The organism is Erythrobacter alti, assembly GCF_037996805.1.
Taxonomy (GTDB): Bacteria; Pseudomonadota; Alphaproteobacteria; order Sphingomonadales; family Sphingomonadaceae; genus Alteraurantiacibacter; species Alteraurantiacibacter alti.
Genome location: NZ_JBBNAX010000005.1, coordinates 55,314 through 446,243, shown reverse-complemented (window position 1 = coordinate 446,243; position 390,930 = coordinate 55,314). Strand labels below are relative to the sequence as shown.

Genomic DNA, 390,930 nt, shown 5'->3' with positions numbered 1-390,930 from the left:
CTTCGATATTAAGCCAGTCAAGCCGATTGGCCTTGAGGTCGAAGTTGACGAAAACCGTGTCGAACCCTTCGCCTGCATTCTCGGTGGCACTGTCGGCGGTGCTATCGAAATAGTAAGTGTCGTTGCCGATGCCGCCGAACATCATGTCATTGCCCGAGCCGCCATCGATAATGTCATGGCCATCATTGCCGAAAATCGTGTCGTCGCCGCCGACGCCATAAATAATGTCGTCGGAAGATGAACCATTGATCGTAGTCGCTGTCTGCCGTCCGGTGGTCTGGCCATCGTCTGCTTCGACATCGATTATGCTGGAGTCACGCGGATCAAATATCTCGGTGTAGATTTCGCCATTGTGCCAGCTGACCAGTATTCGTCCGTCCGTGGTAAGGCTGGCAGAAGCATCGGTGATGTCGCCGCCCACCCCTTCAGCGTCAGTCTGGACGAACTGGGTGAGACCTACCTGCGCACCGTTTATACCTCGCACGAAAAAGAGGCGACCGTCCGTATCATCGCGGAAAACGGTCACATAGCCGCCATCCTCCAGCGCGACCACATCCATCAGCGTGAAGGACAAGTTGGTGTTGCTCGTGATGTTGAACTTGGCAATCGACTCCGTGCCATTGTCGTTGAAAATGCGTCCGCGGAGGTCCCCGGCCTCTTGCCAGGCAACCAGGATCCGCCCGTCGGCCAGTTCGGCAACACGGGGGTTGGAGTCGGGTGAGCCATCGGGCGTCGAGACGTTGTTGATGAGCGTGGAGCTGGTTCCATCGGCATTGCTGAACAGCAATTCGATCGTGCGCTCGTTCGCGCCGCCATTGTTGTCATTCTCGCTATAGACGGTCGCAAACCCGCCACTGTCGAGGGCCACCGTTTGAGGATCGAGAATGTCTTCCAAGTCAGCGCCATTCGAGAAGCCATCGGCGCGTAACACTTGCTCGGCACCTATCGTTGATCCATCTGCGCTGATCTTCTTGCCGACAATGTCCTGATTGGTGCCATCATCTCTTTCGTAGGTAACGAAAAAACTGCCATCTGACGCGACGGCAACGCTCGCATTGTCATAGGTTATGCCATTTACGGAATCGTCCGAGACAACGAATCCCTGTTCGGTTCGTGAGCCGACAGCATCATATATCCCGAAGATCAAATCGCCGTCGTCTCCGCTACGGAATTCGTAGATGACCACAAAGCCGCCATCGGGCGTCGCCGCGATCGATTCGAGCTTTTCTGCGCGGGAGAAGCCGAAAGGGAAGTTGAGATACAACGAGCCTGTGAGCGGCTCGCCCAGGGCGTTGAAGATTACGCCGACAATATCCGTAGCGAAGCCATCTGCGGTCGAATCATTGTCATCTTCCCACACCACCAAGAAATTACCGTTGGCCAAGCCAATGACTTTCGGATTGGCTTGCGCATCCGCAGTCTGCAAATTGGTGACGAATTCGGACAGCCAGACAGTTGGCGATATGGTCATGTGTTTCCCCCCGGTTGAATGCAAAAATGCGATCAACGACCCGTGCGGAAGGGAGCTGAATAGCGCCCCTCTCGCCATGCAAGCGCAAGAAGGTTAACACATTTTCGGAAAATTGCACCCCCACACCCACATGCGACAAAGCCATGTGGGCGGGATGCAAACGGCACCTGTCAGAGAATAAAGTCAGCCTCTGCGAGGTTGAGCGTGCCGTCGAGCCGGATGGCGTAATCGGCCTGGGCGTCGCCATCGGTGTCCATGTAGAGCATCGTGTTGCTCCCGATGTGTTCCCAACGCAGTTCTCCCGCCGTGCCGGAAAATGCAGCATCGGCGATGAAGGTGAAGGCATCGTCCGCCCCGCCGAAGATGGCGTCGACAAGGCTCAGGTCGATCTTGTCGCCCTGAAAATCGAGGAAATCCTTGATCTGGTCTGCCGTGTTAGCGGTCAGTCCGGCGAAGTGCTCTTCGTCGAATACGAAGGTGTCCGCGCCTGCTTCGCCGTAGAACACGTCCCTGTCCGCGCCGCCGATGAGGATATCATCATGCAAGCCGCCGAACAGGCGATCGACCCCGGCGCCGCCATCCAGCGTGTCGTTATTGCCATCACCATACAGCGTATCGTCGCCATCTCCGCCAAAAAGCACGTCACTGCCAGACCCGCCGTGCAGGCGATCAATGCCGCCGTCGCCGTAAAGGAAATCAGCTCCGCCGCCGCCGTAGAGCACATCGTTTCCGTCGCCGCCGAACAAGTCGTCGGAGCCGGCCTTGCCTTGCAGGGCATCGTCATCATCGCCGCCGTACAAGATATCGCGCCCGGTGCCGCCAACAAGCCTGTCGTTGCCCGCCATGCCGTAGATCGTGGCGCCAAGGTTTTTCGACCGAATATAGTTGGCCTGTGCATTGCCGGTGCCGGTCGTCGCCGCGCCCTGCAATTTCATGTCTTCAACATTGTCCGGCAACACGTAATCGATCCTAGCCCGCACGAGATCCGTGCCGTCGCCGAACAGTTCGGTGACGACGTCCCCGGCGTCATCGACGATGTAGATATCATTGCCCTGGCCGCCAGCCATCACGTCAGCACCGGAGCCGCCGTCCAGCACGTCGTTGAAATCCGCTCCGGTCAGCGTGTCATCTCCGTTCAGACCGTAAAGCTTGCTCGAACGGGTGGCATTGGCCAGCAATGTGTTGGCATGCGCATTCCCGCGCAGGTCTGTGGCCGTTCCGACCAGTCCGAAGTTCTCGATATCGGCGAACTTGCCGGCGAAGGCTCTCAGATTGAAGCTCGAGTAGACGCGGTCATTGCCTTCACCTGCGTTCTCGAACACCTGGTCCATGCCGTTGTCGATGTAATAGGTGTCGTCACCGGCGCCGCCGTACATTTCGTCATCGCCCGTGCCGCCATCCAGCGTGTCGTCATTGCCGAAGCCGTAGAGGAAATCATCTCCGCCCAATCCGTTGAGGATGTCGACGCCGCCATCGCCGTTCAGCGTGTCTGTGCCCGAGGTGCCATTCTGCGTGGAGCCGACGACGACGGCATCGGCAGCTTCGACATCGACCTTTACATTGGCCGCGCCAAGCGTAGCGGTCACTGCGATCTGGCCCGACAGGCCGCCGCCTGTAAAGACGATATCATAGGTCCCCGCAGGTGCCGCGATTTGCCAACCGCCGGATGCCCAGGTCGTGGTGGTAAAGGTGCCAGCCGTGCCGGTCAGGGTGACCGTCACATTGCCCATGCCTTCCCCGATATCGTAGAAATCGTCATTGTCGGTGTCGTTGATCACCACGCCAACGAACTGCGCATCATAGCTCCAGCGATTGCCGAAATTATGGGTGATGACATAGGGGCCGACACTGGTGGTGGCGTCCGTTTCCTCGGTCACGGCGATGCCGATTTCGGTGAAGACCGGATTGACGATGTTGAGCAGATGGCCGGCCGGGTCCTGGATGCCATCACCGCGCGTCTGCCAATCGGAATAGCGCACGCCGTTGCTATCGAAATCCTCGTCGTCGAAGCCCCAGTCAATCACGAACCCGGCGTGGCCGTAGATCACGGAATCGCTGAAGGCGTAGATATTTTCCGCCAAGTTTGACCACCCGGTGTAGCCAGCATCGGTGATGCGGTCGCCAAGCCCCATCTCGCCGGGCAGTTGGTGGCTTTGCGTGTCGGCATCGATCATTTCCGCATTGTGGCGGGAGGCGGCGAGGGCGAGGGCGTCGTTCCAAGCCAGCGGCGCTGCGGGATCAATCGCTGCCATCGCGGCCTGGAAAGAGCTCAGGTCCACTCCGAAGTAATTGAGGACATACTGGATTTCGGCCAGCACGTCGGGATCGGTCAACCGCGCATACTCGCCATCCGGGTCCATGCGGAGGCGGTTTATCAGTTCAAGCGTAAGCTGTTCTTCTGCGGTAGGCGGCATGGGGCGCGGTCCCTGGGATTTCGTCGGTTACATGCCCTTGTGGGCGCGTAAGCTGAAATCTGTCTTGCCGCACAAGGTTAAGGCGGCAGGGTGAGCCTTGCGGAAGCCGCATCGTGCAATCATGCCGTTATCCGGCGATTTTGCGCCATTCGCCCGGTGCCAGCCCCTCGCAGCTCCATTCTCCCACCTGCCAGCGCACCAGTCGCAAGGTTGGATAGCCCACTGCCGCGGTCATCCGCCGTACCTGCCGGTTGCGCCCCTCGGTGATAGTCAGGCTGAGCCAGCTATCGGCCACCGATTTGCGATAGCGGATCGGGGGATCGCGATGCCATAGTTCGGGCGGGGCGATGGCTTGGGCAAGGGCAGGGCGGGTCTGACCGTCCTTCAACTCCACCCCTCGGCGGAGCGCTGCCAGCGCCGCTTCATCGGGCACGCCTTCGACCTGCGCGAAATAGGTTTTGGGCATCTTGTGCCGCGGCTCTGTGATCCGAGCCTGCAATTGCCCATCATCGGTCAGCAGCAGCAGCCCCTCGCTGTCGCGGTCGAGCCTCCCGGCAGGGTAGACCTTGGGCGGAAGCCCGAAGCCCGACAGCGTGGGATGCGGACTGTCATCCTTGCCCGAGCTGAATTGCGAAAGGACACCAAACGGCTTGTTGAACGCGATGAGCATGCAGGCGCTTTAGAGGCGTGCGAGGTCGCTGTCTCCTAAAGGATGAAGTCGGCCTCTGCGAGGTTGAGCGTGCCATCGAGCATGATGGCATAGTCGGCTTGTGCGTCGCCATCTGTGTCCATGTAGACCATGGTGTTGCCGCCATCGTGCTCCCAGCGCAGTTCGCCTGCGGTGCCCGAGAAGGCGGCGTCGGCGATGAAGGTGAAGGCGTCGTCTTCGCCGCCGAAGATGGCATCGACAAGGCTCAGGTCGATCTTGTCGCCCTGATAGTCCTTGAAATCGGTGATGCGGTCGGCGTTGTGCGCGCGAAGCCCGGCAAAGTCGCCATCGTCGAAGACGAACATATCCGCCCCGGCGCCGCCTTCCAGCGCATCGCGGTCTGCCCCGCCGATCAGGATATCGTTGCCCAGGCCGCCAAACAGCTTGTCCGCCCCCGCGCGGCCTTCAAGCATGTCGTCATGACCATCGCCGTAGAGGAAGTCGTTGCCATCATCGCCCCTGAGCACATCGGCACCCGAGCCGCCCTTGAGAACATCGTCGCCGCTCATGCCCCACAGCCGGTCGTTGCCGCCCTGGCCATAGAGCGTGTCGTTGCCCGCATTGCCGTAGAGGCAATCATTGCCCGCCTTGCCCTGCAAAACGTCATTCCCGTCGCCGCCGTACAGCATGTCGGCCTGCGCGCTGCCATACAGCCTGTCCGCCCCGTCTAGGCCGTAGAGCGTGACGGCCGTCCTGGCGCTTGCGCGGATCAGATTGTCCAGCGCATTGCCGGTCCCGGTCGTGGCGGTGCCCGACACGCGCAGGTTCTCGACATTGTCGGGAAGCACGTAATCGAACTTTGCGCGCACTTCGTCCGTACCGCCATCCGCCAGTTCGACGACGCGGTCGCCGATGTTGTCGACGACGTAGAAATCATCGCCCGCGCCGCCACGCATATCGTCAGCGCCCAGACCGCCGTCCAGCCTGTCACCGGCCGCGCCGCCGATAAGGGTATCGTCGCCCCCCTTGCCGTCGAGGCGGCTGCGGAAAGCGGCATTGGCGATGAGCTCATTGACGCCGTTGTTGCCGACCAAATCGCTCGCCGCACCCGTCAGGGCAAAGCTCTCGATATTGGCATAGCGCAAGGAATAGGCCTTGATGTTGAAGCTGGCGTAGATCCGGTCGAAGCCTTCGCCCGCCAGTTCGACGACAGCGTCGCCCCAGCTATCGACGTAATAGGTGTCGTCGCCTGTGCCGCCATACATCTCGTCATCGCCAGCGCCGCCATCGAGAGTGTCATTGCCGGAAAGACCTTCGAGCCTATCGCTTCCTTCGAGACCGTACAGCAGGTCGACCACGCTATCGGCACCGACCAGCGTGTCATCGTTCTGTGTGCCGACCTGATGGAAACCGACCGGTGCATCTATTGTCATGTCGCTGAACTTGAGCCGTTCGATATTGATGAGCAGGTCGGTACCGTCCGGACCGGAAACTTCGACATTACCGCCGACAAGAAGGGTGATCGTGTATTCCGAACGCAGGCCCGAGAAGGCTGCGATATCCTCACCGTCCCCGCCATCGAGCGTATCATCGCCCTCGGCACCCTTAAGGACGTTGTTGCCCGCATTGCCGATAATCGTGTTTGCAATTTCATTGCCTGTTCCGCGCAGATGCGCACTTCCTGTCAGGATCAGGAACTCGATATCAGCGGGAGCGACCGTAATGTATTTTAGCGATGCGCATGTAACGCAACGCGTGGTGTATTCACGCGCGAGCTCAAAAGACGCTGAGGCATATATCGTGTCGGTGCCTTCCCCCGGCTTTTCCGTCACCGTATCTTCTGCATTGTCGACGTAAAATACATCATCTCCAGCACCGCCGCCCATGCTGTCGGCTCCGAGACCGCCATCGATGACATTGTTCTGGCTGTTGCCACCCAACCTGTTGTCCAGGTCGTTCCCGGTGACAGTCAGCGCCCCTGTTTCATTTAGCCAGACAGTTTCGACATTGTCCGGAGCCACCAGATCGACATCACTATAGATCCGGTCAGAACCGCCGTCCGCCAGTTCTATAACGAGGTCGCCGATGTCATCGATGAAGAAAGTATCGTTGCCGTCGCCGCCGATCATGCGGTCTGCGCCGATGCCCCCGTCCAGGTCATCATGGCCCGAGCCGCCGTCAAGAAGGTCGTCGCCTTCATCCCCGAACAGTTCGTCTTCATGGTCGCCGCCATAAAGCTCGTCATTGCCTTCACCGCCATAGAGCTTGTCTGCTGCCCAATCGCCGTAGAGCTTGTCGTGCCCGGTACCGCCATAAAGCCAATCGGTCTGAAAACCGCCGTAGATGGTGTCGTTACCCGCCTCACCGTAGAGCTTGTTTAAACCGCTGCCGCCCTCGATCAGGTCATTGCCTTCGCCGCCATAGATATCGTCGTGTCCGTCACCGCCGATCAGGTGATCATCGCCAGCGTACCCGTAGAGTTCATCGTCACCCAGATAGCCATCCAGCCGGTTAGCAACCTGATTGCCCTTGATGATACCCCCTTGGTGGAGCCGCGTGCATTTTCGATAATCGAGCGCAAGTCGCCATCGACGAGATGTGCATTGGCGATTTCGCCCGGAGGATGCTCGCCGCCCAAATCTGCCCTTTGCTGGAAAGTAATCGCGATCCAGCCTCCGGGCGCAAGGTCGATGATCAGGCCACCAGTGTGTTCTCCGGTGTAGTTGGCGAAATCATAGGTGTCGTTGCCGCCGCCATCCCAGATCGTCCGCAAGACCGTGTTGGTTCCCGGACTGCGCTCGGTGACGCCGTTGACATAAAGCTCGCCGGTGTCCGTATCGACGAAATACAGGGTATCGTCCGAATTGGTGTCATAGTTGGTACCATAGGCGTGCTGGAGGGCCGCGATGTCTTCCATCATGAAGGTTTGCGCGAAGCCATCGGCAGCATTGAAATACCCGTCGCTACCTTCGAAAGAATTGTAGCTCATGACCGTGTAGGGCATCCAGTCGCGGTCGTTAGGCAAAGGCGGGCCGACATCAGGTTCGAACGGATGCAACAAGCCCAGAGCATGACCGATCTCGTGCAGGAGCGCGAGGTAACCGTAATTGCCAACTTCGGGCGATTTTAGCTCCGTGGCTGTTCCGTACCAGGAATCGCCGCCAACGGAATCGGCGCTCGGCAGGAAGGCAAAGGCAGATTCAGTGATCGCCGTATTGCCAAAGCGCATCGTCGCATTTGCATCATCGCTTCCGGTCAATTCGACAAACACAAGATTGGTGAAGCTGGAAATGGTCGCAAGGATATGCCGGACGGCATCCTTTTGCATCTCGTTGAATGAGGTGAAGCCAGCCAGGATGTCGGCAAGATCGGTGTCGTAGTCGGGATAGTCCGATACATCGTCAGGGAAGCTGAAGGTGATTGTCAGCCCGTCCCAGATATCCAGCGCAAGAAGGCTCTCGGTATACGGGTTGTCCGGCCTTGGCGTTGTCCTGACTTCCAATTCTGCCCCCTCGGTCACAACGTGTTGAAAGGCTTGCGTAACCTATCGCTCGCGAGTTGGCGACCCGTCGTCGTTAACGCTGCCGATTAAAAAAACAAAGGGGGCGCAACTGCACCCCCTTTGCCTGTTCCTGTCTATTCAGCACCGGGCAGCACAAATGCTTACCCGGGCCCAATTACCTACAAAACGAAGTCCGCTTGGGAGAGATTGAGTGTGCCATCGAGCAGGATGGCATAATCGGCCTGAGCATCACCATCGATATCCATGTAGATCATGGTGTTATCGCCGAGATGTTGCCAGCGCAGCTCGCCCGCGGTGCCCGAAAAACCTTCGTTGTCGATAAAGGTAAAGGCATCGTCGTCCCCGCCGAAGATCGCGTCGACCAGGCTGAGGTCGATCAGATCGCCTTGCGCGCTGCTGAAGTCGTAGATCCTGTCTGCGTTACTGGCTTTGGTTCCGCCGAAGTCGCCGTCATCCCAGACAAAGGTGTCTGCACCTGATCCACCGAACAATGCGTCGCGATCCGAGCCGCCGATCAATATGTCGTCATGCAGTCCGCCGAAGAGCCTGTCGATGCCTGCGCCGCCGACAAGCGTATCGTTATGGCTATCTCCGTAGAGCGTGTCGTTGCCAGCTCCGCCGCTAAGTTCGTCATTGCCGGTCCCGCCGTGGAGGCGATCATCGCCATCCTCACCGAACATGAAGTCGATACCGCCGCCGCCGTAAAGGACGTCGTTGTCATTACCGCCATACAAGAAGTCGCTGCCGGCGCTGCCAAACAGAGCATCGTCCCCGTCGCCACCGTAGAGCGTATCATTCTGGAAGGAGCCCGTCAGACGGTCATTGCCGCCCAGGCCGTAGAGGGTGACTGCGTTGGCTGATGCCTGCATGTCGTTGGCAAGGTCATTTCCGGTACCTATGCTGGCGGCGCCCTGCAGTTTCAGGTCCTCTACATTGGCGCCGAGCGTGTAATCGATCTTCGCGCGAACGAGGTCGCGACCTTCGCTGGTGAATTCGACAACAATATCGCCAGCGTCCTCGACCCTGTAGATGTCGTCGCCCTGGCCACCGCGCATTTCATCGTTGCCGCTACCGCCCTCAAGGCGGTCATTCTCGGCGCCGCCGATCAGAACGTCGTTACCGCCCCTGCCATACAGGACGCTGCCGAGGATTGAGTTGGCGACCAGTTCATTGTCAAGATTGCTGGTCCGCAGGACCGAAGCGGTGCCGGTCAGGCCAAAGCTTTCGACATTTGCCCATGCCTTGGCATAGGCCGTCGTGTTCATGGCGAAGTAGACACGGTCGGTTCCTTCATCGACATTCTCGGTGACGATATCGCCGACATTGTCGACATAATAGATGTCGTCGCCTGCGCCGCCGGCCATCTGGTCTGCGCCGCTGCCGGCGTTGATGATGTCGTTTCCGGCATTGGTCTGAATGATGTCGTCGCCACCGCCGGTATTCACAAGGAATACGGCATTGTAATTGGTGATGGTTCCACCTTCGGTGAAGTCGGCAAGCACCACAGTTGTCGCGCTGGCGGCGTTGATCGTGGTCGTGCCGCCGCTGCCGCCCGCCACCAGTCCTGCTGCCGCAAAGCCGATCTCTGACATGCCATTGAGCGTCACTTGCTCGCCGTCACCGTTGGAGAAGCTGAAGACACCGCCAACATCGGACATCGTCACGGTCTGGGTGCCCGATGCCTCTACGCGCAACATCCCGATATCGTTGCCACCGCCGCCGGTTGCTGTACCGATCGTCGCTGTTCCCGCGCCCATTACGAAGGAGAACACGTCGTCACTGCCGCTGCCGATAAATGTGTCGGTTCCGCCGCCACTGAATAGCTGAACGCCTTCGCTGCCGAGGAACAGGCTGGCATCAACAGTATCGTCCGTCGTGTCAACGATCTCTCCGCCAACCATCGCGCCGAACTGAAAAGCCAGGCCTTCGATGCCGCTGATTACCGAGATTACGTCGGCATCGGTTGGCAGTGTGCCTTCATCGGTCGACACAAGCGTGTCGGTGATCGTGACATTGCGCCCGATCCCTTGAGACACATGGCGCGACGAGGAAAAGTCGAAGACCACGATATCGATGCCAATGCTGCCGTCGATCACATCCTCACCATCGGAGCCGATGATGATATCGTCTCCGAGAAGCGTCTCGATAGCATCGTTGCCTGTTGTTCCGGCTGTGACATCATCATCGGTGGTGCCAGAACTCGGGTTTATCCCGATTTCCAGGTCGATCGTGATGAGATCAAAATACAGACCGATATTCAAAAGACCGAAGCGAGCGTTCAGATCGAGAATTGACATGGTGGGCGTCCCTAAGTGGCTGATACATCACGGGTTATAAGGTACGTAATCGCAACTGGTGTTTGCTGACATGGTTAATCGGTGTTTCATACAATCCAATCGCGTAACAAAATTTCTCGACCAAGCTCCGATCTTTCGCAAACCTTACATTTCGCTACGTATGGTTCCGGATTGATAGAACGTTCCCAATCTGAAAGATGCACGAATTACGCCATGTTGCATGGTTAATAGTTTTCCAACGCGGTCGCTGTGGGCGGCGTCGTAAAATTCCTATATTCCACAGCCATTTATTTCACCGGATGGACAATAATACTACTCGCGTAGTTTATGTGTTCTGCTCCGCGTAATTAAAATACGTTAATCGGGCGAATTTTTGCCCTTGGGAAGGGCGCGACGCGAACCGGATTAACACTTTGACCGCATTAACTTTTTGCAAAGTTAATCCCGCGAGCATGCCTTGCCGCAGCCCGGGTAAGGCAATCTTGTATTGGATCAGAATGGCGAGCATCCGCGCAGATCGACCAGTCAAGCTGCCAACCTGCGCAGAGCCGCGTCAACGCTTGCGAATGGGATAGCTGCTTAAAGGATGAAGTCAGCCTCTGAGAGATTCAGCGTGCCGTCGAGGCGGATGGCATAGTCAGCTTGCGCGTCGCCATCGACGTCCATGTAGACCATCGTATTGCTCCCGACGTGCTCCCAGCGCAGCTCGCCTGCGGTGCCCGAGAAGGCGGCGTCGGCAATGAAGGTGAAGGCGTCATCATCCCCACCGAAGATGGCATCGACCAGCGAAAGGTCGATCTTGTCGCCCTGATAGTCCTTGAAGTCCTTGATCTGGTCTGCGGTATTGAAGGTGAGCCCGGCGAAGTGCTCTTCGTCGAAGACGAAGTTATCCGCGCCGTGTTCTCCGTGGAATACGTCACGACCGGCACCACCTATCAGAGTGTCGTCGTGCAATCCTCCGAACAACCGGTCGTCTCCGGCCCCGCCAATAAGGATGTCGTTGTGGCCATCGCCGTAGAGCGTGTCATTGCCAGCCCCGCCTTCGAGTATGTCTTCACCTGCGCCGCCGAAGAGCTTGTCCGCACCGGCGTCGCCGTAGATTTGGTCCCTGCCGCCATTCCCGCGCAGAACATCGTCCCCATCGCCGCCAAAGACGAGATCATCACCCGCGCCGGCGCGCACGACATCGTCACCGTCTCCGCCATGGATCGCGTCGCCATAGCGGCTGCCTTCCAGCAGGTCTGCTCCGCCCAGGCCATGGATTGTAGCAGCGATCCTGGAAGCATAGATATGATTGCCAAGTTCGTTGCCGATCCCGATCGAGGCCAGGCTCACCAAATGCAGGTTTTCTACATGATCGGGCAGCGTGAAATTCACCCGTGAACGAACCAGATCAACGCCTTCGCCGGTCAACTCCATGACAGCATCGTTCACATTGTCGACCTTGTAGACGTCGTCACCGTCGCCGCCATGCATAAAATCAGCACCGGTGCCACCATCCAGAAGATCATTGCCTGATCCTCCGATAAGCTCGTCGGACCCGTCGCCACCGTAGAGTTTGTCCTGGTCATCGCCGCCGACGAGAAGGTCGTTTCCTGATCGGCCTATAAGGGTGTCGTTGCCCCATGCGCCTTCCAGCACATCGTCTCCGCCGTTCCCGATAAGCAGGTCGGCACCGCCATTGCCAACCAGAACGTCAGCCTCAGCGCTTCCGAACTTGGACTGGTTTTCAGTCGTGAGAAAGGCGTGGGTCCAGCCGGGATTGTCGAGCACGGAACCGGTTGCATCAACGATAGTCGAATATGACGATATCTCGAAGGCGATGCCCTTGTCCCACAGGAACTGCTCGATCTCGGCGCCAGTCCGATTTCCCAAACCGAAGCGAACATCGTCGAAGACGTAAAGCGAGGCCGGGATCGCCGCGACATCGGACGGGGTCTCTTGCAAATCCCAGAGGCGGGTTCCGCGTCCCAAGACAAGGTGTGGGTTGTAATCGCGTCCTTGAAACAGCGTCGCGCGGGCATCGGGCGCGGAATTGTCGACAACATTTTCGAGTACGAGCGTATTCGATGCGATCAAGGACTTGTTCCCGAATGTCAGCAAGGACCGGGATGTTTCGGCGTACTGGAAGGTGAAATTGAGGTTCGAAATTTTCGCAACGGCATCTACCGATCTGAATTCGACCAGGATCTGGTCCCTGTCAGGCGCCAGATCAGGTGAAGCGAACACAACGTCTCCGCCAAGAATTTCGAAGTCACCGCCAATCGCGGCCAGCACGTTGATGTTGGAGGCATCCACCCGGTGGATCGTTGCCGTGCCGAAGAAAGGCACTTCGGCAGGAGTACGCCCGTAGGACACAGCGAAATCGAGTGTGTCTGCCAGAAGATGTTCGATCGTAAGGCTGCGATGGCTGCCCGCGTGGATTGTCCCGTGGCCATACACTCCGCGCGCCCCACCAGAGACGGAAATGGTGTCGAAGGTGAGATCTGCGTCGGTATCATATGGAACGAACAGGTTGATCAGTCCGCCTCCGGAATTGAAACCGAACGGATGCTGCGAATGACCGGCATCTCCGCGTCCCGTCACCTCGATAAAGCCGCTGCTGGATATGGGGCCGACCAGGCCGTGTGCTGCCGCATCGAGGATGCGCACGTTGTCGAATTGAGAAATGCGACCCGGATCGGAATTGACGACTGTGCCGATATTGTCCTTTGAATATCCGCCGATCAGATCGACGTCGGACAGGTCCGCGCCGCCAAAAATAATGCGGGCCTGATCGGCAATGTGCAGGTTCGCATCGGCAGGTGTCATGCCATCGGGCAGGTTCACATAGATAACAAAGCTGTCGCTACCCGTGGCATCGTCGCGCGGATCGGGAACGTCTGATCCGGTGTAATGCAAGGTAAAGCTGTTCTCACGGGCTGCCGCCGCTGCCAGATTCTCTTCAATAGTGTCTCCGGAAAATTCCCAAGCCAGCTTCTCGAGACCACTCCAGATCTGGTGATGTGTCGACTGGGCCTTGTCGGCGCCGTTATTGAACATGGGTGCGTCGCGGAATGAGATCTGGGTAGTCCAGAGACCATTGGGCAACTGGGTCCATTGCAGGTCTGAAACCGATTGCCGCGCATCGATAAGCGGCGCATCCCCTGTACCCCACGCACCGATAGCAGGCGCGATATTGACCAATGTGTCGACGTGATAATGCCCGCCACGCTCGAGCAGTATCAGGTCGTCCCGCTCGCTCGCCAGTTCGAGCGCCCGCTTGATTGACTGCACGGAAAGTAACGGGTCGGTACCATCATTGGCATCGTTCCCGTTTTGCGCGCTCACATAGATCGTTTTCATAAATCAGGGTCCGACTTGGCACGTCAGGCTGGATTCTCTGGAATCCTTCATAGAGGCGTGCGTCTTTAGTTGCTGGTTTCAACAAATATATGAAATCAGGCAACAATCCACCCACTCTTGCATTTGATTGGATGCCGGGTCGTCCCCGCCAATAACTACAAGATGAAGTCAGCCTCTGCGAGATTCAGCGTGCCATCGAGCAGGATGGCATACCCGCCTATCCTCGACGCGGTGAAATCATGCCAGGGACAACGCAATATGTAGGCGATAAGCCCAAGCCTATTTGATCGAAGGGTCTGATTGGGCTGAGGTTGTGAACCCACCTTCTTCCACCCCCTTGACCCGCGCGAACAATTCGTGAACATTGCGTGCCCGCCAGCGCCTTGCGTGCTACGGCATTCCGCCCCTCTGGACTCTGTGCCAGCAAGACCCCACTTGGACCGCCATGGCTCTCACCAAAATCTCCGTCAAAGGCGCCCGCGAGCATAATCTCAAGGGTATCGATATCGACCTGCCGCGCGATGCGCTGATCGTGATCACCGGCCTGTCCGGCTCGGGCAAGTCGAGCCTTGCGTTCGACACGATCTATGCCGAGGGGCAGCGGCGTTATGTCGAGAGCCTGAGCGCCTATGCGCGCCAGTTCCTCGAGATGATGCAGAAGCCCGATGTCGAGCATATCGACGGGCTGTCTCCGGCCATCTCCATCGAGCAGAAGACCACGTCGCGCAATCCGCGCTCGACCGTGGCGACGGTGACCGAGATCTACGATTACATGCGTCTGCTGTGGGCGCGGGTAGGGGTGCCGTACAGCCCTGCCACCGGCCTGCCGATCGAGGCGCAGACCGTCTCGAACATGGTCGACCGGGTCATGGCTTTGCCCGAAGGCACGCGGCTCTATTTGCTCGCGCCGGTCGTGCGTGGGCGCAAGGGCGAATATCGCAAGGAACTGGCCGAGTGGCAGAAGGCGGGCTTTACCCGCGTGCGCATCGACGGCGAAATGTACGCGATCGAGGACGCGCCCACGCTCGACAAGAAGTTCAAGCACGACATCGAAGTGGTGGTGGACCGGCTGGCGGTGAAGGAAGGGCTCGAGACGCGGCTCGCCGACAGTTTCGAAACCGCGCTCAAGCTGGCCGAGGGGCTGGCGTTCGTCGACCTCGCCGATGGCGTGGTGCCGGGGCGCGAGGATGAGGCAGGCAGTGGCGGCGCGATGAAGGGGGCAGGGCTGCCCGCCAACCGCATCGTGTTCAGCGAGAAATTTGCTTGCCCGGTCTCCGGCTTCACGATCGAGGAAATCGAACCGCGATTGTTCAGCTTCAACGCGCCGCAGGGTGCCTGCCCGACGTGCGACGGGATTGGCGAAAAGCAATTGTTCGACCCGCAGCTGGTCGTGCCCAATGAAGAACTCACGCTGAAGAAGGGCGCTGTCGTGCCGTGGGCGAAGAGCAACCCGCCGTCGCCCTATTACATGCAGGTCCTGGGCTCGCTGGCGAAGGCCTATGGCTTTGACCTGACCACGCCGTGGAGCCAACTGGGCGAGGGCAACCAGGACGTCATCCTCTACGGCACCAAGGGCAAGCGCGTGCCGCTCACCTTCAAGGACGGGCGCAAGCAGTACACGGTCGACAAGCCGTTCGAGGGCGTGATCGGCAATTTGAACCGCCGCCTGGCGCAGACCGAGAGCACGTGGATGCAGGAGGAGCTTTCGAAGTTCCAGACCGCGCAGCCATGCGAAACCTGCGGCGGCGCAAGGCTCAACCAGAAGGCGCGGGCGGTGAAGATCGCCGACACCGATATCAGCCAGCCGACCCGCTATTCGGTGGCCGAGGCGCTGGCGTGGTTCACCGCGCTGCCCGGCAAGCTCACCGACCAGCAGAACCAGATCGCCAAGGCTATCCTGAAGGAAATTGTCGAGCGGCTGGGCTTCCTCAACAATGTCGGGCTCGATTACCTCAACCTCGACCGGACCAGCGGCACGCTGTCGGGCGGCGAGAGCCAGCGCATCCGGCTCGCCAGCCAGATCGGCAGCGGGTTATCGGGCGTTCTCTACGTGCTCGATGAGCCGAGCATCGGCCTGCACCAGCGCGACAACGACCGCCTGCTCGAAACGCTCAAGCGGCTGCGCGACCTCGGCAACACGGTGATCGTGGTCGAGCATGACGAGGACGCGATCCGCAGCGCCGATCACGTGGTCGACCTTGGCCCCGGCGCGGGTGTGCACGGCGGCGAAGTGGTGGCGCAGGGCACGCTCAAGCAGATCCTCAAGGCCAAGCGCTCGCTCACCGCCGATTACCTCACCGGACGGCGCGAGATCACGGTTCCGGCCACGCGCCGCAAGGGCAATGGCCACCAGCTGACGGTCCACGGTGCACGGGCGAACAACCTCCGCGATGTCACCGCCGCGATCCCGCTCGGCACCTTCACCTGCATCACCGGCGTCAGCGGGTCGGGCAAGTCGAGCTTCACCATCGACACGCTCTACGCCTCCGCCGCGCGCAGCCTCAACAACGCGCGCATTATCGCCGGGCCGCACGACAAGGTGACGGGGCTGGAATATTGCGACAAGGTCATCGAAATCGACCAGTCACCCATCGGCCGCACCCCGCGATCCAACCCGGCGACCTACACCGGCGCCTTCACCCAGATCCGCGACTGGTTCGCCGGCCTGCCCGAAAGCCAGGCGCGCGGGTACAAGCCGGGGCGCTTCAGCTTCAACGTGAAGGGCGGCCGCTGCGAGGCGTGCACCGGCGACGGGCTGATCAAGATCGAGATGCACTTCCTGCCCGATGTCTACGTCACCTGCGAGCAATGCGGCGGCAAACGCTACAACCGCGAAACGCTGGAGGTGAAGTTCAAGGGCCACTCCATCGCCGACGTGCTCGACATGACGATCGAGGACGCGGAAGGCTTCTTCAAGGCCGTGCCCCCCATCCGCGACAAGATGCACATGCTGAACGAGGTGGGGCTGGGCTACGTCAAGGTCGGCCAGCAGGCCACCACGCTGTCAGGCGGAGAGGCGCAGCGCGTGAAACTGGCGAAGGAGCTGGCCAAGCGCAGCACCGGACAAACGCTCTATATCCTTGATGAACCGACCACCGGCCTGCATTTCGAGGATGTGCGCAAGCTGCTCGAAGTGCTGCACCGGCTGGTGGACCAGGGCAATTCAGTGGTGGTGATCGAGCACAATCTCGACGTCATCAAGACCGCCGACTGGGTGCTCGACCTCGGCCCCGGAGGCGGCGTGCGCGGCGGCGAGATCGTGGCCGAAGGCACGCCGGAAGACGTCGCCAAGGTCACGGCGAGCTACACCGGCCAATACCTCGCGCCCATGCTGGAGCGGCAGAAGGAAGCGGCGGAGTAAAGCGATGTACAAAGAACGATTCACTGAAGAAGATCTGCTTGCGATCAGTACGACTACAATACTTCAGAAACCGAATTGTGCAGATGTTGAGGCTTTCGAGGGAGACTTTCGGGCTGAAGCTGACAAAAAGGACGAAGCAGGAGATATCGCAGGTGCCCGAGCCCTTCGCTTGCTAGCGGCCATATCAAATTTTCACTTCAGGCCAGGCGACAAGGCAGAGCCTTTCTCGAATGCATTGTCCTTTGCTGACGGTTCGAGAACACTGGTGGGTTCTGACTTCGACGAAAAAGACGTTGATGTCTTGGGCGCAGTTGCCGAGAAACTTGAGCCGCTAGCCCTTAAGGTCCGGATTTGTGATCTTGTCTGGACACGCGACAAATCTAGGCAGAATTTCGCTCGAATTGCGATTGATGGCTATACCAAATTGGTTGAGCAGTTGAAGGATGGTATCGCGATCCTGCGTTTCGAACGCTCGTCTGTTACAAGTGTTTCGGTCCAAAACTTTCTTGAACGTGCGATCAACATTGCAAGGTCGACTGGGTGGGACCGTCCAGAAAACGATAAGCTGAGAGAAGCGCTCCTCTCGGCGTTGGAAGGAGCGTTGGATGAAGGCGGTATGGCAATTGCCCGCTTCGGGAATCTTGGATTAGACTACGGGGTAGATGGCACAGTTGAAGCGTTGGGCGATCTCAATTCTCGCGCTGAAACACTTTGCGCGAATAAGGAGTTCCACCAAGCAATTGCACTGCAGGAATTATCGAATCGGATCGCCGCTAGGACAAATGAAGGTGCAATTCCAACGTCCGGACACCTCGCCCTGGCTAAAATTTATGAATCACAGGCAGATGCCGCAGGGTCAAGTGCGTTCCTGCAAACCCACGCACTGCAACAAGCAATAGACGCTTTACACGGAGCGAGAGGCGTTAAGGATGAAAGGCAACGACTACACGAGCGCTTAAAGGACTCGCAGTTGCATTTCGCTGATGAGATGCAGTCAATAAGTCATTCGATGGACATAAGCGACGAGGTCCAACGAATGTTGGAGCCTTATAAATCTTTGGACCTCTTAGACGCGCTTCGCCATCTTGCTTTGACAGAGATGCCGAAGGCACCGGATGAGATGTATGCAAGAGCGAAAGAGGAAGCTGAAAAATTCCCACTCGCGTCGCTTTTTGCAACTTCTCTACTTGACAATAAAGGTCGGACGGTCGCGCGCACAGCTAATAGCTTCGGTGATTCCGAACCGCTGCGCTACAAGGTCATTCAACAATTTGGTATCAAAACAGATCTGGCCGTAAGCGCAGCAATAGTTCCGGCACGAGCAGAAATTACAAATCGCTTTTTTGTGGACGAAACGCTTCTTGCTGCAATTTGCGCTTACAGTCCGTTTGTTCCCAGCGGATACGAACATCAGGTAGCTCGCGGATTGCATGCATTTCTCTACGGCGATGATATGGTTGCTTGCTCCATTCTTGTTCCATTTCTTGAAGCTGGCCTTCGCGCACTGGTCAGTACTGCGGGTTACAGTGATACGACAATTGCACTTGGCGGAATTGAACAATCGATTGGGCTTGGTAGGCTTTTGGGTGAGCACCGCGACGTGCTTGAGCAGGTCTTCGGAAAAGCGCAAATTTTCGCGATTGAGAATCTCTTCGTTCATGAATTGGGACCAAAGGTCAGGCATAATTTTTGTCACGGAATGAGCGTTGACGGCGCTTTCTATTCCGCTTCATACATTTACGGATGCAAATTGATTTTTTCGCTGGTTATGCTTCCGCTTGTGCGGACAGCAATTTGGAAAGACATTAAGCCGCGACTGCAGAATACCGTAATGGATTCATAAACAAATTTTATGACATGATGACCATTTTGAGTCCGACGACGCAAATTCCGCCACAAAATGTTCATCTTATCCCGATCTACCATTCTGACTTCCCTACACCCCCCATTCCATGCCTCGCTGCGCGGTTCTCTCAACCACGCAGCGAGTCCCGCAATGTCTTTCCTTGCCCAACCCGACGCTCAGCAAAACCGCCACCAGCTCCCCGTCCTGCACGATAGCGAGGCGGCGGGAGCGGCTCCGGGGCCGCGTCCGCTTCTGACTCCTGCCAGGCAGGCCGAATTTTGCGAGCGGCTTGCGCAGCATGGCAATGTGCGGCTGGCGTGCCGGGCGCTCGGCATATCGTCGCAGACGGCTTACCGCGCGCGGCGGGCCAGTGCGCAGATGCGCGCGTGCTGGGACGCGGCGCTCGTCATTGCGCGGCAATCGGTGGAGGAGGTGCTGGCGGACCGGGCGATCAACGGGGTGGAGGAGAGCGTCTTTTACCACGGGGAGGAGGTGGCGACGCGGCGGCGATACGATTCCCGCCTGCTGCTCGCCCACCTTGCGCGGCTCGATGCCAAGGCAGAGCGGCTTGCGGCCTGCTCCGCCTGCGATGCGCCGCTGGAGGCGGAGGCGGGTTTCGATGCCGCGCTCGAGCGTCTGGGGGAGCTTCCGGAGGGGCAATCGGGGGAGGGGCAGGAATTGCCGCCTGGACTGTGCTCCATGTGCTCCACATTAGCGCGAAATGCGGCCCCGGCGGGCGCGCCCGATGCGCAAGGGACGGCGGATCGCGACGGGGAGACAGGCGCAGGTGCGGGGGCGCAGCTTGCCATGTCGCCCGCTCCGGTAGCGCCATGCCCCGATTGCGGCGGTTTCTGCGAGGATGCCGATCAGGACGACAGGGTGCCGCTGACCGAGGCGGACTGCATGTGGCAGGGCAACCGGCTCGACCGGATGGAGGCGGCGCGGCCCGAGGATGCGCCCACGCCGCGCGCGCTGGCTGCGGGTGATTTCGAGCGCGGCTGCACTATCGAACTGCTCCAGCTTCTCGCCTTCGAGCAGGGGGTGGAGCAATGGTGGCTGGTGGCGGGCGAGGCGGACCTTGCCGCGCGGCTGGATGCGCAGGGCGCTGCGGGCGGCTGATCAGGCGGTGTCGCGCCGTTGCTCGGGCGGCCACGGCTTTGCGCCTTCGGGAGCGTGGCGGCCCATCGTCCAGTTGGTCTGCATCCGCACCTTGGGATTGGGCGCGCACCAGATCTCTCCGCTGTCGTCCAGCGCGGTCACCCAGATGAGGTTGTGCTCCGGCCCGTAGTCGATCACCGCCATCGCCATCCCCTTGCCGCGATCGAGGATGTTGACGGGGATGGGCGGGTTGAGCTGGGTGAACATGGCGGGCTTTCGTTGGTCGGGCAGACGGCCGGGCGGGTAGGGGGCTGGTAGCGTAACGGGCCGCGCGGCTTTCGGGTTCCGGCGGCCTTGCGGCGCTCCTGCGGCGGAAACTTCCCCTTTTGCGCGTAAGGGTCTACAATCAGGCGCATTCGGGGCTGGGGCAGCCGGAAAACCGGCTGGCGGCGGCCCTTGGATGGGAGAGCTGCTATGAAACCAGGTGTAAGTCGCGCACTTGCTGCGGTGATGGGACTGGGCTTTGGACTGCTGGGCGCGGGAACACCCGCCTCGGCGCAGGAAAGCCAGTTCGTTGGCGTCGCCATGTTTGCCGAAAGCGTGACCGGAGGTAACGGGGAAGACGGCGCGCTCGGCGATTTCGATTCCGAATTCGACCTGAGCGGCGGACGCATTTGCTATTATCTCGACATCGACGGCATCCGCAATCCGAACGGGTTGGCAATCCACGAAGGCGACGAAGGCCGCAACGGGCCGCTGGTGGTGCAGTTGCAACTGCCGGTCGAACCGGGTGACGAAACTTGCGTAAACGTGGAGCGCGCGGTGATGGACAGGCTGCTGGCCAACCGCGACGATTTCTACATCATCGTCACCGCCATCGGAAAACCCGACGGAGCAATCCGCGGCCAGCTCGGCCATTAGTGCGGAGATTGCGTCAGCGGTGTGAAGTCGCTGGTCGGACACTGCATGACGCCAGTCGATTGCTGGTTGTGCTGGGGGAAAATCTGTGAAGTCGCACTTGCCCTTGGCGGGTGCTGTTGTTTAGGTGCTGGTGAAACCACTTTGCAGCACGGGACAACTGCCGAATGGCGACAACCGCACCTCTTCGCGAAAGCTCCAGTATGGAGCGGGAATTCACGGTAAAGCCGCTTTTTGCGGAACCGTACTTCATCACCAACATCGCCGACGCCATCACGCCGAAACAGATCGAGTTTTGCAAGAAGCTCACCATGATCGAAAACCAGGTGAACCGCATCTCGGAAGAACTCTACCTGTTCGAGAAGCGCGAGATGGCGAGCATCAAGGCGGCGGTCGACTTGGCGCTGGCGCAATTCGCGCGCGACGTGATGGGCATCTCGCAAAAGCTGGAAGTGACGCAGAGCTGGGCCCTCGAGAACCCGCCTGGCGTAGGGATGCACGGACACACGCATTCCAACTCGGTCGTGTCAGGATCGCTCTATTTCGCGCCGATGCCCGATCCGCCCGGGAACATGATTTTCGAGCGGCACAATCACTACCGCCAGCTTGAGCTCGCCGTGGATCCGGAAAGGACGAATATCTACAACGCGCCGCGCAACGCCATCGTGCCAAAGCAGGGCGATGTGGTCCTCTTCTCCAGCTCGATCCAGCACTACGTGGAGCCGAACACGTCCGACAAAGTACGCCATTCCATCGCGTTCAACACTTTCGTGCGCGGCACGATCGGGTCGTTCCGCGACGTAAGTGAGTTGAAGCTTTAAGAAGTTCGTGTTGCGCCCAGGCGCCCCAAAACCTTAGTCGAGCAATTCGAGTTCTACGCTTGCGTGACCGCGGCTGATCATGCCGATCTGCTCTGCAGCAGCGCGGGAAAGATCGATATGGCGTCCGCGAATGAACGGCCCGCGGTCGTTGATCCGAACTACGACCGATTGGCCGTTGCGCGGGTTGGTCACCTGAACCCGGCTGCCAAACGGCAACGTGCGATGGGCAGCGGTCAATTCGTTCATGTCGAACCGCTCGCCATTGGCCGTGCGACGACCGTGGAAACGGCGACCGTAATAGCTCGCAATGCCGCTGCCGAGCGAAACCGTCTCAGGTTCAGCGGGCTCGATGGTCGTGATGTCAACTGCATGGCCTGGCAATTCCGGCTCAACTGGTGTGTCGAAGCGGGCGAAAGCCTCCTCGAAGACCGCCTCGTCACTGGGCGTGAAAACAGGCCCAGCGACGGCGGAAGGCGCGTCGGTGGCCGTCGCGCTCATTTCGACCTGCTGTTGGGCGAAACCTGCACCGGTCGCTGCAAACAGAGCGATCGCAGCAAGAGCAGTCACGCTGCGGGTGACTGTCCGGTTGGTAATAGAGCCGTCCATGGACGCGGCTGATAATGGAAAGTTCCTAATCGATCCAAACCGTGCGGCGACTGACCGATGATGGGCCACGCTTCATCGTGAAATTGGGCGAATAACAAGGCGAAACGCGCTTTTATGCCGTCGCGTTTCCAGCCGGAATCGAGATTTTCGCTAATCGAATCGCTTGTGTCAGGAAGAATTGTGGGCCGGTACTGGGCCGCAGATCCGGTCACAAACATGCCGTAAAGAGAAATGGGGCCGGCATTGCTGCCGACCCCACTCTCACCGGCGTGTGGACCCCCGAAGGGATGCTTGGCGCCTGGCGTGTCTTCTTCAGATCCACGACACGAAGTGTCGCTTTTCTTCAGAATATGTCGCCCGGCGCTCGCGCCGGTGCCGGAGCTGGTTTTCCGAAAAGCGAGTTCCCGAAGGTTCTCAGCTATTCTTTCCACCAGTCCGAGACCGAATTTGACCTCTGGCGTCTCAAACAGTTCCTTCCGCACCTCAGTGCTTCCGGTTCCTAAACGCCGGATTTCTCCTCCGGCCTTTACCGACAAATACTATTTCACGGTCTCAACAGTCCGGTTGTTCAATCACTCTCGAAAGAGCCATCGTCCTTCCATTCCTCTTCCGCGATCTGGAATTCATCGCGTCGAATACTTCCGCTTTCCACTGTATCCGGATCGGCAGGCGATCCTTCGTGTCGGAGAGTTTCCGTCTTCGATGTTTTGAGAATGCGCATCCTGGCCGAGTCGGGCAAGGGCGCGAACGTGCACTTATCCACTTTCAGCGAGAATGCCAGTGGACAAGGGTGGATAACTCAACAGCTCGGCGTATCTGGCGAAACTATCCCCAGTTTCCCGCCGAGCCATGAGTCAAGTGGCCATCGCGAAGCCTTACCGGTCGCGCTTGGCCAGCAGTCGCAAGCGCAGGGCATTGAGCTTGATGAAGCCGGCAGCATCAGCCTGGTCATAGGCGCCCGCGTCATCCTCGAACGTCACATGCGCTTCCGAATAGAGCGAGTTGGGTGACTTGCGACCCACCACGCTCGCCAGTCCCTTGTAGAGCTTGAGGCGGACCGTCCCGCTGACCTTCTCTTGCGATAGGTCGATGGCGGCTTGCAGCATCTCGCGTTCCGGGCTGAACCAGAAGCCGTTGTAGATCAGCTCTGCATATTTCGGCATCAGCTCATCCTTCAGATGAGCAGCGCCGCGGTCGAGCGTGATCTGTTCGATACCGCGATGGGCGACTGCGTAAATCTCGCCGCCCGGCGTTTCATACATGCCGCGGCTTTTCATGCCGACGAAACGGTTCTCGACAAGATCGAGCCGGCCGATGCCATGCTTGCGGCCAAGGTCGTTGAGTGCGGTGAGCAGGCTGGCAGGGCTCATCGCTTCGCCATTCAAGGCCACGCCATCGCCACGCTCGAAGTCGATCGTGATGTACTCGGGAGTGTCGGGCGCCTGCTCAGGATGATCGGTGCGCGAGTAAACGTAGTCTGGCGTCTCTTCCCACGGATCTTCCAGCACCTTGCCTTCGGATGACGTGTGCAGGAGATTCGCATCGGTCGAAAACGGGCTTTCGCCGCGCTTGTCCTTAGGGACCTGTATCTGGTGCTTTTCGGCCCATTCGATCAACGCAGTGCGGCTGGTCAGGTCCCATTCGCGCCATGGAGCGATCACGGTGATGTCTGGGTCGAGTGCATAGGCGCTCAGTTCAAAGCGCACCTGGTCATTACCCTTGCCTGTTGCGCCGTGGGCGATGGCATCGGCCCCGGTTTCATGCGCGATCTCGACGAGCCGCTTGGAGATGAGGGGGCGCGCGATACTGGTACCGAGCAGGTAATCGCCTTCGTAGCGGGCATTGGCACGCATCATCGGGAAAACAAAATCGCGGACGAATTCCTCGCGCAGGTCCTCGATGTAGATGTGCTCATCGGGAATGCCCATCAGGCGCGCCTTGTCACGCGCAGGCTCGATTTCTTCGCCCTGGCCAAGGTCTGCGGTGAAGGTAACAACCTCCAGCCCGCGCTCGGTCATCAGCCACTTGGCAATGACGCTGGTATCCAGCCCGCCCGAATAGGCGAGGACGACACGTTTGATATCCGGCATGAGTGTATTCCCGTTCGCAAAGTCGCGCGGCGGTTAGCAGGGCGCTGGCGGTCTCGCAATCAGTCTATCTCTTGTGCACCAAGCTGCGGATTGCGGCGTGTGACATAGTTGAGCCAGGCTTTCGGACGGCGCAGGTACTGGCTTGGCACGTCCACCGTCAGGCCGACCATCTCCGCCATACGGGCAACGAAGTGGATGCAGTTGTTCTCGTCCAGGTCGTAGAACCTGCCCGGATGGTTGCGCCAGGCAAGCACTTCGGCACGCAGCCGGCGGTATTGCGCCGGGGTGACGGTGACCGAAAAATGCCGGTTGGTATCTTCGATCGTGTCTTCATCCTCGGTGATGATCATGTGCGCGGCGGGGCCCGACGTGATCGCTTCTGCACTGCTGCGCGCAGAGAAGCCGAAGTTTTCAAACACCCGTGTCCCGTCTTCCAACTGTCCGTCAAACACCACGAATGTATGTGGATAGCGCCCCCACAGAACCGAGCCGTTGAAGGAGTGGAAGTGTACATCGACCTGCGCCCAGGCAGGCGCAGCGGTAACCAGTGCACTGAGCGCAAGGACGATGGCGGCAAGCAGCCGGGTGATGGCTTTGCGGAAGGGGATGAAGGGCATGACTTACCTTGTGCTCTTGTCAGTGTTCGTGATCTGCGATGTGTTCGCGACATCGCGTAGCAAGCCCGGCAGATAAAGCGCAAGTCCGCCTGCGCGCAACAGGTAACTGGCTGTAATCGCTGTCCAGACACCCCAATTGTCGAACGGGCGCAGGGCCAGATCGAGCACGATGTAGATTATGGTGGCAGCAACGCCTGCATTGCGCAGCGCGCGCCCGCGCGTGGTGCCGATGAAAACCCCGTCGAGCATCCAGCTGGGCATTCCCACTAACGGCACCAGCGCAGCGAAGGGGAGGAAAGTGCGCGCGGTTTCCCGCACCTGCGGATCAGTGGTCAGCAGGTCGATCACCGGTCCGCCCGCCAGCATGAAGGCGAGTGCAAAGATAACCCCGCTCGCCAGCGCGAATTCGCTTGTCAGACGGATGGCGCGGGTGAAACGTTCGCGGTCGCGCGCGCCATAGGCCTGTCCCACGCGCTCCTCCGCGGTGAAGGCGAAGGCATCGAGGATGAAGGCAGCGACGTTGACGAATTGCAGCAGCACGTGGTTCGCCGCGAGCGCGACGGCTCCGATCCGCGCCCCGGCATTGGCGAACCACGTGAACAGGATCAGCAGCGCGATGGTGCGGATCATGATGTCACGATTGACCGCGAACAGCTGGATGAGTCGGGTGCGGTCCAGCAGGAGCGTTCGCGGGGTCCGGCGGGTGAGCGCAAGGATATTGGCTCCGGCAACACGGCCAACGATCAGCAGGCCAAGGGCGAGCGCGATCCATTCGGCAAAGGCGGTACCAAGCCCAACGCCAAAGGCTCCCAAATCCAGACCCCAGACGAACCAGACATCAAGCGCGATATTGGCGAGGTTCATGGCGATCTGCAGCGCCAGTGCTTCGCGTGTACGGCCCAGGCCGAGCAGCCAGCCATTGATGGCATAGACTGCCAACGCTGCCGGCGCGCCGTAGAACCGCCCTTCCATGTAACCCGACGCCTCGCCAGTCACAGCGTCGGATCCGGCCAATACGGCAAAGGCCAGCTGGCTGATCGGCACGCTGAGCGCAAGAACCACCACGCCCAGCGCCATGCCGATGCCAAGCGCGCGCAGCAGCAGTGCGTCGACTTCGCGCGGATCGCCCGAGCCATTGGCCTGAGCGGTCAGCCCGGTCATTCCCATGCGCAGGAAGCCAAAGCTCCAGAACACCAGTCCGATGATGACCGCACCAAGCGCCACGCCTGCGAGCGCGGAGGTGTCTCCGGTCCGCCCGATGACAGCAGTATCGACAAGCCCGACGAGCGGCACCGAGGCCTGCCCGAGCATGATCGGCCAAGCCTGCGCGAATACGGCGCGCCGCGTAAGGGGGCGGGGTGTCGGCAGCGGCATGCTCGCCGTCTCGTCCCCGCTACCTTGCGTCAATCTGCTACTCCGCAGCTTCCTTCAGCGCCGGATCAAGGTGCCAGGCGGGTGGCTCTTCCAGCCCGCGCAGGCGTTCGGATTCCTCGTACATGAAATCGCGCGTCATCGGGATTGCGGCGCGGTCTTTCACATAGACGAGTTGCCAGTTGACCATGTTGCCGTTGCGGAAGCTTTGTTCGGCACCAGCGAGGTAGAACAGCCACATGCGGTAGAATATCTCGTCATACATTTCGATGATCTCATCCTTGTGCATGACTGTGCGGTTGTACCATTCGTGGAGCGTGTGGCAGTAGTGAAAACGCATCGCTTCGACGTCCATCACCTGCCAGCCATATTGCTCGCTCTGCGTAACGAGTTCCGACAAGGCCGGGATGTAGCCGCCGGGGAAAATGTACCTGCGCGTCCATGCATCGGTGAAACCGGGGCGACCGGCGCGGCCGCAGCAATGGCTGAACATAACGCCATCGGGCTTGAGCAGGCGATGCGTGTGCTCGTAGAATTGCGGGTAGTGCGGCGTGCCGACGTGTTCGAGCAGGCCGACAGAGGTGATCCGGTCGAACTTGCCGGTCACGTCGCGATAATCCATCAGCGCGAACTTCACCTTGTCCGAGACGCCAGCTTCTGCAGCGCGCTCCTTGCAGAAGGCGATCTGGTCCGGTGCCAGCGCCACGCCCAGCACTTCACACCCATAGGTACGGTGCAGGTACAGAGCGAGGCCGCCCCAACCGCATCCGATGTCCAGGATGCGCATATTGGGGCCGTTTTCCTTTGTGATGTTCAGCTTGGCTGCAATGTGCGCCTTCTTGTCGAGCTGTGCCTTCTCCAGCGAATTGTCGAGATCGCGGTGGTAGCCCATCGTGTATTGCCGGTCCTCGTCGAGAAATAGCTCATAAAGGCGGCGCGTCAGATTATAGGTGTGCTCCGCATTCTTGCGCGCCTTACCCTTCAAGTTGACGCTGTCGGCCTTGGCGATGGCTTTCTGGATAGCGGTGCGGACCGCACCCTTGGGCTTGAGGGGCGTATCGCCCAGCTTCTTCGCGTTCTCGGTAATGTAGAGGATCATGTCGCGGATATCATGCGGCTCTTCCACGACCAGCCAGCCCCACATGAACGCCTCTCCGGCGCCGCACTGCGGATAACGGGCAATGTGGTTCGCAGCCTTCGAATTGGTCAGCCGAATCTTGACAGGGCCTTTTTCCATCCCGTGCACGTTTTCGTCCACGCCCGGGCCATATTCATAGACCTTGCCGTCATGATCAGTGACGATGAGTTTGCCGCGCTTGATCGCCTGTTTGAGAAATTTGTCGAGCAGCCACATAAGGCCCAGGTCCTCTCAATTGTTTCAATGTAAACCAAACCGCTGGTTTGCGCAGCGTTTGGCGACAAGTCAATTGTACGTTAGATTTGCCGGCATGAGCGAGAACAAGACCAAGCCGACTGCCCGCGTTGTCGAAGAGTTCATCGATACGGTCGAGCATGACGGCAAGCGCGCAGATGCGAAGGTACTGGATGACCTGTTCCGCCGGGTAACAGGGGAGGCCCCGGTCATGTGGGGACCGACAATGATCGGTTATGGCACTTATCACTATAGGTATGACAGCGGACGCGAGGGCGATTTCCTGCGGACCGGATTCTCGCCGCGCAAGGCCAAGCACTCAATCTACCTCATGGGCGGTTATTGCGACGATGTGACCAGCGCCAGGAATGACGAGTTGCTCTCACGGCTGGGCAAGTTCTCGCAAGGCAAGAGCTGCCTTTACATCAACAAACTGGCCGATGTTGATCTGGATGTCTTGGAAGAACTCGTTCGGGTGAATTGGGTCGCGATGAACACGCTCTACCCGCCGAACTGATCGCTAAATCCCCGCGTACCACTGATATCCCGCAATATCTTCCCAATAGCCGCCCTTGCCGCCGTTGACGTCATCAAGGCTGGCAACGGCTTCGATGCCGGTGAGATACTTGGCATGTTTGTATCCCAATTGTCGTTCAATCCTCAGCCGTAGCGGCGCGCCGTTGCGGGTGGGCAGGGGCTCTCCGTTCAGCTGGTGCGCTATGATGGTTTGCGGATGCATCGCATCGTCAAGGTCGCAGCTTTCGTAATAGTCCACACGGCGGCGATTATCCGGTCCACCGCGCATGAAGAAATCGGCGCAGCGGAAGACGATGAAATTGGCTTCGGGCTGGACGCGCGCAGCCTCCAGGATCGTTGAAAGTTGCGGTCCGGTCCATTCGCCTGTCGCGCTCCAGCCTTCCACGCAATCGTGCCTGGTCACCTGCGTGCGCTGGGGCAGGGCGCGGATGTCTTCCATCGAAAGCGTGCCGGGATTATCCACCAGTCCGCTGACCGACAATCGCCAGTTGGCAAAACCTTCGGCCTCGGCTGCGCGGTATTCGTCCGTATCGACCGTTTGATTGCCGTTGCCGCGGAAGAAGGGCGAGATTGCCGAACGGTCATATTCGGGCGCCATGGTGATACGACCGCCGCCAAGCGCGCGGTGCAGGCCGCGATGCCAACCCTGCGCACCTTCAACCAACTTGCCGAACCACTGGGAATCGCCGATTTCACTGCAACCAGCAACGAAAGCGGCACCTGCTGCGACCAGGAAGTTACGCCTCTGCATCGCTAGTCTCCCTCGGGTCATTGCCCGTTATCATCGACCTGATGTGCCTGATCGGGCCAGCGAGCAGGACCAGCACGATGTGAACCATGAAGAATCCGAACAGCAGCCACGCGGTGATGAAGTGGAGCGAGCGCGCGCTTTGCCGCCCGCCGAATAAATCCGTCATCCACGGCCAGGCGGCTTCCATGCCGGGGCTCATCACCATGCCGGTGAAGATCATCAAGGGCAGCATTATCAGGATGACGGCTGCATAGGATATTTTCTGGAGGACATTATACTTTCCCTCGCCGTGCTCGAAATTGAGCTTCGCGTGCTCCTTGATATCGATCCATAAATTGGCCGGTCGCCACTCGCGGGCGCGGGCGAATATGTCGCGCACCAAGTGGCCGTTGATCAGCGCGAAGACCATGAAGGCAAGCAGTCCGAAACCCAGGACCAACGAGAACAGCACATGCCAGTCACGCGCGGCAGCCAGGCTGTAATAATCGGGGATCGTCATCCATCCGGGAAAGCGCGGCACTTCGAGCCAGGCATCGGCGGCGGCAAATCCGTCATTGCCCCAATATAGCCGGCGATGGGCGTTGGAAATGTTCAACCCGCTCATGAAAAGTATGATCAGGCTGATCGCATTGACCCAATGCCAGATACGCGTTGAAAGCGCGTGGTGCTTGCGCGGCCCCTTGCTCACGATTCAGATCCTTCGCGCTCGAGAAAGATGACGTCTCGCGGCTGGTCGAGCAGGTGCTGGCCTGAATCGACGAAAATCGACTGTCCTGATGCGAGCGGTCCTTCGGCAAGAAAAAGCGCTGCGTCAGCTACTTCGCTGGCACTTGTCCGGCGCTGCAACAAATTGCGCAGATGCGAACGCTGCGCCTCTTCGTCCGACTGGTTATGGCTAGGCAGGATGGCACCGGGCGCCAACGTATAGACGCGGTCATCATCCCCAGTGACCATCGCCATCATCCGTGCAGCCACGTCAGCCGCGGCCTTGCTCATGGTGTAGCTGAAGAAGTCCGGGTTGAGGTTGGCGAGCTTCTGATCGGTGATCTGGATCACACGTCGCCCTCGCTCGCTTCGCGCATGGGCGAGGTAGGTCTGGGCCATCAGGGCCGGGCTCGCTGCATTGATCTGCATGGCCTTGTGGTTCGTTACTGGGTCGAGCGCGGTTACATCGTCGGGCGCGAAGGTGGATGCGCTGTTGACCATGCAGCGCCAATCGGGAAGCCGAGCAGCAAGCTGCAAGATCATGCGTGCGCCAGACTCCGGATCCGAAAGGTCGCACTGCACTACCTCTGCGCTGGGCAGGGATGCTGCCAGCGCATCGGCAGCCTCGCGCGAAGTGTTGCAATGTATGACGACATGCCAGCCACCCGCGGAAAATCGCTCACACATGGCCTTGCCCAGCCGCCTGGCTCCGCCGGTGACAAGGACACTTGGCTGATTCACTCTGCGGCGCTCGATTCGGGCATCATGGCAGGGAGGATAGGCTCATGAATGACGTTCGCAAGGATAGAGCCCCTCGCGATTCCTGCTGCAGCAGGCGTTTGCAATGCACCAATAACATTGTTTCGGGACCGAATGTTAGCCACTCGCGCAAGCAATTGGCGGCGTTGATGGCGCATCGTTTCTAATTGTCCAGAATCGGCGCCAATCACAGTTAATGGCGTTGTTACCTAACGGAGAACACGGTAATTTCTCCCGTCAGATCTAGCGAGGGGGGGCATAGAGCTATGGCGAGGTCAATAGAAGCGTACCGCGACGAACGCGGCAATGTGCACGATTCACCAGCAGAAGCGGTAATGGCAGATATAGCGGCTGCGCTAGGGCGCGTCGGCGATGAAGGCGGGCTCACCAACGGAGTTGCGTCTCTGATCTTGGAAAAGCGGTCAGCCATCGAGAAAGCTTTCGCCGATTATGATCGGCTGGTGCAGCAGCGTCCGGAAATCGTCGAAAGCGTAGACGAACCCAAGGTTCATCACTTGCAAGCGGGTTAGCTGCTCTCAGGCACCTTCTCGCGCAATTCTGCCAGCCAAACATCGGCAACGGCATCGCTTGGTGCGCGCCAGTCCCCGCGCGGTGAAAGTGCGCCACCAGAGCTTACCTTCGGACCATTGGGCAGGGCACTGCGCTTGAACTGACTGTACTGGAAAAACCGCAAGAGAAATTTCTCGAGCCAGCCGCGGATATTCGCCAGATCATACGCGTTCTTGCCCTTCTCGGGGAACTCGTGCGGCCACAATCCTGCATCGGCCTGCTTCCATGCGTGCCAGCACAGGAAGGCAACGTGGCTCGGCTGCTGTCCCCAGCGCAATATGTGGTGGAGGAAGAAGTCATTGAGCTCGTAAGGGCCGATGATGCTCTCGGTCGACTGGATCGCTCCATCAGGTCCGGCTGGCACCAGTTCCGGAGAGATTTCTGTGGCGAGCACCTCTTCGAGCGCGGCGTCGCATTCGGGAGCAAACTGGTCGGTCCGCGTCGTCCAGCGGATAAGATACTGGATCAGCGTCTTGGGCACGCCGGCGTTCACCGCGTAATGGCTCATCTGGTCGCCCACGCCATAGGTGCACCAGCCCAGCGCCAACTCCGACAGATCGCCCGTGCCGATCACGAAACCATTGTGATGGTTGGCGAGCCGGAACAGGTAATCTGTGCGCAGGCCGGCCTGCACATTCTCGAACGTCACATCGTGCACCGGTTCACCATCGGCGAAGGGATGGTTCATGTCGGAAAGCATCTGCCGCGCGGCAGGCTTGATATCGATCTCTTCGGCTGTGGTCTGGAAGGCTTTCATCAGCTTCCATGCATTGGACTTGGTGCCATCTGACGTGGCGAAGCCGGGCATTGTGTAGGCGCGGATGGTTGAGCGCGGCAGGCCAAGCATATCACAAGCCTTAGCCGCCACAATCAGCGCATGGGTGGAATCGAGCCCACCCGAAATGCCGATCACCAGTGATTTTGCGCCAGTTGCAAGCATTCGCCGCATGAGGGCATCGACCTGGATATTGAATGCTTCGTAACAGTCTTCGTCCAGTTTTTCCTGCCGGTTGGGGACGAAAGGGAAGCGCCGGATAGCGCGTTCCAGCCCGAAATCGCCTTGCTCGAAAGCGTGATCGAAGCCGATTGTCCGATAGATGTCTTCCGGTCGCCCGGCATCTTCCGCCGCATCGTTGAAAGTGCCCATGCGCATACGCTCATTGAGGATGCGGCGCGTGTCGATATCGGTGACGCACAATTCCGGCTTCAACTCGAAGCGTACGCTTTCGACCATCAGGTCGCCCAATTCGTACACCATTCCCTGGCCGTCCCACGACAGGTCGGTCGTGCTCTCGCCAAATCCGCTGGCAGAATAGGCATATGCACACAAATTGCGGCTGGACGAGGCGCGGGAAAGCAGGTGCCGTTCGTCCGACTTGCCGATGGTGATGTTGCTGGCGGAAAGGTTCAACAGGATGGTCGCACCTGCCAGCGCCGCCATCGTGCTCGGCTGAACCGGGCTCCAGAAATCTTCGCAAATCTCGATGCCAAAGGTGAAGCCGGGCAGGTTCGTGGCGGAGAAAATCAGGTCCGTGCCGAAAGGGATTTCCGCACCGTTCACCGCCAGCCACAGGTCCTGGCAATTGTTGCCGCGCGCGAACCAGCGCTTTTCGTAAAATTCGCGGTAATTTGGCAAATAGCTTTTGGGGACGGCACCCAGCACCTCACCATGGGCCACAACGACCGCGCAATTATACACCCGGCCATTGCGGCGCAGCGGTGCGCCGATCACAAGCACCGGAGTCAGATCTTCGCTAGCAGCGCGGATAGTCTCGATCGCGCTCTCGACAGCTTCGAGCATGGCCGCCTGCATGTGGAGGTCATCCAGCGCGTAGGATGAGACGCACAGTTCGGGGTACAGGAGCAGGTCGACATGGCGATCATGAGCGGCATTGGCCTGCTCTATGATGCCTTTCGCATTGTAAGCGATGTCAGCGGTCCGCGTGCGGGGTGTGGCGGTAGCAACGCGCACGAAACCGTGCGTGTGCATGTCGAAAAAGGGGTGCGTTTTCGCGCTCATGCGCTGCCCATAGCGCAGATTTTCTGCCGATGGGTAAAATCATGCATTTACGCAAAAGGACGCCGCCGCTCCTGAGGGGAGAAGAGCGACGGCGCCAGATTGGGGTATGGATGAATTCGCCGCAACCGCAGGAACGGTTACCGCGAATTCTCAGATTTTAGCGGCAGCGTGCGTTGCCCCGGTCGATTTCGCGGCCGAGAAGGCCACCGATCGCCGCGCCGAGCACGGTGCCAAGCGTCCGGTCGCCACGCGAGTCAATCTCGCGGCCGATCAGCGCGCCACCGGCTGCACCGATGATCAGGCCCGTGGTGCCATTGTCGCGCTCGCAGTAGTAGCGGCCGTCACGTCCGCGCCATACGCGGTCATCGCGGCGCACGCGGCGCGGTTCGTAATAGCGGCCATGGTCGTCATAGACACGGTGGCGGCGTTGTTCGCGGTAACGGCGACGATCACGACGATCCTGGCGATCCTCGTAACGGTCATAACCGCGATCATTGTCACGATAGCCATGAGCAGGTGCCCACGGAGGGGGGCCACCCTGCGCCATGGCGGGAGCGGCTGGAATGGCCATTGCGGTGGCCGCAGCAAGTGCAAGTAGTGTTTTCTTCATGGCATTAACCTTTCCGACTCGATCAGCATTTGCTGTCTCAACGGCGTTTATCGTTCATGTTTCCCCAACCTCAGATGAACAACTCGTTGGGGCCGAAGTTAAGGGATGAAGCGTTTTCGCAATGCGATCAGGCGTTAAGTTGATCTGCTGTATCGAAAGCTTTTCTTGGATGCGATTTAGGCTTAGCCATCGGCTTCGAGGGGGAAATTCATGGCATTACAAACGGCAGGGCTGGCGCCCGTCACTTCGGCAGAGCGGATCGGCGAATTGGACGTGCTGCGAGGCTTTGCGCTGCTCGGCGTGCTCGTTGCCAATATCGTCTGGTTTTCGGTCACCTATTTTTCTGCCCCGGTCGAACGGATGATGGAAATCTTTGAAAATCCATCGGACCAGATCCTCTTGTTCGCAGTCGACTGGCTGGTTTCAGACAAGGCAAATACCACTTTCGCAACCCTGTTCGGGATTGGCTTCTGGGTGCAGATGCAGCGCATCGAAGAGCGCGGCGTTGCCTTTGCTGCGCTCTATCTGCGGCGGCTTTTCATCTTGATGGTGTTCGGCCTCGTCAACATTTTGCTGATCTGGCCATGGGATATCCTGTTCATTTATTCGCTGGCCGGCCTGCTGCTGTTCCTGCTGCGAAAACTTCCGTTCAAGGTTATGCTTGTGATCGGTTTGCTGCTGGTGTTTTCTCGGCCGGTGCTTGATTATCTCGCCGCGATGGGCGGTTTCGAGGCAATCGGCGATCAGGCTTTCACAAAAGATGCCGCCGCCCAACGCACCGCCGTTTTCACCGAGGGAAATTATCTTCAATGGGTGGCAGAGGCACGCGACCTATTCTGGATCGGAGGGATGCAGAGCCTCGCGATTCCAAGCTGGGTAATCTATGCGCTCGGCAGATTCATGATCGGAGCAAGCATCGTTCGATCGGGATGGCTCAACAATATTCCGGAACGCCTCCCCAAGTTATGGACAATCTTCTGGGTTTTTCTGATTGTAGGACTTGTCGGAGAAGCATTGTTCGCCGCCAGCCTGATCGAGAATGAGTTGGTGAATGGCATTTTGCACGCGGCAACCTCCTATTTGCTCGCGATTGCCTATGGCACGGGGCTTGTCTTGTTTTTCAACTCAGCCTCGTTGCGCGGCATGGTCGAACCTTTTGCTCCGGTAGGCCGGATGGCGCTGACAAATTACCTCGTGCAGGGCGTGTTTATCGGTTTTGTGCTTTACGGATACCACGGCGGAATGGCGTTGGCTGGTACGATCGAGCCGCAAACCGCGCTGATGGCAGCACTGCTGTTCTTCATTGCGCAAGTTGCGTTCAGCCATTTGTGGCTGGCGCGCTATCGTTTCGGTCCGATGGAATGGCTGTGGCGCGCGCTGACCTATGGCAGTCGCCCGGCAATGCGACTTCAGCCAGCCTGAGCTGCCACTGCTGCTTCGCGGTCGAGCTGCGCACGGCTCTTCTTCTCGGCAGCCGTTTTCAACTGGCCGCAGGCCGCATCGATATCGCGCCCACGCGGAGTGCGCACGGGTGCCGAAATGCCGCCTTCAAACACGATGTTGGAAAACGTCCTGATGCGTTCTGGCGTCGAGCATTCATAATTGGCGCCCGGCCAGGGATTGAACGGAATGAGGTTTACCTTGGCAGGCAGCTTGTACTGCTTGAGCAGCCGGACAAGCTCGCGAGCATGGTCGTCGCTGTCGTTCTTGTCTTTCAACATCACATATTCGAAGGTGATGCGCCGCGCATTGCTGGCACCGGGATAGTCGGCGCAGGCCTGCAGCAGTTCTTCAAGGCCGTACTTCCTGTTGATCGGGACGATCTCGTCGCGGATCTCCTTCGTAACGGCATGGAGCGACACGGCCAGATTAACACCGATCTCCTCGCCGCAGCGTTCCATTGCCGGGACAACTCCGCTGGTGGACAGAGTGATACGGCGCTTGGACAGGGCAAGTCCGTCGCCGTCCATCACCAAACGCAACGCATCACGCACATTGTCGAAATTGTACAACGGTTCACCCATGCCCATCATCACGATGTTGGTGAGCAGGCGGCCATCGGCGGTATATTCCGCCTCGTCCTCGACTTCGGCGAAGTCCATCTTGCCCTTGGGCCACTCGCCCAGCGCATCGCGCGCAAGCATGACCTGCCCGACAATCTCGCCGGGGGTCAGGTTGCGGACCAGACGCATCGTTCCCGTATGACAAAATGTGCAATTAAGCGTGCAGCCGACCTGGCTGGATACGCATAAGGTCCCGCGATCGGCATCGGGGATGAAGACCATCTCGAACTCGTGGCCATCAGCGGTCCGCAGCAGCCATTTGCGCGTTCCGTCGGTTGAATGCTGCGCCTCGACCACATCGGGGCGACCAATTACAAATCGTTCGGTGAGCCACGGGCGCATGGTCTTGGCGATATCGGACATCGCTTCGAATTCGGTGACACCGCGATGGTAAAGCCAATGGAACACCTGCTTGGCGCGCAGCCTCGCCTGGCGCTTGTCGAGCCCGGCACCTTTGAACAGTGCGGCAATATCGGCTTTGGGCAGACCGATCAGGTCAACGCGTCCATCTTCGCGCGGCGTAATGTCACGCGCAACGGGAACCGGGTCAACTTGCCCGGGAATGCTCATCAGTGTCGTATCGGCCATGGGAGAGGCGCATATAGGCGCGCACGAGCCAGATTGAAAGCAGAACGGAGATTACATCCGGTCTTGGGTCAACAAGCCCCATTTTTGCGGCAGAATGCGGATCATGGCAATCTCGATGATCGACCGGGCGAATCCTGAGGTAGGCTGACCTGATCACCATCCGGGGTGAGCGCAAATCGAAAAGTGTTCCAACATTTATCGCGTCGGACCAACAGGTCAGCGCAACAATATGTGACTGTTTTGCAACATTATTGCTGTAGTGTGAGGTTAATGAAACGACTTCGCACCTGCACCATTGTGTCCTTGCCGCTCGGGCAGCTTGCCCGCGCTTAATACCAATGGAGTTACCATGAAAAAGACTATCACACTTATCCTCGCCACGGCTTCGGCCACCGCAATTGCGGTCCCGGCGGCTGCGCAAGACAACTCGCCTTTCACAGGCCCCCGCGTAGAAGTTGTGGGTGGATACGATATCAGCAAGGCTGGCAGCGACGTCGACAATGACCTGAACGACGAGGACGACCAGTCCATCGACGGCTTCATGTACGGTGTCGGCATCGGTTACGATGTTGCCGTCAGCGACAATTTTGTCATCGGTGCGGAAGCGGAATTGACCGATTCCACCGCCGAAACCGAGATCAACGATGGCGACCTTGAGGACCTTGGCTTCGGTGCTCGCCTTGAAACGGGCCGCGATCTTTATCTTGGCGCTCGCGCAGGTTTCCTCGCGAACCCCAACACGCTGCTTTACGTGAAGGGTGGTTACACCAATGCACGTTTCGACATGATGGCCGATGACGGCACGAACGAGATCGAGACCGACCTTGACCTCGACGGTTTCCGTGTCGGTGCCGGTGCCGAATACGCACTGTCGCAGAACAGCTTCGTGAAGCTGGAGTACCGCTACTCCAACTATTCGGAAGGTGAATTCGATTTCCAGGACAACGATTTCTTCGAAGATGACACCGGCGAGAGCGGTCGCTTTGACGCCGATCTGGATCGTCACCAGGTTGCTGTAGGCTTCGGCTTACGCTTCTGATCTGAATTGATCTGAACAACTAGAAATGCTGCGGGCCGGGAGAGATCTTCCGGCCCGTTTGCTATCTGCTATCGGCGCATCCCAGATTTGCCGCGTCGATTGCAGAAGCCGCACCATTCAGGCTGTAGCTGTCTGAAAACCTGTTTCCGCGATCATCCGTTGCGGTTATCGTCATGCGGCCTGCAGCGCGCATGGCAGTAACGATTTCCCGATCGGCGCGAGCATCGCTCGCCCATGCATCGCCGTCTTCGTCGGTCAGGTCGAAGCGCGCGCCACCAATCGACAAGCGCACACGCGGATTATCGGCGAGGCGTCGCCCGAGCCGAAAATGCAGTTGCGAGCGGATGTTGCGCCGGGGCCATGTGCCGACGCTCGCATAAGCTTCGAAGTCGCGCCGGCTATTGCGCGTTTCCGCCGCCGCAATTGCATAGCAACGCGGGACTTCGGAATCGCGAAACGCGCCCCAATCGTCAAACACGCCGAGGCTGTCACGCGCCCAGACCGGACTTGAAACAATCAACAGGAGCAGGGGCAGGGCGCGGCGGAGCATACCACTATATAGGCACAAGCGGAGCAGGAGCCAAAACCTGAAATCGTACCGGAAAATTCCGGTTTTTCTGGCGTTTTCTGCACATTTATGCCATATGAATGAGGACGGAGGGGGTTCTCCATGAAAACCCGATAATAGAAAGGCGTCACCTGCTTAATTGCGGGCGGCGAGGAGAGAGATGAGCCTGTTTGCAGATTATAACTTGCCCTTTGCCATTGCGCTGGGGGTGATGCTTTTGCTCGGGGCTTTGCAGGTAATCGGGCTTGGTGACTTCGATTTTGGAGGCGACGTCGATTTCGATATTGACGTTGATGCGGATGCGCACATCGCCGATCCGACAAGTGCCGGGCTGGGCGGTGCGCTCACAACGCTGCTGGGCCTTGGCAAGGTGCCGTTTTTCGTCTGGCTGATGGTCTTCCTGTTCCTCTTCGCCCTGATCGGCATGAGCGTGCAGGACTTTGCCGGCGAATTGACCGGATCACCGCTCTATTCCTGGCTGGCAGCACTGATTGCCGGCGGAACGAGCATCCCCGTCACCGCAACGCTGGTGCGACCGCTGGGCCGGATCATGCCTCAGGATGAAACCTCTGCCGTCCGGCTCGATAGTCTGGTCGGCAAGCGCGGCATGGTCACCGATGGCAAGGCGAAGAAGGGCTCCCCTGCTCGCACCAAGGTGCGCGACCGCTTCGGCATGGCGCATTATGTCATGGTGGAGCCGCATGAGGATGCCAGTGTCATCCCAGCCGGAGACCAGGTTTTGCTGGTGCGCCGCGAAGGCCAGACCTTCTTTGGCGTGCCCTTGGCTGATCGCAAGCTGTCCTCTGTGGAATAGGAATTCCCTCAACGAAATAGCAGCGCGCTGGCCGAATAACAGTTTAACAACAAGGAGAAGAAATGGATAGTCTGTTCGATATTGGCTTCATCGGAATCGTCGGGGGTATTTTCCTCGTCCTCGTATTCCTCATGTTCCTCATCAAGCTTTACCGCCGGGCATCCAAGGAAATCGCATTCGTGCGAACTGGTGTGGGTGGTGAGAAAGTTGTGATGAACGGCGGTGCGCTGGTATTCCCGATTTTTCACGAAACCATGCCCGTCAACATGAACACGCTGGTGCTGGCAGTTGTGCGCCGCGATGCCGAGGCGCTGATTACGCTCGACCGGCTGCGGATCGACGTGAAAGCGGAATTCTACGTCCGCGTGAAGCCCGATAGCGAGGCCATTGCGATGGCGGCGCAGACGCTTGGCCAGCGGACCATGCAGCCTGAAGCGCTGAAGGATCTTGTCGAAGGCAAGTTCGTCGACGCGCTCCGCTCGGTTGCGGCCGGCATGACCATGAACGAGTTGCACGAGCAACGCGCCGATTTCGTCCAGAAGGTGCAGCAGGTATCGTCCAACGACCTCGCCATGAACGGCCTGGAACTGGAATCGGTCTCGCTGACCGGTCTCGACCAGACCAGCATCGAACATTTCAACGCCAACAACGCTTTCGACGCCGAAGGCCTGACCAAGCTGACCGAGCAGATCGAAGCGCGCAAAAAACTGCGCAACGATATCGAGCAGGATACGCGCGTGCAGATGGAGACCAAGAATCTCGAGGCCGACACCAAGTCGTTCGAAATCGGCCGTGACAAGGAATATGCGCGCCTGGGCCAGGAACGTGAAGTCGAGGTGCGTCGCGCTTCACAGATGTCCGAGATCGCCCGCGAACAGGCAGAGCGCCAGCGCGAAGCCGATGCTGCGCGGATCGAGGCAAAGAAGCAGGTCGATGCTCAGCAGATCGAGGCTGACCGGCTGGTGGAAGAGGCCCGCATCGACCAGGTGCGCGCTCTCGAAATCGCCCGGCAGGAACAGCAGATCGCTGTCCAGAACAAGTCGCGCGAAGAAAGCCAGGCCAAGGCCGAAGCCGACGCGGCCCGAGCCAAGGCTGTCGAAGCCGAGGAACGTGTTGCCACGGCGCGTGAAAGCGAAATCGCTGAACGTCAGAAGAAGATCGAATTGATCGAAGCTGCCAAGCAGGCGGAACGCGATGCTATCGGTATCAAAGTGGAAGCCGAAGCCGAGCGTGACGCTGCCGCCAACCGTGCCGAGGCCCTGCGCCGTGAGGCCGAGGGTGAAGCCGAAGCCGAGAAGCTGCGCGCCGAAGCTGCGCGGGTGAGCTTTGAGGTCGAGGCTGCCGGTCAGCGCGCGATCAACGAGGCTGCCAACATCCTCTCGATGGAGCAGGTCTCGCTCCAGACCAAGCTGGCACTGCTCGAAGTGCTGCCCGAAGCTATCCGCGAAAGCGCCAAGCCGATGGAAGCAATCGACTCGATCAAGATCGTGCAGGTTGACGGGCTGACGCAGCGTTCTGGTGCTCCGGGGGCCACTTCGGCCAATGGCGGCGGTGGCGGATCGGGAAACCTCGCCAATGACGCTGTGGCCGCAGCGCTGGCCTACCGTGCGCAGGCACCGGTGCTCGATGGCCTGATGAAAGAACTGGGCCTCAACGGTTCCTCGCTCGGCGACCTGGTAAAGGGTGCCGCCGAGGGCCAGGTCGACACACAGCCTGCTGCGGGGCTGGAATTGACCGATGAAGTCACCGCTCGCAGTCTGTTTGAGAAGAAAGCCGAGAGCGACGAGGACAATGATGAAGAGGGTAGCAAAGCAGCGGAGTAGTCCGCGACTTTGCCAGATGTTAGGACCTCCCGGGCAAGCAAATGTCCGGGAGGTTTTTTATGGGCGCTTGGGGAGCAGCATCCTTCGAAAACGACACTGCGTTGGACTTCGCATCCGAAATCCAGACATTGGCGGATGTCGAAAGTGCGTTCGTCGCCGAAGGTGCTGAAGAAATCGATGCCGATACCGCGTCGCGCGTAATCGTTGCCGCCGAAAGCGTAGCCGCCATGCGCGGACACCGATCACCGGGCATGCCCGATGATCTGGCCGCCAAGGTGGATCGCTTCGGCAAATGCAGTATCGGCCTCTATGACACGGCTCGCAACAACCTCTCCGCTGTCATGAGCCGCGGCGAACTCCTCGAGTTGTGGGTGGAGGAAGGTTCGGGCGAATGGAACCGCGCAGTCACCGATTTGCTTGAGCGGCTCAACAAGCCAGCGGTGAAGCGCAAGAAGCCCGCCAAGCGCAAGAAGAAGCCGCAGTCCAACCCATCAGCTTGCATGTTCTGTGACAAGCCGATGGGCGAGGGCGCATTCCATATGATCGATATCACTGTGAACGATGATGAAATCTCGGCAATGAAGATGGGCGGTTGGGTGCATCTTCAATGCCTCAACGCCGCGCTTCATCCCCGACACATGATGCAGACCTGGGATTTCGATGACGAATTGCTCGATCATTTCCTGAAGAAGCGGGACGCCGAGCGGGATGCGGAGTGATCTCATTCGTCTGGATAGACGATAGCCAGCACTTCCCATTCTTTTTCGCCGCCGGGCAACTTCACGTTGCGAAGATCACTAACCTCCGCACCGCGCAGGGCCCTCGCGATGGGGCTTGACCAGCCCACGCGGCCATTGCTCGCATCCTGTTCCTTGTCGCCCACGATGGTGAGTGTGCGTTCCTCGTCGTCCTCGTCGGCGATAGTCACTGTCGCGCCGAAAAACACGCGGCTCTTGTCCGGCTGGTGGCGCGGATCGACGACCTTGGCGTGCTTCATGACCTTGGCGAGGTAATTCAGCTCACGGTCGATTTCGCGCATACGCTTGCGGCCGTAGAGATAGCCGCCATTCTCGCTGCGATCGCCATTGCCCGCCGCCCAGCTGACGATCTCGGTGATTTCGGGCCGCTCGGTGCCGAGCAGATGGTCATAGCGCGCCTTGAGCGCGGCAAGACCCGCTGGGGTGATGGGGCTGGTGTTGTCGGTCACGGAACTTGTCCCTGCTTGGACTTACCGCAGGAAATCGCTTACATCGCGGCTGCGGCGCATACTGGCGCGCTCGGGATAGAGTGCTTCGTAGACAACCGCATTTTCCACCACGCGCTGGACGTAGTTCTTTGTTTCGAAGAATCCGATTTCCTCGATCCAGCGCAGCCAGTCGCCTGTCTGGCGAGGGTCGCCGTTCTCGCGCAGCCAGCGGTTCACATTGCCGGGGCCGGCATTGTAGGCCGCGATGGCGAGTGGGTAGCTGCCGTCGTAATAGGAAATCAGCCGCTCGATATGATTGCTGCCCAGCCGCATGGCATATTGCGGATCATTGATCAGCGCGCTGGCAGAATACTGCACGCCAGCACGGCGGGCTTCTTCTGCCGCAGTGGCGGGCATGAACTGCATGATCCCGCGCGCGCCAGCATGGCTGATGGCGTTCTCGGCAAACTGGCTTTCCTGCCGTGCGAGTGCGTGGATCATCGTCCAGTTGCTTCCGGCAGGGGTTTGCAGCGTCGGGTATCCGATGCGGGTGAAGCCTTCATGACCGTCAGCCGCTGCGGCATCCGACAGGTTTACCGCCAGGTCACGCCGCCCGATTTCGCGGGCAAGCTCGGCGACGAGGAGGTGTTCGCCCATGGTCTCGGCCCGGTCGGCGATGGCGCGATAGAAGCGGATACCGGTCGACCAAGGCGCATCACGGGCAACTTCGGCGGTCGCTTGCGTCAACGGCGATGCAAGGAAGGCCTGCCGCTCTTCGGGGGTCGGAGCCCCTTCGGGTGCTGCGGGGTAGGGTGGCAATTCGCGGCCCAGCCGTTCAAGCGCGAGCAGTCCGTAGAAGCGGTCATGATATTGCGCGGCCATTTCGTAATGACGCGTTGCCTCGGCGCTCATGCCTGCCTGGCGATAAGCCTCGCCCGCCCAGAAAAAGCCCTTTGAACGGGTCTGGCTGGTGCGTGCGGCAGCGCCATACTGGTAAAACAAAGGTGCGGCGGAACGGCCATCGCGCAGATGCCACAGCGCGTTCGTGCCGCCTGCCCACATCAGCGAAGTGTAATCGTCGCGCAGCTTGTAAGCCATGCCCGAAATATCTTCGCCCGGAGCGAAGGCTTCGAGCGCACGCGCAGCAACGCGCGGCGTATCGGGGCGGCTGGCAGCGCGGCCCACGGCGAGCAGTTCTTCGATCCACAAAGTACGGTCGAAAGGAAGGGCAGAAAGCTGCGGTCCGTCCACAATCATGCGCACAGCTGCGTTTGCGTTGCCTTCCTGCCGCAATTCGCGGCTGCGATTGTAGAGATAGCCCGGATCGGCGGTAGCTCCGGCAGCAGCAGTCGCTCCGTCGCCGCCTTGCAGGATCGCCAATCTCGCCATGAACACGGCACGCTTTTCGGGCGAGACGCGCGCCAGCTGGCGAGCGGCGGCATCGGGTTCACGCTGCCACAAAAGCGCGTCCATGCGCTGGTCGTGGTCAGCCTGGCTGAACTGGCTGCCGTAGGTGGCGAAAAGCGCCGCTTCTGCGGTCGGGCTCATCTCGCCGCCACGCCATGCCTCCAGCGCCCAACGCTGTGATGCAGCGCGGTCCGGACCCATCAACGCGAGCGCATAATGCGCCTTGGCGTAATTGGTGACCGGGTCCTGCCCCTCGAAGAACTGCAACAGCAGCGCGGGATCGGTGAATTCCTCACGCAAACGCCGCTCTGCACGGGCGCGCAGGGTCGTCTCGTCGGGGAAGCCGGGGTTCTGGATCAGGAAGCTGGCGTAGGTCGTGAATGGCAATTGCGCCTGACTGTCTGCCCACAAACGCTCCCACTGCGCGATTCGCGGAGCCATGCGCCCCGGACCTTCAGCCACGAGGCTGGCGCGGGCGTTATCCCAGTCGCGGGCCTCCTGTGCGGAAACGGCGGCGGGGACGACCAAAGCGGTGGTCGCGGCGAGTGCTGTGAGCAGTTGAAGTCGAACCATGCTGGACTTTATGGCAAGGCTCTCCTTATCAGGCGCTGAATACATTATTCCTCCACGGGGGAAATTTTTTGGCAGGGACGAAGAATATCGGCCCTTATATCAAACACAACGCGGGAGAGACGACAATGTTCTCAGGTTCGATTCCGGCTCTGGCGACTCCGTTCCGCGACGGGTCGTTCGACGAGGACGCCTATCGCAGGTTTATCGACTGGCAAATCGACAACGGTACGAGCGCGCTGGTGCCATGCGGCACCACGGGCGAGAGCGCCACGCTCGACAATGACGAGCACCACAAGGTCATCGCCGTTTGTGCCGAACAGGCGGCTGGCCGGGTCAAGGTGATCGCGGGCGCAGGCTCCAACGATACGCAGACCGCGCTGTGGCACGCCAAGGAAGCGCAGATTGCTGGCGCGGACGCGCTGCTGCTGGTCGCGCCCTATTATAACCGTCCCTCGCAAGCCGGGCTGTTGGCGCATTTCAGCTATTTGGCCGAGCGGACCGAATTGCCCATCGTGCTCTATAATGTGCCGGGGCGCACCGTGACCGATATCCTGCCGGAGACGGTGGTGGAACTGCATCGCCGCTTTCCCGGCAAGATCGTGGCGCTGAAGGATGCGAGCGGCGATCTGTCGCGCGTCGTCACCCACCGCATGGGTGCGCCTGATTTGTGCCAGCTTTCGGGCGATGATCCGCTGGTGCTGGCGGGCTATGCGCTGGGACAGGTCGGCTGCATTTCGGTCACCGCCAATGTTGTGCCGAAGTTGTGCGCCGACTTCCACGCCGCCGCCGCCTCGGGCGATTTCGCCATCGCCCGCGATATCAATGAAAAGCTTTATCCCCTGCACAAAGCCATGTTCGCCGACGCTTCACCAGCGCCTGCAAAATATGCGCTGAGCAAGCTGTTCGACTGGTTCTCGCCCGAAGTGCGCCTGCCGATAGTCGAATGCTCGGACGCGGCGAAGGCTGCAGTGGATGACGCGTTGAAACTCGCAGGAGTAAGCTCGTGAAACGGTTCACAATTCCAGCCGCCGCTGCCCTCGCGTTGTCGTCCTGCTCGACCATGCCCAATGTCCCGCCGCCGTCGCTCGACGAACTCGCGCGGCAGTATCTCGCGTTGCAATTGGCCATCGGCGAGAAGGACCCCGGATATGTCGACGCCTATTACGGGCCGGAGGAGCTGGCGACGCAGGCGGCGGCGCAGAAGGACGATATTTCGCTCCCAATCCTGCAGGCGCGCACATTCGCGCTTGATTCAACCCTGCGTTCGCTTCCCGTCGCGGAGGGCAGCGTGGAGGGCGAGCGGGTTCGCTACTTGCGCGCCATGCTCAATTCGGCGCGCGTTCGCCTGCGGATGCTGCGCGGAGAAGAAATCAAGTTCCAGGACGAGGCTGAGGGCCTGTTCGGCGTCAGGCCGGAATTGATCGACCTTGCCACATTCGACCCGGTGCTCGAACGGATCGAAGAACTGGTGCCCGGCGATGAAAGCGATGGCCCGCTGCATGAGCGCGTGAACGCTTTCCGCGATCGCTTCGTAATCCCCAACGACCGTTTGCGCACGGTGATCGACGCTGCAGTTGCCGAATGTCGCGCGCGTACCTTGCCGCATATCCCCCTGCCCGAAAACGAGAGCTTCAGTCTTTCGCTCGTCACCGACAAGCCGTGGGGCGGATTCAACTATTACCAGGGCGATTATCACTCGGTGATCGAGATCAACACCGACCTGCCCACGCGTCTCGACCGCGCAGTGGATGTCGGTTGCCACGAGGCCTATCCCGGTCACCATGTCTATTCGACACTGATCGAGCGCGACCGTGTCAACGCGATGGGCCAGATCGAATACACGCTGCTGCCGCTCTACAGCCCGCGCGCGATTATCTCCGAAGGGAGCGCCGAATATGGCGTGAAGCTGGCGTTTCCGGGTGATAGCCAACTCGAATATGAGCGAGATGTGCTCGCTCCGCTGGCAGGTCTCGATGCAAGCGACATCGAAGCCTATTACGAACTGCGCGAGGCGACGGGCGATCTTTCGGGCGCTTACTATACGCTCGCCGCCGCCTATCTCGACGGCACGATGGAGCGCGAGGAGGTGATCGAGCTGTCCATGCGCTACCGCCTGCAAAGCCGCGAACGCGCCGAGCAAAGCCTGCGCTTCATCGACACTTATCGCAGCTATGTGATCAATTACGGGCTTGGCGAGGAGATAGTTGGCAATGCAGTTGAGGCAGCTGGCGATGACCTGGATGCACGGTGGGAGCGATTTATCGGCATCCTCAACACACCCACCCTGCCGGAGGATTTGATGTGATAAGCAAATGGAGCAAAGCGAGCGCGCTTGGCCTGTTGCTGGCGCTGTCTGCCTGCGCAATCCCGCAGACGATCACTCCGCGGATTGCGCCTGCATCGAGCAATTTTGCGGAAGCTCCGCGGGTCGAGGTGCAACTCGACAGCTTCAGTTTCGAACCGCGCACGCTGCATTTCGTGGCGGACAGGCCGGTGGTGCTGGTGCTGACCAATGTGTCGAACGGCGGTCACAATTTTTCGGCACCGGGGTTTTTCGCCGCATCGCAGATCGCCGACTATGATGCCTCGGTCATTGCCGACGGGCTGGTCGAGGTCGCACCCGGTGCCAGCGTGGAATTGCGGCTGATACCGGCTGCCGGCGGTTATGATGTCGACTGCACCCATGTCGGTCATACCGTCCTGGGCATGTCGGGTTCGATCGTGGTGCGGTAAGTTTCCGCCAATCGGGCGCCAAGCCGTGGCACCGGTCGGATCGCGGGCGCAAAAGATTGGCTTTTCCGGCAAAGCGACCTACATGCGCCCACCTTATGGCTCGTCCCAAACCCGCAACATTCGACAAGCAGAAAGTCGTCGCCGAGAACCGCAAGGCGCGGCACAATTACTTTATCGAGGAAACCTTCGAGGCAGGTATCGCGCTGCAGGGGACCGAGGTGAAAGCCTTGCGCGCAGGTGAGGGTTCGATCGCCGAAAGCTATGCCGAGGTGAAGGACGGGCAGGTCTTTCTCGTCAACGCCAACATCCCCGAGTTCAGCCATGGCAACCGTAACAATCACGAGCCAAAGCGTCCGCGCAAGCTGCTGCTTCACAGCCGTGAGATAGACAAGATGCTGGGCGCAGTGGAGCGCAAGGGTATGACGCTGGTTCCGCTGTCGGTCTATTTCAACGGTCGGGGCCGCGCGAAGGTCGAACTGGCGCTCGCCAAGGGCAAGCAGGCGCATGACAAGCGCGCCACGATCAAGGACCGCGACTGGAAGCGCGACAAGGCGCGTCTGATGCGCGAAAAGGGCTGAGCGAAGCTCGCCGTAGCGATCTGTCGATTTTTTCCTATTCACCATTAAGCGACGGTTGTTAACTGATCGTCTAATACCACCTTACGTACAGGCGCCGTGGGTGTATGGGCGCGCAAGCGAGGCTATGGTTAATAAGGCGATCAGATGGCTTTCGGCGCGGATGCCGAAAATGCCCAAGCGTTCGGAAATGGAGCGCAACCGCTGGCTTGCGCCTATTGCGCACCGCTTCGGCCGGTCCGAATTGTGGCGCTTCACGCGTCGTTCGGTCCCTCGTGGAGCCGCCTTGGGCCTGTTTGCGGCCTTCATCATCCCCGTAGGTCAGATATTCCTTGCGGCCTTCCTTGCCCTGCCTGCTCGCGCCAATGTGCCCGTCGCAGCGGTCATTACCTTCGTCACCAACCCGTTCACCGTCCCATTCTGGCTGGTCGTGGCCAACAAGGTCGGGCGATTTACCCTTAAAGTCGATCCCGAAACCTTCGGATCCGCCAAGGCGGTGATGGAGCAGGGGTGGTGGGTACAATTCGGCTGGTGGCTGGAGACGGCGGGCGTGACCGCTTTCGGTTTTGTCGTCCTGTCTGTGGTCACCGCCGGAATCGGCTATTTGCTGGCAAGTTTCCTGTGGAGGTTTGTGGTTGCACGCAAGTGGACTAGGCGACCGGGCCGGGCGAAGGTGATAGAAGCCGCCGAATGAATTTGGCGCGTTTGCAAGAATCACGGCGGGTGGTGGACGGTCTGGCCGTGGCGGCCGCCGTGCTTGCCAGCGTCGCGCTGGTGCAGTTTGCCACCGGAGATGGAACGGCCACGCTCGCCTATGCCGGCGGGCTTGTGGTGCTCGGCCTCGTCGCATTCGTCGCAGCGCGCGTGCCGCGATCCTCGCCTGTTGCAGAGCGTAGCGATGTGCCGGACTGGGCTGTTACGGTTGCCGCTATCGAGCAACCCGATCTTGCTGTCGCCATTACCGATCGCGCGAACCGGCTGGTCTGCGCCAATTCCGCTTTCGAGCTGTGGTTCGGATCGAGCAATGGACCGCCGCGAATGCCGGTAGATGGCGCCAGTGCAGAACAACTCGCCCGTCTGGCACGTACCGTGTGGCGCGATGGCAAGGGCGAAAAGGTGACCATCGCCGATGAGGAACGCGCATGGACGGCTAGCGCCGTGCGGGCAGGGATCGCCGACGATTATCTCGTTTGGCGCTTTGCTCCCATCGTTCGGGCCGAACCGATCATCTCCATCGCCAAGCACATAACCGGAATGTTTGGTCGCGTATTGGGCGCAGCGGGAATAGCGGTCGCGCTGGTTTCTCCGGATGGAACCGTCCGCGCAGGCAACCCGGCGCTCGCGCGGCGTGCGTTCGGCGATGAAAGTGCTCGCATGACGGGGCAGGAATTTGTCCAACTGCTTCGCACGGACGAACGCGAGCGCATCTATTTCGCGCGCGAAGGCAAGAAGGGCAGCCCGCAAACGCTGGTTCAGGTGCCACTATCCGACCCTGAAGAAGCGGCGCGCGAAGCCGTGCCCGGCAAGGCGGCGGCTGAAGCGCCTTCCTTGATGCTGTTGATCGATGCCGGGATCGGGCTGGGCGGCTGGAGCGGCGAGTCCAAGGGGCAGGCCTTGCAACTCGAAGGACTGCTCGAGCAGTTACCGCTCGGTCTCGCGACAACCGACCGAGACGGGCATTTCCTCTATGCGAACCCGGCTTTCCGCCGTGCCGCCGGAATCGGAAAGACCGATTTGCCGCCCTATCCGGGCGATGTGGTGGTGGCTCGCGACAAGGCGGCGATGTCCGATGCTGTTCGCCGGTTCGGCAAGGGCCCGGCAAGTTCGGGCGATATCGCCATACGCCTGCGTAGCGATCCCGATGAACCCGTCAGCATGGGCCTTGCCGGTGTGCGCGGACTGGGCGAGGCGGCGGTGCTGCTCAGCCTGGCCGACACGACCGAAGAAGCGCGGCTTAAGCGACAGGTGGCGCAGGCCACCAAGATGCAGGCGGTTGGCCAGCTGGCAGGCGGCGTTGCGCATGACTTCAATAACGTGCTGACCGCGATCATCGGCTATTGCGACCTCATGCTGCTGCGCCATACGCCGGGTGACAGCGATTATGACGACATCCAGCAGATAAAGGCCAATTCAAACCGTGCTGCCAGCCTGACGCGGCAATTGCTCGCTTTCAGCCGCCAGCAGACGCTGCAGCCCGAGGTCATCCAGCTGCCGGATATCCTTTCCGAGGTGAGCCAGTTGCTCAAGCGCCTGCTCGGCGCGAAAATCACGCTCAAGGTTCGCCATGATCGCGATCTTGGCCCCGTCCGCGCCGATCCGAGGCAGTTGGAGCAGGTCATCATCAATTTGGCAGTAAACGCCCGCGATGCGATCCAGTCTGCCGGTGGCGGCGAAGTGGCTGCGGGAACGCTCGCCTTCGCCACGCGCAGGGTCGAGGCGAAGGATATTCGCCGCATGGGCAGCGAAATCATCCCGGCGGGCGATTATACGGTGCTTATCGCAGAGGATACCGGTGGCGGCATCCCGCAGGACGTGCTGGCCAAGATTTTCGAGCCGTTCTTCACGACCAAGGAGCAAGGCAAGGGCACCGGACTCGGGCTCTCTACGGTGTACGGCATCGTCAAGCAGTCCGGTGGCTTCATCTTTGCGGGCAATGCCAAGGGCTCGGATGGGCAGATCAAGGGCGCGCGCTTCACCATCTACCTTCCTGTCCACCAAGTGACCGAGGAAGACTTGAAGAAGGCCGAAGCCGAGGAGCAAGTGCGCGAGTGGTCGGGCGGCGGCACGATCCTGCTGGTCGAGGACGAGGACATGGTCCGCGCGGTGGCCGAACGCGCATTGGCGCGGCAAGGCTACACGATTGTGACCGCCTCGGACGGTGACGAGGGTCTGGAGGAATTTGCCAAGCAACCCGACCGTTTCGACCTGGTGCTGACCGATGTCGTCATGCCGAGCATGGACGGTCCAGCGATGGCGAAAGAAATTCGCAAGGCCCGCCCGCGGCTGCCGATCCTGTTCATGTCTGGCTATGCCGAGGAGCAGCTGCGCAGCGAGATCGATATCGAGAACATGCATTTCGTCGCCAAGCCGTTCAGCGTGAAGCAGATCGGCGAGAAAGTGGGCGATGTTCTACGCCAATCGGTGAAGCGCTGAAAGCCGTTCAGCCGCCATACAGTCTGTGATACTTTATATCATGGGGATTGATTTCAGGGAGGGATATTCAATGACCAAGCGCCTTTTCGCCGCCGGCCTGCCCATTTTGAGCCTTGTGGCGGCCTCCGCAATTGCCCTTCCTGCAGCCGCCCAGCAAAGCGAACCTTCCGCCTCGGAAACTGCGCAGGGCGATCTTTCGGTCACGATCTACCAGAACAACCAGGCGCTGGTGCAGGATATCCGCCAGCTCAACATTCCGCGCGGCACCACACGCATCGAATTTCCCGATGTTTCAGCGCAGATCCGCCCGCAAACGCTCAGCTTCAACGCCGATGGCACCGCCATTGTCGAGCAGAACTTCGACTTCGACCTGCTCACACCGCAAAAGCTGATGGAAAAGGCTATCGGGCAAACGGTGACGCTGGTTCGCACCAATCCCGCCACAGGCACCGAGACGCGCGAGCGCGCCGAAGTTCTCTCCACCGCTGGCGGCGTCGTCGTTCGGATCGGTAACAGGATAGAGGTGCTGCGCGATGATGGCTTGCCGGTGCGCGTCATATTCGACGGTGTGCCACCAAACTTGCGCGCGCGGCCAACGCTTTCGGTCACGCTCAACTCCAACCGTTCAGGCACGCGCCCGGCCTCGATCCGCTATCTGACGCCCGGCCTTGGCTGGTCGTCCGACTATGTTGCCCTGTATAACGAGGCGCGCGGGACGGTGGACATGCAGGGCTGGGTCACGCTGACCAACAACACCGGCACCACTTTTCACAATGCCGACACGCTCCTGGTAGCGGGCAATCCCAACGGCGGGGGCGGCCCGCGCCGCGATCTCGTTCGTCCAGGAATGGAAACCGCGGATCGGGAACGGCTGGGTGACTTCTATCTCTATCCGATCGAAGGGCGCACCACGATTGCCAATGCGCAGACAAAGCAGGTAAGCTTCCTCGACGTGCAGAGCGTTGCCGCGCAGCGGATCTATTCGATCGGCGTGAACTGGCTGCAGAGCGACGATGATTTCCGTCCCGCAAGTAGTGCGATCAGCTTCAACTCGAGCCGCCAAGGCGGGCTGGGCGATGCACTTCCCGCAGGCACGGTTCGCTTTTATCAGCGCGATGCGCAGGGCAATCCGCAATTCATTGGCGAAAACAACATTGGCCACACGCCGATGGGCAGCACGCTCAGCCTGCGCACCGGCGACGCTTTCGACGTGTTCATGCAGGCCGAGGTCGAGGACCGCGAAGTCATCACCGCCGCTGAATATGAGCGCAGCGCGCGCTATCGCGTCTACGAGAACGGTGAGTTGACCCGCACCGTCGAGGTCGATCGTTCGGTGGATTACTACCGCACCACGATGCGCTACACCTTCACCAATGCGAAGCCTGAAGCGGTAGTGGTGGAGCTAATGCAGGGCGGGCTCGACCGTGGCTGGTGGGGCCGCGACTTCCGCGTTGTCTCCGAAGACGTCGAAGGCGAACAGATCAATTACGGCAACCGACGCTATCGCGTGCGCGTGCCCGCCAATGGCGAGCGCGTTGTGCGGGTGACATACGAATCGCGGTATTGAGGGGCGGGGCGATGCGCCTTCCCACTCTTCGGGCCTCATTGCTTTTAGCCAGCATGGGCGTGAGCATGATGCTTGCCGCTCCGGCGACAGCGCAGGAACGTGCAGCGGTTGAAGCCTCCGCGCCGGAAGCACTGGCCGTCACCGTCTACCGCAACCCCTACCGCTCCGCCGGACAACCGATGAACCGCGATTGGCCGCAAGGCTTCGCGATGATCAGCGAAACGCGCACCGTTACCTTGCCGCCGGGCGAATCCACGATTCGGTTCGACGGGGTGGCGGAAGGTATGGTGGCCGTGTCGGCTATCGTCACCGGGCTTCCCGGCGGAACGATCGAAAAGAATCGCAACGCCGAATTGCTCAGCCCTGCGGCTTTGGTGAACGGGATGCTCGGCAACCGCGTCACGATCACCCGCACGAATCCGGCAACGGGGGACAGTGACAGCGAAGATGCAATTGTCCGCACCCGCGCCGATGGCGGTCTCGTGCTGCAAACGCAGGATGGATATGAGGCGGTACGCTGTTCCGGCCTGCCTGAACGGCTGACCTTTGACGGCATTCCCGATGGTCTTTCGGCCAATCCGGTGTTTTCCATCGATACGGCAGACGCGAGCGGGGGCACCTACACCGTCACCTTGTCCTATCTCGCATGGGGTTTTGACTGGGAGGCGAATTACGTTGCCACCGTTCACGATGGACGCGACGCCGACGATATTCGCTTCGACCTGACGAGCTGGCTTACGATCCTCAACGACAATGGCCAGAGCTTCGCCAATGCCGAACTGATGGCGGTGGCGGGCACGCTCAACATCGTGAGCAATTTCCGCAGGCTGGCCGCACCGCCTGCCGCACAGCCCTTGCGACTGAGCTGCTATCCGATCGGCAGCACCGCTGCAGGTTCGCCGATTCCTGTTTTCGAGACGGAAGATGACATGATTGTCGTCACCGGCGCGCGAAGGGATCGGATGGAAAGCGCATCACCCGTCATGGCCATGTCGGCACCTCCGCCTCCACCACCGCCTCCTCCTCCTCCGCCAGTACTAGCCGGCGAAGAGAATCTCGGCGATCTCAAGCTCTACCGCATTCCGGTGCCGGTCGATGTAAATGCGCAGGGCCTCAAGCAGGTCATGTTTCTGCGCGAAGACGCGGTGGAGGGAGAATTCCGGTACGAGGCCGATTGTGAGCCGCGCCAGAGCCGGGCGGCCATACGCCCGACCCGCCTGTTGCTGGAAACGGTGAACGACGATGATCACGGGCTGGGTGTCGCCTTACCTTCCGGCTCGGTCGCGATCTTCGAGCGGAGTGCGCTGGGTGAATTGCTGGTTGGTGAAGAAAACCTGCGCGATTATGCCTCGGGCCAGGATGTCGAGCTGGCCCTTGGCGCGAGCAGCCAGGTGTTCGTGACCTGCACATGGGAAGGCAATCGCACAGGCAAGAATCCGGGTGATCGCTGGTCCGGAATGGAAGCTGTCCTTACCAACGCCAATCCGCATCCCGTGAGCGTGCGCCTCAACCTTGGCAATCCCTTGCAATGGCAATTCAGGGGCGTGCGTGAGAGTTTGCGAAACGGCCAGCGAATCATCGAAGTGACCGTACCCGCCAACGCCTCTCGCACCGTAGAATGGCAGGTTCGCCCGCCTATGGCCGAAGCTGAAGCCTAGGCGTTGCGCGCGCTGTTCCACGTCGCATAGACTGCTTTCCAACAAAAATTTCGTTCCACTCTTGTTCTCATGGAACAAAGTGGGTACAAGCTGCGTCAGTTGATGAAAAGGGATGACCCCTAGCGAACTGACGGAGGCCGTGTCATGGCGAGTGCGAATTTGAAGTTAGTCGATAAGGAAAACACAGTGGACCGACAGAAGGCACTCGATGCCGCACTCTCCCAGATAGACCGTGCTTTCGGCAAGGGCTCGGCCATGAAGCTGGGCAGCAAGGAAGCAATGGAGATCGAATCGATTTCGACCGGCTCGCTCGGCCTTGATATCGCGCTTGGTATCGGCGGCCTGCCCAAGGGCCGTGTGATTGAAGTTTACGGGCCGGAAAGCTCGGGCAAGACCACGCTGGCGCTGCACGTCCTTGCAGAGGCGCAAAAGGGCGGCGGAACGGTTGCCTTCGTCGACGCCGAACATGCGCTCGATCCCGGTTATGCCAAGAAGCTCGGCGTCGATATCGACGAACTGATCGTATCGCAGCCTGATACCGGCGAGCAGGCGCTCGAAATCGTCGATACGCTGGTGCGTTCGAACGCGATCGATGTGCTGGTGGTCGATTCGGTTGCGGCCCTCGTGCCGCGCGCCGAAATCGAAGGCGAAATGGGTGACAGCCACGTTGGCCTCCAGGCCCGTTTGATGTCGCAGTCGCTGCGCAAGCTCACCGGTTCGATCAATCGTTCCAAATGCATGGTGATCTTCATCAACCAGCTGCGCATGAAAATCGGCGTGATGTACGGTAATCCCGAAACCACGACCGGCGGTAACGCCTTGAAATTCTACGCTTCTGTTCGTCTCGACATCCGCCGCACCGGACAGATCAAGGACCGTGACGAGGTGATCGGTAACTCGACCCGCGTGAAAGTGGTGAAGAACAAGGTCGCTCCGCCGTTCAAGCAGGTCGAATTCGACATCATGTACGGCGAAGGCATTTCCAAGATCGGCGAAATCCTCGATCTCGGCGTGAAAGCCGATATCGTCGAAAAGTCCGGCTCATGGTTCAGCTATGACAGTGTGCGGATCGGCCAGGGCCGCGAAAACGCGAAGAAATTCCTGAAGGAAAACCCAGAAGTTTGCGCCAAGTTGGAGGCCGCTATTCGCGGCAAAACCGACGAGGTCGCCGAGGAGATGATGACGGGCCCGGACGCGCAGCCCGAAGACTGATCCTCAAGAAGGCGGGGTGAGGGATTACTCCTTCAGGACACTGCTCCAGGTGCTCCACATTAGCCCAGCCTTGCGAAACCGGAGCCGGCGAGGTGGAGAGATTTCTCCCACCACCGCCGGCTTCTTCGCTTTTTGTGGTTTCATACCTTTAAGCTGCTAAGAACGGGCCTCGCTATGCACGGGGGAAAGTCTGGCGTGATCGAATCGAGTGAATGGCAGGGCAAGACGGGAGACAGTTGGGCGCAGGAGTGGCGGCGCACCGACCGTAGTTTTGGCCAGCTGACCGAAGAACTGCTCGCCCGCACGCGCGGTTTTTCCTTCTCAAGGGTTCTGGATGTCGGTTGTGGCGCGGGTGAGCTATCGCTCGCGATCGCGCGTGGACGCCATGATGCAACCGTTACTGGGATCGATATCTCCCCCCGACTCATCGAAGTCGCGAAAGAACGCGGGTCACGATTACCAAACGCGATTTTCAAGCTTGCGGATGCGAGTAAATGGCACTGCGACCCTGCAACTGCGCCGGATTTTATCGTCTCGCGTCACGGGGTGATGTTCTTCGATGACCCCGTTGCCGCGTTCGGCCACCTTTCGAGCCAGTCGGCCAAGGGTGCCGGGATGCTTTTCTCGTGCTTCCGGGAATTGCAGCAAAATCCGGTGTTTACCGAAATACTGCGACTTCTGCCCGAATTGCCAGAGAACGGCGATCCGCACGCCCCGGGCCCATTCGCTTTCGCCGATATCGTACGTGTCGAGCAACTTCTCTTGGATGGTGGCTGGGAGCAATTTACTGCCGCTCCGTTCGACTTCCCGATGATCGTTGGCTCAGGGGAGGATGCGATCGAGGACACCGTGAGCTATTTCTCTCGTATTGGACCTGCTGCAAGAATTGCAGCCGAGCTCGATTTGGACGCGCGTGAGCGTTTCTTTGACAGGGTCCGCACGCTCGCCGAACGGCATATGCATGGGAATATTGTTGCCTTTCCCGCCGCCACATGGATCGTTACTGCGCGCAAGGCCTGATGGCGGTTTGGACACACCGATGTCAGTAAGTGCAGCATTACGCTTGTAGCTGTCCGTCGCAGCGCCTAATTCGCACTCCATGCATTCTACCAACGACCTCCGCCGCGCTTTCCTCGATTATTTCGCTGATGCCGATCATCAGGTGGTGCCTTCGGCACCGCTCGTGCCGCACAACGATCCTTCGCTGATGTTCGTCAATGCGGGGATGGTTCCGTTCAAGAACGTCTTTACCGGTGTCGAAACGCCTCCTGCACCGCGAGCCACAAGCAGTCAGAAATGCGTGCGCGCCGGCGGCAAGCACAATGACCTCGACAATGTCGGGTATACGGCACGGCATCTGACCTTCTTCGAAATGCTCGGCAACTTCAGCTTTGGCGACTATTTCAAGGAACGCGCAATCGAACTTGCGTGGGGAATGGTCACAAAGGAGTTCGGGCTAGACAAGGACCGGCTTTTGGTGACCGTCTACCACACGGATGACGAAACTTTCGACCTGTGGCGCAAGATTGCCGGCCTGCCTGAGGACCGAATTATCCGGATCGCCACGAAGGATAATTTCTGGGCCATGGGCGCTGATGGTCCATGCGGACCGTGCTCCGAGATATTCTGGGACCACGGCCCCGAGGTCGTAGGTGGCCCTCCGGGTTCTCCCGAGGAAGATGGCGACAGGTTCGTCGAGATTTGGAACCTGGTGTTCATGCAACACCTGCAACAAGCCGACACGATTACCGGCGACTTGCCTCGGCCGAGCATCGACACCGGCATGGGACTGGAGCGCATCGCCACCGTCTTGCAAGGCGTGCACAATGTGTTCGACACCGACACATTCCGCACTTTGGTCTCGGCGAGTGAAGAGCTGGTCAAGTCAACCGCGGATGAAGCGGCCTTGCCCAGCCATCGCGTAATTGCCGATCATCTGCGTTCGACCAGCTTCCTGATCGCGGACGGCGTACTGCCGTCGAATGAAGGGCGCGGTTACGTGCTGCGCCGCATCATGCGCCGAGCAATGCGCCATGCCCACCTGTTGGGTGCTGACAAGCCCTTGATGCACCGGCTCGTGCCCACGCTCGTCAGCGAAATGGGACAGGCCTATCCCGACCTTCCGCGCGCGCAGGCGCTCATCACCGAAGTGCTCGAGCGGGAAGAAACGCGCTTCCGGCAGACCTTGGAAAAGGGGCTTCGCTTGCTCGACCAGGAAACTGCCGAACTGGGCGAGGGCGACCGGCTTTCAGGCGAGACGGCGTTCAAGCTCTATGACACCTATGGCTTCCCCTACGATCTGACCGAAGATGCCTTGCGCAATCGCGGGATCGCCGTTGACCGTGAAGGCTTCGACGCCTCGATGGAGCAGCAGAAGGCTGCTGCACGCGCGGCCTGGAAAGGCTCCGGTGCGGCTGCTGATGACGAACTTTGGTTCGATATTGCCGAACGCGAAGGGGCGAGCGAGTTTACCGGCTATTCCGCCGCCGAAGGTGAGGGGCGGGTCGTCGCCCTGGTGGTGGATGGCAAGGAAGTTCAGTCTGCCGATAGCGGGCAGGACGTCATCGTTCTGACTAACCAGACGCCGTTCTACGGCGAGAGCGGCGGTCAGATGGGCGATACTGGTAAGATCACCGGCGATCACAGGCTGGAAATTGCCGTGACAGACACGTCCAAACCACTTGGCAGGCTTCACGCGCACCACGGTAAGATCAAGGCGGGTCAGATTGCGGTAGGTGACACTGTGCACCTTGCGATCGATGCACAGCGCCGTGATGAAATCCGTGCCAACCACTCGGCGACGCACCTTCTTCATGCGGCCTTGCGTAACCATCTCGGCGATCACGTCACCCAGAAGGGTTCGCTTGTGGCGCAGGACCGTTTGCGGTTCGATTTCTCACACCCAAAGCCTTTGCTCCCGTCCGAAATCGCTGCGATCGAGACTGAAGTGAATTCCGAAATCCGCGCCAATGAAGAAGTCGTGACGCGCTTGATGAGTCCCGATGAAGCCATCGAGGCTGGTGCGATGGCGTTATTTGGCGAGAAGTACGGCGAGGAAGTGCGTGTTCTATCGATGGGTAGGCAAAACTGGCAGGGCAGCGGCCGGAACTACTCGGTCGAATTGTGCGGTGGCACCCATGTCCATGCGATGGGTGATATCGGCCTGTTCCGCATCATATCCGAAAGCGCTGTGTCATCGGGCGTACGCCGGATCGAGGCTCTGACGGGCGAGGCAGCGCGCAAGTGGGTCGTCGGGCGAGAGGAATTGCTCAAGTCCGTGGCGGCAACGCTCAAGACCGCTCCGGATGAGGTCGAAGAACGGGTCGCTGCGCTGGTCGATGAACGCAAACGGCTCGAGCGTGAACTGGCAGAAGCCAAGAAGCAGCTTGCGCTAGGCGGAGGTGGCGGAGCGGCATCATCGGATGATGAGGATGTCGGCGGTGTAACCTTCAGCGGCCAGGTGCTCGACGGCATGAACCCACGTGAATTGCGCGGTCTGCTCGATGAGGCGAAGAACCGCATGGGTTCTGGCGTGGCTGCGATTGTCGCAGTGAACGAGGGCAAGGCCGCCGTTGCTGTCGCAGTGACAGACGACCTCATTGAAATGCACAGCGCAGTCGAACTGGTCCGTGCGGGTGTCGAAGCCGTGGGCGGGAAGGGCGGCGGTGGCCGCCCCGATATGGCTCAGGGCGGCGGACCGGACGGTGACAAAGGCGCGGATGCGATAGCGGCGATCCGCCAGGCTTTGGCGGGTGTGTCCGTCTCCTGACGTTTCCGAGTCTCGCGCCGCGTGGCGCGAGTCCGGCACCGTCCCTGTAAGCCGATTAATCTACGCGGTTTTGTGATGCCCGGCGGCGGTCACCCTCACTGCCGCGCGCGACGTCCTGCATGTTGCGCGTTGCGCGGCCATGTTCGTCGTCTGAAGCCACGTTTTTCGGCTTGAACTTTTCCTTGTTCGTTGTGGGCTTGGTCGGGTCTGACTTGTCACTCATGAAAATTCTCCTTCCCTGTAGATACGTGGCAGGAACGGAAAATATCCGAAAATGATCAACCTTCCGAAGTGCTGGTGCGCAATTTCGGCTTGTGTTCCAGTGCACCATCTTTCTGAATTCGCTCGCGAAACTCGTCGCGCTTCTCGTGGATCGAGGCGATTACCGGCCCCATCGGCACGCCGATATCAACCAACACCGCCTCGGATAGCTGGAGCGAACTCTCGAGCGTTTCGGGAACGGCGGTGCTCGCTCCGCTGCGATACAATTCAGCTGCATGGAAGCTGTCGCGCGCGCGAGCTATGATGGGGAGATCGGGATGAGACGCGCGCAGCTTTTTCACCATGCGCTGGGCAAGCACATGTTCGTCCATCGTAAGGATGACTGCGGTTGATTGGCCGATGCCGAGGCCATCGAGCGCATCTTCGCGCAGCGCATTTCCGAACACGGCGTAGTAGCCTTCGCGCCGCGCTTCCTCGATCAGATCAGGGTTTGAATCAATCGCAACATAAGGCTGGTCATGGCGCTGGAGCATCTGTGCGACAAGTTTGCCGACGCGGCCAAAGCCAACGATAATCACGCGCGCAGTATCGGCGTCACCTTCAAACTGGTCCAGTGTCGGCGCAGGATCTACCGAGCGTGCAACCCTTTTGCCGAGCATGGCGAGCAATGGTGTGACAGTAAGGCCGATTGCGATAACGATTTGCCAGAACGCGGCCGTACCGGGCTGGATCAGCAAGGCGCTTGCTGCAGCCGAAAGAACGATTAGCGATGTTTCTGACGGGCTGGCCATCAATATGCCGGTTTCGGTCGCGGTTGCAGGACGTGCACCCATCAGGCGCAGCAACACGCCTGTCACCAGTGCCTTCAAGACCAGAACGCCGACCACGGCCATGGCAATCATCCCGAAATTGTCCCAGATGGTGGCCAGATCTATTCCCATGCCGATGGTGATGAGGAAGATCCCCAGGGCAAGGCCCTTGAACGGCTCCATGATCCCTTCGACTTCGGTGTGATACTCGGTCTCTGCGATCAGCAAGCCGGCGATCAGTGCGCCCACGATGGGGGAGAGGCCAACGAAAGCGGTGGCGAGGCTTGCGCCAATCACCACGAGCAGGCTCGCTGCCAGAAATAGCTCCGGGCTCTTGGTGCGAGCAGCTTGGGCAAACAATCTTGGCAGCAGGAACCGCCCGGCGACCATCATCACTCCGACAACGAGGCCACCCTTCCAAAGCGTGTCGATCAACCCACCCCAGCCTTCGGCGCTGGTGTTGGGAGCGAGAGCGCCGAGGAGGAAGATGATCGGGACGATCATGATATCTTCGAACAGCAGCATGGAAAGGGCAGCGCGGCCCACCGGCGTGTTGGTGCCGGAAATAGGCAACACCAGCGCGGTTGAGGAGAAAGCAAGTGCAAGGCCAAGCGCCAGCGCACCTGTCCAATATTGCCCCATCATGGAGAGGAAAGCGGCGAGCAGAGCGCCAATCACCAGCAATTCCAGCGCACCCAGCCCGAAAACCAGCCTGCGCAATTGCCACAGGCGGTTAAAGCTCAGCTCCAGACCGATGGTAAACAGCAGCAGGATGATCCCGAACTCGGCAAACGGTTCAAGCCGTTCGGGATCCGTGATCGTCACATGGCTCAGCCATTCATATTCGAAAACCATCCGGCCTAGCCCGTAGGGACCGACGAGCAGGCCGACGAGGATGAAGCCGATGATTGGCGTTACGCGGAAACGCGCAAACAGCGGGATCACGATCCCGGCAGCGCCAAGGATGACCAGCGCGTCTTTCATGAGTGGGGAAATTTCAGTTCCGTGCATTCCTGTCCTATGACAGACGGGTGATGGCGGCTGCAACGAACAATTCGCTCTCTGATGAAAAGCCGGTCGTCGTCGTTGGCGGAGGACCGGCCGGCCTGTTGTGCGGCGTATTGCTTGCGCGAGCTGGTGTGCGCGTCACCGTGCTTGAGAAGCACGCCGATTTCTTGCGCGACTTTCGCGGCGACACGGTCCATCCCTCGACGCTCGAATTGTTTCACCAACTCGGCTGGCTGGATGAGCTGCTAACACTTCCCCACAGCCGGATTGACGACGTGTTCGTGCGTGTTGCCGGGCGGAAGTACAACGCAGTGAGTTTCCGGCACTTGCGCCTTGCCGCCCCGTTTATTGCCATGATGCCGCAGTGGGATTTGCTCGATTTCATCGCCCGCAAAGGGAATGCATATCCGGGATTTACCCTGCGGATGTCGTCCCCCGTGCGCGATGTCGTTGTAGATAGGCATGGACGCGTTGATGGTATCGAGCTTGCTTCAGGCGAAATCGTACCCGCGCGGCTCGTGATTGCCGCGGACGGGAGGCGATCCGTCCTGCGTGCGGCATCTGATCTTCCGCTCGAGGTCCTTGGCGCGCCCATGGATGTGATGTGGTTCCGGCTCGACAAGCCTGCTGCGCTGACCGGATCGAGCTTTGGCGCGTTCGACGCGGGCAAGATGCTCGTTTTCATCGAACGGCGCGAATACCTGCAATGCGCCTATATTCTTCCCAAGGGCCGCGCCGAGAGCTTGCAAGCGCATGGCATTGCAGCCTTCCGCATGACATTGCGCAATCTGGTGCCCGAACTGGCGAACGTCGTAAACGATCTCACCGATTGGTCGCAGGTCAGCCTGCTCGACGTCGCGCTCGACCGGCTGACTTGCTGGCACAGACCGGGATTGCTGGTCATCGGCGATGCCGCCCACGCGATGAGTCCGATCGGAGGGGTCGGTATCAATGTGGCTGTTCAGGACGCTGTAGCAGCGGCCAATGTCCTCGCCGCGCCGTTGGCAGCGGGCGCTGATCCCGACCCGTTGCTGGAGAAGGTGCAAGACCGCAGATGGCGAGCAGTTACCCGGATGCAAAAGCTGCAGAAGCTGGCCCAGGACAGGTTTGTCGAGCCGCTCCTTGAACGCACCGAACCCTTTGCGCACGCACCATGGCCGCTGCGCCTGCTCGACCGCTTTGCCCTGCTGCGACGCATTCCGGGTCGGATCATCGGGCTTGGCTTCAATCCCGAACGCATCGAGAGCCCCGAGGCTTGATGCCTTTCGTGCCTCCCGATTAGGAAAGAGCCGCTGCTACCCTAGCCAGCAGTGCTGCAATTGCTATGCATGCGGCCATGCAAACAGCCACATTGATCGCACTCGCCCTTTATTTCATCCTCATGCTCGCCATCGGCCTGTTCGCCTGGAAGCGATCAACCGAAGATAGCGAGGGGTATCTGCTCGGCGGACGCAATTTGCATCCTGCGGTGGCGGCGCTTTCTGCGGGTGCCAGCGATATGTCGGGCTGGCTTCTGCTTGGATTGCCGGGCGCTCTCTATGCCACCGGACTGGTCGAGGCATGGATTGGCATCGGCCTGTTTGTGGGTGCAGTGGCGAACTGGATCATCGTTGCCCCGCGGTTGCGCAAACAGACCGTGGAATACGGAAATGCGCTGACCATTCCCGAATTCCTCGCCAACCGCTTCCCGGACAAGGCGGTGGCGCTGCGCGTTGTCTCCGCGATCATTATCGTGGTGTTCTTCGCTGTCTATTCGGCGGCTGGCCTGGTGGGCGGCGGATTGCTGTTCGAAAGCAGCTTTATCGACGGCGAAGTGTTGGGTTTCAGCCCTTATATGGCGGGTGTGCTGCTCACAGCGCTGGTCGTGCTCGCCTATACGATGGTCGGCGGTTTTCTCGCCGTTAGCCTGACGGACTTCGTGCAAGGCTGCATCATGGTGGTGGCGCTGGTGGTTATGCCGCTGGTCGTGCTTTACGGGCAGGGCGGTGGCGGCATCGGGCAAATGACGCAGACGCTGGAAAGCATGGACCCCGATTTCCTCGGTTGGTTCGGCGGGCTGACCTTTATCGGCTTCCTGAGCGCAGTCGCCTGGGGCCTCGGCTATTTCGGACAACCGCATATCATCGTGCGCTTCATGGCTGTGCGTGAGGGCGGTATACCGGCGGCACGCAATATCGGGCTGAGCTGGATGGCTGTGGCGCTGATCGGTGCTGTCGGCATCGGCCTTGCTGGCCGCGCCTATGTTGAGCGCAATCCGGGCATCGCTCTCGAAAATCCCGAAACAATCTTCATCCTGCTCGCAAACACGCTGTTCCATCCCTTCGTGACCGGCTTCCTGCTCGCGGCTCTGCTGGCGGCAATCATGTCCACGATTTCGAGCCAGTTGCTGGTCAGCTCCAGCTCCTTGGCCGAAGATTTCTATCGTCTGTTCCTGAGAAAGGATGCGAGCGAGCGCCAGATGGTCAACGTCGGACGCATCAGCGTGGCGCTTGTGGCCGTGGCGGCAATCTTCATCGCCAGCGACCCGGACAGTGGCGTGCTGGCGCTGGTTTCGAACGCGTGGGCAGGCTTCGGTGCTGCCTTCGGCCCGTTGATCATCCTGTCGCTCACGTGGAAGCGCATGACCGGCGCAGGCGCGGTAGCGGGGTTGGTGATAGGCGCGGTCGTCGTGATGGGGTGGATTTTCTCGGGCGCGGGCGAAGCGACCGGCATCTACGAGATCATTCCGGGCTTCATCGCGGCTTGGCTGGCGATCTGGGGAGTGAGCTTGATGACCGGCGAGCAGCAGGAGGCCATTGCAACCTAACCCCCACCAGGCCCATGTTGGTGCATCGGCGGCGGTCCGCTCGGCTCCGCTTGGGTCGCGCCTTCACGGTGTTCCCATTCGATGCGGTAGAGGTCGAAGCGGCGGTCGGCGAGGTTGCGAACGGTGCCTTCGGCGCGAGCCCAGGCAAGGTCGGCCAGATTCACATCGCTGATCGTCAGCGTTTCGACATTCTCGGTGGCTTCGGCGGCGATACCGTCGCGAGCGAAAGGAAAGTCGCAAGGAGTCAGGATGCAGCTTTGCGCATACTGGATGTCCATATTGGCGACGTTGGGAAGATTGCCGACATTGCCGCTCATCACGACATAGCACTGGTTCTCGATCGCGCGGGCCTGTGCGCAATAGCGCACGCGCATATAGCCTTGCCGGCTATCGGTGCAGAACGGCACGAATATGATCCGCGCGCCTTCATCTACCAGTCGCCGGGCGAGTTCGGGGAATTCGGAATCGTAACAGATGAGCACGCCGATGGGGCCGCAGTCGGTTTGGATCACGTCCACCGCGTCGCCGCCACGGATGTTCCACCAATAGGCTTCGTTGGGGGTTGGGTGGATCTTCTCCTGCTCGTGGATCGATCCGTCGCGCAGGCACACCATGGCGACATTGTGGATGTCGCCATCATCCATGCGGGTCGGGTGCGAGCCACCGATGATGTTGATGTTATATTTGAGCGCCATCTCCGACAGTGCCTCGCGAATGCGCGGCGTGTATTCGGACAGGCATTCGATGCTTTCGAGCGGTGACAGTTGTTCCTCTTCCGCACTCAGCAGCATGAGCGTGAAAAGCTCGGGAAAGAGGATGAAGTCCGCTTCATAATCGCTTGCAACATCAACGAAATACCGGATCTGACCCATGAATTCGTCGAAGTCCGAAACGGCACGCGCCTGAAGTTGGCAAGTTGCGACGCGCACGTTCTCGACCCCGCGCGGAACGCGGGCTTGCGGGCTGGCTTCCTGGTCGACCCAAGGATTGCGCCACACCATGTGCACTGCATTGCCGCGGCTCTTCAAATCTTCGGGCAGGTACTTGGCAAGCACGCCAATCGGTTCGAACCCGTTGGCGAGCTGGAAGCGCAGAACGGGGTCGTGGAGTTTTCCTGCGATTACCTTCTCGAGATAGTCCGCCGGGCTATCCACGCGGCGCCATGACTTCTTCAGATTAGGCATCCGCCCGCCGAAAACGATACCCTTCAGCTCGAGCTGTTCGGCGAGCTTGCGCCGCTCTTCATACATGCGCCGCCCGATGCGCGTTCCACGCACTTTCGGGTCCACGCACATTTCGTAGCCATAAAGCCAGTCACCATTGGGGTCGTGCCGGCTGCCATAACCATTGCCGGTGATTTCATCCCAGGTATGCGGGCGCAGCGCCTTATCCCCGCCGATCCGCATCGACGCACAATAGCCGACGAGCTTGTCGTCGAGGATCGCGACAAAACAGCCTTGCGGGTAGTTGTTGAGCTGGCCGCGAAGTTCCGCCTGCGTATAGGGCGCAAAATCCTCGTAAATCCGCTTCGCCAGAGCGGCGATACGGCGGATATCGCCGGTTTCCGCCTGGCGGACTTCGAGTCGGGCCTTGCTGCTCATGGCAAGCGGGGAGGGATCAACCGAGCCCCTGCTTGCTCATTTCGACTTCGAGACCTTCAACGATGGCTTCGAAGAACTGCTCGGTCGTCATCCAGCTCTGGCTTGGGCCGATCAGCAGGGCGAGGTCCTTCGTCATCTTGCCGTTTTCGACGCACTCGATGCACACGCGCTCGAGCGTTTCGGCGAAGGCCACCACATCTGGCGTGTTGTCGAAGCGGCCGCGATACATCAGGCCGCGTGTCCATGCGAAGATCGAGGCGATCGGATTGGTCGAAGTCGCCTTGCCTTCCTGGTGCTGGCGATAGTGGCGGGTGACGGTGCCGTGCGCAGCTTCAGCTTCGACAGTCTTGCCATCGGGCGTCATCAGCACGGAAGTCATCAGGCCGAGTGAACCGAAGCCCTGAGCCACGATGTCAGACTGCACGTCGCCGTCGTAGTTCTTGCAGGCCCACACGAACTTGCCGTTCCACTTGAGGGCGGCGGCAACCATGTCGTCGATCAGGCGGTGTTCGTAGGTGATGTTGGCAGCTTCGAACTTTTCCTTGAAACCTTCTGTATCGAAAATCTCCTGGAACAGATCCTTGAAGCGACCATCATACTTCTTGAGGATGGTATTCTTGGTCGAAAGATAGACCGGCCAGCCACGGTCGAGACCGTAGTTGAAGCTGGCGCGGGCGAAATCACGGATTGAATCATCCAGATTGTACATCGCCATGGCCACGCCCGGCGATTCGAATTCGAAGACTTCCAGATCGATGTTCTTGCCGTCGGCACCTTCGAAGACGAGGCGCAGCTTGCCCGCACCGGGGATCAGCGTGTCGGTGGCGCGGTATTGGTCGCCGAAAGCGTGGCGGCCGACGACGATGGGATCGGTCCAGCCGGGCACCAGACGCGGGACGTTGTCGATCACGATTGGCTCACGGAAGACTACGCCGCCGAGAATGTTGCGGATCGTGCCATTGGGCGAGCGCCACATCTTCTTGAGATCGAACTCTTCAACGCGCGCTTCATCGGGAGTGATGGTGGCGCACTTCACGCCGACGCCATGTTCCTTGATGGCATTGGCAGCGTCGATGGTGATCTGGTCGTCGGTTTCGTCGCGCTTTTCAATCGAAAGGTCGTAATATTTCAGGTCCACATCAAGATAAGGCAAGATCAGCCGCTCGCGGATCCACTGCCAGATGATCTTTGTCATTTCATCGCCGTCAAGCTCGACAACGGGGTTCTTGACCTGAATTTTCGCCATGTGGGGTCTACCTGTCTTCTATCTGAATGAATCTGATTTGGGCGCGTCCTAGCAGAGCCTTATCACGGCGCAAGTCAGGCGACAGGTGGAATTCGTGCGCCTTGGGCTAAAGTCGCAATCAATCCGGGGGCCATGCGCGACAAGGCGATGGCCGCGCGCGCCCCCAGGTGCGTCTCGGCGGTATGCCAAAGCGTTGAAGCGAGGCGCACCGGCCGGCGAACCCGCGTGGCAAACTCCGCCTGATAGTCCTGTGAGCTTCGATTCGCCGAATGTGAGCGGGCTGCTGCCTGTGCGCTGGCGAGCGCGATGGAAATGCCTTCGCCTGCGAGTGAGGGAATGACAGCAGCCTGATCGCCGAGGCGGAACAGGCCTGGAGCGGTATCGCTGCATATCCAGCCATAGGGCACCGCGCCAATTGTATCGGTGCGGGCGTCGCGCAAATCATCGCCGAGCCGCTCGGCCATGGCCGGATGTTGGTCGGCGAGCTGTGCGAACAGGCCATCGGGCGACCCTCCAGCACGGGCGAGGGCCGATTTACGCACGGCAAGGCAGATATTGGCCGAGCCGCCTTCCTGCAGCACGATCCCGACATATCCGCCGTCAATCAGATGAAGTTCAATTGCGTCACCGATCAAACTGGTGCGCTTGGGAGTGGCAGGAAGGCGCAGGCGAATCCCGAGCGTCGTGTCCTTCGCCGTTCGCGGTCGGGATTGCCCGCGAATGTCATGCTTGCCGGAGGCGAGGAAGATGGCAGGGGCGTTCCATTCGCGCTGCGAACCGATAGCTTTGCCACTGTCCACTCCGCGAATCGTATCGACAGAGAACTGCGCACCATTGGCGATAGCCATGCGGCGCATTTCGCTGTCGAGCGCGAGGCGCGAAAGCCCGAATGCCGCGCGTGGGAGGGCAACCTCGCTGCTGCGTGTCCCGGCAAACAGGCGGAGGCGGGAGATTCGGTGCGCCCCTAGGGCGTCGATATTCACATCCAGCGCTTCCAACTGCTCGGCCGTTCGCCAGCTGAGAAAACCGCCGCATAACGGATCGCCGACCTCCTCGTCGCGATCGATCAGCGTGCAGCGTGTACCGCCTCGTCCCAGTGCAATGGCCGCCGCACAACCGGCAGGCCCTGCACCGATGATCAACGGATGCGAGAGACGCATAGGCGGAAGGGAAAGAAGCGTTCGACTTCGGCTTTTGGAATGCCAGCTTCTTCAAACAGGGCATCCCATTCGTGGGGACGGAATGAGCGGGCAATCGATGTCTGCCCGTCCTGCCGGACGATCCGGTGCCAACCGGCAATGGTCGCCAACAGGGGATAGCCGATGAAGCTGAGCGTGTGGCGATGAAGGTCGTTGATAAACCAGCCTAGCCGCGCTTCGCTCTCCATGAATTGCAGAAACAGCACCAGTTCCTCGCGGGTCATGTGATGGGCGACAAGGCTCGATATGACGAAATCCCAGCTGTGCTCGATTAGTTCGCCGTAGTCGCCAGTGCGATAGGTGATGGGCAGTTCATCAGGTGTCGCATCGCGTGCTGCCTTTTCACTGCGCGCATTGAGGTCGACACCGACGAGTTCTGCGGCAATGCCGCGATCTTTCGCCCACTGCGCAATTTCGCGCAACATGTCGCCCTGGCCAAAGCCGACATCGAGCAATTTAAAGCTCGTGCGATTACCAATTGCTCGTTCGAGGAAATCGAGTGTCGGGCGATAAGCCATGGTGACACGGTTGACCCTAGATAGGTCGGCAAGGACCTTGCGATATGTCGGCTCTGGCAAGGCCGGATTGTCCATCAGCTCCTCGGTGTGAAGGCGATTTTCAAGCATCGCCAGCCTCCCAGCCAAAGCGCAATCCTTCCATCGCAAGGCCCGGGCCGAAAGCAAGCGCGATGCCGCTTTCAGGGCGTTCGCGCATCAATCTTTCTAGCACGAAGATGACCGTGGCGGAAGACATGTTGCCGTATTCGCTGAGAACAGTGCGAGAAGCGTGAAGGGCGTCCGAGGAGAGGCTCAACCCGCGTTCAACCGCATCCAGCACTGAACGGCCACCGGGATGGACCGCCCAGGCATCAGGCGGAGCATTGCCAACAATTTTCCGCTGCAAATCGGCATCGTCGAGCGCATCTGCCAAGCGGCCCGGGACAGCGCCTGACAAGTGCATGGCAAATCCGGTATCGCCCACCGTCCAAGTGATGAGATCGTCGCTGTCTTCCAATGCTGCAGACAGCCCTTCGCCCAAGCCCAGACCCTCGCCTTGCGCACTGACCAGGGCGGCCGCGGCACCATCGGCAAACTGCCCCATCGCGAGCAGGCTCTCGAGATCGTCGGTTTCCTGCAGGTGGAGGCTGCACAATTCCACCGCCACTGCAAGAACGCGCGCGTCGGGGTCGGAGCGGACGATATGCGCAGCCGTGCGCAGCAAGGTAATCCCGGCGTAGCAACCCATGAAGCCGATGCTCACGCGTTCCACATCGGCGGCAAGGCCAAGACGGCGGGCAATGACCTGGTCGAGGCCGGGGGCCATAAAGCCGGTGCAACTGGCAATCACGAGATGGGTCACACCCTTGGTCGAGGGAAGAGCAGCAATTGCTTGCAGCGCCAAATCGGGCGCAGCAGCTGCATAACGCTGCATTCTCTTCCCGGTGCCGGGTGATGCACCGTTCATGTAGAAGCTGCCGAAATCCAGCGCTGCGTCCTTGCCGGAGAGAACGGAGAATCGGTGGTCAATACCGCCTCGGGCCTCCATGCGCCGGAAGACCGCAGCTTTACGCTCGTCCAACTGCTGCTCTGCCCACGCGGTATAACTGGCATGCACATCGCAAGCGGGTACAGCCGTCGCGATGGCGTTGACGCGCGGTGTCACAGGTTTTTCAATGCTACTCATTACAGGTCCAATGAGTGCGCGGCGCTTTCGTGCCGATCAACCGCAGATTTTGCCCTTTGCGGCATTATATTCGGCAATCAGCTGTTCGCACAAATCGCGTGCGGGGCGCACTTCGTTGATCGCGCCGACGCCGTGGCCTGCGGACCAGATCGTCTTCCACGCCTTTGCTTCTTCATTGAGCGACATCTCGCCAGGAGCTTCATGCAGCGTGGCCGCTTCGAGGCTGGGCGTGAGGAAGTTCGCGCCTACGCCGGTCACCTTGTTGGTATAGGTGATATCCTTGGCGGTAGCGCCGATCATCATGTCCTTCTGGCCATCTGGAGCCATGCTCTCTGTAGCGGTAATGAAGTGGCTGCCGAGATAGCCGAAATCGGCTCCCATCGCCTCTGCCGCGAGGACATGGCCGCCTTCGCTCATGGAGCCGGAGAGAATAATCGCCCCGTCATAGAAATCGCGGATTTCAGATACGAGCGCAAAGGGGCTGAACGTGCCAGCGTGGCCGCCAGCGCCTGCGGCAACGGCGATAATACCATCCACGCCCGCTTGCACCGCTTTTTCCGCATGGCGACGCATGATCACATCGTGGAACACCAGTCCGCCGTATGAATGCACCGCGTTCACGAGATCGGGCACAGCACCCAGCGAAGTAATGATCAGCGGCACCTTGTGCTTCACGCACAGTTCCAGATCGTCCTGCACGCGCGGATTTGACGGGTGGACGATCAGGTTGACACCATAGGGTGCATCATCATCGTCCAGTCGGTCCTGAATGTCCTTAAGCCAGTCCTCGAATCCTTCGCTGGTACGCTGGTTGAGCGCGGGAAACGTACCGCACAGGCCGGCCTTACAGGTCTCCACCACAAGGTCCGGACCCGAAACGAGGAACATCGGAGCGGCAATCGCCGGGATTTTCAGCCGCGATTTGAATTCATCGACGGTCAAAATGCGTCCTCCGGCATATCCATCATGCTGGCCTTGCCGCTCTTGATCGCCATGAACTTCGCCGTTGCGGGCGGGAGAAGGCGGTCAAAGAAGAACTGCACCGTGGTAAGCTTGGCCTTGTAGAATTGCTCTTCGTCAGTTCCTTCGGCAAGCTTCTGGTGCGCAATCTTGGCAGACTTTGCAAAAACATAGGCCATCGCAACGAAGCCGAGCAAGTGCAGGTATTCGTAAGCTGCTGCTGCTGCTTCTTCGGGGTCCTTCATGCCCTTCTGCGCGATGTGGCCGGTCGACAATTGCAGCGCACCGAAGCTCTGCTGGAGCGAGGCGACCAGCTTGCCGATATGCTCGTCCTGCGCATTGTCTTCGATGAACTGCGACACCGGGTGGAAGAAAGCGCGCAGATTGCGGCCCATGCGATCGGGCAGCTTGCGGCCGACGAGGTCGAGCGCCTGAATGCCGTTGGCACCTTCGTAGATCTGCGCAATCCGGGCATCACGTGCGAACTGTTCCACACCCGATTCCTGGATGTAGCCGTGTCCGCCATAGACCTGCACCGCGTGATGCGCGCTTTCATGGCCGAGGTCGGTGAAGAGCGCTTTGACCACTGGCGTCATCAGCGCGACGAAGTCCTTGGCACGTTCGCGTGCTTCGGGCTCTTTCGCAGCATGTTCGGCGTCAATTGCGCGGCTGACCCAAGTGGCAACCGAACGGCAGCCTTCGTTGTAAGCGCGCATCGTCATCAACATGCGGCGCACGTCAGGATGGACGATGATCGGATCGGCAGGACCGTCAGGGTTCTTCACGCCCGAGAGCGAGCGGCCCTGCAGGCGGTCTTTCGCATAATACACGGCTGACTGGTAGGCGATTTCGCCAACACCAAGGCCCTGCATTCCCACGGCAACACGCTCTGTGTTCATCATGGCAAACATGGCTTCGAGCCCGCGATTGGGTTCGCCGACGATCCAGCCCTTGGATCCGTCGAAAGTCATCTGGCACGTGGCAGAAGCTTTCAGGCCCATCTTGTGTTCGATGGCGGTCGGTCCGGCATTGTTGTGATTGCCGAGCGAACCATCTTCATTGGGCAGATACTTGGGCACCAGGAACAGGCTGATCCCCTTCACGCCAGCAGGCGCATCGGGGAGGCGGGCCAGCACGAGGTGGATGATGTTCTCCGCCAGATCGTGGTCGCCCGCGCTGATGAAGATCTTGTTGCCGGAGACAAGATAGCTGCCGTCGTCCTGCGGCTCTGCCTTGGTGCGCAACATGCCCAGATCGGTACCGCAATGCGATTCGGTCAGGCACATGGTGCCGGCCCATTCGCCATTGGCCATTTTCGGCATGTAGAAATTCTTCAGCTCATCGCTGCCATAGGCTTCGAGCGAGACCATCGCGCCGCCTGTCAGGCCCGGGTACAGGCCGAAAGACAGGTTGGTCGAGCAGCTCATTTCCTCGACCATCTTGGCGAGCGAGTGCGGGGCACCCTGGCCGCCCCATTTCTGGTCGACAACGAGGCCAGCCCAGCCGCCTTCGCAGAACTGCTTGTAGGCTTCCTGGAAACCGTCGGGCGTGCGCACGACGCCATTCTCGATGCGGCAGCCTTGCTGGTCGCCTGGCCAGTTTAGCGGCAACAATACGTCGCGGCACAGCTTGTTGGCCTCTTCAAGGATGGCCGCTCGCATATCCTCGTCGAAATCCTCGAAACCTTCGAGATCGCCGAAACCATCGTCATTGTGCAGCTCTTCAAGGTTGAAGCGCATGTCGCGGATGGGTGCTTCATAGACTTGCATGGTACAGGTCCTTTCTGATCAGTTACGCAGCGGCTTGCCGGTTTCGAGCATATGCTCGACCCGCGCCTGCGACTTGGGATTGCGGGCGAGACGCATGAATGCTTCGCGTTCGAGCTTCAGCATCTGGTCCTCGGTAACAATCTCGGTGATGTCCGTATTGCCACCAGTAAGGACATAGGCGAGCTCAGCCGCCACCGTCTCATCATGAGGCGTTGCCATGCCCTGCTTGCGGAAGCTGTCGACTGCCAACTTGAGCGCCGCCTTGCCGGTCGGACCAGGCAGGCGATACTCGGGCTTTTCAGGAGCAGTGTAGCCATCCACCATCGCCAAGGCGCGTTGCTTCGCATCGTAGAGCAAGCGGTCACGGTTCATGGTGATCTCGTCCTTGTGACGCAGGAAACCGAGCTCCTTTGCATCGGCGGCGGATTTGGCCACCGTAGCTGTCGAGACGATCTCGAATACCTTGCTCACCGCAGGCATCGGGCCCTTTGGATGGCGCGGATTGGCCATCCAGCGGCTGAGCATTTCGTTGCAACCACCCCAGCCGGGGATGATGCCCACACCTGTCTCGACGAGACCCGTATAGGTTTCAGCATGAGCCTGGATGGCATCGGAATGCAGCAGGATTTCGCAGCCGCCGCCCAGCGCGAGGCCGAACGGTGCCGAGACAACGGGGAAGGGCGCATATTTGAGCGCCTTGTAGGCATCCTGGCCACCCTTCACGGTCTTTTCGACTTCGCTCCACGCGGCAATATTCATCGCGAAGATCGCAAGGCCGAGATTGGCTCCGGCAGAGAAATTGCTGCCTTCATTGTAGATGACGAGCGCTTTGTAATCGCTCTTCACAAGCTCGATGGCCTTGCCGATCATCCGCATGACCTGCTCGTCCAGCGCGTTCATCTTGCCGGTGAATTCCAGCGCGACCACGCCATCGCCCACGTCCCACAGAGCGGCAGAACCGTTCTTGGCGAGCGGTTCGGATGACAGCTTGATATCTTCAAGCAACAGCACGCCTTCGGGGCGCTCGACGTCGTGATATTCGCCGTCGGTGCCGAAATACTGGCGCTTGCCATTTTCGACGCGGTAGAAGGTCTTGTCGCCGACCTGTTCAAGGATGGCGGGGACCGGCAGATCGCTCGACGCCAGCTTCTCGCGAAGCTTGGCAGGACCGATCTTGTCGATCATCTCGAACGGGCCCATCTTCCAGTTGTAGCCCAGCTTCATCGCGTCATCGACGCCGACAACTGTCTTGGTCGCTTCGGGAACGATGCTGGCAGCGTACGACAGGGTGGGGCCGAGCACGGCCCAGGCATAGTCGCCAACCTTGCCTTTCATCTCGATCAGCTTGCCAAGATCTCCCTTGGCTGCCGAACCACGCACGAGGCCGGGACGCGCCGCGGCGCGATATTCGCCACTCTTGAGATCCTTGGCTTCCTTTACCTTGCCACCGCCTTCGCGGTTGATGCGGTAAAAGCCACCCTTGCCCTTGCGGCCCGTGTAGCCGCTTTCAATCATGTCCTCGATCAGCTTCTCGCTGCGGGCGATCTTCACATAGGGATCGTCCGCGGGCAGCGTGCTGGTGAGCGACTTCATCAGGTGCGGCATCAGATCGATGCCGATCAGGTCTATCAGGCCAAAGATGCCGGTGTTGGGAACGCCCATGGGGCGCCCGCCGATCTCGTCGGCTTCTTCTACCGTAACGCCCAGATCAAACGCGGCGTTGACCGATTGCTGGATCCAGAACGTGCCGACGCGGTTGGCGATGAAGCCGGGTGAATCCTCGGCATTGACCACGTTCTTGCCGAGCTTGCGGTCGACAAAGTCGCTGACCATCGCGACCGTTGCGGCATCGCTTTGCGGACCCGCAACAATCTCGATCAGCTTCATGTAGCGCGGCGGATTGAAGAAATGGGTGATCAGGAAGTCGTTCTTGAACGCATCCGAGCGGCCATCGGTCAATTGCGCGAGCGGAATGGTCGACGTATTCGAGGAGACGGCGGTGCCAGCCGTCCGGACTTCTTCCAGCTTGGCATAGAGGTCCTGTTTGATGTCGAGGCGTTCGATAATCGCTTCTACGATCCAGTCGCACTCGGCAACCTTGCCCAGATCATCTTCGATGTTGCCGGTTTCGACCAGCTTGGCAGCGCGCTTGCTCATGAAGGGCGCGGGTTGCGTCTTGAGCATCTTCTTGACCGCACCTTCGGCGACGGCGTTTCGGTTGTCGCCGTCCTTGGGCACGATGTCGAGCAGCAGCACGGGGATGCCGGCGTTTGCGACCTGAGCCGCGATGCCCGCACCCATCGTGCCGGCGCCGATCACGCAGACTTTCTTGATGGATTTATCGGACATCATACAGCCTCCAGGATCGTCGCGATGCCCTGTCCGCCACCGATACACTGGGTGGCGAGAGCGTATTTCTTGCCTTCACGCTTCATCAGGCTGGCAGCCTTGCCAACGATGCGGGCGCCGGTCGCGCCAAGCGGGTGGCCGATCGAAATTGCACCGCCGTCGAGATTGATCTTCTCGGTAGGGATGCCAAGATCACCGATGCAGGCGAGCGACTGGCTGGAGAAGGCTTCGTTCAATTCGACAATGTCGATGTCGTCCATGGTCAGGCCAGCGCGCTCGAGGGCTTTCTTGGTGGCTTCAACCGGACCAATGCCCATGATTTCGGGCGCGCAGCCGGAAATGGCCACGCTCTTCACCTTGGCGATCACGCTCAGGCCGTTCTTCGCGGCATAGTCGGCGCTGCACACCAGCAGGGCGGCAGAACCATCGGTCAGCGGGGAGGCGGTACCAGCAGTCACGGTGCCATCCTGATCGAAAGCGAGCTTGAGACCAGCCAGATCTTCGGCCGTAGTGCCGGGACGCGGCGTACCGTCTACATCGACCACGGTGCCGTCATCGAGCGTGTAGGGGACGATCTCTTCCTTGAAGGAGCCCTTTTCGATCGCTGCACCTGCCTTTTGCTGGCTTGCGAGCGCGAACTGTTCCTGCGCTTCACGACTCAGGTCATATTTCTTCGCGACGTTTTCTGCCGTGTCACCCATGCCGACATAGGCGGCGCTCTTTTCGGCGAGCTTGGGGTTGGGCATCGGGTTGAAGCCAGTCATCGGCACGCGGCTCATCGATTCGATGCCGGCGGCGATGAAGACTTCGCCGGCACCCATCTTGATCTGGCCGGCTGCGTAATGGACCGCGCTCATCGAAGAACCGCAGAACCGGTTCATGGTGATGCCGCCTACGCTGAGCGGCAGGTCGGCCAGCAGGCCAACGAGGCGGGCGATGTTGAAGCCCTGTTCGCCTTCGGGAAAGGCGCAACCCATGACAATGTCTTCGATATCTTCCGCATTGACGCCGGTGCGCTCTACCAGGCCGCGAATGGTATTTGCCGCCAGATCGTCAGGACGAACCTTGGCGAGGGCACCGCGATAGGCAGGGTGGAAGGGGGAGCGGACGTATCCCGCAATAACGACGTCTGTCATGATGGCTTGGCCTCCAGTTGGGTATCTTTTTCGACGTGATTGACCTTTTGCGCCGAATGATTACGATAAAGTCTGTGAGTTGACGTATACGTTAAGCAAGATGGAATCAAGCCGTTCTACCCGCTATCTGAACTTTTTGTTCGGCGATTTCAGGGCAGGCTGCCGAGAAAGGATATTTCATGATCGAGGTGCCCGAAGGGTTCCGGTTGATGGACACCAGTCGCTTTCTGGACGCGGAGGGCAAGATCCGCCCGCGCCTGCTGACAGACGCGCTGGACTATGCGGTCACGAAATATCCCGAGAGGGTCTGTGTCGACTTCATGGGCCGTGATTGGACCTATGGTGAAATCGGCGATCTGGTCGACCGCGTCGCCGCCGGTTTGCAGGCTGAAGGGTTGGGCAAGGATGATCGATTCGCGCTCTGCCTGCCCAATACTCCCTATTCGGTCATTATGTATTTTGCCGTGCTGCGTGCCGGCGGCATGGTGGTGAATATCAACCCGCTCTATTCTGCAAGCGAGGTCGAATTCCTGATCACGAACTCTGGCGCGAAGATGGTCGCCGTACCCGATCTTGAATTGTTGCACGGGAAGATTGCCGATGCCTGGGGCAAGAAAGACGAGAACGGCAACGCACCGCTCGAAAAGATCGTGTTGTGCCCGATGGCGGATGTCTTGCCGTTCCTTAAATCGGTTGGGCTTCGCACGCTGAAGCGATCGTCCTTGGCGAAAAAGCGCGATGGCGCATCGTATGTCAACTACCGCGAGCTGGCAGCACACGCGCCGAATCCTGCACCAGTGAAGATGGACCCGTCCGATGTCGCGGTGTTGCAATATACGGGCGGGACGACAGGGCGACCCAAGGGCGCGATGCTCACCCATGCCAGCCTGACTGCCAATTCGGCGCAGATGATGCTGCATGTCGGGGTCGAGCGCGACCAGCAGGAGCGCACGCTTGGCGTCTTGCCGTTGTTCCATGTCTTCGCACTGACCTGCGTGCTGAATTTCGGCGTGGATACGGCGTCCGAAATGGTGCTGTTGCCGCGCTTCGAAATGGACGAGGTGCTCAAGACCATCAAGCGCAAGCCGCCAACGCAGATGTTCGGTGTTCCCACGATCTACAATGCGCTTGGCTCGCTGCCCGATGACAAGGTGCCCGACCTCTCGATGGTGCTCACCAGCTGTTCCGGAGGCGCTCCGCTTCCGCTCGATGTGCGGACGCAATTCGAGAAACGTACGGGTTCGCTGGTGTCGGAAGGCTATGGCTTGACCGAATCCTCCCCCATCATCACGTGCCAGCCGCTGCTGGGTCGCCAGCCGGTGAAGGACAATTCCGCCGGACCAGCCTTTCCGCAGACCGTGATCGAAATTCGTGACCCGGAAACCGGCGCACTGCACGAGGACCAGAGTCAGAAAGGCGAGATTTGCGCGCGTGGTCCGCAATTGATGAAAGGCTACTGGAATCGGCCCGGTGCAACCGAGGAGACTTTCGTCGACGGTGCGTTGCGCACCGGTGATATCGGTTATCTCGACAGTGACGGATATCTCTTCATCGTCGACCGCATGAAGGACCTGATCCTGTGCAGCGGTTACAACGTCTATCCGCGTGTGATCGAGGATGCGGCATATGAGCATCCGGCCGTGAAGGAAGCGGTCGCCATCGGCATTCCCGATGATTATCGCGGCGAAGCGCCCAAGCTGTTCATTGCGCTGCACGAAGGCGAGGAACTGGACGCGGGAACGCTGGATGCTTTCCTGAAGATGCGCCTCAATCCGATCGAAATGCCCGATGCGTACGAATTCCGTGACGAGCTCCCCAAGACGCTGGTCGGAAAGCTGGAAAAGAAGCAACTCGTCGCCGAGGAAAAGGCCAGGCGCGAAGCCGCTGCACAAGGGGACGACAATGCCTGACAGCGTCACCACCATGAACGAAGCCCAAGGTAACGATCCTCTGAAAAGCATCGCGGAAGCTGCGGAAGCGCTTGGCGTTACGCAGCGGACCTTGCGCTTTTACGAGGACAAGGGCCTCATCTCGCCACAGCGCGTGGGGACAATGCGTGCCTATTCGAAGCGCGAGATGGGCCGGATGGCCCTGATCCTGCGCGGCAAACGGCTGGGATTCAGTATCCGCGAGATCGGCGAGTTCCTGGCGCTTTACGATGAAGACCCGGATCAGAAGGTACAGGCACAGCGCATGCTCGACGCAACGCAGCAACGCCTGACGGAATTGCGGCAACAGCGTGTGGCAATTGACCAGACGATTCTGGAGCTAGAGGCGCTCGAACTACAATCGCGCCGCCACCTGGAAGCTCGAGGCGACTGAATTTCAGAGAGTGGGCCGCGCCTGGCCCAGTCGGCGAATGGTGGGCGTACCAAGGTTCGAACTTGGGACCCCTACGATGTCAACATAGTGCTCTACCACTGAGCTATACGCCCGCACCATTCGGGTGCCGCCCTTCCGGTCGGCAGGCGGGCCATCTAGCGCCGCCTTGGCATGGTTGCAAGAGGCTTGCTTGAGAGACCTGTCACAGGCCCTCGAACATTTCCATGCGCAATCCTGTCGGGATTACAGCGAGGCGACCGCCGCATCTTCAAACATGCGTTCCACTTCCATCACAAGGTCTTTCAGGTGGAATGGCTTGGACAGCATCTTGGCTTGCGGGGCTTCGCGATTCGCACGCAAGGCGACCGCGGCGAAGCCGGTGATAAACATTACCTTCGTCGAAGGGCTGAGTTCATTGCAATGCTGGGCGAGTTCGATGCCGTCCATTCCGGGCATGACGATGTCGGACAGCAAGAGATCGTAGATCTCGGTCTTGAGCATGGGCAGCGCTTCTGTTCCCGATCCAACAGCTGTAACCGCAAAGCCGGCCTTTTCGAGGGCACGCTCCAGGTAGGTGCGCATGGCGGTGTCGTCTTCGGCTAGCAGGATACGGATCATGCGCTTCGTCCTCACATTCTTGGTGTTCGTGATCTGGATGCCCCTTTAGCCAGCAGAATGTAAAAAAGTCTTGCCGTGCTTTGCCACTGCCCTGCTTTGATACACTGGCTTTGACTTGCGGCAAAATCATGGTCAGCAAAGAGTGAATGGACCGTTTTGAGACATCCAGAGGCGATTCGCTTAATCGCGGAGGTGGCATGATACCCGCAGGTGACGGGAAGCCAGCCTTTACCCTGTGCCGTCGCCGGCCCCTGCCGATACCCGTCCTGATTGCCGTCCCGCACGCTGGAAGGGAGTATCCCTTGCCGCTGATGCGAAAAATGCGTCACCCTGACATTGCGCCGATTCGGCTGGAAGATCGCATGGTCGATTTCGTCGCGAACGAAGTGGCGCGTGAAACGGGTGCAGCCTTGCTGGTGGCCCATGCACCGCGAGCGATGATCGATCTCAACCGTTCTCCCGATGATGTCGATTGGGAAATGGTGGAGGGCAGGGCGGATTCGCCGGGGCCCCGTCATGCCGCCGGTCGCCGGGCCCGCAGCGGCCTTGGACTTGTGCCACGCAGACTGCCGGGACTTGGCGAGTTGTGGAAGTCGCCCCTGCCACGCGATGAGCTTCAGGCGCGGATCGATCTGGTCCACCAGCCTTATCATGCCGCGCTCGCGCGCACGCTGGAGGCCATGCGCGATCGCTGGGGAGCGGCGCTGCTGATCGACATGCATTCCATGCCGCCGCTCGGGCCCAAGACGGGCGAAAATGCAGCGGTGGATTTTGTGATCGGAGATCGTTTTGGCGGAACTTGCGAAAGTCGGCTGGTCATGGCCGGCTTCGACCATCTTGATGCTGTCGGCGCGCGCTCTGCCCACAATCGACCTTATGCCGGCGGCTACGTGCTCGACCGGCACGGTGCGCCGGGTCGAGGTGTAAACGCCATGCAACTGGAAATATGCCGCACGGCCTATCTCGACAAAGAGTTACGCGGACCGGGTGCCGGCCTGCCTGATGTGGTGCAGATCGTGACAGGCCTCGTGCGACGCATGGCTGATGAACTGGCCGGCGCGCCGGGCGGCTTGGCCGAGGCGGCTGAATAAAAACCAACTTGTTGATTGGCATGAAAAAACCGCCTCGCGCAATATGCACGAGGCGGCCAAGGTTCAGGGAGGTGGCGGACCCAAGTCCGCCGATCCGGCAAGGTCATGAGGGGAACACCTGCCGGACAAGTGGAATCTAGGAAGGGCGCAATCTGCTTTCAAGTAAAACAAAAGGGCGCAGCTCGTTTCCGAGCCGCGCCCCGTCATGGAATCAGGTCGTTTCGTCGCCTGAATTAAGTCTTAGTTTGTAGGAAGTTGTGCGTCTGTTGCGCCATTTGCCATGTCAGCAACCAGCGGACCCTTGCCCTGTTCGGTCTGCTTGGCAAAGATCGTCCGCATCAGCTCGAGCGAGAACAGGTGGGCAAAGATCAGCGGAAGCATGCCGTTTTCGTTCCACTTGCGCAGCTGGTCGCCACGCACTTCGCGCAGTTTTTCCTGATTGATCATGCGGAAACCGCGATAGGTGAAAGGCTGGTCGGGGTTGTCGCGACGCTGGATCGAGATTTCGCCGTCCATCAGCAACTCAGCCTTGTTCAGCTCTTCCATGAACATTTGCGTCTTGTTGCCGGCTTCCTCGAACTTTTCGCAGAACTGCAGCAGGCCCTGCGTGTGCTCAGACGGCTGCTTGTCGTCATTGAAAAGCGGCTGGCCTTCGTCGAATTCACCGACGAGATCGCTGCTCGGATCGAAGCAGAGCGAAAGGTTGTCCGAATCCTTCTGCAGCTTGGCAAGCAGGAAGGGATAGCGGCGGATGTAGGCCGGCACGTAGGGAGATCCGATGGGCGAGCCGTCTTCGTTGAAGAATACGTTCACGCCTTCGTTAAGACCCATCAAAGCCAACGGCACAGGGCGTTCGCCTGCCGAAAAGACAATCGGATAATCGCGCTGAGCGATCGGGAATTCTTCCACCGTCAGCGGAATGGCGTGCTGGTTGGCAATCCACGGAGCCTTGTCCGTAGTGCGGCCTTTCCAAGTCGCGTGATCGTTGCTGTTGAGGGGAACCAGTTCCTTGTAAAGAACGGGCAGGCTTGGATTGGGCGCGCTGGCCATGGTGGTCTCTCCGGTCAGGATTGTCGGTTGGTATCCGTTGCGGCATTCTCACTGCTGCTATGGATACCGCAATGCTGGGCGCGGGCCTTAATGGGTGCATGCTCCCCATGCAAGCGGCCATGCAGGGCGGTAGGGCGTAGTTGGGTGGATTTCAGCCTTCGTCAGGCACCAACTTGCCGGGATTAAGTAAGCCTTGCGGGTCGAGCGCCTGCTTCACCCTCCGCAGGATTGCCAGGTGGGTCGAATCGGCGAGCCGCCCGAGTTCGGCTCGCTTCATCTGGCCGATGCCGTGTTCCGCACTGATGGAACCGCTCCACGCCGTTACTTCGTCATGCACCATGGCGCTGATGGCCTTGCCCTCGGTCTCCTCCCACTCACCAGACGGAGTGCCAGCCGGCGCAAGCACGTGGAAATGGACATTGCCATCACCCAGGTGACCGAAAGCGACGGCTCGTGTGCCGGAAAACGCCGCCTCGACCTTGGGCACGGTTGCCGTCACGAAATCCGCCATCCTGGCAACCGGAACCGAAATATCGTGCTGCATTGCAGGCCCGATGGCGCGCTCTGCGGGAGAAATTTCATCACGAATCGCCCAGAACGCTTCTGCCTGGGCCTCGTTCACGGCGATCGTCGCGTCTTCGACAAGCCCCATGTCCATTGCCGTTTCGAGCAGTTTTTCGGCAAGCGAAGGCAGCCCTTCTACGGACGCAGCATCGGATACGAGCTCGATCAGGGCATGCCACTGATGCTCACCCTGGAGCGGCGCGCGGGTGTTGGGATTGTAATCCATCACGGACCGGAGCGAGTGTAGCGGAAGAACCTCGAATCCTTCCAGTTCGTCGCCAGCCATTTTCTCGGCAAGCAGCAACAATTGTCGGGCATCGCGCAAATCATCAAGTCCGGCCCACAGGACTGCGCGTTCAGCCACGGCGGGCAGTAGTCGCAGGGTCGCTCCGGTAACAATGCCAAGCGTTCCTTCCGAACCGATCAGCAACTGCTTGAGGTCGAAACCGCGATTGTCCTTTTTCAGCGGCGTGAGCGAATCGAAGATCGAACCGTCCGCCAGCACAGCCTCGATGCCCAGAACCTGTGTACGCATCGAGCCGTGGCGAAGAACCTGCGTACCTCCCGCATTCGTCGAGATCAGCCCGCCGATTGTGGCCGACCCCTTGCCGCCCAGCGTCAACGGAAAGCGCAGGCCTTCAACCGCGACCGTTTCATGCAGAGTCTGCAGGATCAGCCCTGCATCGCAGGTAATTTCCCGTGCATCCTTGTCGAACCGGCGCACGCTGTTCATCCGGCGCAGCGACAGGATAATGGCATCACCGCTGGCATCCGGCGTCGCTCCGCCGGACATACCGCTATTGCCGCCTTGCGGGACTATCGGGACGCTATGTTCGCTGCATAAGTTGGCCAGCGCCGCCACCTCCTGAGTGGAAGCTGGTGAAGCTAGCGCTAGAGCCTTGCCGCTATAGCGACCGCGCCAGTCGGTCAGCCACGGCTCGAGAAGATCGGGATCGGTGGCAAGCCCGCGGTCACCCAACAAGGCTTGCGCGGCATCGAGAAAAGCGTCCGTGTTGCTCATCACCGCGCTGATGCCAGCCCGATGGCGCGCTTGCAAATGACAAGAGCACAGTTAAGCCACCATTCAATCCGCGGGCTTAGAACGCATGAACCGGATGACGGGACAATCCTGGTTTGCTGACCGAATGAACTAGCATGAGACAATTTTTCGCCCTTCTTGCGTTTGCCGCACTGGTTGTTGCGCTGTTTGCCGGCCATGCGGGATCGCGTGTAGAAGCGCAGGATGCGGCGCCAAGCAGGCCAGGACAGTCGTTTCCTGGGCAAACCCATCGCATGTCCTTGCCAGTGCTCGGCTTTGATCCCGACAGCAGGCCACCTTTCGACACACTCCAGCGCGCAAGGCAGCCCGACCAGCAGAACCAGGTGCGGATCGAACGGCGCGTTGTGATCCGAATTGGCCCTGCTGCTTCGCAGGCGCGCAGGCAAATGCTATCCGACCTGCCGCGCCGGCCAATGCGCACGCGCTACCAAGAGGTCGAGCACGGCAATTGTGTCGATGCAGAGGATATAATCGGTGTTCAGCCGACCAATGACAATCGGCTGCTGTTCTTTACCCAGCGCGACATGATCCTTGCCGCCGCACTGGAGGATGGGTGTTCTGCGCGCGCCTTTTACGCGGGCTTTTTTATCGATCGCAGCGAGGACGGGCGGCTGTGTGTTGCGCGTGATCGCCTGCAATCGCGGGCCGGGGCAAGCTGCGTAGTTGATGAATTCACCCGGTTGGTCGCGATCGCCAACTAGGCGGGTGTCCGGGCCACTACTTGCACTCAATCCCCCGCTTGCCAGTCGTAAATCTTGACTTTTTCCCCGTGTCCAGCCTAGGGCGCGGCGCGATGGTACTGCATTTTGGCAGGACCACCTTTTTTTCCGGAAACCTGTATTTTGACCACTTTTGCCGATCTCGGCCTCTCTCCTGAATTGCTCAAGGCCGTTGAAGCCTCCGGCTACACCGTGCCTACGCCAATCCAGGCAGAGGCAATTCCGGCCGTGCTGATGATGAAAGACCTCATCGGCATCGCCCAGACCGGCACCGGCAAAACAGCGAGTTTCGTGCTTCCGATGATCGACGTGCTGGCTAGCGGCCGCCGCCGGGCATTGATGCCGCGTTCGCTTATCCTCGAACCAACCCGGGAATTGGCAGCACAGGTTGCCGAAAATTTCGAGAAATACGGCAAGAATCACGACCTGAAGATGGCGCTACTAATTGGCGGTGTGCAGATGGGCGACCAGGTGAAGGCGCTCAACGAAGGCGTCGACGTGCTAATTGCGACGCCGGGCCGCCTGATGGATCTGTTCGAACGTGGTAAGATCCTGCTCAATGGCTGCGAATTGCTGGTGATCGACGAGGCGGACCGGATGCTCGACATGGGCTTCATCCCAGACATCGAGTTTATCTGCGAGAAGCTTCCCGAACAGCGCCAGACCATGCTGTTCAGCGCTACCATGCCGCCGCCGATCGCCAAGCTCGCGAAGAAGTTCCTCGACAATCCAAAGCGCATCGAAGTGAGCCGCGCGGCCTCGACCAACGAGAATATCACCGCCTTCAAGGTTCCGGTGAAGCCGCGCGAAAAGAAGAGCACGCTCACCTGGCTGCTGCGCAATGACCTGGTCGAAACTGCCATCATCTTCTCCAACCGGAAGACCACCGTGCGCGAGCTCAACAAGAGCCTGCAACGTGATGGTTTCCGCTCGGGCGAGATTCACGGCGATATCGACCAGGCATCGCGCAACGCCGAACTGCAGCGCTTCAAGGACGGCGAGATCAATATCCTCGTTGCCAGCGACGTCGCTGCACGCGGGCTCGATATCAAGGGCGTTTCGCACGTCTTCAATTACGATACGCCGTGGCATCCGGATGACTACGTCCACCGCATCGGGCGCACAGGCCGCGCCGGGAACAAGGGCCGCGCGTTTACCTTCGTGACACCGGAAGACGCTGAAGCCATCGACAATGTCGAGAAGCTGACCGGAGCGAAGATCAATATTTTTGGCAAGAAGGACGTCCGCGTCGACCTGCCCGATACCGCTGCCGAGCCTGAGAAGGAGAAAGCCGAGCCGGACGCGCAGGCCGAAGAGAAGCCGAAGCGTTCGCGGGCCAAAAAGTCGGATCGCGGGGAAGCTCCGCCGCGCGAAGCTCGCAAGCCCCGTCGTGATGAAGAAAAGCGCGAAGACAAGCCGCGCAAGGAAGAGCGCAAGCCACGCGGCCGCAAGCAGGATCACGAGCCTGTCGAGCCGGGCGAGTGGAACGGACCGAAGCCCGATTTTCTCGGAGTTGGCTTCAAGGGTTAAATTGCCACCTACCGCAAGTTTATTAAGTGCATTTTGCTTGGCGGCTGGCTTGATTTGCAGAGCCGACAGGCCAAAAAAACGAAAGCCCCGCAGCGATGCGGGGCTTTGTCGTTATGAGAGAAACGACTGTGTGAAACAGCGGGCGATGTGGTTGCACAGCGCGGTAGCTGGAGGAAAGCGCCAGCAAGCCAGCGATTATGCAACCGTCACAAAGCTGTCGATCACCCGCTTCGTCCCCGCCTTGTCGAACTCAATCTCGAGCTTGTTGCCTTCTTGGCCGACCACTTCGCCGTAGCCGAATTTCTCGTGAAAGACGCGGTCGCCCATGGCGATGTCGGTGCGCGGCTTGGCGGCGAAGCTGGCGGCGGAGCGGGTGCTTTCCTCCACGCGCGCCTGCTTCGTGTCATAGCCGCTTGCCAGAGCGCGTTGCCAGCCGGGGCCGCGTGCTGAGGAGCGATCGGGGCGCGACTGGCTGACATGGGCGAAGGGGTCTTCGCTCTCGCTCCAATTCGCCTGCCAGAGCGAGCGCCCGCCGGTCATGGTGGTTTCGCTGGCGATATGTTCTTCGGGTAGTTCTTCCACGAAGCGGCTGGGGATCGAGCTGGTCCACTGGCCGTAAATTCGCCGGTTGGCCGCGTGCAGGATCGTGCAGCGCCGCCGGGCGCGGGTGATCGCGACATATGCGAGGCGGCGTTCTTCTTCGAGGCTCGCCAATCCGCCTTCGTCGAGCGAGCGTTGTGAGGGGAACACGCCTTCTTCCCAGCCGGGCAGGAAGACATGGTCGAACTCCAGCCCCTTTGCCGCGTGCATCGTCATGATGGTGACCTTTTCCTCGTCCGAGGCGGCGTCATTGTCCATCACAAGCGCGACGTGCTCCAAGAAATCGCCGAGCGTCTCGTAATCTTCCATCGCGCGCTGCAATTCGACTAGGTTTTCCGCGCGGCCGGCCGCTTCAGGCGAGCGATCGGCCTTGAGCATCGCGTCATAGCCCGACTCCTCGAGCACCGCGCGCAGCAGGTCTGCCGGAGTGACGGCCTCGGCCATTTCGCGCCATTGCACGAATAACCGCATCAACTCTGCCGTAGTATTGCGCGCACGGGCCGGCAATTCATCGCTATCGGCCAATTCGAGCGCTGCGGCGGCGAGGGGGAGGCCCTGGCGGCGCGCGTGCTGGTACATCTTCTCCAGCGTCTTGGCGCCGAGTCCGCGCTTGGGCTGGTTGTAGATCCGCTCGAACGCAAGGTCGTCGGCTGGTTGCGCGATCACGCGCAAATAGGCCAGCGCGTCGCGGATTTCGGCGCGTTCGTAGAAGCGAAAGCCACCGACGATGCGATAGTTCAGGCCGATCTGGATGAAGCGGTCTTCGAATTCGCGGGTCTGGTATTGGGCGCGCACGAGGATGGCGACCTGTTCTAGCGGGGCGCCTTCGGCCTCGAGCCGCTCGATCTCATCACCCACGCGGCGCGCTTCTTCGGGCGCGTCCCACACGCCGATGACGCGCACCTTCTCGCCCGCCGGAAGTTCGGTCCACAATGTCTTTCCGAGCCGCTGGCTGTTCGCCTGGATAAGTCCGCTGGCCGCCGCAAGGATTTGCGGGGTGGAGCGATAGTTCTGCTCCAGTTTCACCACTTTCGCGCCGGGAAAATCCTTTTCAAACCGCAGGATATTGGCGACTTCTGCGCCGCGCCATGAATAGATTGACTGGTCGTCATCGCCCACCACGCAGATGTTCTTGCGGCTTTGCGCGATCAGTCGCAGCCACAGATACTGGACTGCATTGGTATCCTGATATTCGTCGACCAGCACGTATTTGAAGCGCTGTTGATACTGCTCCAGCACATCGCGGTGCTTGCGGAATATGTTGAGGATGTGGAGCAGCAGGTCGCCAAAGTCGCAGGCGTTCAGGCTGATGAGCCTCGCCTGGTAGAGGGCATACATTTCCTGCCCCTTGCCGTTGGCATAGCTTTCCTTGTCGACCGCGGTCAGGTCGTCGGGGTTCAGCCCGCGGTTCTTCCAGCTATCGATCAGCCCGGCGAGCTGGCGCGGCGGCCAGCGTTTCTCGTCGATCTCGTTCTCGCGGATCAGTGTCTTTAGGAGGCGCAATTGGTCATCGGGGTCGATGATCGTGTAATTGCTTTTCAGGCCCACCAGTTCGGCATGGCGGCGCAGCATCTTCGCGCCGATGGAATGGAAGGTGCCGAGCCACGGCATACCCTCCAGCGCGCCGCCGGTCAGGTGACCGACACGCTCGCGCATTTCGCGCGCGGCCTTGTTGGTGAAGGTGACGCACAGGATTTTGCTCGGCCATGCCAATCGCTCGCGCACGATATGGGCCAATCGATGCGTGAGCGCGGCGGTCTTGCCCGTTCCCGCGCCGGCCAACATCAGCACCGGTCCCTCGGTCGTCATCACAGCGTCGCGCTGCGGCGTATTAAGGCGTGCAAGCCATTCGGGGGCATCCTGCGGCAGCGCGGAATCGGTGGAGTTGGGAGGGAGGCTCACCCGCGAACAGTTAGGGAACGCGGCGAGTTGGCGCAAGGGCGCGACCAACCGAAAAGTCGGAACTTTGGGGCGGTCCGGCTCGTTTGTCGGGGCAATTGAGCATTATATGGAGACCACATATGCGTAACCTTTTGATGGCTGGAGCCGCAGCGCTCGCCACTGCGACCATTACCATGCCGGCAACGGCGCAGGATATGAACCACGACGACATGCATCACGAGATGATGGATGTCGAACTGACGGCCGAACAGCGCGTGATGTTTGACGCCTGGCCCATGGATCGCCGCATGACCTACGGCAATTGGCCCGCTGAAGTGCAGGTCTATTACTGGACGCTTCCCGAAGATCGTCAGAACGCGTTCTGGATGCTGAATGATGAACAGCGGGTGCAGGTCCATAGCCTGCCTGCCGAACAGCGTGCAGCTGCATGGACCTCTATCACGCAGCAGGTCAATGCATCGGCCAGCACGCCTCCGGCGCAGGCAAATGCCCGGGCCCGGACCACGGCAACCGCCAATGTCCGGATGAACAGCGGAGCGGTAGTGCAAACCATTCCGGCGCCGCACACGGGCGAATATCCGCCCTGCCGCGGTGACAGGCAGGACAATTGCATCAACCCGCGTGAAGCCGGATTGAACTACGGTAATCGTCCGCTCGAATATTGGCCGGGACGCCCGGCAAGCGAGATCGACGGTCCGCTTCCAGCCGAACGACCGAACAGGTAACTCCAGCAATCGTCACGACGAGGGCGGCGGACCATGGGTCTGCCGCCCTTTTCTATGCGGTTATGCTGCGCAACAGGGTTATCTTGGCGCGGCCGACCTTGCGTTCGCTTTCGATTTCCAGACCGCCGATGGACACCTTTTCATTGGCTCCAGTCTCCAGCGCGATCCAGGTCCCCTCGTCGATCCACCCGAGCCGGAGCAGGCGGTGCAGCGCGACCGCTCCTGCACCCGTGTCGTAGGGCGGGTCGAGCATGATGAGATCGCGCGAGACCTTTGCTGGAGCCAATGACATCACTGAACCGGCGATGACTTCGCATCTGGACTGGGCGCGCATGGCGGCAATATTGTCGCGCAAGGCGCGCACGGCGGCGGCATCCTGTTCGACGAACAGGCAATTGCCCGCGCCGCGCGACAGCGCTTCCAGCCCGAGCGCGCCCGAACCGGCAAACAGATCTGCCACGCTCAGACCCTCAAAGCTGCCAAGCCTGCTCACCAGCATGGAAAACAATGTTTCCCGCGTCCGGTCTGCGGTAGGGCGCGTGGCTTCGCCAGCCGGAGTACGCAGCTGGCGCCTTTTCCATTCACCCGCGATGATCCGCATTACTGCGCTCCGCCTTTGATCGAGGAACGGAACCGCTCGATATCTTCCTTGCGGATTTCAACAGCGGCACCGCGTGGCAGGTCGGCAAGGATGAACGGGCCATAGGCGACGCGCAGCAGACGACTGACTTCGAGGCCGAGATATTCGAGAACGCGGCGCACTTCGCGGTTCTTGCCTTCGGTCAGCGTCACTTCGATCCACTGGTTGCGACCGGTGCGGCGTTCGAGATTGGCGTCGATGGGGCCATATCGCATACCCTCGATCTCGATCCCGTCCATCAGCCCCTCGAGCTGTTCCTGCGTCACATCGCCGAAGGTCCGGGCGCGATAGGTGCGCGGGATTTCGGTCGCGGGAAGTTCCATCATCCGCTTGAATTCGCCATCATTGGTGAGCAGCAGCAGCCCCTCGGTGTTCATGTCGAGCCGTCCGACGGGCATCAGCCGCGGCGAGCCCTTGGGCAGGGCGTTGCGCAGCGCATCGTAAATCGTCGGGCGACCCGAGAAATCGCGCTCCGCCGTGAGCAGGCCGGTTGGCTTGTGGAAGGCGAACAACCGCGTGCGTTCGGGCTTGCCGACGGGTTTGCCGTCCACGCTCACGCCCTTGAGGCTGGTGAGGAAGGTAGCAGGCGTGGTGACGAACTCGTCGCCGATCTTGATGCGGCGATCTTCGATCATGCGCTCCACTTCGCGGCGGCTGGCGACACCGGCACGGGCAAGAAGCTTGGCGATACGGTCGCCTTCGGGGCGATCATCAGAACGAGAGGGTGTTTTTGACATGGCTTGCGCCTTAGGCGGTGATTGCCCGTTCATCCAGTCTTCCATTGCGATGGTTTAGCGCTAGAGCGACAAGACAATTGATTGCGGAGCGATTGCATGGCCGAAGCCGCCACCCAAACCAAAAAGAAAAAGCCCGGCTGGGGAACGCTGCTGCGCTCGCTGCGCAATCCCAAGAGCGGCTATATGGCGCTGTTCGGTTTTGCCAGCGGACTGCCTTTCGCCCTGTTCCTCGGCACGCTCTACGCCTGGCTTACGGAAGCAGAGGTGAGCGTGGAGACGATGGGCGTCTTTTCGCTGATCGGCCTTGCCTACGCCTTCCAGTTCCTGTGGTCGCCCTTGCTCGACAGGGTGAACATCCCCGGCCTTCGCCGCCTTGGCAAGCGCAAACAGTGGATCGCGCCGATGCAATTGCTGCTGGGCATCATCCTCGTAACGCTCAGCCTGCTCGATCCGAAGAGCCAGCTCGGCATGTTCAGCCTGCTCGCGGCCATCGGTGCCTTTGCCAGCGCCACACAGGATATCGCGATCAATGCATGGCGTATCGACGTGGCGGACGATGAAGCGACAATCGATATTCTCTCCACGATCACGCAAATGGGCTTCCGCCTTGCCGCGCTGGTAGGCGGCGCGCTCGGCCTGATTATCGCAGAGCGAATTGGCTGGCCGCAAACCTACATCATGATGGGTGGCATCATGCTCGTGATCGGCATAGCCGGCCTGTTCGCGCCCGACGCGGACGTTGAGAAGCGATCTGCAGCGACCGTTGCTGCCGACAATGAAGACGTGGCCGAACTCTACAATGCGGGCGAGATCGAGCCCAAGACGCGTAATCGTGCTTTGCTGGCGGTCGGCCTGCTGTGGGGCTGGGCAATCGTCACGGTTGTGATCTTCATGGTCCGTTCGATGACATCCGAACCCGATTTGCGGCCAAACCCGACGGAATTCACCGCGACCTTTGGCCCGCTCATCATCATTGCGACCATCGTCCTGCCTGCATTTATCGCAGCCTGGCTGGTTAAGCAGAAGAAGGAGGGCAAAAACGTTATCAGCCACACAGCCGCGGCCTTCAGCGCTCAGGATGTAACTTTTAGGGACCACCTTTACCGCGCCCTGGTATTGCCGCTGGTTGAATTCGTCGGGCGTATGGGCTGGTCGCTTGTCCTGATCCTCGCACTGGTCCTGACCTACCGCATTACCGATGCGATCTGGGGCACCTTTGCCTACCCCTTCTATCTTGGTGAATTGAACTACACCGGGGACGATGTGGCCTTTGCATCGAAGTTCTTCGGCGTCGGCGCGATCATCCTGGGCCTGGCGCTGGGTGGCTGGCTGATTACGGTGATCGGCCGGATGTTTACCTTGACGCTCGGAGCGGCGCTCGCCGCAGCCACGAACCTGCTCTATGCCGACCTTGCTGTCGGCGGAGCTCTCATGCAGGCCAGCAGTGACGCCATCGGCTTTACCGCGCTGATCGACACGATCGCTCCGTTCGGGTCCGAAGGGCTCGCCCGTCTGACCTTCACGATCTGGTGGGAAAACCTAGCGATCGGTATCGCCGGTGCAGCCTATATCGCGTGGCTATCGAGCATCGTGAACAAAAATTACGCAGCCGTGCAATATGCGCTGCTCGCATCGCTCACCTTGCTGGTGGGGACCTTGGGGCGTGGTGCGCTTGGCGAAATGATCGAGGATCGCGGCTATTACTTCGTGTTTATCTTCACCGCACTGATCGGCGTGATCGCGGTGGTGCTGTGCGTGATGGAATGGATTCGCGAAACCCGGGCGGGAAGCAATTCTGGAGTGATTGCACCACCTCCCGAGGCGGCTGCTGAACCAGCCGAATAGGTTAGTCCGGCCAATCGCGATTGGCGGAGAGCACCCTGCCCGCAAGATAGAGCGATCCGGCGATCAGCACGGTGCCGCCTTCTCTCGAAGGCAGGTTTTCGAGCGCGCTGAGCAGATCGGGCGCAGTGGAAGTTTTCGCCACGCCAGCTTCTCTTGCGATGTTTTCCAGCACGTCGAGCGGCGCATGATCGTGGCCTGCAATCGGCACCGCGGTCATGCTGGCAAGATTCGGCGCGAGGATGGCGAGGAAGCTGCGCGCGTCCTTGGCCCCCAACATTCCGATCAGCGCATCGACGGGCTTCTCAACCTGGTCGAGATAGCGCACGAGCGCCTGCGCGGCGTCGGGATTGTGCCCGCCATCGAGCAGCACGGCGCGTCCGCCGGCGGCCTCGGTAACCGGCCCCGCCGCTAGCCATTGCAATCTTGCCGGCCAGCGCGCGGCGCGGATACCCTTGGCCAGCGCCTCGGCAGAGATGGGCAGCGCGGTCTGATGGCGCAGCATGGCAACAGCGAGCGCGGCATTGTCCGCCTGGTGCGCTCCGGGGATGGAGGGCGCGGGCAGGGCGAGCTTGCCCGCTTCGTCGGCATAGGCGATGCCGTCTGCCGTGCAGGCAGCCTGCCATTGCCGCCCGCGCATCACCAGTAGCGCACCTGCCGCATCGGCACTTTGCGCAATGCGATATTCGACTTCAGAAGGATAGCTCTGCGTGACCAGCGGCGCGCCAGCCCGTGCAATCCCAGCTTTCTCGAACGCGATGCGCACCAGCGGTTGATCGGGCGAGGGCGCAGTGGAATCCTCCTGCAGCAGCCAGTCGGCGTGGTCGACGCCTAGCGCTGCGATACCGCACGCGGCGGGTTGCTTGATTACATTGGTCGCATCGAAACGCCCGCCAAGCCCGACCTCGATCACGCAGGCATCGGCAGGCTTGCGGTGGAAGGCGAGAAACATCGCTGCCGTCGTCACTTCGAAGAAACTGGCGGGCAGGTCTGCTGCCACGTCCAGAACCTCTGCCAGCAATTGTGCCAGCATCGCGTCCGAGATCAATTCTCCGGCGACACGGATGCGTTCGTTGTAGCGCACCAAATGCGGCTTTGTGGCGACATGGACGCTGAATCCCTCGGCTTCCAGCATGGCGCGCAGAAAGGCGCAGGTGGAGCCTTTGCCATTAGTCCCTGCCACATGGAAAACGGGCGGCAAATCGTCCTGCGGATTGCCCAGCCGGTCAAGCAGCGTAGTGATTGTCGCCAGCCCGATCGTGCCCTTCGGCAATGGCAGCGCGCCCAGCCGGGCAAGCTGCTTCTGCACTGCCGGATTGTCGGAAATGGCGAAGTCTTTCACCCGCGTCTCGCGCGCGGCCTAGGCCGCCTTCGCCGGGCTGAGATAATCGAGCAATTGCGCGAGCGTGTCGCGCAGGTCGTGACGCCGCACCACCATGTCGACCATGCCGTGCTTGTGCAGATATTCGGCGCGCTGGAAGCCTTCGGGCAATTGCTCGCGAATGGTTTCCTGGATTACCCGCTGGCCGGCAAAGCCGATAAGCGCGCCCGGTTCGGCCACATGGATATCGCCGAGCATGGCATAGCTGGCGGTAACGCCGCCCGTGGTCGGATCGGTCAGCACGACGATATAGGGCAGGCCAGCTTCGCGTAGGCGGCGCACCATCACCGTGGCGCGCGGCATCTGCATCAGGCTGAGTATGCCCTCCTGCATCCGCGCTCCGCCAGCAGCGGTGACGCAGATAAAGCCGCAATTCTCGTCAATCGCGCGCTGGGCCGCGGCAATGAAGGAATCGCCGACCGACATCCCCATACTGCCGCCCATGAAGTGGAAGTCCTGCACGCCGACCACGGCCTTGCGACCATCAATCGCGCCGAAAGCGGACGAAAAGGCGTCGGGGTGCGGATTGCTCGCGCGCGCGGTGCGGATGCGCTCGGTATAGCGGCGCGTGTCCTTGAAGCGCAGCGGGTCTTCGGTGACGTTGGGCGAGGGCAGCAGTTCATAGCCTTCGTCCAACAACTGGCTGAAGCGCTTGTCTGTGCCGATGCGGCCGTGGTGGTCGCATTTGAGGCAAACGTTGAGATTCGCCTCATATTCCTTGACGAAAACCATCTCCTGGCAACGCGGGCACTTTACCCAGAGGTTGTCGGGAGTTTCGCGCTTGGCCCCGAAGGGCAGGCGTTCGCGGACACGGGTTAACCAGCTCATTCCGACGCCTTTCGCGCAGAATGCACGGCCTTGGCAAGCCTTGCGGTGAGTTCGCGCAAGTGTTCGGGCGCGTTTTTACCGTGCTTTTCGACCAGATCGATGAAGGCGGAGCCGACCACCACGCCATCGGCGACGCGGGCGATAGCCTCGGCCTGCTCGGGCTCGCGCACGCCGAATCCCACCGCGACTGGCAGGTCGGTATGCGCCTTGATGCGGCTGACATTGGCCTCGATCGAATCGATCGCCGCGCTCTGCTTGCCGGTGATGCCCGCAACGCTGACGTAATATAGGAAGCCGCCCGACCCATCGAGCACACGCGGCAGGCGCGCATCGTCAGTGGTGGGAGTGGCGAGGCGAATGAGCGATATGCCGCGCTCGCGCAGGGCAGGGCCGAGATCCTCGTCCTCTTCCGGCGCCAGATCGACGCAGATCACCCCATCGACGCCAGCCGCCTCCAGCGCATCGCCAAACCACTCCGGCCCGCGCCGGATCATCGGATTGGCATAGCCCATCAGCACCAGTGGTACCTCCGGGTGGCGCTCACGGAAGGCAGTGGCGATGGCGAGCACATCGGCGGTGGTCGTGCTATTGCCCAGCGCGCGGATATTCGCCGCCTGGATCGCGGGGCCATCTGCCATCGGATCGGTGAAGGGCATGCCCAGCTCAATCACATCGGCGCCGCCCGCGACAAGCGCATCGAGATTGGCTGCGGTGTCACCATCGCCCGCGGTGATGAACGCGACGAGGGCGGGGCCGTGGGAGAAGGCGGTGGTGAGGCGGTTAGTCAAAACGGAAGCCTGTCGGTGAAAAGGCCGTAGAGGAAAGCTACGGGCGCAAAGATGAGGACCAACACCAGCGCCTCGGGCGAGACATATGCTGCCAGATTGCCGGTCTTCAGCACTAAGTAAAGCGGGAGAACAATTGACGCGATAACCGTCACGAACAGGGCGCGACGTAGGCTGAAAGCGCGGGCGGCCCGCTCGACGAAAGAGGGCTTTTGGCCGACAATCGGACCCGGCTTTACGGCCTTCAAATCTCCACTCCCAACGCATCGGCGACGGTGAAGATATCCTTGTCGCCGCGACCGCAGAGATTCATCAGGATCGTCTGATCCTTGTCCATCGTCGGCGCGGCCTTGGTGACGGCAGCGAGTGCGTGTGAAGGCTCGAGCGCGGGGATGATGCCTTCGGTGCGGCAGAGCAGCTGGAAGGCTTCCAGCGCCTCGTCATCGGTGGCGGAGGTGTATTCCACGCGGCCAGTCTCTTTGAGCCACGCGTGTTCGGGGCCAATGCCGGGATAGTCGAGGCCTGCGCTGATCGAGTGGCCTTCGGTGATCTGGCCGTCCTCGTCTTGCAGCAGATAGGTCTTGTTGCCGTGGAGCACGCCGGGGAAGCCTCCTGCAAGGCTGGCGGCGTGTTCGTCTCCGTCTAACCCGTGGCCAGCCGCTTCGACGCCCAGCAGTTTGACTTCGGGATCGTCGAGAAAGGGGTGGAACAGGCCGATTGCGTTCGATCCGCCGCCGATGCAGGCCACCGCCAGATTGGGCAGCTTGCCGGTGCGCTCTAACATTTGCGCGCGGGCTTCCTTGCCGATCACACTCTGGAAGTCGCGGACAAGCTCGGGGTATGGATGCGGGCCAGCCGCGGTGCCGATGATGTAGAAAGTGTCATGCACATTGGCGACCCAGTCGCGCAACGCCTCGTTCATGGCATCCTTCAGCGTGCCGCGACCCGATGACACGGGCACGACTTCAGCGCCGAGCAACTTCATGCGGAAGACATTGGGCGATTGCCGCCGCACGTCCTCTGCGCCCATGTAGACGACGCACGGCAGGCCGAAGCGTGCGCAGACGGTGGCGGTCGCCACACCGTGCTGGCCCGCGCCGGTTTCAGCGATGATGCGCGTCTTGCCCATGCGGATCGCGAGCAGGATCTGTCCGATGCAATTGTTGATCTTGTGCGCGCCGGTGTGGTTCAGCTCGTCGCGCTTGAACCACACTTGTGCGCCTCCCAGCTCCTCGGTGATGCGAGGAGCGAAGTAGAGCGGGCTGGGGCGGCCGACGTAATGTTCGAGCAAATCGTCGAATTCCGCCTTGAACGCAGGGTCGGCCTGCGCCTTGCGATATTCCTTCTCCAGATCGAGTACGAGCGGCATCAGCGTTTCGGCGACATAACGTCCGCCAAACTGGCCGAAATGGCCGCGATCATCGGGCTGGTTGCGGAAAGAGTTGGGGGCGTTATCGGTCATGCCGAAGCCCTTGCCGCAAGCGCAGCCTTGCAGAAAGCCTTGATCTTGGCGGGGTCTTTAACACCCGGCTCGCTTTCTAGGCCGGACGAGGCATCGACCAGTTCAGCACCGGTATAGCGGATCGCGTCCCCGACATTCTCGGGGTTGAGTCCGCCAGCCAGTCCCCACGGCATGACATGGTGGTAATTCATAAGCAGCCGCCAATCGAGCAGCAGCCCGTTGCCGCCGGGAAGTGCACCTGCCGCCGCATCGTAGATCAGGCGGTGAGCAGCGCCCTTGAATCTCTCCGCCCGCTCGAGCGAAGCGCGGTCCTTCACACCGATGGCTTTCCAGATTTCAAGGATTGTCTTGTCCTTGAGCAGGCCGAGCCATTCAGCCGTTTCCGCACCGTGCAATTGCAGCACATCGGGCTGGATTTCTTCCAGCGCCAGCGCGGTTTCCTTGACCTGTAAATTCACCGTCAGCAGCACCACTTTGACCCCTTCAGGGGCGCGGGCGCGCAGCTTGGCGGCATCGGCAACCGAGACGTGGCGCGGGCTCGGCTCATAATGCACCAGCCCGATATGCGTAGCGCCCGCATCGACGGCGGCATCCACACCTTCGGGCGTGGTCAGTCCGCAAATCTTGATAAGTGTTTCTGGCATGGCTGGCCTGTTAGGAGATTCGACAAGGCAGGGGAAGTGGGCGGAGCCCTAAAGCGTTCCCTCGATCTCGCGCGCTGCCATCAACGGGTCTTCCGCGCGGCTGATGGGCCGACCGATCACGAGGCAGCTGGCCCCGTCGTCGCGTGCCTGGCGCGGGGTGACGACGCGCTTCTGGTCGGCGGTTGCCTTGCCGCCGGGACGCAGGCCGGGGACGACGAAATATCCGTCTTTCCAGCGGTCATGCACCGCTTTGATTTCTTGACCTGAGCAAACGATGCCGTCCAGTCCCGCGTCATGCGCCAGATCGGCCAGCCGCATCACGTGATCGTGCGGCGTACCGCCAACACCGGTGCGTTCGAGATCACGCTCGTCGAGGCTGGTGAGCATCGTTACCGCGACGACCTTGCAATTCTCGCCCGCGGCCGCCTTTGCGTCTTCCATCATCGCCCGTCCGCCGCTGGCGTGGATGGTGACAATGGCGGGTTCGAGCACGTGGATCGATTGCATTGCGCCGGCGACGGTGTTGGGAATGTCGTGCAGTTTCAGGTCGAGAAAGACCGGCAGTCCCAGATGGGCGATCTCGTGCACGCCGTGGTGGCCGTGGGCGCAAAAAAATTCCAGCCCCAGCTTCACGCCGCCGATATGGCCCTTTACCTTCTGGCACAGCGCCTTGGCCGCTTCGAGCTGCGGGAGATCAAGCGCAAGAAAGACCGGATTGCTCACGAGGTGACCCTATTCGTCCGAAGTACGGAGCGAGCCGGGGTTGGCATCCGGCGACAATTCGTTTTCGGTCATGTCGGTATCGATCGTCTCGTCGCCAGCCGTCGTCGTCACCGCAGGCGCATTGGTCTGAACAGTGGCATCTTCGGCGTCCGCTTCGGGAACCTGCGTGGCAACCGGCGTCGCGGCGGCGGTGCGGGCTGCGGTTTCTAGGCTGCCGATCTTGCGCTGCATCCGCCACTTGCTTGCGCGGTGGTAGAGCCACATGGGCAGGAATCCGATGGCGAAGGAAACGATCACGATGGCGGGAATTTTCGTGTCGACCACGATATCTTCCCAGATGCGCACGGTGACCGTCGGATCCCAGTTGGCAATCGAGAACAGCAACAGGCCTACCAGCAGCAGAACCCAGATTACGGTGCGAACGATTTGCATGTGAGACTTTCCTCTCAATTCCCTGTTGGCGACGATGCTAGGCCGTTGAAAGCGGCTTGGAAAGGGCTCTCGCTATTCGCCGAATACACGTGCGAAGATCGTGTCGACGTGCTTGAAGTGGTAGTCGAGGTTGAACTTGTCCTCCAGCTCCGCCTCGCTCATCGCGGCGGCCACTTCCTCGTCCGCCTTGAGCAGGTCGAGCAGGGACATCTGTCCGTCCGATTCCCACACTTTCATCGCGTTGCGCTGGACGAGGCGATAGGCATTGTCGCGGGTGATGCCCGCTTGCGTGAGTGCAAGAAGCACGCGCTGCGAATGGACAAGGCCGCCCATTCGGTCGAGGTTCTTCTGCATCCGGTCGGGATAGACCAGCAGCTTGTCGACCACGCCGGTGAGGCGGGCGAGTGCGAAGTCTAGCGTAATCGTCGCATCGGGACCGATGAAGCGCTCGACTGAAGAATGCGAGATATCGCGCTCGTGCCACAGCGCCACGTTTTCCATCGCGGGCAGGGCATAGGAACGAATCATGCGGGCCTGTCCGGTAAGGTTCTCGGTCAGGATCGGGTTGCGCTTGTGCGGCATTGCACTCGAACCCTTCTGGCCGGGGGAGAAATACTCCTCGGCTTCGAGAACTTCGGTGCGCTGCAGGTGGCGCACTTCGACTGCGAGTCGCTCGATCGAGCTGGCGATCACCGCGAGCGTGGCGAAATAAGCGGCGTGGCGGTCACGCGGGATGACTTGCGTGCTGACCGGCTCGACCGTCAGGCCAAGCTGCTCTGCGACATATTCTTCGACGCTCGGATCGATATTGGCGAAAGTGCCCACTGCGCCTGAGATGGCGCAAGTTGCGATTTCGGCGCGTGCAGCGACGAGGCGGGTGCGGCAGCGGTCGAACTCGGCATAGGCCTGCGCCAGCTTTAGGCCGAAGGTCGTCGGCTCGGCGTGGATGCCGTGGCTGCGCCCGATGGTGGCAGCATACTTATGTTCTTGCGCGCGGCGCTCGATAGCAGCGAGCAGCGCGTCCATGTCTTCCAGCAGAAGATCGGTTGCGCGGGTAAGCTGCACTGCCAGAGTGGTGTCGAGTACGTCCGAACTGGTCATGCCCTGGTGCATGAAGCGAGCTTCGGGGCCGACCTGCTCGGCAACCCAGTCGAGGAAGGCGATCACGTCGTGTTTGAGGACGGCCTCCTTTGCGTCGATTGCGGCAACGTCGATGCCCGGATCAGTCTTCCACCAGTCCCACAGCGCCTTTGCCCCGCTTTCGGGCACCACGCCCAGATCGGCGAGCTTTTGGGTCGCATGGGCTTCGATCAGGAACCAGATTTCGTATTTGGACTCAGGCTCCCAGATCGCGGTCATGGCAGGGCGGGCGTAACGGGGGACCATCGAAGACTCCGGAATTTGGCAGGTTGGGTTCGGCTGCGCGGCTATTGCCTTGATCGCAGCTTGGCAAGGGGCGGGTGGATCGCGATGGGGACAGGCGGGCGCGATTCGCGGCCGTGCGCGTTAGATCACGCCCTTCGCGCGCAGCGAGACGTGCCCTTCGCTGCCGACGATCACATGGTCATGCACGGTGAGGCCAAGCGGGCGCCCGGCTTCCGCAATGGCCTGCGTGATGCGGATGTCGGCGCGGCTGGGCTCGGGATTGCCGCTGGGGTGGTTGTGGACGAGGATCAGTGCCGAAGCACCGCAGTCGAGCCCGCGCTTGATGACTTCACGCGGGTGGATTGCGGCCTCGTCAACCGTGCCATCCCCCACATGGTGATCGAGCAGCAGGCGGTTCTTGGCGTTCAGATAAAGCACACGTACGCGCTCGATGGTGAGGTGGGCCATGTCTATGGCGAGGTAATCGAGCAGCGCCTGCCAGCTTCCCAGCACCGGCTTGTCCGCCACTTCGCTGCGCGCCATGCGGCGGGCGACCAGCGCGGCGATCTTGATCTGGCCGACGCTGGCGTCGGACACGCCCTTCACCTGTTTGAGCGCACCGGCATCTGCATTCAGCACGCCTGCCAGCGTACCGAATCGCGAGAGCAATGCCTTGGCTGCGGGCTTGGTGTCGCCGCGGGCCAGCGCGCCGAACAGCAGATATTCGAGCACCTCATAGTCGGCCAGCGCTTCCGCTCCGCCGCCAAGCAAGCGTTCGCGCAGGCGTGCACGGTGGCCCGCAGCGCCTGCTGGCCCGGATTTCGGCGGATTTTCTGCACCTTGCGCCATCTCGGCTCCATCCCCTTGCACAGATTGCATTGCCTTTGCCGCGCGCCTCGCGCAAGACTTGCAGTGGAATGGCGCAGATAGCCGAGAACGAAGGGGCCACGATTCCCCGGGGCCGAAAGCGCCGCTGGCTGCGAAATGCAACGCGCATTTTCGTGGGCGTTTTGCTGCTTGCCCTGGTGATTGCCTGGCTCCAGCGCAGGGAAATCGCCGACACCCTGATCGCCGACACATTTGCCGATAACAATATTCGCGCCACCTATACGGTCGACGATATCTCGCCCACGCGGCAGGTGATCACTGACCTGGTAATTGGCGACCCCGAAAGACCTGACCTCACGGTAGAACGACTGGTCATAGGTATCACCCCGCGCCTTGGCCTGCCCGACCTCACCAGCATCGTTGTGGTGCGTCCGCGCATTTATGGCAGCTATCGCGACGGCACGCTGAGCTTCGGCGATCTCGACCCGCTGCTGTTTGGCGAGGATGATGGCGAGCCGTTCGAATTCCCCGATGCGGTACTGGTCATCGAGGACGGACGAGGGTTGATCGAAACCGACTTTGGCCGCGTCGGGCTGAAACTGGCCGGAGGCGGTCATATGCGCGGCGGATTCCGTGCAGAGCTGGCGGCTGTCGCGCAGGAATTGACACTGCCGCAATGCACGCTCGACACGCCGACGCTTTATGGTGCAATTTCGATCGACGCCGAACGGCCCCGCTTTGTCGGCCCCGTACGTTTTGCCAGCCTCGCTTGTCCCAATCAGGACCTGTCGCTTGCCGATGCCACATTGCAGATCGACACGGAAGTCGAGCGTAACCTGGTCGATCTGGAGGGTTCGTACAGCGTCACGACCGGGCGCGGCACCTTGGCTGACATGCGCATGGGCGGGCTGAGCGGTGACGGGCGCTTCACCTGGCGCGACGGCAATCTCAATGCACTTTACGATGTCGCCGCCAGTCGTGTTTCGACGCCCTTCGCCAGCACCGCAGAGCTCGCGCTGGAAGGCAGGCTGCGCACTGCCGAGCAATTCGCGCGAATCGAGGTCGAAGGCGATGTTGCGGGTTCGAACCTCGTTCTTGGCGAAGACATTCAGGCGCAGCTAGCTTCCGCAGCCGCCGCATCGCAGGGCACACTGGCCGCGCCCCTGCTCGACAAGTTCCGCAGCAATCTGACCCGCGCCTTGCGTGGCAGCACGCTGGCGGCATCCTTTGACGCGCGAATGTTGGGCGAACTGAGCAGCGTGACCGTGCCTGAAGCGCGCCTGCGCGGGGGTGATGGTGCAACCTTGCTGGCGCTATCGCGCGCACGATTCGCATTCGGCGGCGAGGGGTTGCCGCGCTTCTCGGGCAATCTGGCGAGCGGCGGGGCGGGCCTGCCGCAAATCACCGGCCGAATGGAGCAGGGCAGCAATGGCGCTCTCGAACTGCGGCTGGCCATGCGCGAATATGCCGCGGGCAATGCGCGCCTTGCCGTGCCGCAGCTTTCGATCCTGCAAGGCAGGGGCGGGCGGCTGGCGCTGGAGGGCAGGGTGCTTGCCAGCGGACCCTTGCCTGGAGGCTTTGCGCAAGGCCTTGTTGTCCCGATTGATGGCACCATCGATGCGAATGGAACGCTGGCGTTGTGGAGCGGTTGCCGGAATATCGCTTTCGACCGGCTCGAACTTTCCAATTTGAGACTGGGCCGCCAATCGCTGACGCTGTGCCCGCCATCGGGCCGCTCGATCCTGCGGTACGGCTCTGATGGGCTGCGACTGGCGGCGGGCGCTACCTCGCTCAACCTTGCGGGTGAATTCGCTGAGACTCCCCTGCGCCTACGCAGCGGACCGATCGGGTTCGCCTATCCCGGATCGCTCGTAGCGCGTGACCTCGACGTATCGCTTGGTCCGGCAGACGGCGCCCAGCGCTTCACTATCACCGATCTGCGCGCAGACCTTTCGGCAGAGAATATCGGCGGCGACTTCGCCGGGGCAGACGTGTTCCTCGCTTCGGTCCCGCTCGATGTGCTCGGCGCGAGTGGTGACTGGCGCTATCAGGACGACCGGCTGGTGCTCAACGATGCCAGCTTCGTGCTCGAAGACCGCGAGCAGGCCGACCGGTTCGAGCCGCTCATGGCAGAAGGCGCGAGTCTGATGCTGTTCGACAATCTGATCACCGCCGAAGCTGCGCTCCGCCATCCGGGCACCGGGCGGCTCGTGTCCGACGTGACAATCACTCACGATCTTTCCACCAGCAGCGGCAGCGCCGATCTCGACATTGCCGGGCTGACCTTCGAACCGGGCTTCCAGCCGCTCGACCTGTCGCGCCTCGCTCTCGGTGTTGTTGCCAATGTCAGGGGCACGGTGACGGGGCAGGGCCGCATCACCTGGGACGAGGACGGGGTCCGCAGCAGCGGCGAGTTTTCCAGCGATTCGCTCGACCTTGCTGCGGCCTTCGGGCCGGTGAGGGGTGCAAGCGGCACAGTGGTGTTCACCGACCTGCTCGGTCTGACAACCGCACCCGACCAGCGCATCCGGGTCGCCAGCATTAATCCGGGTATCGAGGTCAATGATGGCGAAGTGGGCTTCCAGCTCGTCGATGGCGAATTGCTGGGCGTCACCGGGGGAAGCTGGCCCTTCATGGGCGGCACACTCACCCTGCGGTCGGTCGATATCAACATCGGCGTCGCGGAGAGCCGGACCTATATCCTCGATATAGAGGGGCTTCAAGCGGCGCGGTTTATCGAGCGGATGGAGCTGAACAATCTTGCCGCCAGCGGCACGTTCGACGGTACGATCCCCATCGTGTTCGATGCGGACGGCAATGGCCGGCTCGTTGGCGGTTTCCTCAATTCGCGCCCGCCCGGCGGACATATCTCATACGTCGGCGACCTGACCTATGAGGACATGTCTTTCTTCGCCAACTACGCCTTCGCCGCGCTGCGCGACCTGCGATATGACGCGATGGAAATCGACATGGACGGTCCGCTGACGGGCGAACTGGTCACACGCGTGCGCTTTACCGGCATCGGTCAGGGTGAGACGGCGGAGAGCAATATCGTCACCCGCGCAGTGGCGCAGATTCCGATCGACCTGCGCATCAACATCCGTGCGCCCTTCTATCAACTGATCACTTCGCTGCGCGCAATGTACGATCCGGCGGCGCTGCGCGATCCGCGCGATCTCGGCCTGCTGACGCGTGACGGCGCGCGCCTGCGCGAGCGGGTAAATCAAGAAACCGTGGACGCGATGGATGATGCCGCAGCCGAAGAAGCCGAACGCGAACTGCTCGAATCGCTGAACGCCAGCGAACCCGATATTCAGCCTCCCGAAAGTGAGCCAGAGCTATGAAACCTGAGAAATTGACGAATTGTGCCTGGAGCGCGCATACTCCCCGAATGAGCGGGGCAACGCGAACAATAGGCGCGGTGATAGCGATGGCGGGCGCAAGCGTGCTCGCCGGGTGCATCAATGTCGAAGCGCCCGACGAGCCGATCGTGATCGAGCTTAACATCAACATCACGCAGGAAGTGATTTATCGACTGGCAGATGATGCCGAGAACACGATTGAAGAGAATGCCGACATTTTCTGAGCGGCAACCCGGAGTTAAACGAATGACATTGCGCAAGAATTTGCTGACCGCCGTAGGAGCCGCGCTGGCCGTCGGCCTCGTCGCCGCGCCTGCATTGGCGCAGCGCGACCCCGCCTATGCCGCCGCCCGTGCCAATGGCCAGGTAGGTGAAAAGATGGACGGCTATCTCGGCATTGTCGGTGCTGCGACACCCGAATTGCAGCGTGTGGTCGACGACATTAACATCCGCCGCCGCGCCGTATACGCGGAGCGCGCACAGGCCGAAAACGCCACGTTGGAAGAATACGCCTTCACCGCTGGCTGCCTCGCCATTTCGCGCACCACCGCGGGCGAGATGTACCAGGCTCCCGGCGGAAGCTGGGTGCAACGCGGCTCCGGCCCCGCGCAACGCGATCCGCGTTGTCCTTAGGACGACTGCCAATTTTGCTGACTTAGGGTCCTTTTCCACCCTTACCCCGGTTGACTCGCAGAGACCCCCCTTCTAAGGGGGCGGCGCCTTCGGCGGGCACTTCGTTGCGCTTGTCAAAACCTTGTCTTAAAGGCGACCGACATGAGCGACGATAAGCCCGAACGGGAACCCATCGGTGAAGATGCGCGGATCGACGCGCTCGAGGAGCGGCTTAAAGCTGCACGCGAGCGGGAAGAACAGCGTAACGAACCACGGATCAAGGGTGCAGGTGCCAGCGACAAGGCTGGCAGCCGCGCCCTTGCTGATCTGCTCGGTGGGATTTTCGGCGGTTTGGTTGTCGGATGGACCATCGGTTGGTTCTTCGACCTGAACCCCTGGGCCCTGCTGGTTGGACTGTTCCTCGGGATAGTTGTGGCCTTCAGGAATATCATTCGTAGTTCCTCCAGCGGTTCCACTCCGAACCGCGACAGCTAAGAAGCGCAAGGGAAGCAAGAGACGTGGCAGGCGAAGCCGAAACGGCAAAGGTCGACCCGATGTACCAGTTCACCGTCGAGCCACTGCTCGGCGAAACGTGGAACATTGCGGGCTATAACATTGCCTTCACCAACTCCGCCCTGTGGATGGCGATCACCGCTGTAGTGCTGTTCATTTTCATGCTCGGCGGGATGAAGCGGGAGCTGGTTCCCGGCCGCTGGCAGATGACGGTGGAAACCTTCACGGGGTTCATCGAAGACATGCTCGACGCCAATATCGGCGAAGCCGGGCGCAAGTATGTGCCCTACATTTTCAGCCTCTTCATGTTCATCCTGTTCGCCAACCTGCTCGGCCTGATGCCGCTGGGTCTGGTGGGCCTGCACCCGTTCACCTTCACCAGCCACTTCACCGTAACCGGCGTGCTCGCCATCATGAGCTTTGCCATCGTGCTGATCGTCGGCTTCTGGAAGCACGGCCTGCACTTCTTCAGCCTGTTCGTGCCCGCAGGCACGCCGCTGCCGATGGTGCTGGTGATTGCGCCGATTGAATTCATTTCATTCCTGTTCCGCCCCTTCAGCCTCGGCCTGCGACTGTTCGTTGCGATGATGGCCGGTCACGTGCTGCTCGAAGTGCTTTCCAGCTTCGTCATCGACGGGTGGAATGCCGGTGCCGGCTTCGGCCTGCTCGTTGGCGTGCCCAGCTTCCTGCTGATGGTTGCCATCTGCGCGCTCGAAATCCTGGTCGCGGGTATCCAGGCCTATGTTTTTGCACTTCTCGCATCGCTCTACATCAACGATGCCGAGAACCTGCACTAAGTCGCTATTTTGCCAACGTATTTAAAGTTCACTTGAAAGGATTATCTCATGGATCTCGAAGCTGCCAAGATGGTTGGTGCCGGTCTCGCTGCAATCGGTGCCGGTATGGCTGCACTGGGTGTGGGTAACGTGTTCGGCTCGTTCCTCGAAAGCGCATTGCGCAACCCGGGTGCCGCAGACGGCCAGCAGGGTCGCCTGTTCATCGGCTTCGCCGCTGCCGAACTTCTCGGCCTGCTGGCCTTCGTCGTGGCGATGATCATCCTCTTCGTCTGACGTTATTCGCCGGTCGGGCGATGTGCGTCCGGCCGGTTTTGACTTTTGACCTTTCGCTTACAGACGGAATCCGTCCATGCCTCAGATAGCCCAAATGTCCGAGATCTGGTCCAGCCAGCTGTTCTGGCTGCTGGTGATCTTCGGACTTGTCTATGTCGTCGTCGGTAGGGGCATGGTCCCCAAGGTGACGGAGACCGTGGGCCTGCGCGATTCGCAGATCGCCAGCGATCTGGCGGCCGCCCAAGCTGCCCGCGACGCTGCCGATGAGGCGGAAGAAGCATGGCGTGTTCGCGAGAATGCCAACCGCGAGGCTGCGCAGGAGCTGGTCAACACCGCCAAGGCGAAATCGCAGGCATCGACCGAGGCAAAGCTCGCCAAGGTTCAGGCCGGTATCGACACGCAGCTGGAAGAGGCGGAGGCTCGCATTGCCGCAAGCCGCGCCAAGGCTGCCGCCGAGATCGAGGATGTCGCGGCCGAAGCGGCGCAGGATATCGCTGCCCGCCTTGCCAATGTCAGCGTAACCGCCACGGCCGCCAAGTCCGCCGTCAAGGAGGCTATGACCAATGGCTAATCCCGAGGTGCAGAGCGACCTTCCGGAGGTTTTTGCCACCGATGCTGCGCAGACCATGGTCGAGGTCGAACCCGGCCAGGCCGGCGTCCACAACGAGCCCGAACTGCTCGGCCTCGCGCCGTTCCAGTGGGTGTCGATCGCAATGGCAACGCTGCTGCTGATCGCCTTCGCCGGTGCGAAAGTGCACAAGCTGATCGGCGGCGGTCTCGACAACAAGATCAAGGCTATCCGCGATAATCTGGACGAGGCGAAGAAGCTTCGTGCCGAGGCCGAGGCGCTGCGCGAGGAATACGCCGCCAAGATCTCCGGGGCGGAGAAGGACGCCGAGGCGATGCTCGAAAACGCGCGCCGCGAGGCTGAAGGCATTGTCGCCAAGGCCAAGGAAGATACCGCCGCGATGATCGCCCGACGCGAACGCATGGCGCAGGACAAGATCGCCGCTGCCGAACGCCATGCTGTCGATGAGCTGCGGGCCAAGGCCGCCGATGCCTCGACTGCCGCGGCCGCACAGCTGATCGCCAAGAACCACGATGCCGCTGCCGACAAGGCGCTGGCGGATGAGGTTATCGCCCAGCTTTAAGGTCGACGAACCTGACCACTTTAAAAGCGCGCTAGGCCACCCGGTCTGGCGCGCTTTTTTGTCGGCCCTCAGTTCTACCCTTTGAAGGCATCCTTGGCCGCTCGCAGCGCGGCAAAGGTCTCGTGCGGCTCGCTACCGCCCCAGCGGGCCATCATATCGGGGTGGTCGGCGCGCAGGAAGGGATTGGTGCCCAACTCGCGCCCAAGGCCGAAGGGAACCGTGGGAGTTCCTTCTTTGCGCCTTTGATCGACCCAATCGGCATATTCGCAAAGCGCTTGATTTGCGGGATCGGCATGGCGCGCAAAGGCGGCGTTGGCCTGCGTATACTCATGCGCGCAATACATCACGGTGTTGTCAGGCAAATTGCGAAGCTTGGACAGGCTCGCCCAGAACTGCTCGGGCGTGCCCTCGAACATCCTGCCGCAGCCCAGCGCGAACAAAGCGTCGCCAACGAATGCTATCTTCGCCCCGCTTAGATTGTAGGCGATGTGTCCGCTCGTATGGCCGCCCACGTCAAGGACCTGTGCAGTGTGCTGTCCCAGCGTGACCTCGTCGCCATCATGCACACCGCGATCAAGGTAGCCGATCTTGTCAGCCTCTGCCTGCGGTCCGGTAATCGTGCATCCGGTCGCCTCCCGGATAGCGTCGTTGCCGCCAGCGTGATCGGGATGCCAATGGGTGTTCCAGATCTGGCTAATTTTCCAGCCGCGTCGTTCAGCCTGGGCGAGGTACTCTGCAGCATCTGGCGTGTCGATGCAGACTGTTTCCGCGCTTTCGGGGTCGTGGACCAGAAAGCCGTAATTGTCCTGCAGGCACGGGAACTGATGGATTTCGAGGGTGGTGCTCATGAGAACAGTTTGCCTTCAGCCTTGGTAGGGAACCGGTTGGGAGCGGCCGACAGCTTCAGCTTCAATGACGCGAGAATAGCGATCAGGTCGCAGGGCGGTCTGCTCCGTCGCTGACGGGCGGCATGTTCGATTTCGGCAAGCTCGGCCATCGCGCAAGTTTACACGCTTGGCAGATGTAGGAAAGGCCCGCTCACTCTGGCGAGTGGGCGGGCCTTTCCGAAGTCTATTCGACGGGAGGATTATTCCGCGTCGTCGGCCTTGTCGGCGTCTTCAGCCTTGTCAGCGTCTTCAGCCATGTCGGCGTCGTCAGCCTTCTCAGCTTTGTCTGCCTTCTTGGCTTTCGCAGGCTTTTCGGCTTTCTCAGCCTTGTCGGCTTTCTCGTCCTTCTTCAGCGCAGCGCCGAGGATGTCACCCAGCGATGCACCGGAGTCGGCCGAACCGAACTGTGCCACAGCTTCCTTCTCTTCGGCGATCTGGTGCGCCTTGATGGAGAAGTTGGGCTTCTTCGAACGGTCGAAGCCGGTGACCATGGCGTCGATCTTCTGGCCGGTCTGGAAGCGGTCGGGACGCTGTTCGTCACGATCACGACCAAGGTCCGAACGCTTGATGAAGCCGGTCGCGCCATCGTCGCCAACCTGCACTTCGAGGCCGCCATCGCGAACTTCGAGCACGGTAACGGTAACGACTTCGCCACGACGCAGGCTGTCGCCGACGCCGCCTTCTGCAGGAGCACCCTTTTCAAGCTGCTTCATGCCGAGGCTGATACGTTCCTTTTCGACGTCGATGTCGAGCACGACGGCCTGGACTTCTTCACCCTTGCGGTGCAGCGCCAGCGCGTCTTCGCCCGAAATGCCCCATGCGATGTCGGACATGTGAACCATGCCGTCCACATCGCCGGGCAGACCGATGAACAGGCCGAATTCGGTGGCATTCTTGACTTCGCCCTCGACCGTAGCACCAACCGGGTGCTTCTCGGCGAACTCTTCCCACGGATTGCGCTGGGCCTGCTTGAGGCCAAGGCTGATGCGGCGCTTGTCGGCATCCACTTCCAGGACCATGACTTCGACTTCCTGCGAGGTCGAGACGATCTTGCCGGGGTGGACGTTCTTCTTGGTCCAGCTCATTTCGGAAACGTGGACAAGGCCTTCGATGCCCGGTTCCAATTCCACGAATGCACCATATTCGGTGATGTTGGTAACTTGGCCGGTGACCTTGATGCCAACCGGGTACTTGGCGCCAACGCCTTCCCACGGATCGCTTTCCAGCTGCTTCATGCCGAGCGAGATTCGCTGCGTTTCGGCATTGATGCGGATGATCTGCACGGTCACGGTCTGGCCGATCTCGATGACTTCGCTGGGGTGGTTGACGCGCTTGTAGCTCATGTCGGTGACATGCAGCAGGCCGTCGATGCCGCCGAGGTCGACGAAGGCACCGTAATCGGTGATGTTCTTCACGACACCATCGGTGACCTGGCCTTCGGCCAGCTTGTCGATCAGTTCGCTGCGCTGCTCGGCGCGGGTTTCTTCAAGCACGGCACGGCGCGAGACGACGATGTTGCCGCGGCGACGATCCATCTTGAGGATCTGGAAGGGCTGCGGCATGTCCATCAGCGGGGTGACATCGCGCACGGGGCGGATATCGACCTGCGAGCCGGGCAGGAAGGCCACGGCGCCGTCAAGATCGACGGTGAAGCCACCCTTCACGCGGCCGAAGATACGGCCTTCGACGCGGGCACTTTCGCCAAATTCGCTTTCCAGCTTGTCCCAGGCAGCTTCGCGGCGGGCGCGGTCACGGCTGAGCATGGCTTCGCCGTCGGCGTTCTCGACACGGTCGACGAACACCTCGACTTCGCTGCCCACGGCCAGGTCCTGGTCGCCTTCGCCGCGTTCGAATTCCTTGAGGTTGACGCGGCCTTCGGACTTGAGGCCGACATCGATGATCGCCATGCCATTTTCGATGGCGGTGACGGTGCCCTTGACGACGCGACCTTCGAAGCCGCCGTCGGCTCCACCAAGCTGTTCGTCGAGCATTGCCGCGAAATCATCGCGGGTCGGATTGGCGCTAGTTGCCATGTGGTTTGTATTCCTAATCAAACGTTTTGACCGGCCGCCGGGTATGTCCCGGGGTCTTTCTCCGCCATTTCGCGGGATTGCGAAGGGCGGGCCAAGAGGCCGAACTGCCCTTGCGACCTCGTGCCGCAAAGGCGTTCTCGGGGCAGGCATGGCACGAACGGCAAAAGCAACAGGCTTGGGCGTCATTGCGCCCCGGTAGGAGACCCGACCATGCTGGCTTGCCATTCGCGAACATGTAGTCTGTCCGTCGAACGATGGCGCGCCTATGCGAAACCTATCCGAAAAGCAAGCTAATTGAGCCGCGCGGAGGATTGTCCGGGCCGCGGTAATGTGGAGCACATGGAGCACAGTCCTGGGAGAGGAAATCCGGAGGTTGCTGAAAGGGCTTGCTTTAGTACGGATCAGGCGGATTGTCTTGTCGACCATGCCGGATCAATCGGCCGAGTTCGGCAATGTAGGAAAGGCGCTCTCGAGCTTGACTTTACAGCCGGTGCCATCACTCTGACGCGCAGGAAAAGAGGATGCCGAGATGACGCTTGCACAACACCTCGCCAAATACGGCGAATACCACCGCGACCATCGCAATGTGCTGACCCATGCGCTGGGTATTCCGATGATTGTGCTGGCGGTCGAAGTGCTCCTCGCGCGTCCGGCGCTGCCGCTGGGCGGATTTGCGTTGACCCCGGCCATCGTGCTGAGCGCGCTGGCGGCGGTGTGGTATCTCCGGCTCGATCTCAAGATGGGCACCTTGATGACCGTGCTATTGGCGATCTTCGTTGCAATCGGCGCGCAGATTGCCGCGATCTCGACTGCTGCATGGATTGGCGGCGGTATCGGGCTGTTCGTGCTGGGCTGGGCTTTCCAGTTCCTCGGCCACCACTACGAGGGCCGCAAACCCGCCTTCGTGGACGATCTGCGCGGATTGCTGGTCGGCCCGCTATTCGTGACGGCGGAAGCGCTGTGGGCAATGGGGCTGGCCAAGGATCTCAAGCGCGAAGTCGAGGTCGCAGCCTGAAGCGCGCAGCCTTCCGAACCTGTGCGATGATTAATCGTCGCGCGCGCCGATCATCAGCGACATAAGGGCGATCAGGCCTGCATATCTGAAGGCTGACTGAAGCGCAGCTTCGCGCCAGGGTTCCGACCGCCATAGTTCGAACCATGTTTCGGCAAACACGATCCATCCGACAAACAGCAAGATTACCGCGATACCGGCACCGGCAAGGGCTGCCTGCTTGGCCTGCTGGAATGCAGCCTGATCGGCCTTCCGCGCATTCCACATCCGCCACGCACCGAGCATGCAAAAGACTCCTGCTGTGAATTTCAAGGCGGGTATCATGATGGCCACCACCGTTATGACGGCAGGGTTGGTTATCGCGCGCCAGTTGTCGGCGCCACCTTCAAAAGTGGACATGGACGCTGTTGCAGTTACGGCGCCGGTCGTGCCCGACCAGTCCAGTACATTTCCCAGCGCGCCGAAAAGCGCCCAGGCAGCGATGCTCAGCGCAAGCAAAATCTTGATAATACGATACATTCGGTTCCCCCGATTCCAAATACATCGACCCCGGAAGCGGGGCCTAAAGGAAAAGGGGCCGCCTGTCAGCCATGCAGCGCATTTTCGACTGCTGCGATGGCAGCCGCGATTGCGGCCTCCTTGTTCAGCGAGGTGGTGTCGATGAGGATTGCATCGGGCGCGACCATCAGCGGAGCGTCGGCGCGGTTGGTATCGCGTTCATCGCGTGCGGCCAGATCATCCATCATGGCTTCGAGCGAGACATCGCGCCCGGACTCCTGCATTTCCGTGCAACGCCGCTTTGCGCGCACTTCCACGCTGGCGGTTACGTAAAGCTTTGCTTCGGCATCGGGCGCAATGACCGTGCCGATATCGCGCCCGTCGAGCACCGCACCGCCTTCCTGCAGGGCGAACGCGCGTTGTCGATCGAACAGCGCCTTGCGCACGAGCGGGTGGATGGACACGCGGCTTGCGAGGCTGCCGGTCGCTTCATTGCGCAATTCGGGATCGGCGAGCAGGGCATCGGCAAAATCGGTCGCGGCAAGCGCATCTTCGCTGCGATCAGGATTGCCGCCGTTGAGCACGACCTGCCGGCCGACGGCGCGGTAGAGAAGTCCCGTGTCGAGGTGCGGCAAGTCGAAATGCGCGGCGAGCGCCTTTGCAATCGTCCCTTTGCCCGATGCCGTGGGTCCGTCGACGGCGATGATCATGCCTCGCGCTCCCTTTCACCGCTTCGGCCCCGCGCAAGCCATGCCTTGCTCAATCCCCAGATGGCAATCGCGGCCCAGAACCCTTCCAGCACGAGGCTGGGAAGATTGGTGTGCACGATCAAGGAGATCGTCAGCAAGGCGGCGCCCGCGAGATTGGTGCCGTGCAATATCCACGGGTTCGGCTTCTCGACCGCGGTCAGGTAGAAATAGGCCCCGATGATGCAGGCGGTGCCCACGAAACCGATAAGGCTGTAAATGTCGAGCGAGGCGTCCATGCCCTATTCGTAGCTGGCGAATACGGATTGCCACGTATCACCGAAGGCGATGACGTGATAGGCCTGCGTGCGTCCGTCCATCTCCATCCCCGGTGAACCGATTGGCATTCCCGGCACAGCGAGTCCGCGCACGCCCTCGGGCCGTTGCTCCAGCAATCGCGCAATATCCGCGGCGGGGACATGGCCTTCGATGACATAACCATCGACAATCATGGTGTGGCAGCTCCACAGTTCTTGCGGCACGCCATGTGCAGTCTTGATCTCGGCAATGTCGGCAGTTTCGTTCTCGACGATTTCGGCCTCGGCTTCGGCGCGTATATGATCTGCCCAGGCCTCGCAGCAGCCGCAATCGGGATCGCGGAACATAGTGTAGGTCGTCGCCTGCACGGTGTTCGAACAGGCGGCGAGCGCCAGCAGTGCGGGGGCGAGAAAGCGGCGGATGGAACGGGGGGTCATCTCAGAATCTCCGAAAGATGTAATCGATTGGCCTTGTGTCACCCGTTCGCCGCGCTGTCGAGCAATGCCTCGAATGTCGGAAAGCTGGTCGCAATAGGAGCCGTATCGTCCACTTCCACGCCGTTCTCGCTGGCAAGGCCTGCAACGGCCATGCTCATGGCAATGCGGTGATCGAGATGTGTGGTGACGACCACGTCATTCGCTGTGCCGGGAAGCAGGTCGCCGCCGGTTCCCTCGATCACCAGTCCGTCGCCGAATTCCTCCACCTTCGCGCCCGCCAGCGTGAGCGCCGCGGCCATGGCGGCAAGGCGGTCGCTTTCCTTCACGCGCAGCTCTTCCAGCCCGCGCGTGGTGGTAGTGCCTTGCGCCAGCGAAGCGGCAACGAAGAGGATCGGGAACTCATCGACCATGGCGGGTACCACGGCAGGGTCGACCTCCACGCCGGTCAGAACCGAATGGCGAACACGCAAATCGGCGACCGGTTCGCCGCCGACTTCGCGCCGGTCGAGTTCCTCGATGCTCCCGCCCATATCGCGCAAGACATCGAACAGCGCGGCGCGCGTCGGATTGAGACCGACATTTGCAATCAGCAGATCGCTTCCCGGAACCAGCAGCGCGGCGACTGTGAAGAAAGCTGCAGAGGAGGGATCGCCCGGCACGGTGATGGTCTGCGGTTGCAGCTCGGCCTCGCCGTGAATTTCGATCAGCCGCTCGCCGTTCTCATCGCCCACCTCCAGCTTCGCGCCGAACCCGCGCAGCATCCGTTCGGAATGGTCGCGGGTGGGGACGGGCTCGATCACGCGGGTAGTCCCCGCCGTGTTGAGGCCCGCCAGCAGCACGGCGCTCTTCACCTGTGCGCTGGCGACAGGCAGGCGGTAAGTAATCGGTACGGCGGGCGAAATACCGCGCAGCATGAGCGGGAGCGTGCCGCCGGGGCTTGCCTCGAAACTCGCGCCCATCTGGCTGAGCGGCGTAATCACCCGGCCCATCGGGCGTTTGGACAGGCTGGCATCACCGGTAAACACCGCGCTGATCGGATGGCTTGCCACCAGGCCCATCAGCAGCCGCGTGCTGGTGCCGCTATTGCCCATGTCGAGCGCGCTTGCGGGTTGCAGCAACCCTCCAACGCCCACGCCGTGAATGCTCCAAGTCCCGTCATCCCCGCGAGCGATTGTCGCGCCCATCGCCCGCATGGCAGCAGCGGTCGCGAGCACGTCCTCGCCTTCCAGCAGGCCCGATACGCGGGTTTCGCCAACAGCCAGCGCGCCCAGCATCAGCGAGCGGTGGCTGATCGATTTGTCGCCCGGTACGGCGATGCGGCCGGTCAGCGGTCCACGGGTAGAAAAACGTTTGGGGGAGGGCGGGTTGGAATGGCTCACGCGGTTGACTATCTCACTGCTTCTTGGCGCGGTGCTTTGACAGTGCGATGGCCCTATGGCAAGGCGCGCCCGCTCGCGAATCCGGCCCAGCCGGTATCGCATACGAATTTCCCGGAAAGCTCTCCGGACGAACTAAGGACATACACAATGGTCAAACCAGAATGGGGCGCCAAGCGTACCTGCCCCAAATGCGGAGAACGCTTCTACGACCTGGGTCAGGAAGATCCGGTCACCTGCATCGAATGCGGCAATGAATGGACTCCCGAGCCGGTGCTCAAGTCCAAGCAGCCGATCCCGTTCGACGAGCAGGAAAAGAAGAAGGACGAGAAGGACAAGGACAGCGATTCCGATCTCGCCGACGACGATCTGGAAGACATCGATGACGATGACGCATCGCCCGATGCCGATGTCGATCTTGGCGGTGATGACGATCTCGGTGTCGAAACAGTCAAGGACGACGGCGACGACGACGATACCTGATTTAGGGCTTGCGTTGGGGGCGGCTCGTTAATAAAGGGCTGCCTCCCGATTGCTTTTCAGTCGGAATGCCATCTGGTATGATGGCAAAATCGATGGTTACGGGGCCTTAGCTCAGCTGGGAGAGCGCAACACTGGCAGTGTTGAGGTCAGCGGTTCGATCCCGCTAGGCTCCACCATCGAAGATACGAACACACGCCGCATCTGATGCGGTGACATATTATCCGGGCTTTCGGGCTCACGCTGGCTGACGAGGTTTCGTCCGCCGGCGTTTTTGGCATTTGGCGTATTGCCTCCCATATCAGGGGCGGGACGTCATAGAGGAGCAACAGTAGGCGCATGTTTGAAAGCCTGTCAGATCGCCTGAACGGTGTCTTTGATCGCTTGCGCGGTCGCGGCGCGCTCAGCGAACAGGATGTGCGTGATGCGATGCGCGAAGTGCGCGTTGCACTGCTCGAAGCCGATGTCGCACTCCCCGTCGCCCGAGATTTCATCAACCGCGTTACCGAGCGTGCCATCGGGCAGGAAGTGCTCAAATCGGTCACGCCGGGCCAGCAGGTCATCAAGATCGTCAATGACGAATTGGTGGACATGCTGGGCGGTCAGGATTCAGACGGAGAGGCGTCGCCGCTCCACCTGAATGTCAGCCCGCCCGCCGTGATCATGATGGTCGGCCTGCAGGGTTCAGGTAAAACCACCAGCACCGCCAAGATCGCCAAGCTGTTGCGCGACAAGCAGGGCAAGAAGCCTATGATGGCTTCGCTCGACGTCAATCGTCCGGCGGCGCAGGAACAGCTTGCCGTGCTGGGTGAGCAGGCGGGTGTCGCCACCCTGCCGATCGTGCAGGGCCAGCAACCGGTCGATATCGCCCGCCGCGCACTGGAAAGCGCGAAGCTGCAAAATGTCGACGTGCTGTTGCTCGATACCGCAGGCCGCTTGCATGTCGATGAAGCACTGATGGCCGAGATGAAGGCGGTTGCAGGCGTTTCGACCCCCGCTGAAGTGCTGCTGGTCGTCGACAGCCTGACAGGGCAGGACGCGGTCAATGTGGCGCAGAGCTTCAGCGATGAAGTGCCGCTGACCGGCGTTGTCCTCACCCGTATGGACGGCGATGCACGCGGCGGCGCGGCGCTTTCGATGCGCGCTGTCACCGGCAAGCCGATCAAGTTTGCCGGTACCGGCGAAAAGCTCGACGCGATCGAACGCTTCCACCCGGCACGCGTGGCCGACCGCATCCTTGGCATGGGCGATGTCGTGTCGCTGGTCGAAAAGGCCGCCGAGACGATCGACGCGCAGGATGCCGAAGAGCTCGCCAAGAAGATGATGGCGGGCAAGTTCGACATGAACGATCTGCGCAAGCAATTGCAGCAGATGCAGAACATGGGCGGGTTGGGAATGCTGGCGGGCATGATGCCGGGCCTGAAAAAGGCCAAGGCGGCGATGGCCAATGCCGACATGGACGACAAGGTCCTGACGCATATGGACGCGATCATCGGCTCGATGACGAAGAAAGAGCGCACGCATCCGCAGCTGCTCAACGCCAAGCGCAAGAAGCGTGTTGCCGCGGGCAGCGGCACCTCGGTGCAAGAAGTCAACAAGATCCTCAAGATGCATCAGGAAATGGGCCGCGCGATGAAGCAGATCAAGAAAATGGGCGGGCTGAAAGGCCTTGCATCCATGTTTGGCGGCGGGGGCGGTTTACCCGGCGGCATGGGTGGCGGCGGCGGTATGCCGGGCCTTCCCGGCGGCGGTGCTGGCGGCCTTCCGCCCGACTTGCAGAATTTGTTGAACAAGAAATAATTTACAGAAATTCAGTTATTTAATTTTGAAAGGTAATCTATAATGGCAATCGCAATTCGCCTCTCGCGCGGTGGCGCAAAGAAGCGTCCGTACTATCGCATCGTGGCTGCAGACAGCCGCCGTGCACGTGACGGCAAGTATCTCGAACAGCTCGGCACCTATAACCCGCTGCTCGCCAAGGATGACGAAAAGCGCGTAACGCTGATCGAAGACCGCATCCGTTACTGGCTGGGCGTTGGCGCCAAGCCGAGCGACCGCGTATTGCGTTTCCTCGACGCTGCCGGCATCATGGAGCGTCCTGCGCGCAACAACCCGCAGAAGGGTGAGCCGGGCGAAAACGCCAAGGAGCGCGCTGAAGAAAAGGCTGCCAAGGCTGCTGAAGCAGAAGAAGCCAAGAAGGCCGCCGAAGAAGAAGCCAAGGCCGAAGCTGAAAAGCCCGCCGAGGAAGAGGCTCCCGCTGAAGAAGCTGCTGCAGAAGAAGCTCCGGCCGAAGAAGCACCGGCTGAAGAAGCTCCGGCTGAAGAAGCTCCGGCTGAAGAAGCTCCGGCTGAAGAAGCCAAGGAAGAAGCTCCCGCCGAGGAAGCTGCTGAAGAGAAGTCCGAGGGCTAATCGCCTTGGCACAGGACAAGCCCGTCACTCTCGCCGCCATCACCGGCGCGCACGGGGTGGCGGGCGAGGTCCGCCTGAAGCTGTTCGGAGAGGGTCTGGCGACCTTCAAGCCGCACAAGAGCTTCAACAACGGCGCATTGACGCTGAAAAAGGTGCGGGACGACAACAAGGGCGGCGCGGTTGCGCGTTTTGCCGAAATCCCCGATCGCACCGCTGCCGAAAAACTGCGCGGCACCACTCTCACCGTTCCCCGATCCGCGCTCCCGCCGCTGTGCGAGGGCGAATATTACCACGCCGACCTGCTCGGCCTTGCTGCCGTGTCCGATGCGGGTGAGGTGCTTGGCGAGGTGGTTGCGGTCAACGATTTCGGCGCGGGAGACGTTATCGAGATCAAGCGCCCGAACGGCAAGACCTTCATGATCCCGATGCGGGTTGAAGCCGTGCCCGAATGGGATGCGGAGAAACTCGTCGTGCTGGCGGACTACTCTGAGGACTAGCGCCGGATAGGTCGATGATCGGCAAGATCGTTGCGAATGGTGGTCGATGCCACGCCCGCCTGGCCCATCGCGTGGCTGATCTGGTCGAGCCCCAGAACCACGTCTCCCGCAGCGAACAGGCCGGGGATACTGGTGCGCAAGTGATCGTCCGTTGTGATGCAGCCTTCTTCGGTAGTATCGGCGCCCATCGCAGCCGCCAGTTCCGAGCGCACGTCGCTGCCGAGCGCGGGATAAACGCTGTCGAATTCCAGCCAGCCTTGCGCGGTCTCGACCGCCAGCTTGCCATCGCGCATCGCGTAGTCGCCGCAAGGGCCATTGACCCGCTTGATCCCGGCATCTTCGAGCTTTGACAGGCATTCCCCGGACAGGTCATGGTCTGCGTCGGGTGAGATCAGCGTGATGTCGCGCGTAAATCCGCGCAGGAATTGCGCTTCGGCTGCCCCGTGAGCGCCGGTGCCGATCACGCCGACGCGCTTGTCGGTCACTTCGTAGCCATCGCATACGGGGCAGTAGCGCAGCAGGCCTTTCTTCAGCGCGTCATCGTGGAATTCGTCCTTCATGCCGGGCGGGTGGCGGTTGAACACGCCGGTCGCCAGCAGAACGGTGCGCGCGGTGAAAGTGCCTTCGTCGGTGCCGACAATAAAATGCTCGCCGGTGTGCGCCAGATGCTCGACCCGCTTGTTCTCGTGCAGCACGCCATATTTGCGCGCCTGTGCGTTCATGCGGGCTAGCAATTCGGTTCCGGCAATGCCTTCGGGATAGCCGGCGTGGTTGTGCGTGCACGGGATCAGCGCGGCGCGACTGGTGCCGCAGTCGAACAGGCGGATGGAAAGGTGATAGCGCGCGAGATAGATCGCGGCGGTCAGGCCGGCGGGTCCACCGCCCACGATGATGCAATCGTCCATTGGGAAGTAACGCACGGGATGGCAAAGCGCTCCCCTCCGCGCTAGGCCGCTGATTGTATGACCAAGCTCAACGTCGCCATATGCCAGGCCGCACCTGTGCCGCTTGCTGTCTCTGACGGCATCGACAAGGCCGTGCGGCTGGCGCGCGAAGCTATCGCTGACGGCGCTCAGCTGGTCGCTTTCGGCGAGACATTTCTCGGCGGCTATCCGCTCTGGCTCGACGAGGCACCCGGTGCGGCGCTGTGGGACCATACGGGCAGCAAGGCACTGCACCGTATATTGATGGAACAGGCGGTGGTCGCGGGGGACGAGCGGTTGCTGCCCTTGCAGGAACTCGCTGACGAAAGCGGCGCGGTGATCTCTATCGGCGCGCATGAGCGGGTGCGCCAGAGCCTTTACAACAACCAGATGACCTTCCGCCCGGGCCTTCCGGTGCTCGATCACCGCAAGCTGGTGCCCACGCATGGCGAGCGGCTGATCTGGATGCGCGGCGATGGCTCGACTTTGGGCGTGCATCAGGCCGAATGGGGCATTGTCGGCAGCCTGATTTGCTGGGAGCACTGGATGCCGCTGGCGCGCGCAGCGATGCATAACCTCGGCGAAAGTATCCACGTCGCTGCATGGCCGACCGTGCGCGAAAGCTACGCCATCTCCAGCCGCCATTACGCGATGGAAGGCCGCTGCTTCGTGCTGGCGGCAGGGCTGGTGCAGAGCAAGGACGATGTTCTCGACGGGCTGGAGCGAGCAGGTGGTTCTTCGGAAGCGCGTGAACTGCTTGAGGCGATACCTGGCGATGTGCTCAACGCTGGCGGGTCGCTAATCGCTGCCCCCGATGCGAGCGTCATTGCGCAGGCGGGCGCGGGCGAGGAAACGCTGTTCGCAGAACTCGACCTGTCCCTGCGCGATGAGAGCCTCGCAAGCCTCGACACCGACGGCCACTATTCGCGGCCCGATGTCTTTGAGCTTAGCGTGGATACGCGGGCGAAGGATGGGGTGACATGGCGCGACTAGTGCTGCTTTCGGCGAGCATCGAGCCGAGCATGGCTGGTCCAAGCGTTGCAGTAATTTCCGCGACGATCTTTTCGTTCATCGGAGGCATCGCTCTCGCCGTATTTGCGCACAACACTATCTGGCAGCGAGTTTTAAGGACATCGAACGGATTCGGATATTGGGCGATCAATTTGCTAACTTTGCCGAGCCTGTCTGTCGCATTCGGTCTCTACAAACTGCAAGAAGCCGAGCCGTGTGAAAGAAGTTTTCAAATTTGGTGCGACCGCGTCGCCGAACGCTTTTACAGCGGATTCGAATTCATTTTGATCTGGCCGTTGTTCTGTCTGTGCATCGCAATTCCAGTCACCATGTGGTTCACACGCAAGCAGACTCGCAAATGACCTTCGCCGCCACCATCCTCACGCTCTATCCGGAGATGTTTCCCGGTCCTTTGCGCCTTTCGCTCGCCGGGCGGGCGCTGGAGGAGCAGAAGTGGTCTATCGATACAATCCAGATCCGCGACTTCGCCACCGACAAGCACCGCACGGTCGACGATACGCCCGCAGGCGGCGGGGCGGGGATGGTGCTCAAGGCGGATGTACTCGCGAGCGCGGTCGATCATGCGTTTGCCATGCAGCCCAAGGTGCCGATCCTCGCTATGACCCCGCGCGGCAAGCCGATCACGCAGGAGCGTATTCGCGAGATCGCCAGCGGCCCCGGCGTCACACTGCTATGCGGCCGTTTCGAAGGGTTCGACGAGCGCCTGTTCGACGCGCGCCCGCAGATTGAGCAGGTCAGCCTCGCCGATATCGTGCTTTCGGGCGGAGAACCTGCCGCTCTGGCGATACTCGACGCTTGCATTCGCCTGCTTCCCGGAGTAATGGGCGCGGCTTCCAGCGGGACCGAAGAGTCGTTCGAGGACGGCCTTTTGGAATACCCGCAATATACCCGACCTCAGGAATGGGAAGGGCGCACGATCCCTGAAGTGCTGCGATCGGGGGATCATGCGAAGATTGCCGCGTGGAGGAAAGCCCGCGCGGAAGAAGATACTCGGTCACGCAGGCCGGACCTATGGGATCGCCACGGGGGTGATCCGGGTCAGTCTGCCTCTGATGTGCAGCGTAAAAAGTAGGACTACCAGGCCATGAACCTGATCCAGACTCTCGAGGCGGAAGCCATCGAAGCCCTCGGGAAAGACCTTCCCGATTTCCGTGCCGGCGACACCCTGCGTGTTGGCGTCAAGGTTGTTGAAGGCACGCGCGAACGTGTCCAGAATTTCGAAGGCGTGTGCATCGCCCGCTCTAACCGCGGCATGGGCAGCAACTTCACCGTGCGCAAGATCAGCTTCGGCGAAGGCGTGGAACGTGTGTTCCCGCTTTACTCGCCGATCGTCGACTCGATCACCGTGGTACGCCGCGGCGTGGTGCGTCGCGCCAAGCTGTATTATCTGCGTGGCCGTACCGGCAAGCGCGCTCGTATCGCCGAGCGCCGCGAGAACGTCGCCAAGTAAGGCGGTTCTCGAAAACGAGACAAGCGAAGGGCGGCTTCCCACGGCGGGAGGCCGCCCTTTTCGATTCCGGTCCTATTCGCTTTCCGCCCCCAAACCCGTTACGACAGCAACCGCCTTTCCTGTTGCACCTGCGAACAGGCGCGCTAGGCAGCGCAGTTCGAATTTGATGGAGCAAGATTGAAATGGGTTACCGTGTTGCAGTGGTCGGAGCGACGGGAAATGTCGGGCGCGAAATGCTCGCCATCCTTGCCGAGCGTGAATTTCCTATGGACGAAGTGGCGGCTGTTGCAAGCTCGCGTTCGGTCGGGAGCGAGATCGAGATCGGCGACAGCGGCAAGATGGTGAAATGCAAGAGCCTCGAGCATTTCGACTTCGCCGGATGGGATATCGCACTGTTTGCAGCGGGCTCCGGCCCGACCAAGGAATATGCTCCCAAGGCCGCAGCTGCAGGCTGCGTGGTGATCGATAACAGCTCGCTCTACCGCATGGACCCAGACGTGCCGCTGATCGTGCCCGAGGTGAACCCAGACGCGATTGACGGCTATAAAAAGCGTAACATCATAGCCAACCCCAACTGCTCGACCGCGCAACTGGTGGTGGCGCTCAAGCCGCTGCACGATGCCGCTAAGATCAAGCGCGTGGTTGTCTCGACATACCAGTCCGTTTCGGGGGCCGGGAAAGAAGGCATGGACGAGCTGTTCGAACAGAGCCGTGCCATCTTTGTTGGCGACCAGGTCGAGCCACGCAAGTTCACCAAGCAGATCGCTTTCAACGTTATCCCGCACATTGATGTGTTCATGGATGACGGCTCCACCAAGGAAGAGTGGAAGATGGTGGTCGAGACCAAGAAGATCCTCGATCCCAAGGTCAAGCTGAGCGCAACCTGCGTGCGGGTGCCGGTATTCGTCGGCCATGCCGAAGCCATCAACATCGAGTTCGAGAACGAGATCAGCGCGACCGAGGCGCAGGATATCCTGCGCGAAGCTCCCGGCATCATGCTCGTCGATAAGCGCGAGGATGGCGGCTACGTCACTCCCGTGGAAGCGGCGGGTGACAGTGCCACTTACATCAGCCGTGTGCGCGAAGACCCGACCGTAGAAAACGGCCTGGTGCTGTGGTGCGTTTCGGACAATTTGCGTAAGGGTGCGGCATTGAACGCCGTGCAGATCGCAGAATTGCTCGGCCGTCGTCACTTGCAGAAGGGTTGAATTCCATGCGCCTTGCCTACCTCGCTATCCCGTTGATCGCGCTCGCCGCGTGTTCGCAGGAGCCTGCTGAAGACATCGAAACGGTCGAAACCGAGGCGGCAGAGCCAATGGAAGATGCGACGCTCGACTTGCAGGCAGGCGGCATCATCGTTCCGCCGCAGAATGGATTCGAGCAGTATGACGTGCCGTTCGGATCGATGCGCGCTGCAACCGAAGTGACGCTGTCCAATGTGCTCGGTGAAGTCATCGAACAGAGCGAGCAAGCCAATGACTGCGGGCTGCACTTCACCCGCTACCAAGGGCTGACGCTGAACTTCCGCCAGGACGAATTCGTCGGCTACTGGGCCGAAGCGCCCTACGTCCCTGAACTCTCTCGTGCCGAAATGCTGGCCGATACCGGCGTTGCTCTGGCTGACGGCGAGGGCGTTCTCGACGATGAATTCGTGATCGGCGATCCTCAGGGCGAAGGTATCGGCGGGGTCTTCACGGGCAGCGGTGATGACGCTGCGGTGCGCGCATTGTGGGCCGGCGAAAACTGCATCGCGCGGTGATCTTGGCGTGAGCGAACTGACAACGCAGCACATCGAAAGCTTCGATGGCACGCGCATGGCGGTGCACCGCATGGGCGAGGGCAGGCCTGTCCTGTTGCTCCACGGGCTGTTCTCCAGCGCTGAAGTCAACTGGATCAAATACGGCCACGCCGCCGCGCTGGCGGATGCCGGATTTGAATGCATCATGCCCGATTGGCGCGTGCATGGGGACAGCGACGCTCCTACTGATCCCGCAGCCTATCCTGCCGGCGTGCTGGTGCGCGATGCCTTTGCCGTGGTCGAGGCACTGGGCCTCGAAGACTACGACCTCGTCGGCTTCTCGCTCGGCGCGCGCACATCGATCAGCGCGGTGATTGCAGGGCTCACGCCGCGCAAATTGGTGATCAGCGGCATGGGGCTGGAAGGGCTTACCAACTGGCAGAAGCGCACCGCCTTCTTCATCGACATGATCGACCGCTTCGACGAGATCAAACATGGCGACCCGGCCTTCATCGCCAAGAGCTTCATGAAGGCCCAAGGCATCGATCCCGTCGCCGCGCGGCTGCTGTTGACGCAGGGGGTGGATGATATTCGCGTCGAAGACCTCCCCAAGCTCACCATGCCGACGATGGTGCTGATCGGGGACGAGGACCGCGACAATGGCTCGCCAGAGCGATTGGCCGATGAATTGCCTGATGCCTTTGTCGAGACGATCCCAGGCAATCATATGAGCTGCGTGATGAAGCCCGACCTCGGCGCGGCGATCGTGCGCTTCCTTTCCGCCTGACATTGCGCCACATTGCCCCCCGGGACACAGCTTCCGGAGGAAAACCCATGCGCATCGTGCCAATCATTTCCGCCTCGCTTGCTCTCGCTGCGTGCAACGGTGTGACCGAACCCGAAATCCAGGCGACACCTTCCGCCGAGGTCACAGGCACCATGTTCGTCGCCAACAAGCGCGGGGCGAGCCTGTCGCGCATCGACCTTGCTACCGGCGCGGAAACGCACCGCGCGCAGACCTGCGAGAACCCACACGAGCTGACCGTATCTCCCGACGAAAGCATGGTAATGGTTGCCTGTTATTCAGGCCGCACTCTGGAAGTGTACCGCACTGCTGATCTTGCGCGCGCCAACACCATCAATCTCGGTGACAATGCACGGGTCCACAGCGCGCTGTGGTTCGAGCAGGACCGCGCTATTGCGGGGGCCGAAGGGCGAGGCTCGCTTTACCTGATCGAGGATCCGTGGGCGATAAATCCGGTGCAGCTGGAGATCGGCGGAGGAGGGGCGGGGCCTCACCTGATCGTGGTTGATCCCTCGGCACGTTATGCCTGGGGCACGATCATCCCCAATGGCGAAGTCGTGCGCTACGATCTGGAACACGGCGCGGTTTCGGCCAGCCGCCGTATCGGCGAGCAGATAGAGGCCATTGCCCTATCACCCGATGGGACAAGCCTGTGGGTCTCATCCAATGCAGACAGCATCGCCTACCGCCTCGACCCGCTTACGCTGGAAGTGCAGGCCGAAGTGCAAACTGGCACCGTACCCATCCGGCTCGCCATGCATCCCACTGGCGACTGGGTGGTGAGTTCCAACTACGGGAGCGGCGATCTGAGCGTGATCGACACCTCGACCAACGAAGTAGTGCGCACCATCCCTGTGTCCGGCAGCGACGATGCGGTGCAGGTGACGCTGGTGTTCAGCGAAGACGGAACCCGCCTCTACGCCGCCGAAACCGCAACCGATACGATTGCCGAAGTGGACTTCGCCAGCGGAGAAGTGCTGCGACGGATTGCTACGGGTCCGGGCGGCGATGGGCTGGCGGTGATTGACTAGAAAGTCGGTGCGGCTGGCTATGTCGGCACTGCCGATCCGTACCGCACCAGTCGCCCAACTACTCCGGTTTATCGTCGACTACACCGAAATCTTGCGATCTTTCACTGGCGTTGGCCACCGAGAATCCTTCGGCGGCAAGGCCCCTCTTGAGCAATTCGCGCACGGCGGCAGCCCGGCTGGGCATACGCTTTTTAAAGCGCCAATCGTCAATTGCCTCAAGCTCGCCTGCCGCAAGCATGATCTGTAGACGCTCCTCGCGACCAGCGTTGCTCATTATAATCCCTTAAAAACAAACAATTGTAGCCTGTGTCCAAAATAAGGAACAGCAAACTTTAAGTCAAGAGTCATTTTGCAGCAACAGGTGCAGAGTGACGCACTTACTCAATGCACTCAGAATGTGAAGGCGGCACGATGTATGCAAAGTAATAAATTTGCTTGTAAGGTTATATTCTCTGTCTATTCGTCTATTCAAGCAATAGAGAGTTCGACTGATTGAGTATGGAAAGGAACTACTTTATGTAGAATGTGAATAGGAGAGTAAAAATGTTATACGACGGCCAACAGCCCAGCCAACCCCACGGTGACAACGTTTATACTTTCCCCGACCGGAGCATCGAGGTTCAGGAATCAAATCATCGAATAGCCAACAGCCTTTCACTCTTGGCGGGGGCGATAAATTTGCGGGCGTCCGCCATCGCACGCGGCGAAGACATGGTTTGCAAGTATTCGATCGCGCAGGCGCTCAGGGAAATCAGTTCACAAGTCGTTTGTGTCGGCGAATTGCATCGGCGCTTGTCGTCGATGCCTGATAATGCACGGATTGACCTGAACGCGCATCTTTATGAGCTTTGCGAAGATCTCATCGGTGCTTTGGCGAATTCCGCCGGGTTCCAGTTGATCCGCGAATCCGACAAACGGGTCGAGATACGCAATGATATGCTGCTCCCTGTCTGCCTGATCGTGACCGAAGTGGTGATCAACTCACTGAAATACGCTCATCCTACCGGTATCTCAGGCAAACTCTACGTGGGTTGCGTTGCTGGGGATGACGGCTCGGTCGTAGTCACAATCTGTGACGATGGAGTCGGGTTGCCCGACGATTTCGAATTCAAGTCCACCATCAGCCTGGGTTCGAGAACGATCAAGGCTCTTGCGAGCAGGATTGGCGCGGAAAGCCAGTTGCGCTCGGAACCGCTAGGCGTGAGATTCACTTTGGCGATCCCGCTAGCAGGTTAGCTTGCGCATTGCGGCTGCGCTGCACCCAAAACCACAGGCAGGGAATGCAAAAAGGGCGCCGCCATCGCTGGCCGCGCCCCTTTTTTTCGTCGCTGTAAGCGCGCTTAGCTGTCGGCGTTCTCGTCACCTTCGGCAGCTTCGCCTTCGGCACCAGCTTCTTCGCCTTCTTCCGCGGGCGGCAGGTCGCCAAGTTCGCGGTCAGGGTCGAGTTCGTGCTGGAAGCCGGCTTCGGCGTCCGCTGCGATCTCTTCTTCGTTCATCTGCGCGATGACGTCGATACCCTGGCTCTGCAGTTCCGCTTCGTCTTCCGAGCGGGCCACGTTGGCCTTCACCAGGACTTCGACTTCGGGGTGCAGGCGAATGGTCACGTCGAACATGCCGATCGTCTTGATCGGCGCGCCCATGATGACCTGCTTCTTGTCGATCTCGTGACCCTTGTCGGCCAGACCGGCAGCCACGTCACGCACGTTGACCGAGCCATAAAGCTGGCCTGCGTTGGAAGCGGCGCGGATGAGCACGATCTCGGTGCCTGCGACCTTTTCGCCATCCTTTTCGGCAGTCGTACGCTTTTCGGCGTTTTCTGCTTCGAGTTTGTCGCGGTTCGCTTCGAAGACCTTCTTGTTCGCCTCATTGGCGCGAAGGGCCTTCTTCTGCGGCAGCAGGAAGTTACGGGCGTAGCCGTCCTTCACGGTGACAACGTCGCCGATGGAGCCAAGTCCACCAACTCGTTCGAGGAGGATGATATCCATGAGTCTCTCTCCTCTTACTTCACGATGTAGGGCAGCAGGCCCAGGTGACGGGCACGCTTGATCGCCTTGGCCAGCTCACGCTGCTTTTTGGCGGAAACGGCGGTGATGCGGCTGGGTACGATCTTGCCACGTTCGGACATGAAGCCCTGCAGCAGGCGCGTGTCCTTGTAGTCGATCTGCGGAGCGTCCTTGCCGGAAAACGGGCAGGACTTGCGGCGGCGGTAAAACGGACGAGCCATCAGTTACGCTCCTCACGGTCGCTGCGACGCTTCTTGTCGCGGTCGTTCTTGCGCATCATCACCGACGGGCCATCTTCATGGTCTTCAACGGCGATGGTGAGCCAGCGGATCACGTCTTCGTTGATGCGGTTCTGGCGTTCGAGCTCTGCTACCAGCGAGCCGGGCCCGTCGATGTTGAGCATGACGAAATGCGCCTTGCGGTTGCGGTCAATCTTGTATGCGAGGGACTTGAGGCCCCAGGTCTCGGTCTTTACGACCTTGCCGCCATTGGCTTCCACGATTTCCGTGGTGCCCGCAGCAAGCGCGTCAACCTGAGCCTGGCTCAGATCCTGACGCGCGAGGAAAACATGCTCGTAAAGAGCCATGCGCGCTTCCTTTCACTTCCATGCCGATCGCTGACAACACCCGCGCGGATCGCAGGGGCCCCTCCGGCTTTCTTGATTTCCGCATCAGGCAAGCGAGGCCCGAAATGTCGCGGAAGGCGCGCACATAGCGGGATCGGGGGATATTGCAAGCGCAATAGAGCGTTGGGGTTGTGACCTTGGAACGGGCGGGGCAGTAAACCATTGACCAGCGAAACAGGGAGACTTTTCATGCCATCCGGCCTTGCCGCCCTTCTCGACGACGTATCCATCATTGCCCGCGCGGCGTCTGCCAGCGTGGACGACATTGCCGCGGCTGCGGGCCGGGCAGGGTCCAAGACTGCCGGGGTGGTGATCGACGATGCGGCCGTCACGCCGAGCTATGTTACCGGGCTGGAGCCCAAGCGCGAGCTGCCGATCATCTGGAAGATCGCCAAGGGCAGTTTCTTCAACAAGCTGATCATCCTGCTTCCGGCTGCCTTGTTGCTCAGTGAATTCCTCCCATGGCTGATCATTCCGATCCTGATGCTGGGCGGTGCCTTCCTGTGCTACGAGGGCGCGGAAAAGGTGATCGAGAAGCTGGGCGGGAAGAAGCACGGCGAAAATCTCGAAAGCCCCATCAAGGACCCGATCGAGTTCGAGAAAAAGCGCGTGGCGGGCGCCATTCGTACCGACCTGATCCTCTCCGGCGAAATCATGGCCATCACGCTGAGCGAGGTTGCCGCAGAAGACCTGCTGACCCGCGCCGGCGTGCTGGCAATTATCGGCATCGTGATCACAGTGGTCGTCTACGGCGCGGTCGCGCTAATCGTGAAAATGGACGATGTGGGCCTGCATATGGCCAAGGAAGCCGCGACGGATTTCGGGCGCAATTTCGGCAGGAAACTGCTCAACGCCATGCCGCACCTTCTTACGACATTGTCCGTTGTCGGCACGGTCGCGATGCTCTGGGTTGGCGGCGGTATTATCGTCCACGGCCTGCACGAACTTGGCTTCTACTACCCTGAAGAGCATATCGAGCAGGCGCAGCACTGGGTCGAGCTGGCTACCGGTGGCCTCGGCGGTATTCTGGGATGGATAACCTTTGCCGGCCTATCGGCTTTGTTCGGCTTGCTGGTCGGCGCGCTGATCGTGTTCCTGCTGCACAATGTACTCGGCCTTGGGCATACTGAAGAGCATGGCGAGGCTGCGGCGCATTAGGGAGCAGGCCGTCAGGCTGCGGCGCGGCGTGCGCGGCGTTCCTCGGTGACCCAGGCATCCTTGGTCGACCAGCTGCGCCCGTCATTGCTTTCCACCCGTCCATCGGGATGGATCACGAACCAGGTATCGTCCTGCGCAGCGCGGTGATCGAGGCACATGGGCGTGAGGCGCCGGTCCTTGCCGACCTGCCAGCCGAGCACGTTGCAATAGACCAGATCGACCTGGTTATCGTCGAAATAAGCAGAAACGACATAAGTGCCGGGCGCCGCATCGAACATGCCGACGCCGCCTTCACGGTAATTCTTCTGCACCAGTCGCGCCCTCCGTGTGTGCGTTGAGGCTGCGATAATGACTTACAAACGTTGCAAAAGGCTTTCCGCAAATTCGGTCAGCGTATCGTCGCGTGCGCCCATCACTACCACGCGATCGCCGGACCGCGCGTTCTGCACGATAAAGTCGCCGCAGCCTTCGCGGGTGTTGATGTGGAGGGCCTTGCCGCCCGCCGCGTGGATCAGGTCGATGATGCGCTCACTGCCTTCGGAGCGGTCTACCGTGCCGCCGAAATAGACCGGATCGCACAGGATCGTCAGGTCTTCGGGGCCTAGCTCCTGCGCAAAGGTTTCGGCCAGTTCATGTCCCATCTGGCGCAAGGGGCCGTAGCCATGCGGCTGGAAGAAGGCGATCACGCGGCCTTCATGCGCTTTGAGAGTCTTCAACGTGGCGCGCGCCTTTTCGGGATTGTGCCCGAAATCGTCGATCACGGTAACGCCGTTCGCGCTGGTGCCGACGATATCAAAGCGCCGGGCGAGTCCCTTGAAGTCTGCCAGCGCAGCCACGGCGTCTGCAACGGGAACGCCAGCAGCATTCGCGGCTGCGATCGCGGCGAGGGCGTTGGACAAATTGTGGCGCCCCGGCATGGCAAGGCGCAGCGCGTGCTCGCTGCCATCGCGGCGGTCCACAACCAGCGCGGCCTGCTTGGTCGGGCCATCGGCAATGCTGCCCTCTGCGATGCCGAGCGCCGCACAGCCATTGTCGATACCGAATGTGAGGGGCTCATTGGCTTGGGCGACGAGGCGAAAGGCCTCGACATCGTCCGCATTCACCACGCCGCGTCCTGCCAACGAGAGGAAATTGCCGAACAGTTCGCGCAATTCCTCCATGCTCTTGTGATCAAGGCTGACATTGAGCAGCAGCGCGACCGATGGCCGGTACAGCGCGATAGAACCGTCGCTTTCGTCCACTTCGCTCACGAACATATCGCCATCACCCACCACGGCGCTGGCAAACGGCCTGTCCTTGGAGACGAAGTTCTTCATCACCGCGCCGTTCATGATGGTTGGAGCGCGGCCCGTGGCCTGCATGATCCAGCCGAGCATTGCGGTAGTGGTCGATTTGCCGCTCGTGCCGCCCACGGCGATACTTTGGCCCGCAGCGTTGAACAGCCTTGCGAGCAATTCGGCACGGGTCAGCCTTTCGCAGCCCAGTCCCCTGGCCTTGGCGATTTCGGGAACCGTGTCCTCGATTGCGGCAGAGGCGATCAGCACCTGGTCGCCGCTGGTAATGCCGCTGCCGTCCTGCGGGAACAGGCCAAAGCCCTGCCGCTCGAGCGCGGCGAATTTCTCCGGCGTGCGGCCCTGATCAAAACTGCGGTCCGATCCGGCGACTTCGCCGCCCATGCCCTTTATGATCTGCGCAAGGGGAAGCATCCCCGATCCGCCGATGCCGCAAAAGAAATAGGGGTGGGAGGTGACGCTGGCGTTATCATTCATGGGGATGTGATTATGCGGGTGGTGGCGCTTTGTGAAGCGGATGTTAGAGGGAAGTGGATGACAACCCGCATAGCGATCACCTGCCCCGGAAAGCCGCTGCGCCGCGAGCGGGCGGACGCTGTCCTTGCATTGGCCGAAGAAGAATTCCCGCAGGTTGAGCTCATTTTCAACCCGCAGTGCTTCGTGGAAACCGGCCATTTCGCCGGACACGACGGAGCACGGCTGGAGGCGCTGCTGGATTCGGCCAACGATCCAGATATCGACGCGGTGTGGTTCGGAATGGGCGGCTATGGTGCCTGCCGGATCGCAGGAGACGTGATTGCGGGGATGCACGAAGAGGCGCACGCCAAGACCTATCTCGGCTATTCGGATTCGGGCACGCTGCTCGCTGCACTTTATCGCAATGGTATCGGAAAACCGGTCCACGGCCCGCTAGCAGGCGATATCAAGCACGATGGCGGTGATGAAGCGATCCGCAGGGTGCTACGTTATCTCTCGGGCGAACCGGTCGACCTGGAAGCTGGGCTGGATGACCGGCCGACGGTGGCTTTCAACCTGATGACGCTGGCCATGTTGGTCGGCACCGATTTCATGCCCGACCTCACCGATCATGTCGTGCTGGTCGAAGAAGTGGCAGAGCATCTGTACGCGGTCGACCGGTTGTTCTTCCATGTCACTCAGAACTTGCAGGGTGTGGCGGGCATCAGGCTGGGGCGTGTCTCTGCCGTTCCGGAAAATGACCGCCCATTCGGCGCGACCGCGGAGGATATCGCGCGCTATTGGTGCGATAAATCCGACATTGCCTATCTCGGCGGCGCTGATATCGGACATGATGCAGACAACGCGCTGGTTCCCTTCGGCGTCAATACAACAAGGACTTGATATGATTGCATTCGTTTTTCCCGGCCAGGGCAGCCAGAAGGTCGGCATGGGCGCTGAACTCGCCGACGCCAGTGCTGCCGCGCGCGAGGTTTTCGAGGAAGTGGATGAGGCACTGAAGCAGAAGCTTTCTGCCCTGATGCGCGAGGGACCGGAAAGCGAATTGACGCTCACCGCGAATGCACAACCAGCGATCATGGCCAATGCGCTCGCCGTGGCGCGCGTGCTCGAAGCGGGCGGCGTATCGCTTGCCGAAAAGGGTGAGGCGGTCGCGGGTCATTCGCTCGGTGAATATTCGGCGCTCGCCAGCGTCGGCGCTTTCAGCCTGACTGATACGGCCAAACTTTTGCGCCTGCGCGGCATTGCGATGCAGGACGCTGTTCCGATTGGCGAGGGCGCGATGTGCGCGCTGCTGGGGGCGGATCTGGAAAAGGCGCAAGGGCTGGCAGAAGCGGCAGCGCAGGGGCAGGTGTGCGAGGTCGCCAACGATAACGATCCGGGACAAGTGGTGCTTTCGGGCCATGCAGAGGCGATCGACCGGGCCATCGAAATGGCAAAGGACCACGGCTGCAAGCGCGCCATCAAATTGCCCGTGTCGGCTCCGTTTCACTGCTCGCTGATGCAGCCTGCAGCCTTGCGGATGAAAACCGCGCTTGGTGAAACGCCGCCGCAGTCCTTCCGCCTGCCGGTCTACGCCAATGTAACTGCCGCGCCTGTCACCGATGCAGCGAGCGAGCAGGGCCTGCTCGTCGAACAGATTACCGGCCGTGTTCGCTGGCGTGAAAGCGTCATCGCGATGGAAAAAGCCGGCATTAGCCATTTCGTGGAACTGGGCGGCAAGGTGCTCGGACCAATGATCCGCAAAATCGCGCCCGATGTGACCGCAACGAGCATTATCGGAATGGATGACATCGAGGCTTTGGCCAAGAACATCTGAGAAGCCGAGGGGGTAAACGATGGGCCGCAAATTCATTGCCATCGCTATCGGTGCTTTGACACTATCATTGCTGGCGGTCCCTGCTGTCGCGCAGGGCAAGGGCCTCAATTGCATGGCAGGCCAATACAGCACCGATCAACGCGAAGAGCTTGCCGAACTTGGCCGGATCATGAGCACGGGCGGCGCGGACATCAACGAACCCGCGTTCGACCGGATCAGCAGCATCGCGATGAGCGCGATCGAGACCTGCACCGCGCGTCTTGACTGGAACCCGGAACAATCAATTTACGCGACACTTTACGAGCTGGGTCGCGTCAACGAAGCGGCCTATCGCAGTTCGGGCAACCTTTCTTCCAGTGAGTTGCGGATGCTCGATGATGCGCTGGCAGCTGGCAATCGCGACCGGCTCTGGGGCGTGATCGAAGCCGGTGTCATGTCCGGCATGGGCGGAGAAGAGGTTTCCGTCTCCCAGGGTGATGCAATGGTGATGGGCGCGTTCCTGATGGGCGCGGGACTCGATGTAGACGACGAAAGCCAGATGGTCGCCGAAAAGGTGGGGCTGCTGCTCGGCTTCATGGGGTTGCAACGGATCGGTCAGCGCGAGTTTACGAATTTGCGCTGAGAGCAATACATCCTGCGTTCAGGATAGCAGCGCGATGTTACATTGTAACACTGCTGGGGGACCTGTCTTGAAATTGCCCGTTCGCGCTCCGATCCCGATCATCGCCAAGGGCCTTGCGGCCTGCCTGACCCTGATGGCTTGCCAGTCCGCGACCGGACAGCAAGTCGCAAGCAGCACATCGAGCGCGAGCGAGGACGTTGGCCTCTATTCCTTCGAGGATGAAGAGGCCTTCGAGGCTTTTGCCGAGCAGATGCTGGCGGTGTCGGGCGCGCGTAATCGAAACTACGGCAGCGGTGGCGACGTCATCACAGTGACGGCCAACTCTACAAACGCCCCACCACCACCTCCTCCGCCTGCCGCAGTTGCTGCGCCCCAGGCCGAATTTGGCTTCATGCAGGCCATGGAATCCGCCGACGCATCGGCTCCCGGCGGAGAGCAGATCACGAATACGCAGGAAGCAGGCGTGGACGAGGGCGCGATCGTCAAGGATGCGGGCGATTACCTGGTTATTCTTCGCCGCGGACGCGTGTTCACCGTTCGTCATGGAGGCAACGCCTTGGAGCCTGTGGACGCCATCAACGCGTTCCCGCCCGATGCGCGCAATGCGGACAGCACCTGGTATGACGAGATGCTCGTAAACGGTGATCAGGTCATCGTTGTTGGCTATTCCTACGGCGATTTCGGGACCGAGATAAACCGCTTCCGACTGGGCCGCGACGGAAGTCTGACGTATCGCGACACGCATTACCTGCGCTCTGGCGACTATTATTCTTCCAGCAACTACGCCTCGCGCATGATCGGTGACGAGCTGATCTTTTACGCGCCTGTCTCGATGCGCTGGAACGATTGGCGCGCGACCATGCCTGCGTTGCGCCGTGGCGGTCCCGATGGCGAAGTGATCGACCTTCTCGAACCGGACGACATTTACGTCACCGAACCTGCAAGGCGCGGCAAATTCGTGCTGCCGATGGCCCATGCTGTGACGCGTTGCGACCTCTCCGCCCCGGAGCTGGATTGCGAAGCCACTGCAGTGCTCGGCACGTGGAGCCGCGTCTTCTACGTCAGCCCTCGCGCCGTGTACCTTTGGACGGGCGCCACCCGCTATGAAGGCGGGACGGCGGATGGCCAGTTGTTTCGCCTGCCGCTCGATGGCTCGCGCCCTGGCTCGGTGCCGGTCGACGGTGCACCTATCGACCAGTTTTCCTTCACCGAAGATCGCGGCGACGGCGTGCTGCGAGTAGTCCTGCGTGCCGAGGGGAATGGCGAAGGCATGTGGGGCAGCGAATTTTCGGGAGGCGACCTTGGCCTGCTGACCGTACCGATGGCGGCCTTCACCGATGGATCGGAACGGATACCGCAACAGGCCATGCGCGAATTGCCGCCGGTTGAAGGCTGGCGATTCCACAACCGCTTTGTCGGCGACTATCTGCTCTATGCCGCCGGTGATTTCGGGTCTGAAGAGGACGACCGCTTTATCTACGCCGCTCCCGTAAACGGCCGCGCAGCACAGCGGATCGATCTGCAACACGGCGTTACGCGATTTGACGTCATGGGGTCGGATGCCATCGCAATTGGACCAGGCAGTAGGAATACGCTGGGTTTTTCCGCAATCTCGCTGGGCGCGCAAGCACGGGTCGAGGATGTGTACATGCTCCCCGCCGCGAGCGAAGGCGAGGTGCGCAGTCAGGCCTTCTTCTATCGTCCGGATGCAGGCTCTCCCGGCGGCGTTTCAGGAACTCTAGGCCTGCCGGTCACTCGACAACGGGCGAACCGTGGAGGCGAATTTCTTGGCGATGCCTCGGCAATCTTTTTCCTCCGCCGTGACAATCGTGCTTTCACCCCTGCGGGCCATCTCGACAGCCGCGCCAAGGCGAATCGCAGCGACAATTGCGTGGCTTCGTGCGTGGACTGGTATGGCAATGCCCGGCCCATCTTCCTGGGCGACCGCATCTTCGCGCTGATGGGCTACGAACTCGTCGAGGGTCGCATGGATGGCCGCGAGATTGATGAGGTCCGCCGCGTCAGTTTCACCCCGCGCAGCCGGGCGCAACGTTAGCCTGCCTGTTGACCCGCGGCGCACCGACGCGCAACAGGCGGGCCAAGGAATTGCAGCAGGGAAACGCGAACCATGTTCTCACTCGTAGGAATGAATGCCCTTGTCACCGGAGCCAGCGGAGGGATTGGATCGTCCATCGCCCGCGCCTTGGCATCGCAGGGGGCACGACTGGCGCTGTCTGGCTCCAATGGAGACAAATTGCGCGCCTTTCGCGAGGAACTGAACGAAAGCTATGCGCATCACGACCATGACGGGCATGTCGAGATAACCTGCAACTTGTCGAATCCCGAACAGGTCGAAGAACTGGTGCCTGCGGCAGTCGACACGCTCGGCGGGATCGACATTCTGGTAAACAACGCCGGCATCACGCGCGACAATCTCGCCATGCGGATGAAGGATGAGGAATGGGATCAGGTGATCCGCATCAACCTCGAAGCCTCCTTCCGCCTGATGCGCGCAAGCGTGCGCCCGATGATGAAGGCGCGGTTCGGTCGCATGATCAACATCACCAGCGTGGTCGGCACAACGGGCAATCCGGGTCAGATGAATTACACTGCTGCCAAAGCCGGACTTGTCGGCATGTCCAAAAGCCTCGCGCAGGAAGTTGCCAGCCGCGGTATTACCGTCAACTGCGTCGCGCCCGGCTTTATCCGCTCTGCCATGACAGAGGCGCTTGATGACAAGCAGAAGGACGCAATCAACGGGCGCATTCCGATGGGCCGCATGGGCGAGGGCGACGATATCGGCGCAGCAGTTGCCTATCTGGCAAGCAAGGAAGCGGGCTATGTCACCGGCCAGACGATCCATGTGAATGGCGGAATGGCGATGCTTTCCTAGTTTTCCCCAAGGAATCCCGCCAGACGCCACCGTTCGCTTGCCCGTATTCGCACCTGCGCTAAGGGTAATGCAGCATTTTACCGGCGCTGGCAGGCGATTCCGGGTTTTCCCGGCCACCGCCACGCACGAATGGGGAATTGATTGCCATGAAGGTCACCATTGAACGCGCAGAGCTGCTTCGCAGCCTGTCCCACGTCCAGTCCGTGGTGGAGCGGCGCAACACCATCCCGATCCTGTCCAATGTCCTGATCGAGGCAGAGGCTGGCGGACATCTGCGCATCATGGCGACCGATCTTGATTTGCAGGTGGTGGACAATCTGCAGGCCAATGCGGTCGACGCCGAAGGTTCGATCACCGTGTCGGCGCACCTGCTTTTCGATATTGCGCGCAAGCTGCCCGATGGCAGTCAGGTCAGCCTGGAAACCGCCGATAACAGAATGACGATCAAGGCCGGTCGCAGCCGCTTCTCGCTGCCGACACTGCCGCGCGATGATTTCCCGGTGATCGTGGAAGGCGATCTGCCGACCAGTTTCGAATTGCCTGCAAAGACGCTGGCTGAAATGATCGATCGCACGCGCTTCGCCATCAGCACCGAAGAAACGCGCTACTACCTCAATGGCATTTTCCTGCACGTGGCAGACGATGACGGCGGCGTGCTGAAGGCTGCGGCAACCGATGGCCACCGCCTCGCCCGCTTCACGATTGCCCGCCCGGAAGGTGCCGACGGAATGCCCGACGTAATCGTGCCGCGCAAAGCCGTGGCAGAACTGCGCAAGCTGCTGGAGGAAGCGACCGAAGGCAATGTTCAGATCGACCTCAGCCCCTCCAAGATCCGCTTTACGCTTGGCGGCGAAGGCGGTGTGGTGCTGACCAGCAAGCTGATCGACGGAACATTCCCGGATTACAGCCGCGTTATCCCGACGGGCAACGACAAGCTGCTCAAGGTTGATCCCAAGTCGCTGTTCGCCGGCGTTGACCGCGTGGCGACCATCGCCACCGAGAAGACCCGCGCAGTGAAGATGGGCCTCGATACCGACAAGGTAACGCTCACCGTTACCAGCCCCGACAACGGCAATGCGGTGGAAGAAGTCAGCTCGCAATACGGGTCGGACGCGATGGAGATCGGCTTTAACGCCACCTATCTCAAGGACATCCTCGCGCAGTTGAACAACGACACTGTGGAATTGCACTTCGCGGATGCCGGTGCGCCGACATTGATCCGCGAAGACGAGAAGTCGCCGGCGCTCTATGTGCTGATGCCGATGCGGGTCTGATACGGAGCAAGCAGTGGCCCGGCGCGTCCGGGCAGGAATGCTACCGCGATGATGCCCTGATCATCGCCTCAATATCGACGAATTTTTCGCGTGGAGCGCCATCGCGCGCGGCTGCGGCTTCGGCTTCCTCGATCTTCTTCCAGTCCTGGAAGGTCACCACGTCCAGCCCGCGTTTGCTGGCCAATTCATCGAAGCCTTCACGTCCGCTTTTGCCGCCTCTGCCAAGCGTGCCGTCGGCAAGGTCAGCGGCAATCAGTTCCACGATACCTTGCCCATCAGGGCGGTTGGTCCCGATCGTGCCGGAAGGCCCGCGTTTGGCCCAACCGACGCAGTAAAGGCCCGGCAGGATACGTCCATCGTCATTGGCGAAACGGCCGGCGCGGGTATCGAATGGAACGCCGGGGATCGGTGCCGTCTGATAGCCAATGCAGCTGATGACCAGTTGGGCGGGGAGCTGCCTGATCTCGCCGGTGCCGACTGCGCGACCCTTCTCGAGCTTGGTGTGTTCGATTTCGATTTGCTCGACCTTGTCATTACCAATCAGCGACTTGGGCTGGGTAAAGAATGCAAACTCTATTGCGATCTGCTTTTCGGCGCGGATGTGTTCGGGTGTGGCGGCGTATTGCCGCAGCAGGGTAACGGACTTGCGCAAGCCCGGTTCGAGCATTGCATCTTCAACTTCCTCGGGCAGGTCATCGCGCTCTACATGCGGAGCAGCGCGCTCGAGACTGCCGAGTTCGCCCAGTTCCTTCGGCGTCATCATGATCTGGTGCGGACCGCGCCGCCCGAGGATGATTATCCGCTCGATCGAGCTTGCATTCAGCGCGTCATAGGCGTGCGATACGATATCACTGCCTTCCAGCTCTTCGACGGTCTTGGCGAGTATGCGGGCGACATCGAGCGCGACATTGCCCATGCCGATGACCACTGCAGTGTCGCCCGACAAATCTGGGTCGAGATCGGCAAATTCTGGATGGCCGTTGTACCAGCCAACGAAGGCGGCGCTGCCGAAAACATTTTCCAGGTCTTCGCCCGGCATACCCAGTTGGCGGTCACGCGGCGCACCGGTGGCCAGAACGACAGCGTCATACAGCTCCTGCAATTCGGCAATTTCCAGGTCGCGGCCAATGGCAACATTGCCGACAAACCGGACATTTTCGGTTAGAGCAGTCTTTTCGTAACGTCGCGCCACGCCCTTGATCGACTGGTGATCGGGAGCAACGCCGGTTCGGATCAGCCCGTATGGCACCGGCAGCATGTCGAATACATCGACCCGGACATCATCGCCAAATGCCTTTTGCGCTGCTTCTGCCGTGTAATACCCCGCAGGACCCGATCCGACGATTGCGATATGGCGCATGCTTCCTCCCCGTTGACCGGCTTCTCCACCTCCTTGCTTACCCAATTTTCTGTGTCCGGCAATGGAGCCGGTCCCGCTGTGCCCCGCTAGCTGCGATCACTTAGGCAATTGGTAAGGTCGAGCCGCTAGTACGTGCGGGACGAATTTCCGACTTTGATACTTTTATTCGAGTAAGGCTTAGGGAGACTGCCCACCGTGGGTATGCGCGGCATAATCAAGAATTTTGGTGGCCAACGCGGCGACCCCATACGTGTGCCTGACGCCGAAGCTGCCGCCGCCCGCTCGGGCGTGCTCGACGCAAAGCAGCGCCTCAAGATGTTCGACGCGCTGGAAGCGGCCGGAATCAGCTGGTTCTGGGCTACGGACGACACTGGCGCTCTGACATATCTCTCGCCTGCGGCGATCGGCAAATTTTCCGATGATCGACCCGTTATCGGCGAGCATTTGGGTAGCCTGGTGGAAACCGTCGAAGGGAGCGATAGCGCCAATCGCACGCGACCACTTACGTTTCTCCTCAGTGCGCGCACTACTTTTACCGACCAGCCGGTGCGTTTGGCCGGATCCATTGCCAGTGACGATACTGAATCCGGCACTTGGTGGGCGCTGACCGGCAAGCCTCAATTCAACAAGAACGGTGACTTTCAGGGCTATCGCGGCAGCGTCAAAGACATCACCGCCATGTATCACGCGGAATTGGCATCATCGCGTGCGGCGGAATATGACTCGCTAACGAAGCTCGCCAATCGCCACCGCATGTCCCGGCGTTTGACGACCGTCCTCAATGCCTACCGTGTTGAAAAACGCTCCTGCGCGCTGCTGATGCTCGATCTTGACCGCTTCAAACAGGTCAATGACACGCTCGGCCATCCGGCAGGCGATGAGTTGCTACGGCAGGTTTCGCAACGTCTTGAACAGATCGTTCCTGATGGGGCAGAAATCGGCCGTCTGGGTGGTGATGAGTTCCAGATTATCCTGCCCGATGAAGATGATCGCGGGAAGCTGGGGGAGCTTGCCAATCGGATCATTCAGATGATCTCCCAGCCATATTCCATCGAAGGCAGCCGGGCCATCATCGGCACGTCGATCGGCATCGCCATCGCCCCTTACGACGGGATCGAACCGGACGAGCTGGTGAAGGCGACTGACCTGGCGCTCTATGCTGCCAAGGGCGGGGGGCGCGGTCAGTTCCGCTTCTACTCGAACGATCTGAAGGAATCGGCCGAAGATCGCCGCGAGATCGAGGAAGACCTGCGTGACGCTCTGGCGCAGGGCGAACTGGAAATGCACTACCAGCCTGCGGTCGATGCCAAATCGCATCATGTGCGCGGCTTTGAAGCACTCATGCGGTGGAACCATCCCGCCCACGGAGCAATCAGCCCGGTGACATTCATTCCCATCGCCGAGGACAGCAATCTGATCGATGAGCTGGGTGAATGGGCGCTGCGCCAGGCATGCGAGGATGCCGCCAAATGGCCGGACGAAATTACCGTCGCGGTCAATGTTTCGGCCCAGCAGTTTGTCAGCGACAATCTCCCCAAAGTTGTCGAAAACGCGCTCGCAGCGTCGGGTCTACCTGCGAAGCGTCTGGAGCTGGAGATCACCGAGAGCGTGTTCATGGGCGATGTCGACGCCACCGACCAGATGTTCAAAAAGTTGCGCAAACTGGGTGTCAAACTGGCGCTGGACGATTTCGGTACGGGTTACTCGTCGCTCTCCTATCTACGCCGCGCTCCGTTCGACAAGATCAAGATCGATCAAAGCTTTGTTCGTGGCTGCGCACAGGACGACAATTCGAGTGCTGCCATCATCACCGCTATTGTGAGCCTGGCGAGGGCAATGAACATGGCGACCACGGCCGAAGGTGTCGAAGCTCTCGACGAACTGAAGTGCATTGCCGGTCTCGATGCAGACCTCGTGCAGGGCTTCATCTTCTCTCGCGCAGTGCCGCAAACCGCGGTCTTGGAGAAGCTGGAATCGGGAGAGTTGCGCTATGAACCGGTTGGACCGGCCAAGCACCGGTCGTCCCGCAAAACGCTCTTCCGGCGCGTCGGAGTGATCCACGAGGATCACCACTACTCCGCCATGTTGCGTGATCTTTCGCGTACAGGAGCACGCATTGAAGGACTGGTGGATGTGCCGGTCGGAACACAGCTCGTGCTCGACCTTGGCGAGGGACAACTGGTGGTAGGCACGGTCAGGCGCTCGCAAGACGCAACGCAAGGCTTGTCCTTCGAAACGCCACTGGTCAGCGATGGCGCCGGCGGCCTGTGCACCCGCCACCGGGTCTCGCCATACATGCTCGCGGCGGCTGGGATGCCGCTTAGAGCGCTACCTCCAGGACACTACGCCATACCGGGCCAACAAGGCACCACCGCTTCCACGCCGAAGTTCATGCAGGTAGATGTGAACGCGGGATCTCTACGCGCCGGATAAGCTTGCAAGTGGGTCGATAAGATGTGCTGACATTTGTCTGAAGCGCGGCTAATGGCTGCTCGCAAATGACAGACCTTTCCAAAATCCGCAATTTCAGCATCATTGCCCATATCGATCACGGCAAGTCCACGCTGGCTGACCGCCTGATCCAGCATTGTGGCGGCTTGACTGAGCGCGAGATGTCCGAGCAAGTCCTTGACAACATGGACATTGAGAAGGAGCGCGGCATCACAATCAAGGCGCAGACCGTGCGCCTCAACTACACCGCCAAGGACGGCGAGACATATGAGCTCAACCTCATGGACACGCCCGGTCATGTCGACTTCGCATACGAAGTAAGCCGCAGCCTCGCCGCGTGCGAGGGCGCGCTGCTGGTGGTGGACGCGGCGCAGGGCGTCGAGGCGCAGACGCTCGCGAATGTCTACCAGTCGATCGAGCACGATCACGAAATCGTCAGTGTCATCAACAAGATCGACCTGCCCGCTGCCGAGCCGGAGAAGGTTAAGGCCGAGATCGAGGACATCATCGGCCTCGACGCGAGCGACGCCGTGCTCACCTCCGCCAAATCGGGCATCGGTATCGAGGACGTGCTCGAAGCCGTTGTCGCCAAGATCCCGCCGCCCAAGGGCGACCGCGACGCGCCGCTCAAGGCGATGCTGGTCGATAGCTGGTACGATCCCTACCTCGGCGTCGTCATCCTCGTGCGCGTGATCGATGGGGTGTTCAAGAAGGGCCTCGAAGTGAAGTTCATGCAGGGCGGCACGCAGCACCTGGTCGACCGCGTCGGCTGCTTCGGCCCCAAGCGCATGGACCTGCCCGAAATCGGCCCTGGCGAGATCGGCTTCATCACCGCGCAGATCAAGGAAGTCGAACAGGCCCGCGTGGGTGACACGATCACCACGGTGAAGGGCGGGGCGGAAAAGGCGCTCGCCGGCTACAAGGAAGTGCAGCCGGTGGTGTTCTGCGGGCTGTTCCCGGTCGACGCGGCGGATTTCGAGAAGCTGCGCGAAAGCATTGGCAAGCTGCGGCTGAACGATGCCAGCTTCAGCTACGAAATGGAAAGCAGCGCCGCGCTGGGCTTTGGCTTCCGCGCGGGTTTCCTCGGCCTGCTGCACCTTGAGATCATCCAGGAACGGCTCAGCCGCGAATATGATCTCGACCTGATTACTACTGCGCCTTCAGTGGTTTACCGCATCCACCTCGCGCATACGAAGAATGAGGACGCGGCGGTGGTAGACATCCACAATCCCGCCGACTGGCCCGATGTGAACCGCATCGAGATGATCGAGGAGCCGTGGATCAAGGCGGTGATCTACACGCCCGACGAATATCTCGGCTCGATCCTCAAACTGTGCCAGGACCGTCGCGGCATCCAGACCGACCTGACCTATGTCGGCGGCCGCGCGCAGGTGACATACGAACTGCCGCTCAACGAAGTGGTCTTTGATTTCTATGATAGGTTGAAGTCGATCAGCCGAGGCTATGCCTCTTTCGATTACGAGCAGATTGGCCTGCGCGAAGGCGACCTCGTGAAAATGAACATTCTGGTGAACGCCGAACCCGTCGATGCGCTGTCACTGATCGTCCATCGCGGCGTCGCCGAAGAACGCGGCCGCGGCATGTGCGAGCGCCTGAAGGACCTCATCCCCCGCCATTTGTTCAAGATTCCCGTCCAGGCCGCCATCGGCGGCAAGATCATCGCCCGCGAAACCATCGCCGCCATGCGCAAGGACGTGACCGCCAAATGCTACGGCGGCGACATTTCGCGCAAGAAAAAGCTGCTCGAGAAGCAGAAGAAGGGCAAGGCCCGGATGCGCGAGTATGGCAATGTGAGCATTCCGCAGGAGGCGTTTATTGCCGCGCTGCGGATGGGTGAGGAGTAGCCGCTGTCAACTTTTGGCAGGCACGGCGGAAATCAGAACCAGTTTATAGAAAAGAAGCCGGGCTACTTATGAGATGCCCGACTTCTTTTCAGATCATTGGCCTTGGTGGCGTTAAAATCTCAGACTCGCACGCAGGTAGTAATGGCCGCCGTTGAAGCCAAATGGTGCCGACCGGCGGGAATACTGGAAGACACCTGGACTTTCGACGATAAGATTGCCCGCGCTGTCGAATAGCGAGCCACCTCGTGCCTGACCGATGTTGTTTCTGTCGGGATACACGTCGAACAGATTGTTTGCGCCAACCGCGATCTTGAGCCCCATGTCAAACGTGTAATCGACCTGAGCATCGGTCAGCCATTTCGACGAAAAAGTCTGCGTGTCAGTGTCCGCTCCAGTACATCCGCCCTCACAGACCGTGTATTCGCCGTACTGGCTGAATTGTACATTGAAGCCCCAATTCGAGTTGTTCCAGTTGGCCCCGAAGTTGAAGCGCGTACGAGGCTGCCATTCTTCAATGATCGAAACATCTTGCGCCGTTACAAGATCAAGGCCAGCCAGTAGGCCAGGCGCCGGCAATTCAGTGACACTCGTGTCATTGAAATTGAAGGAGGACGTGAATCTCAATGATCCATCTCCGACACCACCCGGTACGGTGTAAGCTGCAACAATATCAACACCATCGGTCTTCGTGTCGACACCATTGATGAAGAATTGACCCTGGGTTGCTCCAGCCGCGTCAAAAGCGGCCTGTATTTCAGGCGTTACCGGATTGATGGCACCGGAAATCATGATCCGGTCATCGATGTCGATGTGATAGTAGTCGGCGGTGATCACCAGTCCCCCAAGGGGTTCCAGAATGAGGCCGCCACCATAACTTATAGATGTCTCCTCCTGAAGCTCGGGAATCCCCAATCCGCGAGCTAGCGCACTGTCATTGCGGAAGGTGCCGCGCTCCTGGGCCACGGTCATGCCGCCGACAGTCACAAACTGCGTGCTGGTGGAGTTGAAATATAGCTGCTGCATGGACGGGGCTCTGAAACCAGTCGTGAACGACCCGCGTGCCTTGACCGCATCTGTAAACGTAAACAGGCCCGCGATCTTACCGGTTACCGAGCTTCCGAAGCCGTCGTAATTTTCGTAACGCCCGGCCGCTTGCAGATTGATGCTGTCACCCAAGTCAGCTGTAAGTTCTAGATACGCCGAATAGCTGTCGCGGCTTTCGTCAACCGCATTGTCGGGGCTGAAGCCGCGGAAAACTTGGGCACCGGCACCGCCAGGCGTCGGCCCGAACAAGGGTGGTGTATTGAACGTATCCGTATTGATGAATCCACCGTCGGCATACGATGATTCTTCACCAGCCTTGAGCTGGTAATTTTCTGTCCTGTACCCGACGCCGAATGCGGCACTGAAATCGGACCAGCTGTAGACCGCGTCCACATTGGCACCGAATTCTGAAAGTTCGAGCGTGCCAGCGTCAAATACCGTTGGCGAAGATGGGCCAAGCGAGGCATTGTTGGTGTTGGCAATCTGGAATGTGTAGCTGTTCGTGCCGTAGGTCAGTCCGGCATCGATACTGAGGTCGTCAGTGGCTTCAAATTCCAACCCGCCAGCCGCTGAAAAATCTTCAATCTTTGGTCGGATCAAGGGCAGAAATCCGTCTGGATACAACGCTAGCAGCGTGTTCCCTCCCTGATTGGCTCGGCGATAGAAGCCCGCAGATTCGTTGCGGCGCGAACTCCAACCTCCGAATGCGTACGCTTCGACCGTCTCGGAAAGCGGCGTTCCCATATTCACGAAGATGCTGTGGCCTTCGCTCTCGGAATCGCCAATTCGGAAGTTTTGCCGATCGAACGCGATCTCGCGAGCTTCAGTCGAAGGATCTGCGCGAACCTGGCCACCAACCGTTGAGCAAAGGTATTGGCACTGCGCAGACAAGCCGGCCCGGTTAGTGGCTTCGTGGTTGGTATATTCGTAAGTGAGGTTGATGAATCCTTCGGGCCCGAGCGCGAAACCCTTGTTCACGCTGGCTTGATAAGTCAGTCCATCGCTTTCGTAGTTTTGGCCAATCGTGGCCACTACGTTTCCTTCGTAAGGCGAGTTACGCAATTCGAAATTGATGACGCCCGCTATGGCGTCAGAACCGTATAGGGCGGATGCACCGTCCCTCAGCACGTCCACTTGTCGTAATGCGCTAGCCGGGATTGCATTGATGTCAGTCCCCGCAGTTCCGCGCCCAACGGAAGTGTTCACATGGACTAGCGCGGATTTATGACGACGGTGTCCGTTTACTAGGACAAGCGTCTGGTCCGGCCCCAATCCGCGCAAGGTTGCCGGAAGAAGCGAATCCGTACCGTCTGAAACGGAGGAGCTCGAGAAATTGAACGATGGCACAAGTTCCTGAAGTATCCGACCGGTTTCGATCGCACCGGTGGTAGCTATTGCATCAGCTCCTACGGAATCTATCGCAACTGGCGAGTTAGTGACGGTTCGGGGCCTGCCGCGACTCCCGACGACGACAATTGCGTCACCTGTACTTGCCGCTTCTTCTGCCGGGTCTTGGTCGTTGCTGTCTTGCGCATTCGCTTGAAAAGTTAAAAAGAGAATGGACATTGCAGTCGCGCCCAACAGCGCGCCACGTTTGTGAGACGTCGTCATGATCATTAGCTCCCCATCCGCAAGAATTTTTTATGAGAGCAAAAGTAGGCGCAAATAATGTTTCCGAGCAACGTTTTTTTGCCGTGCTCATACTTAGGGATTCATCTTTTTGATAACGCTATCAAAATGGACTTATGCCCATAGAAATGGGAAAAGGTTTATTCCCGTTAGTGACATTGTTGTCACTAGGTTTGTTGAAAGCTTTGAATGGTTCAGGGCCAGCTACCCGCGTTGGCCATGTTCTGGCGTGCGAACGACATACCGACCTGTCATTGCGTTCTTTACTCCATGATCCACCCGACCGAGGTTGCCTCTTTGCGCTTGGAGGTGGAGCCTGAGCATATACAAAGGGGCCGCTCGCTGTAACGCGCGCGGCCCATCATTGTACGCCCTGTTCGATGCAACTTACTGGTTGGCCTTGTTGGCTTCGGTCAGTTCGGTGTCGATGTTGTTGAACGTGGCCGACAGTTCATTGCCGAGGCTTTGCAGCGCGGTAATGGCGGCAACGGCGATCAGGGCGGCGATCAGACCATATTCGATGGCGGTGGCACCCGTCTCGTCGGAGCGCAGCCGAGTGAGAAAAGCTGACATTGTCATCTCCAGATATGCGGGCCGTGTGCGGCCTTGAAGCGGAACTGTCCCTGCAAAACGGTTTCAGCGCGGTAAGCGAGCATGGTTAACGCGGCGGTAGGAAGACGTTTTCTCGCCGCATAGGTGATTCCACGGGCTCAGCCGGCGGGCTGGTTCGCTTCGGAATATTCGGTCGAAATCGTGTCATATTGCGTTTCGACTTCATTGCCGAGCGACAGCATCGTCCCCGCCAGTGCGACCGCGATCAGCATGGCGAGAAGGCCATATTCCACGGCGGTTGCGCCCTGTTGGTCCGCGAGCAGTCGGTGATTGAATTGTACAAGCATGATTTGACGCCCCCACAACGTTTCGTATCCAAGGTCGCGCAATACGCCCTTATGGTAAAGATCGGATTACGAGTGGTGCGGCTGGCTTGTTGGGTTCCGCGCAACTTCGCTGGCGAACCCGCGCAAATGCTATTGAAAATGCTGCAAACCGGGCGCGGAAAAATGCGCAAGATTGGCAATTTGCCCATGAATCACGGCCAGGCAGGGGCATGAAGGCAACGGCCCTGAACCAATTGTTTCAAAAATGTCACACGATTTCGTCTCGTGTGAAACCGCTCCAGACAGAGATTGTGTGTGCACACCTGTTCGTGCTTTGGGTCGCATCCAGGAAAGTGGAGTCATCAGTTCGACGTCGATAATGGTAAAAATATCTGCGCGTCGGATGCCTCTTTCCAGCAGTTTCTCCCCCTTACCAGGAGTATGTACATGTTTAATCGCAAGACCAAGGCTTCGCTGCTAGCGAGCTCGGTGATCTTCGGATCGCTGATCGTTACGCCTGCAATGGCTCAGGACGATCCCACGATCCAGCCTGCCGCCGCAGAAGAAGACCGCATCATCGTTACCGGTTCGCGCATCGCGCGTCGCAACGTTGAAACCGCTGCACCTGTTGCAGTTGTCGATGCCGAAGAGTTCGCCCTGTCGGGTACCGTGAACGTTGAAAACGTCGTCAACACGCTGCCGCAGGTCGTACCTGGCGTCACCTCTTTCTCGAACAACCCCGGTAACGGTACCGCCTCGCTCAACCTGCGTGGCCTCGGTGCCAACCGCACGCTGTTGCTTGTCAACGGCCGTCGCTGGATGTTCTACGATACCAACCAGATCACCGACCTCAACACGATCCCGCAGTTCCTGCTGGATTCGGTTGACGTTGTGACCGGTGGTGCTTCGGCCGTTTACGGTTCGGACGCGCTTGCCGGTGTTGTCAACTTCCGCCTTCGTGAACTCGACGGTGCCGAACTTGGCGGCCAGTATGCAATCACCGACCGTGGTGATGGCGATCGCTGGCAGGTCCACGGTGCAATCGGTTCCGATTTCGCCGACGGCCGCGGCAACGTCACCGTCTTCGGTGAATACTATAACCGTGAAGACATCTTCCAGGGCGACCGTGAATTCTCCGAATTCGCGCTCGGTGGCTCTCCGCTGCGTCAGCTCGGCTCGTCGCTTCCGCCCGAAACCCGCCTGACCTACCTGGGCAATGGCGACCGGACGGGTACTTCGTTCGAAAACAACGGCCTTGCCATCTTCGGTTCGCCGGGTTCGCTTCGTGCCTACTCGACACCGGGCGACCTCTACAACTTCGCGCCGGTTAACTACCTGCAGCTGCCGCAAGAACGTTATCTCATGGGTGGTTATGCCAGCTATGAAATCGCTGAAGCGGCCGAACTCTACACGGAAGTGACTTACGTCAACAACCGTGTCGATTCCGAACTGGCTCCGACGCCGATCCTCGTGAACACCTTCCTCGACATCGATTCGCTCGCGTCGAATGGTTTCATCGATGCAGGTACGGAAGCTGAATTCCGTGCTCTGGATGCCAGCGAAACCGGCACCCAGGCAAATGACGGTCGGGTGAACGTGCAGGTTCGTCGTCGTCTTCTCGAAGCCGGCGGTCGTCGCAACCTCGACGAACGTAACGCTTTCCGCGTGCTTGGTGGCCTTCGTGGCGACCTGACGGACTTCCTGAGCTACGATGCTTACTATCTGTATGCCCGTACTCGGAATGCGAACATTCAGCAGGGTAACGCTTCCACGTCGCGCTTCACCGCAGGCGTGAATGGCACCGGTGACCAGATCAACATCTTCGGTCTGAACACCCTTACCCCTGATATGGTCGACTCGTTCCGTATCCAGGCACAGAATGGCGATATTTCTTCGCTTCAGGTCGCTTCGGCTGTCCTTTCGGGCACGTTCGGCGACTTCGCGCTTGGTGTTGCTGAACCAATCGGTTTCGCTGCTGGTGCAGAATACCGTGAAGTCTTCTCGCGCTTCATTCCCGACGAATTCCTCGCTTCGGGTGACGTGCAGGGCTTCAACGCCGGTCAGCCTACCGAAGGCGGATACAATGTCAGCGAGCTGTTCGGCGAGCTGAACATTCCGTTCGAAACCGAAAGCGGCATGCGCTTCGAACTGTCGGGCGCCGGTCGTTATTCCGACTACTCGCTCGACGCAGTTGGCGGCGTGTGGACCTATGCCGGTGGCGTAGAGTTCTCGCCGATCCCCGACATTACGCTTCGTGGTCAGTACCAGCGTGCGGTGCGTGCACCGAACGTCGGTGAACTGTTCCAGGGTTCGGCCATCGGTTTCCCCGGTGCGAACGATCCTTGCGCAACTCCGGCCGCTTCGTCGGGTGGACTTCGCACGATCTGTAATGCGAATGGCGTTTCGAATGCGCTGCTCGACCAGCTCGGATCGAACGATCCTGCAGTCGTTGCCAACGCTTCGAACCTGATCCAGCCGGATCCGCAGATCGCTGCATTCTTCGGTGGTAACCCGAACCTGCAGGAAGAAACGTCGGACAGCTACACCTTTGGTGTCGCGCTCCAGCCGACCGCAGTCCCCGGACTGACGATCACTGCCGACTACTTCAACATCACGATCGACGATGCCATCATCACGATCGGTCTGCAGACAGCTCTGGACCTGTGCTACAACACGATCCAGAACCTGAGCGCTCCGCAGTGTGCCGGTTTCGTCAACACTCGCGACGCATCGGGCGGCTTCAACCGCACGACTGCTCCGCGTCTTGGTGGTGCCAACGTTGCCCGTCTCGAAACCAGCGGTATCGATCTTCAGATCAACTACGGCATGGACCTCGGGTTCTCCGCGTTCGGCAACGGGTCTTCCGACCTGAACCTGTCGCTCCTGGGTACCTGGACCGAGTCGAACCTGCTGGCACCTGACCAGACAGACCCGACGGACATCATCGAATGTGCCGGCGAGTTTGGTCTCGAATGCGGTGAACCGCAGGCAGCGTTCAAGTGGACGGCCCGTGCAAGCTATGTCGATGGTCCTTTGACCTTCTCGACCCGCTGGCGTCACCTGAGTGCAGTTGACGACGATGATCCAACGTTCGACTACCACGTTGAGCGCATCGCAGCCTACGACTTGATCGATCTCACGGCGTCTTATGACTTCAACGAGATGTTCACGTTCACGGTTGGTGTGAACAACCTGTTCGACACTCTGCCGACCTCCCCGGTGTTTGATGCCAACGGTGTTGTCACCAACGACACCAACACGCTGTTGCTGGGTGACTTCAACAACGGTGAGCAGTCCAACACCTACCCGTCGACTTACGACGTGCTGGGTCGCGACTTCTTCGCATCGGTCCTGGTTCGCTTCTAAGCGACGAAGGATCGGGCGAAAGCTCGACACAAAATCAGGGCGGGAGACTTCCGGGTCTCCCGCCCTTTTTTATCTGAAACGCATTATGGCGGTGCGTTGATGCCGTTTCCGGGAGGTGCGAATATACGCTGCGGTCAATCGGCCAGGATGAACACCCAGTAATCGGCGAAGGGGCTGGGAGAGCGGCCATCTGTGACCATGGCCTGCTCGGCCTCTCGCAATCCGGCTTTCTCCATTGCTTCCAGCATGGATTCGGAATCGCTGGCGGTTGCAGCCGCCACTTCGAGCGAGGCGATGCGACCCAGCTCGTTTCGGGCCTGTGCGAGGATCTCGTCCAGCAGGGCTGCCACCTGCTGAGGATCGTCATTCCGACCGAAGTGAAGGGTCTGCCGGATTGCCTCGGCAATTTCCCATGCTGCAGAATTTGGGCCGTGAGCCTTGGCGCCCATTTCGGGGGCTTCAATGATGGCTTGCGGTATCGCGGCGATCCCGGCCTTGCGCAGGGACAGGCTATTTTTCGCGACGGTTACGAGGTCGTTTTCCTCTAAAGCCCAGGCAATCTGGGCACGGCGCTTGCGATTGTGCGCAACAATTGGGCCGTCGATGCGGTGGGTGAGCAGTGCGAATTTTCCATCCGGCTTCAAGACGCGGGTGACTTCGGACGCCACGGCGGCAATATCCCCGTATTCGAAGCCGAACTGGCTAGTCACTGCCGCAAAATGATCATCGGGAAAGGGGAGGTCGGCCATGTTCACCCCGCCGCGCAGCTTGATGCCGCGTGGCGCATTGGGGAGGGCAGTCGCGCGGTCGATCCCGGTGAGTTTCAGGTCCCGCCTTTTCTCCTGCAGACACGAAAGCACCATGCCATCACCGGTTGCAAGGTCGAGCACGTTAGCCCCCTTGGGGAGCGTGCGGGCCAAGCCGAGCCAGACACGGCGCTGGCGTTCCGCGATGCCTTGCCAAGCCTCAGGCTGGCTGCCGCGCTTGGCGTCGGCACCACTGCGGCGGCTCTGGCGTTCCCAGAAAACATTCCAGGCATCGTGGACATTGGCTTCGGTCATTGCTTGTCCAATTTTGATTGCACATCGAAGGCTACCGTCATCCGGCGACCTTCCTTGAACTTGCGGGTTCCGTGATACAGCGTGCTCGGGAAGAGTGCGAGATATCCGATCTTCGGTTGGATTTCTTGGAGCGGCTCAAGGTCGAGCCGGATGTCCGGGGCAGGGCGCCCGAGTTCGATCCACCCTTCCTTTGACTCGCCTCCGGCACCCAGATCATCGGGCAACTGCAGGTAGCAGGCTGAAGAGATCAAGCCTTCCGGGTGAAGGTGGGCCTTGTGATGGCCACCGCCCTTGAGAAACCGGATCGACCAGGAACCGAATATTGTCCAATCGCTTTGCCTGTGGCGAAGCAGGGGGTGGCTTTCGTCCGCCGGCGGCAGATTGTTGCGATATTCCGCTAATGTAGCAGTGATCGAGCGATGCAGGGCTTGCAATTCGGGCTCATGCCGATCGAACAGGCGCCCGCGCGTCTGGGTGCCCCCGCCGCGCAGGGACTGGCCAAGGGGATGGTGGGCGTTGTCGTGCAGGTCCTCGAGAACCTTGATCGCATCAGGCAAGACGGCATCGACATCCACCAGCGGCAGAAACTGCACCAAACCGTCCTGCCCATGCAGCCACTCGTGCCGCGTGTCGCCCCTAGCCCTCCAGATCAGGTCGCGCAGGGCCCAGCCGCCGATGTCCCACGGGCTGAGTGCGAGAGCCTTGTCGAGCACGCTGTCCGCGCGAGCGAAATCCTTGCGGCGGACCCAGTGCCGTGCTTCGAACACGTGCCGGTCGACGCGATCGTATTCGAGCGACGTCCAGATTGCTTCGGCGCGTTCGTCATGCCCCGCAGCGCCTGCCTGCATGGCTTCGAGCATGGCGAAGTGCGGGTTGTCGGGAAAACGCAGGCGGGTTTCGGCGGCGACCTCCATCGCCTCTTCCGCCAAGTCGAGTGCGGCGAGCTGGCGGCAGTGTTCACCCGGAATGCCGGGTTCTCCGGGCAATTTTTCGGCCGCTTCACGAAACGGCGCTGCAAAATCTGCTTCGCCCATGCCCAGTCGCAATTGTGCAAGCAGGCGCAGCGCATCCAGCCATTGCGGGAATTGCCTGGCGAGCGCCTCGGCTATTTCGCGCGCTTCTGCCGGACGTCCGGCGACATCGAGTGCCTGCGCCTTCCCGAGCCACAACTGCGCATCGCCCTGATTGATCGCGAGTGCCTTGTCGAAGCGTGTGGGTGCATCCTCCTCGCCACGCTCGAGCGCAACGGTGGCGCGGCCTTGCAGGGCCTTGGGCCGCGACGGCTCTATTTCGAGCGCACGGTCGTACCACTTGGAGGCGGTTTCGAAGTCTCCCGTCCCGCGCGCCGCATTGGCTCGGGTTGACCAGTAATGCGCATGACGAGCACCCTGCGTTTCAACGGTTGCAAGAACTTCGAGCGCTTCGCGATACCGATCCAGGGTTGTCAGAGCGATTGCCTGGTCGATGGCAAAGTCGAAATTGGCAGGTTCAAGGGCAAAGGCTTGCCCAAAATGCTGCACCGCCCCTTCGGCATTGCCGCTCTTCAGCATGAGGCTGCCGGCATGATGCCAAAGCCGGGATTCCCTGGGATGAGCCTTGACCGCTTCTGCCAGCGTGGCGAGAGCCCCGACCGTATCACCGCGCTGGGCCGCCTCGATTGCCTTGGCGGCGAACTGCTGGGCCGACATGCCGATCATCGGTCGCGCAGCCACCCGCTGATGGCATAGCGGCCCTTGGGCGCGAAGGGCGGAACATAGGTGACCGCGTGGGCTTGCGGCACGCGGAACAGGTTGAGCGTATTGAACTGCGGCTTGAAGCCGGTTTCAATGTTCCCGTCCTCATCGAAAAAGACCAGGTAGCCGCCCCAGTCAGGGTACCAGTCATCGATGGTGAGATTGAGCACATAGGCGATGCGCCAGCCTTCGGCGACGTGGCTGTCGATGTGCAGGCCGAGGAAATGCTGCGCCGCAAAGCAGCTCGCATGACCATCGGCCTTTGCGAGTTCCGGAATGCCCGTTACCTCGCGCATCAGGCCAAGAAAGGGTTCTGCATTGAGGTGCTCGAGCAGCAGCTCGTGCGGACCGCCCGGATCCCAGCCTTCCTGCACTGCCTCGACCAGCGAATAGCGCAATGCGCGATAGGCATAGTCCCGCCCGGCGGCCGCCTGGTCAGTCGCCTTGCCGACTTCCATGGCTTTTTGCGCGACCTCGCGCTGGCGCAGGTCCTGCGCCCGGAATCCGTGCGCCTTGCCGTCGGCTCCTGCCTGCAACGCCATGCCCCAATGGGTGCGGTTGTGCAGGATTTCGCGCAGCTCGCGCGCGGTTTCGTCAGTCAGGACATCGGGAATCTGCAACCGGGTCGCCTCGGCGAACTGCGCCGCCAGCGCGGTGCGGTCGAGATCGGGATTGAGTTCAAAAAGCGCCTTGGCCATGGCGCTGCCTATAGAAAAGCAGGCTGCCATGCGCCAGCCCCCGGCATGCCTGGCGGAGCACAAAAGAAGGAGCCCGCTGCAATCCGCTTCCGGTGGACGGGAGGCGGGAGCAGCGGGCTCTCAAGAGACCCGTTCCGGCATATGGCCGCGCTTACCCTACGGCCGCCGGTTGGCGGGGTCTCTGTTCGGTGAAACTGTCAGCCGACGCGTGCCTGCGCTTCGGTCAGCATGGCGACCTGGCGATCGAAGCTGCGCAGTTTTTCTACATAGCAGGCGCGCGCTTCGCGGCTCGGCAGGTTCGATCCGGCGTCGCGGATATCCATGCCGCAAACATATTGCGCTGCGCGGCGGAAGCGAGCGTTGAGGCGATCCTGCCCGCGGTCGGTCGAGAGGTCGAGGTCGCGGTATTCAACCGCAGCGGTGGCGATTTCCGCCTCGTCGGCGGCGCGCTCTCCGGCAAGGACAGGGGTTGCAACAAGGGCGCTGGCGGCAAGGGATAGGGCTAGGCTGCTTTTCAGGAATCGGGTCATTCTATATCCTCCTCATACTCTCCCGGCCTGGTTGGGGGTGGGGGGTGACCGGAAGTGCTGAGTTTCTTGTAGGCAGACCCTTCTTGAAATGATTGCACGTCTCGACCGGGCCTCGCGCAACATCGACAAAGCAGCGAGGGCTCCGACGACCGACATATTCGCGCCGACAAATGTCGAGATGCGCAGCAACGATGAGCAAAGCGTCCAGGATAGGAGAAATTGGGATGAAGCGAATAGCTTCACTTGGCGTTCAGCGCGGGCGTAGCTATAGGCGAGGCATGAGACTGACCAAACCGCTCCGCGGCGCGCTTGCCGCTACCACTTTTGCCCTGGTTCTGACCGGTTGCGGCGGCGGTAGCGCCAACCAGCAAACCGATCTCGCCTATGTCGCCCGCGACGTGGAATCACTCTACAATGCGGCCAAGGATCGTCTCGATCGCGGCGATCTGACAGTGGCCGCTGCCCTGTTCGACGAAGTGGAGCGTCAGCACCCCTATTCGCCTTGGGCCCGCCGTGCCCAGTTGATGAGTGCGTTTTCCTATTATGCGGCGCGTGAGTACAATTCATCGATTTCATCAGCCTCGCGCTTTCTTTCGATCCATCCGGGTAACCGCGATGCGCCCTACGCCTATTATCTGATCGCGCTCAGCTATTATGAGCAGATCAGCGACGTCGAACGCGACCAGGCTATCACGCGGCAGGCGTTGGCAGCTCTGAACGAAATCGTCCGCCGCTACCCGCGCAGCCCCTACGCTGCCGATGCGCGGCTGAAGATCGACCTCGTCAACGATCACCTTGCCGGCAAGGAAATGGAAATCGGCCGCTTTTACGAGCGGACCGGCCAATGGCTTGCCGCGCAGCTCCGCTTCCAGAACGTGATCGATGATTACCAGACCACCAGCCACGCGCCCGAAGCGCTTTATCGCCTGGTAGAAACAAGCCTTGCAATCGGCGTTCCCGAAGAAGCGCAGCGTTATGCCGCTGTGCTGGGCGCCAATTATCCGGGCAATGAATGGTATGAGCGCGCTTACGAGCTGATGGAAGAGCACCAGCCAGCGCGCGTGGGCGGTTAATACCGCTTAAGCGACCGCAGTCTTGCGGTTCGCGTGGATCAATTCCGCGAGATCAGGCAGATGCAGCGGCTTGCCGAGCGCGATGCCAGCAACGCCATCATGCGCCCAGCGGATCGTGCCATCGAGCCGCCTGCCACAACTCGTATTGAGTGCCACGCTCTCGCCCACGGCGAGTTCGCGTTGGCCAAGGTTGCTGATCCGCGCCCCTTGCTGCGACAGCTCGATAAGCAGGCAAGGCACGGCCTTGCGGTTCTCAAGCTTAAGTTTGGATGGCATTCTCAGCGCGTAGCGCCGGTGTGCCCTTATCGTAAGGACCGACATGAATTTCGATACCTTTTGTAGTTGCGACCTTATTGCACCACACAGTGATTAAAATTCCTTCAACCTCCACCGTTTCGCGCCGAGCTATCGTTGCGCAGCGACGGGTGGAGCCGTATTGAGCAAAAGCGCCCGCCATGCTGACCACTCTTGCCATCCGCAATATCGTGCTGATCGAATCGCTCGACCTGTCCTTCGGACCGGGCCTTGGCGTGCTTACGGGTGAAACAGGGGCGGGCAAGTCGATCCTGCTCGATGCGCTGGGGCTGGTATTGGGGGCGCGTGCCGAGACAGCACTGGTGCGCAGCGGCGAGGACCAGGCAAGTGCCACTGCGACGTTCGAATTCCAGAAATTGCCCTCCGCAATCAGCGATGCACTTGCTGATGCCGAGGTAGAGGTCGAGCCGGGAGAGCCGCTTATCATCCGGCGGCGGGTGAAGGCCGATGGCGGGTCCAAGGCCTTCGTGAACGACCAGCCGGTCAGCGTCGCACTGCTGCGGCAATTGGCGGGCGCGCTGGTCGAACTGCACGGCCAGCACGATGATCGCGGCCTCGTCAATCCGCGTGGCCATCGCGCGCTACTTGACCGCTTTGCCGGTGCAGACGTTGCACGTGTCAATGCCGCATGGTCCGAATGGCAGAATGCGCGGGTTGCGCTTGAAGATGCGCGTTCAGGGATCGAGCAGGCCAAGGCCGATCAGGATTTGTTGCTCGCCCATCTTGCCGAACTGACATCCATCGAGCCGGAAGAGGGTGAGGAAGAGACGCTCGCCAATGCCCGTTCGGACATGCAGAAGGGAGAGAAGCTGCAAGGTGATCTCGAAGAACTGCGGTTGATGTGGGACGGCAGCGAATCTCCGCTCGCCCGGCTGCGCAGTGCGGCGCGCAGGCTCGACCGGATTGCGACCGAACACGCGCTGTTGGCAGATGCGCTGGCGAGCCTCGACCGTGCGGTGATCGAAGCTGGCGAGGCGGAGGAGAAGCTGGAGGCTGCCGCCGCCGCGCTCACGCACGACCCGCTTGAGCTCGACCGGATCGAGACGCGGCTGTTCGAACTGCGCGCGCTGGCCCGCAAGCATGGCTGCCAGGTCGATGAGCTGCCTGCTGTCATGACGTCACTCCGCAGCAAGCTCGACGCCATTGAGCAAGGCGATGCCGACCTCGCCGATCTGGTGCGCGCTGAGCAGGCGGCTGGCGCTGCTTACCGCAAGGCGGCCGAAGCTCTTCACGAAGCGCGGGTGAAGGCAGGTGCTAAACTGGACAAGGCTGTGGCAGGCGAACTCGCGCCGCTCAAGCTGGACGCGGCGCGGTTCCAGACCGCGGTGATCCAATTGTCTGAAAATCGCTGGGGGCCGAGCGGCATGGACGGGGTGGAATTCCTCATCTCCACCAACCCCGGCGCGGAGTTTGCACCGCTTAACAAGATCGCCTCGGGCGGCGAACTTTCGCGCTTTATCCTCGCGCTGAAAGTGGCGCTGGCCGAGCAGGGCGGGGCGGCCACGGTGATATTCGACGAGATCGACCGCGGTGTCGGCGGCGCGGTGGCCTCTGCCATCGGTGAACGACTGGCGCGGCTGGCATCTGGCGGCCAATTGCTCGCCGTGACCCACTCCCCGCAGGTCGCTGCCCGCGGCGGCACGCATTACATGATCGCCAAGTCCTCCAAGGGCACCGTGACCAAGACTTCGGTCGCGCGGCTCGACGCCGAAGGGCGGCAGGAGGAGATTGCGCGAATGCTGAGCGGGGCTGAGGTCACACCCGAAGCGAGAGCGCAGGCGGATCGTTTGCTGGAGGGGGTGTGAGCGACTTCACACCACTGGACAGGCAGGTGTGGAACATGCTTGCTGGCGAACAAGCGCACCTTGCCGTCGGTGACGGAGCGGCAAAGCGGATATCGCCAGAATACGGCCCTTTCGCTGCTGCGCTTGACACTTCTCGGGAAGCGCAGGATGCACTTGCGGCGCTCCTGCAAGGGCCTGACGATCGTCTTTGGTTGGTTGAGCCGGCGGTCTGGCCTGCTCCGCCCGGGACCCGCGTTGTTCGTACGGCCAAGGTGCTACAGCTCGTGGCGGATCGCGAGGACGTAACTGACGCTGTTGCGGATGACGAGATTGTTCCTTTGACGGAGGCCGATGCGCGCGAAATGTTCGCATTGGCGCGTTTAACCGAACCGGGGCCTTGGGAAGTCGGCACACACCGTTACGGTGAATTCTTTGGCATCCGCATCGATGGCAAGCTTGTCGCAATGGCGGGTGAGCGCATGCGTCCGTCCGCCGATTTTGCCGAGGTTAGCGGCGTTTGCACGCATCCCGATCATCGTGGGCAAGGCTACGCAAGGCTTCTAATCTCGCGGGTGATGGCCAGCCAACGCGCGCGGGGCCTGATATCCTACCTTCATTCTTACGACGGTAACGAAGCTGCGATCGGCCTGTACAAGTCCCTCGGATTTCGTCCTCGCAGTCACATGTACGTCACGATATTGGCATCAACATGAGCACTGACCCGGTCACCATCACCGAAGCCGAAGCCGCCAATGAGCTGATGCGTCTCGCCAAGGCGATCGCCAAGCACAACAAGCTCTACCACGCGGAGGATTCGCCCGAAATTTCGGACGCGGAATATGATGCGCTGGTGCGCCGCAATTCCGAGCTGGAGGAGCAATTCCCGCATCTGGTGCGCGAGGACTCGCCATCGAAGCAGGTCGGGCACGATGTCGCCGCTTCGCCGCTGGGCAAGGTGACGCATGAAGTGCGGATGCTCAGCCTCGACAATGCTTTCTCGGACGAGGAGGTCGCGGAGTTTGTCGCGCGGGTGAAGCGGTTCCTGTCGCTGGGCGAGGGTGAGACGGTGGCCTTCACCGCCGAGGACAAGATCGACGGGCTGTCCTGCTCGCTGCGCTATGAGACCGGAAAGCTGGTGCTGGCGGCAACGCGCGGTGACGGGCAGGTCGGCGAAAACGTCACGCCCAATGTCGCGCATGTTGCAGGGATTCCGCAACAACTGAGCGGTGCCGACGTGCCCGAGGTGTTCGAAGTGCGCGGCGAAGTCTATATGGATAAACAGGCCTTTACCGCACTCAATGCTGCGCAGCATGAAGCGGGCGAGAAGCTGTTTGCCAATCCGCGAAACGCTGCTGCCGGATCGCTGCGACAGAAGGATGCGAGCGTAACGGCCAAGCGTCCGCTGCGCTTCCTGGCGCATGGCTGGGGCGCGGCTTCTGCAGTTCCGGGAAAAACGCAGCACGAGGTAATGCGGGCAATCGAAAGCTGGGGCCTGCCGGTCAGCGACCTGTTTATTCTCGGGCAGTCTGCCGAAGAAATGCTCGCGCATTATCGCGCTATCGAGAAGAAGCGCGCGGATCTTGGCTATGATATCGATGGCGTGGTCTACAAGGTCGACCGGCTCGACTTCCAGCAGCGACTGGGCTTTGTCGCGAAGGCTCCGCGCTGGGCGATGGCGCACAAGTTTCCTGCAGAACAGGCGCAAACGACTTTGGAAGCTATCGACATCCAGATCGGACGTACCGGAAAGCTCACGCCGGTTGGCAGGCTTACCCCAGTAACCGTAGGCGGCGTCACCGTCACCAATGTCACGCTGCACAATCGCGACGAGATCGCGCGGCTGGGTGTGCGTCCAGGCGACCGCGTAGTGGTGCAACGCGCTGGCGACGTGATCCCGCAAGTGGTCGAGAATTTGACCGCAGACGAAGACCGGCCCGCGTTCGACTTTCCCGACCATTGCCCGGAGTGTGGCAGCGAGGCGGTTGCGGCAGAAGGCGAGGTCGATGTGCGCTGCACCGGCGGGCTGATCTGCCCGGCGCAGCGCAGTGAACGGCTCAAGCATTTCGTCAGCCGCGGCGCGCTCGATATCGAGGGGCTGGGCGAGAAGACTATCGACCAGTTTTTTGCGCTCGGCTGGCTTGAGAGCCCTGCCGATATCTTCCGCCTGAAAGACCGCCGCGACGAGATTCTGGCGCTTGACGGGTGGCAGGACAAGTCTGTGGACAATCTGTTGGCTTCTGTGGAGAACAAGCGCTCTCCTGACGCTGCTCGGTTGCTGTTCGGGCTGGGCATTCGGCATGTCGGCGCGGTGACTGCGCGCGATTTACTCAAGCATTTTCATGACCTTCCGGCGCTACGCGAGGTAGCGGAGAAGGCCAGATCGGGCGACGGGGCCGCCTTGGCCGAGATCACCGACATCGACGGCATCGGCTCCGCCGTAGTCGAGGCGCTGGGCGACTTCTTTCACGAGGAGCACAATGTCGCCGTCTGGGAAGATATTCTCTCGCAAGTCACCCCGCCTCGCTACGAAGTCGAGAGCGTCGATAGCCCGGTGGCGGGCAAGACCGTGGTCTTCACCGGCAAGCTCGAAACGATGAGCCGCGACGAGGCCAAGGCGCAGGCCGAGCGGCTCGGCGCAAAGGCGTCAGGATCGGTCAGCGCCAAGACCGATTTGCTTGTCGCCGGGCCGGGCGCGGGCAGCAAGCTCAAGAAGGCCGAGGAATTGGGCATCGAGGTGATCGATGAAGCGGGTTGGGCGGCAATTGTGGAGCAGGCGGGATGAACCGAAAACACGGTCAGGGTATGGCGATTGGTCTCGCGCTTGGAGTGGCGTTTGGCGCAGCATTCAACAACTTGGGCCTCGGAATAGCCCTAGGCGTTGCGTTCGGCGCAGCGATGTCCTTGCAATGGGGCGCAAACGACGATGGCCAGGACGGGGACAATCCTGAAGACGAGTGATCAGTCGTTTGGCATCAGGTGAATTTCGCGAACCGCAGACGTCTCTGGCTGGCTCAGTGCGAAAACTACAGCATCGGCCACATCCGCAGGCTGCAATTTCGTAGGCTTTTCTTCTTCGAAAAATGGCGTGTCGACCATGCCCGGCGAAATGACCGTGCAGCGCCCCTGCCAATCGCGCATCTCCTCCGCCAGATTTCCGGCAAATCCGTGCACGAACCATTTGGATGCGCTGTAAACCGAGCCCTTGAAATGATCGCGTCCAGCCTTTGAGCCGGTGACGATGAGATGGCCCTTGGTCTTCTTCAATTCGGGCAGGGTCGCGTGGGCCGTGTAGAGTACGGCGAGGATGTTGAGATGGATCATCTCGTGCCACTCATCCGGATCGCCATTCTCCACCCCCGGCTTGCTCAAGCCTTTGCCGGCATTTGCGAAAACGCCGTTCAGAGCGCCGAATTTCTCGACCGTACGACGCACGGCATTATCCAGCGATGCGCGGTCAGTCACATCGCAGGGGATGGCCAATGCCGACGAGCCAATCTCGTTCGCCAGTGCCTCCAGTTTTTCTTCGGAGCGCGCGAGTAGCGCGACATTCCAGCCAGCCTTGGCTGCTGCGCGGGCGGTCGCTGCGCCGATGCCGGAGGAGGCGCCGGTGATGAGGAGGGTCTGGCTCATGAATCATTCTCGTTTTGCATGGGGGATGCAAAGAGAATGAGTGGGTGGTGGCGTGGTTCCGTCGCATTGTCGTCGCGATAATCAGCCGGAAGTCGCGGTTTCCGCTGGCTCGGGTATCCATTTCATCACCCCGCCCGCGAAAGGCGTCCAAGCGCCCATCGTGATGCCTGCCTCAGCCAGCCGCGCGCCGATCCAGCTGTTGCAATTGTTGATCATCGTATAGTCGCCCAGTGCTTCATAATAGGCGTCGTCGGCATAGGTGCCGCGCAATTCTCGCCGATATTCGCCCTGCGGCACTTCGGGCAGCGCGGTCTCGATTGCCCGCACCAGCGCCGCGTACTGATCCTCCGAAATGCGCAGCCGGCGGTGATTTTCGCCGGGTGCGGGCCGCACATAGTGGCTTACGCGAACGAGCGAGTCTCCTCCGATAGTTGCAATGCGCAGAGCGGTAGCGGCTTGCAGGTCGCCCCAAGTGGGAACGTGGAGGAACACCTCGCGCTCGCCATAGCCGATCGCAATATGCGTGGGCATCTCGCCCGAAGGAGTGGCACGCGCGGCGCTGGGAAAAGTCTCCCGCCAGTCCTTGTGGTCGCTCAAGATGGGCATGATGATGGAGGTGTGGGTGCCATTGGTTTCGACCATGATGTCCACCCCGGTTGCGGGCTCGGTCCAGTCGCTGTTCTGCGGGATCGAACTGCCGACCCATGCCGCCACCGGATATCCGATAGCGACCAGGGCGAGGGCAGCAACCACGCCCAAAAACCCGCGAACAAGTTTGCGCTTCATCCGGTGAATCTATGCCGCAGCCACAGGATTGACCAGTCTCCGGCGGTGAGGCGGCGGTGCAAACGGAATCCGACACGGCGATAGGCAGCGCGAACTTGCGCTTCCTGCCGGGTAAGCAAGCCGGAAAGCAGAATGCTGCCACGCGGAGCGACTGCGTCGGCAAAGTCATCCGCCAGATCGATCAGCGGTCCGGCAAGGATATTAGCAATCAGCAGGTCGAAGGGTGCGGCAGCCTGCAGCAGCGGGTGGTCCATCCCGTCGGCCAGCACCATCGTGACTTCACTGGGCCTGAAGCCGAGGCGGATGCCATTACGCTGGGCATTTTCGATAACGGCAGGCTCGCAAACAGGATCATTGTCGGACGCGGTCACGACCGCATGGGGCCAAAGTTCGAGCGCCGCGAAAGCGAGCAAGCCGGTGCCGGTCCCGATATCGGCGACATGGCGCGGATTGGTACCCTCGCAGCGCATGGCATCGAGCATGACGAGGCATCCGGCGGTCGTTTCGTGATGTCCCGTGCCAAACGCTTGCGCGGCCGGAATGCAGAAATTTCGCAGATGGCCATTGTTGCTGGGAGCATGATCGGGCGTATGGACGTAGAAGCGGCCCGCATGGATCGGCTCGATCCCGCGCTGGCTTTCGCTCACCCAGTCGGTTTCAGGCAATTGCTCGGCAACAAGGCGCGGAGCATTGTCGGTGAAGAGTGAGCGAACGGCCTTGCGCTGAGTATCGTTGGGCTTGTCCGGCAAATATGCGTCTAGGCACCAGCAATCGGGTTCATCCGGGTCGACTTCATATCCGGCCAGAACAATTGTCTCGTCCCAGCCGAGCGTCTCGTCGCGTTGCGCCAGAGCGTCTTCCACGCGGGCCTTGGACGCGATGGCTGAGAGCTTCCAGTTCATTGTGCGGCCTCCTGTGCTTCGAGCGAAAGCCTCATCTCGAGCCGTTCGAGCGCATTGGCGGCGTAAGCTGCGCAGCCCATGCCCGAGGTCAGATCTCCAGCTAACAGCTTGTCGCGCATTCCGCTCGCCGAAGGATGCGGTGTTAGCAGGATATCGCAATCGAGCGCAGCAACCCGCGCGAGGGAGTCCCGATAGGCCTGCACATATCCGGGGTATCGGGAAAAGCGAAAGTCTTCGGCGCTCACCGGGCTAAGGCTGTCGGCGTAGACTATCGCAAGACACTCCTCACCATCGCAGCTTTCCCACTGCCAACTCAGCGCTCCGGGCGTGTGACCGGGGGTGGCGACGGGCGTGAACCGCGTGCCGTACAGATCGACCGGCTGGCCTGGCACCAATGCGGTGATGAGCTGGCCATCGACAGCGCGCATGGGCGGATGCATCGATGATTGCGGGTCGAGCGGATCGACGATGCCGCTCTCGATAACACGCGCAGCAACGGGCGAGGTAACGATCCGAGCGCCGCTGTTCTGCAATATCCACCATGCGCCGCCAACATGATCGAAATGTTCGTGGCTGGTCAGCAGGACCTCGACATTCTCGGGCCGAAACCCGAGGAGGCGAATGTTCTCCAGCACCACGATCGAGCCGTTGCGCGTTCCTGTGTCGAGCAGCACATGGCCTTCCGGACCCGCGACCAGCAATGCGGTGATGCCGCAAGTGCCGACGTGGTAAGTGTCGCCGTGAATGCGGAACGGTTGCGCGCGCTTTTCCCACTCATCCCAATCGGTGCAGGCCTCGGTCCATTCGCTGGGCGACGGTGCCAGATCGCGGGCGGCGACTACGGTAGAGGCAGAAGCAGGCGGTGCTGGCGGCTGGGGCGCGACGCAGGCTGACAGCACGAGGGTCACCAGCGCGCCGAGGGCGGCCAACCTAGCGGACAAAGCTCGCTCCGTTCGCATCGATAACAGCTCCTGTCATGCTGGGCGGCGCATCGAGCGCACAGAAAGTGGCGATGTTGGCAATTTCTTCGGGCTGCGCGACGCGGCCGAGCGGGATGTCCGCCAGTAGCCCCTCGCCGCCGCGGCTTTCAAGGTAATCGCCTGCCATGCTGGTATCGGTGAAGCCGGGTGTGATGGCAAAGCTCAGCACCTTGTCGCGGGCATAGCTGCGGGCAATCGTCTTGTGCATCGCAACCATCCCGCCCTTGGCAGCGGCATAATGCCAGTGCGCCGGGCTGTCTCCGCGATAGGCCGCGCGGCTGGCGATGTGGACCACGCGCCCGCCTTTCCCGCGTGCCTGCCAATGGCGGACGGCGAAACGCGATAATTGCGCGGCGCTGGTCAAATTGATGCGCATCGTATCCTCCCACCGGTCGAGCCATTCGATGTCGCTCGACTGGAGCGGGTTATGCTCGAACAGGCCGGCGTTGTTGATCAGCACATCGATCTTGCCATTGAGACGGGACAGCGCCTCTTGCCACAGCATCTGCGCAGCGGGTGGTTCGGCGAAGTCGGCAGCAATTGTGCGTTCGTCCGTAGCGCTGGTTGCATGGCCGATTACATTGCAGCCGCGCTCCACCAATTGGTCGAAAATCGCCCTGCCGATGCCCCTGCTGCTTCCCGTGACGAGAATGTTTGTCATGCTTCGCCTCATAGCCGTGCATTTCGGGCGGTGGAAGAGCGCTGCGCTTCGCACACCCGGTCCGGCAACGGAAAAGAGCGGCATACCGACAAAGGTGCGCTTGTCACACGCGCATCATCCGCTAAGTGGAACGCATATCTGCATCCAACGGGACTTATCATGGCCAATCGCCCGCTATCACCGCACCTATCGATCTGGAAATGGGGACCGCACATGGCGGTTTCGATCCTCCACCGCGTGACCGGAGACGGCTTGGCGATCGTCGGCCTGTTCACGCTGCTTTGGTGGTTGGGCGCTTTGGCGAGCGGGCCGGACTATTACGCGCAGTTCGCCGACTGGATGGGCAGCCCGTTCGGCTATGTCATCCTGATCGGTCTGACCTGGGCCTTCTTCAATCATGCTACATCGGGCATCCGCCACTTCGTGCTGGATACCGGTGCCGGTTATGAACTCGACACCAATCGCAACTGGTCGTGGATTTCGATGGTCTTGCCGATCGTGCTGACCATCGCCGTCTGGGCCTACATCTTGCTGCGTTAGGACTTACCATGGGTAACGGAACTTCCATCGGCCGCGTGCGCGGTCTCGGCTCGGCCCACGAAGGGCCGCATCACTGGCTGGTGCAACGCTTCACCGCCGTCGGCAATCTGGTGACGGTGCTGTTTCTCTTCGTCTCGCTGGTGATGCTGCCCGACCTGCAGCACGCCACCGTCGCCGGCTGGATCGCAGAGCCAATCCCCGCCTTTATGATGGCATTGCTTGTGGTGACGACTTTCTGGCACGCGCGGCTTGGCTTGCAGGTGCTGATCGAGGACTATGTCCACGAAGCGGGCAGCAAGTTTGCCGTCCTTCTCATCCTCAATCTTCTGACATTTGCCGGAGCAGGCTTCGGCCTGTTCAGCATCGCGCGCCTTGCCTTTGGCGCTGGAGCATCCTGATGGCCCGTACGGAAACTTTTGAAATCAATGGCCGCGCTTACCCGATTATCGACCATACTTATGATGTGGTTGTCGTAGGCGCTGGCGGTTCGGGCCTGCGCGCCACCATGGGTGCTGCTGAAGCCGGTTTGAAAACGGCGAATATCTCCAAGGTCTTTCCTACGCGCTCGCACACGGTGGCAGCACAGGGCGGCATTGCGGCATCGCTGGGCAACAACACGCCCGATCACTGGTCGTGGCATATGTATGACACGGTGAAGGGTGCCGATTGGCTGGGCGACCAGGACGCGATTGAATATCTCGCCCGCGAAGCTCCGCAGGCTGTGTACGAGCTCGAACACGCCGGTGTGCCTTTCAGCCGTAACGAAGACGGCACGATCTACCAGCGACCCTTCGGCGGCCACATGCAGAACATGGGCGAGGGGCCTCCCGTCCAGCGCACCTGCGCCGCCGCCGACCGTACCGGTCACGCCATGCTTCACGCGCTCTACCAGCAGAGCCTGAAATATGATGCGGACTTCTTTATCGAATATTTCGCCATCGACCTGATCATGAAGGACACGCCCGACGGCAAGCAATGCGTCGGCGTGATTGCCATGTGTCTCGACGATGGCAGCATCCACCGCTTCCGCGCGCATGGCGTGGTGTTGGCGACGGGCGGTTATGGCCGTTGCTATTTCACCGCCACCTCGGCGCACACCTGCACCGGCGATGGTGGCGGCATGGTGCTGCGCGCCGGACTGCCGATGCAGGACATGGAATTCGTCCAGTTCCACCCCACCGGCATTTACGGTGCGGGCGTTCTCATCACGGAGGGCGCACGCGGCGAGGGCGGCTATCTGACCAATTCCGAAGGCGAGCGGTTCATGGAACGCTACGCTCCATCGGCCAAGGACCTGGCGAGCCGCGATGTCGTGTCACGCTCGATGGCGCTGGAAATGCGCGAAGGACGCGGTGTTGGCGAGAATGGCGATCACATTCACCTGCACCTCGACCATATCGACCCTGCCGTTCTGGCAGAGCGACTTCCCGGCATCACTGAAAGCGGCAAGATTTTTGCTGGCGTAGACCTGACCCGCCAACCGCTGCCTGTCACGCCGACGGTGCATTACAACATGGGCGGCATTCCGTGTAACTATCACGGCGAAGTCGTTACCATCGGCCCTGATGGCAACCCCGATCACGTTGTCCCCGGCCTGTTTGCCGTGGGCGAGGCCGCCTGCGTATCTGTCCATGGCGCGAACCGCCTCGGCTCGAACTCGCTGATAGACCTCGTCGTGTTCGGCCGCGCGACCGGCTTCCGCCTGAAGGAACTGATCACCCCGCATTCGAGCCATGACGAATTGCCTGCCGACAGCGCAGACCTTGCGCTCACTCGCCTCGATCACTTCCGCTACGCCGATGGCAGCACCAGCACGGCCGAACTGCGCAAGGATATGCAGCAGACGATGCAGGCCCACGCCGCCGTGTTCCGCGATAGCGAATTGATGAGCAAGGGCGTGAGCCAGCTGACCGAAATCAACAAGCGGATGCAGGACGTGAAAGTCCACGACCGCTCGCTGATCTGGAATAGCGACCTGATCGAGACGCTCGAGCTCGACAATCTGATGGCGCAGGCCTGCGTTACCATGTCGTCCGCCGAAAACCGCAAGGAATCGCGCGGCGCCCACGCCCACGAAGATTTCCCCGACCGCAACGATGCCGAATGGATGAAGCACACCGCGGCATGGTTCACCGGCTGGGGCGGCAATGGCGGCGACGTAAAGATCGATTACCGCCCGGTCCACGAATACACCCTCACCGATGATGCGGAATATATCGAGCCGAAGAAGCGGGTTTATTGATGGTCCGCTGAATGTCGGAAGCTTTCGTCGTCCGCACAATACGCTGGAAACCGGCCGGCCTTGGGTTGCTCTCGCTCGGCTTCGTTGCACTAGGCCTATTTCTTGCCGGAATATGGGGCGGCAGTTCATCCAGCTCTGCCGCAAAGGCAATCGGCTGGCTCTGCGTAAGTCTTTTTGGTGTGTTTGCTGCAATTTGGCTCAGACGTCTGTTGCGACCAGAGATACTATACCGCCTAGAGTCCGGCGGAATTTACGACGGCCCAATGAATTCGTTTGTTCCATGGGAAGCGATTAGAAGCGCTGCCATCTACACAACTCGTTCCGGCAGATGGCCGCTCTACTTTCACCAAAAGCACTTGGTATACGATGTCGATCCTGAGCAATTCGAGCCGCCATCAAAGTGGCAGCATTGGTTGCACGACTTGAATTACGGTTATTCCACGCACTTTCACGTCCTCAAACATACCGGAACAGACCGAAATCTTGCAGCGCTTGTGGATGGCTTCAACCAGTTTGCTCCGGCACAGTTGAGGGTAGAGTTCGACTGCCGTGTTCCGCGACAACGAATGCCGAATGGACGAAGCACGTTGTAGCATGGTTCACCGGCTGGGGCGGAGGTGCTCAAAGCTCTGGGGCGGCGAAGTGAAGATCGATTACCGCCCGGTCCACGAATACACGCTCACCGATGATGCGGAGTATATCGAGCCGAAGAAGCGGGTATACTAGCGCCAGCGCATAACGTACTCGGTGTCTTCGACGCTGGGGGGGAATGCGCGATAATGGATCAGAAAACTGTTCTCGTAACGGGAGCGTCAAAGGGGATCGGGCGAGCTATTGTGAGCTTGCTGGCGGAGCAGGGACAGAGCGTTTTTGCGACCGCGCGTAAGGCGGAGGATCTGGATTCCTTGGCCAAGCTGGACAATGTGATCCCGATCAAGCTGGATGTGACAAAGCCGGAAGAGATTCGCGCTGCGGTCACTACCGTGGAGAGGCGCGGCAAAGGACTTTATGGCCTGGTGAACAATGCCGGGGTCGGTACGGTCGGCCCTCTCGCTGATACTCCCATCAAAGAGTATGATCTTGTGATGGATGTGAATGCGGGTGGCCCGGTGCGCATGATCCAGGCGTTTTTGCCAATGCTAAAGGCTTCGCGCGGTCGCATCGTCAATATCGGCTCACTATCCGGCACTATCGCATGGGAAATTCTCTGCGCATACGCGATGAGCAAGCACGCAATCGAGGCCTTGACGGACTCGCTCGCAGAGCAACTCGCGCCGGATGGAGTGGATGTGAGCGTTATCGTCCCAGGCAATTACAATTCCGATATCGTTCGCAGCGCTTTTGACCGCATGGGCATTGGCTCTGATGGCGAGGAGCCGCCCGGAGCGGACAGATCCGAGTTCCCCGAACCAGACGATGTCGCGGAGGCGGTCTCTCGCGCGCTATTCGATCCCGAACCTCGCCGCCGTTACACTGTGGTCGATGTCGAAAGCGATGCAGAGTTACTGGTCCGCGCGCAGCTGCAAAAGCTTGCAGACATCAATGGCGCACATCGCTTCTCCTTCTCCCGGGATAGGCTCGTGGAGATTCTCGATGAAACATATGCGAAGGACGCGGGATAGACGGGCCAACATAGTGGGCCAATTGGGTATTCGTCGGTCTTTTGCCTTCGGTTGCAGTCTCGGAACGCTCGGAGCATATGCTAGGCCTATGTCGCATTATCTGAAATCGGCCGCGCTCGCAGCCGCCGCCCTGATCGCGCAGCCCGCAGCAGCTCAGCTCTCCGACCCGGAACACCTCATCACCTCCACCGTCGAAGCGGGCTTCGAGCAGGATGTCGCGCTTCTGGAGGCGATCACCAACATCAACTCAGGTTCGCACAATCACGACGGCGTGCGCGAAGTTGCGGCCTTGCTTGCTCCTGAATTCGCGGAGCTTGGCTTCACGACTGAATTCATCGACCAGGCCCATGTCGATCGGGCCGGACACCTCTTCGCCTTCCACGAAGGCGATCCCGATGCCACGCGCATCCTGCTGATCGGCCATCTCGACACGGTGTTCGAGCCATCCAGCCCATTCCAGCAGTTCACACGCGAGGGTGACATAGCCATCGGTCCCGGCGTAACCGACAACAAGGGCGGCATAATCGTCATCCTCTCCGCCCTGCGCGCCATGCAGGCGGCGGGTACGCTGGAAGGCGCAAACATTGTTGTCGCGCTGACGGGGGACGAGGAGGACGCGGGCGATCCTATCGAGCAATCGCGCGCGCATCTGATCCAGGCCGGGCGTTGGGCCGATGTTGCGCTGGGGTTTGAAGGTCTGAGCGTGCTCGACGGACGCGACATGGGCGTTGTGGCGCGGCGGTCTTCAAACAACTGGACGCTCACTACGACCGGCCGCAGCGGCCATTCCTCGCGCGTATTCAGCGACTACGCCGGCTACGGCGCGATTTACGAGATGACGCGCATTCTCGATGCTTTCCGCCGCGAATTGCCCGAGGAAAACCTCACCTTCAATGTCGGCTTCATGGCGGGCGGAACTCCGGCAACAGTAGGCGAAGACAATCAATCGGCCACCACCGTGGGCAAGAACAATATCATCCCCGACAGCGCCGTGGCGCGCGGCGATCTGCGCACGATCTCGCAGGAGCAGAGCGAACGCGTAGCCGCTGCAATGCAGGCCATCGTCGATGACAATCTGCCCGGCACCGATGCTGAAATCTCATTCGTTTTTGAATATCCGCCGATGTCACCCACCGATGCCAACCGTGCGCTTCTGGCGCGGCTCAACGCGATCAATGCCGATATGGGACTGGACGAAATGGCAGAATTTCCGCCAGCGATGCGCGGCGCTGCCGATATCAGCTTTGTTGCGCCCTATACCGATGGCCTGGCGGGCATGGGCCCAAACGGCGGCGGCAGTCACGCGCCGGGCGAGAGCGTCGATCTCGTTAGCATCATCCGGCAGGCCCAGCGCGCCGCGGTTCTGATGAGCCGCCTGTCGGCCGAGGACTATCCGCGCCGCGAAAACTGAACAGCGCGCGTTCAGAAAGCCGTCGTCATAGGCCGCCTGCAACCGAATTCGAAACGTCTATGAAGGCCCGCAACCGCCGATGATCCGCGCACTCTGGTTCCTGTGCATCGCCGCGACCATGTGGTTCGCGCTGATCCCGCCCGAAATGGGCGGGCTGGGCGGAACGAGTTATCACGGCGTTGCCTTCATGGTACTCGGCCTGCTGACACCCGCTGCTTTTCCGCGAGTCCCGCTTGTTGCCATCTGGATCCTGCTGTTGGTGTTCGGCGGCGGGATCGAACTGGCGCAAGGCATGATGAATGTGAATCGCCACAGCGAGTGGGACGACTTCGTGACAGACGCATTCGCCGCAACGGTTGGCATTGTCTATTACCGCATCTGGCTCTACCTCCGCGCTCGAATGGCGCGAGACGATGCGTCTTCCGAGGAGGAGAGCGATTCGGCTTCGCAGGATCGCAAGTGACGGGAACGAATAGACGATAATGCCCAAAGCCCAACGCCGATCCGCACCCGCACGATCGCGACACTCATCTGCTTTCGCGCTTGCGAAAACGAGCATCGCCTTCAGGGCTTTTGCAATTTTCGCACTGTTCGTGGCGATGCTGGGCGGTGCCTCACGCTACGATGTCCAGAGCCTGCCTTTCCTGCGCGCAGCCAGTGTGTTCGTATTGGCCTACGTGGTCTGGAAGATGCCGACCGAGAGGCTGCGGGAAGTCAAATGGCCGCTGATCCTGCTAGGCGCGCTGGCATTCACGATGCTGCTCCAGCTTGTCAAATTGCCACCGTCAATCTGGCAGGATTTCGCCGGACGCGACATTGTCTACAGAATTGGCGTGGCCGCAGGGATGGGCGATGTCTGGCGTCCGGTCACCTTCTCGCCTGCAAGCACCTGGAACTCGCTCGCTTCGCTCACCGTACCGGCTGCCGCCCTGGTTCTGCTGGCGTGGATGAAGCGGTCTGAGTGGCGACAGGCCTTGTGGATTTTCGTCGGTATCGGCGCGTTGAGTGCGTTGATGGGAATCATGCAACTGGTCCTGCCGGAATCGGACAATCTCTATCTTTATGCCATCACCAACGCCGGCGAAGCTGTTGGCCTTTTCGCCAATCGCAACCACAATGCGATTTTCTGCGGAGTGGCACTTCTCGCAGCAATCGATCGCCTCCAGGAAGACTGGTCGGCGAGCGAATTACCTTTCCGCATTGGCGGTTCGGCGGTTGCCGCCCTGCTGGTCATCGGCATCCTGGTAAATGCCTCGCGCGCTGGCCTGCTGGTGCTGGTGCTGGTCTTCGCGCTTGCCTCGCTCCGCCAGCTCGCCTCGCTTCGCAAAGCCAAGGGAAGCTTGATCCTTCGCTTGCTTTGGCTCGTTCTGCCCGTGCTGGGCGCCGGTTTGCTGGCGGTCGCCCTGTTCACGCAAGACCGGCTTGCCGGGCTCACCAGGCTGATCGAGAAAGACCCGCTCGACGAGCAACGCACACAGCTATTCCCTTATTTCCTGGAGATGTTGCGCGATCACATGCCCTGGGGTGCCGGTTTTGGCGCCTTCGAGCAGGCTTATCGCGTGATCGAGCCGGCAGAACTGCTGGGGCCGCGCTATCTCAATCAGGCGCATAATGACTGGATCCAGTTCTTTATCGAAGGCGGAGTGGCTGCGGTGGTGATTTTCGTGCTTTTCGCCCTGCTGGTAGCGCGTGCTGCCATATCGGTTTTGCGCAAGAAAACGGGGAATGACGCAACGCGCCGCCAGACGCTGCTGGCACTGATGTTGTTGGCGCTGTTTGCCGTCGGAAGTCTGGTCGATTATCCGCTTCGTACACCGCTCGGGATGATATTTGCGGTCTACTGCCTCGCGATCGCGTTTCGTCCCACCGATGCGGCCGGCGAAGCCTTACAGGTTGCGCATTCGCAGCCAAAGTCATAGGCAATTTCGCATCCGCGACTTCACAATATTTGCTAAGGGTCTCGCATTGCTCAAATTACGGAAATTCGCGGCAGTTTTCAGCATTCCGCTGCTTGCCGCATGTGCCTCAACCCAGCCTTTGGGCGGCGCGCCTGATGTTTCGGTTGCGGAACTCTCTGCGTTGCCTGCTCCGGGTGTGGCCGATTTCATGCCCGATGCGCAATACAATTTGCTGCGGCCGCTCGACGTGGTGCAGATCGAGGTTTTCGGCGTTCCTGAATTGACCCGGTCCGCGCAAGTCGGCGCAACCGGCTCGCTGGATTTCCCACTGATCGGAACGGTTCCGGCAATGGGCCGCACACCGGAAGAGCTTTCGCTCGACATCGAGACGCGGTTGCGCGGCACCTATGTGCTCGATCCGGATGTGACCACTCGCATTACCGAACGTAGCCAGCAGCTCTTCACGATAAGTGGCGAAGTTTCGCGGCCGGGTCGCTATCCTATCACCGCGCCTATCTCCTTGATGGAAGCAGTCGCATTGGGTGGAGGCCTTGAGGAATATGCCAAACGCGACGAGGTACTTGTATTTCGTACCGTTGGAGAAAATCGCTATATCGGTGTCTATAATTTACAGGGAATTCAGCGCGGCAATTACGCTGATCCAACAATCTATGCCAGTGATGTGGTGATTGTCGGCGATTCTCCAGGACGCCGCCGTTTGGATTCGATCCTCGATATAGTGTCTTCAGTGCTCACACCGCTCGTGTTGATCCAACGGGCCACGAGGTAAGAGATCATGGAAAATTCACGCAATCAGGCCCGGCTGGCCGATAGCCCCGAAATGCGCGAAGGTACGGGCGCGACAATGCAGGGCCTTTCGATGAGCCCGCTCATCGAGCAGGTCATGCAGGCGGTGCGCAACAACCGCTGGCTGATCATCGCGATCGTTGCTGCCAGTCTGGTTATCGGCATCGTTGCAACGCTGTTGGAAACCACGCTTTACCGTTCGACCGCGCGGATCGAGATCAGCCGTGTCGATAATTCGGTGGTCGATGTCGAGGGTGTAACTGTCGACGAACGTATGCGCGATCAGCAATATTACCAGACACAGTATCAAGTGCTGCGTGCGCGTTCACTGGCGGAACGTGTCGTGCGCGAAATGAACCTGACGCAGGACGAGCGTTTCCTCGATACATTCGGACTGACCAGCCTGCCGGAAAACCAGCCTGAGCGCCGTATCGCTTCGGTATTGCTGGCGAATATCGACATCACACCGGTTGATCGTTCTTCGCTGGTCGATATCAGCTTCATCAGCCCGGATCCGCAAATCTCCATGCAGATCGCCAATGCATGGGCTGAACAGTTCATCGATTCAAACCTAGATCGACGGTTCGCCTCGACCGTGGAAGCACGCCAGTTTCTTGAAGAACGGTTGGCCGAGTTGCGAGAGCGGCTGGAAACCGCTGAGCGCGAGTTGATCGAATACGGTGCCGCGAACAATCTCTTCACTATCGAAACCGCAGTTGAAGGTAACAGCGGCGATACCGCGGCGCAGACACTGGTCGCCTCCGACCTGCAGGCGCTTAATGCCGCTTTGGCGCAGGCGACTGCAGACAGGATCGCAGCACAAAGTACTCTCGTCGCGCCTAGCGCCTCCCTCGATCAACAGGCCATGAATGCGCTCTCGCAGCTGCGTAACCAGCGTGCCGAGCTTGTGACGCAGCGGGCAGAATTACGCACCCGCTTCGCTGACGAATATCCGCCCATCCAGGCGCTGACGGCCCAGATTTCGCAACTCGAAAGCGAGATTGCGACCGAGAGCCGGCGTGCAGAAAGCAGCGTGGGTGATCGTTACCAGCAGGCCCTTTCGCGTGAGCGGCAATTGCAGGCGCGGGTCAATGAATTGCGCGCCGAGTTCCAGGACCAGCGTGGGCGCAGCGTCCAGTACAGCATCTTGCAACGCGAAGTGGACACCAACCGAGAGCTTTATAACGGGCTCCTTCAGCGGTATCGCGAAATCGGAGTTGCCGACGTGGGCGAGAACAACGTCAGCATTGTTGACAGCGCACGTGTTCCGGGTGGCCCCTGGTCGCCAAGTCTCACGCAGAACCTCCTGCTTTCGCTTGTCATTGGCCTTGTTGTTGCCTCGGGTGTGGTGTTCCTCCGCGAACAGCTAAACCAGAGCCTGCGCGATCCACGCGAGGTTTCCGAACGCCTCGGACTCCCCGTCGTGGCGAGCATTCCTATGAGCGAGGAAGAGGATCTCGTTCAGGAGATAAACACGCCATACACCGGCGTCTACGAAGCCTATTTCAGCGCTCTCGGGTCGGTTGCTGCGCTCAATCGCGGCAGCTTGCCAAAATCGGTCATGGTCACCAGCTCGCGACCGGGTGAAGGCAAGAGCTCCAGCTCCATTGCACTTGCTTCAATCGCTGCGCGTCAGGAGAAGCGGGTCCTGCTTATCGATGCAGATATCCGAAACTCCGTCCTTCGCACATATCTGTCACTCGAATCGAGCATGGGGCTTTCGCAAGTGCTTCGCGGCGAAGCCGATTGGCGCGAGGTCATGTTGAAAGCGCCGGAGATGGAGAATTTCGACATCATCGCCGCAGGCCGCAACAGCGCCTCTGCCGCCGAGCTCCTGTCGGGGTCCCGCTTCTCCACATTGCTGGACGAGGTCGAGAAGGAATATGATCTGGTCGTCATCGATGGACCGCCGGTGCTTGGCCTGGCTGATGCCCCGCTGATCGGCGGTCTGGTCAATGCCGTGTTGCTCGCCATTGAGGCGAACGCCGGCAAGTGGCGCTTTATCGAAAATGCGCTTGCCCGCCTTGAACAGAACCATGCCAATGTGCTTGGCGTAATAGTCACCAAGCTCGATGAGCGTAACTCGTCCTACGGCTACGGTTACGGATACGGATATGGCTACGGATATGGCCGCAAGGATGGTGACGGCGACGACAATGGCGAAGTGCCCGCAGTCGCTCGTCCAGCGGACGCGTAAGCCATGCGCTTGATGCGCCTGGTTCTGGCGCTCGGCGTCGCAGCGCTTGCGCCCGTAGTGGTGTTGCAGGCGCTGGCCAACGCCAAGATGCCGATGCCGCCGGCTGAATACTGGAACGGATTCCGCACCGCGACCTTTGCGCTTGCAAGGCTTGAAGCCAGCGGTGAGGTTGAGGGCGGCATGCCGCAGTTCAGCGTTCGGGATCCCGGGCCGGCATTGGCTCGCAGGGCATTCGCTTCCGAACCACTCGCGACTGATGCGCTGTTCGTGCTGGCGGTCGATGCCCAGGAAAACGGCGGCGAGGGAGCAGGGCGAGAGATTGTCCGTCTCGCGGGCCAGTTGGAAATGCGCAACCGATACATTGGTGTGCTGAGAATGCAGGATGCCCTGGCTGATCGTGACATCGATGCAGCTTTCGCGTTGCTGGATCAGTTCGCGCTCGTCAATCCGGACCTGGCGGGGCCGCTGGTCACTGCCATGGCGCAATATGTACCCGATCCGGCCATGCGCTCCAGCCTCGCTGAAGCACTTTCGCGAAGGCCCGCCTGGGCGAGTGATTTCTGGAAATTTGCCCCGCGCAATTCTATCGCGGTAGAGGGCCTGATCGACCTGCGCTCGCGCGTTGATGTAGGCACCAGCGCCGAAAGCGACGGGATCTTGCTTGCCGCCGCAGTCCGGCAGAAACAATATGCAGACGCGCTGGCCATGTGGGAGCGACTGGCAGGTGGCGAAGCCGATAGGCTCGCTTACCGGACGGATGAAAGATATGCCCCCATAGGCTGGGAATTTGAGCAGGATGCGCGAAAATCGGTGAACGTCACGCAGTCTGGCGGCTATCGTATCTTTGTTGCCGGGAACACCAGCGGTACGATCGGCAGGCAGCTGGTTCGGCTCTCGCCGGGCAACTATTTGCTTGAGATCGACGGCGATTCAAACGTGATGCCGCGCCTCCAGAGCGCGCTCATCTGTGCGGAAAGTGAAGAGAGTCCCAGATGGCGGGAAGGCGCGGAGGAAACGCGGTTCACGGTGTCGGGCGAATGCTCGATCCATTGGCTTATTCTTGGCGCTGATACGTTTGAACAAAGCAATACGCTCGAGGGGATGCTCACGAGGATAGACTTCCGACCCGCAGGCTAAATGCCGCGCGCAATTATTGGGCTATCGTTCGTAGTGTTCCGGGTCGTACCCTAATCGCTCCATCAGCGATCCTGCAATTTCCTGCAGATAGTGCGCGTCTTCACGCGTGCTGGCTTCATTCCAGCTTTGCGCAGGATAGCGCTTCGCGTCGGCAATGATCGCTGTCGATGCCGGTGCGCGTGACAAGAGCCGCCCCAATCGCGAGCGATTGACCGAGCTTACCTTTTTGGGAAGATAGGGTTCACGCATATCCGGCCTTTCGCCGATGTGAGCACCGATCCGGTCCAGCGTACCGTGCGGATCGTCGATCAATTCCCGATAGCCCAAGCTCAGAATACCGGGCTGCGCCAGCCAGCCTTCAACATGGCGAACCCACCATTCGAGCATTGTGTCCGACCCGCGCCAATGCGGACGGCGCAGGAATTCTCCCAAGGACAGGTCTGCTACATCCGGATGCTGCGGAGACAGGAACTGCTTGTAGGAAACCAGTACCTCCCGGGGATCGCGGTGCACATAAACACGACGGGCGCCGGTAACGACCGCGCGCCATTTGTCTGACAATTGGGCAGTCTCTTCGGCCACCCAGGTTTCCGAGAAATCAGCCAGATAGTGCGTCTTTATCAGGGGTTTCGGTGTGCCTTCGAGAATTTTTTCCGCAAGCGAATCCGAAAACGCGCGAACATCCGAGGTTAGCCGTTCAATATTTAGATAAAGATGGTCCAGAGGTTTCCCGAACATGCGACTTGAGCGCGCTGAAGGAAATTGTCGGCGTAACACGTCAAGGACCAGATGGGTGCCCGAGCGTGGATGCGATGCGACAAGGATTGGCTGGTAAGGCATTGCGCCTGATTGCGTCGGCATACTCACGCGACGTCCATGATGATCTTGCGTGACAATCTGGAAATAAGCACCGTGTCCAGCCAGGATATTGCTTTGGGCCTTCCCCTCGTTCCGACCTGTTTACTCGCTAACTCGGCTGCACGTGTCAGTCCTTCAACATATCGGTCCGGCCCCCAATTCGACATGATCTCGGCGCTGCGCTGCCCCCACTTCGTGCGCTCATCCGGATTCATTTGTGCAAGCTGCGAAAGCGCACGCTTCAAGTCATCCGCATCAGCCGGATCGAACAATATGCCGTTTTCGCCTTCCTCTACCAATTGTGCAGCTCCGGCGGTGCGAGAGACTGCAAGCGGCAGTCCGGCAGCGCCTGCTTCGGAGACGACAAGGCCCCACTGCTCGTGCAGTGCAGGATGGATGAATGCCTCGGCAAGGCCGTAAATTGCAGGCAGGTCGTCATAGGGGCGCAGGCCCAACAGGTGAACTTTCTCAACCAGCACCCGCTTCTGGATCAAAGCTTCCAACAGGTCGCGTTGCTCACCGTCGCCTAACAGGCACAAGTCAGGACAGTCGCCCGAATTGGCAGCTATTTCCGCATAGGTTTCGATAAGTAGGGGCAGGTTTTTTTTCGCGATGAAACGGCCACTGGCGAGGAAGTAGGGCCGGGCTGGAAGACCAAGACTCGCGCGCAATTCGCTTTTGCCGGTAGCTTCGCGCGCCCTTTGCGCGCCCGTTGCGAAATGCGCATTGTCGACCACATCGTAACCCATGGTGATGCGTTCGCTGTCCATTCCTAGCGATGCAAGATAGCGACCGTGCGCTTCCCCCGCCACGAAACCCGCATCGCAATAGGAAATGATCCTTCGCTTGATCGCCTCGCGCCAACTGCTCCTTGTGGCATCTTCCGCCTGGCTGTCTGACATCATGACAATGGAAGCACCATTATCATAAGCCCAGCGCAATCCGGCAAAGCTTTCGGCACAGGCCCAGCCGGCCAAGGCCACGACATCGGCACCGATTGCATCGAGTGCCATCGCCACGTCGCGCGCTGCTCGTCCTTCTCTCACGGCATCGGTATAGGCGGCTTTGCTGTCGTAGAGCCGGTAAACCTCGTAATCGGTCGCTGCATTCGAGACGAAGCCTGCAAAATTGCCTTCGTTGGCGAGCGATACGACCGCAAAATCCAAGCTGGCTTCAGCGAGCGCAGTGAAACGCGCATGATGATAATTGCCAATCTGGCGGGTCAGAACAGCGATACGCATCTCAGCTTCCTTGAGTGGGAGATGCTTCGTTTCGCTTCGGCAGGTCATCGGTCGTGAGGTGCTTCTTTATGACAGCCGGAGCACCTGCAATCAGCACGCCGTCAGGGAATACGCCGCGCACGACACTGTTGGCTCCGACAATGCAATCACGACCGATTTTCGTGCCCGGGCCGATGTAGGTGTTCCGGCCGATCCAGCTGAAATCCCCGATCTCTACCGGATCGATGGAGAAACCTTGATCGCGCACGCCCTTCCCGGGAACGTGAATGTGTTCCTGATCGCGGATCGAAACATATTCAGCGATCGCCACACGCTTGCCGATCGTTATGCGCTCCGAAGCGACCAGTACGCTACCCCGGTTGATGGTCGTCTCGTCACCAATCTGGATGACAGCTTTCCGACCGGGGGCAAGCAGCAGGTTCTCGCCCAATACGCAATCTTGTCCCAACTCGATGCGACAGGGCAAGTGACTGAACTGGATTGGCCCGTAGAACCGCGTTCCGGCAGGTGCTGGGCTATGCCAGACGAATACCCGCAAATTGTACCACGCCCAGCGCAGCGCCATCGTAATCTTCTGGAAGCCTGCAGAAATAGCGGTCAGCAACGATGCCATATCGGGCTACTACAAACCCGGCTTCAAGGCGCGATTGCGCCGAAGCCTTTCTTGTCGAGCGGTGACATTGGCAAATCGGCGGTGCTGCTGAATGTGCCGTGCATTACTCCAGCGCGCCAGCATATAAAGACCCCAGATAGTCGCGGCGTAGAGCGGCAAGTTGACGAACAATCGTTCGTACCCGTGGGTAACCCCTGTCAACGCGAATGGCAGCATGCTCAAGTAGGCCGTTTGCCAGAAAAAGCCGCGCCTCAAGCCCTTCATGTACAGCGTGCCGAGCAGGTAACAGATCAGCATAAAAACGAACGCACCAAAATACCAAAAGTCGCGATACGCCGCTCCCGGCCCGGTCGGTGTGGTGCCGGTTTGGTAGAAGAAGCTATATTGCGAAGCCAGATATTCGATATTGATTCGGCCGCTACCGACCATCAAATCGCGCTTTACCCCATCACCGACAAATTGCCTCGGGACGTATTGCCGGACGAAGGTGTTCCATAACCCCCCTGCATATGAATGATCGCCGGTATCCTCGATATACTGGACGATGTACGTAGCATTTCGGATGTCATACGCACTCCCGGTACCAGTCGCCACGGCATTGGTTACTTCAATGTTCCGCCACAACATTGGACTTAGTAGAGAAACTGTTCCGCCTGTCTCATATTCCAGCCGCTTCTGCGTCGCCCGAAGCGGAGAGATTGCGTAAACGACGATCGAGAATGCGATGATTGCTGCGATGATCCCGGGTAGAGGAATCCTGATCCGTCTCGCAAACCACGCAGCGCCGGCAACTGCGACACCGATTTCGATCATTTCCGTGCGGCGCAGAAGAAGAAAGGCGACCGGCAGGCAGATCAACATGTTGACTGCCATCAGGCTTATCGTGAACGTATTGCGCTCGCGGAGGACCAGCATGACCGACATCGCCAGTGCTGGTATTCGCAGCTGGGCAAAGAAATTGACGATCACGATAGGCCCTGTCCATTGCGTGAGATCAGCGACGTCTCCGCGCATCTGATTCAGCAGCACATTGGCCGCAGCGGCAAATATCGTCAGCGCGACCACGGAGACAGCCAGGCTAGAATTACTCAGTTCCTGTCGAGCGGTGTGGTTCGAGAGGGCTGCTACTGTTTGCCGGCGAATTGCGAGTTCCCACCCGATCAGTGAAGCAAGCACGCAAAACACGCTCATGAGACCGAGGTTAAACAGGGCGTCACGAGGTACGAACACATCACTGCTGATGATGATCAATTGCGGCGCGTACCAACCGGCAAAAATCAACGCGATCAGCGTCGGTGCGTGCAAGTAACCTGCCGGCTGCAGGAGCCCGCGGATGCCAACAATCAGCGCAATAGCTAGCAGGAGGTAGTTCACCGGGGTTCTATAGCCTCTCGGACCGCGAAATCCATCAAAGCCTTGGGCAATCGTGTTTCAAAGGTATCCCACGAATATTCTCGCGCTTTCTCGCGGGCCGATGCAGCCATGGCTTCGCGCAAGCCGCGGTCTTCGACGATCTTCTCGATTGCGTCAGCCAGTGCGGCAGGATCGCCGCGCGGAACGATAAGCCCATCGACCCCATCTCTCGCGACACTGCCCGATTCCTTTGTCGTGACGACCGGTACGCGCGCGCCCATGGCCTCGTAAGTCACCCCAGCCGATCCTTCCGCAATACTCGGAAATGCGAAAACGTCCGCGCTCGCCAGTTCTTCGCGCATCCGGTCGTGGGGAATGCGGCCAAGGAAAGTCAGCTCGCTCACTTCCGGCCGGGCAAGCACAGTCTGGGTGGCATGACCAGCAATCCTGAAGTCATAATCGCGCCCTCGCTCGCGCAGTATCCGGGCAGCTTCCGCCAGCGTGTGTATGCCCTTGCGCAAGCCCGGCTCTCCGGCGAAGAAAACCTGCCCTTTTCGAGTTTGCGGCTTGATCTCGAGAAACATCGGGTTGGTCGTGTAGGGCAGCAACAATGTCTTCTTTGCCGGGACACCAAAATTCTCGATCAGGTCGTCCTGCACGAACGTGGAAGGGCACAGGAAAATATCTGTCATTGCCAGCGTTTCAGCGCTGGGCCGGAACGATGGATCTTCCTCTGTCAGGGTTTCACCCCAAAAATAGCCATCCGCTTCCCACCCCGGGTGTTTGCGACGTTCTTCCCTGACGATCCGCTCTGCTGAAAGAGCGATCACCATGTCCGAGATCGTGGTCAGGCCCTGGCGCTTGGCGGCGCTCAGCATCCCCTGTGCTTCCATGAATATCACCAGCAGATGGCTGGCGTCGCCAAATCCTGCTTGCTGCATTTTCGCGCCGACCGCTTCATGAGCCTCGATGTAGGCGCGGGCGCGATCGGCGGTTGATGGCTCTCGCGCGGCTTGCTCCATGTCCCAGGTCCACGACGGGAATGTTCGGGTCTTGGCGGCCACTTCGTCGGGCAATTCACGTTTTGCCAACTTCTTGAAGCGCCCCCCCAACAGTCGCGCAACTGGCGCGACCAGTTTCCCGATCCCCGCGGAGCCGCACAGGTCGGTATAAAGACCGGCGAGCATTCCTGCGCGCTCAAGCGCGATGGGCATGTCGTACTGTCGCCGCGATCCGAATTGAACGACGAGCACCTTGGGTTCGACCTGCTGTGTCATGATAGAGTCCAGAAGTTCGGATCACGCCCGGTTCTGGCGAGAAGGGCCGCACAATCCGGGCCAACGCGCTCAAAAAACATGCGGCGGGTTTCGGCTGAAATTTCGATTTCCCCGACCGGTTGCTTGAGCAAATTGCGCACCAGCTTGCGCACGGGTGCCGGAGCCAGCCTGCGCAGCGGAGCAGCGAGTCCCGAAGTGCGGATCGCGCTGAGCAGCCGCGTGTCGCTGCGCTGGGCTACCGACTTGTTGGCATGGATATCCTCTTCAGGATAGAATCCCGCGATTTCGAGAAACTCGCAAATTTGGCTGTAAAAACCGCGGGGATCGTCAAGAAAGTCCTCGTAAAACACAATGAGCACATTGTCCTTCCCTAACACGTCCTCAAATCGGCCAATCTGACTGTCGTATAACATGGAGTCAGTCACGATATTGGCTTCGCGAAGGGCTTTATTAGGATCGGCCGGCAGGATATCCTGTCCCCCGTCGCGCAATTCGCGCCACATTGAAAGTGCGCGCGGCAATGGATCGCGTACGACATAAATGGCCTTGAACATCGGCACGGCTGCCAGCATTCTCTCCAGCGCATCGGGGTAGGTGGCGCTACAGGAATAGCGCCAGCTTTTTTCCCCTATAGCTCGCTCACCGTCATAGTGGCTGTAGCGACTGCGGTAGAAATCCAGCCCTTTCGCGTAATTGGCATCAAAGGCGAAAAAGTTGGGTTCATGCGCTTGGCAGAAGCACACGTCCGGATGCTGCTCGAAAAAGCGCGCGAGGCTTGTCGTCGCGCATTTGGCAGTGCCAACGACGAAGAAATTGGGGAGAGGGCCTTGGGATTGGGTCATGGCATAAGCGGCGGGTCGCCGTGGGTCAGATCGTATCCTGTGAAGGCGCGATGGTAAGGTTCGCGGCCCTGATCCGCTGGATTTGCCATATCACAAGAGCGGCCATCGTGAAGAAGAATGCAGTGCTGCCCACGCCCGCAGCGATCAAGCCAAAATTGCTCATTCCGACGAAGGCTGCAAGCAGGAATGCCACAAAGGCGATGCAAGCGAAGATGAGTGTCCGCGATGCACCAATGGTCAGCTCGATAAGTGGGATGGCGCCGAAAAGGCAGGCATTGGTGAGCGTGCCTGCCATCAACCACAGCAGGTTGGGATGTGCCGCGCCAAATTCCGCGCCGAACACGAATTCAAGGATCGGGCGGCCCAAGGGTATCATGGCAAGGAAGATCAACACTGCGATTCCAGCGACGGGTCTTGATGCCTTCCAGACGGTTAGCCGCGCCTCGGCCACGTTACCTGCGCTCACTAGCTTGGCGAGCACCGGATAGATGGAGATTTTTCCTGCATTGGCGAAGCGCGCGAGCAGGAAGGCCCCCCGGAATGCAACTCCGAACAGCCCCGCAGCGGCAGGCCCGAGAAGTGCAGAAACGATCAGCACTTCACCGCGGCGCAGCATGATGCCTATGGTTCCGTTCGCAGACACTGCGACGGCAAAGCCGAGAAATTCTCGCCGGCTGAAGTCAGGTGCATCCGAGCGTCCTGCCGCGCTTTCCAGTCGATTGACCAAAACCAATCCGCAAATCGAAACACTTACCGCTGTGATGATGTGGACGATCGCAATTGTATAGATATACCAGGCGAAGGGCGCATCGATCCACCATAGCACCGCCGCGTTAACGGCCAGAACAAAGGCTTCTGCCACATTGAACATGATCGGGATTTCAAAGCGTTCGGTAAGCCGGAAAATGCCCTGGCTGGCGCTGCGCACCTGGAAGCCTGCGCTGATGGCGTAGAAAATGCCGAGAGAGACCAGCGATTGGTCGAGCCCGAATGTTTCGATAAAGAAGAGGAAAACGAGGATACCGCTCAATGCGGCGAGAATGGCCGCGCCCAAGTCGAGCAATAGGGCGAAATGGTATCGTTTTCTGAGGCGTGACAGATTGCCCGCTTCCAGATCATCCGACCCAAACTTGCTGAGCGATTGCCAGGTATTGAAGCTGTAAATCCCGCTGAACAACTCGGTGACCGACTGGATCACCATCAGTTGCCCAAACATCAGCAGTCCCAATGCGTTGGTGTTCAGTGTGAGCGCGACCAGATTGAGGCCGGACACCAGAAATGTCCCCGTCAGCACTTTGCCGAAGTTGCGACGCAGGTTTTGCAGCGGTGTCACTATGTCGGTTCCCGGTTCTCGCCCCAACAGGGCCTAGAAGCTGTAACCCAATTCCTCAACGTCCGCGCGATATTCATCGAGGCCTTCGCGGATGGCATCGGCCTGATCGGGCGTGAGCTTGCTGATCTGCCGATCGTTCATATTTTTCAGCTTCATCGGCTCATAGTCCTTCACCTTGATCTCTGCGTCGGCGTCGAGATCGGAAAGGATAGGGAACATGTTGCGCAACTCATTGATGAAGCGTTCAGGTTCAGCGCAAATCTCTTCATAGGAAAGCGTAAAGCCGGCAAGATCCCGCGCGCCGATCAGATATCCTGCACGTTTACCATAAAGTTCGCCAAGCAGTCGAAGATGGTCGCCCTCGGTTTTGACTGTACCGCGCTTTTCGGGGCACCAACCGAGCATCAGATTCGCAAGTTTGTAACGCGTAAACCAGCTCGCACAGGTAGCCAACGGGTCGCGTGTCAGACAGAAGACCCGCCGTTCCATTGGAGCGAGGGCATCGTAGATCGCTTTCATCCGACACAAGTTTGGCGGTGATTTCTCAAAGACAACACTTGGCGAAGGCTTCGCAGGAACGCGCGAAAGCCAGATGCGCTTGAGCCAGTCGGGATCAAACTTGGCATCAGGGTCCCAGCGGCGGCCAGGTGCCGAGATCGCCGGATGGAGCCACTGCCCCTCTCCGGCGTTCGTCAGTTCGACAATTCGGGTGGAATGGTTGAGCAGCTTGGCAATAGCCGTTGATCCGCTATTTGGCATGGTGGCCATAAGCAGCCAGCTCACATCGTTGCGGTGGCGCCAATTTGGATAGACCATGGAGGCCGCATTGACCGCGACACCATAGCCGCCGCGCACAATCCAGCGTCCGGCCCAGCGTATATCATGCTTCACGCTCGGATGGTTGCTTTGCGCAGGATCGTTTACGGCCATGCCGGACTATGCCTTTTCAATTCGGAATTGCGGGAGCGCGTTAGCGAGTGTTTGCAAGAGCGGCAACCGGATTGAAATGTAGTGTCTATTCTGTCTCGGCTCGCCGTGCCTCGACGACCACGACCGGATCGGCCAGCATCTGTCCGCGCATCCAGCCTTCACCCAGCTCCGGATCAACCGGTGCAGCGTGGATAGCCTCGACCACATCCATTCCCTCGATGACATAGCCGAAGACGGCATAGCCGGTCTGCCACACGGGATTGTCCGAGTCCGGATTGGCGTCGAGCCCGGTCTGGTTGCCGAGCATTATCGAAAAATCGCCGTTCGCCGTGCCCGGCTCGCCCATCGCCATGCTCACCGCGCCGCGCGTGTGCGAGAGGCCGGTGAGTGTTGTCGGCTCGTGCTCGATCTGTGGCAGCACGCGGTCCGGGTCCCACTGCGTACCGCCCTGGATCAGGCCATTGGGCTGCTCACCCCAGTCGAGCGGCATGGCGCGGTAGAATACTATGCCATCGAAGCGATCCTCGTCGACATAACGCAGGAAATTCGCAGCCGTGATCGGTGCGCGATCCATCTCCAGCGCGATCACGATCTCGCCCATCATGGTTTTCAGAACGACATTGGTCGTTGCATGATGATCGTGCACGTCCGGCGCAGGCGCAGGCAGTTCCTGAGCTACGGCCGGTGATGCGATGAGGAGTACGGCAAGGGCAAGGTGTCTCAACATGACAGTAATCATGGCTCCAATTTCGCGAAGGTCAATTCCGCACCGCATAACGCAAGCTAGATGACATCGGCGATAAGCCCGAGTTCCTTCGCTTCTTCGCAATGGATGTACCAGTTTTCCGGTGCGCGCCGTCGCATTTCCTCGAAGTCGACTTTCGACCCTTCGACGATAGCGTGAAAGCCCTCTTCCTCGATGAGGATGGAGTGCTCGATTTCATGGAGTGTCTGTTGCAGCTTGGCCGAAAGCGATCGCAGCGGGCCGTCAAGGTTGATGGTTTTCGTGAGCGAGCGCTCGTGCACCATGATCCGCGTCGACTTGGTCAGATAGCGATCCTCAATAGGAAATCCCGCCATGAAGGTGGCACCCGCGGAATAGACCGCCATCTTTCCCAAAAACAGCATTTCGCGGTCGTCCCCAAAAACAGCATTTCGCGGTCGTCATTCTCCCGCAGCAGCCGGACATTGTCCGCCATTGTCCTCGCGACTTCCGGATCGCCACCAAGCGTCGTGATCGCAATTGTTATCGGGCCTTCCGATGGGGCGGCTTCCAACTGTTTCCGAAAGTCGGAATACATCGCCTGGTCGACCAGACCTGAAAGCCGGATATCTGGCTTGGCGAGCAGGGCGAGGCGTGTCCTTTTCGACAACGCTGATCAGGTCAAGATTGTGCTTTTGCGCGAAATCCACCAGCCCAGCACCACACCGAAGACGAGATGGGCAAAAATCGAGATCGGGTTGCGCGCCATTTCGAACCACGGAAATACTGCCGTAAATCCGTAGAAATTCACGAAATAGACGATCAGGCCGAAAACGGCACCAGCGGCAATAAGCAACGCTCGTGAAAGTTTCATTCGTGCCGTGATCAAGGCGAAGATGAGACCCAGGATTGCCGAAAGCGCGAAATGCACGAGCATTCCGACGATGAAAATGGGGAGTTCGAATGTTGCAGGCGGAGGCAGTACTTCCGGCCCCATTGCTATGGCCGCGATCATGCGGGGTGGCCCGAAGGCGCTTCCCCCGCCCACGGTGGGCACGAGCAGCATTTCGACGATTACGAATACCAGACCGGCAACCAGTCCCGCGATTATGCCGTTTTTCACAGTCTCTCTCCTCAGATCATACAAACTCCTTCGCCCATCAAAGGTGTCGGGTTACAAGAAATCTGCGGTTTTCAGCGCGTTCTCAGGTCATTCCGAGAAAGTTCGGAGATCGACTTACGGCCCATCAATTGCATGGCGCGGCGGATTTCGTCCTGCATGATTCCCATCGCGCGCTCGACACCCGCTTCGCCCGCTGCCGCCAGCGCGTAGAGATACATACGTCCACCGCTGGCGGCCTTGGCACCGGTCGCCAGCGCCTTCAGAACGTGAGTGCCGCGCCGAATGCCGCCATCGCAGATGACCTCGACCCGGTCGCCCACCGCCTGCACAATCTCGTCGAGCTGGTCGAATGGCGCCCTGCTGCCGTCAAGCTGCCTCCCGCCATGGTTCGAGACCATGATCGCATCCGCGCCCATGTCAGCGGCGCGCCTTGCATCGGCGACCGACATGATGCCTTTGAGACAGAAGGTTCCGCCCCAGTCATTGCGCAATCGCTCCGCCGCCTTCCAGTTGAGCCCGGGGTCGAGCATGGAATTGAAATAGTCCTGTATCGATACTGCCTTCCCGGTTCCCGCCGCGACATGGGTGGAAAGGTTGGGCAGGTCGAACTTTTCGCGGAACAGGAAATTGAGTGCCCATGCAGGATGCGCGGCATACGACAGCAAGTTGCGCGGCGTAATACGGGGCGGGGTGGTGAAACCGCTGCGCTTGCACCTTTCGCGGTTGCCCGAAACTATCGTGTCCACGGTAAGCGCGATTGCATCGAAACTGGCCGCCTTCGCCCGTTCCACCAGCGCAGTGTTCAGCGCCTTGTCGCGGTGGTAGTAGAACTGCAGCATCTTGGGACCGGACCAGCGCTCACCGACTTCTTCGATACTGACGGTCGAAAGGCTGGATATGCCGAACCAGATCCCGAATTTCTCCGCAACCGCAGCCGTTGCCCGCTCGCCCTGCCAGTGGAAGATGCGTTGCAGTGCGGTTGGGCTCATCATGAGAGGCAATGCACTTTTGCGTCCCATGATGGTGGTGGAGGTGTCGACATCCTCGGCACCGGCGAGGACATCCGGGACAAGGTCTACACTTTCGAAAGCCGCCGTGTTGCGCGCATAGGTGACTTCATCGTCTGCAGCCCCGTCGATGTAATGGAACACGGGGTAGGGCAGGCGGCGCTTCGCCAACTCGCGGAAATCGGCGATATTGTAGCAATCCGACAAGTGGCGGATCGAACCGATTGAGCGAGGGTTGGCAGTCATGGCCCGGTGGCTTAGCGCCAAGCGCCCCGCTTCACCAGCGCAGCAATCGCGGCCCTAGCGCCCAGCCGACGCCCGCCATGGTGAGGATCGGAAGCAGGTAGAACACCGCAAGGTAACCCATGCCGCGTTCAGGACAGAAGGGTGCATAGGCTGTCATCGCGACCGCGCCGCCGAACAGTCCTGCGACAAGCCCGGCACGGCGCAGGTTGGTGGGGGCCAGCGTGCGAGCGCCGAGGATCGCCCCGGTAAAGGCAATCGGGCTCATCACCAGCATCGCGGCGAGGCATTCGCGCCAGGTCTCTCCGTAAAAAAGCGGGCCAGCGATCGAGAGTTCCAAAGCCAGCAGCGCAAGGATTGGCACGAAGGGCACAGAAATGGCGACCATCGCGGCTTTCGAAGGACGACCAGGTTTACCAAGTACGAGCAGCGCAATTCCGCACAGAGTCAGCAGCGCGACGGAAAAGCTCCATTTGACGGCAATCGGCCCCATGCCGTCACGCGCCATGCTGGCAAACGCTCCGTCAAGCACCAGCGCCACGCCTACTGCGCACAACGCAAGCACGGCGAGCAGCGGCGCGGCGAAGCGCAACGTGCTGCCGGTTTGCGGCGCGGCCCCTTCGCTTGCGAGCTGGTCAAGAACGGTATTGATATTGGTCATTTCTGTTGTTCGTCCACAATTTCCTTGAGCCGTAACATGCCGCGATGAACCCGCAGCTTCATTGCGGAAACGCCGATTCCGATGCTCTCGCTCGCCTCGCGATTGGTCATGCCTTCGATATGCGTCATGCGGATTGCTTCGGCCTGCGGCTCGGGCAATTCGCCCAGCAGTGCGGCAATATCCATCCCCGCAAAGCTGTCTGCCGCGACGTCCATATCGACCTCGTCATCCAGCACCAGCCTGCTTCGCCCGCGCTTTCGCCACTGGTCGATCAGCTTGTAATTGGCGATCGCATACATCCACGGCCCCACCGGACGCCCGGGATCGAGCGTGTGGCGCTTTTCATGCAATGCGATCAGGCATTCCTGCAATACGTCCTCCAATTCACTGTCACCCCCGGTCTTGCGCACCAGCATGGCGCGAATCCGGTCGGAAGCCTCGGCAAGAAATTGCCGATACGCCTTGCGATCCCCGGCCTGCGCAGCAGCCATCAGGCTGTCGAGCGAACTGCCGTAGGGGCTCTTCTGATCATGGTTTCGACCCATCACCCCTCACGGTTACACAGTTGCAGACGATTATCACCCTTTAGTGACTTGCGGACAGATAGTGTAGGGTGCCTTGCGTTCAACAAGCATTCAGATTACAAACGTAATCGTAGCCCATCCAGCGTAGTCCATCAGGGGAGGACGTGATGACTGCGAAGACAAGTGCCAATGCAGGCGGAGCAGGTGCAGAGCGCATCAGTGATGCCGAATATGCCGTCATGGAGGCGCTGTGGCGCGAAAGCCCGCAAAGTGCTGCCAATGTCTGTGATGCAGTTTGCAAAGAGCGCGGCTGGTCCATCCCGACCGTAAAGACGCTGCTTTCGCGCCTCGTACAAAAGGGCGCGCTTGCCACCGAGCCTGACGGTCGACGATTCCTTTATTCCCCGCTGATCGAGCGATCCGACTATGTAGGCACGGAAAGCAAGCGCCTTGTCGAACGGCTATTCGGAGGCCGGGCAGCTCCGCTGTTCGCGCATCTTGCGGAAAACGAAGCGCTGACCGCTGACGATATCGCCGAGATCGAGCGCCTGTTGCAGGAGTTGAAGAAATGACCGGTCTTCAATCGCTTCTTCCGAATTTCGCGCTGACCGACTGGATGGTCGATACTTTCATCTACACCGGGCTTTTGATCGCAATCGTATTGGTAATGCGGCGGACGGTCGCACAGCATTTTGGCCCGCAAGTGGCTTACGCGCTGTGGGCGCTGCCGCTGTTGCGGCTGGTGATGCCGCCGATCGTATTGCCAGCATGGATGGCTCCGGCAGAGCCTGCCACCGCCCCGGAAGCTGCTGCATCAACTGCAGCGCCGCTGTTGGTCATAATCTCCGAAGTGCCTGCTGCAGCGGGCGAAGCGGCTGCCGCTGCTGCTCCTGCAGTCGGCGTTACCGTTACCGACCTGCTGTTTCCATTATGGCTGCTTGGCGCAGCGATTTTTCTCGGCTGGCGCACACGCGAATATGTGACAATGCGCCGCGACCTGCTCGCCGATGCGCGCCCGATGGGCGAAGCTGGCAAGGTGCGGCTTGTCGAAACTCCCGCAGTCAGTGCGCCGGTCGCCTTCGGCATTCGCGACAAGGTCGTCGCTCTGCCCGAAGGCTTCATGGCGCTGATCGATGTGAAAGCGCGCGACATGGCGATCGCGCATGAGCTGGAACATCACCGCGGCCACGATCTTCTCGCCAACATCGCGGCCCAGCCGCTGTTGGCTTTGCACTGGTTCAATCCTCTCGCCTGGTGGGGCTGGCGAGCAATGCGCAGGGATCAGGAGGCAGCATGCGATGCGCGCGTTGTCGCTGGCCGTGCGCGGTCGGAAAGGGCTGCTTATGCAGAGGTTATCGCGGGCTTTGCTGCCGGCGAACATCTCGCGCTGGCTGCTCCGATGGCCTGTCCGGTGCTCGGCGAGAAGTCGATCATCCACCGTTTGAGGAGCCTCACATTGACTGACATTTCCACGCGCCGCCGCCGTATCGGCATTGCTGCTATCACCACGACGGCGCTTGCACTGCCGCTCACAGCATCGATCACCTATGCCCAGCCACCCGCGCAGCAACAGGATGCCGATGCACCTGCAATCGAGTCGGTCGATCCCGACGAGGCGCACCGCGTCGTACGGATCGAACGTCATGTCGAGGGCGACCATGATGGCGAGCATGATATCGACATCGAGGAAATCGAAGACGGTGAGCGTGTCATAGTTCGCACTGTCGAGGACGAGGATGGCGAACGCCGCGTCGTTCGCCGCGTGATCCGTCGTGGTGGTCCCGATGGCGAACACGCGATGAGCGAAGCCGAGATCGAGGCCATGCTGGCCGAGGTGGAGCGCGGCCTTGAAGGTATGGAAGGCGAGATCGAAAACCGTGTCGAACTCGCTCTCAGGCACCGCGCCCGCGCGGCCGCGATGGGCCAGAACGTCTTTGTCGTCCAGGAAGGCGAAGAGGGCAGCCACAATATCAACGTGCGCTGCGATGATGACCAGACTGTCGCGCAGCAGGAGTTATCGGACGGGCGCACGGCCATGGTCATTTGCCACACCGCCATCCAGGCTCATGCGGCAGCTGGCCTGCGCAGTGCCATTGCAAGCATCCAGGGCAACGACAGCATTCCCGCCGAGACACGCCGTGAGATCTTGCGAGAGCTGGAGCGCGCGATTGCCGAAATGGAACGGTCGCGTGCCGAAATCGGCCGCGTCTCGATGCGCTTCACGCCGCCTGCTCCGCCCGCTCCGCCGAAGGCTACTCGCGTGAGAGCGAATGGCCGAAATGTGAGTTTCAGCTTCGCGCCGGAAAGTGCGATTGCGCAAGCGGTACGCTTCAATCCCATGGTACATCCACTGACCGGTCGTCCGGTTATCGAGGAAGGCGCCGAGGACGATTGCGACGAAGACGCATCGCGTACCAACGCCTGACGCAAGATTGACCACGCAGCAAAATATGGGGGGCGGTACCGTTCGGTGCTGCCCCCTAATTCGTCAGTTCTCGTATCAGCCCGGTTGCAGGATCTCCGCATCGCACCTTGTGTCGTCACCAGTCTGAAGGCCTAGCCGCAAAGCGGCCATGCGCTGCTGGCTTGTGCCGTGCGTGAAGTTGTCGCTGCTGACGCGGCCCTGGGTGAGTGTGTCGTCGCCGATTGCGGCAGCGGCCTGCATACCCTCTTCCAGATCGCCGGGTTCGATGAGGTTGCGATTCCGGCCTGCCCAGACACCGGCATAGCAGTCGGCGTGCAATTCCATCATCACGTTGAGCTGGTTGGCGCGGCGGGGATTTTGTTGCTGCAAGCTGCGCACCTGGCCCGACAGGCCGGTGATCGTCTGCACATGGTGCGCATATTCGTGGGCAAGCACATAATAGCGCGCAAAATCTCCGCCATTGCCTGCCATCCGGGCAAGCTGGTCGTAGAAGGCTACGTCGATGTAGATCGTCTGGTCGCCGGGGCAGTAAAATGGACCCATCGCGCTTTGCCCGGTGCCACAAGCGGTGCGCCACGCATTAGCAGTTGGCAGGTCGAGATAAGGCGTTTCGAAGCCGCCTATACCTTGCTCCTGGAACAGCGTCGCCCAGGTCGCATTGAGCGATTGCAGCCCGTTGCAGGCTTCTGTCGCGTATTCGCTGGAGGTGCAAATCGCCTGCTCATCCTGGCTACCCTGCGTAACGGAGCCGGATTGCTGTTGCACGCCCTCGACCATGCCGATGGTCTGCATCGGATCGGCACCGAAGATGAAATAGCCCAACGCCGCGATTACCACCGTTCCGCAGCCGATGCCGCCAGCGGCCCTGCCGCGTCCGCCGCCGCTGGAGCGGACCTTGATATTGCCGGTGTTGAACGGATTAAGCCTCATAGAATATCTCCCCGCGCCCTGTCACATCATCGGGCCATCTTTTTGCTGGACCCGTGGTGCAACGCCATTAGGACCGTTGCAAATTCTAATCCCATGGAGAAGCAAATGTTCCTCGAAGGCAAGCGCGCACTCGTCACCGGCTCAACATCTGGCATCGGCCTCGCAATCGCAAAGGCTCTCGCGGCCGAGGGTGCGAGCGTGGTTATCAACGGCTTTGGCGATGCAGGAGAGATTGCCGCGATCTGCGAGGAAATCGGCGCGACGCATTCGGGCGCGAACCTGATGGATGCGGGTGAGATCGAGGCGATGATGGCCGAGGCTGGCCCACTCGATATCCTCGTCAACAATGCCGGAATGCAGCACGTCAGCCCAGTTGAGGATTTCCCCCTCGAAAAGTGGGACCAGATCATTGCGCTCAACCTGACGGCGGTATTCCACACGACGCGCCTCGCGGTGCCCGCCATGAAGGAAAAGGGCTGGGGCCGCATCATCAACACCGCCAGCGCCCATTCGAAGACCGCCAGCCCGTTCAAGAGCGCCTACAACGCCAGCAAGCACGGCGTGGATGGCTTCACCAAAACGGTCGCGCTGGAACTGGCGCAATCAGGCGTGACAGCGAATTGCATCAGCCCCGGCTATGTCTGGACTCCGCTGATCGAGGGCCAGATTCCCGATACGATGAAAGCGCGCGGGCTGACCGAGGAGCAGGTCATCAACGACGTGCTGCTCGCCAAACAGCCGACCAAGCGGTTCGTCCAGGTCGAGGAAGTCGGCGCGCTCGCCGCGTTCCTGTGCCGCGAGGAAGCGGGCAACGTGACTGGCGCGAACTGGAGTATCGATGGCGGGTGGACTGCGGAGTAGTCAGCGATGAATCTGGATTCGGACCTCCCTCCAGCGTTAACCCGAAATCTGCGTTTCGGATCGCGAACAATTCTCGAACTTGCGTGACAATGCCTGTGGCGGCAATTAGGGCACCGACCGTGAGTGTCCCCGATAATACAGATTCCGCATCGCTTGATCCGCGTGAGCTAACGCGCACCTTGGCTGCATTTCGCGATCCGCGACGCGGGCGAAGCGTTTGGGAATTGGCTGTAACGCTGATTCCGTTCCTCGCTTTGTTCGCCGCTATCACCGCTGCGGTCCAGGCGGGCTACCTCCTGGCGCTGTTGTTGACGCCGCTTGCGGGGCTCTTCCTGCTCCGGCTCTTCATCATCCAGCATGATTGCGGACACGGAGCTTTCCTGCGTGGCCGGTCGGGCAATGACTGGTTCGGTAGGGCGCTGGGCGTACTCACGATGACGCCTTATGACTGCTGGCGACGTTCACATGCGTTGCATCATGCCGCTACGGGTAATCTGGACGCGCGAGGCTTTGGTGACGTCGACACTCTGACAGTGCGCGAATATCGGCAACGCACGGGACTGCAGCGGCTCCTCTACCGCCTGTACCGCCATCCTCTGGTTCTCCTCGGCCTAGGCCCTGCTTATCTTTTTCTTCTGCGCCACCGGCTCCCGATCGGCCTGATGAAGGAGGGACCGATTTATTGGATAAGTGCAATTGCGACCAATTTGGTGACAGCACTGATTCTTGCATTGCCGATCTATCTCGTGGGGATCGGCATCACAGCCTTGGTATTCTTCCCCATCCTGCTGACCGCCGCATCGATGGGTGTGTGGTTGTTCTACATCCAGCATCAATTTCCGGAAACGCATTGGAATGAGGAAAGCGATTGGTCATTCCATGATGCCGCCTTACACGGGAGTTCGCATCTCGACCTGCCGCCGATATTGCGCTGGTTTACCGGCAATATCGGCATTCATCATGTCCATCATCTGGCAAGCCGCATACCTTTCTACCGCTTGCCCGAAGTGTTGGAGAAGCATCCCCCATTGCGCGACCTGAACCGGTTCACCGCGCTGAAGTCCTTGAAAGCCTTGCGTCTCGCACTTTGGGATGAAGGGGAACGAAGGCTCATTACCTTCCGCGAAGCATCGCGAATTGCAGCATAGGATTACCGGTTTCATCAGGACCGCAAGTGTCCACTAACCGACCGGAAGCAGTGATCTAGAGGCCGACTGCTCAAGGTGCACGTCCCTCCCAATTTCCGCCGACCGGCCTTTAAGCCCCTCCACCCCCTAGCGCCTGTCACACAGTGCGTTTACATGGGCCGCCACGAATCATCCCGCACAGACAGAAGTGGCACCCATGGAAATCGTAACCGGCCTTACCTTTGATGACGTCCTGCTCAAGCCGGCAGAGAGCGACATCCTGCCGTCCCAGGCCAGCACCAAGACGCAACTGACGCGCGATATTGCGCTCAATATTCCTGTCCTCTCGGCGGCGATGGACACCGTCACCGAAAGCGAAATGGCCATTGTCATGGCACAGATGGGCGGCATCGGCGTGCTTCACCGCAATCTTACCACCGAGGAACAGTGCGCGGCGGTGCGCAGGGTGAAGCGCTTTGAAAGCGGCATGGTCGTCAACCCGATCACCATCACGCCAGACGCCACGCTGGGCGATGCGCAGGCGCTGATGGACCAGCACAATATCAGCGGCATTCCGGTGACAGCGCCCGATGGCAAACTTTGCGGCATCCTCACCAACCGCGACGTGCGCTTCGCCGACAATCCGCGCCAGCCGGTGCGCGAATTGATGACAAGCGAGAACCTCGCCACCGTTTCCGAAGGGGTGACACAGGAACAGGCGCGCAAGATCCTCCACCAGCGCCGCATAGAAAAGCTGCTGGTCGTCGATAGCAATCACAAATGTGTCGGCCTGATCACGGTCAAGGATATCGAGAAGGCGGTCCTCAACCCCGATGCGACCAAGGACACCGGCGGGCGTCTTCGTGTCGCCGCGGCGACCACGGTGGGCGACAAGGGGTTCGAACGGACCGAAGCACTGGTCGATGCCGAGTGCGATGTCATCATCATAGATACGGCCCATGGCCATAACAAGGCCGTTGCCGAAGCCGTGAGCCGGGCGAAGAAGCTCTCCAACCATGTCCAGATCGTCGCCGGCAATGTTGCGACGGCCGAAGCGACCAAGGCGCTCGCCGATGCAGGCGCGGATGCGGTGAAGGTCGGCATCGGACCGGGCAGCATCTGCACCACGCGCATCGTTGCCGGTGTCGGCGTCCCGCAGCTTACAGCAATCATGGATGCCGCAAGCGCAGCGGGCGACATGCCGATCATTGCCGATGGCGGGCTTCGCACATCTGGCGATGCAGCCAAGGCATTGGCAGCGGGCGCTTCAACCGTGATGATCGGCAGCCTTCTGGCGGGCACCGAGGAAGCTCCGGGCGAGACATTCCTCTACCAGGGCCGTGCCTACAAGGCATACCGCGGCATGGGCAGTGTCAGCGCGATGGCGCGCGGCAGTGCGGACCGGTATTTCCAGCAGGACATCAAGGATTCGATGAAGCTGGTGCCCGAGGGCATCGAAGGGCAGGTGCCGTACAAAGGGCCTGCACGCGATGTGGTCCACCAGCTTGTCGGCGGCGTGAAGGCGGCGATGGGCTATACCGGCAGCGCAACGATCGCCGATCTCAAGGAGCGCGGCCAGTTCATCCGCATCACCAATGCGGGGCTTTCTGAAAGCCATGTCCACGATGTGAGCATCACCCGCGAAGCTCCGAATTACCCTACGCGATGACACCCGCGGCACGGGTTCAGGCGGCAATCGAGATTCTCGACGGCATTATCGAAGCGGCGCGCAATCAGGGACCGCCAGCCGACCGGCTGGTGGCGCAATGGTTCAAGGACCACCGTTTCGCAGGCTCCAAGGACAAGCGCGCCATTCGCGAGCTGGTTTACGACGCGATCCGCGCCTGCGGGCCTGTCCCGTCGAGCGGTCGTGCTGCGATGCTGGGTCTGGCGGATGAGCAGGAAGGGTTGCGCGAGCTTTTCACCGGCGAGGGCTACGGACCTGCACCGATTACCGAAGACGAGTCGGTTGCCGCAGGCGGGATCGCGCCCGAATGGCTGGAAAATCGCCTCATTGCGTCGAGTGTCGGTCAGGACGAGGCGCAATCGCTTCTCAGCCGCGCGCCTCTGGATGTGCGGGTCAGCGCGCTCAAGGCCACTCGCGACGATCTCACGCTGCCGGTCGAGGCAGAGCAACTCGCGGTTCCGGGCGCGCTGCGCATTGCTACCGGTACGCGGGTTGAGGATTGGGACGCTTACAAGTCCGGCGCGATAGAAGTGCAGGATGCAGGCAGCCAGCTGGCTTGCCTGTCGGTCGGCGCGCAGCCGGGCGACACGGTGATCGACCTGTGTGCAGGCGCGGGCGGCAAGACCATTGCTCTGGCCGCTGCCATGGCGAACGAGGGCACGCTGGTTGCTGCCGATACGGATAAGCGCCGCCTCTCGCAGCTTGAACCTCGTGCCGAACGTGCAGGGGCGAAGGTCGCGCAGACGATCCTGCTCGACCCCGGCCGCGAGGCAGAAGCTCTTGCCGAGTGGCAGGGCAAGGCGGATCACGTACTGGTCGATGCGCCGTGTTCGGGAACGGGCACCTGGCGTCGCAATCCGGAAGCGCGCTGGCGTCTCTCTCCCAAGGAACTGGAGCGGCTGGTTGCGCTGCAATCCCGGCTTCTGGACTTGGCCGCGACGTTGGTGAAACCGGGCGGAGTGATCACCTATGTCACCTGCTCGCTGCTCGACGAAGAGGGCAAGGGACAGATCGCAGACTTCCTGTCGCGCAACTCCGATTGGCAGCCCGCAACACCCGATTTGCCGCTCGGGACAGCGCATGGCGACGGTATCCGGCTTTCTCCGGCGAGCCACGGGACGGACGGGTTTTTCATCGCACGTCTAGGTAAGCCGTGTTAACCCACGTCTCATGGACACCCCATCTGCCTCCAAACTGTCCAGTATGAAGGAAATTCTCATGCGTTTCGGTCCTGCCGCTGCTGCCCTTTCACTCCTGGTCGCCGTGAGCGCCAGTGTCGGCCATGCAAGCGTCACTCCGCCCGATCCGCGTGCAGAAGCGCTGATGGCCGAGGGGCAGGCGCAACTCGCTGCGGGTGAAACTCAGGCTGCTATCGACGCGTTCGAGGCTGCGCTGGTAGTCGATCCGGGCTACAATGCTGTTTACATCGCGCTGGCCGAAGCTGCGCGGGCCGACGGACTGCAGGGAAAAGCGATCCGCTATTACCGCGAGGCGCGCGAGCGCGATCCGCAGAACCTCGCAGCAATTTCGGGAGAGGGCGAGGCACTGGTCGAAAAAGGCGCGCTGAGCGCGGCACGAGAAAATCTTGCCATCCTGCAAAGCATGTGCGGCGATAGCTGCGCGGAAACTGTGGAATTGGCCGCCGCAATCCAGGCAGGACCGCCAGTGATGACCGCCGAGGTGGTTTCACCCGAAGACGATGTGACGCAGAACTGAGCGTCCTACCGGCTTAGGTAAGACTTGAAAGCCGTCACCACAGTTTCATAAATCGGCTTTTTGAACGGCACGATCAGTTCGGGCAGCAAGCTGGGCGCCACCCATTTCCAGTCGCAGAATTCGGGATGTTTGTGCGCTTTCAGGTCGATGTCGCTGTCCGCACCGGTAAAGCGGGCGAGATACCAGACCTGCCGTTGCCCCTTGAACTTCCCGCCCCAAAGCTTGCCCTGCAATTCAGGTGGTAGATCATAATATAATTCTTCTTCCATCCGGTGTAGAATGGAGATGTGCTTGGCATGCGCGCCGGTTTCTTCGCCCAGCTCTCGCAGCATGGCCTTGTCCAAATCTTCACCCGGATCGACTCCGCCTTGTGGCATCTGCCACCAGTCGCCTTCCTTGTTGTCGATCCGCTTGCCAACGAAGGCTTGCGCGTCGGCGTTGATGAGCATTGTGCCCACGCAGGGGCGGTAAAGATCGCGGTCTGGTCTGGTCATGTGCGCGATGTAGCCGCAGTGGTGGATGGGTGAAAGCCAGCTATTGCTAGGGTGACAGAAAAACTTGATTGTTTCATGCGCATCGGGGACCTAGGTCGCAGGCCCATGACAAAGCGACAATACGGGCGCGGCAGGAAGTAGATTTATGGCAACCCAAACGGCCCAGACGCGGTCAGACCTTTCCAATCAGGAAGCGATCACTGTGCGCTTCGCCGGTGATAGCGGCGACGGTATGCAGTTGACCGGCGGTCAGTTCACGCTCTCCACCGCGCTGGCCGGTAATGACCTGGCGACTTTCCCCGATTTTCCCGCTGAGATTCGCGCTCCGCAAGGCACGCTGTTTGGTGTTTCGGCATTCCAGATCAATTTCGGTGCGCGACAGGTCGACACCGCCGGTGACGCTCCGGATGTGCTGGTGGCGATGAACCCGGCGGCGCTCAAGGTGAACCTGCCGGCGCTCAAGCCAGGCGGGCTGGTGATTATCGACACCGGCGAATTCACCAAGCGCAATCTCGACAAGGCGAAGTACGACACCAGCCCGCTCGACGACGATACGCTGGCAATGTTCGACACGCTCAAGCTCGATATTTCGGAGATGACGCTGGAGGCTGTGAAGCCTTTTGGTTTGGGCAAGAAAGAGGCGCTGCGGTCCAAGAACATGTGGACTCTGGGCCTGGCGCTGTGGATGTTCGACCGTCCGCGCGCCCCGCTGCATGACTGGCTCCGCGCCAAGTTCAAGAACAAGCCGGATATCGCCAACGCCAATATTGCGGCGCTCGATGCCGGCCATGCCTATGGCGAGACGGCCGAACTGGCGGCTCCGCTGAAGCAGGTCCATCTCGATCCGGTGCCGAGCGCACCGGGGCTTTACCGCACCGTAACAGGGGCTGAAGCGGTTTCGCTCGGACTTGTGGCCGGCGCACGACTGCTCGATTTGCCGATGTTCTTCGGCGGCTATCCGATCACGCCAGCCAGTGCGATCCTGCACCATCTCGCCAAGTTGAAAGAATTCGGCGTCACCACTTTCCAGGCGGAAGACGAAATCGCCGCGATCTGTGCCGCCATCGGTGCGAGCTATGCCGGTTCGCTGGGTGTAACCTCGTCCTCGGGTCCGGGTATCGCGCTCAAGGGCGAAGCGATGGGCCTTGGCATCATGACCGAGCTGCCGCTGGTGATCGTCAATTCGCAGCGTGGTGGACCGTCGACTGGCCTGCCGACCAAGACCGAGCAGAGCGATCTTTACCAGGCTGTCTATGGCCGCAACGGTGACGCGCCCATGCCGGTAATTGCTGCGCGCAGTCCGGGTGATGCCTTCGAGTGTGCAATCGAGGCTTGCCGCATCGCGGTTCAGTATATGACGCCGGTCATGCTGTTGACCGACGGCTATATTGCCAATGCCAGCGAGCCGTGGATGGTGCCCGATCCGGATGATTTCGAGGCGTTCCCCGCTCAATTCCTGACCGAGCCGCGCGGCGAAGAACTGCTGCCATACAAGCGTAACGAGCGCGGCGCGCGTCCGTGGATCAAGCCCGGCACCCCCGGCATGATGCACCGCATTGGCGGAATCGAGAAGGCGGCGGACACCGGTCACATCGACTATTCGCCCGACAACCACCAGTTGATGACCGAGATACGCCGCGACAAGGTGCTCGGTGTCGATATTCCCGATCAGGACGTTTGTCTTGGTGAGGACAGCGGGACGCTCGCCGTCGTGGGTTGGGGCAGTACATATGGCCCGATCCATCAGGCCGTGACGCGGGCCCGGGACAAGGGTCTGTCAGTCAGTCACATCCACGTTCGCCACATCTGGCCGCTACCGGGAAACCTTGGCGATCTGCTGCGCAAGTTCGACCATGTGCTGATGCCCGAGATGAACACCGGCCAGTTCAAGACCGTGCTGCGCGACCAGTTCCTGATCGACGTGCAGCCGCTCACCAAGACCAGCGGCCAGCCCTTTGCCATCGCGGAGATCGAGGAAGAGATTGGCAAGTTCTTTGACGGAATTCCGGACAATGAAGGCGGTCAGGTTCCAGTCAACGACGATCAGTTACCCAGTCCGAACACAGGTCCGGAAGGAGATGAGCAATGAACGCTCCTGTCACAATTGAAACTACGCTGAAGGATTGGGAAACAGACCAGGAAGTTCGCTGGTGCCCGGGTTGCGGAGACTATGCGATCCTGAAGGCGGTGCAGCGCACCTTGCCGCAGCTTGGTTCAGACCCGGCAAACACCTGCTTCATCAGCGGCATCGGCTGCTCGAGCCGCTTCCCCTATTACATCGAGAGCTATGGCTTCCACACCATCCACGGCCGCGCACCGGCGGTGGCGACAGGGGTGAAGCTCGCCAATCCCGATCTCGACGTCTGGCTGGTGACAGGCGATGGCGACGGACTGTCGATTGGCGGCAATCATCTGATGCATGTGCTGCGTCGTAATGTGAATATGCAGATCATGTTGTTTAACAACGAGATCTACGGCCTCACCAAGGGTCAGGCGTCGCCTACCAGCCGCGAAGGCACGCGCTCGCCCTCGACGCCAGTCGGCAGCTATGACCACCCGGCGCGTCCCGCTGCCTTTGCGCTGGGATCGGGTGCGCGCTTTGTGGGACGCGGCTTCGATGTATCGAAAAATTTGCCCGACGTGCTCAAGGCCGCCCACGCGCACAAGGGCGCAGCCTTCATCGAGATTTTCCAGAATTGCATCGTTTATAACAAGGATGTTTTCAATGACTTCGCCGCACCCAAGGGAGCGGAGGACCGCCAGCTGTGGCTGGAGAACGGCAAGCCAATGTTGTTTGCCAAGGAGTCCAAGGGCATCACGCTGAACCGTGAGAAACTGTCGCTCGAAGTTGTCGATGTGATCGACGGCGATTGGCAGGCGGCGGGTGTGATCGTGCACGATGTCACCAACCGCTCTATCGCGCACATGCTCGTCGAAATGCCGTTCGGGCGATTCCCGATGGCGCTTGGCGTGCTTTATGACGATCCCCGGCCCACGTTCGAGGACGCCGTTGCTGCAGAGCGCAAGCTGGCGAGCGAGGGCAAACAACCTGATTTGGCTGCTCTTTTGGCCAAAGGTCAGACCTGGACCGTGGACGCCTGACAGGCGTTGTAAACGCCCAACATTTATACTGCGATAGGCGATGCGCCACGGTTCTGACCGCGAACATCCATTGCTATTCCGCAATCCGCGTGGCTTGCAGTTACAGGATTTGAGGCGTAGGGCTTCTTTGTTCGCGTCTGCACAATGGCGCTTTTCGTGAATAATACCATGAGGTTATAAGCACAACGCGATGCTAATGGCGGCGCCAAACGAGTTGATCCAGGATGGCCGGAGCCTTTATCGCTCTTTTGGTCTGCAGGTTGTCTTGTGCCTTGTGCTGGGCTCTTTGCTGCCAACACTGTTGGTATTCGGGAGCCGGCTTGCGCTGTTCACATCAGGGCCGGTGCAAAATTCCGTGATCGGAACGATCATCGCCAGCATCGGCGGGATACTGTTTGCCCGGCGCGTGAACATCTACCCTGGCGTCAAGCAGCTAGGGTCGGTGATCCCTACCTTCATCATGAGTTTCGGCGTTGTCGCCATGGGTATCCTTGCCCTGCGTCTGCAATACTCAATTCCCGTGTTCGGAATGAATTTCGCCGCATCCCTTGCGGTTTACGTGCTGTTGATGATCATAGCGACCCGGTCCGACCAGAACATCTTTTACACGGTGCCGGGCGGCCGCATCAAACGGCTGCTGAAGGCGGGCATCCAGTCTCGCCCGCTTTCCGAACCCATGCTTCCGAACCATCGCGGCGCCATATTGGTCGCCGACCTTCACGCAGACCTTGGCGATCATTGGGAGCGTTTGCTCGCCAACGCCGCACTGCAGGGCATTCCCGTTTTTCATTACAAGCAGGTCTACGAGGCGGCGACGGGGAAGATCCGGGTGGAGCATCTCTCGGAAAACAGTTTCGGTTCGCTCCTGCCAAGCATGTCATTCGTGCGTTTCAAGCGCGTAATGGACATCGCGCTGGTCGTTCTTCTCTTGCCGCTCCTGATTTTGCCACTGGCTATCGTGGCTTTCCTGCTCAAAATCGATTCGCCCGGTCCCGTATTCTTCCGACAACACCGTATCGGCTATCGCGGTGAGACCTTTCGCGTCCTGAAATTCCGCACGATGCGCCTGGACACTGAAGTGGACACCGAGGAAGCGCGCCGTCGCAAGGCAATGACCGGAAAGGAAGATCCGCGCGTCACGAAGTTCGGCCGTTTCCTGCGCCAGACCCGCATCGATGAACTGCCGCAAATGTTCAATATCCTGCTTGGGCAGATGAGCTGGATCGGTCCGCGGCCCGAAGCAATCGAGCTGTCACGCTGGTATCAGGAAGAAATTCCATTTTACGATTATCGCCACATCGTGCGCCCCGGCATCACCGGATGGGCGCAGGTCAACCAGGGCCATGTGACCGGGCTTTCCGATATTGACGACAAGCTTCAGTACGATTTCTATTACATCAAGAATTTCTCGTACTGGCTCGATTTCCTGATTCTCGCGCGTACGGTGCAGGTCGTTTTCACCGGGCACGGCGCGAAATAGCGGCAGCGAAGCTCAGACTTTCTGCAGGAAACGTGCTGCGAACTCTTCCCACTTCGCGAAAACGGCGGCACGGTTAAAGCCGCTTTCCACCAATGCGCGGGCATTGCGCCCCTGCTGGAGCCGGAAATCGGTTTCGCCGGAATAGCGGCGAAGCAATCCAGCCAGTCCCGCCGAGTCTCCGACTTCAATGACCGCCCCGCAATCACGCTCGGGCACGATCGCGCCAAGCTCACCCGTCCGGCTACCGATGAAGACCACAGGCCGGCCGCTTGCTGCTGCGCCGTAGAACTTGCTTGGCACGATCAGTCCTTCGAGCGATGGCAACAGTGACACCCAATGGACATCGGGCACGGTCAGCGAGAAGTGCAACTGGTCGCGGGGCTGGTACGGCTTGAGAGTGAAATTCGTAAGCGCGCGGGCTGCGATCTCGCTCTCCAGCCTGTCGCGCAGGAAACCGCCTCCGATCACCAGGAAGCAAATGTCCGTGCGGCCTTCGCCCTGCAATTGCTGCGCGGCACCAAGGAGAGTCTCGATCTCATGGGCGCGGCCCAGATTGCCCGAATAGCCGACGACCAGATCATTTTCGGCAAACCCCCACTCGGTGCGCAACGGATTTTCCGTCGGTGGAATGGGGCGGATCGCCTCGTCATCGGTCATGTTCGGGATTACAGAGATGCGGCGGTCGTCGACGCCTTGCCGGCGCAGGAGATCGGCCATGCGATCGCCGATTGCGATGTTCAGGTCGGCCTTGCGCAGCGACCGGTCACGAAGGCTGCGTACCATGCGGGTCGAGATTGCATTGCTGCCAAGCACGCCAAAGGCTTCGGCTACTTCCGGATAGAGGTCCTGCAACCAGTTGGCCCGCCTCGCGCCCCTCAGCCTTGCCGCTAGGCCGATGGGCCATGACAGGACCGGCGGATCGGTCTTTGCCACCACAATATGGCCCCGCTTAGCGATCGCCAGCGTCTTGAAGAATGCGGTGACGTAGAAGCCCAGATAATCGGCAATTCGCCCGGCAATGTTGCCGCGCCCGAAGCTTGGTGTCGCGACCCGGTGAATGGCGACCCCATGATGCGTTTCCTGCGCCAGGTAGGGGCCTTCGTCGCCTTCGTAGGACAGGCGGCTCGCCACTACCTTCACGCTGTAACCCTTGCCAGCGAGATGGAAGGCGACATCGGTCAGGATTTGCGAAGTGGCGCTGCGGTCTGGCCAGAAATAGCGGTTGACGAAAATCAGCGAACCGCGTGCGGGTTTATCCGCCATGTGGCTTGTCCGTTTCGATGGTTGGAGCGGGCGCAACTTCATGCCCGGTCACGCGGAAAATCGCTTGTTCGAGCGGCAGATTTTCCGCCGCACGCAGCTTGCGGATCTCGTCCAGCCGGATGTCGGTGTAGAGCCGGTACCAGAAGCCTTGCAGCACGTGAAACTGGAAACCGCGCAATCCGTCGAGGAAGCCGAGCGCGAAGACATATCGCAGGATGAAGAACAACAGCGCGCGCAGGCCTATGGGCAGGCGGGCGTAGACATTGTCCTTTAGCCATCGCTTGACCTTGGCTTGACCTGTCATCGCTCCGCCATGGACCTTATCACCAGCGCGCTCTTCTCCGAGCAGCAGGTCTACCGCTTCGCGATCAGCGTAACCGATGTGCTTTTGCGTCCACCACTTCAAGTCGTTGAGATTATCGTCGAGCAATTGCACGCCGAGCTGTTCGACCGGGCCATCGACTACGATATGCTCGTCCATCCAGCGCGCTTCGCAGTGCCCGCGACCAGCGCGAAACAGGCGCAGCTGCCAGGTCTGGGCAAGCCCGTGGCGGATCGGCTTGCCGCGAAAGGTCATCATCCGGCGTAGTGCGATGCCAGCGGTGTCCGGCTTCTGCGCCACCAGCGCGGAAAATCGCGCATACCAGTCGGTATCGAGTATCTCGTCCGCATCGAGGCGCAGGATCCAATCCGAAGTCTCACCAGCCAGCTCAAGGCCGTGGTTGAACTGCGTTGCGTAATTGACCCAGGCGTTGCTCTCCCAACGCGCGCCCATTTCGCGGGCGATCGCTTGCGTCCCGTCGGTCGAACCGGAGTCGACAACGATCACTTCGCGGCAATACGGCATGACGCAGCCGAGCGCGCGGCGCAGGTGCTGCTCCTCGTCCTTCGTAAGGATTATCGCGGTAATGCTCGGGCTGCTCACCGGTCCGCCTGCCGCACGATTGTTCCATCGCTCTGTCCCAGCGCGCTTTCGCTCACTTCGCGCGCGGGGTTGCCGGCGTAGATCATGCCGGGTGGAATGTCCTTTGCAGTCACCGCACCGGCAGCAAGCACTGCTCCGCGCCCGATTGTCACACCGGGGCCGACCAGCGCGCGTGTCGCCACCCATGCGCTCTCTTCCAGCACGATCGGCGCACCCACCAGCACGAACTCATCATCGGTGGAATGGCTGGCGGTGCACAGATAGGATTTCTGGCTAACGATCGCGCGTTTGCGCAGCGTAACCTGCGCGACGTTGTAGGTGTCGCTTTCGGGTCCGAGGCAACTGTCTTCGAGCATCACCAAGTTCCACGGAGCCCAAACCTTTGCCGATGGATAGGGGTGGGCTCCGCTGCGCACTTGCGCTCCGAAACAGCGCAGCAAGAAGCGGCGCCACCCATGCAGCATGGCGGGGCTGGGCCGGTACAGCACGAGCCATACGAGCGACCACAAGAGTCGCTTTGATTTGTGCGCCATATTGGGCGGAGGAATGGGGACAGGTTTCATAGCTGCGAGATTGCGCCGATAGCGGTTTCGCAGCCATATGCGCCATGCATGGTGAAAGCAACTTGCGCCGCGATTGCATTTTCTATCGTACTTGAGCGAACGAGCCGCGATTGATAAGCGCCATGAAACCCGCAGCGGCATAGACGTCGCCGATCCCCGGAAAGCTCGAATTTGCGCTATTTTCCAAAAGTCAGAGCAACCAGCCCGCACAGCCAATGGGGTGTGGCAGAGGGACGCACCGGGTCAACAGAGTTGCTTGAACAACTGCGCTCGGATGTCGCGCTTCAGTCACGCAAGGTTGTAATCGCGCTCCATGCGCAATTCCTTTGTTTCGCTGATGGCTTGGCGGGAGAACTAGAGTGAGCGACAGCAAGCCGCTCGATATCGGCTTCGTTTGCACAAGCATGTCGCGGAAGGCAGGGGGCGTTTCCGTCGTCCTACGCCGCGCAGTTCAGGGGCTGGCGGCGCTAGGCTGCAAGGTCAAAGTCTATGCCTTGCGTGATGAGTATTCCGAGGCCGATCTGGCGGAATGGGGCGACATTGCGCCAGTGCTGCTCGACCCGGTAGGGTCGCCATCGCTGGGCTATGCGCCCGGCCTGGCAAAGCGGCTGGGGGACCACGACCTGCTGCATCAGCACGGCATCTGGCAGGGACCATCCATTGCCGTGAACAATTGGCGCAGGCGAACCGGAAAGCCGGTGGTGATTTCACCGCATGGAATGCTCGATCCGTGGGCGCTTGCCAATTCGGGTTGGAAGAAAAGGCTAGCTGGCGCCTTTTACGAGAACGCAAATCTGCGTGGTGCTGCGTGCCTGCACGCACTGGCCGAAGCGGAAGCAAGGGCCATCCGTGCTGCCGGATTTTCCAACCCGGTCGCGCAAATCCCGAACGGTATCGATTTGCCACAAGCGCCTTGTCCTCCCGCGACCGGCAAGGGTCGCAAGACCCTGCTGTTCCTTGGCCGGTTGCACCCCAAGAAGGGCTTGTCCGAATTGCTCACCGCTTGGGGCATGATTGCGACGGACGATCCGGATTTTGTCGCGCGATGGCGCGTGGTCATCGCCGGTTGGGATGATGGCGGCCATGCTGACGCGCTCAAGGCCCAGGCAGAGGCGCTTCCCGATGCAGCAGAGGTCGAATTCACTGGCGCCTTGCATGGCGGACAAAAGCACGAAGCACTTTGCACGGCAGACGCATTCGTGCTGCCGTCTCATTCCGAAGGATTGCCCATCGCAGTGCTCGAGGCATGGGCCTACGACACCCCTGCGTTCATCACCGATGCCTGCAACCTGCCCGAGGGATTTGCCCACGATGCCGCAATTCGCGTGACGACCGATCCGGCTGAACTGGCAAATGTGCTGCGGACCCGGCTCGAAGACCCTGAATTGGCGGAGATCGCCCGCCGCGCACGCGCGCTGGTCGAACGGAAGTTCACGTGGGATAGCGTCGCGCAGCAGTATCTTACGACTTATCAATGGTTACTGGGGCATAGGGACCGGCCAGACTTCGTAAGCGAGACAGACTAGCTCAATGGACAATCTTACCCACTCGCTGGTCGGCGCGCTGATAGGGCAGACGGGCCTCAAGAAGAAAACCGGTCTCGCCATGCCTGCGCTCATCATCGGGGCGAACCTGCCGGATATCGATGCCGCGTGCTTCTTCTGGCTCGAAGGGACCGAGCACCTCGGTTTTCGCCGCGGTATTACGCATGGACCTCCGGCGCTTGTGGTGCTGCCACTGATACTGGCCGGATTGCTATGGGGCTGGGATCGCTGGCAGGCATCGCGTGGCAAGCGACCAGAGGGGAGGGTGCCCGTCCATTTCGGATGGCTCTATGGCCTAGCCTTCATCGGCGCGCTCACCCATCCGGCGCTTGATTGGCTGAACGTCTACGGCATTCGCTTTTTCGAGCCGTTTTCCAGCGAATGGTATTACGGCGACACGCTGTTCATCATCGATGGATGGCTGTGGGCGCTGATGGCGACCGGCCTGTGGCTAGCGTTCCGGCGCGAAAAGCGCGGTGGTGACTGGAGAGGGCTGGCACGCAATGTGCTCGGGCTGGCGGGGCTCTATATTGTCGCGAATTACGCGTTCTCGGAGTATGATCGCCAACTCGACAGCTCGTTTGTCGAGACAATAAGCTCGCCGCCGCCATTTGCGTTCTGGCAGCGCGAAACGATTGGCGTTGGCGGCAATGGCACTTTCTACAAGGATGGCGAAAGGGTGGGCAATCGGCCCATCTCTGCCTGCGACTTGGAAGCTGCCCGCGAGTCGAGCGATCAGGCACGGGCTTTCCTGTTCTGGTCGCGTGCGCCGGTGGTCGATCGGCTGGAGGATGGAACCTGGCGACTGTCCGATGCGCGCTACCATCCGGTGCAGCAGGGCAATTTCAACGTGATCCTGCCCAATGGTCTATGTTCGGAACCCGGCGGCGGCTGATACGCTGAATCCCCGAACACCAAGGGGAAGCCGATTGTCCGAACCACAAATCGTATGGCTGCGGCGCGACTTGCGCCTGGTCGATCAAGCCGCCTTTACCGCCGCCGCAGAAGCTGGGCCGGTCATCCCCGTTTTCATCCTCGATGACGAGACACCCGGCGATCGCAAGATGGGCGGTGCCTGCCGCTGGAAGCTGCATCACGCGCTGGTAAGTCTTTCAAGCGACCTTGCGCGGCACAATTCGCGGTTGATCCTGCGACGCGGGAAGGTGATCGATATCCTGACCGAACTGGTGGAAGAAACCGGCGCGTCCTGCGTCCATGCCATTCGCCATTACGAACCGTGGTGGCGCAAGGCGCAAGGCGCGCTGAAGGACGAGATTCCGCTCGAATTGCACGATGGCAATTATCTGTTGCCGCCGGGTACCGTGACGACCGGAACGGGTACCCCCTACAAGATCTATACGCCGTTCAAGGACGCGATATTTGCGGCCATCGATGGCTTCGACATTTTGCCCGAGCCGAGCCTGACCTCGCCGGAAAGCTGGCCTGAGAGCGATGACCTTGCCGAACTCGGCCTGCTTCCGACCAAGCCCGACTGGGCTGGCGGAATGCGCGAATTCTGGGGCGACCAGCATGGTACGGCGGCAGCGATGGAGGCGTTCGAAGACTATCTCGATATCGTCTCCGAATATGACGATAAGCGCAATTTGCCGTCGATAACGGGCACCAGCCGGATGAGCCCGCATTTGCACCACGGCGAAGTGTCGCCGCGTATGCTGTGGGAGGCGATGAGCCGCTACTCCAGCGAAGGTGCGACGATCTTCCGGCAGGAGCTGGTGTGGCGCGATTTTGCGCAGAACGTAATCTGCCAATTCCCCGATTACGGAGAGGAATCCTATCGCGATGGCTATGGCAGCAATTTCTGGCGCAATCCCAACCGTGGACACCTGATCGAGGATGATCTCCAGGCATGGCAGCGCGGCCAGACAGGCTATCCGATTGTCGATGCGGGGATGCGCGAACTTTGGGCGACAGGCTGGATGCACAACCGCGTGCGGATGATCACCGCCAGCTTCCTCATCAAGCATCTGCTGGTCGATTGGAAGCATGGCGAGCAATGGTTCTGGGATACGCTTGTCGATGCCGATTACGGCTCCAATTCGACCAATTGGCAATGGGTCAGCGGCACCGGCGTGGACAGCAACATGTTCGTGCGCATCATGGCGCCGCTGAGCCAGAGCGAGAAATTCGATGCGAGCGATTACATCCGCAAATGGGTGCCCGAACTGGCCGACCTTGATGACCGCCATATCCATGATCCGGAGGAGTATGGCTGCAAGCCGGCTGATTACCCATCCAAGATAATCGGCCACAAGGAGGCCCGCGAACGGGCGTTGGACGCCTATCGCGAGACTAAGAAGTAAGGCGCGCGGCCAGCATTCGCTTGGCGACCAGGACAGCGACGATAGGTAGCGCCAGCGCGGAAAGCACCATCCAGAACGGATGCGGAAACATCTGGGTTGTGACGAGGCTGAGCGCGATCATGACCACGGCCACGATCCAGCCGGGCACAGCATTGCCCGCTATGCGAATTGCCGCCCAGGCGCCAGCGAGCGAACCGAGGAACCACGCGACGATCACCGCCACCTTCGCGCCAGTCGGGATAACTTCCATCATCCGCGCTTGATCGGCCGGATCGGTGACATCAATTCCATCAGGGGGTGGAAAAACCATGTGCCCCAGCATCTCCACCAGGCCAACGACTATGCCAGCGATGATGATCCCGGCCACGCTGGCCACGATCTTGCGAACCAAAGGATTTGTCATAAGCGCTCTCCCCTTCGCTGAATGCTAGCAGCGTCCACTGCATTTCCCAAGAAACAGCGCCTTGCCCGCAGGGGCGCGTGTCGCCATAAGGCGGCCGATGGAGGCGCAAGAGGCAAGGGGTGGCGTGCTGCTCGACAGTGGGCAGCGGTATGGGTCCGAACCCGGCCTGCTGGCGCGCATATTTGCCCCGGCGGCCTCCCACTTACTCGAGCAGATCGATCGCGGTCTTGCCAGCGGCACGCTGCATGGCGAGCTGCCTGACGGAACGCGCTGCACGTTGGGTGGACGTGCTCCGGGCTTCGAATGCGAAGTCACCCTGCACGACTGGCGCGGATTGTTGCGCGTTGCCACCAACGGCTCGGTTGGCTTGTACCAGGCATGGGAGGCCGGTGAGTGGTCCAGCCCCGATCCGGTGCAATTGTTCGCGCTGTTCGTCGCCAATGCGGATGCGATGGGCAACACGGCACGGGCAAAAGGCCCGTGGCGATGGGCTGCCAAGGCGTTGCACGCGCTCAACCGAAACACCAAATCGCAAGCCGAAAAGAACATTCACGCGCATTACGATCTCGGCAATGATTTCTACGCCGCGTGGCTCGATCCAACGATGAGCTATTCATCTGCCTACCAGTTGGACAGCGATGGATTGCAGGAAGGGCAGCATCGCAAGTGGGAGCGACTTGCACAGCGTGTCGGCACGCCTGAGAGCCTGCTCGAAATCGGTTGCGGCTGGGGCGCGCTGTCGGCGCATTTTGCAGAAGGGGGTAGCAGGGTCGATGCCATCAGCCTGTCGGACGAGCAGCTTGACTGGGCGCGGGAACATCATCCCGGCGTTCAATTCCTGAAGCAGGATTACCGCGACACTTCGGGCCAGTTCGATGCCATCGTCAGCGTGGAAATGGTCGAAGCGCTGGGCCGCGAATACTGGGCCACTTTCATGGATTGCATTGCGCGCAACCTGAAACCGGGTGGCAGGGCTGCCATCCAGTTCATCGCCATGCGTGACGATCTGTTCGATGCCTATGTCAAGAGCGCCGACTTCATCCAGGCCTATGTATTTCCCGGCGGCCTGCTGATCCGCACCAGCGAATTTCGTGCGCTAGCCGAAGCGCGCGGTCTGGCGTGGACCGAGCAGGAGGACTTTGCCCTCGACTACGCCGAAACGCTCCGGCTTTGGCGTGCGCAGTTTGATCAGGCGGCGGATGAACAGCGCCTTCCGCCGGGATTCGACCGAAGATTCCGCGATCTCTGGCGGTTTTACCTGATGTATTGCGAGGGCGGCTTTCGCGGTGGCGGGATCACCGTTAGTCAGGTCACCCTGGTAAAAGACAAAGGGTAGCGCGCATGAAAAAATGGTTGATCGGGATCGCAGTGGTGATCGCTGCCGCGCTCGGCATTGGCTGGATGTCGCTCGACGATGACCAGCGCGGGCTGATCGCCAATATGCCAACCGATCGCAACGTGCTGTTCTGGGACGAGGAAACGCGCAACGCAGCTTTCCGCGCGATGGACGCGCTGCCTGCGCTGGCGCAGTCGCGCACAATCGCGGATGGCGAAGCGACCTATCCGCTGCCCGCTGGCGACCCGCTCGACCTGGGCGAGTTCGACATGGAAGCATACGTCGATTCGCAGAACTCCGCCGCCACCGTGATCGTGCTGGACGGCGAAGTCGTGTTCGAGCGTTATGACAGCGGATTCAGCGCAGATGGTAAATGGACCAGCTTCTCGGTCGCCAAGAGCCTGACTTCGACCCTGCTGGGTGCTGCCATCGCTGATGGCTTTATTGGCAGCGTGGAAGATCCGGTAACGCAATATCTGCCAGACCTCGAAGGCTCAGCCTACGATGGCGTGACTATCCGCCAGCTTCTGACCATGAGCAGCGGTATAAGGTGGAGCGAGGATTACGACGATCCGCAGAGCGATATTGCGCGCTTCAGCGAGCACGTTTCGCGCGAGGAGGGCGTCGATGCACTGGTCGATTACATGCGCCAGTTGCCGCGCGACGCGGAGCCGGGGACACGCTGGCAATACAACACTGGCGAGACGAACATGATCGGTATGCTGGTGCGCGAAGCAACCGGTAGGAACCTTGCCGATTATTTATCCGAGAAGGTCTGGGCACCGTTCGGGATGGAGCAGGATGCCACATGGATTCTCTCCAATACGGGTAGCGAGATATCCGGCTGCTGCATCCAGGCCAGCACGCGCGACATGGCGCGCTTCGGCCTGTTCGCGATGGGCGGCGGCGTGGCCGGTGAAAAGCAGGTCGTGCCTGAAGGATGGTTCGAGGAAGCCACTCAGTCGCTTTACGAAACGGGCGGGCGCTCTGTCGGCTATGGCTATCAATGGTGGACCTACCCCGGCGAGGCCTATGCCGCGCGCGGGTTGTTCGGTCAGGGCATTTTCATCGATCCTGCGCGTAACCTTGTCATCGCCAGCAACGCCAATTGGCCCGATGGCGTGGGTAACGGCGGCGCAAAGGCCGAACGCGACCGCTTCTATGAAGTCGTGCAAGCTGCTGTTGATGCCCGCAACAGAGCGGGTGCAGCGGCGCAATAAGGTGAACGGCGCGGTAGCATTATTTTTACGCTGAGGTGGTAGCGCCCCTGCGTGGTCGAACTTAACCCAAACTCTCTCGTCGGCGCGCAACAGGTGACGCCAGTTCTGCTCGTGATCGGCACCCGGCCGGAAGCGATCAAGATGCTGCCTGTCGTGCGCGCCTTGCGGCAGGTGCCCGAAGTGGACCTGAAGGTTGTCACGACCGGCCAGCATCGTCAGATGCTTGACCAGGTTTTCGCCGTGTTTGGCGAGAAGCCTGACATTGATCTTGACCTGATGACCCCGGGTCAGACCCTCGGGGACATTACCTGCCGCGTGCTCAAGGAAATGGAAGCCCTGATCGCCGAGCACAATCCCGGACTGGTGATGGTGCATGGTGACACCACTTCCGCCATGGCAGCGGCGATGGCGGCTTTCTACGTCCGCGTTCCGATCGGGCATGTCGAGGCAGGTTTGCGCAGCCATGACATCCAGCGGCCTTGGCCGGAAGAATACAACCGCATCTCGATCGATGCGATGGCAGAGCTCTTATGGGCTCCGACAAGCACGGCCGTGCTGAACCTGCGCGCTGAGCGCCCCGCCAAGCACGACACCACGCGTCATATCGAGGTCACGGGGAATTCGGGCATCGATGCGCTTTTGCACGTTGCCAAGGGCCTGGAGGGCGATGAGCTTGCGTCAATCGACGTGGCACTCGACCCGTCGAAGAAGCTGGTGCTTGTCACCGGCCATCGGCGGGAGAGCTTTGGCGGTGGCTTCGGCCGCATTTGTGACGCGCTGGTTGAAATCGCCAAGCGCGGCGATGCGCAGATCGTCTATCCGGTTCACCTCAATCCGCAGGTCAAGCAGGTGGTGGAAGAACGGCTGGGCAATACCTCCGCCATACACCTCATCCCGCCGGTCGATTACGTGCAGATGGTTGCGCTGATGCAGGCGGCGCATGTGGTGCTCACCGATAGCGGCGGCATCCAGGAGGAAGCACCTGCGCTGGGCAAGCCGGTACTGGTGATGCGTGAAGTGACCGAGCGGCCCGAGGCGGTTGCCACCGGCGTCGCGCAGATTGTCGGCACCAATGTCGACGGGATCGTTGCCGCAGCGACGAGGCTCCTGTCCGAACCTGATCATTACGAACGCCGCGCGCGCAAGGTCTTTCCCTATGGCGATGGCACTGCTGCGCAGAAGATTGCAGCCTCGGTCGCCGCGTTCGTGAAAAAAGCGCAGAATTCGAAGGATCAGGCAAGATGAAGGTCTGCACCGTAGGGCTCGGCTATATCGGCCTGCCGACCGCTGCCATGCTGGCGAGCCGTGGGCACGAAGTCGTCGGCCTTGAAGTCAACGAGAGTGTCGTCGAGGCGGTGAACGCAGGACGCGCCCATTTCCAGGAGCCTGACCTGCAGATGCTGCTGTCCGCATCGGTAGAGACAGGTCGCCTGCGCGCCACCACCACGCCCGAACCTGCCGAATTCTTTCTCATCGCAGTTCCTACGCCAATGGTGAACGAAGGCCCGGACATGGCCTATGTCGAAGCGGCTGCGCGCACGATTGCCCCGGTGCTGGAGAAGGGCAATGTCGTCATTCTCGAATCGACATCGCCGGTTGGCTCTACCGAGCGCCTTGGTGAGATTTTTGCCGAGGAGCGCCCCGATCTCACTTTCCCGCGCTACCGCGACGAAGACCGCGAGGCCGATGTCGCGCTGTGCCATTGCCCCGAGCGCATCCTGCCGGGCCAGATGCTGCGCGAACTCGTTTCCAACGACCGCATCATCGGCGGATTGACCACGGACTGCGCGAACAAGGCAGCGCGGCTCTACCAGAGCTTCGTTATGGGAACGTGCTACGTCACCGACAGCCGCGTTGCCGAGCTCTGCAAACTTTCCGAGAACGCCTATCGCGATGTCAATATTGCTTTCGCAAATGAACTTTCGATCATTTGCGACAAGCTTGGCACCGATGTCTGGCAGGTGCGTGAGCTGGCTAACCAGCATCCGCGTGTGAACATACTGATGCCGGGTGCAGGGGTGGGCGGCCATTGCATTGCGGTCGATCCGTGGTTCATCGTGTCCAGCGCGCCCGATGAGGCCCGCCTGATCCGCACGGCGCGCATGGTGAACGACGACAAGCCCAACCGCGTGGTCGAGACGATCCGTGGCCTGGCAGACCGCTTCAAGTCCCCGACAATCGCCTGCTACGGCATCACCTACAAGCCTGACGTGGATGATGTGCGCGAAAGCCCCGCACTCGAGATCGTCGAAGCTGTTGCAGGTATCGAAGGCGCGAAGGTGCTGGTGGTGGAACCCAATCTGGACGCGCTACCTGCCTCGCTGGCTGGCCACGACAATGTCCGGCTGGTCACGTCGGACGAGGCGCGCGAGGCGGCCGATATCGTTACATTCCTTGTCGGCCACCGCCAGTTCAAGCGCCTCGAAGGCGACAGCTATCTGTCCAAAGCCGTCGTCGACACGACCGGCATGTTCTCGACCCGCAAGGCGAAGGCGATCGAGCGGGACTAGCTTTCGCAGAACGAAAAAGGGCTCCGCGAACGGAGCCCTTTCCCGGATACCGATTAGGTGCGAACCGATCAGGGCTTGAACGAGCCTTGGTCCTTGAAGCGTGAAACGATGTTGTCGTGCACGATGGGGCTGAGCAGGTTTGCGAAGGCGCAACCGGCCATGCCATTTTCCCACCAGACGACCTCGGCCTGCAGGGATTCGAGACCCGGCAGGGTCAGCCAGCAAATCGAACCGGGGTGCATCCGGTTAACCGCCGTTGCCGAAAAGCCCGACAGCGAAAGGTCGTTCACGACCGTCTGGAAAGAGCGCGCGCCCGAGGCCCGCATTTGCGCAGGAATCATGATTCGCATGCGCGGTGCGCTGCGGTCTTCCTGTGCTGCTATATCGTAGCGGCCTACGGTGTTCTGCATGGTCATGGTGCCAAGGCTCCAGGCGGAGAGTTTATGGTGGGTTAGGCCTTACGGCCTTTGCTTGGCACAATCTGACGCGAATTGCTTACTGGTAGCTTGCCGGACGTGGTTAAGCGGTTATTTCCACTCTTTCGCGGTGGAGATTGGCGAAGTCTTCCTCCAGCAGGGCGGCGATACGATCACCAACCGCTTCTGGCGGTTTGACCGTTTGCGGGTCTTCGCCGGGGTAGGCACGTTCGCGCATCGAGGTGCGAGTCGCACCCGGATCGATGATCGCAACGCGCATTTCGGAAATGCGCTCGACTTCCTTTCCATGACATTCCAGTAGGTTCTCGAATGCCGCCTTGGTGGCGCCATAAGCGCCCCAGAACGGCCTCGGATCACTGCCGACTGAACTGGTCAGCCCGACGATGCGACCCTTTTCAGCACGTTTCAGCAATGGGTCGAATGCGGCGATCAGCGCCTGCGTGGACAGTACATTCAGCGTCAGCGCCTGGTTAAACTGCTTGGCATCGATCTGCGTGACCGGCGTCAGCGTCGGCAATTGCGCCGCGTTGATGACGAGGTAATCGAGCTTGTCCCACCGCTCCGCAATGGCCTGCGCCAGTCGCCCGATGGATTCGCCATCAGTCAGGTCGAGCGGGGCAATCGTGGCGCTGCCGCCGGCGTCATGAACGCGATCTTCGACCGCTTCAAGGTCGCGTACCTTGCGCGCGGTAAGCACGACATGCGCGCCCTTCGCTGCGAGTGATACGGCGGTGGCCGCGCCGATCCCGCGGCTCGCCCCGGTGACAAGTGCGATCTTGCCGGCCAGCGGCCGGTCGTCGGTGTTAGTGTCGGTCATCAGGCGTCCTCGCTGACAGGCAGGCTGAGCTGGGCCTGGCCCTGTGTCTTTGCGATCAGATCGGTGAGCGGGGTGGGATATTCACCGGTAAAACATGCGTCGCAATATTGCGGAGAAGCATTGTTGCGCCCGGCAAGACCCACCGCGCGGTAAAGCCCATCGATCGAAACGAATGCAAGGCTGTCAGCCTTGATGAATTCGCGCATGGCGGGAAGATCCATCCGACCGGCGAGCAGCTTCGAGCGTTCGGGAGTGTCGACCCCGTAATAGCAGCCATTGCCCGTCGGCGGACTGGCAACGCGGAAATGCACTTCGGCAGCACCTGCATCGCGCATGATCTGTACGATCTTCATGCTGGTCGTGCCGCGCACGATGGAATCGTCGATCAGTACGATGCGCTTGCCCGCCACGATGGAGCGGTTTGCATTGTGCTTGCGCTTTACACCGGCATGTCTTGCCCCGTCGCTTGGCTGGATGAAGGTGCGCCCGACATAATGCGAGCGGATGATGCCCAGTTCGAACGGAATGCCGCTTTCCTGCGCATATCCAATGGCGGCAGGCACGCCGCTGTCAGGCACGGGCACGACCAGATCGGCCTCGCACGGCGATTCCTTTGCCAGTTCGATGCCGATGTTTTTGCGGCTTTCGTAGACCGACCGCTCGTTGAAGATGGAGTCGGGTCGGCTGAAATAGACATGTTCGAAAATGCACGGGCGCGGTGACGGATTGCCAAACGGGCGGTGTGTGCGGACGGTCCCGTCGAAATCGACTTCGATCATCTCGCCAGGGTCGACCTGGCGGACGAATTCCGCGCCCACAACGTCGAGCGCCACTGTCTCGCTGGCAAATACGGTCGCATCGCCAAGCTTGCCCATGACAAGTGGACGAATGCCCAGCGGATCGCGGCAGGCGGCCATGCCGCGCGGAGTCATCACGATCAGCGCATAGGCACCTTCGACCAGCCGCAACGCATCTACCAGCTTGTCGAGCATGGTGGGATAGCGGCTGGTGGCGACAAGGTGGATGATGACTTCCGTATCCGAAGTGGACTGGAAGATCGCACCCTTTTCAACCAGTTCCTGCCGCAAAGCGCTGGCGTTCGAAATATTGCCATTATGCGCGACCGAAAAGCCGCCGCTGGCAAGATCGGCGTAGAGCGGTTGGACATTGCGCAGGCCCGATCCGCCGGTGGTTGAATAACGCACGTGCCCGCCCGCCATGTGACCGGGCAGTTCGGCTAGTGATTCGGCGGTAGAGAAATTGTCGGCGACATGACCCAGCGCGCGGCGCGTAAAGAATTCGGTACCATCGAAGCTCGAAATACCGACAGCTTCCTGCCCGCGATGCTGCAGGGCATGGAGGCCAAGCGCGGTGGTCGCGGCGGCATCATCACCGCCGATAATGCCGAACACGCCGCATTCTTCATGCAGCTTGTCGTCACCGTCTTCAGCGTGGAAGGGATGGGTCAATTTCATGGATGTCCGCTATGTGGCCTGCCGCGGCTCTCCAATGGCGATGTTGCGGATCGATTACAAGGGGCGTGCGGCGGGTTGTAGGCAAGCCATACGCTTGTCAGTCCCGCCGCCGCCCCTTGTGGTGCCGCGTTGGCCCGGCAGTTTGCGTAGCGGGAATGCAGGTCTGCTTGCTGCACGAAGCCGTGCGCCACGGCGGCGATGTCCAGCAGTTGTTTGGGGCGACATCTGGCGACCACGTGGCCGACCGTCGAAGCTCCGAACACCGCCTTGTAGCCATGATGCCGCACCCGCACTCCCGCGAAGTGAGAAAGCGATGAGGATGCAACTCATCGCTTTTGCCGCGAGAACATCCCCGTCGTCGTGCAGCGTATCGTCGAACTCGTCCTGATAAACCTAGGAACGAGTTCCTGTAACCGTCGTAAACGCAAGGATATTAGGGTCGAGTTCTCCTGAGGCGGTCATTTCCGCGTTCTCATCGGTCACGCGTTCAGCGAGTTGGAGCGCGGCGCTTCGATCTGTCGCGAAAATAATGCTTACTAAGACAGTTTGCCCGCCTGCGTGTGCCGATGGAGGCGATCCAAGGTTGTCGAGGCGACGCACAGCAACCATGGCTGCGTGATCCATTCTGACATTACCAGAGTCTCCAAGTAAGTTGATTTGCTCAGGCCTTCCATTTGCATTGGCTACGAACCGCACCCGAACCACTCCTGATCGGTTGATGCCGTTACCGTAGGGAATGCGATTAAGTTGGCGATCGAGTTCCTGTCCGAGGGTAGCGGCATAACCCGTTCCGGTTGGCTGAACGAGAATGTCCCCCTCTTCTTGGTAACCATCCTGAGCGGAAAGCGGCGCCGAGAGTGAAAATCCTAAGGCAGTGAATGCGTACGAAATAAATAAACGTCTTCTCATCAGGTCATCCTTTCTTACAAAAGATAACCGACCACAATGTAAAGCACGCCTCGCGCAACCCCCTACTTGGCGAGTTTGACCTAGGTCGATCACGTCGACATGCGTCTGGAGTGCGCAGTCAACGACATTTCTTTTAATACTGGAATGAGACGATACTAGGGCGGACGATACGAAACATATGACTACATTCAATATATGTTTCTTAGTTGTAGGTTATTGAAACAAACAATTTCAAATCGAATCGATTGACTTCAATGTCTTATGCAACCGGAGCTTGCCGTTTCTACGGCGTCAGACCATTCAGAATATCCGGCACGATCGCTTTTGGAAAGGATTACCGGATGGCTCATGAGCTCGGATTGCACATTTTGCCGTGCGCTTTCCACCCAATCCGAACTTCCCTAGCCTTCGACATGCGGCCCAGCGTTTGCTGGAATGGGCGGTGGATGCGTCGTGTGAGCGTGGAGTTCAGATCGGCCATAAGACCGAAATTCCACCTTTCGTATTCGAAGAAAACGATCTCGCCAATCTGCTCGCATATCTCGAACCGCACACAGAAAGGAAATGAATAGCAGTTTTTCCCGACTGGCTACCTACCGCAGCTATTACGCGGGTGATAAGACAAAGGCGGGCAGTGGTCGTAAGGGGTTCGCAACCTTCCGATAACGCTACCATTGCGAATAGGCTGAATTGAGAGCATCCTCCCCGTTGAATTGGGGAGTTGGCAGTGGACAGGTTGAGCTTCGCAAATCCGGTCTTCGCCACCTTTGCAGTCTCGGCAGCGCTTATGATCTTGCTTGGGATTGCCACGGCTTGGCTTACGGTAATCCAGATGATGCGCTTCAAGGGCGGTTTTCGCGCACCGGAGGACCTGAAAAAGACACCGCTAAATCCCAATCCTGTGCCAGACCAGACCGCTCCGAATGAACCGGTTGAACGCTATCGCCGTATCATGCAGAACCACTTGGAAAACCTACCATTCTTCCTCGTGATCGGCTTACTGTTCGTGGTGACCGATCCCTCGCTTGCGCTCGCACAATGGTTGCTATTTGGCTATGTTGTCTCACGTGTGCTGCATTTCCTCGCCTATGCTAGCGCTCAGGTTCACGAGGTCCGCGCGACCTTCTGGACGATAGGCTCGTTGATCCTGATAACCATGTGCATAATTGTGCTGCAGTCTGGGTGGGCCGCCGCCCAGCTCTGACGAAGTTACTTCTGGCTGTTCACCACTGCATCGGCCGCCTTGAATCCGATCTTCGAGTGCTGGCCGTCGCAAAACGGCTTCGTCGTCGAGGCACCACATCGACAGAGGAAAACGCGCGTCTTGTCGGCAAGGTCGTAGAGATTGCCATCACCATCGCGCAGCTCAAGCTGCGCCAAGTCTCCGGCGACGATATAAGGCCCGTCCTTCTTGGCGATGAGTTCGAGTGCCATGACACATCCTCTTTGCTAGCCAAATGAAAGAACGAGTATGCGCTCTAATGCGTTCCCACAATGACCTTCAGCGCCACCGTTGTTGCAAAACTTTGCCGTTTCTCAACCGTAATGCTGAAGAAAGACAGAGTCGCGAGACCAGCGATATTGCCGTTGAACTGCTTGTAAGGAAATTATTGCGGGTGCGCGAGCGTTTGTCCATGCCCGCTAGCTACCCCAGTTTGGGACGTTCTGATGGGCCCTTTGCACGACACCGGGTGCCAGCCGAGCGCAACGCACGAAGTTGTTGCCTCACAAAGCTGTCCCACAGTGAGTGATTACATGCTCACAAGCTTTTGATTTATAAAATAAACAATAAAATGGTCGGGGAGAGAGGATTCGAACCTCCGGCCCCTGCCTCCCGAAGACAGTGCTCTACCAGGCTGAGCTACTCCCCGACCGGAACCGTACGGAGCTTTTGGCTCCGCGAGGCAGAGGCGGCCCTATACGGACCGTGCCTGCCTCTTGCAAGCCTGTCGAAGCTGCTACTGAAATCAGCCGGTCCAAACCGCCGTGATGCCATTGCGGATGCCGGGTCGCGCTGCCATCACGCAACCAGAGCGGGAAGACAGGAACGGGATTTCGATGAAGGTTCTGATAACGGGTGCAGCTGGTTTCATAGGTGCAGCTTTGGCAGAGCGCCTGCTTGCGCGTGGCGACGCTGTCATCGGGATCGACAACTGCAACGACTATTACGACCCGGCGCTCAAGTACGCACGGATCGACCGTGTGCGCCAGCAGGGCGGGGAATTTACCTTCCACCAGCTCGACTTTGCCGACATGAATGCGCTCAAGGCTGCACTCGATGACGAGAAGTTCGATGCCATCGTTCATTTAGGAGCGCAGGCGGGGGTGCGATATTCGCTGGAAAATCCGGCGGCCTATATCCAGTCCAACCTGGTCGGCCATGCCAACATGCTGGAAATCGCGCGGCACCGCGGTGTGGCGCATATGGTCTACGCCAGTTCCAGCTCGGTCTATGGCGGAAACGAAAAGCTTCCGTTCAGCGTGGACGACCGCGCCGACCATCCCGTCAGCCTATACGCCGCAACCAAGCGCGCCGACGAGATGCTGAGTGAAAGCTATGCGCATCTCTATCGCATCCCGCTCACAGGCCTGCGGTTTTTCACCGTCTACGGTCCGTGGGGGAGACCCGACATGGCGATGTGGATATTCACCGGCAAAATCCTTCGCGGAGATCCGATACCGGTGTTCAACAAGGGAGAGATGTGGCGCGATTTCACCTTTATCGATGACATTATCAGCGGTGTGGTCGCCGCGCTTGATCACCCTCCGGCTGATAACGGTCTGGTCAAGGCGGGCGGATCGGCGAAGCCGCATGCGCTCTACAACATCGGCAACAACCGTTCTGAAAAGCTGACCCGTGTGATCGAATTGCTGGAAACGGCATGCGGCAAGAAGGCCGAGATCGACTGGCAGCCGATGCAGAAGGGTGACGTGACGCGCACTTACGCCGATATAGAGGCAATTCAGCGCGACCTGGGTTACCAGCCGACCACGTCAATCGATGAAGGCGTGCCGCAATTTGTCGAATGGTATCGTGCGTATCACAGCGACTAAAAAATACAGGCCTCGGCCAGCTTGCGGTCAATCTCCAGCAATGCTGGATCGGTAATCACGACAGGCTCTTTCGTGGTGGTGACGCCGCCGTGGGTGACGATCAACTCGCTCGACGGCCGTCCTGTCAGGCGCGATTTCAGTTCTCCGCGCCAGTCGCTAGATGTGCGCCGGGGCGGCAGGCGCGCCGGGCCAGGATTGCGAGTGAGGCCGAGAGTCTTGCCGATTGCATCCAGCATCGGCTCAGGATCTTTCGCTCCGCCCACGACATCGACCAGCGTGTATCGACCTATCGCCGCCTCATAGAACTGTGTGATGACCTCGCTGACGCTGCGGCCATCGTCGTAATAGCGGTCGTCGCTACCGGCGATTTCAGCGGCCGGTACGTCGGGAGCGGAATAGCGGCGATAGCTCGCCATCTGGTCGGCCAGCGGACGGACGGGAGTGACGATCTCGACTCGCCGTTTACCTGCCACTGCGCGCAAATGCTTTTGTAACCCGCTTTCAAAAGGCAATTCATGCGTCTTCACGATGAAATTGCGGCGAGCGATGCTGGCGGGCGACCAGTCGGACTGTTCGGGCTGGATACGGTCGAGATTGTAATAGAGCGTTTCGGAACTTTGCCAGACCTTCGGGCGCCATGAAAACTCGCGATAATTCAGGCGCAGGATGTCGATCAGGAAATGCGTGCCACTTCGCGGGAGCGAGCAGACCACGACCGCGACGCCGCTGTAATTGTCAGTCATTCCCGCTATCGCCCTTTGCCGAGTGCCTCGGCGCGCTAACAGAGCGTTCGCCACCGGGCAAGCCATGCCACTGGCGCCCCCGGACGGGCGGTGATAGCAGGACCGGATGAGTGATTCCGCGCGCCACCAGGAATGGCAATATCTCGATCTGATGCGCCACATCTGGGAGCATGGTGACGAGCGTATGGACCGTACCGGCGTCGGTACGCGTTCGGTGTTCGGCACGATGCTGCGCTTCGACCTTTCCGATGACCGGGTTCCCTTGCTCACGACAAAGCGCGTCTACTGGAAGGCAGCAGCGCGCGAGATGCTGTGGTTCCTGACGGGTGAGACCAATATCCGGCCACTGCTTCGGCAGGGTGTACGCATCTGGTCGGACTGGCCGCTCAAGAAGTACCGACAGGCGACCGGCGAGGATATCTCGCAGGATGATTTCGAAGCACGGATTGTCGAGGACGCAGCCTTTGCCCGCAACTGGGGCGATCTCGGGCCGGTTTATGGCAAGCAGTGGGTCAATTGGCCGACTTATGAATACGGGCCGGATGGCAAGTACCAGAAAAGTCCCGGCATCAACCAGGTGGCGCAGGTTGTCGAGAGCCTGAGAACCAATCCGGGTAGCCGCCGCCACATCATCGAAGGCTGGAACGTGGCGGAACTGGATCGGATGGCCCTGCCGCCGTGCCACAAGACCTATCAGTTCCATGTCGCGGGGGAGGGCGCCGACGCGCGGCTCAACTGTCTGCTGTATCAGCGGAGCTGCGACGTCGCGCTTGGACTCCCGTTTAACCTGTTCGGAGCTGCCTTGCTGAGCCGCATGATGGCCGCGCAAACCGACCTACAACCCGGTGAACTGGTGTGGAGCGGTGGCGATACCCACCTCTACCTCAACCACACGGAATTGGTCGAAGCCCAGCTCGAGCGGGAACCTGCAGGCGCGCCGCGGCTTGAATTAACGAGGCGTCCCGACACGATATTCGACTACCGTTTCGAAGATTTCCAGGTGCTTGATTACGATCCGCAGGGGGCGCTCAAGGCAGCCGTTGCCGTGTAAATCCGCAAGCGATTGACGGTTACAGGCGAAACTAATATAATTCCGAGCGGAAGTAATAATATTCCGCAACGCACGACAGACCGGGAGAGCAGCATGGCTTCAGCCAAGGACGAGAAAGGGCGTAACCGTCCGCAGCTCGAACTGCACGTGCCCGAACCGCACTATCGGCCCGGTGATGCGGTCGATTTCAGCCATCTCGACATCTCGGAACCGGGTGCGCAACCGCGTCCAGACGAGGCGTGCGAAGCTAAAGCGACTTATCCGCTGTGCGACGACCTGATTCGTGTGCTTGGCGACGATAACAGGGCTCACGGCCCCTGGGACCCGCGCCTCAGCGCTGACACGATGCGCACCATGTTGCGCGAGATGGCGCTGGTTCGCGCATTCGACAATCGCATGTATCGCGCCCAACGGCAGGGCAAGACCAGCTTCTACATGAAGTGTACCGGCGAAGAGGCGACCAGCGTCTGCGCCACGCACGCACTGGCTGCCGATGACATGATCTTCCCCAGCTATCGCCAGCAGGGCTGCCTGATTGCCCGCGGATACGAGCCGGTCGAGATGATCAACCAGATCTATTCGAACAAGGCGGACAAGCTGAAAGGTCGGCAATTGCCGATCATGTATTGTTCGAAGCGCCTTAGCTTCTTCACCATCAGCGGTAATCTGGCGACGCAGCTTCCGCAGGCAACAGGATTTGCGATGGCAAGCGCGAGCAAGGGCGATTCGCGCATTGCCGCGACCTGGGTCGGCGAGGGCAGTACCGCAGAGGGCGATTTCCACTCCGCCCTGACTTTCGCGACGGTTTACAACGCGCCGGTCATTTTTAACGTCATCAACAACCAGTGGGCAATCTCCAGCTTCTCCGGCTTTGCCGGCGGTGAGCGGGCAACCTTTGCTGCGCGCGCCATCGGCTATGGCATTGCCGGACTGCGAGTGGACGGTAACGATCCCCTCGCGGTGTATGCCGCAGAGCGCTGGGCAGCGGACCGAGCGCGTTCCAATGGCGGACCCACCCTGATCGAGCATTTCACTTACCGTGCCGAGGGTCATTCCACATCGGACGATCCGACAGCCTATCGGTCTGCCGAAGAGCGTGAGGAGTGGCCGCTCGGCGACCCGGTCAACCGGTTGAAGAACCACCTGATCGCTCTGGGCGAATGGTCAGAGGAGCAACAGGAAGCACAGGATGCCGAGCTCGACCAGATGGTGAAGGATGCGCAGAAAGCCGCTGAAAAGAATGGCATTCTCGGTCACGGCCTGCACCATCCGTTCCACACGATGTTCGAAGACGTGTTCGAGGAACTGCCTTAGCATCTCGAAGAACAGGCTGACCAGGCAATCCGCGAGCGCAAGATCAAATGGCCAGAGGGGCCGGCGGAATGAGCGAGATAATGGAAAACACCGCCCCTGCAGGCGAGGCTGGCGAAGCCAGGCACATGAACATGATCGAGGCGATCAATTCTGCTCTCGATGTCATGCTCGACCGCGATTCCGATGTGACCTTGCTGGGCGAGGATATCGGCTATTTCGGCGGCGTGTTTCGCTGCACGGCGGGCTTGCAGGAGAAATACGGCAAGACGCGCGTGTTCGATACGCCGATTTCCGAATGCGGCATCATTGGCGTCGCGGTGGGAATGGGGGCTTATGGCCTACGCCCGGTGCCCGAAATCCAGTTTGCCGACTACATTTATCCGGGCCTCGACCAGCTGATCAGCGAAGCTGCGCGGCTGCGCTATCGCTCGGCTGGTGAATTCATCGCGCCAATGACCGTGCGCAGCCCGTTTGGCGGTGGCATTTTCGGCGGGCAAACACACTCGCAAAGCCCCGAAGCGATTTTCACCCACGTATCGGGCCTGAAAACGGTTATTCCGGCAACGCCCTACGACGCCAAGGGGCTGCTGATCAGCTGCATCGAAGACAATGATCCGGTGATCTTCTTCGAACCCAAGCGCATCTATAACGGTCCGTTCGACGGCTATTACGACAAGCCCGCCAAGAACTGGAAGGGCCGCAACGATGCGCAGGTGCCTGAGGGTTATTACAAAATACCGCTGGGCAAGGCGCGCAAGGTCACCGAAGGCGATGCGCTGACGATCCTCGCCTATGGCACGATGGTCCATGTGGCGCAGGCGGTGTGCGAAGCGAAGGGCGTGGAGGCTGAAATTCTTGACCTGCGCACGCTCGTCCCGCTCGATATCGAAGCGATCGAAGCCTCGGTGGAGCGCACGGGTCGCTGTCTCATCATTCACGAAGCAACCCGCACTTCGGGCTTCGGTGCAGAGCTTTCCGCGCTCGTCACCGAACGTTGTTTCTATCATCTCGAAGCCCCGGTCGAACGCGTGACCGGTTTCGACACGCCCTATCCGCACAGCCTCGAATGGGCTTATTTTCCAGGCCCAGTCCGCATTGGCGAGGCCATCGACAAGATCCTGAGCGAGTAACGCTATGGCCAAGTATACATTCCCCATGCCCGACATTGGCGAAGGCATCACCGAGGCGGAGATCGTCAACTGGTACAAGAAGGTCGGCGACCGGATCGAGGAAGACGAGGAATTCGTCGACATGATGACCGACAAGGCCACCATGCCGCTCGAAAGCCCGGTGACGGGCACGATTCTCGAGGTTGCGGGCGAAGTCGGTGACATGGTCGCCATCGGCGCACCGCTGATCGTGGTCGAGGTCGAAGGCGAAGTTCCCGATGAAGCCGAAACGGCGGATGAGGACGAGGCGCCGGCACCCAAGGCTCCTGAAGTCGAAAAGCGCATTGAGGTAGAGACGCCCGACGCAAGCGACCAGGTGGATGCTGCGAAGGCCGCTCCAGAACCGGCACCCACTCCCGCGCCCGACCCTGCTGTTTCGAGCAGCAAGGTCCTTGCCACCCCGGCCGTGCGCAAACGCGCCAAGGAACTGGGAATCGACCTCGCACAGGTGAAGCCGCACGAGGATGGTCGCATTCGCCACGCTGACCTTGACAGCTTCATTTCCTATTCGGGTGGTTACTCCGGTTCTGCCCCTGCGCGTGCCGACGAACAGATCAAGGTCATCGGCCTGCGCAAGCGGATTGCCGAGAACATGGCTGCGGCCAAGCGCAACATCCCGCATTTCACCTATGTGGAGGAATGCGACGTTACAGAGCTGGAGAATACCCGCACACAGCTCAATGCCAACAAGGGCGACAAGCCAAAGCTTACCATGCTTCCCCTGCTGATCAGCGCGATCTGCAAGACATTGCCCGATTTCCCGATGATCAACGCCCGCTTCGATGACGAAGCCAAGGTCGTGACCCGGCACGGCAGTGTGCACCTTGGCATGGCAACGATGACTGACAACGGTTTGATGGTCCCGGTCATTCGCGATGCGCAGGCCAAGAATCTCTGGCAGCTTGCCAACGAAATCGGTCGCCTCGCAGAAGCAGCGCGCAGCGGCAGCGCGAAGTCGGAAGAACTTTCGGGCTCGACGCTCACCGTCACGTCGCTTGGCCCGCTTGGCGGCGTTGCAACCACGCCCGTCATCAACCGCCCGGAAGTTGCCATCATCGGACCGAATCGCATCGTCGAGCGGCCAATGTTCGTGACCGGACCGGACGGGGTAGAGCGAGTCGAGAAGCGCAAGCTCATGAACATTTCGATCAGCTGCGATCACCGCGTTGTCGATGGCTATGATGCTGCGGCATTCGTGCAGGAAGTGAAGAAAAAGATCGAGGCTCCGGCCACCATTCTGGCCGGTTAATCGCCGCCACGCAAAAACAGTTCAAAAAGCCGTGCGACGTGTGTTGACAGCCTTTCGGCCCTCCACTAGATGCGCGGCTCCCAAGAGGCGCTAGAGCCGCTTAGATGCGCGGGTGTAGCTCAGTTGGTTAGAGTATCGGCCTGTCACGCCGAGGGTCGCGGGTTCGAGTCCCGTCACTCGCGCCACTTGGGACATTTTTCCTTATCGCCAATCACGCTGGCTTGCGGAGCGCGCTGCGCTTCGGCACAGCATCGCTTGTGAGCAACACTTTCACATTTGATCCCGGCCCGCGTGTCGTCTCCGGCGAGGGGGTAAACGCCGATCTGGCGCGCCTGCTGCCCGATGGCCCGGTGCTGTTCGTGACCGACGCAAACTTGCGCGCTCTCGGTCTCGCCGATGCCGCGCTTGAAGGCCTCTCGAAATGCGACGTGGCCGTGTTCGACGATGTCCGGGAGGACCCCACCGAGCAAAGTGTGCTCGATGCAGTGGCGCTAGGGCGTGCGATCGGCGCGACCAGCGTGATCGGCTTTGGCGGTGGCAGTCCGATGGATGTCGCCAAGGCCGTTGCCTACCTGCTCGGCACGGGTGAAGAAATCGGCGAGATCTATGGCGTTGATGTCGCGCAAGGGCAGGGGTTGCCACTGGTGCTCGTGCCGACGACTGCCGGAACTGGCTCTGAAGCGACACCGATCAGCATTCTGACCGTGGGCGAGACGAGCAAAAAAGGCATTGTCGCGCCTGCGCTCTATGCAACCTGGGCGGTGCTCGATGCCAGCCTGACAATCGGCCTGCCGCGCCATGTCACCGCCGCCACCGGCATCGATGCGATGGTCCATGCGATAGAGGCCTTCACCACCAGGCGGCTCAAGAACCCGATTTCCGATGCGCTCGCCAAAGAGGCCTTGCGCTTGCTCAGCGCCAATATCGCGACCGCTTGTGACGAGCCGGATAATTTCGCAGCGCGCGATGCCATGCTGCGCGGTTCCTATTTGGCGGGCGTGGCCTTCGCCAACGCGCCATGTGCGGGTGTCCATGCACTTGCATATCCGCTGGGCGGCCATTTCCATGTGCCGCACGGCCTGTCCAACGCGCTGATGCTGCCGCATGTCCTCTCGCACAACATGCCGGCTGCACGCGAAATGTACGCCGAACTCGCGCTGGAGATCGATCCGTCGCTCGCCGGGCTGGGCACGCAGGCGCGGGCGCAGGGTTTCGTCGAGGCATTGCGAGCGATCACCACGCAGACCGGCCTGAGCCCGCGACTTGCCGATGTCGGTGTGGGGGCGGACTCGCTCGACCTGCTGGCGGATGAGGCGATGAAGCAGGAACGCCTGCTCATCAACAACCCGCTTCCCATCAACCGCAATGATGCGCTGCGCATGTATGAGGCCGCCCTGTGAGGACCAAGCCATGAGCCGCGATGCCGCCCGTCCGCGCAGTGCCTACCGCGCCTTTCGCACAATCCCCACACGCTGGTCGGACAATGACGTCTACGGTCACGTCAACAACGTGGTCTATTATTCCTGGTTCGACAGCGCCGTGAATGCCGAGCTGGTCGAGCGCGGCCTGCTCGATATCGAGCATGGGCCGATGATCGGCCTCGTCGTTGAAACGCAATGCCGCTACTTCGCGCCGCTGTCGTTTCCGCAGATTGTCGAAGCGGGCATGTGGGTGGCGAAGCTTGGCACATCGAGCGTGCGCTACGAAGTGGGTATATTCGCGCAGGATAGCGAGGAAGCTGCGGCCGAGGGCCATTTCATTCACGTCTATGTCGACCGCGACACCCGCCGTCCTGTGCCATTGCCGGATAAATGGAGAGAAGGGCTGGAACGCCTCGCTTAACCCCAGCGACCCGTCTCCATCCAGATAAGGAAGCGGCGAAGTGGAAGCAGCCAGACGAGACCGAGGGCAAGATAGACAATCGCCTGAAACAGTGCGTTCCAATCGCCGATCAGGTCAGGCACGTAACGCGCTATGACGATTGCATAGACCGTAAGCACGGCGCACAGGCCAAGAATGCCCAGCGGTATCCGCAAAGTTGGCTCGGTCCGCATTAAAACGGTCCGTGCACGCGCGTCGGGGTGATTATCGCAGTCAGTCGCATATCGTGCTCCTCGGTGGGCAATTCGTCGACCTTCTGCACATCCCAGGCAAGTCCAAGCGCAATGGTGTCAGGATGTGCAGCAAGGTAGCGGTCATAAAAACCGCCGCCCTGGCCGAGGCGATGCCCGTCTTCGGTAAATCCCACAACAGGGACGAAAAGCACCCTTGGCCTGACTATTCCGGCGTTCAGGCCAGGCTGCATCAGGTCCTTGGGACCCTTTTCGAGATCGGTTTCACCGAACGGATCGGTGTGTTCGCGAAATTCCATCGACTGGTCGGCGTCTGAAATACGGGGGAGGGCGATAGGGTGCCCTGCCTCCATCAGGAACCGCGCATATCCGCCAGCGGGCGCCTCGTGCGCGGTGGCGTGGTACAAGCCGATTGTCGCGCCCTGGGGCAACAGATCGAGTACCGGAGCGGGCGGGCGACGAAATACGAGCGCGCTGACCTGCGGTGGCAGGCTGGCGGTATGTTCGCGCCGTGCTTTGCGGAGTATTTTGCGAAGTGCGGATTTCTGGTCGGTAATGTCAGTCACGGCTTCCCCCTAACGAGGGAATGGCAGTGGCGGAACCACCATGGGTCGTTTTCCGGGAAATCCTCTGACGCGAAAACGTCAGGTGGGCGCCGTATGCACCGATCCCACAGCCGAACTGGTGGACCGGGCAGGGACAGCTCCCTTGGATTGCTTATAGCCTCAGGGATATTCGAACGGCTCGTACCGGGCAGTCCCGCCAAACCTTATTTAGTGCGCCGGAGGAGCACTCACAAGCGCCTTTGTTAACCTGCTGCCTCAAGCTGACTTGCCATACCTTCGAGTTTGTCGGCGAGTTCTTCCAGCCTGCGGGCCTGATCGTCGTCCGCACCTGTGGTTTGCGGTGCAGCCGCGGGGGCGCTTGTCTTGGTTTCGTGCAGTTCGTCAGCCAGCAACAATGCGCCGTATAGCAGGATCCGTTCGGGCGACTGGCCGGTCAGATTATCCAGCTGTGTCAATTTGTTATGGATCGATGCGCCCAGCATTTCGATATGCGGTTCTTCGCCTTCGGCACAAGCAATGGTGTAGCGGCGACCCGCGATCTCGAGAGTGACATTGCTCATGACGATTCCATCGTCATGAGCAACCGGTCGATCTGCTGCAAGGCCTCGCCAGCCTCACGCTGGAGTGCTGCATAGCGGGCTTCAAGTTCGGGATCGGAACCGGTCGAGGAGGTCGAACGCGTGTCAGCGGCGGCCGCAATTCGTGCTGCGGCCGCGTCGATCCGGGCGATTGCCTGTGCAACCCGGTCCGCAGTGCGCTCACCGTTCATGATTGATGAAATAGCCAAGTTTCGCGCTGCGGCAAAGCCTTGGCCGCGAAAGCTGTGAATAATCCTCGTTCGAGAGTTCGGTTGATTGCCCTGCGGTGGGGTGTCTCGCTTGACCTAGCCGCCTGCCACCACCACACAACGCCGAACCGAATCGCCACCCGAGTGAGGTGGCGAATGGAGCATGTAATGAGCGACCAGAATATCCCTTTCCACGACATGGCCAATGCTATCCGCGCGCTGTCAATGGATGCAGTGCAGGCAGCCAATTCGGGCCACCCCGGAATGCCGATGGGCATGGCGGACGTGGCGACGGTGCTCTGGTCCGATTATCTCAAGTTCGATCCCTCCGCGCCCGACTGGGCCGACCGCGACCGCTTCGTGCTCAGCGCAGGTCATGGCTCGATGCTCATTTATTCGCTGCTCTATCTGTCGGGTTATGACGCTCCGACGCTGGAGGACATCAAGAACTTCCGCCAGCTGGGCAGCCCGTGCGCCGGGCATCCCGAGAACTTCCTGCTGGATGGTGTCGAAGCGACCACTGGCCCATTGGGGCAGGGCCTTGCGATGGCCGTTGGCATGGCCATGGCCGAGCGGCACATGAACGCGACTTTCGGTGATGATCTGGTATATCACCGTACCTGGGTGATCGCGGGTGACGGTTGCCTGATGGAAGGCATCAACCACGAGGCCATCGGCCTTGCCGGTCACCAGCAGCTTGGCCGCCTGATCGTGCTGTGGGATGACAACAACATCACCATTGATGGCGATATCAGCCTTTCCTCATCCGAGGATATCCCTGCACGCTACAAGGCGACCGGCTGGCATGTTGCCAAGTGTGACGGGCACGACCCTGCCGATATTCGCCGCGCGATCGACGAAGCAGTGGCGGAGACTGGCAAGCCGTCGCTGGTTCAGTGCTCGACAGTGATCGGCAAGGGTGCGCCCAATAAGGGCGGCACCAGTGCAGTCCACGGCGCTCCGCTGGGCGACGAAGAGATCGCGGCCGCCCGCAAGGAGCTTGGTTGGCAACACGACCCATTCGTAATTCCCGACGATGTTCTGGCTGCTTGGCGTTCCACCGGCGAGCGCGGCAAGGGTGCTCACAGCGACTGGGCGAAACGTCTGGAGGGTTCTTCCGATAGGGTTGAATTCTCGCGCCGCATGGCCGGCGAACTGCCCGACGGCGAGCAAGCGACGAAAGCGTTCCGCAAATGGATCGAGGAACCGCAGAAGGTCGCCACCCGCAAGGCGAGCGAAATGGCGCTTGACGTTCTGACGCCGCTGCTGCCCGAAATGATCGGCGGAAGCGCCGACCTAACAGGTTCGAACAACACCAAGACCGCAGCCACCGACCCGCTTACGCCAGACAACTACGGCGGGCGCTATGTCTACTACGGAATTCGCGAATTCGGCATGGCTGCCGCAATGAACGGCATGGCATTGCACGGGGGCATCATTCCTTACGGCGGCACGTTCCTGATCTTCACTGATTATGCGCGCGGGGCCATCCGGCTGTCAGCGTTGCAGGAATGCCGTGTCATTTATGTGATGACGCATGATTCCATCGGTCTTGGCGAAGATGGTCCTACGCACCAGCCGATCGAGCATCTGCAGAGCCTTCGCGCCATGCCGAATTTGCTCGTCATGCGTCCGGCAGACCGTGTCGAGACGGCCGAGTGCTGGAAGCTCGCTCTCCATCAGGAAGGGCGGCCTTCCGTCATCGCACTCAGCCGCCAGGGCTTGCCGCAGGTCCGCAATGCGCCGGATGAAGCCGATATGAGCAGCATGGGCGCCTATCGCCTCAAGCGCGCAGGCAGCAAGCGCAGCGTGGTGCTGGTGGCGACGGGTTCGGAAGTATCGCTCGCGCTTGAATGTGCTGAAAAGCTGGAGAAAGCCGGCATCGGCGCTGATGTCGTGTCGATGGTCTGCACCGAGCTTTTCGATGAGCAGGATGCAGCTTACCGCAGCGATATCCTGCCCGCAGACGTATGCAAGGTATCCATCGAAGCCGGGACGACCTATGGCTGGGAGCGATATACAGGCACAGACGGGATGCAGTTCGGAATAGACCGCTTCGGCGCATCGGCACCGGCAAAGGATCTATTCGAAAAATTCGGTCTCACCGCGGACGCGATCGTCCCGCAAATCATTAACCGTATCAACGGATAAGCAGGAGTTTCTCACATGGCGATTAAGGTTTCGATCAACGGTTTTGGACGCATCGGGCGCCTTGTAGCGCGCGCAATTCTGGAGCGTGACGATCACGATTTGGAACTGGTCGCGATCAATGACCTGGCCGACACCAATGCCAATGCCCTGCTGTTCGGTTTCGACAGCACGCATGGCCGTTTCCCCGGCACTGTCGAAGTCGACGGAAACGACCTCGTCGTGAATGGCAAGCGCATTGCCGTGACCAGCGAACGCAATCCCGGCGACCTGCCGCACGCCGCCATGGGCGTCGATATCGTGCTCGAATGTACGGGCTTCTTCCAGAGCCATTCAGCCGCCAAGCCGCATCTCGATGCTGGCGCCAAGCGCGTGCTGATCTCGGCTCCGGCCAAGGAAGTCAGCGCGACCATCGTCTACGGTGTGAACCACGATGTGCTGACCGCTGACGACGTGATCGTTTCCAACGCCAGCTGCACGACCAACTGCCTGTCGCCCGTCGCCAAGGTGCTCAATGACACCGTCGGTATCGAGCGCGGCTTCATGACCACGATCCATTCCTACACCAATGACCAGCGGATGCTGGACCAGATGCATTCCGACATGCGCCGTGCGCGCGGCGGTGCGCAGAACATGATCCCGACGACAACGGGTGCAGCGCGCGCCGTGGGACTGGTGCTTCCCGAACTGGCCGGCAAGCTGGATGGCAGTTCGGTCCGTGTGCCGACACCCAATGTCAGCCTGATCGATCTCGTCTTCACGCCCAAGCGCGACACTTCTGCTGAAGAAATCAACGCGGCGCTTAAAGCGGCCGCAGATGGTCCGATGAATGGCGTACTTGATTACACCGACCTGCCCTTGGTGAGCGGCGACTTCAACCATCACCCCGCCAGCTCCACCGTTGATTCGCTCGAGACTGCCGTGCTCGAAGGCAAGCTGGCGCGCGTGGTCAGCTGGTACGACAATGAATGGGGCTTCTCGAACCGCATGATCGACACGGCGGGCGTCATGGCTGAGTTCCTCTAAACCCGAATATAATCAAGGAGGCCCGCATGGCCGCGTTCAAGACCCTCGACGATTTGCCGCAGGATCTTTCCGGCCAGCGTGCGCTGGTGCGTGTCGATCTCAACCTGCCCATGAAAGACGGGCGGGCGACCGACCTGACACGCGTGAAGGCCGTCGCGCCGACTATACTGGAGCTGGCCGATCGCGGTGCAAAGGTGCTGCTCCTTGCGCATTATGGTCGTCCGAAGGGTGACCGGCATTCGACCATGAGCCTGTCGATGGTGCAGGGCGATGTCGAGCGCGTGCTCGATCGGGAAATCATGTTCATTTCCGAAGTCGCTGGTCCGGTGGTCGAAAGTTCGGTCGGCATTCTTGGCAATGGCGACATAGGCCTGCTCGAAAACACCCGCTTCTGGCCAGGCGAGGAAGCCAATGATCCAGAATTCGCCAAGGGAATCGCCGCGCATGGCGACTTCTACGTGAATGATGCCTTCTCTGCCGCGCACCGTGCCCATGCCAGCACCGAAGGCCTCGCGCGGCTGCTGCCGTCCTATGCCGGGCGCGCGATGGAGGCCGAATTGAAGGCGCTGGACGCCGCGCTCGGAACGCCCAAGCCGCCGGTAGCCGCCGTGGTGGGAGGGGCGAAAGTCTCGACAAAGCTCGCCGTGCTCGAAAACCTCAGCCGCAAGGTGCAGCACCTTGTCATCGGGGGGGGCATGGCAAACACATTCCTCGCTGCCAATGGCGTCGATGTGGGCAAAAGCCTGTGCGAGCATGATCTCACCGACACGGCGCGCACCATCATGGACGCCGCGGACGAGGCAGGTTGCACGATCCACTTGCCCTATGACGTCGTCGTGGCGAAGGAATTCGCCGCCAATCCGCCATCTCTGCGCACATGCAACGTCCACGAAGTCGCTGCCGACGAGATGATTCTCGACATCGGTCCGCAGGCGACAGAGGCGCTGGGTGACGTGCTCAAGACATGCGGCACACTGGTGTGGAACGGCCCTCTCGGCGCGTTCGAGACGCCGCCTTTCGACGAAGCTACCGTGGCACTGGCACGAACCTCGGCTGCTTTGACGCAGGATGGTTCGCTGATTTCGGTGGCAGGCGGCGGCGATACCGTTGCCGCGCTGGCTCACGCCGGCGTTGCCGATGATGTGACCTATATCTCAACTGCTGGCGGGGCTTTCCTCGAATGGATGGAAGGCAAGGTCCTTCCGGGCGTTGCGGCGCTTAGCGACTGACAAGATGTCGCAAGACCGCCATCTGTTTGCCACGCCATTCATCATCGACCGGCTGCAAAGCGAGGCGGGGATCGCGATGTTACGCGATTCCATAGACGCCGAACGATCTCGCGATCCGCAGGGATTGAGCATTTCAAACCTTGGCGGCTGGCATTCCGATACCAGGATGCTCGATTGGGGCGGTGAGGCCGCAAAGGCGCTGGTATACAAGGCTATGGGGATGGCCGACGAACAAACGGTCGATGCCCGATCGCCTGAAGACAGCCGATTTGGGTGGATTCCGGAAATGTGGGCCAATGTCTCCGGCAAGGGCAATGCCAACCAGTACCACACCCATCCTGGCAGTTTCTGGTCGGCCGTCGCCTATGTCGACGATGGTTACGAGGGTGACGATGATCCATCGCTCGGCGGAGAGCTGCAACTGCTCGATCCGCGCGCGCCCATGGTGCAGATGACCGCACCCGACTTGCGCCTGAAAGGGTCCGATGGTGCGCCGCAGCCTGCTGAAATCTCGATCCGCCCGCGAACCGGCATGATCGTGATGTTCCCGAGTTGGTTGCAACACGCAGTGCGACCGTTTCTGGGCGAGGGTACGCGCATTTCGGTTGCCATCAACCTGACAGCCGTCTTGAAGAAGCACCCCTGAGCTAGTCGAGCGGGCGAGTGCCGGGCCAGCCTTCGAAAGTGAAGCGGTAAGCTGCGGGATCTGTTTCTTGGCCCGCGATCTGCCCGGGCTCGGCCGAAGTAATATTGACCACATATCCGCGCACCTGTTCGGGTTCGCCGAGTGTAAGCGCCACGGTTTCGCGCCAGCCCGCTCCGTCAATTCTTGTTTTCACCGTAATCCTGCCTGCCCAAACGCATCTTGCGTTTATCGGGCAGCGTGAATCCTCCATCACCATCATCGGGGTCAATACGATGCCCTCAACGGCGACCGGCTGACCAAGCGCGACTTTGCTGCCTGCCGCCGCGGCGGGTCCATTTTCGATGATGGGGGCATCCTGGAAAGTTGCGCAGGACGAAAGGCAAAGGGCCGCAAGGGTGAGCACTGTTTTCATGGCAACGTCATTACATTGCCAGCGTGCTTTCAAGAGACTGAATGCCGTCAGCGATATTCCGGATTGGGCCAGCCAGGCTTTCGCCCTTCGTCCCATTCAGTTCGGACATTGCCAACCGCCGGATAGCCTCCGTTGTCCTTCAGCATCCGCGCTGCGTGCAGCAGGTTGAACGCCATGAAGGTCGTGTTGCGCTGGGTGAAGGTATTGTCGAACCCGGCACGCGAACCATCGTCCTGCTCATCGCCGTACGACGCGCCCGGGCCCGCTTCGCCGATCCAGCCGCAATCCGCCTGTGGCGGGATGGTGAACCCGACATGCTGCATGGCGTACAGCACGCCCATGGCGACATGCTTGATCCCGTCTTCATTGCCCGTGATCACGCAGCCACCAACCTTGCCGTAAAAGGCGTATTGGCCGCTGTCATTCGTCTCCCCCGAATGCGCATAGATTTTCTCGATGAAGGTTTGCGCAATGGAGGATTTCTCGCCCAGCCAGATGGGTGAGCCGAGAATGACGATATCGGCTTCGAAAACATCAGGGGAAAGCTTGGGCCAGTCGTCGCGGTCCCAACCATGCTCGGTCATGTCCGGATAAACACCGGGCGCAAGCTGGTATTCGGACAGTCGATGGCGTTTTACGCCGACATTCTGGCTGGCAAATACTTCCGCCACCACGTCGAGCAACGTGTCGGTGTGCGATGGTTCGGACGGATGCTTGAGCGTTGCGTTGAAAAGTACCGCCTTCAGATCGGAAAAATCTATGTCGCTTCCGGTGCAGATGTCTTTTTGCTTGTCGCTAAGGGCCATGTCTCGCCTCCTCCTCTGTTTACTCAAGTTACAAGGGGGCCGAGTGTTCCCTCGTCTTGCGCTTGGCCGGTCGCCGTCATAGAGCGACCGCGACAACATATCCGATCAGGGAGCTCTCGATGAACACCGCCGAAATGACCGCCAAGATTGCCAATGGAGCAGGCTTTATCGCCGCGCTGGACCAGTCGGGCGGTTCGACCCCCAAGGCGCTGCGCGGCTATGGCGTGTCGGACGAAGAATGGTCGGGCGATGACGAGATGTTCGCGAAGATTCACGAAATGCGCAGCCGCGTGATCACATCGCCCAGTTTCTCCAGCGGCAAGGTCATCGGGGCGATCCTGTTTGAAAAGACGATGGACGGTGAAGTCGATGGAAAGCCGACCCCCGACGCCCTGAAAGAGCGCGGCGTTGTGCCTTTCATCAAGGTCGATCAGGGCCTTATGGATGAGGCAGACGGTGTGCAGTTGATGAAGCCGCTCGACAAGCTGCCTGCGCTACTGGAAAAATCGGCGCGCAAGGGCATGTTTGGCACAAAAATGCGCTCGGTCATCAAGTCGGCCAATCCGGCGGGAATCGCCGCCATCGTCGCCCAGCAATTCGACGTCGGTAAGCAGATCGGCGATGCCGGTCTGATGCCCATGCTCGAGCCGGAATATGACATCACTGCCGGAGATCGCGCCGAAGGCGAGGACATGCTGAAAGCCGAAATCCTCAAGCATCTCGATAATGTGGCGGATGATCGCCAGGTCATGCTGAAGCTTTCGATTCCGGTGCAGGCCAATCTCTACAAGGAACTGGTAGATCACCCCAAGGTGCTGCGTGTTGTCGCGCTGTCGGGCGGCTACTCTACCGATGAGGCCTGCGAAAAGCTGGCCAAGAACAAGGGCATGATCGCCAGCTTCAGCCGCGGCCTGCTGCAGGATTTGCGCGCCGATCAAAGCGATGCGGAATTCGACGCAGCACTAGGTGGAGCCATCGCTTCGATCTGCGAAGCCTCGACCTGCTGACCCTGAAATGCCCGATTCCCAGCTCTACCTGATCTCGCCGCTCGAAGTGGGCGACGATTTTCCCGACCGGCTCGACCGCGCGCTTGCGGCGGGGGAGGGCTTGGCGACCGCCTTCCAATTCCGCGTGAAGGATATCGACCAGCACGAGGCGGCAAGGCTCGCTGCGCCGCTGCAGGAAATTTGCGCAGCGCGTGAAGTGGGCTTCATCGTCAATGATTCTGTTCCATTGGCCAAGCGCCTGAAAGCCGATGGCGTGCACCTGGGGCAGGGCGATGGAGACTTGCGCGAGGCGCGCGAGGAGCTTGGCAGGGAAATGCAGATCGGAGTGACGTGCCATGCCAGCCGCCATCTCGCGATGGAAGCTGGCGATGCGGGTGCAGACTACGTCGCGTTCGGAGCATTCTTCCCCAGCGAAACCAAGGCGAGCGATCACCGGCCAGACCTCGACCTGATCGAATGGTGGAGCGGGTTGTTCGAAATTCCCTGCGTTGCCATCGGCGGAATTACGCCGGACAATTGCGGCCCGCTGGTGAAGGCCGGGGCGGATTTCCTCGCGGTGAGCCACGCCGTCTGGCGAGGAGATGAAGTCGCTGCGGTCAAGGCCTTCGCCGAGGTGATGGCTTGAAAATCGCGCGCATCGTCGTTCCTGCGATAATCGGCTGGGTCGGCGCGGTGAGCTACTGGATTGCGGTCGGTCCCGATGAAGCTCCCGAAGCAAGCGCAGATGCCGCAGTTGTTCTGGGTGCTGCGGTAGATGGCGACACTCCTTCGCCCGTGTTCCGCGAAAGGATTGCCCATGCGATCGACCTCCATCAGCAGGGGCGTGTCTCCACACTGATCTTCACAGGCGGTCAGGCGGAAGGTGACACTGTTGCGGAAAGCGAGGCGGGCCGCGCGATGGCTATCGAAGCGGGTGTGCCAGCCGAAGCGATCCTGATCGAGACCGATTCCCTCACAACCATGCAAAACCTCGTCGATGCGCAATTGTTGATGCGTGATGCAGGACTTGAAAACGCGCTCATCGTATCCGATCCGTTGCACCTTCGCCGCGCCACCGAAATGGCCGAGGCGCTGGGCTTGGATGCGCAGGCCAGTGCAACTCCGACGACGCGTTACCAAACGCTCGGTACACAGGCGCCCTTCCTCGCACGGGAGGTCTATTTCATGCACCATTTCTGGCTGTTCGGAGAATAGCGGCGCCTGTTCGGCGATGGTGGAACTGCAACATTTTCGGAAACAAGCGCCCGGTCAGCCGTTGTGCGCGCGAAGGGCGATTGAACGCCTGCAATTTCGAGGGTCCTGAAATGTCACGCAAATTCTTCGCCATTATCGCTGCCTTGCCGCTGGTCGCCTGCGGATTGGAAGGCGCGGACACCGCCGAAACCGAGTCGGAAACCGTCGCGCGCGCCGACACACCGGACTTTGGCTATGAAACAGCCGGTGAGGACAATTACGCCGATACGATGGCATCGAATGACGAGGCTTACCTCGCTGCGACGCGCAGCGGTGCGGCGATGAACGGTGAAAGCGAAGCCATCGGGGCCGGTAGCGACTCCGCCAATGCCAATGACGTTCCCGATCCGCGCGAGCGTCCGATCATGCACGCGCAGGTCGTTCTTGATCGCCAAGGTTTTGGACCCGGCGTTATCGATGGCGCGATGGGTCAATCGACCCGGAACGCGATCAAGGGCTTCCAGGAAGCCAACGATCTGGAAGTGACCGGCGAACTCGATGACGCCACCAAGCAGGCTCTAAACGAATGGGAGCGCATTCCCGCAACGCGCGTCGTCACAATTCCGGCAAGCTGGGCCAATCTGGAATTTACCGAAATACCTGATGATCCCGCAGAGCAGGCCGCGATGGAACGCATGAGCTACGAGAGCCTCGATGAGAAGGTTGCCGAACGGTTCCACACCACGGTGGCAGTTCTCGAGCAACTCAATCCGAACGGCAAGCCCGAGGGTGCGCCGAGTGCGTCTGCATCACCAACACCGCGCGCAACGCAATCGGCTCAAGGCTCAACAGCCACCAACAGCGTCTTCCGCGCTGGCCAGCAGATCCGCGTGCCCAACATCGGTGCTGACCGCATTTCTCCCGGCGCAATCCAGGATCGCGGATGGCAGCAGACGCTTGCCTCGCTCGGCGTCGGTTCGGACCAGCCGGAGGTTACTCGCGTGGTGGTCGATGAAAGCGAAGGCTGGCTCAAGGGTTTCGACGCGCAGGGAAAACTCGTCGCCATGTTCACCGTCACTACCGGTTCGGAAAACGATCCGCTCCCGGTCGGCGACTGGGGCGTGACGGGCATCGCTTACAATCCGCCGTTTTCCTACCAGCCGGAACTTTTCTGGGACGTGCCTGACACAGAGGAAGAGCAGCAACTGCCTCCGGGCCCCAATGGTCCGGTCGGAGTGGTCTGGATAGACCTGACCAAGGAACATTACGGCATCCACGGCACCAGCGCGCCGGAGACCATCGGTTCTGTCGAGAGCCATGGTTGCGTGCGACTTACCAATTGGGACGCCGCAAGGCTGGCAGGTATGGTCAACACCGACACAGAGGTGCTATTCCAGCGCTGATGGCATCGAAATTCATAGAAAAGCTGCAGGTCGCAGTAATCACCGCAACCGTCGTTTCGGCGGGCTGGATCATCGCCGGAGCAATCATCCTTGACCGTGAGGAAGGCGCCCAGATCGAGGGCGAAATCCAGCGCCAGCAACTGGTTGATGCATTGGCAGTCGAGCAAGACGCGGATGGGGAAGAGGGCGCTGGTGACGAGGTCGGGCTTGACCGCAGCGATGTCTCGGTTCCCAGTGAACAAGACGCTGCTAATTTGATCATTCCCGTGCTGGGAGTGAGTGCAAGTGACTTGTCAGACACGTTTCGTGATGAACGCGGCAGCGGCGCACGGTTGCACGAAGCTATCGACATCATGGCCGATGCAGGCACATCGGTGGTTGCGGCAGCGCCCGGCAGGATCGAGCGCCTGTTCCGCTCTGACCAGGGCGGCAACACGATCTACATCAGATCGGAAGATGGCAAGTCGATCTATTATTACGCCCACCTCGCCGAATACGCACCGGGCTTGAATGAAGGCCAGCAAGTGCGGCGAGGGCAGCGGCTTGGCACAGTCGGCTCGAGCGGCAATGCCGATCCGGAATCGCCGCATTTGCATTTTGAAATCATGCGCACGACGGCCGATGCCGAATGGTGGGAGCCTGCTACTTCGGTAAATCCCTATCCGCTGCTGACTCGTCAGTCGCCCTGACGCACGCAGCGCAGCCGGCTTGGCTCGCCGTTCTCGATCTTTCGCAGGAACCCGTTGCCGATGATGGCGTAGCTGTCGCCGTTGCGCGGGCCACTGGTCATCAGCAACCGGTTGCCCCGACGCAGATAGGTGCCGTTACCCTGCGGTGAGGAGTATCGGGAGGCGCTTCGGATAGTGAAGCTTTCATCAGCCTGCCGGACGCCCGCCGCACCTGCCGCGTCTCCTGGAAGTTCGCAGAAATAGTGTCCACGCTCGATTGTGCCGATCTGCTGCTGGGCGGCAGCGGGTCCTGCAAGTGCCAATGCGGCAACTCCGATGAAAAAGGCCGTTGTTTTCATGGCCCCCTTTTTAGCATCGCGCGCTTGCAAGTCCATGAACACGCGCCCGCGGTGTCCACGCGCTTGTATGATGCGCCGTTGGGGGCTAGGGCGCAGCGCAATCTCAGAAATTACAGCGAACGAGCAGCCTCATGAAAATCAGCGGCGTGGACATTCGTCCCGGCAACATCCTCGAATATGAAGGCGGCATCTGGAAAGTTGCCAAGATTCAGCACACCCAGCCTGGCAAGGGCGGGGCCTATATGCAGGTCGAGATGAAGAACCTCATCGATGGCCGCAAGACCAACGTGCGCTTCCGCAGCGCCGATACGGTCGAGAAGGTGCGCCTCGACACGAAGGAATATCAGTTCCTCTACGAAGATGGTGATATGCTGGTGTTCATGGACTCCGACACTTACGAGCAGATCAACCTGCCGAGCGATTTGCTCGGTGACGCCCGCCCGTTCCTGCAGGACGGAATGCAGGTGCAGCTCGAACTGTGGGAAGAACGCCCGATCAGCGTGCAGCTTCCCGCCCAGATCGAAGCCGAAATCGTCGAAGCCGACGCTGTGGTAAAGGGGCAGACCGCTTCTTCCAGCTACAAGCCCGCCGTGCTCGACAATGGCGTGCGCATCATGGTTCCGCCGCATATCGAAAGCGGAACGCGCATCGTGGTCGATGTCTACGAACAATCTTATGTCGGGAAGGCTGGCTAAATCGTCATGGCCGCACTTTCAGGTCTTATTCGCGTCATGGAAAAGGCTGCTCGCAAGGCGGGTGGCCGGTTGCGCCGTGATTTTGGCGAGGTCGAGCATCTCCAGGTGAGCCAAAAGGGGCCGAGCGACTTTGTGTCGAAGGCCGACCAGGTGGCAGAGCGCATCTTGTGGGATGAACTCAAGGTCGCACGGCCGGGTTGGGGCTTCGTGCTCGAAGAAGGCGGCGTCATAGAAGGCGACGAGGACCAGCCGCGCTGGATCATCGACCCGCTCGATGGCACTAGCAATTTCCTCCACGGCATCCCGCATTTTGCCATTTCGATCGCAGTTCAGGAGCCGAAGCTGGGCGGTGGCGGCTGGGGCGATGTCACTGCTGCAGTGGTCTATCAGCCGATTACCGACGAGACATTCTGGGCCGAGAAAACGCGCGGTGCCTGGTTGCAAGATGCGCGGCTTCGCGTCTCTGGCCGGCGCCAGCTTTCCGAAGCACTGATCGCCACCGGTACTCCCTATCAGGGACACGGCGATTTCGAGGAATGGTCGAAGATTTTTGCGGCAGTGGGTCCGAATGTCGCTGGCATTCGCCGTTTCGGCGCAGCTTCGCTCGATCTCGCATGGCTTGCTGCTGGCCGGTTCGACGGCTTCTGGGAAAGCGGCCTGTCACCTTGGGACACTGCGGCAGGCTGCCTGCTCGTGCGCGAGGCTGGTGGCTTTGTGACGGATTACCGTGGTCGCTCGCAGGAAATCTGTGCCGATCAGGTGATTGCGGCTAATGATCCGCTGCATTCAAGGCTGCACAAGTTGATCGCCACCTCGATCAAGTAAGGCGAGATCGCGCATGGACAGCGCGCAAAAGGGCCGTTAATCGGCTTTTTCCCCGCTCAGGCCTCTGTGGCGGAATTGGTAGACGCGCTCGACTCAAAATCGAGTTTCTTCGGAAGTGCCGGTTCGAGTCCGGCCAGAGGTACCAGCGGGGAATGCAATCGGAAGGCGCGACAGCCCTTCGACCATTGGAGACGCACCGATGGAAACGCCTTTTGAAACCGGTTCGGACCGGTACCGCAAGAACGCTGCCTATATCTACGCCCGAAGCGCCAATTTGCGGTTCGACCAGCGTCGCCTCGCGTCACTGGTCGGATATGTGGCGTTCGGCCTTCCGATACTCCTGATCATCGGCAGCTTCTTCACCGAGCATCGTACCTCCATCAGCCATTATTACTATGAGCCGTTCCTGCTTGGCGACGTCTTTGTTGGTGCGCTGATCTTCGTCGGCGCGTTGCTGCTGACCTATCGCGGTTGGACGCCAAGCGTGGCGCAACTTGCAACAGTAGCGGGCGTTGCCGCGACTGGCGTGGCCATGTTTCCAACGCGGGGCTGGCAGGCTGAATTGGTCCCGGCCTGGCTGGAGGCGGTCAGCCCCTGGCTCCATTTGGGGTCCGCAGCGGCATTGTTCGGTTTGCTGGCGTTCTTCTGCTTTTTCGTCTTCACAAAGGTCGATCCCGATCAGATGGACAATGATCTCGAACTCTGCCGGTCGAAGCGGGCTCGGGACCGGATCTACAGGATTTGCGGAACGGTGATCTTGGCCGCGATGGCCGCAATCGGTATCGGCCTGGCGGTCGATCAGGATAGGGCGAGTGCCTTTCGCCTCGTGTTCTGGGGAGAAACACTGGCCTTGTTCGCATTTGGCGTTTCGTGGATGACGCAGGGTAGGCTATCAGGAACCATTCTGATGGACCCAGCAGATATCCGGGATCGCAACATTGCGCACAAGCGCGAGGAGCTGGCTGAAATTGTCGAAGACAGAAATTGACCTCGGCCTTGTCGCTGTGCGGGATGACTCTGCGCCGCGCATTCCTGCAAAACCGCTTGAATTTCGCATGATGCTCTGGAAGGCCTGTCCATAACGTGATTGAAGCTCCTTCCATTCATGCGCTCGCGGCGATGATACTGACCGTGGTCGTGTTCTACATGTTCGTGCGCAATCGCATCTCTATCGAGATCGTTTCGCTGCTCGCCATCGCGATTATCGCGGTCGGACTGTATTTTTATCCGCTGCCGCACACCCAATCGACCGACGGGCTGCAGCTCGCATTCTCCGGTTTCGGGCACTACGCGCTCATCACGATTTGCGCGCTCATGGTCATGGGCAGGGGGCTGGTCGTCACGGGCGCGCTGGAGCCTGCTGCGCGGTTCATGGAGCGGGTTTTCAAGATCAACCTGCAACTGGGCCTTCTTCTGGCGCTGGTCGTGGCGTTTTTCCTGTCCATGGGCGTCAACAATACGCCGGTTCTTGTCCTGCTGATCCCGATTTTCGTGACGCTCGCGGTGCGCGGCGCCATGCCCGCGTCGCGGACACTGATGCCGCTCAACGCGTCCTCGTTGCTGGGCGGAATGGCGACAACGATTGGCACATCGACCAATATCCTGGTTGTTTCCATCGCGGTCGATCTTGGAATGCCCGAGATGGGCGTGTTCCACTTTACGCCTATCGTCCTGCTCGCCTCGCTGATCGCGCTGCCATATATCTGGCTGCTCATGCCGCGAATGCTGAAGGACAACACGCCCGAAGCAGGCCACGGCCAACGCTGGTTTGTCACGCGGCTGCGGGTGCCGCCCTCCAGCAATTTGAACGGCAAGCACTTCGATGAAGTGGTCGACATGTTGCCCGAGGATTTTCGGTTCGAGGAACGGCCTGATGGCCCCTTCGCTACCGGGCAGCGGCTGAAGGTTTCGGGAACGCATGACGCGCTGGAAGATGCGATCCGCGTCTTGCAGGGGCAGATTGCACCGGGCTGGGTGGTCGATGCAGTTCAGCGCAAGGCGTCGTCCAAGAAGGATGATGTCCACGTCGTCGAAATGGTGGTCACGTCCGATTCTCGCCTGATCGGGCGCACGCTCGCGACATCGGGCATTGCCGACCGCTATGGCGTGGCGGTGCTGGGCATCCACAAGCCCGAAAGGCCCTTGCGGTTCGATGACCCGCAGGAAGTCCACGGCGAACTGCGCCTGGCCGAAGGCGACGTGCTGCTGGTGATGGGTCTCAGCCCGGAACTCAATGAATTCGCGCAGGCCGACAGCCTGTTGCAGCTCGAAGGCGCGCGCGAAGTGCCGCGGCGATCCAAGGCCTGGCTTGCGGCGACAATCATGCTGGTGTCGGTCGGGCTGGCCTCGATCGGAATCCTGCCTATCGCGATTGCTTCGCTTGGCGGCGCAATCCTGATGTTCCTTACAGGCTGTGTGAAATTCGACCGTGTCGGGCGAGCACTGTCGGCGCAGGTCATCGTGCTCGTCGCCGCGAGTATCGCGATCGGTCGGCTCGTGCTCGACAGTGGTGCAGCGGGGTGGCTTGGCGAAACGCTGGCGCTGGGGCTGCAATTCCTCCCGCCCGCCGGCGTATTGGCTGCCATCATGATATTCGTGACCGTGCTGACCAATTTCGCATCCAACGCAACTGCCGCTACCGTGGGCACTCCAATTGCTTTCGCCATCGCGACCGAACTGGGCTTGCCGCAGGAGCCGCTGATCCTTGCCGTGCTGTTCGGCTGTAACCTGTGTTACGCAACGCCAATTGCCTACCAGACCAACATGTTGATCATGGCAGAGGGCAATTACCAATTTGGGGATTACGTTCGCACCGGCGTCCCCTTGGTCTTGCTGATGGTGGTGACACTCAGCTTCCTGCTGGTCATGACTTACCAGATGTAGATCTGGCAGGTCGTCATTCCGGCCTGAACGCTAGCGACCGCGCGTCGTGTTCTGAAAATTGGCAAGAACGACAGACATTTGCACCGTCTCAAAACCGTCAGTTAACCTTTCTTGTTGGAACTGCATCAATTCCGGTTGGTTCATTCGCCAATAAAAGGAGGATTCCATGACTGAGGAACGGATTACAGAAACGACCAGGGACCCGGCAACGGGCAGCACCCATACGCATACCACTGTCGTCAACGACGGTGAGCGTTCGTCGAGCGGCGGCAGCCGGTGGGGCCTGATCATTGTGCTCCTCGTGCTTGTGATTGGTGCGATATTCGTGTTTTCGCAGATGAGCGATGCCGAAGTTGCCAAGGACGAAGCAATTAGCGAGGCCGCTAATGATGTCGGTAATGCAGCCGGTCAGATCGGCGACGCAGCGCAAGATGCAGCGGACAGCATTTCCGACTAATTTTCCTCTTGAGACGCGGTGAACTGTAAAGTTTACCGACATTTCATTTATCGCTGTTAACCGAACCATGATCCGGGAATTTCCCCGGTGTCATGGTCGGCTGGAGCGATGATCCGTCTCTTCAAACACTATATTCCGCACGCCGTGCTACTGCTCGGCCTGCTGGACTTTGCTCTGCTGATTATTTCGGCAGACCTGGCATGGAGCCTGCGTGCGGCACAGATCGGTTCTTCAACCGGTCCGCTTGCCGCGCGTGCTCTGCCAATATTGGGATTTGCCGTAACGACGCAGACGGCGATGATTGCGGTCGGGGTCTATGGCGCTGACGCGCTGCGTTCGATGCGCTTTGCCGGGGCACGCCTGCTGGTTGCTGTAAGCCTCGCTATCCTCGCCCTGGCAATGTTCGAGTTCCTTCTGCCGGGAGATACCTTCTGGCGTTCCATCCTTCTCTACGCGATGATCCTGTCGACCGCCTTGCTGGTACTGAACCGGCTTGTCGTGGGCGGCATTCTCGGCACTTCGGCATTTCGCAGACGACTGCTCGTGCTGGGTGCCGGTAACCGGGCCGAGCGATTGAAGCATCTGGCCGAAAAGCCCGAAAGCGGCTTTGTCATAGTCGGCTACATCAGCATGGCCGACAGCCAGCCGCAGGTTGCCGAGGCCATCCCCCGCTCCGCCATCAAGGATCTGAGCGCCCATGTCGCCAACCTCGGGGCGAGCGAAGTTGTGCTGGCGCTGGAAGAGCGCCGTAATGCCCTGCCGTTGAAAGACCTTGTGCGGGTCAAGACCACGGGCGTTCACGTCAATGAATTTTCAAGCTTTCTCGAACGCGAGACGGGCCGTGTCGATCTCGATACGCTCAATCCGAGCTGGCTGATATTTTCGGACGGTTTTTCCTCCGGCCGCGCCATCTCTAGCGTCGCTAAGCGCATCTTTGACATTCTCGCCAGCGGGCTTCTCCTGCTGCTGACTTTCCCCGTGATTGCGCTGTTCGCAATGATTGTGAAGCTGGACAGCAAGGGGCCAGCATTCTTCCGCCAGAAGCGCGTCGGATTGTACGGCCAGACGTTCGAACTGGTGAAGCTGCGCTCCATGCGCACCGATGCCGAGAAGGACGGTGCCAAATGGGCAGAGAAGTCCGATCCGCGCATCACCCGCGTCGGCAGCTTCATTCGCAAGGTGCGGATCGACGAACTACCGCAGGTCTGGACTGTGCTGACGGGCCACATGAGCTTCGTCGGCCCGCGTCCCGAAGTGCCGCAATTCGTCGAGGATCTAGAAGACAAATTGCCCTATTACGCGGAACGCCACATGGTGAAGCCGGGCATCACGGGTTGGGCGCAGATCAATTACCCCTATGGCGCGAGCATCGAGGATTCGCGGCACAAGCTGGAGTATGATCTCTATTACGCGAAGAACTACACGCCATTCCTTGACCTGTTGATCATGTTGCAAACGCTGCGCGTGGTGTTGTGGCCGGAAGGGGCGCGCTGATGGGCCCTGTCTGGGATCTTGTCATCTACCTCACTTTCCTGGCTGCAGCCGTATCGGCTGTTGCGCTCGGCCTGTGGATCGGAACGCATCAGCAAGCGCGTGGCCCTGCGGCAAGCGCAACCTCTGCCGCGCTAGGCCTTGCCGCCATGTGGAGTTTTACCGTCGCCGGCTTCGGACGGGAAAGCCTGGTGGCCGAAGTCTTGCTGGTAATAAGCAATCTGGGCTTGCTCTGGATGCTTTACCGCCTGTTCGGCCATGACGACCGCGACAAGAGCCTTGGCCCGATCCGCCCTGTGGTCGCGGCACTGGCCTTTGTCGAGCTCATGCAGTTCGCCCTGTTTGCGGCCCGCCTGCAATATGGATTGCAGCCCGACGCACAGGTACTGATCCTGCAGTTCGTTTTCACCTTCCGCCTGCTCCTTTGCATCGGTGCGCTGGTGCTGGTGCATAATCTCTACGCAGGCGCAACGCAGCAAGCGCGCCTTGCCCTGCGCTGGCCTGCGGCGGCGCTGGGAGTCCTCTTCCTCTACGATCTGAACCTCTACACCATCGCCTATCTGGGCAATGGTCAGCCGCTTGTGCTGGCAGACCTGCGCTCAGTTGCCTTGCTTGTTGCGGTTGCGCTGCTGGGCATCGGCGTAATGCGCAACGAGACCGAGCTGCGCTTCAGTCCGTCGCGCAGCTTCGCTTTCCAGTCCTTCTCACTACTGCTGATTGGTGCCTACCTCGTCGTGATGGTCGTCATCGCGCAGGGTCTTACCTATGTCGGGAGTGACTATGGCCGTTTGTTGCAGGGCGGATTCGTCCTGCTCGCGAGCCTGATTGCCCTTACTGTCCTCCCGTCCAAGAAGCTGCGCGGCTGGCTGCGGGTCACTCTCTCGAAGAACCTGTTCCAGCACCGTTACGACTATCGGTCCGAGTGGCTGCGTTTTACCGACACGATCGGCCGCGCCGGTCCGCAGGCGGCACCGCTGCTGGAACGCGCGGTGCAAGCCGTTGCCGACATCACGGACAGCCCTTCGGGTATGCTACTCACCCCGCGAGAAGAAGGTGGCTTGGCGCTTGCTGCGCGTTGGCAGTGGCCCGACATGGATGTGCCGGGCGAAGCGCTGACCGCAGATGGTGTGCGGTTCTTTGAAGAAAGCCAGTTCATCCTGGATCTCGATGACATTCGCCGCGATCCGGATAGCGGTGTGCCCGATGCGGCTTGCCCGCAATGGCTGCTGGACGATGAACGCGCATGGGCCTTGGTGCCGCTGTTGCACTACGAACGGCTTGTGGCGGTCGTACTGCTCGCACGGCCGCCAATCGGGCGTCAGCTTGACTGGGAAGATTTTGATCTCCTGCGCATCGTCGGGCGCCAGCTTGCCAGCTATCTCGCTGAGCAGACCAGCCAAGACGCTCTGAGCGAGGCGCAGAGGTTCGACGAGTTCAACCGCCGCATCGCGTTCGTGATGCATGACATCAAGAATCTCGCGAGCCAACTTTCGCTGCTTGCGCGCAATGCCGAAAAACATGCCGACAAGGCCGAATTCCGGGCGGACATGATCCTGACGCTGCGCAATTCGACCGACAAGTTGCAGGCGCTCCTCGCCCGGCTCGGTCGTTATGGCAGTATGGGCGGCACCGAGCGCGGCGATATCGAACTGGGCGCTCTTATCAGCAAGATTGCGGATCAATATGCAGACCAGCACCAGGTAACCGTGATCGAGAACGAAGATTGCCGGGTGAAAGGCGATGCCGAGGCTCTCGAACAGGCGCTGGTCCATCTGGTCCAGAATGCTGTCGAGGCGAGCGAGGACGCTTCTCCGGTCCAGCTTGGCCTGCGACAGGAGCCGGGTAACGCTGTTCTGGAAGTCATCGATTCGGGCGGCGGCATGTCACCCGAGTTCATCCGCACGCGGCTGTTCAAGCCTTTCCACTCGTCCAAGCAGGGCGGGTTCGGGATCGGGGCCTACGAAGCGCGCGAACTGGTGCGGGCGATGGGCGGACGGCTCGATGTCGAATCGCGCGAAGGGCTGGGCACGCGCTTCGTTCTGCGCCTTACGCTGAGCGAGAAAAGTGAACTGATCCACGCAATGCACAATTCCAAGAAAGAGGTGGCGTAGTGGCCGACCAGAAACCCAAACTGCTGATTGTCGAGGACGATGAAGGCCTGCAGGCGCAGCTGAAATGGGCCTACGAGGATTTCGAGGTTGTCATCGTGGGTGATCGTGCAAGCGCCATCGCCGCTCTGCGCGCGGAGGAACCGCCTGTCGTGACGCTGGATCTCGGCCTTCCGCCTGATCCCGATGGGACGACAGAGGGCTTTGCCGTGCTCGATGAAATCATGGCGCTCAAACCCGACACCAAGGTGATCGTGGCCTCGGGCCACGGTGCTCGCGAAAGTGCGCTGACCGCTATCGAACGCGGAGCCTACGATTTCTACCAGAAGCCGATCGATATCGAGCAATTGGGCCTGATCGTGCGGAGGGCTTTCAGCCTGCACCGGATCGAGCAGGAGAACCGCGCATTGGCTGCCAAGGCTGGCGACGGCAACACCGTGCTCGGCGGGCTGATAACCTCGGCCCCCGAAATGGTGAAGGTCGCGCGTACGATCGAGCGCGTCGCCAATACCAATGTCTCCGTCATGCTGCTTGGCGGGAGCGGTACGGGCAAGGAACTGCTGGCCAAGGGCCTGCACGATGCCAGTACACGCAAGTCTGGCAACTTCATCGCCATCAATTGCGCCGCGATCCCTGAAAACCTGCTCGAGAGTGAGTTGTTCGGGCACGAGAAGGGCGCCTTCACCGGGGCGGTGAAAACTACCGAAGGCAAAATCGAGCTGGCCGATGGCGGTACGCTGTTTCTCGACGAGGTAGGCGACATTCCGCTGCCCTTGCAGGTCAAGCTGCTGCGCTTCTTGCAAGAACGCACGATCGAACGCATCGGTGGGCGCAAGTCCATAGCGGTCGACACGCGGATCGTGTGCGCCACTCATCAGGACCTTGAAGCAATGATCGCGGACGGGCGTTTTCGCGAGGACCTGTTCTATCGGCTAGCCGAAGTCGTGGTGAAGATACCTGCGCTTTCGGAGCGGTCGGGCGATGCCACATTGCTAGCCAAGGCTTTCCTGAAACGCTTTGCCAAAGAGATGAACCCATCTGTGACCGGCTTTGCCCCCGATGCGCTGGCTGCAATCGACGGCTGGAATTGGCCTGGCAATGTCCGCGAGCTCGAGAACCGCGTGAAGCGGGCGGTTATCATGGCCGATAGCAAGCTGATCGGGGCGGAGGATCTCGACCTCGGTGATGGCGAGGAAGAGGGAGCATCGGTGCTCAATTTAAAGAGTGCGCGCGAGAAGGCCGATCGCAAGGTCATTCGCCATGCGCTTGCTCGCAGCGAAGGAAACATCACGAGCACCGCCAAGATGCTCGGGATAAGTCGTCCGACCCTTTACGACCTGCTCAAACAATACGACTTGCACGCCTGAAGCGGGAACGGCACAGCGCGCAGCCATGATCGGGCGCGTTCTAACCCTCTTCGACCCGCTTGTGCGCCTGTTGCTGCTGGCAATCCTGCTGGCCAGCTTAATGCCGGTCACAGGCGAGGGCAGGATGGTGGCCCGCGGAGTATCCGACGGCGCAATCTTTGTGCTGTTCCTGCTCAACGGTCTCAGATTGCCGCGCGCAGACGTGTTTCGCGGCATGCGCAATCTGCGCTTCCTGCTTCCGCTGGTGTTGTGGGTGTTCGGCGCGATGGGTCTGGCAGGATGGGCTGTCTTCGCGCTTGCGGACAATGTGCTCCCTGCCAGCGTCGCGTTGGGTTTCATATTCCTTGGCGTACTTCCTTCGACCGTTCAATCCGCCACGGCCTACACCTCTTTGGCAGGCGGAAATGTAGCCAATTCGGTCGTAGCGGCAGCCACACTGAATATCCTGGGGGTCTTTGTCTCTGCGCCGATCATCATCTGGCTGTCGAGCGCCGGCATGGCGCAGGCGAATCCTGGGATAGACCTCTCGACACTGGAGCGGATTGGCATGATCCTGCTACTTCCGTTCGTCATAGGGCAGGTTCTGCAGGGCCGCTTTGGCAAGCTGGTTGCGGATAATCGCAAGCTGGTTTCATGGGCTGATCGCATCGCCATCGGCATCGCGGTCTACGTCGCGTTTTCCGGTGCGGTGGAGCAAGGGATCTGGACGCGGATCGACTTGGCTTCGTGGGGTATCCTGCTTGGCCTTGTCGGAGCCATGCTGGCATTCGGATTTAGCGGAGCATGGGGGCTGGGCGGCTTGCTCCGGCTGGATCGCCCAGATCGTACCGCGTTCCTTTTTGCAGGAGCGCAGAAGAGCATTGCCATGGGCGCGCCACTTGCCGCCATCCTGTTTCCGCCTGAAGTGGCCGGTTTGGTGCTGCTACCCCTGCTGCTCTACCACCTGATCCAGTTGGTGATTTCCGCACCTCTGGCGAACAGGTTCAACCCGCCTCAGGCGCGGTAGCGCCAGCTGCATCCTCACGCCGCTTGTGGCGTACCGACCACCAGAAGCTTAGTCCGATAAGCACGCCGCCGATCAGGCCGGTGATCGTTTCAGGGATATGCCATACGGCGGAAAGCAGCATGATCGCTCCCAGCACGATAATGGCCCAGAAGGCACCGTGTTCGAGATAGCGGTACTCTGCAAGCGTACCTTTGCGCACAAGGTGGATTGTCATCGAGCGCACGAACATTGCGCCGATCGAAAGGCCCAGCGCAATCACGATCATGTTGTTGGACAAGGCGAAAGCGCCGATCACTCCGTCAAAGCTGAAAGAGGCGTCGAGAATGTTGAGATAAAGGAATCCGCCGAGACCGCTGCGCACGATGTTCCCGCGCAACCTGGCGGCTTCTTCACGCATCTCCAGCCAATGGCTTACCGCCTCGACGGCGATGAAGGTGACAAGGCCCAACATGCCAGCAGTGATGAAGGTCAAGGCATCGTCAGCCGGAAGTGACAGGGAGATGAGATAGATGGCAAGGAGCAACAGGGCAATTTCGATGGCTGGCAGCGCAGACACTTTGGACAGGGCGTGCTCCACCTTCGCAATCCAGTGCACCTGTTTGTCGGCATCGAAGAAGAACTTCATGCCCACCATGGCAAGGAAGGCACCGCCAAAACCTGCGATGCCGATATGCGCCGAGTTGACCAGGCGTTCGTATTCGATCGGATCGTTCAACGAGAGGTCGACCGCCTGGATAGGACCGATACCCGCCGCGATTGCAACAATTGCGAGCGGGAAGACGATGCGCATGCCGAACACGGCGAAGGCGATGCCCCAGGTGAGGAAGCGTCGTTGCCAAACTTCGTCCATCTCTTTCAAAACGGACGCGTTGACCACGGCATTATCGAAACTGAGCGAAACCTCCAGGACAGAGAGGATCACGATAATCCACAGCATCGCGAGTGTATCGGGCACGCTTCCGCCAGAACTCGACCAACCGTACCAAACGCCGAGCGCGAGGCAGATAAAGGTGAAGATCAATGAGAATCCGTAAAAGCGCTTGAGCGTGGCCATGCGGTATGTCGTCCTGGAAACTGGAAGTTTTGAAGTGGAGGTTTGCGGCGTCAATCTTTGGGCTGGTAAAGTTGTTCCGGCCCGGGGAATGTGCGTTCACGCACCTCTGCTGCATATTTGGCTGCTGTGTCTGAAATGGTCGTCGCAATGTCTTCGTAGCGTTTAACGAAGCGCGGCACCCGCTCGAACATGCCAAGCATGTCGTCGGTGACCAGCACTTGCCCATCGCACTGCGCCGAAGCTCCGATGCCGATGGTCGGGCAGGCAATTGCCTTGGTGACTTCGATGGCGATGGGTTCGACAACGCCTTCCACGACGACGGCAAACGCTCCCGCTTCATCGAGCGCTTTTGCATCGCCGACGATCTTCTGCGCCTCAGCATCGCTGCGCCCGCGCGCCATATAGCCGCCCAGCACGTTCACTGCTTGTGGGGTCAGGCCAACATGGCCCATCACAGGGATGCCGCGCTGCGTGAGGAAAGCGACGGTTTCGGCCATCGCCTCTCCGCCCTCGAGCTTTACGGCTGCGGCTCCGCTCGCCTTGAGCAATGTCGCGGCAGCATCGAAGGCATCTTCAGGCGAGGCTTCGTATGCGCCGAACGGCATGTCGACCACTACCAGCGCATGGTAACTACCCCGAACGACCGCGGCAGCGTGATTGCTCATCATCTCCATCGTGACGGGAATGGTGGAGGGAAGACCGTATATTACCTGACCGAGCGAATCCCCGACCAGCAGCAGGTCGCAATGCGGATCGAGCAATTGGGCCTGCCGCGCGGTGTAGGCGGTCAGCATCACAAGCGGCTCTGCCGTAACGCCATCTACCTTGCGCGCACGTATCTTGGGAACAGTCAGCCGCCGCATGGGTGCAGGCGTGGGATTCGCACGGCTGGTCGATGTATCGAGTGTGTAGGTCGTGGACATATGACCCCTTTATCAGACAGAACCCTCGACGCGAGCGTTGATTCATTGCATGAATGCGCAACTTTGCGGGTCAAGAGGATAAACATACATGGCACTTACCCAATCGGGATCGACCGGCGACCACTGGTCATCACGCACCGCTTTTATCCTTGCGGCAGTTGGTGCGGCCGTTGGCCTAGGCAATATCTGGCGTTTTCCGACACTTGCGGGCGAGAATGGCGGGGGCGCTTTCGTCCTCGTCTATATCGGTTTCGTCGTTTTGCTGGGCCTTCCGCTGGTTTTGTCCGAAGTGCTGCTGGGACGTGCCGGCGGTGAAGACGCGATTGGCTCGGTCCGCAAGGTTGCAGAACATTCCAACCGTTCGGAGGCCTGGAAAGGCATCGGCGCGTTGCAGATTACCGCCGGCTTCCTGATACTTTCCTTCTATTCGGTCGTAGCCGGCTGGGTCATCAACTACGTGTTCGTCGCAGGCGAGGATTTCCTTGGCGCACTGTTTAGCGGCAATCCACTTTCGGTAGCCTTCGCCGGGGAAGATCAGGCCACGATTACCGGCCGGATGGGCGATCTGTTCGCCGATCCAGGCAAGCTGATCATGCTGCACGCAATTTTCATGGCGGCGACGATCTGGATCGTGGCAAGCGGCGTGCATGACGGGATCGAAAAGGCTGCGAAGTGGCTGATGCCAGCCTTTTTCGTACTGCTTGTCATCGTGACCATCTACGGTTCCTTCACCGGAGAATTCGCACGGGCCGTGTCGTTCATGTTTACCCCGGACTTCGGCAAGTTGAACCCTACTGCACTTAATGAGGCGCTGGGGCAGGCATTGTTCTCGCTCAGCCTCGCGGCGGGCGGCTTGCTGACTTACGGTGCCTATGTGCAGCGCGATGTGAAGCTTGCGCCTACTGCCGCGATGATTGCGATTGCCGACACCTGCGTGGCGATCCTTGCGGGTTTGATGATCTTTCCCATCGTGTTTGCGGTCGGCCTTGATCCGGCTGCGGGACCCGCGCTGATCTTCCAATCGCTGCCGATTGCCTTCAACCAGATGCCCGCAGGTTCGCTTGTCGGACTTGTTTTCTTCGTCCTGATCTTCTTCGCCGCGCTGACCAGCTCGATTTCGCTGCTGGAAGGACCGACGGCGTGGGTGATCGACCGCTTTCGTTTCCGGCGTCCGTTTGCGGCAATCATCGTTGGCGGTGTCGCCTTCCTGATCGGTGTCGCATGTGCGCTCGGCTACAACGTGTGGTCGGATGTGCGCCCGCTTGGTTTCTGGAACATCTTTGCCGACAGCGACATACTTGATTCGCTTGATGGCTTTACGGGCAAGATCATGCTGCCGCTCGGCGCGTTCCTGGTGGCGATTTTCGTGGGCTGGATTGCCGACCGTCGCCTGATCCAGCAGCAGACCGGGCTTTCCGGCGGCATGTTCATGCTGTGGCGTTTCCTCGTTGCGTGGCTGTGTCCGATTGCTGTGGGACTGGTGCTGCTGTTCGGGCTGGTGCCGGGCTTGCTCGGCACGTCCTGAGTTGGCTTAGCGGGAAACGAGAGAGCCGCCGCCCGGTGGGGCGACGGCTCTTGCGTGACGAACCATTCGGTCTCGTGTTTAAAGCGTCGTCTCGGTGTGTTCTTCGCGGGCATCCTCGCGCACGTCGAAGCCCATCAGCATCTTGGCGTTATCGATAAAGCCCAGATCGCTGTTCCAGATTTCCGCCTGGCCCAGATCCATCCGCAGCATCAGGAGGTTCGGATCGTCCTTGCCGCCGGGAAACCACGCTTCGATGATCTGGCTCCATTGTTTCTCCAGACGTTCACGGCTGGTTTCTTCAGTCAGCGTGCCGGAGAATCGTGCGAACATCTGGTGGCCCTTGCCGGCGAAGGTCGCGGTGGCGGGGCCGCCGTTGGCAAGGTAATGATCGCGACTGGTGAAGAACCAGATCGAGCTTTCCGCGTCCTTGTCCAGCTGTGCGGTCATCGGCACGGCAGTGTCGGGCGCCTTATCAAGGTGCAGGAAGAGGAAGGGGCTGTCGTCCAGCGCCTTCCAGAACTTCTTTTTCAGGTCTTCGGTGTCGCTCATGAAAATTCTCCTTTGGCTTATCAACGGTATCGGGCGCGAACTGGTTCCGGTCGGCTTGCCAAAGTCACAGCATGGGAACATAAACAGAACAAAGGAGTCGATTCGACATGGACATGGCTTCCCTGCCACGCGCGGTGGAGCTGGCTTCTCCCGGTGCCCGCAACCCGCGCTGGCATCCGGGCGGGCAAGCTGCATTGCACAGCGAGATTTTCGCCCCCGCCGGTGAAGCGAGCGGTGCGGGCGCTGCCCTGGCGCTCGCGCTCGACGGGTTGCGTGCGCGTGGGAACGATGCCGATGCAGGTGCTTCGGCAGAGGAACGCAGCATCCTGTGGGTGCAGGACAAGGCGGCGCGGCGATTGGGTGGACGGCCTTATCGTCCCGGCCTTCCTGAAAACCTGCGTCACCGGTTGATCCATGTCGCCGCCAAAACGCCCGAGGATGCGCTGTTCGCGCTGGAGGAAGGTGTCCGGTGCCGCGATCTTGCCTGTGTGATCGGGGAAGTTGCGGGCAACCCGCGCGCGCTCACTTTCACCGCCTCGCGCCGCCTCAGCCTGACGGCGGAAAGGCATGGCGTGCCGCTGTTCCTCGTCCGCCTCGATGCCGAGACCGATCTCAGCTCGGCACGTATGCGCTGGCAGATGCGTGCGGCACCCTCTGCCCCGCCGTTGTGGAACCCCGCTGCCCCCGGTCATCCGGCCTGGCAGGCGCAACTGTTCCGCGCCCGCAGCCACGCTCCCGGAGAATGGATCCTGCGCGATGGAAAATCCTTCCTCGCCGCCGAACGCCTTGCAGACGGCCATGACACCCACGGCGAGCAGCCGGAGGAAAAGGTGGGCAATATGGCACTTGTCGGAGGCAATGGGTGAGTGGCTTCCTGTCCTGAGCATGTCAAAGAACGCCGGATCATGGCGATCTGGGCCTGCGAGCTGGCGCTTGATCGCTGGCGGCACTCCGAAGATTGCAAACCGGGCGAAGGGGCCGACGAACAGCCGCTCGCGCTGATCACCGAAACCGCGCACGGGCCGCGGATCGATGCCGCCAATGCTGCCGGACAGGCAGAGGGCGCGGCGCGCGGCATGATGCTGGCCGACGCCCGCACGCTATGTCCGCAGTTGCAAGTGCGACCGAGCGATCCGGCGGGCGACCTCGCTTTCCTTGAACGACTGGCAATATGGGCGCAGCGCTGGGGGCCGTGGAGCGCGATTGACGCGCCCGACGGGCTGCTGGTGGATGTTTCCGCCGTGGCGCACCTGTTTGGCGGAGAGCGCCGCCTGCTCGCCGATGTGGCCCAGCGTTGCGCCGCGCGCGGCCTATCCGTCCGCGCCGCCATCGCGCCCACCGCTGGGGCAGCCTGGGCGCTGGCGCATTATGCCCGGCCCGGAGCGATCTTTTCCCAGCAGGACGACATCACCAATCGCCTTGCCGACCTGCCGGTCGCGGCCTTGCGGCTCGATAATGATGTGCTGGTTGTCCTGCGCCGCCTCGGGCTCAAGCGGCTCGGCGATCTGGCGGGCATTGGCAAGGGGAGCACGGGACGCGATGCCATCCACCGCCGTTTCCGCAATCGCAAGTCACCTTCCGCCAACCCGCTTGTCCGCATGGACCAGTTGGCGGGCCGCGTGCCCGAACCGCTGCTTCCCGTCATCCCGCTCACTGCCGCGCTGGTGCAGCGCCGGTTGCTTGAACCGATCCGTCACCGCAGCCTGCTCGACCGCGTGGTGCAAGACCTTGCAGCGGACATGGCGCGCGAGCTGGAAGGGCGGGGCGAGGGCGCTCGCCGCCTCCAGTTGGGCATGTGGCGGATCGATGGCGAAGTGCTCTTGCGTGATCTCGAACTGGCCGCCGCCACGCGCGATCCGGACCACATCTGCCGTCTTTTTGCGGCCAGGCTGGATGATGTCGACGCTGGCTTCGGGATCGAGATGCTGCGCCTGCGTGCCAGTTGGGCAGAGCCGCTCAAGCTGGGGCAGGCCGACCTGGAGGCAGCGGCGGAGGAACACGGCACCTCGCTGTCCGCCTGTGTCGATCGGCTGACCGTGCGGCTCGGGAGCGATGCGGTGCAGCGCCCGATCCTGCGCGCCAGCCATATTCCCGAACGTGCGCAAGGCTGGCAGGCGCCGCTTGAGGCAGAACCGGTGCAACAGGAGGAGCTCGCTTTCCACGCGCGTCCGCTGAAACTGCTCGACCGGGCGGAACGGATCGCGGTGCTCTACGCCAGCCCCGATGGCTACCCCCGCCGCTTCCGCTGGCGCGGCGATCTGTTCGATGTGGCGCGGGTGGAAGGACCGGAGAGGATCGCACCCGAATGGTGGCGCGAGAGAGGCTCCACCCGGCTGCGCGATTATTACCGCGTCGAGGATGCTACCGGCCGCCGCTACTGGATATACCGCGCAGGCCTTGCCGGAGACGGGCGCGGCGGAGAGCCGGACTGGTTCTTGCAGGGTTTGTTTGCGTGATCCCGCATCAGACCAAGGGCGGCCCACCTGCAAAACTCTTCCAGCAAACGACGACAAGCCAGTGCAAAATTACACAAGGCCAGATCGAGCCAGTCTTCCACCACGCGCGCGTGCAGGCGATGCCGAGGCAGAACACCGCAAACAAGAAGCCACCATCGGTGAAGATCGCTGCGCGCTCACCACCGAACAGCAAGCCTTGCAATGGGTGCCACAGAACGAAAGCGGCAATAGATATTGATGCAGCCAGCCAAGGGAATGGGCGGTGCTGCCCAGGGGCGGGAAGCATAATGACGCGGAACAGCAGCTCTTCACCCAGTGTAGGCACAAACAGCGCGATCACCGCGACCATCAAGGTCGAGCGATCGAAGGTGAGCTGCCAATCCATTTGGGCGCTGATGGCTACGGCGAATGCGCAAGCAGGCAGCAACCACGCCAGTTCGGTGAGTGTTACGGTCCGGTGCGCAGCAGGAAACCGCAGACGGAACGCAGACGACAGTTTCGTTCGCCACGATTGCGGAGGGCTATTCGCCTCCGACATTCCACGCCATGCGTTTCAACTCTCTGCAGCCTGCGCGATCTTCTCGCGCTTGTTCCGCTGCATCATGTTGAGGATTTCCACTCCGACCGAAAAGCCCATCGCCACGTAGATATAGCCCTTGGGCACGTGGAAGCCGAAGCCGTCGGCGATCAGCACCAGGCCGATCATCACGAGGAAGGCGAGCGCCAGCATCACCAGCGTCGGGTTCTGCTCGATAAACTTGGCGAGGGGGTCTGCCGCGACCATCATGACGCCAACGGTAATCACCACGGCAGCAACCATGATCGGGACATGATCCGTCATGCCCACTGCGGTAAGGATCGAGTCGACCGAGAAGACGATATCGATCGCGACGATCTGCGCGATGACCGCGCCGAAAGTGGCGGTGGCGGCTTTTGCCATATCGGGCGTCTTGTCGAGCAGGTCGCCCGAATTGTCTTCCGGTTCCATGGAGTGGTGGATTTCCTTGGTGGCCTTCCACAGCAGGAACAGTCCACCCACCAGGAGGATCAGGTCGCGTCCGGAAAATGCCGTTTCGAAAGTCGGTTCGCCATAAGCGCCGCGTTCACCTTCAATGCCGAGGTCGAACAGCGGCGTCTGCAAAGTCACGATCCAGCCGATCAGCATCAGCAAGCCGATGCGCATGATCAGCGCCAACGCCAACCCGATGCGCCGTGCCTTGCTTTGCTGGTGTTCGGGCAGCTTGTTCGACAAGATCGCGATAAAGATCAGGTTGTCGACCCCGAGGATCACTTCGAGAGCGATCAGGGTCAGCAGGGCCAGCCATGCGGCGGGATCGGAAAGCAGGGCGATGATATCCATGCTGGCCTGATGCCCGACCTGCTGTTTCTGCTCAAGTGGCCATTGGGCCTATATCCTCAGCAGAACCGCCGGGTGGGGGCCTGTTCGCCAGGTTTGACGGTCGTATGCGCGCCATCGTCATTGGCCTGCGCGGGCATCGCGCGTGATCCGGCGGGTGCCTTCTCGATTGTTTTCTTGAGGACTTCCGCGCTGATCGGCTTGTCGAATTCCACGCCACACATGCCCGGTTTAGACCAGGTGACGCGGCAAAAGGCTTCGTGGATCGTCCAGTCGAGGATACCCGAACAGCCTGCCGCGGGCGGATCCTGGGTAGAAAGGCGCGCGCCGGTGGCGGAAATATCGAACAGGCGGCCCGGGCGGTCTCCGCTTGGCATTAGCAGTGCGGCGATGCAGTCGACCCGTGTGCGTGGCCCGGCGCGCCGTTCAGGCGCCTGGACAGGCTTCGCGCGGGCGAACAATTTCATCGGTGCGATCTCCTCTCTTCCGGCCTTGGCCTCAGATTGGTTAAATTCCGGCGAGAAAGCAGGGTTAATTCGGCATTTCAGCGATTTCGTACAAATGGCTATTGGCGAATCTCTCGAGAGAACATATATAGAACACATGCCTGCGCTCGACACCATCCAGAAGCTCGAAATCCTTGCCGATGCAGCAAAATATGATGCTTCGTGTGCGTCGTCCGGAACGGCCAAACGCAACAGCAAGGGCGGGAAGGGCATCGGCTCGACCGAGGGGATGGGGATCTGCCACGCCTATGCACCCGATGGCCGTTGTATCTCGCTGCTGAAGATCCTGCTGACCAATCACTGCATTTTCGATTGCCACTATTGCGTGAACCGCAAGAGCAGCAATGTCCGCCGTGCGCGCTTCACGCCGCAGGAAGTGGCAGACCTGACGCTGACCTTCTACCGGCGCAACTATATCGAGGGGCTGTTCCTGTCCTCCGGCATTATCAAAAGCTCCAACTTCACGATGGAGCAAATGGTAGAAACCGCGCGTATCTTGCGGGAAGACAATGATTTTCGCGGCTACATCCATCTGAAGACCATTCCGGAGGCCGATCCCGAACTGGTGCACCAGGCGGGGCTTTATGCGGACCGTGTGTCGATCAATGTCGAATTGCCCACCGATGCGGGCCTCACCCGCCTCGCCCCCGACAAGGACAGCCGCCAGATCGAAGGCGCGATGGGCGGGGTGAAGGCCTCGATCGTGCAGGCCAAGGATGAGCGTAAACGTTTCAAGCACGCGCCGCGTTATGCGCCGGGCGGGCAATCGACGCAGATGATCGTGGGGGCCGACGCCGCCAGCGATGCCGATATCGTGGGCAAGGCGAGCCGCCTTTACACCAGTTTCAAGCTGCGCCGCGTCTATTACAGCGCCTTCTCGCCCATTCCCGATGCCAGCGCGGTACTGCCGCTCAAACGCCCGCCGCTGATGCGCGAGCACCGGCTCTACCAGTCCGACTGGCTGATGCGCTTTTACGGCTTTGCCCCGCGCGAGGTGATGCAGGCGACAGAGGCGGACGGGAACCTGCCGCTCGATATCGACCCCAAGCTTGCATGGGCACTCAAGTTTCGTGAACAATTTCCTGTAGATGTGAACCGTTCTTCGCGTGAAATGTTGCTGCGTGTGCCGGGGCTGGGGACGCGTGCGGTCGCGCAAATCCTCGCCAGCCGTCGCCACCGGACCTTGCGACTGGACGATGTGGCGAAGCTGACCGTGTCGATCACCAAAGTGCGCCCGTTCATCGTTACAGCGGACTGGCGCCCCGTCCTGCTGACCGACCGCGCCGACCTGCGCAGCCTGCTCGCGCCCAAGCAGGAGCAGTTGGAGCTTTTTGCAGCATGACCGCGCTCCAGCATGTCAAACTTGGCACCTATTACGTGGTCAACATGCCAGAGCCTGACGATTTCGGCTTCTGGCGCGACCGGGCGCGGCAGCTGGTGCAATGCGATGTCCCGCCCGACCGGGTGGCGTGGGTGGAGCCGGGCGGCACGGCCTCGCTGTTCAGCCATGGCGACAGGCGTATGCCCGTGCCCGATCTTTCCGCACGACCGGTGCGCGCCAGCAAGCGGTTCATGCAACTGGCAAGGAACGCCGCGCATCACACCGACCCCGAACGCTTCGCGCTGCTCTATCGCCTGTTGTGGCGGCTGCAATCCAATCCCCGCATGATGGAGGACAAGGCCGATAGCGATGTTCGCCGGGTGGAGGAGCTGGACAAGGCCGTGCGGCGTGATGCGCACAAGATGCACGCCTTTGTCCGCTTTCGCCTGGTCGAGGAGGGCGACGAGCCCGAAGCGCCCGAGCATTACGTCGCCTGGTTCGAGCCTGATCATCATATCCTGCGGCGCGAGGCGGGCTTCTTCGTGCACCGCTTCGCCAACATGCGCTGGTCGATCCTCACCCCGCGCGGCAGCCTCCACTGGGATGGTGAAACGCTGTGCGAAGGCCCGCCCGCGCAGAAGTCGGACGCGCCGAGCGGCGACCCGGCAGAGGATCTGTGGCGCAAATACTATGCCTCCATCTTCAATCCCGCGCGGCTCAAGATCGGCGCGATGCTGAAGGAAATGCCCAAGAAATACTGGAAGAACATGCCCGAAGCCGCGCTCATTCCCGAACTGGTGGCAGGCGCGCAGCAGCGTGAGGCATCCATGGTCGCGGAAGGCAAGGCGGACTTTACCGCGAAGCCGGAAACGCTGGATGCTGTCGCCAAGGCAATCCACGCTTGCCGCAATTGCCCGATCGGCGCGCTCGAGAACCATGCCGTGATGGGCGAGGGGCCGCGCGATGCCGCATTGATGATCGTGGGCGAACAGCCGGGCGACCAGGAGGATATCGCTGGCCGCCCCTTCGTCGGCCCTGCCGGTCAGGTGCTCGATGCGGCGCTGGAAGAAACCGGCATCGACCGCAGCGCCGCCTATGTCACCAATGCGGTCAAGCATTTCAAATATGTCCAGCGCGGAAAGCGCCGCCTGCACCAGACCCCTACGGCAAAGGAAGTGGACACCTGCCGCTGGTGGCAGGAGGCCGAGCGCGCCATCGTGAAGCCGAAACTGGTGCTGGCGCTGGGCGCTTCCGCCGCGCGCGGCATCTTGGGCAAGACCGTGAGCATCTCCAAGGCGCGGGGCGAACCGATCTCGCTCGATGATGGCAGCGAATTGTGGGTCACCGCGCACCCTTCCTACCTGCTCCGGCTCGACGGGGCGGCGAAGGCGCAGCAGGAACGCCTGTTTGCGGCCGACCTGGCGGCGGTGCGCGCGCGCTTGGCGGAGCTGGGGCAGTGATATGCCCGAAGCTCCCCTCACGCCCGATAAACGCCGGATCGAGCTTGATCCCGACCTGATTGAAGCGCCCCCGCGCGCAGCTTTCGTCGAACTCGGCCTTGTCTCCTGCTTCAGCTTCCTGCGCGGAGCGTCGGACGCGGTCGATCTTGTCCTGACCGCGCACAGCCTTGGCTATGATGCCATCGGGATCGCCGATGCCAATTCGATGGCAGGCGTGGTGCGCGTTCACACCGAGGCCAAGACGCTCAAGCTACGCCCGGTGATCGGTACGCGGATAGAGACGGTCGAAGGCCTTGCCTTTCTCGCCTATCCGAAAGACCGCGCTGCCTATGGCCGCCTGTGCCGCCTGATCAGCGCCGGACGTATGCAGACGCTGGACGGCGGTTGGCAGGAAAAGGGCGCGTGCGACATCAGTCTCACCATGCTGGCTGGGCATAGCGAGGACGTGCAGCTCATCCTTGTGCCGCCGGGCGATCTCGATGCCGAGTTCACCGTTCCGGCATGGGCCAGCAACGTCATCACCATCAGCGGGGATCGGGCGCAGGAGGCGGTCAAAGGGCCGTTCGTGGACATTATCGGGCATCTGGCATCGGGCCTGCCGTCATTGCGCCACCTTGCCGCTGCCTACCTTTACAGCGGAGACGATGTGGCGCGGATTGACCGGCTCGATACGCTAGCGCGCGCAAACGGACTGTCGCTGCTGGCAACGAACGATGTGCATTACCACGCGCCCGAGCGGCGTCCCTTGCAGGATGTGATGACGGCGATTGCGCACAAGACCACCGTGGCGCGGGCCGGGCACCTGCTCCACGCCAATTCCGAACGATACCTGAAAAGCCCCGAAGCGATGCTGACGTTGTTTGGGCGCTGGCCGCACGCCATCCACGCCGCGCGCGCAGTAGCCGATGCCTGCAACTTCAGCCTCGACGAACTGCAATATGAATATCCGGAGGAAATCTACCCTGACGGGGTGAAGCCGCAGGAATATCTGGTTGCCGAGACATGGAAGGGCGCCGAGCGCCGCTATCCTTCCGGCGTGCCCGATAGCGTGCGCGAGACATTGCACCGCGAACTGGCGCTGATCGGAAAGCTGGATCTGGCGCGCTACTTCCTCACCATCAAGGATATCGTCGATTTCGCGCGCAGCGTCGATCCGCCGATCCTGTGCCAGGGCAGGGGAAGCGCGGCCAATTCGGCGGTCTGCTATTGCCTGGAAATCACCAGCGTCGATCCGGCGCGTCACGCGCTGCTGTTCGACCGCTTCATCTCCGAAGAGCGCAAGGAACCGCCCGATATCGACGTCGATTTCGAGCATGAGCGGCGCGAGGAGGTGATCCAGTATATCTATCGCAAATATGGCCGCCACCGCGCCGGCCTGACCGCGACGGTCATTCACTATCGTCCGCGCATGGCAATCCGCGAGGTCGGCAAGGCGATGGGCCTGTCCGAAGATGTGACCGCCGCGCTGGCGAAAACCGTATGGGGCGGGTGGGGCAAGGAAATCGGCGAGGACCATGTCGCTGAAACGGGCATGGATGTGACCGACCCGCACTTGAAGCGCGTTCTCATGCTTACACGACAAATGATTGGAATGCCGCGACATCTCTCCCAGCATGTCGGCGGGTTCATTCTCACCGAAAGCGCGCTGACCGAAACCGTGCCCGTTGGCAATGGCGCGATGCCGGAGCGCAGTTTCATCGAGTGGGACAAGGACGATATCGAGGCGTTGGGCATCCTCAAGGTCGATGTGCTGGCGCTGGGAATGCTCACCTGCATCAAGAAATGCCTCGACCTGCTTGAAGAACATCACGACCGCCCGCTGACACTCGCCAGCGTGCCGCGCGAAGATCCGGAAACCTACGCCATGCTGCGCAAGGGGGATTCGCTCGGCGTGTTCCAGGTGGAAAGCCGCGCGCAGATGAATATGCTGCCGCGCCTGCGCCCGCGTGAGTTCTACGACCTCGTGATCCAGGTCGCCATCGTGCGTCCCGGTCCGATCCAGGGCGACATGGTGCATCCCTATCTCAAGCGCCGCCGCGGAGCGGAAAAAGTGGTGATCCCGGCGCCAGCGCCGGAACATGGCCCACCGGACGAGCTTTCCAGCATTCTCGAGCGCACGCTGGGTGTCCCGATCTTCCAGGAACAGGCGATGAAAATCTCGCTCGATGCGGCGAAATTCTCCTCGCTCGAAGCCAACAGGCTGCGCAAGGCCATGGCCACGTTCCGCAGCCGCGGGATGGTGGACGAATTGCAGGACATGATGGTCGAACGCATGGTGGCGCGCGGTTATGATCGCGAATTTGCGCAACGTTGCTTCAACCAGATCCGCGGCTTTGGCGAATATGGCTTTCCCGAAAGCCACGCCGCTAGTTTTGCGCATCTGGTTTATGTCAGCAGCTGGCTCAAATGCCATTTCCCCGCCGCTTTCGCCTGCGGTCTGCTCAATTCGCAGCCGATGGGCTTCTACTCCCCGGCACAGATCGTGCGCGATGCACGCGAACACGGAGTGCAGGTGCTGCCTGCCGATGTGAATTGCAGCCAGTGGGATTGCACGCTGGAGACTGTCGGCAAGGCTGATGAGACGCAAGGCGGGAGGTTCGACCGTCATATCGCGCTGCGACTCGGCTTGCGGCAGGTCGATGGCCTGCCCGAACATGCAGCAGCCCAGCTGGTGGCGGCGCGGGTGCAGGATGGTCCCTATGGCGATGTTGCCGAGTTGCGCGAACGCGCGCGGCTTGGTCCAGCGCATATAGAGCGGCTTGCCAGTGCCGATTGCTTTACCTCGATGGATTTGTCTCGCCGCCAGGCCCTGTGGGATGCGCGCAGCCTGGTGGGCGGAGAGGATTTGCCGCTGTTTGCACATGCGGACGAGCGCGACGAAGGCGCCGAACAGCGCCGGGCGATCCTGCCGCATATGCCGCTGAGCGAGGAAGTCGTCGCCGATTACCAGACCACGCGCTTGAGCCTGAAGGCGCATCCGATGGCATTCCTGCGCGCCAGCCTTGCAGAACGCGGCTTTGTACGCGCCAGCGACCTGCGCAAGCGCAAGTTCCGCTCCATGGTGCATGTTGCAGGCGTGGTGCTGATCCGCCAGCGGCCGGGCAGCGCCAAGGGCGTGTGTTTTATCACGCTGGAAGACGAGACAGGCGTCATCAACCTTGTGGTCTGGCCCGATCTCAAGGAAAAGCAGCGCCGTGTGGTGATGGGGTCGCGATTGATGGAAGTGCGCGGCAGGGTGGAGTATGATGACGAGGTGATCCACGTTATTGCCCACCACATGACCGACGCGACGCAGGAATTGCACCGCCTTTCCGACGATCTTCTCAATGCGCCGCTGGCGCGTGCCGACCATGTCACCTCGCCGTTACCGTCGGGCAAGATCAATCCGCGCGATGACTTGCGCAATGGTCATGAGGATGAGGCGATCCGCCCGCGCGACCTGATCGATGAATTGCCCGCCACGCGTGGCCACCCGCGCAATGTCCGCATCATTCCCAAGTCGCGCGATTTTCATTGATGGCGCAAAGGAAGGCCAAACGGAGCTGGCCCAATTTCCCGAAAACAGACAGCAAGCTGGTCTGGCTGCTGATCGCATTGGCGCTGTTTGTTGGCGCACGCGCATGGCTGACGGAAAATCCGCAGCACAATCCCTGGGCTCCGCTAGACCTGCGCGATCCGCACGGGATGACAACCGGGGTGAAGCTGGCGGCACTGCGTGGCGATGTCCCTGCCTGTCACGCAGTGCTGCAAAGAAGCGAGGTGGAGTTCACAGCGCTTGAGCCGACAGGTGAGGGCGAGTGCAGGCGAGAAGATCGCCTGATTCCGGCCAATTTCGCATTTTCTCCGGGAAATCCGGAAACGACCTGTCCGGTTGCCGCGGGACTTGCCCTCTGGATGGAGCAGGACGTCCAAAGGCTAGCGCGTGAAAAGCTTGGCTCGCCCGTCGAGCGTATCGAGCAGCTCGGAACCTATAGCTGCCGCCGGATGTACGGAGCCACCAGTGGTCGCTGGAGCGAGCATGCAACGGGGAATGCAATCGACATCGCCGCCTTCGTACTTGAGGACGGGCGCCGCATCGGATTGCTGCAGGACTGGGAGGACGAAGGTTCACGCGGACAATTCCTGCGCGCTGCCCGCACGGCTGCGTGCAAGAGTTTCGGCACTGTCCTGTCGCCCGATTACAACGCCGCCCATGCGGACCACTTCCACCTCGACCAAGGGCGCGCTCCAGCACGGGGCGCCTGTCGCTGAATACGGGCACGACGCGCATTAGCAGTCGGCAAATCGACGCTGGGCAACAAAAACCCCCGCCGAAGCGGGGGTAATCGTAATTCAGCAATCGCCGAAGCCGTTACGGGCTGGTCGGCAGATTGTCGGGATCTTCGTTGTTCTCGATCAGAACGATCCCGGCAGCAATAAGAGCAGCCACGATCAGAACGATGAGGAGCGAACCACCTTCACCGATACCTTCCGCATCGGAAACAGTTGCAGCGTCGCGGTCGATGACCGGAGCAGCGACGGCATTGGCGCTCGTGCCGAGCAGGAGGCCAGTGGCCACAGCAGTTGTGATAATCTTTTTCATACTTCCCTCATTGATTGGAGGCTTATAATTACAAGCAGGCGGATAACGCAGATGCGGTACAATGTGAACCCCTTGCCCTGCATTTGTGTTCCCAATTGAGCCAATTAAGCGACGAGATGTTGCTGACCTGCCACAAATTTGGATGTAAAAACGTGTAATTATGCAAATGCAGCATGAAATGCTGCACCTGCTGCTTCGATCGCTCCGTTCTCAAACCGGTTCCAGCGCATAACCCGCAGAGCGCACAGTCCGGATCGGATCGCTCACCATTTCCAAGGCTATGGCCTTTCGTAACCGCCGAATATGAACGTCAACTGTGCGTTCCTCGATTTCGCTTCCCGTTCCCCAAACCGCATCGAGCAGCTGGCTTCGAGAGAACACCCGGCGCGGATGTTCCATGAAAAACTTGATCAGGCGATACTCGGTGGGGCCGACCTGAATTTCGCGCCCTCGGCGCTCAAGCCGGTGGGCAACAGGATCGAGCCGCATATCGCCCACTTCGATGGCTTCACCGGCAAGGGCCGGGCGAACGCGCCGAAGTACGGCTGACACACGGGCCAGCAGTTCACGAGGCGAAAACGGCTTTGTCAGATAATCATCCGCCCCGGTTTCCAGCCCGCGCACGCGGTCATCCTCCGCCTCGCGCGCGGTTAGCATGATGATGGGGACGTTGGCGGTAGCCTTTTCGCGGCGCAATCGACGGCACACCTCGATCCCGCTCACGCCCTCGATCATCCAGTCGAGGATGACCAGGTCAGGGACATCCTCCGCGGCGAGGACCATGGCTTCCTCACCATCGCTCGTTGAACGGACATCGTAGCCTTCGTTCTCGAAGCGGTATTCAAGCAGTTCGGCAAGTGCCGTATCGTCTTCTACAAGCAGCAATTTGGGTGCGGACATTGACGCTGATCCCCTGTCTGACACCGCGCAGGCGCGTGGCCTTCGCACAGGCGGTATGACACTCTCATGACACTAATGTTGCAACGCGCCCACTCTTCTTCGGACTGGCGTCATTGCAACAGGCGACATTATCTCTCGATGTCATCCGGATAAGTGCCGGTGGCCGAATAATGGACCATTTCGGCAACATTGGTCGCGTGATCGCCGATCCGTTCAATATTGCGCGCAACGAACAGCAATTGTGCCGCACTGCTGATCGTGGCGGGATTTTCGACCATGTGGCTAACGACATTGCGGAAAATGCTGTCGTAGAAGGCATCGACCTTGGCATCGCGCTCGATCACTTCGCGCGCCATCACCGGATCGCGGGCGGCATAGGCGGTGAGCACGTCGTGCACCATTTCCGCCGCAACTTCGCCCATGGCGGGCAGCAGGGTGAGCGGCTCGAACTTGCTGCGGCCTTCGATCTTGCCGATGCGCTTTGCAATGTTCTTGGAGTAGTCCCCGATGCGCTCGATCACGCCGCTGATCTTCAGTGCGGCCACGATCTCGCGCAGGTCGTCCGCCATCGGAGCGCGCAGTGCAAGCACACGTACGGCCATGGCATCGACCTCGGCCTCGAGCGCGTCGAGCTTGGAGTCCCGATCGACTACTTGCTGGGCGAGTTCCTGATCGCCGCTGACAAGTGCGCTGAGCGCTTCACTGATGGCGAGTTCGGCGAGGCCACCCATTTCCGCGATCAGGCCGCGAAGCCGGGTAATGTCATCGTCAAAGGCCTTGACGGTATGGTCCATGTTATCTGTCCTCATCAACCGTATCTGCCGGTGATGTAATCCTGAGTGCGTTGCTTCTTCGGGTTTGTAAATATGTCTGACGTGTGTCCGTACTCGACGAGGTGGCCGAGATGGAAAAACGCGGTGCGCTGGGAAACGCGTGCGGCCTGCTGCATCGAGTGGGTAACGATCACGATGGCGTAACGGCCACGCAATTCGTCGATCAGTTCTTCGATCTTGGCTGTCGCAATCGGGTCAAGCGCAGAGCAGGGTTCATCCATCAGGATCACTTCGGGATCGACCGCAATGGCGCGGGCAATGCATAGGCGCTGTTGTTGTCCGCCCGATAGTGCCGTGCCCGAATCTTGCAGGCGGTCCTTCACCTCATCCCAGAGGCCGGCGCGGGTCAGGCTTTTCTCGACGATGGCATCAAGCTCGCTCTTACCTTCGGCAAGGCCGTGGATTTTCGGGCCGTAGGCGATGTTGTCGTAAATCGACTTCGGGAAGGGGTTGGGCTTCTGGAACACCATTCCCACGCGGGCGCGCAGTTGTACGACGTCCATTCCGCTCGAATAGATATCCTCGCCCTCCAGCTTGATCGTGCCTTCGACACGCGCGGAGGGGATGGTGTCGTTCATGCGGTTGAGTGCGCGCAGGAAAGTGGATTTGCCGCAGCCGGACGGGCCGATGAAGGCGGTCACATATTCGCTGAAGACGTCGACCGAAACATTGTCGATCGCCTTCTTGTCTCCGTAATAAACGGAGACATCGCGCGCGGACATTTTTACGGCCGCAGTGGCTTCGTCGACCACGTCATCAGGGTGATCCTGGATACGTTCGGCGAGCGAGGCGGGGGCAGATTCGGACATCACCATTTCTTCTCGAAGCGGTTGCGCAGGTAAATGGCGAGGCCATTCATCAGCAGGAGGAAAATCAATAGCACAATAATGGCAGCGCTTGTGCGTTCGACGAATCCGCGGTCGATTTCATCCGACCACAGGAAGATCTGCATCGGCAGGACCGTGGCATTGTCGGTGAAGCCGCTGGGCGGGGAAGAGACGAAGGCGCGCATACCGATCAGCAGCAGAGGCGCTGTTTCCCCCAATGCGCGAGCCATGCCGATGATCGTGCCGGTAAGAATGCCGGGCAGGGCGAGCGGCAGCACATGGTGGAACACCACCTGCACGGGCGACGCGCCCACGGCCAGTGCGCCATCGCGGATCGACGGCGGGACCGCCTTGATCGCGTTGCGGCCCGAAATCACGATCACGGGCATGGTCATCAAGGCAAGCGTCATGCCCCCGATCAGCGGTGCCGAGCGGTAATTCGGGAAAATCGCAAGGAAGACGGCGAGGCCGAGGAGGCCGAAAATGATCGATGGCACGGCGGCAAGGTTATTGATCGAAACCTCTATCAAGTCGGTCCAGCGGTTCTTGGGAGCGTATTCCTCAAGATAGAGCGCGGCCAGCACGCCAATCGGGAAGGCCAACAGCAAGGTGACGATCATGGTGAGGATCGAGCCTTTGAGCGCACCCCAGATTCCGACCAGTTGCGGATCGGTCGCATCGGCGCGGCTCATGAATCCCGGATCGAAACGTTCATCCAGCAGACCGCGCTCTGACAATTGTGCCGCGAGGGGCTGCAGATCGACCTTTCCATCACCGGCATAGGCGCTGGCAAGGTCTTCAGTGGCTGGCAACCAGAACGAATTCTCACGGTCGAGCAGGTTGGGATCCGCTGCAATCTGGCGCGCGACGATCCGCCATGCCTCGCCATTCAGTTCCGCGGCACCCTCGGAGCCCAAGGCTTCTTCGGCCGAAAATTGCACGATCTCGGGCAGGCCCTGATTTTGCAAGTCGCGAACGATCGCATCTTCATCGCCTGCGGTCGTATTGACCGAGATACCCATGGCAGGAAAATCGACCGGAACTTTCATTTCGGCGCGCTGGAAGCCGCCAAATCCGTTGATCGTCATGGTGACGAGCAGAAAGAGCAGCACGGCGATAGAGAAGACGATAGCCGACAGGCCCATCGCCTTGAACCGGCGTTCGGCAGCGTAACGCTTTTTCAGCCGCGCTTCGAAGGCTGGTGTGCGCGTAGGAGGCACGCGCGTTTCGTCGATGTTGACCGTGTCACTCATAAGCTTCGCGGAACCTCTTGACGACGCGCAGGGCGATGAAATTCAGCGCCAGCGTTACCAGGAACAGGACAAAGCCGAGCGCGAAAGCGGCCAGAGTGGCGGGATGATCGAAACTGCCTTCTCCGGTCAGCAAGGCGACGATCTGGACGGTGACGGTGGTCATCGAGTCGAGCGGGTTGGCGGACAGGTTCGCGGCAGTCGAAGCAGCCATCACCACGATCATCGTCTCGCCGATGGCTCGGCTGATCGCCAGCATGACGCCGCCGACAATCCCCGGCAGTGCGGCAGGCACGATCACGCGGCGGATCGTCTCGTTGGTTGTCGCGCCCATCGCCAGCGAGCCATCGCGCATGGCCTGCGGAACGGCGGCGATCGAATCGTCGGCCATCGAACTGACGAAGGGAATGATCATCACGCCCATCACGAGGCCAGCGGCCAGTGCGCTTTCGCTCGACGGATTGCTGGCGCCGAGTGAGATTGCGAGATCACGGATAAAGGGCGCGATGGTGAGCGCGGCGAAATAACCGTACACTACGGTCGGCACGCCCGCCAGAATCTCCAGCGCGGGCTTGACCCACTTGCGCAGCTTGGGATGGGCATATTGGGTCAGGTAGATCGCGCTCATCATCCCCAGCGGGATCGCCACGATCATGGCGATCACGGCGCCAATGAACAGCGTACCCCAGAACAGCGGAATCGCGCCATAGCGGTCGCCATCAGGATTTGACGCATTGCTCATCGGATCGGGATTCCACTGCGTCCCGAACAGGAAGTCTATCGGTGAGACCATTCCGAAGAAGCGGATCGTCTCGAACACGAGCGTCACGAAAATGCCGAGCGTGGTCAGGATAGCGACCAGCGATGCGAGCAGCAGGGCGATAAGCACCAGGCGTTCGACCTTGGTGCGCGCGGCGAAGTCGGGCTTCAGTCGCAGGAAGGCCCAGGCAGCGCCCAGCCCGGCAATGACCAGACCGATAAGAACTCCAAACAAATTGTAACGCGAAATGGCTTCGCGGAAGGGCACCGCCAAGGCGCGCGCCTCTTCATTCATCACTCGGTCCGTATCACCCGATGCAAGCGCGAAGGCTTCGTTCAGGATGATGTCGCGCCGAAGTCCGAATTCAGGAAGCGACTGCGCCTCCGGACTGGCGAGCACGTGGCCCACGATGAGCTGTGTGCAGACGTAATCCCAAAGCAGGAAAAACAACAGCATCGGCACAGCAATCCACAGCGCGGCATACCATGCGTGATATGATGGAAGGGCAGCGAGCCGCCCATCGGGAGCGGCTCGCTTGAAAGTCCAGGCTCGCGCGCGGGCCACCAACCAACCGGCAAGCCCGAGCCCGAGGGCCAAGAGAAGCGGTAAAGCTGGTGACATCGCGCGTGCTGAGGTCCCTTACTGGAGGTCTTCGGCCGTAAGATTCGGCAGTTCGGTTACGGCAGTGGTCATCTGCGCCATAACCTCGCCACGGTTTGTCACAAGGCCAATTTCCGAAAGTGCACCACCTTCTCCCCAATTTGCGACCCAGGTTGCGAGAAATTCCTCGATCCCGGGGATGATGCCAACGTGCTCTTTCTTCACGTAGATGTAGAGCGGGCGGGCACCGGGGTAGGCGAAACTGGCGATGTTTTCATAGGTCGGCTCGACACCGTTGATGGTCAGACCGCGCACGCGGTCGGCATTTTCCTCGAGATAGGAATAGCCAAAGATGCCGACAGCGTTCGGGTTGCCCTCGATCTTCTGGACGGTGAGATTGTCCTGCTCGCCCTGTTCGACGAATTTGCCGTCGCTGCGGAATTCGGTGCAGGTGCGTTCGTACGCGTCTTCGTCCGCTTCTTCAGTCGCGGCGAATTCTTCGTTGCTTTCGCAACCGGCCAGCATGATCAGCTCGTTGAAAGCATCGCGAGTACCCGAAGTGGTCGGCGGGCCGTAGACGAGGATCGGCAGGTCGGGCAGTGACGCGTCGACATCGCTCCAGTTTTCCGCGGTCTGCTCTTCGCCATAGGGGTTGGCAGCCAGCGCGCGGTACATGATCTCGGGAGTCAGATCCATGGTGATGCCGCCTTGGGCGGAAGCGATGGCGATGCCATCCATGCCGACCTGGATTTCGGCGATGTCGGTAACGCCGTTCGCCTGGCAGTTCTCAAACTCGCCGAGCTTCATGCGGCGCGAGGCATTGGCGAAGTCCGGCGTGTCGAAGCCAACGCCGCTGCAGAACAGGCTCATGCCGCCGCCGGTGCCGGTCGATTCGATGCTGGGCGATGCGAACTGCGTGTATTCGCGGGTGAAAATCTCCGACACGCGGCGCGCGAACGGGAACACGGTGGACGAGCCAACGGCATGGATGGCTTCACGGCTGTTGCTGCCGCCGACCTTGTCGTCACATCCGGTCGTCAGTGCGGTCGCGGCGAGCGCGATAGCTGCAATGGTAATTGTCTTCATTTCATTCACCCCTTGGGTTCAGGTTTTGAACTAGTGGCCCCCTATTACCGCCATGCGACAATTTTGCGTCACATTGCGGACCAATTTGGAAACAGGGGCCGTGGTTGATTGTCAGAAATCGAATTCGGCGCGCATTCCGATGGCATCGGCGCTGTAATCGCGGTCTCCCGACGGCAGGGCGATGGCGGCGTCGCTGTAATCGAGCTTGCCGTAATTGATCTGGAAACGGGTGTGATCGGTGGTTGTCCAGATCAGTGAGGCAAGGAAACCGTTCTGCGTTCCGCCGATGATACCGGCGTCGGCATCGTTCAGTTCGAGATAGTCGTAGCGGACGTTGAGCTGCACCGCGCCGATGCCGCCTTCGCCGACCGGGTTTGCCGGTCGAGTGCGGTTGAAACGGCCGCCGCTATATCCGCGGCTGTCGCCCGGCGTAAGGAAGATACCTGCCTCGACGAATCCACCGTGGAAAGTCGCGTTCTGCATGGTGGGCAGGCCGGAGAGTTTCTGGCGATAACCTTCGGCAGCAACATGGAACGGTCCGTTGATGGCAGCAAATTCGAGGCCGGCACCAAATTCGCTCGTCGCGGGAAGGTTGCCGGTGTTGATGAGTCGGTTGGACGTGAAGTGCACCAGCGGACGCTGGCGATAACGCACGGTTTCGCCTTCGCCGATCTCGGCATAGTGGAGCGATCCGCCGAAGTGCAGCTGGGTATCGCCGACCTCGGGGAAGAAAGCGGCGCGGCCATCCACGCTCCAGCGATCGCTGCCGGGCATGTCTTCGAAATTGTCTGCAAAGATGCCGCCCTGGACCAGCAAATTGTCACCGCCGTATTCGACCGCCACGCCAGCCCGGCGCGTGAAGCCGAACGCATCGGTGAAGGCTGCGCGTTCGATAAAGGAAGTGAAGCGGCTGCTCGTCAGTTCTTCCATCGACTGGAAGTTGTTGAACTGGCCGACCATAATATCGAAGTCGCCTGCACCATATTCGATAAGCGCATCGGTGATGGTCACTTCGTTGCCGGCAAAGTCGACTTCCATCTTGTAAGCGAATCCGCCGGGAATATCGCCACTGACACCGAGACGCGCTCGGCGTATCTCTGCATCGAAGCCATCGGACAGGCCGAGGCCATCGGGCAGGGCGGTCCAGCCTGCATCGAGCATCAGCCGGCCGAACGGTTTGAACGAGAAGCCGTCGTCGCTCTCTACCTCGGGCGCAGCGCCCATGCTGATCTGCGTCGCATTGTCGGCGGTGACGCTGGGGGCGGCGGCAACTGCGGGCGCTGGAGCCGGAACAGCATGTGCTGATGAAGTGTCTTCAACTTCGTCGAGCCGCGCCGAAAGTGCCTCGAGCTGGGCTGTCAGTTCAGCCACCTGCGCACGCAGTGCATCGACATCGTCAGCATCCTGCGCGTTGATCGGGCTGGAGATCGTCATGATCGCCGCCGCAGAGAGGAGAAGGGATTTACGCATGTCTGTTACCGTTCCTGCCATGTGTCCAACGGGTGTCCAATTTGTGACACCGCGCCTAGGGGCGGCAGATTACAGTTTTGTGACACTGGAAAATGAGCTGTGGAAAGCGCACTTCTGCGCGAAGGCTCGATTCAGCCTGCAACCGCAGGCAAGCGTACGGCTACTGTCGTGCCGGTGCCTTTCTCGCTCGAGATGTCGAGCCGGCCACGATGCCGCTCCACGATATGCTTGACTATGGCCAAGCCGAGTCCGGTCCCGCCCACAGCACGGCTGCGCCCTGGATCGGTTCTGTAGAAGCGGCGAGTGAGATGCGGGATGTGTTCGGCATCGATACCTTCGCCGCGATCCTTGATCTCGAGTACGGCCATCGCGCGATCGCCGCGTCGCAGGCTTACGGTGATCGGTGATTCCGGCCTGCCATACTTCATCGCGTTGTCGACGAGGTTGCGGACCAGCTGTTCCAACTGGTTGCGATCGCCACGTACCGACAGTTTTTCCGCCGGAATGTCGAGCTTGATACGGCTGCCCTGCTCAAACCCCGCCGCGTCTCTTGCTGCCTGACTGACGAGCTGGACAAGATCGAGGGTCTTCGCGGGATAATCGTGCTTCTCGGCTTCGGCGCGGCTCAGTGACATCAAGTCTTCAACCAGCGCCTGTAATCGGCGAGCTTCGCGCAAAACCGTGCTGTAGAATTCCTTGGCCTTGACCGGTGGAACGTCGGCACCTTCTTCGGCCAGCGTTTCCATATAACCGATGATCGATGCCAGCGGAGTGCGCAATTCATGGCTGGCGTTGGCCACGAAATCGGTGTGCGCGCGACTGACGTCTGCCTCCGAAGTCCGGTTGATGAGTTCGATCAGGCAATAGCGCTCATCGATTCGCTGGAGCGTCATTTGCCAATTGCTGCGCGGGCCGGTCAGGCCCTGGATCGGCACACTGCCGCCTTCCGGCCGGGATAGCAGGTCTATGGCAACGGGATGGCGCAAGGCCACGCGGGCATCCTGTCCGACGATATGCTTGCCGATCTCTTCGCGTGCATGGGCATTAGCGACGATGATGCGGTTCTCGTCGAGCAGCAGTATGGCCAGACCGGAATGCTCGATAAGGTCGCGCATTCCCCGCGGGCTGATCGTCATGCCTTCGGTGCTCTTCTCCACCACAGCAGGCGGCGGAGGGACTGCGACCCAGAAGGATGCGACCCAAACGGCGAGCATCGCAAACACCAGCCAGAAATCCACACCGGCAATAAGCAGCGCCACGCCGGTTACAGCCGCGAGAAAAAGTCCTGCCGATGGAACGAAACGCCCTTCCATGCGCGCAGCCATAGCCACAGTTTTGTGACAAACGCTATCGCCAGGCGCACTTATTTTTCACCAGACCGAGCGGCTCGGGTAGCGCTTTGCAGCGCGATACACTCGGGTTGGGGAAGGGAGGCGTCTTGGCGACGCACCATCGGTGGTGACCCCTACGGGAATCGAACCCGTGTTTCAGCCGTGAAAGGGCCGCGTCCTAACCGCTAGACGAAGGGGCCACACGCGATGGAGGGGCGCACTTAGGGGTGTCCCGCTTCACGGTCAAGCCTTGTTGAGCAGGATAAATGACAAACTTGCATCAATCTGCCCAGGCAGCGTCTTCAAGATGCAATTCTGCCGCTGGCCTGCTGCCCCAATCGTCGATCTTGGCGCGCCCTGCCAGCCACAGCTTCCGTCCCTTCGCACCGTGCAGGAGCGCTTGCCCCATTTCACTGTTCGCGGCGCGAAAAGCGATGCCTTTGAAGCGTGCGCCGTCCTGGCCTGCGGCAATTACGCGCAGGTGATCGGTGCCGACGATATCGGCTTTCACCAGATATACCGGCCCCACGGCAATGCGCGGTCCGGGCCAGCCGACGCCGTAGGGACCAGCACTGTCGAGCGTTTCCACGAGTTCGGGAGTCAGCCCGCCAGGAGCCAATGCGAGGTCGAGCACCATCTGCTGTTCTGCGCTTGCACGGGAAACGGGGCCGGCCAGGTGATCGGCCAGCCAATCGGAAAATGCATCCAGCCGGTCCGGCGCGATCGTCAGACCTGCGGCCATTGCGTGTCCGCCACCTTTGACGAGGAGCCCGGCCTCGGTCGCACCGATGATCGCAGCGCCAAGGTCCACGCCCGGAATCGAGCGCCCCGATCCCTTGCCTTCGCCTGCCTCGTCATCGAGCGCGATGACCACGCTGGGCTTGCCAGACTTTTCCTTGATACGCCCGGCGACAATGCCAATCACACCCGGATGCCAGCCATGGCCGGCGCACACGATGACCGGGCGGTTGTGCTGTGCTGCAAGCTGTTCCTCTGCCGCTTCCTGTACTGCAGACTCAATGGCGCGGCGTTCTTCGTTAAGTTGCGAGAGCTGCTGGGCGATGTCGCGAGCTTCGTCAGGATCTTCGGTCGTCAGAAGCCGTACGCCGAGAGTTGCTTCGCCCACGCGGCCTCCGGCGTTGATTCGCGGACCCAGGGCGAATCCGCAATCACTTGCGGCAGGCGCAGCTTTCAGGCGGCTGGCGTCGATCAGCGCGGCCATGCCGGTATTCGCTCGCCTCGCCATGACTTTCAGTCCCTGAGCCACGAAGGCGCGGTTCAACCCGCGAATCGCGGCGACATCAGCCACTGTTCCCAGTGCGACCAAATCGAGCAGCGACATGAGGTCCGGCTCTGTACGGTCCTTGAAATAGCCCTGCTGGCGCAATGTCCGCACGACTGCCACCGCGAGCACGAACGCGACACCAACAGCGGCGAGATGGCCGTGCTCCGCTGCAAGGTCCGATTCGTCGAGCCGATTCGGATTAACCAGCGCAAAAGTGCGCGGAAGTTCGGGCGAGCATTTGTGATGGTCAACCACGATGACATCGATTCCCGCTTCATGCGCCATGCCAAGCGCTTCATGTGCCATCGCGCCGCAATCGACGGTGACGATCAGGCTCGATCCGTCTTCACCGATGCGCAGCAACGCCTCTCCGCTAGGGCCGTACCCTTCAAGCAGACGGTCGGGAATGTAGTGATTTGCGTCATGACCGAGCATTCGAACCAGGCGGATGAGCAGGGCGGAACTGGTCGCGCCGTCGACATCGTAATCGCCATATACGGTCAACGGCTCACGCGCGATGACCGCTTCGGCAATCCGTTCGGCCGCCCTGTCCATATCGGCAAAGGCAGACGGGTCGGGAAGGAAACCCCGCAGGCTGGGACTGCGATGCTTGTCGAGGTCGTCGCGATTCACGCCGCGCGATAGCAGGAGCTGGGTAGTAATATCCTCTTCCAGCCCACCGATCCCCGGACCAAGTTCCATATTGCCACCACGCCATCTCCATGTCTTGCCCGACAGGGATTTCTCGACACCAAGAACTGCGACTTTCGTGTTCATTCCAATTGCCTATAGTGCGCATTGATATGTGGGAAGGGATAGCGCGTGGTCTCTCGACAGAATGCGCATCTACGACAAATGCTGAATCGCGCGATAACTAAGAAGTTACAACTGTAAGGCTATGACTCGACGCAATGCCGATTTAGAGGCATTTGCTAGAATACCAAAAAAGGGGTTTGGTTCGATCGCGAGTGCGCAGAGCCTTGAATCGAATAGTGTTGCTTCTGCGGTCTCACTGGTTTTTCCGGCGGGAAAGCGTCCTTGCGCCAGTGATATCCGCAAACTGGCCACCGAACTCGATCAATTCTCTCTCAGCATCGATCCTACGTTGGACGGTGGCGAAGACGAAGGTTGGGTCGAACTGCTCGCCAATGGTCTGACCTTCGATCTGGTGGGATTGGCCCCTAGTCCGGCTGAACATCTTCCTGATTGCGCTTACAGCTATGCCTTGCCGGGAAATTTCGATCCTGCGGTGATGGAAGCCATTACCCTTACACCCGGACCACACCTTTCGGGCGGAGGGGCGATGTTCCCCGTTGTGCGTTGTCTCGCTTCGCTAGCCGCACAATTGTCCAATCTGGAAGGCGTCAATGCGGTCGCATGGCATCCGGCGCGAACCTTCAGCGCCCCGGACTATTTTCGGCGCGGCGTACAGAGCTGGATTGAAGGTGGCGCTTTTCCCGGTCTCGGGCTGACAGCACTGATGACCAATCCCGATGGCGGGATGCAGACGGAAGGGCTGGTGCTTTTTACAGGCCAGGAGTTGCGACTATCGCCTGAAATGTGCGCAGATCGGGCAGAGGCGGCCAAGGTGGCCCTGCGATTGGTCAACTGGTTGGTAGAACATGGCAAGATCATGCAAAGTTTCACTTTTACCGGGCCATCGGGTGAAACATTGGAGCTTGAACCTGTGGATAATTTCTCCATTCTACAAGTGTGGAGAAGGTCGCACTAACGAGCGCCGCCGTAAGAGCGGGCGCCGTACGTAATTGTGCGTGCCGTGCGCATTTGCCTTTCAGGTCCGTCAACCGGCGAGATCGGCCGGGCTTTTTAGAAAATATGCAGCGCCATCACTCGCTTCCGCGCCAGCTGCTCCGTGGCGATTGCTTTGGCAGCCTATTTTACACGCTCGGCAGGCATGATCTGTGCTTTGACGATTTCCGTGCCAACGGGCTCCTGCTTCCGGCGCGCACATCGGCTGCTCTGGCGACCGGCCTTCCGATGCACCGCGGTCCGCATCGTCTCTACAATGAGCTTGTCGCGCAGCGCGTAGGCCAGGTGGAAGCTAGCTGGAAACGAACGCACCTGCGCCATCCGCATATGGCGCGCGAAGAGGCGCTGATGCGGCTGCGCATTTTGCAAAATGCTTTGCGCCAGCGGTTAATGCAACGCGAAGGCCGCAGCCTGGTCCTCAATCGGAAAGACCCGTTCCGCCCCGGGGTCGATTTTGCAGAGCTCGATGCGATGGCAGAGATGCTTTGGTCGGCAAGCGAACCGGTAGCATAACCGGCAAAAGCCCCCTCCTTTTCTCACGCCGCCTTTTCGAACACCGGCCATTCACGCTTTAAGGCCTGCAGCAATTCTTCAGGTTCATGAGACGTATTGAGCCACCGTTCCAAACGGCGTGAAGCCTCACCCAATTCCGGCTCTCCGAAATTTGCCGCTACACCGGCCAGCTTGTGCAATTGTCGGCCAAGTTCTTCCCAGTCGGTCTGGTCTGGCGGAGTTTCGATCGACTGCCGCAGGTTTGTCACGATCTCGTTTTTGCGGTTACGATAACGATCTTGCAGGCCGTTGATCGACGAAAGAGCAGCGGCTGAAATTTCTTCCGGATCGCCTGTGTCCTCGTCCTTGGAAACATGTGAAAATTCCGCCTTGCCGCCGGGCGCCAGCCAGCGCGCAAGCTCACGGGCCAGCGTTACTGTCGTGACCGGTTTTCCGAGGTGGGATTGCATTCCGGCCTCTGCGCAATTTGCGATATCGTCGGGATAACAATTGGCGGTCAGAGCAATGATCGGCAACGTCTCGGCATCATAGCCCAGCGCGCGCAGGCGACAGGTTGCCTCGAGGCCATCGACTTCGGGCATCTGCAAATCCATCAGGATCGCGTCAAAGGGGACACCAGCTTTGTCTGCATTGATCACGGCCTGGACTGCCTCTGCCCCGTTCTCGACCAGTTGCGCATCGAGCTGCAGCGTTTGCGCCATGGACATGACCAGTTCCTGATTAATGCCATGGTCCTCCGCAATCAGCACGTGAGCGCCTTTGAGGCACGAAAGCGCGTCTGCATCAGATATATCGGCAAGCTCGGCCTTGGGCGGCGCGCTAACGGTTACAGGTACGATCGGGAGGCGCACGGTGAATTGGGTTCCAACGCCGCGTTTCGAATGAACGCTGATCCGGCCACCCATCATGCTCACCAGCTGGCTGCTGATGGCAAGGCCTAATCCCGTGCCGCCAAAGCGCCTCGCCGTCGAATTGTCTTCCTGGACGAACGGGGTGAAGATTTCTTCCAGTCGCGATTCTTCAATGCCAATTCCGGTATCCATTACCGAAAGCAGCAAGGACCGCCCGTCGGTGGAATTTTCCATCCGCGCTTCGACATCAATACCGCCCGTCTCAGTAAATTTTACGGCGTTGCCGACAAGGTTGAGTAGGATCTGGCCAATGCGCAACTGATCAAGCTGGAGGAATTCCGGAACTGTCTCATCGACCCAAACCCCAATGGACAGCCCCTTGGCGCGGGCAAGCGGCTCAATCAGGTTGGCGCAATGGGAAAGCCGCTGCCTCAGGTCGGTCGGTTCGCTCACAATGGTCAGCTCGCCTGATTCGATCTTGGCGTGGTCGAGAATATCGTTGAGCAATTGCATCAGGGCACGGCCGGAATCGGCTATCAGTTCGACCTGGCTACGCTGGTCCTCGTCAAGGTCGCTCTCGAGCAGTAGTTGGGTAAATCCGATCACGCCATTCATAGGCGTGCGAATGTCGTGACTCATATGCGCAAGAAAAGTCGATTTCGACGACGCTTCCCGCTCGGCGGTGTCGCGGGCAATCTTCAGGTCCTCTTCCATCTGCTTGAGGCGACCGATGTCGATATTGCACCCGGCATAACCAGTGAACTGCCCGTCCGCAGCAAATTCGGGTTGCCCCATACTGACCAGCCAGCGGGCCGATCCATCGGGATGGAGCCAGCGCAATTCGGTCGAGAATGGCAGACGCTGGGCCACCGCGGTAGACCAGCATGTGGCAACCTGTTCACGATCATCGGCATGGATAAACTTGATCCACGGCTGGTTGAAATCGTCTGCGCTGGAAAAGCCGGACAATTCCTTTAACGCCTGATTGACGCAGATAAAACGGCCCGACTGATCGGTGCGCCAAAGCCCAGCAGGGGCGACCTCGACCAGTTCCCTGAATTTCATTTCCGGCTCGTCCGAGTCGGAGTGAGGTCGGCGCTTCCGGTTTAGAAGTGCGAAACAGGCGGCGGTGATCAAGCCACCTGCGACGAAGGCAAAAAGGACGAGCGCGAATTCGGATAGTTCGGACATGGCCCGGCATTAGCCGCCGTTTGGCTAGCGTCTGACGAGCATGCGCCTCCGGATTGCCCCTTATGATGCCGCGAATCCAGCGTTAAAAACGTTGCGTACCCGGACCATGCGACGCGGCGTTTGCTGCGCTGAGCAAGGCGCGGACGCCTGCGGTTGCCACGTCTTCGTCCACGCCGACGCCCCAGCCAGTCTCCCCGTCAGGCGTTGCAAACTCGATATAGGCCGCGGCGCGCGAATCGACGCCTGTGCCCAGCGCGTGCTCGGAGTAGTCGGTTACTTCGAAATCGAGACCGAACGTCTCGCGCAAGGTTGCCAGCACGGACGAGATCAACCCTTTTCCGCGTCCCGATACACGCTGCGCCTCACCATCAACTTCGACCCTGCCGGTGAAGATGCGCGTGCCATCGGACGCGCGGCTTTCTTCGTAATCGACCAGTGCAAAGCGGCGCTTGTCGACCTGCAGGTAATAGGCCTTGCGGAAACAGTCCCAGATGTCGGCGGCGTTGAGCTCGCGGCCGAGTTCGTCGGCCATGAATTGCACGTGGCGCGAGAAACTGGCTTGCAGACGCTTGGGCAACTTAAGGCCCTGATCCTGTTGCAAGACCCATGCAAAACCGCCTTTGCCGCTTTGCGAATTGACGCGAATTACCGCTTCATAATTGCGGCCAAGGTCCGCAGGGTCGATCGGCAGGTAGGGAACACGCCAATGCGTGTCATTCTGCTGTTCGTTCGCCTCGAAACCCTTCTTGATGGCATCCTGGTGGCTGCCGGAAAACGCAGTGAACACCAGTTCGCCGCCGTAAGGGTGGCGTTCGTGCACCGGCAATTCGTTGCAGTATTCGACAGTTTCAATCACCCGGTCGATGTCGGAGAAATCAAGACCCGGATCGATCCCCTGCGTGTACATATTGAGCGCCACAGTGACGAGGCAGCAATTGCCCGTCCGCTCACCATTGCCGAACAGGCACCCTTCGACGCGATCAGCGCCGGCCATCAGGCCGAGTTCCGCCGCTGCAACGCCGGTGCCGCGATCATTATGCGTGTGCAGGCTGATTATCGCAGCCTCGCGATTGGGCAGGTTACGGCAGAAATATTCGATCTGGTCAGCGTAAATATTTGGTGTTGCCGCTTCCACGGTAGCAGGCAGGTTGAGGATGATCGGCCATTCCTTTGTCGGGCCGACAACATTCATTACCGCCTCGCAAACCTCGAGGCTGAAATCGAGTTCGGCGGTCGAGAAGGTTTCGGGTGAATATTCGAAATGCCATTTCGTATCGGGACGTTTGGCAGCTTCGTCGACCAGCATTTGCGCGCCCTTGACGGCAATTTCGCGCACTTCGTCCCGGCTCATGCGGAAAACGATGTCGCGCCATGCCGGGCTAAGCGCATTGTACAAATGGACGATGGCCGAATGCGCGCCTTCAAGACTTTCGAAGCTGCGCTTGATCAGATCTTCGCGCGACTGGGTGAGGACCTGCACCACCACGTCTTCCGGCACTTTGCCGCTCGTCACCAACCAGCTGATGAAATCGAACTCAGTCTGACCCGCTGCGGGAAAGCCGACTTCGATTTCCTTGACGCCGACATCTACGAGCAGGTCGAAAAAGCGGGTCTTCTTTGCCCGGTCCATCGGGTCGATAATCGACTGGTTGCCATCGCGGAGGTCTGTGGAAAGCCAGCGGGGCGGGGCAGTGATCGTGCGTGTGGGCCATTGCCGGTCGGGCAAGTCGACCTGCGGAAATGGGCGGTACTTCGCGGACGGGTTGGAAAGCATTGGCATCGGGTAACAGCCTTGTTCGACTCAGGCGCGCTCGGCAAGTCGCCTTGCGCATTATTGGTGGTGCGATGTGGAAGCCCTTAGGCGAGTTCCCTGCATCCGGGCAGGGCAACGGGCACGCCTAAGGGCGTGTAAGTCGAAGCAGGGTTAGGCTGTAAGCCGTGCTCATGGTCGTGATGCTAGTCCGTAATGGTTAACAGGTCCAGATTGGAAATCACGCGTAAGCGATTTTTCGGTTTGAGGGCGACCCGCTGAAGGTTCAGGGCTCGCGGAGAATTTTCTCCATGGCTTTGCCCCTCGCCAGTTCATCGATCATTTTGTCGAGGTAGCGGATTTCCCGCATGAGCGTTTCCTCCACCTCTTCCACGCGGACCCCGCACACGACACCTGTCACCAGTTCGCGCGCGGGGTTCATCTTGGGTGCCTGATCGAAGAAAGCCCTGAAATCGCGCTCGTCTTCAATGGCTTCGGCAAGTCCTGCTGCATCGTATCCGGTCAGCCAATGAATGATTTCATCAACCTCCGATTTGCTTCGCCCCTTTTTCTCAGCCTTCGTCACATAGAGCGGATAAACCTTGGCGAAGCTCATTGAATAGACGCGATGTTCGGCCATGTCTGCTCCGTCAGTTCTTGTCCTTGTCCACCAGCTTGTTGGCGGTGATCCACGGCATCATAGCACGAAGCTGCGCGCCGGTCTTCTCGATCGGATGTTCTTCCTGACGCTTGCGCGCGGCTTTCATCTCCGGATTGCCAATAGCATTGTCGAGCATGAAGCGCTGCACGAACTTACCGCGCTGGATGTCGTCCAGAACGCGCTTCATTTCCGCCTTGGTTTCATCGGTGATGACGCGCGGGCCGGTGTGATAATCGCCGTATTCCGCTGTGTTGCTGATCGAATAGCGCATGTTCGCGATGCCGCCTTCATATAGCAGGTCGACGATGAGCTTGGTCTCGTGGAGGCATTCGAAATAAGCCATTTCCGGCGCGTATCCGGCTTCCACGAGCGTCTCGAACCCGGCCATGATGAGATGGGTGATACCGCCGCACAGGACAGCCTGCTCACCAAACAGGTCGGTTTCGCACTCTTCCTTGAAATCGGTCTCGATGATGCCGCTGCGTCCGCCGCCAACACCGCTGGCGTAGGCGAGGGCCACATCATGGGCATTGCCGGTCACGTCTTGGTGGATCGCGATCAGGCACGGCACGCCGCCACCCTTCTGGTATTCGCTGCGCACGGTGTGGCCGGGGCCTTTCGGAGCGATCATGATCACGTCGATATCGTCGGTCGGCTCGATCAGGCCGAAATGCACGTTCAGGCCATGCGCGAAAGCGAGTGCGGCGCCCGGCTTCATCTTGCCCTTGAGGTCATCCGCCCAGATCTTCGCCTGATGTTCATCGGGTGCGAGGACCATCAGAATGTCCGCCTGCTTCGCCGCTTCCTCATTGCTGAGAACCGTAAAACCTGCGTCCTGTGCCTTCTTGGCAGTGGCGGAGCCTTCGCGCAGCGCGATGGAGACATCCTTCACACCGCTGTCGCGCAGGTTTTGCGCATGGGCATGGCCCTGGCTGCCATAGCCGAGCACGACAATCTTCTTGTCGGTGATTAGGTTGAGATCGGCGTCGGCGTCGTAATAGACTTTCATGTGTCGTCCTATTGAGTCTGGGTCGTGTAGTAGGCGAGGAGCACCAGCCCCCCGATGATGGTTATGAGCGGCCAGCCGAGATGCTGTCCGCGCGTGAAAATTCCGTCAGTAACGCCAGCGATAAAGTGCGCTGCGCCGATCCCGAAGATCAGCCATGGTGCATTGATGTCGCCATAGGCCGCAAGGGCGAGAACCGCAGCGATTCCCAGCCAGAGCGCGGTGGTCCAGTGCCAGGCGAAGCGCGTGACCTGCCGTGCGAGCGGGTGTTGCATAAGCGGAACATCGCTCGCCAGCAGCGGCGCGATAAGGCGCTGCTCGCCCAGCACGGAATGGAGTGCAGCTGTAATCACGGCCAGCGCTGCGGCCATCAACAGCAGAAAACTCGGGTTGAGATATTCCATTACGATCCTTCGCTTCCGCGCATCATGCCAACCACGCCGGAACGTCCGACCTCGACCAGTCCCAGCCCGCGCATGAGCACGATAAAGCTGTCGATCTTGTCCGACGAACCTGTCAGTTCGAAAACGAAGCTTTCGGGCGTTGTGTCGATGACATTGGCGCGGAAAACTTCGGCGGTACGTAGCGCCTCGACGCGCATTTCGCCGATGCCGTTGACCTTTACCAGCGCAAGCTCGCGTTCGACATGCGGCCCTTCTTCGGTCAAATCTATCACGCGGTGAACCGGCACCAGCCGTTCCAGCTGCGCCATGATCTGGTCGATCACCTGCGGCGGACCGCGGGTGACGATGGTGATCCGGCTGATGGCGTGATCTTCGGAGATATCGGCCACGGTCAGGCTGTCGATATTATAGCCGCGCGCGGTGAACAGGCCAGTGATCTTGGCAAGAATGCCTGGTTCATTGTCCACGACCACGGTGAGCACATGCCGCTCGGCTTCGCGATGTTCGATTTTCATGTCCTGATGGCCCCTACACCAAAGCCTTGGCTTCGTCGTCCATGCTGCCTTCGACCATGTCGCCATAGAGCAGCATTTCCGTGTGCGCCGCGCCCGACGGGATCATCGGGAAGCAGTTGGCGTCCTTGGACACCTGGCAATCGACGACTACCGGCCCATCATACGCCAGCATTTCCTCGATCCCGGCGTCCAGACCGGCTTCCTCGGTAATCCGGATGCCTTTCCAGCCATAGCTTTCAGCCAGCCTCACGAAGTCGGGCAGACTATCGGAATAGCTGTTCGAATAGCGGCTCTCGTAGGTCAGTTCCTGCCACTGGCGAACCATGCCCATGTATTCATTGTTGAGGATGAACACCTTGACCGGAAGGCGGAACTGGCTGGCAGTGCCAAGCTCCTGGATGTTCATCTGGATGCTGGCTTCACCGGCGATATCGATCACCAGGCTATCCGGATTGCCCAATTGAGCACCGATGGCGGCAGGCAGACCATAGCCCATCGTGCCGAGGCCACCGCTTGTGAGCCACTTGTTCGGTCCCATGAAGCCAAAATATTGCGCCGCCCACATCTGGTGCTGTCCGACCTCTGTCGTGATGATCGGGTCGCGGTCTTTTGTCAGCGCAAACAGCCGCTCGACCGCCAGTTGCGGCATGATCGCGTCGGACTTTTCAGGGTAGGCGAGGCTATTGCGCGCTTTCCAGCCGGTTATGCGCGCCTTCCATTCGCCGAGATCGCGCGAATGGCGATCTCCCCAGCCGGCAATCAGCTGTTCGAGCACTTTGCCGCAATCGCCGATGATGCCCAGATCGACCGGAACCACCTTGTTGATGCTGGCGCGATCGATGTCGATGTGGATTTTCTTCGAGTTCGGAGCGAAGGCGTCGAGCCGTCCGGTGACTCGGTCATCGAAGCGTGCTCCCACGCAAACCATCACATCGCACTGGTTCATTGCCATATTGGCTTCGAAAGTGCCGTGCATCCCGAGCATACCCAGCCAATCGGGATGATCGGCGGGAAAGGCGCCAAGTCCCATCAGTGTCGAGGTAAGCGGTGCGCCGGTCAATCGCTGGAACTGGCGCAGCAATTCGCTCGCTTCGGGGCCGGAATTGATGACTCCGCCGCCGGTGTAGAGAATGGGACGCTCGGCATTGGCGATCAACTCGACAGCTTCGGCTATCTCGTCTGCCGCGCCAACACTGCGGGGGAGGTAGCGTTTGCGCCGTTCCGCCGGTCCATCGGACATGGACGCGGTGGCAATCTGCACATTCTTGGGAATGTCGATGACCACAGGGCCAGGGCGCCCGGTTGTAGCAATTTCGAAGGCTTCTTCGATAGTTGCCGCAAGCTCTTCAGGATCTTTGACAAGATAGTTGTGCTTGGAGCAATGACGGGTAAGGCCAACCGTATCGGCCTCTTGGAAAGCATCTGTCCCGATCAGGTTTGTCGGCACCTGGCCGGTAATCACGACCAGCGGGATGGAATCCATGAAAGCATCGGCAATACCGGTGATCGCATTGGTTGCGCCGGGGCCGGAAGTGACGAGCACAACACCGGGCTTGCCGGTCGAGCGAGCATATCCTTCCGCAGCATGGGCCGCACCAGCTTCGTGCCGGACGAGGATGTGGCGAACGCGCTTGTCGGAAAACAATTCATCGTAGATCGGCAGCACTGCGCCGCCGGGATAGCCGAAAACGAACTCGACTCCCTGCCGCACGAGGCTTTCCACCAATATCGCCGCGCCGCTGCGCTCTTCAGACACGTCATGCTCCTGTTGTGGCCAAACGCCAGAAAAAGCTGACCCGGCAAGATCGCTCTCACCGGGCCTGCATTCCCCATTACCAAGGTGGCGTTAGGGGGCATAAAATGTCCTGTCAACCAATATCAGGGAAATAAAATATCAAAATTGGTTCTCAAGTCGACATCTTCTGGCTTGATGCGGACCCAATCATTCGGCAGCTGATTGCGCAGCCAGGTGAATTGCCGCTTGGCGTAATTTCGCGTGGCTTGCTGCCCTTTCGCAAGCGCATCCTCACGCGTCCATTCGCCGCGCAGCCATCCGGCAATCTCAGTTACCCCGATTGCGCGCATCACTGGCAAGTCGGGTGACAGATCGCGGGCAAGCAGGGCCTCCACTTCCCCGACCGCGCCATTATCAACCATCATCGCAAAGCGCCCATCGCAGCGGGCAAACACGGCATCGCGATCTGGCAAGAGAACCAGCGGCGCGAGTGAGATCTCGTCTGCAATCCCGCCTTCCTTTATCTCCTGCCATTCGGCGAGAGTTCGCCCTGTGGAGCGCACCACTTCAAGCGCACGCGCAATACGCTGGCTGTCACTCGGATGGAGCAGGTCCGCTCGTGCTGCATCCTCGTCCAGAAGTGCGGTGTAGGCTTCCGTCGTCGACAGGGCTCGCACGCTTTCCCGCACATCAGGGGCGATTGCGGGGATTGGTGCAATCCCCTCCAGCAAGGTGCGGATATAGAGACCAGTGCCGCCAACGATGATCGGCACAGCGTCTGCCGCGTGCGCCTCTGCGATTTCGCGCTTCGCCGCGCTTGCCCAGTCTGCAGCCGAACAGGCTTTCGAACCATCCCACGCGCCGAAGAGGCGGTGCGGCACACCACCCATCTCCGCCGCAGTCGGGCGGGCGGACAGGATTTGCAGGTCGGCATAAACCTGCGCGCTGTCGGCATTGATGACTACGGCTGGGCGATCAAGCGCTTGTGCCAGCCTTACTGCCAGATCGCTCTTGCCGCTGGCGGTTGGCCCTGCAATGAGCGCGACCTGATTATTCGCAGGAGTATCTGAATTGCTCATCACCCGGCTGATAGCAGAGCCTTCCTCACTCGAGAAAGCCCTCGATGGGCTAACCGTCGCATTGGCTGACACGAGCGTGCCGGTCGCCCACGCGGCCATGCTCGATTTCTGCGGCGATGTCCTGCAAATCGAGAGCCCGGGTGATGACATGGAGGCATTGCGCGCTGCGCTCGACGTCCATTTCCCGGAAAGCGATGCGATTGTCTCACGCGATGTTATCCAGGTTCCGCATGTGTTCGTCTCCGACATGGATTCGACCATGATCGGGCAGGAATGCATCGACGAACTGGCTGACTTTGCGGGTCTCAAGGACAAGGTTGCGGAGATCACAGAACGTGCGATGCAGGGGGAACTCAACTTTGAAGCTGCGCTGCGCGAAAGGGTCGACCTGCTTTCAGGCCTCGGCGAAGAAGCTATCGACCAATGCCTAGCCGAACGGATCCGCCCGACAGCGGGTGCGCGCGTGCTGGTCGAAACGCTCAAATCACGCGGTTGCCGGACGGCGCTGGTGACGGGCGGGTTTCACCATTTCGCTGATGTGGTTGCGGATCAGCTCGGGTTCGAGCGCACAATCGGCAACAGGCTGGAAGTCGCAGGTGGAAAGCTGACCGGTGGCCTTGTCGGGGACATCAGCGACAGCTCGACCAAGCGCGCCGTCTTGCTCGAGGAAGTTGCGGCTAAGGGCGACAATGTCGTCAGCATGGCGGCGGGTGACGGTGCAAACGACATCCCGATGATTGAGGCGGCGACCTACGGCATCGCCTTTCGTGCCAAGCCCAAGGCGCGCGCGGCGGCAAATGGCTGGGTAGAGCGCGGCGACCTCACAAGCTTGCTCAAGCTGCTCGACATTCCGGAGAAAGATTGGGTTTCGTAATGACCAAGATACCCGACGGCTTTTCCGAAATGCGCTCTTACGGCGCGTTCCATGAACTGATCGGGCCTCTTTATTGGGCGAAACGAGGCGAGAATATCGTTGTGGGCGTGCATTTCGACGAGCGGCACGGGAATGCCGTCGGATCGCTCCACGGCGGAATGCTGATGGCGCTGGTCGACACGGCGCTAACGCTGGCCGCCGGGAGGGCAGCACCGAAGGGCCAATATGCGGTGACGCAAGGCATCAGTGCCGATTTCCTGTCACCAGCAATGCAGGGTGATTGGGTAGAGGCAGAAGCCGAAGTGCTGCGCGCTGGTCGGTCAACAATCAGTCTCGATTGCCGCGTTCGCAAGCGCAGCGCGAAAGGCAAACTGCTCATGCGAGCAAGTGGAACGTTTCACGTGATCGCGGCGCAATAGCGCCTAAAGCCAGCTCGAAATCTGATCGAGCGGCTTCTTCCTGATCGCGTGGTCAGGCACTGTCGCGTTTTCGCCCGGGAGGCCCGCCACGACGATCATCAGCGGCTTTTCGTTCTTCGGGCGACCGCAAAGGTCGCGCAGGAATCCCATGGGTGAGGGCGTGTGTGTCAATGTCGCCAAGCCGGCCTCGTGGAGCGTGCTGATGAGCATTCCGCACGCGATGCCGACACTCTCGTTGACGTAGTAGTTCTGCGTCTCGCCATCTTCCTCGATCCCGCCAGTGCGCTGGGCGAAACACACGATGAGATAGGGTGCAGTTTCAAGAAACGGCTTATTCGCGTCGGTGCCTATGGGGGCGAGGGCGCCCAGCCATTCTGCACTCGCCTTGGGCTTGTCACCATCCTCGCCGTAGAACCGACGTTCTTCTGCCTCGGCAGCTTCGCGTACAGCGCGCTTCTTGTCCGGCGATTGGATGACAGTGAAGTGCCATGGCTGGTGATTGGCACCATTGGGCGCAGTTCCCGCGGCGCGAATTGCGAATTCAATGATTTCGCGAGGCACCGGCGTGTCGGCAAATTCACGGCAGGAATGGCGGGTTTTCAGCTGTTCATAAGCCGCCTTGGCGAGCGCCACCCGTTCTTCCTCCGTATATGCAGGCAGAGCGGGGAAGGGATGGTGCTTTTCGCTCAAGCTTCCATCCATTCCTTGAAGAAACTGCGGTGGGCGGCGCGCATCTTCTCCACCGAGACGCCGAGCAAGCTGTCGCCACCGGTCGTGCCGATGCGTGTGAAGCCAACTGCGGCTGTCTGGTCATCGATAGTGCCTTTCGCGAGTGTTTCGTTGAGTGCGACTGTATCGGGCACGGTGACCACGTAGCGGCCCTGGTCTTCACCAAACCACCACTGCGCGGCCGTGAAACCTTCGCCCACCTCGACATCGGCACCAATGCCGCTTGCCATCGCCATCTCGGCAAGAGCAATCGCAAGCCCGCCATCGGAGATATCGTGCACGGCGCTGACCAGGCCATCGGCAATAAGTTCGCGGATGATACCCCCTGCTGCCTTCTCCAGGGTCAAGTCTGTCGGCGGTGTGCGGCCTTCGTCGCGTCCGTGAATCTCGGACAGCCAGAGCGATTTGCCCAAATGCGAGCGTTCCGGATCGGGCGTGGCCCAATCTTCCGACGAAATCAGGTAAATCGTTTCGCCAGCAGCCTTGAACGGCATGGTCATCATATGCTCGTAGTCATCGATGATGCCGACACCGCCGATGGCCGGTGTGGGCAGGATGGCAGAGCCGCCGCCGGTCGCCTTGCTTTCGTTGTAAAGCGAGACATTGCCGCTGACGATGGGGAAATCGAGATATTTGCAGGCCTTCCCCATGCCTTCGAGCGCATGGACGAATTGCGCCATGATTTCGGGACGCTGCGGATTGGCGAAGTTGAGGCAGTTGGTCACCGCCAGAGGACGCGCGCCCACGGCGCAGAGATTGCGATAAGCCTCTGCGATGGCCTGCTTGCCGCCTTCATAGGGATCGGCGTGGACATAGCGCGGGGTGCAATCGGTGCTGATCGCCAGAGCTTTCTTGGTGCCATGAACGCGCACGACACCAGCGTCACCGCCAGTCTGCAAGGTATCCGCGCCAACCTGGCTGTCGTATTGCTCTGCAATCCAGCTGCGCGAGGAGAGGTTGGGGCTGGCGAGCAGCTTGAGCAGATCGGCACCTGCATTAGCGGTGTCGGGCCGGTCGGACATCGGGGCGATGCCTGCCCATTCGGTATATTCCTCGCGACTCAAATAGGGCCGGTCATATTCGGGAGCATCGGCGGCGAGCGGGCCAAGGGGGATGTCGCAAACGACCTCGCCATCGAATTCGAGCACCATGTGCTGCGTGTCGGTGACTTCGCCGATGACCGCGAAATCCAGCTCCCACTTTTCGAAAATGGCCTGCGCCATGGCTTCCTTGCCCGGCTTGAGTACCATGAGCATCCGCTCTTGGCTCTCGCTAAGCATCATTTCGTATGGCGTCATGCCATCCTCGCGGCACGGTACCATGTTCATGTCGAGCCGGATGCCGGCCTTGCCATTTGTCGCCATCTCCACGCTGGAAGAAGTCAGACCAGCCGCGCCCATGTCCTGGATGGCCACAATCGCGTCTGTCGCCATCAGTTCGAGACAGGCTTCGATCAGCAGTTTCTCGGTGAAGGGATCACCCACCTGCACGGTCGGGCGCTTGGCGTCTGCATCTTCCTCGAAATCCGCGCTCGCCATGGTGGCGCCGTGAATACCGTCGCGGCCGGTCTTGGAACCGACATAGACGATCGGGTTCCCGACACCCGTGGCGGCGGAGTAGAAGATCTTGTCCGTATCCGCGACGCCAACTGTCATTGCATTGACGAGGATGTTGCCGTCGTAGGCCGGGTGAAAATTGGTTTCGCCACAAACGGTCGGTACGCCGACGCAATTGCCATATCCGCCAATGCCCGCGACGACACCCTGCACCAGATGTTTCATCTTGGGGTGATCGGGCCGCCCGAAGCGCAGCGCGTTGGCATTGGCCACCGGGCGCGCGCCCATTGTGAAGACATCGCGCAGGATGCCGCCCACGCCCGTTGCCGCGCCCTGATAGGGTTCGATATAGGAGGGGTGGTTGTGGCTCTCCATCTTGAAGATCGCGGCCTGACCGTCACCGATATCGATGACGCCGGCATTCTCGCCCGGGCCGCAGATTACCCACGGTGCCTCGGTCGGCAGCTTCTTCAGGTGGAGGCGACTCGACTTGTACGAGCAATGCTCCGACCACATGACCGAAAAGATGCCGAGCTCGACAAGATTGGGTTCGCGACCCAGGGCGTGGAGCACGCGGTCGTATTCTTCGTCTGAAAGCCCGTGCTGGGCGACGACTTCAGGAGTGATTTCTGACATGGCCAGCGCCTTAGCGAGCGTACCGCAAACCCGCTAGTCCTTCGCGTCTGGATTTCCCCCTATCCGGAAACTTTCAGCGTCACCCATGCGGCCGCCGCCGATGCGACGCCTGTTGCGAAAGTGCCCCATGCGATATCGGCTATGCTGATTTGCGTGGACCAGACTTTCATCACCGCCTGGCTCGTCAGGTCGAATGTCGCGTAGCAAACGAAGCCCAAAATCGCGCCGTTGAGCAGCGCGATCAACACATTTCCGCTCTCTATTCCGGGCCGTATGCCGAAATAGACCATCCCGCCGATATAGATGAAATAGAAAGCCAGTGCCGGTCCCATGCGGAAGCTGTCCGCGAGAATCTCGCCGATCGCCGGGCGGTAGAGATTCGGTCCTGCCCAGCGCAGCCAGAAGGAATCCAGCACGCCAAATGCGATGGCAGCGGCGACATAGGCAATAATCCACTTCATCAGGCTCTCCCGTTAGCCCGGCAGCTTGACCCTGCGCCCTGCGAGCGTCAATGGTCGCAGTCATGGGAGACACATCTTCAGATATCGCTGAAATGAGCTTCGAGGACGCCTTGCGCGCACTTGAAGACGTTGTCCGCAAGCTGGAAAGCGGCGAGGCAAAGCTGGACGAATCCATCGACCTCTACGAACGCGGCGAAAAACTGCGGCAGCTATGCCAGGCGCGGCTCGACGCTGCGCAGGAACGGATCGAGAAGATCGTCGCCGGACCTGATGGCAAACCGCAGGGCACACAGCCCTTCGACGCGGACTGAGGCGGGCTGGAATGGGCCTGATTGTCGCAGACGATGTGCTCGGCCGCGGGCTCCAGCGCATCCAGCGCGAAATCGACGACACTTTCGACGGGTTGCTGCCGCTTCCCGACGATAACAGCGTCAAGCTGGTCGAGGCGATGCGCTACGCCGCCATCGGTGGCGGAAAGCGCGTTCGTCCGCTGCTGCTCGCCACCGTTGCCGAGATGTATGGTGCAAGCCGTGCGGCTGCAGTTTACGCGGGCTGCGCAATCGAGGCGATCCATGTCTATTCGCTCATCCACGACGATCTGCCGTGCATGGACGATGACGACATGCGGCACGGCAAGCCGACGCTGCACAAGAAATATACCGAGGCGATTGCCGTTCTCGCGGGCGATTCTCTCCATGCACTCGCGTTCGAGATTCTCGGTGGAATGCAGGTTAGCACCGATCCATTCATCCGCGCTGAGCTGGTCCACGCGCTCGCCAGCGCCAGCGGCCACAAGGGCATGGCTGGCGGCCAGGTGATGGACATCGCCGCCGAAGATGCCGAGGGCGAGCTCGACCTGCACACGATTACGCGCCTGCAACAGCTCAAGACAGGCGCGCTCTTGGGTGCGGCGGTGGAAATGGGGGCGATCCTCGGCAAGGTGCCGGTCGAGGGAAGGGCGCATCTACGCGCCTATGCCCGCGATATCGGCCTCGCTTTCCAGATCGCTGATGACCTGCTCGATAAAGAGGGCGATGAAGCGCTGGCAGGCAAGGCGCTGCGCAAGGATGCCGATGCGGGCAAGGCCACCTTCGTATCACTGATGGGCGCAGACGGTGCGCGGCAACAGGCGCAGGCACTTTCGGATCAAGCAATCGGCCATCTCGCCAGTCACGGTGAAGAGGCTGGCTTGCTGCGGGCGCTGGCCAAGTTTGTGGTAGAGAGGGACAGGTAGTGACTGAACGCATCGGCCTTTATCCCGGCACATTCGACCCTTGCACCCTTGGCCATGCCGATATCATCCGGCGTGGGGCAAAACTGGTCGATCGGCTGATTATCGGTGTCACCACCAATCCATCCAAGAACCCCATGTTCACGCCGGAAGAGCGGATGGATATGATGACGGGCGAGATTTCCCGGCTCGGGCTGAAGAATGTTGAAATTCGTGGTTTCGATGCCTTGCTGATGAAATTCGCCGAGCATGAACGGGCGAGTATCATCATCCGCGGCCTGCGAGCCGTGGCGGACTTCGAATATGAATATCAAATGGCCGGCATGAACCAGCAGTTGAACGACGGGATCGAGACTGTCTTCCTGATGGCCGACATATCGCTCCAGCCGATTGCGTCCAAGCTGGTGAAGGAAATTGCCATCTATGGTGGCGACATCGCGCCCTTTGTCAGTCCGCCGGTCAAGGCGCTTGTCGATGCCCGTGTCGAGAAGATTGGCAGGAAGGGCGATTGTTGACGCGCAAGACATGTTCATTGAACTGTCAGTTGCTTCGCCGTAGGACGCTATCAACCCAGCAATTTCATTCGGACAGAATCATGTTTCGCCAACTCGCGCTGACGGCAATCGCCGCCGCTCTTACGATTTCCGCCCCCGCCGCTGCGCAGGAGACCAATCTGACTCCAGCAGTCGATAATGTCGAAGCGACCAATGCGGCGGCGCGCGAGATGCCGATCCGCGCCAGTTTCGACATGGCCGAAGATCGGGACAACATCCTGCTGCTCGACCTTTCGACCGGAGAGCGCGTGGCCATCCGCCTCATGCCCGATTGGGCGCCCAATCATGTCGAGCGGATAAAGACGCTGACGCGTGACGGGTTCTACAACGGCGTGCCGTTCCACCGCGTGATCGATGGCTTCATGGCACAGACCGGCGATCCGACCGGTACGGGGCAGGGCGGCTCGACGCTTCCCGATCTGGAAGAAGAATTCAACTTCCTCCCGCACGTGCGCGGCACCGTGTCGATGGCCCGCGCTGATTCGGAAGACAGTGCGAACAGCCAGTTTTTCATCGTGTTCTATCCGCGATTTGCACTTGATCGTCGTTACACCAATTTCGGCCGTGTGATTTCCAACATGCCTGCCGTCGACGCGATTGCGCGTGGCGAACCGCCCGCCAACCCTACCCGGGTGTTGCAGGCCTCCATCGCGGCAGACAATGTGCCGCAAGCCATGCCGCAAGCGCAACGACCCGACGAGACGATCACGCTCGACATGCTGAACGAAGCGCTCTGATCGGGTGATCGCCGCATAGGAGACGCCGATGCGCGTCGACCTTTTTGATTTTGATCTGCCGCAGGAACTGATCGCGCTACGCCCGGTCAGCCCGCGCGATTCAGCGCGTATGCTGGTGGCGAAGGGTGATGCCGCCCTAGTCGATTTCACGGTCAGCGACCTCCCCAACCTGCTCGAACCCGGCGATGTTCTGGTGTTCAACGATACGCGGGTCATCCCGGCACAGCTCGAAGGCCAACGCGGCGAAGCGCGCATCGGCGCGACCTTGCACAAGCGCATCGATCTGCGGCGCTGGCAGGCATTTATCCGCAACGCGAAACGGCTGCGCGAAGGCGACTGTGTGGAATTCAACGCTGGCGTCACGGCAATCGCAGAAGCGCGGCACAAGGATGGGTCGTTCACGCTGGCATTCGAAGGCGATGAACCGGTCGAGGTGCTGCTCGAAAGGGCAGGGCGGATGCCGTTGCCGCCCTATATCGCCGGAAAGCGCGCAACCGACGAGCGCGATCGGTCCGATTACCAGACCATGTTTGCAGAGAAGGACGGCGCTGTTGCCGCCCCGACCGCGGCACTCCATTTCACGCCCGAACTGATTGCCGCGCTGGATGAGCGTGGCATCAGGCGCGAGACGCTCACACTCCACGTGGGCGCGGGCACATTCCTGCCGGTGAAGGCCGACGATACCGAAGACCATGTCATGCATGCCGAATTCGGAGAGATCGACGCTGATACCGCCGCCCGGCTCAACGCTGCCCGCGCAGCAGGCGGTCGGCTGATCGCGGTCGGCACGACCAGCCTTCGCCTGATCGAGAGCGCTGCGGACGAAGACGGGCGAATCCAGCCTTTTGCAGCAGATACGGACATCTTCATTACGCCAGGCTATCGCTTCCGCGCAGTCGACGGTTTGATGACCAATTTCCACTTGCCCAAATCGACCCTGATGATGCTGGTTAGCGCACTGATGGGGCGCGACCGGATGATGGCCGTCTATGCACATGCTATCGCGCAGGGATATCGCTTCTACAGCTACGGTGACTCGAGCCTGTTGTTGCCAGAAAGCTAGCAAGCGCGAACTCGAGGCCGTGTCGCTCGCGCCGGCCCGAGTGAATCCCGATTATGCTTGGAGCGTGCGCGAAACTTCGCCATTTCTCGCCAATGGACAATATTCTCGACATTCGCGGGCTGAAGAAAACCTACAAGGGCGGGGTGAGGGCGCTTGATGGCGTGGAGCTCTCAATCCGCAGTGGGGAAATCTTCGCCCTGCTCGGCCCAAACGGCGCGGGCAAGACGACGCTGATCGGCGCGGTTTGCGGACTGGTGCGACCTACCGGCGGTACGATATCCGCTTTCGGTATGGATGCTACCCGGCACTGGAAGGCCGTGCGCGGGCGCATCGGGCTCGTGCCGCAGGAACTAAGTTTCGACATCTTCGACAAGGTTATCCGCCAAGTGCGCTATTCGCGCGGCATGTTTGGTTGTGCGCCTGACGAGGCGCGGATCGAGGAAGTGCTCAAGAGCCTCAGCCTGTGGGACAAGCGCGACGTGCAGATCCGCGAGCTGTCGGGCGGAATGAAACGGCGTGTGATGATTGCCAAGGCTCTTGCCCACGACCCCGACCTGCTGTTCCTTGATGAACCCACTGCGGGAGTCGATGTCGAACTGCGGCGCGACATGTGGCGGCAGATCGATGCGCTACGCGAGCGCGGCGTGACCATCATCCTCACCACCCATTACATCGAGGAAGCAGAGGAAATGGCCGACCGCGTGGGTGTCATCAACAAGGGTAAGCTGCTGCTGGTGGACGACAAGGACACGATTATGGCCAAGCTGGGCCGGACCGAGGCGCATTTCGCGCTACCCGTTGCGCTCGGCGCCGTTCCCGGAGTGCTTTCGGCCTATCCGCTGCATCTGGAGGAGGAGGGCACCTGCCTAATCTATCGCGGAGGTGACGGTACCGGCAAGGGCAAGCGCGAGGTGGCGGAACTGGCGCAACTGATGGCGCGGGAGGGCATCGCCTATGTCGGTCTCGATATCCGCGACAGTACGCTGGAGGATATCTTCGTCGATCTTGTCGAGGACAAACCGGCGGAGGTGACGGCATGAGCGGCGGCCTGAATCTGCGCGGCGCCCTAGCGATTTTCCGCAACGAGTTGATGCGCATGTTCCGCACCATCTTCGGCTCGATCCTCTCGCCCGTCATCACCACTTCGCTCTATCTCGTGGTGTTCGGCGCGGCGATCGGCAGCCGGATGGAGCTTCCCGGCGGCGTCGATTACGGGGCATTCATCATTCCGGGTCTGCTGATGCTCACCTTGCTCAGCGAGAGCACCAGCAATGCCAGCTTCGGTATCTACATGCCCAAGTTCACCGGCTCGATTTACGAACTGCTGTCCGCACCTGTCGGCGTTTTCGAAACGCTGATCGGCTTTGTCGGCGCAGCGGCGGTCAAGTCGCTCATCCTCGCCGCCATCATCCTCGGTACGGCAGCGCTCATCATCGATTACCAGATCGTCTATCCGCTCTACGCCTTCGGCTACATCCTGCTTGTCGCCGCGACGTTTTCCCTGCTCGGCTTCATCATCGGACTATGGGCTGACGGCTTCGAGAAACTGCAGATTGTCCCGCTCTTGATCCTCATGCCGCTGACCTTCCTCGGCGGCACGTTCTACCCGATCAGCGACTTGCCAGAGCCATGGCAGACCGTCGCGATGATCAATCCGGTGGTCTACTTGGTCAACGGCCTTCGCTGGACCTTCCTCGGCACATCGGACTTCCCCATCCTGATATCGCTGGGGGCCACGCTCGCCTTCCTGCTGCTGTGCATCGGGATCATCGCGTGGATATTCAGGACCGGCTGGCGATTGCGCGAATAACCGCATCGAAATAGCGTTTCACGTCGTTGGTGCGGATGAAATCAGCGGTTCGTCCGACCCTGAATGCGTCATTCAGAAGCGCGCAAGCAAACGAGTCCCAATTGCCGCCGACCCGAATGCATCGGGACGTAAAACGCAATTTAGGATGATTGTCATCATGAAGAAATTTGCATTGGCGGCAACCGCTTCGCTGGCTGCCCTGTCGCTTCCCTCGATCGCCAACGCGCAAGAGGCTGAAGTCTTCGTCGGCGTGTCCGGCGGCTATCACGACCTTGGTGTCGATGGTGAAATCGAGGATGAGTTCCCCGGCGTTGGCATCGATGACGGCAGCCCCATTTTCGGCGCATACGCGGGCGTGGATGTCCCTCTCGGAGAGAGCCTTTTCGCGGGTGTCGAGGGTAACTACCACATCGGTACATCGGCCATCGACAGCGAATATGGCGCGTCACTTCGCCTGGGCTTTCAGGACCAGGGCGGCGCGAAATATTACCTTCGTGGCGGCTATCAAGAAGTGAATTTCGACTATGCAGAGATCATCGATCTCGAAGTGCCGGCCGGAACCTATGACGGGCTCGACGACACCGATGGCGATTATCTTGTCGGCGCCGGTGCCGAGTTTCCGCTCGGAACCAACGCGATGCTGCGCGTCAATGTCGATACCATCGCATTCGATTCTGCACGCGCAACTGCGGGCATCGGCTTCCGCTTCTAAGCCGTTCTAAAACTGACAATAGGACCGGTAGTGCACCTGCGCAGCCGGTCCTTTTGTTGTTGGGGACTGGTGATCGCGCTCATGACACGTTAGCAGGCGCGGCATGAGATATGGGACGCTAATTTCCGCCGCGATGCTGGGCATCGCCACGCCCGCCGCAGCGCAGGAAGAATCGCTGCCCGATGCGGCCCGCGCGATGATCGATGCTGCCATGGAGACCGGTGATGCGGAAGGCGTAGCCGCCGTCGTAGCAGCGGCGCGTACGGCTTTCCCGGACAATGCGACGGAGATCGACGCGATCTGGACTGACTATCAGGCAGAGCAAGCTCGGTTGGCCGCGGCAGAAGCTGCGGCGCAGGAAGAAGTGATCCGCACTGCGGGGCTGTTCGAAAACTGGAGCGGTCAGGGCCAGATCGGCGGCTTCCAAGCTTCCGGAAACACAGACGAAATCGGCATATCCGCTGCGCTGGAGCTGAAGCGCGAGGGTATCGACTGGGAGCATCGCTTGCGCCTAGCCGGAGATTACCGTCGCACAGATGGCGTGACCTCGCGCGAACAGATACTTGCCCGGTACGAACCGCGTTTCCAGATCAATGAGCGACTGTTCGCCTACGGGCTGACCCAGTTTGAGCGTAATACCCAACAAGGCTTCTCGGCACGTTACGTCGCATCCGGCGGGATTGGTTACAAACTGGTCGATTCCGGGAACATGGATTTGTCGATCAAGGCTGGACCAGCTTACCGGGTGACCGAATTCGTCGATGGTGGGACCTCCAGCCGTCTCGCGGGCCTGATCGGGCTCGATTTCGATTGGCAGATCAGCGATTCAATCAAATTGACGCAGGACGCCAACTCTACAGTAGAAACCGGGGGAGAGGCGCTGCTAATCGTCGATGGATCGAACACCAGCCTGAGCGCAGTGACGGGCGTCGAAGCGAGCATCATCGATAGCCTGACCGCACGGCTCTCCTGGACTGTGGAATATGACAGCAATCCGCCTGCTGGCGCCGTTAGTACCGATACGGTCACAAGGTTCTCGTTGATCTATGGCTTCTGAGAACCCCCGCTTTGCCTTCACCGTGGCCGCGACCGATGGCCGCGCGCGCACCGGGCAAATCGCGATGCGCCGCGGGACCATCCGCACGCCCGCATTCATGCCGGTCGGTACCGCTGCCACGGTAAAGGCGATGAAACCCGAAGATGTGCGCGCGACGGGTGCGGACATCATCCTTGGCAACACCTATCACCTCATGCTGCGTCCCGGTGCGGAGCGGGTCGCGCGGCTTGGCGGATTGCACAAGTTCATGCGCTGGGATCGCCCGATCCTGACCGATAGCGGCGGGTATCAGGTCATGAGTCTTTCGGATTTGCGCAAGCTGACCGAGAAAGGCGTGGAATTCCGCAGCCACATCGATGGCTCCAAGCACATGCTGACGCCCGAACGCTCGATGGAAATCCAGCGCCTGCTCGGCAGCGATATCGTGATGGCATTCGACGAATGCCCGCGTGCCGACCGTCCGATGGAGGAGATCGAAGCCAGCATGGAGCTTTCGATGCGCTGGGCACAGCGAAGTCGCGATGCCTTTGATGCGGGCGGTGACCATGCCGAAAACTCGGCCCTTTTCGGTATCCAGCAGGGGGCTTTGGACAAGGGGCTTCGCGCCCGATCGGCAGAGGCACTGCGTAAGATCGGTTTCGATGGATACGCCATCGGCGGTCTGGCTGTGGGTGAGGGGCAGGAGGCGATGTTCGACGTGCTCGACTATGCGCCGGGTATGCTGCCCGAGGATGCGCCGCGCTATTTGATGGGCGTGGGCAAGCCCGATGACCTTGTCGGGGCGGTCGAACGCGGTGTCGACATGTTCGACTGCGTGCTGCCCACCCGGTCCGGCCGCAATGGTCAGGCCTTCACCTGGAACGGCCCGGTCAACCTGCGCAACGCCCGCCATGCGGAGGATACCGGCCCGCTCGATCCGCGCTGCCATTGCGCGACATGCGCCAGCTATTCGCGGGCTTATCTCCATCACCTGCACAAGAGCGGTGAGATCCTCGGCGCAATGCTGGTGACAGAGCACAATTTGAGTTTCTATCAGCAGTTGATGCAAGCGATGCGCGATGCCATTAGCGCGGGCACATTCGATGATTTCGCGCGAAACTTTCGCCGTGACTACCTGAAGGCCTGACCCACAATGCCCAAACTTCCCGACGACTGCTCCACCATGCCCGAAGTGCGCGAAGGGGTGGACGCGACCGATCGCGAGCTGGTCGCGTTGCTGGAGCGGCGCTTCGGCTATATGCGCGCTGCCGCTCGCATCAAGCAGAGCCGTGACACGGTGCGCGACGAGGAGCGCAAAGCTTCAGTAATCGCCGCCGCCGTGGCCGAGGCCGAGCGGTGCGGAATTCCGGGCCACGTCATCGGCGATATCTGGGAGCGGCTTGTCGAAGGCTCGATTGCCTATGAATTCGTCGAATGGGACCGCATTCGCGACTAGCTCTAGATCCAGCTGGAAACGAAAAAGGGCGGCCCGCAAGGACCGCCCTTTTTGTATCTGGCAATGTTGCCGGACTTAGCGCGAGTAGAACTCGACAACCAGGTTCGGTTCCATCTGTACCGGATAAGGCACTTCGTCGAGCGAAGGAACGCGGGTGAAGCTCACCGCGTCGTTGCCGTCGGGCGCGACATAATCGGGAATTTCACGTTCGGGCAGGCTCTGCGCTTCGATGACGAGGGCCATTTCCTTGGCCTTGTCACCCAGCGAGATCACGTCGCCAACGTCGCAACGACGGCTCGCGATGTTGCACTTCACGCCATTGACCTTGATGTGCCCGTGGCTGACGATCTGGCGGGCAGCGAAGATGGTCGGTGCGAACTTGGCGCGGTACACGATCATGTCGAGACGACGCTCGAGCAGGCCGATCAGGTTCATGCCGGTGTCACCCTTCATGCGGCTCGCGTCCTTGTAGGTCGCCTTGAACTGCTTTTCCGTGACGTCGCCGTAATAGCCTTTCAGCTTCTGCTTGGCGCGCAGCTGCAGACCGAAGTCCGAAACCTTGCCCTTGCGACGCTGGCCGTGCTGGCCGGGGCCGTACGAACGCTTGTTGACCGGAGAATTGGGACGACCCCAGATGTTTTCGCCCATCCGGCGGTCGAGTTTGTGCTTGGCGCGTGTGCGCTTCGACATAAGTCGCTTCCTTCTAATTGCAGGACCACCCCAGCGGTGGCCGTTTAACCCGGCATCGCACCGCCATTCCGATTTGAATGACGTGGCCACCGCTTCACCGGGGTGCGGGGCCAATTTCAGCGAAGGCGCGCATGTAGCTGCGCGGGGCGTAAAGTCAAGGAGGGAAAGCGCTAGTCGCGATCCCTCTTGCCCAAGGTTGAAAGAACGCCGCGCAGTGTTCGAACCTCGAGATGGTTCCATCCCGGCTTTGTCAGAACTCCTCGCAAGGTGCGCCGCGTCGCATCACGGCGGTCCTCCGGAAAGTAATAGCCCTTGGGCTCCAGCATTCGATCGAGATGGCCTATCAGCCCTTCCAGCTCCTCCTGCGGGGCAGGCGGCAACAGATCTTCCTGCGTCGGAACTGCCAGATCAGAGTGCTTGGAAAGCTCGTAAGCCACAAGGATCACAGCTTGCGCCAGATTTAGCGAGCCGAATTCGGGATTGATCGGTGCAGTCACAATGGCCCGGGCCAATGCGACATCATCGGTTTCAAGACCCGAGCGTTCCGGGCCGAACAGGAAAGCACTGCGACCCGCTCGCGCTGGCACTGCGCGCGCGGCCTGTTCCGGCGTGAAGACGGGCTTGGTCACTCCGCGCTTGCGGACTGTCGTGGCGTAAACATGCGCGCAATCCGCCACCGCCTCTGCTGTGGTGTCATAAACCTGCGCATTCTCAAGCACGATATCCGCACCGGAGGCAGCGGGTCCGGCTGAGGGATTGGGCCAGCCATCGCGGGGTGCGACCAGCCGCATCTCGGCAAGCCCGAAATTGAGCATGGCGCGGGCGGCCTTGCCGATATTCTCGCCCAATTGCGGGCGCACCAGCACGATGACAGGTGTTTCGGCCTTAGCCACCTATTCGCCCGCCGATCCGGCCTGCTGTACGGTGCTCGCGAACTCCTCGAAATCCTTGGCTTCGCTGAAGTCGCGATAGACGCTGGCGAAGCGGATGTAGGCTACGCTGTCGAGCTGGCGCAGCCCGTCCATGACCATTTCGCCGATGCGACTTGCGGGAATTTCGCTTTCGCCTGCAGTTTCAACCTGCCGCTGGATGCCGGAAATGAGCTGGTCGATACGCTCCTGCTCGATACCGCGCTTACGACAGGCGAGAGCGACCGACTGTTCAAGCTTGCCACGGTCAAACGCCTCACGGCGCGTTTCGCCGTCCTTGCCGCCGGATTTGACGATCATGACATCGCGCAACTGAACCCGCTCGAACGTGGTGAAACGCGCACCGCAGCCTTCGCACTGGCGACGGCGTCGGATGGCGGTGTTGTCTTCGGTAGGGCGCGAGTCCTTAACCTGGCTGTCGTCATGCGCGCAGAAGGGGCATCTCATCTGTCGTTACGGACGGATACGCTTGTACAGCATGAAACCAGCCCCAGCGACCCCGCCGACCACCGGTCCGACAATGGGCAAAAGTGCGCCAGCAAGAATGCCGACGCCAGTGCCAATGAGCACCGGCTTGGTTGACGGATGCGCCATTCCTTCGCGGCCCATCGCCTTGGCCTCATCGACAGCGTCCACAAGAATGCGGCGGTCGATATCTTTGTCGTTCTTCTGCGGATCGTTCATCGAATTACCTTCCGGGATATACGGGGAAGGCGGCGCACAGCTCGGCCACTTCGCGGCGTACGCGTTCTTCCACCTGGGCGTCCCCATCGTCGCCATTGCGACTCATGGCGCCGACGACATCGGCAATCATAACACCGATCTTGCGGAATTCGTCCACGCCGAATCCACGGGTCGTGCCAGCCGGAGTGCCAAGGCGAATACCACTCGTTACGAACGGGCTGCGCGTATCGAACGGGATGCCGTTCTTGTTGCAGGTGAGCAGCGCGCGATCGAGACCCTTTTCGGCAGCCTTGCCGGTCACGTCCATCGGCGTGAGATCGACCAGCATGGAGTGGTTGTCAGTCCCGCCCGACACGATGCGCAGTCCTTGTTCTTCAAGGCTGGCGGCCAGAGCGCGGGCATTTTCGACTACCCGGTGTGCATAATCGCTGAAATCAGGCCGCAGTGCTTCTGCAAAGGCGACCGCCTTGGCGGCAACGATATGCATGAGCGGTCCGCCCTGCATTCCAGGGAAGACGGCCATGTTTATGGGCTTGGTCAGATCTTCGTCATTCCACAGGATCACGCCCGAACGCGGGCCGCGAAGGCTCTTGTGTGTGGTCGTCGTGACAACATGGGCATGGGGGAAGGGCGAGGGGTGCGCTCCGCCTGCAACCAGACCAGCGATATGGCTCATGTCGACCATCAGGTATGCGCCAACCTCGTCGGCCACCTTGCGGAAGGCTTCCCAGTTCCAAATGCGCGAGTAGGCTGTGCCGCCTGCGATGATGAGCTTGGGCTTGTGCTCTTTCGCAATCGCCATGACTTCATCCATGTCGATGCGTTCGTCATCCTTGCGCACGCCATAGGCGACCGGGTTGAACCACTTGCCCGACATATTGACCGGCGAGCCATGCGTCAGGTGTCCGCCCGAGTTCAGGTCGAGTCCCATGAAGGTATCACCTGGCTGCAGAAGCGCGAGGAAAACCTCTTGGTTCATCTGGCTGCCCGAATTGGGCTGCACATTGGCAAAATCGCATCCAAACAATTGCTTGGCACGCTCTATTGCCAGTGTTTCGATGACGTCGGCAAACTCGCAACCGCCATAATAGCGCTTGCCTGGATAGCCTTCGGCATACTTGTTGGTGAAGACGCTGCCCGCCGCTTCCAGCACGGCTGTGCTGGCGGTATTCTCGCTGGCAATCAACTCGATACCGTCCTGCTGACGCTGCAATTCGTTCTCTATGGCGGCGTGGACTTCGGGATCGGCGGTGGCCAGATCGTCATGCCAGAAACGCTGCAGCGCGTCGGACGTGCCGGTGGTTGCGGGAGCGGTGCTCATGTCAGGAACCTTGTGTGTTGAGCTTGTCGACGCGGCGCTGGTGGCGGCCGCCTGCAAAATCGGTTTTCAGGAAGGCGTCGAGGCAGGCCTTGGCCATCTCTCCGCCGGTCAGCCGCGCGCCCATCGCAAGGACATTCGCGTCATTATGTTCGCGTGCAAGGGCTGCGGAAAGCGGCTCGGAAACCAGCGCGCAACGCACTGCCGGATTGCGGTTTACCGCCATGGAAATGCCGATCCCGCTACCGCACAGGGCAACGCCGCGCTCTGCCGTGCCGTCAGCCACGACTTCGGCCAGCTTGTAGCCATAATCGGGATAATCGACGCTTTCGCCGGGTTCGGGGCCAAGATCGGCCACGTCGTGACCTTCTTCGATGAGCCATTCGCGCAACTCGGCCTTTAGGTCGGTCGCAGCGTGGTCTGATGCAATCGCGATACGCATGGTGGGTCACATAAGCACTCGCAGCACGAGTCGCCACCCCGCAATAGGGCCATTCGACAGCTTTTCCCGACTGCTGCGATCAGGCCTTGATTTCGAGATGCCTGGCGACCCACTTCCACAGGCTGGAAACCTCTTGCGCAGCCTTGCCACGAGAATCGATTTCAGCCGCGGTTTCGCCGCGCGCGGAAGATCGGTGAAAGTCTGCGCGCTCGCCGAAGGTTACGGGGCAGGTCTTGAGGCCCAATGCCTTGGCCGCTTCCTGTGCCTCTGCGATTTGCCTGACTGCCCCCGATGGAACCGCATTGAGGACGACAAAGGCCTTCTTGTCGTGCATTTGCAACATGTCTGCGATGGGCTCCAGCGCGTGGAGATCGAACGCGCGCGGCCGCGTGGGCATAAGGACGATGTCGGCCACCTTGATTGCCTCGCGCATGGCTGCCTCTGCATGGGGCGGCGTGTCGATGACACACAGGCCGATGCCTTCCTTCGCAGCGTTGTCTATCGTTCGGCTGAGGCGGGCCGGAGGGCTGGTCACGACCGGCGGCAGGAAATCGCCACGCCAGTCGCCCCAGGCAGCGGCCGTGGCTTGCGGATCGGTATCGATGACGCAGGCGGGATGCTTCGCCTCTACGGCGCGGGTGGCAAGATGGAGCGCGAGCGTGGTCTTGCCCGACCCGCCCTTCTGACTGACAATTGCTATAACAGGCATGGATCGACCTCCCTAAAAAATCAGGTCACATCCTCGTCCGCTACGTACCAATTAACGGTCGCGGCCTTGTTAGCCGCGTACCGCCGAAAATTACTGATCCAGGAACGAGCGCATCTTGCGTGAACGGCTCGGGTGCTTGAGCTTGCGCAGCGCCTTTGCCTCGATCTGCCGGATACGTTCGCGTGTCACACTGAACTGCTGCCCAACTTCTTCGAGCGTGTGATCGGTGTTCATGCCGATGCCGAAGCGCATGCGCAGCACGCGTTCTTCACGCGGGGTAAGCGAGGCCAGTACGCGAGTGACAGTTTCCTTGAGGTTCGCCTGGATCGCCGCATCCACGGGGATGATGGCGTTCTTGTCCTCGATGAAATCGCCCAGGTGCGAATCTTCCTCGTCGCCAATGGGCGTTTCGAGGCTGATCGGTTCCTTGGCGATCTTCATCACCTTGCGCACTTTTTCGAGCGGCATGGAAAGGCGCTCGGCCATTTCTTCAGGCGTAGGTTCGCGGCCCTGTTCGTGCAGGAACTGGCGGCTTGTGCGGACCAGCTTGTTGATCGTCTCGATCATGTGGACCGGGATACGGATCGTGCGTGCCTGGTCGGCAATCGAGCGGGTGATCGCCTGCCTGATCCACCACGTTGCATAGGTACTGAACTTGTAGCCACGGCGGTATTCGAACTTGTCGACCGCCTTCATCAGACCGATGTTGCCTTCCTGAATGAGATCGAGGAACTGCAGGCCGCGGTTAGTGTATTTCTTGGCGATCGAAATCACGAGACGCAGGTTCGCCTCGACCATTTCCTTCTTCGCGATACGCGCTTCGCGTTCGCCCTTCTGCACCATGTTCACGATACGGCGAAGTTCGGACAGGCTCATGCCGGTCTGGCTGGCAATATCGGCGATTTCGGCACGGATGCGTTCGACCGCATCGGCTTCCTTATCGGCGAAAGCCGCCCACTTCTTGTCCTTCTTGGACTTTTCGGCGAGCCAGGTTTCGTCAAGCTCGTTGCCAACATAGGCCTGCAGGAAATCCATCCGCTTCACCTTGTGCCGTTCGGCAAGGCGCAGCATCTGGCCACCCAGTGCGGTCAGGCGGCGATTAAAGGCATAGAGGTTATCGACCAGATACTCGATCTTGGTCGCGTGGAACTGCACCGATTCGACCTCGGCGGTCAGCTCTTCGCGCAGCGATTCGTAGCGGTTTTCCTTGGCGGTGGAGAAAGCGTCCCCTGCCGCCAGCACATCGACACGTTCGCGCTGAAGCTTTTCGAACTTCTTGAACAGGTCGGTGATGCGGGCAAAGCGTTCGAGCGCGTCCGGCTTGAGCGCGGCTTCCATCTGGGCGAGGGACATGGTGTTGTCCTCTTCCTCGTCCTCGTCGCGCTTGCGGCCCGAGCCTTCGCCGTCCTCGTCGTCACCGTCTTCGGAATCGTCGTCGTCATCATCCTCGTCATCATCTCGGATGGTGGGGCCGGCGGTCTCTTCGGAGATCTCGCCGTCGTCGTCCTCGTTTTCCTCTTCCATCTTGTCGACGGGAGGTTCCTTGGAAAGCATGGCGTCGAGATCGAGGATCTCGCGCAGCTGCATTTCCTCGTTATTGAGGGCTTCGGACCACATGATGATCGCGTGGAAGGTGATCGGGCTTTCGCACAGGCCCATGATCATCGTGTCGCGACCGGCTTCGATACGCTTGGCGATTGCGATTTCGCCTTCGCGGCTTAGCAGTTCGACCGCGCCCATTTCGCGCAGGTACATGCGCACCGGATCATCGGTGCGGCCTTCACCCGCAGTCGACTTTTTCTTCTCGGGGACGTTCTGCTTGTCCTGCGCCTGCGATTCTGAGCCGGTCGGAGCGATTTCCTCCGGACCGTCATCATCTTCCTGCGCTTCTTCGTCACTTTCGACGATCTGCACGCCCATGTCGCTGATCGCGGTCTGGATGTCCTCGATCTGGTCGGCGCTCATCTGATCGGAGGGCAGCGCGGCATTCAATTCGTCATAGGTGACGTAGCCCTTGCGCTTTGCCTTCGCGATCATCTTCTTGATCGATGCCTCGTTGAGGTCGATCAGCGGCGCGTCTTCGGCGGGCTTGGAACTCTTTGCTTTGGAAGCCATGTGAAGGTGTCAGTCCGTTTCCTGTTCATCCGCTGTGACATCGGCCACGTCGGACGGATAATCCTCTTCAGCTGCCGAGGCAGCCCGTTTTCTTGCCATTTGCCCCAGACGCTCGCTGATTTCCAGCTTTCGTTTGCGCAGCCTCTGCTGCTCCTCGAAAGCCCCTTCCGGGTCGGATGCGAATCGCTGTGTTGCAGCGGCTATTGCCGCATCGAGTGCCGGCCTTTCGACCAGCATTGAAACGGCTTCGGCCAAATCCTCCCTCGCGGCGCCTGGATCGGAACCTTCAACGAGGAAGGTGAAACGGGTGTTATCCGGCGGCGGCGGCAGGATGCCTGATGGCGATATGGGCGGTTCCTCGCCTGCTTCAAGTAGTTGTGCGTTGTCGAGCAAATAATCCACAACCTGTGCGACTTGCGGGTCACTATCGGACAAGCGCAGCAAACTATCTGCATGGCGATGCACTTCGCCGGGATAGCGTTGCAGTCCGGCAAGCACTGCTTGGGTCAACATGTCGCGGAAAGCACCGCCCGCTGCGCGGCGGAGGCGATCTGCAACATGGGGAGGCGCGCGCTGGGGTTCCGCTCTGCCGGGCTGAAATTTGCCGCGCTGGGCCTGCGGGCGAAATTCGCGCTTGGGGAAGGCAAAACTCCCGTATCGCTCCAGCAATTCGCGGCGGTAGAGCGATTTGATGTCGGGATGCTCGATTGCGTCGACATGGTCGAGCAGGCGTGCCTTCAGTCCGGCCTTGTCTTCGGGCGAATTGAGCGGCTGCGCGGAGTGCTCACGATCCCAGATCAGGCCGAGCAGAGATTTGGGGCTGGCCAGCAACCTTTCCATCGCCTGCGGCCCGTCACGCTTCACGAGGTCATCCGGGTCCATGCCGGCGGGCAATTGCACGATTTGCAGCGAATGGCCGGGGCGCAGCATTGGTAGTGTCCGCTCGGCTGCACGCATGGCGGCACGGGTGCCGGCAGCGTCTCCATCGAAACACACCACCGGCTTGTCCGCCATGCGCCAAAGCAGTTCGATCTGCTGTTCGGTGAGCGCAGTGCCCATCGGGGCAACCGCATCCTCGAACCCAGCCTGTGCCAGCGCGATCACGTCCATATAGCCCTCGACCGCGATAACCCGGTCGACCTTGCGGCTTGCCGGTCCGGCGCGGTGGATGTTGTAGAGTGTGCGACCCTTGTCGAACAAAGGAGTGTCGGGGCTGTTGAGATATTTGGCGACGCCCTCGCGGTTCTCCAGGATGCGTCCACCAAAAGCGATCACACGGCCGCGCTGGTCCTGGATCGGCAGCATGACCCGGCCCCTGAAGCGCGAATAGGGCAGTTTGTCCTCGACACTGATCAGCAGGCCAGCTTCGACCAACATGCTCTCGTCAAACTGGCTGAGTGCCTTCTTGAGTGCCTGCTTGTCATCGGGAGCGTAACCGAAGCCGAATTGCTCGATCACGCGTTGGGATAGTCCGCGCCGCCCAAGATATTCGCGCACGCCGACGCCTTCGTCGGATCGTAGCCTTGCGACGAACCAGTCCTGCGCTGCAGCCATGACGTCATGAAGGCTGGCGCGTTTTTCCGCCGCCTGTGCCGCGCGCGGATCGGGAGCGGGGACTTCCATTCCGGCTTCGGAGGCAAGCTCCTTCACCGCGTCCATGAATTCCAGTCCCCGCTGTTCCATCATCCAGTCGATCGCGCCGCCATGCGCCTGGCACCCGAAGCAGTGGTAGAAGCCCTTCTGGTCGTTGACGGTGAAGCTGGGCGTATTTTCGCTATGGAACGGGCAGCACGCCTTCCACTCCCGCCCTGCGCGCTGCAGTTTGGTTGTGCGTTGGATCAGCGTGGACAACGTGATCCGCGACTTCAACTCATCCAGCCATTGGGGTGACAGCGCCATGCGCTCGTCTAGCGCGTGGCGCGTGCTTTCTTCAACCCGCAGAGCAGACGTTTGTCACCGTTTCGTCTGCTGCAGGATATGGTCCGGGACCACTGGCGGCTGTGTAGTTGGCGAAAACCTCATAGGCGTCGGACGGACCGGCGGGTGGAAGGACGGACTGCCAGTAGAAGGTGATCGGCTCACCCTGTCCCCACTGGTCGCCGCCTTCGCCTTCCTCGATGCTCCATGACAGGCCGTTTTCGTGGCAAGTGAGGACGATATCCGAAGGCGCACCGATCGCGGCGCGGGCCTCTGCCTTGGAGAAGCCCGCAACGCCGGTGAAACCGTGGCTCGGCATGGTCATGCGGAAAGCCTCGGTTGTCTCGACGTTGGAGGCATCATTGCCCGTACCGCTGCCCGTTGATGGATCGTTGTCCTCGCCCGGATAGACGATGTGGACATAGGTATAGATCGTGCCTTCGGGCGCGGTCGCAGGATCGCACGGGTCCATGCCCGCCGGACACGCAACATAGGAGGTAATGTCAGCGAAGGCGCCTTCAGCATTCGTCAGGCGGCCTTTCACTTCCGGCCCTTGCGGCCCGACAATTTTCGCGCCGAGTTCCAGATCCATGAAGTCGCCAGCCTCGCGCCGCTCGATGGCGACTTCCAGTTCCTCATCTTCACCGGCCATGTCCATATCGTCGATATCCTCCGCCGGTTCGGCTGAGCAGGCGGCCAGCGCGATGGCGAGGGTGGGCAGGGCGAACAGGGCGGTCTTCATGGCAATTCTCCGTAAATGCGCGAATTCGCGCGAAGCCTTGCCCCGAAAACCGCCCAGCGCATGGCGCGGTTCCGATGCTGACCCATTTTGACGGTTAATGCCGGTTTTACTCTGGCGGCTTCCCGGACCGGGAATCGGGCGCTTCCTCGGGCGGGAAGGGACCTGTTGCCATCGCGCGTCCTTCGTTGGTTTCGACTTCGTAGACATCGGACGGACCATCGGGCGGCAGAGTGCTCTGCCAGAACAGGGTGATTTCCTCGCCCGCGTCCCAGCCATCGCCTTTTTCGATACGCCAGACGAGCGCGCCGTTGTCCATCGATACCCCGATGGCATAATCTTCGCCCAGTGCCGCCGCAGCCTGTTCGCGGTCGAAACCGATGACATTGGCAAAGCCGGTGGCAGGCCGCGCAGTGCGGAAGGATAACACGGGGCCGTCCGCGCCTTCGCCGGGCGTTATGCGGTGGACATATGTGTAAAGCGCGCCCTCTGGCTGAGTTGCCGGGTCGCAAGCAGGTTCGGGCTGCGCAGGAATGTCGGTTTCGCTCTCAAGCGCGACTGCGGGGCAGGCGACATAGGAGACCATTTCCGCAATCGTGCGCCCTTCGAACATCAGCGTGTCCGAAACCTCCGGCCCTTGCGGTCCCTCGATCTTCGCGCCCAGCGCCATTTCGCGGAAGCCCGCCGCGACCAGCGTGCGCAGGCCGGATACGGTCGGCGAGGCCTCGGGCGTCGGCTCGGGCTGCGGTTCGGCGCTGCATGCTGCGAGCGCCAGCAAAGGGAGCGAGAGGGCAATCAGTCTCACGAAAGCGAGTCCTTCACCCAGCCGCTCGCGCGGCCCATGTCGAGTTCGGTCCCGTGGCGATTCTTCAGTTCGCCCATCACGCGGCCCATGTCCTTCATGCCATCGGCGCCGAGTTCTGCCTTGATCGATTCGATCGCGGCCTTGGTTTCGGCCTCGTCCATCTGCTTGGGCAGGAATTCCTGGATCACTGCCAGTTCACCCTTTTCCTGTTCGGCGAGTTCGGTGCGGCCACCGTCTTCGTACATCTGGATCGATTCGCGGCGCTGTTTGGCCATTTTCTGCAAGACGTCGATCACCATCGCGTCATCATCGCCAGCATCTCCCTTGGTGCGCTGTTCGATGTCGCGGTCCTTCACCTTGGCGGAGATCAGGCGCAGCGCGGCAACGCGCGGCTTGTCGCCTGCCTTCATGGCGGTGACGGTTTCGGTCTTGATCGTGTCGCGCAACATGGCGGTTCTCGCAGTCTTTCCTGTGGATGAGTCGGCCCTACTTAGGCGCAAGCGAAATAAAGCCAAGTCTTGTGCTTGACGCAGGGGTGTCCGGTATCTAGCCGATGGGACTTAGCACACATCGCCGGTCCACTGATTCACGGGAGCCTCCATGGCCTTTCTCGCTTCTTCGCACGCGCAACCTAAAGGGGCGACGGGAGTCCTCGTCCTTGCCGATGGCACAATTGTCTGGGGCAGGGGCTTCGGGGCGAGCGGTTCTGCAGTGGGCGAAGTCTGCTTCAACACCGCGATGACGGGCTATCAGGAGGTGATGACCGATCCCTCCTACGCGGCGCAAATCGTCACCTTTACCTTCCCGCATATCGGCAATGTCGGCGCCAATGCCGAGGATGTGGAGAGCGCGGTGGAAAGCGCGGTCGGCTGCGTCGTACGCGAAGATGTGACGCGCCACTCCAACTTCCGTAGCGATGGCGAGTTCGAGGCGTGGATGAAGGAACACGGCAAGATCGGCCTGTCGGGCGTCGATACCCGCGCACTGACCCGCCGCATCCGCATGTCGGGCGCCCCCAATGCGGTAATCGCGCATGAGCCTTCGGGTGAGTTCGACATCGATGCCCTGCTGCAGCGCGCGCAGGAATGGCCCGGTCTGGAAGGCATGGACCTCGCCATGCGCGTTACCCGCGAGGAACGGCAGGACTGGGAAGGCGGGTACTGGCGGCTGGGTCACGGCTATGGCCGCGCAGCACGCGATGCCAAGCCGCATGTTGTGGCTATCGACTACGGCGCGAAGGACAACATCTTCCGCAACCTCGTAAGAGCGGGTGCGCGGGTGACGGTGGTTCCGGCGAAGGCCTCGCTGGACGAAATCATGGCGCTTTCGCCCGATGGCGTATTCCTTTCCAACGGCCCCGGCGATCCGGCGGCGACGGGGGAATATGCGGTGCCGGTGATCAAGGCGCTGCTGGACAAGGACGTGCCGCTGTTCGGCATCTGCCTCGGCCACCAGATGCTGGCGCTGGCAGCGGGCGCGAAGACCACCAAGATGCACCAGGGCCACCGCGGCGCGAACCATCCGGTCCAGCGTGTGGGAGAGGGCTGGGGCGACACCACCGGACTCGTCGAGATCACCAGCATGAACCACGGTTTCGCAGTCGATGGCGACACTTTGCCCGACGGCGTGGAGCAAACGCATGTGTCGCTGTTCGATGGCTCGAACTGCGGTATCGCGATCAGCGGCAAGAAGGCGTTCGGCGTGCAGTATCACCCGGAAGCGTCACCGGGGCCGCAGGATAGCTTCTACCTGTTCGAAAAGTTTGTGGGGATGCTGGGGTGAGAACAATCGCGCTTCTGTCTCTTGCGATGGTTGCAGGTTGTGAAGCAAACCCTAAGCAGTCAGACGAGATCTCTGTCGATAATCCGACACTAGAAGAAGAAGCAGAGATCATGCTTAAAATGTTTAGAAGTGAAGGCCTTCGATTTTCTCCGGCGAATCTTCATGAAGAACAGACTGGCGCAATGTTCGAAGGCCGAGGTGATCGAACGTTCTGGTTTGCTGCTGCGGGTTGTTTAGGTGCCTATTGGACTGAGGTCGGTAGTCATATTGCCTACGTTACTGTTCCATCCGAAAATTCAGATTTGTTTACAGAGCGAAGTTCGGATTGGAATGACAGTGACGCAATCGCTTGTTTCCAATCAAGTTCTGAAGACGATTTCTACGTCTCTCGTGTCCCGAATTTTGCCGCTGTCAGTGGCGAAACCATCTTGCCAGAAAGCGAATAATGCCCAAACGCACTGACATCTCCTCCATCCTCGTCATTGGTGCTGGTCCGATCATCATCGGCCAGGCTTGCGAGTTCGATTATTCCGGCACGCAGGCCATCAAGGCTCTGCGCGAGGATGGCTATCGCGTCATTCTGGTGAATTCCAATCCGGCCACGATCATGACCGATCCGGACATGGCGGACGCGACCTATGTTGAGCCGATCACCCCCGATATCGTCGCCAAGATCATCGCCAAAGAACGGCCCGATGCGCTGCTGCCCACCATGGGCGGGCAGACCGCGCTCAACTGCGCGCTTGCGCTGGACGCCGATGGCACTCTGGAAAAATACGGCGTCGAGATGATCGGGGCCAAGGCCGATGTGATCGACAAGGCCGAAAACCGCATGCGGTTCCGCGATGCGATGGACAAGATCGGCCTCGAAAGCGCACGCAGCGGCACCGCGCACAATCTGGACGAGGCGCTGGAGATACTCGAGCGCACCGGCCTGCCCGCCATCATCCGCCCCAGCTTCACCATGGGCGGCACCGGCGGCGGCATCGCCTACAACAAGGCCGAATTCGAGAAGATCGTCAAAAGCGGCCTCGACGCCAGCCCCACGACAGAGGTCCTGATCGAGGAATCGCTGCTCGGCTGGAAGGAATACGAGATGGAAGTCGTCCGCGACAAGGCGGACAATTGCATCATCGTCTGCTCGATTGAAAATGTCGATCCGATGGGCGTGCATACCGGCGATTCCATCACCGTCGCACCGGCGCTGACGCTGACCGACAAGGAATACCAGATCATGCGCAACGCCAGTATCGCGTGCTTGCGCGAAATTGGCGTGGAAACAGGGGGTTCGAACGTACAGTTCGCAGTCAATCCCAAGGATGGCCGCCTCATCGTGATCGAGATGAACCCGCGTGTCTCGCGCTCATCTGCGCTGGCATCCAAGGCTACAGGCTTCCCCATCGCGCGCGTCGCGGCGAAGCTGGCAGTGGGCTACACTCTGGACGAGATTACCAACGAAATTACCGGCGCAACGCCCGCCAGTTTCGAACCCACTCTCGATTATGTTGTCACCAAGATCCCGCGCTTCGCTTTCGAGAAGTTCAAGGGTGCGGACAATCTACTTTCCACCGCGATGAAATCGGTCGGCGAAGTCATGGCGATCGGCCGCAACTTCAAGGAATCGATGCAGAAGGCGCTCCGCGGTCTCGAAACCGATCTCGACGGGTTCAACCGCGTCACCGAATTGGAAGGTGCCACAAGGGAGGCCGTTGTTGCCGCGCTCAGCCGCGCCACGCCTGACCGCATCCTCAACATCGCGCAGGCTTTCCGTGAGGGCTTCACGGTCGAGGAAATCCACACGATCACGCATTACGACCCGTGGTTCCTGCGCCATATCGAGGAAATCATCTACGAAGAAAGCATGATCGGGCAGGAAGGCTTGCCCAATGATGCAGAATCCTTGCGTCGCCTGAAAGCCATGGGGTTCTCCGACAAGCGCCTAGCTACATTGGCGGTGCGTTCGGTCGGCGTTGCCGGCGGCCTAGGAGAGACACAGGCCAAGCGTTCGGGCCTGCTCCACGATGCTTTGCGCGCTATGGCCGGTGCTACCAGCGAGGCCGAAGTGCGCCAGCTGCGCCAGAAGTTGGGCGTGCTGCCAGTATACAAGCGCATCGACAGCTGCGCCGCCGAGTTCGAGGCGATCACGCCCTATATGTACTCTACCTACGAGGCTCCCAGCTTCGGTGAGGCCGAGAACGAGGCCTGGCCCTCCGAACGCGAAAAGGTCGTCATCCTGGGTGGCGGTCCCAACCGCATCGGGCAGGGCATCGAGTTCGATTATTGCTGCGTCCACGCCTGCTTCGCGCTTTCGGCGGCCGGATACGAGACGATCATGATCAACTGCAATCCGGAGACGGTTTCGACCGATTACGACACCTCTGACCGGCTTTATTTCGAGCCGCTCACCGCAGAGGACGTTCTCGAAATCCTGCGGGTTGAGCACAGCAAGGGTACGTTGAAGGGCGTGATTGTGCAGTTCGGCGGGCAGACTCCGCTCAAGCTGGCGGGCGCGCTGGAAGAGGCGGGCATCCCGATCCTCGGCACCAGCCCCGACGCAATCGACCTCGCCGAAGATCGCGAACGCTTCGCCAAGCTGGTCAACAAGCTCAAGCTCAAGCAGCCCGATAACGGCATCGCCTACAGCCGTGACGAGGCGATGGCTGTTGCGCATCGCATCGGGTACCCGGTGTTGCTGCGACCGAGCTACGTGCTCGGCGGACGGGCGATGGAAATCGTCGATTCCGATGCGCAGCTAGATGACTACATCGCGACAGCCGTGAACGTATCGGGTGACAGCCCCGTGCTGGTCGACCAGTATCTGCGCGATGCCATCGAGTGCGATGTCGACGTTCTCTGCGATGGCGTGGACGTTGTCGTTGCCGGCGTCATGCAGCATATCGAAGAGGCTGGCGTCCACTCGGGCGACAGCGCCTGCTCGCTCCCACCCTACAGTCTGCCCGACGACATCATCGCCGAGCTCGAACGGCAGGGCGAGGAACTGGCCCGCGCACTCAAGGTGCGAGGCCTGATGAACGTGCAATTCGCGGTGAAGGATGGCGAAGTCTACCTGATCGAGGTTAATCCGCGCGCCAGCCGCACGGTGCCATTCGTTGCCAAGGCAACCGGCTCGCAGATCGCCAAGATCGCGGCTCGGGTCATGGCGGGCGAAATGCTGGCAGACCTGCCCAAGGTCCGCCGGGAGATGGATTATGTCGCGGTGAAGGAAGCCGTATTCCCCTTCGCACGCTTCCCCGGCTCCGACCCCGTGCTGACGCCGGAAATGAAGAGCACGGGCGAGGTCATGGGGATCGACAAGGACTTCCCCACTGCATTCATCAAGGCACAGATCGCGGAGGGATCGAACCTGCCCGAAAGCGGTGCGCTGTTCGTGTCGGTCAAGGATAGCGACAAGGCCCAGATCGTGGAGCCGGTCCGCCAATTGGTCGAACATGGCTTCACCGTCGTGGCGACAGGTGGCACGCAGCAATATCTGTTTGAGCAGGGTCTGCCGGTCGAACGCGTCAACAAGGTGGCCGAAGGGCGCCCGCATATCGTCGACAAGATCAGCGACGGCGAGATCGCGCTGGTGTTCAATACGACCGAGGGTTGGCAGAGCCACAAGGACAGTCAATCGATCCGGGCATCGGCGCTGGAAATGAAAGTTCCCTACTATACGACAGCCGCTGCTTCGACTGCCGTAGCGAACGCAATTGTGTCAGTTTCGACCAGTGATCTTGCAGTTCGCAGCCTGCAGGACTATTATAGCTAAAGAATAGACACCAATTTCCCCGTCATTTTGGTCCGCGCCATCCGCCCAGCAGGGCGGGGCAGGGTCGTTTTGACGGCTGAAACAGACGAAGACAGGGAATAACATGCAAAAAGTGCCGATGCTCGCGGAAGGCTACGAAAAACTGACCGCAGACCTCAAGGCATTGCGTGACGAGCGGCCCAAGATCGTTGACGCGATCGAGGAAGCTCGCGCCCATGGCGACCTTTCGGAAAATGCCGAATATCACGCCGCCAAGGAACGTCAGGGTCAGGTTGAAGCCCAGATTGCCGATCTGGAAGACAAGACCAGCCGCGCGCAGATCATCGATCCGGCATCGCTTTCGGGCGATCGCGTCGTGTTCGGCGCCACTGTCACCGTGCTGGACGAGGACGACAAGCCGCTCAAATACCAGATCGTCGGCCAGGCGGAGAGTGATGCCAAGATCGGCCGCGTCTCCTACGAAAGCCCGCTGGCACGTGCGCTGATCGGCAAGAGCGTGGGTGACGAGGTCGAGGTCACCGTACCTTCGGGTGAGAAGTTCTACCTGATCAAGAAGATCGAATTCATCTGATCTAGCGCTGACAGCCGACACGAAAAGCCCCGCCGAAGCGGGGCTTTTTGTTTGGCCGACCGGCGGGACTATTTCCCGGGCAGGTCCGGTTCCAGCAGCTTGTGCAGGTGGACGATTACGTACTTCATTTCCGCATCATCTACCGTGCGCTGCGCCCAACCGCGCCATGCGTCTTCCGCTTCCTCGAAGTTGGGGAAGAAGCCGACAACGTGGATGTCCTTCAGATCCTGAAATTCGGTACCGCGTGGGTCGGTGACCCGGCCACCCATGACGAGGTGAAGGAGCTGTGGTTGTTCGGACATGACGGTTTCCCCTGATACAATGCACTTGCGCGCCCTGTTAAGAATTCAGACCGGGCGCGCAAGACCTAATCTGGTGAAATCGCATTAGGACCAACTTAGCGGCGTCCAACAGCGCGTGCGATGGCCTTGCCGGTTTCACGGCGCGCGATGCGGGCGGCATCGGCTACGTCGCCAGCGCGGTGGCTTGCGCGGCGCTTGGCAGAACGCGCCTTGTCTCCAGCAGTATCGGCGATGTCGCCAGCCTTGCGAACGCTTTCGCGGCCCAGGTCGCTGGCATCATCCATAAGTTGCGAGGCAAAGCCGCTGGCAATTTCCGCGCCGATGGCAGCAAGACCTGCAGCCTTCGCGCCGCCGCGAGCAGCAGCCTGGCGTGGGCCCTTGAACATGCTTGCGACCAGAACGCCCAAAGCAACGCCGCCGGCAGCGGCAGCGATCGGGTGCTGTTTGACGAAGCCGGTAAAGGCGTCGGCAGCTTCGGATGCCTTTTCGGACGCGGTAGTGGTCAGGCTCTGCCCACTGCGGCGCTCTTCACGCTCTTCGGCAGCGGCGATGCGGGCTTTGATTTCTTCGCGCTTGGCGTCTGTGGCTTCGGTCGTGTCGGTCATCGGTAGTCTCCGGTTGAATGAGTTATATAGATCGAACGGGGAGCAGGGGTGCCGGGTTCCGAAGGAACGCCGACAGAATTGCTCACCCGTCGCCGCTGGTGACTTTCTCGGTCAATTCTTCGACATGGTGCCAATGGCGCTCGATCAGTTCTGAGAGTTGATCGCGGAACAGCCACCCCACCAGGAGGCTGGCACCCAAGGCGATGCCGGCACCCAGCTGGCTGGGATTTTCGCGCGCGAATTGCTTGCCGTCATCCATAAGGCCTTCAGCACCCTCCTGCATTCGGACCGCAACGCGAGCCGCGACTCCCCGGTCCTCGACGTCGCTGCGTAGGTTGTGCAGGTCTTTTTTGACCAACCGCTTCGCGGCATTCCGCAAGGCTAGATCTTCGGCGAGGCGGGTTTTCATGTCAGACATTGCTGTTCGGCTCCCCGGCAGGCTCGTCTTCGGACGAGTGCATGGCAGAGGTCATCTCGTTCCATGCGTTTCCAGCGCGGCGCACCATGACGAATGCGAAAAGCAGCAGCGAAAGAACCACAACCGCTGTCGCGCCCCAGGCAGTAATCAGCGGCGTCAGTGCGATGATCAACCCTACGGTCAGGCCGATCAAGGCAATCACGCCAACGAATGCTGCCACAACTCCGAAAACCGCCGCTTTCTTGAACCGGTTGGCGACGAAGCCCGCGCGGCTCTTCTGGTAGCTTACTTCCGCGTCGAAATACGTGCGCGCATCCGAAAACAGCGCTTCGAAGTCATCGAAGAGCGAGCGTTGCGGCGCAGGCGCGGACGGTTCGTCCGCGCCTGCTGGAGGCGTGAGGTCTTCGGGAGGCGCCGGCAAAGGAGCTTCCGCATTGTCCGGTGTGTGGACGAGAGTGTCGTCCGCTTGCGCTTGCACCGTCTCTTAGCGGAACAGGCGTGCGAAGAAGAAACCGACCACTGCGGCCAGGCCTACTGCAGCAACCGGGCTCTTGCGGATTGCTTCCCGACTTTCATCGGCCAGTTCCTCGAGGCTCTTCTCGTCGAGCTTGATGGCATTTTCCTGCAGCGCCTTGGAGGTGCTGCGGGCATAGTCGCCATATTTCGCGCCGAGCTTCTCGTCGAGCGTCGGGGCGTTCTCGTCGATCATGCGCGAAAGGCCGGTGAGAGCTTCGCTAGCCTTGTGCTTGCCTTCGACAGCGAGTTCGCCTGCCTTCGTGCGCGCTTCGGTTGACCAGTCTTCACCGCGAGCCTTGGCGTCGATGCGCGCTTTCTCAGCGCGGGCCTTGGCTTCATCACCAAGAGCAACAGCGCCAGCCTTCGCTTCTTCAAGAGCGGCGTTGAATCGTGTCTTCGCTTCGGAGGTCTTTTCTGGAGTCGCTGTCGGCTCTACAGTGCCCACGGTTTCGGTCGCGCCCTCGGTTGCGGCGACAGTTGCGGTTTTCGGTTGTTTCTTCTTGGCAGCCATTTTGCTGATTCCCTTTCGTTGCATGAGGGACCTACCCCCTAAATCTTGTCCCGTATATTGTGTTATGGGTATAACACACCGGGCTTCAAGATACCAACGCATGTTGCAGTGCAAGGTTCCGCCTTATAGGAGGCGATAAATCAAGCCCTCAGGAGTTCTTGTATGACTGCCATTATCGACGTCCACGGCCGCGAAATTCTCGATTCACGAGGCAACCCGACGGTCGAAGTGGACGTCTTGCTCGAAGATGGAAGCATTGGTCGTGCGGCAGTTCCTTCGGGCGCCTCCACGGGCGCGCACGAGGCTGTCGAATTGCGCGACGGCGACAAGGACCGCTATCTCGGCAAGGGCGTGACCAAGGCAGTTGCGGCAGTCAATGGCCAGATCGCAGACCTGCTGCGTGAAATGGACGCTGAAGACCAGCGAGATATCGACATGGCCATGCTCGCTCTCGACGGCAGCAGCAACAAGGGCAAGCTGGGGGCAAACGCTATTCTTGGTGCCAGCATGGCGGTCGCCAAGGCCGCCGCCAATGCGCGGGGGATGCCGCTCTGGGCGTACCTTGGCGGCGTTTCGGCGCACATGCTTCCGGTACCGATGATGAACATCGTCAACGGCGGTGAACATGCCGACAATCCGATCGACGTGCAGGAATTCATGGTGATGCCTGTCGGCGCGCCGACACTTGCCGAAGCCGTACGCTGGGGCTCGGAAATCTTTCACACGCTGAAGAAAGGTCTAGCAGAAAAAGGACTCTCGACCTCGGTTGGTGACGAAGGCGGTTTCGCCCCTGATCTTGCGAGCAGCCGCGCGGCCCTCGATTTCATCATGGCCTCGGTTGAAAAGGCGGGCTTCACTCCGGGTGAGGACGTTGTGCTCGCGCTCGATTGCGCCGCGACCGAATTCTTCCGCGACGGCAAATATGAAATTTCGGGCGAAGGGCTTTCACTATCACCGCAGGAAATGGCCGATTATCTCGCCAAGCTCGCCACCGACTATCCGATCTTGTCGATCGAAGACGGGATGAGCGAGGATGATTTCGAAGGCTGGAAGGCACTGACCGACGCTATCGGGGACAAGGTGCAACTCGTCGGCGACGATCTGTTCGTGACCAATCCCGAACGCCTGCGCATGGGCATCGAGCAGGGCCTTGCAAATTCACTCTTGGTGAAAGTCAACCAGATCGGCACGCTGACCGAGACGCTCCAGGCGGTCGATATCGCCCACCGCGCCGGTTACACTTCGGTGATGAGCCACCGTTCGGGCGAAACCGAAGACGCGACCATCGCTGATCTGGCGGTTGCGACCAATTGCGGGCAGATCAAGACCGGTTCGCTTGCCCGGTCGGACAGGCTGGCGAAATACAATCAACTCATCCGCATCGAGGAAGAGTTGGGCAGTTCGGCAAGCTATGCCGGGAAGGGCTGCTTCGGTCGTCTCGGCTGAGGAACGGGCCGGGGCAGGTCGGTCTCTGCTCTGGTCAAACCCGTTTGAAGCCCGCGACTAGCGGAATAATAATCCTACAGTAGCACATTTCGCTGAGCGCTTGTGTGCGGCTGCGCAGGCTTGGCTCTTCAGCCGAATTGGCCCTGTAGCTCCAGCATCCGCATAGCAGCCTGTGCCGCTTCGCCGCCCTTGTTTTTCTGGGCGGGATCGGCACGGACGAGAGCCTGCTCTTCGTTCTCGGTTGTCAGGATGCCATTGCCAATGGGGATGCCGTCCATCGTCAGCGCCATGATCGCACGCGCGCTTTCACCAGCGACAATCTCGAAGTGATAGGTTTCGCCCCGGATCACGACACCGATTGCCACGAACCCGTCGAACTTGCCGCTCTCGGCTGCCAGCGCGATTGCGCCCGGTACCTCAAGCGCGCCGGGCACGGTTACCACATCGCAAGTTTGTCCGCCGGCCGTCAGCGCAGCCTTTGCGCCTTCGATCAGCATGTCGTTGAATTTGTCGTAGAAACGCGCCTCGACGATCAGGAAATGCGCCATGTCTTACTCCGGGATAGGGTGATGGCCGACAATGTTGAGGCCATAGCCTTCGATTGCGACGAGATTGGGTTGCGAGTTGGTCAGCAGGATCATGTCGTGCACGCCGAGATCGGCGAGAATCTGCGACCCGATGCCGACGTTGCGAAGCTCCTCATCCGGCGTCCAGGTATCACCTGAACCGACCCGGCCTGTCAGTATCACGATCAGCCCCGAGCCATGTTCGCCGACTGCATGCATGGCGCGCTGGAGGGTCCGCTTGCGCGGCCCTGGTTGGCCGAGCAGGTCGTCGAATACCGAGATCGGATGGACACGGGCGAGGGTCGGCTGTTCGTCAACAACATGTCCTTTTTGAAGGACATAGGCTTCGTTGTTCGAAACCTTGTTGCGGTAGGTGATCATGCGCCACTGTCCGCCGTAATCGGATTCGAAGGCCCGTTCGTCGACACGCTCGACGAGATGATCGTTGCGCATCCGGTAGGCGATCAGGTCGCGGATCGTGCCGATCTTGAGGTCATGCTTGCGCGCAAAGGCGAAGAGATCGTCGAGCCGGGCCATTGTCCCGTCTTCATTCATGATCTCGCAGATCACGCCCGAAGGGTTGAGCCCTGCAAGACGCGAGATATCCACGGCAGCTTCGGTATGGCCTGCGCGCACGAGAACTCCGCCATCGCGCGCGGTCAGCGGAAAGACATGGCCGGGAGTTACGATGTCTTCCGGACCCTTGCTGCTGTCGATCGCAACCGAAACGGTACGCGCCCGGTCGGCTGCCGAAATGCCGGTGGTTACGCCTTCTTTCGCCTCGATCGAGATCGTGAAGGCGGTCTGCATACTCTCACGATTGTTGCGGCTCATCGGTTCGAGGTTGAGCTGCTTGACCCGCCTGCTGTCGAGCGAAAGGCAGATCAGTCCGCGACCGTGCGTTGCCATGAAATTGATCGCGGCGGGCGTCGCCATCTGCGCGGGGATGATAAGATCGCCTTCGTTTTCGCGGTCCTCGTCATCGACAAGGATGTACATCCGCCCGTTGCGCGCTTCCTCGATAATTTCTTCAATGCCTACAAGCACCGGGGTTTCGTCATTCTCGGTCAGGAAGCGGTCCAGCTTGTTGAGTGTGTCGGCAGTTGGATTCCAGCCGTCCTCGGCGCAATCGCGCAAGGTGTTGGCGTGGAGGCCGGCGGCGCGGGCAAGGCCGGCACGGGTCATGATACCCCCGGTGACAATCTTGCGGACTTTTTCGATAGTGGTGTCGCTCATGTCGCGCCATGTATCACATCATAATGTGATAGCAAGTGGTCGCCATCACATTCCTGTCCGCAATTCGATCTTGCGTACAGCCGGATAGCGCGCCAATGAACCACCATGGATCCTGTCGGAAAGAACGATTTAGACCTCGACCAGTCGTTTCGAGCAGCGATGCGCCATGTGGCGGCGACGGTCTATGCCGTCACGACTACCTATGAAGGCCGCGACTACGGAATTCTCGCGACAGCAATCAGCTCGCTCAGCTTTTCCCCGCCATCACTCCTTGCCTGCATTAACAGGGATGCTTCCCTGCATGAGCCGCTCGCCAAGGCAGAACGCTTCTGCGTCAATGTCCTCGGGCTGAGCAATCGCGATGTAGCGGAGCATTTCATGATTCCCATCCCCGAACGATTCATCGTCGGTGACTGGGAACGACATCATGATGTGCCGGTGCTTGCCAATGCACAATCGAGCCTGATCTGCACCGTAGCCGATCGCCATGAATTCGGGACGCACACCATCTTCATAGGCGAGTTGATCGCGGCCAACCATCGCGAAGATGCCACCCCGCTGACCTATTTCGACCGCCACTATATCGACATCAGTGCCGCGCCTGAGCGTGGGCGTGACAGCGAGAGCGATATTTAATCGGCTGCAAAGCTGCGTTCTTTCAACTCAAGCAGGTGCCCTGGCCAACTGGGCCCCCGACGATGTGGAAGAAACATCTCCATTTCTCGCTCGACCAGTTGCGCGCGCGCTTCCTGGGTGGGGTAGACGAAGCTCGGCATCGCACCGCCAAGGCTGCGACCAATCTCGGAACGCCAGAATAGCGGAATGCTCGAAGGATCGAAGCCTGCATTGGCGAGCAAATGGACTGAAAGCCGGTCAGCTTCAATTTCCGCCTGGCGATTGACCTGCTGGTTACGGCCGAACTCTGCAAACACTCCATTGTCGATGCCAGCTTCTTCCTTGCGTCGCCGGTGTTCAAGAACCGTGTGCGCCAGCTCATGCGCGAGAACGACCGCCATCTGTGCGTCATCAAGCTGCGCAGCAAAGTCGTACTGCACCTGAATTACTTGCCCATCGGAACGGGCGCGCGGTCCGTCACCGGTCATAATTTCAACCAGCGACCGGCATCCTGCGGGAGGGACAACAGATATCATCTGTTCGACTGCGTCACGTTTGATCCGCAAGGCAATGGTTGCGCCAGTCGGTTGCGAGGCGAGCAGCGTGAATGCAGCCTCACGCAAGTTGCCATCATCGGGTGGCGCGATTGCTGATACTGCCAATCCGTTGATTGCCAGGATGACGTCATCGCGGCGCAGACCCGCACGCGCTGCGGGGGAATGCGGCACGATACTCGATATTGCTAGCGACCCGTCCGCAAATCGATCATCGGCCACGCCTTCGCGGTATTGGTCACGGCTGTGGAGGATCATGCCTGTTGCAGGCATGAGAATGTCGCAAAGGGAGGCATTGGCGACCATCACCCGCTCGGCAATCCTTGCCAGACGCACGTCCTCGCGTTCCAGTGCTGACCAGGTTGAACTTTCCTGGGCACGCAGGGGCGCGTTCGCAACCACTGACAAGACGATCAGAACCAAGGAAAAACTGCGCAAGCTCATCGCGCCACCCTGCTGCGCATCGCGCATCCGTACAAACCATGCCTTAGCGAAGATCTGGAAATGGTGGACGCACTAGGGCTCGAACCTAGGACCCGCTGATTAAGAGTCAGCTGCTCTACCAACTGAGCTATGCGTCCATACCAACGTAGATGCTGGTGTCCTGCCATTTGCCTAGGGGCGAATCGACGGGAGGCGCTCATATAGCGGCTGTTGACGCGATGAAAAGGGCAAGATTTCGCACCAGTGTCACAAATCGCTTCGGCTAGTCCCGCGGCTCCACCTTTCGACCATCATGATTCCGCCAACACACAGCATGTTCGTCATCATGGAGGAGCCGCCATGGCTCATGAAGGGCAGGGGAATCCCAACCACCGGAGCAAGGCCCATCACCATCATAAGGTTGATGGCGACGTAGAAGAATATCGTGGCCGTCAATCCGCCCGCGAGCAGTCGCGAGAAACGATCCGGTGCATCGCGCGCTACGATCAGCCCCCAGCGCAGTACGATGCCGAAAATGAGCAACACGAGAAGGCCGCCGAGCAAACCCCATTCCTCTGCCATCGTGGCGAAGACGAAATCGGTGTGTGGTTCGGGAAGGTAATCAAGCTGGCTCTGCGAACCTTCGCCAAAGCCCTTGCCGCTGATTCCGCCCGAGCCGATTGCGATTTGAGATTGGATAATGTGATAGCCGCTGCCTTGCGGATCACTGGCAGGATCGAGGAAGGTCAGTACGCGCTGTTGCTGGTAGGGCTTGAGTGCAAAAGTGTAGGCGAGTGGCACTGCAACGATGCCAGCGATACCGCCCATAACAAACCACTTCTGCGGAATTCCCGCCAAGAACATCACGACCACTCCGCCGAAGGCAATGGCCAGTGACGTGCCGAGATCGGGTTGCAACAGCACTAGGCCCATCGGAAGTGCAATAAGCCCCAGTGGCACTAAGAGCGCGCGCCATGATCCGATCAGTCCGACCGGCAGGATCTGGTAGAAAGCCGCAAGGATCAGGACAATACCTGGCTTCATCACTTCGGATGGCTGGAGGCGCATGAAGCCAAGTTCAAGCCAGCGTTGGCTACCGCCTCCCATCTGACCCATGACCTCCACCGCGACCAGCAACAGCAAGACCGCAATATACCCCGGAACCGCGGCGAACCGCGCCCACTCTTGCGGGAAATACGAGATGACCAGCGCGACCACGAGGAACACGGCGTAACGGACGAGGTGAGAAGTCGCGTAAGGGCTCATGGAGCCGCCTGCAGCCGAGTGAAGGACTGCCGCCCCGAACGCGACAAGCACAGTCAACGGAATGACTACGCGCCATGGGAATGTCGCGAGCGAGGCGGGGAGGGCAATTGCGCCTCTCACGTCAAAGCCTCGTCAGCGCGGGGGTTGGCTTCACCGCGCGGGATAAATGCATCAGTATCGGCCTCGCGCGGCTCTGCGGCTGCGGCACGAGCTTCGGCATCGACTTGGCGTGCGAGCGTCACCGGAGGCGGCGCTGGCGGAAGATCGACACCCGCAGCGCTCGCATATTGGACGTATTGGCGATCGAGGCGCTCCTGCGCTGTTCCGCCCCATTGTTCTTCCAGAGCGTGCAGCGCCTCGAGGCCCTTCTGAGGGTCGAACAGGAAAGTCATCACATCGCGGGCCACGGGATAGGCTGCCCCCGAACCGCCGCCATGTTCGATCACCACAGCGCCAGCATAGCGCGGATTGTCGAACGGGGCGAAAAAGATGAAAAGACCATGGTCGCGATAGCGCCACGGGCCGGACTTCCCGTCCGAAATATTGAGACCGACGACCTGCGCTGTCCCCGTCTTCCCCGCCATGAAAACGTCATCGACAGGTAAGCGCGCGCGGCCTGCGGTGCCGGGGCCGTTGACGACATCGCTCATCGCCTGCCGGATATACCTCTTGTACTCGTCGCTAACTCCCATGCCCTCGAACCGCGGGGTCGTATTGTCGAGCAACAAGCGCGGTGTGACCATTTCGGAAGTAGCGAGCCGCGACGCCATCACTGCCAACTGTAACGGGCTGGCGAGCATGTAGCCTTGGCCGATGGTCGCATTCACCGTATCGAACGCCTGCCATTCGCGGCCGTACTTCTCCATCTTCCAATCGGGATCGGGGACGGTGCCGTAGAACTGGCTGACAACAGGCAGGTCGAATTGCTGCTGCATCCCGTAACGCTTGCATGCCTCGGCAATCGGCCACATGCCGGTGCGCTGCGCCATGGCATAGAAGTACACGTCGCAACTTTGATAAATCGCTTTGGACAAGTTCGTGCTGCCGTGGCCCCCACGCTTCCAGCAGCGGAACACGCGGTTGCCGACACGCAATCCGCCGCTGCAATTCACAGTTTCGTCCGGATCGACGCCTTCGCCGAGGAGCGCCATCCCCACTGTGGGCTTTACGGTAGACCCCGGCGGGTAAAGGCCCTGGAGAACCTTGTTGCGCAGCGGAACGCGGTCATTCTCGCTGAGCATGGAATATTCGAGGCGCCCGATACCGTCCGAAAAGCTGTTTGGATCGAAGCTGGGCATGGATGCCATGCACATGAGGTCGCCTGATCTGCAATCCATCACGACGACCGAACCTGACTCCAAGCCGATGCGGCGGGCTGCATAATCCTGAAGTGGCCCGTCGATCGTAAGGCGGATTGCCTGGCCCTGCACATCGTCGCGCGTTTCAAGATCTCGCACGATCCGACCAGATGCGGTCACTTCTACTCGCCGGGCGCCGGGAACGCCGCGCAATGTCTGCTCGAACTGCTGCTCGAGTCCGTCCTTGCCCATCTTGAACCCGGGCGTGAGGAGGAGCGGTTGCGGTTCCAGATCATATTCTTCGCGGCTGGGAGCGCCGACATAGCCGATCAAGTGGCCGACGGATGCACCGGTCGGGTAAAAGCGCGAAAATCCGCGCTGCGGCACGACGCCGGGCAATTCAGGCAAGCGCACGCTGACCGCGGCAAACTTGTCGAACGCAAGACCGCTCGCGACCGGTACAGCAGCAAAACCGCGCGAATCCTCTACGCGCTCCAGCAAGTCGATTTTCTCGACTTCGGTAAAATCGAGCAATTCGCCGAGCAATTCGACCGTCCGTTCCGGATCGTGCAATCGTTCAGGAATGATGTCGACGCGAAAGTCGGCCCGGTTAGACGCGAGCGGCGATCCGTCGCGATCGAGGATCCAGCCACGACGGGGCGGGATTAGCGACAGGTTCACCCTGTTGCTTTCCGCCTCCATCTCGTATTTTTCATTCTCGGCGACCGCGATGTATCCCATCCTCGCCGCAAGCAGGCAGCCGATTCCGCCCTGTACAGCGCCAATGATGAAGCTGCGGCGTTCGAACGTATGCCTGAGAGAATTGCTTGTTAGGTTGCGGTCCATGAATCTAGCCGATTTTGCGCACGCGGGTCAGCCGGAAGCGGTCGAGCAGCGCAACGATCTGTGCCACCAGCGGAAACAGAAGTATCGACAATGCTAGTTGCGGCAAGATGAGGGGATACTGAACCAGCCGCAGTCCCGCACCCGAGAACAGCGTGGCCAAAAACAGGTACAGCGCCAGGAAGATTATCGCGATACCCCAATCCTGCCAGAAACCGCGCCACGGGAAACGCACTTCGATCAGGTCGAGCGCAATCATCGTGAGTGAGAACAGCATGATACCAGAGCCGAGCGGTTGTCCCGAAAACAGATCGTCGAAGAAGCCGAGTGGAAGTCCCGCCCACATGGGCAGCAGGCCGGGGCGAAGCACTCTCCATGCCACGAGGAAGAGGTAACCGAGCGGAGGCAGAATCGGCAACGGGGCGATTATCGGAAGGAGCGGCGATAGCGATGCCAGCAGGATTATCAGCCAGGGAACACCATAGGCCAGGACCGGGGAGTGAGCGCGGTTGATCTTGCTGCCGAACTGATCGCGTCGCGCACTTGGGTTAAGCCTCTCCATCAGTCCGCGCTACCACCGCCACTGTCCTCGACCGGCCGCTCGGTGAGCAAGGGCCTGTCGAACGCTTCGATTGCTTCCGGTTCGAATATCGGTTCGATCATCACGAAATCGGTCGCGGCGGGATTGCTGAGCAACTGCCCGATCGCTCCATCATCGGTGATTTCGGTAACCATTGCTACGGCAACGCCGGGACGGAACAGGCCACCCGCGCCCGATGTGACGAAGATATCGCCCGCTTCAAGCGGATTGATGCCGAGGTTGATAAGCCGGATGCGCAAGGAGCCATCTGCCCGACCTTCGGCAAAGGCGACCACATCATCCGTGGCGCGGCGGACGGGCACGATGCTTTCGGGGTCGGTCAACAGCAGGACCCGCGAAGTGGAACGTCCGGTCTCGAGAATGCGTCCTACAAGACCCATGGGAGAGGTGACGGGCATACCGACCTCGACCCCATCGCGGCGCCCGGCCGAGAGATAACCGAAACGGCGGATACTGGCAGCACTCGAACCGATCAGTCTTCCGGTGGCAACCGGCTCTATCTCGTTATTCGTCAGGTCGAGCAGGGCCTTGAGCCGAGCGTTCTCCTGCTCCAGCGCGCGCATTTCCGCCAGCCGAACGCGCGCAACCTGGTTCTCGCGCTCAAGCTCTGCATTCTTGTTTCCGGCGTCGTAATAGCCGGCGATTGCTTCGAAGAAGCTGCGCGATCCGGAACGGGTGACGGCCCCGGCTTCTCCCGCAGGAGCTGCCGCGTCCGTTGCCATGCTCCGCAGGCCATAGAAGGCCTCCGGTCGCCACAGGGAAATAATCAGCAACAGCGCACCGATCACGGCTCCGGCGCTCGCAAAGACGTAGCCGGCAAAGCGGCCAAGCTGTGCCTTCTTGTTGGAACCTGAAGTTTGCGCCGAAGGCGGTGCCATTGCGGCCCGCTCCCCCTGTTCGTGTTGTGGCCTAGGCCGTCATCAGGACGCCGCGGTAGATCGGGTCCTCCATTGCCTTGCCGGTTCCGATCGCCACGCAGGTGAGCGGGTCTTCGGCAATGCTGACCGGCAGACCGGTTTCTTCCTTGATGTGTTCGTCCAGGCCGCTGATCAGCGCACCGCCGCCGGTGAGCACGATGCCCTGGTCGACAATATCTGCCGCAAGTTCCGGTGCGGTGTTTTCAAGTGCAATACGGACACCTTCGACAATCGCCCCGATCGGCTCTGACAGCGCTTCTGCCACATGGGCCTGGTTGATGTTGATCTCTTTCGGAACGCCATTGACGAGGTCGCGGCCCTTGATGACGATGGTTTCGCCCACTCCATCATCCGGCACGGTAGCGACTCCATATTCCTTCTTGATGCGCTCTGCCGTGGCATCACCAATCAGCAGATTGTGATGGCGGCGCACGTAGGACACGATGGCTTCGTCCATCTTGTCACCGCCCGTGCGAACCGAAGTGGTGTAGGCGAGGCCACGCAACGAAAGCACCGCGACTTCGGTCGTGCCACCGCCAATGTCGACGACCATCGAGCCGACCGGTTCGGTTACGGGCATGTCTGCACCGATTGCCGCAGCCATGGGTTCGAGGATTAGGAAAACTTCAGATGCCCCGGCATTGCTCGCGGCATCACGGATGGCGCGGCGTTCGACCGAGGTAGAGCCTGACGGCACGCAGATCACGATTTCGGGATAGCGCAGCAGCGTGCGCTTGCCATGCACCTTGCGGATGAAGTGCTTGATCATTTCTTCCGCGATCTCGATGTCGGCGATCACACCGTCGCGCAGCGGGCGAATGGCCTCGATACTGTCGGGAGTCTTGCCCATCATCATCTTCGCGTCTTCACCCACGGCCTTGACACGCTTGATGCCGTTGAGCGTTTCGATGGCCACGACCGAGGGTTCGTTCAGCACAATGCCACGGTCTTGCACATAGACCAGAGTATTGGCTGTACCGAGATCGATTGCCATGTTTTGCGAACCGAATTTGAAGAGATTGGAGAAGAAAGAACTCATCGATAATCCTGTAATCTGAATAGCCGCCATACTCGCGAGAATCCGCGGTGAGACTTCTCTGCGCTGCGGAAAGTCATGCCCCTTAACGCGAGACGCGAACAAAGGCCAAAAAATTTGTCGAAAACAGCACAGTTTTGCCCCGGTTCGGCTCGAAAAAGTGCCGTTTGGTCTATAGGGACCCTAAATGCCGCATATCCGCCGCCTTCCTGAAACGCTTGTAAACCGCATTGCCGCTGGCGAGGTGGTGGAGCGTCCTGCGTCGGCGCTGAAGGAATTGGTCGAGAACGCGCTGGATTCCGGAGCGCAGCGGATAACCGTTTCGATCAGTGATGGCGGGCTTGCCGCCGTCGAGGTCACTGACGATGGTTGCGGTATGACGCCAGAAGAGATGGCGTTGGCGCTGGAACGACATGCGACTTCCAAATTGCCCGATGAGGCGATTGAGCAAGTTTCGACTCTGGGCTTTCGAGGTGAAGCGCTCCCATCGATCGGCAGCGTCGCGAAACTGACTATCGAAAGCCGTCCGCGCGATAGCGAGCAAGGTTGGCGACGTGTTGTCGATCACGGCGCGCTGGTTGACGAAGGTCCGGCAGCCTTGCCTCCGGGAACGCGGGTCCGGGTCGAAAACCTGTTCGCCAAGATACCGGCGCGCCGCAAATTCCTGCGCACAGCGCGCAGCGAATATGCGGCCTGCAACGATGTCGTGCGCCGACTGGCAATGGCACGGCCCGACGTCGCGTTCACGTTCGAACATGGCGACCGGCGCATCTTCGCCGTGCAGGAAGGGCAGGAAGCAGGTGCCCGCGTCGCCCAGATCGTTGCGCGTGAACTGGCTGACAACGCCGTCGAAATTGATCTGGAACGCCCGAGCGGTGAAGGCGTGATGCGGCTGACGGGAGTGGCGGGCCTGCCGACCTTCAACCGCGGCATCGCAGATCATCAATATCTGTTTGTGAATGGCCGTCCTGTAAAGGACCGCCTGCTCACAGGTGCAGTGCGCGGCGCCTATGCCGAAATGCTGGCGCGCGATCGCCATGCGGTTCTGGCGCTGTTCCTCGACATTCCCTTCGTCGATGTCGATGTGAACGTGCATCCGGCCAAGACCGAAGTCCGCTTTCGTGACGCAGCGGCAGTGCGTGGCTTCATTGTCAGCGGGCTGCGGCAGGCGCTCTCCACAGGAGACCGGCGCAGTGCGCAGACGCCAGACAGCGGGGCCATGTCTCGCTGGCAGGCAGAACCGTTACGGGATGAGCCTTCTCCGGCTTTGCGCTCGATATTTGAAGGACGCGATTGGTCTGCATCGTCATCTGCGCGTGTGGCCGAAGCCCCGGCTGTCTGGGATGGTGGAACAGCGACGCTCCCGCACGATGGCGCCATGCCGCAAGGCAGGGCGGAGGCTGCTGAGGCCTTGCCCGAAAATGCAGAGGACTACCCGCTCGGAATTGCCCGCGGGCAGGTGGCCAACACCTACATTGTTGCTGAAGCAGCCGATGGGCTGGTTCTTGTCGATCAGCACGCTGCCCACGAACGCATCGTGCTCGAAAGGCTCCGTGCGGCTGGCACGGGCGAAACAGTTGCCGCGAGCCAGGCATTGCTGATGCCCGAAGTTGTCGAATTGGACGAACCCAGCTGCGACCGGCTTGAAGAGCAAGCCGAACATTTCGCCGGACTTGGCCTGGCGATAGAGCGGTTTGGTCCGGACGCGATGCTTGTGCGTGCCATGCCGGGAGTTCTCAAGAAGGCCGATCCGCAGGCGCTACTTCGCGATCTTGCAGATGATATCGCCAAGCATGGCGCTTCCTTGCTCCTGAATGAAAAAATCGAACACGTCCTCGCAACGATGGCATGTCATGGGTCGGTCAGGGCGGGCCGGACGTTAAATGTTGCGGAAATGAATGCCTTACTGCGCGAAATGGAGTCGACGCCGCGTTCAGGACAGTGCAATCATGGCAGACCCACCTGGGTCAAACTGTCGATGGACGACGTTGAAAAACTGTTCGGGAGGCATTGATGCTACGCGTTACGATTACCGGCATCGCCCTATTGGCGACTGCGTGCGGCGAGGCTCCACCGGACGCTGAAATCGAAAGCGAGAATGCGGCGGTGGTCGATCGCGTTCGTGAAGCGAATGAAGCTGGCCCTCCCTTGGGAGAAGTCATTCCGGAAACAATTACGTATCCCGATATCGAAGCGAACGACCTGCTTGGTCTGGCCTGCTCCTATGCGCCTGGCACGAGCATGGGTGTGCGGGTGATCGCACGCGAAACCGACGCTTATATGAAGATCGATGATGAAATGGTGCGCTTCGCAGCTGATCCAGGCTCTCGCGAGCTTCCGGCCAAGACGCGCTCACTCTACAACGGCCGCCTGTACTCGCTGCGCCTCAATATCGAAGAGCCGATGACAGAAGGCGAGATCGAGGGCACTACTCACGAAGGCACGATGTGGCTCTATGATCGCTGGGACCGGGTCGTCTACACCGGCACCGGCACAGTCAATTGCGGCGCGTGATCTAACTCAGGGTTGGCCTGACAAGCATCCACCCGGCCATTCCCATCATCGCCAGATTCTCGCTGAGCGAAACGAAGCCGAGCGGCACGTTGGCACTTCCTCCCACGCACGCGCATTTGATCTCGCGCTTCTGGACATAGACTGCATAAGACACGCTGACTGCACCTATGGTGCCGATTACCGCTGCTACCGGGATAGATATCCACGGCAGCACACGTCCGGCCATCAGGATCGCCGCGAGTGCTTCCAGATAGGGATAAGCGTAGGCGTAAGGCACCCATCGCTTGGCCAGCAGGTCATAACCGAGAAACATCGAAGAGAATTTTTCGACATCCTGCAGTTTAAGCATGGCCAGCATGGCCATTGAAAACGCGATGAACCATTCGGCGGCTCGAACCGTCAGCAACTCACCGAGAGACCACCAGCTGAGTGAGAGCGCGAGGCCCAAGGCCACCGCGAAGACGGCCAGGACGGGGCGGTAGCTCGTTGCGTTCTGGTCAGGTAATGGCTTGCCGAAGTGCGCGCGGAGTGCCTCGTGCCCACCAATGCGCCTGCCATCTATAAACGTCTGCGGCGCCGTCTTGACGTCATGTTCGGCTTTGAAGGCATCGGTTTGCTCACGGGTTGTGAGGTGATGGTCTTCGACCTCGTACCCGTTCTTCTCGAGCAGGTATTTGGACTTGATGCCGTATGGGCATGTGTGCTCGTCCGTCACCATGCGGTAGAGTTGCGCTGTCTTGCTCATGACCGGGTCAATTCGCTCGATTATGCGCGGAAGCTTGGTACACCGGCGCTGCTGTCGAGATCAGGGATGATCCGGTAGCGCGCAAGGATAAGGCTAAACACGCCGAACAAGAGCAAGCCGATCGCGGTGACGGTGAATATCAGGCCTGCGCCGGCAAGGCTGGCAACGGCATCACCAAGCGTCTTCACCTGCTCTGCGCCAGCGGACATGAAACCGGCCTTGAATAACGACCAGCCGATCACGGCATAGACTACGCCGCGTGCGCAATATCCGGCTCCGCCAAGCCAGCGCGTGAAATCGGGCGCTGCGTTTGAGATGCGGTGCATGAATTCGCCCGATATGCCCTTCTTGAACTGGAAGATCGCGGTCACGAAAAACGCTACGCCCAAGAGTCCAAGAATTACGCCGCCAAAGTCCATCGAGAGAACACCGGAGGCGGCACCCTGCGCGCCGCCACCTGAACTGCCGCCGGAATTGCTGGCAAACTGGAACGCGGAATAGGCAAGGACCAGATGTCCGATGCCGCTTCCCGCATGACCGATGCGCTTCGCCCAGCCCTTCGTGTCAGAACCGTTGTTCTCGATGTCGAACAAGGGAGAGCAGAAGCGGAACAGCGCATAGGCAAGGAGGCCGACGACCATGATCCACAAAATCACCGTCCCCGCGGGGTAGTTTTCAATAGCCTGGAAGATGCCGTCCGTCCCCTGTGCAATTTGGTCGGCACTCGTCAGGGCGATGAGGCCAAGCACAGCGTACAGGATCGCGCGGCTGAAGTAGCCAACGCGGACCAGCCAATTGAATTTTTCGGATTTGTCGACCATTGGTATCCCCGGTTTGATTTGGGGTACTAACGGGCTAGCTTGCGATTGGTTTCGGCCTAACGCAGCCGCTTGACGTAAAGCTGCTTGTCATCACGCCGTTCCATCTTGAAGTTGTCGCTCGCGGCGCGCATCAGATCGGACAGACGCTTGAAGCCGTGATTGCGCACGTCGAAGCTGGATCGATTTCCCGCGATCTGTCCGACTTCGTGGAGGCGGGCGAATCCTTCATCATCACGGCTGGCAGCTTTCCACGCGTCGCCCAGCAAGTCGATCAGATCCTTGTCGAGTGGTGCAGCCTCCCCCGACTTGTCATCGGCAGAATTTGTGCGGATCAACTGGTCGACGTCGATGTAGCGTGTGCAAGCTGACTTGAATGCTTCGGGAGCCTTGCTTTGTCCGAACCCGTACACGATCATTCCGTCCTGGCGTAACCGGGTGACGAGCGGCGTAAAATCGCTGTCGCTGCTCATGATTCCGAACCCGTCGACCTTTCCCGCATTAAGCAAGTCGATCGCGTCAATCGCCATAGCGATATCGGTCGCGTTCTTGCCCTTGGTCAGGTCGAATTGCTGCATCGGCTGAAGGCCGAAGCGATGCGTGATCTTGTTCCAGTTGGACAAGGCCGGTTTTGCCCAATTGCCATAGGCGCGGCGAATGTTGACCTGACCCAGTTCCGCCAGAACGGTAAGCACCGGATCAATGCCTGCATGGCTGGCATTGTCGGCATCGATCAGAAGGGCGATGTTCTTGAGTGTGGCTTCGGGCATGAACGCTTAAATGGCGGTGCGGACAGGGGAGTGCAAGGCGCGCATGGTCTATGCCGGAGCGAACTCCCCGGTTTCCTCGTCAAGGACGTGCAGCACGCCATCCGAGATGGCGAAATAGGCTCCGCGCAAGGTCAGTTCGCCGCTCGGCTCTTTCTCTTGCACGCAGGGAAATGTTCGCAGGTTTTGCAGGCTGACTTTCACCGCTGCCAGTTCCATCGCGCGCTCAGCGTCGCGACCGGTGGTGCCCAGTGAAGCCGCTATAGGTTCGCGCGCCTCGTCGAGCATATCGATCCATTTGGCGACAAACCCGCCTTCGCCCAGCGCATTGCCATGCAAATCCTGCGTAAGCGCGGCCTTGCAGCCGCCGCACATGCCGTGGCCAAGTACAAGGACTTGCTCCACATTCAGGAACTGCACCGCGAATTCCAGCGCGGCTGAAACACCATGTTGGCCAGGTGTAGTCTCGAAGGGCGGAACAAGGGCGGCGACATTTCGCACGACGAACAGCTCGCCCGGAGCAACATCGAAGATTTGCGCCGGATCGACGCGGCTGTCCGAGCAGGAAATCACCATCGTCTTGGGTGCCTGGCCGGTCGCAAGCTGCGCCCAGCGATCATGCTCTTCGGCGTAGTCATTTTCACGGAATCGGCGATAGCCGTTAAGAAGGTCGCTCATGGCGGAGGATTCGGTTCGCATACGTGTTCTCCTGCCGTGCGGCATTGCCACTGGCAAGAGCCTATCCTAAGTGGGCAGCGAAATGACTGATCTCTCCAATGCACCTGCACCCGAGGGCGACCGCCCGGTCCGCCAGCGCAAGCCTGACTGGATTCGCGTAAAAGCGCCTACTTCCAAGGGCTATCACGAAACGCGCAAGCTCATGCGCGAGCTCAATTTGAACACGGTGTGCGAAGAAGCGGCGTGTCCGAATATCGGCGAATGCTGGACGAAGAAGCACGCCACGGTGATGATCTTGGGCGACGTCTGCACGCGGGCCTGTGCCTTCTGCAACGTGAAGACCGGAATGCCGCGCATCGTCGATCCGATGGAGCCGGAGAATACCGCTGTCGCGGCTGCCAAGATGGGGCTGGAGCACATCGTTATCACCAGCGTCGACCGTGACGACCTTCCCGACGGTGGTGCGAGCCAGTTCGTAAAGGTCATCAAGGCGCTTCGCAGGGAGACTCCTGATACGACAATCGAGATTCTCACGCCCGATTTCCGCAACAAGATGCGCCCCGCAGTCGAAGCGATTTGTGAAGCGCAGCCAGATGTTTACAACCACAATCTCGAAACGGTTCCGCGACTTTACCCGACGATTCGCCCCGGCGCGCGCTATTATGCCTCGCTGCGATTGCTGGAAGAGGTGAAGAGCCACGATCCATTGATTTTCACCAAGTCCGGCATCATGCTCGGACTGGGCGAACAGCGTCTGGAAGTACACCAGGTGATGGACGACATGCGCAGTGCCGATGTCGACTTCATGACGATGGGGCAATATCTCCAGCCGACCCCCAAGCACGCCACCGTCGAGGAGTTCGTGACGCCCAAGGCATTCAACGCCTATGGCGCAATTGCGAGGGCCAAGGGTTTCCTACAGGTGGCCTCCACTCCGTTGACGCGTTCCAGCTATCACGCAGGCGATGATTTCGCTGAAATGCGGGCTGCGCGGGAGGCAAAATTGGCGAAAGCGAAGGCCAAGGCCTGATGCCTTCGATCCGTGAAACAAGGCGGCTCCCCTACAGCGCGGAGCAAATGTTCGATCTCGTCGCCGACGTCGACAATTATCCCGAGTTCCTGCCGTGGGTAATTGCAACACGCGTGAGGCGCGACAGCGATAGCGAAATGACGGCCGACATGCTTGTTGGCTTCAAGGCTTTGCGCGAGAAATTCACGTCAAAGGTCGTGAAAGAGCGTCCGCATTCGATCAACGTCCATTATATCGACGGGCCGCTGCGCGATCTCGACAATAACTGGACGTTCCGTGATGTGGGCGATGGGGCTTGTGAAATCGACTTCTGCGTCGACTTCACGTTCAAGAACCTGATGTTCGAAACTCTTGCCGGCCAGTATATCGACCGCGCTTTTCGTAAGATGGTCTCCGCGTTCGAAGCCCGCGCGCAAGAGCTTTACGGCAGCAACAATTCCAGCGCACAAAGCGTCGCCTGACGGCGAACTCCGGCGCGATTTTCGCCTTCGAACAGGCGTTCATCGGCAATCGGTTCTGGCTCGCCGCGAATGGCCCTCGCGAACACCACAGTGCCAACCGGCTTGAGATCGGTGCCTCCATCGGGGCCGGCAATGCCGCTGATGGCAACAGCCACGTCGGCATCGCTATGATCGAGCGCACCTTGTGCCATGGCGAAAGCACAGGCGATGGAGACAGCCCCGAATGCTTCGATAATGTCCGAAGGAACGCCCAGTTCGTCCTGCTTCGAACCGTTTGAATAGGTCACGAAGCCACGATCCAGCACAGCAGAACTGCCAGCGATCTCGGTAAGGGCCGCAGCTACCAATCCGCCAGTGCAGCTCTCTGCGAGCACGACCTTGCGGCCGGCGGCCACGTTTTCTTCGACCACCCGTTGTGCGAGTTGGAAAACATCGTCGGGAAGGTTCGTCTCGCTCATCAAGAGCCTACCTTTGTAACAAGAGTTGCCACCGCTTGCGCCGCGATTCCCTCGCCGCGGCCAGTGAAGCCGAGTTTTTCGGTTGTTGTCGCTTTGACACTGACCGATTGTACCGGAACGCCCAACAGATCGGCAAGTCGTGCGCGCATGGCGTCTCGATGTGGTCCGACCTTGGGCGCTTCGCAAATCAGCGTTAGATCGACATTGCCGATGCTCCATCCTGCCTCAGCAGCCAGTCTGACAGCATGTTCCACGAAACGGGAGGACGGGGCACCTTTCCATTGCGGGTCGCTGGGAGGGAAATGGTCACCAATATCACCAAGGGCAGATGCGCCGAGAATGGCATCGACCACGGCATGAAGCCCGACATCGGCATCGCTATGACCGGCGAGCCCCTTATGATGGTCGATCTTCACGCCGCACAGCCATAACTCTTCGCCATCTATCAGGCGGTGGACGTCAAACCCGGAGCCGACACGCATAGCAGGCAAGGGCGGGGCGGGGTGATCTATGAAATCCTCTGCAAAGGTAAGTTTGTGTAGCCGCTCGTCACCATCAACCAGCGCGACATCCAGACCAGCGGCACGCAGCACCTGCGCATCATCGCCAGCACTGCTTGCTCCTTCCCATCCTTGATGGGCGCCAATGATATCGGAAAAGCGGAATGCCTGAGGTGTCTGGACTCGGCGCATTTCCTCGCGCGCGGCGCTGCCGGTCATGATCTCGCCGTCTGTTGTCACGAGGCTGTCCACCAGCGGGAGCACGGGTATCGCGCCCGGATGCTCGGCAAGCGTATTCAGTAAGCGCTCGATCACTGTTGCGGGCAAATCGGGCCGGGCAGCGTCGTGGATCAACACGTGATCAGGCGCTTTTTCGGTCAATTGCTCAAGGCCCAGCCGCACGCTGTCCTGCCGCGTGGCTCCACCGGTGACGAAGGTCACGCCGTCCAGCCCGCTCAACGCTTCCTGTGCGAGCGCCTCTGCGCCATCGGGAATAGCAACCACGATCTGCGTCGCTCCGGCAGCGGCGAGCGCGTCTACTGAGTGGCGAAGCACCGGCTTGCCGCGCCACATCGTAAACTGCTTGGGCAAATCCTGGCCGGCGCGCAGGCCCTTGCCAGCAGCAACGATCACTGCCGAGAATGACTGGTGAGGAGGGAAGGAACCGCTCATGACGTGCTGCGCGCTACCTGCTTGAGCCGCGGCTCGCAATCCACTATGCGCCTGCCTATATTTTAGGCACAAGCAAATGAACGACACTATTAGCCCAATTCCTCCGGCGATAACGCCTATTGAAATCGGTCCCGTGCGGATTGATTGCCCGGTCGTGCTCGCGCCGATGACGGGGGTGACTGATATGCCGTTCCGTCAATTGGTGCGGCGCTATGGCTCGGGTCTCAATGTGACCGAGATGATCGCCAGCGAAGCAGCCATCCGTGAGACGCGGCAATCTATCCAGAAAGCCCGCTGGCATGAGAGCGAGGACCCGGTTTCGATGCAGCTTGTCGGCTGCGATCCCGAAAGCATGTCCGACGCGGCACGGCTGAGTGAGGACCAGGGCGCTGCCATCATCGACATCAATTTCGGCTGTCCGGTTCGCAAGGTCACCGGCCAGTTTGCCGGCAGCGCGCTGATGCGCGAGGTGCCGCTTGCCCGTAAGCTGATGGAAGCGACAGTGAAGGCGGTCAACGTGCCCGTCACGGTGAAGATGCGCATGGGTTGGGACCACGCCAGCCTCAATGCTCCTGAACTCGCGCACATTGCAGAGGATCTGGGCGTGAAACTGGTGACCGTGCATGGCCGCACGCGCAACCAGATGTACAAGGGCGAGGCCGACTGGTCCTTTGTCCGCAAGGTCAAGGACGCGGTAAATATACCGATCATCGTCAACGGCGATATCTGCACGATCGAAAATGCCGCCACCGCGCTCGAGCAGTCGGGTGCCGACGGGTTGATGATCGGGCGCGGGGCCTACGGCAAGCCGTGGCTGCTCGGCCAGGTGATGCACTGGTGGAAGACCGGCGAAAAGCTGGAAAGCCCGAGCTTCGACGAGCAATACGAAGCTATCATCGAACATTACAACGGTATGCTCGAACATTATGGCGAGGATGTCGGCGTGAAGATCGCGCGCAAACATCTGGGTTGGTATACCAAGGGCCTGCACGGCAGCGCCGACTTCCGCAACAAGGTGAATTTCATCGATGATGCGAAACAGGTGTTGGGCGAGCTCGAGCGCTTCTACGAGCCGTTCCTGCGGCGCCGTGCCGCGTGAGTCACGCTGAATTGCATGGCGAAACGCCGAGCCCGCGCGAACAGATCGGCGGACTGACGTTTGCGATGCTGCTGATCGCACCGGACCATAAAGTCGCGGAGCTAAATCCGGCGGCGGAAGCCTTGCTTGGAGCGAGTGCGTCCCGATTTGTTGGACATCCTCTGCTCGACATTATGACGGTCGTACAGGAGCGCATCCGCGACCAGCTGACACAAGCTGACGCGCAGATGATTGCTCGCGGGCTGGATGTGGAAGTTGGCGAACGCAAATTGCGGGTCAATCTGACCATCTCCACTGTCGGGAATTATCCGGGCTGGCGCGTGGTCACCTTATCCGATGCAAGCCAGGAAGAACGGTTCGAGGAACAGGCCAGGCGACCCGCATTACGCGGTCCGGCCGTGCTCGCGCACGAGATCAAGAACCCGCTTGCAGCTATTCGCGGTGCTGCACAATTGCTTGGTCGTAAATTGGGAGAAGGGGAGCGCAAGCTGACCGGCCTCATTGCCGACGAGGTTGACCGGATCGCCCAGTTGATCGACCGGATGCAGCGCCTCGGGCGGGAGCATTCAGAGCCTGTTTCGGCTATCAATCTGTACCAGTCTATCCGCCGCGCACTGGAAACGGTGCGCTTGACGAGCCCGGATACGGTAGCCTGGCGTGAGGAATTTGATCCGTCGCTGCCACCAGTGCTCGCCAATGATGGGGCACTGGTGCAGGTGCTGGTTAATCTGCTGGCAAATGCACGCGACGCAGCAGCTACGGGAAATGTCGCGCCACAAGTAATCGTCCGCACGCGCTTTGTAAGCGGTATCGTGATGAACGTGATGCGCCTCGGTCGCCCGGTAAAACTGCCGATCGAAGTGCAGGTCAGCGACAATGGCTCCGGCATCGACCCGGCTGTGCGCGACCATATTTTCGAACCCTTCGTCACCAGCAAGACCAATGGCCAAGGCCTCGGCCTTGCCCTCGTACAGAAATTGGTGCGCGACATGGATGGGCGTGTCAGCCACGAACGTGATGAAGCGGGGGGGTGGACGCATTTTCGCATCCACCTGCCGATGGCGCGACAGCAAGCAAATAAGGATACAGGAAAATGAGCCGCCGCGCATTGTTGGTAGAGGATGACAACGCGATCGCTACGGTGATCACGGCCGGTCTTGAGGGGGAAGGTTTCTCCGTCGATGTAGAAGACAGCGTGGCGGGCAGGGATACGGCGCTGGCGGGTGGACGCTATGACGTCATGCTGACCGATGTCATGCTGACCGATGGCGATGGGATTGAAACCTTGGGCAAGGTCCGCGATGCCTTTCCCGAATTGCCGATCATTATCCTTTCAGCACAGAACACCCTCGATACTGCGGTGCGCGCCATCGATCGCGGTGCTTTCGAGTATTTTCCCAAGCCGTTCGATCTTGAAGAAGTCGTGCGCGCCGCCCGGCAGGCAGCGGACTCGGCTGCGCAAGGCTCGGCAGAAGCTTCAGAACAAGGTGACGGGCTTCCACTTATCGGACGCAGCAAGCCAATGCAGGATGTCTATCGGTTGATCACCCGTGTGCTGCACAATGATCTTTCGGTGCTGGTGCTGGGCGAAAGCGGCACTGGAAAGGAACTGGTTGCAGAAGCAATTCACGAGTTGGGCGGCCGCAAGACCGGTCCGTTTGTGGCGGTAAACACCGCTGCCATTCCGCGCGAATTGATCGAGAGCGAACTGTTCGGTCATGAGAAGGGCGCCTTCACCGGCGCGACATCCCGCAACATCGGCAAATTCGAAGAGGCCAACGGGGGAACCTTGTTCCTCGACGAGATCGGCGACATGCCTGCCGAAGCGCAGACGCGGTTGCTGCGTGCATTACAATCGGGGCGCATCAGGCGCGTGGGCGGGAGCGAAGAAATCGCGGTCGATGTTCGTATCATAGCCGCTACCAACCGTGATCTTGCGCCGCTTATCGACGATGGGACGTTCCGCGAAGACCTCTACTATCGCCTGAATGTCGTTCCGATCAAGCTTCCGCCACTGCGTGAGCGCGAAGGCGATGTCGAGCCCCTAGCACGCCATTTTCTCAGCCGCGCGACGCAGGACGGCTTGCCGCGCCGTGGGCTTTCCGGCGGTGCAGCCCGCTTGCTTGAACAGCAAAGCTGGCGCGGAAACGTGCGCGAATTGCAGAACCTCGTGTATCGAGCCGCTCTGCTGGCCCGGGAAGACGTGATCGATGCGGCTACTATTGCCAATGTGCTGGACGACCGCCCCGACAGCGGCGCAGCTGGAGAGGGCCAAGAAGGCAAGATCGGAGAAGCGGTAACGCAGTGGCTCTCCACGCAACGATTTGGTGATGGCGAGCTTTACCACGCCGCTTTGGCAGAACTGGAACGGCCGGTCTTTTGTCACGCGCTCCGGCGGACTGCGGGCAACCAGTTCAAGGCGGCACAGATGCTTGGCATCAATCGCAACACCTTGCGAAAGCGTCTCGCAGACCTTGGCATTGATCCAGAGGATTTCAGCCCCGGCTGATCGCACTCGGGCAGAAAGCACTTGCAAAATGGCAACAGTGCCGTTGTAACTCTGCAACGTGGCCACCACGCCTGTTCTTGAAGCGGAGCAAACCGCGAGGAAGCGTTCGCGCTGGTGGCGGCGAGCGCAAGTCGCAGCGCGCCGGCTGAATCTTTTCCTATGGCTCGAACTGCTGTGCGCCATCACGCTCGTTGTAATGCTGGTGACGGCTTATTTCACAATATCCGCGCGCGCCAACAGCAGCGACCTGATGCCATCGGAGCAAGCTGCGGCGCTTCTGCTGGGCACGCTCATCCCAGCCTTGGGACTGGTAGTGCTTTGGGGCAGGCGCATGGCAATCCGCCGGACCGCGAACAATACGGCGCGCCTTCACGTCAATCTGGTGTTCTTTTTCTCAGTGATCGCAGCGATTCCGACTCTGTTCGTGGCCGTCTTTGCGTCGATCCTGTTTCAGTCGGGCGTGGAATTCTGGTTCTCGGATAATTCTCGCGGTATCATGGAAAATGCCAATGATCTGGCTGAAGGCTACTATGACGAGAACCAGCGCGACGTAGGCAACAACGCCGTCGCGATGGCCGGAGACATGCGTTTCGTTATGCAGAATGTCCCCGTCACAAGCGCGGAATTCGTCGACCAGTTTCTGTTCCAGGTCTATTCTCGTGATCTGAGCGAAGGTGCGATCATTCGTTTGACGGAAACTGGCGACTATCGCCTGATCGCGCTCGCTGACCCGGAGGATGACCGGGAGCGACAGCGCATCACAACCGGCAGCGTGCAGCCGCTTCGTGACGGGCAGGGGTTCACAGTCGCCTCGACACCGGAACGCACGGAGGCTGTCGCACTGCTCGACCGTGAGCTGGAGCTCTATCTTTATGTTGCCCGGGATGCCCAACCCGAGGCCGCGCGGCTGTATAGGCAAGCCCAGAGTGTTGTGAGCTCCTATGCAGACCTGACGCAACGCGCCCGCGTTCTTCAACTGCAATTCAATGTCGCGCTTTTCTTTGTCTCTCTCGCACTGGTGGGCATAGCTGTTTACGCCGCGCTTCGCTTTGCCGACCGGCAAGTGAAGCCGTTGGCCGAGCTAGCCACAGCTGCGGGTGAGATCGGTAGTGGCAATTACGCCATGCGTGTCGCCGGGCGCACCGGTCAGGATGAAATCGGCCTGCTAAACCGCGCCTTCAACCGCATGAGTTCGCAGATCGAGCGGCAAACAGACGCATTGCTCGGGGCTAATGCGCAACTTGCCGAAAGGCGTGCCTTCATGGAGGCGGTACTCGAATCCATTACTGCCGGGATCATTTCCCTCGACGGGGAAGGGCGCATCCTGCTGATGAACAGTTCGGCGCAGAACTTGCTGCTGGAGACGCCGGACGATGCGGTGATCGGGCAGGAACTTGGCGCGGTCGTGCCGGAAATTGGGCGACTGATCCAGGAAGGTTCGGCCAGCGAGATCATCCAGTTCAATCGTGGCGGCGACCTGCTGACACTGGCGGTGCAGATCTCGCCGGCGACCGAAGGATTGGTCATCACGTTCGAGGATATCACGCGTCAGCTCGTCGACCAGCGGCAGGCGGCCTGGTCCGATGTAGCGCGCCGCATCGCGCATGAAATCAAGAATCCGCTGACTCCGATCCAGCTTGCGACCGAGCGACTGAAGCGGCGCTACGGCAAGCAGATCGAGCAGGATGCCGAACTGTTCGATGAATTGACGGGAACGATCGTGCGGCAAGTTGGCGCTCTGCGCACTATGGTAGATGAATTCTCCAGCTTCGCGCGCCTGCCCAAGCCCCTGTTCCGACAGGAGGACCCGGTCGACCTCGTTCGCCAGGCGCTCTTCCTGCAGGAAGTGGCGCACCCTGACATCGCCTATGGGTTTTCGACCGACAAGGAAGTCCCGGTAATCGCCTGTGACAAGCACCAGTTCGGCCAGGCGATGACGAATGTTCTGAAGAACGCTGCAGAAGCGGTCGAATCGCGGGGCAAGGACGCAGAGATCGACTGGAAAGGCCGGATCGGCGTGACTGTCAGCGTTGAAGAAGGTTTCATCAGGGTGGATGTGACCGACAACGGGATCGGTTTGCCCGAAGGCGGGGTCAACGTGATCGAACCCTACGTCACCACGCGCGAGAAGGGCACCGGCCTTGGCCTCGCCATCGTGAAAAAGATTGTCGAAGAACATGGCGGAGAGATCGCCTTCACAAACATCGCGGAAGGCGGGACGCGCACCAGCCTGCGTTTCGCAATGAACCCTGTCGATCAGGCCGAAAGTCCGGACAGGGATGAATGACCATGAGAAGGAATAGCTGAAATGGCACTCGATATCCTCGTAGTCGATGACGAGCGCGACATCCGCGACCTAGTCGCAGGTGTCCTGACCGATGAAGGCTATGACTGCCGCACCACCGGCGACAGTGAGAGCGCGATTGCGATGATCGATGAGCGGCGGCCCAGCCTCGTCCTGCTCGATGTCTGGCTCCACGGCAGTCCGCGTGATGGACTGGAAGTGCTCGACGCGATCAAGGCACGTGAACCCGGCCTCCCCGTTCTTATTTTCTCCGGCCATGGCAACATCGATACGGCTGTGTCTGCGGTCAGCCGCGGCGCGATGGACTTTATCGAAAAGCCCTTCGAGGCTAGTAAGCTGCTGCATCTGGTCGAGCGCGCGACTGAGACAGAGCGGCTTCGGCGCGAGAACGAGCGTCTGCGTGAAGGTATGGCATCGCCTGATGAATTTACCGGTAATTCCTCGGTCATCAACCAGGTGCGTGCCACGCTCAAACGCGTCGCCAACACAGGCAGCCGCGTTCTTGTCAGCGGACCTGCAGGCGCAGGCAAGGAAGTCGCTGCACGCTTGCTCCATGCGTGGAGCCCCCGCGCTGACAAGGCATTCGTCACGGTGAATTCCGCGCGGATCACTCCCGACAGGTTCGAGCACGAATTGTTTGGTGAGGAGGCAGACGGTAAACTGGTGCGTCCAGGATTGCTGGAACTGGCCGATGGCGGGACGCTTTATCTCGATGAAGTCGCCGACATGCCGGAAAACACGCAGGCGCGAATCCTGCGCGTGCTTACGGATCAGAGCTTTGTGCGGGTTGGTGGTAATCGCCAGGTTGGCGTGGATGTGCGGGTCGTATCATCCTCCGCGCGCGATCTGCTTATCGAGATCGAGGAGAAGCGTTTTCGCGAAGACCTCTTCTATCGCCTCAACGTCGTACCCATCGAAATTCCGCCACTGGCCGACCGGCGGGACGATATTCCCGCGCTCGCCGAACATTTCTTCACCCGCTACGCGCGCGAACAGGGTCTCAATCCGCCGGCAATCTCGCCGGAAGCCATGGCGGCCATGCAGGCCTATGACTGGCCGGGAAATGTTCGCCAGTTCCGCAATGTGATCGAGCGCACGGTCATCCTCGCACCGCGAGAGGATTTCAAGACAATTACGCCCGACCTTTTGCCCGAAGAAATCACCGGCGGTTCGTCCGACAATGGTGCGGGAATGTCTAACCTGATGGGTGTCCCCTTGCGCGAGGCGCGCGAGAGCTTCGAGCGGGAATACCTGCGTATCCAGATACGCCGGTTCTCGGGAAATATCTCCAAGACAGCGGGATTCATCGGAATGGAGCGTTCGGCTTTGCACCGCAAACTCAAGCTGTTGGGCATGAATGACCGCAATGGTGACGGTGACAAGGAATAGTCACGCCCTAGCGGAATCATTTCCAAAGAAACTTTTTCTTGTCTCGAATGTTTCTTTAAAACCTGCCATGTTGCACCTGCACAATAGGTTCGGTCACTGCGTGTATCCCGTTGATACATGAAGGGCCAGAATGTCTTCCGGAGTTCGGAAGACCAATAATATGGAGTCAGAACAATGGCCAAAGGAACGCTAACGGCGAAGCCAGTCGTGAAGCCGGAACCAGCACCCGCGGCGGAGCCCGTCGCTGCGCGCGGCACCGGATCGGTGAGCAAGAACGGCAATCTACAGGATCTCTTCCTCAACCATTTGCGGCGCGATAAAACCTCTGTGACCATGTTTCTGGTCAAGGGCGTAAAGCTGCAGGGTATTATCACGTGGTTTGATAATTTCTCGATCCTGCTTCGCCGCGAAGGGCAGTCCCAGCTTGTCTACAAGCACGCTATTTCAACTATCATGCCGGGCGATCCGGTAGATGCCGACAGCTTCGACACGGGCTTCGACGGGAATCGCAAACAGCGTCTGTTGCAGGACATCTTCCTCAGCCGGGTACGCGATGCTGGGGTGCAGGTGACGATGTTCCTCGTAAACGGCGTGATGCTGCAGGGGCGCATCGCTTCCTACGACCTGTTCTGCATGCTGCTCGAACGCGATGGATACGTGCAGCTTGCGTACAAACATGCCGTTTCGACCATCCAGCCTGCCAGCCCGGTAGACCTTACCGATGGTATGGATGACGATGATCATGAAGGCGATGACTTCTGATAGTCGATGATGACATTGAAGGCGAAGTAACGCGCGGCGCGCGTGCACTGATCGTATGTCCCGAAATTCGCGGGCAACGCAGTGGTGAGGATCCGTCCGCACGCCTGGAAGAGGCGCGCGGGCTCGCGCTCGCCATCGGTATCGTCGTCGCCGAAAGCTATGTCCTCAATGTACGTGACGTGCGCCCGAACACGTTGTTCGGCGAAGGCCAGGTTCAACGTATCAAGACCGATTGCGAGCTGCACGAAGCTGAGCTGGTCATCATTGATGGCGCACTCTCGCCAATCCAGCAGCGTAATCTGGAAGAGAAAATCGGCCGCAAGGTTATCGACCGAACTGGCCTGATCCTCGAAATCTTTGGTGAGCGTGCTGCGACGGCTGAAGGCCGCCTGCAGGTGGAACTGGCACATCTCGATTACCAGCAGAGCCGCCTTGTTCGCAGCTGGACCCACCTTGAGCGCCAGCGCGGCGGCTTCGGCTTCCTTGGCGGTCCGGGCGAAACACAGATCGAGGCCGATCGCCGGATGATCCGCGAGCGCATGGGCAAATTGCGCCGCGAACTGGAACAGGTCCGCAAGACTCGCGAATTGCACCGCAAGCGGCGGGGAAGGGCGCCTTGGCCGATTGTCGCCTTGGTAGGTTACACCAACGCTGGGAAATCGACCCTGTTCAACCGCATGACGGGAGCGGAGGTGATGGCAGAGGACCTGCTCTTCGCCACACTTGATCCCACTATGCGTGCAATCGGCCTGCCAGGTGTCGAGAAGGCGATCTTGTCCGACACAGTGGGCTTCATTTCCGACCTGCCAACCCAATTGGTGGCGGCCTTTCGCGCTACGCTGGAAGAAGTGACAGCCGCCGATATCGTGCTGCACGTCCGTGACATCGCCAATCCCGATAGCGCCCAGCAGAAAAGACAAGTGCTCGCAGTCTTGCAGGACCTGGGCGTGGTGGACGAGGCCGGAAACGGTGTTGATGCCCCTGTCGTCGAAGTGTGGAACAAGTGGGATCTGCTCGGCGAGGATGAGCTCGAGGACCTCGCCGCTCTGGCCGAGGCTGATGACAGTATTTTGCCCATCTCTGCGATCACGGGCGAAGGCGTGGATGCGCTCGCACAAAGACTTGGTGCCGTCCTCACAGAAGGCGCGCGGACCTATTCACTCACGCTGCCCGCCAGCGATGGCGCACGGATCGCCTGGTTGCACGCGCATGGCGAAGTTCTAGATGAAGTCGAGGTGGGCGATGGCGAAACCGGGCCTGAGCGCCGGATCGAAGTTCGCCTTACTGACAAAGAATTCGGCCGGTTTGAGTCACTTGCAAGTTAGACTTCGGATTTCTTGACACGTTGCCACAAGGCTTCTTGCGCATCGAGACCGAGCTTTGAAAAGTCGCCGTCTGCCAAAGCTTCCATTCCGCGATACCGACGTTCGAATTTGGCATTGGCGGCGCGCAACGCGTCTTCCGGAGGAATGCCATAGGCGCGCACCAGATTGACTGCCGCGAACAGCAAGTCGCCGGCTTCCTCGAATTTCTGCTCGGGCGAAGCATCGCGCAATTCCTGCATCTCTTCAGCCAGCTTGTCTGCCGGACCTTCAGTGTCGGGCCAGTCGAAACCGTCGCGTGCCGCTCGCTTTTGCAGCTTTTGCGCACGAAGCAATGCGGGCAAGGCAGTCGCGACACCGTCCATGGCGCTTTGAGATCCGTTTGACGCGCGTTCAGCCGCTTTCAGATCTTCCCATTGCTTGCCATCCATGATGCCGCCTTCGTCGCCGAAAATATGCGGATGCCGTGCTTCCATCTTGTCTGAAATTGAGCGCGCCACATCTTCGAACGCAAAGTCGCCAGCTTCCTCGGCCATCCGCGCGTGGAAGACCACTTGCAGCAGCAAGTCGCCCAATTCTCCCCGCAAATCCTCCATATCGGCCCGCTCGATTGCATCGGCGACCTCGTAGGCCTCTTCGATCGTATAGGGCGCGATTGTCTCGAAAGTCTGCGCCACATCCCATTCGCAACCCTTATCGGGATCTCGCAAGCGCGCCATGATCTCGAGAAGTCGCTGCATTTGGTTGGGCATGGCGTTGAGCGCTTTCAGATAGGTCCAATGTCAGCTGCGGTTACCAAGTCCGCACGGTGCCGACCAGTGCGGCAATAGCATATGCACAACCAAGCCTTTTCCCGTGCTGCGGCTTCTGCCAAGACGGGGAAGGGGAGAGAGCACTATATGGAATCCGAGCGGCCAAGCGGGCTGAAAGGCAAACTCGCGTTGTTTCTGCCGGGAATATTCCTGCTGGGTTTCAACATCGGCACCGGCAGTGTCACAACGATGGCGAAGGCGGGGGCAAGCTACGGCATGTCGCTGCTTTGGACGGTGCTTATATCCTGCGTCGCTACCTATGTGATGATCACGACCTATGGCCGTTTCACGCTGGTGACCGGAGAGACTGCTCTTCAGGCCTTCCGCAAGCACATCCACCCGATCGTTGGCCTGTTCTTTATTGTCGCGCTGACCGCTGGCGTCGCCGGCAGCGTGATGGGCGTCATGGGAATTGTCGCCGAGATAAGCTTCGAATGGTCCAAGAATTTCGTGAGCGGCGGCATCGCCCCGATCTACTGGGCGGCGTTCTTCATCGGGCTTGTCTACTTGATATTCTGGAATGGCCGCACGCAGGTGTTCGAACGTTCACTCGCCGTGATCGTGGCCATCATGGCGGCCAGCTTCGTGCTCAATTTCCTGATTCTTGCGCCGCCGCCGCTCGAAGTCATGCGCGGATTGATCCCGTCAGTTCCCGATGTTCCGGCAAGTGAAACAGGAGGGCAGGGGCCTTTGCTTCTGATCGCTTCAATGGTCGGGACAACGCTGTTTTCCGGACTTTTCATTATCAGGACAACCCTGGTGAAAGAGGCCGGGTGGACTATTGCTGACAGCAAACAGCAGAACCGTGACGCGCTTTTCGCCGTGACCATGATGTTCGTTATCAGTGCTGCGATCATGGCGGCCGCCGCAGGCACTCTCTATGCGGAGGGGATCGGTCTCGACGCGCCGTCGCAGATGATCACCTTGCTGGAGCCGCTGGCAGGGACGTTTGCGGTTTCAATCTTCGCTACGGGTATCATCGCCGCCGGCGTTTCCTCGCAATTTCCCAATGTGTTGATGTTGCCCTGGCTGCTGTGTGATTACCGAAATTCGCCGCGCGACATGACACTCCCGAACTATCGCGTGATGGTGCTCATCATTTCGCTGCTTGGGCTGGTTGTGCCGCTTTTCGAGGCGAGGCCGCTGTTCGTGATGATCGCATCGCAGGCCTTCAACGTGGTGCTTTTGCCCGCCACGATTGCCTGCATTATCTATCTCGGCAACCGCGCTGATCTGATGGGCGAACATCGGCACACGTTTTTCACGAATGTCATCCTGTTCGCCATCTTCCTCTTCTCGATGATCACGGGCTATATGGGCTTCCAGGGCCTTTTGGCGATGATCGGTGCGTAGGGGTTGAGCGATGCGTGAGTCTTGGCGTTGGTTCGGGCCGAATGACCCGGTGACTCTCGATGAGATTCGGCAGACCGGCGCAACCGACATCGTCAGCGCATTGCACCAAATCCCCATCGGAGAGGAATGGCGGCGCGAGGATATTGCTGCGCACAGGGCGCTAATCGAAGAGCAAAACGACACCATGTCGCCGCTGCACTGGACCGTGGTGGAAAGCATCCCGGTGCATGACGACATCAAGCTGGCTGCGCCCGGGCATGAGAAATACGTCGATGCATGGATCGCTTCGCTTGAAAATCTGGCAGCCGAAGGCATCAAGACCATCTGCTACAATTTCATGCCGGTAATCGATTGGACGCGCACCGATCTGCGATACCAATTGCCCAGCGGCGTATTTGCCTTGCGCTTCGATCAGGACGAATTCGCCGCTTTCGATCTCTTTATCCTGCAGCGGGACGATGCGCAGGCTGACTACAAGCCTGATGAAATCGCGCGGGCAAAGCGGGTGCATGCAGCAATGTCCTCGGAGGAAGAGGCCCAGCTGACGCAGACGATCATAGCCGGGCTGCCCGGTAAGATGACCGATGCCTATTCCTTAGAGGATTTTCGCGAGGCCTTGGCACGCTACGCCGATGTCGATCATGACGTGCTGCGGAGCAATTTAATTGGCTTCTTGGAGCGTGTGTTGCCGGTCGCGGAGAAACTCGACGTCAAACTCGCCATCCATCCCGATGATCCGCCGTGGGACATGTTTGGCCTGCCGCGAATCATATGCACACCCGATGACCTAGATCGCCTGTTCGGCGCGATGCCGAATCCCTCCAATGGCATGACGCTTTGCGTCGGCACCTATGGCAGCAGGCCCGACAACGATCTGCCGCATATGGCGAGCCAGTTTGCCGAGCGGATACATTTTGCACATTTGCGCGGCGTCTGTCGCGATGTTGATGAGCAACGATCATTCTACGAAGCGAGCCATCTGGATAGCGACATCGACATGGTTCGTGTGATCCGGCATCTGCTCGAAAACGAGGCAAGGCTTGGACGCGACATCTTCATCAGGCCGGACCACGGCCATCTTATGCTGGGCGACGTATCGCGAACGACAAACCCGGGATACTCGGCAATTGGCCGCATGAAAGGCCTTGCCGAGATCCGCGGCGTTATTCGGGCGGTGACTGCGATGCAGTGAACGCTTGTTTTTGGGTTCGCTGAATTGGGATAGGGGCGACCGATTTCCATCCGATCATTCCAGCTAGGCGAATGATAATATATATTATGTTAAGTCTGACAGGTGATGGGGGTGAGAGCTTCTCCCCTTAGTCAGTTGATTATGCTGAAAACAAATGCCACCGCGGCAAAGATCGAAGCCCAGATCAATGCCATCCGGATCGTCTTGCTCGTATCCACTTGATATGAACGATAAGCTCCAGCCACCAGAACAAGCCAGCCGAGCATGGCGATGATCGATACCCAATGCGCTTCGCCGAAACTTCCCATGTCAGCCTTTCCTCACGCCTCCAGTTTCATCCCGTCATAGCCGACCAGCACGTCGGATGGAATTTCCGAGCTAACCGCCTCAAAATCCATGCTCTTGTCGAGATGGGACAAAACGGTGATCCCGGCATTCGTGCGTTCCGCGAACTCAAGAGCCATTCCAAGATGCGCATGGGTCGGATGAGGCTGACGACGCAAACAATCGGTCACCAGGATGTCAATATCGGTGAAAAAGTCTACCATTTCATCGGTCAATTCGCTGAAGTCTGTCGCGTAGCCGATTGATTTTCCGTCAGAATCGAAACGAAAGGCTGTCGTAGTGATCGGTCCATGCGGCATTTCCATCCATTCCAGACCGAACCCTGCGTGCATATGCTTGGTCCCGAGTTCTTCCAGATCAACGATCGTCGGATAACCATATTGACCGGCAAAAACGTAATCGAACCGCTTGCGCAGCCGCTGAGCTGTATATTTCGACGCAAAGCCCGGGATCGCCGCGCTACGGCCGAAGCGAAGTGGGCGTAAGTCATCGATTCCGTGACAATGATCCGCATGGTCATGCGTCCAGAAGACCCCGTCGATCGCCTCGATATCATTGGCGAGCAGTTGCTGACGCAAATCTGTCGAAGTGTCGACCAGCAGGCGTTTGCCCAACGCGCTTTCGACCATGATCGAGACACGTGTACGGCGGTTCTTAGGGTTATCAGGGTCGCAAGCTCCCCAATCGTTCCCCACGCGCGGCACGCCTGTCGATGTCCCGCAGCCCAGGACTATGAGCTTCATGCTACCGTCCGTTCGTCGGCCTTGGTGAACAGCTTGAAGAAATTGGCCGTCGTCACCTTACCGATCGCCTCCACGTCGGTTTCGCGCAGCTGCGCTACGAATTCGGCGGTGTCGCGGACAAAGGCGGGTTCGCCAGGCTTTCCGCGGTGCGGAACAGGTGCAAGGAACGGGCTGTCGGTTTCAACCAACAGGCGATCCGCCGGGATTTCTTTTGCAAATTCCTGCAGATCGCGCGCGTTCTTGAACGTGACTATGCCCGAAAGCGAGATCGTCAAGCCCATGTCGAGTACGCGCCTGCCGAATTCAGGCGAAGCCGTAAAACAGTGAATGAGTGCGGGGAAGGCTCCCTTCCCCATCTCGTCCTCGAGGATATCGCCAGTATCCTGATCGGCATCGCGGGTATGGATGACCAACGGCAGGCCCGTTTCGCGTGCCACGCCAATGTGCATGCGGAACAGGTCCTGCTGAACCGTCCGGTCAGACTTGTCGTAATAGTAGTCCAGTCCGCTTTCACCCAGACCGATGACCTTCGGATGATGACTGGCTTCCAAAAGGATTTCGCGCCCCAGGTCAGCGTGTTGGTCGGCTTCATGCGGGTGAATGCCGACAGTCGCCCAGACATCGCCCTCTCGCTCTGCTGTGGCGACCACATCACCCCATTCACGCTCGCGGGTGGAGATATTCAAAAAGCCGCGGACCCCTAGTGCCCTTGCACTGGCGAGCACCTCTTCCTGCCGCTCGGCAAGTCCTTCGTAATTGAGGTGGCAATGGCTGTCGATCAACATCATTCGCCCTCGCCAGTTTCGGGCAGTTCGAGACGCGGAAACAGGCCTTGTGGCTTTTCCAGGGTGAATCCGGCTTCGGAGAGCGGCAGGTACCAGTTTGAACCGATGGTGTCGGGTGTACGTAGATCCCCGGCAATTCCCATAACATCCAGCAGCTTGGCCATCGAGCTCGGCATGACGGGGATGACCGCAACAGCGAGCTGCGCGATGCAAACGTACAATGTTGCCAGTACCGTATTCATCCGCTCGGGATCGGTTTTCTTGAGCGCCCAGGGCGCCTCGGCGTCGATATAGGCGTTGCACGCAAAAACCGCGCCCATCCACGCTTCCAGACCCTGCGCGAATGCCAGATCGGTGAAGGATGCGGGGATCTCCTGCCGGACAGCGCGCCCGACGTGCTCGAACAGTGCATCATCGGACGCCGTATTGCCGCCGATCGCAGGCAATGCGCCATCGCAATTCTTGAAGATCAGCGACAAGGTCCGCTGCGCGAGATTGCCGAAACTGTTTGCAAGCTCGGAATTCGACCTGTTTACAATTGCTTCTCGTGAATAGCTGCCATCCTGACCGAAGCTGAATTCGCGCAGCAGGAAATACCGCAAGACGTCAACGCCATAGAGGTCCGCAAGTTCTGCCGGGTCCGTGACGTTGCCGACAGATTTGCTCTCCTTCTGGCCCTTGTTCAGCAAAAATCCGTGCGCAAATACCTGCTTTGGCGGCGCGATGTCGGCGCTTATCAGGAAGGCAGGCCAATAGACGGCGTGAAAGCGGGTAATATCCTTCCCGATCAGGTGAAGGTCGGCGGGCCAGAATTTGGCCATGTCATCGGTTTGGTCGGGATAACCGAGTCCCGTCAGGTAATTGGTGAGTGCATCGACCCAGACGTACATGACATGGTCTTCTGCACCCGGAACCTTTACACCCCAGTCGAAACTCGTCCGGCTGATGGAAAGATCACGCAACCCGCCTTCGACAAAGCGCATGACTTCGTTGCGACGGCTTTCAGGGCGGATAAAATCGGTCTGGTCGCGATAAAGCGCTAGGAGCTTGTCCTGATAGGCGGAGAGGCGGAAAAACCAGCTTTCCTCCACGGTCCATTCGACCGGTGTGCCCTGCGGGGATAGCTTGTCGCCGCCCTCCCCTTCGACAAGCTCGCTTTCATCGTAATAGGCTTCGTCACGGATCGAGTACCAGCCTTCGTAGCGGTCGAGATAAAGGTCGCCCTTGGCTTCCATTGCCTTCCAGATTGCCTGGCTGGCACGGTGATGTTCGTCCTCGCTGGTGCGGATGAAACGATCATACGAAATATCAAGCCGGTCAAATAATTCACGGAAATATCCCGACATTTCGTCCGCCAGGGCACGCGGCGTTGTGCCAAGGTCTCGCGCTTTCTGCGCCATTTTCAGACCGTGCTCGTCCGTGCCGGTCTGGAACCGAACATCCCGTCCCATTTGGCGATGAAAGCGCGCCAGCACATCGGCTGCGATGGTCTCATAGGCGTGCCCGATATGCGGCTTGCCATTGGGATAATGAATTGCGGTGGTGAGATAAAAAGGGTCTGCCATTATGGCGGCTTCCCTAGGCTGCGCTATGGGAAGCTGCAAGGCCGGTTAGCAGCGTACCGACTTCCATTATCAGGAGGCCCGGATCGAAATTCGCGGTTGGAGCCTGTGCGGACAGCCGCACTAGCGCGCTGTGGGTTTTGACGAGCTCAGGTATCTCGGCTTGCGCCACCGAGTTCATCCTTGCCGCCACGACTGCACGCGCCAGTTCGATTGCCGCCAGCTGCTTCTCACGTGAGGGACGCGCTCCCATGGCTGCTGCCAACCGACCGCGCAGCCCGAAATCCGGATCGCCGTTATCGGCTATCTGCTGCATCAGCGTGTGGATTTTGCCGAGATCGAGTTCCACAAAATCGATGGCAGCGCCAGGCGAGCCGCTGGCTGCTGCGATTGCAGCAGCTCGCATTTCGCCTGTCGCTTGGGGAGCTTCGCGCGCCAGCACGGCTTCCATGTCCGCATCGGAAACGCGCGGGAAGTTCAATATCCGGCAGCGTGAACGGATAGTCGGGAGCAATCGACCGATACGGTGCGCGACGAGGATGACAAACGTCCCCTGCGGTGGCTCTTCAAGGGTCTTAAGAAGGGCATTTGCCGCGCTCGGTTCCATGTCGTCGGCCGGATCGATAATGACCGCCCGCCGCGATCCGACCGTCGGGCGCGTGTTCAACCGCTGCTGCAGCTTGCGAACTTGGTCGATCTTGATGTTACGCGCTCGCTCGTACGGCTTGCCTTCCGCCGCCTTCTTCGCCTCGCCATCATTCTTGGGCGGGTGCGAGAGGTAGATTACGTCCGGATGCTCTCCCGTCGGCTGCGGCACACCGTCCTCGGCGACCAATTCACGGGCAGCGGCCAATGCAAAGGCGGATTTCCCCACGCCCTTTCGCCCGGAAAGGATCCAGCCATGGTGCATGCGCTCACCGCCAAGTGCGCGGCGCCATTCGATCCAGGCATCCTCGTGGCCGATATAGTCGGCAGGCAGGAGGCTCAACCGCCCTCCCCCAACAAGGGTGCCATCGCCCGCAATACGCGCTCATGCACCACATCGGGCGTTCCTGAAGCGTCGATCAATATGAATCGTTCGGGGTCCATCGCGGCCAGATCGCGGAAGCGTTGGGCGACCCGCGCGTGATATTCCGCGGGCCGTCCGCCGATCCTGTCGGATTCGTCTCCATCGCGCGCGGCGAGGCGTGAGGCGATGGCGTCTGTTTCAGCATAAAGGAGGAATGTCACATCGGGCATGAGAGCGAAGGAACCGATTGTGTGCAGCGAAAGGATAGCATCATCCGACAAATCGTCTCCACCCGCCTGGTAGGCGCGTGATGAATCGATGAAGCGATCGCATACAACCCAGTCACCCCGGTCGAGCGCAGGGCCAATAGCGTTCTCAACATGATCGGAGCGCGCCGCAGCAAACAAGAGCGCCTCGGCTCGCACATCCCAATCGTGACGATTGTCCAACAGGAGTTCCCGAATGGCTTCCGCACCCGGTGTACCGCCGGGTTCGCGTGTCAGCACGACATTCAGACCGCGTGCTTCCAGCAAGTCGGCCAGCATTCGCGCCTGCGTGGATTTGCCCGCGCCCTCGCCGCCTTCGAATGTGATGAAACGTCCGCTCATGCTCAAAACCATCGCGCAAACGCATTCGCGATCCGCTGCCAGCTATTGGCTTTTGCAACATCTTCGGTCGCTTCAAGCGGCGTTTCGAGAACGGCCTCACCATCGATGACAAGACGCAAGCGGGCAACTGGATCGCCGGCAGTAATGGGTGCCTCTATCGGTCCGCGATAGACGATATCGACCTGCCAATCTGTCTCCTCGCGATCTACCGGCAAGGCGATTGTGAACTCCTGCGGCAGGCGCAAGCCGACCTGCGAGCGTGCTCCATCCTGCACTAAGGCACTGCCTACCAATGCTCCCTCGGGCAGCAAGACCTGCCTTTCGAATCCATCGAAGCCCCATTCCAGCAACTGGCGCGCAGACTCGTCCCGAGCCTCACCAGTGGGCGAGCCTGCAAGTATCATGACCAGCCGGCGGTTATCCCGTTCGGCTGAACCGATGAAAGTAAAGCCCGCCTCATTCGTGAATCCGGTCTTCATCCCATCGGCGCCGTCGACGCGCCCGGTCACCGGGTCATGATTGACCTGGGTGATGTCGCGCCAACGAAGCCTTCGATGGCCGAAAAAGCGCCGGTACAAGCCGGGGTATTGCTGGGTGATCGCCTGTCCGAGCAGGGCGAGATCATTGGCGGTCGTGTAGGTCTGCCCACCATCGGGGAAGCCGTTGGGCGAGCCGAAATGGGTGTTGCGCATACCCAGTTCCCTGGCGTTCGCGTTCATCAGTTCGAGCCATTCCTCGAGCGATCCGGTGGAAGCCATGGCAATGGCCACGCTGGCATCATTGCCCGAGACAGTTGTTATGCCGAGCAGCAGCTGTGCAATTGTAGGCCGCTCTCCGGCGCGCAAGAACATATTGGAGCCTTCGGCATACCACTCATCTTCCATCTCCTCGCTGTAGAGAAACGGCATATCGAGCCTTAACGCACCCTCATCTACCAGCTTGAACGCGGTATACGCGGTCATGACCTTGGTAACGGAAGCGGGGACGAAGCGACGATCCGCTTCGCGTTCATAGAGGACCTGACCGCTCGAAATATCGACCAGGAGCGCAATCGGGATCTCGTCGGCCACAGGCGCGTCGGCGGGGATCGCAGCCGAACCCGGCCATGCCAGCGCCGCTGCCGCCAATACAATCGCCGCTTTGTACTTCACGCCCACTCCACCACGTTTTGCGATGGAAGGACGCGAAGGCCTATCAACCGCTGGTCAGGATTCGTGCGTCGCTATACCCTGCGCGGCGAACATTGGCGAGCGACGCCTCGGCTTCTCCACGGGTGACGAACGGACCGGTACGAACGCGGAAATATCGACCTGCCTGCGTCACTTGTCCGCCGAGAGCATCAGCAGCGCGTTCAGCACGCTCGACAGTCGAAAATGCCGCAGCTTGAACGACGAAGTTCCCTTCGGCCGCAGGTGTTCGAACCGTGACCGGCGCGGCTTCCGAACCCGGCTCGAATGCTTCAGCGAAATCGGTGTCCGACCGCGTTGGTTCAGGAGCGCCGGATGCGTCACCTTCGAACTGCGGGTGCACCGACGAAGTGCTCTCTGTCAGCACAGGCGCAGCTTCGAGCATTGGCTCATCCACGCCGACTTCGGGCATCGGTGCCTGCGGAGCCTGGGATGCTGCCAATTCTATTGCCTCGATCGCGCTTTCATTGCCGGACGGCTGCGCAGTGTTGCTACCGGAACGCAGCGAAGCGGCCCCGCTGGCGGGAAGTCGGCGCTGGAGGACTGTCAGGAGTGATTGCGGAGTATCCATGCGGAGGGGCGCGGCATCGCCGCCACGCAGCGCAAAACGCTCGACTTCGGGCGGATTGACGCGGCGCATGCGGATTGGCGTTTCCTCGTTGGCACCAAGCTGGGCCATTGCAGCAGGCGACAGTGCAATGAGGTGGTTGGAATTCATCGGCCCACGCCGCTCCAACCGGACCAGCACAGTACGTCCGCTTTCGAGTGATGTGACCTCGACATAGCTTGGAACGGGCAAGGTGTGATGTGCGCCCGAATAACCCATCGCGCCAGCATCGGTCGTGATATAGCCAACGTGGTCGTAATTCAGCGCATCGCGGGGGACATATTCGGTGCCCCCGATGCTGTAGGGAGCGCCGATTATGATCGGATAGTCTGCCGCAGGACCGTTGGAAGTCGATTGCAGAACGCTCGCGCTGGCGAGGTTCGAATCGCGGGTATTACCTCCAGCTGCGGCACACGCCGACAGGCCAGCGATACACAAAACGGTTAATCCGACGCGGTTTAGCGCGGCAAATCGGGCTTTATCGGGCAATCTCATCTGCTAGCAACCCCACACTCATGGCGTAGTAATTCGAGCAGTTATATTCGAGGATAACCCTATAATTCTGGGTTAAGAGGTAGCCGGGATGCGCCGGACCGTCCGGTTCGAACAGCGCGGCCATCGTGTCATCGGATATGGGCGCCATCGGTGTGATGCCTCTTTCGCGCCACTCGCGCACGGTCAGCCAGCGGCTGTGGCGGTCATGCACGCGCGGACAGACAGGTGCGCTGACAGTGCTTTCGATGCCCGAGCGGTTGGCGGAATTGGGCACATATGCCCGGACTGCCCAAGGCTGTCCGGTGCGCCATCCGGCATCGCGGAAATAGTTGGCGATCGAATGGACCGTGTCAGCATCCGAATTCCACACATCGCGGTCACCGTCGCCATCGCCATCGACAGCGAGCCGGAGGTATACGCTCGGCAGGAATTGTCCGTTGCCGAATGCGCCCGCCCAGCTTCCCTCCAGCCGCGAACGCGGAACGCCCTGGTCGACCATCTTCAGGACATCGATCAACTCCCGTTCGAATAGCTCGCGGCGGCGGCCATCCCACGCCAGCGTAGCGAGTGATCGCGGCAAGTCGAAACCGCCCATGACCCGTCCGTACGCAGTCTCATGACCCCAGATGGCCACGACGATCTCTGCCGGCACCCCGTAGCGCCGCTCGACCTCGCTCGCCAGATTGCCGATCCTGCGCAACGTCGCGTGACCGCCATTAATACGGGCATCGGTGTTGTGCCTGGAGATATAGCTCGACATCCACGCGAAGCCGGTCGCCGGATTGAGATTGCCTCCCGAACCGGCCTGCTCCCGGTCAAGCTCGAGCACGCGGCTGTTGGGGGTGAGGTCGGAGAACACGCGGTTGATCGTCGCCTGGCTCACACCTTCACTACGCGCCTGCACGGCGACGCTGTCCAGGTACGCCTGGAACGACTGGTTTTGCGCACTCGCCGGGGAGGCGACAAGGAAACAAGAGGCGACTGCGATGCCGATGTGGCGAAGGGGAGCGATTGTCATGTCCTGTCCTTAAGGCAATGTGAGAGCACGGGGAATCCCCTGCCTGCGCCTTATGCGGTGAACTGATTCTGTATCACGGCGATATGTGCAGGTGACATTGGGAAAGTTTCGCGCTAGCTCGCTCCCGCTCGGTCGGATGGGTGGCAGAGCGGTTGAATGCACTGGTCTTGAAAACCAGCAAGGGTGCAAGCCCTTCGTGGGTTCGAATCCCACCCCATCCGCCAGCATTGCCCGCGTCAGATATGCAGTGCTTTCCCATAAGCGCCGAGCACACTCTCGTGCATCGATTCCGAGATGGTCGGATGCGGGAACACGGTCTGCATCAGTTCCGCCTCGGTCGTCTCAAGCGTCTTGCCGATGGTGTAGCCCTGGATCATTTCGGTCACTTCCGCGCCGACCATGTGCGCACCGAGCAGTTCGCCGGTCTTGGCGTCGAACACCGTCTTGGTGAAACCCTCGGCCTCGCCCAGCGCAATCGCCTTTCCGTTGCCGATGAAGGGGAACATGCCGACCTTCACTTCGTGCCCGGATTCCTTGGCCTTCGCCTCGGTCAGACCGACGCTGGCGATTTGCGGGTGGCAATAGGTGCAACCCGGGATCGCATCGCGGTTGAGTGGGTGCGGGTGAACGTCCTTGTTGCCCAGCTCCTGCGCGATTGCCTCGGCAGCGGTCACACCTTCGTGCGACGCCTTGTGTGCCAGCCACGGGCCGGGCGTGCAATCGCCGATGGCCCACAGACCCTTGGACTTGGTGCGGCCGTAGGGGTCGATCTGGATGAATCCGCGATCCAGTTTGGCCAGCTTGTCGATGCCGATATTCTCGGTGTTGGGCATGATGCCGATAGCCGTGATGCAGTGGCTGAATTCCGAAGTCTCGACCTTGCCATCCTTGGCCTTGATCTTGGCGGTCACGCCCTTGTCGCTCACCTTGATATCCTCGACACCCGCGCCGGTCATGATCGTCATGCCCTGCTTGGTGAGGCTTTTTTCGAGGAAGCTGGACACGTCCTTGTCTTCCACCGGAACGATTCGGTCGAGCATTTCAACCACGGTAACATCGCAGCCCATGTCGTTGTAGAAGCTGGCAAATTCGATGCCGATCGCGCCCGAACCGATCACCAGAAGTTTCTTCGGCATTTCGGGCGGGGTCATCGCGGTGCGATAGGTCCAGACCTTATTACCGTCGGCCTTGGCAAACGGCAGGTCGCGGGCGCGCGCGCCGGTGGCGACGATCACATGCTTGGCGGTGAGCTTCTCCTCACCCTTGTCACCCTTGACCGTCAGGCTGGTGGGGCCGTTCAGCGTGCCCTCGCCCATGTGGACGGTTATCTTGTTCTTCTTCATTAAGTGCGCGATGCCCGAGCTAAGCTGCTTGGCGACGCCGCGGCTACGCTTCACGACAGCTTCCAGGTCAGCCTCGATAGTGCCCGCAATCTTGAGCCCGTAATCCTTGGCGTGCTGCGCGTAATGCAGGATTTCCGCCGAACGCAGCAGCGCCTTGGTCGGAATACAGCCCCAGTTGAGGCAGATGCCACCGAGGTTTTCGCGCTCCACAATCGCGGTCTTGAGGCCGAGCTGCGCACAGCGGATCGCTGCAACATAGCCGCCGGGGCCGGAACCGAGAACGATGACGTCGTAATTGGACACGTGAGTTGCTCCTATTGTTCGACCGGTCGCGGATTGCCCGCGTCATCGATCGCTACGAATGTGAATTTGGCGGAGGTGACTTTCTGCTCTTCCTCCGAATGGCGTTCGCGCCGGTAGGCATCGGCGGCGATGACCAAGCTGGTTTTCCCGACCCGCGTAATCTCGGCATAGACGGAGACTTCGTCACCGACCTTCACTGGCTTGTGAAACTCGACCCCGTCCATCGCGACGGTAACCGCCCTACCCTGCGCGCGCCGAGCCGCGACGAGGCCAGCACCCGAATCCATCAGGCTCATCAGCCAGCCGCCGAAAATGTCGCCATAGGCATTGGCATCGGCGGGCATGGCGACGGTGCGCATGGCGGGGTTACGGGACATACGGGGAGAGACCTTAGGCCACCAGCCCCAGCGGTGCCTCAATCATTTCCTTGAACGCCTTCATCAGCTGCGCGCCGTCCGCTCCGTCGATGGCGCGGTGGTCGAAGCTGCCGGTGGCGCTCATCACGCTTGCAATCTGCAGGCTGTCATCGACCACATAGGGGCGCTTGTCTCCCGCGCCGATGGCCATGATCATGCCCTGCGGCGGATTGATCACCGCTTCGAACTGCTTGATGCCGAACATGCCCATGTTGGAAAGGCTGGCGGTGCCACCGACATATTCCTCGGGAGCCAGCTTGCCCTCCTTGGCGCGGCCCGCAAGGTCCTTCATCTCGGTGCTGATCTTGCTAACGGCCTTGCCGCCTGCGTCAGTGACGATGGGCGTAATCAGTCCGTTGGGAATGCTCACCGCAACCGACACATCGGCGCGCTTGAACTGCAACATTGTATCGCCTGCGAATTGGACGTTGCAGGCGGGTACGGCTTCGAGCGACTTGCCCAGCGCCTTGATCATCAGGTCGTTGACCGAGAGCTTCACGCCCTGCGGCTCGAGCGCGGCGTTGAGTTCGCTGCGCAGTTTGAGCAGCGCGTCGAGGCGGATATCGACCGTGAGGTAAATATGCGGGACCTGCTGCTTGGATTCGGTCAGGCGGCGCGCGATGGTCTTGCGCATACCCGATAGCTTTTCGACCTCGTGCGGAATGCCGAAATCCTGTCCCTGCGTCGGTGCGGCTGCGGGAGCCGCAGCAGCGGAAGGTGCCGGGGCGCCAGCGGCCGGAGCAGCGGCGCCGGGTTTGGCGCTTTCGACGTCCGCCTTCACTATGCGGCCATTGGGTCCGGTGCCCGTGATCTGCGAAAGATCGAGGCCTTTCTGTTCGGCAATGCGGCGCGCAAGCGGAGAGGCGACAACGCGGTCGCCCGAAGCGGCAGGTGCAGAAGCTGCGGGAGCGGGCGAAGGTGCGGCGCTTGCTGTGCCAGCGGGAGCGCCCTCAATATCCGCCTTGACGATGCGTCCGTCAGGTCCTGTGCCGGTGATTGTCGAGAGATCGACGCCATTTTCTTCGGCCATCTTCCGCGCGCTGGGCGAGATCTTGATCCCGTCATCGGAGCTTGCAGCAGGGGCTGGCGAAGGAGCACGGGTTTCGGCCGGAGCGGCAGCAGAGCCATCGCCGGCAGGTGCCACACTGCCAGCATCTTCGCCTTCTTCAGCCAAAGTCGCGATTACCGTGCCGACGGCCACACCTTCGGTGCCTTCTTCGACCTGAATATGGGCGATAACCCCCTCATCGACGGCTTCGAATTCCATCGTCGCCTTGTCGGTTTCGATCTCGGCCATGATGTCACCGGCAGAGACGCTGTCCCCCACCTTTACAAGCCACTTGGCGAGCGTTCCTTCCTCCATCGTGGGGGAAAGGGCGGGCATCTTGATGGCGATCGGCATGGGTGAAGCAGGCTCCCTTGTCTGCTAGGAAATCAGTAGTTGTTCATTGGCCAATTTGCGCTGCTGGAGCAAGGCTTCTTGCCTATGGCGCGATTTCACGTGATACCAAAGCCCTTGGATGGGGAAATACGAATGCGCGTTTATCTGGTGATCGTGGATGAAACCGAAGAGGCCCATGTTGCGCTGCGTTTTGCATCGCGCCGTGCGGCCAAGACCGGCGGCATGGTGCATTTGCTGGCGCTCGTTCCCAAGCAGGCCTTCAGCGCCTTTGGCGGTGTGCAGGCAACGATCGAGGAGGAAGCGCGCGACCGTGCAGAAGTGCTCGCCAATTCGGCTGCGGGAGAACTCGCCTACGAGAGCGGCAAGATGCCGCAGATCGCGGTGCGCGTGGGTGACAGCAAGACGGTGGTGTCGGATTACCTTAAGGAACATCCCGAGGTCGCGGCACTTGTTCTCAGCGCCGCGCCGGAGGGCCCGCCTGGTCCGCTCGTGTCACACTTCTCCAGCCATGTCGGCAGCTTGAGCTGCCCGCTCTTCATCATACCGGGCGGCTTGTCGCACGAGGAAATCGACCGCCTGAGTTAAGCCTTGTGGTCAGGTCAAAGTGCCGCGTGTTGGGTAATCCTTGTCGAGCGTGAAATCGATCCCGCCAAGGAGTTCGTCGAGCGATGGGCGCGTGAACGGCGCATTTTGCGTGACCGCGAAATGGAGCGTCATGTCGGGCTTCAAAAGAAAGAGGCCCGGCTCTGAAAACACCACCGGCTCCTCGCTGCCTTCGCGCTTTTTCGAGATATAGAGGCCCCATTCCCTCGCCTGGTCTTCAGACAGGTCATGGGCAAGAGGCAGATTACCAGTTTCCCATTCATTGTGGGAGATTAGTGCGCGTTCTTCACTATCCATCGAGATGGCAAACACGTTGATTCCGCGTGACGTAAAGTCGTCCAGTCTGTCGCCGATTTCTTCAAGATAGCGCTTGCAGACCGGGCAGTGCTTGCCGCGGTAGAACACCAGCATGGTGAAGCTCTCGGGTTCCTGCCTGGATAGCTCGAAACGGGCATCGATGGTGAGCGGAAGGTCGAGGTCGGGGGCGGTCTGGCCGGGCTTGATCAATGGAATTCTCCTTTCCCGATCAATGATCCGAACAGGTAAGGCGTTCCGCTACTTCTTCTTGCGGCCCTGATGCCGGATGTTGCCGGGTCGCCCACGCTGGCCGACCTGATGCTTGCCCTGTTTATCGCGCCGAGGCCCCTTCTTGAACGAACGCCCCTTGCGCGGTGCAGGGCGTTCCCCACGGGGTCGGACCTTCTGGTGGCCTCCGCCTTCGGGTAGTTCGAATTTCAGCGCGCCGGTCAGCGGATTGGCCTCGCCCAGTCGCAATTCCAGCGTGTCACCCACGGCATATTTCGTACCGCTATCCTCGCCGATCAGTGCACGTGCGCCTTCATCATGGCGGAAGTATTCGCGGCCCAGCGTGGAGATCGGGACCAGCCCATCTCCGCCCAGCCCGACAATGGTGGCAAAGAAGCCGAAGCTCTGCACGCCGGTGATGCGGGTGGTGAATACCTCTCCAACACGGGAGGACAGCCACGCGGCGACATAGCGATCCACCGTGTCGCGCTCAGCTTCCATCGCGCGGCGTTCGGTCACACTGATCGCGTCGGCGATCTTGCCCAGATCGGCGCGGTCACGCTCTGCCAGCCCTGTAGAGTCGGGGATTCGGCCCTTGGGCGCAGGCAGCTCCAGACCGAATCCATCCACCAGTGCGCGGTGCACCAGCAAGTCGGCATAACGGCGGATTGGCGAGGTGAAGTGCGCGTAGGAGCCCAACGCCAGCCCGAAGTGACCCGCATTTTGCGGACCATAATAGGCCTGCGTCTGGCTGCGCAGCACGGCCTCCATCACCAGCGCTTTTTCGGCCGGGTCGCCGATGTCCTTCAGCATACGGTTGAACAGGCCCGGCGTGATCACCTGGCCCAGCGCCAGCTTCTTGCCGATGGCGTCGAAATATTCGCGCAGCGCGATCAGCTTTTCTCGCGTTGGCTGTTCGTGGATGCGGTAGACGATAGGCTGGACCTTGCTTTCCAGCGCCTTGGCCGCCGCGACATTGGCCGCGATCATGAAGTCTTCGACAACGCGGTGGGCATCGAGCCGTTCGCGCACGGCGATTTCCTCGATCTGACCCTGTTCGTTGAGCACAACGCGGCGTTCGGGAAGGTCGAGATCGAGTGGGTCACGGTCGTCACGCGCCGACGCAAGCAATTTCCACGCGCCCCACAGGTTTTGCAGGTGCTCGGGCGCTTCGTCCGCATCGATACTCGCCTGCGCATCCTCATAGGCGATGTTGTGATGGATGCGGACAACCGCGCGCGTGAAATGCCAATCGGTGATCTGGCCCTTTGCATTGATCGCCAGATGGCAAGCCATCGCAGCCCGATCTTCATCCTGCTTGAGCGAACAGACATCGGCCGAGAGTACCTCTGGCAACATCGGTACCACGCGGTCGGGGAAATATACCGAATTGCCGCGCTTGCGTGCCTCACGGTCGAGCTTGCCGCCGGGGCGTACGTAATAGGAAACATCGGCAATCGCGACGAGCGCCTTGAAGCCACCCTTGCCATCCGGCTCTGCCCAGATGGCGTCATCGTGGTCGCGCGCGTCGGCGGGATCGATGGCAACAATGGGCAAGTCGCGCAGGTCTTCGCGCTTGTCTTCGTGTAGTGGCAGTTTCGCCGCCAGTTGGGCCTCGTCGAGAACCTCTTGCGGGAAGATGTGCGGAATGCCGAATTTGTGAATCGCGATGAGGCTGTAGCTCTTGGGAGCAAGCGGATCGCCAAGCACTTCGGTGACCTTGGCGCTGGCATTACGCCCGCGCCCTGCGGGTTCGGCGAGCACCAGTTGGCCCGGCTCGGCCCCGCCCCTGTCGCTCACTTTGGTGGAATGGCGGATCTTCTTGTCGACAGGGGCGAGCCAGGCCTGCCCGTTCTTGTCCACTTCAAGCACGCCCATCATCGCGCCATCTTCCGAAGGCAGCTTCTTCATGGGATGGGCGATCCAGCCGCGTCCGGCCTCTTCGGTGCGTGCAAGGATGCGGTCGCCCTTGCGCAGCGCGGCCTGCTTCTTGCGCTCGATCACGCGCAGGCGCGGCGGCGGCGTGGCGTCATCGGGTTGCCAGCTTTCGGGGATGGCAATGGGTTCGCCCTCATCGATCTCGACGATGCGCAGTACGGTCACCTTGGGCAGGCCACCCATGCGGTGAAAGGCGCTCTTCCTGCCGTCGATCAGGCCTTCTTCAGCCATGTCTTTCAGTAGCGCCTTGAGCGCAATCTTCTCCTGCCCCTTGAGGCGGAAGTGTTTGGCGATTTCACGCTTGCCAGCGGGACCATCGGCATTCTTGATGAACTCAAGAACCTGGTCCTTGCTGGGAAGCCCCTGGAATTTGCGGGTATTGGGTCGTTTGGACATGACCCGCTATATGGTGGCTTATTCCTCGCTGTCGATGGGCAGCGGATAGAAACCCCCGCCCGGCACTGCGCTGGAGACGGGGCTGCATACACCACCGCTGGCGCAGGCCTGAATTCCGAATATCCAGTCATCACCGCGCAGGGGCACGGTGATACTATGCGCGCGCTCACTTGTCGGGGTGATGGGCATCTGATCGCTCGGCCTCTCGTAATTTACGATTCCGATATCCTGCGACCAGTCGCTCTCGTCAGTGCGCCTCGCGCGGATGACGTAGACATCTGCGCCTTCCACGCCGGACCAGGAGAGCAATGTGTCGGGACGAACGATACCATCGGCAGTGACCACCGGAGGCATCGGCGCCCGCGCCAGTCGATCTGCGGCCCTGATATTGAAGCGCGTTACCTGCGCCAGATACGAGAAGTCCATCTCATCGGGTGTATCGCCATAAGTGACGCCATCCTCGACGCGAAGATCCTGATGCTGGTGCTCGTAATCCTCGATAGCGACCGACATGCGGATGGCGGGGTAGCCGCGTTCGAGGAAGGGCAGATGATCCCCGCCCCGCCCCATGCGGTCGCTGCGCCAGGTCTGGCGCACATCGAGACCGTCGGGATATTCCGCCGCGAGACTATCCAGCCAGCGAGAAAGATTGCGGCTCGGGCTGTCATTCGCTCCGCCCCGGCTGCGCATCGCGGCGCGCGTTTCGTCGTCGGCGTCAGCGCGAACGCCTTCGGAGAAAACGCGCAAATGCTGAGCATCGCAAACACCGTCCGAGCCGCATGATCCGCCAACCACATCATTGTTGAGGACGGCCTTCACGGTCCAGCCCTGCTCGGTCACATAGTCGGCCAGCACATTGCCGCCGTAGAGTCCCTGCTCCTCGCCCGAGAGCAGCGCGTATATGATCGTCGTCGGATATTCCCGCTGGCTGAGCATACGCGCAGCTTCGAGGACGAGCGCGCTGCCGCTAGCATTGTCGTTCGCTCCGGGTGCCGTGACTTCGGCATCCATCACATCCGAGCCGCGGCTGTCGATGTGCCCCTGGATTATGACAACTTCATTGGGCCGTTCGCTGCCCCACTGGATAGCAAGCGCGTTGCGGATCAGCACGGGTTCGGGAATGCGGCGACCGCTCCTCATGTCATCAACAAAACGCGTCTCGAGGCACCCTCCGCAAGCTGCGCTCGCTTTTTCGAATTCAGACCTACCCCAATCGAGCGCCGCGCCAATGCCGCGATCGGGATCATCATAGCTGGAAAGCGTGTGGCGGGTGCCAAAGCTCACCATGGTTTCGACATCGGCTTGCAGCCGTTCGACAGAAACGCCGTCCGCGGGGTCTGTCTGATGGGCAATGGCGGGCGCGGCGATCAGGGCCGCGAGGGGGATGAGGTAACGCATGGCACACATGTCGCTTGCTGCGCTGCTTTTGGCAAGGGGTTCGCGTGATTGAGGCCCGCGCTTATTCGCGATGCATCAATAGCTTAGGCTGAGCCCCGCACCGGAACCACCGATCTCAATACGCGCGAGCGACGTAAATCCGTTCCACCGCAGGAGCGCCGGTGAAGATGCAAGTGCCATCCGCTGGCGGCGTGTTCATGGGCACGTTACGGAAAGTGAGCTTGAGTGCCTTCAATTGCTCTTCGACCGATTTCAGACCATCTCCAGTCGGCTTCGACCATTGGACCTCCGCCCAGCCCGGATAACGGCGATCTTCTCCGAAGAATGCGGCAAGCGCGTCCATATCGCTAATGTCACGAGTGATATTCGCCTCGCGCCTTTCGCGCGCTTCAGTGAATAGCCCACTCTGCATGTCCGCGAGGACCGACGAAAGAGTTTCCTGCGCAACTTCGCGTGTGGGATTCTGAAATGCCGGTTTGCCGTTCTCCGCGTTCCACAATTCGTCACGTCGCAACATGCTGACGACGCCGTTTTCCATGTCCCGCGAGCCGACTTCGAGGATGATCGGCGCGCCCTTGCGGACCCAATCCCAACGCTTGGCAGCCGCTTTGCCCGGGCGGGTATCGAGGAGGACACGCAATGGCTCGCCAAGAGCGAACTGGCCGGCGAGACCAGCGCGCAGGCCCTCGCAATAGTCGAGCAAAGCCTCATCTTCGGGCTTGTCGCGCAGCATTGGCAGGATCACGATCTGGAACGGGGCGAGCGCGGGAGGTACGCGCAGCCCGTCATCATCGCCATGGGTCATGATGAGCCCGCCGACCATGCGTGTCGACATGCCCCAGCTGACCGTGTGGCACCGCTGCTGGCCGCCCTCGCGATCCTGGTAGCGGATGTTCGCAGCTTCTGCGAAGCTGGTACCGAGGTAGTGGCTGGTGCCGGCCTGGAGCGCCTTGCCATCCTGCATCATCGCTTCGATCGACCATGTCTCGCGGGCACCGGGAAAGCGCTCGTTCTCCGGCTTCTCCCCCGCGATTACGGGCATGGCGACATCTTCTTCGGCGAAGGCCCGGTACATTTCGAGCGCGCGCATTGTCTCAACCCGCGCCTCGTCCTCGTCAGCGTGGGCGGTATGGCCCTCCTGCCAGAGGAATTCGCTGGTGCGCAGGAACATGCGCGTGCGCATTTCCCAGCGCACAACATTGGCCCATTGGTTGAGCTTGAGCGGCAGGTCGCGCCAGCTCTGTATCCAGCGGCTCATCGCATCGCCGATAATCGTCTCCGATGTCGGGCGAACCACAAGAGGCTCTTCCAGCTTCGCTTCTGGATCGGGAATTAGCCCGCCTTCCCCGTCGGCAATCAGGCGGTGGTGCGTGACAACCGCCATTTCCTTGGCAAAGCCTTCGACATGGGCGGCTTCGCGTTCGAAATTGGCGAGCGGAATAAACAGCGGGAAATAGGCGTTTTGCACACCGGCAGCCTTGATCCGGTCATCGAGCAAGCGCTGCATCCGCTCCCATATACCATAGCCCCACGGCTTGATCACCATGCAGCCGCGCACGCCGGATTCCTCCGCCATATCGGCAGCGGAAATGACTTCCTGGTACCATTTGGCGAAATCGTCTTCGCGCTTGATGGTGAGGGCGTGGCGGATGGCAGACATGCTAAGACTTTCCCGAACAGGACAAAACGCAGTTTGCCCCCATGACGCGCACGATGCGCCGAGTCGAGAGGTCTGGCGGCGAAATTCGGCCTAATTACGAGAAAAGACTGGCCTACTCGCCGAGCTTGTCCAGTTTGCGCTGCATCTCCGCCATTTGCGCACGTAGCGAGTCGATGTCCTCGCGCCCTTCGTCCTTGCCGGATTCTGCCGCGGCGGTTGCGGGTTCATCGCCGGCACCGGGCATGAATGCCTGCGCAGCAGCCTGGAACATGGCCATGTTGGTTTCAGCCATCCGGGTCAGCGCGCCAGCGCCCATGCTGGACTTGAAAGCATCCTGCAACTTGGACTGGTTAGCCTCGAAGTTGGTCATGGCTGCCTCAAGATAGGGAGGCATCATTGCTTGCATGGAATTTCCATACATACCAATAAGTTGACGTAGGAAGCTGACAGGTAGCATGTGCTCCCCGCTTGCCTCTTCTTCCATGATGATCTGGGTCAAAATGGAGTGGGTAATATCGTTGCCAGTCTTGGCATCCACCACCTGGAAGTCGACGTCCTCGCGCACCATGGCAGCCAGGTCGTCGAGCGTAATGTAGCTGGAAGATCGGGTATTATAGAGCCGCCGGTTAGCGTACTTCTTGATAATTACGGTGCCGGATTGGGTATCAGATTTTGCGTCAGCCTTGTCGGCCATGGGAAATCCCTTGATTTGCTTGTCAGGCATTTAGCACTTGCAGCAAGCATTTTGCAATTGCGGTATGGGGACTGTGTCACTCTCGGTCGAAACGGTCACCCAATATCGTCAGAATTTCGTATTGCGACAGGCCGCTACGATGCGACATTTCCGGCAGGTTGAATGGTAAGTCAAGGAAATCGCCTTCTTTCACCCCGCTAGATCCGACGTCCACGACGATCATGTCCATCGAAACGCGGCCGAGAATCTTCAGTCGTTCATCGCCATGCTGCAGCGCACCGCCGGTGCCCATGCTGCGCAGGAACCCGTCTGCATAGCCAATCGAAACGGTCGCCGCGCGGGTCGGGCGATCGGCCACCCATTTGGCATTGTATCCAACAGCATCTCCGGGTGAGAGATTCCTGATCTGGATAATCGCTGCCTGTGGATAGGCGACCTGGGCAATGTAGTTGGCAAGTGCCTGGTGGGCTATCCCGCCGTAAAGCGCGAGGCCGGGACGGGTGACATCGAAATGGTAATCCGCGCCGTGCATTATGCCGGCCGAATTCGAGAGGCTATGACGTCGGGCCTCCACGCCTGAGAGCACATCGCTGAATACCCCGAGTTGCCGGGCATTTTGAGGACTGTTTTCGTCAGCAGAGGCGAGATGTGACATCAGGATGTCGATATCCAGCGACCGCACTGCCGGATCGGAGAGTTCACGCGGAGCCAGGCCAAGCCGGTTGATCCCGCTGTCGACCATCACATGACACGTGCCCCCGCCGCTCTCCTGCCAAAGCTGCGCTTGTCGAAGCGAATTGATGACAGGGACAACGCCGATCGCTCGCGAATAGGCTGCTTCCTTGGCATTGCGCACACCATGCAGGACGCTGACGGCACTGCCATCGACATGGCGCAGCACTGCGGGAACCTCGCTCCAATGCGCGAGGAAAAAGGTCCGCGCCCCCGCATCACGCAGCGTCGGGACGACGGCATCTACGCCAAGCCCATAGGCATCAGCCTTGACCGCAGCACCAGCTTCGGCGGCTCCCGAAAGCTTGTTCAGCGCCTGCCAGTTCGCCGCCAGCGCCGCGCGATCTAATCGAAGGCGAAGGCTGCGTGGCAGATCATCAGGAATGTTCATCGCGGAAGTCTTCCGGCAATCCGCCCTTCAGCCCCCACCAGGCAACAATGACGCCGAATGCGACAACCACCCAAGTGTACCAAAGGCCGGCGTAGATATCCCCCGTCCGTGCCACGATGAAACCCGAGATCAAGGGCAGGAATCCGCCCAGATAGCCCGCCCCGATATGGTAGGGGATAGACATCGAGCTGTAGCGGATCTGCGGTGGAAACATCTCGGTCAGCAGTGCGGCAACAGAGCCATATGTGAGCGCTGACAGAAACGCCGCGACCAGCAGCAAAGCCAGAATGCCGACAAGGTTGATCATCGGCGGTGACTGGCGCGAGAAATCGAAACCTCGCTCGGCCAGCGCCGCCTGGATGCCATCGCGGCGTGCCGATCCATCCTCGAGCCAACTTGCATCAATCGCAATGTTTTCGCCGCCGACCGACAGCGACAATGCTTCTGCCGGCACGCGTTCGTACTGCACGCCGCTGGACGTAAGCGTTTCCAGGATGCGCCCGCACTCGGTCTGCTCGCGGTCGAACAAATCGGCGAAAGGATCAGTGATGCATTCCGACCCTGAAACGACCACGGGATTGGCCTCGGCAGCATCAGCAAGTCCGGGATTGGCGAGTTTGCCCATGCCCCAGAAGATCGGGAAAAGCAGGAGCAGCGTAAGTATGGCGCCGATCATTATTGGTTTCTTGCGCCCGACCTTGTCCGACCACTTCCCGACGATCACGTAGAACCCCATCGAAATGGCACCTGCGATCAGCAGCACCATTTCCACGATCGATTCATCGAGGCGCATGTCGCGCTGGAGGAAGGACAGGCTGGAGAAAAACGCCGAATACCAGATTGTCGTCAGGATTCCGGTCACACCGAACAGGGCGATAAAGATGCGCTTCTTGTTGCCCGGGTAGGTGAAGCTTTCCACGAATGGATTGCCCGACATCTTACCCTCCGCCTTCATGGCACGGAACACGGGACTTTCGTTCAACTTCAGCCGCATCCAAAGCGAAATGCCGAGCAGTACGACCGACAGGAGAAACGGGATGCGCCAGCCCCATTCAGCGAATTGCTCTTCGGGAATGATCGCGCGGCAAGCCAGCACCACAAGGATGCTCAACACGAAACCGCCGACCACGCTGGCCTGGATAAAGCTGGTGTAATATCCGCGCTTTTCAGGCGGTGCGTGCTCGGCAACGTAAATCGCGGCGCCGCCATATTCTCCGCCCAACGCCAGCCCTTGCAGGATGCGCAATAGGATTACGATCGCAGGGGCCCACAGGCCGATGCTGGCAGCGCTTGGGACCAGCCCTACCCCGGCAGTGGCAATCCCCATCAGCGTTACCGTCACAAGGAATGTGTACTTGCGCCCGAGCTTGTCCCCGAGATAACCGAACATGATTGCGCCCATCGGGCGAAATCCGAACCCGATGGCGAAACCTGCCCAGACGAGCAGGACCTGCAGCGTTTCATTGTCGCTGGGAAAAAACGCCTGGCCGATCAGCGCAAACAGGGTCCCGTAGATGAAGAAGTCGTACCACTCGAAAATCGTGCCTGCACTGCTGGCACCAATCACGAGGCGAATTTCCTTCGCGCTTGGTTGATGAATTACGTCTGCGGCAGTTTCCGCCATGCGCTCCCCCTTGGATTACAGCGCATGGGACTAGCCCGAAGTTGCAACGCTGGAAAGAGCCGCAGTGGCCGCCCTCCACGGCAACATCATTGCCCCATGACGTCCGCGATATTCACGTGCCGGTGCAATCAGCTCCAGGTCAGGCCAATCGGGCTCTCCATCGGCACCATCGAGCCAGGCGAGCAGGTCATCGTGCACCGATGCGATTTCCGCGGGGGACTTCCCCGCGACATGGCGCGCGAAAATGGCTGCAGCAGCTTGTCCGACAGCGCAGGCGCGTACCGTAAGTCCCACCTGTTTCACGCGCTCTTGTCCACCGAGCGTGAAATCGAGTTCGAGAGAGGAGCCGCAACTGATCGATCGCGCACTGCCTTGCACAGTTGGTTCCTTCAGTCGCGGATAGTCTGCCAGCTCGACCGCAGCTGCAAGCATCGCCGGAGTGTAGAGCGCCTGCGTGCTCACAAGTCTGGTTCGCCCTCTTCCTCTTCCTCGATCATCCGCGCGCGTCGCTCGGCAATAATCTGCACCATTGCGCGCGATCCGGCGTCAACGAGCTGGTAGGTTCGTGCTTCGGCAATCCATAGCGGGCGCCCTTTCGCTCCCCATACGGTATCGTAACCGAGAACGAGCAGCGAGAATGCGAGGACCACGATGATGACGCCCTTGAGTGCGCCGAAACCGAAGCCGAGCACGCGGTCAATCGGGCCAAGCACCGATTCGCGCGCCTTGCGGCCTGCAACACGCGCTATCAGCTTCATCGCGGCATAGGGAATCAGCAGGAGCAGCGCGAAAGCCAGGATCGCCGCCGTAATCGGTGATCCCATGTATTCGAGGATCGCTGCCGTCAGGTCTGTATGCAGGAAATGGATCGCGAACACGGCAAGTACCCAGGCCGCAAGCGAAAGCACTTCCTGCACGAAACCGCGCAGAAATCCGCCAATTGCCCCTACTCCGATGAGCAAGAGTACGATCAGATCGAAAGCTGTCATTACTTACGCATTTATGCGCTGGCCATCACCCGGTCAACGAGTGACGCCACGCCGCCAACATCGCTGTAACCCAGCTTTTTCACGTCCTGTCCGCCATCCACCGGTCCGCACGCCCGCTTGAATCCCAGCTTGGCGGCTTCGCGCAACCGTAGCGCCGAATGGGCCACGGGGCGCACTTCGCCCGAAAGGGAAACTTCGCCCAGCCAAATGGCGTCGGCAGCGAGCGGCTTATCTGCCAAGGCGGAAACTAGCGCGGCTGCCACGGCAAGGTCTGCCGCCGGATCGGAAAGACGGTAACCGCCCGCGACATTGAGGTAGACCTCGGCCGTCGAAAAGCTGAGGCCGCAGCGCGATTCAAGCACCGCGAGCAACATCGCGAGGCGACCACTGTCCCAACCGACAACAGCGCGGCGCGGGGTTGCGCCCGACTGCAGCCGCACGATCAGCGCCTGAATCTCGACCAGCACCGGACGCGTACCTTCAATCGCCGGAAAGACCGCGCTGCCAGCGATCGGCTCTTCCCGGCCCGAAAGGAATAGTGATGACGGGTTGGAAACTTCCTCCAGCCCCTGCCCTTCCATTGCGAACACCCCGATCTCGTCGACCGCGCCGAATCGGTTCTTCAGGCTACGAAGGATGCGATATTGGTGGCTTCGCTCTCCTTCGAAGCTCATTACGGTATCAACCATATGCTCCAGCACGCGAGGGCCGGCGATGTTGCCATCCTTGGTGACGTGGCCGACCAGCACGAGGCAGGTGCCGGTCTCCTTGGCATAGCGGATCAGTTCGAATGCACTGGCGCGCACCTGGCTGACAGTGCCGGGCGCGCCTTCGATCATGTCGGAGTGCATCGTCTGGATCGAATCGACCACGAGCATATCGGGTGCGCCGCCCTTCCCGAGCGTGGTCAAAATATCGCGGACGGAAGTTGCCGCCGCCAGCTTGATCGGAGCATCGGCCAGCCCCAAACGCTTGGCCCGCATTCGCACCTGGCCGGTAGCCTCTTCCCCGCTGACATAAACGACATCGCCGCCGGTCTTCGCAATGGCTGCCGCAGCCTGGAGCAGCAACGTCGATTTCCCGATACCCGGCTCGCCGCCCATCAGGATTGCACAACCCGGCACCAGCCCGCCGCCAAGCGCACGGTCGAACTCGGCAAGTCCGGTGCTCCGCCGGTTGAGCGGCTTTGTCGGGGAATCGAGCGATTCGAAAGCGATTGCCCGGCCGCCGCTGGACAGGTCGTGCTTGGCGGTGAACTTGGTTTCGGGCGCTTCCTCCACCAGCGTATTCCACTCGCTGCAATCCGGACATTGTCCCTGCCAGCGTGAGGATACACCGCCGCATTCGGCGCAGATGTAGCGTCTTTTGGGCTTTGCCATGCGCGCTGCGATAAACGGAACAGAAAAAGAACACAAGCCGCGTTTGTAGTGGAGGATAGCTTGATACGGCCCCTATGCTTTTCGCGCATGTTCTGCCAATCTCACGGGCGATGCGGCAGAAAGAACTCAGGATCGCGCTGGTCTGCTACGGTGGCGTTAGCCTGGCTGTCTATATGCACGGCGTTACCAAGGAAATCTGGAAACTGGCCCGCGCCAGCCGCACATATCACGGCCCCAACATCGCACAGCAAGTCGGTGTCGAAGCCGTGTATGAAAAGCTGCTCTACCACATAGAAACAGCGTACGGTCTGCGGCTGCGAGTCTTACCGGACATCATCACCGGCGCCAGCGCGGGTGGCATCAACGCGGTTTTCCTCGCGCAGGCCATCCACTCGGGACAGGACCTGGAGCCGCTGACAGAAATGTGGCTCGAGAATGCTGACGTGGAAAAACTGGTGGCCGAGGAAGCGCGTCCATGGTCCGACATTGCCGCCAAGCCCTTCATGCGTCCTTTCGTCTGGTATCTCAGCAATCGCCCGGGCAACGCCGTGAGCGAAAGCGTGGCGGTGGAAACCCGCGCTGAAGTGCGCCGCAAGCTCTCGAACCTTGTACGTGGGCGTTGGTTCGAACCGCCGTTTTCCGGACCCGGCTTTACGCGGCTTTTGTACGATGCATTGGGAGCCATGGCGGCAGAGGAAGTGGCCAAGCCGCTGTTGCCTCCCGGTCATCCGATCGATCTCCTCGTCACGGCGACAGACTATCGCGGGCACCGCGAATTGCTGAGGCTTAACAGTCCGCCTCTTGTCGAAGAAACCGAACATCGCATGTCCATTGGCTTCCGGGTCAAGACACCGGATGTCGGAGGGCACAGTCTTGCACATCGTTGCGAGCTGACTTTGGCAGCTCGCGCCACGGCCAGCTTCCCCGGTGCATTCCCCCCGCTCCAGGTCAGCGAGATCGACCAGCTCGGTGCCGAGGATTGGTCTAGCAGGGACGAATTTCTCAAGCGCATCATGCCCACGAATGTCGAACGCGACACGGTCGACCATGTTGCCCTTATCGATGGATCCGTTCTGGTAAACGCGCCCTTCGCCGGCGCGATGGCGGGCCTGAGCGCTCGCCCGGCACAGCGCGAGGTGGACCGGCGATTCGTCTATATCGATCCAAGCCCGCGCCGCCGGGCTACGGAGAAAGGCGAGAACTTGCGTCCAGTTGGGTTTTTCTCCGCCATCGTCGGCTCGCTCTCTACCATCCCGCGCGAACAGCCTATCCGCGACAATCTCGAAACGCTGGAAGAGCAATCGCGTGAGGCGCACAGCCTTCGCAAGATCGTGAGAGCCCTGCGTCCCGAAATCGAGGCGGTCGTGGAAAAGCTATTTGGCAGAACCCTGTTTCTCGACAGGCCGACCAGCAAACGGCTCGCCGCCTGGAGAGCGCGCGCACAACAAGCTGCGGCCGAACGGGCAGATTATGCATTCCACTCCTATGCGCAGGTCAAGGTTACCGGGATCGTGGAAAGGCTTGCCGAGCTTGCACACTCGGCAGCCCCCGACGCCCACCGGCAAGATATTGACACGATAACCTCTGCATTGCGGCGAGTGATAGACAGGCGCGGGCTGGAGCAGCTGGGCGCACCCGGCGGCGGAGCCAGCGAGCCTGCAATCACATTCCTGCGGGATCATGATCTGGCCTTTCGCGTTCGCCGCTTGCGGCTGCTAGCGCGGCGGCTGTCGCGCGAATGGGACGCAGATCCAGACATTCCGGACGAGGGACTGGAAGCAGCAAGGGAGCAAGTTTATCGCGCTTTTTCGCTCTATTCCATGCGCGAGGATGTCGGGACACTTGGCCCGGACTTTCCCGAGATCGCGGCCAATGCGGTCGAGAATCCGGAAAAATTTCTCGATACGTTGGCTGAACGACGTGCCTTGCGCGATGCAGATGTCGGAGCGGAAAAGATCATTGCCGAGGCGATGGAAGCAATGCCCAAGGATTTACGGCGCAAGGTGCTGCTGACCTATCTCGGATTCCCGTTCTACGACGTCGCGACATTGCCCTTGCTTCGCAATGAGGGCCTGACGGAATTCGACCCGGTCAAAGTGGACCGGATCAGTCCTGACGATGCCCGCAGCTTGCGCGAAGGAACCGCAGAAACACTACGCGGCACCGAATTCTACAATTTCGGCGCCTTCTTCAGCCGGTTCTATCGTGAAAACGATTACCTCTGGGGCCGGCTGCATGGCGCTGAACGCATGATCGACCTGGTATGTTCGACCGTTCCGGGTGGTATTTCGGACAGCAATTGCGTCTCTTTCAAGCGCGATGCATTCCTGGCGATCTGTGATGAGGAACAGGAGCGCGGATTGTGCAATGCCAATCTGGTGAGCAATATGCGCGAGGAAATCCTGGCGAAGATGGGTTGAACGACAACGGTCCCGCCCATCTAGATTGCATCAAACTCCGAAAACATCTTTGATCTTGTTGAGGAAACCGCGACTTTCAGGACATTCTTCACCCGTCTCGGTTTCCCGGAATTCGCACAGGATTTCCTTCTGGCGGCTGCTGAGCCTGGTTGGCGTTTCCACCATCACTTCGACCACCATATCGCCGCGTCCGCGCCCTTGCAGGACGGGCATACCTGCGCCGCGCTTGCGGAGCTGCTTGCCTGACTGAATCCCGGCAGGGATGTCGATCGCATGGATTTGTCCGTCCAGACCGGGAATTTCAATCGTATCGCCCAGCGCCGCGCTCGTGAAGCTGATCGGCACCTGCGTGAACAGCGCAGTACCTTCGCGTTCGAACACGTCGTGCTTTTTGACATGTACGAAAATATACAGATCGCCTGCTGGCGCGCCGCGGGGGCCGGCTTCACCCCTGCCCGACATGCGTATGCGAGTGCCATTGTCCACCCCGGCGGGAATTTCGACTTCGAGTGACTGCGGGGTGTCGACCCTGCCCTCGCCCCGGCAATCCTTGCACGGTGCTTCGAGGACTTCGCCTGCGCCGTGGCAGTTGGGACATGGGCGTTCGATTACAAAGAAGCCCTGCTTCGCCCGCACCTTTCCTGCGCCATGACATAGCTCGCAGCGTCGCCGTGAAGTACCCGGCTCCGCTCCTGTACCAGTGCAGGTTTCGCATGCGGTGGAAACTTCGACCTCGATCTGCGTGGACTTGCCGTGGAAAGCGTCGTCCAGCGTGATCTGCATGTCGTAGCGCAAGTCTGCGCCACGACGCGGACGCGCACGCCCGCCCCCGGCACCGCCGCCGAATGCGCTGCCAAAGATTGTCTCGAAGATATCGCCCAGATCGCTGAAATCCTGACCGCCAGCACCCGGTCCGCCATTCTGGAAAGCGGCGTGGCCATAGCGATCATAAGCGGCTCGCTTCTGCGGGTCTTTCAAGACCTCATACGCGGCGTTGATCATCTTGAACTGTGCTTCGGAATCGGCATCGCCCGGATTGCGGTCCGGATGATACTTCATGGCTTTCTTGCGGTAGGATGATTTCAAGGTTGCGGCATCGGCATCGCGTGCGACGCCAAGCAGCTCGTAGAAATCGACTTCACCAGTAGACATTCGGAATCCCCAAAACCGGACCGCCACCGGCGCTTTGGGCGTCGGTGGCGGCTGCGGTTCCCATCAGGCTGTTTAGCCCTTGTTCTCGTCGTCCACTTCGGTGAACTCGGCCTCGACCACTTCTTCTTCCTCTGCGGGCTTGGAAGCGTCTTCGCTGGCAGCTGCATCAGCAGCACCGGCGTTGGCGGCAGCCTGATCCTGTTCGTAGATCTGCTGACCCATCTTCATGGCGACATCGGTGAGCTTCTGGCTCTTTTCCTTCATCGCCTCGACGTCCTCGCCTTCCAGTGCAGTCTTGGCTTCGGCAACGGCAGTTTCGATCTCGCCCTTGAGGCCAGCATCGATCTTGTCGCCATTCTCTTCGAGCTGCTTGTCGGTCGCGTGGACCAGGCTGTCGAGATTGTTGCGGACTTCGGCGCTTTCACGGCGCTTCTTGTCTTCTTCGGCAAACTTCTCGGCATCCTGCACCATCTGTTCGATGTCGGACTCGTTGAGACCGCCCGATGCCTGGATGCGGATCTGCTGTTCCTTGCCCGTGCCCTTGTCCTTTGCGGACACGTTCACGATGCCGTTGGCGTCGATGTCGAACGTGACTTCCACCTGCGGCACACCGCGCGGAGCGGGGGGAATGCCGACAAGGTCGAACTGCCCAAGCAGCTTGTTGTCCGCCGCCATTTCACGCTCGCCCTGGAAGACGCGGATTGTCACCGCATTCTGGTTATCCTCGGCAGTCGAGTAGACCTGTGTCTTCTTGGTCGGGATCGTGGTGTTGCGGTCGATCATGCGCGTGAAAACACCGCCCAGCGTTTCGATACCGAGCGACAGCGGCGTCACGTCGAGCAGGAGAACGTCCTTGACGTCGCCCTGAAGGACGCCCGCCTGGATTGCAGCACCCATGGCCACGACTTCGTCCGGATTCACGCCGGTGTGAGGCTTGGTCCCGAAGAACTTTTCGACCACTTCACGCACGCGTGGCATACGGGTCATGCCGCCAACCAGGATCACTTCATCGATCTGGTCCTTGGTGACACCGGCATCTTCCAACGCCTTCTTGCAAGGCTCGAGCGTGCGGTCGATCAGCTTGCCGACCAGCTTTTCGAGATCCGAGCGGCTGATGGTTTCCACAAGGTGCAACGGAGTGGACGAACCACCTTCCATGCGTGCGGTGATGAACGGAAGGTTCACTTCGGTCGTCTGCGAACTCGACAGCTCGATCTTGGCCTTCTCGGCAGCTTCCTTCAAACGCTGGAGTGCGAGCTTGTCGCTGCGCAGGTCCATGTTTTCCTTCTTGTTGAACTGGTCGGCCAGATATTCGACAATCTCGTTGTCGAAGTCTTCACCGCCCAGGAAGGTGTCGCCATTTGTCGACTTCACTTCGAACACGCCGTCACCGATTTCAAGGACGGAGATGTCGAAAGTGCCGCCGCCAAGGTCATAAACGGCGATGGTCTTGCCCTCGTCCTTGTCCATGCCATAGGCGAGTGCAGCCGCAGTCGGCTCGTTGATGATGCGTTCAACTTCAAGACCGGCAATCTGGCCGGCGTCCTTGGTCGCCTGGCGCTGTGCGTCATTGAAGTAAGCGGGAACGGTGATGACCGCCTTGGTCACGGATTCGCCGAGGTAGCTTTCGGCGGTTTCCTTCATCTTTTGCAGGATGAAAGCTGAAATCTGGCTGGGCGAATACTCTTCGCCGCCGGCTTCGACCCACGCGTCGCCATTCTTGCCCTTGACGATGTCATAAGGAACAAGGTCCATGTCCTTCTTGGTGGTCGGATCATCGAACCGACGGCCAATAAGACGCTTGATCGCGAACAGCGTATTGTCCGGATTGGTGACTGCTTGACGCTTTGCAGGCTGACCGATCAGTCGCTCACCATCCTTGGTGAAGGCGACAATCGACGGCGTCGTGCGCGCGCCTTCAGAATTTTCGATAACCTTGGGCTTGCCGCCTTCCATCACGGACACGCAGCTGTTCGTGGTACCCAGGTCAATCCCGATAATCTTGCTCATAATTCCCCATCTCTTTCAAACGTTGGACGCTGCACTATCGACTTCCCGCCAGTTCGGCAAAGCCACTCGGCAGCTCAAAAAGCTGTGTAACGAGGGCGGATATAGGTGTGCTTTTGCTTGGCACAAGGGACCCCAGCGCCTAGAAAAACTCCATTGTCCAAGAGGGGATCATTATGAAGTCGATACGTGTTTTGGGTGCTCTGTCGAGCGCCGGGCTGGCGATTGTGCTGGCATCATGCGGTACCGAAGAGGCCGAAGCACCGGTTGAAGCGGCAGCGGGTGATTGCCCTCCGGGGATCAGCGTTACCGATGGCTGGCTGGCCCTTCCTGCCGTTTCGGGCAATCCCGCGGCCGTATATTTCACCATCACCAATGACACGGAAAGCCAGGTGACGATCCGCACTGCCAGCGTGCTTGGTGCTGGAAGTGCAATGCTGCATGAAACCGCTGAATGGAGCGGTGAAATGGACATGCAGGAACTGTTTACGCAGCCGCTCCTGGCTGGCGAAACGCTCGAATTCGAACCGGGCGGCAAGCACGTCATGGCATTTGACATGGGCGAAGGTACCGAACCGGGCGGCGAGACAGAAGCCACCCTGACATTCGTTGGTGGTGACAAGTGCAGCTTCCCCGTCACAGCGCATCCAGCCGGAGAAGATCCCCGAGAATCGGCTGACGAAGCTTGAGCGACAGTGCGGCGCTTTCCTGCCCGATTGGCGGAGAGCGCCCGCTGAGCGCGGGTGAAATTGATCTGGCTCGGACCATGTTCGGCAAGGCCATCGACTATACGAAGGTCAGGATCAGGCGCCGGAAGTGGGCATTTTTCCAGCCCAGACGGGTGACTATGGCTCCACGAGGCCATATTCATTTTCACCCCGGCGGCAGTGCCTATTGCGAAGATTTCGCCAAAGAGCCGCATCACCGGCAAGCGCTCTTTATTCACGAAATGACGCATGTCTGGCAAACGCAAACTCGCGGCGAATGGTATCTGGTTCTCAACCGGATGCCGTGGGCACGTTACGATTATGCGCTCAAACCCGGCTGGAAGCTGGAGCAGTACGGGATCGAGCAGCAGGCGCGCATCGTCGAGCATGCCTTCCTGCTTCGCAACGGCGCGAAACTGCCGGGCGTTGCCGACAAAAGCGCTTACGATGCACTGGTCAATTTCCCTGGAGCAACGAAATGACCTTTCACATCCGGCATTTCAGCAAGGCGGACAGCGCGGCATTCTCCGCTCTCAACAGGCGGTGGATTGAAGCCGAGTTCGACTTTGAGGAAAGCGACGATGCGCAACTGGCAAACCCGGAAACCTCCATCATCGCGAAGGGCGGCCTGATTGCAATTGCAGAGGATGGCCAATCAGTCATTGGTTGCGGAGCCCTGATCCCGCCGCATCATGAACCCGATGACGGCAGGACTTGGATCGAACTGGTCAAATTCGCGACTGATCCGGCAGCGCAAGGCAAGGGCGTAGGTGGCGCGGTGCTCGATTGGCTTTGCGATCGGGCCAGCGAACGTGGTTTTGACGCGATCTGGCTCGAAACGAACGACCGTTTGCAGGCCGCGACTCGCCTGTATGAACGCAAGTCATTTCGCAGGCTGGCGCCGGATGAAGTCTGGCCCACACCTTATGCGCGCTGCAATCTCCAGATGGTCAAGCTGATCGGGAACACCGAATGACCGAATTCGAATTCATCTTTGTTCTCTACGCGCTTCTGCTCGGGCTTTCGCTTGTCGAACTCCTGAGCGGGCTTGGCCGCGCACTCGAACTGGAGTTTGCGCGGGATGCGGAAGGACGTGATGAATCGTTCCGGATCGGCTGGCTGACTCCGCTCATGGCGGTGTTCGTCATGCTGGATCTGATGTCATTCTGGATGTTTGCATGGACGATGCGCCCGCTGTTGAGCGTTACGCCGCTGACATTGCTGGGCGTCATGGGTTTTGCCAGCGCTTACTACCTCGCTGCACGGCTGGTTTTCCCGGGCGATCCTGACCGTTTCCACCAGCTCGATACGCACTATTTTAGAGTTTCCAGGACGATCTTCGGCATACTGATTGCGCTGGTCGGGGTGCAATGGGCATACCTACTCTCGATACCGCAAATCCGAGACGCCATTCTCACTCCGGTAGGGGTTGGACTGACGGCGCTGTTCGTTGCCTTGATGGCAGCAGCTATGATCTTTCGTAATCGGCGCGTCCAGGCGGTGTTGTTGGTCGCGCTGAGCGTAAGATATCTGGTGTTATACTTCATTTGAGTTCTTTTCCGGCTTGCTGGTTTCGCGTAGTATCGCGCGGACTCAAGGGGGAATATCACGATGAAAAAATTGCTTGCCGCAACAGCGCTCACTCTGTGGTTCGCTACGCCTGTCCAGGCACAGGATGTGAACGCCGACCCGATTTATGAGACGGTCACCTTGTCAGGTGGTTTTACGCCAGACCCGTATGTCGTTAACATGTCGTCCGGCGGAACAAACGATGCTTCCAAGCTCAGCCCCAATTGCGCAGGCTTTATCGCGACGTCTCCGGATGTGCGGCTGAACTTCCAGCCTGGGTCGCTACCACTCATTATTTCCGCAAGTTCAGACGAAGACACCACGCTCGTTATCAACGCTCCCGACGGACGCTGGTATTGCGACGATGACGCCGGGGGCAATCTGGACCCGATGGTGACTTTCGGCTCTCCCCAGGCGGGACGCTATGAAATCTGGGTCGGCACCTATGGCGACAGCACTACGCATCCGGCGCGGTTGAGCATTTCGGAAATCGGCGGGGCAACGGCGGTTTCGAACCTGCCACCTTCGTCCGGTCCCGACTTGAATGCGGACCCGATTTACGAGACTATCTCTCTCGCCAGCGGATTTACGCCGGACCCGTACATCGTGCGGATGTCCTCAGGCGGCGGAAATGATGCATCGTCGCTCAGCCCCGCTTGCGCAGGATATATCGCAAGTTCGCCCGACGTGCGGCTGCATTTCGATGCCGGGTCGCTGCCCCTCTTCATCTCGGCCACTTCGATGGCGGACACGACACTCGTGATCAACGCTCCCAACGGTGAGTGGTATTGCGATGATGATAGCGGTCAGGACATGAACCCTATGGTCCGTTTCCAGACACCGCTTTCGGGAAGGTACGAAATATGGGTCGGCACCTATGGCGAAGCCGCCAGTCACTCGACGGAGCTAAATATTTCCGAGCTCTACAGCCAGTGACCTTATGGAGGGTGTTGACTGGGGCGCCCAAAAGGATTGAGCGGCCCGGTTTCATCTGATACCTTTTTCCGGTCCGGGCGGCCCAACCCGCGCCCGGCCATATGGTCACTCAAATGGAGCTCAAGAACTACGCAATGTCGCGCGAGCGCGGCTACCTTTCGCATTACGAAATCGACGAGATCACCCTGCCCTCGCTATTCTCCAGCGTTCTGGAAGCGGCCGGCAACCTTTCAGGCCTGATGTCGACTGGCCGGATCCGGCACTGGCTGGGTCAATTGGACGATCCGGGCCTCGACGAATGGGCGCGAGAAGCCGCGGAGGAAGAAGTCCGCACCGCGATGGTCCACTATTCTTTCCTCGTGCAAGCCTATGCCTGGGGGGAAGCAGAACCTCCTACCCACCTTCCGGCAAATCTTGCGCGGCCAATGGTCGCGATTGCCGACAGGCTCGGCCAGGCACCGCTGCTGCCTTATTCGGCTTATGTGCTCGACAATTGGGCGCGGCTCGACAAGTCCGGCCCTATAGAGCTGGACAATATCTACATGTACCAGAACTTCCTCGGCGGTGATGACGAGAACTGGTTCGTGCTGATCCATGTTGCCATCGAAGCTGAAGCAGGCGTGCTGCTCGACAATGCAGCGAGGCTGGTGACTGTGGCCAAGGATGGCGACGAAGATGAGGCCGAACGGCTGCTGGTCGAAATGGATGCAGCGTGGGAGCGTATCTATGACGTATTTGCGCGGATGCCCGAGCGTTGCGATCCCTATATCTACTTCCACCGGGTGCGTCCCTACATCCACGGCTGGGCGAACAATCCGGCACTGAAAGATGGCGGACTGATCTATGAGGGCGTCGAAAAACTGGGTGGCAAGCCGCAGGCCTTGCGCGGACAGACCGGATCGCAATCCTCGATTGTCCCCGCAATGGATGCCCTGTTCCAGGTTGGCCATAGCGACGATCCGCTGAAGAGCTTCCTTGACGAACTGCACCAGTATCGACCGATCGAACACCGACGCTTTATCGAGGATCTGGCCGCGCAATCCACGCTGCGCGATTTCGTGTCAGCCTCGGGCAAGCAGAGCCTGAAGGACGCGTTCAACGCGTGCCTCAACCAGTCGGCGCGCTTCCGTACGCGGCATCTCGAATATGCGGCGAGCTACATCAACAAGCAGGCAGGCAGCATCGCAGGTAATGATCCCGATGTCGGCACGGGCGGCACGCCCTTCATGCGCTATCTGAAAAAGCACCGTGACGAAAACGCGGCGCAATTGGTCGACTGACAAACAAAAGGGGCCGCTTCATCGAGCGGCCCCTTTCATCATCGGTTTGTTAAAGGCTATTCCGGCTTCTTCGCCACTCCGACCATTGCCGGACGCAACAAGCGGTCCTTGATCATGTAGCCGGCCTGCATTTCCTGCACGATCGTGCCCGGTTCGGCATCGTCGGTGGGAATTTCCATCATCGCCTGATGCTGGTTAGGGTCGAGCGCCATGCCCATGGCTGCAATGCGGCAGATGCCGTGCTGGGCAAAGGCCTTCTCCAATTCGCGCTGGGTCGCCTGGATGCCCGCAACCAGCCCCTTGAACTTCGAATCCTCGCGCAAATCTTCCGGAACGGCATCGATAGCTCGAGCAAGATTGTCGGCTACGCTGAGAATATCGCGGGCAAAACCGGTCGCGGCATAGTTGCGTGCATCGGTGATGTCCTTTTCCATCCGGCGGCGCACATTCTGAGTGTCGGCCTTGGCATAGAGAACTTCCTGGCGGGCCTGTTCAAGCTCCGCGCGCAGCTCTGCCAATTCGTCACCGGAATCATCGTCACCCTCGCCTTCGCCATCATCATCGGCGAGGAATTCCTCTGGCACACCTTCCAGTTCTTTCGCGACTTCCGTATCGACCGCGTCGTCGCGATCCTTGTTTTTATCAGTCATTTTAGCCTGTCTTACCAATTCTTTTGCCCAGAGATCGGGCCGTGAAGTCAACCATGGGCACGACCCGCGCGTAATTCAACCGCGTCGGGCCAATCACGCCCACCACTCCGACGACCTTCCCTTCCCGGTCGCGGTAGGGCGATGCGATCACCGATGAACCTGAAAGCGCGAAAAGCCTGTTCTCCGCACCGATGAAAATACGCGCCGAATCGGCTTCCCGCGCGCGTTCGAGCAATTGGGCTACCGATTGCTTGTTCTCAAGATCATCGAGCAACGAACGCACACGTTCTATATCTTCGAGCGCCGTATCGTCGAGCAGCTTGGCCTGACCGCGCACGATCAGCACCGGACGCTGCGAGGAATCCTCGCTCCAAACCGCAATACCTGCCTCGACCAGCCGAGCAGAGATTTCATCGAGCGCGCTCTTGCCCGATTTGATCTCGCCGCGCATCGCATTTGCCGCTTCTGCCAGCGTACGACCGGCAAGCTGCGCGGTGATGTAATTGCCCGCCTCCTGCATCGCGCTGGAAGTTATGCCTTCACCAAGTTCAAGCACGCGGTTCTCGACATGGCCATCTTCGCCAACCAGCACGGCAAGTGCGCGGGTGTTGTCGAGCGGGACCAGTCGCATTTGCGCCAGCGTCGGCTCCCGCTTGGGGACCATGACCATGCCCGCCGCGCCGGAGATGTCCGAGAGAATGGAGCTGGTTTTCTCCAAAGCCGCCTCGATCGGCCCGGGTGCGGAAAGCTGCTTTTCGATAGCGGCGCGTTCGTGTTGCGTCGGTTCGGCTACCTGCATGATCCCGTCGACGAACATGCGCAGTCCGCTTTCGGTCGGCATCCGTCCCGCGCTCGTATGCGGCGCGGCCAGCAGGCCAAGCTGTTCGAGTTCACTGAGCACAGAGCGGATCGACGCGGGCGAAAGATTGACCGCCCCGTGCTGCGCCAGCGCCTTGGAGCCCACTGGTTGACCGCTCGCAAGATAATCTTCCACCACAAGGCGAAAGATGTCGCGCGCGCGGTCGGTCAATTCAGTGATGGGGGGCGATGCCATGCGGATACTATGGTGGGCGGTTCGCTGCGATGCAATCACGACGGGCGGAAAGATGCCCTGTCTTCGTCGGCGCCCACCAGTTCCGAAATCGGCAATTCTTCCCAGGCGCGATAGATCTCGTCGCTGCGATCATGCAATCCGGGCTGGAAGCAGCCCATATACCAATCCAGCCGTGTACTCGTTCCGTCGCTGTCGTGCCAGGTCACGCGTACGCTCGGCATGTCCGTTGCAACTGCGCCATCGCAATTGTCATATCCGTAAGAGACGCTCTGTACGGGCCGGAATGGCGCAAGCCTCTCCCTGAAAGCGGTGAATTCCGCGGCACTGGCGGAGAAGTTGCGTGTTCCGCGTTTGGCAACGAAGTTCTCGCCTTCGAACACGCCTTCGCCCGATGCATCGAGTGTCAGATTAAAGTCCGGGCAGAAGCCAAAGCAAGGCTCGACAGCAAAGCTGATGCGTTCGACGGTAGGTTCTGTAACTTCGCCGGTCTGGACACATGCGCCCAGGCTGAGGGCCATAATGCCAGCGGTTGGAATCAGCTTCATCGTCGTTCTCCGCCATATGGCTTGATCGTGTGCGGGATTAGCTTATGCCGCTGCGCAAATCCAAAGGAGTTTACATATATGCGACCTTCCGGCCGCGCGCCTGACGAAATGCGTGCTATCACTATCGAAACCGGCTTCACCAAGCACGCCGAGGGATCGTGCCTCATCAGTTTCGGCGATACCCGCGTATTGTGCACGGCCAGCGTCGAAGAACGCATCCCGCCGTGGCTTCGCGGCAAGGGTTCGGGCTGGGTTACTGGCGAATATTCCATGCTCCCACGCGCAACCCATACCCGCGGAAGCCGCGAGGCAGCACGCGGCAAGCAGAGCGGTCGCACACAGGAAATTCAGCGCGTTATCGGGCGTTCATTGCGCGCTGTAGTCGATCTGGAAAAACTGGGTGAACGCCAGATTACGCTCGATTGCGATGTTATCCAGGCCGATGGCGGCACCCGTACAGCGTCAATTTCCGGCGCATGGGTTGCGCTGCGTCTCGCTGTAAATTCGCTGATGGCGAGTGGCGCGATCAAGGAAGACCCTATCACCGCCAAGATCGCCGCCATTTCCTGCGGTATCTACAAGGGCACCCCGGTTCTCGACCTGGATTATCCGGAGGATAGCGGTGCCGATGCGGATGCCAATTTCGTTCTGATCGAAGGCGGTCAGATCGCAGAAGTACAGGCCACCGCCGAAGGCGCGACTTACGATGAAGAAGGCTTGTTGCGCCTGCTTCGCCTTGCGCAAATGGGCTGTGCAGATATTTTCAAGGCGCAGGAAGAGGCATCGGCGTAATGCGCAAACTGGGCAGCGGAAAACTGGTGATTGCTACGCACAACGCGGGCAAGCTGAAGGAAATCTCTGCCCTGCTGGCGCCACATGGTCTCGACTGCATTTCGGCAGGCTCTTTGGGCCTGCCGGAACCGCCGGAAACCGGCAAATCTTTTGTCGCCAATGCGCTAATCAAGGCGCGAGCGGCGGCAGAAGCTTCGGGCCTTCCCGCTTTGGCTGATGATAGCGGCCTGTCTGTCGCCGCTCTGGATGAGAAGCCGGGTATTTACACTGCAGACTGGGCGGAACGTCAGTGGTTCGAAGGTGAGCCGGGGCGCGACTGGTACATGGCGATGGGCAAGGTCGAGGGACTGCTGCAGGCCAAGGGACCGGATACGCCCCGCGATGCCTGGTTCTCGTGTGTCCTTGCCCTCGCTTGGCCCGATGGCGAGCATGTCGTTTACGAGGGCCGCGTCGACGGCACGCTGACCTGGCCTCCGCGTGGTGAGATGGGTTTCGGATACGACCCTGTCTTTGTGCCGCAGGGTCGCAATCTGACATTTGCCGAAATTCCACCCGAAGAGAAACACGCTGTCAGCCACCGCGCCGACGCATTTGCCAAGCTGGTAGCTGATCAGTTCGAGGCCTAGAACCTAGTATACGGGCCGATCGTAAGTATTGCCGGCGGGCCAGTAATGGCAGACGAGGAAGTCATTCTCGCGTCCCCTGGCCACGGCACAGCCGACTTCGCGCGTGTCACGCCAGATGATCTGCGTGTAGTGGCCGACATCGCGCCATTGTCCTGTAGTCGAAACGTTGGGGAAAGTGCCGCGGCGGAAGTGCCGGCGTTCATCGACGAACGCTCCGACCATGACATCCGCACCGTAATAGCCTGCGGCGCCCATCCAAAGGTTTTCGCCAGCTCCGCCGCGCTGCTCTCGCGAGGAATGGCGCATACCGCCTTCCCTCGCCAATTGCTCGGCCCAGGTCTGTGCTTGCTGCGCGAGGCGCTGACTCCATTCGAGGCGCGGCACGCCGACATCGTCACGCGCTTCGTTATGCTCGACGAGCAATTCCTGCGCGAAAGGATTGGCGCGCTGCTCGCCCGCTGATAGCGGTGCAGCTGAAACGCAAAGTGTGGCGATAGCCGCGCAAGCGGCTGCGATAACCCGTCCCTTATCCATCCGCGCATCTTGACTCGAACCCGTTAACGGAGCCTGAAACCCCGCATGGCCCGCGCGCTTTATATCCATTGGCCCTTCTGCCTCGCGAAATGCCCCTATTGCGACTTCAATTCGCATGTTCGGAAGAGCGTGGATGTGGACCTGTGGCAAAATGCCATGCTTGCGGATCTACGGCACGAGGCGGAGCTTGCCGGTGGTGAGGCGCTGGATTCCGTGTTCTTCGGTGGAGGTACGCCTTCGTTGATGCCTCCAGCGCTTGTTAGCTCCCTTTTGCAAGAGGCTGAAAAACTGTGGGGTTTTTCGCCGCAAGTCGAAATCACGCTGGAGGCCAATCCGTCTTCGGTCGAGGCTTCCAAATTCGCCGATCTCGCTGCTGCCGGGGTCAATCGCGTCTCGCTTGGGCTGCAATCGCTGGACGACAAGGCGTTGAAATTCCTCGGAAGGCTCCACGGAGTTGAAGAGGGCCTGAAAGCGCTTGAGACGGCGCAAGCGGCCTTCAACCGGGTCAGTT

General features: G+C 60.2%; 376 protein-coding genes, 8 tRNA genes, 1 other RNA gene and 1 pseudogene (1 of these 386 cut by a window edge). 179 read left to right on the top strand and 207 right to left on the bottom strand.

The annotated features are described in order from the left end of the window. The 8 genes and pseudogenes from AAC850_RS07550 to AAC850_RS07515 all read right to left on the bottom strand — a co-directional run. Positions 1-1,471: calcium-binding protein (locus AAC850_RS07550; RefSeq protein ID WP_340588076.1), on the bottom strand; the 1,471-nt coding region annotated here is incomplete at its 3' end. A 170-nt stretch (positions 1,472-1,641) separates the two neighbouring features. Continuing rightward, complete coding sequence (locus tag AAC850_RS07545; RefSeq protein WP_340588075.1) at positions 1,642-3,885, bottom strand: CAP domain-containing protein; 2,244 nt, start codon at positions 3,883-3,885, stop codon at positions 1,642-1,644. Between the two features lie 127 nt (positions 3,886-4,012). Next, positions 4,013-4,555: a pseudouridine synthase gene (locus AAC850_RS07540; RefSeq protein WP_340588074.1), complete on the bottom strand. Its 543-nt coding sequence runs from the start codon at positions 4,553-4,555 to the stop codon at positions 4,013-4,015. 35 nt (positions 4,556-4,590) lie between these two features. Next, positions 4,591-6,663 (bottom strand): calcium-binding protein, encoded by a 2,073-nt coding sequence (locus AAC850_RS07535; protein ID WP_340588073.1) that lies wholly within the window; start codon positions 6,661-6,663, stop codon positions 4,591-4,593. Between the two features lie 21 nt (positions 6,664-6,684). Continuing rightward, positions 6,685-7,029, bottom strand: a pseudogene (locus AAC850_RS13965) (calcium-binding protein); the annotation flags it as partial. Then, entirely contained in the window at positions 6,984-8,054 is a 1,071-nt protein-coding gene (locus tag AAC850_RS07525; protein WP_340588071.1) for a M10 family metallopeptidase, read from the bottom strand. The pseudogene AAC850_RS13965 and the gene AAC850_RS07525, both read right to left, overlap by 46 nt. 161 nt (positions 8,055-8,215) lie before the next feature. Further along, positions 8,216-10,354, bottom strand: coding sequence for a calcium-binding protein (locus tag AAC850_RS07520; RefSeq protein WP_340588070.1), 2,139 nt, complete (start codon positions 10,352-10,354; stop codon positions 8,216-8,218). 579 nt (positions 10,355-10,933) lie between these two features. After that, positions 10,934-13,699, bottom strand: coding sequence for a calcium-binding protein (locus AAC850_RS07515; protein ID WP_340588069.1), 2,766 nt, complete (start codon positions 13,697-13,699; stop codon positions 10,934-10,936). A 445-nt stretch (positions 13,700-14,144) separates the two neighbouring features. On the opposite strand from AAC850_RS07515, the gene uvrA reads away from it, so the two are divergent. The 3 genes from uvrA to AAC850_RS07500 all read left to right on the top strand — a co-directional run bounded on the left by uvrA (position 14,145) and on the right by AAC850_RS07500 (position 20,025). Beyond that, the gene (gene uvrA, locus AAC850_RS07510) at positions 14,145-17,060 is read left to right on the top strand and encodes an excinuclease ABC subunit UvrA (RefSeq protein ID WP_340588068.1); all 2,916 of its coding nucleotides are present in this window, start codon (positions 14,145-14,147) and stop codon (positions 17,058-17,060) included. A 4-nt stretch (positions 17,061-17,064) separates the two neighbouring features. Continuing rightward, positions 17,065-18,903: a DUF7380 domain-containing protein gene (locus AAC850_RS07505; RefSeq protein WP_340588067.1), complete on the top strand. Its 1,839-nt coding sequence runs from the start codon at positions 17,065-17,067 to the stop codon at positions 18,901-18,903. A 153-nt stretch (positions 18,904-19,056) separates the two neighbouring features. After that, complete coding sequence (locus AAC850_RS07500; protein ID WP_340588066.1) at positions 19,057-20,025, top strand: hypothetical protein; 969 nt, start codon at positions 19,057-19,059, stop codon at positions 20,023-20,025. On the opposite strand, the gene AAC850_RS07495 is transcribed toward AAC850_RS07500, so the two are convergent. Next, positions 20,026-20,271: a hypothetical protein gene (locus AAC850_RS07495; protein ID WP_340588065.1), complete on the bottom strand. Its 246-nt coding sequence runs from the start codon at positions 20,269-20,271 to the stop codon at positions 20,026-20,028. Positions 20,272-20,478: 207 nt separating this feature from the next. Between AAC850_RS07495 and AAC850_RS07490 the strand changes: the two genes are divergently transcribed. Both AAC850_RS07490 and AAC850_RS07485 read left to right on the top strand, forming a co-directional pair. Further along, positions 20,479-20,925 carry a CHRD domain-containing protein gene (locus tag AAC850_RS07490; protein ID WP_340588064.1) on the top strand — a complete coding sequence of 149 codons (447 nt, stop codon included), beginning with the start codon at positions 20,479-20,481 and terminating at the stop codon, positions 20,923-20,925. A 200-nt stretch (positions 20,926-21,125) separates the two neighbouring features. Then, entirely contained in the window at positions 21,126-21,743 is a 618-nt protein-coding gene (locus AAC850_RS07485) for a TIGR02466 family protein (protein ID WP_340588063.1), read from the top strand. A 33-nt stretch (positions 21,744-21,776) separates the two neighbouring features. On the opposite strand, the gene AAC850_RS07480 is transcribed toward AAC850_RS07485, so the two are convergent. From AAC850_RS07480 to AAC850_RS07450, 7 genes are all read right to left on the bottom strand, one after another. Beyond that, positions 21,777-22,349 carry a septal ring lytic transglycosylase RlpA family protein gene (locus AAC850_RS07480; RefSeq protein WP_340588061.1) on the bottom strand — a complete coding sequence of 191 codons (573 nt, stop codon included), beginning with the start codon at positions 22,347-22,349 and terminating at the stop codon, positions 21,777-21,779. Then, positions 22,307-22,885, bottom strand: a complete 579-nt coding sequence (locus AAC850_RS07475) for a hypothetical protein (RefSeq protein ID WP_340588060.1) — start codon at positions 22,883-22,885, stop codon at positions 22,307-22,309. The genes AAC850_RS07480 and AAC850_RS07475 overlap by 43 nt, the downstream gene beginning before the upstream one ends. Before the next feature lie 32 nt (positions 22,886-22,917). Next, positions 22,918-23,070, bottom strand: a complete 153-nt coding sequence (locus AAC850_RS07470) for a hypothetical protein (protein ID WP_340588059.1) — start codon at positions 23,068-23,070, stop codon at positions 22,918-22,920. Positions 23,071-23,224: 154 nt separating this feature from the next. Beyond that, complete coding sequence (locus AAC850_RS07465; RefSeq protein ID WP_340588058.1) at positions 23,225-24,439, bottom strand: argininosuccinate synthase; 1,215 nt, start codon at positions 24,437-24,439, stop codon at positions 23,225-23,227. A 59-nt stretch (positions 24,440-24,498) separates the two neighbouring features. Beyond that, the gene (locus AAC850_RS07460) at positions 24,499-25,056 is read right to left on the bottom strand and encodes a hypothetical protein (RefSeq protein WP_340588057.1); all 558 of its coding nucleotides are present in this window, start codon (positions 25,054-25,056) and stop codon (positions 24,499-24,501) included. 3 nt (positions 25,057-25,059) lie between these two features. Then, positions 25,060-26,463, bottom strand: coding sequence for an MATE family efflux transporter (locus AAC850_RS07455; protein ID WP_340588056.1), 1,404 nt, complete (start codon positions 26,461-26,463; stop codon positions 25,060-25,062). A 4-nt stretch (positions 26,464-26,467) separates the two neighbouring features. Next, positions 26,468-27,781 (bottom strand): class I SAM-dependent methyltransferase, encoded by a 1,314-nt coding sequence (locus AAC850_RS07450; RefSeq protein ID WP_340588055.1) that lies wholly within the window; start codon positions 27,779-27,781, stop codon positions 26,468-26,470. Between the two features lie 94 nt (positions 27,782-27,875). Between AAC850_RS07450 and AAC850_RS07445 the strand changes: the two genes are divergently transcribed. Continuing rightward, positions 27,876-28,316 carry a DUF1801 domain-containing protein gene (locus AAC850_RS07445; protein WP_340588054.1) on the top strand — a complete coding sequence of 147 codons (441 nt, stop codon included), beginning with the start codon at positions 27,876-27,878 and terminating at the stop codon, positions 28,314-28,316. A 3-nt stretch (positions 28,317-28,319) separates the two neighbouring features. On the opposite strand, the gene AAC850_RS07440 is transcribed toward AAC850_RS07445, so the two are convergent. The 3 genes from AAC850_RS07440 to AAC850_RS07430 are packed head-to-tail and all read right to left on the bottom strand — an operon-like array spanning position 28,320 to position 30,533. Continuing rightward, positions 28,320-29,087 carry a molybdopterin-dependent oxidoreductase gene (locus AAC850_RS07440; protein WP_340588053.1) on the bottom strand — a complete coding sequence of 256 codons (768 nt, stop codon included), beginning with the start codon at positions 29,085-29,087 and terminating at the stop codon, positions 28,320-28,322. Next, entirely contained in the window at positions 29,074-29,775 is a 702-nt protein-coding gene (locus AAC850_RS07435; RefSeq protein WP_340588052.1) for a cytochrome b/b6 domain-containing protein, read from the bottom strand. Before AAC850_RS07435 ends, AAC850_RS07440 begins: the two co-directional genes overlap by 14 nt. Further along, on the bottom strand, positions 29,772-30,533 hold the full coding sequence (locus tag AAC850_RS07430) for an SDR family oxidoreductase (protein ID WP_340588051.1): 762 nt from the start codon (positions 30,531-30,533) through the stop codon (positions 29,772-29,774). The genes AAC850_RS07435 and AAC850_RS07430 overlap by 4 nt, the downstream gene beginning before the upstream one ends. Before the next feature lie 284 nt (positions 30,534-30,817). Here AAC850_RS07430 and AAC850_RS07425 point away from each other — a divergent pair, with 284 nt between their 5' ends. Then, positions 30,818-31,081: a hypothetical protein gene (locus AAC850_RS07425; RefSeq protein WP_340588050.1), complete on the top strand. Its 264-nt coding sequence runs from the start codon at positions 30,818-30,820 to the stop codon at positions 31,079-31,081. Here the strand turns inward: AAC850_RS07425 and AAC850_RS07420 are convergent. Beyond that, on the bottom strand, positions 31,078-33,141 hold the full coding sequence (locus AAC850_RS07420) for an NAD(+) synthase (protein ID WP_340588049.1): 2,064 nt from the start codon (positions 33,139-33,141) through the stop codon (positions 31,078-31,080). The two genes, AAC850_RS07425 and AAC850_RS07420, sit on opposite strands and share 4 nt — an antisense overlap. A 157-nt stretch (positions 33,142-33,298) precedes the next feature. Beyond that, a complete protein-coding gene (locus AAC850_RS07415) occupies positions 33,299-33,751 on the bottom strand; it encodes a glycine zipper 2TM domain-containing protein (protein WP_340588048.1) in 453 nt (150 codons plus the stop codon). Positions 33,752-33,961: 210 nt separating this feature from the next. On the opposite strand from AAC850_RS07415, the gene AAC850_RS07410 reads away from it, so the two are divergent. Beyond that, on the top strand, positions 33,962-35,173 hold the full coding sequence (locus tag AAC850_RS07410) for a DUF418 domain-containing protein (RefSeq protein ID WP_340588047.1): 1,212 nt from the start codon (positions 33,962-33,964) through the stop codon (positions 35,171-35,173). Here the strand turns inward: AAC850_RS07410 and rlmN are convergent. After that, on the bottom strand, positions 35,161-36,402 hold the full coding sequence (gene rlmN / locus AAC850_RS07405) for a dual-specificity RNA methyltransferase RlmN (RefSeq protein ID WP_340588046.1): 1,242 nt from the start codon (positions 36,400-36,402) through the stop codon (positions 35,161-35,163). The genes AAC850_RS07410 and rlmN overlap by 13 nt on opposite strands. Positions 36,403-36,751: 349 nt before the next feature. On the opposite strand from rlmN, the gene AAC850_RS07400 reads away from it, so the two are divergent. Next, positions 36,752-37,441 (top strand): outer membrane protein, encoded by a 690-nt coding sequence (locus tag AAC850_RS07400; protein WP_340588045.1) that lies wholly within the window; start codon positions 36,752-36,754, stop codon positions 37,439-37,441. Between the two features lie 61 nt (positions 37,442-37,502). On the opposite strand, the gene AAC850_RS07395 is transcribed toward AAC850_RS07400, so the two are convergent. After that, the gene (locus tag AAC850_RS07395) at positions 37,503-37,991 is read right to left on the bottom strand and encodes an invasion associated locus B family protein (RefSeq protein ID WP_340588044.1); all 489 of its coding nucleotides are present in this window, start codon (positions 37,989-37,991) and stop codon (positions 37,503-37,505) included. 178 nt (positions 37,992-38,169) lie between these two features. Here AAC850_RS07395 and AAC850_RS07390 point away from each other — a divergent pair, with 178 nt between their 5' ends. From AAC850_RS07390 to AAC850_RS07380, 3 genes are all read left to right on the top strand, one after another. Beyond that, positions 38,170-38,823, top strand: a complete 654-nt coding sequence (locus tag AAC850_RS07390) for a YqiJ family protein (protein WP_340588043.1) — start codon at positions 38,170-38,172, stop codon at positions 38,821-38,823. A gap of 131 nt (positions 38,824-38,954) precedes the next feature. Further along, entirely contained in the window at positions 38,955-40,646 is a 1,692-nt protein-coding gene (locus tag AAC850_RS07385; protein WP_422723182.1) for a flotillin family protein, read from the top strand. 59 nt (positions 40,647-40,705) lie between these two features. Continuing rightward, the gene (locus AAC850_RS07380) at positions 40,706-41,365 is read left to right on the top strand and encodes a DUF4259 domain-containing protein (protein WP_340588041.1); all 660 of its coding nucleotides are present in this window, start codon (positions 40,706-40,708) and stop codon (positions 41,363-41,365) included. Between the two features lie 2 nt (positions 41,366-41,367). Here AAC850_RS07380 and greB read toward each other — a convergent pair whose 3' ends face one another. After that, positions 41,368-41,853 (bottom strand): transcription elongation factor GreB, encoded by a 486-nt coding sequence (gene greB / locus AAC850_RS07375; RefSeq protein WP_340588040.1) that lies wholly within the window; start codon positions 41,851-41,853, stop codon positions 41,368-41,370. Between the two features lie 21 nt (positions 41,854-41,874). Beyond that, complete coding sequence (locus AAC850_RS07370) at positions 41,875-43,812, bottom strand: lytic transglycosylase domain-containing protein (RefSeq protein ID WP_340588039.1); 1,938 nt, start codon at positions 43,810-43,812, stop codon at positions 41,875-41,877. 125 nt (positions 43,813-43,937) lie between these two features. On the opposite strand from AAC850_RS07370, the gene dapA reads away from it, so the two are divergent. The 11 genes from dapA (at position 43,938) to alaS (ending at position 58,479) form a co-directional block, all read left to right on the top strand. Beyond that, complete coding sequence (gene dapA / locus AAC850_RS07365) at positions 43,938-44,819, top strand: 4-hydroxy-tetrahydrodipicolinate synthase (RefSeq protein ID WP_340588038.1); 882 nt, start codon at positions 43,938-43,940, stop codon at positions 44,817-44,819. Beyond that, positions 44,816-46,117 carry a hypothetical protein gene (locus tag AAC850_RS07360; protein WP_340588037.1) on the top strand — a complete coding sequence of 434 codons (1,302 nt, stop codon included), beginning with the start codon at positions 44,816-44,818 and terminating at the stop codon, positions 46,115-46,117. The genes dapA and AAC850_RS07360 overlap by 4 nt, the downstream gene beginning before the upstream one ends. Beyond that, positions 46,114-46,545 carry a plastocyanin/azurin family copper-binding protein gene (locus AAC850_RS07355; RefSeq protein WP_340588036.1) on the top strand — a complete coding sequence of 144 codons (432 nt, stop codon included), beginning with the start codon at positions 46,114-46,116 and terminating at the stop codon, positions 46,543-46,545. Before AAC850_RS07360 ends, AAC850_RS07355 begins: the two co-directional genes overlap by 4 nt. A gap of 95 nt (positions 46,546-46,640) precedes the next feature. Then, a complete protein-coding gene (smpB, locus tag AAC850_RS07350; RefSeq protein ID WP_340588035.1) occupies positions 46,641-47,123 on the top strand; it encodes an SsrA-binding protein SmpB in 483 nt (160 codons plus the stop codon). A 169-nt stretch (positions 47,124-47,292) separates the two neighbouring features. Continuing rightward, positions 47,293-47,814 (top strand): DUF2062 domain-containing protein, encoded by a 522-nt coding sequence (locus tag AAC850_RS07345; RefSeq protein ID WP_340588034.1) that lies wholly within the window; start codon positions 47,293-47,295, stop codon positions 47,812-47,814. Continuing rightward, a complete protein-coding gene (locus tag AAC850_RS07340) occupies positions 47,811-50,273 on the top strand; it encodes a response regulator (protein ID WP_422723181.1) in 2,463 nt (820 codons plus the stop codon). The genes AAC850_RS07345 and AAC850_RS07340 overlap by 4 nt, the downstream gene beginning before the upstream one ends. A gap of 70 nt (positions 50,274-50,343) precedes the next feature. Next, positions 50,344-51,840, top strand: a complete 1,497-nt coding sequence (locus AAC850_RS07335) for a DUF4139 domain-containing protein (protein ID WP_340588032.1) — start codon at positions 50,344-50,346, stop codon at positions 51,838-51,840. A gap of 59 nt (positions 51,841-51,899) precedes the next feature. Continuing rightward, positions 51,900-53,498 (top strand): DUF4139 domain-containing protein, encoded by a 1,599-nt coding sequence (locus tag AAC850_RS07330; RefSeq protein ID WP_340588031.1) that lies wholly within the window; start codon positions 51,900-51,902, stop codon positions 53,496-53,498. A 144-nt stretch (positions 53,499-53,642) separates the two neighbouring features. Then, the gene (recA, locus tag AAC850_RS07325; protein ID WP_340588030.1) at positions 53,643-54,710 is read left to right on the top strand and encodes a recombinase RecA; all 1,068 of its coding nucleotides are present in this window, start codon (positions 53,643-53,645) and stop codon (positions 54,708-54,710) included. Between the two features lie 195 nt (positions 54,711-54,905). Continuing rightward, positions 54,906-55,730 carry a class I SAM-dependent methyltransferase gene (locus tag AAC850_RS07320; RefSeq protein ID WP_340588029.1) on the top strand — a complete coding sequence of 275 codons (825 nt, stop codon included), beginning with the start codon at positions 54,906-54,908 and terminating at the stop codon, positions 55,728-55,730. 79 nt (positions 55,731-55,809) lie between these two features. Then, positions 55,810-58,479, top strand: a complete 2,670-nt coding sequence (alaS, locus tag AAC850_RS07315) for an alanine--tRNA ligase (RefSeq protein WP_340588028.1) — start codon at positions 55,810-55,812, stop codon at positions 58,477-58,479. 55 nt (positions 58,480-58,534) lie between these two features. Here the strand turns inward: alaS and AAC850_RS07310 are convergent, their stop codons facing one another. Together AAC850_RS07310 and AAC850_RS07305 are read right to left on the bottom strand one after the other, a co-directional pair. Beyond that, on the bottom strand, positions 58,535-58,702 hold the full coding sequence (locus tag AAC850_RS07310) for a hypothetical protein (protein WP_340588027.1): 168 nt from the start codon (positions 58,700-58,702) through the stop codon (positions 58,535-58,537). Positions 58,703-58,757: 55 nt separating this feature from the next. Next, positions 58,758-60,494: a cation:proton antiporter domain-containing protein gene (locus AAC850_RS07305; protein WP_340588026.1), complete on the bottom strand. Its 1,737-nt coding sequence runs from the start codon at positions 60,492-60,494 to the stop codon at positions 58,758-58,760. Between the two features lie 50 nt (positions 60,495-60,544). Between AAC850_RS07305 and AAC850_RS07300 the strand changes: the two genes are divergently transcribed. Together AAC850_RS07300 and putP are read left to right on the top strand one after the other, a co-directional pair. Beyond that, the gene (locus AAC850_RS07300; protein ID WP_340588025.1) at positions 60,545-61,777 is read left to right on the top strand and encodes an FAD-dependent oxidoreductase; all 1,233 of its coding nucleotides are present in this window, start codon (positions 60,545-60,547) and stop codon (positions 61,775-61,777) included. A gap of 77 nt (positions 61,778-61,854) precedes the next feature. Next, entirely contained in the window at positions 61,855-63,324 is a 1,470-nt protein-coding gene (gene putP, locus AAC850_RS07295) for a sodium/proline symporter PutP (RefSeq protein WP_340588024.1), read from the top strand. On the opposite strand, the gene AAC850_RS07290 is transcribed toward putP, so the two are convergent. From AAC850_RS07290 to AAC850_RS07250, 9 genes are all read right to left on the bottom strand, one after another. Then, the gene (locus AAC850_RS07290; protein WP_340588023.1) at positions 63,321-64,925 is read right to left on the bottom strand and encodes a GNAT family N-acetyltransferase; all 1,605 of its coding nucleotides are present in this window, start codon (positions 64,923-64,925) and stop codon (positions 63,321-63,323) included. The genes putP and AAC850_RS07290 overlap by 4 nt on opposite strands. Before the next feature lie 16 nt (positions 64,926-64,941). Next, on the bottom strand, positions 64,942-66,171 hold the full coding sequence (locus AAC850_RS07285; RefSeq protein WP_340588022.1) for an NADP-dependent isocitrate dehydrogenase: 1,230 nt from the start codon (positions 66,169-66,171) through the stop codon (positions 64,942-64,944). Between the two features lie 74 nt (positions 66,172-66,245). Further along, positions 66,246-67,331, bottom strand: a complete 1,086-nt coding sequence (locus AAC850_RS07280; protein WP_340588021.1) for an NAD(P)/FAD-dependent oxidoreductase — start codon at positions 67,329-67,331, stop codon at positions 66,246-66,248. Next, positions 67,310-67,996, bottom strand: a complete 687-nt coding sequence (locus AAC850_RS07275) for a methyltransferase domain-containing protein (protein ID WP_340588020.1) — start codon at positions 67,994-67,996, stop codon at positions 67,310-67,312. Before AAC850_RS07275 ends, AAC850_RS07280 begins: the two co-directional genes overlap by 22 nt. Continuing rightward, a complete protein-coding gene (locus AAC850_RS07270) occupies positions 67,989-69,053 on the bottom strand; it encodes a type III polyketide synthase (RefSeq protein WP_340588019.1) in 1,065 nt (354 codons plus the stop codon). The genes AAC850_RS07275 and AAC850_RS07270 overlap by 8 nt, the downstream gene beginning before the upstream one ends. Positions 69,054-69,089: 36 nt before the next feature. Further along, a complete protein-coding gene (locus AAC850_RS07265) occupies positions 69,090-69,941 on the bottom strand; it encodes an NAD(P)H-dependent flavin oxidoreductase (protein WP_340588091.1) in 852 nt (283 codons plus the stop codon). Between the two features lie 50 nt (positions 69,942-69,991). Beyond that, the gene (locus AAC850_RS07260) at positions 69,992-71,782 is read right to left on the bottom strand and encodes an acyl-CoA dehydrogenase C-terminal domain-containing protein (protein ID WP_340588018.1); all 1,791 of its coding nucleotides are present in this window, start codon (positions 71,780-71,782) and stop codon (positions 69,992-69,994) included. Between the two features lie 18 nt (positions 71,783-71,800). Next, positions 71,801-74,131: a 3-hydroxyacyl-CoA dehydrogenase/enoyl-CoA hydratase family protein gene (locus AAC850_RS07255; protein ID WP_340588017.1), complete on the bottom strand. Its 2,331-nt coding sequence runs from the start codon at positions 74,129-74,131 to the stop codon at positions 71,801-71,803. Further along, a complete protein-coding gene (locus AAC850_RS07250; protein ID WP_340588016.1) occupies positions 74,131-75,267 on the bottom strand; it encodes a thiolase family protein in 1,137 nt (378 codons plus the stop codon). The genes AAC850_RS07255 and AAC850_RS07250 overlap by 1 nt, the downstream gene beginning before the upstream one ends. Positions 75,268-75,446: 179 nt before the next feature. On the opposite strand from AAC850_RS07250, the gene AAC850_RS07245 reads away from it, so the two are divergent. Then, positions 75,447-77,177 carry a long-chain-fatty-acid--CoA ligase gene (locus AAC850_RS07245; RefSeq protein ID WP_340588015.1) on the top strand — a complete coding sequence of 577 codons (1,731 nt, stop codon included), beginning with the start codon at positions 75,447-75,449 and terminating at the stop codon, positions 77,175-77,177. Continuing rightward, the gene (locus tag AAC850_RS07240) at positions 77,170-77,589 is read left to right on the top strand and encodes a MerR family transcriptional regulator (protein ID WP_340588014.1); all 420 of its coding nucleotides are present in this window, start codon (positions 77,170-77,172) and stop codon (positions 77,587-77,589) included. The genes AAC850_RS07245 and AAC850_RS07240 overlap by 8 nt, the downstream gene beginning before the upstream one ends. 38 nt (positions 77,590-77,627) lie before the next feature. Here the strand turns inward: AAC850_RS07240 and AAC850_RS07235 are convergent. Together AAC850_RS07235 and cpdR are read right to left on the bottom strand one after the other, a co-directional pair. Continuing rightward, positions 77,628-77,702, bottom strand: a tRNA-Val gene (locus tag AAC850_RS07235). 130 nt (positions 77,703-77,832) lie between these two features. Further along, positions 77,833-78,207, bottom strand: coding sequence for a cell cycle two-component system response regulator CpdR (cpdR, locus tag AAC850_RS07230; RefSeq protein ID WP_340588013.1), 375 nt, complete (start codon positions 78,205-78,207; stop codon positions 77,833-77,835). Positions 78,208-78,353: 146 nt separating this feature from the next. On the opposite strand from cpdR, the gene AAC850_RS07225 reads away from it, so the two are divergent. After that, positions 78,354-79,298, top strand: coding sequence for an N-formylglutamate amidohydrolase (locus AAC850_RS07225; RefSeq protein ID WP_340588012.1), 945 nt, complete (start codon positions 78,354-78,356; stop codon positions 79,296-79,298). 240 nt (positions 79,299-79,538) lie between these two features. Here AAC850_RS07225 and AAC850_RS07220 read toward each other — a convergent pair whose 3' ends face one another. Together AAC850_RS07220 and AAC850_RS07215 are read right to left on the bottom strand one after the other, a co-directional pair. Next, positions 79,539-80,348 carry a SapC family protein gene (locus AAC850_RS07220; RefSeq protein ID WP_340588011.1) on the bottom strand — a complete coding sequence of 270 codons (810 nt, stop codon included), beginning with the start codon at positions 80,346-80,348 and terminating at the stop codon, positions 79,539-79,541. 151 nt (positions 80,349-80,499) lie between these two features. After that, positions 80,500-81,933, bottom strand: coding sequence for an FAD-binding oxidoreductase (locus AAC850_RS07215; protein WP_340588010.1), 1,434 nt, complete (start codon positions 81,931-81,933; stop codon positions 80,500-80,502). A 134-nt stretch (positions 81,934-82,067) separates the two neighbouring features. On the opposite strand from AAC850_RS07215, the gene AAC850_RS07210 reads away from it, so the two are divergent. Together AAC850_RS07210 and AAC850_RS07205 are read left to right on the top strand one after the other, a co-directional pair. After that, the gene (locus AAC850_RS07210; RefSeq protein ID WP_340588009.1) at positions 82,068-82,673 is read left to right on the top strand and encodes a hypothetical protein; all 606 of its coding nucleotides are present in this window, start codon (positions 82,068-82,070) and stop codon (positions 82,671-82,673) included. A 141-nt stretch (positions 82,674-82,814) separates the two neighbouring features. Beyond that, on the top strand, positions 82,815-84,221 hold the full coding sequence (locus AAC850_RS07205; RefSeq protein ID WP_340588008.1) for a DEAD/DEAH box helicase: 1,407 nt from the start codon (positions 82,815-82,817) through the stop codon (positions 84,219-84,221). Positions 84,222-84,416: 195 nt separating this feature from the next. On the opposite strand, the gene AAC850_RS07200 is transcribed toward AAC850_RS07205, so the two are convergent. Next, a complete protein-coding gene (locus tag AAC850_RS07200) occupies positions 84,417-86,690 on the bottom strand; it encodes an ATP-dependent helicase (protein WP_340588090.1) in 2,274 nt (757 codons plus the stop codon). A gap of 152 nt (positions 86,691-86,842) precedes the next feature. Here AAC850_RS07200 and AAC850_RS07195 point away from each other — a divergent pair, with 152 nt between their 5' ends. Continuing rightward, complete coding sequence (locus tag AAC850_RS07195; protein WP_340588007.1) at positions 86,843-87,448, top strand: hypothetical protein; 606 nt, start codon at positions 86,843-86,845, stop codon at positions 87,446-87,448. A 52-nt stretch (positions 87,449-87,500) separates the two neighbouring features. On the opposite strand, the gene rsmD is transcribed toward AAC850_RS07195, so the two are convergent. Both rsmD and AAC850_RS07185 read right to left on the bottom strand, forming a co-directional pair. Then, complete coding sequence (rsmD, locus tag AAC850_RS07190) at positions 87,501-88,049, bottom strand: 16S rRNA (guanine(966)-N(2))-methyltransferase RsmD (protein ID WP_340588006.1); 549 nt, start codon at positions 88,047-88,049, stop codon at positions 87,501-87,503. Continuing rightward, the gene (locus tag AAC850_RS07185) at positions 88,049-88,825 is read right to left on the bottom strand and encodes a pseudouridine synthase (protein WP_340588005.1); all 777 of its coding nucleotides are present in this window, start codon (positions 88,823-88,825) and stop codon (positions 88,049-88,051) included. Before AAC850_RS07185 ends, rsmD begins: the two co-directional genes overlap by 1 nt. Before the next feature lie 96 nt (positions 88,826-88,921). Here AAC850_RS07185 and AAC850_RS07180 point away from each other — a divergent pair, with 96 nt between their 5' ends. After that, complete coding sequence (locus tag AAC850_RS07180) at positions 88,922-90,670, top strand: AmpG family muropeptide MFS transporter (RefSeq protein WP_340588004.1); 1,749 nt, start codon at positions 88,922-88,924, stop codon at positions 90,668-90,670. A 1-nt stretch (position 90,671) separates the two neighbouring features. On the opposite strand, the gene AAC850_RS07175 is transcribed toward AAC850_RS07180, so the two are convergent. From AAC850_RS07175 to radC, 10 genes are all read right to left on the bottom strand, one after another. Next, entirely contained in the window at positions 90,672-92,009 is a 1,338-nt protein-coding gene (locus AAC850_RS07175) for a bifunctional folylpolyglutamate synthase/dihydrofolate synthase (RefSeq protein WP_340588003.1), read from the bottom strand. Between the two features lie 18 nt (positions 92,010-92,027). Next, on the bottom strand, positions 92,028-92,876 hold the full coding sequence (accD, locus tag AAC850_RS07170) for an acetyl-CoA carboxylase, carboxyltransferase subunit beta (RefSeq protein WP_340588002.1): 849 nt from the start codon (positions 92,874-92,876) through the stop codon (positions 92,028-92,030). Further along, a complete protein-coding gene (gene trpA, locus AAC850_RS07165; protein ID WP_340588001.1) occupies positions 92,873-93,664 on the bottom strand; it encodes a tryptophan synthase subunit alpha in 792 nt (263 codons plus the stop codon). The genes accD and trpA overlap by 4 nt, the downstream gene beginning before the upstream one ends. Next, positions 93,661-93,909 (bottom strand): hypothetical protein, encoded by a 249-nt coding sequence (locus tag AAC850_RS07160; protein WP_340588000.1) that lies wholly within the window; start codon positions 93,907-93,909, stop codon positions 93,661-93,663. The genes trpA and AAC850_RS07160 overlap by 4 nt, the downstream gene beginning before the upstream one ends. After that, complete coding sequence (gene trpB, locus AAC850_RS07155; protein WP_340587999.1) at positions 93,906-95,123, bottom strand: tryptophan synthase subunit beta; 1,218 nt, start codon at positions 95,121-95,123, stop codon at positions 93,906-93,908. The genes AAC850_RS07160 and trpB overlap by 4 nt, the downstream gene beginning before the upstream one ends. Further along, positions 95,120-95,767: a phosphoribosylanthranilate isomerase gene (locus AAC850_RS07150; RefSeq protein ID WP_340587998.1), complete on the bottom strand. Its 648-nt coding sequence runs from the start codon at positions 95,765-95,767 to the stop codon at positions 95,120-95,122. The genes trpB and AAC850_RS07150 overlap by 4 nt, the downstream gene beginning before the upstream one ends. 48 nt (positions 95,768-95,815) lie before the next feature. Next, the gene (gene pyrF, locus AAC850_RS07145; protein ID WP_340587997.1) at positions 95,816-96,490 is read right to left on the bottom strand and encodes an orotidine-5'-phosphate decarboxylase; all 675 of its coding nucleotides are present in this window, start codon (positions 96,488-96,490) and stop codon (positions 95,816-95,818) included. A 9-nt stretch (positions 96,491-96,499) separates the two neighbouring features. Continuing rightward, positions 96,500-96,922 carry a LapA family protein gene (locus tag AAC850_RS07140; RefSeq protein ID WP_340587996.1) on the bottom strand — a complete coding sequence of 141 codons (423 nt, stop codon included), beginning with the start codon at positions 96,920-96,922 and terminating at the stop codon, positions 96,500-96,502. Positions 96,923-96,994: 72 nt separating this feature from the next. After that, entirely contained in the window at positions 96,995-98,308 is a 1,314-nt protein-coding gene (gene purB / locus AAC850_RS07135; RefSeq protein WP_340587995.1) for an adenylosuccinate lyase, read from the bottom strand. A gap of 120 nt (positions 98,309-98,428) precedes the next feature. Continuing rightward, on the bottom strand, positions 98,429-99,136 hold the full coding sequence (radC, locus tag AAC850_RS07130; RefSeq protein WP_340587994.1) for a RadC family protein: 708 nt from the start codon (positions 99,134-99,136) through the stop codon (positions 98,429-98,431). 68 nt (positions 99,137-99,204) lie between these two features. Here radC and AAC850_RS07125 point away from each other — a divergent pair, with 68 nt between their 5' ends. The 8 genes from AAC850_RS07125 to AAC850_RS07090 all read left to right on the top strand — a co-directional run bounded on the left by AAC850_RS07125 (position 99,205) and on the right by AAC850_RS07090 (position 105,823). Continuing rightward, positions 99,205-102,459 (top strand): intermembrane phospholipid transport protein YdbH family protein, encoded by a 3,255-nt coding sequence (locus tag AAC850_RS07125; protein WP_340587993.1) that lies wholly within the window; start codon positions 99,205-99,207, stop codon positions 102,457-102,459. 47 nt (positions 102,460-102,506) lie between these two features. After that, on the top strand, positions 102,507-102,701 hold the full coding sequence (locus AAC850_RS07120; RefSeq protein ID WP_340587992.1) for a YnbE family lipoprotein: 195 nt from the start codon (positions 102,507-102,509) through the stop codon (positions 102,699-102,701). A gap of 22 nt (positions 102,702-102,723) precedes the next feature. Then, the gene (locus AAC850_RS07115) at positions 102,724-103,110 is read left to right on the top strand and encodes a YdbL family probable chaperone protein (RefSeq protein ID WP_340587991.1); all 387 of its coding nucleotides are present in this window, start codon (positions 102,724-102,726) and stop codon (positions 103,108-103,110) included. Between the two features lie 141 nt (positions 103,111-103,251). Then, on the top strand, positions 103,252-103,584 hold the full coding sequence (locus AAC850_RS07110; protein ID WP_340587990.1) for an AtpZ/AtpI family protein: 333 nt from the start codon (positions 103,252-103,254) through the stop codon (positions 103,582-103,584). Between the two features lie 23 nt (positions 103,585-103,607). After that, the gene (locus tag AAC850_RS07105; protein WP_340587988.1) at positions 103,608-104,399 is read left to right on the top strand and encodes a F0F1 ATP synthase subunit A; all 792 of its coding nucleotides are present in this window, start codon (positions 103,608-103,610) and stop codon (positions 104,397-104,399) included. Between the two features lie 48 nt (positions 104,400-104,447). After that, entirely contained in the window at positions 104,448-104,672 is a 225-nt protein-coding gene (locus AAC850_RS07100; RefSeq protein WP_048885460.1) for a F0F1 ATP synthase subunit C, read from the top strand. 76 nt (positions 104,673-104,748) lie between these two features. Beyond that, positions 104,749-105,243 carry a F0F1 ATP synthase subunit B family protein gene (locus AAC850_RS07095; protein ID WP_340587987.1) on the top strand — a complete coding sequence of 165 codons (495 nt, stop codon included), beginning with the start codon at positions 104,749-104,751 and terminating at the stop codon, positions 105,241-105,243. Then, positions 105,236-105,823 carry a F0F1 ATP synthase subunit B family protein gene (locus tag AAC850_RS07090; protein ID WP_340587986.1) on the top strand — a complete coding sequence of 196 codons (588 nt, stop codon included), beginning with the start codon at positions 105,236-105,238 and terminating at the stop codon, positions 105,821-105,823. The genes AAC850_RS07095 and AAC850_RS07090 overlap by 8 nt, the downstream gene beginning before the upstream one ends. A gap of 74 nt (positions 105,824-105,897) precedes the next feature. On the opposite strand, the gene gloB is transcribed toward AAC850_RS07090, so the two are convergent. From gloB to rpsA, 3 genes are all read right to left on the bottom strand, one after another. Further along, positions 105,898-106,671, bottom strand: coding sequence for a hydroxyacylglutathione hydrolase (gene gloB / locus AAC850_RS07085; RefSeq protein ID WP_340587985.1), 774 nt, complete (start codon positions 106,669-106,671; stop codon positions 105,898-105,900). Then, on the bottom strand, positions 106,668-106,820 hold the full coding sequence (locus AAC850_RS07080) for a hypothetical protein (protein ID WP_340587984.1): 153 nt from the start codon (positions 106,818-106,820) through the stop codon (positions 106,668-106,670). The genes gloB and AAC850_RS07080 overlap by 4 nt, the downstream gene beginning before the upstream one ends. Positions 106,821-106,910: 90 nt before the next feature. Continuing rightward, positions 106,911-108,743 carry a 30S ribosomal protein S1 gene (gene rpsA, locus AAC850_RS07075; protein ID WP_340587983.1) on the bottom strand — a complete coding sequence of 611 codons (1,833 nt, stop codon included), beginning with the start codon at positions 108,741-108,743 and terminating at the stop codon, positions 106,911-106,913. Positions 108,744-109,272: 529 nt separating this feature from the next. On the opposite strand from rpsA, the gene AAC850_RS07070 reads away from it, so the two are divergent. Beyond that, on the top strand, positions 109,273-109,758 hold the full coding sequence (locus tag AAC850_RS07070) for an Mpo1 family 2-hydroxy fatty acid dioxygenase (protein WP_340587982.1): 486 nt from the start codon (positions 109,273-109,275) through the stop codon (positions 109,756-109,758). 30 nt (positions 109,759-109,788) lie between these two features. On the opposite strand, the gene AAC850_RS07065 is transcribed toward AAC850_RS07070, so the two are convergent. From AAC850_RS07065 to aroA, 5 genes are all read right to left on the bottom strand, one after another. Further along, complete coding sequence (locus AAC850_RS07065) at positions 109,789-110,274, bottom strand: DUF2165 family protein (protein ID WP_340587981.1); 486 nt, start codon at positions 110,272-110,274, stop codon at positions 109,789-109,791. A 65-nt stretch (positions 110,275-110,339) separates the two neighbouring features. Beyond that, positions 110,340-110,963, bottom strand: coding sequence for a (d)CMP kinase (locus AAC850_RS07060; protein ID WP_340587980.1), 624 nt, complete (start codon positions 110,961-110,963; stop codon positions 110,340-110,342). After that, a complete protein-coding gene (locus AAC850_RS07055) occupies positions 110,960-111,238 on the bottom strand; it encodes a CBU_0592 family membrane protein (RefSeq protein ID WP_340587979.1) in 279 nt (92 codons plus the stop codon). Before AAC850_RS07055 ends, AAC850_RS07060 begins: the two co-directional genes overlap by 4 nt. Positions 111,239-111,241: 3 nt before the next feature. Beyond that, on the bottom strand, positions 111,242-111,694 hold the full coding sequence (locus AAC850_RS07050; RefSeq protein WP_340587978.1) for a DUF411 domain-containing protein: 453 nt from the start codon (positions 111,692-111,694) through the stop codon (positions 111,242-111,244). A 38-nt stretch (positions 111,695-111,732) separates the two neighbouring features. Next, entirely contained in the window at positions 111,733-113,073 is a 1,341-nt protein-coding gene (gene aroA / locus AAC850_RS07045; protein ID WP_340587977.1) for a 3-phosphoshikimate 1-carboxyvinyltransferase, read from the bottom strand. A gap of 147 nt (positions 113,074-113,220) precedes the next feature. Here aroA and AAC850_RS07040 point away from each other — a divergent pair, with 147 nt between their 5' ends. The 5 genes from AAC850_RS07040 to rimM all read left to right on the top strand — a co-directional run bounded on the left by AAC850_RS07040 (position 113,221) and on the right by rimM (position 116,456). After that, a complete protein-coding gene (locus AAC850_RS07040) occupies positions 113,221-113,553 on the top strand; it encodes a TIGR02300 family protein (protein WP_340587976.1) in 333 nt (110 codons plus the stop codon). Positions 113,554-113,653: 100 nt separating this feature from the next. After that, positions 113,654-113,729: transfer RNA gene (locus AAC850_RS07035), tRNA-Ala, on the top strand. A 160-nt stretch (positions 113,730-113,889) separates the two neighbouring features. Next, positions 113,890-115,350, top strand: coding sequence for a signal recognition particle protein (gene ffh, locus AAC850_RS07030; RefSeq protein ID WP_340587975.1), 1,461 nt, complete (start codon positions 113,890-113,892; stop codon positions 115,348-115,350). Positions 115,351-115,392: 42 nt separating this feature from the next. Next, positions 115,393-115,959, top strand: a complete 567-nt coding sequence (gene rpsP, locus AAC850_RS07025) for a 30S ribosomal protein S16 (RefSeq protein WP_422723180.1) — start codon at positions 115,393-115,395, stop codon at positions 115,957-115,959. Positions 115,960-115,964: 5 nt separating this feature from the next. Continuing rightward, entirely contained in the window at positions 115,965-116,456 is a 492-nt protein-coding gene (rimM, locus tag AAC850_RS07020; protein ID WP_340587974.1) for a ribosome maturation factor RimM, read from the top strand. On the opposite strand, the gene AAC850_RS07015 is transcribed toward rimM, so the two are convergent. Then, on the bottom strand, positions 116,453-117,361 hold the full coding sequence (locus AAC850_RS07015) for an NAD(P)/FAD-dependent oxidoreductase (RefSeq protein WP_340587973.1): 909 nt from the start codon (positions 117,359-117,361) through the stop codon (positions 116,453-116,455). The genes rimM and AAC850_RS07015 overlap by 4 nt on opposite strands. Before the next feature lie 57 nt (positions 117,362-117,418). Between AAC850_RS07015 and AAC850_RS07010 the strand changes: the two genes are divergently transcribed. The 8 genes from AAC850_RS07010 to AAC850_RS06975 all read left to right on the top strand — a co-directional run bounded on the left by AAC850_RS07010 (position 117,419) and on the right by AAC850_RS06975 (position 123,435). Then, positions 117,419-118,372: a carbon-nitrogen hydrolase family protein gene (locus AAC850_RS07010; RefSeq protein ID WP_340587972.1), complete on the top strand. Its 954-nt coding sequence runs from the start codon at positions 117,419-117,421 to the stop codon at positions 118,370-118,372. Beyond that, positions 118,360-118,752: a hypothetical protein gene (locus AAC850_RS07005; RefSeq protein WP_340587971.1), complete on the top strand. Its 393-nt coding sequence runs from the start codon at positions 118,360-118,362 to the stop codon at positions 118,750-118,752. The genes AAC850_RS07010 and AAC850_RS07005 overlap by 13 nt, the downstream gene beginning before the upstream one ends. Beyond that, positions 118,749-119,483 carry a tRNA (guanosine(37)-N1)-methyltransferase TrmD gene (gene trmD / locus AAC850_RS07000; RefSeq protein WP_340587970.1) on the top strand — a complete coding sequence of 245 codons (735 nt, stop codon included), beginning with the start codon at positions 118,749-118,751 and terminating at the stop codon, positions 119,481-119,483. The genes AAC850_RS07005 and trmD overlap by 4 nt, the downstream gene beginning before the upstream one ends. A 12-nt stretch (positions 119,484-119,495) precedes the next feature. Beyond that, the gene (rplS, locus tag AAC850_RS06995) at positions 119,496-119,861 is read left to right on the top strand and encodes a 50S ribosomal protein L19 (protein ID WP_340587969.1); all 366 of its coding nucleotides are present in this window, start codon (positions 119,496-119,498) and stop codon (positions 119,859-119,861) included. A gap of 182 nt (positions 119,862-120,043) precedes the next feature. Next, positions 120,044-121,069: an aspartate-semialdehyde dehydrogenase gene (locus tag AAC850_RS06990; protein WP_340587968.1), complete on the top strand. Its 1,026-nt coding sequence runs from the start codon at positions 120,044-120,046 to the stop codon at positions 121,067-121,069. A gap of 5 nt (positions 121,070-121,074) precedes the next feature. Further along, positions 121,075-121,620 (top strand): hypothetical protein, encoded by a 546-nt coding sequence (locus tag AAC850_RS06985; protein ID WP_340587967.1) that lies wholly within the window; start codon positions 121,075-121,077, stop codon positions 121,618-121,620. Positions 121,621-121,627: 7 nt separating this feature from the next. Continuing rightward, a complete protein-coding gene (locus AAC850_RS06980) occupies positions 121,628-122,386 on the top strand; it encodes an alpha/beta fold hydrolase (RefSeq protein WP_340587966.1) in 759 nt (252 codons plus the stop codon). A gap of 47 nt (positions 122,387-122,433) precedes the next feature. Then, positions 122,434-123,435 carry a YncE family protein gene (locus tag AAC850_RS06975; protein WP_340587965.1) on the top strand — a complete coding sequence of 334 codons (1,002 nt, stop codon included), beginning with the start codon at positions 122,434-122,436 and terminating at the stop codon, positions 123,433-123,435. A 58-nt stretch (positions 123,436-123,493) separates the two neighbouring features. Here the strand turns inward: AAC850_RS06975 and AAC850_RS06970 are convergent, their stop codons facing one another. After that, the gene (locus AAC850_RS06970; RefSeq protein WP_340587964.1) at positions 123,494-123,709 is read right to left on the bottom strand and encodes a hypothetical protein; all 216 of its coding nucleotides are present in this window, start codon (positions 123,707-123,709) and stop codon (positions 123,494-123,496) included. A 269-nt stretch (positions 123,710-123,978) separates the two neighbouring features. Here AAC850_RS06970 and AAC850_RS06965 point away from each other — a divergent pair, with 269 nt between their 5' ends. Beyond that, the gene (locus AAC850_RS06965) at positions 123,979-124,671 is read left to right on the top strand and encodes a sensor histidine kinase (RefSeq protein WP_340587963.1); all 693 of its coding nucleotides are present in this window, start codon (positions 123,979-123,981) and stop codon (positions 124,669-124,671) included. Positions 124,672-124,775: 104 nt separating this feature from the next. Here the strand turns inward: AAC850_RS06965 and rplI are convergent, their stop codons facing one another. The 3 genes from rplI to rpsF are packed head-to-tail and all read right to left on the bottom strand — an operon-like array spanning position 124,776 to position 126,024. Next, positions 124,776-125,420 carry a 50S ribosomal protein L9 gene (rplI, locus tag AAC850_RS06960; protein ID WP_340587962.1) on the bottom strand — a complete coding sequence of 215 codons (645 nt, stop codon included), beginning with the start codon at positions 125,418-125,420 and terminating at the stop codon, positions 124,776-124,778. Positions 125,421-125,434: 14 nt separating this feature from the next. Then, positions 125,435-125,659 carry a 30S ribosomal protein S18 gene (gene rpsR / locus AAC850_RS06955; protein WP_340587961.1) on the bottom strand — a complete coding sequence of 75 codons (225 nt, stop codon included), beginning with the start codon at positions 125,657-125,659 and terminating at the stop codon, positions 125,435-125,437. Continuing rightward, positions 125,659-126,024: a 30S ribosomal protein S6 gene (rpsF, locus tag AAC850_RS06950; protein WP_340587960.1), complete on the bottom strand. Its 366-nt coding sequence runs from the start codon at positions 126,022-126,024 to the stop codon at positions 125,659-125,661. Before rpsF ends, rpsR begins: the two co-directional genes overlap by 1 nt. 228 nt (positions 126,025-126,252) lie before the next feature. Between rpsF and AAC850_RS06945 the strand changes: the two genes are divergently transcribed. Further along, positions 126,253-127,221, top strand: coding sequence for a DUF808 domain-containing protein (locus AAC850_RS06945; protein WP_340587959.1), 969 nt, complete (start codon positions 126,253-126,255; stop codon positions 127,219-127,221). An 11-nt stretch (positions 127,222-127,232) separates the two neighbouring features. On the opposite strand, the gene AAC850_RS06940 is transcribed toward AAC850_RS06945, so the two are convergent. Beyond that, positions 127,233-127,532, bottom strand: a complete 300-nt coding sequence (locus tag AAC850_RS06940; protein ID WP_340587958.1) for a hypothetical protein — start codon at positions 127,530-127,532, stop codon at positions 127,233-127,235. Positions 127,533-127,574: 42 nt separating this feature from the next. Beyond that, a complete protein-coding gene (locus tag AAC850_RS06935; protein WP_340587957.1) occupies positions 127,575-128,990 on the bottom strand; it encodes a glutamate ligase domain-containing protein in 1,416 nt (471 codons plus the stop codon). Positions 128,991-129,047: 57 nt separating this feature from the next. Between AAC850_RS06935 and AAC850_RS06930 the strand changes: the two genes are divergently transcribed. The 6 genes from AAC850_RS06930 (at position 129,048) to dnaN (ending at position 135,595) form a co-directional block, all read left to right on the top strand. Beyond that, on the top strand, positions 129,048-129,872 hold the full coding sequence (locus AAC850_RS06930; RefSeq protein WP_340587955.1) for an LD-carboxypeptidase: 825 nt from the start codon (positions 129,048-129,050) through the stop codon (positions 129,870-129,872). 1 nt (position 129,873) lies between these two features. Further along, positions 129,874-130,806: an ACP S-malonyltransferase gene (fabD, locus tag AAC850_RS06925; RefSeq protein WP_340587954.1), complete on the top strand. Its 933-nt coding sequence runs from the start codon at positions 129,874-129,876 to the stop codon at positions 130,804-130,806. Positions 130,807-130,825: 19 nt separating this feature from the next. Continuing rightward, positions 130,826-131,428: a hypothetical protein gene (locus AAC850_RS06920; protein WP_340587953.1), complete on the top strand. Its 603-nt coding sequence runs from the start codon at positions 130,826-130,828 to the stop codon at positions 131,426-131,428. 67 nt (positions 131,429-131,495) lie between these two features. Beyond that, positions 131,496-133,484, top strand: a complete 1,989-nt coding sequence (locus AAC850_RS06915; RefSeq protein ID WP_340587951.1) for a beta-propeller domain-containing protein — start codon at positions 131,496-131,498, stop codon at positions 133,482-133,484. A gap of 72 nt (positions 133,485-133,556) precedes the next feature. After that, on the top strand, positions 133,557-134,321 hold the full coding sequence (fabG, locus tag AAC850_RS06910; protein WP_340587950.1) for a 3-oxoacyl-[acyl-carrier-protein] reductase: 765 nt from the start codon (positions 133,557-133,559) through the stop codon (positions 134,319-134,321). 146 nt (positions 134,322-134,467) lie between these two features. Beyond that, positions 134,468-135,595: a DNA polymerase III subunit beta gene (dnaN, locus tag AAC850_RS06905; RefSeq protein ID WP_340587949.1), complete on the top strand. Its 1,128-nt coding sequence runs from the start codon at positions 134,468-134,470 to the stop codon at positions 135,593-135,595. A gap of 40 nt (positions 135,596-135,635) precedes the next feature. Here the strand turns inward: dnaN and AAC850_RS06900 are convergent, their stop codons facing one another. After that, positions 135,636-136,955, bottom strand: a complete 1,320-nt coding sequence (locus AAC850_RS06900; RefSeq protein WP_340587948.1) for an FAD-dependent oxidoreductase — start codon at positions 136,953-136,955, stop codon at positions 135,636-135,638. 201 nt (positions 136,956-137,156) lie between these two features. Here AAC850_RS06900 and AAC850_RS06895 point away from each other — a divergent pair, with 201 nt between their 5' ends. Beyond that, positions 137,157-139,388 (top strand): EAL domain-containing protein, encoded by a 2,232-nt coding sequence (locus tag AAC850_RS06895; protein WP_340587947.1) that lies wholly within the window; start codon positions 137,157-137,159, stop codon positions 139,386-139,388. A 65-nt stretch (positions 139,389-139,453) separates the two neighbouring features. Beyond that, positions 139,454-141,271 carry a translation elongation factor 4 gene (lepA, locus tag AAC850_RS06890; RefSeq protein WP_340587946.1) on the top strand — a complete coding sequence of 606 codons (1,818 nt, stop codon included), beginning with the start codon at positions 139,454-139,456 and terminating at the stop codon, positions 141,269-141,271. Positions 141,272-141,382: 111 nt separating this feature from the next. On the opposite strand, the gene AAC850_RS06885 is transcribed toward lepA, so the two are convergent. The 3 genes from AAC850_RS06885 to AAC850_RS06875 all read right to left on the bottom strand — a co-directional run bounded on the left by AAC850_RS06885 (position 141,383) and on the right by AAC850_RS06875 (position 144,843). Next, positions 141,383-143,932: a TonB-dependent receptor plug domain-containing protein gene (locus tag AAC850_RS06885; RefSeq protein WP_340587945.1), complete on the bottom strand. Its 2,550-nt coding sequence runs from the start codon at positions 143,930-143,932 to the stop codon at positions 141,383-141,385. Between the two features lie 399 nt (positions 143,933-144,331). After that, a complete protein-coding gene (locus AAC850_RS06880; protein ID WP_340587944.1) occupies positions 144,332-144,517 on the bottom strand; it encodes a Flp family type IVb pilin in 186 nt (61 codons plus the stop codon). Positions 144,518-144,654: 137 nt separating this feature from the next. Next, on the bottom strand, positions 144,655-144,843 hold the full coding sequence (locus AAC850_RS06875; protein WP_340587943.1) for a Flp family type IVb pilin: 189 nt from the start codon (positions 144,841-144,843) through the stop codon (positions 144,655-144,657). A gap of 426 nt (positions 144,844-145,269) precedes the next feature. Here AAC850_RS06875 and AAC850_RS06870 point away from each other — a divergent pair, with 426 nt between their 5' ends. Next, positions 145,270-148,188 carry a TonB-dependent receptor plug domain-containing protein gene (locus AAC850_RS06870; protein WP_340587942.1) on the top strand — a complete coding sequence of 973 codons (2,919 nt, stop codon included), beginning with the start codon at positions 145,270-145,272 and terminating at the stop codon, positions 148,186-148,188. Positions 148,189-148,322: 134 nt separating this feature from the next. Here AAC850_RS06870 and AAC850_RS06865 read toward each other — a convergent pair whose 3' ends face one another. The 4 genes from AAC850_RS06865 to AAC850_RS06850 form a co-directional block, all read right to left on the bottom strand. Next, the gene (locus tag AAC850_RS06865) at positions 148,323-149,249 is read right to left on the bottom strand and encodes a class I SAM-dependent methyltransferase (protein ID WP_340587941.1); all 927 of its coding nucleotides are present in this window, start codon (positions 149,247-149,249) and stop codon (positions 148,323-148,325) included. Next, a complete protein-coding gene (locus AAC850_RS06860) occupies positions 149,246-150,937 on the bottom strand; it encodes a tetratricopeptide repeat protein (RefSeq protein ID WP_340587940.1) in 1,692 nt (563 codons plus the stop codon). The genes AAC850_RS06865 and AAC850_RS06860 overlap by 4 nt, the downstream gene beginning before the upstream one ends. A 5-nt stretch (positions 150,938-150,942) precedes the next feature. Then, positions 150,943-151,680, bottom strand: coding sequence for a 2OG-Fe(II) oxygenase (locus AAC850_RS06855; RefSeq protein WP_340587939.1), 738 nt, complete (start codon positions 151,678-151,680; stop codon positions 150,943-150,945). A 197-nt stretch (positions 151,681-151,877) separates the two neighbouring features. After that, on the bottom strand, positions 151,878-152,210 hold the full coding sequence (locus AAC850_RS06850; RefSeq protein ID WP_340587938.1) for a UrcA family protein: 333 nt from the start codon (positions 152,208-152,210) through the stop codon (positions 151,878-151,880). A gap of 278 nt (positions 152,211-152,488) precedes the next feature. Between AAC850_RS06850 and AAC850_RS06845 the strand changes: the two genes are divergently transcribed. Further along, on the top strand, positions 152,489-153,283 hold the full coding sequence (locus tag AAC850_RS06845) for an outer membrane protein assembly factor BamD (protein WP_340587937.1): 795 nt from the start codon (positions 152,489-152,491) through the stop codon (positions 153,281-153,283). A 6-nt stretch (positions 153,284-153,289) separates the two neighbouring features. Here the strand turns inward: AAC850_RS06845 and AAC850_RS06840 are convergent, their stop codons facing one another. After that, entirely contained in the window at positions 153,290-153,604 is a 315-nt protein-coding gene (locus tag AAC850_RS06840; RefSeq protein ID WP_340587936.1) for a PilZ domain-containing protein, read from the bottom strand. 134 nt (positions 153,605-153,738) lie between these two features. Here AAC850_RS06840 and recN point away from each other — a divergent pair, with 134 nt between their 5' ends. From recN to AAC850_RS06820, 4 genes are read left to right on the top strand one after another with little or no spacing between them, the layout of a single operon-like run. Next, positions 153,739-155,403 carry a DNA repair protein RecN gene (recN, locus tag AAC850_RS06835; RefSeq protein ID WP_340587935.1) on the top strand — a complete coding sequence of 555 codons (1,665 nt, stop codon included), beginning with the start codon at positions 153,739-153,741 and terminating at the stop codon, positions 155,401-155,403. Then, positions 155,400-156,095: a GNAT family N-acetyltransferase gene (locus AAC850_RS06830; RefSeq protein WP_340587934.1), complete on the top strand. Its 696-nt coding sequence runs from the start codon at positions 155,400-155,402 to the stop codon at positions 156,093-156,095. The genes recN and AAC850_RS06830 overlap by 4 nt, the downstream gene beginning before the upstream one ends. Continuing rightward, positions 156,092-158,164, top strand: coding sequence for an NAD-dependent DNA ligase LigA (gene ligA, locus AAC850_RS06825; protein ID WP_340587933.1), 2,073 nt, complete (start codon positions 156,092-156,094; stop codon positions 158,162-158,164). Before AAC850_RS06830 ends, ligA begins: the two co-directional genes overlap by 4 nt. Continuing rightward, positions 158,161-158,340 (top strand): glycine zipper domain-containing protein, encoded by a 180-nt coding sequence (locus tag AAC850_RS06820; protein WP_340587932.1) that lies wholly within the window; start codon positions 158,161-158,163, stop codon positions 158,338-158,340. The genes ligA and AAC850_RS06820 overlap by 4 nt, the downstream gene beginning before the upstream one ends. Here the strand turns inward: AAC850_RS06820 and AAC850_RS06815 are convergent, their stop codons facing one another. The 5 genes from AAC850_RS06815 to AAC850_RS06795 all read right to left on the bottom strand — a co-directional run bounded on the left by AAC850_RS06815 (position 158,341) and on the right by AAC850_RS06795 (position 162,341). Next, positions 158,341-159,012, bottom strand: coding sequence for an SDR family oxidoreductase (locus tag AAC850_RS06815; RefSeq protein ID WP_340587930.1), 672 nt, complete (start codon positions 159,010-159,012; stop codon positions 158,341-158,343). It abuts the gene before it with no gap. A gap of 81 nt (positions 159,013-159,093) precedes the next feature. After that, positions 159,094-159,798, bottom strand: coding sequence for a DUF2459 domain-containing protein (locus AAC850_RS06810; protein WP_340587929.1), 705 nt, complete (start codon positions 159,796-159,798; stop codon positions 159,094-159,096). Further along, positions 159,795-160,700 (bottom strand): 50S ribosomal protein L11 methyltransferase, encoded by a 906-nt coding sequence (locus AAC850_RS06805; protein WP_340587928.1) that lies wholly within the window; start codon positions 160,698-160,700, stop codon positions 159,795-159,797. Before AAC850_RS06805 ends, AAC850_RS06810 begins: the two co-directional genes overlap by 4 nt. Then, positions 160,697-161,641 carry an MBL fold metallo-hydrolase gene (locus AAC850_RS06800; protein ID WP_340587927.1) on the bottom strand — a complete coding sequence of 315 codons (945 nt, stop codon included), beginning with the start codon at positions 161,639-161,641 and terminating at the stop codon, positions 160,697-160,699. The genes AAC850_RS06805 and AAC850_RS06800 overlap by 4 nt, the downstream gene beginning before the upstream one ends. Further along, complete coding sequence (locus tag AAC850_RS06795) at positions 161,631-162,341, bottom strand: SDR family NAD(P)-dependent oxidoreductase (protein WP_340587926.1); 711 nt, start codon at positions 162,339-162,341, stop codon at positions 161,631-161,633. Before AAC850_RS06795 ends, AAC850_RS06800 begins: the two co-directional genes overlap by 11 nt. A 159-nt stretch (positions 162,342-162,500) precedes the next feature. Between AAC850_RS06795 and sdhC the strand changes: the two genes are divergently transcribed. The 11 genes from sdhC to AAC850_RS06740 all read left to right on the top strand — a co-directional run bounded on the left by sdhC (position 162,501) and on the right by AAC850_RS06740 (position 174,195). Then, positions 162,501-162,881: a succinate dehydrogenase, cytochrome b556 subunit gene (gene sdhC / locus AAC850_RS06790; RefSeq protein WP_340587925.1), complete on the top strand. Its 381-nt coding sequence runs from the start codon at positions 162,501-162,503 to the stop codon at positions 162,879-162,881. 8 nt (positions 162,882-162,889) lie between these two features. Beyond that, positions 162,890-163,279 carry a succinate dehydrogenase, hydrophobic membrane anchor protein gene (gene sdhD / locus AAC850_RS06785; protein ID WP_340587924.1) on the top strand — a complete coding sequence of 130 codons (390 nt, stop codon included), beginning with the start codon at positions 162,890-162,892 and terminating at the stop codon, positions 163,277-163,279. Further along, positions 163,279-165,123, top strand: coding sequence for a succinate dehydrogenase flavoprotein subunit (gene sdhA, locus AAC850_RS06780; RefSeq protein WP_340587923.1), 1,845 nt, complete (start codon positions 163,279-163,281; stop codon positions 165,121-165,123). The genes sdhD and sdhA overlap by 1 nt, the downstream gene beginning before the upstream one ends. 573 nt (positions 165,124-165,696) lie before the next feature. Then, positions 165,697-165,849, top strand: a complete 153-nt coding sequence (locus AAC850_RS06775) for a hypothetical protein (protein WP_340587922.1) — start codon at positions 165,697-165,699, stop codon at positions 165,847-165,849. 53 nt (positions 165,850-165,902) lie between these two features. Further along, positions 165,903-166,745 carry an SDR family oxidoreductase gene (locus tag AAC850_RS06770; protein WP_340587921.1) on the top strand — a complete coding sequence of 281 codons (843 nt, stop codon included), beginning with the start codon at positions 165,903-165,905 and terminating at the stop codon, positions 166,743-166,745. Positions 166,746-166,833: 88 nt separating this feature from the next. Beyond that, positions 166,834-168,156 carry a M20/M25/M40 family metallo-hydrolase gene (locus AAC850_RS06765; protein ID WP_340587920.1) on the top strand — a complete coding sequence of 441 codons (1,323 nt, stop codon included), beginning with the start codon at positions 166,834-166,836 and terminating at the stop codon, positions 168,154-168,156. Positions 168,157-168,235: 79 nt separating this feature from the next. Next, positions 168,236-168,619: a VanZ family protein gene (locus tag AAC850_RS06760; protein ID WP_340587919.1), complete on the top strand. Its 384-nt coding sequence runs from the start codon at positions 168,236-168,238 to the stop codon at positions 168,617-168,619. Positions 168,620-168,755: 136 nt separating this feature from the next. Beyond that, positions 168,756-170,075 (top strand): O-antigen ligase family protein, encoded by a 1,320-nt coding sequence (locus tag AAC850_RS06755; RefSeq protein ID WP_340588089.1) that lies wholly within the window; start codon positions 168,756-168,758, stop codon positions 170,073-170,075. A gap of 46 nt (positions 170,076-170,121) precedes the next feature. Next, a complete protein-coding gene (locus tag AAC850_RS06750; protein WP_340587918.1) occupies positions 170,122-170,844 on the top strand; it encodes a polysaccharide biosynthesis/export family protein in 723 nt (240 codons plus the stop codon). 6 nt (positions 170,845-170,850) lie between these two features. Further along, entirely contained in the window at positions 170,851-173,058 is a 2,208-nt protein-coding gene (locus AAC850_RS06745; RefSeq protein ID WP_340587917.1) for a GumC family protein, read from the top strand. Positions 173,059-173,061: 3 nt separating this feature from the next. Further along, the gene (locus AAC850_RS06740) at positions 173,062-174,195 is read left to right on the top strand and encodes a hypothetical protein (RefSeq protein WP_340587916.1); all 1,134 of its coding nucleotides are present in this window, start codon (positions 173,062-173,064) and stop codon (positions 174,193-174,195) included. A 21-nt stretch (positions 174,196-174,216) separates the two neighbouring features. Here the strand turns inward: AAC850_RS06740 and AAC850_RS06735 are convergent, their stop codons facing one another. The 14 genes from AAC850_RS06735 to AAC850_RS06670 all read right to left on the bottom strand — a co-directional run bounded on the left by AAC850_RS06735 (position 174,217) and on the right by AAC850_RS06670 (position 186,924). Beyond that, positions 174,217-175,035: a sulfotransferase gene (locus AAC850_RS06735; RefSeq protein WP_340588088.1), complete on the bottom strand. Its 819-nt coding sequence runs from the start codon at positions 175,033-175,035 to the stop codon at positions 174,217-174,219. 23 nt (positions 175,036-175,058) lie between these two features. Next, positions 175,059-176,294 (bottom strand): glycosyltransferase, encoded by a 1,236-nt coding sequence (locus AAC850_RS06730; RefSeq protein WP_340587915.1) that lies wholly within the window; start codon positions 176,292-176,294, stop codon positions 175,059-175,061. Position 176,295: 1 nt separating this feature from the next. After that, complete coding sequence (locus AAC850_RS06725) at positions 176,296-176,907, bottom strand: acyltransferase (RefSeq protein ID WP_340587914.1); 612 nt, start codon at positions 176,905-176,907, stop codon at positions 176,296-176,298. A 9-nt stretch (positions 176,908-176,916) separates the two neighbouring features. Next, entirely contained in the window at positions 176,917-178,281 is a 1,365-nt protein-coding gene (locus tag AAC850_RS06720; RefSeq protein WP_340587913.1) for a hypothetical protein, read from the bottom strand. Next, the gene (locus AAC850_RS06715; protein WP_340587912.1) at positions 178,278-179,537 is read right to left on the bottom strand and encodes a glycosyltransferase family 4 protein; all 1,260 of its coding nucleotides are present in this window, start codon (positions 179,535-179,537) and stop codon (positions 178,278-178,280) included. Before AAC850_RS06715 ends, AAC850_RS06720 begins: the two co-directional genes overlap by 4 nt. Further along, the gene (locus AAC850_RS06710; protein WP_340587911.1) at positions 179,534-180,379 is read right to left on the bottom strand and encodes a sulfotransferase family protein; all 846 of its coding nucleotides are present in this window, start codon (positions 180,377-180,379) and stop codon (positions 179,534-179,536) included. The genes AAC850_RS06715 and AAC850_RS06710 overlap by 4 nt, the downstream gene beginning before the upstream one ends. Before the next feature lie 25 nt (positions 180,380-180,404). Continuing rightward, a complete protein-coding gene (locus AAC850_RS06705) occupies positions 180,405-181,712 on the bottom strand; it encodes a lipopolysaccharide biosynthesis protein (protein ID WP_340587910.1) in 1,308 nt (435 codons plus the stop codon). A gap of 33 nt (positions 181,713-181,745) precedes the next feature. Then, positions 181,746-182,642: a hypothetical protein gene (locus AAC850_RS06700; protein ID WP_340587909.1), complete on the bottom strand. Its 897-nt coding sequence runs from the start codon at positions 182,640-182,642 to the stop codon at positions 181,746-181,748. A gap of 85 nt (positions 182,643-182,727) precedes the next feature. Next, positions 182,728-183,369, bottom strand: a complete 642-nt coding sequence (locus AAC850_RS06695) for a peptidylprolyl isomerase (protein ID WP_340587908.1) — start codon at positions 183,367-183,369, stop codon at positions 182,728-182,730. A gap of 56 nt (positions 183,370-183,425) precedes the next feature. Further along, positions 183,426-183,752 (bottom strand): hypothetical protein, encoded by a 327-nt coding sequence (locus tag AAC850_RS06690; RefSeq protein WP_340587907.1) that lies wholly within the window; start codon positions 183,750-183,752, stop codon positions 183,426-183,428. A 269-nt stretch (positions 183,753-184,021) separates the two neighbouring features. Continuing rightward, positions 184,022-184,468, bottom strand: a complete 447-nt coding sequence (locus AAC850_RS06685) for a DUF6789 family protein (RefSeq protein WP_340587906.1) — start codon at positions 184,466-184,468, stop codon at positions 184,022-184,024. Positions 184,469-184,539: 71 nt separating this feature from the next. Further along, positions 184,540-185,721 carry an alpha-hydroxy acid oxidase gene (locus AAC850_RS06680; RefSeq protein ID WP_340587905.1) on the bottom strand — a complete coding sequence of 394 codons (1,182 nt, stop codon included), beginning with the start codon at positions 185,719-185,721 and terminating at the stop codon, positions 184,540-184,542. A gap of 31 nt (positions 185,722-185,752) precedes the next feature. Continuing rightward, entirely contained in the window at positions 185,753-186,379 is a 627-nt protein-coding gene (locus AAC850_RS06675) for a DUF1109 domain-containing protein (RefSeq protein WP_340587904.1), read from the bottom strand. After that, complete coding sequence (locus tag AAC850_RS06670) at positions 186,376-186,924, bottom strand: sigma-70 family RNA polymerase sigma factor (protein ID WP_340587903.1); 549 nt, start codon at positions 186,922-186,924, stop codon at positions 186,376-186,378. The genes AAC850_RS06675 and AAC850_RS06670 overlap by 4 nt, the downstream gene beginning before the upstream one ends. A gap of 146 nt (positions 186,925-187,070) precedes the next feature. Here AAC850_RS06670 and AAC850_RS06665 point away from each other — a divergent pair, with 146 nt between their 5' ends. Both AAC850_RS06665 and AAC850_RS06660 read left to right on the top strand, forming a co-directional pair. Beyond that, on the top strand, positions 187,071-187,475 hold the full coding sequence (locus AAC850_RS06665; protein ID WP_340587902.1) for a BlaI/MecI/CopY family transcriptional regulator: 405 nt from the start codon (positions 187,071-187,073) through the stop codon (positions 187,473-187,475). After that, positions 187,472-189,328 carry a M56 family metallopeptidase gene (locus AAC850_RS06660; RefSeq protein ID WP_340587901.1) on the top strand — a complete coding sequence of 619 codons (1,857 nt, stop codon included), beginning with the start codon at positions 187,472-187,474 and terminating at the stop codon, positions 189,326-189,328. The genes AAC850_RS06665 and AAC850_RS06660 overlap by 4 nt, the downstream gene beginning before the upstream one ends. 75 nt (positions 189,329-189,403) lie before the next feature. Here the strand turns inward: AAC850_RS06660 and ypfJ are convergent, their stop codons facing one another. Beyond that, a complete protein-coding gene (gene ypfJ, locus AAC850_RS06655) occupies positions 189,404-190,258 on the bottom strand; it encodes a KPN_02809 family neutral zinc metallopeptidase (protein WP_340587900.1) in 855 nt (284 codons plus the stop codon). A gap of 105 nt (positions 190,259-190,363) precedes the next feature. Here ypfJ and AAC850_RS06650 point away from each other — a divergent pair, with 105 nt between their 5' ends. Further along, positions 190,364-191,119 (top strand): 3-hydroxybutyrate dehydrogenase, encoded by a 756-nt coding sequence (locus AAC850_RS06650; RefSeq protein ID WP_340588087.1) that lies wholly within the window; start codon positions 190,364-190,366, stop codon positions 191,117-191,119. 167 nt (positions 191,120-191,286) lie between these two features. Here the strand turns inward: AAC850_RS06650 and AAC850_RS06645 are convergent, their stop codons facing one another. Next, positions 191,287-191,490 (bottom strand): hypothetical protein, encoded by a 204-nt coding sequence (locus tag AAC850_RS06645; RefSeq protein ID WP_340588092.1) that lies wholly within the window; start codon positions 191,488-191,490, stop codon positions 191,287-191,289. Between AAC850_RS06645 and AAC850_RS06640 the strand changes: the two genes are divergently transcribed. From AAC850_RS06640 to AAC850_RS06625, 4 genes are all read left to right on the top strand, one after another. Next, on the top strand, positions 191,425-192,267 hold the full coding sequence (locus AAC850_RS06640; RefSeq protein WP_340588086.1) for a fatty acid desaturase: 843 nt from the start codon (positions 191,425-191,427) through the stop codon (positions 192,265-192,267). The genes AAC850_RS06645 and AAC850_RS06640 overlap by 66 nt on opposite strands. Before the next feature lie 196 nt (positions 192,268-192,463). Further along, positions 192,464-193,915, top strand: a complete 1,452-nt coding sequence (gene guaB / locus AAC850_RS06635) for an IMP dehydrogenase (protein ID WP_340587899.1) — start codon at positions 192,464-192,466, stop codon at positions 193,913-193,915. Next, positions 193,912-195,093 (top strand): RsmB/NOP family class I SAM-dependent RNA methyltransferase, encoded by a 1,182-nt coding sequence (locus AAC850_RS06630; RefSeq protein WP_340587898.1) that lies wholly within the window; start codon positions 193,912-193,914, stop codon positions 195,091-195,093. Before guaB ends, AAC850_RS06630 begins: the two co-directional genes overlap by 4 nt. A 58-nt stretch (positions 195,094-195,151) precedes the next feature. Further along, a complete protein-coding gene (locus AAC850_RS06625) occupies positions 195,152-195,649 on the top strand; it encodes a tetratricopeptide repeat protein (RefSeq protein WP_340587897.1) in 498 nt (165 codons plus the stop codon). A gap of 5 nt (positions 195,650-195,654) precedes the next feature. Here AAC850_RS06625 and AAC850_RS06620 read toward each other — a convergent pair whose 3' ends face one another. Then, on the bottom strand, positions 195,655-196,143 hold the full coding sequence (locus tag AAC850_RS06620; RefSeq protein WP_340587896.1) for an RNA pyrophosphohydrolase: 489 nt from the start codon (positions 196,141-196,143) through the stop codon (positions 195,655-195,657). A 145-nt stretch (positions 196,144-196,288) separates the two neighbouring features. Between AAC850_RS06620 and AAC850_RS06615 the strand changes: the two genes are divergently transcribed. The 3 genes from AAC850_RS06615 to AAC850_RS06605 all read left to right on the top strand — a co-directional run bounded on the left by AAC850_RS06615 (position 196,289) and on the right by AAC850_RS06605 (position 200,725). Continuing rightward, positions 196,289-198,232, top strand: coding sequence for a 2-oxoacid:acceptor oxidoreductase subunit alpha (locus tag AAC850_RS06615; protein WP_340587895.1), 1,944 nt, complete (start codon positions 196,289-196,291; stop codon positions 198,230-198,232). Beyond that, on the top strand, positions 198,229-199,245 hold the full coding sequence (locus AAC850_RS06610) for a 2-oxoacid:ferredoxin oxidoreductase subunit beta (protein ID WP_340587894.1): 1,017 nt from the start codon (positions 198,229-198,231) through the stop codon (positions 199,243-199,245). Before AAC850_RS06615 ends, AAC850_RS06610 begins: the two co-directional genes overlap by 4 nt. A gap of 355 nt (positions 199,246-199,600) precedes the next feature. After that, positions 199,601-200,725, top strand: a complete 1,125-nt coding sequence (locus tag AAC850_RS06605; protein WP_340587893.1) for an exopolysaccharide biosynthesis polyprenyl glycosylphosphotransferase — start codon at positions 199,601-199,603, stop codon at positions 200,723-200,725. 12 nt (positions 200,726-200,737) lie between these two features. Here AAC850_RS06605 and AAC850_RS06600 read toward each other — a convergent pair whose 3' ends face one another. Genes AAC850_RS06600 through AAC850_RS06590 form a run of 3 tightly spaced genes read right to left on the bottom strand, consistent with a single transcriptional unit; the run spans position 200,738 to position 203,476 of the window. Continuing rightward, entirely contained in the window at positions 200,738-201,988 is a 1,251-nt protein-coding gene (locus tag AAC850_RS06600; RefSeq protein WP_340587892.1) for a glycosyltransferase family 4 protein, read from the bottom strand. Further along, a complete protein-coding gene (locus AAC850_RS06595; RefSeq protein WP_340587891.1) occupies positions 201,978-202,913 on the bottom strand; it encodes a glycosyltransferase family 2 protein in 936 nt (311 codons plus the stop codon). Before AAC850_RS06595 ends, AAC850_RS06600 begins: the two co-directional genes overlap by 11 nt. Beyond that, positions 202,910-203,476 (bottom strand): LbetaH domain-containing protein, encoded by a 567-nt coding sequence (locus AAC850_RS06590; protein ID WP_340587890.1) that lies wholly within the window; start codon positions 203,474-203,476, stop codon positions 202,910-202,912. The genes AAC850_RS06595 and AAC850_RS06590 overlap by 4 nt, the downstream gene beginning before the upstream one ends. Before the next feature lie 359 nt (positions 203,477-203,835). Here AAC850_RS06590 and AAC850_RS06585 point away from each other — a divergent pair, with 359 nt between their 5' ends. From AAC850_RS06585 to AAC850_RS06575, 3 genes are read left to right on the top strand one after another with little or no spacing between them, the layout of a single operon-like run. After that, on the top strand, positions 203,836-205,002 hold the full coding sequence (locus AAC850_RS06585; RefSeq protein WP_340587889.1) for a glycosyltransferase: 1,167 nt from the start codon (positions 203,836-203,838) through the stop codon (positions 205,000-205,002). 4 nt (positions 205,003-205,006) lie between these two features. Further along, positions 205,007-205,915 (top strand): metal-dependent hydrolase, encoded by a 909-nt coding sequence (locus AAC850_RS06580; RefSeq protein ID WP_340587888.1) that lies wholly within the window; start codon positions 205,007-205,009, stop codon positions 205,913-205,915. A 34-nt stretch (positions 205,916-205,949) separates the two neighbouring features. Further along, entirely contained in the window at positions 205,950-207,341 is a 1,392-nt protein-coding gene (locus AAC850_RS06575) for a cryptochrome/photolyase family protein (protein ID WP_340587887.1), read from the top strand. Here the strand turns inward: AAC850_RS06575 and AAC850_RS06570 are convergent. After that, the gene (locus tag AAC850_RS06570; RefSeq protein WP_340587885.1) at positions 207,331-207,744 is read right to left on the bottom strand and encodes a hypothetical protein; all 414 of its coding nucleotides are present in this window, start codon (positions 207,742-207,744) and stop codon (positions 207,331-207,333) included. The two genes, AAC850_RS06575 and AAC850_RS06570, sit on opposite strands and share 11 nt — an antisense overlap. 97 nt (positions 207,745-207,841) lie before the next feature. Here AAC850_RS06570 and AAC850_RS06565 point away from each other — a divergent pair, with 97 nt between their 5' ends. The 4 genes from AAC850_RS06565 to wecC are packed head-to-tail and all read left to right on the top strand — an operon-like array spanning position 207,842 to position 212,810. Further along, positions 207,842-209,080, top strand: coding sequence for a class I SAM-dependent methyltransferase (locus AAC850_RS06565; RefSeq protein WP_340587884.1), 1,239 nt, complete (start codon positions 207,842-207,844; stop codon positions 209,078-209,080). 5 nt (positions 209,081-209,085) lie between these two features. Continuing rightward, positions 209,086-210,300, top strand: a complete 1,215-nt coding sequence (locus AAC850_RS06560; protein WP_340587883.1) for a serine hydrolase domain-containing protein — start codon at positions 209,086-209,088, stop codon at positions 210,298-210,300. A 51-nt stretch (positions 210,301-210,351) separates the two neighbouring features. Beyond that, on the top strand, positions 210,352-211,545 hold the full coding sequence (gene wecB / locus AAC850_RS06555) for a non-hydrolyzing UDP-N-acetylglucosamine 2-epimerase (protein WP_340587882.1): 1,194 nt from the start codon (positions 210,352-210,354) through the stop codon (positions 211,543-211,545). Further along, positions 211,542-212,810 carry a UDP-N-acetyl-D-mannosamine dehydrogenase gene (gene wecC / locus AAC850_RS06550; RefSeq protein ID WP_340587881.1) on the top strand — a complete coding sequence of 423 codons (1,269 nt, stop codon included), beginning with the start codon at positions 211,542-211,544 and terminating at the stop codon, positions 212,808-212,810. The genes wecB and wecC overlap by 4 nt, the downstream gene beginning before the upstream one ends. Before the next feature lie 68 nt (positions 212,811-212,878). Here the strand turns inward: wecC and AAC850_RS06545 are convergent, their stop codons facing one another. From AAC850_RS06545 to AAC850_RS06530, 4 genes are all read right to left on the bottom strand, one after another. Next, the gene (locus tag AAC850_RS06545) at positions 212,879-213,226 is read right to left on the bottom strand and encodes a PilZ domain-containing protein (protein WP_340587880.1); all 348 of its coding nucleotides are present in this window, start codon (positions 213,224-213,226) and stop codon (positions 212,879-212,881) included. A gap of 103 nt (positions 213,227-213,329) precedes the next feature. Continuing rightward, positions 213,330-214,064: an SDR family NAD(P)-dependent oxidoreductase gene (locus AAC850_RS06540; RefSeq protein ID WP_340587879.1), complete on the bottom strand. Its 735-nt coding sequence runs from the start codon at positions 214,062-214,064 to the stop codon at positions 213,330-213,332. Then, the gene (purF, locus tag AAC850_RS06535; protein WP_340587877.1) at positions 214,064-215,539 is read right to left on the bottom strand and encodes an amidophosphoribosyltransferase; all 1,476 of its coding nucleotides are present in this window, start codon (positions 215,537-215,539) and stop codon (positions 214,064-214,066) included. Before purF ends, AAC850_RS06540 begins: the two co-directional genes overlap by 1 nt. Before the next feature lie 393 nt (positions 215,540-215,932). Next, positions 215,933-216,448 carry an energy transducer TonB family protein gene (locus AAC850_RS06530; protein WP_340587876.1) on the bottom strand — a complete coding sequence of 172 codons (516 nt, stop codon included), beginning with the start codon at positions 216,446-216,448 and terminating at the stop codon, positions 215,933-215,935. Positions 216,449-217,175: 727 nt separating this feature from the next. Between AAC850_RS06530 and AAC850_RS06525 the strand changes: the two genes are divergently transcribed. Beyond that, a complete protein-coding gene (locus AAC850_RS06525; RefSeq protein WP_340587875.1) occupies positions 217,176-217,652 on the top strand; it encodes an MAPEG family protein in 477 nt (158 codons plus the stop codon). Between the two features lie 5 nt (positions 217,653-217,657). Here AAC850_RS06525 and AAC850_RS06520 read toward each other — a convergent pair whose 3' ends face one another. After that, positions 217,658-217,882 (bottom strand): CDGSH iron-sulfur domain-containing protein, encoded by a 225-nt coding sequence (locus AAC850_RS06520; RefSeq protein WP_340587874.1) that lies wholly within the window; start codon positions 217,880-217,882, stop codon positions 217,658-217,660. A 360-nt stretch (positions 217,883-218,242) separates the two neighbouring features. After that, a tRNA-Pro gene (locus AAC850_RS06515) sits at positions 218,243-218,319 on the bottom strand. A gap of 187 nt (positions 218,320-218,506) precedes the next feature. Between AAC850_RS06515 and AAC850_RS06510 the strand changes: the two genes are divergently transcribed. Then, positions 218,507-219,502, top strand: a complete 996-nt coding sequence (locus AAC850_RS06510; protein WP_340588085.1) for an SDR family NAD(P)-dependent oxidoreductase — start codon at positions 218,507-218,509, stop codon at positions 219,500-219,502. On the opposite strand, the gene AAC850_RS06505 is transcribed toward AAC850_RS06510, so the two are convergent. Continuing rightward, the gene (locus AAC850_RS06505) at positions 219,499-220,245 is read right to left on the bottom strand and encodes a hypothetical protein (RefSeq protein ID WP_340587873.1); all 747 of its coding nucleotides are present in this window, start codon (positions 220,243-220,245) and stop codon (positions 219,499-219,501) included. The genes AAC850_RS06510 and AAC850_RS06505 overlap by 4 nt on opposite strands. A gap of 106 nt (positions 220,246-220,351) precedes the next feature. Here AAC850_RS06505 and AAC850_RS06500 point away from each other — a divergent pair, with 106 nt between their 5' ends. The 7 genes from AAC850_RS06500 (at position 220,352) to AAC850_RS06470 (ending at position 226,870) form a co-directional block, all read left to right on the top strand. After that, positions 220,352-221,296 (top strand): thymidylate synthase, encoded by a 945-nt coding sequence (locus AAC850_RS06500; protein ID WP_340587872.1) that lies wholly within the window; start codon positions 220,352-220,354, stop codon positions 221,294-221,296. 93 nt (positions 221,297-221,389) lie between these two features. Continuing rightward, positions 221,390-222,610: a 3-methyl-2-oxobutanoate dehydrogenase (2-methylpropanoyl-transferring) subunit alpha gene (locus AAC850_RS06495; RefSeq protein ID WP_340587871.1), complete on the top strand. Its 1,221-nt coding sequence runs from the start codon at positions 221,390-221,392 to the stop codon at positions 222,608-222,610. Positions 222,611-222,678: 68 nt separating this feature from the next. Further along, positions 222,679-223,740: an alpha-ketoacid dehydrogenase subunit beta gene (locus AAC850_RS06490; RefSeq protein WP_340587870.1), complete on the top strand. Its 1,062-nt coding sequence runs from the start codon at positions 222,679-222,681 to the stop codon at positions 223,738-223,740. A gap of 4 nt (positions 223,741-223,744) precedes the next feature. Next, complete coding sequence (locus AAC850_RS06485; protein WP_340587869.1) at positions 223,745-225,028, top strand: dihydrolipoamide acetyltransferase family protein; 1,284 nt, start codon at positions 223,745-223,747, stop codon at positions 225,026-225,028. A 108-nt stretch (positions 225,029-225,136) separates the two neighbouring features. Next, positions 225,137-225,213: transfer RNA gene (locus tag AAC850_RS06480), tRNA-Asp, on the top strand. A gap of 72 nt (positions 225,214-225,285) precedes the next feature. Then, positions 225,286-226,428, top strand: coding sequence for an iron-containing alcohol dehydrogenase (locus AAC850_RS06475; protein WP_340587868.1), 1,143 nt, complete (start codon positions 225,286-225,288; stop codon positions 226,426-226,428). A gap of 10 nt (positions 226,429-226,438) precedes the next feature. Beyond that, positions 226,439-226,870, top strand: a complete 432-nt coding sequence (locus AAC850_RS06470; RefSeq protein ID WP_340587867.1) for an acyl-CoA thioesterase — start codon at positions 226,439-226,441, stop codon at positions 226,868-226,870. Here the strand turns inward: AAC850_RS06470 and AAC850_RS06465 are convergent. The 5 genes from AAC850_RS06465 to AAC850_RS06450 all read right to left on the bottom strand — a co-directional run bounded on the left by AAC850_RS06465 (position 226,867) and on the right by AAC850_RS06450 (position 228,435). After that, a complete protein-coding gene (locus tag AAC850_RS06465; RefSeq protein ID WP_340587866.1) occupies positions 226,867-227,082 on the bottom strand; it encodes a DUF2842 domain-containing protein in 216 nt (71 codons plus the stop codon). The genes AAC850_RS06470 and AAC850_RS06465 overlap by 4 nt on opposite strands. Beyond that, the gene (locus tag AAC850_RS06460; RefSeq protein WP_340587865.1) at positions 227,082-227,666 is read right to left on the bottom strand and encodes a 5-formyltetrahydrofolate cyclo-ligase; all 585 of its coding nucleotides are present in this window, start codon (positions 227,664-227,666) and stop codon (positions 227,082-227,084) included. The genes AAC850_RS06465 and AAC850_RS06460 overlap by 1 nt, the downstream gene beginning before the upstream one ends. 28 nt (positions 227,667-227,694) lie before the next feature. Beyond that, positions 227,695-227,863, bottom strand: a non-coding RNA gene (gene ssrS / locus AAC850_RS13960) — 6S RNA. 45 nt (positions 227,864-227,908) lie between these two features. Beyond that, positions 227,909-228,226: a cell division protein ZapA gene (locus tag AAC850_RS06455; protein WP_340587864.1), complete on the bottom strand. Its 318-nt coding sequence runs from the start codon at positions 228,224-228,226 to the stop codon at positions 227,909-227,911. Beyond that, positions 228,223-228,435, bottom strand: coding sequence for a hypothetical protein (locus AAC850_RS06450; protein WP_340587863.1), 213 nt, complete (start codon positions 228,433-228,435; stop codon positions 228,223-228,225). Before AAC850_RS06450 ends, AAC850_RS06455 begins: the two co-directional genes overlap by 4 nt. Before the next feature lie 186 nt (positions 228,436-228,621). On the opposite strand from AAC850_RS06450, the gene tkt reads away from it, so the two are divergent. Genes tkt through AAC850_RS06430 form a run of 4 tightly spaced genes read left to right on the top strand, consistent with a single transcriptional unit; the run spans position 228,622 to position 233,502 of the window. Then, the gene (tkt, locus tag AAC850_RS06445; RefSeq protein WP_340587862.1) at positions 228,622-230,604 is read left to right on the top strand and encodes a transketolase; all 1,983 of its coding nucleotides are present in this window, start codon (positions 228,622-228,624) and stop codon (positions 230,602-230,604) included. A gap of 15 nt (positions 230,605-230,619) precedes the next feature. Further along, positions 230,620-231,627, top strand: a complete 1,008-nt coding sequence (gene gap, locus AAC850_RS06440; RefSeq protein WP_340587861.1) for a type I glyceraldehyde-3-phosphate dehydrogenase — start codon at positions 230,620-230,622, stop codon at positions 231,625-231,627. A 26-nt stretch (positions 231,628-231,653) separates the two neighbouring features. Beyond that, entirely contained in the window at positions 231,654-232,856 is a 1,203-nt protein-coding gene (locus tag AAC850_RS06435) for a phosphoglycerate kinase (RefSeq protein ID WP_340587860.1), read from the top strand. A 4-nt stretch (positions 232,857-232,860) separates the two neighbouring features. Then, positions 232,861-233,502 carry a 2OG-Fe(II) oxygenase family protein gene (locus AAC850_RS06430; RefSeq protein ID WP_340587859.1) on the top strand — a complete coding sequence of 214 codons (642 nt, stop codon included), beginning with the start codon at positions 232,861-232,863 and terminating at the stop codon, positions 233,500-233,502. A 1-nt stretch (position 233,503) separates the two neighbouring features. Here AAC850_RS06430 and AAC850_RS06425 read toward each other — a convergent pair whose 3' ends face one another. Next, positions 233,504-233,695 (bottom strand): hypothetical protein, encoded by a 192-nt coding sequence (locus AAC850_RS06425; RefSeq protein WP_340587858.1) that lies wholly within the window; start codon positions 233,693-233,695, stop codon positions 233,504-233,506. A gap of 266 nt (positions 233,696-233,961) precedes the next feature. After that, positions 233,962-234,720: a flavodoxin family protein gene (locus AAC850_RS06420; protein WP_340587857.1), complete on the bottom strand. Its 759-nt coding sequence runs from the start codon at positions 234,718-234,720 to the stop codon at positions 233,962-233,964. 119 nt (positions 234,721-234,839) lie between these two features. Between AAC850_RS06420 and AAC850_RS06415 the strand changes: the two genes are divergently transcribed. The 5 genes from AAC850_RS06415 to AAC850_RS06395 all read left to right on the top strand — a co-directional run bounded on the left by AAC850_RS06415 (position 234,840) and on the right by AAC850_RS06395 (position 238,992). Continuing rightward, entirely contained in the window at positions 234,840-235,727 is an 888-nt protein-coding gene (locus AAC850_RS06415) for a fructose bisphosphate aldolase (RefSeq protein WP_340587856.1), read from the top strand. Positions 235,728-235,734: 7 nt separating this feature from the next. Beyond that, positions 235,735-236,352: a thiamine phosphate synthase gene (gene thiE / locus AAC850_RS06410; protein WP_340587855.1), complete on the top strand. Its 618-nt coding sequence runs from the start codon at positions 235,735-235,737 to the stop codon at positions 236,350-236,352. Further along, positions 236,349-236,921 (top strand): YdcF family protein, encoded by a 573-nt coding sequence (locus AAC850_RS06405; RefSeq protein ID WP_340587854.1) that lies wholly within the window; start codon positions 236,349-236,351, stop codon positions 236,919-236,921. The genes thiE and AAC850_RS06405 overlap by 4 nt, the downstream gene beginning before the upstream one ends. A gap of 110 nt (positions 236,922-237,031) precedes the next feature. Beyond that, entirely contained in the window at positions 237,032-238,303 is a 1,272-nt protein-coding gene (locus AAC850_RS06400; RefSeq protein ID WP_340587853.1) for a L,D-transpeptidase family protein, read from the top strand. Beyond that, complete coding sequence (locus AAC850_RS06395) at positions 238,303-238,992, top strand: M23 family metallopeptidase (RefSeq protein ID WP_340587852.1); 690 nt, start codon at positions 238,303-238,305, stop codon at positions 238,990-238,992. Before AAC850_RS06400 ends, AAC850_RS06395 begins: the two co-directional genes overlap by 1 nt. Here the strand turns inward: AAC850_RS06395 and AAC850_RS06390 are convergent. Next, on the bottom strand, positions 238,980-239,330 hold the full coding sequence (locus AAC850_RS06390; RefSeq protein ID WP_340587851.1) for an elongation factor P: 351 nt from the start codon (positions 239,328-239,330) through the stop codon (positions 238,980-238,982). The two genes, AAC850_RS06395 and AAC850_RS06390, sit on opposite strands and share 13 nt — an antisense overlap. A 131-nt stretch (positions 239,331-239,461) precedes the next feature. Here AAC850_RS06390 and efp point away from each other — a divergent pair, with 131 nt between their 5' ends. The 10 genes from efp (at position 239,462) to AAC850_RS06340 (ending at position 250,162) form a co-directional block, all read left to right on the top strand. After that, positions 239,462-240,025: an elongation factor P gene (gene efp, locus AAC850_RS06385; RefSeq protein WP_340587850.1), complete on the top strand. Its 564-nt coding sequence runs from the start codon at positions 239,462-239,464 to the stop codon at positions 240,023-240,025. A gap of 6 nt (positions 240,026-240,031) precedes the next feature. Continuing rightward, on the top strand, positions 240,032-240,850 hold the full coding sequence (locus AAC850_RS06380; protein WP_340587849.1) for an inositol monophosphatase family protein: 819 nt from the start codon (positions 240,032-240,034) through the stop codon (positions 240,848-240,850). 60 nt (positions 240,851-240,910) lie between these two features. Continuing rightward, positions 240,911-240,995: transfer RNA gene (locus AAC850_RS06375), tRNA-Leu, on the top strand. A gap of 54 nt (positions 240,996-241,049) precedes the next feature. Beyond that, on the top strand, positions 241,050-241,838 hold the full coding sequence (locus AAC850_RS06370) for a hypothetical protein (protein WP_340587848.1): 789 nt from the start codon (positions 241,050-241,052) through the stop codon (positions 241,836-241,838). Between the two features lie 95 nt (positions 241,839-241,933). Further along, the gene (locus AAC850_RS06365; RefSeq protein ID WP_340587847.1) at positions 241,934-243,733 is read left to right on the top strand and encodes an SLC13 family permease; all 1,800 of its coding nucleotides are present in this window, start codon (positions 241,934-241,936) and stop codon (positions 243,731-243,733) included. Between the two features lie 166 nt (positions 243,734-243,899). Beyond that, positions 243,900-244,190 (top strand): hypothetical protein, encoded by a 291-nt coding sequence (locus AAC850_RS06360; RefSeq protein WP_340587846.1) that lies wholly within the window; start codon positions 243,900-243,902, stop codon positions 244,188-244,190. 108 nt (positions 244,191-244,298) lie between these two features. Continuing rightward, on the top strand, positions 244,299-245,684 hold the full coding sequence (locus AAC850_RS06355; protein ID WP_340587845.1) for a TIGR03013 family XrtA/PEP-CTERM system glycosyltransferase: 1,386 nt from the start codon (positions 244,299-244,301) through the stop codon (positions 245,682-245,684). Further along, positions 245,684-247,792: an XrtA/PEP-CTERM system histidine kinase PrsK gene (prsK, locus tag AAC850_RS06350; RefSeq protein WP_340587844.1), complete on the top strand. Its 2,109-nt coding sequence runs from the start codon at positions 245,684-245,686 to the stop codon at positions 247,790-247,792. Before AAC850_RS06355 ends, prsK begins: the two co-directional genes overlap by 1 nt. Next, positions 247,792-249,156, top strand: coding sequence for a PEP-CTERM-box response regulator transcription factor (gene prsR, locus AAC850_RS06345; RefSeq protein WP_340587842.1), 1,365 nt, complete (start codon positions 247,792-247,794; stop codon positions 249,154-249,156). The genes prsK and prsR overlap by 1 nt, the downstream gene beginning before the upstream one ends. Positions 249,157-249,181: 25 nt before the next feature. Continuing rightward, positions 249,182-250,162: a bile acid:sodium symporter family protein gene (locus AAC850_RS06340; RefSeq protein ID WP_340587841.1), complete on the top strand. Its 981-nt coding sequence runs from the start codon at positions 249,182-249,184 to the stop codon at positions 250,160-250,162. Here AAC850_RS06340 and AAC850_RS06335 read toward each other — a convergent pair. Together AAC850_RS06335 and panB are read right to left on the bottom strand one after the other, a co-directional pair. Next, positions 250,140-251,216 (bottom strand): DUF475 domain-containing protein, encoded by a 1,077-nt coding sequence (locus AAC850_RS06335; RefSeq protein ID WP_340587840.1) that lies wholly within the window; start codon positions 251,214-251,216, stop codon positions 250,140-250,142. The genes AAC850_RS06340 and AAC850_RS06335 overlap by 23 nt on opposite strands. Before the next feature lie 50 nt (positions 251,217-251,266). Further along, positions 251,267-252,139 carry a 3-methyl-2-oxobutanoate hydroxymethyltransferase gene (gene panB, locus AAC850_RS06330; protein ID WP_340587839.1) on the bottom strand — a complete coding sequence of 291 codons (873 nt, stop codon included), beginning with the start codon at positions 252,137-252,139 and terminating at the stop codon, positions 251,267-251,269. Between the two features lie 88 nt (positions 252,140-252,227). On the opposite strand from panB, the gene AAC850_RS06325 reads away from it, so the two are divergent. Then, positions 252,228-253,664: a sodium-dependent transporter gene (locus AAC850_RS06325; protein ID WP_340587838.1), complete on the top strand. Its 1,437-nt coding sequence runs from the start codon at positions 252,228-252,230 to the stop codon at positions 253,662-253,664. 78 nt (positions 253,665-253,742) lie between these two features. Here AAC850_RS06325 and AAC850_RS06320 read toward each other — a convergent pair whose 3' ends face one another. Beyond that, positions 253,743-254,213: a pyridoxamine 5'-phosphate oxidase family protein gene (locus AAC850_RS06320; RefSeq protein WP_340587836.1), complete on the bottom strand. Its 471-nt coding sequence runs from the start codon at positions 254,211-254,213 to the stop codon at positions 253,743-253,745. Positions 254,214-254,320: 107 nt separating this feature from the next. Here AAC850_RS06320 and AAC850_RS06315 point away from each other — a divergent pair, with 107 nt between their 5' ends. After that, positions 254,321-255,079, top strand: a complete 759-nt coding sequence (locus AAC850_RS06315; RefSeq protein ID WP_340587835.1) for a recA-like protein — start codon at positions 254,321-254,323, stop codon at positions 255,077-255,079. Positions 255,080-255,118: 39 nt separating this feature from the next. After that, the gene (locus AAC850_RS06310; RefSeq protein ID WP_340588084.1) at positions 255,119-256,669 is read left to right on the top strand and encodes a DUF6504 family protein; all 1,551 of its coding nucleotides are present in this window, start codon (positions 255,119-255,121) and stop codon (positions 256,667-256,669) included. Positions 256,670-256,676: 7 nt separating this feature from the next. Here the strand turns inward: AAC850_RS06310 and AAC850_RS06305 are convergent, their stop codons facing one another. From AAC850_RS06305 to AAC850_RS06295, 3 genes are all read right to left on the bottom strand, one after another. Next, positions 256,677-257,054: a CPBP family glutamic-type intramembrane protease gene (locus tag AAC850_RS06305; RefSeq protein WP_340587834.1), complete on the bottom strand. Its 378-nt coding sequence runs from the start codon at positions 257,052-257,054 to the stop codon at positions 256,677-256,679. A gap of 168 nt (positions 257,055-257,222) precedes the next feature. Continuing rightward, positions 257,223-258,029, bottom strand: coding sequence for a TerC family protein (locus tag AAC850_RS06300; protein ID WP_340587832.1), 807 nt, complete (start codon positions 258,027-258,029; stop codon positions 257,223-257,225). A gap of 56 nt (positions 258,030-258,085) precedes the next feature. Further along, entirely contained in the window at positions 258,086-258,493 is a 408-nt protein-coding gene (locus tag AAC850_RS06295) for a PilZ domain-containing protein (RefSeq protein WP_340587830.1), read from the bottom strand. Between the two features lie 136 nt (positions 258,494-258,629). Between AAC850_RS06295 and AAC850_RS06290 the strand changes: the two genes are divergently transcribed. The 4 genes from AAC850_RS06290 to AAC850_RS06275 are packed head-to-tail and all read left to right on the top strand — an operon-like array spanning position 258,630 to position 265,564. Further along, a complete protein-coding gene (locus AAC850_RS06290) occupies positions 258,630-259,874 on the top strand; it encodes a putative DNA modification/repair radical SAM protein (RefSeq protein ID WP_340587829.1) in 1,245 nt (414 codons plus the stop codon). Continuing rightward, the gene (locus AAC850_RS06285; protein ID WP_340587828.1) at positions 259,871-261,313 is read left to right on the top strand and encodes a UdgX family uracil-DNA binding protein; all 1,443 of its coding nucleotides are present in this window, start codon (positions 259,871-259,873) and stop codon (positions 261,311-261,313) included. Before AAC850_RS06290 ends, AAC850_RS06285 begins: the two co-directional genes overlap by 4 nt. A gap of 1 nt (position 261,314) precedes the next feature. Next, a complete protein-coding gene (locus AAC850_RS06280; RefSeq protein WP_340587826.1) occupies positions 261,315-264,830 on the top strand; it encodes an error-prone DNA polymerase in 3,516 nt (1,171 codons plus the stop codon). Next, on the top strand, positions 264,830-265,564 hold the full coding sequence (locus tag AAC850_RS06275) for an extensin-like domain-containing protein (protein ID WP_340587825.1): 735 nt from the start codon (positions 264,830-264,832) through the stop codon (positions 265,562-265,564). Before AAC850_RS06280 ends, AAC850_RS06275 begins: the two co-directional genes overlap by 1 nt. Positions 265,565-265,664: 100 nt before the next feature. Here the strand turns inward: AAC850_RS06275 and AAC850_RS06270 are convergent, their stop codons facing one another. The 11 genes from AAC850_RS06270 to recJ form a co-directional block, all read right to left on the bottom strand. After that, the gene (locus AAC850_RS06270; RefSeq protein WP_340587824.1) at positions 265,665-265,895 is read right to left on the bottom strand and encodes a hypothetical protein; all 231 of its coding nucleotides are present in this window, start codon (positions 265,893-265,895) and stop codon (positions 265,665-265,667) included. Between the two features lie 210 nt (positions 265,896-266,105). Then, positions 266,106-266,795: a phosphate regulon transcriptional regulator PhoB gene (gene phoB / locus AAC850_RS06265; RefSeq protein WP_340587823.1), complete on the bottom strand. Its 690-nt coding sequence runs from the start codon at positions 266,793-266,795 to the stop codon at positions 266,106-266,108. A gap of 128 nt (positions 266,796-266,923) precedes the next feature. Then, complete coding sequence (gene phoU, locus AAC850_RS06260; RefSeq protein ID WP_340587822.1) at positions 266,924-267,589, bottom strand: phosphate signaling complex protein PhoU; 666 nt, start codon at positions 267,587-267,589, stop codon at positions 266,924-266,926. Between the two features lie 14 nt (positions 267,590-267,603). Beyond that, positions 267,604-268,350, bottom strand: coding sequence for a phosphate ABC transporter ATP-binding protein PstB (gene pstB, locus AAC850_RS06255; protein ID WP_340588083.1), 747 nt, complete (start codon positions 268,348-268,350; stop codon positions 267,604-267,606). 86 nt (positions 268,351-268,436) lie between these two features. Further along, a complete protein-coding gene (pstA, locus tag AAC850_RS06250; RefSeq protein WP_340587821.1) occupies positions 268,437-269,708 on the bottom strand; it encodes a phosphate ABC transporter permease PstA in 1,272 nt (423 codons plus the stop codon). Next, complete coding sequence (gene pstC, locus AAC850_RS06245) at positions 269,701-271,086, bottom strand: phosphate ABC transporter permease subunit PstC (protein ID WP_340587820.1); 1,386 nt, start codon at positions 271,084-271,086, stop codon at positions 269,701-269,703. The genes pstA and pstC overlap by 8 nt, the downstream gene beginning before the upstream one ends. Positions 271,087-271,104: 18 nt before the next feature. After that, on the bottom strand, positions 271,105-272,151 hold the full coding sequence (locus tag AAC850_RS06240) for a substrate-binding domain-containing protein (RefSeq protein WP_340587819.1): 1,047 nt from the start codon (positions 272,149-272,151) through the stop codon (positions 271,105-271,107). A 111-nt stretch (positions 272,152-272,262) separates the two neighbouring features. Beyond that, complete coding sequence (locus AAC850_RS06235; RefSeq protein ID WP_340587818.1) at positions 272,263-273,621, bottom strand: OprO/OprP family phosphate-selective porin; 1,359 nt, start codon at positions 273,619-273,621, stop codon at positions 272,263-272,265. Between the two features lie 131 nt (positions 273,622-273,752). Then, entirely contained in the window at positions 273,753-274,946 is a 1,194-nt protein-coding gene (locus AAC850_RS06230; RefSeq protein WP_340587817.1) for a sensor histidine kinase, read from the bottom strand. A gap of 131 nt (positions 274,947-275,077) precedes the next feature. Beyond that, positions 275,078-275,152: transfer RNA gene (locus AAC850_RS06225), tRNA-Glu, on the bottom strand. An 80-nt stretch (positions 275,153-275,232) separates the two neighbouring features. Next, positions 275,233-277,014 (bottom strand): single-stranded-DNA-specific exonuclease RecJ, encoded by a 1,782-nt coding sequence (recJ, locus tag AAC850_RS06220; protein ID WP_340587816.1) that lies wholly within the window; start codon positions 277,012-277,014, stop codon positions 275,233-275,235. A 328-nt stretch (positions 277,015-277,342) separates the two neighbouring features. Between recJ and AAC850_RS06215 the strand changes: the two genes are divergently transcribed. Together AAC850_RS06215 and AAC850_RS06210 are read left to right on the top strand one after the other, a co-directional pair. After that, a complete protein-coding gene (locus AAC850_RS06215) occupies positions 277,343-277,969 on the top strand; it encodes a hypothetical protein (protein ID WP_340587815.1) in 627 nt (208 codons plus the stop codon). Between the two features lie 53 nt (positions 277,970-278,022). After that, a complete protein-coding gene (locus AAC850_RS06210; protein ID WP_340587814.1) occupies positions 278,023-278,520 on the top strand; it encodes an AHH domain-containing protein in 498 nt (165 codons plus the stop codon). 23 nt (positions 278,521-278,543) lie between these two features. Here AAC850_RS06210 and AAC850_RS06205 read toward each other — a convergent pair whose 3' ends face one another. The 8 genes from AAC850_RS06205 to miaA form a co-directional block, all read right to left on the bottom strand. Then, on the bottom strand, positions 278,544-280,562 hold the full coding sequence (locus AAC850_RS06205; protein ID WP_340587813.1) for a PAS domain-containing hybrid sensor histidine kinase/response regulator: 2,019 nt from the start codon (positions 280,560-280,562) through the stop codon (positions 278,544-278,546). Between the two features lie 82 nt (positions 280,563-280,644). Beyond that, positions 280,645-282,342: a 2-isopropylmalate synthase gene (leuA, locus tag AAC850_RS06200; RefSeq protein WP_340587812.1), complete on the bottom strand. Its 1,698-nt coding sequence runs from the start codon at positions 282,340-282,342 to the stop codon at positions 280,645-280,647. A gap of 256 nt (positions 282,343-282,598) precedes the next feature. Continuing rightward, positions 282,599-282,928 carry a DUF2200 domain-containing protein gene (locus tag AAC850_RS06195; RefSeq protein ID WP_340587811.1) on the bottom strand — a complete coding sequence of 110 codons (330 nt, stop codon included), beginning with the start codon at positions 282,926-282,928 and terminating at the stop codon, positions 282,599-282,601. A gap of 34 nt (positions 282,929-282,962) precedes the next feature. Further along, entirely contained in the window at positions 282,963-283,982 is a 1,020-nt protein-coding gene (gene ilvC, locus AAC850_RS06190; RefSeq protein ID WP_340587810.1) for a ketol-acid reductoisomerase, read from the bottom strand. An 8-nt stretch (positions 283,983-283,990) separates the two neighbouring features. Then, entirely contained in the window at positions 283,991-284,383 is a 393-nt protein-coding gene (locus tag AAC850_RS06185; protein WP_340587809.1) for a hypothetical protein, read from the bottom strand. Beyond that, positions 284,383-284,898: an acetolactate synthase small subunit gene (gene ilvN, locus AAC850_RS06180; protein ID WP_340587808.1), complete on the bottom strand. Its 516-nt coding sequence runs from the start codon at positions 284,896-284,898 to the stop codon at positions 284,383-284,385. Before ilvN ends, AAC850_RS06185 begins: the two co-directional genes overlap by 1 nt. Before the next feature lie 13 nt (positions 284,899-284,911). Beyond that, positions 284,912-286,654: a biosynthetic-type acetolactate synthase large subunit gene (ilvB, locus tag AAC850_RS06175; protein ID WP_340587807.1), complete on the bottom strand. Its 1,743-nt coding sequence runs from the start codon at positions 286,652-286,654 to the stop codon at positions 284,912-284,914. Positions 286,655-286,776: 122 nt separating this feature from the next. Then, positions 286,777-287,712 carry a tRNA (adenosine(37)-N6)-dimethylallyltransferase MiaA gene (gene miaA, locus AAC850_RS06170; protein ID WP_340587806.1) on the bottom strand — a complete coding sequence of 312 codons (936 nt, stop codon included), beginning with the start codon at positions 287,710-287,712 and terminating at the stop codon, positions 286,777-286,779. Between miaA and serB the strand changes: the two genes are divergently transcribed. Together serB and AAC850_RS06160 are read left to right on the top strand one after the other, a co-directional pair. Further along, positions 287,705-288,586, top strand: coding sequence for a phosphoserine phosphatase SerB (serB, locus tag AAC850_RS06165; protein ID WP_422723179.1), 882 nt, complete (start codon positions 287,705-287,707; stop codon positions 288,584-288,586). The two genes, miaA and serB, sit on opposite strands and share 8 nt — an antisense overlap. Next, entirely contained in the window at positions 288,586-289,005 is a 420-nt protein-coding gene (locus AAC850_RS06160; RefSeq protein ID WP_340587805.1) for a PaaI family thioesterase, read from the top strand. The genes serB and AAC850_RS06160 overlap by 1 nt, the downstream gene beginning before the upstream one ends. 3 nt (positions 289,006-289,008) lie before the next feature. On the opposite strand, the gene AAC850_RS06155 is transcribed toward AAC850_RS06160, so the two are convergent. The 3 genes from AAC850_RS06155 to AAC850_RS06145 are packed head-to-tail and all read right to left on the bottom strand — an operon-like array spanning position 289,009 to position 292,387. Beyond that, the gene (locus tag AAC850_RS06155) at positions 289,009-289,695 is read right to left on the bottom strand and encodes a nitroreductase family protein (protein WP_340587804.1); all 687 of its coding nucleotides are present in this window, start codon (positions 289,693-289,695) and stop codon (positions 289,009-289,011) included. Next, on the bottom strand, positions 289,692-291,926 hold the full coding sequence (purL, locus tag AAC850_RS06150; protein ID WP_340587803.1) for a phosphoribosylformylglycinamidine synthase subunit PurL: 2,235 nt from the start codon (positions 291,924-291,926) through the stop codon (positions 289,692-289,694). The genes AAC850_RS06155 and purL overlap by 4 nt, the downstream gene beginning before the upstream one ends. Positions 291,927-291,985: 59 nt before the next feature. Continuing rightward, entirely contained in the window at positions 291,986-292,387 is a 402-nt protein-coding gene (locus AAC850_RS06145; protein ID WP_340587802.1) for a DUF2177 family protein, read from the bottom strand. Positions 292,388-292,449: 62 nt separating this feature from the next. Here AAC850_RS06145 and AAC850_RS06140 point away from each other — a divergent pair, with 62 nt between their 5' ends. From AAC850_RS06140 to AAC850_RS06090, 11 genes are all read left to right on the top strand, one after another. Further along, on the top strand, positions 292,450-292,698 hold the full coding sequence (locus AAC850_RS06140; RefSeq protein WP_340587801.1) for an exodeoxyribonuclease VII small subunit: 249 nt from the start codon (positions 292,450-292,452) through the stop codon (positions 292,696-292,698). 11 nt (positions 292,699-292,709) lie between these two features. Next, positions 292,710-293,621: a polyprenyl synthetase family protein gene (locus AAC850_RS06135; RefSeq protein WP_340587800.1), complete on the top strand. Its 912-nt coding sequence runs from the start codon at positions 292,710-292,712 to the stop codon at positions 293,619-293,621. Then, a complete protein-coding gene (coaD, locus tag AAC850_RS06130) occupies positions 293,621-294,133 on the top strand; it encodes a pantetheine-phosphate adenylyltransferase (protein WP_340587799.1) in 513 nt (170 codons plus the stop codon). Before AAC850_RS06135 ends, coaD begins: the two co-directional genes overlap by 1 nt. A gap of 80 nt (positions 294,134-294,213) precedes the next feature. Continuing rightward, complete coding sequence (locus AAC850_RS06125) at positions 294,214-294,909, top strand: peptidylprolyl isomerase (protein WP_340587798.1); 696 nt, start codon at positions 294,214-294,216, stop codon at positions 294,907-294,909. Positions 294,910-294,937: 28 nt separating this feature from the next. Next, positions 294,938-295,972: a tRNA preQ1(34) S-adenosylmethionine ribosyltransferase-isomerase QueA gene (gene queA / locus AAC850_RS06120; protein WP_340587797.1), complete on the top strand. Its 1,035-nt coding sequence runs from the start codon at positions 294,938-294,940 to the stop codon at positions 295,970-295,972. A gap of 92 nt (positions 295,973-296,064) precedes the next feature. Further along, complete coding sequence (locus tag AAC850_RS06115) at positions 296,065-297,012, top strand: ABC transporter ATP-binding protein (RefSeq protein WP_340587796.1); 948 nt, start codon at positions 296,065-296,067, stop codon at positions 297,010-297,012. Beyond that, on the top strand, positions 297,009-297,782 hold the full coding sequence (locus AAC850_RS06110; protein ID WP_340587795.1) for an ABC transporter permease: 774 nt from the start codon (positions 297,009-297,011) through the stop codon (positions 297,780-297,782). Before AAC850_RS06115 ends, AAC850_RS06110 begins: the two co-directional genes overlap by 4 nt. Before the next feature lie 157 nt (positions 297,783-297,939). Further along, on the top strand, positions 297,940-298,494 hold the full coding sequence (locus AAC850_RS06105; protein ID WP_340587794.1) for an outer membrane beta-barrel protein: 555 nt from the start codon (positions 297,940-297,942) through the stop codon (positions 298,492-298,494). A 103-nt stretch (positions 298,495-298,597) separates the two neighbouring features. Next, a complete protein-coding gene (locus AAC850_RS06100; RefSeq protein WP_340587793.1) occupies positions 298,598-299,551 on the top strand; it encodes a DUF481 domain-containing protein in 954 nt (317 codons plus the stop codon). Beyond that, on the top strand, positions 299,541-300,677 hold the full coding sequence (gene tgt, locus AAC850_RS06095; RefSeq protein ID WP_340587792.1) for a tRNA guanosine(34) transglycosylase Tgt: 1,137 nt from the start codon (positions 299,541-299,543) through the stop codon (positions 300,675-300,677). Before AAC850_RS06100 ends, tgt begins: the two co-directional genes overlap by 11 nt. A 6-nt stretch (positions 300,678-300,683) precedes the next feature. Continuing rightward, the gene (locus AAC850_RS06090) at positions 300,684-300,986 is read left to right on the top strand and encodes a chorismate mutase (RefSeq protein WP_340587791.1); all 303 of its coding nucleotides are present in this window, start codon (positions 300,684-300,686) and stop codon (positions 300,984-300,986) included. Positions 300,987-301,061: 75 nt separating this feature from the next. Here the strand turns inward: AAC850_RS06090 and rpsD are convergent, their stop codons facing one another. From rpsD to AAC850_RS06030, 12 genes are all read right to left on the bottom strand, one after another. Beyond that, positions 301,062-301,676, bottom strand: coding sequence for a 30S ribosomal protein S4 (gene rpsD, locus AAC850_RS06085; protein WP_340587790.1), 615 nt, complete (start codon positions 301,674-301,676; stop codon positions 301,062-301,064). Between the two features lie 170 nt (positions 301,677-301,846). Further along, positions 301,847-302,569, bottom strand: coding sequence for an RNA methyltransferase (locus tag AAC850_RS06080; protein WP_340587789.1), 723 nt, complete (start codon positions 302,567-302,569; stop codon positions 301,847-301,849). Continuing rightward, positions 302,570-303,052: a transcriptional regulator NrdR gene (gene nrdR, locus AAC850_RS06075; RefSeq protein ID WP_340587788.1), complete on the bottom strand. Its 483-nt coding sequence runs from the start codon at positions 303,050-303,052 to the stop codon at positions 302,570-302,572. Between the two features lie 6 nt (positions 303,053-303,058). Further along, positions 303,059-303,289, bottom strand: coding sequence for a hypothetical protein (locus AAC850_RS06070; protein WP_340587787.1), 231 nt, complete (start codon positions 303,287-303,289; stop codon positions 303,059-303,061). A 4-nt stretch (positions 303,290-303,293) separates the two neighbouring features. After that, positions 303,294-304,610, bottom strand: a complete 1,317-nt coding sequence (glyA, locus tag AAC850_RS06065; RefSeq protein WP_340587786.1) for a serine hydroxymethyltransferase — start codon at positions 304,608-304,610, stop codon at positions 303,294-303,296. 1 nt (position 304,611) lies between these two features. Further along, positions 304,612-305,049: a ribose 5-phosphate isomerase B gene (gene rpiB / locus AAC850_RS06060; RefSeq protein ID WP_340587785.1), complete on the bottom strand. Its 438-nt coding sequence runs from the start codon at positions 305,047-305,049 to the stop codon at positions 304,612-304,614. A gap of 79 nt (positions 305,050-305,128) precedes the next feature. Continuing rightward, a complete protein-coding gene (locus tag AAC850_RS06055) occupies positions 305,129-305,758 on the bottom strand; it encodes an AAA family ATPase (RefSeq protein ID WP_340587784.1) in 630 nt (209 codons plus the stop codon). Positions 305,759-305,848: 90 nt separating this feature from the next. Next, the gene (gene rpoD, locus AAC850_RS06050; protein WP_340587783.1) at positions 305,849-307,873 is read right to left on the bottom strand and encodes an RNA polymerase sigma factor RpoD; all 2,025 of its coding nucleotides are present in this window, start codon (positions 307,871-307,873) and stop codon (positions 305,849-305,851) included. Positions 307,874-307,882: 9 nt separating this feature from the next. After that, positions 307,883-309,772 carry a DNA primase gene (gene dnaG / locus AAC850_RS06045; protein ID WP_340587782.1) on the bottom strand — a complete coding sequence of 630 codons (1,890 nt, stop codon included), beginning with the start codon at positions 309,770-309,772 and terminating at the stop codon, positions 307,883-307,885. A 31-nt stretch (positions 309,773-309,803) separates the two neighbouring features. Next, positions 309,804-310,532, bottom strand: coding sequence for a hypothetical protein (locus tag AAC850_RS06040; RefSeq protein ID WP_340587781.1), 729 nt, complete (start codon positions 310,530-310,532; stop codon positions 309,804-309,806). A gap of 106 nt (positions 310,533-310,638) precedes the next feature. Next, the gene (locus AAC850_RS06035; protein ID WP_340587780.1) at positions 310,639-311,334 is read right to left on the bottom strand and encodes a hypothetical protein; all 696 of its coding nucleotides are present in this window, start codon (positions 311,332-311,334) and stop codon (positions 310,639-310,641) included. Further along, positions 311,331-311,783, bottom strand: coding sequence for a GatB/YqeY domain-containing protein (locus AAC850_RS06030; RefSeq protein ID WP_340587779.1), 453 nt, complete (start codon positions 311,781-311,783; stop codon positions 311,331-311,333). Before AAC850_RS06030 ends, AAC850_RS06035 begins: the two co-directional genes overlap by 4 nt. 151 nt (positions 311,784-311,934) lie before the next feature. Here AAC850_RS06030 and carA point away from each other — a divergent pair, with 151 nt between their 5' ends. The 4 genes from carA (at position 311,935) to greA (ending at position 317,456) form a co-directional block, all read left to right on the top strand. Further along, positions 311,935-313,116, top strand: coding sequence for a glutamine-hydrolyzing carbamoyl-phosphate synthase small subunit (gene carA / locus AAC850_RS06025; RefSeq protein ID WP_340587778.1), 1,182 nt, complete (start codon positions 311,935-311,937; stop codon positions 313,114-313,116). After that, positions 313,113-313,562 (top strand): hypothetical protein, encoded by a 450-nt coding sequence (locus AAC850_RS06020; RefSeq protein WP_340587777.1) that lies wholly within the window; start codon positions 313,113-313,115, stop codon positions 313,560-313,562. Before carA ends, AAC850_RS06020 begins: the two co-directional genes overlap by 4 nt. Then, a complete protein-coding gene (gene carB / locus AAC850_RS06015; RefSeq protein WP_340587776.1) occupies positions 313,562-316,885 on the top strand; it encodes a carbamoyl-phosphate synthase large subunit in 3,324 nt (1,107 codons plus the stop codon). The genes AAC850_RS06020 and carB overlap by 1 nt, the downstream gene beginning before the upstream one ends. Before the next feature lie 103 nt (positions 316,886-316,988). Next, the gene (greA, locus tag AAC850_RS06010; RefSeq protein ID WP_340587775.1) at positions 316,989-317,456 is read left to right on the top strand and encodes a transcription elongation factor GreA; all 468 of its coding nucleotides are present in this window, start codon (positions 316,989-316,991) and stop codon (positions 317,454-317,456) included. A gap of 68 nt (positions 317,457-317,524) precedes the next feature. Here greA and AAC850_RS06005 read toward each other — a convergent pair whose 3' ends face one another. The 5 genes from AAC850_RS06005 to AAC850_RS05985 form a co-directional block, all read right to left on the bottom strand. Further along, on the bottom strand, positions 317,525-317,758 hold the full coding sequence (locus AAC850_RS06005) for a DUF4170 domain-containing protein (protein ID WP_340587774.1): 234 nt from the start codon (positions 317,756-317,758) through the stop codon (positions 317,525-317,527). 95 nt (positions 317,759-317,853) lie between these two features. Continuing rightward, positions 317,854-318,363, bottom strand: a complete 510-nt coding sequence (locus AAC850_RS06000; RefSeq protein WP_340587773.1) for a hypothetical protein — start codon at positions 318,361-318,363, stop codon at positions 317,854-317,856. A gap of 82 nt (positions 318,364-318,445) precedes the next feature. Continuing rightward, entirely contained in the window at positions 318,446-318,781 is a 336-nt protein-coding gene (locus AAC850_RS05995; protein WP_340587772.1) for a hypothetical protein, read from the bottom strand. Continuing rightward, positions 318,774-319,202 (bottom strand): phage holin family protein, encoded by a 429-nt coding sequence (locus AAC850_RS05990; protein ID WP_340587771.1) that lies wholly within the window; start codon positions 319,200-319,202, stop codon positions 318,774-318,776. The genes AAC850_RS05995 and AAC850_RS05990 overlap by 8 nt, the downstream gene beginning before the upstream one ends. A 63-nt stretch (positions 319,203-319,265) precedes the next feature. Continuing rightward, the gene (locus tag AAC850_RS05985; RefSeq protein ID WP_340587770.1) at positions 319,266-319,808 is read right to left on the bottom strand and encodes a hypothetical protein; all 543 of its coding nucleotides are present in this window, start codon (positions 319,806-319,808) and stop codon (positions 319,266-319,268) included. A gap of 162 nt (positions 319,809-319,970) precedes the next feature. On the opposite strand from AAC850_RS05985, the gene eno reads away from it, so the two are divergent. Next, a complete protein-coding gene (gene eno / locus AAC850_RS05980; protein ID WP_340587769.1) occupies positions 319,971-321,254 on the top strand; it encodes a phosphopyruvate hydratase in 1,284 nt (427 codons plus the stop codon). A 128-nt stretch (positions 321,255-321,382) separates the two neighbouring features. Here eno and ribH read toward each other — a convergent pair whose 3' ends face one another. Together ribH and ribB are read right to left on the bottom strand one after the other, a co-directional pair. Beyond that, entirely contained in the window at positions 321,383-321,802 is a 420-nt protein-coding gene (gene ribH / locus AAC850_RS05975; RefSeq protein ID WP_340587768.1) for a 6,7-dimethyl-8-ribityllumazine synthase, read from the bottom strand. 3 nt (positions 321,803-321,805) lie between these two features. Further along, entirely contained in the window at positions 321,806-323,056 is a 1,251-nt protein-coding gene (gene ribB / locus AAC850_RS05970; RefSeq protein WP_340587767.1) for a 3,4-dihydroxy-2-butanone-4-phosphate synthase, read from the bottom strand. A gap of 105 nt (positions 323,057-323,161) precedes the next feature. Here ribB and AAC850_RS05965 point away from each other — a divergent pair, with 105 nt between their 5' ends. Continuing rightward, the gene (locus tag AAC850_RS05965) at positions 323,162-323,692 is read left to right on the top strand and encodes a flavin reductase family protein (protein ID WP_340587766.1); all 531 of its coding nucleotides are present in this window, start codon (positions 323,162-323,164) and stop codon (positions 323,690-323,692) included. Here the strand turns inward: AAC850_RS05965 and AAC850_RS05960 are convergent. The 7 genes from AAC850_RS05960 to AAC850_RS05930 form a co-directional block, all read right to left on the bottom strand. Beyond that, complete coding sequence (locus tag AAC850_RS05960; RefSeq protein ID WP_340587765.1) at positions 323,689-324,696, bottom strand: PDZ domain-containing protein; 1,008 nt, start codon at positions 324,694-324,696, stop codon at positions 323,689-323,691. The genes AAC850_RS05965 and AAC850_RS05960 overlap by 4 nt on opposite strands. A 34-nt stretch (positions 324,697-324,730) precedes the next feature. Beyond that, positions 324,731-324,806 (bottom strand) — tRNA-Lys (locus AAC850_RS05955). 109 nt (positions 324,807-324,915) lie between these two features. After that, a complete protein-coding gene (rodA, locus tag AAC850_RS05950; protein WP_340587764.1) occupies positions 324,916-326,034 on the bottom strand; it encodes a rod shape-determining protein RodA in 1,119 nt (372 codons plus the stop codon). After that, on the bottom strand, positions 326,031-328,058 hold the full coding sequence (gene mrdA / locus AAC850_RS05945) for a penicillin-binding protein 2 (protein ID WP_340587762.1): 2,028 nt from the start codon (positions 328,056-328,058) through the stop codon (positions 326,031-326,033). Before mrdA ends, rodA begins: the two co-directional genes overlap by 4 nt. A 4-nt stretch (positions 328,059-328,062) precedes the next feature. After that, complete coding sequence (locus AAC850_RS05940) at positions 328,063-328,617, bottom strand: rod shape-determining protein MreD (RefSeq protein ID WP_340587761.1); 555 nt, start codon at positions 328,615-328,617, stop codon at positions 328,063-328,065. Continuing rightward, positions 328,617-329,534: a rod shape-determining protein MreC gene (gene mreC / locus AAC850_RS05935; protein ID WP_340587760.1), complete on the bottom strand. Its 918-nt coding sequence runs from the start codon at positions 329,532-329,534 to the stop codon at positions 328,617-328,619. The genes AAC850_RS05940 and mreC overlap by 1 nt, the downstream gene beginning before the upstream one ends. 31 nt (positions 329,535-329,565) lie before the next feature. Further along, complete coding sequence (locus tag AAC850_RS05930) at positions 329,566-330,612, bottom strand: rod shape-determining protein (protein WP_340587759.1); 1,047 nt, start codon at positions 330,610-330,612, stop codon at positions 329,566-329,568. Between the two features lie 184 nt (positions 330,613-330,796). Between AAC850_RS05930 and mutL the strand changes: the two genes are divergently transcribed. Further along, entirely contained in the window at positions 330,797-332,623 is a 1,827-nt protein-coding gene (mutL, locus tag AAC850_RS05925) for a DNA mismatch repair endonuclease MutL (RefSeq protein WP_340587758.1), read from the top strand. Then, positions 332,623-333,123 carry a hypothetical protein gene (locus AAC850_RS05920; protein WP_340587757.1) on the top strand — a complete coding sequence of 167 codons (501 nt, stop codon included), beginning with the start codon at positions 332,623-332,625 and terminating at the stop codon, positions 333,121-333,123. The genes mutL and AAC850_RS05920 overlap by 1 nt, the downstream gene beginning before the upstream one ends. 1 nt (position 333,124) lies before the next feature. On the opposite strand, the gene AAC850_RS05915 is transcribed toward AAC850_RS05920, so the two are convergent. From AAC850_RS05915 to AAC850_RS05900, 4 genes are read right to left on the bottom strand one after another with little or no spacing between them, the layout of a single operon-like run. Beyond that, complete coding sequence (locus AAC850_RS05915; protein WP_340587756.1) at positions 333,125-333,868, bottom strand: MauE/DoxX family redox-associated membrane protein; 744 nt, start codon at positions 333,866-333,868, stop codon at positions 333,125-333,127. A 20-nt stretch (positions 333,869-333,888) separates the two neighbouring features. Further along, positions 333,889-334,689 carry a DUF1206 domain-containing protein gene (locus tag AAC850_RS05910; protein ID WP_340587755.1) on the bottom strand — a complete coding sequence of 267 codons (801 nt, stop codon included), beginning with the start codon at positions 334,687-334,689 and terminating at the stop codon, positions 333,889-333,891. Between the two features lie 56 nt (positions 334,690-334,745). Further along, a complete protein-coding gene (locus AAC850_RS05905; RefSeq protein WP_340587754.1) occupies positions 334,746-335,456 on the bottom strand; it encodes an NYN domain-containing protein in 711 nt (236 codons plus the stop codon). A gap of 48 nt (positions 335,457-335,504) precedes the next feature. Continuing rightward, positions 335,505-336,152, bottom strand: coding sequence for a carbonic anhydrase (locus tag AAC850_RS05900; RefSeq protein ID WP_340587753.1), 648 nt, complete (start codon positions 336,150-336,152; stop codon positions 335,505-335,507). Between the two features lie 61 nt (positions 336,153-336,213). On the opposite strand from AAC850_RS05900, the gene lipA reads away from it, so the two are divergent. After that, entirely contained in the window at positions 336,214-337,161 is a 948-nt protein-coding gene (gene lipA, locus AAC850_RS05895) for a lipoyl synthase (protein WP_340587752.1), read from the top strand. Next, complete coding sequence (locus AAC850_RS05890) at positions 337,161-337,622, top strand: type II toxin-antitoxin system RatA family toxin (RefSeq protein WP_340587751.1); 462 nt, start codon at positions 337,161-337,163, stop codon at positions 337,620-337,622. The genes lipA and AAC850_RS05890 overlap by 1 nt, the downstream gene beginning before the upstream one ends. Here AAC850_RS05890 and AAC850_RS05885 read toward each other — a convergent pair. Beyond that, entirely contained in the window at positions 337,583-338,080 is a 498-nt protein-coding gene (locus AAC850_RS05885) for a CinA family protein (protein WP_340587750.1), read from the bottom strand. The two genes, AAC850_RS05890 and AAC850_RS05885, sit on opposite strands and share 40 nt — an antisense overlap. After that, positions 338,080-339,252 carry a bifunctional 2-C-methyl-D-erythritol 4-phosphate cytidylyltransferase/2-C-methyl-D-erythritol 2,4-cyclodiphosphate synthase gene (locus AAC850_RS05880; RefSeq protein ID WP_340587749.1) on the bottom strand — a complete coding sequence of 391 codons (1,173 nt, stop codon included), beginning with the start codon at positions 339,250-339,252 and terminating at the stop codon, positions 338,080-338,082. The genes AAC850_RS05885 and AAC850_RS05880 overlap by 1 nt, the downstream gene beginning before the upstream one ends. Positions 339,253-339,328: 76 nt before the next feature. On the opposite strand from AAC850_RS05880, the gene dusB reads away from it, so the two are divergent. The 7 genes from dusB to hflX all read left to right on the top strand — a co-directional run bounded on the left by dusB (position 339,329) and on the right by hflX (position 348,641). Next, positions 339,329-340,351, top strand: coding sequence for a tRNA dihydrouridine synthase DusB (gene dusB / locus AAC850_RS05875; protein WP_340587748.1), 1,023 nt, complete (start codon positions 339,329-339,331; stop codon positions 340,349-340,351). Beyond that, positions 340,348-341,448 carry a two-component system sensor histidine kinase NtrB gene (locus tag AAC850_RS05870; RefSeq protein WP_340587747.1) on the top strand — a complete coding sequence of 367 codons (1,101 nt, stop codon included), beginning with the start codon at positions 340,348-340,350 and terminating at the stop codon, positions 341,446-341,448. The genes dusB and AAC850_RS05870 overlap by 4 nt, the downstream gene beginning before the upstream one ends. Then, the gene (locus tag AAC850_RS05865) at positions 341,445-342,860 is read left to right on the top strand and encodes a sigma 54-interacting transcriptional regulator (protein WP_340587746.1); all 1,416 of its coding nucleotides are present in this window, start codon (positions 341,445-341,447) and stop codon (positions 342,858-342,860) included. Before AAC850_RS05870 ends, AAC850_RS05865 begins: the two co-directional genes overlap by 4 nt. Before the next feature lie 58 nt (positions 342,861-342,918). Continuing rightward, positions 342,919-345,147, top strand: coding sequence for a sensor histidine kinase (locus AAC850_RS05860; RefSeq protein WP_340587745.1), 2,229 nt, complete (start codon positions 342,919-342,921; stop codon positions 345,145-345,147). A gap of 21 nt (positions 345,148-345,168) precedes the next feature. After that, entirely contained in the window at positions 345,169-346,554 is a 1,386-nt protein-coding gene (gene ntrX / locus AAC850_RS05855) for a nitrogen assimilation response regulator NtrX (RefSeq protein ID WP_340587744.1), read from the top strand. A gap of 174 nt (positions 346,555-346,728) precedes the next feature. Next, complete coding sequence (gene hfq, locus AAC850_RS05850; protein WP_340587743.1) at positions 346,729-347,316, top strand: RNA chaperone Hfq; 588 nt, start codon at positions 346,729-346,731, stop codon at positions 347,314-347,316. Continuing rightward, on the top strand, positions 347,316-348,641 hold the full coding sequence (gene hflX / locus AAC850_RS05845) for a GTPase HflX (protein WP_340588080.1): 1,326 nt from the start codon (positions 347,316-347,318) through the stop codon (positions 348,639-348,641). Before hfq ends, hflX begins: the two co-directional genes overlap by 1 nt. Here hflX and mazG read toward each other — a convergent pair. Beyond that, positions 348,638-349,390 (bottom strand): nucleoside triphosphate pyrophosphohydrolase, encoded by a 753-nt coding sequence (mazG, locus tag AAC850_RS05840; protein WP_340587742.1) that lies wholly within the window; start codon positions 349,388-349,390, stop codon positions 348,638-348,640. The genes hflX and mazG overlap by 4 nt on opposite strands. Before the next feature lie 147 nt (positions 349,391-349,537). Here mazG and AAC850_RS05835 point away from each other — a divergent pair, with 147 nt between their 5' ends. Together AAC850_RS05835 and uxuA are read left to right on the top strand one after the other, a co-directional pair. Next, the gene (locus tag AAC850_RS05835) at positions 349,538-350,803 is read left to right on the top strand and encodes an Nramp family divalent metal transporter (RefSeq protein WP_340587741.1); all 1,266 of its coding nucleotides are present in this window, start codon (positions 349,538-349,540) and stop codon (positions 350,801-350,803) included. 10 nt (positions 350,804-350,813) lie between these two features. After that, positions 350,814-351,995: a mannonate dehydratase gene (uxuA, locus tag AAC850_RS05830; RefSeq protein WP_340587740.1), complete on the top strand. Its 1,182-nt coding sequence runs from the start codon at positions 350,814-350,816 to the stop codon at positions 351,993-351,995. A 131-nt stretch (positions 351,996-352,126) separates the two neighbouring features. Here the strand turns inward: uxuA and AAC850_RS05825 are convergent, their stop codons facing one another. From AAC850_RS05825 to AAC850_RS05785, 9 genes are read right to left on the bottom strand one after another with little or no spacing between them, the layout of a single operon-like run. Further along, the gene (locus AAC850_RS05825; protein WP_340587739.1) at positions 352,127-352,303 is read right to left on the bottom strand and encodes a hypothetical protein; all 177 of its coding nucleotides are present in this window, start codon (positions 352,301-352,303) and stop codon (positions 352,127-352,129) included. A gap of 12 nt (positions 352,304-352,315) precedes the next feature. Next, on the bottom strand, positions 352,316-353,083 hold the full coding sequence (locus AAC850_RS05820) for an MBL fold metallo-hydrolase (RefSeq protein ID WP_340587738.1): 768 nt from the start codon (positions 353,081-353,083) through the stop codon (positions 352,316-352,318). Next, complete coding sequence (locus AAC850_RS05815) at positions 353,080-353,868, bottom strand: TatD family hydrolase (RefSeq protein WP_340588079.1); 789 nt, start codon at positions 353,866-353,868, stop codon at positions 353,080-353,082. Before AAC850_RS05815 ends, AAC850_RS05820 begins: the two co-directional genes overlap by 4 nt. Continuing rightward, positions 353,868-355,433, bottom strand: coding sequence for a methionine--tRNA ligase (gene metG / locus AAC850_RS05810; protein WP_340587737.1), 1,566 nt, complete (start codon positions 355,431-355,433; stop codon positions 353,868-353,870). Before metG ends, AAC850_RS05815 begins: the two co-directional genes overlap by 1 nt. Before the next feature lie 13 nt (positions 355,434-355,446). Next, positions 355,447-356,418, bottom strand: coding sequence for an AAA family ATPase (locus AAC850_RS05805; protein ID WP_340587736.1), 972 nt, complete (start codon positions 356,416-356,418; stop codon positions 355,447-355,449). Then, a complete protein-coding gene (gene tmk, locus AAC850_RS05800; protein WP_340587735.1) occupies positions 356,415-357,047 on the bottom strand; it encodes a dTMP kinase in 633 nt (210 codons plus the stop codon). The genes AAC850_RS05805 and tmk overlap by 4 nt, the downstream gene beginning before the upstream one ends. Positions 357,048-357,049: 2 nt before the next feature. Beyond that, positions 357,050-358,198, bottom strand: a complete 1,149-nt coding sequence (locus AAC850_RS05795) for a D-alanyl-D-alanine carboxypeptidase family protein (RefSeq protein ID WP_340587734.1) — start codon at positions 358,196-358,198, stop codon at positions 357,050-357,052. A 43-nt stretch (positions 358,199-358,241) separates the two neighbouring features. After that, entirely contained in the window at positions 358,242-359,330 is a 1,089-nt protein-coding gene (locus tag AAC850_RS05790) for an SPOR domain-containing protein (RefSeq protein ID WP_340587733.1), read from the bottom strand. Beyond that, positions 359,320-360,354, bottom strand: a complete 1,035-nt coding sequence (locus AAC850_RS05785; protein ID WP_340587732.1) for a lytic murein transglycosylase — start codon at positions 360,352-360,354, stop codon at positions 359,320-359,322. Before AAC850_RS05785 ends, AAC850_RS05790 begins: the two co-directional genes overlap by 11 nt. Before the next feature lie 134 nt (positions 360,355-360,488). Between AAC850_RS05785 and AAC850_RS05780 the strand changes: the two genes are divergently transcribed. Then, positions 360,489-360,578 (top strand) — tRNA-Ser (locus AAC850_RS05780). 12 nt (positions 360,579-360,590) lie between these two features. On the opposite strand, the gene lpdA is transcribed toward AAC850_RS05780, so the two are convergent. From lpdA to AAC850_RS05765, 3 genes are read right to left on the bottom strand one after another with little or no spacing between them, the layout of a single operon-like run. Next, positions 360,591-362,000, bottom strand: a complete 1,410-nt coding sequence (lpdA, locus tag AAC850_RS05775) for a dihydrolipoyl dehydrogenase (protein WP_340587731.1) — start codon at positions 361,998-362,000, stop codon at positions 360,591-360,593. Between the two features lie 11 nt (positions 362,001-362,011). Continuing rightward, complete coding sequence (locus tag AAC850_RS05770; RefSeq protein ID WP_340587730.1) at positions 362,012-362,377, bottom strand: acyl-CoA thioesterase; 366 nt, start codon at positions 362,375-362,377, stop codon at positions 362,012-362,014. A gap of 13 nt (positions 362,378-362,390) precedes the next feature. Beyond that, positions 362,391-363,818: a 2-oxo acid dehydrogenase subunit E2 gene (locus AAC850_RS05765; RefSeq protein WP_340587729.1), complete on the bottom strand. Its 1,428-nt coding sequence runs from the start codon at positions 363,816-363,818 to the stop codon at positions 362,391-362,393. A gap of 132 nt (positions 363,819-363,950) precedes the next feature. Here AAC850_RS05765 and AAC850_RS05760 point away from each other — a divergent pair, with 132 nt between their 5' ends. Beyond that, on the top strand, positions 363,951-364,403 hold the full coding sequence (locus AAC850_RS05760; protein ID WP_340587728.1) for a universal stress protein: 453 nt from the start codon (positions 363,951-363,953) through the stop codon (positions 364,401-364,403). 9 nt (positions 364,404-364,412) lie between these two features. Here the strand turns inward: AAC850_RS05760 and AAC850_RS05755 are convergent, their stop codons facing one another. The 10 genes from AAC850_RS05755 to radA all read right to left on the bottom strand — a co-directional run bounded on the left by AAC850_RS05755 (position 364,413) and on the right by radA (position 376,147). Further along, on the bottom strand, positions 364,413-364,928 hold the full coding sequence (locus AAC850_RS05755) for a peroxiredoxin-like family protein (RefSeq protein ID WP_340587727.1): 516 nt from the start codon (positions 364,926-364,928) through the stop codon (positions 364,413-364,415). Positions 364,929-364,976: 48 nt separating this feature from the next. Continuing rightward, positions 364,977-367,280 carry a ribonuclease R gene (gene rnr / locus AAC850_RS05750; protein WP_340587726.1) on the bottom strand — a complete coding sequence of 768 codons (2,304 nt, stop codon included), beginning with the start codon at positions 367,278-367,280 and terminating at the stop codon, positions 364,977-364,979. Positions 367,281-367,298: 18 nt separating this feature from the next. Next, positions 367,299-368,678 (bottom strand): M28 family peptidase, encoded by a 1,380-nt coding sequence (locus tag AAC850_RS05745; RefSeq protein WP_340587725.1) that lies wholly within the window; start codon positions 368,676-368,678, stop codon positions 367,299-367,301. Between the two features lie 115 nt (positions 368,679-368,793). Further along, positions 368,794-370,338: an aminoacyl--tRNA ligase-related protein gene (locus AAC850_RS05740; RefSeq protein WP_340587724.1), complete on the bottom strand. Its 1,545-nt coding sequence runs from the start codon at positions 370,336-370,338 to the stop codon at positions 368,794-368,796. Positions 370,339-370,450: 112 nt separating this feature from the next. Beyond that, complete coding sequence (phaR, locus tag AAC850_RS05735; RefSeq protein ID WP_422723178.1) at positions 370,451-371,062, bottom strand: polyhydroxyalkanoate synthesis repressor PhaR; 612 nt, start codon at positions 371,060-371,062, stop codon at positions 370,451-370,453. Between the two features lie 46 nt (positions 371,063-371,108). Then, complete coding sequence (alr, locus tag AAC850_RS05730; RefSeq protein WP_340587723.1) at positions 371,109-372,155, bottom strand: alanine racemase; 1,047 nt, start codon at positions 372,153-372,155, stop codon at positions 371,109-371,111. After that, positions 372,142-373,779, bottom strand: a complete 1,638-nt coding sequence (locus tag AAC850_RS05725; RefSeq protein WP_340587722.1) for an MFS transporter — start codon at positions 373,777-373,779, stop codon at positions 372,142-372,144. The genes alr and AAC850_RS05725 overlap by 14 nt, the downstream gene beginning before the upstream one ends. Before the next feature lie 30 nt (positions 373,780-373,809). After that, positions 373,810-374,241: an iron-sulfur cluster assembly scaffold protein gene (locus tag AAC850_RS05720; protein WP_340587721.1), complete on the bottom strand. Its 432-nt coding sequence runs from the start codon at positions 374,239-374,241 to the stop codon at positions 373,810-373,812. Beyond that, positions 374,238-374,768: a CvpA family protein gene (locus AAC850_RS05715; protein ID WP_340587719.1), complete on the bottom strand. Its 531-nt coding sequence runs from the start codon at positions 374,766-374,768 to the stop codon at positions 374,238-374,240. Before AAC850_RS05715 ends, AAC850_RS05720 begins: the two co-directional genes overlap by 4 nt. A gap of 11 nt (positions 374,769-374,779) precedes the next feature. Beyond that, positions 374,780-376,147 carry a DNA repair protein RadA gene (gene radA, locus AAC850_RS05710; RefSeq protein ID WP_340587718.1) on the bottom strand — a complete coding sequence of 456 codons (1,368 nt, stop codon included), beginning with the start codon at positions 376,145-376,147 and terminating at the stop codon, positions 374,780-374,782. A 110-nt stretch (positions 376,148-376,257) separates the two neighbouring features. Between radA and AAC850_RS05705 the strand changes: the two genes are divergently transcribed. After that, positions 376,258-378,567: a patatin-like protein gene (locus AAC850_RS05705; protein ID WP_340587717.1), complete on the top strand. Its 2,310-nt coding sequence runs from the start codon at positions 376,258-376,260 to the stop codon at positions 378,565-378,567. A 30-nt stretch (positions 378,568-378,597) separates the two neighbouring features. On the opposite strand, the gene dnaJ is transcribed toward AAC850_RS05705, so the two are convergent. Further along, positions 378,598-379,719, bottom strand: coding sequence for a molecular chaperone DnaJ (gene dnaJ / locus AAC850_RS05700; RefSeq protein ID WP_340587716.1), 1,122 nt, complete (start codon positions 379,717-379,719; stop codon positions 378,598-378,600). Positions 379,720-379,791: 72 nt separating this feature from the next. Next, entirely contained in the window at positions 379,792-381,729 is a 1,938-nt protein-coding gene (gene dnaK / locus AAC850_RS05695) for a molecular chaperone DnaK (RefSeq protein ID WP_340587715.1), read from the bottom strand. 173 nt (positions 381,730-381,902) lie between these two features. On the opposite strand from dnaK, the gene AAC850_RS05690 reads away from it, so the two are divergent. The 6 genes from AAC850_RS05690 (at position 381,903) to AAC850_RS05665 (ending at position 386,218) form a co-directional block, all read left to right on the top strand. Continuing rightward, positions 381,903-382,415 (top strand): copper chaperone PCu(A)C, encoded by a 513-nt coding sequence (locus AAC850_RS05690; RefSeq protein ID WP_340587714.1) that lies wholly within the window; start codon positions 381,903-381,905, stop codon positions 382,413-382,415. A gap of 77 nt (positions 382,416-382,492) precedes the next feature. Next, entirely contained in the window at positions 382,493-382,915 is a 423-nt protein-coding gene (locus AAC850_RS05685; protein ID WP_340587713.1) for a vgr related protein, read from the top strand. Continuing rightward, entirely contained in the window at positions 382,912-383,409 is a 498-nt protein-coding gene (locus AAC850_RS05680; protein WP_340587712.1) for a GNAT family N-acetyltransferase, read from the top strand. Before AAC850_RS05685 ends, AAC850_RS05680 begins: the two co-directional genes overlap by 4 nt. After that, entirely contained in the window at positions 383,406-383,984 is a 579-nt protein-coding gene (locus AAC850_RS05675; protein ID WP_340587711.1) for a hypothetical protein, read from the top strand. Before AAC850_RS05680 ends, AAC850_RS05675 begins: the two co-directional genes overlap by 4 nt. A 60-nt stretch (positions 383,985-384,044) precedes the next feature. After that, a complete protein-coding gene (locus AAC850_RS05670) occupies positions 384,045-384,938 on the top strand; it encodes a hypothetical protein (protein ID WP_340587710.1) in 894 nt (297 codons plus the stop codon). Between the two features lie 113 nt (positions 384,939-385,051). Beyond that, complete coding sequence (locus tag AAC850_RS05665) at positions 385,052-386,218, top strand: PrnB family protein (RefSeq protein WP_340587709.1); 1,167 nt, start codon at positions 385,052-385,054, stop codon at positions 386,216-386,218. Positions 386,219-386,274: 56 nt separating this feature from the next. Here the strand turns inward: AAC850_RS05665 and grpE are convergent, their stop codons facing one another. From grpE to AAC850_RS05650, 3 genes are read right to left on the bottom strand one after another with little or no spacing between them, the layout of a single operon-like run. Beyond that, the gene (grpE, locus tag AAC850_RS05660) at positions 386,275-386,868 is read right to left on the bottom strand and encodes a nucleotide exchange factor GrpE (protein ID WP_340587708.1); all 594 of its coding nucleotides are present in this window, start codon (positions 386,866-386,868) and stop codon (positions 386,275-386,277) included. 1 nt (position 386,869) lies between these two features. Next, a complete protein-coding gene (hrcA, locus tag AAC850_RS05655) occupies positions 386,870-387,922 on the bottom strand; it encodes a heat-inducible transcriptional repressor HrcA (RefSeq protein WP_340587707.1) in 1,053 nt (350 codons plus the stop codon). A 35-nt stretch (positions 387,923-387,957) separates the two neighbouring features. Then, positions 387,958-388,467, bottom strand: coding sequence for a DUF6438 domain-containing protein (locus tag AAC850_RS05650; RefSeq protein WP_340587706.1), 510 nt, complete (start codon positions 388,465-388,467; stop codon positions 387,958-387,960). Between the two features lie 78 nt (positions 388,468-388,545). Between AAC850_RS05650 and rph the strand changes: the two genes are divergently transcribed. Next, positions 388,546-389,259, top strand: a complete 714-nt coding sequence (rph, locus tag AAC850_RS05645; RefSeq protein ID WP_340587705.1) for a ribonuclease PH — start codon at positions 388,546-388,548, stop codon at positions 389,257-389,259. After that, a complete protein-coding gene (rdgB, locus tag AAC850_RS05640; protein WP_340587704.1) occupies positions 389,259-389,885 on the top strand; it encodes an RdgB/HAM1 family non-canonical purine NTP pyrophosphatase in 627 nt (208 codons plus the stop codon). The genes rph and rdgB overlap by 1 nt, the downstream gene beginning before the upstream one ends. Before the next feature lie 3 nt (positions 389,886-389,888). Here the strand turns inward: rdgB and AAC850_RS05635 are convergent, their stop codons facing one another. Beyond that, positions 389,889-390,419, bottom strand: a complete 531-nt coding sequence (locus tag AAC850_RS05635) for a CAP domain-containing protein (protein ID WP_340587703.1) — start codon at positions 390,417-390,419, stop codon at positions 389,889-389,891. A 45-nt stretch (positions 390,420-390,464) separates the two neighbouring features. Between AAC850_RS05635 and hemW the strand changes: the two genes are divergently transcribed. Beyond that, positions 390,465-390,930 carry the start of a radical SAM family heme chaperone HemW gene (gene hemW, locus AAC850_RS05630; RefSeq protein ID WP_340587702.1) on the top strand. The gene runs 686 nt beyond the window's last position, so 466 of the gene's 1,152 nt are visible here — the first part of the coding sequence; the start codon lies at positions 390,465-390,467; its stop codon lies off the right edge, out of view.

Bases quoted from the DNA above. Each gene is read 5' to 3' on its own strand.
- fabG (WP_340587950.1), top strand. From the start codon at position 133,557: ATGTTCTCACTCGTAGGAATGAATGCCCTTGTCACCGGAGCCAGCGGA.
- AAC850_RS06455 (WP_340587864.1), bottom strand. From the start codon at position 228,226: ATGAGCAATGTCACTCTCGAGATCGCGGGTCGCCGCTACACCATTGCT.
- AAC850_RS07185 (WP_340588005.1), bottom strand. From the start codon at position 88,825: ATGTCAAAAACACCCTCTCGTTCTGATGATCGCCCCGAAGGCGACCGT.
- rpsP (WP_422723180.1), top strand. From the start codon at position 115,393: ATGGCAATCGCAATTCGCCTCTCGCGCGGTGGCGCAAAGAAGCGTCCG.
- recJ (WP_340587816.1), bottom strand. From the start codon at position 277,014: ATGAACACGAAAGTCGCAGTTCTTGGTGTCGAGAAATCCCTGTCGGGC.
- panB (WP_340587839.1), bottom strand. From the start codon at position 252,139: ATGTCCACGACCTACACACTCGATACATCGACCAGCCGTGCGAATCCC.
- AAC850_RS05885 (WP_340587750.1), bottom strand. From the start codon at position 338,080: ATGAGCGAGACGAACCTTCCCGACGATGTTTTCCAACTCGCACAACGG.
- AAC850_RS06520 (WP_340587874.1), bottom strand. From the start codon at position 217,882: ATGGCACTCGAACTCATCGCCAAGAAGGACGGGCCTTATATCGTCGCC.
- AAC850_RS06360 (WP_340587846.1), top strand. From the start codon at position 243,900: ATGACTGAGGAACGGATTACAGAAACGACCAGGGACCCGGCAACGGGC.
- AAC850_RS07345 (WP_340588034.1), top strand. From the start codon at position 47,293: ATGCCCAAGCGTTCGGAAATGGAGCGCAACCGCTGGCTTGCGCCTATT.
- AAC850_RS07395 (WP_340588044.1), bottom strand. From the start codon at position 37,991: ATGCTCCGCCGCGCCCTGCCCCTGCTCCTGTTGATTGTTTCAAGTCCG.
- AAC850_RS07480 (WP_340588061.1), bottom strand. From the start codon at position 22,349: ATGGACGGCTCTATTACCAACCGGACAGTCACCCGCAGCGTGACTGCT.
- hfq (WP_340587743.1), top strand. From the start codon at position 346,729: ATGGCCAAAGGAACGCTAACGGCGAAGCCAGTCGTGAAGCCGGAACCA.
- AAC850_RS06660 (WP_340587901.1), top strand. From the start codon at position 187,472: ATGACCGGTCTTCAATCGCTTCTTCCGAATTTCGCGCTGACCGACTGG.
- AAC850_RS06665 (WP_340587902.1), top strand. From the start codon at position 187,071: ATGACTGCGAAGACAAGTGCCAATGCAGGCGGAGCAGGTGCAGAGCGC.
- AAC850_RS05705 (WP_340587717.1), top strand. From the start codon at position 376,258: ATGCGGCAGAAAGAACTCAGGATCGCGCTGGTCTGCTACGGTGGCGTT.
- AAC850_RS06695 (WP_340587908.1), bottom strand. From the start codon at position 183,369: ATGTTGAGACACCTTGCCCTTGCCGTACTCCTCATCGCATCACCGGCC.
- AAC850_RS06510 (WP_340588085.1), top strand. From the start codon at position 218,507: ATGAAGGTTCTGATAACGGGTGCAGCTGGTTTCATAGGTGCAGCTTTG.
- AAC850_RS06470 (WP_340587867.1), top strand. From the start codon at position 226,439: ATGAGCCGCGATGCCGCCCGTCCGCGCAGTGCCTACCGCGCCTTTCGC.
- AAC850_RS06875 (WP_340587943.1), bottom strand. From the start codon at position 144,843: ATGCTTGTACAATTCAATCACCGACTGCTCGCGGACCAACAGGGCGCA.
- purF (WP_340587877.1), bottom strand. From the start codon at position 215,539: ATGAAATTGACCCATCCCTTCCACGCTGAAGACGGTGACGACAAGCTG.
- AAC850_RS06615 (WP_340587895.1), top strand. From the start codon at position 196,289: ATGGCAACCCAAACGGCCCAGACGCGGTCAGACCTTTCCAATCAGGAA.
- AAC850_RS06315 (WP_340587835.1), top strand. From the start codon at position 254,321: ATGGACATGGCTTCCCTGCCACGCGCGGTGGAGCTGGCTTCTCCCGGT.
- AAC850_RS07420 (WP_340588049.1), bottom strand. From the start codon at position 33,141: ATGAGCGCGAAAACGCACCCCTTTTTCGACATGCACACGCACGGTTTC.
- AAC850_RS05665 (WP_340587709.1), top strand. From the start codon at position 385,052: ATGGAGCTCAAGAACTACGCAATGTCGCGCGAGCGCGGCTACCTTTCG.
- AAC850_RS07120 (WP_340587992.1), top strand. From the start codon at position 102,507: ATGAGCGGGGCAACGCGAACAATAGGCGCGGTGATAGCGATGGCGGGC.
- AAC850_RS06880 (WP_340587944.1), bottom strand. From the start codon at position 144,517: ATGTCAGCTTTTCTCACTCGGCTGCGCTCCGACGAGACGGGTGCCACC.
- AAC850_RS05650 (WP_340587706.1), bottom strand. From the start codon at position 388,467: ATGAAGCTGATTCCAACCGCTGGCATTATGGCCCTCAGCCTGGGCGCA.
- AAC850_RS06335 (WP_340587840.1), bottom strand. From the start codon at position 251,216: ATGGCCACGCTCAAGCGCTTTTACGGATTCTCATTGATCTTCACCTTT.
- AAC850_RS06810 (WP_340587929.1), bottom strand. From the start codon at position 159,798: ATGAAGCGCAAACTTGTTCGCGGGTTTTTGGGCGTGGTTGCTGCCCTC.
- AAC850_RS07070 (WP_340587982.1), top strand. From the start codon at position 109,273: ATGACGCTTGCACAACACCTCGCCAAATACGGCGAATACCACCGCGAC.
- dnaJ (WP_340587716.1), bottom strand. From the start codon at position 379,719: ATGTCTACTGGTGAAGTCGATTTCTACGAGCTGCTTGGCGTCGCACGC.
- putP (WP_340588024.1), top strand. From the start codon at position 61,855: ATGCAAACAGCCACATTGATCGCACTCGCCCTTTATTTCATCCTCATG.
- AAC850_RS06700 (WP_340587909.1), bottom strand. From the start codon at position 182,642: ATGGCCGTAAACGATCCTGCGCAAAGCAACCATCCGAGCGTGAAGCAT.
- AAC850_RS06140 (WP_340587801.1), top strand. From the start codon at position 292,450: ATGGGAGACACATCTTCAGATATCGCTGAAATGAGCTTCGAGGACGCC.
- AAC850_RS06985 (WP_340587967.1), top strand. From the start codon at position 121,075: ATGCGCCTTGCCTACCTCGCTATCCCGTTGATCGCGCTCGCCGCGTGT.
- AAC850_RS06670 (WP_340587903.1), bottom strand. From the start codon at position 186,924: ATGGGTCGAAACCATGATCAGAAGAGCCCCTACGGCAGTTCGCTCGAC.
- AAC850_RS07450 (WP_340588055.1), bottom strand. From the start codon at position 27,781: ATGTGGCTGCTCGACAAATTTCTCAAACAGGCGATCAAGCGCGGCAAA.
- AAC850_RS06805 (WP_340587928.1), bottom strand. From the start codon at position 160,700: ATGAACTGGAAGCTCTCAGCCATCGCGTCCAAGGCCCGCGTGGAAGAC.
- AAC850_RS06795 (WP_340587926.1), bottom strand. From the start codon at position 162,341: ATGACAAACATTCTCGTCACGGGAAGCAGCAGGGGCATCGGCAGGGCG.
- trmD (WP_340587970.1), top strand. From the start codon at position 118,749: ATGACCTTCGCCGCCACCATCCTCACGCTCTATCCGGAGATGTTTCCC.
- tkt (WP_340587862.1), top strand. From the start codon at position 228,622: ATGAGCGACCAGAATATCCCTTTCCACGACATGGCCAATGCTATCCGC.
- AAC850_RS06975 (WP_340587965.1), top strand. From the start codon at position 122,434: ATGCGCATCGTGCCAATCATTTCCGCCTCGCTTGCTCTCGCTGCGTGC.
- AAC850_RS05835 (WP_340587741.1), top strand. From the start codon at position 349,538: ATGGAATCCGAGCGGCCAAGCGGGCTGAAAGGCAAACTCGCGTTGTTT.
- AAC850_RS07250 (WP_340588016.1), bottom strand. From the start codon at position 75,267: ATGACAGACGTCGTTATTGCGGGATACGTCCGCTCCCCCTTCCACCCT.
- AAC850_RS06600 (WP_340587892.1), bottom strand. From the start codon at position 201,988: ATGGCGGATAAACCCGCACGCGGTTCGCTGATTTTCGTCAACCGCTAT.
- AAC850_RS06195 (WP_340587811.1), bottom strand. From the start codon at position 282,928: ATGAGCTTCGCCAAGGTTTATCCGCTCTATGTGACGAAGGCTGAGAAA.
- dnaG (WP_340587782.1), bottom strand. From the start codon at position 309,772: ATGGCGCTGTCACCCCAATGGCTGGATGAGTTGAAGTCGCGGATCACG.
- AAC850_RS06610 (WP_340587894.1), top strand. From the start codon at position 198,229: ATGAACGCTCCTGTCACAATTGAAACTACGCTGAAGGATTGGGAAACA.
- AAC850_RS05940 (WP_340587761.1), bottom strand. From the start codon at position 328,617: ATGGAGAGGCTTAACCCAAGTGCGCGACGCGATCAGTTCGGCAGCAAG.
- ligA (WP_340587933.1), top strand. From the start codon at position 156,092: ATGAGCACTGACCCGGTCACCATCACCGAAGCCGAAGCCGCCAATGAG.
- AAC850_RS05760 (WP_340587728.1), top strand. From the start codon at position 363,951: ATGCGCGTTTATCTGGTGATCGTGGATGAAACCGAAGAGGCCCATGTT.
- AAC850_RS06110 (WP_340587795.1), top strand. From the start codon at position 297,009: ATGAGCGGCGGCCTGAATCTGCGCGGCGCCCTAGCGATTTTCCGCAAC.
- AAC850_RS07275 (WP_340588020.1), bottom strand. From the start codon at position 67,996: ATGCTTGAAAATCGCCTTCACACCGAGGAGCTGATGGACAATCCGGCC.
- phoB (WP_340587823.1), bottom strand. From the start codon at position 266,795: ATGTCCGCACCCAAATTGCTGCTTGTAGAAGACGATACGGCACTTGCC.
- AAC850_RS06855 (WP_340587939.1), bottom strand. From the start codon at position 151,680: ATGGCCAAGGCGCTTTTTGAACTCAATCCCGATCTCGACCGCACCGCG.
- AAC850_RS06775 (WP_340587922.1), top strand. From the start codon at position 165,697: ATGGACGAAGCACGTTGTAGCATGGTTCACCGGCTGGGGCGGAGGTGC.
- AAC850_RS05690 (WP_340587714.1), top strand. From the start codon at position 381,903: ATGAAGTCGATACGTGTTTTGGGTGCTCTGTCGAGCGCCGGGCTGGCG.
- AAC850_RS07520 (WP_340588070.1), bottom strand. From the start codon at position 10,354: ATGTCAATTCTCGATCTGAACGCTCGCTTCGGTCTTTTGAATATCGGT.
- AAC850_RS05680 (WP_340587712.1), top strand. From the start codon at position 382,912: ATGACCTTTCACATCCGGCATTTCAGCAAGGCGGACAGCGCGGCATTC.
- AAC850_RS05770 (WP_340587730.1), bottom strand. From the start codon at position 362,377: ATGTCCCGTAACCCCGCCATGCGCACCGTCGCCATGCCCGCCGATGCC.
- cpdR (WP_340588013.1), bottom strand. From the start codon at position 78,207: ATGATCCGTATCCTGCTAGCCGAAGACGACACCGCCATGCGCACCTAC.
- recA (WP_340588030.1), top strand. From the start codon at position 53,643: ATGGCGAGTGCGAATTTGAAGTTAGTCGATAAGGAAAACACAGTGGAC.
- AAC850_RS06715 (WP_340587912.1), bottom strand. From the start codon at position 179,537: ATGACACAGCAGGTCGAACCCAAGGTGCTCGTCGTTCAATTCGGATCG.
- guaB (WP_340587899.1), top strand. From the start codon at position 192,464: ATGGAAATCGTAACCGGCCTTACCTTTGATGACGTCCTGCTCAAGCCG.
- carB (WP_340587776.1), top strand. From the start codon at position 313,562: ATGCCCAAACGCACTGACATCTCCTCCATCCTCGTCATTGGTGCTGGT.
- AAC850_RS06495 (WP_340587871.1), top strand. From the start codon at position 221,390: ATGGCTTCAGCCAAGGACGAGAAAGGGCGTAACCGTCCGCAGCTCGAA.
- AAC850_RS06185 (WP_340587809.1), bottom strand. From the start codon at position 284,383: ATGGAATATCTCAACCCGAGTTTTCTGCTGTTGATGGCCGCAGCGCTG.
- AAC850_RS06125 (WP_340587798.1), top strand. From the start codon at position 294,214: ATGTTTCGCCAACTCGCGCTGACGGCAATCGCCGCCGCTCTTACGATT.
- AAC850_RS07055 (WP_340587979.1), bottom strand. From the start codon at position 111,238: ATGGACGCCTCGCTCGACATTTACAGCCTTATCGGTTTCGTGGGCACC.
- AAC850_RS06845 (WP_340587937.1), top strand. From the start codon at position 152,489: ATGAGACTGACCAAACCGCTCCGCGGCGCGCTTGCCGCTACCACTTTT.
- AAC850_RS07090 (WP_340587986.1), top strand. From the start codon at position 105,236: ATGGCTAATCCCGAGGTGCAGAGCGACCTTCCGGAGGTTTTTGCCACC.
- AAC850_RS07100 (WP_048885460.1), top strand. From the start codon at position 104,448: ATGGATCTCGAAGCTGCCAAGATGGTTGGTGCCGGTCTCGCTGCAATC.
- AAC850_RS07495 (WP_340588065.1), bottom strand. From the start codon at position 20,271: ATGTTCACCCAGCTCAACCCGCCCATCCCCGTCAACATCCTCGATCGC.
- AAC850_RS06620 (WP_340587896.1), bottom strand. From the start codon at position 196,143: ATGACCAGACCAGACCGCGATCTTTACCGCCCCTGCGTGGGCACAATG.
- rpsD (WP_340587790.1), bottom strand. From the start codon at position 301,676: ATGTCGAAGCGCACACGCGCCAAGCACAAACTCGACCGCCGGATGGGC.
- AAC850_RS05930 (WP_340587759.1), bottom strand. From the start codon at position 330,612: ATGAGTTCTTTCTTCTCCAATCTCTTCAAATTCGGTTCGCAAAACATG.
- mreC (WP_340587760.1), bottom strand. From the start codon at position 329,534: ATGGCACCGCCTTCGGCGCAAACTTCAGGTTCCAACAAGAAGGCACAG.
- AAC850_RS07310 (WP_340588027.1), bottom strand. From the start codon at position 58,702: ATGAGTGACAAGTCAGACCCGACCAAGCCCACAACGAACAAGGAAAAG.
- AAC850_RS06435 (WP_340587860.1), top strand. From the start codon at position 231,654: ATGGCCGCGTTCAAGACCCTCGACGATTTGCCGCAGGATCTTTCCGGC.
- AAC850_RS06850 (WP_340587938.1), bottom strand. From the start codon at position 152,210: ATGACCCGATTCCTGAAAAGCAGCCTAGCCCTATCCCTTGCCGCCAGC.
- eno (WP_340587769.1), top strand. From the start codon at position 319,971: ATGACTGCCATTATCGACGTCCACGGCCGCGAAATTCTCGATTCACGA.
- AAC850_RS06370 (WP_340587848.1), top strand. From the start codon at position 241,050: ATGGAAACGCCTTTTGAAACCGGTTCGGACCGGTACCGCAAGAACGCT.
- AAC850_RS06235 (WP_340587818.1), bottom strand. From the start codon at position 273,621: ATGCGTAAATCCCTTCTCCTCTCTGCGGCGGCGATCATGACGATCTCC.
- AAC850_RS06490 (WP_340587870.1), top strand. From the start codon at position 222,679: ATGAGCGAGATAATGGAAAACACCGCCCCTGCAGGCGAGGCTGGCGAA.
- AAC850_RS07255 (WP_340588017.1), bottom strand. From the start codon at position 74,131: ATGTCCGATAAATCCATCAAGAAAGTCTGCGTGATCGGCGCCGGCACG.
- ribB (WP_340587767.1), bottom strand. From the start codon at position 323,056: ATGAGCGACACCACTATCGAAAAAGTCCGCAAGATTGTCACCGGGGGT.
- AAC850_RS06275 (WP_340587825.1), top strand. From the start codon at position 264,830: ATGGCGCAAAGGAAGGCCAAACGGAGCTGGCCCAATTTCCCGAAAACA.
- mrdA (WP_340587762.1), bottom strand. From the start codon at position 328,058: ATGGACCGCAACCTAACAAGCAATTCTCTCAGGCATACGTTCGAACGC.
- pstB (WP_340588083.1), bottom strand. From the start codon at position 268,350: ATGTCCGCGCGCGATGTCTCCGTTTATTACGGAGACAAGAAGGCGATC.
- AAC850_RS07500 (WP_340588066.1), top strand. From the start codon at position 19,057: ATGTCTTTCCTTGCCCAACCCGACGCTCAGCAAAACCGCCACCAGCTC.
- AAC850_RS05890 (WP_340587751.1), top strand. From the start codon at position 337,161: ATGCCTTCGATCCGTGAAACAAGGCGGCTCCCCTACAGCGCGGAGCAA.
- AAC850_RS07180 (WP_340588004.1), top strand. From the start codon at position 88,922: ATGGCCGAAGCCGCCACCCAAACCAAAAAGAAAAAGCCCGGCTGGGGA.
- AAC850_RS06725 (WP_340587914.1), bottom strand. From the start codon at position 176,907: ATGGCATCGTTGCTGACCGCTATTTCTGCAGGCTTCCAGAAGATTACG.
- AAC850_RS07195 (WP_340588007.1), top strand. From the start codon at position 86,843: ATGCGTAACCTTTTGATGGCTGGAGCCGCAGCGCTCGCCACTGCGACC.
- AAC850_RS07460 (WP_340588057.1), bottom strand. From the start codon at position 25,056: ATGCCCTTCATCCCCTTCCGCAAAGCCATCACCCGGCTGCTTGCCGCC.
- AAC850_RS06570 (WP_340587885.1), bottom strand. From the start codon at position 207,744: ATGACAAATCCTTTGGTTCGCAAGATCGTGGCCAGCGTGGCCGGGATC.
- phaR (WP_422723178.1), bottom strand. From the start codon at position 371,062: ATGCCTGACAAGCAAATCAAGGGATTTCCCATGGCCGACAAGGCTGAC.
- AAC850_RS05635 (WP_340587703.1), bottom strand. From the start codon at position 390,419: ATGGATAAGGGACGGGTTATCGCAGCCGCTTGCGCGGCTATCGCCACA.
- AAC850_RS06870 (WP_340587942.1), top strand. From the start codon at position 145,270: ATGTTTAATCGCAAGACCAAGGCTTCGCTGCTAGCGAGCTCGGTGATC.
- AAC850_RS06115 (WP_340587796.1), top strand. From the start codon at position 296,065: ATGGACAATATTCTCGACATTCGCGGGCTGAAGAAAACCTACAAGGGC.
- AAC850_RS06040 (WP_340587781.1), bottom strand. From the start codon at position 310,532: ATGAAGACCGCCCTGTTCGCCCTGCCCACCCTCGCCATCGCGCTGGCC.
- AAC850_RS07445 (WP_340588054.1), top strand. From the start codon at position 27,876: ATGAGCGAGAACAAGACCAAGCCGACTGCCCGCGTTGTCGAAGAGTTC.
- AAC850_RS07340 (WP_422723181.1), top strand. From the start codon at position 47,811: ATGAATTTGGCGCGTTTGCAAGAATCACGGCGGGTGGTGGACGGTCTG.
- AAC850_RS06300 (WP_340587832.1), bottom strand. From the start codon at position 258,029: ATGGATATCATCGCCCTGCTTTCCGATCCCGCCGCATGGCTGGCCCTG.
- AAC850_RS06465 (WP_340587866.1), bottom strand. From the start codon at position 227,082: ATGCGGACCGAGCCAACTTTGCGGATACCGCTGGGCATTCTTGGCCTG.
- rpoD (WP_340587783.1), bottom strand. From the start codon at position 307,873: ATGGCTTCCAAAGCAAAGAGTTCCAAGCCCGCCGAAGACGCGCCGCTG.
- AAC850_RS06530 (WP_340587876.1), bottom strand. From the start codon at position 216,448: ATGAGAAGACGTTTATTTATTTCGTACGCATTCACTGCCTTAGGATTT.
- AAC850_RS06675 (WP_340587904.1), bottom strand. From the start codon at position 186,379: ATGACCAATATCAATACCGTTCTTGACCAGCTCGCAAGCGAAGGGGCC.
- phoU (WP_340587822.1), bottom strand. From the start codon at position 267,589: ATGGACCATACCGTCAAGGCCTTTGACGATGACATTACCCGGCTTCGC.
- AAC850_RS07150 (WP_340587998.1), bottom strand. From the start codon at position 95,767: ATGCCAGAAACACTTATCAAGATTTGCGGACTGACCACGCCCGAAGGT.
- AAC850_RS07220 (WP_340588011.1), bottom strand. From the start codon at position 80,348: ATGGCCAGCGCGCCCAATCCAAGCCTGCCCGTTCTTTACAAGGAACTG.
- glyA (WP_340587786.1), bottom strand. From the start codon at position 304,610: ATGAGCACCGCTCCCGCAACCACCGGCACGTCCGACGCGCTGCAGCGT.
- AAC850_RS06090 (WP_340587791.1), top strand. From the start codon at position 300,684: ATGCCCAAACTTCCCGACGACTGCTCCACCATGCCCGAAGTGCGCGAA.
- AAC850_RS07545 (WP_340588075.1), bottom strand. From the start codon at position 3,885: ATGCCGCCTACCGCAGAAGAACAGCTTACGCTTGAACTGATAAACCGC.
- AAC850_RS05965 (WP_340587766.1), top strand. From the start codon at position 323,162: ATGGATCCTGTCGGAAAGAACGATTTAGACCTCGACCAGTCGTTTCGA.
- prsK (WP_340587844.1), top strand. From the start codon at position 245,684: ATGGGCCCTGTCTGGGATCTTGTCATCTACCTCACTTTCCTGGCTGCA.
- AAC850_RS06865 (WP_340587941.1), bottom strand. From the start codon at position 149,249: ATGACCGAAGCCAATGTCCACGATGCCTGGAATGTTTTCTGGGAACGC.
- AAC850_RS05865 (WP_340587746.1), top strand. From the start codon at position 341,445: ATGAGCCGCCGCGCATTGTTGGTAGAGGATGACAACGCGATCGCTACG.
- AAC850_RS07245 (WP_340588015.1), top strand. From the start codon at position 75,447: ATGATCGAGGTGCCCGAAGGGTTCCGGTTGATGGACACCAGTCGCTTT.
- AAC850_RS06105 (WP_340587794.1), top strand. From the start codon at position 297,940: ATGAAGAAATTTGCATTGGCGGCAACCGCTTCGCTGGCTGCCCTGTCG.
- recN (WP_340587935.1), top strand. From the start codon at position 153,739: ATGCTGACCACTCTTGCCATCCGCAATATCGTGCTGATCGAATCGCTC.
- tgt (WP_340587792.1), top strand. From the start codon at position 299,541: ATGGCTTCTGAGAACCCCCGCTTTGCCTTCACCGTGGCCGCGACCGAT.
- AAC850_RS07265 (WP_340588091.1), bottom strand. From the start codon at position 69,941: ATGTTCCTCGTTTCGGGTCCGGACCTTGTGGTGGAGACCTGTAAGGCC.
- AAC850_RS05725 (WP_340587722.1), bottom strand. From the start codon at position 373,779: ATGGCGGAAACTGCCGCAGACGTAATTCATCAACCAAGCGCGAAGGAA.
- AAC850_RS07410 (WP_340588047.1), top strand. From the start codon at position 33,962: ATGGCATTACAAACGGCAGGGCTGGCGCCCGTCACTTCGGCAGAGCGG.
- AAC850_RS07290 (WP_340588023.1), bottom strand. From the start codon at position 64,925: ATGAGCAGCAAGGCCCGACTCGAAGTCCGCCAGGCGGAAACCGGCGAT.
- rpiB (WP_340587785.1), bottom strand. From the start codon at position 305,049: ATGCGTATCGCGATTGCATCAGACCACGCTGCGACCGACCTAAAGGCC.
- AAC850_RS06590 (WP_340587890.1), bottom strand. From the start codon at position 203,476: ATGAAACCTGTCCCCATTCCTCCGCCCAATATGGCGCACAAATCAAAG.
- AAC850_RS06900 (WP_340587948.1), bottom strand. From the start codon at position 136,955: ATGCGCCATATCGCAATCGTCGGATCGGGTCCTGCGGGGTATTACACG.
- AAC850_RS06400 (WP_340587853.1), top strand. From the start codon at position 237,032: ATGTCACGCAAATTCTTCGCCATTATCGCTGCCTTGCCGCTGGTCGCC.
- rlmN (WP_340588046.1), bottom strand. From the start codon at position 36,402: ATGGCCGATACGACACTGATGAGCATTCCCGGGCAAGTTGACCCGGTT.
- nrdR (WP_340587788.1), bottom strand. From the start codon at position 303,052: ATGAGATGCCCCTTCTGCGCGCATGACGACAGCCAGGTTAAGGACTCG.
- AAC850_RS07400 (WP_340588045.1), top strand. From the start codon at position 36,752: ATGAAAAAGACTATCACACTTATCCTCGCCACGGCTTCGGCCACCGCA.
- purL (WP_340587803.1), bottom strand. From the start codon at position 291,926: ATGTCAGAAATCACTCCTGAAGTCGTCGCCCAGCACGGGCTTTCAGAC.
- AAC850_RS06745 (WP_340587917.1), top strand. From the start codon at position 170,851: ATGGAAAATTCACGCAATCAGGCCCGGCTGGCCGATAGCCCCGAAATG.
- hrcA (WP_340587707.1), bottom strand. From the start codon at position 387,922: ATGGCATCGCCCCCCATCACTGAATTGACCGACCGCGCGCGCGACATC.
- radA (WP_340587718.1), bottom strand. From the start codon at position 376,147: ATGGCAAAGCCCAAAAGACGCTACATCTGCGCCGAATGCGGCGGTGTA.
- smpB (WP_340588035.1), top strand. From the start codon at position 46,641: ATGGCTCGTCCCAAACCCGCAACATTCGACAAGCAGAAAGTCGTCGCC.
- AAC850_RS06055 (WP_340587784.1), bottom strand. From the start codon at position 305,758: ATGCCTGTTATAGCAATTGTCAGTCAGAAGGGCGGGTCGGGCAAGACC.
- AAC850_RS06895 (WP_340587947.1), top strand. From the start codon at position 137,157: ATGCGCGGCATAATCAAGAATTTTGGTGGCCAACGCGGCGACCCCATA.
- AAC850_RS06680 (WP_340587905.1), bottom strand. From the start codon at position 185,721: ATGACTGCCAACCCTCGCTCAATCGGTTCGATCCGCCACTTGTCGGAT.
- tmk (WP_340587735.1), bottom strand. From the start codon at position 357,047: ATGAGCGGACGTTTCATCACATTCGAAGGCGGCGAGGGCGCGGGCAAA.
- rpsR (WP_340587961.1), bottom strand. From the start codon at position 125,659: ATGGCTCGTCCGTTTTACCGCCGCCGCAAGTCCTGCCCGTTTTCCGGC.
- AAC850_RS06030 (WP_340587779.1), bottom strand. From the start codon at position 311,783: ATGTTGCGCGACACGATCAAGACCGAAACCGTCACCGCCATGAAGGCA.
- AAC850_RS07140 (WP_340587996.1), bottom strand. From the start codon at position 96,922: ATGCAAATCGTTCGCACCGTAATCTGGGTTCTGCTGCTGGTAGGCCTG.
- AAC850_RS06280 (WP_340587826.1), top strand. From the start codon at position 261,315: ATGCCCGAAGCTCCCCTCACGCCCGATAAACGCCGGATCGAGCTTGAT.
- AAC850_RS07465 (WP_340588058.1), bottom strand. From the start codon at position 24,439: ATGCCGGATATCAAACGTGTCGTCCTCGCCTATTCGGGCGGGCTGGAT.
- AAC850_RS07010 (WP_340587972.1), top strand. From the start codon at position 117,419: ATGACCAAGCTCAACGTCGCCATATGCCAGGCCGCACCTGTGCCGCTT.
- AAC850_RS07040 (WP_340587976.1), top strand. From the start codon at position 113,221: ATGGTCAAACCAGAATGGGGCGCCAAGCGTACCTGCCCCAAATGCGGA.
- AAC850_RS06420 (WP_340587857.1), bottom strand. From the start codon at position 234,720: ATGGCCCTTAGCGACAAGCAAAAAGACATCTGCACCGGAAGCGACATA.
- AAC850_RS06355 (WP_340587845.1), top strand. From the start codon at position 244,299: ATGATCCGTCTCTTCAAACACTATATTCCGCACGCCGTGCTACTGCTC.
- AAC850_RS06565 (WP_340587884.1), top strand. From the start codon at position 207,842: ATGGAGGCGCAAGAGGCAAGGGGTGGCGTGCTGCTCGACAGTGGGCAG.
- AAC850_RS06100 (WP_340587793.1), top strand. From the start codon at position 298,598: ATGAGATATGGGACGCTAATTTCCGCCGCGATGCTGGGCATCGCCACG.
- greA (WP_340587775.1), top strand. From the start codon at position 316,989: ATGCAAAAAGTGCCGATGCTCGCGGAAGGCTACGAAAAACTGACCGCA.
- AAC850_RS06760 (WP_340587919.1), top strand. From the start codon at position 168,236: ATGATCCGCGCACTCTGGTTCCTGTGCATCGCCGCGACCATGTGGTTC.
- gloB (WP_340587985.1), bottom strand. From the start codon at position 106,671: ATGAGCACCACCCTCGAAATCCATCAGTTCCCGTGCCTGCAGGACAAT.
- AAC850_RS06290 (WP_340587829.1), top strand. From the start codon at position 258,630: ATGCCTGCGCTCGACACCATCCAGAAGCTCGAAATCCTTGCCGATGCA.
- uvrA (WP_340588068.1), top strand. From the start codon at position 14,145: ATGGCTCTCACCAAAATCTCCGTCAAAGGCGCCCGCGAGCATAATCTC.
- AAC850_RS06305 (WP_340587834.1), bottom strand. From the start codon at position 257,054: ATGGATTGGCAGCTCACCTTCGATCGCTCGACCTTGATGGTCGCGGTG.
- AAC850_RS06735 (WP_340588088.1), bottom strand. From the start codon at position 175,035: ATGCCTTACCAGCCAATCCTTGTCGCATCGCATCCACGCTCGGGCACC.
- AAC850_RS07380 (WP_340588041.1), top strand. From the start codon at position 40,706: ATGGGCGCTTGGGGAGCAGCATCCTTCGAAAACGACACTGCGTTGGAC.
- AAC850_RS07540 (WP_340588074.1), bottom strand. From the start codon at position 4,555: ATGCTCATCGCGTTCAACAAGCCGTTTGGTGTCCTTTCGCAATTCAGC.
- wecC (WP_340587881.1), top strand. From the start codon at position 211,542: ATGAAGGTCTGCACCGTAGGGCTCGGCTATATCGGCCTGCCGACCGCT.
- dusB (WP_340587748.1), top strand. From the start codon at position 339,329: ATGAACGACACTATTAGCCCAATTCCTCCGGCGATAACGCCTATTGAA.
- AAC850_RS07490 (WP_340588064.1), top strand. From the start codon at position 20,479: ATGAAACCAGGTGTAAGTCGCGCACTTGCTGCGGTGATGGGACTGGGC.
- ypfJ (WP_340587900.1), bottom strand. From the start codon at position 190,258: ATGAGGCTTAATCCGTTCAACACCGGCAATATCAAGGTCCGCTCCAGC.
- AAC850_RS06320 (WP_340587836.1), bottom strand. From the start codon at position 254,213: ATGAGCGACACCGAAGACCTGAAAAAGAAGTTCTGGAAGGCGCTGGAC.
- sdhC (WP_340587925.1), top strand. From the start codon at position 162,501: ATGGCCAATCGCCCGCTATCACCGCACCTATCGATCTGGAAATGGGGA.
- AAC850_RS07385 (WP_422723182.1), top strand. From the start codon at position 38,955: ATGTTCCTCATCAAGCTTTACCGCCGGGCATCCAAGGAAATCGCATTC.
- AAC850_RS06970 (WP_340587964.1), bottom strand. From the start codon at position 123,709: ATGAGCAACGCTGGTCGCGAGGAGCGTCTACAGATCATGCTTGCGGCA.
- AAC850_RS05900 (WP_340587753.1), bottom strand. From the start codon at position 336,152: ATGCGAACCGAATCCTCCGCCATGAGCGACCTTCTTAACGGCTATCGC.
- trpB (WP_340587999.1), bottom strand. From the start codon at position 95,123: ATGACCGATAACGCCCCCAACTCTTTCCGCAACCAGCCCGATGATCGC.
- ilvC (WP_340587810.1), bottom strand. From the start codon at position 283,982: ATGAAAGTCTATTACGACGCCGACGCCGATCTCAACCTAATCACCGAC.
- AAC850_RS07505 (WP_340588067.1), top strand. From the start codon at position 17,065: ATGTACAAAGAACGATTCACTGAAGAAGATCTGCTTGCGATCAGTACG.
- AAC850_RS07515 (WP_340588069.1), bottom strand. From the start codon at position 13,699: ATGAAAACGATCTATGTGAGCGCGCAAAACGGGAACGATGCCAATGAT.
- AAC850_RS05920 (WP_340587757.1), top strand. From the start codon at position 332,623: ATGCTACGCGTTACGATTACCGGCATCGCCCTATTGGCGACTGCGTGC.
- AAC850_RS07215 (WP_340588010.1), bottom strand. From the start codon at position 81,933: ATGAGCAACACGGACGCTTTTCTCGATGCCGCGCAAGCCTTGTTGGGT.
- AAC850_RS05740 (WP_340587724.1), bottom strand. From the start codon at position 370,338: ATGTCTGCCATCCGCCACGCCCTCACCATCAAGCGCGAAGACGATTTC.
- AAC850_RS06070 (WP_340587787.1), bottom strand. From the start codon at position 303,289: ATGAACGATCCGCAGAAGAACGACAAAGATATCGACCGCCGCATTCTT.
- AAC850_RS06310 (WP_340588084.1), top strand. From the start codon at position 255,119: ATGGCGATCTGGGCCTGCGAGCTGGCGCTTGATCGCTGGCGGCACTCC.
- AAC850_RS06000 (WP_340587773.1), bottom strand. From the start codon at position 318,363: ATGACCGACACGACCGAAGCCACAGACGCCAAGCGCGAAGAAATCAAA.
- rplS (WP_340587969.1), top strand. From the start codon at position 119,496: ATGAACCTGATCCAGACTCTCGAGGCGGAAGCCATCGAAGCCCTCGGG.
- AAC850_RS06650 (WP_340588087.1), top strand. From the start codon at position 190,364: ATGTTCCTCGAAGGCAAGCGCGCACTCGTCACCGGCTCAACATCTGGC.
- AAC850_RS06820 (WP_340587932.1), top strand. From the start codon at position 158,161: ATGAACCGAAAACACGGTCAGGGTATGGCGATTGGTCTCGCGCTTGGA.
- AAC850_RS06860 (WP_340587940.1), bottom strand. From the start codon at position 150,937: ATGTCGGCCCAGCAGTTCGCCGCCAAGGCAATCGAGGCGGCCCAGCGC.
- AAC850_RS05785 (WP_340587732.1), bottom strand. From the start codon at position 360,354: ATGACAATCGCTCCCCTTCGCCACATCGGCATCGCAGTCGCCTCTTGT.
- AAC850_RS06145 (WP_340587802.1), bottom strand. From the start codon at position 292,387: ATGAAGTGGATTATTGCCTATGTCGCCGCTGCCATCGCATTTGGCGTG.
- AAC850_RS07260 (WP_340588018.1), bottom strand. From the start codon at position 71,782: ATGCAAGTCTATGAAGCACCCATCCGCGACATGCGCTTCAACCTTGAA.
- AAC850_RS07115 (WP_340587991.1), top strand. From the start codon at position 102,724: ATGACATTGCGCAAGAATTTGCTGACCGCCGTAGGAGCCGCGCTGGCC.
- AAC850_RS07285 (WP_340588022.1), bottom strand. From the start codon at position 66,171: ATGGCGAAAATTCAGGTCAAGAACCCCGTTGTCGAGCTTGACGGCGAT.
- AAC850_RS06815 (WP_340587930.1), bottom strand. From the start codon at position 159,012: ATGAGCCAGACCCTCCTCATCACCGGCGCCTCCTCCGGCATCGGCGCA.
- pstC (WP_340587820.1), bottom strand. From the start codon at position 271,086: ATGTCACCAGCTTTACCGCTTCTCTTGGCCCTCGGGCTCGGGCTTGCC.
- sdhD (WP_340587924.1), top strand. From the start codon at position 162,890: ATGGGTAACGGAACTTCCATCGGCCGCGTGCGCGGTCTCGGCTCGGCC.
- AAC850_RS06920 (WP_340587953.1), top strand. From the start codon at position 130,826: ATGGGCCGCAAATTCATTGCCATCGCTATCGGTGCTTTGACACTATCA.
- AAC850_RS05910 (WP_340587755.1), bottom strand. From the start codon at position 334,689: ATGGTCGACAAATCCGAAAAATTCAATTGGCTGGTCCGCGTTGGCTAC.
- AAC850_RS06005 (WP_340587774.1), bottom strand. From the start codon at position 317,758: ATGTCCGAACAACCACAGCTCCTTCACCTCGTCATGGGTGGCCGGGTC.
- AAC850_RS06885 (WP_340587945.1), bottom strand. From the start codon at position 143,932: ATGATCATGACGACGTCTCACAAACGTGGCGCGCTGTTGGGCGCGACT.
- miaA (WP_340587806.1), bottom strand. From the start codon at position 287,712: ATGAGCAATTCAGATACTCCTGCGAATAATCAGGTCGCGCTCATTGCA.
- AAC850_RS05825 (WP_340587739.1), bottom strand. From the start codon at position 352,303: ATGGGAAGTTTCGGCGAAGCGCATTGGGTATCGATCATCGCCATGCTC.
- AAC850_RS07240 (WP_340588014.1), top strand. From the start codon at position 77,170: ATGCCTGACAGCGTCACCACCATGAACGAAGCCCAAGGTAACGATCCT.
- AAC850_RS07440 (WP_340588053.1), bottom strand. From the start codon at position 29,087: ATGCAGAGGCGTAACTTCCTGGTCGCAGCAGGTGCCGCTTTCGTTGCT.
- AAC850_RS07300 (WP_340588025.1), top strand. From the start codon at position 60,545: ATGGCGGCTGCAACGAACAATTCGCTCTCTGATGAAAAGCCGGTCGTC.
- AAC850_RS06340 (WP_340587841.1), top strand. From the start codon at position 249,182: ATGATCGGGCGCGTTCTAACCCTCTTCGACCCGCTTGTGCGCCTGTTG.
- AAC850_RS06430 (WP_340587859.1), top strand. From the start codon at position 232,861: ATGTCGCAAGACCGCCATCTGTTTGCCACGCCATTCATCATCGACCGG.
- AAC850_RS07485 (WP_340588063.1), top strand. From the start codon at position 21,126: ATGGAGCGGGAATTCACGGTAAAGCCGCTTTTTGCGGAACCGTACTTC.
- AAC850_RS07210 (WP_340588009.1), top strand. From the start codon at position 82,068: ATGAGACAATTTTTCGCCCTTCTTGCGTTTGCCGCACTGGTTGTTGCG.
- AAC850_RS07065 (WP_340587981.1), bottom strand. From the start codon at position 110,274: ATGTATCGTATTATCAAGATTTTGCTTGCGCTGAGCATCGCTGCCTGG.
- AAC850_RS05685 (WP_340587713.1), top strand. From the start codon at position 382,493: ATGTTCGGCAAGGCCATCGACTATACGAAGGTCAGGATCAGGCGCCGG.
- uxuA (WP_340587740.1), top strand. From the start codon at position 350,814: ATGCGTGAGTCTTGGCGTTGGTTCGGGCCGAATGACCCGGTGACTCTC.
- ribH (WP_340587768.1), bottom strand. From the start codon at position 321,802: ATGGCGCATTTCCTGATCGTCGAGGCGCGTTTCTACGACAAATTCAAC.
- rsmD (WP_340588006.1), bottom strand. From the start codon at position 88,049: ATGCGGATCATCGCGGGTGAATGGAAAAGGCGCCAGCTGCGTACTCCG.
- AAC850_RS07270 (WP_340588019.1), bottom strand. From the start codon at position 69,053: ATGAGTAGCATTGAAAAACCTGTGACACCGCGCGTCAACGCCATCGCG.
- AAC850_RS06295 (WP_340587830.1), bottom strand. From the start codon at position 258,493: ATGAAATTGTTCGCCCGCGCGAAGCCTGTCCAGGCGCCTGAACGGCGC.
- leuA (WP_340587812.1), bottom strand. From the start codon at position 282,342: ATGCCAATGCTTTCCAACCCGTCCGCGAAGTACCGCCCATTTCCGCAG.
- AAC850_RS07005 (WP_340587971.1), top strand. From the start codon at position 118,360: ATGGCGCGACTAGTGCTGCTTTCGGCGAGCATCGAGCCGAGCATGGCT.
- AAC850_RS06540 (WP_340587879.1), bottom strand. From the start codon at position 214,064: ATGACCGACACTAACACCGACGACCGGCCGCTGGCCGGCAAGATCGCA.
- AAC850_RS06415 (WP_340587856.1), top strand. From the start codon at position 234,840: ATGAACACCGCCGAAATGACCGCCAAGATTGCCAATGGAGCAGGCTTT.
- AAC850_RS06560 (WP_340587883.1), top strand. From the start codon at position 209,086: ATGAAAAAATGGTTGATCGGGATCGCAGTGGTGATCGCTGCCGCGCTC.
- ffh (WP_340587975.1), top strand. From the start codon at position 113,890: ATGTTTGAAAGCCTGTCAGATCGCCTGAACGGTGTCTTTGATCGCTTG.
- dapA (WP_340588038.1), top strand. From the start codon at position 43,938: ATGTTCTCAGGTTCGATTCCGGCTCTGGCGACTCCGTTCCGCGACGGG.
- AAC850_RS07470 (WP_340588059.1), bottom strand. From the start codon at position 23,070: ATGCGCATTCTCAAAACATCGAAGACGGAAACTCTCCGACACGAAGGA.
- accD (WP_340588002.1), bottom strand. From the start codon at position 92,876: ATGAGCTGGTTAACCCGTGTCCGCGAACGCCTGCCCTTCGGGGCCAAG.
- AAC850_RS05670 (WP_340587710.1), top strand. From the start codon at position 384,045: ATGAAAAAATTGCTTGCCGCAACAGCGCTCACTCTGTGGTTCGCTACG.
- lepA (WP_340587946.1), top strand. From the start codon at position 139,454: ATGACAGACCTTTCCAAAATCCGCAATTTCAGCATCATTGCCCATATC.
- AAC850_RS06160 (WP_340587805.1), top strand. From the start codon at position 288,586: ATGACCAAGATACCCGACGGCTTTTCCGAAATGCGCTCTTACGGCGCG.
- AAC850_RS06380 (WP_340587849.1), top strand. From the start codon at position 240,032: ATGGCCGCACTTTCAGGTCTTATTCGCGTCATGGAAAAGGCTGCTCGC.
- AAC850_RS05985 (WP_340587770.1), bottom strand. From the start codon at position 319,808: ATGGCTGCCAAGAAGAAACAACCGAAAACCGCAACTGTCGCCGCAACC.
- ilvN (WP_340587808.1), bottom strand. From the start codon at position 284,898: ATGAAAATCGAACATCGCGAAGCCGAGCGGCATGTGCTCACCGTGGTC.
- AAC850_RS07535 (WP_340588073.1), bottom strand. From the start codon at position 6,663: ATGATCGGCGGCGACGGCAACGATACTTTCTTCATCGATGACATCGGC.
- AAC850_RS05960 (WP_340587765.1), bottom strand. From the start codon at position 324,696: ATGCGCGATGCGCAGCAGGGTGGCGCGATGAGCTTGCGCAGTTTTTCC.
- AAC850_RS06690 (WP_340587907.1), bottom strand. From the start codon at position 183,752: ATGGCGGTCTATTCCGCGGGTGCCACCTTCATGGCGGGATTTCCTATT.
- AAC850_RS07390 (WP_340588043.1), top strand. From the start codon at position 38,170: ATGAGCCTGTTTGCAGATTATAACTTGCCCTTTGCCATTGCGCTGGGG.
- AAC850_RS06730 (WP_340587915.1), bottom strand. From the start codon at position 176,294: ATGCGTATCGCTGTTCTGACCCGCCAGATTGGCAATTATCATCATGCG.
- AAC850_RS06965 (WP_340587963.1), top strand. From the start codon at position 123,979: ATGTTATACGACGGCCAACAGCCCAGCCAACCCCACGGTGACAACGTT.
- AAC850_RS06270 (WP_340587824.1), bottom strand. From the start codon at position 265,895: ATGAAAAAGATTATCACAACTGCTGTGGCCACTGGCCTCCTGCTCGGC.
- AAC850_RS05715 (WP_340587719.1), bottom strand. From the start codon at position 374,768: ATGACAGCTTTCGATCTGATCGTACTCTTGCTCATCGGAGTAGGGGCA.
- AAC850_RS05765 (WP_340587729.1), bottom strand. From the start codon at position 363,818: ATGCCGATCGCCATCAAGATGCCCGCCCTTTCCCCCACGATGGAGGAA.
- AAC850_RS05675 (WP_340587711.1), top strand. From the start codon at position 383,406: ATGACCGAATTCGAATTCATCTTTGTTCTCTACGCGCTTCTGCTCGGG.
- purB (WP_340587995.1), bottom strand. From the start codon at position 98,308: ATGGTCCCCCGTTACGCCCGCCCTGCCATGACCGCGATCTGGGAGCCT.
- AAC850_RS05745 (WP_340587725.1), bottom strand. From the start codon at position 368,678: ATGCGTTACCTCATCCCCCTCGCGGCCCTGATCGCCGCGCCCGCCATT.
- pstA (WP_340587821.1), bottom strand. From the start codon at position 269,708: ATGAGTGACACGGTCAACATCGACGAAACGCGCGTGCCTCCTACGCGC.
- carA (WP_340587778.1), top strand. From the start codon at position 311,935: ATGGCCTTTCTCGCTTCTTCGCACGCGCAACCTAAAGGGGCGACGGGA.
- AAC850_RS05880 (WP_340587749.1), bottom strand. From the start codon at position 339,252: ATGAGCGGTTCCTTCCCTCCTCACCAGTCATTCTCGGCAGTGATCGTT.
- AAC850_RS07305 (WP_340588026.1), bottom strand. From the start codon at position 60,494: ATGAAAGACGCGCTGGTCATCCTTGGCGCTGCCGGGATCGTGATCCCG.
- AAC850_RS06205 (WP_340587813.1), bottom strand. From the start codon at position 280,562: ATGTCCGAACTATCCGAATTCGCGCTCGTCCTTTTTGCCTTCGTCGCA.
- fabD (WP_340587954.1), top strand. From the start codon at position 129,874: ATGATTGCATTCGTTTTTCCCGGCCAGGGCAGCCAGAAGGTCGGCATG.
- mutL (WP_340587758.1), top strand. From the start codon at position 330,797: ATGCCGCATATCCGCCGCCTTCCTGAAACGCTTGTAAACCGCATTGCC.
- AAC850_RS05820 (WP_340587738.1), bottom strand. From the start codon at position 353,083: ATGAAGCTCATAGTCCTGGGCTGCGGGACATCGACAGGCGTGCCGCGC.
- AAC850_RS06740 (WP_340587916.1), top strand. From the start codon at position 173,062: ATGCGCTTGATGCGCCTGGTTCTGGCGCTCGGCGTCGCAGCGCTTGCG.
- rnr (WP_340587726.1), bottom strand. From the start codon at position 367,280: ATGTCCAAACGACCCAATACCCGCAAATTCCAGGGGCTTCCCAGCAAG.
- AAC850_RS06240 (WP_340587819.1), bottom strand. From the start codon at position 272,151: ATGAAGACAATTACCATTGCAGCTATCGCGCTCGCCGCGACCGCACTG.
- AAC850_RS06580 (WP_340587888.1), top strand. From the start codon at position 205,007: ATGGACAATCTTACCCACTCGCTGGTCGGCGCGCTGATAGGGCAGACG.
- rplI (WP_340587962.1), bottom strand. From the start codon at position 125,420: ATGGATATCATCCTCCTCGAACGAGTTGGTGGACTTGGCTCCATCGGC.
- AAC850_RS07335 (WP_340588032.1), top strand. From the start codon at position 50,344: ATGACCAAGCGCCTTTTCGCCGCCGGCCTGCCCATTTTGAGCCTTGTG.
- ntrX (WP_340587744.1), top strand. From the start codon at position 345,169: ATGGCACTCGATATCCTCGTAGTCGATGACGAGCGCGACATCCGCGAC.
- AAC850_RS07125 (WP_340587993.1), top strand. From the start codon at position 99,205: ATGGCGCAGATAGCCGAGAACGAAGGGGCCACGATTCCCCGGGGCCGA.
- AAC850_RS07095 (WP_340587987.1), top strand. From the start codon at position 104,749: ATGCCTCAGATAGCCCAAATGTCCGAGATCTGGTCCAGCCAGCTGTTC.
- AAC850_RS07015 (WP_340587973.1), bottom strand. From the start codon at position 117,361: ATGGACGATTGCATCATCGTGGGCGGTGGACCCGCCGGCCTGACCGCC.
- rpsA (WP_340587983.1), bottom strand. From the start codon at position 108,743: ATGGCAACTAGCGCCAATCCGACCCGCGATGATTTCGCGGCAATGCTC.
- mazG (WP_340587742.1), bottom strand. From the start codon at position 349,390: ATGCCCAACCAAATGCAGCGACTTCTCGAGATCATGGCGCGCTTGCGA.
- AAC850_RS05995 (WP_340587772.1), bottom strand. From the start codon at position 318,781: ATGTCTGACATGAAAACCCGCCTCGCCGAAGATCTAGCCTTGCGGAAT.
- AAC850_RS06325 (WP_340587838.1), top strand. From the start codon at position 252,228: ATGGCACTTACCCAATCGGGATCGACCGGCGACCACTGGTCATCACGC.
- AAC850_RS06485 (WP_340587869.1), top strand. From the start codon at position 223,745: ATGGCCAAGTATACATTCCCCATGCCCGACATTGGCGAAGGCATCACC.
- efp (WP_340587850.1), top strand. From the start codon at position 239,462: ATGAAAATCAGCGGCGTGGACATTCGTCCCGGCAACATCCTCGAATAT.
- AAC850_RS06135 (WP_340587800.1), top strand. From the start codon at position 292,710: ATGGGCCTGATTGTCGCAGACGATGTGCTCGGCCGCGGGCTCCAGCGC.
- AAC850_RS06930 (WP_340587955.1), top strand. From the start codon at position 129,048: ATGACAACCCGCATAGCGATCACCTGCCCCGGAAAGCCGCTGCGCCGC.
- AAC850_RS05915 (WP_340587756.1), bottom strand. From the start codon at position 333,868: ATGAGCAAGACAGCGCAACTCTACCGCATGGTGACGGACGAGCACACA.
- AAC850_RS06500 (WP_340587872.1), top strand. From the start codon at position 220,352: ATGAGTGATTCCGCGCGCCACCAGGAATGGCAATATCTCGATCTGATG.
- AAC850_RS06630 (WP_340587898.1), top strand. From the start codon at position 193,912: ATGACACCCGCGGCACGGGTTCAGGCGGCAATCGAGATTCTCGACGGC.
- rdgB (WP_340587704.1), top strand. From the start codon at position 389,259: ATGCGCAAACTGGGCAGCGGAAAACTGGTGATTGCTACGCACAACGCG.
- dnaN (WP_340587949.1), top strand. From the start codon at position 134,468: ATGAAGGTCACCATTGAACGCGCAGAGCTGCTTCGCAGCCTGTCCCAC.
- AAC850_RS07080 (WP_340587984.1), bottom strand. From the start codon at position 106,820: ATGGCCGAGCTTGCCGAAATCGAACATGCCGCCCGTCAGCGACGGAGC.
- AAC850_RS06935 (WP_340587957.1), bottom strand. From the start codon at position 128,990: ATGAATGATAACGCCAGCGTCACCTCCCACCCCTATTTCTTTTGCGGC.
- lipA (WP_340587752.1), top strand. From the start codon at position 336,214: ATGACTGATCTCTCCAATGCACCTGCACCCGAGGGCGACCGCCCGGTC.
- AAC850_RS07050 (WP_340587978.1), bottom strand. From the start codon at position 111,694: ATGACCCCCCGTTCCATCCGCCGCTTTCTCGCCCCCGCACTGCTGGCG.
- AAC850_RS06450 (WP_340587863.1), bottom strand. From the start codon at position 228,435: ATGAACGGTGAGCGCACTGCGGACCGGGTTGCACAGGCAATCGCCCGG.
- AAC850_RS05905 (WP_340587754.1), bottom strand. From the start codon at position 335,456: ATGCCCGAAGCCACACTCAAGAACATCGCCCTTCTGATCGATGCCGAC.
- thiE (WP_340587855.1), top strand. From the start codon at position 235,735: ATGCCCGATTCCCAGCTCTACCTGATCTCGCCGCTCGAAGTGGGCGAC.
- AAC850_RS06395 (WP_340587852.1), top strand. From the start codon at position 238,303: ATGGCATCGAAATTCATAGAAAAGCTGCAGGTCGCAGTAATCACCGCA.
- AAC850_RS06710 (WP_340587911.1), bottom strand. From the start codon at position 180,379: ATGACCCAATCCCAAGGCCCTCTCCCCAATTTCTTCGTCGTTGGCACT.
- AAC850_RS07060 (WP_340587980.1), bottom strand. From the start codon at position 110,963: ATGATCATCGCCGTCGACGGACCCACGGCATCGGGCAAAGGGACGATT.
- gap (WP_340587861.1), top strand. From the start codon at position 230,620: ATGGCGATTAAGGTTTCGATCAACGGTTTTGGACGCATCGGGCGCCTT.
- AAC850_RS07370 (WP_340588039.1), bottom strand. From the start codon at position 43,812: ATGGTTCGACTTCAACTGCTCACAGCACTCGCCGCGACCACCGCTTTG.
- AAC850_RS06770 (WP_340587921.1), top strand. From the start codon at position 165,903: ATGGATCAGAAAACTGTTCTCGTAACGGGAGCGTCAAAGGGGATCGGG.
- AAC850_RS06230 (WP_340587817.1), bottom strand. From the start codon at position 274,946: ATGGCTGCGCGCATGGAAGGGCGTTTCGTTCCATCGGCAGGACTTTTT.
- AAC850_RS07110 (WP_340587990.1), top strand. From the start codon at position 103,252: ATGAGCGACGATAAGCCCGAACGGGAACCCATCGGTGAAGATGCGCGG.
- dnaK (WP_340587715.1), bottom strand. From the start codon at position 381,729: ATGAGCAAGATTATCGGGATTGACCTGGGTACCACGAACAGCTGCGTG.
- queA (WP_340587797.1), top strand. From the start codon at position 294,938: ATGCGCGTCGACCTTTTTGATTTTGATCTGCCGCAGGAACTGATCGCG.
- AAC850_RS07425 (WP_340588050.1), top strand. From the start codon at position 30,818: ATGGCGAGGTCAATAGAAGCGTACCGCGACGAACGCGGCAATGTGCAC.
- grpE (WP_340587708.1), bottom strand. From the start codon at position 386,868: ATGACTGATAAAAACAAGGATCGCGACGACGCGGTCGATACGGAAGTC.
- AAC850_RS06755 (WP_340588089.1), top strand. From the start codon at position 168,756: ATGCTGGGCGGTGCCTCACGCTACGATGTCCAGAGCCTGCCTTTCCTG.
- rpsF (WP_340587960.1), bottom strand. From the start codon at position 126,024: ATGGCTCTTTACGAGCATGTTTTCCTCGCGCGTCAGGATCTGAGCCAG.
- AAC850_RS05815 (WP_340588079.1), bottom strand. From the start codon at position 353,868: ATGTTGATCGACAGCCATTGCCACCTCAATTACGAAGGACTTGCCGAG.
- metG (WP_340587737.1), bottom strand. From the start codon at position 355,433: ATGGCAGACCCTTTTTATCTCACCACCGCAATTCATTATCCCAATGGC.
- AAC850_RS07280 (WP_340588021.1), bottom strand. From the start codon at position 67,331: ATGCGTCTCTCGCATCCGTTGATCATCGGTGCAGGGCCTGCCGGTTGT.
- AAC850_RS06765 (WP_340587920.1), top strand. From the start codon at position 166,834: ATGTCGCATTATCTGAAATCGGCCGCGCTCGCAGCCGCCGCCCTGATC.
- AAC850_RS06990 (WP_340587968.1), top strand. From the start codon at position 120,044: ATGGGTTACCGTGTTGCAGTGGTCGGAGCGACGGGAAATGTCGGGCGC.
- alaS (WP_340588028.1), top strand. From the start codon at position 55,810: ATGCATTCTACCAACGACCTCCGCCGCGCTTTCCTCGATTATTTCGCT.
- sdhA (WP_340587923.1), top strand. From the start codon at position 163,279: ATGGCCCGTACGGAAACTTTTGAAATCAATGGCCGCGCTTACCCGATT.
- AAC850_RS06840 (WP_340587936.1), bottom strand. From the start codon at position 153,604: ATGTCGGTCCTTACGATAAGGGCACACCGGCGCTACGCGCTGAGAATG.
- radC (WP_340587994.1), bottom strand. From the start codon at position 99,136: ATGGCGCAAGGTGCAGAAAATCCGCCGAAATCCGGGCCAGCAGGCGCT.
- alr (WP_340587723.1), bottom strand. From the start codon at position 372,155: ATGAACATTCCTGATGATCTGCCACGCAGCCTTCGCCTTCGATTAGAT.
- AAC850_RS06285 (WP_340587828.1), top strand. From the start codon at position 259,871: ATGACCGCGCTCCAGCATGTCAAACTTGGCACCTATTACGTGGTCAAC.
- AAC850_RS06625 (WP_340587897.1), top strand. From the start codon at position 195,152: ATGCGTTTCGGTCCTGCCGCTGCTGCCCTTTCACTCCTGGTCGCCGTG.
- AAC850_RS06545 (WP_340587880.1), bottom strand. From the start codon at position 213,226: ATGACCATGCAGAACACCGTAGGCCGCTACGATATAGCAGCACAGGAA.
- rph (WP_340587705.1), top strand. From the start codon at position 388,546: ATGCGACCTTCCGGCCGCGCGCCTGACGAAATGCGTGCTATCACTATC.
- AAC850_RS07225 (WP_340588012.1), top strand. From the start codon at position 78,354: ATGGACCGTTTTGAGACATCCAGAGGCGATTCGCTTAATCGCGGAGGT.
- AAC850_RS06945 (WP_340587959.1), top strand. From the start codon at position 126,253: ATGCCATCCGGCCTTGCCGCCCTTCTCGACGACGTATCCATCATTGCC.
- AAC850_RS06505 (WP_340587873.1), bottom strand. From the start codon at position 220,245: ATGACTGACAATTACAGCGGCGTCGCGGTCGTGGTCTGCTCGCTCCCG.
- AAC850_RS07415 (WP_340588048.1), bottom strand. From the start codon at position 33,751: ATGAAGAAAACACTACTTGCACTTGCTGCGGCCACCGCAATGGCCATT.
- AAC850_RS06390 (WP_340587851.1), bottom strand. From the start codon at position 239,330: ATGAAAACAACGGCCTTTTTCATCGGAGTTGCCGCATTGGCACTTGCA.